We start from the raw sequence: 461373 nt of genomic DNA, 5'->3' as shown, positions 1-461373 counted from the left end.
GTCTTTGCGTCAGAAGGAACTAAACAAAGGAATGGCGTAATAAGAAAAGAAAAAGCCGTCACTCCCAACTATGAAAAGAGTAACGGCTAAGTGCTGAAACCAATCTGGATAAGTGGCGATGGAGTCACTTATATAGATTGACCTCACCTCAGTGTCCGGTTTGTTGAGTGCTGAGTTCAACTCAACGGAGCTGAGAGGACGGTATAGCCAGTTCTTGTTTTAGAAACATCAAAGCCTTCATTGGTGAATATGAGCCTTTAAAGTTTCGTTGCCGGGTTCGTCCTGTTAGCTAATGAGATTCGAGCCTCATCGTTGCTTGTGTTATTTCTTGTCTTCAGGTTTGAACTCTTCGTTATCATCCACGGTCAGTGGTTTTCCATCTGGTCCAAAAATCGCAATCGCACTGCCCAAACTCACTAGACGCATAGCCAGTGATGGAGAAACTGCTTTCTGGACCCCTTTTTCTGCTAAGATCTCACCTTCCCAAGCTCGGTCCATGTAGCGACCACTTTGTGTAAACTCAATAACTGTTCTCATGATCTTTCCTCCGGTTTTAATATCTAGCTCGCGCAACGGTAAGTTCTACCGCTCGTAGTTGAGCCAGTGCTTTTGCAAGTTCGAGCTGTGCCTGAGCAAAATTAACGTCGTCGGTATACTTGTTAATGTTCTCTTCGGCTGCGCGGCGCGCCGCTTCCGCTCGAGCTTTATCAATATCTTTGCCGTGTAATGCCGTATCTGCGAGTACGGTAACCACGTCAGGCTGTACTTCTACCAAGCCACCCGATACATACAAGATCTGCTCTGGTTGCTTGAGATCACCAAGAATTCTTGCAACACCTGGCTTGATCTTGCTGATTAATGGGGAGTGGCCGGGACGAATCCCGAGCTCACCATCCGCTCCGGCAACGGCGATTGCATGAGCTGGCCCTGAATACAGCGTCCCTTCCGCACTCACCACATTGAGTTGAAAGGTTGTTTGTGAAACACCTATTGCCATCACGTCACCCCTTACAGTGTTTTCGCTTTCTCAAGCACTTCGTCGATAGAGCCGCAGTACATAAATGCTTGTTCTGGGATATCGTCATATTGACCGTTAAGCAGACCTTGGAAGCCCGCAATAGTGTCTTTCAAAGGTACAAACACCCCTGGCTGTCCAGTAAAGACCTCAGCTACGTGATACGGCTGCGTTAAGAAACGCTCTACCTTACGAGCTCGAGATACCAGTTGCTTGTCTTCTTCGGAAAGTTCATCCATACCCAAGATGGCAATGATGTCTTTGAGTTCTTTATAACGTTGCAGTGTTTTTTGTACCGCTTGCGCTGTGTCGTAGTGCTCTTGACCAATTATTTGCGGATCAAGCTGGCGAGACGTTGAGTCTAGCGGGTCGATCGCAGGATAAAGGCCAAGTGCTGCAATGTTACGTGACAGTACAACCGTTGCGTCCAAGTGAGCGAACGTCGTTGCTGGCGATGGATCCGTTAAGTCATCCGCTGGTACGTACACCGCTTGAATCGACGTAATCGAGCCATTTTTGGTAGACGTGATACGTTCTTGCAGTACACCCATCTCTTCCGCCAGCGTTGGCTGATAACCTACTGCTGATGGCATACGACCTAACAACGCTGATACCTCTGTACCCGCCAAGGTGTAACGATAAATGTTATCCACGAATAACAGTACATCACGACCTTCATCACGGAAGCGTTCCGCCATGGTTAAGCCTGTCAAAGCAACACGAAGACGGTTACCCGGTGGCTCGTTCATCTGACCATAAACCATGGCCACTTTGTCTAGAACACCTGCTTCTTTCATCTCGTAATAGAAGTCGTTACCTTCACGAGTACGCTCACCAACACCAGTGAACACCGAAAGCCCTGAGTGCGCTTTCGCGATGTTGTTGATAAGTTCCATCATGTTGACGGTCTTACCTACACCAGCGCCTCCGAACAGACCGATTTTACCGCCCTTAGCAAATGGACAAATCAAGTCGATAACTTTCACGCCAGTCTCAAGTAGTTCAGTACTGTTTGACTGATCTTCGTAGCTAGGCGCTGGACGGTGAATCTCATACGACGCTTGTTCGCCAATTGGACCACACTCATCGATAGGTTGGCCTAGAACGTTCATAATACGCCCTAGTGTTTCCTCACCTACAGGTACGGTAATTGGACTACCTGTAGTTTCTACTTGCAGACCACGTCTTAGGCCATCGGATGAGCCCATTGCGATACAGCGAACCACACCGCCACCAAGTTGTTGTTGTACTTCTAAAACAAGTGAGCTGTTTTCATCACCTACGACTTTTAGAGCGTCGTATACTCGCGGACCGCTGTTTTGTTCGAACTCTACGTCGACAACGGCACCGATGACTTTGACAATTTTGCCAATACTCATAATCTTACCTCTGAATCCTGTTACACCGCTTGAGCGCCGGCGGTAATCTCACTCAATTCTTGAGTGATCGCTGCCTGACGTGCTTTGTTGAACACGAGTTGCAAGTCATCAATTAACTGACCTGCATTGTCCGTTGCGGCTCTCATCGCAACCATTCGCGCTGCTTGTTCACAAGCAATGCTCTCTACCACACCTTGATAAACAAGAGACTCAACGTAGCGCAGCATCAAATGGTCCAAGATATCTCTTGGTGCTTGCTCGTAGATGTAGTCCCAACGTGTTTCTTTTTCCGCTTCTTCTTGCTTAGGAAACGGTAACAACTGCATCACGGTAGGTTGTTGCGTCATGGTGTTTACAAATTGGCTATAAACCAGAAATAGTCGGTCTATCTGCCCTTCTGCGTAATGCTCCATCATGGCGTGGACAGTACCCAGTAGCTCTTCGAGCTTTGGGTGGTCTCCCAAACCTGAGGTTTGAGCAATGACACGCCCTGATGATTGAAAAAAGCTGATTGCTTTTGAACCAATCAATGTGGTGTCAACTTCGACACCTTGCTCCTGCCAGCTTTGCATTTCAGACAAAACTTTTCGGAACAAGTTGGTATTTAAACCGCCACATAAGCCTCGGTCTGAAGAGATAATGATGTAAGCAACCCGCTTAACTTCTCTCTCTTGCAGATACGGATGGCTATATTCCAACGTACCGCCAGACACGTGACTGATTACTTTTTTCATGTTGTCTGCATAAGGTCGAGACGCTTCCATATTGTCTTGAACCTTACGCATTTTGCTTGCCGCCACCATCTCCATCGCACTGGTGATTTTCTGAGTACTTTGAATACTCGCAATCTTGGTGCGTATCTCTTTGGTATTTGCCATTACTGACTCCTACTTGGTTGATGGTTAATATTGCAGCGCAGAAAACTCTTCTAGCAGCGTATAAAGCTTGCCTTCGATTTCCTTGTTGTAATCACCAGTTTTGTTGATCTCTTCGAGTAGATCAGCTTGAGTCTGTTTGGCAAAAGCCACCAAACCATCTTCAAACTCCGCGAGCTTGTTCAGTGCCACATCTTCCAAGAAACCCTTTTCGGCTGCGAAGATGACTAATGCTTGATTCGCAACAGACATTGGTGCGTACTGCTTTTGCTTCATGAGTTCGGTCACTTTTTCACCGTGGTCAAGCTGCTTACGAGTCGCTTCATCTAAGTCAGATGAGAACTGCGCGAAGGCAGCTAGCTCGCGGTACTGAGCCAATGCGGTACGAATACCTCCAGAGAGCTTCTTGATGATCTTGGTTTGTGCTGCACCACCTACACGCGATACTGAGATACCAGGGTCCACAGCAGGGCGTAAGCCAGAGTTAAACAGCTGAGTCTGCAAGAAGATTTGACCATCGGTAATTGAGATAACGTTAGTCGGTACAAACGCAGATACGTCACCCGCTTGTGTTTCGATGATCGGTAATGCGGTTAACGAGCCAGTACGACCTTTAACTTCACCATTAGTAAAACGCTCTACATAACCCTCATTAACTCGAGCTGCGCGCTCTAGAAGACGTGAGTGAAGATAGAAAACATCACCTGGGAACGCTTCACGACCCGGTGGGCGTTTTAGTAGTAGTGAGATTTGACGGTAAGCAACAGCTTGTTTAGACAGGTCATCGTAGATGATCAATGCATCTTCGCCGCGGTCACGGAAGTATTCACCCATGGTGCAGCCTGAATATGGTGCCAGGTATTGTAATGCAGCAGATTCTGATGCTGACGCCACCACAATAATGGTGTTTGCTAGTGCGCCATGTTCCTCTAGCTTACGAACCACGTTAGCAATCGTTGAGGCTTTTTGGCCAATCGCGACATAAATACATTTAACGCCAGTGTCACGTTGGTTGATGATGGCATCGATAGCCATCGCCGTCTTACCTGTTTGACGGTCACCGATAATCAGCTCACGCTGACCTCGACCGATTGGCACCATAGCATCAACCGCTTTGTAACCAGTTTGAATTGGCTCATCCACTGATTTACGGTCGATTACACCCGGTGCAATCACTTCTACAGGGTCAAAGCGTTCAGCTTTCACTTCGCCTTTGCCATCGATAGGTTGACCCAAAGTGTTCACCACACGGCCAAGCAGCGCAGGGCCAACTGGCACTTCTAAGATACGACCCGTACCACGGACCTTCATCCCTTCACAAAGGTCAGCATAAGGGCCCATCACTACCGCACCAACAGAGTGGCGTTCTAAGTTAAGCGCTAGGGCAAAACGGTTATCTGGTAACTCAATCATCTCACCTTGCATAGCATCCGCAAGACCGTGAATGGTGATAATACCGTCACTGACCGAAATGATGGTTCCTTCATTTCTCGCCTCACTCGCCATGTCAAAATTGGCGATGCGCTCTCTGATCAGTTCACTAATTTCATTTGAATTCAATTGCATCTCTTTCCCCTACTATGCGTGTAGGTTGACAGCAAGACGGTGTAACGATGAGTAAATACTTCCATCTAACACCTGCTCGCCCGCTTTAATCATCACTCCACCAACGAGGGATGGATCAATTTGCTGTTCTATCGTTACCGTTTTGCCAAACTTAGCTTCAAGCGCGTTCTTAATGTCCACCAATTGGTCTTGTTCCAATGGTTCTGCGGTGTAAACCAAAACTTCCATGGTTTTTTCATATTCCGCTTTCATTTCAAAGAACAGCTCAACAGTGGTTGCCAGTAGCTTGAGTCTCTTGTTTTCAGCCATAACACGTAAGAAGTTCTTAACGTATTGGCTAAGCCACTCATCACACGAGGTCAGTATCATATCGAGCAAGACTTGCTCTGAACTTTCCTCTTCAAGGTCTTCAATCACCTCGACGACCGCGGGTTGTGACACCACCATTTTTAAAAGCCCTAACGCTTGTCCCCACTCATCGAGCAGTGCCTCATCAAGGGCAAAGTCAAACGCAGCTTTGGCATAGGGTTGAGCAATTGAGGTAAAGTCATTCATCTGATTTACCCCTACATTTCGCTAATCATGTGCTCAACAAGCTCACGGTTACTCTTAGAATCAAGGTTTTTGCGAATCAGTTTGCTGGCACTTTCAATCACTAAATCTGCCATTTCAGATTTCAGCTCCTGACGAACCTTGCTCTTTTCGCTCTCTACCTCAGCTTTACCTTCAGCGATGATTTTCGCTTTCTCTTTTTGCGCTAGCTCTGCCGCTTCTTCCACTAATTGGTTTTGACGTTGCTGTCCTAACTCAATAATGGATTGTGCTTTTTCGCGCGCTTCCGCAACGATGCTCTCACCGTTTGCTTTTGCTAGTTCAAGTTCTTTTTGCCGCGGCTGCAGTATTCTTAATACCAGTCGCGATTTCGTCTCGACGCTCGTCAAGCAGTGTTACCAATGGTGGCCACACATATTTCATGCAAAGCCAAACGAAGATAACGAAGGAGATTGCTTGACCCAGCATGGTTGCATTTAGGTTCATAACATCCTCACCAATGTTTACTTATTAAAAATCAATTAAGCCACTGCGAAGATGATGTAGAGACCAATACCAACACCAATCATAGGAACCGCATCCACTAGACCCATCATGATGAAGAACTGAGTACGAAGCATCGGGGTTAAATCTGGTTGACGTGCCACACCCTCTAGGTATTTACCGGCAAGATTACCGATACCTGCTGCCGCACCCGCCGCACCAAGACCAATTAGAAGTGCACCTGCTACATATAAAACAGCACTTACAATATCCATAACAACTCCTGAGAAATATATTTAGTAAATTAAGTTTGAATTAGTGATGTTCTTCTACTGCCATGCCCATATAGACGACAGTGAGAACCATAAATATAAACGCTTGTAATCCGACAATTAATATATGGAACAATGCCCACGGAACACTTAACGCCCATTGCATCCACCATGGCATTAGTGCGATAAGAATAAATATCATCTCACCCGCATACATATTGCCAAATAGTCGCAGACCTAATGAAATAGGTTTTGAAATTAGTGTGACTAATTCAAGAACCAGGTTCACCGGATATAACAAAGGATGTGAAAATGGCTGAGTAGTCAGTTCTTTAATAAATCCTTTTATGCCTTTATGTTTAAAGGTATAACCAAGGACTAGAATAAATACTCCTAACGCCATTGACATAGTGACATTAACATCCGCTGATGGTAGGTCTCTAAAGTGACCAAGTCCTATTGCTCGGGTAAAGGCTGGAATAAAATCGATAGGTAATAAATCGATAGCATTCATCAAGAATACCCAAACAAAGATAGTCAGAGCCAATGGACCTATTAGTTTATCTTGTGCTTGGAAAATTTCTTTTACCAGTCCGTCGACAAACTCAAACACCAATTCAACGAGACATTGCAATCGGCTAGGAACCCCACTTGTCGCCTTGGAAACCGCATAGCGAAAGCCTACGATAAAGACGATACCCAGTAACCAAACCATCAACATTGAGTCTAGGTTTATGCCCCAAAAACCATCACCCGAAGTCCAGAACGTCAAATGGTGTTCAATATAGTCATGTGCTGATTGAACGTTTTCCATTACGCTTTCCTCTGTAGTTCAATGGTTTGCTGATCTTTAAGCATTGGACTGATAAAGAAACCTAATACCGTAATGCAATATCCGGCTAATACAGTAACGTTACTCAGTTCCATAAATCGAAATGTCAAAATGAACATCACTATGGTGTAGATCATCTTGATATTGCGACTCAAACGCATCAGATCTTTTAAATTTTGTTGCGGCTTATATTTAGCTTTTAGCGACGCGAATATCATGCCTATGAACGGAGGTACAACTGCAATAATCACTCCGATTAACGCCGATTCTATATCTAGTTTGTCTTTAAAAAAGAGCTCGTAGAGTATAAATACCGACCCAAGCATCAACTGGCTGTATAATATCCGCTTCCCAGCTAGCATTATATCTTCGCTGGGGATACTAGCTTGCATCAGCAATCCTTAATTGTATTTAAAACATATTGATAAATTTAATTACCGACTAAATTAATTAATGGATAACTAAATTTATCATCGACGCAAAATGTAGTTATTTATCTACACAGCTTGCGAGAAGAAAGATACACCCAACAAAGTGATAATATAAATAATAATTAGCGAAACTTATCATTTCATTTTTGGAGGATTTATTTATTTGTATTCCATTAATGATCAAGCTACGTTTATATAGTAAGCCAATACTTACAGACTAACTTATTCACAAGGATGTGAACTCTTTAGTTATTTACATTTAACCTTTACTATTTTTTGATAAATACACTTATCAACTTAGATTATATTTTCTTAATTATATTTCACTCCTTGATCGTTTATTCTTCCCCACCCAACAGAATAGACTTTCAAGGAGTGATTTTTTTATTTCTAGTCCTTATAAATTTTCCTTCTACCACCACGCTTCGTTAATGTAACGCTTTGTCACTCAAGTTAACTACATTAGTAACAACCTAGCGACAAATCACTCAACAATCCCACCTCCAACCCTTATATATCATTGACTTAATATGTTTTTATACATTCTTACATTTGTTCATTTTCAAAAATAGAAAGTAAGATATCAGTGATAGAGATCACATAGAGAAGTGCTATAACACTAATACTGATTATCTTGTAAACAATATTACTCATGGATACTCTCTTTGTATTTAAGATTTATCTCATTTACGGACTAGCATTTATAACGCTATTTTTCGCGATATTACTGCGCGATATGTCCAGCAGTGAAATAAAAATTGCTAAAGTTCTTCCTTACTTAGGCATTTCTGGATTGGTGCTTGGCTTCCATGAGTGGAGCGAATTGTATCTTGCTATTTACCAACAAGAGTTCGTCATTACGAAACCGATGGAAGTACTACTTCTATTAAAGTTTGTTATTGCCTATCTTCCTTTAAACCTATTCGCATGGAAGATGACCGAACTTCTAGATGCCACTATTGCTAAAACCGTTCGCCGTGTCTGGTTAGGCCTAGCGACTCTCTTACTCGCGGTTTCCTTCTATCAGTTTTCTACTCAAGATTTTTACGCCTTTACCATTAGCGCTACTCGCAACGCACGACTCCTTTTTAGCTTGATCGCTAGCTGTGTTGCAGGGGTTGGTCTTGCGTTGTATTCAAAACAGTTAGAAGAACAAGATGTTCCCAACCATCTGTACTTCTTGCTATCTGGCATTGCCTTTTTCATATACGGCCTCGGCAGCGCCCTTGTTTTTGCTCAGTATGGAGCTTGGGTCTTGGTCTTCCGCTGTGTTGGTGCTGTCATGCTATTGGCAACACTGTGGCAAGCATTGAAGATGTTTGATCTCGAAAGAAAACAACAAATAGAAGAGGCACTATCACTGTCTCTACAAAATCAGAAGTTAAAAGAGCTTGGAGAACTATCTTCAGCCATCGCCCATGAAATAAAAACACCTATTAGCAGTGCTCTTATGAGTTGTGATTTGTTAGAGCAGAATCGCGAGAACCAAGAAATCGCAGACCGTCAAATCGTCCGTATACGTCGAGGACTTGAGAGAGCGGCTTGCATAAGCCAAGAAGTACTACGTTACTCACATCAGCATAGTATTGAGCGGGAGCGAGTGCATGTTGAGAGCATAGTGAATGCCGCTCTCGATATGCTTCGCTACCGTCTTGCTCAATATGACCTGACGTTAGATATCGACCCTAAACTCTATGTCAGAGGCGATAAAGCCTTGCTTGAAGAAGTCGTTATCAACCTTGTATCCAATGCTCTTGATGCCAGCGCCAATCAACGCAAGCTAGCCATCAGAGTTCAAAAAGATCATGACAAAGTGTCATTGAAAGTACGCGACTGGGGTACAGGAATGTCCCCTAAAACCTTAGAGAAGGCGACACAACCTTTCTTTACCACTAAACCAAAAGGCAAAGGTACCGGTATGGGCCTTGCCCTCGTTAAACAAATTGCCACACAACATAACGGCTCTATTACATTCTCGAATGTTTGCCCGGGGCTACTTGTTGAGTTCAAACTACCAGGAGTTAAATAATGAAACTGCAACTACTTTTAGCTGAAGATGATACGGACTTAAGAGAAGTATTGGAGGAAGCATTATCACTTGAAGGCTTTGAAGTCACCGCCGTCGATAATGCCGAAGATGCTCTTGATCTCGCGAAAGAAAAGACGTTTGACCTAGCCCTATTCGATGTGGTGATGGGTGGAATCACTGGCATTGATGCGCTGACAACACTACGCCGATTCCAGCCCAATATTGGTGTAATTGTCACTACCGCATTTGCTACGGTAGACCTTGCGGTTGACGCCATGAAAAAAGGCGCTGATGAGTTTCTGACTAAACCATTTAACCTATCCGCACTCTCCGTCACACTCAAACGTGTTCATGCAGAGCGCTCTCCTAAGGACGTGCAAAATGCCGAGTCTCGTGACCAAGTCTTCAGCGCACTATCGAATCCAATACGCCGTACCGTAGTGAGACAACTAAAAGTGCATCACAAAATTAAATTTATGGACCTATGCCGTATTGTCGGTATCGAGGATCATACGAAATTCAACTTCCACCTAAGACAACTTGTAAACTGTGGGCTGGTAACTAAGGACAACGGCAAGGTATACACTTTAACTACTCTGGGCCAGCAGGTTTATACCAGCATGCTTCAATAAGTTCGACAAACAGTCATCAGTTATTGGTAGGCACTTCTATCGCGAGAGTGCCTACTCGATCTTACAGGAGCCATTTGTGTGCTTTCGAATAAAGAATAATCACTCAGATAACTCTGAAATTGCCTCCTGTAATTCCTCTTCAGCATCCGCCAGTTTGCGCTCCTTTTTTTTGATTTTTTTTCTGATCACCCTTAGCTTTTGCTTGCTCCAGATCTTGAGCTCTTTCCGCTACCTTTTTCTTCTTGCTCTCCCACTTTCTGCATTCGTTCCTCATAGAGCTTTTCATCAGTGCAGTAATTTTGAACATTCTCTATGGCTAATTCGAGGCTTTGGATCTCATGAGTGTTGTTATACTTTTTAGCATATTCCAGCTTGGTTTTGAGTCGCTGCTCTTTGGCCGCACACCCCGTCAACGCTTCTTGGGCAAACACACTGCCACTAACGGATACGGTAAGTGCTAGCAAGGTTAAGGTCATTTTTCTCATAGTGTACCTAAATAGATTACGTCTCTTAGACTTTGGCTAAAGAAACTAGTGGCATAAAAAAACAAACACCACCTAGCTTAACATTAAGATACTATACGTAAAGATTAATTATCTGGATTGGCGTAAATTGGAGTCATACGCCCAAAATGACACATGAGTGCATACACATGACGTACTTTTCTATCAATCGCATACTGCTTTTAAACACACTCTAGGTATTCATCGGTTCACGTTCACGGACAAAGCACAAACTATACAAAACTGGAACAACCAATAAGACAATCGGTAGCGAGAACAATAAACCATAGCCTAGTGTTAACGACATCGGCCCCATATAAACGTCAGTGCCACCTATACCGTAAGCGAGTGGTAATAAGCCCACTACTGTTGTCAGGGAGGTTAATAATATTGGGCGCAGTCGACTTACGGATGCCTCTATAACCGCATCAACACCACAATTTCCATCAGCTCTTAGTTCGTTGATTCGATTAATGAGAACCAAAGCGTTATTCACAACGACTCCAGCCATTCCGAGCACTCCTATCAACGCGAATAAAGACAACGCTTGAAAGTGCACAACCCAATGCCATCAACGATGCAACAACAGCAAATGGAATCAACTGCCATTACTAAGAGTGGTTGAAGTAGCGAATTAAACATGATCGCGAGAACAAAATAGATCGCCACCATAGCGGAAGGAAAAGCAACAATAAATCCACTCATGGTTTCATTAGTTTTTTTCCGGCATTCACCGCCAATATCAACAGTTACTGTAGCAGCGTATTTACCCTGTAGTTCAGTAAGTTAACTCGTTCGACAGCGCTACTGAACTTAGGGCATCATCCGTTATCTGTGCTGTTACTGTCACTTCTCGCTGTCCATTGTAATGTTTGATCAGTCTAGGGGACTCAATTTGCTCTACTCTTGCCAAACGACTCAACGGGACTTGTTTTCCATCTGAGGTATAGATCTTTGTTGTCGCTAACTTTTCTAGAGAGCGGTAGTCTTCATTTAAAATCATACGGATATCGACTTCTCGGGTGCTTAACCAAGTGGAAGTGATTTTCTCGCCATCAAAGGCAATACGTAGTGTATTGGCAAGGTCCGCTACCGTGAGTCCATATTTGGCTAGCCATGTGTGCTGTGGCACTATTTTTAATTGAGGATCTTTTAAGGCTTCACTGTTAGTAACATTCGCAAGACCAGAGTGCTCGGCTAACCATTTAGATACCAACTCGACCGCTTGTTGACGATCATGCTCTAATCCTCCCAAGACACGTACTTCGATAGGCTCTCCTGGAGGCGGTCCTCCTGCATCAATGGAAAACTTAACAAACACCTGGTCACTGTAACTGGCAACCTTACGATTCAGTTCAGCGACGATCTCATCTGCTGTGCGCTTTCGTTGGCTATAGTCACTCAAGTTGATTCGACCTGTACTCACCGGCGATTGATAAGTCATTTCAAAACTGTCGAGTTCGTCTACGGGTAGTGACTTTATTGCCTGCTCGATTCTCGCATGCATTACGCGAACATTTTCTAACGAGGTTCCCGGCTTTACCTCGGTATGTACCTCTACATATTTTGCAGCTTGTGAAGGAAAGATATCTAATTTAAGAGTCATCACTAGACTCGTCCCTGCTAATGCAACAACGAATCGCCGCGGTAATAACAGACTTTTTTGTAGCGAAGACAATTGGTCAACATCCGCTGATACCAGACAGCTACCTTAGTGAATTTGCCTGAAGTAGCACGCTTTGATTCTAACGATCCAGAAAGGTGTGCAGGTAAGGTAAAGGTACATTCACCAAGAGAAAACAACAGTGCGGTAATAACCGTAATTGGGATAACGACAATCACTTTCCCCATAATGCCAGGAATAAACATCATCGGAATGAATACCAAGGCCGTGGTCGTCAAGCTGGCCAAAATAGGCTTAATGACCGCTTTAGTTCCCTCAATTGCAGCTTCAACTCCCTGTTTCCCCGCCTCTTTTTGTTGATAAATGCTTTCGGCAACAATCACTGAATCATCAACAATGATTCCTATAACTAACAACAATGCCGCCAAGGTAATACTATCGAGATTCAGCCCAAGCATCGGCAATACGATCATGACACCCAATATGCAAAATGGAATTGAAATAGAAACCCAAAAAGCAACTTGTCTTTTGAGTACTATGCTCAAAACTAGTAATACTAAGAGAAGACCAATAGCACCGTTGGTCGACACGATAGTAAAGCGATTGCTCATGTCATCAGCGAGGTTCATTCCATATTGGAAAGCGAACTGCCCCTGGTACGTAGTTTGTTCTTGCTCTAGCAACGCTTTGATACTGGCGACCGTTTTAGTGATATCCGCATTGCCGCTGTTAGAGATATCGAACAACACAGCATCATGACCATTGATCACTCCTTGTTGCGTCGCTTTCGCAAAGGTATCAATCAATTGCGCAACATCGGAAACTTTCACTATAGTGCCGCTAGGGAGCGCCTTAATAACGATATTTCCAATTTCCTGCGCCGATTGCACTTGAGTCATCGTGATCAGCTTTTGCTCGCTGTTTTTAGCGCGTACCATTCCGCCCGATTGTGACAAGTTCGACTGAACAATTGCATTACTTATCTCTGCAAACGTTAATTGATAACGACTCGCCTTTGTAGGATCAATCTCTACCCAAAACTCTCGCTCGCTATAACCAGAGAGTGTGACGGTTTGAACACCTGATAGTGCGCTTATCGCACGTTCTAAGTGGTACGCATACTCTTGTAACTCTCCATTCCCTTGCGTCTCGCCAACAGCACTGATGCCGAACGATAGAACAGAAAATGAAGATGTTTGCTTTTGAGTCACTAGTGGCGGATTAGTGATATCTTTCGGTAAACCACTCACCCTATCGACGGCTTGTTGAATATCGCGCATAACTTGTGTGGAATCGACATCTGGAAGAAACTCCAGTTCTATTGCAGAAAAAGCCATCCACAGATTGAGAGGAAAAAAAGTTAATACCTTTTACCGTGCGTAACTCTTTCTCCAATGGATTAGTAACATTGACTTCAACATCGGAAGCCGTTGCTCCTGGGTAATGGGTCGTCACCTCAGCGGATTCGAAGGCAACATCGGGGTATTCTTGCAGTTTAAGAGTGTATAGTGAAATCACTCCCATCATTAATACCATAATCGTAATGATTCGGGCGAGAAACGGGCGCCGAGCAAAATAGGAGATTAAAGAAAACATGGTCAAAATCGCCTCTTATTTCACGGAAGTTGTGATTTGCGAAACATCGGTCGTGGCATACATCGACATACCTGGCATCAGCTTAAAATCGGCATTTTTTTATATCAACTTCAATCGGATAAGCCATGTGCTGAACATCCATTTCCACTCCTATACGAGCAATGGATGACACCACTTTTTGCTCTGGACTTGTCTCTGCCCAAAGTTCTATCGACTGCCCCACCGATAGCAAAGACATATCATGCTCACTTGCTAACAGACGTACCGTCAACGTATCAATATTCACAAGTCGATAAAGCAAATCACCTTGGTTTACCCAAGCACCAACTTGTGTATCACGGCTCACCACAAAGCCTTCAATATCGGCTCGGATACTTGTCTCTTCGAAGTTTTTCTGAGCAATATCAAGTTCAATTTGTGCCAGCTTAACTAATGCTTTGGCATTGAGGTAATCAGCTTTGGCGATATCAAGTTCATTGACAGATAAGTTGTTGTTTTTAATAAGTTCTTGATAGCGTTCGTATACGGAACGTTTGAGTTTGAGCTCCGCTTGTGCTAGTTCCAGATTGGCCGTAGTGCGTGCTAGTTCAAACTGAAAGTCTTGCTTTTTGATTTCAGCTATAACCGTGTACTGCTGAACCTTATCACCGACCTCTACGTCCATGGTTTCAATTACGCCATTGACTTCAGCAACCACATTTACCGATGACAAACTGACAGTTTGCCCAATTAGTTCTATGGCTTGAGCCCAAGGCGCCACCAGACTTAAAGCCAAACAAACTAATGATTTTGGTGTTTTCATATCACGCACTCCCTTAGTAAATAAGAGCAGTGTGCAGGAGTGGATGTCGAGTTTTTGTCAAAGCAGTTTTACAACTTAGCAATCGCGTTTCGACAAAAAATCGACACAAGTTTGCTATCATCAATTCACGCTATTGAATTGGAAACATGTATGAGTGTGTTATCTGGCAGCCAGATCTTAGTCGTAGAGGACAATGAAGAACTACAAGGCATATTGGCGGACTTTCTTGACGTCAAACAAGCGGAAGCGGACTTTGCAAGCAATGGTGAGTTAGGCCTATCGCTTGCGTTATCTCATACGTTCGATGCCATTATTCTAGATGTAATGATGCCAAAAAAAGATGGAATGCAGGTGGCACGAGAAACTGCGCCTTAAAGGCTGCACGACACCTATTCTCATGCTGACAGCACTAAATGGACAATCTGACTTATTGACCGGTTTCGATTCTGGAGTTGACGACTTCCTCACTAAGCCGTTCCAGTTTCCTGAACTCGAAGCCAGACTTACCGCACTAATTAAGCGCTATCGTGGTCAAGTTGCCAAAAGCACACTGAGATTTGGCGATATTGTTATTGATGAAAAAAGCCATCAAGTGACACGACAAGGCGAAAATATAGAGTTAAGCCCAGCGACCTATCAAATCCTACTCGCCCTAGTAAAAGCTCAAGGTGAAGTGGTATCAAGAGAGTCATTAATTCAAACCCTTTGGGGGGAAAATGTGCCCGATAAAGACGTATTACGAAGTCATATCTATTTACTGAGAAATGTCTTAGATAAGCCGTTCGACGTTCCATGCCTAATGACGGTACCTAAATTTGGCTTCAAACTGGTAATTCAATGATGAAAAGGTCAAAGTCACAACCTAGTTATTACTCCATAAAACAAGTCAAAGCTCGCTTGTTACGAACCTTCTCTCTTATCGCTTTGGTCACTTCTTTTCTGGTCTTCTTTGCCTTTTCGCTTCACTTGGCTCTGGAGGAAGACGACCAGATCGAACATCACCTAGTATCATTTGAAGAAATTGCTCAATCCTACTATCAACTTCGTCAAGTAAATCAGGCTCAGCTCAGTAAAAGCGTTACCGCGTATTTTTGATGCTAATATGCTACCGAAAAGAATCGCACAACAGGGGCCTTTCCCATCAGGAAAAGTAACGAAATACAATACCTTCCTCGAAGATGGCTTTTTGGTCTATCACACCAAGTTTAAGTTTAACGAGCAAATTATCCCGCTTTACCTCACCATTGATTCGAGAGCGATGGACTTTGGAGATGACTCTTGGGACACATTGATGATCATTTCAATGCTACTGATGGTCTTTCTGATTTTTGTCTTGCGGTTATCACTTAAAAGGGTCTTCGACACATTAATGTCGCCAATCTCATCCCTCAGCCACCAACTCGCAAGTAACCAAGACGGAGCATTCTCTATCACAGAGCATTCAATTTTAGAGCTGCAAACACTCACCGAGCATCTTAATAGTTACACGCAAATGAAAGAGCGTGTCGCAAAACAAGAGCTTATGTTTGCCAAGTATGCGAGCCACGAGTTGAAAACGCCCATTGCCGTTGTATTGGGTGCCGCCAACTTACAGGCAATGAAACAAGATGAGGCTTTTCAAACCAAGCAACGTGAACGCATACTCAAAGCGGCAAACGGTATGCAACAGACCGTGGAACTGCTACTAAACATCGTTAAACAAGAAAATGCGAGTCCCGATAGCTTATCGACCAAAGTCAATGAACAAGATTTGGAGCTAGCAAAATACTATTCAAGTGCTTCAAAAGACACAAAAGTAACGGTGCAGATCGAAGAAGGGACAGCGGTTAACCTACCATTGATAGCCGTGAGAATGATAGTCGGAAATTTGCTAGACAATGCCATACGTTTTACAGCCAAAGGGGAGATTTCCGTCCGTATCTCATCTCAGGAAATTTGCATTACTGATAACGGCTGTGGACTGAACAATAGTAACGATATTGAGCATGGGCTGGGGCTGCTGATTGTTCATCGGATCGCAGAAAGCTATGGCTGGCAATTTACACTTTCGAACAATACTAACAGTAATGGATGCTGCGCGAGACTCATACGGATTGATAGCTAGACGCAAACGATAGGAACCAAGTCGTTCCTATCGTTACACGATCATCACCCGTAATCCTCAGTTATCGCTAGATTGCTTGACTAGATCTGGGAACTGTTCGAACAAAAAGTCTAAGAACAATCGAATGCGTTTGGGTTGGTATTTTTTACTCAAATAGACCACATTCAAATCCGCACTTGATACCGTTGTCGAAGCATTGAAGTTTTTCATATAGCCGTTAAGCACTGTTACCAAACGACGATGGTTAATGTCTGCCTGAACATCCAATAGTGACTTGAGAGCAATACCCGCTCCCTCTAACGCCCATCGACGAATCACTTCACCATCATCTGAAAAACGTTTGGGCGTTACCGTAATGGATTTTCGTTGGTCATTTTCTCGAAAGTGCCACGTCTTTAACTCTTCGTTATGACGCAACATCACTAAACAATCATGCCCAACCAAATCTTGAGGGGTAATAGGAGTCCCCCGCTTTGCTAGGTACTCTGGCGAGGCACACAACACACGGCGACTGGACGCTAATCTGCGAGAGATGAGGTTACTATCCGCCATTTCCCCATAGCGAATGACAATATCCATACCCGATTCGTTAACGTTCGACAGGTGGTCATTGAGGTAGAGATAAGGAATGACGTCAGGATAGCGTTCTGAAAACTCATTCAGAATGGGCACTATGTATTGTTTGCCAATGTCTTTTGGCGCAGACACTCTCAGCGCGCCTTTTACCTCTTTAACGCCACTTTGGATAATATTTTCCACTTCATTGACGTTATCCAATATATCCAAGCAAGCTTTGTAGTAGAGTTCTCCTGAGTCAGTTAACGATACGTGGCGAGTACTTCGATTAAGCAGTTTTACGCCATAACGCTCCTCCAAAGCCTGAAGCCTAGCCGTCATTGAGGCTGGCGACAATCCAAGGTCTCTGCCCGCAGCCGCTAACCCTTGGTGCTTAACAATGCTCGCGAACATCTCCATATCTGAAAACTTATCCATAGGCGCTCCATTATTTAACCAATCCGAATAATGATTTCGTATTTTACCCAATTATAAAACTAAGTCGAATAAATATAATGGGCGTTATCAAATGAAGTCATCGAATTGGGAGAAACAATAATGAACCGCGAAAAAACAACTTACGTCATTCTAGGTGGCACCTCAGGTATTGGAGAAGCTATCGCTCAGCTCGTTAATCACGAAGAGAATATCGTCCATGTTGCTAGTCGCTCAACTGGTCTAGATATCAGCAACGAGAAAGAGATGCACTGCTACTTCGAATCCATCGGTGCTTTCGACCACCTTATTGTCACTGCAGGATCAGCGGCGCCTGCAGGCAAAGTAACCGATGTAGCCATTGACGATGCTAAAGGAGCATTTGACGTCAAATTCTGGGGCTCCATCAACGCTGCAAAACAAGCTGCTCGCTTTATCAAGCCAAACGGCACCATTACGTTTACGACGGGCATGTTATCTCGAAAAGTCGTTCCTAACACTTATGCAAAAACCGCAATGAATGCCGCACTAGAAGCGGTGACAAAGATCTTGGCTAGAGAACTAGCGCCAATTCGCGTCAATGCCGTCAGCCCTGGCTTAACAAAAACCACCGCATACAAAGGAATGGATCAAACAACCCGCGATACCATGTACGAAAATGCCAAGAACAATCTACCTGTTGGCAAAGTTGGTGAAGCGCAAGATGTCGCAAAAGCGTATTTGTTTGCTATCGAAAACACCTATATGACTGGCGCCATTATTGATGTCGATGGCGGCGCGTTAATCAACTAAGTCAAAACCAAGACTACTCTTATTACAGGTATTCATCATGAAGCTTTATATCTATGACCATTGCCCGTTCAGTGCACGTGTTCGCTACGTGGCGGGAATGCTCAACTTATCACTGGATATTGTCACACTAGATTATGACGACGACACAACTACAAAAAACATCATCGGCAGTAAGCAAGTTCCTGTGTTTGTCACAGGTAGCGGAAAAGCCATGGCGGAGAGTCTCGATATCATCGGTTATCTGCTCGGCTTAGCAGATTCGGCAGAAAACAGTACGCCATCTCAAGACGTGATGAGATGGCAGAAGGATGCCTTCTTACCACTGCAGAAAATTGGATATCCACGTTGGAGCGCCTTGCCACTCAAAGAGTTCTCCACCGCCAGTGCAAAAAAAGCATGGCGTACTAAAAAAGAAACCTATGAGCTTAATTTCAACAGCTTGTTAGAAGACACATCGCAGATCGCCTCACAAGCAGAGGTGCTGATCACTCAGGCGAATGAACTTCTCCAACTAGGTACCGGAAGTCGCAGGAAATTGGTGGACGAGGCTATTGTATTTTCCATTTTAAGAGGCTTTTTCAGTGCACCTGAAGTGCGCTGGGAGCCAAGTGTTGCCGATTGGATGGTCACTCAAAGTCAAAGTACTCAGGTGAAGTTACTCAACAACGAACAATACCAATAACTCCGAAATTCAATATTTGTGGCCTTTGCCAGTCACGACGAAGGCTACGTAAGGTGTACGATTATGGAAAGCAAAAACTACGCAAATATTATCGTTTTCACAGGATTACTCGCCGCAGCAAGTGCCATCATTAACGCCGATCTTTACGATGGTACCTGGTCTGAAGTCGCTACCATTGCCGCCGCAATAATGATTCCCGTAACTGCCTACTTCAATAGGAAGAATGTCGCACTGTCTTTTCTTTTACCACTATTTTTTACCACCATTGTCGTTAGAAATGCTGATCAACATGATTGGTCAATGATTGGTTGGATAGCGGCAATATCTTATCTGCCGTTGCTCGCACAGTGTGTTGTAGTCATGCGACGTACCTTTATCAAAGAAGGTCCGACAGAAACAGCATTAAGTATGCTGCGTATATTCATCGGTATGAACTGGTTAACGCACTGTACAGAAAAACTGTTTGTTTCTTCCCACGACGCTGGCTTGGTTAACTTTTTTGCCAACGGATTTGGTAACTTAGTGGTTGGACACCCATTAACGGATTCAACCGCCAATATTCTGATTGTGCTTGGCGGCCTAGTTGAACTGGCTACTGCTATTTCATTGGGACTAGGGGTACTTTCTCGGTTTGGAGCGTTCATGTCAGCAGGATATCTGATTGTTGCCCAGATAGTGGGTGGACACTTTGCCGTTGGTTATACGTGGATTTTACCGGGTGGAGGATGGGAATTGGCGTTCTATTACTTTATGGTCACCATACCATTTATGCTTCCAAACGTAGGTGGCTCTGTCGCTTTGGAACGGATGAAGTTCGCTCGCTCTTAATCAAGTAAAACAAGGGGGACTTATCATGTCCCCTTGTTCGATAACTACTAAAAACCAGTGCCTACTTGAAAATAAATGGCGTTATCCGATTCACTGGTAGCCACATCGATCCCTGCACGCAAGCCATAGCGACGGGCTATAAGGTAACGAAAACCGACACCATAGCTATAATGGTTATTGGTTGTAAAAATCGAGTCGCCATCATCAACGGCGGTACCTAACCCACCAAAAACAGAAGCTGACCAACGCATAGTCATTTGCCAAGTTAATTGAGTCTCTAACGAGGCTGTTGTATCACCTTGGTATCGCTCTCTAGCAATGCCGCGCATATTGATGTCAGGGTAAACAGGTGTTGGTAAGTAACGCTCACTGGTACTTAGCGTGTTGTATTGCCCTTTAAAACCAAGGTTCCACGCTTCTCTAATTGGAAAATAGTGTATCCCTTTAAATGTGAACGTATCAAAATCGTAGTCACTACCAAGACTCTTTCTAAACAAGCGATATTCACCACTGTAATCCCCACCAGCAGAGGGGTATAAGAAGCTATTTCGTGTGTCATGTTCAACCAATAACCCCAGCATTGAAAATGTAGAATCTAATGAAGGATGGAACTCTCGCCGATGACGATCCTGCTGACGTTCGATGGAATTTAATGATAACGTAGATTGAACAAAAGCTTGTGAGATCCCTAATAACAATGGCGTGTCAGCGACTCTAAATTGCAATTTCTGTAGCTCTCCATACCCTTTCATATTCAGCTCAAACTTACTGACGTGTTCACCGCTACCATAGAAATCCATATTCACGTCACCATAAAATGCACCACCAAGATAGCGGATACTGTCACGCTTCCATGAGTGCCGATGACCCACAAATCCAGCCCAAGTACCATTATCTGTCCCAAAAGCACCACCTACAGTGATAGCTGGCGTTAGCAATTGAGCACCACCATTTACCGATGTCATCGACAACTTTCTACGCTTTTCTTTCTGCGCCTCCGATTCATGCAAGAATACTCCCATCACACCACCGCCATACCCAACGGCAGGTTCGGTCACGAGTATTGGTACAGGCAAAAAACCATAAGCATTTTCAGCTAGGTATTCGCCCATATCAAACTGATGATCAACTGGATCGGTAAAACTAGTAGCAACGGTTTGACTTGAAGCGATTGAAACCGTCAAAACAATAATAGAGAGGGAAGCTCTCACGGTAAGATCCTCGTTACTGGCAACATTAGGGAAAACAACTCATGTGTAAACGTTGGCGTATAGTAACGAGGACGAAGATAAGATTTATCACTAAACAATAAGAGTGGAATAAAACTGAAATAGTGTATGACAATCAATCGCTTTATTTTTATTTTATCTAATCAGGCGGGCACTTACAGACCAGTCTGAACGAAAAACAGGTGCTCTCAGAGCACCTATTTTTCATTAATTAAGCAATTTTACGAATAAAGTGCTTGTTCCGTCCTCAAACCTTTTATTAGGCTAAAACACATCAATAGCAGAACAAAAGTAAACGGCAGAGCCGTTGCCACTACGCCAGACTGCAATGCTTGAAGCGCCTCTTTACCGCCAATCCACAACATTACTGCTGCAATAGCCCCTTCAATACACGCCCAAAATATCCTCTGGGGTACTGGCGCATCAATCTTGCCGCCAGCAGTGATGCTATCGATAACCAACGAGCCAGAATCCGAAGACGTTATAAAGAAAATCAAAATAAGAACAATGGAGATCACGGACAAAATAGAGCCAAATGGTAAAGCATCGTATACGTGAAATAGCGTTAGTGAAATGTCGGTTAAACCATTCGCCCCCAACTCACCTACATGATTTGCCACTTGATCTATAGCGATCCCGCCAAATACTGACATCCATATTAACGTCACTGCAGTTGGAATAAAGATAACCGCTAACAAGAACTCTCGTACCGTACGTCCTTTCGAGACTCGAGCAATGAACATCCCAACGAATGGAGACCAAGAAATCCACCACGCCCAATAGAATACCGTCCAACCATGCATCCAGACAGTGTCTTCACGGCCATGAGGACTACTGAGCGCAATGATATTTTCTACGTAACCAAGCGTTGTATTCCAGATTGACGGCAGAGCGACATCCAGACTCACAGCCGTGACAAAAATCAGCAATAAGAAGGCCACAACCATATTGATGTTACTAAGAACCTTTACTCCACCATCAATACCACGCACCACTGACATAACCGCGATTAAGGTAACAAACGCAATCACCGCCAGTTGCATACCAATGCCACCGTCTAGACCAAATACATAGTTGATGCCACTTGTCGCTTGTTGAGCACCTAAACCCAGTGATGTCGCTAGACCAAACAAAGTCGCCAACACCGCCATGATATCAATCACGTGGCCTAGCCAACCCCAAGCTCGGTCACCGAATACTGGATAGAATGCTGAGCGAATAGATAGAGGCAACCCCTTGTTGTAGGTGAAAAACGCGAGTGATAACGCCACAATAGCGTAAATACCCCAACCATGGATGCCCCAGTGAAACAGCGTTGCCCCCATAGCAAGTGATTTAGCTGCTTCCGTATTGGGCTCTACATTGAGTGGTGTTCCCCACCAGTCAGTAAAATAAGCCGTTGGCTCCGCCACTCCCCAAAATAGTAAGCCGATACCCATACCAGCCGCAAACAGCATCGCCAACCATGAAATGGTTGAATGGTCAGTTGTTGCATTTTTACCACCGATACGAATTTTCCCAAGAGGAGAAATCAATAACGCGACGGCAAAGAATAGGAAAAAATTGGTTGCCCACATGAAGAAGACATCAAAGTCATTAATGATGCCATTTTTAAGACCATTGAGAGCGTTGAGTGCGGTTGCTGGCTCGACGATAAGAAGGGAAATTAGGCTGAGAATAACAAGCGCTGCGCTTGTTCCGAATACGGGGTTGTGTATATCGAAACCCCACTTTTGAATGTTGTCCTGACCTACTTGATAGTCAGTGGTTTCGATACTGTACTTCTTTAATGCATTGTCCATAAATACTACTACTACGTGTCCAAATTGCTTTCCTCGAAAAGGAAAAAACTAGAAACCGCCCTCCATTTAATTAGAACTCTAACAATTTATTTCGTACAAAATGCTATCACACGCACAAAAATGATTCAAATAGCTCAATTTTTCATAGTAAAAATTAGAAAACACTTAAAATCAGCCATAAAAAGCAATGAACTCTAATCATTAGAATACAAACCAATTGACATTGGACGTGCTTTATCCCACCGATCTGCATTAGTGAGACCAGCGAATAACAGCATTAGCGTATGCCAGAAGTAACGAGGGCTATTTGGTCAGCTTTTCAGCAATAAGGTAGGTATGAAGCTCTGGGTGTTGGTCGAACTCCAAATGACGAATTGTGCAGCCAAGTTTAATGAAAAGCTCTAAAAAGCCATTAGTCCCAAGAGACGAGTAATACACTTCTGGCCCCATGAAATCATCGGTATGCTGCCCTGCTTCTTGTGTGCCTCCAAAAGAAAAAACAAACACACCGCCCGGATTTAGACTACCAATAATCTTCGTTATAACAGTGACTTGCTGTTCTAGAGGAATATGCCAAATACTGTCCCATGCAGTGATAAAATCATAGTTACTTGGTAGATCAGCGATACAGATGTCTTGATGATAAAAGGGAACATCTGGATGACGTTCGCGAGCAAGCTGAATCATTTTACTCGAGATATCCATCCCCTCAGGTTGAAACCCTACTTGTTGCAACAGATTGATAAATCGTCCGGTACACCCACAACCGATATCGAGCGCCTTACCTCTAGACGAAATAAACTCAATCGCTCGTTTATGAGCTTCGATGCCATTATCGAGATTAAACTCTTCACTCAACCACAGGTGAGTAATCTGATCGTAAGCTTTCCCTATTTGTTCTGGCGTCATCTTGTTCCCAACTTGTCTATTTCCCTGAGTACTATTGCTATCTCACTATAAAACATATTGATGTTTAACGCTTTCTTTAGAGTGACCGCCAACGAATTTTACAGAAATACCTTTAAGCCCATCCTAGACTCTTAATGACAAAATCCGAGGGAGAGTGAACATGCAGCAATTCTTGCGCCTAACATCCATCACGCACAGTTTTAAGGTGGGATTATCTCGGCGACTGATTTGGCGAGTGCTGTTCATCGCTATACTCAGTGCCGCGATTAACGCTGCTCAGTTCTATTTCTTTTACTCTCAAACGCTCGATGTGCTCGCTGAACAGCTCTCGTTTCAGTTGCTTCCCGAAGAGTTTGCAGCGGTAGCTAACTCCATGCCTTCAATGTACCAAGCCATGAGTAATTGGCTGATTTTATTACTGTTACTTCAATTAGCACTGGCAACGTGGGCGGGATGCTGGCTCAGCTACCGTCTTTATGGTCCAGTAGAGCGGATTCGACAAGCTCTGGTCGACATCTCCTTAGGTAAGCTAACGACAAAAGTGAAGACTCGGAGCGGTGATGAACTCAGCGACATTGCAGAAAATGTCAGTGACAGTGCCGCTCGCCTACAAGTGATCGTATTAAGCATGAAGCAAAGCCTTGATGGTCTAGATAGCAGCGCGATGACTCCAGAACAAACTGCTCACATCGAAATGGTTCGCAGTAATCTAGACTACTTTGAGACCATTGATGTTGGCCCATCCAATGAAGCCGAGCCGTCTAATGACTTTAACTCGGAACGCTAACTTGGCGTCATGGCAACCGTGGTTACTTACATTATTGCTTACCTTATTACTCACCATGGGTAGTAGCCAAGCCATGAACGCTTCCCAAGCAATCGTCGGTCAAGGAATTCAACTGGTTCAAGTTGGACAAGTCACACAAGCCAAGTCAAAGTTGAACCAGTTGCCACAGCCTTATTCAGGAGAAGCACTATTCTTGGCAGCGCGTATTGCAGAAGCAGAAAACAACTGGACAACAGCGATGACCTTGTATCGCGAATATTTAGCCAGTAACCCTTTTAGCGTGCACCAATTAGAAGCAAGGGCGGCATTTGCACTATTGCGAGCCTATCAAAATGATCCGTTACTTGGCGACTTCTTCACTCTAGTTAAGCTACGCGACCTAAATCATATTCAGCAACTTCAAAACACTAGCGCCAGGCTATATGCCACACATCCGCAAGCGCCGTTGGCGATTCGCGGACAGCTTCTGACCGCATACAGTTTGTTAGAGCTAGCTCAACAACCCCAAACAGCACTGCAACTTTACCTTTCCATTGCAGAAGATACTCAGAATGCCGATGCAGATTGGTACATTCAGGCATTGTTTGGGGCGGCTTTCGCAGCCATTCGCGCCAACCGTTTACCGCTAGCCCAACGAGCTATCAATGACATACAGGGTAAATTGAACTCTAGTTGGGGCAGCCGCAACAGCCTGTTAGCGAGAAGTTGGCAACAGCGCATCAACGCCATGACCTTCATGTTGCCTCTCGCACAACAAACGACAGTATCAACAACGCCATTTTTATGGGGAGTCGGCGCAAGGTTGCTGTTAGATAACCCTGTAGGTAGTGGTAACAACTTCGCGCCAATCTGGCACACGCTTACCAATAATGATTTACGGGTAAACAGCGTCAGTTTGTGGATCACTCAGGACAGCGATTGGAACTGGCTGCGCACAGATTTACTTCGCGGCGCTCATTTGCATGGTTATATTCCTATGATTAATTACTGGTTTTTTGGTGACAAAATCAGCCCTGACTACGTCACTGCCAATCGTCAACGTTATCTTGAACAGATCAAAAACCAGCTGATTCCGTTGTTGCGAGACCTTCCTCAAGCCTATCTGATTTTGGAGCCTGAGTTTAATAAACAGGGTATTGAATCTTGGGACGAGTGGGATCCATTAATGCTGGAGGTGATCCAACTAATACGAAAAGGGGCACCGCAAGTTAAAGTAGGATTGGGGCTGGGTGATTGGGATAAACCCGGTGGCACACCGAGTTACGCAAGCGCTGAGCAAGCCATTGAAGCAAGTGATTTTGTGGCAAGTATGCTAATGCTCTCTAGTTATACTGAGCGCGCTCACGCCGCGCCAGATTGGTCCGCTTGGGTTCGAGCTTTACGACTAGGCGATAGGTTAAAAAAACGCTTCAACAAGCCGTGGATGCTGGCGTACTTATCAATCGCATCTCAACCAGCATGGGAGCAGCAGCAAGCGGTGGAGATTGAAAAGCTGGCATTTTATCTGCCGATGCTTCGTAGTCTTGGTCTGTTTGCCCTTAATTGGTTCTCTCTTACTGATGAACCCGAGCAGCAAGGTTGGTTTGCCGAAGCAGAGCAAAGCTTTGGCCTTCTTAAAGCCAGCTACCAACCTAAGCCCGCATTGGCTGACTATCAACAACTCATCAACGAGCATCGTAATGAAAAAACGCCTCAAGTTAAGCAGTTTCACGCCAAACTAATGGCAAATCGTCAGCTCGAAATCAAAGCTCAGTTAGCACACTGGACTCGCTGGGAAGTCGTTATTCAACAAGACACCAACACATGGCTTGAAAAAGGCGTTGGTGATGCCTTTACTATTCATTGGAATGGACAAATGCTGCCAACTTGGGCTGAAAATGGCGAGGTGTCTGTAACGCTGGTCCTCAATGGTACTATTCACAACTCACTGGTAACGAACTGGAACGTCCCTCTTAACTTCCACCAGCAAGCCTTCAATGAACAGGTTTCACTCAACAGATGGCAAACTTGGCAGCAAGCACCGGAACAGAGCATTGCACTTGAGCAGCTAAGTTCGGGTATTCCTGCAGCCATTGAGCTTGTTCTAAAGCGGCTTACTTCCCCTCAACTCGAGGCGCTGCATATCGGGCTCATAGACCAAATTGGCTTCCAACAAACCGTCTCCGCCTCTTCTTACGCCTATCAAATCGGTGATAGCATCGCCATTTATGTCCCATTGCAACAACTCAATCGACAATGGGTCAAATACGTCGACGGTAAACCAATATGGCGAGATAAACCCAGCGGCGTCATTTCTGTCGTATTACAAAATAGTAGCGCTGAGAATGTCGCGTTTGAAGTGAGTAGATTGAATAGCTTTGTTGATTAGCGTAGGTATCGGGGTAATACTCTGCTAGAATCGCCCGCCACAAAGCCACCTTGTATAAACATTTCTAGTTACTACCTCAGGGCGGACGACTAGGTTGTATCACTGTACCGCACACTTGATTAATAGGCATAACCATGATGACAGATGAAGAAAGAATCGAACTCCAACAAAATAACCCGTTACATGGCCTTAAATTAGAAACAATGTTGCAAGAGCTAGTGGACTTTTATGGGTGGGACATTCTTGACACAGCGATGCGCTTTAACTGCTTTCATACTAACCCGTCAATTGCTAGCAGTGTGAAATATCTCAAGAAGACCGAGTGGGCACGAGAAAAGTTGGAGAACTTCTATCTGTATCGTTTTAAGCGTATGCCCCGTGCCTCTGCTGAAGAGTACGATTTACCGCCACGTGCGCGCACTTTTCCTCATGGATTAGAACCTAAAGAACCAATGGCACTGACGGTTGATTCTATTTTGAAGTCTCAAGCGAAAGCTGCCTCTGCTTTCAAAAACCGCTCATCTCGTGGACGTCATTCTCGCTAATAAGCACATTCATAAACTATGAATAAACAACAGCCGCAACCTTTTTAAGGGCGCGGCTGTTATGATAATAATTATCAAGAAAATTGCTTACAGAGACTTCACTCGTGTTGGTAGAAACACTTCTCCCAACATACATCTCACGCTACCTCCACCAATGTTCTCAATGGTAGAAACATCAAAAGGAAGCAGTTTTCCGTGGGTAGACAATTGCTGTTTTTGTGCGGGATTGAACGCATCGAATGCGGATTTAGACATCGCGATCACCTTGTCACCATTAACCGTTTCAAGTTGCAAAATATTGCCGCAAAACTGATTAACTTGCTCAAGTGTAACATCAATCACCTGCTTTGTGTTTGCCAAAGACTTCACTACAAATCGACGTTCGTATTCAGGGATCACTTCTGAGCAAATCACCGCAAAGTGCTCACCAACTGCCATCATCACATTGGTGTGGTAGATCGGTTGCCCAGATGGCAGCGCCGTTTGAAATGATACGACGCGATGATAACCAATGCGCTTGGCGTAGTCTTCGAGTGCTTCACGCTCACATCGTTGAGAGAGTGCCGCATAAATCGTTTTGTTAACATGATCTTTTACCATCACACCCGTGCTCTCCAAAAAAGCACCTTGCTCGATGTAATTGGTCAACGAGTCCACAGCGACTACTTTTCTTCCCGCAGCTCCAAGACTATCAATCAGCGCCTGTGGCCTCACTTCTTGTTGCCGATTCTTACAAGCCATAGGGAAGGTATAGAAGGCACCTTCATGGGTGGTGCTAAACCAGTTGTTCGGAAAGACTGCATCAGGTGTTTCACTGGCATCCATAGGATAGTCAAACTCAACCACTTGAACGCCAGCGCGGCGCAAGCCAGAGACCATCGCTTTAAACTCAGACATTGCATTTTGCTTTACAGAATCGGCATCAAGAGAAACTTGGTGTTGAAATTCATTATCGGCTGCCGTCTGTGCATTAAAACCAAACTCTTTCGGCGGTACCATCACCACACAATTGGCATTTTGAACTGATCGACTAAGATGCGTCGGCTCAGCTGTTTCGATACTAACTGTCATTCCATGATTCATAGAGGGTCCACTTAACTACTTTTGCGTGCAACAATCTTTAAATTGTAAATAATGTGTTAAATATTAATTTACTGAATACGTGTTTTTTTCGTTTTCTCTCCACCGTTAATTACTGGATATTTTAAAAAATACAGTAATAATCACTGCCACCTATATTGTAAACCTAACTTCATCAGCGGAGTAAGGTAACGGTAAGGTGAGAGTCACAGCCAATATTCTGCGGTTAAATTGCTACAATTGTTGAGCAGTTTGGTTAAAGGTTATACACTGTTTCATATCTGAATTTTCAGATTTCTTTCTCTTGTTCTAACCCGCGAAATGGATCTTTCGCCATGTAAAATTACATTATAAATTCGCTCTTACTATTACTCTTATCCTCGGATTGGAGGATTTTTTGTCTCTTCTCGAAAGCTCGAATTAACGTTGAAACACGGGCTTTCTAACGATTTAGGTGAATCATGTTTAAGCGCTTTGAAAATTTCACAGAAGCTTTTCCAAAGCAAGAACCCGATCAGCCGCCTGAGGGCATTTTTGCGTTTTGTCGACACTACACGCGTGGCTTTGAAAAACCATTACTGCTTATGGCGCTGCTCAGCACGACAGTGGCTATTATCGAGGTTGCCCTTTTTGGATTTATGGGTGAGCTTGTTGACTGGCTGACGTCGAGTAATCCTGAAACCTTTATGGATGAAAACGGCGCAACACTAATGTGGTTGGGCTTGGTGATATTGTTTGTAATGCCTGCGTTAATCTTGGTGTATTCATTAATTACGCACCAAACCTTGCTCGGCAACTACCCAATGTCTATCCGATGGCAAGCGCACCGCTACTTACTCAAGCAAAGCTTATCGTTTTATCAAGATGACTTTGCTGGACGTGTTGCTACTAAGGTGATGCAAACGGCACTTGCTGTACGTGAAACAGTCATGAAGACGGCGGACGTGTTTATCTATGTTTCCGTTTACTTTACTTCCATGTTGGTGATTTTGGCGCAAGCTGATTTACGCCTGATGTTACCTATGCTGTTTTGGCTTTTTGCCTATATTGGTATCCAGATTTACTTTGTACCAAAGCTCAAAAAAGTGGCGTCAGAACAAGCCGATGCGCGCTCTTTAATGACTGGTCGTATCGTTGATAGTTACACCAATATCTCTACAGTTAAACTGTTTTCGCACAGCCGTCGTGAAACCGAGTATGCAGAAGAAGGTATGGAAGGCTTTTTAGATACCGTTCATCGTCAAATGCGTTTGGTAACTGGCTTTGACGTTGCCGTTCAGCTGGCCAACTACATTCTACTGTTCTCGATCGCAGCGATTTCTATCTACCTGTGGATGGGCAGTGCGATTACCGTCGGCTCAATTGCTATCGCAATCAGTTTAGCACTGCGTATTAACGGAATGTCGATGTGGATCATGTGGGAAGTAGGTGCACTTTTTGAAAACATGGGTACGGTCGTTGATGGTATTAAAACCCTATCAAAACCTATCGTTATCCAAGACGAACCAAATGCTAAACCAATTAAGGTCGATCAGGGCGGTATTGAGTTCGATGACGTCAGCTTCCACTATGGTGAGAACAAAGGTGTCATCAGCAATTTAAACCTCAATATTAAGCCAGGTGAGAAAGTCGGCTTAGTCGGTCGCTCCGGCGCAGGTAAATCCACCTTAGTGAACTTGCTACTGCGTTTTCACGATGTTGAAGGTGGTAGTATTCGTATTGATGGACAACCCATTGATAAAGTTACCCAAGATTCACTGCGCAGCAAGATCGGAATGGTGACGCAAGATACGTCACTGCTTCACCGCTCAATTCGTGACAACATCTTATATGGTAAGCCTGATGCAAGCGAAGAAGAACTTTTGGCTGCAACTCGCCAAGCTCATGCTCATGAGTTCATCGATACCCTAACCGACCCATTTGGTAACGCAGGCTACGATGCTCAAGTAGGTGAACGTGGTGTAAAATTGTCTGGCGGTCAAAGACAGCGTATCGCTATCTCACGCGTACTGTTGAAAAACGCACCGATTCTTATTTTGGACGAAGCCACCTCAGCACTTGATTCCGAAGTAGAAGCGGCCATTCAGGAAAGTCTCAACGAGTTAATGGAAGGGAAAACGGTTATCGCGATTGCGCACCGACTCTCTACTATTGCCGCAATGGATCGTTTGATTGTTCTGGATAAAGGTGAAGTCATTGAGGAAGGTTCTCACCAAGAGCTTATTAACCACGGTGGTATTTACGCGCAACTATGGGCTCACCAAACTGGTGGTTTTATCGCAGAAGATACTAAAACGGCATAATTGGTTGATTTAATTAAAAACTAGCTTATATAAATAGTGGCGACTTGCTGATAATAACCGACAAAAACCGAGGTCAACTGACATTTGTCGCCACTTTGTCGCCACTTTTTTACGACTAGTTTTCGAGGGGATTTAACTGAACAGCCTGTATAAGATGGTCTGGTGAGAAGTGCGCATAAGCCATGGTTTGTTCGATTTTGCTATGACCTAGAATACGCTGCAATACCAGTATATCACCTCCATTCATCATAAAATGACTGGCAAACGTGTGCCGCAATATATGGGTCGCTTGTCCACTTGGAACATGCTCAGGCAATGCACGTTTCACACACTCCCAAGCAGCATAGTAAGTCACGTCAAATACTGCTGACTCACTCACCGCAACATCCAGCAATTCATTATACAAACCACGAGATATTGGAACGGAACGGTTCTTCTTCCCTTTCGTCTCCGTAAATAGCAATTTGTACTGACTGACCTTAGACCGCTTCAAGTTTAAAGCTTCCCCTATTCTCGCCCCTGTAGCTAAGCATACTTTGCAAGCAACACAGATTTGCTGGGCTGAAGGACTGTTATCTTGATGCACCCTCTCTAGGAAAGGCGTGATCTGGTCCTTGGCCAAGAACGCCAGCTCACGCTCGCTACTCGCAACCAGCTCAATTCCCTCCAAAGGGTTAGGCAAGTCCCACTGATTGTATTTAATCAGCTTGTTAAACATCGCTCTAAGCGTTTTAAGTTCAATGTTGTGTGTAGCAGCTGAGATGACAATATCTGGTCTGGTTGGATGGTGGCTGACTCGATTAGCGCGATACTGTAAGTAATCGTTAGCGGTGAACAAACGTGCAAGTGGATTACCGAGCATCTTGATCGTTTTCTCCATTACTGCGTAGGAGTTTTTGCCCGTCTTGACGGTATGTCCGTGAACAGACCACCAGATCTCAAGCAAGTCTTGTAAGCGACGAGGATCAGTCTTCTTACCTAACCAGGGCTTGTCATTCACCTCTTTCATGGTAAACAACTCAAACGCTTTTGCTTCACCTTTGGTGGCGAACTTTTTACGTACGCGCTTCCCACCTCTCCCGTGTGGGTAACATTCACATAGCCAAGGCTTATTAGAGCCATCTTGCAGATTACGAATAGACATAAAAACACTCAAACCAAACTGTATATATAGACAGTATTTGTTTGAGTGTAATTTTTCAATGTTTGATAGGATTGTATCTATACAGATTTGGTGAGAAGTCTGCGTCTTATTCTAATTGTTAGGACCATTTCAAATACCTAGTTCCACTTAAAGTTTCTTAAGTTATTGATTATCAATTGAACTTAAGTGCATAACATTAAAACGAAAATTAGGCATAGCCAAAGTTATTTGAAATCAAGGAGCCGAATGGCTCCTTCTAGACAAAAGGTTGTTTCTGGCGCTGAATTAGGTAGGCCAAGCATTTCTTATCTCAATGAACTCATCGGGATTGTTACACACCTGTTCCCACCCTTTAATGCAGTCTGGTATAGCCACATTAGCTGCCATATATTTACGATAAAGATCATGAGCAAGCCCAGCAGTATGTTCTCGTATAAATAATAGATCTTTAATATCGCTCTCATTAGAAATTTCTTCTGTTTCTAGTCGAATTCTATCCAACGCAAACAACGTTGCTTCCTCTATATCTCCTACAAATGCGTCGCTGTACTTTAGGATTAATCTACGAACCAAAAGTATTGATTTCAATAACCGGATTTTATCCCTTAGTAATAAGGTATTAGCGACTAGACTTAAACAACTTTGTAAATCATCATCAAACTTTCCACGTGCGCAAATGGTATAAATTCCTTCAATTGCATCTTCTATGAATTCTTCTCTTGTATCTAAATAAGCTAAGTGGAAATCATTTACTAACTTCGCATCCCACTCATCAATGAAAGGAGAAAACGCTGCTGTTATACTAAAGACCGGAAGATCACAACAACTCATCTCGTCACGCATCTTTACAAATAAGTGGCGCTCTTTTTCTTCAATAGATGAAAAACTCGTCGCTACACGACTAAGTACGTTATTAATACCTGTAAATCGCTTCCTAAATTCATCTTTGACGTGCAGAGTTTTATTCAAGAAGTCTCTATCTTTATTCCACCAACGAACCACTTTATGTGCTAGTTCTATAGCTTCGTCCTGTGTCCATTCTACCTCTTCACTTGCCCCGCATATTTCGTGGCATAAATAGACAAAGCCACCAGATATTGAAACTCCTTTTTCGGGAGAATCAGCCTGAGCGGGAAACTCTTGTTGTAAAATGTAATTTCTAAGAGTTTTTTCTGCTTCTTTAGGTTTTGGCGACAACCCCAGCATAAGTGCAAACCGATACAAGTTCGTTTCTATAGGGAATCCATCAGAGTCAACCTTCGAGAACAAGGCTGACTTAAACATAGTTAACTGGTTATCAGTTAGAAGTTTTAAATGCTTAAGTACATACAATGTATGTACACAGCTTACTCTTTGTCCTTTAGATTCACCTTCGACACAATCTATTAGTCTCTGTATATTTTTTTCATCCAAAAGGAAGCCTTCAGGCACTTCCATTAACTCTGGCCGTAAACCACCTAAGTAAATGAAGGGATTAGGCATTTCACTTGGCATACTAAAATCTTTCGTTTCAACAATAGGAAGTTCCAGCAAAGCTGGAATATAATCTATCGCATTCTTCTCTGATAATGACCCAACGAGCCTACGAACAAATTCACCTAACCCTTCATAACCTGATAAGTCACCTGATCTAGCAATGCTATCTAGCACTTTGAATACTAAATGAAGGCTTTCTTCGGAGGATTTAGTGACCAATCTTGATAGTGCTTCAGGAATAATCTTTTTTAAGTTTACGGATCTTGGGCTTTTACTAAGCTCTTTATCTAGCGAGGATTCTTCGAACATCCGTATGTAGTTTAAAATCAGAGGAGTAACTTCAGACTGCTTCATTCCATATAGAGAACTTCTATTAAATATTTTGTTAACAGCTTTACTATCTCCAAGCCTGAGCATCGTGGTCATACACCAGTATGGTGCAGAGTCATGTAAACGTTCAATTGCTCCATAAATTGAATCCCTTACAATAAGGTTATTTTTCACTCTCAAAGGAATACCAACATCTTCTAAAAACTTAAGTAGTCTAAATGCTTCTAGTCGTCCTCGCTCCTGCGCAAAAACAAAAACACTGCCGCGAGAACGATTAAGGTCAAACACGCCGTCATCATTAGAAGACTGAGCGTCGTTGACTTCTCTTATCAAGGTTGATTCAAGAAGTTTTAGCTCATTCCAAGGGTCACATTTGTACTGTTTCAGGTAGTTCCACCTCTCAGAGTAGTCAGCTTGTTCTTCATAAGCATCCTTTCGGAGAAAATTAATCGCATTTTGGACATATCTCAGTAAAACCAGAATATACGATTCTTGGGAAACTTCGGAATAATTGGAAGTAACAGGTTTAAGATTTAATTTCTCTCTGACCGCCCTCAAGGCTCCAGAAAGAAGAGAAAAAGCCTCATCTAATTTTCCTATTTCTGCTAGGAGCCCCGCTTTTTTGGCGCTCCAAAACGGCTGACTTGGAACTACTTTCCAGTCATCTAGGGCTTTCTGAAGCTCTTTAATGTTAAACTCAAATAAACGAAACAGTGCTTTTTCATAATTATAACGAGCGACTTCATTCGTCTGATGCACGAACAATGTTGCCCTATCTTCATTGACTTTCCATGTGTCAACTTTGCCCTCTTCTCTCAAGTACCTCAGATATGAAAGTTGTATATAGCAACATTTTTCCTTAACCTGTTTCAAAGAGTTTGAAGGAAATATTCCTGTATTGGGTAAGCCCTCTTTTTCTCTTTTTATATATTCAGAGCCATGTTGTAAAGCGTACTCTATTAGTTCGATGTTAGGATCCCATATAGGACATAGACACTTTTCAATCCTCCAAAGATATTCATACAAAAAATCGAGTAGATATTCCGCTGAAATGTCATCAACATTCTTAATTGCTCCTTCCCAACTCTTTGTCTGGTACCAAAGCTGACTTCTGCGGTCTTCCGGAACTATAACCCAATCGGGGTAACTTTCGCGTTGTTTCTTCCATTCTGGTAGCACCTGCTTAATCTGTTCTTCAAGAGGCTTTGTTGGAGACATTTCACCTCTTCCTGTTGTACGAGTATCAACAGAACTAGAAGATGATTTTTCTCTTGGAAGCGAAGGTGGCCTTTTGTACACCGTCTCTGGGCGATCTTTAAGCCAATCTAAATTCTCTGAGGCCTCTTTTTTACTCGAACAAAATTCAAAGAACGTCTCAATTCCCTTGTAATGATCAGATTTTCCAACTCCATCAATTTCAGACACATCGATCGGAATTATGTTGTACTTAGCTAACAAACTAGATTGTGCTTTCGTTAGGTTTAGAACGCCAATCAAATAGATCTTAGGAGAATTATTTTCACCTAAATTATCTCTAATCCAGCCAATCCAACGCAAGAAATTGGGATCATCACCAGAAAAGCCAATCAAGCAAAGCGTATTCTCTAATAGAGATTGCTGGACTGTATTTACAAATGGAGCAAAGTCTGTTGGATATCGTCTATAGTCTTCCTCAGTGATAATAAATGGTTCTTCACATGGAAAGCTTCCATGTAGTTTTATTATTCTGGGTTTTTCTGAGTAGATTAAACTTTGACTATTTACGACTAGTTGATAGTTGTGCTCAGTTACCAAGCGAGCCGCACGTTCTAGTAAGGTATCGTAGTTTGTTGTTAAAACGTCTGTCCAAGGAAGGTTCAAGAGTTGTTCATATAGTTTTGAAGGTTCGTACTCTTCATCAGGAATGTAATCCCTTAACAATTGATGGAGCATTGGCCTACCAAAGGAAGCTTGCACTTCATCAGCTAGCTTTAGAACATTCAAAAACCTTCCGTCACTTATATTTTCACCGCGTGTTTTTTCATAGAACACTTCGCCAAGCCTGTTCCAATCAGGAAAGCCTTTGCAATCATCTCCTAATGGAGTCGCGTTTTTGCTAAATCCAGCTCCTACCATTACAGCTGCATGCCCAGACCAAAGCCTGCCAGCAATCTCATTTAAGTGAGGTAAGATACTATTAGGAATTGAACCACTCATCAATTGCATCCTCTGCCAATAGGTAAACACCTGTCTACCGCTACATACATTGTTAATAAGTTACTCATAGTTATAGAGGTTATTGCCTCACCGAAGGCAAAATTCACCAGAGATAGCATCCATTACCAAACCACTGACTAGCTAGTTGCAAATCAAACACTATTCACAACAATCTCAATAACTAAACAACAAAAAAGCGACCTTAAGGTCGCCTTTGCTCTTTTATGCCATCACTTGTTTTCACTAATGGTTCCATTAAAAAATCTTCTTGAACAACGGCGCTATCGCTTTACCTATAACCTTAAAGTTTCGGCCGTTCTTATGGTTGATCTCGAAAGAGTCGTGCTCGGGGTTGTCTGAAACAACATTGTAGATCCCTTTTGGAATGTTCCATTTTAACCGCTTCACGTAAACCGCATCATCAATACGAATAACATATACACCATCTGTTACCGGGTGCTGAAGTTCGCGAGTATCAACCAGCAGGCGGTCTTTGTGGCTTAAGGTAGGTTCCATCGAATTACCATCTACGTAAATGATGGAGGCGTCTCTTGGAGATAAACCAAACTCAGCTAACAAGCTAGTTGGAATGATGAGTTGTTCGATTTGATATTCACTGTGTACTAGTGAACCTGCTCCAGCTGCGGCGTGTACGTCAAAAACTGGCAGTTCACACCAGTCTTTCACTTCTGTCATCGGCGTTATTTTTGAAATATTACTTGGCTCTTGAGAATCTTCACCTGTTGGCCCCTCAAGTGCCAAAAGTAACTTAGCCTCATTTGGGTCTGTGACATACTTCGCAATCACATGTTTTTTTATATCTGGGTGAAAACTAGAAATATGGTACTCAAAAGCACGCCCATTACCAGCCGCCTTCCTAGTTAACCAATTGTTTCTCTTGGCTTTTTGACTAATACCTGTTGTGGTATTCGCTAACCCGTCTATTTCAATTAACTCAGAACCCAAAAACCATTCACGCATAAGCACACATCTTTAAGCATTGACATGCATGCATAATTAAAATTACATTAAGCACACACAAACACACACGTTAATACATGAAAAGAGCAATTATCCACGCCTACCAAGCAATGATGCACTTTTATGTACAGTTATGTATGGAAAGATACCATGACGCTACCTATTAAACTAGATGCGCCTTACTTACCTTTCGAAGAGTATGCGCGCCGTCAACATCTTGATTTGGTTGATGCTGTACGACTCATCGAATCGGGAAAGCTCCCTATGAAAGCGGCTATTCGCTGTGAGAAAAAGCACTTCGTCAATATGGTCACCCTTTCACGCATCCGTTTGTGTAAAGAGTTCCACCACCAACCTGACCTATTGGAGAAGCTAGCGATGCAAATTTCTATTCAACCTGATTGTGCTTACCTCCCTACCAACGAACTGGCGAGTCGTTGGAACGTCTCTGAAAACTCTATTCGCAACATGATCCGTGACGGCAAGCTTCCGGTGATTGAACGCGAGGGTAGCAAGGGCAAGCACTACATCAATATGGCTGCAATGTGGCAACACGCTATTGAGGATTCGGTTAAACCAGAAAACAAGCATTTCTTTGCTGCGTTCTAAGCGTATTGGGGTGAACACTATGAACCAACCACTAATGACCACCATCGCCTGTCCGTATGTCACGGTAGCGCACTACTGCACTTTAACTGGCCTAGCAGAAGGCACCGTAAAGCAGTTTATTGATGAAGGTCGCATCATCATCAAACCCAAGACCAAACCTAGAGAAAAAACGCTAATCAATATGGTGGCGATGACGGAAATGGCCGCTCGTGAAGCTATAGAACAGCTCGGCTAACTCAACCCTTAAGCGTTGTAGAGAGTATCTGATATGGAAGCAAACCAAACAATGTGCGTCTTTTTAGCGGATGTACAACATGAGTACAACGAGGCATGCAGCTTGTTTCGCCAACGTCACCGCAATGAGCTAACAGAGATAGCCAACGCCTGCGGATTAAGGGCAAACATGCTACGCAATAAGCTCAATACCGAGCAACCACATGTTCTCTCCTTACCAGAGATGATGGCAATTTCTAAAACCACGAACGATTACGTGATTTTAGAAGTTGTGCTGCGCAAGCTTGACCTCGTTACCGCTCATATTCCACGAGGTAGCGAGGCTGAGAGCTTCATTAAACGAGCTCTGAACAACTCAATTCTCGCAGGAGAGCTTTCACAACTGGCACTTGATAACGCTGGCAAAAGAACGCTCCCTCGCACCACAAAAAGCTCAATTATCGAAACAGCACAGGCAAGCATTAGCAACCTAATGCTGCTTATCAATAACCTAGAAAGCCGCACCGGCAGTGCTCAACCATTCTTTGCAATGGGGGTCGATTTCATCGCTAGCGGTGCGCCTTTACCGGGCCTTTCTTAACTATCTACAGGGGTGTAATTATGGAAACCATCAGGATTCAAATCAAAACCATCGAAGAAGCACTGCATCTGCAAAATATAGCAACCATCAATATAGGCAAATATCAAAAGAACCCTGTTTTGGGTGCAGAACATATGCAAAGCAGCATGATTCGGCTTTGGCGTGATGTTCACTACCAAGCAGGGGTCGCTCTCCATCGCTTGAGCAAGGTTTAGGAGGTGCTGTAATGAAATATTTCGCTCTTCGATTATTCGGTGATGGCGCTATGAAGCGCCACGCTAAAACGTTTGAGCCTGAAGTCACCGAATTAGGTGATTTTGAGAACCTTGACGATGCAGTCAAGCAAGCTTGCGCTCAACTGGAGTGCAATCACTTGCTGCGTGGTGTTTTGAGCCAAGGTGAAGGTGCTGGCGGTTATTTGGTTTTAGATGCACATGAGCTAGAAGCCGTGTGAGAAACATAAGTCGCGGGAGGTTATATGTTTACTGATGATGTTAGCTACACACCTGCTATTTCCCCTTACACCGGAGAGGTCGCAACCGAACACCCAAGCTTTTTACCCTGTCCTGATATGGCAGGAATGGCAAAAGAACCACTAGATGACAACCAATGCCAGAGAGGGCTGTATTTATTGGAAAAGTTACGGAAGAAACACGGACTAAAACGCAGAACACAGCCCGAGCCAAAAGAGGTTATTGAACCTAAAAGAGGCTGGCGCGAAAAGCTTAGAGTTTCTGCCAATCAACTCCCTAACAGAACCGTAGCAAAAAAAGTAAATGAAACAGCATAACGTCAATCTTAATAATCCACTTAATCGGCTCCCAAGCAACTTGCATCGGGAGCTGATGACGTATCTACAAAACAAGGACACTTACAGTAAGGTTTCGCACTTTGATCACGAGTCGCGTCAATTCGTCTACAAGGATGAACCATCACCACGTGAACGTGTTTTCGAGTTTGCTTCGAGCACTGCTAACAAGCTCAAGTTGCCATTCGATATTCGAAACTATATTGATAAAGCGTCTGCTGCTCGGCTTAGGAAATACGGTTTTAAGCGTGCTATCAACTTTATCGAAAAGCGCAGCAGTGCGGTAGCTGCGGCATTTAGTGTCGTTCCTGAACCTTGGTGGAAGGTAGATAGTGAAATTAAGCGAGCTAAGTTAGCCATTGAGTTGGCAGGTCGATGCGGCAACCGTATTCGTCTTGCTGCTGAAAAAGGATTAACCCCTTTAGAGACCATCAAGTTCATTAATGAGTTTGTTGGAGCTTCTCTGTGGCTACCTCAGTTCGCTCATGTAGAAGATAACAACCAAGCTTACTCTATGATGGTACGCCTAATGGATGAAAGCTTCTGGCGCAGAGCCGTTGGTCGACTTGTCGTTGCTGCGTTTGAAAATGCCCGACGTGCAGCAGGAATGGTGTCACCACATACCTCACCTTATGCTTCGATCTCTGCATGTGAGTGGCTCACAATTCGACAAGATAGACAGCGTGAGTGGATAGAGCTTATGGCTATCGAGTCAGAAAACGGCGATACCGTAGATCTACAAACTGTTGTTGATTCTTCACAAAGTAACCCTGCTAACCGCCGTCATGAGTTGATGACTCGTATTGCGGGATGTCAAGAGTATGCAGAAAGTAATAATCACATTGCTGTATTCATTACTTTGACCGCTCCTAGTCGCTTTCATCGTTTGAAGAAGCATGGAAAATATTGGATTGAGAACTCAAACTTTGACAGCAGTGCACCTAAAGACGCTCACGCATGGTTAAGCAAAGGATGGGAATTGTTTCGGGCTTGGGCAGACTACCGTAACCTAACCTACTACGGAATGAGAGTTGTTGAGCCTCACCAAGATGGAACACCGCACTGGCACGGGGTGTTTTTTATGCCGCTGGAACAAGTCAAAGCTTTTATTGGTGGTCTACAAGCTTATCAATTTCGTGAGAAGCAAGACCTATTTTTTGAAGACGGCACGCCTAAAGCCAAAGCAATGAAAGCTCGCTTTGATGCGAAATTTATTGATAAGGACTCTGGCGGTGCTGTTGCTTATCTAGCGAAATACATTTCCAAAAACGTAGATGGTCACGCCCTTGAAGGCTTAACTGATACCGACAACAAAAGAGCGAAACTACAAGACACTGTAAAGAACGTGACAGCTTGGTCACGAACTTTCTGTTTTCGTCAGTTTCAATTTCAGCGCACTCCACCTGTCACTATTTGGCGTGAGCTTCGCCGCATTGATGAAGAGCAAGAGTTTTGTTTGTTCGAGAAAGCAAGAAGAGCAGCAGATAACGGTTTCTTTTCTGCTTACATGGATTATATGGGTGGTCATCGTTTAAGTGCTTCAATGCGTCCAATCAAGTTGCTCAAGAGAGAACGTGACAACAAATACGGTGAGATTGTCACGGCTACGGATGGGCTTGAGGGCTCTGGTTTAGTGGTGTTTACCCGTGAGACAGAGTGGAAATTAGTTAAGAAAGCCTCCGACTTGTCGGAGGCTTCTGAAGGGAGCGGGAGCGACCGCCCTTGGTCCAGTGGCAATAACTGTAGAATTCCACTCAAAAGCCAAAAAATCATAGATAACTTCTTCTTGGAACAGGAACTAAACCGCTCCGATCCAGAGTGGGAGGAGTTCATTAACCGGGACACTTCCTCAAGTGGCCCAGTTCAACCAATTGAAACCAGCTCATTACCTATACCTCGCAAGCAAGGTAAGTATGAGAGTGTAAGAGATAAAGGAGTAAATCAGTGCTAATGCCATGCCCCAAGTGCGGTTGCAAAACCCGAATCGTTACCTCTCAAGAGATGACGAACGAAACACGAAAAGCCTATTGGCAATGTATGAACTTTAACTGCGGGGTTCGCTTTCACACACTAACGTCTGTTGAAGGGATCATTGATACCGTGGGATTACCACCTGATCCAGAACTACAACCTGAGTTGTGCAAGGAAGATGTGAGACAGATGGATATTTTTAACAACCAAATTGCATAAGCTTTAGTTTCATAAGATTATACAACGACTGTTAAGCAATAAAACTATCTTATGAAAGAAGTCCTAGCAAATATCAATTGGTTTGATGTTGCACCTTCAATAATGTCAGCATTTGCAACAATGGCCGCTGCATACGCTGCAATAGTTTCCATGCAAGTCAGTAAACGTTCAAATTCAATCGCAAAAATGACAGCAATAGCAACGCATCACAATGCAGCTTCATCAAAGTATTTTGAAACTGTAACCGAACTATACAGAGAGACTAAACAGCTTAAAGAGCTAAGTTATAGGTTAAGTAGTGATTGGTCTTCTGAAATAGAACGTTACGATAATAGAAAGCTAGGAGGCGTAAATCCGAAGCCTCTACGACATGTTATTTCAGATTCCTGCGATACATTATCAGCTTATAGTATGCGAGCAAAAAACTGGGGACCATACCCAAGTAGCGCGATATTTTCAGTTCTGAAAGAAGGTATTGAAGAAATGAACGACGCTGAATATATGGAACTTTTGAATAAAGCCGATGGCAAATATGAAAGATTTGAAACCACATTTGGCACTCCTTTAACCTCAGAAGATATATCGTCCGCACCAGCCTTCCGTTTTGCTTGCTATCAATTATCAAAACGTGTGAGTCCCGATGACTGGGAAAATATCTGGAAACGCGCTTGGTGTGATGATGGCAGGTTAACAGTGTATGTAAATGAGTATTCAAGACTGATGTCTATTCTTGACAAAGCTAATAATGTACTGCAAGTAGAGAAGTCAAAGCTAGCTCACACATCATTCCCACTAGATGTAAACCCTGAACTTTGCACTAAGTACCGAGAACTATTAAATATTATCGATCATTTGGTCACGGACAACGCTTCCGACAACTTAGAAAGCTATATAGAGTGGCCTTTCAAGGATGAGATCAGCAGACTAGTTGTTTGCTCGATAGCCTTGGCTAATGTAACGCACAAGCAGATAGAACAACTCTATGCTAAAGCATATATCTAACCCCAAACAATAACCCAAACCCTACATCGTATAATTAGGCGGAACTCATGGACTCTGTAATAAATTGGTTAATCACCGAAAAAAACTATATGTGGCTTTTTAGTGGTGCCGGCCTACTGCTTTTCTCTCTCATAGGACGACTACTATGGAAAAAAAATAACTGCAACTCAAACCCAAATCAAAGGCAACAAGGTGGCGCATTTTCGAAAAATACTCAAATAGGCTCAATTAATATCAATCAGCCGAAGGATAAATAAAATGAGTAATGGAAACGAACTAGTTCAATCTGGCGGTCTGGGTTCCAATAACACTCAGGTAGGTCAAGTGATTCTGAATCAAGGGCCAAGTGTGACTGAAACTCGCGAGATTGCTCTGGACGTATTTAAAGCGAATTTTTATCAACTTCAAGGACAAGCGCAATCTATTGCAAATTCCCGAGCAGAAGAGATATCTGACCTAGTCATTGAAAAACTTCAAGCTAAACACCCTTCAGGTTTTTCTAAAGCAACAGACCCAGACTTTCAACACGCACTATTCACTGTTCAGAAAGAATACGCCAGAAGTGGCGATCGAGACCTTGGGGAACTATTGGTCGATCTCCTCGTCGATCGGAGTAAAGAAAAAGGGAGAAGTCTATTGCAAATAGTATTAAATGAATCTCTTGAAACTGCCCCGAAATTAGCTCCAGCTCAACTTAGTGCTCTATCTGTGGTTTTTTCTATTGCATATTCACATGGCACTCAAATTACAAGTAGAGCTGCATTAGAACGTTACATGACGGATCATATACAGCCATTTGTCGACGAACTAACAGTAGAAGATTCATGTTATCAACACCTTGAATACACCAGATGTGCTTCCATTGCACCTGGAGAACGAAACCTTTTTAAAATTCTACACAGTCAGTATTCTCTAGCATTCCATAGCGGTAATGATATCGTAGAGCTGAATAAATTAGATTTACATCCAGCCGTAACCTTTGCACTATTTGATACTTCTTTGGATAACGGACTGAAATTCAAGCCAGTAGTAAATACCAAATCCGAGTTTGAAACTATCTTAACAGAACTTCCGGACTACCTCCTCCCAGCAAGCAAGCACGCGGAACTCAAGAAATTGTTTGACTCAATGCATGCAACAATATCTGTAACAGAGTTCAAGGATTTGATTCTAGAATTAGTGCCATTTATGAAAAAGCTCTCACGAGTTTGGGATAAGACATCACTAAGACGCTTGAGACTAACAAGTGTTGGCGTAGCTATCGCTCATGCAAATATAAAGAAAAACCTACCAAACGATTTTGTAAGTTTATCTATCTGGATATAGTGGTTTAAAAACCATTCAATTACTAGTAGTCCGAACGCATAAAAACGATCTCCAACGATCTCTAAATTTCCCATTTAAAACAGCCCACGATGTAGATATATCGCGGGCTGTGCTTTACTAACCCTATCGAAAAACGATCACTTTTAGGATCGCAAAATTGCAGTGTGGAATTTTGGTGTGGAGGGAGGGGTGAGTCCGAACGAGCGCTGAGCGCCCGAACCAGTCCTAAAATCTCCAATCGCTGCCTATTTCCTTTTTTTCTTCTATTGGTGGGTTTTCTCATGTGGGAACGACAACACGAGCACGCTAGATGGAATGGGCTTAAGCTCAATATCCTGTCTACCTCCTTTGATGGTGGTAAGCGTCTGCAAGTAAGTGAAATCCCATACGCTGACTTACCACACATAAAAGTCATGGGCACGAAAGCCCGAGCCTTCACCTTTGAAGTTGTGTTCGTGGGTGCGAGCTCACTTGCAGATGCGAATGCACTCATTGATAACCTTGAAGCGAACCCACAAGGAGAGCTTGAACACCCTTGGTTAGGTGAACTACCGCTAGTCTTTGAAGACCACTCGCTAAGCTTCAGCACGAAGAAAGGTCTAGTAACATTAAGTCTTAAGTTCGTGCGCTCTGGTACTTCGCCTTCCATCACTGCACCGACAACAGTACGCACCAAGGCACAAGCTGACATAGTAGAAAGCCTGTCCAAGCAATCATTTGTTGAAGAGGTTGAAGGGCTGGATGTGTCTCAAATCAACGAAGTACAAAACAACGCAACCAATGCGCTCAATGTGTTGGTTGATATTACTAACCGCCTGAATCTAGCCGATGATTCGCAGCAAGATATTAACCTAGCGATAAATAAAGCCTTCTCAGCCGTGAGCAGTTTGAGCACTAACCCTGCCGAGTTTGCAGACCTGTTTTCTAGCGCTGTCGATACGGTGTCTGAAGGTGTTCAATCAGAGCCCGTTTCCGAGAGTGAAGCCATCGATAACTCACGCAGTGCTCAAGCTTTGATGCTTGGCGAAGTAAAAACCGATAGCCCAACCAAACACCACAATGTACAGATGGTGACGGGCGCGGTGAAGATGAGTAAAGACGTGACTGACCTAGAAGCCAATGACAGCTTCGAGATCACCCTAACCCAAAAGCAACCAGAGATTATTCAAAGTGATCTCTCAACGCTAATTGTCAACGTTGATGACCGCATTAAGGAAACCACTCAAGTCTCTACGCAAGAAAGCATAAAGCTCTATGACGCCCTCACCTCACTAAAAAGCAATGTGCAAACTCAGCACGACAAAGTAGCAGAGGGAACCAAAGCGCACAGAACTGTGCAATCACCTCACTTTAAGTCAGCGTTAACCATTGCCCATGACGAGTACACCAATGAAAACGTTATTACCAAAATGAATGCACTTCAGCACCCTTTGTTTATCCGTGGTGATATCGCGGTGAGGGATGCACGATGAATCAACTCACGATGTACATTGAAGGAAAGCAGCATACTTTCTACCAAGCCAACTTGAACTACTCAACAGAGCAATTGGCCCACACATTTAGCTGCTCGATTGAACCAATGAAGATTGAGCACCCGTTGTCGGTAGAGTTCTTCCTCAATGGCCAATCCATCTTAATCGGTCAGATAGATGAGGCAGAAAACGAGACAGGTGCAAGCTCTTTAACTATGCCAATAGTAGGACGTTCCAAGAGCGCCAACATGATTGACTCGCGCATCACTATGGATGCGCTTTACAACCTCAATGTTGAAGAGCTGCTTAGAAAGCTGGCTAAGCCATTTGGTTTAGGGGTAAAGAGCCTCGTTAAAGGCATGCCGAAGATTGAAGAGTTTCAGATTAACGCCGAGTCTCCGGTTGAAAATGTTGCTCAGCTCATCCGTGAACAAGGCTACATGCTCATCGAGAGAAATGGTGTACTGACTATTGAGAACACAGCGCATGCAACGATTAACAATGTTGGCCTTGAAACAGGCAACAACATAGACAGCTTAAAGATAAAACGCGCCTTCAATAAGCAGTTTCATACCATTGATGTGCAGGGTCAGTGGGACGATGCCAGCGCTCAAGTCACTAACCCTAGCATTGATAGCTCGCGCACTATGGTGATCACTTGTGACCAACTGCAAAACAGTGCAGCGTGTTTATCTCGTGCCAAATATGAACGCAACTTAGCCATAGCAGAAAGCCTGACCGCTTCAACGTCTGTCGCAGATATATTTCCTCAGCTTGCGATTGATGGATTAAACCGAGTAATTCGAGTGATCGACAAAGAGCAGGGTTTTAGCGAAATGCTGGTGATCAAGTCTCTTGGCCTATCGGTATCCGAAAGCTCCGCGAGCACTTCCGTTGAGTTGGTCAGACCGTTTAAGGAGCAAAGTCATGTCTAGTGCTCAACGTCAGCAACAACAGCGGTTAATGGCTCGCATCAAGAACGTGATCGGAACAGGAACAGTGACAGGTGCAACCACGGGCATGTTGCAAATCAGAACGGCAACAGGCCGCACCAATGACCGAATTAAGCGCGTCCACAACTACGGCTTTATGAGCCGACCACTACCAGAAGCCAGGGCTTACAATCTGTTTATCGGCGGTGTCACTGCACGTGGGATTACCGTCAATGTTGAAGATGAGCGCTACCAAATCGACTTAAAGCCCGGTGAGGTCGCCATGCTCGATGACAAGGGCAACTTAATCCATCAAACCGAAGAAGGAATTAAGGTTTATGCGACCAAAGGTAAGGTCGATGTAGTAGCAGCGAATGAAGTCTCTATCAAAGCGCCATTAGTGAACGTTATCGCTGACAAAACCACGTTTTCTAAAGATGTAGAAATAGGCGGCAACCTGAGCGTGGCGAAGAATGCAGAAGTTGCAGGCTCTGTCGGTGGTCAGTCTGGTACGTTCGGCGGCGTCAAAGTCGAAACGCACGACCATGATTATGAAGACGACAACACGACCAAGACTACAGAAGGGCCAAACAAAGCATGAGCCATTTTAAATTGAACGCACTGATAGAGTCTGTGGATTCCAAAGACGGTATGACTCATGCGGTGCTGCAAAGCGTCTATAACTACGCAGAGTCAACTAAGAATGACCGCGCCAGAATGGACAACAATGAGCGCGGCGGTACTTGGAGCGGTGAACTAATAGAGATTGTTGGCTCTCGTGATTGGACTCTCAAACGAGCCAAATTGACTGACGAAACCTTAAGGCTTGCTAAACGCTTTTATGAAGAAGCTCTCGCCTGGTTAATTCAACAAGGTCACGCCAAAGCCGTTGAAGTCACCGTTTGGAGAGAGAAGCCAAATCAAATGGGCCGTAATGTCATGATAACACTGACTGACGGCTCCACATTTGATATTCCACTATCGAAGGTAGATAAATGAGTACACAAGTGAGCCTTGAGAGCTTAATCGCTCGTGCTGAAGCCAACCTGACAGCAGCAACAGGGCAAAGCAACCCAGCCACCAAAGCGATAGCTTCTGCCATTGCTGGCGTCAGCTACGGGCAATATGGCTATCAAGATTTGCTTTTCAGACAATTACACCCTGAAACCTGCTCTGAAGCGTGGCTATACCTGCATGCTAATCGCCACAATACACCACGACTGCTGCCTACTTTTGCGAAAGGTACAGTGCAGTTTACTGAGCTAGGTGGAACCGTGGTGATCGCCAAAGGTACTCGCCTAATCTACGGTGATAAAGAGTACGAAACCACTAAGGAGCAGTACAGCAATGTGCCTGTAGACGTCATTGCACTGGAGTCAGGGACAACAAGCAATTTACCAAACGGCGCTAAACTCACCCTAACCGAAGGGCTAAGCGGTATCGACCCTAATAATATCCTATCGCTTGGTATTGAAGGTGGTGCAGATATCGAAGAGCTAGAGCACTGGCGAGCGCGAGTAATCGTGGCATTCGAGAAGAACGAGCTGATCGGCAAGTCAGAAGATTACGAAGTGTGGGCAGTGTCGGCTCACTCTGATGTTGATTTTGCTTGGGCACTCGATAACACACCAGAGCGCGGCATGGTAGAGGTCTACATTGGCGCACGTGAGAACGACCCAACGTTAAGCGGTGAAGTGGTAAACCTTGTTCAAGAGACCTTCGAAACTAACCGACTCGCTGGTTGCCATCCGTTTGCTCATCTCCCAGAAAAAGCGCCGCTCGCTATAGAGATTCAAGGCATTGAAGACCTAGCGATTCGTGATGATGTGGTCACGGCCCTTGAAAACTTTGTCAAAGGGAAAATGGGCAAGATAGACCCAAACACCCAAAAGCCTGAATCCATCACCAACACCGAAATTGTGTTAGTGATTTCAACGGTGACCAATAACTTTATTGTCAAAGCACCCGTGGGCGAAGTGGCTATCGAAAATAATCAGATTCATGTACTAGGAGCCGTCACATGGACACCTCCGACTTAATCATTGAGTACAGCGAAGGTGATTTTGCTGATGCTTACCGTGGACTGCTTCCTCAAGGCGAATACTGGCAAGACACCGAGAACGCAGAGCTGACCAATACCATTAACGGTATAGCGAAAGACTTTAAGAAAACCCATGACGATATTGAATTATCACTATTAACAGATTTTGAGGAGCAAGGGTTTGGCTGGAGGATTTCAGACTATCAGGCTCTTTTAAACAACACAGTAGGTCAACAAAGTGGGCGGGTATTTGATGACGTGCAAGAGCCAAACCTTATTTACGGCTCATTGTATGACGAATTTCGTCATCACAGCGCTCAAGCTTGGCAAGCATTTGAGAAATACAGATTACCGCATACCGAAATTGCTTGGATTTATCACTCAAAGTTCAGAGTTCATCACCAGATGGCAAATTATCGACACATTAGAAACCTGCATAAATACGAGGTCACACGATGAGTTTATTGATTACCGATGCGGGTATCGCGGCTTCAATTAGAGCTGGCGAACTTGGTATCAGTTACAAAATTGCAGAAATCAGTATAGGCACTGAAGGCTATATACCTAACAAAGACCAAACGAACTTACGTAACGAAGTTCAACGCAAAGCAATCACTCGTGGTGAAGTAACAGCACTTGGTCAACTTCATTTTGAAACTACGTGGGATGGAAGCGAAACCTTTGAAGGTAAAGAGTTAGGATACTGGTTAGATGATGGCACTCTATTCGCGGTCGATAGTAGAGATGGTGATGTCATTACTTATAAACAACAAGATTCAGCTGTGACCGAAGCATGTGAATTAAACTTAGCCGCTTCCACAATTGAAAATATCACTGTGGAAGTGCTTAATCCTTATAGCGCAACAGAAGACCGAGCAGGTATTGCAAAAATCACAACTAATGAGCAAGTTGAAGAAGGAACCGACGACCACTCATTCTTGACGGTTAAAAAATTGGCCTATGCATTAGGCGTTCCCCATATCATCGACAAACTAGTCAGCAACTTGTGGCTAAAACTGGCCGCAAAAATCCTTCCTGTCGGTGCGCCCATCCCGTGGATGACGGACATTGCACCCGATGGTTTTGCCATTATGAAAGACCAAGCATTTGATATGGATGTAAACACTGAACTTGCTAAGGTATTTACGAACGGAATTATTCCCGACATGCGTGGGTGTGGCGTGATTGGCAAAGAGGATGGTGAAACAGTCGGTGCCTTTGCAGCAGGTCAAGTCAAAGAGCATGGTCACCCAAACTCTACAGTATCATCTACAAATCTCGGAAGTAAAAACTCAAACAATAAAGGCGCACATAAACACAACGCTAAACATGATGGAAATGCGTCTGGAGATGGGCCTTATTTTGGTGATTCTGCATCAACTAAGGGGGCTCGAAACGTGCAAACAGAGTCTGCTGGGGATCATGTGCATAGTGTCGCCATTGGCTCTCATGCTCACGCGGTGGTGATTGCGCTATTTGGCGCACTTAAAAATACCATTGATCACCGAAAAGTGAATTGGATTGTAAGGATGGCGTAATGACAAAGTTTTTCACTAAATCAATGACCGTGAATGTCTCAAAGATAACACTAGATGGTTGGTGGCTAGAGAACACGCAAGAGCACGTTGTAAAGAACACAGCGCTTGGCAAAGAATTCACGCAGAACATCTACACACCGTCACAAGATAGCATGATTGCTCGATATGACCGAGACACCGATACTTGGTCAGAAGAAATTAAAAACATGACGTTTGAGCAGTATTGGGATAAACACGGGCAACCATTCATCATTGGAGAACCTGAAGGTGATTATCCTGAAGGTGCAATTAAACAAGCGCCACCTAAGTTTGATGTTAACACTCAAACAGTACTGTATTCAGAAGAAACGGGCTGGACAGTTTACGAAATTCAAATAGGTAAAGCGTATTATGATGAATACGGCCAAGAGTTAATCATCGCAGATTACAACTTTGAACTGCCGACCAACCACACGTTTGAGCCGCCTCCGCTAGCGGTTGAAGGCTATGCAGTTAAGTGGGTAAACAAACAATGGAGACAGATTATTGATCATAGGGAAAAGTTAGCTTTTGCCAAGGATAGAGATAACCCTGATGTTGATGATTACATCATAGAGTCAATCGGTGAAATACCGAATACGCACACGCTACTAGAGCCTGAAAAGTATGATTCATGGGTAAATGATAATACTAGCTGGCAATACGATATTGAGCGTCATCGACCATTTAAGATCGCGGAAGAAAAAAACTGGCGAGCCATTGAACTCGACAAAGTTATCAATCGTATCGACCAATACGAAAAAGACCAAAACTACCCAATAGAACTCCGAACATCACCAATCGCATCTGATGCGGATTTTTTACTACTTCTAGAAGATAGAAAAATTCTAAGTGACTACCCTGATTCCGAAAACTTTCCCTTTGGCGAGCGACCCACTCTTTCAAACCTAGCCAATTAACTAGAAAGCCCAGCCTAGCTGCTGGGTTTGTTCTTTCTGCCTTCCCAAACTTCTATATCTCCGCACTAGAAATGCCATAAGTACCCTTTAAACCGCAGCGCTATACACTGGTTTTGTGGGGCGCTAATCACTAGTTACGAGAGAAAAATCAATGAATCAAACAGAGGTAAAAGCGTTAGTTGTTTCTTTGCTAGACATTGCTGGATTAAAGAAAACTCTAACGTCTGTTAGTGCAACCCTAATCAGCTTTGGTGTGAATGATATAGCGCAGCTTATCGCAATCTTCGTAGGTATCGTTTCGGGCGTCATGGCTATTCGCCACTATGCCGTTGCCACCAAACTAAATCAAGCCAAATTAGACAAACTGAACTCACAAGAGGATGGCGTAGCATGAGCCTAAAAACCAAAGCAATACAGGCGGTGGTGTGCTCCGTCACTTCAGTTCTTGCCATTGCATTTACTATCGACTCAGAGCTAAACGTCAGTGAAAGTGGTTTACGCCATATCGCTAACGAAGAAGGTTGTCGCCTTAAATCCTACCAATGTAGCGCGAATGTTTGGACTGTCGGCCTAGGTCATACCAACGGCGTGACCAAGGATACACATATTACCGAAAAGCAAGCCGCTGAAAGCTTTGTTGAAAGCGTCTCTGCCGCTGAACGTATAGTTAACAAGCGTATCACCCAAACACCAAACCAAGGCGAGTATGACATGATGGTGAGCTTTGTTTATAACCTTGGTGCAGGTAACTTCGCACGCTCTACATTGCTGAGAAAATTTAACCGAGGTGATCGCATTGGTGCTTGTAATGAGTATCCGCGGTGGGTGTTTGTGAATGGTAAAGATTGCCGACTAGAAAAAAGCAACTGTGCCGGTATTCCTAAACGCCGAAGTAAAGAGCAAGACGTTTGTCTAAACGGTTGGCAAGGAGAGTAACCATGTTAAGTAAGTATCTAACTCTGTTTAAAGCCGTTGCCTTTACCGCCGTTCTTTGTAGTGTCGCTTACCTTTCTTACGACTACGGCGTTACGACTACAGAAGCTAAAGCCCAAAAAGCGCAAAACGCCTTATGGGACAAAGTAGAACAGAAACAAGACGAGGCTTTTCAATTAGCCGTAAAACTGGCTAACCAAAAGCCTGATATTCGAATTGAGTTTCGAGAGATAGAAAAAAAGGTGATCAAGTATGCTCAAAAGAACAGTGATAAGCAGTGCGTTGTTAATGATCCTGACTGGATGCACATCCGCACCGAATCAGTGCGAGCGCATAATCGAGCAATCGGTATTCAGCAACCCACCACCGTCTCTGATGGTACCACCGAAACCACTACAGGTTACGAACGAGACGCCGAAGTCCTAGCCGAAGATGTAGCGAACCTGCAAACCTGTGCTGAAAATGCACAACAACTGCTATCGCTACAAACATGGATAAAAGCACAACTCAACCCCTCGCTGCAGTAAAGACGAATCTATCTATACTCGATACTAAGCCACATCTAAACGCATGTACTCATTCGGGGTAATAACCTTTTGCCCCGTAAATTCATTCAACTCTTGCATCATATCAATCAGCGGCAAAAGCTCATTCTTGTGAAACAACCAATCAACCTTACTGAGATCGAGCGACGTAATACTCTCGCGGCGAACACTCATTAACTCGATAGGCACTCGATGAAGCGCCAATACATCCGTCATGGTCTGATTTTTCACATCTTTAAACGCATCTTTCGCTTCAACCTGCCCTATCGCTTTTAATTCCGGTGCTTTGGTATCTTTACCTTTCGCATTAACAAACAGGTTCTTGAATGCCATGCCTTCTTGTGCCTGAAGCTGTTTCTTGATCTCGTCTTCCTGCTTTTTGGTCATTGTTGGCTCATTCATATACAATAAATAGCCAGCGTGATTACCATTACGAAAATACTGACGACGAAACAAAGTGGCATCTTCATTTAGCCAGATAGAGGTAAGGCCGCTCACATGACTTGGCAAGCCGTAAAGCTCTTGAGCAATATCATAGTCACCCAAGTGAAATACTTGCCCATGTTTATAGTCAATACGTCCTTCGTCATCATAAGCGCGTGGTTTGTATGTCCAGCCTAAATCTTCACGCCTACGCATATAGAGCGCGGGCAAATGCTTCAACTTAACAGGCTCACCTAGCCCACGGAAACTGCGTATAACTTGCAGGTAGCCATTACCAAACGTTAAGTAGTCTTGAATAAATCGCTTTGCATCTTGGCGAGATAACAACCCACTCAACGCAATAGCTAAAATCAACGTATTACGTTTGAATTCTATTGCGCTGGCATGCATGGGGTTCACACGCAAGGCCTTAGCCAAAGTATCAAGCGGTATTGGCGGCTCAAATAAGCCGTCAATTAACGCTACTTCTAAATAGCTCAGAATATCGCTATTCATCACACTTACAGGTTTAGAAAATTCAATCTCAATCACTTGCTCTCTCCAGTTATTAGAAGAACGTTACGCTTGTATCGTTATCTGCATTAACATCTATTGGTTCCCACGCTAGAACGTGCATCGAGGCCCATGCTAAATCAGCATGCGAACCTATCTTGCTACGATTGGAAACAAAGGTGACTTGTCCACTTTTATCGGTGGTTTGCTGGCGAATCATCAAGAAGGAATGCACTAGGTCATCCCAATCATCATCAAACAAGAAGCGCCCATTATTGATAATCTCTCGCGCTTTATATGCCATCATGCGCTTCATCTCTGGTGAATAGTTCAACTCAACCAAAGCCGGGTAAAACTTACGTACCAACTCTGCTACCGCCGAGCCCACGCCGCCAGTGTCCATCGCTAAATAAACCACGTTGTACTTTTCGGTAATGCTTCGAATGGTTTCAGCTTGTTGTTCATAACTCGAACCTTTCAAGCGAAGTTTCTCAATAGCCCGAAACACGCCGCCTTTGGTTTTGGGCTTCAGTGCAACCACTAAACCTGCATCATCCGAACCTTCACCAGTGCCGCCACCTCTTGGATCATAACCAACCAAAACCTCTGCATTACCAACTGGTCTCGCTTTATCGTGGTCTACGTCCTGCCACAAGTCAGTATCTGTCTTGCAAGCCAACAACGCCTTGAGCGCAAAGAACGAGGCGCTATCATCCAAGAATTTACAGCGAAGCAGGTTGTCGAACACCTCTTTAACCGGATACTTACGCTTAAGCTTCTCCATGTTGAAGAGCTTGTCACCACCTTTGGCAATGGCATCATCAACCGTGATCATTTGACGGAAGATGTAGTCGGGGCCAAGCGCACCGTCTTTCAGTGCTTTATGGCTTAGGTCAATATTGTCTTCTTTCTTACCAGACCATTTTGGGTAAGCCTCATGCGCCATAGTAGAAGGGGTTGATATGTAGGTTGTACGGTACTGAGCCTGAATCGACATACCACCTGCATAGTCATCAAGTGCCCCAAAGCGAGGAATCCAGAAGACCTCATCCCAATACATATGACCGTTAAAGCCCTGAGAAGATGAAACATTGGTTGAACAGAAAATAAGATTAGCGCCATTGCTTAATTCAATGTCGTCTTTCCCTTTTAAATCAATGCCAGCAATCTCAAGAGCAAACTTGCGAATGTAATTTTTAAAGATGTACGCCTGCTTCTTGGACGCAGAAATAAACACCTGGTTATCTCCGCTAAGCACTGCATCTTCAAACGCTTCCCATGCAAAATAGAACGACAAACCAATTTGGCGAGATTTAAGATAAAAGCGAATCTCGTTGATCTCATCATTTTGCTTGTGCTCATGAATTTCTTTCTGGTAGGCAAAGAAGGTCTTTTCACGGTATTCATCCAACATCTCTTTGGTGATACCGGAAATATCATTTTTAACCTTATTTGATTTACGTCCTCGCTTATTCTCACCGCCGCTAGAACTAGCTGGTCGAGAGCGCTCTTCTGATTTCTGGTTTTTATAGTGCTGCTCTAGCAGCATCTTCAGCTCGCGCTCTTGGCATTCGAGCTTATGGTCAACCCACATCAAGTAAGCAATACGCTGCCTTAGCATTAATTCAACGGGTGCATCGTCCCTCAGCTTTTTCCAATCAAACTGAGTTATCCATTTCTGAACCGTGCGAGTAGCCACACCAACTTGCTCCGCAATTTCAGGCGGCTTTCGTTGACGCAAAAACAATTCCAACGCTCTCGTTTGGTCTGTGGTGTATAGCGCACCGCTAATAACATTCGTATCCATGTTGGCATAGTGCTATAGCCCCCTAAATTACTCAGCTTGTGCGCTTTCTATATTCACCATTTAGAAACAGCACAAATACAAAAAGACAAAGGCATTGGTTAGATTGGAATCATTGAATTTAGGAGAGAAATGATGTTCAAGTCTGAGCCAATTTGCATTTTAAAGGCGGGGCCAACGGTAGACGGACGTAATGTACCTCAACAGGTTATTGACGATATCGCTGACACTTATGATCCGAAGAAGTACAACGCCTTAATTAATGAAGAACACTTTCAATGGAGTTGGAAGTACGGCTCAGTGCTGTCAGCTGAAAAACGCAACGATGAGCTATGGGCAGTAATCAAACCCAATTCAATGTTACTTCGCACTGTCGAGAACGGCCAATTACTCCACACCTCAGTTGAATACCAAGAAGATTTTGGTGAAACCGGAAAAGCCTATCTAACGGGTCTCGCACTTACTGACAACCCCGCGTCACTGGGTACGACACAGATTCAGTTATCTAATAAATCTGCGGATAAGACCTACGTCTCAACGGGGCAGACGGTCAATCTTTCCACTCTTTCTGGGCAAAACCCCGAACAATCAGAGCAAGGTCTATTCAAACAATTCAAAAGCTGGCTCAAAGGCGAAGGCTATTCTGAGCAGCTCTCACAAAAACAGGAACCCGACGAAATGAGCAAAAAAACCGAAGAGCTGCTTGAGCAAAGCATTGAGCAGAACAAAGAACTGAGCAATCAGCTAGGTCAGCTTGTTACCTGCCTCTCTGCTCAAAGCAAACAAGATGGTGACCAAGAAACACCGCCAGAAGAAGGCGACGAAGTCACCGAACTAAAAGGTCAAGTCGAAAACCTATCAACTCAAGTAGGTGAATTAAAAGACCAGTTACAAACGCTCAGCAAACAGACTGATGAGCATGATCGCAAGCCTGCTGGCTCCGATGGCGAAGAAACTCCATATCTGTAACTAAACAGATAATCATCGCTTAAAAGATAACAACTTTATTAGGCCGAACAATGGAAAGAAATACTGAAATTAAACTTGCCGCATTCCTTAAAACTGCCGCTGAGCAAAACGAAATTACCGATGCGACTCAAAAGTTCAATGTGACCCCCAACGGTGCTCAAAAGGTCGTTGCACAACTTCGTGATTCCAACTGGTTCATGAAGAAAATCAACGTAATTCTGGTTAAGAACCAGAAAGGCGAATCTATTGGTCTGAGCGTCAATGGCATGATTGCTAGCCGCACTGATACGTCAGGCGATGGCAAACGCACACCAAAAGACCATTCACAAGCTGGCTCAATGCCATACGTATGTGAGCAAACTAACTTTGATACGGCAATCCGTTACGAAAAAATGGACGCTTGGGCTCACGAGCCTCGTTTTAATCAAATCATTTCTGCCGAAACTCGCGATCAAATATCAGCGAACCAAATTACCATCGGCTGGTATGGTGAACGTGTAGAGAAAACCACTGATCGCGAAACAAACCCGAACGGCGAAGATGTCAATAAAGGTTGGTACCAAGCCATGCGCGAACACAATGCAGGACGACTGATCTCAGAGATTACTCAAGACTCAGGTGTTATTCGTATTGGCGAAGGTGGTGACGGCTCTGCTGGTAAAGAAAAGGGGGATTTTATCAACCTTGACTTAGCCGTATTAAACGTGAAGACGCTGCTTCACTCAGCTTGTGAAGACGATGCTGACCTAGTTGCAATTATCGGCTCTGACCTGCTTGGGTACGACAAAGCTAAGTTTTACGAAGCACATGGCAATACTCCAAGCGAGAAAAGCAAGGTAGAAGAAATTCAGGTCATCGGTACATATGGTGGTCTACCTGCCGTAAAAGTGCCGGGCTTCCCTTCTACAGGCATCATGGTAACCAGTTACAAAAACCTATCCATCTACATTCAAAAAGATTCCATTCGCCGTTCATTAGGTAAGAAGAACGATGAAAAAGACCAAGTCGAAAACTTTGAGTCTATGAACATGGCTTACGTCATTGAAGAGAAAGGCAAGGCCGCTGCCGTGGACTTCAAGAATGTCCGACTATGGATTGAAGGCGCTTGGCACTAATTAACTAACACCCCACAAATGCAGGCTCTCTCGCTGCTTCATGTGTGCTTATGTACTTAATGATAATCGCGAGTGCTGCCTGCATCCCCCCCGTATCCCACTGAATAAGGTTGAGTCATGGCTGATTATGTCGGAAACAAAAACGAGATATACGACTCTGAGCTACCTGCTTCTGGCAAGTATCCAGCCCTAAAAATTTCAGAGTTTCAGTCTCTGTTCCATTTCCAAAGCAATGAGACAGAGGCAGGCATTCTGCACCACGCAAAAGTATCGCGTGTGAAAGTTCATTCAGAGCTAAAAGACACCTTAGAACCTTTTGCTAATTTAGCTGAGTTATCGCAAGCACGATTTGATGATGAAGAGTCAGCCGAGACGCTCTACAAGCAAGCCGTGTTTGCGCTTACCGCCGCACAACTAATCAGCACACAAATGAGCGGAGATGCCACCAAAGACGCGGCAGAAAGGCAAGAGGCCCTAACAGACAAGAAAGAAGAATGTGAAGTCCAGTACCGCCAAGCGGTAGACATGATCATTCATGGTGAAGAAACCTACCGCTTTGAGAGGGTGTGATGAAAGCTTTGCAAAACCTAACAGACCTTTTCAAGACGCATATTGTTGATGCCAAAGGCTTTGATTCATGGGCAGAAGACGGCGCTATTTTTTGCACTCAAGGTGATGAAATTGACGGTTTTGAAGTCGAATATACCGCCATTATCTTTGTACAAAATGCCTCTCTCAATCCAGACAATTTGTTTATGCACATTGTCAGTTGGCTAAATAAGTATGACCAACACCGAAGCGAGAAAGGTTTAGCCATGCCGACATTTGCTGTCGAACGTCTCGACAAAGGACGTTACGACATAAAGCTAAAGCTCGATATTCGAGAAGAGTACAGCCTGATCGAAGATGAACAAGGCGATTGGAAACAAGCCGGCGATCTATACCGATGTGATAACCAGTTTGAAGCCGCTGTTGATGAAGATGAGTTAGGTGAACTAGTTCACTTTGTTGGTCACGAGAATGACTTGCCATGTCAGAACTCACACTAAAAACGCCCGAACAATTAACTCAAGTTGTTGAGAGCTTAGTGCTTACTGCGTCTGAGAAATTCGACCTGAACAGACGAATGGCGAATCGCGCACGGCAATTCTTTCGAGCCCAAATAAGAGCTCAGCGAGATATTGATAACAACCCATACCAAAGCCGAACGCGAAGGAAGAAAGTCAAAATTCGGGAAGGTCTGGAAGGCGCACATACCGCCAACAACAAAAACATGCTGTTAGGTTTTGGTCGCTCAATGCGAACCATTGTGACTGAAGACAATTTTGAAGTTGGGATTAAAGGTGTGGCTGGCGATATCGGACGCGAGCACAACGAAGGTTCACAGGTGTCATTTACTACTCGAGTAAACGGCTTTTTTGATAGCAAGGTTGGTCGCTGGAAAGGCGGCACACTGACTAAACGAAATTACACGATGCCAAAGCGAACCTTCATTGGTTGGACGCCAGCTCTAGAGCGAGAGCTACTAGCAATGGCAGCGGAATACTTTGCACTAGAGGATGCAGCGTAATGGAAAAAACCAAAGTACCAACATTCACAATCAAGCCCAAAGAAGGCGTCACTGTAAAAGACCCTAAAACGCTTGAGCCCTTACAAACTTCAGGTGAAAGCAAACCTCGTAACACCTATTGGCTACGTCGTGTCAACGATGGTGACTGCACGGTTGTTGACACTTCGACAAAACAAACGACCACCAAAAAGGATGCTAAATAATGAGTATTAGCTTCAACGAAGTTCCTAGCAATATTCGCGTACCAGGTTGTTTTATCGAGATCGATAATAGCCTAGCGAACAGTGCAGAAGAACAACAAATCATCTTAGCCATTGGTAATGCGATTGCAGGTGCCAAAGTTGGGCCAAATACCGTGACTTTGTGTATGGACGAAACCATTGCAGCAGAGAACTTCGGCAAAGATGGCGCAACCTCTGAAATTGTGGAAATGGTGGAATACTTCCGCAAACAAGATGAAGTTATGCCTATCTTCGCAGTCAGTGTTGACGCTGGTGATATCACTAGTGCTCTAGCCGCGTTGGGGGATGTTCAATATAACCACATCATGTGCTCACTCAATGATGAAACAACCATTCGAGAGTTAGGTGAGTTGCTTGAAGAACGTTATGACGCAATGAACCAGATCCCCGGTTTAGCTTACATTCCGAAAAAAGGCACACACGCAGAACTTGTCACCTTTGCCCCTGTGAGTAATTGCCCGTTGATTAGCTTCATGCCTATCAATCAATTCTGTGATTCAGCAAACACTGATCTCAGTGATGCGGCTGCAATTGGTGCTTGGGTTGGTCAAATTGCGCCTTCGCTTGCTACTGACCCTTGCCGACCTTTGCAAACTTTGAAGCTTAGTGGCGTTTACTCAAAGGCTGCAAGTGAATGGACGTTTGCAGAGCGCAATATGTTGCTATACGAAGGTATTAGTACCTTCACCGTTAGCTCAGCAAAAGAAGTGATGGTTGAGCGTCCTATCACTGCCTACACAGAAAACGCCGCTGGTATTGCAGATAACAGCTATCTCGATGTGATGACGCCTGCCACGGCGATGTATTTCCGTCAGAAACAACGCTCACGCATTCTCAGCAAATACGCACGACACAAGCTGGCGAAAGATGGAACTAAATTTGCTCCCGGTCAGGCCATCGTGACACCAAGCATGCTCAAAACGGAGCTGCTCGCCTTGTATCGAGAGCTGGAATACAACGGTATTATTCAGGACTTTGACGGCTACAAAAAGTCGCTCATTGTTGAACTAGACGATACCAACAAACAACGTGCGAACTACCAAGATTCTCCGCAGTTCGTAAACGGTTTAATCATTACCGCAGGTAAGGTTCAATTTAGGAAGTAACTTATGTCAACGAAAATTACTAGCCGTGCAGTCCTTAACGCTGGTTCGTTAGGTCGCCTGCCACTAAAGGAAGGTGCTGAAATTGGCTTTGGTAACCTAAAGCGTGAAACTGTCATGGGTGATGATGGTCCATTAGGTTTTACCGAAGAGTACTCTGATGCTCCATTTATCAAGGCAACCATCGTTCACGCTAAAACTACAGATGAGGAAGCGATCGCAAACTTCGTAGATGAGAATGTCACCTTGGAAACCAACAGTGGCAAGACCTACACCTTGAAAGATGCATGGACGGTTGATCCTCTTACTCTGAATGTGAAAGACGGTCAGCTTGAAATCTTACTTAACGGCACTGAGCTGATACCACAGTAAGGAGTAACCTCATGCTATCTATCCTCATGAAGAGAAAGCACCAGTTACAGGCAACACAGCAACAGCCAGAGCAAACTCAGCGACCAGAGGTGAGCACTTCTACTCGCCCTGCTTTAGTTGATAAGCCTTGGGAAGAGACTCAAACGGCTTTGAAGAATGACTTAGGCCTCTTAAAAAGCTTGTCAGGCTCTAAAGAGAAAGCCCCTTACAAAGAAGAGCTGGTGAAAAAGTATCGCCCATTGGTAGAAAGGCTGCTTGAAACCCACAAAGGCAACTATGCCAACCTTGAAGTAATGTGGTGGTTCTACTTGTGGCAAGTTGATTTAGGTCGATTTGAAGAAGTCTATGATGATTTCCGCTTGGCTATCGAAGGTGGTTTAGAGCCTCCTATGACATGGCGAACCAACGGACATACTGCATTTTGTGATCTTGTTTTCACATACTCACACAAAGCTGTTCAGAAGAAAAAAGAGTTTAAGCGAGAGTATTTAATCAATGCCGTCAGAGACCTTCGCTCTGGACAGCTCGCAACTAATGCGCCACTAAAAGTGAAAATGTTCCGCCTAGTCGGTGATTGGCACTTTGACGCTGGCGAGAAAAAAGAAGCTCATGATCTATTTGAGCAAGTAATGAAGCTTGACCCACGTAAGGGTGGTCGCAAGACCAAGCTGAATGATTTAAAAGAGGAGCTAGGCTATGACAGCCCCAATTAAGAACCAATCAATTATTGAGCCTGTAGAGTTGGTTGTACCGATTGTAATAGATGGAAATGAAATCAAAACGCTCGATATCCAAAAGCCAAACTCAGGCAACCTTCGTGGCCTTAGTCTTGTTGATGTGTGTGATATGCGTTTTGAAGCAGGGCAAGTACTGCTACCTCGGATATCTAACCTCACTGAGCGCGACGCTATTAATATGCCTGTCGAGAACTGGGCACCAATTCTGACAACAATCGCCTCTTTTTTCGTGGATGTGGAACACTAATAGAGAACGTTGAAGACTATTACGCAGATCTTGGTGCAGTGTTCCACTGGCAGCCTAGCGAAATAGACAAACTCAGCTACGAAGAACTATTAGCGTTCCGCGAGAAAGCACGACAAAGAACTGAACGAGAAGAGAGCGAGTAAGCTCTCTTTTTTATTTTGGGAAGGATATCTATGAAGATGAATCTCTCTATTGTGATGGGCATGAAAGACAAGACTAAGCCTATCCTGAAAGGTATGAGTAGCGAATCAGACCGCTATGCGAAGAAAATTAGACAGGTACAAAAGGCTCAAGCAAACGACTCTAGCGCTATGGCTATGATTGACCGCTTTAACGACATTAAGAAGGCCAAGCAGAAAAATATACTCGCTCTGAAAGCAGAACAAGAGCAGCTAGATAAAATGCAAAAGAAAGCGAAACAGCTTCAGGTACCGAGTGCCACCCTTACGGCAAGAATAGCCAAGCAGCAAGAAAAGTTGAACAAACTCAACACTGAACAAAAACAATATCAAACTGGATTAATGGGCTTACGTAAGAGCCTCAAAAAGTCCGGTGTTTCTGTGTACAAGCTCGATAGCGAATATGAACGCTTGAATAAGAGTTACAAAGAACATGGCAAAGAGATTACCTCACTACAAAAGAAGTACTCGAAGCTACAAGGCATCATGAAACCGATGCAAAAGCTCAATGGAAAAATAAAGCTACCTAAAGTCGGTGGAGCGGTTGCCGGAAAGGGAGCCGCTTTGCTTGGTGGTTTGAGTATTGCTGGCTTAGTAACTGAATTGAACAGTGCAGCAGCAGAAATGGACGCTCTTGCGAAAAAATCAGCCACTCTGAAGATGTCAATTAGTGAACTGCAAGCTATGCGTAAACAAGCTTCGCATGCTGGTGTTGACGAAGATATTATGTCATCGGCCTTAACACGCTTTACTAAGCGTCTGGGCGTACTACAGCAGACAGGAAGTGGCATTCTTGGCTCATACCTTAAAAAGAGCGGTAATAGCGTTTTCGCTGACTTAAAAGGCGCGAAAGATACTCAGCAAGCCTACGAGCAGCTATTGCAATCATTCTCCAAGTTAGAAACAGCTCAAGAGCAAATGGCTTTTGCTGATGCGGCTTTTGGTCAAGATGGACGAAAAATGTTGCTCTTGCTCCGAGAAGGAACAGATGGGTTGACCAAAGCCCGTAAAGAGCTAGCAGATCTAGGAGGTGGTGCTAACGCGGAAGATGCAGCAAAAGCAGAAGCCTACAATGATGCTTTGCAACGTATTCAAGAAAGCATCAAGTCAATCAAGTATGCTGCCCTCGCCCCTATCATGGAAAAAGCAACTCAAGCCTTTGGCGAATTCACGAATAAATTCAAGAATGCCAAATGGCGAGATGAAACCATCTCCAAAGTCACTCAAGTGGTAAAAGGTCTCTACAACGGACTCATTTTTCTGGGTAAGGGAGTTATTTTTGTGTCTCAGCACTTCCGTGAGATTGTTGCAATAGTGGCTTTGGTCAAAGCAGCCTTAATAGCACTAAACGCCGTAATCTTAGGTAACCCTATTGGATTAATTGTCGCAGCAGTCATGGCGGCGGTTGTGGCGGTCACCTATCTAGTAGATAAATTCTACGGATTAGACAAGGTAGTCGCCGCATTTGGTGAGATGATTCAAACTGTTTGGTCAAAGGTGAAAAAGATCATTAATATGCTTCCCGATTCATTAATTCCCAAAAGCTGGAAGCTACAAACGGATAAAGCAGGTGAACAAGTCGATAACTTAGCGGAAAAGCTAAATAAGATTAAAGACAAGAACACCAAACTAGGTATCACCACCGCCGAAACCCATAAGCGCAACGAACGCCAAGGTTACGGCAGCTACACAACCGGAAACCTAACCACGCAAAGCCAGTACCACCCATACCAACCACTGGCCCCACAGACAATGAAAAGCAAATCCGAAGTCGAACTGCGCATCAAGTCCGATAAGCCAGTCACGGTAGACAAAGCAAAGAGCGAGAAAGGTACCGAGTTAAATCTAGATGTAGGGAATATGGCTTACAGCTATTAGAAACAAAAATGGCTGCATCATAGCAGCCATTTTCTATATACAGTCGTTATGTTGGAATGATGCCCTAGCCTACAAATTACTTGCGATTACGTCACTAACCTTTTCCATCTACCATGTAGAATCAGCAAGCAAATTAACTCTAAAACATCTTCAGTTAAGCCTTACAGCACGCCAAGGGTTTATAGTTTGCGAAAAGTCATCATCCTTTCTAAAACTTACACCTCATTAGCTATCACCAAATCCATGTCTAGCTTGTCACACAACAGCGCATAAGTATCTACCATACTCTTGTAGGATGCGGACACTTAGAAACTCTGACAGAAAGCACCTCCTAAGTGTCATTTGGTATATGACACACTCATGTTTTTAACAGTTAGTTGGCGATTTTTCAAGTTTCTTAAATCCCATTCGAGTAGTAGCTTTCATATCGCCATCCACATTGGCCAATATAATGGCATTATCTGGAAACAATATGTTAGTGGACAGAAATCGTTTATTGGGATTGCTCTATATGACTTGTGCCAGATTAGTAAAAGTATCGATAAACCATAAACACTTGTTAGTTATGATTCAAGTTAGATAAAATATCTTCGATCTTTTTGTAACTATCAAACCCTGTTCTGATGACCTCTAGTGGGATCGTATTCGTTTTTCCATGCACAAGATCATTACGAATATTACTGCTGCGTAACTTGATGGTTAGCTTTTTCAACTCTTTACAAAGCCCATCACTAATGTTAGAAACATTTTTTAAAAACTTAATTTGTGCGAAAATACTCGGTACCATTGCTTCTATAGGGGCAGTATCCATACCTGATTTGGAGAATAGTTCACAACTATTACATCTAGACTTTCCCTGCATGAATAAATCCAACATCTCTTTTTTATCTGAAGCTTCAGAAAAAAGTTCAAGATAAAAAATAAGCATAGACTCATATGCAGAGTTAAGCATATAGAATGCACTGGTAAAATTACAATGGTCTTGATGCATTAAAGCCTGAGAAAACAGTTCGTCATGAAGCGGCAACCCAGTAGAATTGAAACTTTCAAATAACTCAGCCGTTTTCTCTGAATTTAATTCTTGCTTCGATAGTATATCAACCAGAGCGTCTCCGCCTGTGCCAAAATTTATTGTATGATGAAAAACAGTCCCATCAGATCGATGTTGCATGGTTTGACTACGGCCGACATCCGAATAATTCAAACTAAACAACGACAAGTTATTATCAATCAATTTTATTCTTGAAATTAAACCATTTAAAATCTTTAGGCACTTACTGATATTGAACGATGCCTCTCTATTTTTGCTAGTTGGTCCTAGCCAATAATTATCAGTTGAGGTAAAGCCCAAAAACGTCAATGTTATTTTAGAAAAATATCTATCACCTACCTGAGAAGTAAGATCATCTAATTTTAGAGTTTTAATAGATATTTGAGATGCATTTTCACTATTAAGCTTATAATCCCCATCAGGGACTGGCAAAGCATAAGGTCCCCTAAATGAGACTGTATAGCTAGGGTCAATACCTTCTAAGGCTTTCCTTCCAATAGATATTAAATCTATCGCATTGCTAAAAGCATTACTATCACACTCTAATCTCTTTGACCAAAGTTCAAGCAGAGCAATCGAGGAATGTAATTCTTCCTTGTTTCTTGTTTTATCATAATAACAAAACAAATTTGCTTTAAGATTGTTGTACATTACCAATGCATGATTGAAATAGCCATTGAGCGGTTCTTCATTTAACTGTTTGCTAGTTATTGAATTGTACAGTTCAAACAAACTTACGAAGTCCTCAAAAAAACATTCATCTGAAGCCGAGTATAAAGCGTTAGATAGATTAAGGAATATCTCGGTAAATTCATCTGCTGACCTGAATTTACCTTTAATTATATCATCTCGTCTATCTAAGAGATCAAGTCCAACCGAGACTGCGTCTGTGTGCTTTCCTTCATCTCGAAACTCTCTTGCTAATATCTTTATATTCATAAAATCCCCGTGAATTTCTAACGCTTTCCATACTGTGAATAGCCTTACTTCATAACGATATAATGTGGTCATTTTTTTTAGTATTCAATACTAAATCAATAGTCTATTAAAAAATAGAATGGCGTAGATCGCTCAAGTTAACATAACTTGGAGATTTGCTTAATTTGGATAAATTTTAGTAAGGGAAACGTACGCCTCCTGAACTATGTAGAGCATTAAACCTAAACTATAAAGGGGCAAAAGTGAATTTCAAACTTTGTTGTCACACTTTTCTTAGATAGCGATGCGGATAGAACCAAAGTTTCGAACTTTATTGTCACAATTGGCTTCTGGTAACCATGATAGAAACGAACTTAGGAAGTAGGAAAGTTTCAATCTTTGTTGTCCACCCACACAAGAGAGCTAAAAGACCTTAGAAGCTGGAGTGTTATACCTTAAATATGATAACGAGCTTCAAATTTATCGCCACTTTGTCGCCACTTAGCAAATCGGAATAATATAACTTACTGTTATATAATAATTAAAACTAAGCCATCATAAAACTGGTGGTTTTATAGGTGCGGATGAGGACAACGAACAAGATATCGTTGCCTAACTCTCACTCTTGTGAAAAACGGAGCTCATTGGAGCTCCGTTTTTTTATTTACACTTTTATTTCAATAACATATGTAAACAAACCCGCAACAATGTGACCCACTTTTGAAATTTACACTCTCATCAGATTATGCAAACTTTTTTCTACCCAGATCAGTATTTGGTTCGCCATTGATGCGCATTATAACTCTGTCGTTATAAAAAAGGAGTTGTTATGTTTTATGTTCATATGCTGCTACTTTTGGCAGTAATATTTGTAGGTATTCGGTACGGTGGTATCGCTTTTGGTTTGCTAGGCGGACTGGGCGTCTCCATTTTAAGCTTCTTCTTTGGTATCGCACCGGGACAACCTCCCATCGGTGTTATGCTTATCATCCTTGCTGTCGTTGCGGCTTCCGCTACATTGGAAGCCACAGGCGGCCTCAAACTGCTAGTAAAGTACGCTGAAATCTTATTGAGAAAGCATCCTTCAAAGGTGGTTTTTCTCGGCCCTCTATGTACTTACTCTCTAACAGTTCTAGTCGGAACTGGTCACTCTGTTTACCCACTGCTTCCTGTTATCTATGATGTCAGTATCAAGCGTGGAATTCGCCCCGAGCGTCCAATGGCCATCTCAACCATTGCGTCGCAAATGGGTATAACTGCAAGCCCAATTGCAGCAGCAGCGGCTGTAGTTATGGCCACAGCCGCTACTAACAACTTGGACATTACTTTAGGACAGGTATTGCTTGTCACTATTCCGGCGACTCTTACTGGTGTTCTCATCGCGGCGACGTGGAGCCTTAAACGTGGTAAAGACCTTAACGACGATCCGGAGTTTTTAGAACGTTGTAAAGATCCACAGTTTAAAGCGCAATTAATTGATACTAGTGAAGCAAGTACAGGTGCTGCTGGACAACAAGAAGATCAAAAAGCAAAACGTGGACTGACAGTCTTCTTGCTCGGTATTCTAACGGTTATCTGTGTTGCCATGTTTGGCAAAGATTTAGGACTACTGCCTGATGACGTGAGTACATCCACAGCACTGCAATTTTTGATGCTGTCGGTTGGTGCCATTATCTTGCTAACCACAAATGTTGACCCGAAAAAAATCGTCAATACCAATGTGTTTATTGCTGGTATGAGCGCCGTCATTATCATCTTTGGTATTGCTTGGATGAGTGACACCATCATTGCTCACAACAAACCGTACATTATTAGCTTGGTTGAAGATGTCGTTCAAACTCATCCTTGGACATTTGCTATCGCCATGTATGCCTCTTCGGTATTCCTTAAGAGTCAAGCTGCCGTTCTAACCATTATGTTACCGCTTGGTTTTGCTTTGGGTATTCCTGCAGAAGTGCTAATCGGTGTCCTACCAGCTTGTTATGCTTACTACTTCTTCCCATTCTATCCGTCAGACTTGGCAGCCATCACGTTTGACCGCTCTGGAACAACGAAAATCGGCAAATACATCCTGAACCATAGCTTCTTGATCCCTGGTTTCATCGGCGTATTTGTTGCAACTTGTATTGGTTATGCGCTATCTACTGGCGTATTGCCAATCTGGTTATGGGCTATTGCGGTTGCTGGATTAGCCTTTGCGGTAAACAGTTACATGAATCGTTTGAGCAGTGAAACACTTAAACTGGCTTAATCGATAATCACCACACTTCAAACGGAGCTATTTAGCTCCGTTTTTTTATATCGATGCTAACAACCACTCCTCGTAAAGCTCGCTGTACTGCTTTTAGCCAAAATTTACACCCTGTAGCACATTGTGAACCCTCTCACAGGCAGCAGAATCCTCTCTTAGTTTTCAATTAGTTATTCTTGCGCTTAATGTTTGTTATGCCCACAAAATCCACTATGTAGCAAAAATGTTACAAAAATCACTATCACTGCCCTTCTTTGCTAAATCTTTGAGTCAGTTTCTTTTTCTTCGCTAATTGGCCAAATTTTATAGAGGAACCACGCTTTACCAATAGAAAGCTCCTCACCATAAAAGGAGCCCGATGACTATCAAAAGGAAACCTACATGAGCATCAATTTTAACCCTCTCGGCACCGACGGATTTGAGTTTGTGGAATACACCGCAGCAGACGACAACGGCATTAACGATCTCAAACGTCTATTTGATTCCTTGGGGTTTGCAGAAATTGCTAAACATCGTTCCAAGGAAGCATGGTTATACCGCCAAGGTGATATTAACTTTATCGTCAATGCACAGCCTCACAGCCAAGCAGAGGCATTCGCTAGAGTGCATGGCCCTTCTGTGTGCGGTATGGCCTTTCGTGTAGAAGATGCAGGTAAAGCAATGTCTCACGCTTTGGAAAATGGTGGTCAACAATACGTGACCGAAATTGGTCCAATGGAGCTCAGTATTCCCGCCATCTATGGAATCGGCGAAAGCTTACTGTATTTTGTCGATCGTTATGGCAGCAGCAGTATTTACGATGTTGATTTCAAATTCTATCCCGATGCCGACAAGCGATTGGCTGAACAAGACGTGGGCTTATACGAACTTGATCACCTAACTCACAATGTTAAGCAAGGACACATGGATGTGTGGTCAGGATTCTACGAGCGTATTGGCAACTTTAGAGAAATTCGTTACTTCGACATTGAAGGCAAACTGACGGGTCTTGTTAGCCGAGCTATGACCGCGCCTTGCGGAAAAATCCGAATTCCAATTAATGAGTCCTCTGACGATAAATCACAAATTGAAGAGTTCATTCGTGAGTACAACGGTGAAGGAATTCAGCACATCGCTTTGACAACCGATGATATTTACCAAACAGTACAAACGCTTCGCGATCGTGGGATGGACTTTATGCCAACACCCGATACCTATTACGAGAAGGTTAACGACCGTGTGGTAGGCCACGGCGAAGATGTTGACCGCCTCCAAGACTTGAGAATCCTTATCGATGGCGCTCCAATGAAAGATGGCATCTTGTTGCAGATCTTTACGCAAACCGTTATTGGTCCAGTATTCTTTGAAATCATTCAGCGCAAAGGCAATGAAGGGTTTGGCGAGGGTAACTTTAAAGCGCTGTTTGAGTCCATTGAAGAAGACCAAATTCGTCGCGGGGTACTTAATGATGCGTAAGTGGCCAACGTTCCCTCATCGAGAGGGAACTTACTCCAAACAGGCGCACGCCGATTTTCCTGAAGAAGCCATCTACGAGCGGGAGGCGGGTCGCGAGGGGTTCTTTGGCCCCGCAACCCACTTCCATCACCAACATGCTCCTACTGGCTGGACAGAATGGGAAGGGGAGCTCAAACCGCGTGCTTTTAACCTCAACAATCTAGAGGGTGCGCAGCAGACATCGCCATGGTCGATACCCACCGTACTGGAAAATAACGAATGTAAAATTCGAGTATGGCGGCTGCAAGAAGCCATGTCCCACCTCGTTCGCAATGCTGACGGGGATGAGCTGTTGTTTATTCATCAAGGCAGCGCTGACCTATATTGCGACTATGGTCATCTAGAGGTCTCTGACGGGGATTACGTCCTGATTCCCCGCTCCACTAATTGGCGCCTAGAACCGCATAGTCCAATGTTCTTATTGATGATCGAAAACACAGGGTCGGCTTATGCGTTACCTGACAAGGGTATCGTCGGTCAACACGCGGTGTTCGATCCTGCGGTTCTTGAGCCACCAGCCATTAACGACAAGTTCAAAACTCAATACAGCGAAAATCAAACTCAAGTACAGCTGAAACGTGGTGGAAAAGTGAATGTCATCACCTATCCCTTCAACCCTCTGGATGCAATAGGCTGGCACGGTGATTTGTCAGTGCTAAAACTCAACTGGCGTGATATTAGACCTTTGATGTCGCACCGTTATCACCTTCCTCCTTCAGCACACACCACCTTTGTTGGAAACGGCTTTGTGGTCTGTACTTTTGTCCCTAGACCGATTGAAAGCGACCCCGGAGCCCTGAAAGTACCGTTTTATCACAACAACGATGATTACGATGAAGTGCTGTTCTATCACGCGGGCGATTTCTTTAGCCGTGACAATATTGAAGCGGGGATGATGACGTTCCACCCAGCAGGCTTTACTCACGGACCACACCCGAAGGCCTTCCAAGCCGGAAGAGAAGCCAAGAAAACCTTTACTGATGAAGTGGCAGTGATGATCGATACCCGCAACGCGCTGCATCATAGCCCAGAAGCGGCAAACGTTGAGAATAACCAGTACGTCTATAGCTGGAAAACAGGAAAATAATATGAAGTTAGCCACATTAAAAGATGCCTCTCGCGACGGCCAACTCGTCGTCGTGAGCCGTGACTTATCACAGTGTATTGCAGTGCCTGATATCGCGAACACATTGCAATTCGCACTCGACAACTGGCAACAGACCAAACCTCTATTGGAAGAGGTGTACTTGGGACTCAATCAAGGGATCTTGCTTCAAGCTATGCCATTCGACCAAAACCAGTGCGAATCACCATTGCCAAGGGCCTATCAATGGGCGGATGGGTCAGCCTATGTCAATCATGTCGAACTGGTTCGTAAAGCCCGCGGAGCAGAAATACCAGAAAGCTTTTGGACTGATCCGTTGATGTACCAAGGTGGCTCGGACGCATTTCTCGCCCCAAGAGATCCCATCGTCATGGCAAGCGAACAATGGGGCATAGACTTTGAAGGCGAAGTTGCAGTTGTGACCGGCGATGTCCCAATGGGTTGCTCGACCGCACAAGCCTCTGACGCTATTCAGTTGCTGATGCTGGTCAATGATGTTTCGCTTCGCGGCCTTATCCCACAAGAACTCGCTAAAGGGTTTGGTTTCTTTCAATCGAAACCATCCTCGGCGTTCTCTCCCGTTGCAGTCACGCCTGATGAATTAGCAGATGCGTGGCAAGATAACAAAGTGCATTTACCGCTTGTTTCTGTCTACAACCGTGAACCTTTCGGTCACCCTAACGCTGGGACCGACATGACATTCGACTTTGCCCAATTGGTTGCTCATGCTGCTAAAACTCGTCCTTTGTCAGCTGGCACTATCGTTGGCTCTGGCACCGTCTCTAACAAGCAAGGGACAGAATATGGCACCTCTATCGAAGAAGGTGGCGTCGGCTATTCATGCATTGCAGAGCGGCGCATGATAGAGACCATAAGAGATGGTAAACCAAGCACATCGTTTATGCATTTTGGTGACACGATTAAGTTGGAAATGCTCGATAAAAACGGCCACTCCATCTTCGGTTCCATTGAACAGGTGGTTGAAGCATACAAGGATTAACCATGACTCAATTTGTACTGTATGAGTATTGGCGCTCGTCTGCCTCTTATCGGGTACGAATTGCTTTAAACCTGAAGCAGTTACCTTACCTATCCATGCCTATTCATCTGCTTAAAGATGGCGGAGAGCAACATCACGCCATGTATGCAGAGCTCAATGCCAACGAGTTAGTACCGACGCTGGTCGATAATGATTTTGATGGTGAAAAACTGGTACTGAATCAGTCTCTCACCATTATAGATTACCTAGACGAACGTTTTCCTCGGCCGCGGTTAACGCCCGTTTCAGGCCGCGAACGTTATCTCGTTACTGCATTGGCTCAAGACATCGCTATCGATTTACATCCCATCAATAATCTACGCGTTATCCAAAAGCTCAGTCGAGACTTTGATTTGAGTGAGGCGGGTAAAACCGAATGGATGCAATATTGGATTGAACTTGGTTTTCATGCACTAGAGAAAAAGCTCATCGATGTGCATGGAGAGTATTGTGTCGGTGATAGCATCAGCTTAGTAGATGTTTGTCTGGTCCCTCAGCTCTACAACGCAGAGCGGTTTGGCGTAGACATGAGCCCGTTTCCAATCATTACATCAATTTGTTCGAAACTTTGTGAACATCCAGCTTTTGTTGCCGCAGAGCCAGAAAGGCAACCCGATGCCAGTTAATGAAAAAGACCAGCGTCAAATGCTGGTCTTTTTTTGCTATTCAATAAATTAGGCCAGATTAGATGGCGGCCAAGGTCGATGCTGCTCAGAGTCGACCCATTCCTGTACCCATTGTGGCGTTTCGTTGTCTGCAGGACTTACGCCTGCGGCATCCACTACATCAAGCGGCGCAACGATGCCTTGTTTTGATGTGACACCCGCTCGAATCAAAACCGATGAGCAAGGCTCGCCTTTCACCCACATAGACTGTTCGAGGTAAAACCACTTGTCATCTGTTGCGACGCATTGGGTTTTCATGGTGATTTTATCAAACATGTGGATGCGCTTTCGATAACGGACTGAGCTGCCTGCAACGACTAGTCCCCAACGTTTTTTCTTTAACGTCGACATCAAGCCACATTTTACAGATAACGCCGTACGTCCGAGATCATATAAGGTTAGTATGCGGCCATTGTTGAGCTCAAGAAACAGATCGATATCCCATGGGTGGCAGCGAAATTGGATTTCATCTTGTTGTGTGTAGGAAAGTGTTGGCTGCTTTTTTGATTGAATAATGGTTTTTGCCAACCGGAAAAAAGGGTACATAGGGTTACTCATATTACTGATTGACCTATAAACATAGACCTAATTTGGAGGTTTCACTCTAGTATCTCTTATTTTTGTGAACATAACGTTAACTATGGCAATCAATACCTGTAACATTAAGATTTTACCAATCGTGGATTGAACAATGACGATATCGCCAATTGCTGTGCGCCTCACTCGCGGAACTGATTTGAAACAAGCATTGCATAAGCTGGTTGCTGAACACCAGATCCAAGCGGGTTCCATTGCCTCATGCGTCGGTTGCCTGTCACAAATATCTATGCGTTTAGCAGGAGCAGAGCACACTCTTAAACGCTCTGAGCCATTTGAAATTGTCTCTGTGATGGGAACTCTGACGCCTGAGCATCAACATGTGCACATTTCTGTCGCTGACAGCAAAGGCAATGTATTGGGAGGACACCTCTTAGAGGAGAGCATCGTTGATACGACAGCGGAGCTCATTGTGCATTGTTATCCAGAACTGGTGTTCGAACGTGAGATAGACAAAACAACTGGGTATACCGAACTTCACGTTATTTCAAAGGATTAACCGTAAAAGCTACATCCAACGTAATATCTATTAGTGGATTATACTAAGGCAAAGCTTTGCTAAGATTGAGTCAAATATAAGGAACATTCATGATCGCTAAAATCATTATCACGCTACTCGTTGTACTCGTTGGATACATGTTTTACAAAAACAGTAATGCGCCCTCTTACCTCGGTATACACAATGGCAAATTCGCCCCTATGCCTTCCACACCTAATGCAGTCTCATCACAAACTGATGACCCAGAAAAATCAGTGGATGCACTGAGCTTCAAAGACCTAGACTCAGCCAAACAAAAAGTAGTCTCTGTGCTCAGCACTATGGGTGGTAATAAGATCGAAGAAGACGACGGCAACTACCTGCATGTTGTTTTCACCACACCGACGATGAAGTACAACGACGACGTCGAACTGTATTTCGACACGAATAGTGGTCTTTTACATTACCGTTCTCAATCGCGAACAGGATACAGCGACAAGGGATTGAATCGAGAGCGTTACAATCAGTTTAGTACTCTCTACAACGAGTAGTCCTGCCGTTCGGTAACCTCTAGTAAAAGTTTGCTGCATCGCACAGCCGAGATTCTAAAATATGTTAGGATGCGATTACATTAAGATTTGGGGCATTAACAATTTGAACAATAAAGTAAAAGTCCTATTTGTCGCTCTCGCTTTAGGCGCAGGTTTTTTTATTCCTAACCTGCTAAAACACGAACCTTCTGCTGATGTTGATCTCACCGATTACTGCATGCTTTCACAGCAAGTGTGCGAACAGCAGGGAGTCAAAATGAAGGTAGACTCACCACGCGTCACACCTCTAACACCTATTACGGTCGAAGTATTTTGGCCAGAGTCTGACGCACCTAATTTGAACATCTCATTGCAGGGAAAAGAGATGAACATGGGAGTGGTAAAGTTTCAGCTAGAAATGATCAAGCCTGATGTGTACCAAGGCGAAATCATCTTGCCCATCTGTGCTGAAGATTCAATGACATGGTATGGCACCGTCTCCAACGGTGATAGCGATATTAAGGCAGCGGTAAGGATGACGGCACGATGAAAAAACTCTGGATTGGCGCACTAGTTGGGGCATTTGCTTTAGGTTTTGGTGCTAAATTACTGGTGGACAAGCATAATGAGTCATTACTGCATCAAGCTGAATTGGATCAGTTGGCACAAGTGTCTGAGTCCGTACTTTTTGGAGAAGGTGGCAAACCTGTCGCAATCTTTGATCAAGCTGATCCTAGAACTCGCATTGTGTACTTTGGCTTTACTCGTTGTCCCGATGTATGCCCTACCTCGCTCGCCATGCTCGCTGGAGCATTGAATCAAATCGACGATGAAACCAAACAAACACTCAGACCCATGTTTGTTTCCCTTGACCCGGAGCGGGATGCGGCAGAAGCCTCTGCTGAATATGCGCAGTATTTCCATCCGATGATTGAGGGGTTGTCAGCACCTTTAGAGGTCACTAAACCACTCGCTCACAAATATGGGGTCATCTTTCGCAAAACAGAGCTAGAAGATTCCAAACTAGGCTATACCCTCGACCATAGCTCATACTTCTATTTCCTAAGCCCAGACGGTACGCTTATTGAAAAAGTACCGCATACTTTAACTCCTGCTCCTATCGTTGAAGCCATCAAACGCATCAATGCTCAGGGATAAACTAACGACAACAATGGACTAAACCATGAAGCTCAACAAATTGATACTTCCTCTACTTGCTCTAGCACCGCTATCTATGGCTCACGCAGCTATTGACGTCAACGACGCATATGCACGTGCAACGCCACCCAACGCCACCACCAGCGCCGTGTTTGCTACCATCGAGAATACTGGCGATAAAGATCGCGTTATTGTAGAAGCGGCGTCACAAGCTTCATCTGTCGTGGAACTGCACGATGTTATTATGGACGGCGACGTCATGAAGATGCGTCAAGTGAAGAGTATTACTGTACCTGCAAACGGTCAGACCATCCTTAAGCCAGGCAGCTTGCATATAATGCTGCTAGACGTTGAGAAACCAATGAAGGAAGGTGAGACCATTAATGTTGAGCTGACCTTTGCTAATGGTGAAGTTCAAGTATTAACCGTGCCAGTGAAAAAAGTCATGTCAGGCATGAAGAAACACGCTCATCACTAAGAACTAAAAGGCCAACGCCACGAGAGGGTTGGCCTTCATTCTGATAAATTAATGCCCCTTCTTTGCGCTCACTAAACTAGACACCACTACAGCCATATAGAACACACCCGTAATCGCCTGTAAGTATACCGCGACCTCTGCAAGTGGACTGTTAGGGCTATAGTCGCCATAACCCAGTGTGGTTAATGTGACAAAGCTAAAGTAAGTCACTACTGAGAAATTACTTCCCCATTTATCTGAGTGCTCAATCCCATTGATTGCTGTTGGGTTAAAATTAATCAGCAACAAATAAATCGCAGCCCAACCAAGCCCCATCACTAAGAACAAGGCAATGGAGCCTACTAACTTATTGTTGTCAATCTCGGAAGAAAGCAAAATCTGATGAGCAGTCGACTGAAACACACCATAGAAAAACGCCAACATCAGCACTAACATCGCAACATTTGCGTGTCCGCTATCAAAGAAGGTGTGAGTAAGGATCGCAATAAGCATCATGATACTGACACTAACCAAGTATATATACCAACCTTTTGAAAATTTCATACTAATCAAACAAATAACAAAACTGTTTAACACTACAGGCTTCAACAAAAAGTCAAGATCATCGCCGGGGAGCTCACGCGAAAGAGCACCTATAATCAGAATAAGAATGAGAGAAAGAGTGAAGAAAATGAAGTTGTTAGATTCATTGATTGATCGCATGGCTACCCCAATATGATTGTCTAAATCGTCATCAGCACTATTCAGTGAATAGCAAGCTAATATTTTTTGTAAATAACTGAATATTGGTACTAATCTAAAGAATGTCCCCTAACAAATTAGAATAGTAATAAGCAAACGGAGTTGCCAATGCGTCTACCAATTATATTGGTGTTAACAGCGCTTGTCGTTGGGTGTAGCAGCAGTCCCCACGACAGTACCATTCGTGTTAATGAATCAAACTATTTACAGGCGAAAATCGGCCCCAGAGATGAAGCCGTCAGCCTTATTAATGAACCATATCGCATTTGGGGAGACCAAATACCGAAAAACCTTAAAGTACTAAAGGAGAATTACGACGATAAAGGTAACCTCGACCTTTTGAAGAACGCACCAGATGCACCAAAAGTGATTGGTGATCGTTTCAATGTTCTCGTACTTTCCGGTGGTGGTCCTAGAGGTGCCTATGGTGCTGGCGTGATTAATGGCTTGAAGGATAAAGGGGAACTGCCTGAGTTTTCTCTGATTACGGGAGTTAGTGCTGGCGCCTTAATTGCTCCATTTGTTTTCGTTGGCGGTGACAAGTACGACGAACTCAAAACGGTCATGTTAGGCCTGAACGATGACATGATGTTAGGTGGAACCAGTATTTTTAAGATTCTGTTTGGAGATGCATTCTCTGAGGGAGACAACTTCTACAAAATGGTTCAGAAAACCTTTGATGATGAATTTATAGAGGAAATTGCAAAAGCGCACCAATCGGGCAAACGTATGTTGATTGGTACTACTCACTTTGACTCTGGCAGACAGATGATCTGGAACATAGGACGTATCGCTACCAGTGATCTACCCAATAAAAAAGACATTATTCATCAGGTTCTTGCAGCTAGTTCATCCATACCTGGAGTCTTTCCCCCACAGTTCATTCCTGTTAAGTACAACGGTCAGTCTTTAGAAGAGATGCATGTGGATGGTGGCTTATCCAGTCAACTATTCTTCGACCCAGTGGGCTTTGATTTCACCAAGGTGACCAAGGCACTCGGATATGCAAAACCTCCGCATATTTACATCATCCGTAACGGACGATTAAGAACTGAGTTCAAGTTCATCGAGGACGATACTGTCAGTTTGGCAGCTCGCAGTGTAGATAATTTAATACTCGCCCAAACTAGAGGTGATGTGTTTAGGGAAATGTACATCTCCAAAAAAATAGGCGCAAAGTTGTTCTTAACTTTTGTCGATGAGGATTACACTCAAAAGCCTCAGGACGGTAAGTTTTTCGACCCTGAATTTCTTAAATCTTTATACGACTATGGTTACGAAAAAGCAACCAGCGAAAAAGTTTGGGTTAATGAAATCCCATTGATTCGCCAATCTCCTTAGTATTTTATCACTTAAAAAAAACCGCTCTTATCGAGCGGTTTTTTTGTTATTCCTCAGAAGCTTCAGTGTGGTTACGCTTATGAGTGTTATGGTGCGCCGTTTTATGATGGTGGTGCGTGGGTTTATGCACATTGTGGCCACCATGAAGATGACGATGCTCATTGCTTTCTTTGTCTTGGAAAGCTAAATGATCTTTGTTGTGTTTGTGCTCGACTTCGTTTCCGTACTCGCGCATCATTTTTTCATGTGTCGCTGATTTTGTATGTTGCATTGACATGGCTAACCTCTTCTAAAAATTATTTATATTCGACAACGCGAGCAACGTAATCTGTGATTTCAATGTCACCGATGCTGTTCTGATATAAGTCTACAGAAAAGAAATCAGGAGCATCTTTAGATACTTGACTCTCTACTTTTTTAATTAGGTTCTCAAAGTTTGCTTCGCTGTATACAGTGAATGTTTTTACTTTTTCTAAGTTGTTAGCTTTCGCTTGATCTGCCGTAATGTAGGTATCACGATACTTTGCAGAAAGTTCATCCACACTGTTAGTAATGGTAAAGCCATTCTGAGTATTACTTACAATATATACATCATCAGAAAGCTTAACTTCTTGGATGCCTTTCATTGCTGTCGCCATTTCTTGTTTGTTATGGTTCACATCAGACATGTGCTGAAGTGATTCTGCGTAGACGCCAGATGAAAAAACGACTAAAACAGGTAGTAGATATTTAAACATAATAAGTTCTCTTGTGGTCATGTTGTGCGATGAGATTAATTTCTCATGCTTTGTTCTCACTTAACAGTGAAGGTTCTTTAAACGTCAATTAAGCCTTGTTTAACTGAGTTTAAAAATAATGTCTCACCCCTAAGGTGAAGGCGATATCTGTAGAGTTATCCATATTAAACAAGTTCTCGGTACCCGATATTTCTAATATGGTATTATCCCAATAATAACGATAACCTAGGGTCGCTTCATTGACGTTTTCTGAAAAAGCCGTCTGGTTTAACGCACCTTGATATAAATGATATTCTGCAATAATTTCATGGTTAGAAAGGAATCGATAACCATAACCAATTGCACCTTCCCAAGTGAATTCTTTGAAATACAGATCATCATCGATATTTTTATCGGCATGATGAACTACTCCTAGCGTCGAATAAATAGAGTGTCCACTTTTTGCGTATGACCAATTCAATTGTAAGTTTTGTTCAAAGCCACCTGATGAGAATTCGTAATCACTTTTATTGTTGTAATATAGCGACCCACCGATTGCCAATGCCTGATGTTCAGATTCATAAAGTGAATACTGAAGATACAGCGACACGGCGCTTTCCAGCGTATCGCCTTCAAAGTTGTTGTTATGAACACCATAGGTATCGCTATCGACGTTGAAGCTATCGTCTTCGACTTCGTCACGCCCATCAAGCTTCAGTCCAGCAGCATTATGGAATGACTTCACCAAACTATCTAAATGGTTATTATGGGCCCACGCAAACTGATAGCGTAGCTCAAGCTGTATCTTATCTGCGGGTGACCATTGCACCCCCGTCGTTATTCTATTTTGGTAGTAATCCATTTGGATATCATCACTGGTGATCCAAACGCTGCCGAAGTTGTACGTTGCAAACAGTTCGGTTTTATCATTAGTAAAACCGCTACGAAGTTGTGTTGCCAGCCCTAATGACTGTACTGGAGCTTGAGCATCTACTTTTAATGGCGATGATTTAATATCTTCTGCCATTGCATAATTGGTACCTAATAATGTCCATATCACTAGGCCTATGAGAATGTTTTTCATCATAACCTCTGATATATATAGTTCTCAGAAAATTAGCTGAGAAATTAAAATGATAGTTAAATTATATTTTTTCTAATGGCCTTGAGCTTTCAAAGCATTATATCTATCGCACAGAACGAACCAACGGTAATTGTGTTTCGCAGCTGTTGTCGCCTTATAATCCATCAAGTTTGAGAATATTTGATTACTTCCCAGATCGAAGAATTTTTTATCAATTGAGGAAAGAAGAATTTCTCGCTCTTCAGGTTCAAGCTCTTCATGGTTAATGACACTCTGTAGCGCTTTTAGATATAACAGTCTATTAATACTCACTAAATCTGAAATGCTAATTAAGTAAGCATAGGATGCTAGGATCCAGTTACTTACATTCAAAGACTTTCTCTTTTCTATATCGGTCACTTTGAATTTATTAATAAATCGATTCAGTTCTTTCTTGATCACTGTGGCTGTCGTACGTGCAGGGATTAAATAGAACGCCCCCCACAAAATCAGCAATGCAGTGATATTACCGACGATAGAATTAAGAAAGTTCTCAAAATCATAACTTGGGGCACTGGTTAACGGAACAAGGCTCGTCCATGAAAACAACGAAACCATACACACCACTTTCAGTAGTGACTTGCTCTGCCAAAACCAATAAGCCGCCAAATACACGCCAGTAAAGCCGACTACTGCAACTATCCAAGGCGAGCCAATTGGCATGGCCCCAAAGGTCAGAATAAACGCAAAACCACCAGCTAAGAATTGTGCATATATATTTGGACTTTGTGCCTGCTCTGAACCTGGATTTGCAGCGTACACCGAGATGATCATTCCAGCCATGATCATTGCCGACATACCACTATCCCATTGCAGCTCAATCCACATAAATGAAAGCGTGAACAGCGTGATGGTTGCTCTCACCATATTGTTGAGCACTACGTAACCATCGGTAAAGCGTCCTATATCGTTGGCATAATCTTTATTGGTGTAGTCAAATACACTGTTTTCGCTCTTGTATAAATCCAGTTGTGTGGCAAATAAAGCGACCTGCTCATTAAACACCTCGACCAGGTCAATATCTTTAATTCCCCACCTTTCAATCCATGATTCATTGATATCAACGCGAAAATTAGCTTTACACAACTCCTCCCACGCCTCATTAGGAATGGCTATGGCCTCACCAAGCTTTTTTAACTCGATGGCTTTGATACCAATATTGATAGAGTCATAAAAAGCAGTACGACTGTTGAGTTTTTCTTCCTTAGCGTTTCGGCTTCCATATATCTCATCATCGACCAACTGCCACTTTTTGCTCACAAATACCAAAAACGCACGTGTCAGTTTGGTAGCATTATCTTCATCAGTAACAAACAGATTGCTTAGAAAGTTCTCTGTATAATTTTTGACAGAAAACAACTCATGCTGGTCATCTTTATAAGGAATGATCATAGCCGCGACCATTGCCATTAAAATACCAAATGAGATACCAACACAACGAAGCTGTACGTGGTCAAATAAATTGGTCATGTCAGGGTTCGCTGCCAATGGGAAACCCACTAAAGACAAGGTAATCCCCATCACGGCAAACATGTAGGACACACGTCCATGAAAATATGATGCGATACCTAAACTTGTTACCACTCCAAATATAATGAATGAGTTAAACAACCAAGAGTCAATAAGCGTAGCGCTGGCCACAAAAAGCACATATGCACCGCCAGTAAATGTCCCGATAAGGCGTGCCGCCGCTTTTTTGATACTCGCTCCGCGACTGCCAGTGATTTGAATAATCGCGGCTGTTGCCATAGAAGTACTCGTGGCCGAAGAATCCATTAACAGCGATAAGCCCCATGTCATCAATACAGCCAGGCAAAACCGCAAAGCAAATGCCACCGATTCTGGATTTGTCCATTGTCGAACAATCGTCGCTAACATCACTGAATATCCACTGAAACCGTTGTGCCAGCAATCAGTCTCTCACTTTCAAGGACTTCTTTAGGGATGCTAATACGCACCGGTACGCGTTGCGCGAGACGGACCCAAGGCACTGTTGGGTTAACGTTTGATATTAATCCGGAATTATCGGCACTCTGATCAATAATCGCACGACCAATACCTTCAATTTTGCCGACAAATGTTTTATCGGATGAAAATGGACGAATGTTAGCTTTCGCCCCTTCAACCAAGCCTTTTACTTTTGTCTCGGTGAAATAGGCCAAAATGTAATAGGTGTCACTCTCGACTAATGCAACAAAGGTTTCACCTTTATTGATGTAGTTCCCTTGGCGTTGGTTAAGATTCGTTACATAACCATCTTGCGGTGCGACCACTTTAGTGCGACTTAAATCTAGTTCTGCTTTAGCCAAGCTACTTTTTGCTTGCTCTAAAGCGGCTTTATTAGCTGCTACGGCGAGCTTCTCCGAGATCACTTGCTCTTCAGAGACTAGTTTTTTACTCAACAATCTTGAATCACGACGGTAAGAGTTCTTCGATTGCTCTAGCTCGGCCTCCGCCTTCAACATTGCATACTTAGCTTGGGAAACACTGTTTTTGTAATCCGCATCATCAATAGCAAAGAGTAAATCACCAGCATTAACAAACTGGTTGTCATGTACAGCTACGGTAACTATCTCTCCCGAGACTTTTGGCGCTACTTCTGCAATTTCAACGTGAACTTTAGCATCGCGAGTCCAAAGAGATTGGGTGTAGGCGACCCAAGACGTATAACAAGTCGCCCCCGCAGCGATCACTAATGCAGTCGGTAATAGAACTCGAAATAACTTCATTTAGCTCACCTTTATTAGTAGTAATTGTCCAGTAACAATAATTACTAAACAAAGTTCTGTTAATGAAGGATTCATGATCTTTCCTTTTCTCAATAGTCCACCTAGTGTGTATTTGACTACAATTAGTATTGCAATTGCCGCTGCTACCAACACCATAAAACCGGGTATGTAGAAGTAGTCAAATATAATATGATCATTCATTTTTACACCATTATAGTTTTTAGAATTAACTTAAATAACTTTACTTTCCGATATAGATAAACAATGAAAGCAGCGGTAATAGCTAAGATTAAATCTATAAGCACTTTCATTAATCAACTTGGTGTTCATTTTAATATCCGCTGAAGATAAATTAATCCACAGCCAATAAAATTCACATAAAAACAATCTACATATAAATCTCAAACCATTGATTTTCATAAGATTAAACCCAAATAACCAACCATTTCAGACCATGCGGACCGTATCAAAATTAACTAGTATTAGCCGTAAATCAATGATTGGACTTCACACAGCGGCTCTAGTAAGAGACAAATAAAAAGGATATTTTGCGCAACAATTTATTTATAACACGATGATTATTGTCTTTTTATTTTCTATTGATGGTTTTATTCATTTAATTGGTAATAATTCAATTCGACTTAAGCGAGACAGCTTTTTCAAAAACCAAACGCAGTGATATTACTGTTCTATCCAATTAAATAAATCTGGAGCTATATAATGCCTTTTGAAGAAAAGAATAATGCAGCTATCGATGATGTTTTTGCAAACAAACTATTAGACAAAACCATCGATAAATATACTTTCCCTAATGACGAATCAAATCCTGATGCTGCATACCAGCTAGTATCTGATGAGCTTATTCTTGATGGTAACTCTCGTCAAAACCTAGCAACTTTTTGCCAAACTTGGGTAGACGGTAACATCCACAAAATCATGGACGAGTGCATCGACAAAAACATGATCGACAAAGATGAGTACCCACAAACAGCAGAAATCGAGAACCGTTGCGTTCATATGCTTGCTGATCTTTGGAACTCTCCAGATCCTGAAAACACGATGGGCTGTTCAACAACAGGTTCAAGTGAAGCGGCCATGCTTGGCGGTATGGCAATGAAATGGCGCTGGCGCGAGAAGCGTCGCAAGGAAGGTAAGCCAACTGACAAACCAAACCTAATTTGCGGTCCAGTACAAGTATGCTGGCACAAATTCGCTAAGTACTGGGATATCGAACTACGCGAAATTCCTATGGAAGGCGACCGTCTACTAATGACTCCAGAAGAAGTTCTAGCCCGTGTTGACGAAAACACTATCGGTGTTGTTCCTACTCTTGGCGTAACGTTCACTTGTCAGTATGAACCTGTAAAAGCGATTGCTGATGCACTAGACAAACTGCAAGAAGAAACTGGCCTTGATGTACCAATGCACGTTGATGGCGCAAGTGGCGCATTCATCGCACCGTTCTGCGACCCTGAACTAGAGTGGGATTTCCGTATTCCTCGTGTTAAGTCAATCAACGCATCTGGCCACAAATATGGTCTTGCACCTCTTGGTGTGGGCTGGGTTGTCTTCCGCGAAGCAAGCGATCTTCCTGAAGATCTGATCTTCCGTGTTAACTACCTTGGTGGTGACATGCCAACATTCGCACTGAACTTCTCTCGCCCTGGCGGTCAGATCGTTGCTCAGTACTACAACTTCTTACGTTTGGGTAAAGAAGGTTATAAGCGTATCCACGACGCTTGCTACAACTCAGCTCAATACCTAGCTGATGAAGTAAGCAAAATGGGCTTATTCGACATCATTTACGATGGCCGCGGTGGTATTCCAGCTATGAGCTTTAGCTTAAAAGCGGACGTAGATGCAGGCTTTAACTTGTTTGACCTAAGTGACGCTATCCGCGCTCGTGGTTGGCAAATTGCCGCATATTCCATGCCTTCAAACCGCGAAGATTTGGTCATTATGCGCATCCTAGTTCGTCACGGTGTGAGTCACGACATGGTTGATCTACTCGTTCAAGATCTAAAACGCACAATCGAGAAATTTGAGAAATTCCCAATCGTTAACTCTGTTGACGAAGAAAGCTCAAGCACGTTTAACCACGGTTAATCATCTCAAGCAAAGAGGGGCTAGTAGCCCTAGCCCCTCGCACTCTAATCACAATAATTATTGCGTACCAAAGCAGTCTGGTTCTTGTTCCGGGCTCTGGAGTTCTTTGGTTTGCATTTAGGAATCTAAGTAATCAGAGGTTAAAATGGCAACTCTAATGAGGCTATCTCCTTCTAAATATATTAAGCATATTTTTCTAAGTATGTTGGCAGTATTTATGCTGGCAGGAAATATCACTACAGATACAAATAGCGGCGTATCTGGCTTTGACATGTTCAATAATGTTCAAGCTCAAGAACAAACTACAGACCATGCTGCTGTTCAACATTCAACTACAAGCATCAAAGCTCCAGCAAAAGCAGAGCCTATGTGGGTAGTAAAAGTGTTCCGTGAACACCAAGCATTGGCAATTTTCATCACCCTGGGCTTGGGATATTGGTTAGGGGCAATCAAATTCGGTCACTTCAGCTTAGGTGCAGTAACAGGTACGCTAATCGCAGGTGTTATCATCGGTCAGCTTGATATCTCGATCTCTTCACAAGTTAAGTCAATGTTCTTCACGATGTTCCTATTCGCTGTAGGTTATGGTGTCGGCCCGCAATTTGTTCGAGGTGTAGCCAAAAATGGTGCTCCACAAGCGATATTCGCAGTAGTCATTTCATTTCTATGTTTCGCAGTAACGTACGCTGGTGCCAAAATTGCTGGTTACGATGTTGGTCTAGCTGCAGGCCTTTGGGCCGGCGCACAAACCATCTCCGCTTCTATCGGTCTAGCGACTGATGCAATCAACTCATCTGGTTTCAGCAATACTAAAGAGCTACTAGACCAAATTCCAGTGGCTTACGCTATCTGTTATCTGTTCGGTACTATTGGTACTGGTATGATCCTAGCTTATGTTGGTCCAACTCTACTCGGAGTTAACCTTGAAGAAGCTTGTAAAGACTACGAAAAAGAGATGTCTGCAGGTACACCAGAAGATGGTATTTCACGTGTTTGGCATCGCTCTGAATCTCGTACCTATGAGATCTCTGACGATATCAACGGTATGACAGTGGCTGAATTCGAATCTCAACACCACGCAGAACGCCTCTTCATTGAGAAGCTGAAACGCAATGGTGAAGTAGTGGATGTCGAGCCAACTATGGCGCTAGCGGCAAAAGACATTATTGCATTAACAGGTCATACCGATGCACTCGTACACGCTCAACAGTATTTAACAGAAGTAGCGGACGAGGAGCTTGATAACCTGCCATTAGAAACCGTAGACCTAGTTGTTACCAACAAAAAGTTCGCTAACCGCACATTAGTCTCACTAGCAGATGAAGATTACGCTCGTGGCGTGTTCCTAAACAAAATCAGTCGTGGTGCAGCAAGTCAAGAAGTACCCCTACTAGCACAAACTGAAATTCATCGTGGTGACGTACTAAGTATTACTGGTACTAAAACGCATACATCACGTATGGAAAAAGAAGTAGGCCATGTAGATAGAACGACAACTGAAACGGATATGGTTTGGGTTGGTCTCTTTATCGTAATATTCGGTTTACTAGGCGCACTAGCTGTTAATATCGATGGCGCACCTGTTACTCTGTCTGTATCTGGCGGTGTTCTAATCGGTGGTTTAGTATTAGGTTGGTTACGCTCAATTCACCCAACATTTGCTCGACTTCCAGAACCAACACAGTGGTTTATGAACTCAGTTGGTCTTAACGTCTTTATTGCTATCGTAGGTATTTCTGCAGGTCCTGGCTTTGTGGCTGGCCTTGAAAACGTAGGTCCAGAACTGTTCCTAATCGGTGCGGCAGCAACGGCTATTCCAATGCTATTAGCTCCACTTATTGGTAAGTATATCTTTAAATTCCACCCAGCTATAAACCTAGGTGTTTGTGGTGGCGCACGTACGAGTACTGCTTCAGTCGCTATGGTAGGTGAGAAAGCGAAAAGCAACATCCCTATGCTTGGTTACACTGTTCCTTATGCGGTATCCAATACCCTATTGACCTTAATGGGTATGTTTATGGTGTTATTCTACTAATAGGTAGCAGTCATTAACTATTACCACCCTCGATGATCAATTAAGCCCCTTACTTTTGTAAGGGGCTTTTTTACGCGAGTTATTCCTCAATAAAACCACTAACAAAAATAGCGATTTTTTCTTTCTATAAGCCTCTGATTTAAAAACCATATCCAACCGTCCTTAAAGATAATAAAAATAAAATATGAAAATATTTCTTATTTTTCTTGAATTCCAATATTGGGCGACCCTACCTATGAATTGTCGATAATTGATTTAGGTATTAAAAGTGAAAAAGACAGCATTAACATTACTTCTTCTTACACCAATGATTAGCTATGCCAATACTGGAAAAAAAGTGGGGATCGGTATGGCATTTGACCAAGGTCTAAGCGTAGTCGTTGACTTTAACCAACAAATAAAGTTCATCGCAGGTGATGATGGATTAGCTCTAGATTATTCATTTTTAAAGGGGAATCTAGCTGCAGAAGCTCCTTTGAGTTGGTATGTGGCTGGCGGTGCGTACTACGACTGGAATAATGATTTTGGCGTTCGTATTCCTATTGGCATGAATTTAAACTTTGCAAAAGATTGGAAACTTTATGCACAGATCCATCCCGAATTAAATATGAATCATGGCTTAGATTTGGATATTGGCGCTGCATTAGGCGTTACTTATAGCTTCTAATTCTAGTCGCTAAATTTAAACATTAACAAATAGAGAACTTAATAATGAACAAGACATTTCTACGTACTTTGCCTTTGCTATTATTACCACTAGCATCGGTTTCTTCTGCAGAACCTTATATTGGTGCTGGTTACTTATACTCTAGTTACGATGACATTAACGTATCTGGTTCTAATAATGGCTACACTATTTACGGCGGCTACAATTTTGCAAAACTCTTCTCTGCCGAATTAGCATACGCGGATTTTGTTGATACGAACTCCCCAATTGACAACTCGTCTATCTACTCAAATGCATGGCTAGCAAGTGGTAAGGTCACGTTACCAATTGCAATTTTCGATGTGTATGGTCGTCTTGGTATGGGTAGATTCTCTAACAGCATCAATACATCTACAGACGTATTCGGTGGTATTGGTGCAGGCGTTTCTTTAGGCCCAGCTCGAGTTGCTTTGGAGTACACTAAGTATGACACTGCGATTGTCAAAGATAGCGTAAACCTTTTAGTTGAATTCCACTTCTAATCACTCAACACTACCAGAGAAAACCAAAGCCAGTTCGCTTTGGTTTTTTTATACCCGCTGTGAACATCTAATCATAAAAAAACCGACCGCTGGTAATCGCGGTCGGTTTTTTGTGGACTCTATGGCTGAATGTGCGTCAACAAATCTTTAAGCTTCTCAAGTGTCATCAATTCAATTTGCCTGACTCTCTCTGCTGAAACCCTATGCCTCTCAGCAAGTTCGTTCAATGTTACTTTTTCTGATAACAGCCAACGACTTACGATAATATCTCGGCTTCGAGCATCTAATTTAGCCAAACCTGCATTCAATTCATCGTTAATGTGCCTATCCCAATCTTGAGTTTCATATTCAATCGCCACATCGAGTTGTGGCTCGGCAAACACTTCACCAGTCGATATGACTTGGTCTTCATCTTCACCTATTTTCGGGTCAATATAGGAATCTCTTGCAGATAGTCGCCCATCCATAGACAGCACATCTTTCTTGCTGACTTTCAACTTACTGGCTAAATTTTCAGCCTCACTCTCACTCATCCACTCTTGAGATTGCTTGTATTTTTTCAGATTAAAAAATAGTTTTCGCTGTGACTTCGTTGTGGCGATTTTTACAATGCTCCAGTTTTTTATAATAAAGTCGGTAATTTCTGATTTTATCCAATGAACAGCAAAGGATACCAACCTGAAGCCCAGTTCTGGGTTAAATTTCTTAACTGCCTTAAGCAAACCGATATTACCAGACTGAATCATATCGACTAACGGTAGACCATACCCGGCGAACCCCTTGGCGATGTAAACAACGTATCGCAGATGAGGCAATACTAATTTTGATATTACATCTTCATTATTGTTGTAGTATAGGTCGTTAGCTAATTGTCGCTCTTCACACTCTTTTAATATTGAGTGCGAATTGACATATTGCATATAGTAAGAAAGGTTTTGGCTATTGTTGAACGAAATAGCAGCATTTGAATGAGACATCATTTCTCCGATATATAGTAGTTTTTATGTAGACTTAAATCGGCGCGAATACTATTGATGTGATAAATCAATATAATAATGAGTTCATAATCTTGAGATAAAGTAAATATAACACATTAAAAACAATGACTTACGATAGTGTTTTGTATATTTTCAAACTTGACTTTGCAATAAAAATTACTGGTGATTAATTAAAATTCACAAACAGTTATCGTTTCTTTATTGTCATATTATGTATAGCAATTTCCCAAAAAGTAACATCTTCCTCGCTCTGTAAGTAGGTTATCAACGCAACACCTTTATATGTTTCATATTTAGATAAGTTACTTACGCAAATCAAACTAACTATTATAGAGAAAGTCATAATGTGTAATCAGAAACCAGCAAATGTAACCATCAATGTAGAAGCAAACCATGATTCTTTGATGTTAAAGCTGAAGCCAACTGGAAAATTAACAAAGGAAGTGGTTACTCAAGTAGCCAATTTGATTGAAACTAGCATTAAGGAAAATGAGGACAAGAAGATTAACCTTCTTGTTGATGCTACTGCTTTCTCTGGTTGGGAATATGAAGCATTTGTGGAAGATATTAAGCTGAGTATTAAGCATCGTAACGACATAAACAAAATCGCATTATTTGGCGATCAAAAATGGCTTGAAATAGCGGCTACATTGGCGTCATTCGCAACCAGTTCAGAGGTGAAGTACTTTACTAACAATCAAGAAGCACAAGGTTGGATTAAACACTAATTGCGCAACTACCCTGTACTGAAACGTGTCAGCCAGTTTGGCTACCACGTTTCAGTAGTACCAGTAACATTATTGGTAATCTTGTCTCTAATATCAGATAGATCACTATAAAAGAATAGCGTTTCGGACAAGTTTAATACCTGTATCGTCGATGCTTCCAAGATCGCATGATAGTAAAACTCTTCCGCCGCAGATGTATTCCCTGTTGATTCCGCTACCTTGGCACTAATTATGTAAAACATGATACTACGCCTGTCGTAAGGGATGGCTGTAAGATACTGCTTCGCTTTGTATGGCTCATCTTTACTCATCTCCATCATAGACATCGCTTCCAATAACCTAGGTGTAAGCTGCTGATCCTGAGAAAACTGGTTGATGGACTGCTGCATTTTCTGATTAAGCTGTTCTATTTGATTGATGTTATTGCCATCAGGTTTGATATACATCTTCGATAGAATAAACATATAAGCCGTTGCGATGGTGTATTGATTTTCGGGTGCTTGTTGGGCCGCTAACTCTATCAGTTGTAATGCTTTTTCCTCATGATTCACCTGAAAAGCTGCACCTAATGACTCCAATATAGAAGAAACTGCATTCTCATCATCAGGCAACTCATCCACCAGACTGGCGACCTGAGATTTTCCGACCGAGATATTGAAAGACTCAAGTAGGTCAGTCAGCGATTTATTTATTGCGGCTTTCACATGCCCTTGTGAAATCTTGTACCGTCGATCTAGGTGTTTATCACCCGATACTCGGTTAAAGTACTCAATTTCTAGATATTGATGACCACCTCGTTCAATCGACGAAAAACGTAACTCGTTGGCCGCGACTTTTGCAGCAGGCCCATCATAGATGATCCTATAATCTCGATAGATCTTTAAATAATCCAACAACTTACGAGCCATCCCTACTTTAAGGTGGTCGCTTAGGAACTCCTCGTTAGCTTTTACATAAATATATCGAGGTTCAAAAGACAAATAACTAGGTGCTATCGTTGAAGCTGGATGCGCCTCTTTTTCCACACCATTGATGAATACCAGATATATTATTCCTGGAACTAGGCAAATCAACAGAACAGACGCTATGGCCCAGTGCTTTAAATAGTTGGTTTTTTGTGTCCCACTAAGTCGCAGAGGTCTCAATGAACGAGCATTATCAGTATCACTCGTTTTACCTGCTTGTGATGATGTTGTCTTATCTTTGTATAGGGGATTCTCTGACTTACTTAGCGCTCCGGCACCTACCCTCCCGCCATCGACTGGTGCGGGGATTTCGACTTTTCTTTCAACATCCGCATCTAACTTGTAGCCTCTTTTAGGAACAGTAACAATATACCCAAATGGATGACTACCGTGCTGTTTGAGAATTTTTCTTAACTCAAATATCGCCTGAGTAATGACTTGATCAGTTAAGATCGAGCCATTCCAGACTTCATTTATTAATTCATCTCTAGAAAAGACGGTATAGGGATTATCACACAGAAAATGGAACAATCTAGATAGTCGATGATCGATAATAAACTCTTCGTCATCCAAGATAAATTTGTCTTCACTTGGAATAAAAACCCAATCATCAATCGTAAATTGTATCTTCTGGTTCTTCATAGGTTAGTATTAAGTAACTGTAACTTATAAAGAAGTATTGGATACTATTTAGGATATTTCAAAAAAATCCGCCTTACACGGCACGAAAATGACGCACAAAGCGGACCCCGAAAAATCCTGACGTATCGCTTAGAGAATATCTGTTAGTAGAACCCCGACGCCAATACGCTTGTTGTTGTAATTGTAATCGATCAAACTTTCACCATACCCTTGGTAATATTGAACATAACCACGAACTCTCCCTATAAGAGGGAAGCTCATACCTGCCTCAAAGCCACCATAACCGGTACGGAAGTTATAACGAGCTACTCCACTGAACTCTACCGCTTGGTATTTATAAGCAGCGGTTAGTTCAAAGTGTCCCATGTAGTCTTCTATATCGGGGTTATCGTCATCACTGTCAGGGATGCGGTACCAAGGCTCCAAATAAACCATGAGGTCATCTTCAGCATATCCAATACCACCATAAATTCGATTCCAACTGCGACTCAACTCCTGAGTTCGTCCATTAGATTCATGTTCAAAACCAACTCGTGTAAACCACACACCTTCCGAACTATCTATTGGCAAAGGAGATTCATAGAAAATCTCTGGACGATAGTTAGTTTCACGGAAAGGAGCTGATATCTCCGAAGAATATGCCTGCCAAAATGACTTTAACGTAAAACCAAAGTAAATCTGATCTTCTTCGTTAAAAATACCATCTTCGACAAGAGGCATTTTAAAACTGATCTGGAACTTGATTTCCTCATCTTTGAGTTCATCAGACTTTCCTTCAAAAATGTCTGATGTGTAAGGCGCCGTATTTACCTGGCTCATTTCCGTAATAGGCAAAATGTAGTTTTGCCTATAGGGAGTAATGACAAACGGGTTATTCTCCGTCTCTTTTTCTAATGAGTGTCGAGTTGGAGAGACATGTTCTGTCGACGCTTGCACTTCACTCAAGCACTGTGCCTTGATCTCATCGAGGTTATCATGTTCAACATCCATGTGAATCTCACGCAACAAACAATTATCAAAGCGTGTGTCGAAACTGGCATCGTTTTCTTGCGCCAAAGCATGCATAGGCCCGAAGGCCACAAGTAGCGCTAGGATTTGAGAATGTCGAACAGATAACTTCATAACTCAACCCTTACATGTACATAGCGTGAAGAATGAAGTCGACGCTTTGCTCAGTAATTCGATTCACGTTCGCATCTAAGATTTTTTGTGTGATCTTCGACTTATCGTTCTCAAGTACGCCATTGTTGTTTACGACAAAAATACGACGAGCAAGTAAGTGGCCGTCATCTTTATCTTTAATATCAACATCCACAAGTAATCTTACTGAACGATCACGAGTACCAGCCGCCTCTTTTGCTAAGGCAACGATTGCACCAATTGGGATAATTTCTCGTGCTTTTACATCTTCACCGATGTCTTCAACTTTAATGATGTTGACGTCAACAATAGCTTGGTGTTGGCTCGCCGCATCTGTTGGGAACAGTTTCGAGCTCTTTTCAGACAAAGTGCCTTTAAGTTCTTGCTTAAAGTTCTCTACTGTTTGGTCTGTTAGCAAACGGTCTATCGTTTTACTAACGTGTACATTAACATCGTGAACGATAATATTCTGATATTCGTCTTTTTTAAGGTCGCTCGAGTGCCAAACATATCCATCTTCATGGGAGTTGTATTTTTGTTCTTCGTATGTACGTCCATCATTTAACGTCACCATTTCTTCTTTATCTGGTAGTGAACCTGCACACCCAGATAGAACCGTGATAATAGATAGTAGTAGTATTTTAGCTTTCATTTCTTTCTCCAGACCTTATTAGTCAATCTTGCTTTAAGAACAATAAATATGTTCAAGTGAATTTCGCTAACAATTATGATTAGCAAAATTAAAAAGTGAATAAACTAATCAGCATACTTCTATTAATGTTAAATTTTCTATTATTTATTGATATAAAAAACCTGAATAAAACCAATGATGGCGTATAAAATAAAAATAAAACCCTTAATAAACAATGATCTAAAGACCATTCATCGTAATAACCCTAACCCGAGAACAATTAAAAGCCGCAAGTTTAGATATAAAACCACCTTTGAATAGATAAATCTAAAACAAAAATACAGAACTAAGAATATTTATTATTTACCATACAATTAGAGCCTTATTATTTCATCATTTTATGTAGCGGTTAAAATTAACATCGAAATCTGGCCTGATTAAACCATCAGGTATATATAAGCTCAACCAACGCCATTTAGGCGTCAATTAATAAGGTATTTAAAATGTTGAAATATGTACTTCCTCTTTGTGTTCTAGCTTCTGCATCGGTAATGGCAGATGACTTTAATCCATCAATTGTTGCCAGTGACGGCTCTCAAGAGCAGAACCAATTAAGCGTTGATGCAGCAATGAGCTCACTTCAAACTGACACAATTCGCGCTAACGAATTCGACTATGTTTTAGTGACTGACGATAGTGTTACTACACAGTTTGATACTTACTTAGATTCTATCTATCGCCAAACATACATCACTCAAGAAGAAGCTAAAGAAATGGACCTTAAGCCGGGTTATTCTTTCCACGTTTACGACTTTGATTCTGTTCAAGATCTAGAGAAGAAAATCGCGGAGCGTATCAACCAAGATAAACCGATTTACTTCACTGTTGACTACTATCAACACCCTGTAAACCAGTCAGAACGTACTGAATACACAGCGAAAGTAACGCTATACTAATTTTTGTCCCCGATATTGATTCAATATCGGGGATTTTTTTTATCTTTCCTACCTGTTTCCTCATTTCCGCTTTCTATCCTCCACGAATGAAAAGCTTCGTCAGTAGTTCATCGTTCAATTCATCCATTGCCAACCAGTCAAAAAGCAAAGGCCCAACTCGGTTATAGTGGTGAAAAAGCGATATCAATTGTGTCAAAGAGTATTGTCTTGGAGTGTGTTAGCTCGAAGGGTTATTAGCTTGAAGAAGTGATGGAACACTTTGAGAGAATAGGAACTTATTAGTGAGGTGTCAGAAAGAGGCATACAAACGTACCTATATTTGCATGCCTAAATTGAGGTTATTGAGATTTGCTTTCTGATATTGGAGCGTTCTTGTTGTCATACACCATACATCCGCTGTCGGGATTACAGTTGACTAAATACACCACTTTTTTACCACAGCCGGACACTCCAACTTGATACTGAGGTACTTCATAACGATAAAGATCGATCGTTTTTTTGTTTAGTACTGTTGTTTGCACAGTTTGGCAGCTTAGTTCAAACTTCGCACGATTCATTGCCGCTTCCGTTGCCATAGATTGGTTTTCATTTAGAAATTCTTGAGTGCTCGTACAGCCCATCATAAAAATAGACGTTAACGTACTGATTAATAATAATTTAGTCTTCATTTGTTTTCTCTAATTGATTGTGTAATGTATATTTGAGGCGTATTAGAACGCCTCGGTAAAGGTGAGATAAAAACCTTTGTCGTTATTACTTCCTATCCCCAAATCCACGCGAACGTTCATTCGCGGTTGAATTTCATACCGATAGCCGACGCCGTAGCTATAGAGAAAGTTCGAGTACAGCTCATCCAATGAACTATCGACGGAACCTACTCCAGCCCAAAATGTCACACCGTGCTTAGTCAAGTGGTCTTGACCGTCTCTCAGGGTCCATCGATATTCCAATGTGTTTTCGATGGCAATGTTGTCGCGATAGCGACCTTGATAGATGCCTCGCATAGAGTCTTGCCCGCCCAAGGTCGGCATGTCATAAAATGGAACATCACCTTGACTCCATTGGAGCTTATTGAATAACGCTAACACCTTGCCTTTTGACAGGGCGTAGTAGTATCGATAATCCACAGACGCTTTTGAGTAGTCGTTGTCACTGCCAATGAATGAGTTGTAATCGACAAACTCAATTCCAAGGAAGCTCCCTTGCCAGGCATTAACCGTTACATCGCGAGTATCGTATTGCACAGTAAAACCTGCACCGATTGAAAATGGCTTATCACGATAAGTTTGGAAGTTGTCATCGTTTAAGGCACTCGTGGGTAAATCATCATTGCTAGGATCGTAGTAGCGAACGCGAAGAACAGGACCTACGTACCAATGTTGATTTGTTCTAAAGGTCAGATTGGCATCGTAGTTAACAAACTTGTAGTCCAACGACATATCATCACTTGCATCGACTACCTTTCCCTTGTCATAGCCTGTTCCCCAGTAGTACTGGCTTTGATTGCCAAAGCTCAGACTACCTACATAACGAATATCGTTATTCTGGAAAAACAAATTCTGTTTCGAACGTAAACCAAAGCCGATACCAGACTCCATCTCGTTACCAATTGCCACGAGACTGACACTAGAACGTTGTAAGTTGTCACTGTCGCGGTCGGTGCTAAAAGAATAGAGCCCTCCTAACGCGAGCATAAGCCCTGTTTCCGGCATATAGCCAGGGCCTCCTAATATTGAAACCAGTGGTAATCGATTGGTTTCTATAAATGCCTTTTTTTCTTTTTTCAGCCTTGCTTCTTCCCTCTCAAGCACAGCACAGTTGTTAACACACTCCTTCTGAAGCTGTTGATTGGCATCGATTTTTCTATCAAACTCAGCCAATTGAGTTTCTGCTTTCCGAGTATTTTCAACAAATACTGGTTTAGACAGAGAGACTATTGAACTTTGTTCACCTCGCCCTGTATTGGCGTAGCTCTGACTCAACGGCATCACAAATAAAAAGCAAGAGGCTGCAAAAAAAGAAAGCACCATCCTTGGTGCTTTTTGATTGGTTTTCTTCACTATTGTTGCTCTTCTACAAGCTTAGTGTTGGTATCCTCAGTAGATTCACCTGAGTGGTCATCAGCCAGGAATGTATAAACCGTAGGGACGACAAATAAGGTAAACAGAGTACCTACTGTCATGCCCACAGTAATTACTAGACCGATAGAGAAGCGGCTTTGCGCGCCAGCACCAGCTGCTGTCAGTAGTGGTACGACACCAATTACCATTGCTGCTGTTGTCATCAATACTGGACGTAAACGTTCCGCTGCTGCTTTCTTCACTGCGGCAATCTTATCGCCTGCGAATTCCGGCTGGATTTGGTTCGCAAACTCCACGATCAAAATACCGTGCTTACTGATCAGACCGATAAGCGTTACAAGGCCAACCTCAGTGTAGATATTGAGCGTATCGATACCCAAGTACAAAGGAATCATGGCTCCGAATATCGACAACGGAACACTGGTCAATACGATCAATGGATCTTTGAAACTTTCAAACTGAGCCGCTAGCACCAAATAAATGATAATAAGCGCAAGAGCAAAGGTTGAAACCAAGGAAGCTCCTTCTTGGACGTACTGACGTAATTGACCAGATGAGTCTGTTGCGTACGACGTTGGAAGAATTTGTTTTGCACCTTCCTGCATCACTTCATAAGCTTCACCAATACTAACGCCTGGCATCATCTTCGCTTCGATAGTCGCGCTGTTCAATTGCTGGAACTGATCCACGGCTGATGGCTGCACACTTTGCTTGATATCAATAAGCGCTGATAGCGGAACCATAGTGCCGTTATTTGAGCGCACGTAATATTGGTCGATATCATTCCAAGAACTACGGTCAGAACGTTCTACTTGAGTGATTACCTGATAGCTGCGCTCATCTAATGCGAAATAGTTAATAAAGCCTTCACTCACGTAGCGAGTTAACACATTACCAATTTCTTGCGCGTTCACATTCATCAATGCTGCTTTGTCACGATTAATGGTAATTTCTACCTGAGGCTTATTGAACTCTAAGTCATTCTGAACATAGATAAACTTGCCACTATTGACCGCATACTCTTTCATTTTTTCTGCGTACTGGTAGAGCTCCTCATAGCTTCCTGTCGGCGTTTTCAATACTATTTGGAACGGCAGACCTTGCGATGTACCAGGTAGATCTGGAGGTGAAATAGTAAACACCTGCAATCCAGGGAAATCGACTATGTCATTCTGGAATCTTGTCATGATGTCTTTCACTGACGCTTCACGAGAATCCCAATCTTTAAGTACACCTAATCCGAAGAACTTATTGTCTTTTTGGTAACCATTTACCATCATCGACATTTCAGTTTCAGGATAACTGCTGATCGTTTTATCCAACGCTTGAGTGAAATTGCCAAGGTAGTCGGTATTAGCTTGCGATGGGCCTTGACCCATCATGATTACAACACCTTGGTCTTCTTGCGGAGCCAATTCACTCGCAGTGTGAGTAAACATGAACACCAACGACACAAGGAAAGTCAGAACTAAAGGCCACACCAACAGACGGTTGTTGAGTACGGTCGTTAGGATGTTTTCATAATGATGTGTAACACCAGAAATAACATTATCAATTTTCTTAACCATTGCGCCTTCTAGAATCTGCTTGTTGAGCATTTTAGAAGTCATCATTGGTGTGAGAGTTAGTGCGATAAATCCAGAGATCAATACAGAACCAGCAAGAGTAAACGCAAACTCTGTAAACAGTTTCCCCGTTAGACCACCCATAAAGCCGATCGGAGCATATACGGCAGCCAACGTAATCGTCATAGCGATGACAGGACCAGCGATCTCTCGTGCACTTTCAATCGCCGCTTGTACTGGTGTTGCCCCTTCCTCAAGGTGGCGGAAGGTGTTTTCTACAACAACGATGGCATCGTCAACAACTAGGGAGATAGCCAATACCATTGCCAGTAGCGTCAACAGGTTGATACTAAAGCCCATAGACATCATCAAGAACAACGAACCGATGAGTGACAATGGAATAGTAACCAAAGGAATGACCATGGCACGCATTGAGCCCAAGAACGCTAAGATGACGATAATTACGATCACCGCAGCCTCTACAAGAGTCTTGGTTACTTCTTCAATCGAGCTATCGATAAATTTCGTTGAGTCATAAACCACTTCCGCTTTCATACCTAGCGGCAAGCTGTCTTTAATCGCTGGAAGAACGTCGTACAGTCCTTTAACAACCGTTAGCGGGTTTGATGTCGAGGTATTGCTGATTGCTGTTGTGATCGAGCTTGTACCGTTAAACAATACACGCGAGTCGTAAGTGTTCGCACCAAGCTCTACCGTTGCTACGTCTTCTAGGTGAATTAATTGACCATTCGCAGCTTTAAGCACCATGTTTTTAAATTCATCAACAGATGATGCATCGGTGTGTGCATTAATATCAATCTCGATATAGTCCGCTTTCAATTTACCCGCAGCACTCACAGAGTTACTACCCTGGATTGCAGCCTGTACATCGGCAGCCGTTAGACCAAACGCCGCCATTTTGGTTGGGTTCAACCAAATACGCATTGCAAAGTCACTCTGTCCTAGTAGGTCGATCTTTGATACGCCATCTACAGTTGAGAATGTTGGCTTAACCACGCGACTCACATAGTCAGAAATCTGCTGTGTTGCCAGGCGGTCACTTGAAAACGAAACATAAAGGATTGGCGACTGTGATGTCGATTTCAAGATGCTCGGGTCCTGCGTACCTGCTGGTAAGCGATATTTCACTTGTTGAACCAGCGACAAGATTTCGGTTAGTGCTTTATCCGTTGGATAATCCAGTTTCAGATTCACCGTAATTAAAGACTTACCTAAGCTACTTTCTGATGTCATGTAGTCAATTCCCTCAGCTTGCGCGATTTGCGCCTGCAGAGGTTGGGTAACATAACCTTGGACACTGGTCGAACTTGCGCCTGGATAGGTCGTCGTAACCGTAATCACACCCGTTTCAATTTCTGGGTATTGACGAACCTGAAGCTCCGAAAAAGCTTTGAGCCCCAGCACCAATAACACCAAGCTCAACACTGTTGCTAGAACAGGTCTCTTTATAAATATGTCGGTAAAATTCATAATTTTGCCTATTTATTACTTAAATGTTTTAGGAAACGGAGTTGAGTTATTGATCTTAACCACGGTTCCTTTCTTAAGTTGTTGTTGGTTGGAAGTCACAACGATTTCGCCTCGCTCTAAGCCTGACACAATACCGACTAAGTCATCTTTGCGGGGGCCAATTTCGACTAACTTCTGCTCGACAACTTGTTGACCATTTTCATTTTTCACGACAAAGACACTGTCGCCATAAAGAGAGTAAGAGATAGCAACTTTTGGTACGGGAACAATCGCAACTTCACTGCCTAACGTTATTTTTGCGTTGATGTACATGCCACTCACAAGTTGGTTTCCATCGCCTTCTACTTCTGCACGCACACTGATGTTGTGTGACTGCTCATCTGATGATGGCTGGATAGCAGAAACAATCGCAGAGAATGTTTTGTCTCCATAGGCATCATTGGTAAAAGTCACCTTTTGTCCTAATGCAAGCTGTGGCTGAAAGTCTTCTGAAACTGAGATATCGATGAAGTTGTCGTTAATACTTTCTAACTCAACAATAAGTGCACCTGGATTGATGTAATCACCAAGATCGATGGTGCGAATACCTAATTTGCCAGCAAACGGGGCTTTGATGCTCATAAAGTCAATTTGCGACTTAATGTAAGCAAGGTCTGCCGACTCTGCGTCATATTGAGCTTGCGCTTTATCTACCGAGTTTTTTGCTGTGCTTTTGGTTTTAAGAAGTTTCACCTGACGTTGAAGTTCGATCTTTGCCAATTTCTGCTTTGCAAGTTGGCTACGGTATTTTGCTTGTAGTAATGAGTCATCAAGTTGAACGATAACATCACCCTTATTTACCGTTTGACCGGAATTAAAGTTGATTGCTTTAACCTGACCGGAAATTTGACTGGTAACTTCTGTAGATTGTTTAGATGTAATTTGACCTACTGCTTGGATGTTTTGTTCCCAGCTATCTTTTTTAGATGTAATAGCAGTTACAGAAACAGCAGGTGCTTTATACTCGCTGATTTTTTTAGCGATCATATGATTTTTAAAACTATTAAATCCGAAAACAAATAGCAGTATTAATACTACTACAGCTAGGACTATTGATATTGCTTTCTTAGACATAACCTTCACTTAATAATGTTTAACGTTGAGAACACATTTAATCTACCGTGATAGAAAGAGAATTTAATAACTCTTGGATAATCAATGCATAATGTTCAATAAACAAAATATAAACATTAAAAATCAATATCTTACAGAAAACAAAGGAAGGATAAAATATAAAACAATGATGGTAATTTCATGTTTTATCAAAGGGGAAAGATTAAAGTATCCGGGTACTTAATTAGGAGTAAGACTATGTCAGAGAAAATGCAACATACAAAACACACCACCTCAGAGAAGATGAAAAGAATCTATGGTGATGTAGAGCACAAACACAATAAAGACCACTTGGAATTTGAAGATAAAGTTAAAACTCATCCTCACCAAAAACATGGTGGTAAAAACGAAGGCCATAAACATTTAGTTAATCACCACTCAGATGGTCATCATGACAAACATCACCATGATAAAAAGCACAGCCACAAAACTTCTTCTAGAACTCATCATAAAACAAGTTCTAAGTAAGAGAATTAATATATCCCTAGCGTAATAACTACGCTTATAAAATAATATTTGGAATCGAAAATGAATCGTAATGACGAAAAACAGCTAGAAACGCTTAGCCCATTTGAAGTAAAAGATACACTGATGAAGCTTGCTGCTGAAAACAAAGATCACGCTATGATAAATGCTGGTCGAGGCAACCCAAACTGGGTAGCGACAGTGCCAAGAGACGCATTTTTCCAGTTAGGTATGTTTGCTCTACAAGAATCTAAAGCAACCTACTCTCAATACCCTGGTTTTGGCGGCATGAGTGAAAAAGACAATATCTCAACGCGCTTTCTGTCATTCTGTGAAGACCATGAACAGAATGAAGGCGTTCGTTTTCTTCTAAATGCATTTAGCTTCTTAACAACTGAACACAAACTTGATGCGGATGAGCTCATCTATGAATGGGTAGAAGGCATTCTGGGCGATAACTACCCTGTACCTGATCGCATGCTTAAAAACTGCGAGTTCATTTCTCGTAAATACATTGAACAAGAGATGGGCAGCAAAGCTGGTTTACCAGACTCTCACTTTGATTTGTTTGCTGTCGAAGGCGGCACTGCTGCGATGGTATATATCTTCAACACATTGAAAACCAACCGTCTTCTAAATAAAGGAGATAACATTGCCATTGGTGCACCAGTGTTTACACCTTATCTAGAAATGCCAGAGCTTGAAGACTACAGCTTAAACAAAGTAGAGATAATGGCGTCAGAAGAGACACAATGGCAAATCCCAGATAGCGAACTAGAAAAGCTTCGTGACCCTAAAATCAAAGCCTTCTTCCTCGTTAACCCAAGTAACCCAGCTTCAGTTAAACTGAGCGATGAAACACTGCAGAAAATTGCAGATATCGCCAATGAGCGCCCAGAGCTGATCGTGCTGACTGATGATGTGTACGGTACGTTCACCGATAACTTCACCTCATTGGCAATGTTAGCACCCAAAAATACTATTCTGGTGTACTCATACTCGAAATACTTCGGTGCAACTGGTTGGCGTTTGGGCGTTATTGCCCTAAATGAAGACAACAATCTTGATAAGATGATTCAGGATCTACCAGAATCTACACGTCAAGAACTGACTCAACGCTATAGTGGTATCAGTCTTGATCCTGCAAATATCAAGTTCATCGACCGACTTGTTGCTGATAGCCGTGCAGTTGCTCTAAACCACACTGCTGGACTGTCTACTCCACAACAAATCCAAATGGCACTGTTTTCTCTGCTTGCTCTACTAGAAGGTGGTAAAGAATACCAAGATAACGCGAAACGCATCGTACGTGCTCGCTATCACACACTCATGGAAAAATCGCTGACTGAGCCAACCATCGCTGAAGACAACAGTAATGGCGCTTTCTATTACGTTGAGATTAATATCCAAGACCTAGCAACATCTGCGTACAGCAGTGATTTCTTTGCCTGGATGCAAGAAGGCTATGAACCGCTAGACTTCCTAGTTCGCCTAGCCGAAGAAAGTAGTATTGTGGTCATGCCTGGTGGTGGTTTTGATGCTCCAGAATGGTCACTACGTGTCTCTCTCGCTAACTTGCCACAGTCGGCTTATGCGACAATTTCAACAGCAATCAATGCCGTTTTAGAAAGCTACTATCAAACTTATTTGAACAATCGATAGTCAATTCTTAGCGCTGAAAGCCTCGTTACAAAAATGTATCGAGGTTTTTTTTGTATTTTCACCAATACTATCCAATACTTCTTTATTAGATACAGTAAGTTATGAATGGTCTATGAAAAATCAAAAAGTACAATTTAAAATAGATGATTGGGTGTTTTATCCATACGAAGACAAATTCGTTTTACATGGAGAAGATATCGTCATTGATAACAGGCTATCCAAGCTTTTTCACTTCTTATGTGAAAATCCCGACACCGTGTTCTCAAGAGACGAACTTATTAACGAAGTGTGGAACGGGTCAATCCTAACAGACCAAGTTATCACTCAAGCTATTTTTGAGCTAAGGAAGATACTCAAACAGCACGGCAACCACCCATATGGCTACATTGTCACGGTTCCAAAACGTGGATATAAGCTCGATGCGACTGTTGAAAAGGTCATAGAAACACCTCAACCTGTCATCGAAACCACTGATTCTGTCTCTGAAAAAATTGATGTTTTGCGAGACGAGTCGGCACCTGAAACAACCGATATTGTTCTCCCTGAAGCAGGAGCAAGCACGGAAGTCGAAGCCTCAGCGGCTGAGCCAGTACGTCAACGCCCCGCCATGCAAACTGCAACAAAGAAAACTGGTTTTAGGAAGCGCTGGATTGCAACCGCGGCATTACTCGTTATCGGCATAGGTGTGGGTGCAAGCTATCTGCACGTAAAGCAAAATGATCGAGCCGCTGCAAAAGTCATCGAGCCCATTGCCACACCAAGTTACCTATCTCTTGAACCTCGTTATATTCACGTCATTCTTGAAGATGGAGTCCTACGCGATGATCTGAAAGTAGGGTTTACTAAAAAGCTTTTGGAACTGCTTAAAACCTATAAGGATTATCGTGTCATCTATGACGGTCCAGCATCTAAAGTAGCGGCAAATGAACTTAAATTTGCGGCATCCAAACGCGATAACCAAGACTACATTGAAATTGAATACGTGAATCGCATATCTGGCCATAAACATCTTGATCGCAAATATCGAGTTACAGAAGACATGCTGAAGCCGTCTTTGAAAAAGTCGTTAGACGATTTGTTGGATTCATTTAATATCGAAATTGAAAAGTCACTAATCGCGGATTTGGTCGATGAACTTCCTAACGAAGCTGCATCAATTGAGTCAGCTTTGACGTCTATTGGCGCGTCTTATCATGACTATACTCATACCAGAGCCATTGAGCTCATTGAAGAGGCCAAAAAACTTTCGCCAGACAACCCTTACGTTGTCGCTACCGGCTATATTTTTAACGTATCTAGAATGTACCTTGATCCGCCACACAACATGGCACAATATCTAGAGCAGTTAAACACAGAGACTTTGCTGAAGTTTGAACAGTTTGCTAGCGCCAATCAAACTACGCCAAGAGTTCTTGAAGCTAGTGCTATGATGGCGTTGACCAACGATGAACCATTGCAAGCGAAGACCATATTACAAACCATTCCTCATGAACGGCGCACTGTGTTTTTCTATATTTTAAATGCGAAAGCCTCAGAACTAACAGGCAATAGAGACGCGGCTGAAGAGTTCTATTACCACGCTGTCCTAGAGTCCTCAACTATTCAAGTTCTAAATCTATCTGAAGTGTTGTTCTTCAATAGCGACCTTTCCGATATCAAGAAAAAGGTAGAAACAAGCTTAAGCGAGAATGACGCAGTATAAGTCAAAAAGGGCAGCGTGGTTAATACCACACTGCCCTTCTATATACGGAGGATTTGGAACAATCACTACCATCGATAGGTCAACATAGCCATTACGCTTTTTCGACCTTCACCAATATTAGCCTCAGCGGAGACACCATAGCTTCTCGCTAAGTTCCAGTTAAAGCCAACAATGCCTGACCAATCATTCGTATTGTACTGATCAATGCTGTAACTCAAGCCTTGGATATCTAACGCATCTGTTTCACTTGTTGTACCGGTGTTATTCATATACGAAACACCAATGTATGGACTAAATAGACCCCAGTTTTCAATGTGATAAGACCGTCCTACACGAGGGCTCACAGCAATGGTTTGACTCGATGTACGACCATCATCAGTTTGAGACCATGTATAACTGATTGGTAACACACCAAAGTATTCTCCAAAACCAGCAACAAAGTTCGTCGATATTCCATAGTTCCAACCCTTAAATTCTGGAGAAAAAGATAGAGAGGGTAGGTTGTTCAATGCACTCGATAACTTGTCACCACAGTAGTCATTGAAGCGGTTACACGTCACTTTAGAATTCGCTAACTTGTCAGATAACGTACCAGGGAACACCGAGCCAGGTATTGTTACATTAAGATCCGTATTACCATCAAAACGCCCTACATGGGCGCCTACTTGCATGAATGGAAATAACCAAGCGGCTGCTCTTAGTTGCAATGTCGCAGTTTTGACATCAGGATTGCCAAAGTCGATTTGGTTTAAATCAACCACATCACCTAATGACACATTGCCTACATTAACATTTAGATTATTAAAGCCAATATTCTGCTCAGTATAAGTAGGAATAATCGACAATGAAAAAGGCAACGGTAAATCAAAGCCCAGGTCAATTGCATTCTGAGCGTAAAATGGAAGCGCATGTTGCCATTTCCTATCGAGCTTTTTCTGTTCTGTTAGCTCTTTAGTTGCTACAACATCGCCAGTTCGTGTTGCATTTCTCGCTTCTCTTCGTGCCTGCTTAATATCCTCTCTCGATTGCAACCAAATATCTTCATTATTTAGCATTGTGCTATCCGCATAACTCGGTGAAGAAATAATGGCGAGAAGAAGTGTCGACAATACTGCCTTTTTCATTCTGATTACTCTTATAATGGTTAATATATCGTGATCATGTATGTTATTTAGTACTCACAAATATATTGAAAACTGAGATTAGTTAAGAATTGTGTAACCACGCTCTTTCATACAATTGCGCATAACGGTATCTTTCTCACTTTGGTAATTCGCTTCAGCTTGTTGTTTTTCAGCAGAACTGCCTAATACACCTGTTACTAAACCAATTCCTGCGCCAATTCCTGCGCCTTCTGAACCAGAACCACCACCAATTGCGGCTGCACCAGCACCTAAGGCAGCAGCACGTCCCATATGTTTAATCGTAGTGCGTCCTGTACCTTCAACATTTTGCTGTTGTACTTGGTCACTTAATTGTTGACATTGATACATATCTGCACTGTATTTCTCTTGGTCAATACCTTTTGTATCGATGATTAGATTATCGGCAAATACTTGAGGAGAAATAATTAAACCGATAAGGAGAGTTAGCTTTAGACTTTTCATGTTAATTCCAGCTTGTTGGTTGATTTACAACTACTCTAACTGAAAATTCCGCTACAAAAATCAACGTAAAATAAAGGTTAAATAATAGCTTTTTAAACCTCATAAAAATCATAAATCAGCTAGATAAAACCTCATAAAGAGGCGATAAAATCCCAATAAAAACACATAGTAATCCATTGTTTTATATGTAAAAAATAAAATATAGCAGAGTCTAATTTATCCATGATTACAAGTGGTAACTCATGACATAAACTTCTCGAAAATTCTAATTCAACAAATACATCGGAGAAGAAATGTCAGCTTCATCATATTTCACCAATGCAGAGTCTAAAGATAGTCTCTCGCACTATTTAGGCTCTATTAGCAAGTATCCATTACTTAGTGAAGAAAAAGAAAGAACACTAGCTAATAAGGTAGTTACAGAAAATTGCTCACAATCGTTAAATGAGCTGATACTGCCTCATTTAAGATATGTTGCTTACATTGCCAAAAATTTCGTTGGCTACGGTATGTCTACTTTAGACATTATTCAAGCCGGCAATGTTGGACTAATAAAAGCAATAAAGAAGTTCAACCCTGCTCGAGGAATTCGATTAGTTTCTTTCGCTATTCACTGGATAAAGTCAGAAATTAACGAATACATAATCAAGAATTGGAGCATGGTAAAAGTTGCAACAACGAAAGAACAGAGAAAATTATTTTTTAACTTGAGAAAGCACAAAAATGATTCTGGCTGGGTAAGTGAAGAACAAGCGAAAGATATTGCGAAGAATCTAAAAGTACGAGTGAGGGATGTATTTGTAATGGATGGACGACTATCTAATAAAGATAAACAGTTAGAAAGTCATAATTATGATGAAGAATTTCACTGCCCATATACTGAAGACAATTATTTTCGCGAGCATCGCGACGATTTCGCAGACAATCATGAAGAAGAAAATTGGAGTAACCACCTATCTTCTGAGCTAAAGATTGCAATACAAAAGTTAGATGAGCGCAGCAAAGATATTATTTTTCATCGATGGCTAACCAACGAAAAAGCCACACTCTCAGAGTTAGCAGACAAGCACCAACTATCCGCTGAGCGAATTCGTCAAATTGAAGTCGCCACGTTAGCAAAGCTAAAGAACCTAATGGGTCACATACCGATGGCTAACGCAGCCTAACACTGTCATTACAACAATATTAACTACCTTTACGGCATTAGAATGAAAAACACATTTAAAATTACACCGCTTATTTTATTAGCCATAGCTAGCTCGGTAAAAGCGGATACTTTGACTGAAATCTACGACTTAGCTAAGCAAAACGATCCTCAGTTACTTAAAGCTTCTGCACAAAGAGACTCTGCCTTTGAAGCCATTAACTCTACTCGAAGTGCACTACTACCTCAGATCGACCTAACAGCAGGCTACGCGTATCAAGATAGCGATCGTCACACAACCGACGGAAGCACCACGGATCTGAGCTTAGGATTGTCCCAATCCATTTATGATCGCAGCAGCTGGATAGCCCTCACTATCTCGGAGAAAAGTGCCCGTGAAGCCGATGCACGCTATGCGTCTACACAGCAACAAGTCATCTATAACGTCGCCGAGGCGTATTTTAATGTATTGCGTGCCGAAGATGACCTGCGGTTTATTCAAGCCGAGAAACAGGCCGTGGCAAAGCAACTAATGCAAACCGAACAACGTTTTGATGTTGGTATTGCTCCAATCACCGATGTACAAGATGCACGAGCGCAATATGACAGTGTTCTAGCTCAGGAAATCCAAGCCAAAAACAATGTCGAGAACGAATATGAAGAGTTGCGAGCCATTACAGGACAACAAGCGAGTAATTTGGCTGTGTTAGATACTGCTCGATTCTCTACTTCGTTACCAAGTAAAAACGCTGATCAACTCGTCGCACAGGCGACAAATGAGAACTTAGATCTTTTGGCAAATCGCATTCAAAAAGATGTTGCCAAGGAACAGATCTCTCTCGCTCAATCTGGCCATCTACCGACTATTTCACTGACATCGGACTATAGCTATACAAAAAACTATAACGAACCTAATGACCCAGTTACGGGTGCACAAATGGATGATGATGAAAACCTATTTAACCTAGGAATTTCGATCGATTTACCAGTGTACTCTGGTGGGCGCATCACATCTGAAGCCAAGCAGGCTGAATATCAATTTGTTTCTGCGAGCCAAGATTTGGAATCGACGTTCAGAGAAGTACAGAAAGATGTTCGAGCCATTAATAATAATATTCGTTCTTCCATCGGTTCTATCCAAGCCTATAAACAGTCAGTTATCTCCGCGGAATCAGCCCTTACCGCCACTCAAGAAGGCTTTAATGTTGGCACCCGCACTATCGTCGATGTTCTAGAGAGCACTCAGAACGTCTATCAAGCAAATAAGAACCTGTCTGACGCACGCTACCAATACATTTTATCGCAAGTGCAGCTCAAACAAGCGATAGGAACTTTGAGCGAGCAAGATATCGTAGACATCAATGCTGGACTAAAGAAGGTCAACTAAAGCAGTTCCTTCATCAATTACGCCCATCCATTGACTGGCATGGGCATGTTTTCTACAAGGAACATGAACAAAACTTCGGATTAACAATGAAAATAACAAGTAAAAACGTGCAGCTCCCACCTAAAACGACATCACTTATTGCAGATAAATATCAACACTTAGTGGACCGTAATTTAGACCTACTCTTTAGTCGTTGTGAGGTCGTCTTTCATAATGGTTTTGGCGATTATGAGGTGTCGTTAAAGGTGCACTTAGAAACACAATCTTTCTATGTCCTTCGCACTGATTTGCTACTCGATAATGCTATTGAAGACGCTTTTCTGTCGCTATATTACAAAATCGAAAAATATGAAAACAAGTTAGCTGCTAAACAGTTTTTTCGTTCTAAACTTCAGAAAATTCTACGATTTTTGAGTAGCAGCAAGGCGAGGCGTTCAGCAAAAATTACTTACTAACGTTGGGTTGGATTATGCAAGAAAGATGGATGTAAATGAGCTGGGTGGTTTATGGATAGGAAGAGTCGGCATTATTGGATTGATGTTTCCGATAGCCTCGCATCCTGCGAGGCCGATGATCGACTTAGCTGCCAATTAAGTTGAATAAACTCGCATCATATGCCGCTAACATCTTTTCAAACAGTCCAATCGGGACTGCGTAGTAGACTAACGTATTCTTGGACAATACAGCAATTGCATTACCATCACATTCATTCAATACTTCAGTGGGCTCACTGTTCATTCTTTTAGTACACGTGCAGTAATCACCTAAGATTATATGTTCATCAACGCCCACTTCGCTCGACATATCTTTACCTCTTTACATTGTATTTAGAGCAATTGTTCTAATAATTTTCTCAATACATTTAACTTCATGATAGTTAATGTTTTTCCACAAATGACTGCCATTTTGAGAACTCAACCAAACTAACGCCGAATAATGTATCCATAAGCATAAGACAGATGACATGCTGCTTTTCCATATGGCTGAAGTCGACAGAAGCGAGAACAGGCGTTGATCAGTGGCTCACCGCATTTTTATCAATGAGTTAAAACATGCGGCAAATTAAACCTAAGAAACGAGCAACACATCTAAACCTGCTACGCTTCGCATGCTTCTTTCTAACGTTCCTTCCATATTGACCACACTATGATGCTTGCCCAGTATAATCAGATCAGCGTCCACAATTTCGATTACAGCATGCATCTCCCGGCTAACATCACCGTTTTTTATGTAGATATTTTCCTTCGAGATCGGGTAGGCACTCACGATAAATTCCAGCTCCTTTGTATCGTGTTTTTGCTCAAGTTCAGCAACAAACTCTCTATAAATATCTCCCCAGTATGCTAAAGAATATGGGTTGTATTCCACATTTGGGTGAACGTAAACCAGACTGATTGTCGCTCCTAAGCTAAATGCTAGGTCAGTGGCATTTTTGATGAGCTCAGCGTCACTATGCTCGAAGTCTATCGCTAAAAGTATATTTTTGTATTTCATATTACCTCAAGAATTTTCAATCTATTGATTGGTGAATTTTTAATCCAAACATTCTTTAAGTTAATACGAGGAAGAATCTAATAAATAAGATAGCGATAATATCCCGATAGTATTTCCACTGGAAAGAACTGTTTTTTTAATAAAACCTAAAAAACCAAAACAAAAGCTAAACGCCCATCAACAAGACCACATAACCAACTGTTTTAAAATGAATATTTTTAATTTATACAGTGTTTACCTACTAATGATTTAGAGGTAATCGGTTTGTTTTAATATTTTGCCTCACCTAAAAACACTAATACTCACGTATCTATTTTAATGGGAAATATAAATGCAAATCACATCTATGCACGTTGATATCACTCCATCTATGAAAACACTTATCGAAGAGAAGTTTGCTCATATTCAAGGGCACTTTCATTCTATCGATCAAGAAAAATGCCATATTATCTATCATGAGAGTTATCGTCTGTTCGAAGTTGAGCTTACTGTACATCTCGATCATGAACAGTTCTTCACCAAAAAGTCTAACGCGACATTCGCAATTGCTCTGCAAGAAGCGACCCAAGCAGTTTTACACTCATTAGAAAAACACAAGACTAAGCTGTCTGCTAAACATCAGAACCATCACCACAACGAACCAATGTAACGGTCTGCCAATGATAGAAAAATACCAAACATATCATTGCAACCTGTGTGGCAATGAAGTCGAAGTGACATGTGTTGGCGGTGGTCAATTGACGTGTTGCCAGCAGTCAATGCAAGTGAAAGAGATGGATAGCGTCTCTATCTATCTTAAGAAAGCCTTTGAAGGCGAGGCAGTAGCGTTTACGAAGTATAACTTATACTCGAAGCTCGCGCGAAAGTCAGGCTATCACCATATCGCTGATCAGCTTGCACATATTGCCGCCAATGAACTGGTACACGCCAAACTTCATTTCAAACATATAGAACAACGCACGTTAGGAGCTCGCTTAACCGATATTGCCGCTGCGTTAAAAGACAGCATCGATGGCGAAAGTTTTGAATCTGTCGCGTTTTATCCTGAGTTGTCTGAACTCTGCAACTCGCACGGTGATTCAGTAGTCGCGGATCACTTTCTTAATATAGGGGCGATTGAGAAAACGCATGATGAGCGTTTATCTAATTTACTCTATCGACTTGAGTCAGGTTTTGAATTCGAGAGCCTAATACCAACTGAATGGATTTGTGAAAAGTGTGGTCACACACACATCAGCCCCAAGGCATTCGATGAGTGTCCCGTTTGTCACCATGATAAAACTTATCAAAGACGAATGGCGGAAACTAGCCACCGGATTGCGATTTTATAGCCAGGAGTAATTTTGAGTAAACGTATAAAAAAACTCGTTTTTGAGGGAGTCGTAGGCTTGTTTTCTCTGGTTACGATTTTGGCTTATGCCGCAAACGCTCAGCCAGAAAACACTGGTGAAGTGACACTTTCACAGCCAATTGCTACAGCTAGTTTTGAGTCTACTATGACGTGTTCAGAGTTCCTCGAATTAGACTACGACCTGATGCCTGTAACGTTAGGTTACCTAGTTGCATGGAATCATAAATCCAATAGTGAAGTGCAAGTGTTCGATATCACTCAATTAGATGCTATTGAAATTGATGAAATCGTCGACCAATGCCACAAAGCTCCTGCTGCACGAGTACACAAAGTTGTCGCAAAGCAGCTCGCTGATGCTAAATCGGAACAAATCGAAAAATTACTATAGGTATCAATGATGAATAATTCTAACGTTGTCGCAATTGCACACACACATCTGGATGCAAAACATATTGTAACCACCTTAGTCGACCAGGGATTTCCTATAGAGTGCATATCTATCATTGGGAAGGGCTATGAAACGGAAGAGCACGCTACCGGTTTCTACAACACAGGCGACCGCGTCAAAAACTGGGGGAAAACAGGTGCCTTCTGGGGCGGGATTTGGGGCGCACTTGTGGGCTCTGGCTTATTTTGGTTACCGGGTATCGGGGCGGTTGTTGCCGCTGGCCCCATTGTGGCTGCTGTTGCAGGTGCTGTTGAAGGCGCTGCAATAACAGGTGGAGTAACAGCCATCGGTGGAGCATTAGCCAGTATTGGTATTCCAAAAGACACCATTGTCAAATATGAAACCGCCATCAAAACTGACAAGTACTTAGTCGTATTCGATGGTGAAAGTGAACAACTAAAAAAAGCACGCAACTTTGTCCAAAACCACAAAGGCAGCACACTTTAATCCAATCGGCACATGGATGTGCACTTCCTATATATTAGCTATAGTCCTTTGATATGTTTCATTTTATTTTTTTGTTATTTAAATTATAAATGACTTACCGCCATTTGATGCCTTTGCTCTATGACAAAGTTACACTCTCTCCCGTACTGAAACGGGTTGAGAACCATCATTAGGTAGCCGTGATTTCTACTTAATGATGGTTTGACACCTTTCTAATTGAAGTCACAATTTTACTCCAACCATACCCACTGCATTATCAACTACTAGCCTTTTCTGATGTTAGTGCTATCATCGCTAACGATGACACCTAACCAAACACTATCTGGAGGAATTTGATGATTGTAATGCGTACCCACTTGGTAAAGTTGGTTTAATAAAGCGAATTAATTAGCAAACAACACTCTCATTTCGTTTAGAAATCGATCATACTTTACCCGGTGTTCCTTTACCGGGGTCTTAGTGCACCCGCACACACTTACATCGGTAAGTACCTGACCCTATTTAAAATTGCATATTTTGTGTATTTTTAGGTACTAACAATGAGTTCTATTTTTACCCATCCACTCTCAATTAACGAACTTGGTTGGAAAACATTTTTTCAACAGCAACTGACATTAGAAGAATACGACGGTATCGTCCTAGGGCGCGTCATTGCGCATCATCGCAGCGGATATGTTGTCTGTACGGAACAACAAGAGTTCCATCTAGAACATCACATTCATTATCCTCAGATGACTGTTGGTGACTGGATTTTACTCGATGAACAACATCGATTTCTTCGCCTTCTTGATCGCCGTTCTTTGTTCAGTCGCAAAGCGCCTGGTTCAAAAGTAGATGAGCAATTCATTGCCGCCAACGTAGACACGGTTTTTATTGTTTGTTCGCTCAATTACGACTTCAATCTAAGTCGGATAGAGCGTTACCTCACTCTGGTGAATGAAGCGAGATCCGAAGCGGTTATCGTGCTAACCAAAGCAGATCTCTGTAACGATGTAGATGACAAGCGACAACAAGTACAAGCGCTTGATCCATTCTTGATCATTGAAACTGTGAACGCACTGGATAGCGGTACGTTACAAGGATTGCGCTCTTGGTGTGGCAAAGGACAAACCGTTGCCTTCATGGGCTCATCTGGCGTAGGTAAATCCACCTTGGTGAACAGCCTGATGGACGACCAAACACAGGCAACAGGGTCAATTCGTGAGGATGATAGCAAAGGTCGTCATACTACGACGTCTCGCTCGATGCACAAGATGCCAGAAGGCGGTTTGTTACTCGATACCCCTGGAATGAGGGAAATTCAGCTAACCTCGAGTGAAGAGGGATTAGCAGAAACGTTTAGTGACGTTGAACTTTTGGTCGAGCAGTGTCGATTTAGTGATTGCCAACACACCAATGAACCCGGCTGCGCGGTGCGTAAAGCACTTGAGAATGGAGATATCGACGCAAGGCGCGTAGATAACTACTTTAAACTCATGCGAGAACAAGCTAGAAACAGCGCTTCATTAGCGGAGAAAAGAAGTAACGACAAACAACTTGGCAAGTTTTATCGTTCTGTTCAAAGCGAGAGTCGACATCGTAAAAAAGGCTATTAGCATTAGTCATTTAACGTTGTAAATATGAATCAAAAGACCGCTTTTACGCGGTCTTTTTTTGATAGAGCTTTACGATACACTTTCTAATTTCATATCAGTAATACACGTATTATCCATAATACTTGTTCCTATCACTTTGGTTGCTTTCTTGCCTTTATAGTTCACTATAATCTCAAGGTGTTCTCGGTCCCTAGGTAACCATAAGTCAATGAATCCGTTAGGATTGGTTTTAGCCATTTTGAATAAGAGCTGCCGATGACTATCCTTATCATAAACGGTGACGCCCATTTTCTCGTTTTGCAACTCACCTGTACAACCCGTCGGTAAGTGCATATCACAAGGGTGCATTTTGTTTAGATAAGGTGCAATTGAGACTAGGAACTCCTTCTCAAGTGGCACTGCCCCAAGGCTGCCATCTTTGAACTGTCCAACAATCTTTGTTGGTTTCACTTGAATAGAAGCTTCACCAGTACGAAACATAGCATTCGCCTCGTCTAGCGCTTCATGAGGTGTCAGTTTGGAAAACTCTGAACCTTGACTCGCAAACACACCAAAACTCGCTAGCATTGAAGCAACTAAGATTAATCTACGCATCGTATTCACCCAAAGAAGTAAGCAAGAGCGAATACAACCACACCAATGATTGCGATGTATTTAAGTGCAGTGCCCATACTTGCTCCGCCGCCTGCTGGCGCTTTATTACAACATCCCATGATGTTCCCCTTCTGTCGTTAGCCTACGAACCAAACTAACCTTTACCCTAAGGGGAGGGTCAACAGAGAATTTTGATAAAAATTCATATAAAACAACCCAGTATCTGATAAACGATATTCCATTTATGATCATTTCGAATGGATTGGCTGTAGAACTGGGCAGATGAGACACACAACAATCCCTCTAGAATTTTCATTATCACGCTGATGTTTTGAATACTGCGTTGTACAAAAACATCAATTTGGTAACATTTATCAAAACAATAAACTATAAATTGCAACAAATACCACAAATTTTATCTAAAAATAAATTATATGTAGACACATTAATTTGCATGGATAATATAAAACGCGCAAACACACTTTTTTACAAAATAAAGCCGACCAATCTTCGTCGAAAACTCTTATCTAAACGAATAGGAGTCGTCAAACGACATTAGGTCCGGCACCACTTATACAGGGATAAAAAATGCAAAGTTCTAGCTTGTTAGCTCGCTATGCCAATGGCAACCTGGTTCTCCAGATCCTAGCGGGTATCGTTTTTGGTGTTATCCTCGCACTCGCTTCTCCTTCAACTGCTCAAAGCTTCGGAATGCTTGGTAGCCTGTTTGTCGGAGCATTGAAAGCTGTTGCCCCAATTTTAGTCTTCATTCTTGTTGCAGCTTCTATTGCTAATCAAAAGAAAAACCAAACCACTCACATGCGCCCAATCGTGGTGTTATATCTAATTGGTACTTTCTCCGCATCATTGACAGCGGTATTACTAAGTTTCCTTTTCCCAACGGAGCTCACCCTCGTCGCTGGTGCAGAAGGTGCAACACCACCTCAAGGTATTGCAGAAGTCCTTCACACGTTGTTGTTTAAGCTTGTAGATAACCCGGTCAGTGCGTTAATGAACGCGAACTATATTGGTATTCTAGCTTGGGCAATTGGTCTAGGTTTAGCACTACACCACGCATCTGATACGACAAAAGCAGTGTTCGAAGACCTGAGTCATGGTGTTTCACAGATCGTGCGCTTTATTATCCGCCTAGCGCCATTTGGTATCTTTGGTCTTGTAGCTAATACATTTGCAACAACGGGCTTTTCGGCACTTGCTGGTTACGCGCAACTACTATTCGTTCTACTTACTGCAATGGCGATCATTGCCCTTGTTGTGAACCCAATCATCGTTTATGTAAAAACCAAAGAGAATCCATATCCACTTGTATTCCAATGCCTTCGTGAAAGTGGTGTAACGGCTTTCTTCACTCGTTCAAGTGCGGCAAACATTCCAGTCAACATGACGCTCTGTGAAAAATTAGACCTAGATGAAGATACCTATTCAGTCTCTATTCCACTAGGTGCAACCATTAACATGGCTGGTGCTGCGATTACAATTACTGTGCTAACACTAGCAGCGGTTCATACTATGGGCATTGAAATTGATATCCTGACAGCATTGCTACTGAGTATTGTTGCTGCAGTATCAGCATGCGGCGCATCAGGCGTGGCTGGTGGTTCTCTACTGCTCATCCCTCTAGCATGTGGTCTATTCGGTATTTCGAACGATGTGGCGATGCAAGTGGTTGCTGTTGGCTTTATTATCGGCGTGATTCAGGATTCAGCAGAAACAGCACTGAACAGCTCAACAGACGTAGTGTTCACTGCGGCGGTTTGTAAAGCAGAGCAGAACAAATTGAGCTAACATTGTACTCAAACAAAAACAAAGGGCTGCGCATCGCGCAGCCCTTTTTCGTTTTATAATGACCCGTCTCTACGGGTCTACCTTAATGATGCTCAAGTGGTCTAGCTGATTCAGTAACTCTGACTGATGATTTCCTTGATCAGTCATTACATTACTATCGGCAATACCCAAGTCATTCCATCCAATACCCTCAAGAGTGATATCCGTTTGCTCACCATTGTTGGTGACACTGATAACTGTTGTCGCTGGATCAGTGTTGTCGTTCGGATCATCATTAACCGTAATGGTAATGTTTCCTAGCAAATCACCTAAATTGTCGTGATCTGGCAACAAGTCAGAGATATCCAACTTATCATCACCAATATGGAAATCCGTTACGGTTTGCTCTGCAGGGTTGGTTGTGGTGCCAGCACCTTCCTCAGTAAACAAGAATAAATCAAAGCCGTCTCCACCGGTAAGAATATCGTTACCGCCACCGCCGTAGATAATGTCACTCTCATCCGTACCAATTAACGTCTCAGATGCTCCTGTACCAATGCGAATTTGATCGGGTAGCGTGAGCTGCTCAGATTGATGTAGAGCCAGTAGCACCTCAGTTGGCGTCATACTGTCCACTTCCTGTTGAGACACACCTAGAAGCGATGTCAGTGTCACACCTTCCAATACAATAGACTGTAACACTGCCCCACTATCACTGATCTCAATAACCGTATCACCAGACTGCTCTGACACACTCAACTGGTCTGTTAATTGCTGGTCAGCTTTAAAGTCGACTGCAGTTAGGTCAACCACATCATGTTTCATGTTTGGATCAGTGGCTGCAAAGTCACGTACATCAAAGTCTTTAATCGTATCCGTTCCAGCGAGACTCGCTGTTTCCCAACGGAAAGTATCTTGCGAATCAGTGTCCACACTAGTACCACCGCCAATAGGAATAGAGTTACCAAATAGCCACTCATCATCCGAGGTTGCGGTAAGAATGTCGTCAAGCGAACTATCGCCAATCTGACCTTTGTTCCCCGTCACTGTGATGGTAATTGGCTGTACGCTATCACCACCAGGAGCGCCATCTGTAGCTTCAATATAGAACGTCTCTGTAGCAGTTTGGTCTCCAGTGAGTGCATTACTGCTGCCAGTAAGTAATACGTACGCCCACACGCCAGTCGCCACGTTGAATGTAAGCGTCCCATACTGGCCTGTTGCAGTAAATGTATCACCACTCAATGTCCCGTTACGCAACGAGCGAGTCACCGAAGCACTATCCACATCGGTGATGTTCACTGTTCCGGACACAGAATCAGTCACACCTTCTTGAACACCTTTGGCAAAATCACCAGTGATGCTTGGCGCATCGTTGGTGCCTTGGATGGTTACTTTGACTGTCGATACGGTGCCATCCACAGATTTCACGTTAAAGGTATCATCGACCGATTGGCCCACATTTAAACTATTGAATGACTCGTCTGCAATATACGTCCAGTTTCCATCAGCATCGATAGAGAACGTACCATGATTACCTGCGACATTGGTCTGTTCCTGGAACTTATTGTCAGGATTATCGATATCTAAAGAGGTTAACGTACCACTTGTACTCAGCACCGCGTCTGTTTCCTGCAAGGTCACATCTGCACTGCTCACTGTAGCGGCATCATTAGTACCCGTGATGACTATCTTCACCTCAGAGGTAGTGCCATCAATAGAAGTCACCGTAAAGCTCTCTTCTGCTTTCTGACCTTCTGCTAGGTTATCGAAATTACTCTTAGCGGTGAATGTCCACACGCCCGCTGCCGTCAGGGTAAACGTACCTAAGTTACCCACTGTCCCATTTTGAGCAACAAATACGTTATTTGCATTATCAGGGTCATCTGCCGTCAGCGTCCCGTTAGCCGTTAGTATGCTGTTACTTTCTGTAAGGTTCTCAGTAGCAGCACTAATGTCTGCAGCATCGTTGGTACCGTTGATTTTCACCGTAACAGTCGATGGCGTGCCATCAACAGAGGTGACATCGAACGTTTCTGAGACGCTTTGACCGACGTTTAAATGATCAAATGACTCTTTAGCAACAAATGTCCAAACACCATTGGCATCAATACTGAACGTACCGTACGTCCCTACTTTGCTGCTAGGCGTAAAGGTATTATCCGCGTTATCAACATCACTAGACGTTAAGGTATCGGTAATTGTCAATGGAGCATCCGTTTCATCTCGCTCCACAGAGCCAACACTTACCGTAGCGGCATCATTGGTACCCTCGATCTTCACCGTCACACTCGTTGGCGTTCCATCGATAGTAGTAACAGCAAAGGTTTCTTCAACACTTTGGCCAACATTCAAAGAATTGAATGCTTGGTTAGCCACAAACGTCCATTCGCCGTTGGCATCGATACTAAACGTACCGTATGTGCCTTGCTTATTGTTTTGAACCGTAAACGTATCGTCAGGGTTATCGACGTCCGTTGAGTTGAGATTGCCTGACATCTGCAGCGGTGCATCGGTTTCGGCATGAGTTTGAGACTCAGGAGCAACTATCGCTGCGTCGTTACGGCCTTCGACCGTGACTTCAATTGTCTGCTTGATTGCATCGCCTTGAGCCACACCACCAACCAAGCTCTCAATAAATAGGTCAAAGTTTTCAGTGACTGGACCATCGTTAAGACTGTTGGCTTTATCTTGGTCTAGTACGTACTCCCACTTGACACTTTCCGGTGTATCTCCTGCAATTAGCTTAAGCGTACCGTACGTACCTTGGATTTCCGTCACCATACCGGAGTTACTCAAGCTATAGCTGTGAGTATCGTTATGGTCAACATCAGCGATCGTCACCACACCATTAGCCGTGCCAGATTCTGCGCCTGCTGGATCTTCATGTACGGTTCCAGTGGCAACGGTATTTGCAGCAACAATGGTTGGAGCATCGTTGGTACCTGTCACTTGGAAATTGACAGTAATAGTATCTGAGGCACCGTGTTCATCCGTGACTTTCACTTGATAGCTCAATGGACTAGACAGCGTTTCACCTTCTGATAAATATTCAAAATCACCAGTCAGATTAAAGGTCCAAGCTCCGGTCACCGGATCGACCGTCAATTCGCCTCTTGGATCACCAGAGACTACTTGCCAGTGATGGCTATCCGCCACATTAACAGTATCAACATCACCAGAGTCAAAGTTGCCAGTAAGCTGCGTCGTGGTGTTTTCCGTCGCCATTTGTTCGCCAATATCCACGATTTGCGGTGCATCGTTGGTACCGACAATAGTGATATTAATGACATGTTCGTTGGACTCTTCTGTTGCCGTTACGCCAGAACTGTCTGTCGCGACAACACTCACTTGAATAGTTTTAGTCTGCCCTTTGGCTAGCGCATTAATCTCTGGATTGTTCTCGTCAACCACGAACTTCCAGTTACCGTTGTTATCAACAGTGAACGTACCAAGATTTGAGTCTTGTTTTACAGAGAAGGTATGAGTGTCACCAACGTCAACATCGGAGACCGTGACTTTACCTGCCGCGGTGCTACCCAAAGCATCACTTACTGAGCCTGAAGCCGAGCCTGATACGGTTGGTTGATCGTTAGAACCGACTACCGTCACTTCTACTTTTTGAGTCACTTCAGCACCGAATTGATCGGTTGCGCGTATTGTGAACTCTTCCGTTACCGTGACGCCTTCACCTAATGATTGAACATGAGGCTTGTCGTTGAATAAAACGTATTTCCAAGTATTTGTAGATGGGTCAACGGTAAAGTGGCCGTAAGTACCATCCAAATTAGTAGGGTCTAACGTAACAGTATCGTTAGTATCAAGATCATCTAATACAATAGCCTTAGTTACTGATACGGTTGTTCCACCGCTATCGATGACGTCTTCAGTCACAGTTCCATCAACAGTGGTCATCGTAGGTGCTTGGTTTTCACCCTGAATGTTAATGGTTAGAGTTTGTGTTGCTGTTGCACCTTTCGGGTCAGTAACGACGACTGTCCAAGTCTGCTCAATAGTTTCATTCGCACCCAACGCAATAATGTCTGGGTTATTTGGATCGACTTTATAAGACCATGTACCATCAGCATTAAACACCAACGTACCATAGGCATTATTAACGTTGTTAGGTGTAGCAACCCATGTATGATGCCCTTGATCTTGAGTATCAATATCAGTCACAGCAAGTTTTCCGGATATTGTTTGATCAACATCATCGGCAACTATGGTTTCTTCAACATTAGCCTTGAGCGTTGGCGCATCATTTTGACCATTCACATCAATAACGATCTCGAGTGTTTGTGGCAAACCATTGTCATCAACAATAGTTTTTCCATATTGGTCTACAGCGTAAACCTCAAAAACATCGTGCTTGGTTTCTCCCTCTTGGAGTGATTGCACAGCTCTACTGTCATTATCTAATGTAAAGACCCAAGAACCATCATCATTAACGACAATACTGCCGTACGTTCCATTGCCATCAACTAAAGTCCAGGTAATCTGACTTCCAAGCTCAATGCTCGGATCTAGCACCAAAGGCCCACCTGCGTTATCCGAGCTAATGACAATCTCAGAAGGACCTGTACCTGTTTCATTACTATCGCTATTGTCTTCATTGGCAGTGATAGTCTTGACGATATATTTTTCATCATTCGGGTTAGGGTTTTCGAAGTTTTCAGCTGACCCTATTACCTTCACTTGCACTTCTCGGCGATCCGATTTAGTACTCGCTCCCTCACCAGCTTCAGTATCAGTCACGGTTACGTAGAATGTATCAAACACCTCTTTTTCGGCAGGAAGCTCTTTTGATGGATCCAGTACGTACGTCCATTTACCAGTATCAGGGTCGATGGTTAACGTACCATATTCACCCTGTATATCTTCTACTGCCCATACGTGAGAATCACCTAGATCAGCATCATCTACACCCAGTACACCCGATATAGAATCTGTCACATCTTCGTGCGCTTCTCCGAGCAATACTGTGTCATCTTGAGGTTTTGTAATGTCCGTGTTGTAAGTAATTTCTGGTTTATCCGCAGAACCATTAATCGTGACATTGACGTCTATGTAGAACGGACCAACAACAATTCGCCATGACTCAGTTGCTGTCTCACCTTCATCAAGGCCTTGAACAAGCACAGAATCGTTGTCCAATTCATATTTCCAACCGCCAGTTGCCGTTCTAACAAGCTGCCCATAAACACCACCGTTTACGGGTATAAAGTTCGCACCTTGTGGGATAGGGAAAATGAAAGAGTCTCTATCAACCAATTGTTGATCTTCCGTGACTTCTAGTTCGGAGACATCAACAGGAATGATACCGCCGCTGCCAGAACCATCACCTGGATCTTGTTGACCTATAACATCAATTACGATTTCTTGACGGTTTGAAACACCGCCGTCGTTATCCGTCGCAACAACATAGAATTTTTCTTGTACCGTTTCACCCGCAATCAATGCTTGCGTCGCAGGTAATGAATTATCAAGAACGTAAGTCCATTTACCGTCATTGCCAAGAGTCAAGGTCCCATACGTGCCAACACCCGAAGGAGCGCTGCCCGATGCACCACTACTCTCTATTGACCAACTTACAATAGAACTGTTGTTGTCTACATCAACGGCAGACAATTGACCATCAGTTCGCGTAAGATCGATACCAAACTGTGCTGCCGTGCCATCTTCCACTACGGTACCTGTTGATTCACCAGAAATAACTGGTACATCATTTCGGCCTTCAATCGTAATCGTAATATCTTGGGTAACTGTTGCACCATTTCTATCTGTCACCAAAATGGTAAAGACTTCAGTCTCGGTTTCACCCTCGGCAAGCGATTGTAAAACATCATTTTTTGGTACAAATGACCATTTACCATCTTTATCGATTGAGAGCTCACCACTTAAACCGTTATAGACGTTGTGACTTTGTCCTGAAGAAATAACCACTTCGGCTTTATCGTCATTGTCATAATCAGTAAGAACTAATTGTCCCTCAATTGGTGTAGAGTCATCGCTGGTATCATCTGTTCCATTGTCCTCTACATAAGTAGCGGACACGTCTCCTGTGACAACTGGTGCGTCATTCTGGCCTTCAATTTGAATCGTAACGGTTTCAACAGAAGTAGCGCCTTGACTATCAGTTACTTTCACTTCAAAAACATCGGTAACAATCTGCCCAGGTTTCAATGCTCGGATTTCAGAAAGCTTGCTTTGTTGGTCATAGGTAAACGTCCACTTACCATTCGAGTCCATTGTAAGCGTGCCATATTCACCACGACCGTTGTTCGAATCACTGATTTCCCATTGATGAACATCGTCCGCATCAACATCACCAGAACTTAATTGACCCGATGTTGTATATTGACCCGCTTCTATAGCATCTTCAAAAATAACCTTATTTTGAGCGCCAGTGATGTTCGGTGCGTCATTTTCACCTTCGATAACAATCTTGATTTCTTGAATCGACTCAACACCATACTTATCTCTAACCCGAATCTGAACAGTGTCACCACCAGGTAATATGTCTCCCTTATCAAGCGAGTCCACATCTGGGTGGTTATTGTTCAGCACATAAGTCCACGTACCTGTGGCTTCATCAATACTGAAAGTACCGTATTGACCACTTTGCAATACACTCCAAGAGACGATTTCACCCTGATCTGGATCACCACCACCGATAACATTGTTATCTAGTTGATCTTGGGTCGGAATACCCGCAATGATCGTTCCACTCAGAGCGGCTCCATCTTCTATAACGGTATATTCAGGTTTAACAACAATTTCTGGTTCACTGTTGGTGCCCGCAACGGATACCGTAACAGTAATCGTGTCTGTTAAACCGCCAGCGTCCGTTACAACAACTTGGAAAGTATCTGTTACCGTCATGCCTGGTGGTATTGAGCGAGTAGCCAGTGAGTCACTGTCGAGCTCGTAAGTCCACTTACCATTATCATCAACCGACAGCTGACCGTAGGTACCCGTCGCTTTCCCATTGACTGGATTCTCACCCTGAACCTGCCAAGAATGAGTATCACTAGAATCAATGTCAGATACGGCAAGGTTACCCGTCGCCACTTCACGTCCTGGAGTGTCTTCGATAACACTACCAGTTGTAGTACCCGCAAGTTCTGGAGCATCATTCGTTCCAGAAATATTGATAGTAATGGTTTGAGTATCAGAACCATTGGATTGACCTGAGCTGTCTTTAACCGTGACGGTGAAGGTTTCCGTTAGCGGTGTATCTCCCGGTCTCAATGCTTGCACAGACGGGTTGCTATTATTGAGGGTGTAAGTCCATTCACCAGTCACTGGATCGATAGAAATGTTACCGAACTGTCCTTTCCCGGTATTCAAAGACCATGAATGTGTGTCATTGGTATCGACATCTCCTGGATCAAGCTGGCCGACAAATTTGATAGGCTGAGAGGGGTCATTGTTAGGGAAATCATCTTCGGTAACACTACCTACAAAGTCTCCATTAATGACTGGCTGATCGTTGGTCCCCGTGATATTTAGAGTGATGGTTTTTTCGTTAACGGCACCAAACTCATCGGTCACTTTGATGGTAAATGTTTCCGTGACTACTTCACCATGAGCCAATGCTTGTACTTTGCCACTTTGAGCGCTGGACGTTTCAAGATCGTATCGCCATTTGGTGACACCATTGGCATTCTCAAAAATAGTCAGAGTACCGTACTCACCAACACCACCGTTACTATCAGTAATTTCCCAAGTATGGTCATCATTAGCATCAGGGTCTCCATCTTTCAAAGCTCCCGAGCGAGATTCAACACCATCTTCGACTAAGTTAGTATTGCCATTGATTTTAATTTTCGGTGCGTCATTGGTACCCGTAATATCAATGGATACGACTTCTGTACTCACTGCTCCGAACTCATCGGTCACTTTAACATTGAACGTAAGTTCTTTAGTTTCACCTTCTCTTAAAGCTTGGGTTTCTTTCGAACCATTCTTCAATACGAACTTCCACTGACCATCAGGTTGAACTACAAGGTTTCCGTATGGTGTTGAACCGTTGTCGACAGAGAAAGTCAACTGTGCATCGGCATCGATATCAGTACCGTGTAATGTACCAGTGGCAATTCGTGTACCAGCTACAGAAGTTCCGTCATCTAAATTTCCGGCCTCGACCACCGAACCACTTAAGTCACTTGCATTGGTGAACGTGGGTTGATCGTTAGTACCTTTTACCGAAATAGTAATGACTTCAGTATTTAGCGCACCCAACTCATCTCTTACCGTAACGGTAAAGTGAATATCCTGAGTTTGTCCCTCTTTGAGCGCCTGAGTTTCGGGAGAGTTATTATCTAATGTAAAGGTCCATTGGCCATCTGGTAAAACAACTAAGTTACCAAAGTCACTACTACCGTCATTGACGTAGTACGTTAGATTACTGCCGGCATCTGCATCAGAGCCAACCAACGTACCTGTCGCTTGAGTGACTCCGGAAACAATCGTACCGTCATCATTATTTCCGGCCTCAATTACAGTGCCGGTCAGATTGCTAGCGCTAGTGATCTGTGGTTGATCATTGGTCCCTGTAATATTGATTTTGACGACTTCGGTATTTACTGCACCAAACTCATCAGTGACCTTAACCGTAAATGAAAGCTCTTTAGTTTCATTTTCTCTCAGTGCTTGTGTATGTACAGAGTTGTTGTCTAATGTAAACTTCCATTGGCCATTTTCCTGAACAACCAATTCACCATAATCATTGCTTCCATTATCCACTGAGAACTTAAGCTGAGCATCCGCATCAACATCTGTCGCAGTCAATGTACCAGCAGCAACGGCGACACCCGCAACAACCGTTCCGTCATCTAAGTGTCCGGCCTCTGTGACAGCCCCATTAAGAACACTAGAACTAGTAAATGTCGGTTGGTCATTCGTGCCCTTAACGGTAATGGTGACGGTTTCAGTGTTAATCGCGCCTAATTCATCCCGTACTTTCACAGTGAAAGTAACATCGTGGCTCTGACCTTCTTTCAAAGACTGTACCTGAGAAGACGTATTATCTAGAGTAAACTTCCAGTCACCATCATCGTCGACAACCAATGTGCCATAGTCACTGCTACCATCATCAATTGAGAAAGTGAGGCTTGAGCCAGCATCTACGTCAGCACCAATCAGCGTGCCTTCAACCTCTGCAGTACCAGTAACTGGCGTGCCATCATCTTGATGTCCTGCTTCTTTTACATCGCCAGACAGATCACTTGATTGGGTTATCGTTGGTTTATCATTAGTACCTGTGATGGTAATTTTGACGACTTCAGTATCAGTCGCGCCAAATTCATCCGTGACTTTTACGGTAAAAGACAACTCTTTAGTTTCATTTTCTCTTAGCGCCTGAGTTAGCGAGGAGTTATTATCTAGTGCAAATGCCCATTGGCCATTTGGTTGAACCACTAAATTGCCATAACCCGTTGCTCCATTTTCAACAGAGAAGGTTAACTTAGCATCTGCATCAATATCTTCTGCATGCAACTGACCAGACGCAGATGGAGTTCCTGGAACAGCCGTTCCATTGTCCAAATGCCCTGATTCAACAACATTGCCCGATAGCTCACTCGAGTCAACAAAGGTTGGTTTGTCATTGGTACCTTTGATAGAAATGGTCACCACTTCATTATTAATAGCACCGTGCTCATCGCGAACTGTCACTGTAAAGTTGACGTCTTTTGTCTGCCCTTCTTTCAGAGCTTGAGTTTGCTCTGAATTATTGTTCAGCGTAAAGGTCCATCGACCATCTGGCAACACAACCATGTTTCCATAATCGCTAATACCATTCTCGATGTAATATGTCAGCGTGCTATCTGCGTCAACATCAGTACCAACTAACGTCCCAGTTGCGACATCCGTTCCAGGCACCGTAACACCAGAATCCGTATGCCCAGCTTCAGTAACGGTAGCTGCGAGAGTACTGCTTGAAGTAAAGGTCGGTTGATCATTGGTACCCGTTATAGTGATGGTCACCGTTTCGGTGCTCACCGCACCAAACTCATCGGTCACTTTGACCGTAAAGCTAACGTCTTTAGTTTCGCCTTCTTTGAGTGCTTGCGTCTCAGTCGTAGTGTTATCTAGCGTAAAGGTCCATTGACCACCTTCTTGCACCACAAGTTTGCCGTAAGGACTGTCGCCATTGTCCACAGCAAACTTCAACTGTGCATCAGCGTCTACATCATCCGCTGTCAAGGTACCGGTAGCCGTTGGTGTACCTGATATAACATTGCCATCGTCATCATGGCCCGCTTCAGTCACAGCACCAACAAGCTTACTGCTGGCATTAAATGTTGGCTGGTCGTTGGTACCCGTAATGGTGATGGTCACGGCTTGCTCAGTCACCGCCCCTTTATCGTCGGTCACTTTCACCGTGAAAATGACGTCTTCCGATTGGCCTTCTTTCAGCCCTTGGGTAGCGTCTGAGTTGTTATCTAGAGTGAACGTCCATTTACCCGTCACCGGATCGATAGCGAAGCTACCGTAGTTGCTGCTGCCTTCGGCGCTAAACGCCAGAACGGAGTCGGCATCAACGTCAGTGGCTTCAATGGTACCCGTTGCGCTTGGCGTGCCAGATACCACGGTGCCGTCATCTTCATGGCCCGCTTCTTTCACCGCTCCCGCCGTTACGCTATTACCATCAATAGTCGCAGCATCGTTGGTACCGGTAATAGTGATGGTCACCGTTTCAGTGTTCACCGCACCAAACTCATCGGTCACTTTGACCGTAAAGCTAACGTCTTTAGTTTCGCCTTCTTTAAGTGCTTGCGTCTCAGTCGTGGTGTTATCTAGCGTAAAGGTCCATTGACCACCTTCTTGCACCACAAGTTTGCCGTAAGGGCTGTCGCCATTGTCCACAGCAAACTTCAACTGTGCATCAGCGTCTACATCATCCGCAGTCAAGGTACCGGTAGCCGTTGGTGTACCTGATATAACATTGCCATCGTCATCATGGCCCGCTTCAGTCACAGCACCAACAAACTTACTGCTGGCATTAAATGTTGGCTGGTCGTTGGTACCCGTAATGGTGATGGTCACGGCTTGCTCAGTCACCGCCCCTTTATCGTCGGTCACTTTCACCGTGAAAATGACGTCTTCCGATTGGCCTTCTTTCAGCCCTTGGGTAGCGTCTGCGTTGTTATCTAGAGTGAACGTCCATTTACCCGTCACCGGATCGATAGCGAAGCTGCCGTAGTTGCTGCTGCCTTCGGCGCTAAACGCCAGAACGGAGTCGACATCAACGTCAGTGGCTTCAATGGTACCCGTTGCGCTTGGCGTGCCAGATACCACGGTGCCGTCATCTTCATGGCCCGCTTCTTTCACCGCTCCCGCCGTTACGCTATTACCATCAATAGTCGCAGCATCGTTGGTACCGGTAATAGTGATGGTCACCGTTTCAGTGTTCACCGCACCAAACTCATCGGTCACTTTGACCGTAAAGCTAACGTCTTTAGTTTCGCCTTCTTTGAGTGCTTGCGTCTCCGTCGTAGTGTTATCTAGCGTAAAGGTCCATTGACCACCTTCTTGCACCACAAGTTTGCCGTAAGGACTGTCGCCATTGTCCACAGCAAACTTCAACTGTGCATCAGCGTCTACATCATCCGCTGTCAAGGTACCGGTAGCCGTTGGTGTACCTGATATAACATTGCCATCGTCATCATGGCCCGCTTCAGTCACAGCACCAACAAGCTTACTGCTGGCATTAAATGTTGGCTGGTCGTTGGTACCCGTAATGGTGATGGTCACGGCTTGCTCAGTCACCGCCCCTTTATCGTCGGTCACTTTCACCGTGAAAATGACGTCTTCCGATTGGCCTTCTTTCAGGCCTTGGGTAGCGTCTGCGTTGTTATCTAAAGTGAACGTCCATTTACCCGTCACCGGATCGATAGCGAAGCTGCCGTAGTTGCTGCTGCCTTCGGCGCTAAACGCCAGAACGGAGTCGGCATCCACGTCAGTGGCTTCAATGGTACCCGTCGCACTTGGTGTGCCAGATACCACGGTGCCGTCATCTTCATGACCCGCTTCTTTCACCGCTCCTGCCGTTACGCTGTTGCCATCAATAGTCGCAGCATCGTTGGTACCGGTAATAGTGATGGTCACCGTTTCAGTGTTCACCGCACCAAACTCATCGGTCACTTTGACCGTAAAGCTAACGTCTTTAGTTTCGCCTTCTTTAAGTGCTTGCGTCTCAGTCGTAGTGTTATCTAGCGTAAAGGTCCATTGACCACCTTCTTGCACCACAAGTTTGCCGTAAGGGCTGTCGCCATTGTCCACAGCAAACTTCAACTGTGCATCAGCGTCTACATCATCCGCAGTCAAGGTACCGGTAGCCGTTGGTGTACCTGATATAACATTGCCATCGTCATCATGGCCCGCTTCAGTCACAGCACCAACAAACTTACTGCTGGCATTAAATGTTGGCTGGTCGTTGGTACCCGTAATGGTGATGGTCACGGCTTGCTCAGTCACCGCCCCTTTATCGTCGGTCACTTTCACCGTGAAAATGACGTCTTCCGATTGGCCTTCTTTCAGCCCTTGGGTAGCGTCTGAGTTGTTATCTAGAGTGAACGTCCATTTGCCCGTCACCGGATCGATAGCGAAGCTACCGTAGTTGCTGCTGCCTTCGGCGCTAAACGCCAAAACGGAGTCGGCATCCACGTCAGTGGCTTCAATAGTACCCGTTGCGCTTGGCGTGCCAGATACCACGGTGCCGTCATCTTCATGGCCCGCTTCTTTCACCGCTCCCGCCGTTACGCTGTTGCCATCAATAGTAGGCACATCATTGGTACCGGTAATAGTGATGGTCACCGTTTCAGTGTTCACCGCACCAAACTCATCGGTCACTTTGACCGTAAAGCTAACGTCTTTAGTTTCGCCTTCTTTAAGTGCTTGCGTCTCAGTCGTGGTGTTATCTAGCGTAAAGGTCCATTGACCGCCTTCTTGCACCACAAGTTTGCCGTAAGGGCTATCACCATTGTCCACTGAGAATTTATGCGTTGCACCGGCATCTACATCATCCGCAACTAATGTACCAGTAGCGTTAGATGTGCCCGCTTGAGGGTTACCCGCATCATCGTGACCCGCTTCGGTCACGGCGCCCACTAGCTTACTGCTGGCATTAAATGTTGGCTGGTCGTTGGTACCCGTAATGGTGATGGTCACGGCTTGCTCAGTCACCGCCCCTTTATCGTCGGTCACTTTCACCGTGAAAATGACGTCTTCCGATTGGCCTTCTTTCAGGCCTTGGGTAGCGTCTGCGTTGTTATCTAAAGTGAACGTCCATTTACCCGTCACCGGATCGATAGCGAAGCTGCCATAGTTGCTGCTGCCTTCGGCGCTAAACGCCAAAACGGAGTCGGCATCCACATCAGTGGCTTCAATGGTACCCGTTGCGCTTGGCGTGCCAGATACCACGGTGCCGTCATCTTCATGGCCCGCTTCTTTCACCGCTCCCGCCGTTACGCTGTTGCCATCAATAGTAGGCACATCATTGGTACCAGTAATAGTGATAGTCACCGTTTCGGTGTTCACCGCACCAAACTCATCGGTCACTTTGACCGTAAAGTTAACGTCTTTAGTTTCGCCTTCTTTGAGTGCTTGCGTTTCAGTCGCGGTGTTATCTAGCGTAAAGGTCCATTGGCCACCTTCTTGCACCACAAGTTTGCCGTAAGGACTGTCGCCATTGTCCACAGCAAACTTCAACTGTGAATCAGCGTCTACATCATCCGCAGTCAAGGTACCGGTAGCCGTTGGTGTACCTGATATAACATTGCCATCATCATCATGGCCCGCTTCAGTCACAGCACCAACAAGCTTACTGCTGGCATTAAACGTTGGCTGATCATTCGTACCCGTGATAGTAATTGTAACAACTTCCGAGGTCACAGCGCCTTTGTCGTCAGTAACACTGACGGTAAATTGAATTTCTTGTGTTTGACCTTCTTTAAGTGCCTGTGTTTGAGGGGAATTATTATCGAGATTAAAGACCCACAAACCACTAGGTTGCACTTGTAAGCTACCAAAGTCGCTACTTCCATCTTCCACAGCAAAAGTTAAGCTTGAGCCTTGGTCCACATCACTCGCAACAAGCGTACCTGACACTATTGATTGACCAGCCACCTCTGTTCCATCGTCAAGGTTACCAGCCTCAACAACTTGCCCAGAGAAGTTACTTGAAGTCGAAAACTCTGGCTTATCATTTGTTCCAGTAATTGTAATTACAATCGTATCGGTTACCACCGCACCTTTGTCATCGGTAACCAAAACCGTGAATTCAGATGTAGCAGTTTGACCCTCTGCTAGAGCTTGTGTCGCGGTAGAACTGTTGTTTAAGGTGTAGGTCCATTCACCAGTCTTACTATCAATAGAGATAGAGCCGTATTGGTCAGATTGGTTAGCGACTGAATAAGCAAGAACCGAGTCGGTATCGTTATCTGTCGCAACAACTTGGCCAGTCGCAGTGTCATTTCCTGCGTCGATATCGCCGTTATCGAAGTGACCAGATTCGGTTACACTCCCTTCCCCTGGTTCGACTATCACAGGAATATCATTGATAGGATTGATGGTGATGGCTACACCACCTGACTGAACAGAGTTTATCTCTCCACGACCATCGTCAACTGTGTAGGTAAATTGGCCAGCATCTTCACCTGCGGTGTATTCCATTGGCGCATCAAATTGTAAACCTTCAAACTCAGCTTGTGTTAACTGCTGACCTAACGTAACCGGTGTGCCATCAGCGAGTGTTAGGGTACCCAATTTAGGAAGCTCTGTGACAGTGAGCGTCAGCACATCACCATTCGGGTCAATAGGAAAGTCTAGGTTTAACTGACCATCTTGCGATTCTTCATCGTAGTTACGTAAATCAAAGACAGTAACAGGGGCGGCATTAGAAAAAATATCTAGGAGTGTATTAGTCTGGGTATCATTAAGACTGCGAGGATCAAGTCCTGTTGTTTCGAAGAAAGTCGCAGCTTGAACTTGTGGGTTTATCGCTTCAACGGTTGCCGCATCGGATATACTGGAGCTTAGGCCATCACCGGCAGCCGTGGCTTGATCTTCATTTTGAGTCGGGTCTTCACCGGATTCAATTTGAGCAATGATGTCTAGTGCATCTTGATCGCCTTGCAGCAGACTTGAGCCAAAATCATCACTTGGAACGTCGACTTGAGCGAGCTTAATGCCCTCTAATTCATCACTAGGCTGCTCGGCAACCTGTTCAAGCACTACGTCTCCAGGTCGGGGATCAACCCCTTCTGGTAATACGACCAATTTTCCTTGTGAATCAAGAACTAGGGTTCCTGTGACATTCACAAGCCCCATTAATGCAGCGATACTCATGGCGAGCTCCTTTAAAACCGACTTCACTCTGGTTAAAAGTTCAAAAAACTGTTACTTCGATACCCAAACACCATTTAGTTGATATGCACTCTCGCACATTCAAACATTATAGGTTTGTTCATCTTCATTTCTAATTTATATGCATAATGTAAATATCAGATATTTATCGTTATATAAATTGAAATTGGAATTAAATTAGGGGAAGTCTCAAAAACGAAATACCAAAAGGCATCTGTATAGAAAACAAGCAGTCATTTCGTTTAAAACAAGAGGATAAAGGTAATGATTTGTATGGTTTAGGTAGTGAGCGTGTCTAAAAGCTCAGGGTTAACGCCGAACCCAGTTTTATGCTCCTCAATGACCACTTCACTGCGAGTTTGAATCACCCCCGGCAAAGTACCCAACTTGGTGGACATAAATGCTTGATAGGACTTCATATCTTTGGTGCGAACTTTGATCATTGTGTCGAAGTCACCCGATAGAGAGTAACACTCTTCAATTTCAGGCATCAGTTCTACCGCTTTGGCAAACTTCTCGAAGATGGAAAAACTGGTTTGATCGAGTCTAATATGAATGAAAACTTGGACATCCAAATTCAGTTTCTCTGGATTGAGCTCCGCATGATACCCAAGAATGAAGCCTTCTTTTTCTAGTCGCTTAACCCGATCAGAGCAGGGAGACGTTGTTAGATTGACCTGTTTAGCCAACTCAACAATCGGCATGCGACCTTTAAGGCTGAGTATTCTTAGTATTTCTAAATCGATTTTATCTAATGCGAGCGAAGCCATTGATTTATCTCGAGCGAATGGACATTCTCTCGATTGTAAATCAATCGTTATGCATGTAAATAGACGTCAGATCACAAACTCACAACAAAACCAAAAGGTTAAACGTAGGGAGCCTGAAAAAATTACGCTAAGTTTGCTTGCTGACTCATGACTGGTTTTGCCGCTTCTTGGTTTTGCTTATTACAAACTCGGCAATACAGCTGACGCTCTAGTTTGTAATAACCACTACCTGTGACAAGTTGAGACATTAATTGCTGGAAGCTCTGGAGCATGGAAGTACTATCATTTGGACTGCGTCGCATCACGGCTTTGTGGGCTGTATCTTTCTTGCATGCTGCGCAGTAGTTAGTTGGCATTGTCATTGTCTCCAGCTGGTCTGATCATTTCGTGACCATATTGTGTAAAAGGTCGATAGAATTACAAAACGATCATTGCAAAAAATGTGGCAGCTATTCCAAATTCTTGGTCATTATTTTGCGAATTTTTGATCAAGATTTCGAAATTAACTTACAAACCCCTCCAAAAAACCGAAAGTGTAACAAGATGCAAGCAAATTATGTCATCTTGCTGCGAAAATCACGTATCACTACTAATAATCAACAAAGTGCGCATTTAACTGGTACAAAAAAGCCCACTCCTAAGAGTGGGCTCGACGCTTTAATTTCGTTAGATAGTTACTTAGCTGGTTTGATATTGAAGAAAATAGCAAACAGTACTGGCACCACGATCAAAGTCAGTACCGTCGCAAATCCAAGTCCAGCCATGATCGTCACCGCCATAGAGCCAAAGAACGCATCAAACACCAGCGGGATCATCCCCAAAATAGTTGTCAAGGCCGCCATACTCACTGGACGCACACGACTCACAGCACTATCAACAATCGCTAAATACGGATCCTTGCCACTTTCCAGCTCAAGATTGATCTGATCCATCAGAACAATACCGTTTTTCAGGATCATACCGCTCAGGCTTAACAATCCAAGTAACGCCGTAAAGCTGAATGGCATATTGGATAGTAAGAGACCAAATGCGACACCAATGATCGACAGTGGAACAGTAAGCCATATCACCAAAGGCTTTTTCAATGAGTTGAATAGCAACATGGTAATAATGAACATCAATAAATAACCCATAGGCAAGGATTTGAACATCGCTTCTTGCGCATCCTTCGATGATTCATATTCGCCACCCCATTCGATCGTGTAGCCATCAGGCAGAGGCAGTGATTCTACCTGTGGCTTAACACGAGCGAATAAACTTGCTGCGGTTTCATCTCCAAGCACATCGTGATCTGCCAGTACGGTTAATGTACGTTTTCTATCACGACGTTGAATAATAGGTTCTTGCCAATCCAAAGTAACATTGTCAATGACTTGCTCGACCGGAACATAGGTCTGAAGCATTGGACTCCATATGGAAATATTCTGCAAAGACGCATAGTCCACACGCTCATCTTCAATTAGGCGAGTCACGATAGGTAGCATCTGAGTGCCATCACGGAATATGCCAATGGTATTGCCACCGAATGCCAGCTGAAGTGTGTTAGATAAATCCTCTTTAGAGATACCCAAACGACGCGCTTTCGACTCGTTAAATTGAGGAACTAGCTCTTTGGTTCTTTCACGCCAATCATGTCGAATGTTTCGCGCCCCTGGATCAGCAATCAGTACATCTTCAACTTGTACCGCAATATCACGTAGTACTTGAGGATCTGGACCTATAATACGAGCCTCGATCTTTGAAGCAGGCGACGGACCGAACTCCATTAAACGTAGCTGGAACGTTGGTGCGGCGAATTCGCTCGCTAAGTTATCATCTAACTTATGTAGTAGCTCAAACATATTGTCGCGACTAGTTGCTCGTACTTGCAGCTGAGCATAGCCTTCGTAGCTCTTCTCTGGCTGATAAGTCAACATGAAGCGTTGTAGTCCTTGACCAACCGACGTAGAGACGAACTCAACGTTATCCTGCGCTTGAATGTATTGCTCCACTTTTTCTGTTTGCTTAAGTGTCTGACGAATATCCGTTCCTTCAGGCATCCACATATCGACAAAGAACATTGGCGTATTAGATGGTGGGAAAAACGACTGTTTCACCAAACCAAACGCCATCACCGCGGCAATGAGCATTGCTACCATGCCCGCGACGGTTAACCAACGCAGTTTTAAAGCAAGTTTTAATGACCAACGGAAGACCGTGAACAAAACACCTTTATATGGGTCAGAGTCATCTGCGCTCTCGTTTTTGTCTGATTCCTTCAGCAGTAAGTCAGCCAAGAACGGTGTCAACGTTAATGCGGTAATCCAACTTAGGAACAGTGAGTAACACAGAACCCAAAATAGAGACCCCATGAATTCACCAGTTGCGTCCTGAGACAAACCAATAGGCGCAAATGCTGTAATCGCAATTACGGTTGCACCAAGCAGTGGCCATTGAGTTTGCTTAGCGATACCCATTGCAGCTTGCTTCTTGGTTTGGCCTTGTTTTAGCCCTACTAAAATGCCTTCTACAATCACGATGGCATTATCTACCAGCATACCCAGAGCAATAATCAACGCGCCCAGAGAAATACGATGTAGCTCGATATTATTGATACTCATCATAATGAAAGTACCAAACACCGTTAGCAGCAAAACCGCACCAATGATGATGCCGCTACGCATTCCCATGGTAAACAGCAGCACTAAAATGACGATTCCAACCGCTTGAGCAAGGCTGACTACAAAGTCTTGAACTGACTTATCTACTTCCGCCGATTGATTGTAGAAGTAGTCAAGATGAATGCCCGCAGGTTTGATGCTTTCTAATGATTTCAGCTGTACATCTAACGCCTTACCGACTTCCACTACGTTAACCCCAGACGAAAATGAAATCGCTAGGTTAATAGCAGGCTTACCGTTAAACGTAATCACATTCGACGGTTTCTCTTGAATACCTTTTGAAATATCCGCGACATCTTTAAGACGAATCAAGTTTCCGGTATCACGACCATGGATAATCAGATTTTCCAATGACTCAACGGAATCTAAGCTACCATTTGGACGAATCGCTAAGCTTTCGCCATTAATCATAATCTCGCCAGAGGAAAGCACGCTGTTTTGCTGATTAAGCAATCCCATCACCGCATTCATGTCCAGATTCAGTGCTGACAACCTTTCTAGAGACAGCTCAACAAACAGCATCTCTTGCTGATCGCCTGCAATGGCCACTTTGCCTACGCCATCGACTAACTCAAGCTCTCTGCTTAAATAATCCGCATAGCGCTTAAGCTCAACATAATCATAGCCATCACCCGTGAGCATGATCATTACGCCAAACACATCACCAAAATCGTCAATGATTTGTACCGAGCTCACACCATTTGGGAGCTGCGGTTGTAGATCATTGATTTTTCGGCGCATCTCATCCCAAATCTGTGGCAACTCATCAGGACCATAGTCCATTTTCATACTAACCATGATTTGAGAAAGACCCGAAGATGATGTCGATTTGATGTTATCGATATAAGGGAGTTTGCGGATTTCTTTCTCTAATGGATACGTCAGTTCTTCTTCGACTTCCGTGGATGTTGCCCCCGGATAGGTAGAAATAATCATTGCATCTTTAATGGTAAATGCAGGGTCTTCCAAACGACCTAGATCCATAAAAGATTGCACGCCACCGATAGCTAAAATGACTAGAAACAACCAGCTGATGACGCGGTTCTTAATTGAATATTCCGTTAAACTCATTGTTATTTATTCCCCTTGAGAGCCACTTCTTCACCATCTCTCAGTTTTCTCAAGTTAGAGCTCACCAACACGTCGCCCTGGGTAACACCAGTATCAACAATCACACCGAAACTATTTATTTGATCCACGTGAACAGGCGTCTTAGTGACGACTCCTTCAGCATGTTTCCATACAAAGAACTCGCCTTGCTTAGTACCGGCCTCAAGCACGGTCATAGGCAACTGATAGCCTTGGATTGAACTTAGCCCTGCTGCCACCATGTCCACGTTCACGGCAACACTCGTACCAGGAAGGATTTTCTCAGTTGGTTGAGGCATCTGAAGCCACAATTCATAGGCACGGCTTTGTGAGTCAGGCTCGCTAGAGTGCTCCAAATACTTCATGCTGTAGCTTTGATCTACACCAGAAAAATAGGCTCTTGGCTGATAAGCGTTTTTTTGAGCCTGTGGAGTAATCGATGCAAGAATGTAGTCCGACAAACTGATTTTCACGTACACCTTGTCGTCTTGATAGATAGACACCACAGTTTCACCAGGCCCAACATTTTCGAAACGCTCTTTATCAACACTCGCGACCACACCCGCAAAAGGTGCCTTCAAGCTGGTATATTGAATCTGATGTTGAATGTTCTGATACTGCGCTTTCGCAAGCTGCTTGTTGGACGTTAATTCATCCAGCTCAGAGCTAGAGATCATGTCTCTTGAATATAATTCCGCACCACGACGCAATTGCTTGGTCGCTAGTTCAAATTGTGCTTGTGCATCACGGTACTGTTGCTGAAGTTTTTGGTCATCAAGCTTTGCGACAACTTGACCTTTCTTCACCGATTGACCAGATTTCACGAGTAAGTGTGAGATTTCACCTTGAATACGGAACGCCAGATTGGTCTGCTCAGCTGTGACTACTTGGCCACGAAACTCGCGATATTGCTGTTCAACAGGTTTTTGAACTTCAATCGTCTCCACCTGCAACGGTGCTCGCTCACGCACAGTGATATCTGAATAACAGCCTTGCAACGTAAGGGCGGCTAAACCTAATGCTAATATTGACTTTTTCACTAGATACCACCCTCACGAGTCCATAATTTGACTTGCTGTCCTTCGGCTAAGTTTGCCGCGCCTGCTACTACAATTTGGTCGCCTTGTTGTAAACCAGCCGTCACGTCACCCTTTTCATCAAGTGAAAGCTTGATTTGATGAACTTGATGGGTCGCTGGGTCAAAGCGCCAAACCTTACCGCTGGTTTCGTTCTGGTTAATCCATGCGGCAACAGGCAAAGAAAACGCACGTTCTGTGGTTTCACTTTGGATATGTACTTGTCCGGACATGCCTGCGAGTACATTGATATTTTCTGGCTTAGTGATTTTTACTGACGCTGCGTAGCTATTGGTATCAAGATCAGGCTGCATCGCAATCTCTCTAAAGGACGCTTCAATACGCTGGTTACGATGGCTATCTAGCGTGACGAAAAAGTGCTGATGCTTAAGCTCATCCAGCGTCATGTTCTTCACTTCAGTGACCGGAATAGCGAACGTAACGTCTAAGTCTTGGCTACTGATGAGGTTCAGAATGGGCTGCTTGGCACCGACCACTTCATATGGTTTTTGATGAGTAACTGACACCACACCATCAAACGGAGCGATAATTTGTGTGTAACCTAGATCCGCCTTAGCTTGCTCAAGCGACGCCTGTGAGGCCTTAAACTGTGTTTCATTGCGATCAAAGGCATCGGCACTGATAAGCTTCTTAGCAAATAACTGCTCGGCACGTTTTAATTGGGACTGTGCGAGATCAAACTCAGCTTGACGAGCATCCAAGGCCACTTGATAGTCCGTTGGGTCAAGTGTCGCTAGAATTTCACCCGCTCTCACCGCTTCACCCATCTTCACATCTATCGAAGATATTTGTCCTGCTACCTGAAACGACAGCTGTGCTCGGTCTGTGGCATCCACTTGCGCCAAATAACTGCTCACTGGCGAGAAATTCAACTCAGGAACTTCGACCACTTTAACTGGCTTGATCACGGGTTCATTGATTTCCGATTGTGCTTGATTACAACCGGACAGGCCGACGGCTGCCAATAAAGGCAACACAATCAAACCACTAGTTTTGAATAGACGATGGGTTTTCATAATATTTATCCCAAATTATATTTTACACTTGTGCAGTTAATTACTTTACAAGTGTGCAGTATAAGTATAATTTGAAAGAGATCAATAAATATTGCACATGTGTGCAGTATAATTTTTACGACTAACTTTATCGCTTTTGGTTATATGAAGAAGTCGTGACATTAACTCAGTAAATTTACTGCTCTTGATGACAGGATTGATGCGAATCTTGTCGTCGAGCACATTATTGCAGTACCCTGTATAGGATTGATTGAATTTAGAAGGTATCGAGTGGAAAAGAAAAAAGGTCGTCGCAGCGCAACGGCAGCGGAAGAGACGAAAAACCTGATCATGACGGTCGCAGCAGAAATGTTTTGTGAGCTAGGCTATGAGCGTGTATCCATACGCAATATTAGTGAGCGCGCAGGCGTCTCTCATAGTTTGATTCGTCACCACTTCGGTAGCAAAGAACAAATTTGGTATGGCATCAGCGACCACCTTCACGCGTATATGCAAAAGTACATTCGTTATCTTCTCGATCAGCTTCCAGAAGACACCCCCGCGAATGTCAAAGTCTACCGTTTTGCTGTAGGTATGTTGGCGCACTGCATTGTCATTCCTCAACCGATCCAACTTATCGCAGACGCAATGCGTCAAGAAAATGAATTCTTCGACTACTTTATTGATAGCACCGGAGAAATTGAGAGCATCGTGTTCAAATTGGTTGATGACTACAACGCAAATTCCCCACAAACGCCACTCATTATGCATGAGCTGAAGTGGAAACTGATGATGTTCGCCCACGGTTCTGCTTGTATGCTCCCCATGCTCAAAGAAACATGGTCACAGGAAACCACAGATCTGGATGAATGTTTGGTCAAACACTGGTCGCTGTTCGAAGCACAAGTTGCAAATGAGCTGTCTATAGGTGAACAAGACCGTTTGAAGCCGACAAAGGTCGATGAGCTTGTTTATCAGGTTGAATGTGATTGGGGTGAGTGTCCAAGGTAACGGAGTATGTATGAAGTGGATTGAGGGTTAATCTACGAGCTCTCATCCACTCCAAGAAACTAAGAAATAAAACATGCCTACAACGAGTGACATAAAGTATGTCACTATCCAACAAGTATTTGCCACTGCTGTATTCAAACCATACAACCTAGCAGGCAATACCCCGATAAAGCCACAAGGCATGCAGGCTAGCATGATACAAAGCGGCAGCAAGACTCCGCTAGCTGCACTCCAGATATCCAGAGACCAAAAAACACATAAGACAAATAGAACACCAAATGCAATCCTTGTCATAGAAGCAGCTATCGCAATTCTAGCCCACTTTCTCGAACCAGTAAGATGGAAAGTTAGTCCCGCAGCAAATACAAGTAACAAACTACCAAGTGGTATAAGCCATTGACTAACATCTGACAAAATGGAAGGTCGACGTATATCGGTAGCAGACAAAAATAGTCCCGTACATAAAGCACTGACAGAAACTACAAAAACAGGATTGCGCCAAAATTGATGAGCTTTACCACCCATTGTTTTTCCCTGCGCGCGACAGTAAGGAAATATCAAGCCGAAATAGATCGCTTCTTCAAATAACTTGAATAGCGCAAGCAAGGCGACACCATCTTCACCAAAAAACACAAAGGCAAACAACGCACCTAAAGCACCGATATTGTAGAAACTGGTAGTAGGGAGTAACGAGGCAAAATTCGTCCGCGATAAAGAGAAAATACGAGAAATGAAGATAGCTGTTACTGCACCAGAGCCAATAACTCCAACTCCCAGCAACGGCACTATCAGTAACTCAGTATCTACACCACTCAACTGCCACAAAGAGTTAATGACAGCAAAAGGAATAATGAATAGTAACGAGGATTGACTCGCTAATGATCTTAAAGCCTCTGAACGTGTCGGCGCATAGTGCTGAATAAGCATTCCCACAAAAAAGCTGACACCTATAAGAACCAGCATAATTATTAGTTGCTGAACCACAAAATCTCCTCGACAAAATCCGTATCGCCTACAAACCCTTGAACTATGGCAACAACTCCAGTTAACAAGCAAAGGCTATATTATCACTCTGTAAACTCTGGAAGTACGCAATATTGTTAGCTGATGTGCTCACCGCAAACTATTTTGAACATCCCTTAACACAATAAAATCGAAATCAAAAGAAACACAACGGAATCAAAAAAACAGAATGTAGCGGCATTGCACTTAGTAAAACCTTCTAAACACTACTACCATCACACAAATACTTTCGTTCGTAAATATTCGAAGACATTCGGTTGATTTTAAATTATCATTAGTACAGATATCAATCAGCGATATAGCGTCGCTGAAAGACGGAATAGATAATTTTAACTGGAGATTAGCTGTGAAAGAACTCGTAAGATCACACAAGGAAGACAATCAGAAGTTGGGCATTTACTCCGTATGTTCAGCTCACCCATTAGTCATTGAAGCTGTACTAAAATACGAACTTACGTCAGGAAAACAAGTATTGATCGAAGCAACATCAAACCAGGTGAATCAATTTGGTGGTTATACAGGAATGCACCCGAAAGATTTCGTAAACTACGTTCATGATATTGCAATTAAAGTCGGTTTCCCCATCGAACGAATCATTCTCGGCGGTGACCACTTAGGTCCAAACTGTTGGCAGCAGGAGAGTGCAAGCTCTGCTATGGCAAAATCCCTAGAGCTAATCAAAGCGTATGTGGAAGCTGGGTTTACAAAAATACACCTAGATGCCTCAATGTCTTGTGCTGACGATGATATCCCTCTCGACCCTATGATTGTCGCAAAACGGTCGGCGGAAATGTGTAAAGTAGCAGAAACGCATATTGCTCCTGAGCTAAAATCAAAACTCACCTACGTCATTGGTACCGAGGTGCCTGTTCCTGGAGGAGAAGCTACTGAAATCGAAGCAGTACATGTAAGTAAGCTCACTGATATCCGAAATACCATTGACACTCATGTCACAGCTTTCGAAGCGCTGGGAATTAGCGAAGCATTGAGTAGAGTAATAGCGGTCGTAGTTCAGCCAGGGGTAGAATTTGACCACAGCAAAGTCATTCGATTTAAAAAAGACAAAGCTTCTGAGATTTCCCGCTTTATAGAAGACACTCCATGGCTTTATGAAGCACATTCTACCGACTATCAAACCCAAGAACACCTTAGTGATTTAGTAGAAAACCATTTCGCTATCCTAAAAGTAGGACCAGCTCTTACGTTTGCTTTACGTGAAGCACTATTTGCTCTAGCCGAAATGGAAACAGAAATAGTCTCAATAGAACAGAGTAGTCGCTTCAAAAAAGTGGTTGATGATGTTCTTCTAGATGAACCTAAATACTGGAAGTCATACTATGGTGATAAGCACTCGACAATCATTAATAACCTCCACTACAGCTTCTCAGATCGTATTCGCTACTACTGGTCTGAGCCACGGATTCAAAACGCATTTAACCTGTTAATTAGCAACCTAAGAGCAAACCCAATTCCGTTGTCTATGCTCAGTCAATATATGCCGAAACAGTATCAAAAAGTTAGCGAAGGAATCATTGACCTAGAACCAACAACGTTGGTGATCGACAAAATTCAAGAAGTAGTAGAGATGTACTCCAAAGCGTGTGAGTAAAACTAAAAAGGCCAGCAATGCTGGCCTTTTTAAGAACATAAGCATTAATCAACAACGATTACTTCCAAGCCAATATTTTCAAACTTTCTTTTAGTATCAGCTGGAATACCGCTATCAGTCACTAAGGTGTCTATCTGAGAAGCGTCTAGGACCTTGTTGAAACCAATACGCCCTAATTTAGAAGAATCAACGACTGCAACGACCTTTTGAACACAAGATGCCATTACACCAGTAATTGCGTATCCCTCATTAAAAGTCGTGATACCCTTCTCGGGGTCAATACCATCAGCTCCCACAAAAAGTACATCTGCCTGAACACCATTTAAGCACTGTTCCGCTTGGTATCCATGAAGGGATTTCGTTTTGCTGCGATATGTTCCACCAACAATAACTAGAGTCGTATCTGGTGCTTCCAATAATTCTGATGAAGCCGCCAGATTATTCGTGATAATAGTATACCCGCCTTCCTTAGCGAGGCATTTGGCAACAAGATGCGTGGTACTGCCACTATCAATGATAATGGAATCACCTTTTCTAACGAGACTAGCGGCCACACAAGCAATTCTTTCTTTGGAGTCTGAATTTAATTGATATCGATTGTCGATTTGCACTTCATCTTCATACTCTTGTTGAGTAAGAGGGAGAGATTCAATCGACTGTGCTCCGCCAAAGAAACGTTTTAATTTGCCCTGATTTTCCAAAAACTTCAGATCCGAGCGAAGTGTAACTTCAGAAGTATCAAATAATACTGATAACTCTTTAACAGCAACCTGGCCATCTTTTTTAAGGAGCTCGAGTATCTTTTCTCTACGGTTTAACGGGTTCATGCGTTCCTCACTCTACAACTTCGAAACAACGTGGCGGCTCACATTGCGAAAAACATCAATGGTATTTGAAAGATTCCGCAATGTAAATGATATATAAATACAAACTATGCGGAAATATTACCATCTAAATCCCACAATTGTTCCCAGCTATCAGCGCCTTCCCATAAAAAAACTTGGCCTTTAATCAAACGGTTATTAGCATCAATTCTTGATATTGCTTCCAATTCTTCCGCCGTTAATGGATTTTCAGTTACACATTTCAGGTTTGAGACATACTGATCTTCGGCAACAGAGAAAGGTATTGGTACATGACCTCGCTGCACTGCCCATTTGATACAGACAATTGCAGGATGAACCCCCAAGCGCTCAGCTGCAGCAACAATAACTGGATTCTCTATATCCACGAGGTCTTCCGCCGTTTTATCACGCTCAGGTCTTGTTGGAGATCCAATCGGACAAAATCCCACAGGCACTACATCGTTATTAATCATGTAGTTATATAACTCTTCTTGCTGAAATAATGGGTGACATTCCATCTCATTAACTGCAGGTTTTATTCTTGCATCCCTGATTAACAACGCCATTTTTGCTATGGTCATATTCGACGTACCAATCGCCTTAACCAGTCCCATTTCAACAAGTTGCTCCATTTGACGCCATGTTTTCATAAAGTCTTCATGGATATATGGCTTAGCATCTGGACTACGAGAGTCTCCGTCACAACCAATAGGGTGGAAATTTGGAAACGGCCAATGAACCATATAAAGATCGAGATAATCTACTTGAAGGTCTTTCAAAGTCTTCTTACATGCATTTATGACATCATCATGTTGGTCATTCCAAACTTTCGAGTTTATGAAAAATTCCTCGCGCTCAATACCGAAGTCATTCATTGCGCGTTTAAGAACATCACCAATCTGATCCTCATTCCCATAGATAGAGGCACAATCCAAGAATCGATACCCTGCCTTTATGGCACCATAAACTGCCTGCGATACTTCTTCAGGCCCAAAACGATCTGAACCAAAAGTTCCGAGTCCAACCGCCGGCATTTTTTGACCCGTATACAGTGTTTTAGTTGGTACTTTATCTATATCAACTGTCGGCTGGTATGAATATGCTACTGTCATTGCTATGTTCTCCATGCTCAATCTGAGCTCAATATCAATTTTGTAAAGGCATTGCCGATTGGTCTTTGTTGACTGTCGACCTGCGATTAAGGTTTGCGTCTAAAGAATAGGGGTTACACCTTTCTTCAATATAATATTGCCGTACTTTCGAGTGGTTCCGGTTACTACAATACACTTTGCGGACTTCGCTCTCTCATAGAAAGCAAATCTATCAATAAATGAGATCTCGGTATTATTCGGAAGCTTCGAAGTATATTCTTCAATTAACCCTGGTGGGTGAACATCATCTCCAACTGTCGCCATCATTACGACTTTGTCCGGTACATATTGGTCGAGCTCAATCAAAGGGATAACCGCCTCAACAAGGTCTGACACTTCACACCCTCTAGCCTGCAATACATAGTCTCCACATGAATAGGCTGGAAAATGAATGTCTGAGAAAACAATTTCGTCACCATGTCCCATTTTAGCGAGAATAAAAAGTAGCTCTGGTTCAACGATAGGATTGATATTTTTCAACATTTTTGACTCCTTATCTTTAGATTCGACCTGCACTTCCACAAATATCAATTTTCTGGCGAATAACTCGTGCCATCGCCTTTTTCGCTTCAATGTTATATACCCTAGGGTCATTAACAGTAGGATCGTCCTCAAAAACAGCTTTTAGAGTATCGGCATAGGCAATTTTAAGTTCCGTTGCTACGTTGACTTTACATATCCCCATAGACACGCAACGCGAAACATCATCTGAAGGCACTCCTGATGCTCCATGCAACACTAAAGGAATGGAAACTCGGCTGGCTATATCTCTGAGTCGTTCAAAATCTAGCTTCGGTGTTTCCTTATAAAGGCCATGTGCAGTACCAATAGCAATAGCTAAAGAATCAATGCCAGTGCGATTTGCAAAATCAAATGCTTGTACGGGGTCAGTGTAGGGTTCATCCACGGAGTCAATGATAAGGTCATCCTCTTGTCCCACTAATTGACCAAGTTCAGCCTCCACTGATGCTCCATAGCGATGACAAAGGGCGACAACTTTTCGAGTAATTTCGATGTTTTCTTCGAATGGAGCATGGGAGCCATCTACCATCGCCGAACGTATGCCGGCTTTTACCTTGTATTCGATATCTTCAAAAGAAGTATGGTGGTCTAGGTGCAAAGCTACTTGCATACCTCGGTCTTTTGCTGCAGCTTCTACCAAAGCCACTAATTCAGGTGTACCCGCGTACTGATACGTAGATGGCGTTCCTGCAAGAATAACCGGAGAGTCCATCTCTTTAGCAGTGTCTAAAACGCAATGAACAGACTCTAAGTTATGTATATTAAAAGCTGGGATTGCATAGCCTGATTTTTGAGCTTGCTCAAGCAAGTATTTGGTATGAATTAGAGTCATTATCTTAGCTCCACTTTAAAAGTATTTTGCCATCTGGGCTTTTGCCGTTCAGCGCTTCGACGCGTTTAACGAACTCTGAAGGTTCATACACGCCATCTAATAGTGATTGGGTATCAATAAGATTTTTAGAGAAAAGCTCACGAGCCACTTCCCACTCTTTTCCAGGATAGGGAGCGGAATAATTCATCCAACTTCCAAAAAGTGTCAGTTCTTTTCTGAGAATTTGTCCAAACTGCTGGTGAGTAAGAGTTAAGTCCTGATGGAGAGTGCCAATTAAAGCAACAGTCGCTCTCGGGCTCGCGATGCTTAAACACTGTTTGACAGAAGCTGGACTACCTGCAGTTTCCAAAATCAGTTGATGCTCTCCAGCAAAAGGAAGCGATTGCATTTGTTCGCGAATATCTTTGTCCAGTGAATTGAAACAATAATCCGCACCCAGTGATTTAGCTTTTGAAAGTTTCTCATCTGCTATATCGATCGCCGTAACAGTGGCAGCTCCCATTGCTTTTACGGCCTGCACCGCCAGTAAGCCAATAGTACCAACACCTACCACCACCACATCTTTACCCTCAACACCACCAGCCATCAGGATAGGGTGAAGGCTAACTGTTAATGGTTCGAAGAAAGCACCTTGAATTGATGACACAGACTCATCGAGCAAGAAACAACATTGCTCGGGAACCTCTACAAACTCGGCGTTTCCGCCTTGTGCACGCGATCCTATAAAGCTGTAATCACTACACAAGCTATATCGGCCATTCATACACTGAGGGCAACTGCCACATGGGACTAAAGGAGCACATGAAATTCTATCTCCATTTTTTAGTTGACTGACCTCTTCTCCAACTTCTACGACTTCCCCAGAAAATTCGTGTCCCAGTACAATCGGATAGAAATGGGCCCCATCATCGAAAATTCTTGGCAAATCAGAACCACACAACCCAGAGACGTGCACCTTCACAAGAACCGAACTTTTTTTCAAAGTAGGTTTTGAAATTTGGGCTATCTCAAGTTTATTGTTCGATTTAACAGCAATACTAAGCATCTCAATACCTTTTCATTAAATCAGTTTCAGAATCTTACATGTATCTTTCGAATGCTTATGATTTTATGTATTATGTGTTACGGATTTCAATTGAAAGTTTCGATTTTCGTCTAATTTACATGTATTGTTTGTGTTAGATCACAAATCGAACAACTTAGAAAGGATTAGAAAATGTTTATTGGTATCGATTGTGGCACTCAAGGAACGAAGGCGATCATTTGGCAAGATGGTGGCATTTTGGGGCAGGGCTACACTCCACATTCAACAATAATGGAACAATTGGGACAAAGAGAGCAAAGACCAGAAGAATGGTTTGATGCGCTCATAGCTTCTATCGACAAAGCATTTAAAGGGATCGAGCAACATAAAAAAGCGATAAAGGGAATTGGGATTTCAGGTCAACAGCATGGTTTGGTGTTATTAGATCAAAACAATCAAGTGATTAGAGACGCTTTGCTCTGGTGTGATACAAGACCCCAAGCTGCTCTCAGCGCATTTACACAAACCCATGACCTTAACTTAGTAGAGAAATTAGGCATTCAAGTTCCCGTGGCATTTTCGTTAGGTAAACTATTGTGGGTAAAGGAGAATGACCCAATTAGCTTTCGCAGGATCCACAAAATGATGCTACCGCATGACTACCTTAATTGGTGCCTAACCGGTCGTTTTACTGTAGAGCCGGGCGATGCTTCTGGAACAGGCTGGTTTGACACTGTTTCGAAGTCGATAAGTGACGAGCTGCTTTCCCTTATCAAATTCGAAAATGAATTAGCGCAACCTGACATCTTGCAGTCTCAAGAAATAGTGGGAACACTGCACCCTTCTATAGCTGAGAGACTTGGGCTAAATACCAATGTCATCGTTTCCTCAGGAGGCGGAGATAATATGATGGCAGCCATAGGGACGGGTAATGTTGGAAGTGGGCAGCTAACTATTAGTTTAGGCACATCTGGTACCCTTTTTTCACACAGTTCTGAGCAAGTAGATAGTCGTGAGCATAAAGATTTAAACGCATTTTGCTCTTCGACAAATGGTTATTTGCCGCTCGCTAGCACCATGAACGTCACCACTGCGAACAACCAGATTCTTAACCTTGTTAACGGTGATATCAGTGAGTTCGATACCCTGCTCGAATCAAGTCCTATTGGCGCTGACGGCCTAATCTGTTTGCCATTTTTTAACGGAGCTCGCCTACCAAATGTGCCTAATGCAAATGGCGCTCTTCTTGGAATCACGGCCACTAACCTCACACCAGGAAACCTGCTCAAAGCCACTGTCGAGGCTGTTACTTTTAACCTAGGACTAGGAGCTAATGTGCTAGAAAGTGCGGGAGTGAAATTTGATAAGACCTGTGTGATAGGTGGAGGGGCAAAGAGTAAAATGTGGCGGCAACTGATATCGGACGTAACCAACTTACCACTTTGGTGTCCAGTTTCGACCGAAGCAGCAGCTGTAGGTGCTGCAATTCAAGCATGTTGGGCTCACGAAAACCTTTATCAACCCACTCAGATAACGGACATATGTTCGAATACGCTTAAGGTAGATGAGGAAAAGTCTGTCACACCAATTGCGAAAAACGTTCAAACCTACCGGACAATAGCAGAATCATACCAATACCACCTGAACCGTCATATGGCTCAATTTGTCTAATTCCTTATGTCACGTTACGGGTGGCACTCGCCACTCGTAATTATTTGAAAGCAAAAAAGCCTAACTCACTTTCATATCTCTCTTAGTCCTAAAAATATACCTACTATCTAGCCATTGCTAATAATAAATAATTTATATTATAAATCATAATCTTAAATTAAAATTTTACATCCAAAAACCTAGTGGCATCCCAGTTTACTTTGTTGAGACAGTCATCAATTATGTGATCGACCCCTTATAATCGTAAGACTTCGTTACCATTCGAAATGTTTCGAGTATATTATTTGTTCATAAGGAAATCGTCAGCAGAGAAGGTACACCTGCTGAGAAGAATAACTTTCCAATTTGCAAGGAACCAATATGAGCAGTCCATTACTCACGATGAGTGGCATATCGAAAGCTTTCACCGGCGTTCAAGCTCTGCAAAACGTGAACATTCAATTGCGGGCAGGCGAAGTGCACGCCCTAATGGGTGAAAACGGAGCAGGGAAGTCAACATTAATGAAAGTGTTGATAGGCGTGCATAAAGCTGACGAAGGGTATATTCAGTATAAAGGGCAAACGGTCGCATTTGATTCTGTTCTGGAAGCCCAAAAAGCCGGCATATCCATGATTTTCCAAGAGCTGAACCTTATTCCTCATCTGTCCGTGGCAGAGAACATTTTCTTCGCTCGAGAACCACTTAAAAACGGCTTAATTGACTATAAAACCATGAGGTCAGAAGCCAAGAAGCTACTTGAGATGTTCGATATAGACGTAGAGCCGACGGACATTGTAAATACTTTGTCTGTAGCAAAACAACAAATGGTCGAGATTGCTAAATCTCTTAGCTTTGATGTTGAAATTCTCATTATGGATGAACCGACTTCAGCTCTAACGGATAAAGAAATCGATGCGCTTTTTGAGTTGGTCGATAAGCTTAAAGCCAAAGGTGTCGCCATCGTCTACATTTCACATCGAATGAATGAACTACGTCGGATATGTGACCATATAACTATCTTCCGAGATGGTCAGTATGTGTCAAACCATCGTTTTTGTGAAATTTCGATGGATGAGATCATTGCCAAAATGGTTGGCAGAACTCTGGATAATCACTTCCCACCAAAGCAAGCCGTTATTCAAGACGACCTCATTTTCTCCGTAATGAATGTAGCTCGGGAAGGGGTCTTCCAACCATTGAACTTCGACCTTCGTAAAGGCGAGATCTTAGCAATTACAGGCTTAGTCGGTGCGAAACGTACAGAGCTTGCTAGAGCGCTGTTTGGTGCCGATAAACTCACTGACGGCGAACTCTTCGTCCACGGACAAAAGAAGGTCATTCGTACTCCTTCTGACGCAATCAAGGCCGGCGTCGCCTACCTCTCCGAAGACCGAAAACTAAACGGCATTGCCGTCAAAATGTCCATAAGAGAGAACACAACTATGGCCTCAATGGACAAAGTGAGTTCGAATCTCGGAATAATATCCAATCAAGCTGAGGTAGACGCAGCGAATCAATACATCGACAAGATGCAAATAAAGACCCCCACCGTCGAACAGTTGGTTGGAAACCTCTCTGGTGGTAACCAGCAAAAAGTAGTGATTGGTAAGTGGTTGTTTAGAGATGCGAAAGTCATGATTTTCGATGAGCCTACTCGAGGTATCGATGTTGGTGCCAAATACGCCATCTACGAACTTTTAGATGAGCTAGCAACACATGGGATTGGAGTCATCATGATTTCATCTGAGTTGCCGGAAGTATTAGGTATGTCTGATCGAGTCATTGTCATGAAAGAGGGAGTGATGACCGCAATGCTTGAAACCGCAGCCACGACTCAAGAAGAAATTATGCAATACGCAACAGGAGTTAAAAACATGTTCCCACTATATGAGGAGGCAGTGTGATGAACGAAAAACACAAGGATATGCTACAGAAGTTAGCATCGCTAGGCGGATTATTCGCACTAATTATTGCTTTCTCCATCACTAGTCCACACTTTTTTAGTATGGACAATGCCATGACCGTAGGCCTTCAAACATCAACGATCACCATTATAGGTATCGGTGTAATGTTGACGATACTAACAGGTGGCATTGACTTATCCATAGGCTCAGTTATGGCGCTCTCAGGGGTTACCGCAGCCATGGCAGTAAATGCTGGAATGCCAGTTCCCGTGGGTATGGCTGTAGGAGTGTTGACAGGGGCCTTCTGTGGTCTTATTAGCGGACTATGTGTATCTAAACTGCGCCTCCCACCATTTATCGCAACACTAGGTATGATGATGATGGCTCGTGGTGTAGCACTCTACATCACTAATGCAGCCCCAGTTTCAGGGATGCCTGAGTCCTTCTCTTACTTAGGTAATGGCGCACTATTCCGCATGGTTGAGATTGGTGAGAATGGTTTCCCAATCATTAAATTTGCAGGCATACCTTATCCCGTGCTCGTCATGTTGCTGGTAGTTGCAGCATTCTCTTTCCTATTAACGAAAATGCGCCTTGGCCGCTACCTATACGCAATAGGATCAAACGAAGAAGCCGCTCGTCTTTCCGGTATCGATACTCAAAAAGTCAAAACCGCTGCCTATGTCGCCTCTGGTTTCTTAGCAGGACTTGCTGGCGTCATTATTGCGAGTCGACTTGTTACTGCACAGCCAAATGGGTCGGTCATGGCAGAGCTTGATGCCATTGCTTCTGCCGTGGTCGGTGGAACCTCTTTGATGGGTGGAGTCGGAACTGTATTTGGTGCGGTTGTCGGGTCATTTATTATCGGTGTCCTGCGAAACGGCCTAAATATGAATGGCGTTAGCTTCTTCGTTCAACAAATCGTAATTGGTGGCGTCATCATCGCTACCGTGGCGTACGACCAATACCGTATGCAACAAACCACAAAAGTGAAAAACCCTACTACAAAATCCAAAAAGGATGTTAAAGATATGAAAGTTAATAAGATTGCTACTGTCGCTGCGATGGGACTCGCATTTGCCTTTGCTGGCCACTCCACTGATGCTACTGCTGCTCAGAAAGAGATTGCGGTTGTTGTCAAAACGGAAAACTCCAACTTTTGGCAAAATGTTAAAGGTGGTGCAGTTGATGCCTCTAAAGAGCTTCCTGCATACAACATCACTTTCCAAGGACCAGCAGCAGAAACTGCGGTTGATGAGCAGGTCAACATGATACAAAACGCACTAAACCGCGGAGTATCTGGGCTTGTAGTTGCACCTACTGACCCTAACGCATTAGTACCTGCACTTAAGGCAGCATGGGAGAAAGGAATTCCTGTTGCTCTTATCGACTCAGGCCTTAATGACGACGGTAAGTATCACCAAGCTTTCCTATCTACTGATAACCGTGCAGCAGGGAAACTTGCCGCAGAAAAAATGATCAAGTCACTCAATGGCAAGAAAGGCAAAGTGGCCATGATGAGCTTTACTGCTGGATCTGGCTCTGCTATGGAGCGTGACGGTGGCTTTAAAGAAACCATTGAAGCGGCAGGTTACGAAGTTATCGGTCCTTACTACTCCAATGCGGATATGGTTACCGCTCTAAACCAAACTATTGACGTCTTAGCTTCGAATAATGACTTAGTAGGCATTTTCGGTTCTAACGAACCAACAGCGGTAGGTATGGCACGTGCTATTCAACAACGCGGCTACACTGGAAAAATTGTTGCGGTCGCCTTTGATGGTAACTCAGATATCCAACAATTTATTCGTGATGGTGTGTTAGACGGTGCCGTTGTCCAGTCTTCTTACGGCATGGGTAACATGGGTGTAGAAACGGTTTCTCAAATCCTGAGCGGAAAGAAAGTCGCATCTTATATTGATACCGGTGTTGTTTATGTAACCAAAGACAATATTGACTCAGACAAAGCGAAAGCCGTTCTCTACTAAAATTGTTGAAAAACAATTGAATTTGACTCAACAAAACAACCTCTAAGCACAACGGACCTTACAGGATAACTGGAGGTCCGTTGCTATTTTTCGTTCATATTAACTAAACGTAACATTAAATATATTCATACATACTTAACCTTATTTTTTCCTTATCGTATCGGCGTGCTTTGACAGAGATCAACAAACTTGATGATTCCCTGTCTGCACTTTCACGCTTTGACCAAAAGTAGTCGATGACAAAAACGATAGGAAATGGTTATGAAATGGCCGATAAAAGCGCTGGCAGTCGCGCTAAGTTGCTCACTTGGGGCGACACAATCTTTTGCAATCAATCTCGAACCCCTAGATAAAGACTTTACCCTACAAATCCTTGGTTCTGGAGGTCCCATCTCTGATGATATGCGCGCCTCATCGGGAGAATTGATTTGGTGGAAAGGCAAATCAAGAATCATGATTGACGCGGGTGGCGGTAACTACCTACGATTTGGCCAAGCAGGAGGCAAACTCGAAGACCTCGATCTTTTAGCCATCACTCACTTCCACACCGATCACGTTGCCGATCTTCCAGCTCTGCTTAAAGGCGCTTACTTTTTCGAACGTGAGGACGCACTAGATATCACCGGTCCAGAAGCTGGTTCTGCATTTCCGAGTTTAACAGGCTATATGGATGCGATGTTCAATCAGGAACACGGAGCTTACGCTTACCTTAATGGACTTTATGATGGCTCAGATGGCCTGTTCCCAATCACCCTCACCGATGTTTCTTATCAAGAAACCACACCACAAAAAATCTACCAATTAGATGGGCTTACTGTTTATGCACTCGGCATCCCTCATGGAGATGTACCTACTTTGGCCTACCGAATTGAAAGTGAGGACGGCGTCATTGTTATTTCTGCAGACCAAAATGGCAGTAATCCCGCCTTCATTCCTTTTGCCAAAGGCGCTGACATTCTAGTCATGCCTATGGCCATTCACGAAGAAGCCGATGCTATCTCATCGTTTATGCATGCGAAACCTTCGACCGTGGGGGAAATTGCCGCTGAAATTAATCCTAAGCTACTGATTTTAAATCACTGGATGGGGCTAGGCCTCAAGCGTAAAGCACAGTCAGTGGAGATCGTGAAAAAGTACTACAAAGGAAAAATATTCTCTGCTCGTGATCTGTCGAGCTTCCCAATGGCGTCTTTCAAGGAGACTTCAAATGAACAATAAAATGGCTATCTCAATCGCACTCAGCTCACTGGTATCAATGAACTCGGCACTCGCTGCTATCAGTGAATCTGCTGAAGCTCCTGTTACCGCTCAGCCAACAGAACAGCATGGCGGTAAATGTGCCGCAGGTAAATGTGGAACCGAAAAACGCTTTGAAAAACAAGAGCTCGATAGCGATCCACAAGATAAGTTAGTGCGCGCGCGTGACGGGAAGTGCGGCCTCTCTGGTCAAGGTATCAATGCGCCTGCGGACGCAGTGACATCAGCAAACAGTAAGGTGACAGGTGGAGTATGCGGACAATAACCAACACCAGCAAGGGATTGGGTCTGCGTATGGAGCATGTGGATATGCTGAGTGACATGCCTAAGCATCCCGATATCGACTTTCTTGAGCTCGCACCTGAAAACTGGATGAATCTTGGTGGCGCAAAACGGGAGCGTTTGGAGCAAATCGCTGACAAATACCCCTTGGTTGCTCACGGTCTTAGTCTATCCATTGGTGATTGCGTGCCGTTAAACGAAAGCTACCTGAAAGATGTCGCCCGTTTTCTTAATGAGTTTGATATCGAGATTTACAGCGACCATTTGAGTTTTTCTCGGGACAGTCAGGGCTATCTTTATGACCTACTACCGATCCCAAGAAGCAGAGAGAATATCGACTATCTAGCCTCTCGAATCCAACGCGTGCAAGACGTGGTCGCTAGGCCTTTGGTGCTCGAAAACATCTCGTTTTATCACAATTATGACAACGACATTCCTGAAGGCGAGTTCTTTGCAGAGCTTATCGAGAAATCTGGCTGTCAGATGCTGCTGGATATCAATAATGTCTACGTCAACAGCATCAACCACGGTTTTGATGCTTATGAGATGCTGCAAACCTTGCCGAGCGACGCAATTCGCTATTACCACATTGCAGGACATCTGCAGCAGAGTGATCAATCATTACTCGATACTCATGGCAAACCAGTCCCTGACTCGGTAATTGAATTGGCTCATTATGTGTTTAACCTCCACGGCAACAAACCACTGCTGTTAGAGAGAGACCACAACGTGCCACCACTGGTCGTCCTTACTGAAGAGCTACGAGACATCCATGCAGTTGTCAAAGCTGCTGAACGACAAGTCCAGCTGTCTGAAAGTGGGGTCCTCTATGCTTAGCCCTCCAGGATTGATGCTTCAGCAAACTGAAGCGCTTGCGCAGAAGATACGATTAGGTCGCACTGAAGGATGCCAATACGGTGAGTTTATTCGCGACAACGTTTTTGGTGTCGTAAACAACACCTTTCCTTTTTTCGTTGAGCGAGTCGGTCATCAAGCTTTGGTTCAGTTAGTGGAAGACTTTCTGTTGCAGCATTGTGCAATGGAACCTGAGTTTCATCACATCGCGACAGAGTTCGTGCAGTTCATTCAGCATGGTACTTGGGTCAACCAACTTGACCTTATGGTACTTGAATACGAGTGGATCGCCTTCAGCGCAGAAATTGACCAAACTCGAATCAATATCGAGTCTTGCAGTGACATTGTGTATCAGAACCCTGAGCAATACACCTTGAGCTGCAATCCCACTCTGCACTTAGTGGAGTTGCCTTTTGAGGTGTCTAGTCACTCAATACAAATAACCGATAGCACTCCACCAAACTACTACGCGGTATTTCGAAACGCTCAACACCATGTTGTCTCACAAAAACTTCGGCCCATCGATGTGGCACTGATTCAGACCCTTCAACCCTCATATTGTTCGAGCTTACAGACATTCCAACAACAAACTGAAGCTCAACTCGCCGATTTCGATGTACGTCTTTGGATACAACATTTCACCCATCTCGGGCTGTTAAACATCAACACCCTAGGAGAATAAAATGATTAAGTCAGTCTTAACTTGGTATGACAACCTTATCGACAAGTGCCGAAAAATCGACTTTTTGGTTCTACTGTCTATTCGTCTTTTCTTGGTTCCGGTTATCTATGTCGGAGCGCGCTCTAAAGTACTGGGATTCGCAGGCACGGTTGCCTGGTTTGGCGCCCCCGTAGCAGACGGTGGACTTAACCTCCCGTTTCCAGAACTTCTTGCGTTCCTCGCAGCTGCAACTGAAGTCGTCGGGTGTATCTGTATAGCCCTAGGCTTGTTTACTCGCATTATCGCGATTCCTATGATTTTTATGATGAGTGTGGCCAGTGCCATGGTGCATTGGAAACATGGCTGGGATGCGATTGCGACAGGGAGTATGGAATCAACCATTCGTCTAAACGGCTTTATCACTTGGTTAGCGGAAAACTTTCCGGGCCGCTACAACTACATCACCGAACTTGGTGACCCTGTTATGCTCAACAACGGTATGGAATTCGCTGCCACCTACTTCGTGATGTTAATGGTGCTTTTTGTCTACGGCGGTGGTCGTTATCTAAGCCTCGATTACTGGCTAAAAAAGCCCTTTCTAAACAAGCCTGCAAACGCTTAATCACCAAATAAAAACCAATCTTTCTACTATTTCTACCCGCTACGCTCGTAGCGGGAAGGGGATGCTATGTTAACAGATGTCGTTGATCTGTCGCGTCTGCAATTTGCTAGTACCGCGCTGTATCATTTTATATTCGTGCCTCTCACCATAGGGCTATCATTCTTGCTAGCCATTATGGAATCGGTCTATGTAATGACGGGCAAAACCATTTACAAGGATATGACCAAGTTCTGGGGCAAGCTCTTTGGGATCAACTTTGCCGTAGGGGTTGCAACCGGCTTAACCATGGAGTTTCAATTTGGTGCCAACTGGTCCTATTACTCTCACTACGTTGGTGACATCTTTGGGGCCCCGCTTGCGATTGAAGCACTAGTCGCCTTTTTTCTTGAATCGACATTGGTCGGGATGTTCTTCTTTGGTTGGGATCGGTTAAGTAAGCGTCAACACCTCACAGTTACTTGGCTTACTGCACTGGGTTCAAATTTCTCTGGTCTTTGGATTTTGATGGCTAATGGCTGGATGCAAAACCCTGTCGGTGCTGAGTTCAATTTTGAAACAATGCGTATGGAAATGACCAGTTTCACCGACGTGATTTTCAACCCAGTGACACAAGTGAAATTCGTTCATACCGTCGCCGCAGGTTACACCACTGGTGCACTATTTATCATGGGTATCAGCGCTTACTACTTGCTGAAAAGTCGGGACGTAGCATTTGCAAAACGTTCATTTGCTATCGCTTGTTCGTTTGGCATGGCTGCCATCTTTTCCACACTTCTGCTGGGCGATGAATCTGGTTATGAACTTGGCGATGTTCAAAAGGTTAAGCTCGCAGCGATTGAAGCGGAATGGCACACCGAAGAAGCACCAGCTTCATTTACCGTCTTCGGACTTCCCAATCAAGAAACCATGGAAACCGATTATGCGCTTAAGATCCCCTATCTCATGGGCATTATCGCAACACGCTCTTTGGATAAACCTGTGTTGGGTATCAGTGATCTCATGGCAATCAACGAACAACGAATACGCAACGGAATGATCGCTTATGGTTTACTCCAGCGTTTAAGAAATGGTGATAAAACCGCCGAGAACATCGCTCAGTTCAATGACGTTAAGTCTGACCTTGGCTACGGTCTTCTGCTGAAGAAATACGCACCCAATGTCTCTGATGCCAGCGAACAACAAATAAAAATGGCTACACAAGACACCATTCCGCAAGTCGCACCACTGTTCTGGAGCTTCAGAATTATGGTGGTGTGTGGCGTCTTGATGTTCGCGCTGATTGGCTTTTCGTTTATTCAAGTTTGCCGTCAGAAAATCGGCAGCCAACGATGGCTACTTAAATCAGTACTTTGGGCGATTCCATTGCCATGGATAGCTTGTGAAGCTGGATGGTTTGTCGCTGAGTATGGCCGACAACCGTGGGCCATTGGTGAAGTTCTGCCTGTCAGTATGGCCACTTCAGACTTGGCGGCCAGTGATATTTGGATTTCGCTAGGAGCCGTTTACGTGCTCTATACCCTGTTCCTTATCGCTGAGATGTATTTGATGGTGAAATTCTCCCGCCGCGGGCCAAGTGTACTGAAAACCGGGCGTTACTATCACGAACAAAACCGTTCACTCGACAATGTTATAGACAACTACAAATAAGGAGATCATATGTTTGACTATGAAACACTCCGCCTCTTCACATGGGCGATCGTCGGCATACTGATCATCGGCTTTGCTATCGCGGACGGCTTCGATATGGGCGTCGCCGCACTACTGCCTATTGCCGGAAGAAGTAATGTTGAACGTAGGATTATGATCAATAGCATCGCGCCACATTGGGACGGTAACCAAGTTTGGCTGATCACTGCGGGGGGAGCGATTTTCGCCATCTGGCCTGCCGTCTATGCTACGGCTTTCTCTGGTTTTTACTTGGCGCTGGTTCTGGTTCTTGCCGCGCTATGGTTACGCCCTATTGGCATGGATTATCGAAACAAAATTGACGACCCTAGATGGCGACGCGCTTGTGATATTGCTTTAACGGTCAGTGGTCTCGTACCACCTTTAGTATTTGGTATTGGCTTTGGTAATTTATTTGTAGGTCTGCCATTCGAGCTCAATGAATTGCTGATGATCAGTTATAAGGGCGGATTTTGGAGCTTGTTTACTCCACTCCCCATAGTGTGCGGTGTCGTCGCGATGACCATGACTCTGCTTCAAGGAGCTACCTTCCTGCAACTAAAAACGGTGGGAGAGCTTAATGAAAGAGCGCGATCCATCGCAGTGTGGACCGCGTGTACCGCGCTGATTATGTTCGTTGTCGGTGGCGTCATCGCCAATGGCCAAGATGGCTATATCATCCAAAGCCTTATCGATACCAATGGCGTTTCAAACCCAGTAAGCAAAGAGGTCTCGGTTGTCAGCCATAATATGCTGCATAACTTTATTCGCTACCCTACGTTATTTATCGTACCCCTTGGGGCATGCGCTATGCTACTTTTCTCGGCGCTGCTGTCCATGGCGAAGCGCGGTGGCTGGGCATTTTTGTGCTCGAGTTTGGCAATTCTAACCATCATATTGACCGCAGGCATTGCGCTGTTTCCAATGATTATTCCATCAAGTTTAGTACCTTCTCACAGCTTGACGTTGTGGGATGCCACGTCAAGCTACAAAACGCTCAGCATCATCTCAGTGGTCGCCGTTGTGGTTGTCCCTGTAATCCTTGGATACACGACTTGGTGTTATTACAAGATGTTCGGCCGAATCGACAAGCAATTCATTGAAGACAACAGCACATCGCTGTACTAGGGAGATAAAACGTATGTGGTATATCTGTTGGGTTCTAGGTGTGTTGCTCGCATGCTCCTTCGGGGTCATCAATGCGATGTGGTTAGAGCAACGCAATAAAGAAGATATGGATGGTTAATCCATTGTCTGAAAAGACAAAAGCCCACGTTGTCGTGGGCTTTCTCGTTTGTCTACTTATTTTGTACGATTAGTTCATACGCGGTTGAATCAAGTTGAAGTTTGCTGGGATATTGCTATCTAGAACGCCCATAAACTTGTTCAGTACCGATTGGTCTCCGGTTACTTTTAACGCACCAGTAGCAAGGGCATCTTTTACTGTCAGTTTGTGGCTGATGATACCAAACAGCGTCATGTTATCGGCTTTGATCGTACCCATTGAATCTTGAGGGTGATAATCCAGCGCTGAGTTCATTACACCATTCTCGACTTCTACACCAAATGATTCTCCGTTTAATTCAAAATCAAAGGCAATTCGGCCTGCGTCTAATGACTTCTGAGGAACGATACGTGTTGCGAACACATCCATCATCAAATCAGAAGGAATGGCTTTAATCACATCTGGACCTGCTGAGTTCACAACTTGTGGCAACAAGTTATCGTTACGAAGCTCTTTTGCAGCCGTCAAATACCAGTTGCGATTAAGCGCGGTTTCCTCTTGGAAGCCTAGTTGTTCAAACGCATCAGCCATCAAGTAATTGGCTTTCTTGTTGTCTTTGTTATACGACTCAATGTTGTTTAGCAGCTGAACAGTAAATGCATAATCACCTTGTTGGTAGTAATCCAGCGCTTTCTCAATCACGACATCCTCGCCACCAAAGCTCTCAACATAACGCTTACCGGTATCTGCATCAGTGTGACGAGCTATTTCCACTGGGTTACCGTCGAACCAACCTAGGTTGTTAACGTAGGTAGCAATGACATTGTTTTCGAAGTTGCCGTAGTAATCTCGGTTGTTCCACTGTTTCATGATCGGGTCAGCGATTTCGATCTTCTTAGCAATATCTCTTGGACGATAACCGTAGTTAGCTAATCGAGTGGTTTGGTCGTTAATCGCTTTGTACAAATCACGCTGACCTTTCATGTAGTTAATGACTTCTTCGTTACCCCAAGTTGGCCATGTATGAGGGCCAAATAGCACTTTCGCACTGTCGTGCCATTCAACAATCGCATTATTGATGTATTTCGCCCATTTACCAGCGTCACGCGTTTTAGCGCCGCGCATCGTGTAAATGTTGTGTTGAAGGTGATTAACGTCTTCAGCCATAGAAACCGCACCCCAAGCTGGGATTTCGAAGACCATTTCCGATGGCGCTTCTGATTCAGGAACCAAACGGAAGTCGAATTGCAAACCATCAATGGTAACCGATTCTTTTTGCTTAGTGATTTCGTGAACCGTAGTTGGCAAGCCATTAGCACCCGCAGCCACCAGCGGACCTAGCGCTGCTGTGGTAATACCTTTTTCATTTTTCGGTAGCAGGAAGCCATATTGGTACACAGCACGACGACTCATAATGTTACCAAACAGTACGTTTTCACCTACGGCATGCTCAACAAAACCTTGTGGTACATATACTGGAATCTTGCCACTCGCAATATCTTCCTCAGATGCAAGACCTGACTTAATAACACCTTCAATGCCACCATAATGGTCGGTGTGAGAGTGTGAAATGATGATAGCTTTTAACGGACGGTTGCCTCGATGCTTCGCGTAAAGCTCATAAGCCGCTTTCATGGTTTCTGGTGAATATTCGATATCGTAAAGAATGATGCCGTTGTCCGTTTCGATGATGGTTAAGTTAGACACATCATTACCGCGTACCTGATAGATTTTGTTTGGTAGCACTTCGTACAAACCACCACGGTTTACCAACTGAGAGTGACGCCATAAGCTCGGGTTCACCGTATCTGGCGCTTGTTTACCTTGCACAAATTGCATTGCTGGCACATCAGCAATACCTTTGATGAATCCACCATTATCTAGGGGAGCAATAAAGCCGCGATCTACTTCTTCAAACGCTTTTTTATTGTTGAAGTCTAACTGCTTGTAAACCTCTTGGTTGGCCTTTGCCGTGTATGACGTTGCACCCTTTGAGTTAGCAGTGAAGTCATAACTATCTAATGGCGCGGCATTGAGTGCCTGGGCCATAACCATAGTAAGCGGAAGGAGTGTGAAGAGCGTTTTAGTTGACTGTTTCATGGATACCTCGTTCAAAATTATTTTGCTTTGTTAAGCTGACGAGGTGCATGTTAATCAAACCGATTCGCTTGAACGATAGTGCAGAATTTAGAAGTCGATTAAATATGATTCAGTTATTGAGATTTATCTTCAATTGTCTGATTGGCATACACTTTTTTGTATTAATAGAACTAAAAAAAAGGCCCTCAGTAACTGAGGGCCATTTGATGTATTAACTATGCTAAATCACAAACATGGTGATTAGTCTAACTCGATTAGGTTCTTCTCAAATGCTTCATGCTGAGCTTGAACCGCTTTGTCTGGGCCACCAGTCATTGAGCTAACTACCATAATCGCAATCCAAGATAGGATAAACCCAGGAACGATTTCGTAGATATCGAAGATGCCGCCAGTTAGCTGTTTCCAAACTACGATAGTCACACCACCAACTAAAATACCCGCGATAGCGCCATTACGGTTCATACCAGACCAGTATAGGCTTAGTAGGATTGCAGGACCAAAGGCAGCACCGAACCCAGCCCACGCATAAGACACTAGTCCAAGTACCGAGCTGTCTGGAGTCATCGCAAGAACCAGTGCGATAATTGACAATAAGATAACACCGACACGACCTACCATCACTACTTGCTCAGATGTCGCATCTTTGTTGATGATTTGCTTGTAGAAATCTTCTGCCAACGCCGACGAAGACACCAATAGCTGAGAATCCGCTGTACTCATAATAGCCGCGAGAATTGCAGCCAAAAGGATACCAGCGACTACTGGGTGGAATAGCGCATTAACTAGTAACATGAAGATTTTCTCACCATCTGCCAGTACATCGCCACCAGTGCCTGTAGTGTAAACCAGACCTACAACACCCACTAGCATTGCACCAAGCATAGACAACGCAGACCAAACTACAGCAATACGACGAGCAGTCGTTAAGTCTTTGTTTGAACGAGATGCTTTAAAACGCGCGAGGATGTGTGGCTGACCAAAGTAACCTAGACCCCATGCCACTAGAGAGATGATAGCGATTGCAGATAGCGGCTGGCCTTTCGTGTCATTCCATAGAGTAAGAAGCTCTGGGTTAATGGCTTCAAGATCAGACGTTAGCTGACCGAACCCACCTTGCATACCAATCACAGGAACAATCATCAGTGCCGCTGCCATCAATAGGCCCTGAACTAAGTCAGTCCAAGATACTGCTAGGAAGCCACCGAATAACGTGTACGAGACAACACATACCGTACCGATGATGACGGCAATGGTGTAATCCAAGCCAAATACTGTTTCAAACAGTTTACCACCTGCCACTAGACCAGAACTGGTATAGAAAAGGAAGAAAAGCAAAATGAAGAACGCAGATACAACCTGAATCACTTTTGAATTGTCGTTAAAACGACGAGACAAATATTCAGGCAGGGTCAGTGCGTCAGTAGTAATACTGTAAGTACGTAGTCGCTTTGCACAGATTAGCCAGTTTAGCCATGTACCTACCAGCAAGCCGCCAGCAAGCCAGAAAGCTTCAATACCTGCTGCATACGCATAGCCAGGAAGACCTAGCAGTAGCCAGCCACTCATATCCGATGCACCTGCAGACAAAGCCGCTGGCCATGGTCCTAATGAACGACCACCTAGAAAGTAGTCGCTAGAATTGGCCGTGCGCTTGTAAGCAATCACACCGATAGCGAGCATCAACGCCAAATAAGCGATGAAAGTAGTTGTAATAGCGAAGCTATTTTGAATCATTATTATTTCCTCATCCTAGAATACAGCCTCCAACATAACGGTGATATTGGAGGCTGGTAGGGGTCCGTAACCTTATGTCACTAGCTACCAAGCTCAAGCAAAGTAGCGTTGCCCCCCACTGCTGTAATATTGATGGTTCTTGTTCTTTCTGTTATGAACCTCAACACGAGATTCGGATCGTGCGCCACAGGCAGCAGCACCAAATCCGTCTCAGACACCAAAAGACCTATCGCTCCATCGCGATTAGCCAGTTGATGGTTAACCTGCCATTCAGTGTCTTTAGAGCCAACAAGACCAACCACTCGTACATCGAACTCGATAAAGGTGGAAGCTTCTTCTAAAGCCACAAATTGAACTAGGTTAGTAGGCAGTTGAGAACGCTCGACTGCCGATTTTAAAATTTGATTAAACTTGTCGTTACCAGAACAAACAATGACACCATTACCAGCGATAAGTGCTGCGGTAATTTGCGCCATTGCCGCGATCTTAGCTTGTGCTTCTTCGCTCTCTAGAACCACTAAAACCACACCACGCCCCGCCGCATAAAGCTCATTGGTTTCACCCGTTGGCCCTGGCATCACATGCGGGTTAGCTAATAACACGTTAGCTTGTTGAATATGGAATGCCATCACGCTAGCGAGCGTAGCGTTCAGTTCATTCATATTACGCTGAGCAGAAAGTAAGCACTCACGTTGCTCAGCAAAATCACTAAGATTCCAACCTTCCCATGCTGTCAAAACATCGGAGAAAATAGTTGCGTTATTGACCATGATTTTTCTCCTTATTTCGCCGCTTGATTAGCGTTGGCGTTAATGACATCAGTAAAGCGATATAGGTAGTGTGGGCCACCTGCTTTTGGTCCAGTTCCGGAGAGACCCTGTCCTCCAAATGGTTGAACCCCTACCACCGCACCGACTTGATCACGGTTGATGTAGCAGTTCCCCACTCGAGCGTGTTTTTCCACCCACTCGTACGTCGATTCATTACGGCTGTGGACACCTAGCGTCAAGCCAAAGCCTGTAGAGTTAATGCTCTCAACCACTTTTGGTAGTTCAGATGCTTTGAAGCGGACGATATGGAGAATGGGACCGAAATGTTCTTCCGTTAGCACAGAGATATCAGAAATTTCAAACGCACAAGGCGGTACAAAATCCCCTTCTTGGCACTCAGCATCAAGCGACAGTTGCGCCACTTTGTTGCCTTGTTTTGCCATCGCATCAATATGTGCCAGTAGTTTTTGCTTCGCATTGGCATCAATTACTGGGCCCACATCGGTAGCATGCAGATATGGCAAGCCCACTTTAAGCTCATCCATTGCGCCTTGAATCAGGTTAATAACACGCTCCGCAATGTCCTCTTGAATAAACAGAACACGCAATGCAGAACAGCGCTGTCCGGCAGAAGCGAAGGCAGAGCGAACAACATCGCGAACGACTTGCTCAGGCAGTGCGGTCGAGTCAACAATCATCGCATTTTGACCGCCGGTCTCTGCAATAAATGGTACTGGCGCAACTTGACGTGCTGCAAGCGTGCTATTGATGCGCTGGGCCGTTGGCGTAGAGCCAGTGAAGGCAACGCCAGCAATCGCTGGGTGCGAGGTTAACGCCTGACCTACATCAGCACCGCGTCCAGTAATCAGTTGAATCGCATCAGCAGGGAAGCCTGCTTCAAGCATTAACTCAACAGCACGTACAGCGATAAGAGAAGTTTGCTCCGCAGGTTTAGCCACAACGGTATTACCCGCAACCAATGCTGCCGTGACCTGACCTAGGAAAATCGCCAGTGGGAAGTTCCACGGACTAATACAAACAAACACACCTCGTCCGCCGCGTGTCAATGTTTTTGACTGACCGTCAAAACCAAGTACCGATTGCGTTTCAAAAATATGTGGTTGTTTCGCATAGTAACGACAGAAATCGACCGCTTCGCGCACTTCATCAATACTGTCGTGAATGGTCTTACCTGCTTCCTGATGGCAAATCGCCACCAACTCATGAAGATTTTCTTCTAGCTTGTCTGCCAGTGTTAGTAAGCACTGACTACGCTCAACATATGGCGTCTGCGACCAACTAGTGAAACCTTGCTCTGCTACTCGGATAGCTTCGGAAACATGATCAAGTTTAGCCATAGCCACTTGCCCCACGACAAGACGGCGATCATAAGGCGCAGTGATCGTATCAACGTTAGCACCTTCCTTGATCATGCTTTCGTATTGCAATTGACCATTAATGATCGGAGCACCTTGCCACTGCTTAGCTCGGAACACTTCAACTTTGTGCTCGTAGTCTTTCACTTCGCTCTCAATATCAACGTTCACACCCACGGAGTTTTTACGATCGGCAAAAATAGCGGGAGGTAGATCGATATTAGCGTTGTGTAGGGTGTCATTGGCAAGCAATGCATCTACCGGATGAACAGTTAAGCTGTCAACAGGACAACGCGCATCAACAAGGCGGTGGACGAAGCTGCTGTTTGCACCGTTTTCCAGCAGACGACGCACTAGGTATGGCAGCAAGTCTTTGTGACTACCCACTGGTGCGTAGATTCGTACTGGCTGTTTATGCGTATCCATCACATGGTCATAAAGTGAATCACCCATACCATGTAAACGCTGGAATTCGTAATCAGTGTGCTGAGCCATTGTCGCAATGGCCGTCACTGTGTGTGCATTGTGACTCGCAAACTGCGGGAAAATATTGCCACGCACGTTTTCACTCAATAGGAATCGAGCACACGCTAGGTATGCAACATCGGTCGCTTCTTTACGGGTATAGACAGGGTACGCATCATAGCCCGCTTGCTGAGACCATTTGATTTCGCTGTCCCAATACGCACCTTTCACTAAGCGGAGTGGAATCAGGTCGCCTTGCTGCTTCGCTAAAGCGTTAACCCAAACCAAAACAGGAAGTGCACGTTTGGAATAAGCCTGGATCACCAGACCAAACTTGCCCCACCCTTTTGCCACGTCGCTACGATACACTTTCTCAAATAATTTAAGTGATAGCTCAAGACGGTCAGCTTCTTCCGCATCAATCGTAATCGCCACATCCAGCTCTCGTGCTCGAGTGAGAAGCTGAGTTAACGTATCGCAAAGCTCAGTCAGCACGCGCTCTTCGTTAGCGACTTCGTAGCGAGGGTGAAGTGCCGACAGCTTGATTGAAACTGATGGTGCTGGACTAGTATCTAAGCCGTATTTATCACTGCCTACTGCTTCGATCGCCATCAGGTAGTCTTTAAAATACTTGTCAGCATCAGATTTAGTGAGCGCCGCTTCACCTAGCATGTCATAAGAGTAGGTAAAACCGCGATCACGCATCTTTTTGCCATTCTTCTGAGCTTCACCAATGCTGCGGCCCAAAACAAACTGATGACCCATGATCTTCATGGCCTGATACATGGCTTTACGAATCACAGGCTCTGAGAACTTGTTGACTAAACGGTTCACCGCTTTTGCTGGGCTTTGTGATTCAGACTCAGCAAGCCCGACAACTTTGCCCGTCAGCATAAGACCCCATGTTGACGCATTGACAAACACAGAGTCAGAATTTTTCAGGTGAGATTTCCAATCAGCGACACTCAGTTTGTCGCGAATAAGCGCATCAGCCGTTGCAGAATCAGGAATGCGCATTAACGCTTCTGCTAAACACATCAGCAAAATGCCTTCTTGAGTATCTAAACTGTACTCAAGCAGCAAAGCATCAATCATTTGAATGGCATTTTTATCGGCACGGATGGCTTCGATAAGCTCGGTGGTTTTCTGTGGGATTTGCTGGGCTTCATCGCCTTGCGGCGTCGCCAGAGGTAAAAGCTGTTTCAACCATTGAGACTCATCCACCATGTAAAGTGGAGAGATCAGTGACCAGAGCTGTTCAAGCGGCTGCTCAACAAACTCCGTTTTTAGCACATCTGTTGCTGTAAACATGTGTGTTCCTCAATCTCTACTCAGCCGCAAAAGACGACTGGACTACTACAATGGCAGGCAGTGTATTTTGAGTGTTAAGGAATTACTTGTCAAAAACTCCGAGCTTTTTGCTGTTTTCTACGCTTATTAACAAAATTAATACAAGGTCACATCGAGTTAGACAAAATGAGCCGTTACAATCCGCAACCAAATTAACATATTGTTTCGTTCTCGCTAAACATTCCCCTCAGTTTTAAAACACAAAAAAGGGATGCACATAGGCACCCCTTCATAATCACCAATGAGAAACGGAGGTTATGACAAATCTTCACCGTTGGATTCAATCACTTTTTTGTACCAGAAGAACGACTTCTTACGAGAACGGTTCAACGTACCATTACCTTTGTTGTCACGGTCAACGTAGATAAAGCCATAGCGTTTACTCATTTCTCCAGTGGATGCGGCGACCAAATCAATGCACCCCCAAGGCGTATAGCCCATCAAAGGCACACCATCTTCAATGGCTTCTCCCATCGCTTTGATATGAGCGCGCAGATAGTCGATGCGATAGTCATCGTTAATCTCACCGTTCGCTTCCACCACATCTTTGGCTCCAAGGCCATTTTCTACTAAAAACAACGGCTTCTGGTAACGATCATAAAGGGTATTCATGGCGATACGCAAACCGAGAGGGTCGATAACCCAGCCCCAATCGCTGGCTTCAAGGTGTGGATTGCGAACCGACTTCACGACATTGGCTTCACTGGTGTTGCCTTTATTCATATCAGCGGAAGCGCAGCGAGAGGCGTAGTAACTAAAAGAAATAAAGTCCACAGTGTGCTTTAGAATCTCCAAGTCACCGTCATGAATCTCTAGTTCTACACCTTTATCGCGGAACGTTCTTTGAGCATAAGATGGGTAATAGCCTCTGGCTTGGACATCAATAAAGAATAGATTCTCTCGATCTTTATCAAGCGCCATTTTGACATCTTCAGGTTTGCAGGAGTACGGATAGAAGTTGCCACCCGCTAACATGCAACCCACTTGGTTATCAGGGTTAATCTCATGGGCGATTTTGGTCACTAGAGCACTTGCCACAAGCTCATGGTGCGCCGCTTGATATTTCACCTGCTCTTTGTTCTCACCTTCTTTAAATAGCAGGCCAGCACCAGAGAATGGACTTGCTAGCAAGATGTTGATTTCATTAAATGTGAGCCAGTACTTAACCAAACCATCAAATGCTTCAAAACAAGTGCGAGCATAACGCTCAAAAAAACCAATCATTTCACGACTGCGCCACGAACCATATGTGTTTACCAAGTGCATTGGCACGTCGAAATGGCATAAGGTAACAAGAGGTTCAATACCATGCTTCTGACATTCACGGAACAGATCTTGGTAGTAAGCAATCCCTTCTTGGTTAGGTTCTAGCTCATCGCCTTTAGGGAAAATTCTTGCCCAAGCAATAGAAGTCCGGAACACTTTGAAGCCCATTTCCGCTAATAGCGCGACGTCTTCTTTATAGCGATGATAGAAATCGATAGCTCCATGACTTGGATAAAACTCCGATTCATCGAGCGCTACTTGCTCACGTAGACCCAGCTTAATAGGCATACGATTGTCACCGTACGGAATCATATCGACCGTAGTTAGGCCTTTACCGCCCTCTAGGTGCCCACCCTCAGCTTGGTTAGCAGCGATAGCTCCGCCCCATAAAAAGTTCTCTGGAAATACCGACATTGTTACCCCTCAAATAGTACATCGTGAACCGATGAGCTAGCATTTTATCAACACTATGCCAGCCTCATTTCGGCTGTAATTAAGTTTTTTAACTGGATGTGCTCTTGTTCACAACATTAAAAGTTACCGGTATCATGTTACCAGTAACATCGATAATATGAAGTCCAGTTTGTGAATTAATTGAATTGTGCGGATTGGATCAAATTTTGATTCGTGAGGAGGGAACTTGGGGAAGTGCATTATTGTTATGGGAGTTTCTGGCTCAGGTAAGAGCACAGTAGGCAAAGGGATTGCCGATGTATTAGGCGCAAAGTTTATCGATGGCGATGATCTTCACCCGAGAAGCAATATCGACAAAATGGCCGCAGGCATACCGCTGAGTGATGATGACAGAGCGCCATGGTTGACGCGTATTAACGATGCCGCGTACAGCCTAGGATGCAAGAATGAGCATGGTGTTATTGTTTGCTCTGCACTTAAAAAAGGGTACCGCGATACATTAAGACTTGGCAACAATAACCTTATCTTTGTGTTCCTAGATGGAGAGTTTGAACTCATTCGACAACGTGTCGAACAACGAGGAGGGCATTTTATGAAAGGCTCCCTCCTGCGAAGTCAGTTTGAAGCTCTAGAACGCCCTGATTGTGAACTGGATGTCGTGACTGTACCTATCGACATGCCACTAGAACGTGTGATTCATACCGCCGTTCGTGATATCCGCAGCCAATTATCTAATGCCACGCTTGAGGTTGTATCATGACTCATACAACCTTACTAGCCGTTACGCAGCGTATCGAGCAGCGCAGTGAAAAATTAAGACAACAATATTTAGCGAATATTGCGAAGCAAAAACTGGCAGGCAAAGGGCGCTCGCAACTCTCGTGCGGCAACCTTGCACACGCCGTAGCTGCGGCGTGCGATGCGGACAAACAGTCCTTACTCAATAACACTAGCGCCAATTTGGCTATCATCTCGTCATACAACGACATGTTGAGCGCTCATAAGCCCTATGAGAGTTATCCGGAACTCATCCAACAAGCGTTAAGTCCGTTAAGCCATACCTCGCAAGTCGCGGGCTGTGTTCCCGCAATGTGCGACGGAGTCACACAAGGACAGCCGGGTATGGATATGTCGCTGTTTTCACGCGATCTTATCGCCCAAAGCACCGCCTTCTCACTCAGCCACAATATGTTTGATGGTAACTTACTGCTTGGTATTTGCGACAAGATAGCGCCCGGTCAATTAATGGGCGCGCTGGCGTATGGCCATCTTCCCACTGCGTTTATTCCCGCAGGTCCAATGGCAACGGGAATCTCTAATGAAGAGAAGGTCACTATTCGCCAACAGCACGCCGCTGGAGAGTTTGGTAAAGATTCGCTGCTAGAGATGGAATGTCGTGCTTACCACAGCAGTGGTACCTGTACCTTCTTTGGCACCGCCAATACCAATCAATTAGTGTTTGAAGCCATGGGGTTAATGCTACCCGGCAGCGCGTTTGTACCACCAGATTCCCCGCTGCGAACAGCATTAACACAAGATGCCGCGAAGCGAATCGCCAGTAGCATTGCAGGTTCAGCAAACTATCGCCCATTGTGTGACGTAGTCTCAGCAAAAAACTTGATTAACGGTGTGGTAGCCCTACTCGCTTCTGGTGGTAGCACGAATCACAGCATTCATATGATTGCCGTCGCCCGAGCTGCAGGCTTGCTACTAACTTGGCAAGACATCAACGATCTTTCCGACATCGTACCTCTGGTCGTCAATATTTACCCGAATGGCACCAGTGATATCAATGCATTTCATGCAGCGGGCGGTGTCCCTGCTCTATTAACCAGACTCAACCAGCAAGGGTTACTGCATCGCGATACCGTGACGGCATTTGGCCGTTTTGAAGATCAACTTTGCTACCCAGAATTAGACAGCCAATCTGATGATCAGGTCCTAACTTGGTTACGCTCTAATGGGACGAAAAACCCTGAGGTCATCGCTAATGACAAGCAGTATTACCAAAAAACGGGCGGGTTAAAGCAAGTATCAGGTAACTTAGGGCAAGCTATCGTTAAAGTGTCGGCGGTAAAACCAGAGCACCAGATTATCGAAGCACCAGCCAAAGTATTTAACGATCAGAGTCAAGTGGAAGCAGCCTATCAGCGAGGCGAACTCGAGTGCGACTGCGTGGTCGTCGTGCGTTTTAATGGCCCAGCAGCTAACGGCATGCCTGAGCTGCATAAATTGATGCCATTGCTTGGCAATATCCAAAATAAAGGTTTTAACGTCGCCTTGGTGACCGATGGTCGGCTGTCTGGCGCGTCAGGGAAAATCCCCGCAGCGATTCATGTATCGCCAGAAGCCCTGCGAGGTGGAAACATTGCACGTATACAAGATGGCGATAGGGTTCGATTAGATTGCCACCGTGGAGAACTCAAAGTATTCGAAGGTATCGAGAGTCGCCCTCTAGAGGCTCATGATGCCGAAATCCATCAACAGACTTGGGGCAGAGATCTGTTTGCAACTTGTCGCCAGAACGTCTCAGCAGCAGACCGAGGAGCGAGTTTCCTCTTTGCCGACTAAACCATGTTGACCCCGCGAGCCTACCCCCGAGTTTTCATTAAGGCGAGATTCTGAGTTAGAGACTCTCTCCCTCAGTAATCGTAAAGCCCATATCAAAAACTTTTTGCTCGCTTGGGGCTCCTGATAGCGCCGATAGTAATAACTCGGCGCTCTTTTTTCCAATCTCAAATCGTGGTGTATCAATACTTGCCAAGGTTGGGCTAATCACTTTACCCATATCCAGAGCGTTAAAACCAACGACGCTAATATCCTCAGGAACTCGTTGTTGCTTAGCACGACACGCCATAATAGTACCAATCGCAATATCATCGTTGGTGCAGAATACGCCATCAAGCTCTGGTTGAATTAGCAGAGCTTTGTCGAGCAAAGTACTACCCAAAGCAAAACTAGAGTGCTCTTTGGTTAATACGTGTAGAGGTTCCAGCCCTGCCTCAGTGACCGCTTTATCATAGCCGTGCATACGTAGCTGAGTTCGGGTATCTAGGCGAGCACCAAAATAAGCGATATTGCGCTTACCTTTGGCTATCATTTGCGTCACCACTTCATAAGCCGCCTGCATATGGTCCAAACCGACCGCCATATCAATAGGATTAACCGGTAAATCCATGGCTTCTACCACAGGAATACCTGCGGTTTTTATCATTTGCAGCGTGCGCTCGGTATGATTGGTGTCCGTCAAAATTAGGCCATCTACTTGATAAGAAAGAAAAGATTCGATTTTCTTTTCTTCCACATCACGATCGTAGCTGTAGTGAGCGATCAAGGTATCGTAACCATTGAGGTTAGTCACATGCTCAACACCTTGCGCGAAGCTAGAAAATACTTGGTTAGACAATGAAGGCAACAGTATACCAATCGCTTTACTCGACGATTTCGACAGCATCGCAGGCGTTCTATTATGGATATATCCAAGCTCTTCAACCACTTGAGCGATTTTATCGCGAGTCGCTTGGGCGACCGAATCTGGATTGCGCATGTAGCGACTTACCGTCATTTTAGTGATACCCACTCTATCAGCAATATCTTGCAAAGTTGGGCGTGAACGTTTTGCTTCCATAGTCATTCAACGAATTCTCAAGTAGTAGTGAATGTTACTGTAACATTTTTGCTGTTAATGAACTAACTGTTATCCAAATCTCTAGGTAGGGACGGTTGAAGAATAACGATTTTTATATCAGATTCAAATAGATAGCTAGTAATATTAGGCAGGGCAAACAAAATTGGGAGAAAAGAACGGCGAGTATGTAAACTCGCCGATATTAGGGTTTAGCGGTACTCATCATCCAGATCGATATCTAGACATCGAGTCTCAGACAAGGTTTTATACCATTGGCCGGATTTTTTCACCCGACGGTTGCGATTGTCTTCCAGATCAATCTCTACCAAGCCATAGCGGTTCTTGAAAGCATTCATAGGTGAGACATTGTCCGTGAACGCCCAAAGCATGTAGCCTCTACAGTTTGCGCCGTCTTCGATCGCTCTTAGCAAATGGAACAAGTGCCTTGAGATAAAATCAATACGGTAGTCATCTTGAATCTGGCCTTGTTCATCTTTGAACTCAGCTTCATTTTCAATGCCCATACCGTTTTCACTCAAGATCCACTCGATATTACCGTACTCATTTTTAATGCGCATCGCCATATCATAAACAATAGCCGGATCGATCTCCCAACCTCGTGAGAAGTTCATTTCTCTACCCGGTAAGTCAAAGCCGCTAAAGTACTTTTTCGGATGAAACGGAACGTGCTTTGGCCATTCCGCTTCCGGCGCTTTCACTCTGTGTGGGTAATAGAGGTTGGCTCCAATAAAGTCCACAGTATTATGTTTGATGATCGCAAGGTCTTCTTCCGTTGGTGCGAAGTCAATGCCATTGCCTCTCAATAACGTTAACAACTCCGCCGGATATTCTCCTTTGATAGCCGGGTCCAAAAACACACGATTGTAGAACAAATCGTAGATTTCAGCCGCTCGTTTGTCATGCACCGCACTAGAACGTGGATAGGTCACTTCAGGGTTTAGCACCACGCCGATTTTTCCGTCGTAGCCTTGGTCACGATAAGCTTTAACGATTTTTGCCGTCGCTAAGTTTTTGGCATGATTCCACACCATCCACTTATTGGTATCTTGTTCGTACGGGTAACGAATCGCATCAAGATACACTCGGGTTTGCACCACGATAGGTTCATTGAAACTAAACCAATACTTCACCTTATGAGCGTAACGCTTGAACACTTCCTCCGCGTAGTGAACAAACATATCAACCACTTTAGGCGAGCTCCAGCCACCGTAATGTTCGAGCAAATAAGCGGGCAGCTCATAATGCTCCAAACAGAACATCGGCTCGATACCCTTGGCAAGCATGGTATCAATGACCTTATCAACGTAGCCTGCATACTCTTCATCTACAATCCCTTGCTCATAATCAAGCATAAAACGAGACCAGTTGATGGAGCTGCGGTAGTGGGTTAACCCCACCACCTGCATGAGGTCAATATCTTCAACATAACGGTTGTAGAAATCAGTCGCGACAGCTGGCCCATAGCCGTTATGCCAGACTTTTCGGTCATTCTTGTACCAAGCATCAATATAAGAATCTTGGCTATCTTTCTTACCACTCCAACCTTCGGTTTGCCATGCAGACGCTGCTGCACCAAGAATAAAACCTTCAGGAAACTTCATAGAGTATTGAGTCATTATGCGTCCTTAAGCTACCGCTTCTTTCGCTTCCGTTTTTTGCTCGCTTTCTAGATTATCGAGCTGCTCTTTGAACTGGTTCTCACACACTTTCACAAATGGTAGGTAGATGAGAATCGAGGTAACAATACAAGCGATCTGAGTCACCACTGCACCAAGTGAACCACCCGTCGCCAGCCATGAGCTCAGAATCGGTGGACAGGTCCAAGGAATCATCACCACAGCCTTACCTGCAAAACCAATCGCTGTTGCGTAGTAACCAATCATACCGGTAATTAGCGGTGTAATAATGAATGGAATCGCTAGAATCGGGTTTAGCATGATAGGCATACCAAACACCACTGGCTCGTTGATGTTGAATGCACCTGGACCGACAGAAAGCTTGGCAATCTCGCGCATATCTTTACGTTTCTTACATACTAAGAAGACTGCGACAAGTAGGCCAATCGTGACACCTGAACCACCGATACTCATGTAGATGTCCCAGAAAGGCATCGTAATGATGTTCGGAATTTCTTCACCGTTTTCATAAGCTGTCATATTTGCGGCAATCGCACCAAGCAGCAGCGGCTCACGTAGTGGCTTGATCATTTGGTTACCGTGAATACCCACTACCCAGAAAACCTGAGCTAGGAACATCAGTAGAAGCACACCAGGTAGACTTTGGATAGCACCTTCAAGCGGACGTTGAATCGCTGCATACGTTGCATCATAAAGCGTCATTCCCGAAATCTCGTAGAACGCAAAACCAAACGTAGCAATCGCAGTAACTGTGATGATAGACGGCAGCAATGCAGAGAACGAGTTCGCCACATTTGGTGGCACAGAATCAGGCATCTTGATTTGTAAAGCGCTAACTTTCAGAAGCTTGCTGTATACCTCAACCGATAGGATTGCGATAAACATACCCAAGAATAAGCCTTTAGTGTCGGTATATTGGCGAGCAATAACGTTGCTCACTTCAAACGCTTCACCCGCTACAACCACTTCATAGGTAGTCGGAATGACCGCCACGAAACAGATAACAGCAAGCAAACCTGAGTAAGCGTTAACTTGACCATTAAGCTTGCCAAGCTCAAGACCAATCATAAAGATGGCCCCGATGGTCAAGAAGTTCAGTGTTGCATAGTTTATTTGTCCCATGATTGGACGGTATTCAGCCAAAAAGGCAAATGTTTCAAAGGCAGCAAGACCTGACTGAGTACCCATAACCATGTTAGAAATCAGTACGCCAAACGCACCAACGATAATGACTGGCATCAGCATGACAAATGCTTGCTTGATAGCCATCACGTATTTCAAGCTGGTAAACCAGCCCGCCCAGTAATTGAGCTTTTCTGTAAACGCATTATTAAGCACGAGGTATCCCCTTCCATTCGTGTCGTTCATATTTGTTACGGGTAACATTACGGGTAACAAAACTAGAAAACAAAGAAAAATCCGGATAATTGTTAGCTTGAGCACGAAAAAAAGCCTAATTACTCATCAAATTTGAGCTAGATAACACTTTTGATAGATAACGTATTGCCGAATTGATAGTTACCCGTAACACTAGGAACAACAAAAAGCACAAATAAGTGTCAATAACAGGAGAAACAACGATGAAAATTCTATTGCTATGTTCGGCGGGAATGTCGACCTCTATCCTAGTAAGAAAAATGGAAGAAGCTGCTAAAAACCAATCTATTGACGCTGAAATATTGGCTGTGCCAATTGCTGAATTCGAAACTAAGCTAGCCGACTGGGATGTGTTCTTACTTGGTCCACAAGTGAAATTCCGCCAACAAGAATTTGCAGCCTTGGCGGCAGAGCAAGGCAAGAAAGTCCTAGCGATCAATCCTATGGATTACGGTGCAATGCGCGGTGAGAAAGTTCTGGCAACAGCCATTGAAGCACTCAGTGAAACAGCTTAAATAGGGGTATCAAATATCGATCTTGAGATCACCATCATGGGCTTAATCTGCAATGCAGGAGAAGCGAGAAGTCTATCCATGGAATCTATTAAAAGTGCCCGTAACGGACAGTTTGAACAAGCACAAAGCTACCTAGATCAAGCAGATGAAGCAATTCGTCAAGCTCATGTAGTTCAAACGGAATTAATAGGCGCCGATGAAGGTGAAGGTAAAATCCCGGTCACACTAGTGATGGTTCATGCTCAAGACCATTTGATGACCACCATACAAGCAATAGAAAGTGCTCGCGAAACAGTGCATCTGTATCAACGTCTCAACAAACTCGAACAGAGCGTTTTTAACAACGTTAGTATGGCTTAATTAATTTGCCGCAGCGTAAACAACAGTCCGATTGCGTTGCGGCAATATACTAATCAACAGCCTACCAAAAGCTCCCTTCAGTAATAGATACAATTGCTAACACTTTTACCTTTTCTATTCGCCCATTTTGTGACCAGCATCCGGTATACTGCCCGCGAACCAGAAAGTCATCGCTTACACGTAAAGGTTATTCATTGGTTAAACGTTGGTATCGTCTATTTCTAGCGCTTATGATTGCAGTTTGCACACATACTGTAAGCGCGGACGAGTATCTCACGCCCAATACTTCCAATCTCGCTAATACTGTTATCACCGTCGATCTTTCGACGACGCCATCTGATGATTTTAATGCCCCAGCAGATGATAGTGGGTCGATTCTTAATGATTACATGGGTCCACTGTTTCTTTCTTCATCCAGACGTGTCATTAGTGATAGTTGGGATGCCGACCAAAAAGCAGCGCCTGATTACCACCTATTAATTGCCTTCTTAGCACCTCCATTACTGGCGATCGCCACAAGAAGCACCTCACTTATTCCACCGCAACGTCATTGGACGAGTCGCACACAAAGCGCTCCCTCAAGAGTGGCAGGCTGGAAAGAAGCCAACACTTTGTACGCTCACAGACAGCCTCACTCAAACTAACTCTCAAGATCAAGTTCAGGACTACCTGAACGCTTCAACACGCGCAGCACATTAAGAGTAGCGACTTGCTGATGACTGAAATAAATGTCTTCACAGACTGATTTGGTTACGGCTTTCATCTCTTTCATGATGACCATGCGCTCATTTTGATCCGTTTTAGAGAGTTTCATTGTGAAAAAACCATCACGTCAACCAATCAACCGCTACGCCAAGTGGAAGTACGTGGTACTTATATTCAGCTTGCTCGTCATGCTGTTAAGTGCTCTACCTTCTTTGTATGGTGAAAATGCCGCCCTTCATATCAACCATCGAGGGCAAATTTCTGATGCGAGTCAAATCGCTCAATACCTTGAACATGCCAACATCACCCCCACTAGCATTGAACAAGATGGTGATAAAACCATCGTGATTCTAAAAAGCCCCAAACAACAAGCTGCAGCGCAAACACTGCTAAAACAGCACTTAGATGAATCCACAACCGTCGCACTAGCGATGGAGCCAGCAGCGCCTCAATGGTTACTAAAATCAGGTTTTTCGCCTATCGCTCTGGGCCTTGATTTGAGAGGCGGCGTCCAATTTTTATTGGAAGTCGATATGGAGCCCGTCTATCAAGCACACCGACAAATGGTTATCGATGAGTTCTCTTCGGAGTTTCGAACTAGCCGAGGTCGAATCACGGGCGATAGCGTTCAGCTCAATTTGTTTGGTGGAACTTCTACCGCAGAAGCACGAGCCTTTTTACGTCAGCAGTTTCCTAACTGGCACACGTCAATCCAAGACAACACGATTCGCCTCTTATTGACAGATGAAGAGAAAAGCACTCTGCGCAACCTGACGGTTCAGCAAAACTTGCAGATCATGCGAGAGCGTATTGCCGAGCTTGGCATTACCGAAGCCTCGGTACAACGACAAGGTGAGAATCGCATTCGCATAGAATTACCCGGAGTTCAGGATCCTGCAGCGGCTAAAGACGTTATCGGTGCAACAGCTTCGTTAGCCTTTCATGCAGTCACAGATGGTCGAGGAAACCGCACCCAAGTTCTACCAGACAATGACGGAATCCCAGTTAATTTGGAGCGCCGCGCCATTCTTGGCGGAGAGCATATTATCGATGCGCGCGCGGGTGTCGGTGATATGGGAACCGCTGAAGTTAACATTTCGCTCGATACATCGGGTGGCCGAAAAATGTCTCAGTTTACCCGAAGCAATATTGGTAACCCGATGGCGACGGTCTACAGCGAGTACAGCCGCAATGCTGCGGGCGATAGCGAACAGCTCAGTAAGGTGATCAGTGTTGCCACCATTCAGTCACAGTTGGGTAGCCGTTTTCGTATTACCGGTGTTGGCACCATGCAAGACGCACAAGAGCTAGCACTTTTACTAAGGGCTGGTTCACTCACAGCCCCAGTTACCATTATTGAGGAACGAACCATCGGTCCTTCACTGGGTGCTGAAAACGTCAAAAATGGCTTTGCTGCATTAGCGCTAGGATTAGGCCTAACACTAACTTTCATTGCACTTTGGTATCGACGCTTAGGTTGGGTCGCAAATGTTGCCTTGCTCGCCAACATGATGAGCTTATTTGGGTTAATTGCGCTGCTTCCCGGAGCTGTACTTACCTTACCTGGTATTGCAGGTATGGTGCTGACCGTCGGTATGGCAGTGGATGCCAATGTACTCATTTTTGAACGCATCAAAGATAAAATGCGCGAAGGGCGAACGCTAGCTCAGAGTATTGAAAAAGGGTTTAGCAGTGCCTTTCGTTCTATTTTCGACGCCAACCTCACCACCATGATTGTCGCCATTGCACTGTATGCCATTGGTAATGGCCCCGTTCAGGGCTTTGCCATCACACTAGGGCTTGGTCTATTAACCAGTATGTTTACCGGCGTGTTCTTATCGCGCGCCATCATCAATCTTGTTTGGGGGCGTGATCAGCGCCGAGAAGTGAGGATTTAGATATGACTCTTTCACAACATTCTCTTAGCCGAGTTCGCTTTAGCATGTCGGCAATTTCTGCGCTGCTTTTTGCTTTAGCCGTCGCTTTTATCAGTTTTAAAGGTTTTAACTGGGGGTTGGATTTTACTGGCGGTCTCGTGGCTGAAGTACGCTTAGACGCATCGATTGTCGCAACGGAGCTCAAAGCGTCACTTGATAACGCCTTGATGCAAGATGTCCAAGTGGTGAGCTCGACAGAGCCCGGCCGTTGGATCTTACGCTATAACCAACTCGATGATGTGGTGTTGTCCTTAACTCCAGCATTAGAGTCCATCAGCACATCCGTAGAGATCCTAAACAGCAGCATGGTAGGCCCTCAAGTCGGCCAAGATATGGTTGAGCAAGGTGGCGTGGCAATACTAGCTTGTTTTGTGTTGACCATGCTTTATCTAAGCTACCGCTTTGAATGGCGGCTCGCTCTAGGCGCATTAGTGGCACTGGTTCACGACATTGTTATCGTACTCGGTCTGTTTGCCGTCACCCAGATGGAGTTCAATCTCACCATACTCGCCGCTGTACTTGCAGTGCTTGGTTACTCTTTGAATGACTCCATTATTATCGCTGATAGAGCCCGCGAGCTATTCAAAGCAAAGCCAAACGAGTTAGCGGATACACTTATCAATAACTCGGTACGTGCCACTTTCTCGAGAACTCTTATTACCTCAGGCACCACATTGGTAACCGTTTCTAGTTTGTGGTTGCTAGGAGGACCTGCGTTAGAAGGCTTCGCGATTGCATTGTGTGTGGGTATTGCCTGTGGTACATGGTCGTCAATTTCACTTGGTGTCACCTTACCTCAAATGATGGGTGTCCGACCTGAACACTACAGAGTGGCAACACCGAAGCCAGAGGAGGCAATGCCATGACGCAGTTCTTGAAGCAGGAATTCGTACTGCTACTTGGCATCATTACCGTTGTATTGTTTAAATTTGCTGGTGACACTATCTTGCAGGCTCAAATGAGCTCAACTATCGGTATGGTACTTACCACGGCTCTGTTCGCAGTGGTCATGGCTTCGATATTTGCCGTGGTTCGCCATTCTGATGCTTTAGCCATCAAGTTAGGTGACCCTTATGGAACATTAATTCTGACCCTCTCAGTCATCCTCTTGGAAGTAGTGATGATTTCTTCTGTCATGTTGACGGGAGAAGCCAACTCCGTTTTGGCAAGAGATACTATGTTTGCAGTTGTGATGGCCGTCCTCAATGGTTTAGTCGGTATCACATTACTCATCGGCGGGCTGAAATACCACACACAGAAGTACAACCTTGATGGTCTGAAGTCTTATCTCGTCGCCATCATTCCTTTATCGTTGCTGTGTTTGGTGTTACCTAATTTCACCAGCGTCACGGAATCAGGAGCAATGTCTAAGGCGCTCACCATCACGCTAGTCTTGGCTTCAGTGGTGTTATACAGCGTATTTCTGTTTATTCAGACTCGCAGCCACACCCATTTTTTCATGGATGAGGACCACCAGGATAACCACGATTTTCATGGCCCTCTAGAGAGTAACTTTTACCACTCTCTGTTACTTATAGGTTATTTAATCGTGGTGATTCTGCTAGCTAAGAGCCTGGCTATCCCTATCGAAGGCACCGTCAGCTTACTTGGTGCACCACCAGCACTGGGTGGTCTGATCGTCGCTATCTTGATTCTTGCGCCTGAAGCAGTCGGGGCTGTAAAAGCCGCTTTAAACAATCAACTGCAGCGCGCGATGAACTTGTTCTTTGGCTCCGTACTGGCAACTATCGCACTCACCGTACCGGCTGTCCTTCTAATATCTGAGGTCATAAAACAACCTGTTCAACTGGGCTTGGCACCCGCTGAAATGGTCTTGCTCGCGACCACACTTATGATGACCGCCGTCAGCTTTAGTAGTGGCAGAACCAACTCCTTAAACGGGATGGCCCACCTCATTTTGTTCTTTGCTTACATCATCTTGATGTTTGAGTGATGTACTTAACTGACCATTAAGGATTTTTATCATGCAAGAAATATTCGTTGCTATTTGGCACCATGATTTCGACACTCTGGCTCAAGTAAGCTCACTCAATAGCTTTCTCTTGTTGCTTGCGTTTATTTTATTACTTGAATCCAGCTTCGTTTTCTTACCACTGCCGGGAGACAGTTTAGTACTGTTTGTCGGCGGATTAGTTGGAGTAGGAATTTTGGAGTTTTATCCCGCAGCTGGAGCACTCTGTTTAGCCGCGTCATTGGGAAGTATTAATGCCTATATTCAAGGACGAGTTTTAAACCAAACTCGGCTTGTGCCTTTTTTGCACCGCGTGTTACCGAATGATTCACTCCCTAAGGCCAAACACTTACTGAGTCGCTACGGATTCTTATCTTTATTCATCTCCAGATTTGTCCCATTTGTGAGAGTCTTGACACCGATGCTTATGGGATTATCGAAGCTGAATTTCATGCGAACTCTATTTATCAGCATGAGCAGTTCTGTTATTTGGTGCTTGATCCTTATGCTCTCTGGTAAATGGTTGATGATTCATCCAAGACTTAATGACTACCAAGAACTACTTTCTAAATCGTTGGTGATAGTCAGTTTATGCCTAATGGCGGGAGCGATTGTTGGTTTGCTGTACCGCTACTTACGCTCTAGCAAAAACAATATCGTTACTTAAGAATACGCCATGACGCCGCCGCTATTGGCTTAGATAGCAGCGGCGGATTTCTAGTATCAAGGCAGGGGCACTATAGTGACCACTTGAGTTGCTTCCATCCTTGCTTTTCACCTAATGCTTTTAGTGCTGGACATGGATTGACCAAATAAGCGTAATCAGCAAACTCGCACAAAGGTCGATCGTTAATGGAGTCGGTATAAAAATGAATCTCGGTATAGCTGTTATCTTGCGCAGATAACCATTGCGCGAGTTTTGCCACTTTGCCCTCTCGATAGGTCGCAATGCCTTTTATCTTGGAGGTGAAACTGTTCTGTTTGAGTTCTAAATCAATACCCATCGCTACATCAATCCCAAGACGCTTAGCTATCGCTTCAACTAAAAAGCTAACGGAGGCCGAAATAATAATAGTTTGGATATCGTCACGCTTTAGATCTGCAAGCAAAGTCTGCGCTTGTGGAAAGAGGCGGGACAGGATTTTTTCATCGATGCACTGTTCTACCCATTGCTGTACTCTCTCAGTAGGAACGTGGGTCAACGGTGCAATAGAAAACTCGAGGTAATCTTCCATATCCATCTTCCCTTCCGCATACAACGCCATTAGCCGTTTATCTTGGTCAAGGAAATCAGGTTGCATGGCAATGCCTTTCTCTACCAAAAACTCATTCCACAGCACGGCGCAGTCAGCATCAAACAAGGTTTCATCCATGTCGAATACATATAGAGGTTTAGACATTTTCGGCTCTCACAGGTTGAATTTCGTTAAGGTTAAATAGCAGTTCTAATTGGCTGCCTGTTGCGAGTAATCGCTCCGAAGAACGGTTAAGGAGATCCACCGTCAACTCACAGTCATCAATGTCGACTTGATAGCGAATAACATTACCGAGCAACTGATGGTTTTTAATCACGCCTGTTCGCGGCGCAGAGATATGGTTAGCGTACTCGCGTCCTTGTTCTTTGACATAAATCGACTCCGGACGAATCGCGACTTTCGAGTTCACATCCATATCAAATAACGATTTTGCTTTATCCGCTGCCACCAAATTGTAGTGACCCATAAAGCCTGCTACAAACTCATTTTCTGGATGGGTATAGATGGCTTCGGGTGCACCTTGCTGAACAATCTCGCCCTTATTCATCAAGAAAATTCGATCTGACATAATCATCGCTTCCTCTTGATCATGAGTGACAAAGATAGTGGTTAGATTAAGCTCTTTCTGAATAGAGCGGATTTGTTGCCTGAGGTTCTTACGAATTTTAGCATCCAGCGCAGACAGAGGTTCATCCAACAAGAGAATTCTTGGTTTGACGACCAGAGCACGAGCCAATGCCACGCGCTGTCTTTGACCGCCTGAAAGCTGATGTGGATAGTGGTTTTCTTTACCCTGCAGTTCCACCAGCTCGACGACGTTTGCAACTTCACGCTGTATTTCGGCTTTACCCAAACTTTGCATCTTAAGTCCAAAAGCGATATTGCCCGCCACCGTCATATTCGGAAACAGGGCATAGGACTGAAACACCATGCCGATACCACGTTGCTGAGGCGCGGCATGGGTAATATCTACTCCATCGACAATGATCTGCCCACCTTCGACTGGATTCAGACCTGCTAGACTGCGTAGCAATGTCGACTTACCACAACCGCTGGGGCCAAGTAAGGTAATGAACTCACCTTTCTGGATGGTAAATTCAATGTCTTCAAACACCGTGTTGCTGCCAAATCGTTTGGTAAGATGATTGACGGATACGTAACTCATGATTTGCCCTTCTGTTGATTACTGCTAAAACGGCTGGCAAGCCATGTCAGTAGGAAGATAAAGAAAAAGTAAGTCATCACTAAGGCCGAGGTGAAGTGACCACTGGTTTGACGCATGTTGTAAAGATAGATTTGTAGTGTTTCGTAGCGAGTTCCCACCAAAATATTGGCGAACACAAACTCACCGAGTAAAAACGAGAACGATAGAAATAACGACGCCAGCAATCCTTTCTTCAAATTCGGAACGATGATCAAGAGAAATGCTTTTGTGGTGCTCGCTCCTAGCAGGTGCGCCGCGTCCATCAAATCGTTGAGGTTAATGGCCTCAAAGCTGTTCGAGATTGCTCGATACATAAAAGGCAGCGCGATGGTGAAATAGGTTCCGATAAGGATCCATGGAGTCCCAACCAATGGAATGGCGCTATCGGCGTAGATTTGAAGCAAACCTACCGATGACACCACAGGAGGTACCGCAAATGGCAGCAAAATCAGTACATTCATTAGCTTGTCGAGCTTTGGAAAGTAGTAAAACACCACAAAGATCGCTGGAAGGATTAATACCACGCTAAGTGCAAGTGCCGCAAAGCACACCAGTAATGAACGCCCAAAGGCGGCGAGAAAGCGAGAATCCGTCAGTAGTTGAACATACCAATTTAAGGTAAATCCATCTGGTAATATGGTCGCCCCCCAACTTGATGACAACGAGTAAACCAAAGTAGCGACGATTGGAATCAGCATGATACCAACAATTCCGTAGACAACGGTTTTGTGATAGTAAACGCTCACATTGCTATTTCGATGCATGATAACTCCTCGACAATAGCCACTGATTGATGATGGTGATAAAGGCTAGAATGGCCATGAGAATCACCGAGATTGCTGCAGCAAGGTTCGGTTCTAAGAACAAATCTCCAGACACCAAACTCGCAATTCGTACCGTAATCACGTTGTAGTTACCGGTTGTTAGTGCGTAGACGCTCGCATACGCGCCCATGGCATTGGCGATGAGAATAATGAAGGTGCCAAGTAGAGCTGGTGATAACACCGGAAGTGCTATTTGAGTCCAATATTGATGCGTTTTGGCACCGAGCAACGCAGATGCCGACTGCCAATCATCTTGCAGCGCATCAAAAGCAGGATAGAGCAACAACACGCCAAGCGGGATCTGGAAATAGATATAAATAACCAGTAATCCCCACTTGCCATACAAGTTGAAACCTTCAATCAACCCATACTGCTTCAGCAGTAGCGTGACTGCACCGTTAACCCCTAAAATAATAATGAACGCAAATGCCAACGGCACACCGGCGAAGTTGCTGCTCATATTGGTAAAAGCAATCACACCATCACGAAGCTTGCTGTCCACTCGGCGCAGTGATGACACCAACAATGCTGCGATAGCCAACCCAATGACACTCGACCAAATCGATAGCCAAATACTGTTGCTAAAGGCCTGCATCATAAAACTCGAATCGAAGACCTCTGAATAGTTCTCAAACGAAAACACGCCATCATATTGAAAACTATTGAAGAAGACCCAAACCATAGGAGCAAGCTGAAACAGGTAGAAAAACAGCACAAATGGCGCAAGCCAAAGTACAGGCTTGAACTTGTTCCACAGTGATTGTTTTCTGCTTATTCGCTGCTCATCTGGACAAGCAGGTGTTAATGCTGCGCCACTCATAATGCAATCAATTCCGGTGAGTAAGGCTTGCGATGTTCCAGCCCAAGCAACTGACAACAGGCGCCACAAAGCTCCGTTTGCTTCACATCTGTTGCGGTATGGGTAAACTGCTCACCAATAACAAACAACGGCACTTCGCGCTCTTCAGGCAAAATACCACCATGCGACAAGTCATTATTCATACCGTGGTCACTAGTGATCATCACTTGATAGCCCGCTTCCACCCACGTCGTAAGGTAGTTAGATAGGAAAATATCGGCGGCTCTCGCACTGTTTCGATACTGCCTAGAGTCGAGACCATGCTTATGCCCAGTATTGTCGATATTCATAGGATGTATCAGCAAAAAGTCGGGGTGATATTTCTGCCTCAAGGATTCGGCATCAAGGAACAAGGCTTCATCAGGATAATGATCCCAATGATAGAAACGACCATATTGAATGTTCAACGATTCATCGTCAGTGAATCTATCGCGCACTGCATCATAAGGCGCACGGTTGTATAGTTCACTAACCCAATGATAAGCCGCGGCCGCGGTCACTTTACCCTGAGATTTCGCCAAGCTGAATACCGATTCTTGATTCGACAAGCGAACGATTTCATTGTTTACGATGCCACTTATGACAGGAGGAACTCCGGTCAAAATGCACTCATAAAGTGGTCTGGACATAGAAGGGAGTTCGCATTGAATGGGATACAACGTCGCTCTTTGTTGCTCGATTAAGCCATTCAAGTAGCCCATGCAATCACGGGCTACTTGATAATTGAGACCATCGAGGACAACAAGGATAACCTTATTGCTCATACTTACCTCTGTATAAAAGTCTCAAGTTACTGTTGGTGAATCAGTACGTTTTCTTGCCACTGACGAGGCAGGCGACGCGCTGACTTTTCCCAAGCTTTAAAGTCTGTGACAGGATGAACGTTACCGTATTGGTCGTTGGCAATCAGTTTAGCTTGTACTGATTCAGGCAACTTAACGTTGGAACGAATTGGACGCGCATAACCTTCAGCTAGGTTGATCTGCCCTCGGTCACTAAAGATGTGTTCACGAGCTAATTTTGCAGCATTAGGGTTTTTCGCATACTTGTTGATAATTGTGGTGTAACCGGAGATCACCGAGCCATCTTGCGGGATATTGACGCTAAAGCGTGAGCGGTCAATTTGGTCACGATAATTAAGCGCATTGAAATCCCAAAGGATTGCCACTTCTACTTCACCTTTCTCAAGGTTGGCAATGCTAGGGTCAGTGAATGATAGACGCCCTTGCTTGGCAAGCTTAGAGAAAAACTCAATCGCTGGGCCAAGGTTAGACTCATCGCCACCGTTAGCGAAAGCCGCCGCCAGTACGGCATTATTAGCCTGCGCTGCCACACCCACATCGCCGACCGTCACTTTGTAGTCGCCCTCAAGAAGGTCTTGCCACGTTTTTGGGGCATCTTTGACCAAGTTGTTGTTTGAGATAAACGCGATAGTCCCTGTATACGCCAGTGCCCAGTGGCCGTCTTTATCTTTGGCCCAATCAGGAATCTCGTCCCATGTGGTAGGCTTATACGGTTGCGTTACGCCCTTTTGAACCGCCACTCGAGCGAACGCAAAGCCGACATCACCAATATCTGCTGTCGCATTTTTCTTTTCAGCTTCAAACTTAGCAATTTCCTGTGCCGAGCTCATATCCGTATCTCGGTGCTTAAGTCCATAATCAGACTTAAGGTCATTCCAAGTATCTTTCCAGTTTGCCCAACTATCAGGCATACCCACACTGTAAACCGCACCTTCCTGCTTCGCCGCTTCTGTAAGAGCAGTGACGCTATCGTTAGCAAAAGCAGTGGAAGAAATCGCAGTGGCAATAAGTGTCACAGCACTGAGTTTTGCGGTGATACTTGCACGGTTAAGCAAAGTTTTCATTGTCTCTATCCCTCTGGACTAGGTCAGTAAGTTCACTTTTTATGCTATTTGGGGAATGTGACAATTTATGTGCCTGTATTTGACGTTTTTATTGAGGTTAGATGGCAGTTATACGTCAAATTTATTAAAGCCAGTGACTGATAAGTCAGTTTCTGTTGTCATGAAACTGTTACTCGCCTGTCGTATCTTGTTCATGCCGATGAATCATGGACTAGATCACTCAATGCCAATCCAAACAACACAGCTCAGTAAAATAAAGACGACTATTCGAGAACAAATCCAAAGTAATATCATGATTGCAGGCCAGAAACTGCCATCCGAGCGAGACCTTAGCGACCTGTTTTCTACGACGCGTATTACCATTAAAGATGCTCTGACTTCACTAGAAACTGAAGGATTGATTTATCGAGAGGAACGTCGAGGTTGGTTTGTCTCTCCAGAACGTATTCGCTATAACCCATTGTCGCGCAGTCACTTTCATCAGATGATCCGCGAACAGCACCGTATCGCCGAAACTAAGCTAGTCAGTGTAAGAAGTGAAATGGCGAGCGGAATGTACGCCAAGGCATTGGCCGTAGATACCATTACACCCATCCATATTATTGAACGCTTAAGGTATATCGATGGTCGGGTCGTGCTGTTTGTAGAGAACTGCCTGATCGCTGCCCTGTTCCCAAAGATACTGGAAGAGAACCTGACACTATCGCTCACTAAGTGCTACCAAGAGAAATACCAATTCCATACCCAACGTTCACACTTCGACGTCATCCCTACGTCCGCTCCAAGTCATGTGGCACAAGCCCTTAACTTGGTGGAGGGACAACCCGTTGTCAAAATTTGCCGCGTGAACTTTAACCAATATGGGGTATTAATGGATTGTGAGTTTGAGTATTGGCGACCAGATGCCATGATGATTTGTATTGATAGCGAGTCGCAATGATCAAGAGAAGCGCTTTCGATATTGCGAAGGAGAAACACCTTGTAAACGTGAAAAGGCATGCGTAAAAGTGCTTTGTCCTGAAAAGCCTGTTAACTCAGCGACTTGACCAAGGTTTAAGTTGCCTTGCTCAATTAAGCGTTTTGCGGCATCGACACGTTTGTTCAATACATATTGATGAGGAGTAATACCGATTTGCTCTTTAAATAGCATATGAAATTGGCTTTCGCCTAAAAATACGCTTCCAGCTAATTGAGCCACAGAGATCTTATGACACAGGTGCTGTTCAATGTAACGATCGATCTGTTCAAGATCGAATCGTGAGTCACGAAGTGATGTTTTAAGATCCGAGATATGGCGTTGTAATAATGCTACGACCGTGTCATTGCATGCACGACTTAACAGCAAATCATCAGGACTGCTTTTCATTTCCGCCACTAACATTTGTATCAGCTTTTGAATTTGGATATCCAACTGAAAATAAGTCTTGGATTGAGATAACTCGTTGATTCGTTGAAGAAGTACCGGATCGTCATTGTTAGGGAGAGGCATATTCAACACGAGAATATCTGGCTGATCAATCACACCTCCGAAAGCATGATCAAGGCCTGACGTTACCACGCACCCTTGCCCCGGGCCGACGAGGTTACCCACACCACCTACATCAAACTCAGATTTCCCCTTCAACCCAATCACAACTTGGGTGTATTGGTGCTCGTGTGAGTCCATATGAGAGGGTAACCGAACGATTTCTGCTGGTTTTGGGGAAGCATGATCAAGGATGTCATTGTTTCGTGTCACCATGTTTCCGGCCATCTTGTAAAATGAGATTCGATCCGCCGAGTATACCCATTTCAATAGCAATTGGAAAAAGTAATCGCCACCAAGCTTGTGATAACGGGCACGGAGTGATGATTTTGTATCCCGCTTAGAACTGCGAAAAGGATCCTTACTTGATCAAGCTTCCGGAACCATGATCATGAAGCGATAAGTTACGGTGGTTGTAATTTGTGCGATATAGATGATAGAGACATAAAAAAAGCTGCGAAAACCGCAGCTTAGAAACAATATTTGCACTAATGGTTACGGAGCGAGTCGCTCTGCATCCCATTGACCTTGACCGTCTTTACTAAATAAGAAGCGATCATGAAGTCGGTGTTCACCACCTTGCCAGAATTCAATCGATTCAGGGCGAATGCGATAACCACCCCAAAATGAAGGTACAGGAATTTCACCTTTAGCAAATTTCTGCTTTAACTCTAGGAACTTACCTTCAAGTACGCCACGAGTTGAAATACGACTACTTTGCTTACTTGCGATAGCAGCAAGTTGGCTTTCTTTGGGGCGAGAGGTGAAATACTTCATGTTTTCCATTGCCGTCAATTTCTCAGCGACACCCGTAATATGCACTTGTCGTTCTAATGGATGCCAAGGAAAGTGTAAGCTTACTTTACTGTTGTGCTCTATATGTTGAGCTTTACGACTACCCAAGTTGGTGTAAAAAACGAAGCCTTCACTATCCACATTTTTCAATAACACGATGCGTTGAAACGGCATTCCGCGTTCATCAACCGTCGCCACTGTCATTGCCGTAGGATCGGTCAATTTAGCGTCGACAGCTTGTTGCAACCAAAGATTAAATTGAACAATAGGATCGCTATTCAAGTCCTTTCGACGTAACCCCCCTTGAGAATACTCTCGGCGGATATCTTCAATTCCCATAACCACTCCTCACGTTTTTCTTGAATTCTGCGCTCTAAACTACTAGAAAACAACCCGCTAACGGTATCTTATTATCGATTTTTGAATCCAATCTCCTAGTTTGTATTCGAGCTTATGACACACGCAGCCATAACAGACAAATTTTCGATAATTCATTACTTTATAAACAAGAATCCACTGCTAAACTTCTAAATACGTTGAAAACATGCCGATAGATGCAATTCTTGAAATATTAGATTGTTGATAAATATGCAGGATAGATCGACTCTTTGTTGTTGAAAAGGTTACATTTCATTAACGATGGTAATAAAATCATATTATTAGATAAATCCTAGCCATCTGGATTCCGAGTTGAACATGGATAAAAAAGAATACAAAAAGGTCTCTGACGCTGAACTCGACTACATCGATGACAAAACCGCGGCCTTACTCCTTAATACCCCCACCAGTGCTCGGATTATGCTGTGGGTTATGGTGCTCTTTTTTATTAGTGCGGCAGTGTGGGCATCTTGGGCTGAAATAGACAAAGTGACGGTCGGGCAAGGCAAAGTCATTCCTTCATCACAAGTACAAGTGATCCAGAACCTCGAAGGTGGCCTTGTTAAAGAAATTTTGGTGAAAGAAGGTGACACGGTCAAGAAAGGTCAGCAACTTCTGCTTATTGACGATACGCGTTTCCGCTCAGATTACCGCGAACGAGAGCAACAAGTTCTCAATTTGACCGCCAACGTCCTACAACTCTCAGCCTCCTTAACCAGTGTGGTCATCAATGAAGATGTCAAAGATAAAGAATGGCAAAAGTCGGTGACCCTGGATTTCAACAAACTCGCGTTCCCACCTACTTTTGAAGAAGAGAACAAAGCGCTGGTTGCCAGACAACGCGCTGAATACCGTCAGGACCTCAACAAGCTACGCAATGAGCTTTCCGTTATTGATCAACAAGTTCGTCAAAAACAACAAGATCTGATAGAAATCCAAGCGCGAGTCCATAACCTCAGAGAAGGCTATAACCTTGCACGTGATGAACTGAATATCACCAAGCCTCTTGCCGATGAGGGAGTTGTTCCTAAAGTCGAACTATTAAAGCTTCAGCGTCAGGTCAATGACACTCGACGTGAGTTAACCTCCACAGAACTGAAAGTCCCAGCTTTAAAATCTGCTATTCAAGAGTCCATGCTAAGCCGCATTGATATTGCACAGAAGTTCCGTTCAGAACAGCAAGAAAAGCTCAATCAAGCTCAAGATAAGCTCTCTTCTATGACTGAGTCAGCCGTAGGGTTGGAAGATCGTGTAAACCGTACTGTTGTGGTCTCTCCTGTTAACGGCACCGTTAAGACACTGAACGTCAATACTGTAGGCGGCGTTATTCAACCTGGAATGGATATCGTAGAGATAGTGCCAACGGAAGACACTTTGTTAGTGGAAGCCAAAATAGCACCACAGGATATTGCTTTCCTAAGACCCGATCTTCATGCCATCGTCAAATTCAGTGCGTATGACTTCACCAAATACGGCGGATTAGATGGCACCTTGGAGCATATCAGTGCCGATACGACTCAAGACGAAGAAGGAAATAGCTTCTATATCGTAAGAGTAAGAACTGACAAAACCAATTTTGGACACGATGAGCAGTTACCGATCATTCCAGGTATGACAGCGTCCGTGGACATTATTACAGGCAAGAGAACGGTTCTGGATTATCTACTCAAGCCAATACTAAGTGCGCAAAACAACGCACTGAAAGAATAAAGGAATGTAGTGTTACGGATTGAGCGGACAGGAAGTCTGCAAACTAAGTTCAAAACCGCACTGTTGGTATGCGGGGTAATCACAGCTATTTCTTTGGCTGGATATAGTGACGCCTATACCAAGCAAGAGCAGCGTTGGATAAGCACCGTAGCAAAAACGTATGGACCTCGAGCCGGTAAACGAGTCGAAACTTGGCGCACTGTTATCGAAGATTTACAGGGTAAATCAGAGAAAGAGCAACTTGCTGGAGTGAATCAGTTTTTCAATCAACTCAACTTTGTCGACGACATACATTTATGGGGTAAGAAAGACTACTGGGCCACACCACTAGAATTTTTGGGCAGTAATGCAGGGGATTGTGAAGACTTTACTATTGCTAAGTACTTCTCACTGCTTGAGCTCGGTATTCCCGACAAAAAACTGAGGCTTGTATACGTCAAAGCCATCGAATTGAACCAATTTCACATGGTACTCGCCTACTACGAGACACCGCGTTCACAGCCGCTGATTTTGGATAACCTGATTGGTGAGATCAAACCCGCTTCTAAGCGAGGCGATTTGCTACCGATCTACAGCTTTAATGGTCGCAACTTGTGGACCATGAAAACAACCCAGGGCAAATTAGCCGGAAAGTCGTCGAGACTGAAATTATGGAATGATTTGCGAAGCCGAGAGCGTTCATTGACGTTAAGGAAACCTAAGGTAAATTACGACGAGTAAACAATTATGACACTATACAGACAGCTAGTGGTCGGCATGATAGCAGTATTCATTATGCTATTGACGTCGGTGTTTATCATCGAGTTCAACACGACTAAAAACTTCCTAGAGCAGCAACAACGCTCAGAGGTAAACAACACGATTAACACCGTGGGGTTGGCCTTGGCACCTTACTTGAAGACACAAGACAAGGTTGCGGTTGAATCTGTGATTAATGCGCTATTTGATGGCAGTACTTATTCCACAGTAAAACTCGTTTTCCTAGAGACCGATGAAGAGATTGTCCGCAGCTATCCTATCAAACCCAACGGAGTACCAGATTGGTTTACCAACCTAAACCTATTTACGCCCATTCATGATTCCCGCGTGGTTACTAGCGGTTGGCTGCAATTGGCTGAAGTAGAAATCATCAGTCATCCCGGTGAAGCTTACGCTCAGCTTTGGCAAGCGTTTGAGCGCCTTGCTGGAGCATTCGTTGTTATCTTTACCTTAGGTTTGTTATCTATAGCCTTTATCCTGAGACGAGCTCTCACGCCACTTAGAGCTATCGTAAACAAAATGGAACAGGTAGCGAATAAGCAGTTTGGTGAACCTTTGCTTCGTCCCAATACGAAAGACTTGATCGCCGTCGTTGATGGTATAAACAGCATGTCCGCGCATGTTGAAGAGTCGTTCAAACAACAAGCGAAAGAAGCACAGAAGCTCCGTGAACGCGCTTATATGGATCCAGTCTCTCAACTTGGTAACCGCGCCTTCTTTATGGGCCAGTTAAATCAATGGCTTTCAGAGTCTTCGCTAGGCGGTGTGGCTATCTTACACGCTGAGTTCATTAAACAAACCTACAAAGCTGATGGCTACGAGGCTGGCGATGGATTAGTGAGAGAGCTGTCTGATCTCTTATCGATGACCATCAATATTCCCAACACCGTCATTGCCCGTATATCAACCGATGAGTTCGGTTTTGTATTCCCGAACATTGATGAAAGCGAATTGAAGTTCGCGGCAAATAGCATCATTACTTGTATTCAAGATCTAAACGCCGATCCTACAGGTCTGAGCAAAGCTAACGCATCGCTAGGTGTTGTCTTTAACGAAGAGCGTAAAAACTCAACACAAATGCTCTCCGTGCTCGATAACGCACTGACCAAAGCGAAATCTAATCCGGAAATCGATTATGGTTATATCTCGAGTGAGCATACTGGCGTCATCATGGGTAAACAGCAATGGCGTTCACTGGTAGAAGAAGCGATCAGCGACGATGCAGTGACCTTTAGATTCCAAGCGGCAAACAGCAGTGGTGGTGAGACGTATCACCGAGAGGTGTTCTCTGCCATCGAAATGAATGGCGAACGCTATACAGCCAATCAATACCTACTTGCTCTAGAGCAGCTTGATGCCAGCCATATCTTTGATGAGCACGTTATCATGTCGGTGATTAACAAGCTTGAGCGAGAAGAAATGTCTGATTCAATAGCGATTAACATCACCCCAACTAGTATCGCTCAACCAAGCTTCATTCGCTGGATTAGCCAAGTGCTCGCCAAGCATCGTGACATTAACGACAAACTACACTTTGAGATCCCAGAAAGCTGCTTTATCAATAATCCGCACCATACTGCGCTCTTCTGTAACGCTATTCGCAATGAAGGTGCCAAGTTCGGTGTGGATAACTATGGTCGGAACTTCCAATCACTGGAGTACCTCAACGAGTTCAGACCAGATTATGTGAAACTGGATTATCTCTATACCCACCAGCTTGACGATGAAAAACAGAAATTTACGCTAACATCGATTTCGAGAACGGCGCACAATTTGGGTATTAAAACTATTGCCTCACGAGTGGAAACACAAACTCAGCTCGACTTCTTGTCTGAGCACTTTGTGGATGTATTCCAAGGCTTTATCGTGGACAAATAATAGGTGCAGAATCCATGAAGGATCCGTTACTAAACTCGCTTATCTATATCAGCCGATACTACGGCTTAGCTAATTCCCCAGAAGCATTGGTGAACGGCTTACCCCTATCGGAAGGTAAGCTCACACCATTCTTACTTCCTCGTTCAGCCGAGCGCGCTGGATTGGTAGCGAAGGAGAATCGCTCTGATATAGATAAAATCCCAAGCATCGTATTTCCTGTGATACTGCTGTTGAAAGGTGGCGATGCTTGCGTACTAAACAGTATTGATTCCGATGCCAATGAAGCAGAAGTGATTACGCTTGAGTCCGGCATGGTCCCCATTTCCGTCCCGCTCGAGGATTTGAAAGAACAATTCACTGGCCGCTACTTCTTGGTCAAGAAGCAGTTTCGCTATGACGAGCGCTCACCGGAAGTCCTAAAAACTCGTGATGGCCACTGGTTCTGGGGCACTCTGTGGGAATCGAAACGCATCTACCGTGATGTGCTCATTGCCTCGCTATTGATCAATATATTTGCTGTAGCCGCACCACTGTTCACTCGTCTTGTTTATGACAAAGTGGTGCCTAACCTAGCATTTGAAACACTATGGGTACTGGCGGCAGGGATATTTATTGTCTTCGGATTCGATTTAATACTTAAGCTTATGCGTAGCTACTTTATTGATGTTGCAGGGAAAAAATCGGACATCCTGATTTCCTCTAAGCTATTTAGCAAGGTTATGGGCATCAGAATGGAATCACGTCCTCCTTCTGTCGGTGCCTTTGCGCGTCACTTACAAGAATTTGAATCAATTCGTGAATTCTTTACCTCTGCAACGATTGCTTCGTTAATCGACTTGCCGTTTGCATTGCTATTTTTGGTGCTTATTTGGCTCATGGCGGGCAATCTGGTCATTATCCCAATCATCGGTGTGTTGATATTAATCATCTACTCGATGTTGATACAAGGACCGCTGCGTAAAACGATTGAAGAAGGTTCACGCCTAGCTTCTCAAAAGTACGCCAACCTTATTGAAAGTTTAGCTGGCCTAGAAACCGTAAAAATCTTCGGTGCACAGAGCCAATATCAGTATCGTTGGGAAGAAGCTGTGGCCCACATGGCGAACTGGAACATCAAAAGTAAGCGCATTACGGATGGGATTCAAAACACCGCAGGATTTGTTCAGCAATCTTCCAATATCGGAATGATCATTCTTGGTGTGTATCTTATTGCAGAGGGTGAGCTCACGATGGGTGGCCTGATTGCTGCAACCATGCTAAGTAGCCGTGCTATTGGCCCTTTGGTGCAGCTTTCATTGCTTTCTACACGATACAATCAAGCAAAGTCGTCGATGACCATCATTGAACAAGTAATGGCAATGCCCGACGAGCAAGAAGAAGGAAAGCGCTATATTCATCGCCCAATCATCCACGGCAAAATCGAATTGGATCGCGTGACCTTTCACTACCCTGATTCTCCAATGGCGTCCATTCGAGATCTGAGCCTTACTATTGAACCTGGTGAAAAGGTCGCGATTATTGGACGTATTGGCTCAGGTAAAACTACGCTAGAGCGCCTCATAATGGGCCTGTATCAGCCTACAGAGGGTCACGTGCGTATTGATGAGACAGACATCGCTCAATTGCATCACGTGGATGTACGACGCAATATAGGCTGTGTGCCGCAAGATTGTGCTCTGTTCTATGGCTCTATTCGCGACAACATTACGCTAGGGCGACCATTGGTCGACGACCGTGATGTTATGGATGCAGCAAACCGTGCAGGGGTGACCGTATTCACTCAGCAAGATCCTGCTGGTCTTGAGCGTCAGGTTGGTGAAGGTGGTCTGCTGTTATCCGGTGGTCAACGTCAAGCCGTTGCTATTGCACGAGCATTTTTAGCGCGTCCACCTATTTTGATTATGGATGAACCGACAAGTTCAATGGATAACCGTTCCGAACTGCATATCAAGACACAGTTAAAACAGCTTAAGGAATCCGAGACCCTGATTTTAATTACTCATAAAACATCAATGCTAGATGTGGTAGACAGAGTCATCGTCATGGAGAAAGGGGCAATTATTGCTGATGGTCCTAAAGTGCAGGTGTTGAGTGATTTGAGACAAGGTAAAGTTCGCGCTGCAAGTTAAAGCCAAACTATGTCTCCTCGTACTCAATGTGTAAAATCATTTCAGACGACACAACAGAAACACAAAGGCCGCAACGATTAAGCTGCGGCCTTTTTGTCGCTATGCACGTAGATTAAGTGTCATGAATAATGATGATATTGCTTAACTGTTGAACATCCAATTCAGACAATCCAGTTACACCCTCAAGTTCAATGGTGACACTCTTATCGCCCTTGGTGACATTAACCAAGGTGCTCGTATTATCATCGTTTTCAGTGAGTGTAATCTTGTCTCCGCCGACGGCGACATTATCTAACAGAGCTTCTAATGATGTATTACTATCTTCAAATACCTCTGACAAGTCGATAACGTCGCGGTTTCCTTCCACTTGAGAGAAGTCAGTAATCACATCATGACTGCCGTCTAAGTCACCTTCGCTCCATTTGAAGGTGTCATCTCCAAGACCACCAGTTAATACATCATTACCAAGTCCACCGGATAGAACATCGTCACCATCCGTACCATGGATAACTGTGACGCCACTGCCTCCCTGGACTGCATAATCGACTTCTTCAGACTCGTCCACATTACCATTTGGCATGATATTGACGTTAACGGTTGCCGTTTCTAGGCTTGGAAGTCCATCTGAATCGATAGCTCTATAATCAAATTGATCCGCTACCTCACCATCGGTAACCTTCACGCTTTGAAGCACAAAACCTGCGTCTTTGCCCTCAGCGTTAAATGGCATAATGCGCATTTCATCAAATGGTATATCCGATGCTACCTCAATAATTGCTTGATGGTCGTCGATAACGCCGTTATCCATCACGATTGGATTATCATCTAATAAAACACCACCAGCATATAGGTAAACAAAGACTTGAGCCGCACCATTACCGTTAGCCGCAGCACTAAATTGTCCAGTTAAGCTTCCTACGCCGACAAGAGCTCTTGTCATCATGCCTGCCGTAAATTTAATGGACATAAATTCACTTTGTTTGGCTTCAGTTTCTTTCCCCTGACCTCGCTCATCATCACGTTTAGTGTAGAAACCAGATTGCTTAGCTGCGCCTGCGCTATCAAAAGCTATCTCTTCCATTTCAACGCCAAGATGAGGTTTGTCACCATCGTATGTTCCTCCAGTAACAACAATGTCATTACCAAACGGCTCATCTCCTTGAGGATTATAGCCCAGCGCTGAAACATCAAAACCAACTTCTAGGTCGTAAAATATATCGACACTATCTTCCACCACATCGCCAACGTCTAAGTCGAAGCGCTCACCAGAATTACTTAGGAAATAAAGTTGACCATACTCTGGCTCATCTGTGATTTCCACAAGAGTTGCTTTTGTATTACTGGCATCGTCCTCACTATCCGTAGCAAAATCTGCAAAATTGAGTGGAATAGTGTCATCCGGAGCAAAAAACTCAAAGTCTATGACTTCAGGAGGTGTATTTGATGCAGATGGCTCTGGATTATCTAGTACGACAAGGTTAATCGATTCTGAAACAACCTCATCTACCGGAGAATAGGTACCGTCCAATTCAGAGGCAATCGCTTTGATTGTAATAGGATAGGTTCCAACATCAGCCACTTTAATTTGCAGATCATTCAGGTCACTCCAATCAGATATATCGACTTCTCCAGAAGGTCCTATGATCGAAGTTTGAGTACCATTGGTGACAATAGCGCCTTGTGGTAACCCTTGAATCAGTAGAGTCAGTACTTCTGAACCATCGGTATCATTTAGACTGGCAGAAATATCACTAATATCAATGAAGGTGTCCTCGTAACCTACATTGCTTCGTGTCGAAAGTACTATATTATCAAGCAATGCCCCATAGCTATTCTGCTCAGGCGACTCAAAAACAACTCGATAATTAAAGCTATCCGGAGTTTGGAAAAACAGCTGTTCATCTTCAGACCAGTCTCTAACCACCAAACTATGCTCTTCTCCGCTACCATAGGATCGCAATGTTTCAACTTCAACCCAAACACCTGATGAGGTCTCTTTTTCAAGCTTAATATCCATCGGTGAATCGCTACGTCTAGCCGCAGCATCGAAGTTTAACTCGTAGAATTGTCCTGGAGTTCCTTTGAAGCTAGTAAATAAAGAGTCTTGTTGACCACTACGCCCCTCTATTTCAAAGATCTGGTTTTGCTCACCATTACCCAGATAAACGCCTTCTTTACCGACTTCACCTCTATTGGTAATAACACCCCAATCCCCACTATTTAAGTCATCAGGAGTATCCACACTGAGTTGCGCACCACTAATATTGCCTTTCCAACTGCTATTACCCAGATTGACATTTTCAAAATTGATTGCAGAAACAATGTTCTCGCCGGTCACAATTAATGTTGGGGCATCTGTTATTGGTCGGACAGTAACCGCCAAATCATGCTGCTCTACCACATTATCATCTGCATCACGACCGGACACCGACAAAGTGAAATCGACATCGCTATCTTGTGGTGGCTTAATGGATAAATTCGCTAATTGTGATGGCAGAATATTTGCCGCATTGTTGGTCACGACTATCTCATCAGTACCTGAGAATAAGGTTGCTCCATCAGGAATACCACTAATCACAACTTCTGTTGCATCACTGTTTGCGGGCAACTGTATATCCAACGCAATCTTGTTGTCTTCGTCACCAATCGCGGCGGCAACAACTAGATCAGCGATCGCAGTAAAGTTAATAGTTGAAACTGCGGTATTTGATGGTTGCATTGCATCATCAAAGATCGTGATTTCAATGATTCTGTCCTCATCATCCGGAGATTGTGAGGAGTTGGAGAACTCAATTAGCTGAATAGCAGCTTCATAATCAGCAGGTGTCGCTTCTCCGCTCAGAGTGATTTTAATTGCACCAGAATCGAGAAGTTCTGTCGTATAACTAATGCCGCTAAGCAGTGGGTTAGTCGCACCACCAATCCCAAAATTGTCATCCGCTTTTGGATTGGTTAAGACAATTTCTGCCTCATGAATGACATTTTTCTCATCAAAAATAGTGATGTCACTATCGACAACATCAATAGCGCTATCACCCTCTTGGTAATTCGTATCGAAGCTTGTACCGTCAGCACTTAAGTCAAGATCGAGCGTTGGTGGCATATTGTTTTCACGCTCATCAACAATAGTAACAACAGATTCAGTGCTTTCACCTTCATCAGAGTCAACCGCTTTGTATTTAAAGCTGTCGTTCAGTGCGGTTTCTAGATAGCGTAGCTCCCAATTACCTCGACCATCAGTACCAACACTCACTCCCTCAATAAGCACCCGTCCTTCAAAATCACCTAAATCATCAACAGAGAAGCTCAGTTCATGGAATAAGACGTCATTTCCTGACGTATCTTTTTGTACATCAGGTGTGTAATCGACGGTATCGCCATTGCTGAGTGTGACCTTAATCGTCACAGCAGATTCGTTTCGGCCACCTAAGTCGCTATAGAAATAGCCTCCCATGCCATCCAAGCCAAGGTTAACGTGTGTGGCAGGACGATCTTCAAAGTTGATCGATAGCCATTCCCCCTCGTTAATACCTTGGCCACCACCAATACCTAGGCCATGACCAACATGATTATCTTGGACATCACCTCGATACTGAGTGAGATTACCTTTGTTACTGTTAATGGTGATGCTGTCTGTGCTGCCGTCAGTGTTAGGTAGCTCTAATACTCTATTCCTACCATCGACTTCAGTTCCCCAGTTGTAAAACTCATCTTGAGTACTTTCCATATCACTCGATGTTGGCACCACTTTAGTACCAAGAATGAAGCCTTGAGCATCAGAGTCAGGCTCATAGGTTATCTTAGTTGGATCAAACGTATCACCATTGGCAACATTTGTCTGAGTGATTTCCTCACCATCATGATAGAGCGTACCACCAATAGGAAGCTCGGTGATCGCAACTAGAACCTGTTCAGAATTTAAGTCATCTTCAATATCCGAAATATGGTCATCGCCGTCTCCAGAATCTACACCATCAACGGCAGCTCTCGTAGTATCAAATACGACGGCTGTAACATCATTATCAGTGATACTGAAACTAAAGCTTTCTGATTTTGGTCCGTCATTGATAGGAACGACATTAATCGTTGAAATTGCCGTGTTTGATTCGATATTTTGGTCATCGAACACCTTGATTTCTATCTGTCTCGGAATCGCACTTGGATCTTCACTATCATTACTAAACTCAACCCACTTCAGTGCAGCCTCATAATCTGAAGCACTGCCCGTGCCACTTATCACAATAGTATCGGAGCCTAATGCATGAGTGATTGTCAAACCTGAAGCAAGTACCGCCGCAGCTGCGAGTGCAATTGAGTCACCAGACTGAGCGTTGGTAAGGGTAATTTCAGCTCTAGTTATCACATCGATATCATCTGTGACAGTGACGTCTTGGTCAACAATGACAACAGGATCATCACCTTCACTAAAGGTTGTAGTGTAACCCGTACCATCACTTGCATTAGTCGGACGCAGGGTGACGACTAGATCATTAAAGTCTTTATCACTCTCATCGTACGCGATATCTTCAACACGGATTTCTAGTGCACCGTCATCAACTCCAGAAACCGTAAATTGATACTGAACACTATCTTCTGTTGATAAGTAGACAGGCTTACTTGGTATCTGGCCGTTTACCAGCAAGTCGCCTTGAGCATTGAAACTCAGTACTGCATCATCTGGGGTTTGATTTGCACCATTAGCAATAAGGAAAAACTCCAGCCCTTCCTTAGAATCCAGTTCAGCTAGTAACTGATCATTGGCAAGTCCCGCATTAGTATCATGTATTAACACTACAGGGTCGGTTGGATTACCTTGTGAGTCGGTGTAAAAATAACCAAACACATTAGAGTAACCCGCTCTTTCACTCTCAAAAACAATCTCGTAATCTTCGCCATTTAAGTCAATGGTAGGGGCTAAATTATCATTATCACCACCAGACTGCCCGCCTAGTTGCCCATCATCAGAAATAGTGGCACCAGCAGATACGCCTACGTTACCGTTAACTGTCAGACCAGCTGGCTCAGTCACTTTTAACGTAAAGTTCTCATCTTGCTCATAGACATCGTTATCTTGGATACCTACTTGGATATTAACGGATGTAACACCAGCTGGAATGGTAATCTGGCCATTAACAATCTGCAGTGGAACATTGGTCGTCCCATCGTTATAGCTCGCCGTCGTAGTAGTAAAGTCATCATCATCGGTATCAACATCGAGTCGATCGAGCGCTACCGTGAGGTCAACATCAGAAGGATTACTTAAAGACAGAGTGAACGGAACACTTCCCGCATCTTCGCTCACTTCCCCACCACCACTCAATGAGAGTGTGATTGGATCGTTATCTTGAATATCTCCAGTCACGGTTTGGCCGTCGACTACCAGAGTAAAGCCTTCGTCACCCTCATAACGATTATCATCGATTGTCGGCAACGTAATCGTAAAGTCAGAAACGTTAGCAGGAACTTCAAGCTCTCCAGTCACCTCGTTGTAAGTGACCCCATTGCTGAAGGTCATAGTCGATGGGTCAACATCATTAGCTGAAGCCTCATCGCCATTAGCGCCAAACTCAATGTCAAAGAAAGTCTTCACATTGGTAGAACCGTCCAGAGTCACGTTATAGGAGAAGCTCTCCCCTTCTTCAACACTAGCCGTACCTATCTCAAACCCGCTGACTGAAATCGGTCCAGGGTTGACCAGAACATTCACTGTTGCAGTGTCAAAGCCACCTTTATCGTCGGTAATTTGGTACTGGAACTCAGTGCGACCCGCAAAGCCTTCAGGCAAATCGAAAATGACATTACCACCTTCAATACGCGCATCACCTTGCGTCTCACCGAACACGTAAGTGATACGAATATCATCACCATCCACGGCATCGTCGTTAGATAAAAGCTCTGAAAGCGGAATGACGACAGGTTCATCATGGTCAAAGACATAAGCGCCCGCACCGACCACTTCAATGCCCTGAAGGAAATAATCAGAAGAGTCAGTGCCACGTGCAGGGCCACCTGTAAAATCAACAGACTCAAATACCAATTTGTCGTAGGCAAAACCGCCCGTTTCAATATCAAACGTGCCTTTATTACCTGACTCATTATGGAAATAATCACTGGCAACCAGAGTATCGCCTAAATAAGCGCTCCACTTACCTTGTTCATGACTACCTGCCCCGCCCTCATTAGCGAACAAGTTGGTTACAGAAAAAGCCCCATCTACAGCTGGCTCTTTGAGCGTAATAATAAGCTGCTCAGACTCTTCTTCATTTCGGTTATATTGAATTTGAGATTCAGGGCCACCGTTGGTAGTGCCGTCAGGAATACCAATACGGTCAGTACCGTCGATATTGTAGTTAACAGTTTGGCCATCATATTTCGCCTGAATGCTGTCAACCATATCCCAACCTTGATCGCCCGCTCCCATATCACCTTGAACAAGGCTATAAGACTCTGGATCATCAATCGCATCTGGTGCTAGGTTGGTACGTTGGTCATCGATAGTCACTGTTGATTCATCACTATATGCGCCATCAGAATCAAGTGCTTTATAATCAAAGGAGTCTTCTAAACTCGTCTCTAGGTATCTTAGTTCCCAGTTTCCATTACCTTCAGTTCCAACCGTGACACCATATATTTGTAACCCTTCAGCGCCAGAAAGATCATCGATTGATATCGTAATGTCTAAATCAAGATCGCTATTACCAGACGTCGTCTTTTGAATCGGATCTAGAACTCTCGTTGAACCATCGCTTAAGGTAACGGTAACTAGTACTGATGACTCGTTGGCATTGTTGAGATTTTCATCAAAATAGCCACCTAGACCATCTAGCCCTAATGTCACTGAAGTGGCTGGTCTCTCGGAGAAATCAATCGAAATAGTCTCTCCCTCATTGATGCCTTGTCCACCACCGACACCAAGACCAAATCCAACGTGGTTAGCGTCTCCCCGGTACTGAGTGAGATCCCCACCAATTGAGGTAATCCTGATCGAGTCATCACCCAAAGTTAAAATGCGCTCTCCAGGATTATTACCGGGAGACCCCCAGTTTAAGAAATCGGTTTGCGAACTGGCTTCGCTGTCCAACCCTTGCGAATCTTTAACACCTAAAACAAAGCCTTGAGCACTTTCATCAGGTAGATAGGAAATATTATCTGGATTAAACGGTGTGCCATTAGCCCCTCCTTCGACATGGAGGTCAGCTTCAACAATCGCTCGAGTTTCACCGTTTTCAGTGTAGAGAAGTGTACCGCCTAAAGGCAGCTCAGTGATTACAACTGACAGTGACTTTCCATCAGTGGAACTACGATCATCTTCATAGTCGGAGATATGGTCGGTTCCATCACCCTCAATAGAACCTTCTCCAGTATCAAAAATAACTGGAATCGCATCCTCTCCGGAGAGTGTAATTGAGAAGTCTTCGGAGTCAGGTCTATCATTGGTACCGTTGATAGTAATTGTTACCACTTCAGTGTCAGTTGCTCCCCACTCATCTTCAACGATGACGTCAAAGGCAATTGGCAATGTCTCACCTTGAGCTAGCTTCTGAACGGCGTCTGATTCGTTATCTAAAACAAATTTCCACTCCCCCGTTTTTGGGTCAGTGATAACGAACTGACCGTACTGTGAGGTACCATCAGCAACTGAGAAAGTGAGGTCGTGCCCAGTATCTACATCATTAGCCACTATGGTCCCCGTTGCTTCAGGTGACCCTACATTGATGCCACCAGACTCAGTAACTGCACCCGTAAGGTCGCTTTCGTCTTCGTCAATTACTGGTGCATCATTGCTGCCTTTGACAACAATTCGAATCGTCTGCTCAACACTAGCACCATGTTCATCTTCCACGACTACCGTGTATTCAAGACGTTTCTTCTCACCTTCTGCCAACGCATCGGTCGCAGGCAGATCATCCTTCAGCTCATAACGCCAGTCACCGGTTTCTTCATCAACAGTGAATGTACCGTAAGTGGTGTCTGCTGGCTCTTTGAGTGTGAAACTCAGCTCCGCTCCGTTATCGACATCCGACGCATCAATAAAACCTGTTGTGACAGCTTTACCGTTGTCATCATCACCGGCTTCACGTACTCGACCTTTACTGTCAACATCGTCTATGACTGGTGCATCATTGCTACCTTTAACAACAATTCGAATCGTCTGTTCAACACTGGCACCATGTTCATCTTCCACGACTACCGTGTATTCAAGACGTTTCTTCTCACCTTCTGCCAACGCATCGGTCGCTGGTAGATCATCCTTCAGCTCGTAACGCCAGTCACCGGTTTCTTCATCAACAGTGAATGTGCCGTAAGTGGTGTCTGCTGGCTCTTTGAGTGTGAAACTCAGCTCTGCTCCGTTATCAACATCCGACGCATCAATGAAACCCGTTGTGACAGCTTTACCGTTGTCATCATCACCGGCTTCACGTACTCGGCCTTTACTGTCAACATCGTCTATGACTGGTGCATCATTGCTGCCTTTAACAACAATTCGAATCGTCTGCTCAACACTGGCACCATGTTCATCTTCCACGACTACCGTGTATTCAAGACGTTTCTTCTCACCTTCTGCCAACGCATCGGTCGCAGGCAGATCATCCTTCAGCTCATAACGCCAGTCACCGGTTTCTTCATCAACAGTGAATGTACCGTAAGTGGTGTCTGCTGGCTCTTTGAGTGTGAAACTCAGCTCCGCTCCGTTATCGACATCCGACGCATCAATGAAACCCGTTGTGACAGCTTTACCGTTGTCATCATCACCGGCTTCACGTACTCGACCTTTACTGTCAACATCGTCTATGACTGGTACATCATTCGTCCCTTTAACAGTCACCGAGATAGTTTGAGTAACCACCGCGCCCTGCTCGTCTTCAACTTGAACGGTAAAACTCAGAGGAACTTCGTCACCTTCAGCTAACGCTTCTACAGCATCCGCTTCGTTATCAATAACAAAACTCCATAAGCCATCGCTAGTGATACTGAACGTGCCATACGGGTTGCTAACGTCGCCTACTGAGCTCCACGTTAGGTTAGAAGAATCCACATCTGTCGCTGAAAGTTGACCACCTGTACTTGGTGCTCCGGCATCCTCAGTACCATTGTCAAAATGCCCAGACTCTCTTACTTCGCCTTCTGTAACCAATTCTGAGTCAATTACTGGCTTGTCGTTCGTACCTTGGATATTGATAACAATCGTTTGAAAGACATCAACACCTTGGTCGTCAGTGACTTTAACTTTGAATTCAAGAGAAGTTGATTGCCCTTCTCGTAAGGCTTGAACTTCATCAGCAGTGTTGTCTAGTTCAAATGTCCAGAGGCCGGCTTCTGTAATCGAAAAATCGCCATATGTAGAAGACACATCGCCATCTTCTGACCAAACCAAACTTTCGACTGGAGAGTCTACATCTGTGGCATTCAACTGTCCGCTCACCGATGCCGTTCCTATGTTCTCTGAACCGTCATCATTGTGTCCAGCTTCGACAACGTCACCACTGATTTCGCTATTTGCACTGATAACAGGTTTATCGTTAGTGCCAGTAATAGTGATTACAAATGGTTGTGACGTAGAGGAGTTTAAAGGGTCGGTGACTTGGACGGTAAAGGAGAGTGTGACAGTATCATTGACGTTTAAAGCTTGTGTGGCATCCGAGTCATTATTTAAACGGAAGGTCCATTGCCCATTATCAGCTAGCTCAAACTCACCGAAGTCAGATAGATTGTCCGGAGTAGAAATCACATCCCATGTTAACGTTGCATCGTCAAATTCAAGGTCGGTTGCTGAAAGCTGACCTGTCAGCTCAGCCGTACCGTCAAAATCACTACCGTCAGAGTTATGACCTGCTTCCACAACGTTTCCAGCTAAGGCTTCACTAAGAATTTGCGGAGCTGAGTTAACGAGTACCTGAAGAAGAGTATTAGATTGCGTCGCGGTTAGTCCTTGCGCCTCAAGGCCAGAGGTGTCGAACTGAGTTTTAGCTAGAGTTTGCGAATCATCACGCTCGATAGCGCCAGTAGTCGTTGGGCTTGAACCATTGGCTTCACCTGCAGCAGTAGCTTGTTCTTCATTTTGAGTCGGATCTTCTCCGGCCTCAATGGCAGCGATGATTTCTTCGGCATCAATATCAGAGACATCTATCTCTTGGTTTTCCCCATCTTCTTGAATCAATACAAGGTCTATATCCTCTCCGACTTCTGTATCGTTCAAAACGTTGATAACAACGTCCCCAGGTCTTGGTTCTGTTCCTTCAGGAAGGATGGTGAGTTTTCCTTGAGCATCTATTACTAACGTACCAGACACTTTTGCCAACCCAAATAGAGACAACGCACTCATGATTTACTCCTTGAATTGCTTCCGACGCCAGGAAACAATATCTTTTATCAGTTCTAGCCAGCCTTGCTTGCGCGGATGGACATATGCCCAAGCTCGAAATTTTACTTTTATTTTACATTTAGATATCAGATTAGTTGACGAAATGAAACTTTTTGGGGAAGTATTTTTCGTTTGTCTCAAAAACGAAAAAAGTCTCGCAAATACGAGACTTTTTGATGAATGTTTTAAGCTTAATCTTAGCCGATTACAGTGATAAATCCTTGTAAGATGATTAGGTTCACAATATCAATGAAAAACGCTCCCACAATAGGCACTACCATAAAGGCTTGAGGAGATGGACCGAATCGATTAACAATAGACCCCATATTCATAACCGCTGTCGGCGTAGCCCCTAAACCAAACCCACAGTGGCCACCGGCTATAACCGCTCCATCGTAGTTTTTGCCCATCACTCTAAACGTAATGTAATAAGCAAACAGCCCCAAAATAACCGATTGAACAGACAGTATGATTAAGAAAGGAATAGCCAGATCAAAGATGTTCCACAGCTGAAGACTCATCAATGCCATTGCTAAGAAAAGCGATAATGACACCGTACCGAGAATATCGACCGTTTCTGCATCCACTTTATAACTTTTGGTCACTTCGCAGATGTTGGTAATGAAAACACCGATAAATAACGCATAAACGAAGTCAGGAATCATTAACCAAGATATTTCAAATGTATTAACCCACGCATGTAAATACTTCGCTCCAGTCACACAGATGAGTAAGATAAACAGAACTTCAATAACCTTTTTAGCAGTCACGCGATCTCTTTCGTACTCGTTATAAGTTACCAATTCAGGGAAGCGCTCATGAGTATCATTGCCTCGGCCATACTCTGACTCAAAGTTATTCTTATCAATGAGTCGTTGTGCAACCGGACTACCAATAATACCGCCGATAATTAGACCAAAGGTTGCAGAAGCCATCGCAATTTCTAGTGTGTTGCTGATGCCGTAAGTCTCAGTAAAGGTTTGAGCCCAAGCAGCCCCAGTACCGTGTCCGCCCGACAAGGTAATAGAGCCCGCAATTAACCCCATTAACGGCTCTAAGCCGAGCATGGTGGCTAATCCAACTCCGACACTATTCTGGATAATAATATATACCGATGCGACCGCTAAAAAGACAAAGACTTTAGCGCCACCTTTCATTAGTTGGGTGTAGTTAGCCGCCAATCCTACGGTGCTAAAAAACATCAACATAAATGTTTTCTGCAAGGGCAACGAGAACTCAAGATTAACGTTGTTAAAGTGTAAAACCGTAATGATAAGGGCAACGATTAATCCACCAACGATGGGTTCAGGGATGTTGTATTTTTTTAGAACAGGGAGCTTACTATTAATGATGTGTCCCAGAAAAAGAACGCTGATAGCGATCAAAAAAGATTCTAACGTGCCAACAGAGATGGTGTTGTTCATATAACCTCTTTTTTTGCTTTATCGCTCATCTTCCTTAATGAGGTTCGACTAAATTGTAAAGTGTAGTAGAAATAGAATAGATGGCGACTCGCTTTACGCAGACACCAAACGACCTTGTTTAGACTATCTATCACTTCTTAAGGTGCCGGGAAGAATCGGCAAATATGTGGCCATAGTTAATTAACAGAAACACTGTTAACCTGTTGGCTACATTGAGTTTATGAATATAAAAAGAAGAACTACACTAAATTAATCGCGCAGTGTACCACAGTCAGGCCATTGCGACTAATTGAACCATCGAATATATGGATAACGGAATGAAATCTATACTAACAAGGACTGTTTTTTCAGTCGCTCTATTGACACCATTCGCGGCGATAGGCGCTGTCAATATTAGCTATGGCGATACAAATACAACGTCAGAACAACAAGCGAAAACTGCAATCGCACAAAGCAAAATAAATGAGCTGGTGGTACAGCTCTCCGATGCTTACTTTCCATTTAACAACGACCTAACGATTCAATATGGCGGTGATGACGGACCACTTTACGATCCTCAAGCTCATGTCGTGCATATTCCGTATAAATTCTATACCGACTCACTCAACTACTTTTTAAACAACGATTACCAAAAGAAGTTTGGCAAACCAGCTAAAGATGGGGCGCTTGATACTCTACTTCATACATTGTTGCATGAAGCAGGACATGCTTACGTAGCAGATCATGGGATTCCTATTCTAGGCAAAGAAGAAGATGCCGTAGATAACTTTGCGGCAGTGTTAATGCTCAACTACGTAGAAAACGGTGCCGATGCCACTATCAGCGCTGCAGATATGTTCTCCTTTGAATCCGAAGACCGGCCCGACTATTACGATTTTGCCGAGTACATCGGCGAGCATAGTTTTGATCTACAACGTTATTTCAGCACACTTTGTTTGGTATATGGTAGTGACCCAGAGAACCATGCCACGCTTCTGGATGAGATAGAAGAAGACTATAGAGACGAGCAAAAAGATAAATGTGAAATGACTTTCCAACAGATCGATATGAACTGGAAACAAGTATTAGGAATACAAGAAGAGCAAAGCTGAAAACAAAGAAAGGAGTTGATATGGCGACCCAGCTCATCGTATTTTTTGATGGTACGTGCCCACTTTGCGTCAAAGAAATGCAATCTCTAAAGCATCATGACAAAGCACTAGCCATTAAACTTATCGACATTTTCTCTCCAGAGTTTGAGGCCTACCCTGATATCGATCCTAAAGCGGCCTCAGAGCGCCTTCATGCCTACGATACAGAAGGAAAGTTGCTTCTCGGCTTGGACGTTACTCATAGAGCATGGAGCTTGGTAGGAAAACCACATCTTTACGGATTCACACGATGGCGAATCTTCAAGCCTGTTTGCGATTGGGCATACCTGAAATTTGCTCGTAATCGCTACCAAATATCGGGCTGGCTAACTGGAAAGAAACAATGTGAGCGGTGTCGGCTTGATTAATCGACTACCGCTCAGCGCATTATTTACACTGTAAACGTTACAATTCAGCGTCTTTGCGAACTGCTTTAAGTAAAACAGACGTATCTGAACGATTTTCACCTTGCGAAGAGAGTGCTTTATATCTTTCGACCGTCTGTTCCGTCAATGGAAGTCGAATGCCCTGACGAGCCCCTTCATCCAAACAAAAACCGAGATCTTTAATCATCCAATCGATGGCAAAACCAAAGTCATATTTATCTTCATCCATGGTTTTGGCACGGTTTTCCATCTGCCAAGAACCCGCCGCACCATTTTTCAAGCAATCAACTAATGAAGGAATATCTAAACCACTCTTTTGCGCGAGTATTAACCCTTCAGACAATCCAGTTAGAACTCCAGCGATACATACTTGGTTAACCATTTTAGCTCGTTGTCCTTGACCAACAGTCCCCATCAAGACTGATGACTTACCGTAAGCATCAAATACTGGCTGCAAAGCGGTAAAAGTTGCTTGTTCGCCACCGCACATGATGGTCAGCACACCATTTTCTGCGCCAGCCTGTCCTCCAGATACGGGCGCGTCCATAAAACGGACATCCGCTTTATCACACGCAGCTCCAAGCTCTTCTGCCAACTGCGCTGATGTAGTCGTATGATCAACGAGAATAGCCCCTTTCTTCATGCTCGCAATGGCACCAGAAGCGGATGTGGTCATCTGTCTAACGTCATCATCGTTGCCCACACATACCGCCACCACATCGGCGTCTCTAACACAATCCGCCACTGTTTCATGATATCGACCATTGTATTCTTCGGCCCAGCGTTTCGCTTTTTCTGTAGTGCGATTAAATACGCAAACCTCAAATCCTGCTTTAGCCAAATGACCAGCCATTGGGTATCCCATAACACCTAATCCAATAAAACTAACTTTCATTTGTACTCCTTTAATTGCTGGTGGGGTTTACCGCGGCATCCATTGTATCTGCACTAGATAAAATCGCGTCTATTAGCGATTTGACGGCCTTTGGTTGGTATTTCCTATCTTTGTACACCAAAAACGCCTGTCGGTCACTACGATAGTGCTCAGGCAGCAGATGAACTAAATTTGAGTTGCCACGCACATGGCGTAAAGGTAGTGATGCAACTCCTAAGCCTCGCTCAACTGCATCGAGTAACGCTTGGATATCATTGACAACAAGCCTAGGTTTTATCGTCATGCTTTGCTCAAGAGCGTCATCACGGTAAATCGCCAGCTTCTGACTATTATCTATGGCAAGCCAATCTAGCTCTTGTAACTGCTCAATGTGGGTAATTTGGCCACATTTTGCTAAGTACTCAGCGCTAGCAAAAAAGCCGTGACGTGCAGTAAACAGTGGTCGAGCAATGAGATCATCCATCTCACTGATGTCAAACGTAATCAACAATTCTCGATTCGTTTGTGGTTTTAGCTGATCATGGTTTAAAGCGAGATCGATGTGAACTTTAGGGTATTGTTTTAAATACCCTTCAACCACAGGTGCTACGAAAGAATGGTAGAAACTGTGAGGGGCGGACAAACGTACCGTACCAGCAACCTGCTCCGTTTGCTCCGTTACATTACCTAACCCTATTTCGATCTGCTCAATACCACTGCTCAGTTGATCGAAAACAAGCTTACCAATTTCAGTCGCAGCTAATTCCCTACCCTTCTTCTCTAGCAAACGTAGCCCTAAACGCTCCTCAAGCGATGAGATACGTCTTGATACCGTCGATTGAGGCACACCCAATAGATTAGCGGTTTTTAAGACTGAGCCGTGTTCCACGACCTTACAAAACAAGTAGACGTCGTCTATATACCCAAATATGGAATCCACAATTCTAAATTACCCAATATTATCTATTTATGAATAGGTTTATACTTCTTATAACAAAAATCAACAGGAGAATAACAATGAGCAGAAAACAATTTTGGATCTCAGCCCTACTTTCATCTCTCACTATGGGAATCATGATGTCCGGTATTATCTCAGGATACAAAATGGGCTTTAGTAGCGCATGGCCACCGATATGGCTACAGAGTTTTCTTATTGCTTGGCCATGTGCTCTGTTGTTGAACCTTACGGTCTTGCCTCAAGTGAGAAACTTCGCAGCATGGATATGCACTCCAAGAAAGATCAAGAGCAAGGAAGCATGATCATGGGAAAGTACCTTGATCATGCTTCTGGAGATATCATATTCAATCGCCGTTTAGAACCGAAAAGACGGCAATAAAAAAGAGCCGACTATGTCGACTCTTTTTCTTCATAACGAGCGTATTATTGTTCTGCGTTATGGTAAACCTGCTGAACATCATCGCAGTCATCTAGCATGTCGAGGAATTTTTGGAATTTCTCAGCATCTTCACCAGCAATTGCAGTATGAGTTTGCGGTACAAACGTAATTTCTTCTACATCAACCGTTAGGTCTGGGTATTCTGCATTCAATGCCGTTTTCGCTTTGAAGAACTCAGTATGTGGTGCAAATACCGTGATGACGCCATCTTCAAGCTCAATATCAGTTACATCAACATCTGCCATCATCAGAGCTTCAAGCACCGCTTCTTCGTCGTCACCTTTGAACTGGAACACCGCTTGGTGATCGAACATGTGAGCCACAGTACCAGGGCTACCAATCTTTGCGCCAGTCTTAACAAAGCATTGACGAACATCTTGGAAAGTACGGTTGCCGTTATCTGTTAGACAGTCAACGATGACACTAACGCCACCAGGACCAAACCCTTCGTAACGTGCAGGCTGGTAATCTTCACCACCACCACCGCTAGCTTTGTCTAGTGCTTTATCGATAACGTGAGCAGGAACTTGATCCTTTTTAGCTTTAGCAATCAGGTGCTTAAGTGAAAGGTTCATTTCTGGATCTGCACCACCGTTCTTAGCAGCTACATAGATCTCTTTACCATACTTGGAATAAACTTTAATTTTCGCGCCCTGAGTCTTGGCCATTGAGGCCTTGCGCACTTCAAAACTTCTTCCCATCGGGATGTTCTCTCTAATTCATTTTAACGCGGAGGATTTTATCAAATCGTCGGTACAATTCAATTGTGAACGCCGTGAATGGCGCTTACATCACTCCCATCATTCGTTTGTATTTGTCGACACACTGTTCAAACCATGCTTGTTCAGCCTCATCCGCTATCTTTTCGAGTTGCTCGCGTATAGCTTCAGGCCCCGCTTTGGCTTCTTTTAATTGCCACACAACAAAAGAAGCTTGTTTATCAAGTTCAACTTTATTCTTTTCAGAGGGTGGGAGAAGCGACAAATTATGGGACATGGTATTTAGTCAGTTGATGTTGGCAAGGGAGCAGAATATACCATTGATGAAGTATTAAACTCAAATGAAAGGGTGTGATTTGGGATAGATAGAAAATACAAAGGGTGGCCTTAGCCACCCTATCTGGTTATCCAATATTAGTGAATCAAGCCTAGCTCTCTTGCTTCTTCGAGAGTTAGACCACTTTCTCTGATTTCCCTCAACGCTTCAATGCGACGTCTAGCTTCTGCGGATTTTCCCTGTTTCGCAGGACGTATGTTTTCTTGGACTTCTTCAGAGTGATCCCACTTACTTGTCATGGATGTCATTTCGTCATGGTCGATTGAATTAATGGACATTGTTACCTCCTGATGAACCATGTCTGAACACCTAATCTGTAGCAAACGACAATTTTGTTGTTAAGAAAAACTGAGTCAGAATGTGATAGGGGCAATAGTTCTAAACAGAAGTTTTAGAAAGCGGTTTTTAAACTTTGAAATCCATCAGCGGTGGGATTACATTTAGGAGATTCCACCTCAGAAAATCAACTTGATCGAGATCTCCTTTTTTCTCCTCTAAGCCCACACCAGATATTAGTTGCACCTCACCCAGAAATGAGGGAATCGTCGAATTTCAGACAAAAAAAAGCGAGTCCAAATTGAACTCGCCAAAATATATCAGAATGAATGTAACAATATGAGCCAATCTACTTATTTCATTAGAAAGGACAAAAGGTTGTCTATTCGGAATAAATATTAGCCAACCACACTTGTTACTTTGTCAGCTTATTGTCAGCGTTATGTGTTATTCCTAACAAGTTAGTGCTAAGTGTAACAAGGGGTTAATTAGCGCTAAATAGCGACCTCATCTAGCACGCGAAATACCGTTTCATCGATATGCCCTTCGTGCACTTGTTTACACACTTTTTTACGGACGGCCAACGCTGAGATCAGTCGTTCAATCGACAAATGCTTGTTTTCTTGTCGAGAGTTATATAACTCCACAACACGACTTAGCACTTCATAGGGAATGACCTGGTCATCAACACGCAACCAATCCAGCTTCTCCATAAGCTCTGAGCACTCTTGTTTGATTGAGGCGACCGAATGCCCTGTCATGGCAGACAATGCCGTTACACTGCGTTCTAGAGCTTCTGATGAAGTATATTTAGATAAGATGATGGTTATTTCATCCGCATTGATTTCAACTAAGTGTTTTCTCTGCTTCACTCTACGGCCCAGGTTTCCTCTTGGAGACGGTGCTTTACGCTGAATTGGCTCAAACTCACCGTCAATGATTGTCGACAGCTCATCGAGTTGCTTACGAGTTACCAACTCGTTGCGTAATGGGTTAGGTAAGGTTGGTGCCATGTTTCGCTTACCTGCATTCGTCGTTCTTGCTCTTGAGTAACGCAATACTTCTTCCACATCACAACGAATATCAACCTGATAATCTGGTAGCTTAGCATCAGGATCTATGCATTGTAGTGTCAGATGATAGCCCCATAAGTTGACATCAAATTGATCATTGCTTGTGGATCCTTCCCCTAGTTTTCTAAGCTCTCGAAGAAGATCCATCGAGAAGCGTCGCCATTCTATGTTACGCGCAAGCTTTTGATTAAGCTCTGAAAGAAGAAGAGTGTCGGTATGACGTCGGGCCATACGACTTCTGAAATACGAATACAACTGAAATACCAAGGTATGCTGTTTTAGAATTTCAGGCGGGAACAAGAAAAAATAGTCTCTCGTCAATAACTCTTCGTAGAACGACGGCTCCCACACCAAGATATATAAATTAGGCTTGATCTTGATCTCACCATCCGCGCCTTCACGTGGTGCCTCTTCAGATGCAGTGATCGTTCTGGCTAGAAACCTAAAACGATCACTCTTGAATCCTTCAGGCATATTTTCGCTGAGCCAACGACCTGTAAGCTCGTGCAATTGGAAATCGGTAAATTCAATTCGATCAATACTGTCACGAATGGAATCACGTGCTGGGCCACTGTCTTTTTTACCTCGAAGGGAAAGGATGTCAGTGATATATAAAGGGGTCTTGTTAGGCACATGTTTAGCATCAAGGTGATACTCTTCGTGGTGATGATCATGGTATTGCACCGTTAGCGTAAACAATGCAAACAGCGTCATAAGATCATCAACAGTCATGATATTCTTAGATGATCGAGTTTCAATCACCGCTTTTGTACCTGAGATGGATACCATCGACTTCTGATAGCTTTTACGTGTACGTGGTGGAGCGAGTGCTTGATCGATAATGCCTGCCCAGTTTGTTGGAGATACTACAAACTGATCTGCTTCATCGCGCATAGCTGGTGGCGTATAAAGTCCATGTTCATTCAACAAGCGTTTATTCACTTGTGTTTGAGCCAATGCTTTTGATTTTTTTTGCTTTTCAGATTGCTTAACCGATTCGGTTACCAGGCTGGTTGCGCCCAAAACGGATACTAATTGATTGGGATTAATAAACCGATGAAGCATCGTTTTGCCAGCGAGGCCTTCCTCAAACTTAACACCATGTTGGCTAAACAAACCAATATTTACTGCGGCTCTCAAACGTTGCTGAATAGCTGCACGAGTTAGTTTACCGTCAGTGGCGTCGATTAACTCGGTAGTTGAAACGTAACCATCTTTAGAACTGAATCCGCGTAAAGAGATAAGATTCAGCAGTTCCAAAATGCTCTTGGTCACGCCTTTGAAGTGCTGATACTGCTCAATCCAATCGACAGACGTTTCTGTCACTTCAAAAAGATGTCCGCCTTTGTGATCTCGTGGAGATCGGATCAATAATTTTTCATCGTTGCTCATGATTGGATCTATATCACACTATCCGTAAATTCGATATTGTTCCATAGAATAAAGAATAATGCCGAATAAATAAAGATCTATTTTATTGCTCTTAATAAACTGATCTTTACTGATAATACTGATCTAATATGATTAAGTGATCTTATGATCTGGCACTTTTGTGGATTGTAACTCTATGTTTTTAAAAGCAAAGATTTAACAAGCATTCGGACGCATGATCATAGTAATTACGAAACGATGATCATTGTTTTTCGAATGCATGATCATAGAACTCTGGAGGCATGATCATCATCTGCCCGAAAATATGATCATTACGCTTACGGATAGATGATCATGAAGTCATCACAACTTATCCACAGAAAAAGTAGAAAAGCTGTGAATAGCTTTATGTAAATATCTTTTAAATCATAAATTTACCTCGAAAGCATGATCAAGGTGGAAGAATTATTTGTCGTCTTAGGCAATTGATGAAAGTAATTGTTCAGATATTACTCGAATTGAATAAAGATAAACGAACAGACGCTTTTTCATCGTTAATGGCTTTAACCCTTATATATTAGGAAGCATGATCAAGTAAGTTTATTGAACCTGTTATTGCATTTTGAATTCTGTCGTTAATCACTGAATCTTACCACTATCCCTTGTTCTATCGGGCATAAGCCGTAATTTGGTCGGAGATTTACATGCTTCCGTAGTGACAAAGTACTTGATCATTCTTCCAAGATAAATGATCGACGTTACAGACCAATAATCCAATGTCTGTTTCTAAAACTCCCCTTGATCATGCTTCTATATTCTCGGAACTATGATCATGAGTTTTGTCTTTTGGTGCTCTAACGTTTCTTCACTGACCAATGAACAATTATTTGTGTGCCTAAAAAGACGCTTAATTTGAAATAGCTGAGATAGAAACAACAAAGTCCGTAAGTTATCCAATATTTATAATCGTTCCGAGATGTTTTCTATTTACATTGTAAATAAGTTACGTGGTAACACTTGAAATCTGAGGAGGTTTTCTGTGTCTTTCACTTCATTATAACTTGGATTGTTTGATGTATTTTTCATCAGCTTTGTAGACAAAATCACGATTTGGCTTTTATGTGGTCAATTTATTGTAAAAAACAACACTAAGTGAGTGGACAGCTTTTTGATGTGAATGTACGATATAGCTGTACATTAATTCATTAGGTTACTTGGTTGGAACTTAGGTATGAAAAGAGAACAAACAATAGATAATCTCTACCAACTTGCAGAACAAACTCAGCAAGTACAAGCAGATCGCATCGAAATTGTATTAGAAGAACGAAGCGATGATCACTTTCCTGCAATGTCAAAAGCAATGATGGAAACTCGTTCTGGACTGACTCGTCGTAAACTGGATGATGCTATCAGTAAGATGGAAGCAAATGGTCATCAATTTACTAAAAATAATGCCAATCATTATTCTATTTCGTTGCAAGAAGCACACATGTTGATGGATGCGGCTGCGGTACCTAAATTTCACGAACGTAAACAAAGCGCCAATAATAAACCGTGGATTATTAACGTTCAAAACCAAAAGGGTGGTACTGGTAAGTCTATGAGTGCAGTTCATCTAGCTGCTTGCCTAGCGCTAAACTTGGACAAACGCTATCGTATCTGTCTAATTGACTTGGACCCTCAAGGTTCACTTCGTTTGTTCTTGAATCCACAAATCAGTATTTCCGAACATGAAAACATCTATTCTGCGGTAGATGTAATGCTAGAAAATGTACCGGAAGGGACTGATATTGATATTGATTTTTTACGCCGCAACGTTTTGCTACCAACTCAGTATCCTAACCTAAAAACGATTTCAGCCTTCCCTGAAGATGCGATGTTTAACGCGGAAGCATGGCAAAACCTTTCTCAAAACCAATCTCTCGATATTGTTAAACTACTAAAAGAGAAGTTGATTGACAAAATCGCGGATGACTTCGACGTCATCATGATTGATACTGGCCCTCACGTTGATCCACTAGTTTGGAACGCTATGTATGCATCTAATGCGTTGCTTATTCCATGTGCAGCTAAACGTTTAGATTGGGCTTCAACAGTCAATTTCTTCCAGCACCTTCCGACTGTTTATGAGATGTTCCCAGAAGATTGGAAAGGATTAGAATTCGTTCGTCTGATGCCGACCATGTTTGAAGATGATAATAAAAAACAAGTGTCTGTCTTAACAGAGATGAACTACCTACTTGGTGACCAAGTTATGATGGCGACAATTCCTCGTAGTAGGGCATTTGAAACTTGTGCAGATACCTACAGCACAGTATTTGATTTAACGGCTTCTGACTTTGAAGGTGGTAAAAAAACGCTGGCGACAGCACAAGACGCAGTACACAAAAGTGCACTAGAGTTAGAAAGAGTGCTTCACAGCAACTGGTCATCATTGAATCAAGGGTAACGTTATATGGCTATTAAAACTTCTGAACTTAACGCTAAGCTTTTCGGAAAAGCAAATAAGAGACGTGCAACTACCCCTCAGGAAGCGCAAACCGCAGCCAAGGAACAAGCCCAATATATTGAGTTATCAGTTGCAGGGGAGGAGCTAGTTTCATTTGAACTTGTGCGTATTCCTGCAAATGAAGTGGAATCGAAGACGTTCGTATTTGAAGAAAATGCACGTGAGCAATCATTCCTAAACGAGCACGCACTCTCTGATGTACTGGCAACTTTAAGAGATAAAGGGCAACAGTATCCAGCAGTTGGCCGCCGTCAAAAAGACGGAACCATTGAAGTTCTTGATGGTAGCCGTCGTCGTATGTCATGTATTCTGGCTCAAAAAGAGTTCTTGATTTATGTTGCTGAAAACATCAATGGCGACCACGCTAAATTCTTGTCTGATGTTGCGAACGCCCATAAGCCGCTGTCTCTATATGAAAAAGGTAAAGAGATGCTAGCTAAGCTTGAAAGCGGCGAAGCTGAAGACCAAAAAGCGCTAGCGAAAATGTTTCAATGTAGCGAAGCACTGGTAAGCGGAGCTCTGAAAGCTGCAGACTTACCACTAGAACTTCTTCAAGCATACCCTAACGTGAGTGATTTAGGGCGTCCAACGATTGTGCGTCTACATAAACAATTTAGCGAGCTTGATGGTGACAAACAAAACCAATTGATTCAGCGTTGTCACCAGAATGAAGGTTACGTGTGGCAGAAAAGTCGTGCTCAAGGTGTTGCACGCATTACCAAAGATGTGTCGGAAACTCTAGAGAACTGGATGCATGAACTTGCGCCACCTAAGAGAGCTAAAGTCGCGAAAATTGATCTCGTTAAGGGACGGGCAAGTTACACTCGCAAAGGTCCAAATTTAGCACTCAACCTTAAAAAGGTCGATGACCAAACAATGGATGAAATCCTAGAGTTCATAAAAACTAAGATGAACTAAATAACTTTCAAAATACCTCGCCATAGCGAGGTATTTTTTTGTGTTAATATTGTGGTAAGTCCCCACAGCAATGATACCCATGACGGCTTTATTTTCCTCACAGCTTCATCTTCTCGAGCAACAACATGCAATAGCGGATGAGCGCTTTCAACGAAGTGCGCTCATTTTAGAAGGCTCACTGGCATGGCAGCATGAATTGATTGAGCAATTCTCGATGCGCTTTCCTAAAGACTCTAAGTTTCAGCTAGGAGAAGAATCTATCGGCTCTCTAGACGCTATTCCGGTTAAACAAGGAAAACGTCTACTAGGAAGGGAAGTTAAGCTACTCGTCGTGACGCTTAGCGATGATTTTGATGCTAATAGTTTTAATGCTGCACTTGGTGCGCTCGTAGGAGGCGGTGTACTCATTCTGTTAAGTAATGGAAGTGATGTACATCCTTGGTTAGAGCGACACCTCGCTTTGCTACCTCGACTGAAACAATCAAGCCGTAACCTGATTAATGATTTGGCTTATTGGCAAAATCAACACCAGGCGCGTGAGAGTAGCAATATTTATGTAGAACAAAACGAAGCCATCGAGGCCATCGAGCGAGTCCTTACGGGACATAGAAAACGTCCTTTGGTTATTACTGCCGATCGAGGGCGTGGCAAAAGCAGTGCCCTAGGACTAGCGGCGGCAAGAATAGCCGCTTCACGTCCGTGTCGAATCTTGGTCACTGCGCCAAGCAAAGCTGCTGTTCAGCCTGTATTTGATTTCAGTCAGATAGAACAAAGCGTTTCGTCATCTATTGAGTTTGTTTCGCCAGATGAGCTGATAAAGTCAAAGCCTGTTTGTGATTTGTTGTTTGTCGACGAAGCCGCAGCGATTCCAGTTCCACTCTTGAAAACCATTGTTGCCCATTACCATCGTCTAGTTATCAGTTCAACTGTTCACGGTTATGAAGGGTGTGGAAGAGGGTTTAGTCTTAAGTTCCTTCCTTGGCTCCAGAAGGTACGTAAAGGAACCAAACTACATCATATGCAGCAGCCGATTCGATGGGCCCAAAACGATGCTTTAGAGAAGTGGTGCGCCGGTGCGTTTCTGTTACAAGCTGAGCTAACACAGTTGGCAAGTGACGTTAAGTTTGATTCGTTTGATTCAAAGCGTTGGTCTTTTTCTTCAGTGGCAACAAATGATTGTAGCAATAATGAATCAATATTGTCTGAAGCCTTTGCTTTACTCGTTAATGCGCACTACCAGACTTCTCCTAACGATCTGATGTTATTGCTCTCGTCAAAAACAATGACGCTTTATACCATGAGTTACGATGGTCAGGTTGTCGGCGCTGTTCTCTTAAATAGGGAAGGGGATTTGTCTCTTGATATCGTAGAGAGAGTCCAACTAGGGCAGTCTCGTCCGCCGGGTAACTTGGCGCCGGTTGAGCTAGCTAATCACCTTGCTCTATCAGAGCCGGCAACGCAACGTTGTGGCAGAGTGATGCGCATAGCGGTTCATCCTCTAGTACAATCCTCCGGTGTCGGTTCTGAGATGCTGCGTCGTTTGAAACTACAAACAGATGATCAGGTAGATTATCTTGCCACCAGCTTTGGAGTGACGACAGACCTGTTTAGATTCTGGCAAAGCAACCAATTCGTTCCGCTTAAACTGGGTAGTGCTAAAGATAAAGCCAGTGGTACCTATAGCCTTACTTTGGTATTGCCAACATCTAAAAATAGCGAAGATTGGCTTTCCCAAGCTAAACAACAGTTCAGCCGAAATCTGGTTTATCAATTGAGATCGGTCAATCGGGATATTCATCCATCGCTTGCATGGTTATTGTTTTCTACTTCAATTATAGAGAGAAGCGCTGCGTTGCCATCGAAGCTCGCCATTCTGTACTCAAGAGGTGGCAACTCATTGGTTTCCAGCCGTAGCGATTTGTTCGACTTCATGGTGTCTCTCGCAAATGCCTCAGTAGATGTTGATAGTCCGATTGTCACGGCCGTCGTGTTGCAAGAATGGCCTTGGGAACACGTTGTCCATCAATTGAGTCTAGCGGGACGTAAACAAGCTGAAGCTCAATTTAGGCTGGAACTCTGTTCACTCATCGAACGTTTACAGTGTAAATTGACTTAAACTTCTCTTACCTTGGATTTACACTGTAAACAAAGCCACCGACGTTTACAGTGTAAATTGCCAGAATCCTGTTTTTACACTGTAAATCCTCTTCAAACTCAAATTCAGTTCTCTCTCATCTACCACACGTTCATAGTTGAATCAGAGTCAAAGAACCAACCGAATTACCGTGACGCCAACCGGAGTTTTCGATATTGAACATAGTCTCACTACTGAGACTACATTAAGATAATTAAAATTGTTGAAGCATGATCACATTGTTCAGTTTGAGCTTGTGTAATGAGCATAAGGAAGTGTCTAGCCATCATGTGGAAAAGTGTTCTCAAAATATCGTCAAATGGTAATGAAGTTATTGCCCAATTACCGAGTGAGTATGAGCAAGGTCTGGCATTAGAAGCTTCTTTGCTAAACAACATGTTGGGTGAGCTTAATGCCCAGCATTTCTTTCTTGACGAATCTGCTGTCAATCAATTCATAAAGTGTGCTGCAAGTGCAAAAGGTGAAGCCTTTTCTGGCATCACTATTGCCCAAATTAAAGATGCTAGCGCTGAAGTGATACTAACCGAGCAAGATATGATTGCTAGTATTAAAGTCACTGGAGCATACGGCGGCAATCCACTTCAGCCTAATGACATCATCAAATCACTCACAGAATCCAGAGTAGTTAAAGGACTTAACAAAAAAGCGTTAAAGAAAGTACTGCTACTCAGTCGTCAGCTTAAAGCTGGTGAGAGCTATACCCAACCTGTGGCGATAGGAAAAAGGCCGAAAGAAGGTAAAGATGCGCAGTTTATTCCACTAGTAGCTGACCCTAAAAAGCGTGTACTCAAACCGCAAGCTACCGGCGATGGAGACAAAGTGGATATGCGTGATTTAGGAGCCATTGTTACGGTAGGTGAAAATGAGCAAGTGATGAAGCGAATACCGGCCATCAAAGGTGAGAATGGATTCACAGTCACTGGAGCCATCATCCCTCCTAAAGCAGTCAAAGACAATCCACTTAAGCCGGGAGCAGGGACCAAGTTCTCGGCTGATAACCCGAATACATTGTTGTCTACGATGTCAGGAATGCCGGTAATTAAATCATCGGGTGTCGAGATTGATGAAGCCCTTTGCCTGAGTAAAGTGGATATATCCACCGGACATATCAAATTTAAGGGCAGTGTGGTGATTTCTGGAAATATTGAACCCAATATGGAAGTGACAGCGACAGGGACTATTACTGTTGGGGGATTTGTTGAGTCGGCAATTTTGAAGTCGAAAGGGGATATCATCGTCAGCAAAGGTATCATCGGACATAATGTTGATGATGGCGAACCCAAATCTTGTCTCATTGAGTCTGGCGGCGATGTTGTCGCTAATTACGCTCAGTTTGCCAATATCAGCTCACAAGGAGATATTCACTTTACGGTGCATAGTCTAAACAACGACATCGTGTGTGGCGGGGATTTAATAGTGACTGGCGCAGGGAAGAAACAAGGGATTTTAAGTGGTGGAGAAGCGATAGTCGGTGGCAAAGTGGTTTGTAATCAACTCGGTGTGGAAGGTGATACTGCCACCTACATAAAAGCTTTTGCGCAGTTCCAAAATTACCAAGATGGACTAGAACAACTGCAACTACGTTATACCGAGCTTCAAGAAAGTAAAATGAAAGCAATCCGACGCGAAATAGAGCTTAAGAAGGTTCCTAAGTCAGCAAGAACGGAAGAACAGAATAAAGAGCTCGAAGCATTAAATAGTTCAAACACCGAAGCGTTAGATGAACTCAATGCTGAAAAAGAGAGATTGGAGCTGGAGCTGTTTGCTAAGTTAGAGCTCAATACGGTAGAGTCTTTGGTTCAAACTCACACACGTGTAACCGTCGCGTTTGACGAAGAAAAGGTGACGACAAAAAATACGCACGGCCCTGCATCATTCAGCTTTAATAAGCATATTATCCATTTTGCTCCAAAGCTAAAAGAAGAAGACCTTGCAGTTTAGAACCAAGTTTTTGTTAGCCTAGACTATGACTTAGGTGCTTTGCTTCCACAGCAAAGCGCCATTTCCTTGCTGGGCCAATATATCGTCAGGATTTCTTAGTCGACAGCGACTTAGCGAGAGGCAACCACAACCAATGCACTCCCCAAGCTCGTCTCTAAGTTTGGTCATTAGCCAAATTTTCTCATCTAATATTCGCTTCCAGTTTTTGCCCATAGACTCCCACTCTTCTTGAGAGGGGGCTCTATGAATAGGAAGCACCGACAATGCCTCTTTAATCTCTTCTAGGCTGAGCCCGAGTTGCTGTCCTGTTTTAATAACCGCTATACGTCGCAAGACTGAGCTGTCATAGCGACGTTGATTCCCTTGTTTTCGCCAACTAGAAATCATTCCTTTCTGCTCGTAAAAATGCAGTGCTGATACAGCAACTTCCGCACGCTTTGCTACCTGACCGACTGATAATTCCATTTCATTCTCCTTCTACACTCAAGTATAGCTTGACCTCAAGTAATATTGAGGTTTTAGCATTGAAGCAACTCACAAAGATAAAGGAATGATGATGAAAAGGACTTCGCTGCAACATCTCTCTGCACTGCTGTTCGATGGTATCGCTTCAGGGATGATGTTAATGGCGCTCCCATGGAGCATCTTGACGCAAGGAAACAACAGTACATTCTTGGCTATACTCACGTTATGTTGCACGGCGTTATCGTTCTTTGCGACCCCATTCTTTGCTACGGCTATTGACCGTTTTTCGCGAAAGCATATCTTAGCACTGGTCCAACTATTACAGGCGCTAGCTGCATTACTCGTTGTTTTTACTTGGTATATTGAACCGAATGCACTTTGGCCCCTTGCTGTTGCTCAACTGGTTTTTTGGTTAACTAACGATCTTGCATGGGGGACAAACGGTGCATTCACTCAAGAGCTCTATAAAAGATCAGATTATGCAAAAATCTCTGGACAACAAGAGATCGTCCTACAGATGACCACCCTGACTGCAGGCGGCTTAGGCGTATTGTTATTGGAACTGTGGTCAATCGAGTACTTTGCCTTGCTGGCCATGTTACTTTCTGTCAGCGCTATGATTTGCTATGCCAGTATCCATTACAAACCAAAGCAACGCGAGACCAAGCATGTATCTTTTATGACACAGCTGAGCGAATCTAAAGCCATGTTTTCACGCTCACCGATGTTTTTCTTGTTTGTTGCTCTGTCCTGTCTGAGTTACCCAATGATGACTTACTTGTCTAAGTTGGTGCCTATCTATTTTTCCGAGCAAAACATTGAAGGTCATTGGTTTGCTTGGTGGCAAATAAATTATGGTTTAGGCGCGATGTTATGCGGAGTTATCATTACGCAGCTACTGATTCGTTTTCGACAAGAACAACTAATGATTGTCAGTGTTGTCGGGTTAGCGGTGTTATTGAGTGTACTAGCTAGCTCGATGTCAGCACTTAGTCTCGTTATTTTTGCGTTATTTATTGGCTTATTCAATGCGACCAATCGAATCGCTAGAGTAAATAAGCTGCATGAAACGATTGATAATAGAGTTCGAGGCAGAGTAGATGGTGGAATGAAGTTATTCTCTACTTTTGTTCAAAGTATGAGTTATGTTCTTATCGCCTATTTGACTCACTACGATCTTACGGAGCTTGGGTTTGCGGTGGCCGCCGTTGTGATGATGTTAGCCGCTTTGGGTATGTTGTTATTGTATAAAGATAAAAATAATACTCATACGTTACAAAGCTATTGAGGTTTTGCCGGTAATGGCGTTGGGACAGGCTGCGCTGCTTCTTCGGGTTTGGATATGGTAATACTACGGATGAATCGACTGAAGTAGAGTTCTTTTACCAGCTCGTCGCAGCGTTCAGTTGTTAGATTACGTTTCCATTGCTCGCTGCTCACGGAGATGCGAGTTTGATTGGTTGCTCGATAGCCGTTGGCAACTTCGCATAGCTCTATTGTGTTCATGTAATTAGGGTAAGTATTAACTGATGAGGAGCGAAGGCCAAGCTGATTCATTTGATATGACGAACAGCCCGTCATGATGAGCAAGGTGAAAGATAACAGTGCTTTTATTCTCATAGCAGTTAGTGGTTTGTCCTAGGTTTGTGCGCAAACGCTCATACTAAACACTATTTGAGACAGATAAAGAGAAGTTTTAAACACAGGTCACCTAACAGCAAAAATTAACACTGCTCAGACATTTAGACGATCTATACTGGACGGAATTTATCGTGTTGCGGTAGTGACGTTTCTGAAAAATGAGGAGAATAGGGATGGTGGATTCTATCAACGTAGATGTAGTTGTACTCGGTGGTGGACCTGGAGGTTATACCGCAGCTTTTCGCGCGGCTGATCTTGGACTGTCTGTATGTCTAGTAGAGAAGCAAGATACTTTGGGTGGCGTGTGTGTAAACGTAGGCTGTATACCATCCAAAACCTTATTGCATGCAGCGGCGTTAATTGAACATGCCCAGCATGGAAAGCAAATGGGTATCGCATTTGGTACTCCAAGCATAGACATTGATGGTTTACGATCTCACAAAGAAAACACGATATCAGAGCTGACGAAAGGAATTGCTAACCTAGCAAAAGCTCGCAAGATAACACGCGTTCAAGGTGTTGGTCAGTTTACCTCACGCAATGCACTGTCAGTGGTTGGTGAATCAGAAACGCAAATCTTGTTTAAGCATGCCATCATCGCAACCGGATCACATTCAGTATCACTTCCTATCGCGCCTAATGATCCGAGGATTTGGGACTCTACCGACGCACTAGCGCTGACGACGATTCCTAACAAACTGCTGATCATTGGCGGCGGGATTATTGGTCTAGAAATGGCACAAGTGTATTCAGCATTGGGATCGCAGATCACTATTGTCGAGGCACAAGAGCAAGTGATTCCTGCAGCAGATAAAGACATTGTTCAACCTTTAGTTAAGTCGGTTAAGAAGCGCTATCAAATGCTGACCAAGACGTTGGTGACTGGCATTGAAGCGGGTACTGATGCTATCACGGTATCTTTTGACGGTAAGAAAGCACCAGAAAGCGAGTGTTTTGATGCTGTATTAGTGGCTGTTGGGCGCAGGCCAAACACGTCCAACTTAGGGTTGGATTTGCTAGGCATTGAGGTTGATAAACAGGGGCTTATTCCTGTGAATGACAAGATGCAAACCAGCGTCCCTAATATTTTTGCTATCGGTGACATCGTCAAAGGACCGATGTTGGCTCACAAGGCAACACACGAAGGCAAGGTGGCCTCAGAGGTTATCGCTGGTATGGATTCAACTTTTCATGCTGTAGCCATTCCATCGGTGGCATACACCAGTCCGGAGATCGCTTGGGTCGGTGTGACAGAGAAGGAAGCTAAGCAGCAAGGTATAGAATTCCAAACAGGCAAAGTGCCTTGGTTGGTCAGTGGTCGAGCTCAGAGTGTTGGGGCGACGAATGGCGTCACCAAAGCGCTTTTCTGTGCCGAAACAGGTACGCTTTTAGGTGCAGGGATTTGTGGAGAAAATGCTGGGGAACTCATTCACGAAGCAGCTGCGATGTTAGAGCTAGGGGGGCGTGCTAAAGATATCGCTCATACTGTTCATGCTCATCCTACATTAGCAGAAACCTTTGCCTTTGCTGCCGAATTGGTTGAAGGTTCTATGACCGATATGTTACCTCCCCGCAAGAAATAACCAATATCGAACGTCTTGTTACCAAGAGATGATGCCCACTTGTTAAAGCAAGGGGGCATCATTGGAGAGTTGGTTGTTTTTAGTATTATCCTTGTGTCACTTGCAATACAATTTTCCCGATATGGCTTTTCTCTACAAATTCCCGTTGTGCCTGTTTGATATCTGATAATGCAAACACTTTCCCCACCAGTGGTTTTATTTGTGAGTGTTCGATTCGGCTGATTAGGTTTGGAAATACCTCATCTTCGAGCCCAGTACAGCCGAAAAAAGACAGATCTTTTAGATACAGTGTTCGAACGTCGAGTTCGACCATCGCGCCACCAATAGCACCAGAGACGGCATAGCGGCCTTTGGGTTGCATCACTTCAAGTAACTCTGGCCATTGAGGACCTGCAACGAGATCAACGACAACACTAACGCTGTTTCTACCCAATGTATCCACCAAGCTTTCACCACGTGATACCGTTTTATCGGCACCGATATCAAGTAAGGCTGATGCCTTCGATTCACTAGTTACTGCAATCACCTTAGCACCACGTGCTTTCGCCAACTGCACTGCTGCAGAACCCACACCGCCCGATGCGCCAGTGACTAAAACAGTATCATTAGCTGTGACTGATGCTCTGGTGAGCATGTTTTCTGCGGTTGAGTAAGAACACGGAAAAGAGGCGAGCTCAATGTCGCTGTAGCTTGAATTTACACTGTAAGCCTGGCGAGAATCCACTACGGTATATTCTGCAAAACCACCATCACACTCAGAGCCAAAGTACCAGAAGTGATCAAGGCGTTCTCCATCGGAGTACCGAAGGCAAGGATCAATGAGCACGCGTTCGCCAATTCGAGCATCGTCAATATGCTCTCCTACAGCGATAATATGACCACAAACGTCCGCACCTTGAATTCTTGGTAGAGAAAGAGCATTGCCAGACCAGCCTGCGTCTTCACTATCGTTATCGCCCTTGGAGTACCAGCCAATACGAGTGTTGATATCGGTGTTGTTTACGCCTGCGGCGCTGACTTTAATGAGAACTTCATTAGCGGCTGGTTTAGGAACCGCGATGTCTGATTTAACGACAAGTTGTTCTAAGTCACCGTGCCCAATGAGCTGAACGCCAGTCATAATTGAACTCATGTGTGGTTTCCTTTTTTAGTTGTTTGATGTTGTCGCTGCGAATAGAGCGTTGACTGCCGTTTTAGCGGCACTCACGGCAGCCTCTCCCAGAATAGGGTAAGCGGCCGTGATACCTTCATGAAGTACATATAACGCCTGACTTAGATCTTCACGACCACTTATCTGCGCCAATTGTTGAATTACCGCATGTTTATAGGTTTCAACAGCGGAGTGAATTTCTGCATTGTCAGGAAATGCCGCTAGAGCATTTGCAGAAAGACATCCTTTTGGTGCGTTCTGCCTCATCCAGTGACTAAGCGTATCAAACGCCGATAAGGTGGCAGCTAAGCCAGGGGCACTGCGGCAGCTTTCTAGTAACGATAGGTAACGTTGATGACGATAATCCAGCGCTCCCACGACCATACTTTCTTTAGAAGGGAAATATTTATAAAGCGTTCGCATACTGACACCAGAAAGTGCTTTTAGCTCAGCAACACTCGGTTCTGCAAACCCTTTTTGCGCAAAAGCACGTTCTAGGTTCTCGGCTATTTGTTGTTGGGACATCATAAAATCTATAGGTAGAATGTTTGTACTACCCATAGGGTAGAATAATTGTTCTACATCTGTCAATTATTATCATGCTTAACAAATAATGTTTATTTTTATAACAAATATGACTTTGGTTATAGAAAAATAAGGCTCGTGTTGATTTATCTTATCCGACCAGTTATCGTTTAACTAACAAGCTGTTAACATGAGGTGGTCGGCATGCATTTCGATGAATTATTAGAAAAAGCTAAGCAATGTGCTCAAACTGGAGAGCATATGGCCATTCCATCTTCGTGGGGTCAAGGCAGAACGGTGTTTGGTGGCTTATCTGCCTCTCTGTTGTATACCATCATGCAATCCCAAGTTAATGGTGAGCGTGTATTGCGTTCATTGAACACCAATTTTGTTGGTCCGCTGCTTGTCGATGTGCCTTTCACATTCGAAGTCGAAGTGTTACGTGAAGGAAAAAGCGTGTCTCAGATGAGTGCTCGATTGATTCAAAATGGTCAGGTTGCTGTTTTTCAGCAAGGGTGTTTTGGGGCAGATCGCGACTCGAATATTAGTGTTAACAACAACGATAACCACATCATGCCACTGCCGGATGAACTACCTAGATTTCCTGAAGTGGCTCAAGGTGCACCTAATTATACCTCCCATATCGATCTTGCTTTGGCTAGAGGTCATCTGCCATTTACTGCAAGTAAAGACTCACATACTTGGGGTTGGATGCGATTCAAGCAAGCTCCAAAACAGATTACAGATGCACATCTTATTTGTTTGGTCGACGCATGGCCTCCAGGTGTACTGCAAATGATGTCAACGCCGGCGCCTGCCAGCAGCATGATGTGGAACTTGGAATTTATCCATCCTCACCAACCTGTTGAACCAGAAGATTGGTTTGCTTACCAATCTCATACTCGTCAGGCGGCTCAAGGGTACGCTCATGCTCAGGCCAATATATGGAACAATAGAGGTCAGTTGGTGGCAGTCAGTCGTCAGAGCATCGCAATCTTCGATTGATAACAAAAAGACATAACTAGGAGAGACACGCTCTCCTAGTGCTAAGAAATTATCTTTATGGCTTCAACGATAGCGTTTTGGTCATTCGAGGCTTTGGTTACTATATCCGCACAGTTTTTAAGTTTCTCGGTCGCATTATTTACCGCAATGCCAAGTCCTGCACACTGCAACATAGATACATCGTTGTCGTTATCGCCTATTGCCACAACATCTTCAAGCTTAATGCCTAACGAAGTGGCTAGGCGTGAAAGCATGGCGCCTTTACTATTGCCTTTTTTGTTAAAGCCAATCCGGTTAAACCAGGATTGTTCGTAGCTGAAATTTTCATAAATCAGCGGGTCAGAGATAAAGGCATCAATATCATTTGGACTACCTTCTGTTACGAACGTCCAGATATGCTTGCAATTGCTCAGCGCGCTCGCGAAATCAGTAACACGCTCTATTTTGGGCTGGATGTTTGGCTCGAGCGTGGTGCCCCATGACTCCAATTTTGAGATGTAATTAGCGGGATGTTGGTAACAAAGCAAGATTTTGTCGTCAGCATAAGCAATCAGATCGAGAGACTCAGACTGAGAAACAAAGTGCGCCGCTCGCTGTTTGTCTATAGGCTCAGCAAAAGTAATTTGTTGGTTTTCGAACTGGTAGACATAAGAGCCATTACAACAGATGGCCGGAGTGTTCAATTGCAGCAGTTGGTGATAATAGGCGACGGTGGTGTGGTGGCGACCTGTCGTTAAGATGATGTTTGTTGTTGAAGCTATGGAGCGGATTATTTGCTGGGTTTGGGTATCAATCTCCCCTTGTGAATTGAGTAGCGTTCCATCTAGATCAATGGCGATGAGCTTATACTTCATGTTGTACCTCAACTTGATGAGGTTGCAAACCAATCGCTGTTGCGGCATTGATTAGCGCGCTCATTGTCATGAACACGCGAGGGGTGAGATCGCGTCCTGTTTCTAAGAAGCTGTTGACTCCCCATTTTGAGCTCATAATCAGCAGATAGTAGCCCCTTGCCGTGCGAGGTTTAAGGGCTATTGCCCCTTCAATATCACCTCTTGCAAAATGATGTTTGAATTCCTTTAGCAGCATTCAGATGTTCCTTTCTTCAGATAAAAAAAGGGGCGAATATCGCCCCCGGTTCGCCTTATAGGAATGCTTTATATGGAAGCTCCGGCTCATTTTTGAAGATGTCTTTGAAGCCGCGGAAATGCTGGTAGTGCATGCGACCTTTATCTGTTGGATAGGTGTATTTACCACCGACTTGCCAGAAGAAAGGTGCAAAACTGTACTGCAGACGGTCTTTCTTCATATTCCAAAGTACTTCGATTTCTTTAGGATCGTTTTGGAAGTTAGCCCAAATATCGTGGTGGAACGGCATGACTACCTCACAGTCTAAAGATTCAGCTGCGCGAAGGATGTCAGATGACGTCATTTTATCGGTGACACCGCGAGGGTTTTCACCATAAGACAATAGGGCTACATCTATTTGGTACTCGTTACCGTGTGCTGCGTAGTAGTTTGAATAGTGTGAATCACCTGAGTGGTATACGCTACCGCCTGTGGTCTCAATCAAGTAGTTTACAGCGCGTTTATCCATACCATCTAGGATCTCTTTATCATACGAAGAAGTACCTTCTGGCAGAGTTACTAGAGCAGTGCGGTCAAATGAGTCCAAAACGCGAATCTTCATATCGCCCACTTCAAGAACGTCACCTACTTTTGCCACGATACAACGATCTTCTGGAACACCCCAGCCCATCCATAGGTCAACACACGCTTGTGGACCAATGAATTTTACATGATCGCCACAGTTCTGTAGTACGGCCGCTGCCACGTTAACATCGATATGATCGGCGTGATCGTGAGAGGCCATAACTGCGTCGATATCTTTGATCGCAAAGGGATCAAGTGGGAAAATTGCTGTACGTAAGTTTGGTTGAAGTGCTTCAACACCACCCATACGCATCATTTGGTGCTGGTTTTTCATGAACTGGTTCTTTTGTGTTTTTTTACCAGTACCACACCAGAAATCGATAGTAACGTTAGTATCGCCTTCACTCTTAAGCCAAATACCCGTACAGCCTAACCACCACATTGAAAATGTGTTTGGCTCTACGACAGTATTTTCAATCTCTTCATTTAGCCAAGTACCCCACTCAGGGAAAGTGCTTAAAATCCATGATTCACGAGTAATTTCATTTACGTTGCTCATAACAATACCTTTTATTTCAATAAATTGGTCAAATTTTGGATGTAGGGTGCCTAGCACCTCTTTTTGCAAAGAGGTACTTGGGTATTTTTTCTGGACTTGTTTAGTTAATTATTTACACGAGAAGCACTTCGGTGCCGTTACTTCTTATTGCTTCTATCACTTCAGGGTTGGCATCTTTGCCAGTAATCAAGATATCTATTTTGTCTGCTGGGCAGAAAAGCATGCCAGTGCGATTACCTATTTTCGAGCTATCTACCACAACAACGAGTTTGTCGATCTGTTCTACCATTTGCTGCTCAGATACTGCGGTTAACATATCCGCTTTGTACAAACCGTTTTCAGTGAGCCCTTTACCACTGGTAAACATCCAGTGGCCGGCGTATCCGCCTAAAGAATTTGGTGACGGATTAAGAAATATGTTCTGTGCTTTGTTGTATTGCCCGCCAATAATGATGACATCTTCATGATCCTCATTAATTAAATAGCTGGCGAGTGGAAAATAGTTCGTCACTATTTGCACATCTTGCTGGCATAACTCTTGTCCTAATAAGAAAGCTGTTGAACCACAGTTAATCACAACGCTATCGCCTGGTTGACACAAGGAGGCGGCTTTCACTGCAATGCGTGACTTTTCGTGGTAATGATCGGTGGTATCAATATTGAGCGGGCTCCAAGCCTTACGCTTAATCTCAATACGTTCTGCACCATTTCTTACTTTTTTTAATTTACCTAGCTCATCTAGTTTTGCGATATCACGTCTGGCGGTTGCAGGCGAAACATCGAAGTTCTCGATGATGTGAGCCACATTGATGACTCGCTTTTCATCAAGTAGAGACAAGATTCCATCATGTCTTTGTAATTCATTCATGGTTATCACCTTAATTTGTCATCAAGTGATTACTTGGTGATTATTTTTGATTTGTAATGATTCTATTTTGCTCAGGGCTGACTGTCAAATTCTCTCGCCCTAAAAGTGCTAAGTAAATCACTAAAAATGATTAAGTTATTGATATTAAATGATTTGTTGTTTCTGTGTGTGATCGTGTTGGCAAAAATACAGTTTATAGAACGCGAAAATTGATAAAAATCAAAATAATCATAAATGAGCATTGAATGATTACTTATGATTGGTAATGTTTGTGTTGTGAGCAACTACTGAACAGAACATCAGTGAACGACACGGACAATCTCTGACCTACACATAAATATAAAACATTACCAAGGGGCAAGAATATGGAGTTTCTATACGACATCTTCTACATATTTTACAGTCAAGTAATGACCAAAGCGCCGCTGCTACTGGGTCTGGTAACTTGTATTGGTTACTGGCTACTCAGACGTGACGGCACCACCATCATCAAAGGTACAATCAAAACTATTGTCGGCTTTATGCTGGTACAAGTCGGGGCGGGAACCTTAGTCGCAGGTTTCAAACCCGTAATTGAAAAACTCTCTGAGTTCCACGGACTCACCGGTTCGGTCATTGACCCATACACATCAATGATGGCTACCATGGAGACGATGGGTGATAACTACTCATGGGTAGGCTATGCCGTTCTTTTAGCACTCGGCATCAACATTCTACTAGTTCTTTTCCGCCGCTATACCGGTATTCGCACTATCATGCTTACTGGACATATCATGTTCCAACAAGCGGGTTTGATCGCAGTATTCTACTTCGTGCTTGGCGCTAGTATGTGGGAAACGATCATCTATTCAGCAATTCTGATGGCGCTGTATTGGGGTATCTCCGCCAATATCATGTTTAAGCCAACAGAAGCCGTCACCGGTGGCGCTGGGTTCTCAATTGGTCACCAACAACAGGTTGCTTCTTGGATTGCTACCAAAGTGGCACCAAAACTGGGTGACAAAAATGATAGCGTTGACCAATTAGAACTGCCTAAATGGTTGCACATATTCCACGATAGCATCGCGGCAACAGCGATCGTGATGACGGTTTTCTTCGGTATTATCCTTCTTTCATTTGGCCTCGATAACCTACAAACCATGGCTGGAAGCACGCACTGGACAATCTACATCCTTGAGACTGGTCTTAAGTTTGCGGTAGCGATTCAGGTTATTGTTGCCGGTGTTCGTATGTTTGTCGCCGAGCTGTCAGAAGCTTTCAAAGGTATTTCTGAGCGAGTAATTCCAAACGCGGTATTGGCAATTGACTGTGCGGCTATCTACGCATTCTCTCCAAACGCAATGGTATTTGGTTTCATGTGGGGTGCGATTGGTCAGTTCGTCGCGGTTCTTGCGATGTTAGCGTTTGATGCGCCAATAATGATCATTCCTGGGTTCATTCCAATGTTCTTCTCTAACGCAACGATCGGTGTGTTTGCTAACCACTTCGGTGGCTGGAAAGCGGTAATGAAGATCTGTTTCGTAATGGGCATCATCGAAGTTGTGGGTTCGGCTTGGGCTATCCACTTATTCACCCAACAAGGCACTGAGTTCAGCGGCTGGATGGGTATGGCGGACTGGGCGTTAATTTTCCCACCAATCATGCAAGGTCTATCTGCATCTAACTTGTTCTTCTTCGTTCTTGTCGCGCTATCTGGTGTGTACATGTTCTACGCATCACGTGCATTGCGTGCAGAAGAAGATGCTCAAGGTTCGGTAACGGTTACAGAAGAACCAGAAGTGATTGAAGCTGTAGCTAAAGCGGTAGAAGCCAGCGACGGTGTACGTCCAGTAAGCATCCTTGCTGTGTGCGGTAACGGTCAAGGTTCATCAATGATGATGAAGATGAAGATTGGTAAGTATCTTGAGAAGAAAGGCATACCCCACGTGATGGATTCATGTGCCGTGTCTGACTACAAATCGAAACTCGCATCTACCGACATCATCGTGTCATCTAAGCACCTTTCTGCTGAGATGGATCCAGGCGATGGCAAGTTTGTGCTGGGTGTACAAAACATGCTTAACCCAAATTCATTTGGTGATGAGCTACTCGACATCATAAACACCAACTTCGCAACACAAAAATAATAACGACACACCAAAAAGGGCCAGCGTAATGGCTGGCCCGATGAAGGAGATAAATCATGGCTCTGAAGCAATCCCTAATCGAAAACAACTCTATCAAATTGCACGCTCATGCGGGTGATTGGCGTGAAGCGATTACCATTGGTACCGACATGCTTATTGCCTCTGGTGCTATCAAGCCCTCTTACCATGAGGCCATCATCAGTAGTGTAGAAAAATTAGGTCCTTACATCTGTATCGCTCCGAATCTTGCACTTCCTCATGCGAGACCAGAAGACGGTGTGATTAAAACCGCGTTTGCACTAGTGACTCTAAACACGCCAGTCTATTTCGAAGGTGAAGATGAGCCTGTCGATGTGTTGATTACTTTAGCGGGTAGTTCGTCTGATGAGCATATGGAAGGCTTAATGGAAGTTACCCAGGTACTCGATGATGAAGACAGTGAAACGGGCGTTGATCTCGATAAATTGCGCCGCTGCCAATCAAAAGAAGACATCTACCGCGTTATCGATGAAGCCTTAGCCGCTGAGATGGCTTAACGGAGGCGTTATGTATCAAGCACTAAAACAACGAGTTCTCGCTGCCAATCTCGCATTACCAAAATATGGACTAGTGACGTTTACTTGGGGCAATGTCTCTGAAATTGACCGCGAACGTGGCGTCATTGCGATTAAACCATCTGGCGTTGAATACGATGACATGAAGGTGGATGACATCGTAGTGATTGATCTTGATGGCAACCGAGTGGAAGGGTCGCTCAATCCATCCAGTGATACCGATACGCATGTTGAACTCTATAAAGCGTTTCCGGAAATTGGTGGCATCGTTCATACGCACTCACGCAGCGCTACTATTTGGGCTCAAGCGGGCATTGATATCCCGTCACTGGGTACGACCCATGCAGACTATTTTTACGGCGACATTCCTTGTACGCGTAAGCTAACTAAAGCGGAGATCGCAGGGGAGTACGAGCGCAATACTGGTTTGGTGATAGTGGAGGAATTTAACCAACGCAATATCAAACCGATGTCGATTCCAAGTGTGATTGTAGCTGGACACGCGCCATTTTCTTGGGGCAAAGATGGCCACGATGCGGTTCACAACGCTGTCGTGCTTGAAGAAATCTCGGCGATGGCATTAGCGACACGTTCTCTCAATAGCGGTATCAAGATTCAACCAGAACTGTCAGACAAGCATTACTTGCGTAAGCATGGTGAGAATGCCTATTACGGCCAGAGGTAAGCCTATGTATAAAGTACTAGCTCTTGATTTAGATGGCACGGTATTAACGGATGACCACACGATTCACCCGGAGGTGAAATCTGCTATCCACATGGCTCGAACGCAATGTCATGTCGTCATTGTTACTGGCCGACATCATACCGCAGCAAAGCCATTCTACGATGAGCTAGAGCTGACGACGCCAATCATATGTTGCAACGGTACCTATGTGTATGACTACCAACGAGATGAGGTAGTAGAGCATAACGCTATCGATAAAGACAATGCGTTGAAGTTCATTGAACTAGCCACTGAATTTCAAATGAAAATGGTGATGTACGTAACGCATGAGATGACGTATAGCCGAGCCAATCCTATTGCTTATATGCAAGCGCTGGAGTCTTGGGCAATGCAATTTCCGAAGCAGCATCAGCCACAAATACGCAAGATAGATTCGTTCAGCCAATTGGCACAACAGACTGATTATGTGTGGAAATTTGTGGTGGAGGGCGCGCCGAGTTCGGTTCAGCGTCTCTCAGAACACTCTTGGATAAAGCGCAATTTTAATGGTGAGCGCTCTTGGTCCAATCGTATTGATTTTGCCGCTCAAGGGAATAGCAAAGGTAAACGATTGGCTGATTATGTCAAAGGACTTGGCTACGAAGCACATCATGTCATTGCTGCAGGTGACAACCACAATGACATTTCCATGCTTGAGTATGCCGGGCTTGGCATCGCCATGAAAAATGCCGATGAGATGGTAAAACAAAGCGCCAAAATCACCTGCAAAACGAATAACAACGAAGACGGCCTTGCCCGTTTAATACGTGAAAAAATTAAAGGATAAGTAAGATGACTAAACCAATGATTCAAATCGCTCTAGATCAAACCAATCTATCTGCAGCGATTGAAGTAGCAGACAATGTAGAGAGCTTTGTGGATGTGATTGAAGTAGGCACCATTCTCGCGTTTGCAGAAGGAATGAATGCAGTAAAAACACTAAGAGCGAACCACCCTGAGCATGTACTTGTTTGCGACATGAAAACTACTGATGGTGGTGCAATTCTTTCTAAAATGGCATTTGAAGCTGGTGCAGACTGGATCACGGTGTCAGCTGCCGCTCATATTGCAACCATAGGCGCATGTAAGAAAGTTGCTGATGAGTTTAACGGTGAAATTCAAATTGAAATTTACGGCAACTGGACCATGGAAGATGCGCAAGCATGGGTAGATCTAGGTATCAAGCAAGCCATCTATCACCGCTCTCGCGATGCAGAACTTGCGGGTGTTGGTTGGACTGAAGAAGACTTAGTTAAAATGCGTCAATTGTCGGACTTAGGCATCGAGCTCTCCATTACAGGTGGTATCGTGCCAGAAGATTTGTACTTATTTGAAGGCATTAAGGCAAAAACGTTTATCGCAGGTCGTGCACTCGCTGGCGAGAACGGAAAAGCGACCGCAGAAGCACTGCGTGCGCAAATTGACCGTTTCTGGAACTAAGGAGCCACTATGTTTCAGATGCTAGATAGACCGCGGATGGGACTGTATGAAAAGGCGTTGCCTAATGAACTGTCGTGGGAAGAAAAACTGCAACAAACCAAGCTGCTCGGTTTCGATTTCTTAGAAATTTCCGTCGATGAATCGGATGAAAGAAGAAGCCGCTTAGATTGGGATGACGAGACCATTTACGATCTGAAAAGGTTATGCGAACGCTACGAGATCCCTTTGCAATCAATGTGTCTTAGTGCTCACCGCAAGTACCCTTATGGCTCTTTGGATCCACAAGTACGTCAACAAGCACACCTACATATGGAGAAAGCGATTACGTTAGCGTTTAAATTGGGTATCCGAACCATCCAGCTCGCGGGCTATGATGTTTATTATGAGCCAGCTAACCAAGAGACGCACCAGAACTTTATCCAAGGGATGAAGCAAGCTGCAAAAATGGCAGAGCGAGCTGGTGTGATGCTAGCGGTCGAGATAATGGATACCTGTTACCTCAACTCATTAAGCAAATTTGAAGTGCTTAATCGTGAAGTAAACTCGCCATTTCTCACGGCCTATCCTGACGTGGGTAATATCTCAGGTTGGAATTATGACGTATCGACGGAATTGGCCTTGAGTATGCCGCACATTGTGCAAATTCACCTTAAAGACACTTATAAAGTTACCAACGATTACCAAGGTCAGTTTAGGGATTTGGTGATTGGTGATGGTGAAGTGGATTTTGAGGCGATTTTCGAGACACTTAAACGTACCGATTGTGTTGTACCAATGGTGATTGAAATGTGGGCGCAAGATGATAACTGGCGCGAAAATATTGAGATAGCCAAGCAACGATTAAACCATGTTTGTCAGAGCGTGGAGGTACCTCTGCTGTTTAGCTAGTTGGCAAACATTGGTTAATATGAGCTCCTGAAGTAAGACGCAGCGATTTCCCTCCAAGCTGCGTCTTTTTTCATCTATTGACATCCCTCGTTGATTACCTCAGAGTTAGCCCTCCATTTTCGACACTAAGCCTGCTATGAAACTTCTGCATCTCCAATTATTTTGGCATCAAACACAGAATACGTTGCTAGAAATGGAAGATCTTCCAGCTTTGACTGAGCAACAGCAGCGAGATTTCAAACTGTGGATGAAAAAACGTAGGAAAATCCTAAGCTTTGAAGTACATCAACAATCATGGGTCAAGGTTAACCAAGATGGCTTTAGTTCGCTTATTGAGCTATGTCCTAATGGTAGTTTAGTTGAGCGTGATATGTTTGGCGGCCGGTCGTTATCGGGTTTGTGGAAAGTCATTGATGGGTTACTGTTTATTAAAGTGATCAGCGGCGAGTTCATCGTTGAATATCAAATCGCAGGTAGTTCTGAGCAGAATATTCACGATGGTGTAGAGTACATAAACGGTAAGGTCAGTACTTACAGTAAATTTGTTCAAGTCAAAGCATAGTAACGAACGTTGTGAATTATTTCTCCTGCTCCCAACGAAATACTATATCTTCTAGCCCTTCTTCGTTATCGCTATTACCTTCGTGTTCGGTAAATCCAAGTCGACGATAAAACTCGATCGCGTTGTGATTGATTTGAAATGTTCTCAGTGATAACTCCCCTCCGCTGCGAGCTTGTGCTTCTTCGACTAACAAACGTCCGATGCCTTTTCTCTGAAACTCAGGTGCGACATACAGTTGATTAATTTCATTCCGATCAATTGCCATAAACGCTACGGGTTGTTTCGATTCTAGAGTGAGTACCACCCAGATGTCATGACTGTGCGGCAAAATATTGGTTAAAAAATACAACTGAGATTCAACAGAATGAATAGGCTCTATGCCTAACGCCAGCAAGAAAGCACGGCGCCAAAGCGTCACGATTTGCTTAGCGTGCTTAGGTTCGAAGCGCTCTAAAGTGAACGGCGGTTCATGCATCACACAACCTTTATTCTGCTTTACACTGTAAAAACGATGTCTACAGTGTAGCGCAAAATTTCTTTTGACCTGTCTACATGTGTAGGGTTTAAGGTTCTGCCCCTTGAACTTCATTGTGAGGCTGCTATTCTTTGCCGCCCTTTTTCTTATGTTGAGGTAACCCATGGCCATTGGTTTTGACTACGGAACCGCGAACTGTTCTGTCGCTCATCTTGTAAATAACGCCATCGAGCAGATCCCACTGGTGGGTGATAACTGTTATATCCCCTCAACGCTTTGTGCTCCGACGGCTGAAACTGTGTCTGAGTACTTGTTTCGTTGCTTGGATATTCGACCTTCCAACGAAGTAGGTGAAGCCGTGCTTCGACGTGCGGTAAAGCTCAATCGAGAAGAAGGGATTGAAGTGATTCCTACGGATGTACTGTTTGGTGAAGCAGCGCTGGATCTGTACCTCGAAGACCCTAAAGACGTCTATTACATTAAATCGCCGAAATCTTTCTTGGGCGCGATGGGGCTTCGAGATATGCAGCTATCATTTTTTGAAGATTTGGTTTGCGCCATGATGAGCAATGTAAAACGTCAGGCGGAATTGCACTTGGGACAAAGCATCAGCCAAACGGTTATAGGTAGGCCTGTTAACTTTTTAGGTCGTGGCGGTGATGCCTCTAACCGTCAGGCGGAAGGTATTTTATCGCGAGCGGCAACGCGTGCGGGCTTTAAAGATGTCGAGTTTCAGTTTGAACCTGTAGCTGCAGGGCTTGAGTACGAGTCATCGTTAACTGAAGATAAAAATGTGCTGGTGGTCGATATCGGTGGTGGTACGACGGACTGCTCATTTATTCAAATGGGGCCAAGTTGGGTGGGGAAAGCAGATAGAGACTCTTCACTCATCGCCCATACCGGCCAACTTGTAGGCGGAAACGATCTGGACATTTACATCGCTTTTCGCCGCTTTATGCATGCATTCGGAATGGGGACTAAGCGCCACTCAGGGTTAGACATTCCTGTGACGCAATTTTGGAACCCTATAGCGATTAATGATGTTCAAGCTCAACGTAAGTTCTACGCTCATGACAATTTAAAAGAGCTACAACTTCTTGCTAAAGAAGCCATTGAACAAGACAAAGTATCGAGACTGGTCACACTGCGCAAAGACACGTTAGGTTATGCCGTTATTCGCGAAGCTGAGAAAGCAAAAATCGCACTTGAATCTTCAGCAGAATATCGCGCTATGATTGATTTGTTCTCTGAACAAGTTGGCATTGATATCAGCCATGCTCAAATGGCAGAAGCCATTGATAACCCGACCAGAAAAATCCAGGCGTTAGTCAAAGAAGCAGTAGAGCAATCTGCGACCTCACCTGATGTCATTTATATGACTGGCGGATCAGCACGCTCTTCAGTATTACGCAATGCGGTTCAAGAAGTGCTACCTAACATCCCTGTAGTATCTGGCAACTACTTTGGTTCGGTAACGGCAGGGTTAGCGCGTTGGGCTGACGTGTGTTTTAAATAGTGTGTTTTAGATGGAATAAAATAAGCCCAGAGCTTGGCTCTGGGCTTATGTGTCTATTTGGTTGGCATCGGAAGTATTTCAAACATTCCGTCAAATTCGTCCAAGGTGGCAGCAAGTTTTCCGATTAACTCGCCATCCCCTTTGATTCCTGCTTGTCCCGACTTCAACAAAGCTTCTAATGTCGTTTGACCCAATGCAATTCGTGTTAAATCCGCTTTGTGTACGATGAGCTCAACATCGGTTTTCGGTAGAGTGTCCACTTCGATGTTACTCATGTTGGCATTAGACACTTCACCGTAGTAACGCTCTGCCACATCTGGGTGATATAAACCGAAACTAAAGTCCAATTCAGCTTGTTCTGCTTTTTCTGCGTTGAGTTTAACTGCAATAAAATCAAGGAACATGCCTGTAGGAGTATTAGCAATTACGTCAGCTGATGCCAGCTTGATTGAAGGTGATATCTCGCCAGTTCTTAGCTCCACTGCGCCTTGTAAGTAGGAGTTACGCCATGCCATAGTTTCTGATTGGTAGCCTTGTTGCTCAAAGCTGTCTGCTAGTGCAAAGCGATAGTCAATGTTATTCGGGTCACACTGCACTAAGTCATTGAGCAGTTGGGACGCCTCTTGATACTGACCATTGTTGAAATGTGCCAGTCCTGCTTGATATAGAGTGTCTGCACCTGCTGCTTCTACGTATACACAAGATTTCTCTTTAGATTTTAGTGGGTTGGTATTTACGGGGTTCATATCATGATAACCAAGATATAAGTTCACAACAGCTCGCGCGTTGTGGCTATAAGAGCCATGATACCCATTGGTGTGCCAGGTTTGCTTTTGTGATTCTGGTACTAGGCGTTCAATTTCTCTGCCCACATCATGGATGGTGACGCCGTGGTTAGCAAGACGCATTGCTTGGTTGTGGATGAAACCATAGTTGTCGCGTTGCAACGCCATATAAGCGGAAATCTCGTTACCTTCCGTGTTTGGATCGTTCCAAACCGGAGCTGAGTGCGCGGCGTGAATGTTATCGACTAAGCCAGAATCAACATAGCGTAGCTTCAGCTCGGTTAAATACTTAGTCCAAACCAAGGAATCACGTACTTTTGCACCGCGGAAGGTGTAGATATTGTGCATACCATCATAGGTTAGCTCTGCGGTATTAAGGGAGCGATACTGCGGAACATATAAGACGATTTCAGCTGGTGCCTCCGCGCCCGGCATATTGATAGCGTGGAATTCTAGGCCGTCAATGGTAATAACTTTTTCGCGTTCTTGGATTTCTGTTGTTGGAGCTACTAAGGTCACTTCACCGCGCGATGTGCCAAGACCTAACGCGTTATCAACGATCCCTTTCGCATCGTTCAACAGTGTCGTACCGTATTGGTAATTTGCTCTGCGTCCCATTGCTGTACCGGCGATGACATTCTCATCTGCTAGCTCTTTGATAAAGTCTTTTGGCGCATAAATCTTTGCATTGTCAGCAAAATCTCCAGATTCAACAATGCCTCTTGAGCCACCAAAGTGGTCAGCGTGCATGTGCGAATAGATCATGCCGGTGATTTTGTGCTCGCCATTGATCTTTGGAAGGTGTTGCTTGGCAAAGTCCCAAGATGCTTCAGCGGCTTCGCGTGATAGCAATGGATCATGAATAACGTAGCCGTTGTCAGTGCGATAGATGGTCATATTAGACAGGTCGGCACCACGAATTTGGTAAATGCCATCGGTCACTTCGTACAGTCCACCAGCAGCGTAGTTCAACATACCTTGGCGCCAGATCGATGGATTTACCGTCGGTGGGATGTCTTCGACTGACATTTCAGCCATAAATTCGAAGCGATTTTTCAGCTCACCTGCAGCATGATTACCAAATTCAGCAATCAGCCCCTTTTGCGTGCGTTCAAAAGCAGAAGTATCTTCCCAAGGAAGAGTGGCGGCTAACGCTTGGTTAGCTTCAATAGTATGACTAGTCGCAGGTTTGCCTTGATAGTCTTCTAGGCCAACGTAATCAGCACTAGCGTTGAATGATGCAAGAATCGCAATGGTGATAGTAGATGGCACAAGTTTGCGGTACATAATTGACCTCACACGGTTAGAACAGGAATTAAGGTCAATATAGCGGCTTGACTCATAACTAAATATGCAATTTAATTTAGTTAATACATAACTAATGGTGATGTTTATGAATGCCTCTGATTTTGATCTTAACCTGATGCGCGTGTTCGTGACCGTATATCGTTATCAGTCGATAACCGTGGCGGCAGAGGTACTTAACTTGACCCAACCTGGTGTCAGTGGGGCTTTAAAGCGACTTCAAGCTCAACTCGGTGAGCGGCTTTTTGTTCGTGATGGTCGAGGCATTGCGCCGACGCATTTAGCTCACGAATTAGCTCGCCATATTGAGCCAGCTCTGGAAACCATAGAGAGCACCATTGATGGTGTTAAAGATTTCAGTGTGCAAGGAAAAAGGCGTTTTGCCGTTTACACGTCAGAACCAGTGATGCTGATGCTATTACCGAAAATTGAAGCGGATAAAACCTTGAGAGAACGTGAGATCGTACTTCATCCTACCTTAGCGACCGAAGAGGAGTTGCTCGATAAGCTCAATTTACGTCAAGCAGACCTAGCGATAGACTTTGCCAAACGTACACCTTCGCTGTGTTTTTCACAGCCGTTCTTTACTGACCAAATCTGTTTGATCGCCAGCAAATCACATCCACGAATCAGCGGCAATATCACGGTTGAGCAGTACTATCAGGAGAAGCACATCACTCTTAAGCTCAGACGAGAAAACGCCTTCTTAGCGGACTATTTTACTGAGGAGAATATTAGAGGGAGAAAGGTAGCTGCAGAAAGCGATTCTCTTTTGGTGTTGATGGCATTAGTGGCAAGTAGTGAGAGCATTGGAATGATGAGCCGTAGCGTGGCTACTTTGTTTGCGGAGCGTTTTGATATTCAGATTATCGAAGCACCGTTTCGCCCGATCCCTGTCGACTTTAAGTTGGTCGCTCATAGTCGAGAGCAGAGCAGCAAAGCCAATATATGGCTTCGGGAAAAGCTGCTCTCCTACCTGTCTGAGCTAAACCTCGGTCACTGAGAGTCGACAAAAGTGGCGACTCCCACTTTATTTAAGTACGAATCGCCGCCATTTTCTGTGACTTTATAAAAGTTAGTAACAGTCCCAAACTGATGATAGCTGTCATGGCCTCTGCAAATAGAATACTCGCCCAAATGCCATTAATAGGGAACAAGCTTGGCAAGACAATGACGCCTAGTGCAACAAATACAAACCCACGAGCAAGAGAGATTATGGTTGCCTGATTGGGTTTTGCAATGGCCTGAAACAGGTTGGCGACGACAAGGTTTAGTCCCATTAGCGGTGTCGCATAAAAGAAAAACAGTAGCGCAGTCGCGGATAGTTCAACGAGCTCGATATTATCGCCAAGGTAGAAACGTGCGACTGTCTCTGAGAACAATCCGATCACAGCGAGAAATAGTAAGCCACTGCCAATTGACGTAACAAGCCCAAGTTTGAGTGTAGCTTTCACTCGTTCCGGCAAGTTAGCACCATGGTTAAAACTGATAATAGGCTGACACGCCTGATTAATGCCAACGATAACAAATAACGCAAATACACCCACATTTGCGGTTAAGCCGTAAGCGATGATGTAGCTCTCTCCAAATTGGCTAAGCAGTACGTAGTTGAATAAGAGTATCGTCAGCGCAGAGGTGATCTCAATAAAGAAAGTGGGGGTGCCTATCTTTAGGATCTGTCTTACCTTATCCAGACCAAGACCTTGTAAGGTCAGCCTTAGCTGACCTTTAGCTTGCCAAAAGTGGCTGAGAAGAATCAGTGCTATGACCGCTTGAGAAATCGCAGTCGCGTATGCCGCTCCCTTCATCCCCCAGCCAAACTGAAGCACAAAGAAGTAGTCCAAGACCAAGTTGGTGACTGCGCCTGCTGACATGGCGTACATAGCGAGTTTTGGGTTGGTATCATTACGTATAAAGCAAGACATAACCCAAGCAAGAGCATAAAGAACAAAGAACTTGAGCATCACACCCAAATAGTCATGCGCTAGTTGTGCCATGTATCCAGTAGCGCCCATCAAGCGGATAATATCGTCTAGGCAAAAGAGTGCGATTGATACAGCAATTGTCGAGATAATGGCTGTGGCAAGCATCGCCTGACTAAACAGCGTTTGGCCAACACTTAGATTGCCCTTTCCAAATTCAATCGACATGAGCGCTGCACCACCGATACCTATCATCATTGCAATCGCAGTGAACAAGGAAAAGGCAGGAATCGTCAAAGAGATAGCACCAAGACCTTCAGCGCCGACACCTTTCCCCACAAACCAAGCGTCACCCATAATGAAAATGGACTTAATGACCATGCCTGATAGCGCTGGTAGAAGATACTGAATGAACGATTTCTGGATTGGATCGGACTTGAGGTTTATGCTCATTGGAAACGACAATACCTATAAATTGATGAACAGAGATAATGGTATTATCGTTACGAAATTTGACATTAAAAAGGGATTATCTGCCTTTAATCTGGCACTATTTGGACGTTCTTCTTCGAAATTCAGCCGGAGATTCACCCATGTTCGTACGGTAAAATCTGCCAAAATAAGAGGGGTCTTCAAACCCAAGTTGCAGTGCTATGGCTTTAACGGTTTTCGTCGAAAAGATAAGTTCACGGTTCGCTTCCAGAAGTACTCTATCATGAAGCAACTTGGTAATGGTTTTACCTAGGTGTGCTTTACTTAGCTCATTAAGGCGCTTACTGGTAATGGAAAGTTTATCGGCATAAAACGCCACGTTTCGTTCGCTCTGATAGTGGGTTTCGATAAGTGTTGTCACCTGTGAAATTCGTTCATCCCGCACAGTAATTGCTTCGGTTTTGTCCACCGAAAAGCGAACAAGATAGCGCAAGAAACAGGTAAGCAAGGATTCGATCAAATCCCAATCGGTGTCTTCACGTTGATACTCTTCCAGCAGCAAATCGAAAACGGCATCAAGTTGCGTTGCTCCTCTGCCCTGAGTATCGATATAAGGGTGCTGATTTTGGTGAGCAGAAAATATTGCGTCAAACATCAATTGATGGCGGTAGCGATTTTCGAAAAAATCGGTCGAGAAAATGAGCATTTTGACGTTACTACCTAGTGAGTTTGACTCATGAACTTGCCCTGGGGCGATTGTAAAAAACCGCCCTTTTACACTCTGATAATCGACAAAATCGATACGTTGAGAGCCGGAGTCATCCAAACACCAAATGACTTCAAAATAGTCGTGACGATGTGGTTCCAAGAAGACTTCTTCTGACTCCATACGGCAATCGACGACCTGACAAGGATGACCTTTGGGTAATGTTACCAAGTTAATTTTGTCTTTCATGATTCACATAGGCGGCAAGGAAAGATGTGTCTAGTATGACATTGATTGATAAGTGATTCGAGGTGACAAACTGATTACGAGTAGGAATTGACCTACCTTAGGTTGGGATGAGAGCAACACGGTTTTAACTATAAAGTGGTAATTAACTTGGGTTGGCGATAAGTTGAGCTGTGATGTAAATCCAATAGTACATAAATTGCTGATATAAATGGCAATTGTTGCTTGAATTTGTCTCGTTTATGAATCTAGAATGATTCGACCCTCTGATTTAAGGGTCACCTAGCCAACTGACGTTGTTAGTGAACACCTCTTGTTCACACGTTATATAGCCAATCGCCTTGTTTTCGCGATTGGCTTTTTTCTTGTCGTAAACTTGTCCTAGCATTAAAAAAGCTCACCGAAGTGAGCTTGCAACGATATATGGAGCCGGAGCTACACTTTGAACTGTTCAACGGTAGTGAGAAGCTCTTGGTTTCTGCCTTTTAAGTCATTGGCATTTTGTGTTGCCAGCTCTCCATTTTGGACCAATGTGCGCACCATATCTTGAATCGTCACCATGTTCTTATTGATCTCTTCCGATACTGTACTTTGCTCCTTCGCTGATGATGCAATTTGAGCAACGAGACCATTGATCTCATCAGTAAAGGTCATCATGGAGTCGAGAGAGTTAGTCACCCCGCTGGTTTGTTCTTCATACAGCTTACAACGATGCTTGGTGGAGTCCATATTGGCGACAACGGCTTCGTTGCCAGCATGAAGCTTAGATAGCATTTCATTGATTTCAGATGTGCTTTGTCGAGTGCGAGAAGCCAGAGCTCTCACTTCATCAGCGACGACGGCAAATCCGCGTCCTTGTTCACCTGCGCGTGCAGCTTCGATTGCAGCGTTAAGTGCAAGTAGGTTGGTTTGCTCTGCGATATCACCGATTACTTCAAGTGTGTCACCAATCTTCTGTGTATCGGCACTCATAGCTACAACAGCTTGTGAGGTGTTTTCCACTTCTGCGACCAGAGCCTGCAAACTTGAGATAGCTTCTTCGACAATCAGCTTCGAGTCAGAGCTGGCTTGGTTAGCCGTTTCAGTATTATTTGATGCTAGTTGCGCATCATTGGCCACTGTATCGGAAGAGGCACTCATTTCATGAATAGAGGTAACAATCTGGTCCATTTCATTTTGGTGTGATTGGAACAGAGCCTGATTTTCTTTAGCTTGTTGCTCGATATGTAGGATTGAACGACTGGTTTCATTACAAGACTGAATAACATTGCCCACTAAGGTTTGCAATTGAGCGATAAAGGTATTGATGTCTTGGGAAATTTTACCAAACTCATCGTTAGAGTCGACCGTAAGTCTTTGAGTAAGGTCGCCTTTACCTGTTGCGAGGTTTCTCACCACGTTTTGAAGCAGTGTGATAGGTTTTAGTAAGAAGGCGATTATCATCATACTCAACGGAATAATGATAACAGCAGCTACGAGCAGTGCTTGGGTTATTTGCGTACTGATTGTGGCGGCATTAGCCTCTGTAACAGCACTATCTAAGTAAGCGGTCAATGTCCAAGTATCGTTTAATACAGGAATCGTTGAGTCAAACTCGATATGTTGACCCGGAGTCGTATTGGAGAAGAGGACATTGCCAGCACCATCTTTGAGTGTCAGGTAGTCACCGTTGCCGCTGGTTTCTGCGAGCGGTTGAGTAATAAAGCTGAGATCGAGTTGGTAGAATGTCACTTCATTACTTTGAACATTGGGTACCACTATATTCAGTAAGAGCTTATCATCCTGTTTGACGATTTCGTTTGCAACGATCTGTCCGTTGGCTTTGGCTAATTCTGCCTCTAATGCCGCAACAATATTCTCATCTTCCACAATGCCGGATTTGTCAAAAACGAAACCAGAAGACATTTTAGTGATGTTATCAAACTCGGTTTTTTCGACAATATCTTTTACGTCGATAAAGCTGACATTAAGGGACTTGGCTTGTTGAAAACTGTAGTTAAGTTTGTCGGTAACACTTTGGTTCAAGAGGGTAAGCTTTTCTTGTGTTGTAGAAGAACCACTGCGCTCAATATAGGATTCCACAAAGCTATTAGCAGCAAAATAACTGGTGCCAATGGTAGTAAATATAATTGCTATGACTATTGAATAGAGTTTTAGTTTGAAGGAGAGGTTCTTCATTATTAGTAGGTCCATTTACCGAAGTTATTGATGTGTATAGTAATATTTTCATCATTTAGGTAACGTGACATAGGTAATAGTTATGAACCTAAGTTTATTTATGTCTAGTTTTGATTAAAGATGTCCATTTATATTGAGTAAGATACAAAAAAGCCAGCGAATATACCGCTGGCCCTGCATAGCAATTGTCAACACGACAAGTGCTAGACAAATAGTGAGGACAAAATACCAATAATCCCACCAAATACACCGCCCCAAACCACAAGCCAGCCTAGGTGCTCCTTTATCATCTTTTGAACGATTTCTTTAACCAGTTTTGGTGTTAATTCACTGAGTCGCTGGTCGATAATCGCTTCAACATTGTCTTTTACTTCGTTTAACATCTTCGGTGATTCGAGTTGTTCAACCAGAGCTTGTTTTACTGAATCGCTTTGGCTGATTTCAATCACCGACTGCTGCATCTTTTCAACGAAAGGCTGTTTCATTGGTTCCAATGCTTCGGTGCCGCCAAGCATCGCCAACATACCACCAAATTGAGAGTTCGCGATCACTTCAACCAGCGAATCAAAAGCAGGGTTAAAGTCGACCTTTTCTAATATTGGTTCTAAATCCAGTGGAATACCTGAGCTCATTTCTTTATTGAGGAAGCGATCGATGTTCTCATTGGTAAAGAACTGCTCCATCATTAAGTTTTTTATCGCTAATTTAAAATCTTCAAAGCGTGCTGGTATAACTCCAGAGCCATAAAGTCCCGGCACTTTCTCGAACAACATATGGATCGCGAGCCAGTTAGTCACCGCACCTGAAAAAGCGAACAGGCCAGCATATAGCACTAGGGTGTTGTCGAGTTGATAGCCCGCAGCGAGTAGCGCTAGGGCAATGAAATTAGTAATGAGACTCTTATTCATAATGTCTTGCTAGATTAATAACGTTGCGCTGATTCTATTGAAAAAACGTCGCTATAAAAAGCCACTTTTTGTCGACGATTAGTCAGCGTTGTCACGAATAGTTTTGATTTTTTCTAACAAGACGGTTTTATTAAAGGGCTTTGATACGTAATCGTCCATTCCGCTTTCGGTACAGCGACGGATATCATCATCAAGCACACTGGCAGTAAGAGCAATAATTGGCGTTCGTGCTTTGTTGTATTGTTCCTCGTAAAGCCTGAATTCTTGCGAAGCGGTAAAGCCATCTTTTACTGGCATCATGCAGTCCATTAATATTACGTGGTAGTGGTTGGAGTCATCGCAAAGAAAATTCAACGCTTCCTGTCCATTATTGGCAATATCAACTTCGTAACCAGACTTCTTCAATAACAGGCTCGCGACCTTCTGATTCACTAGGTTGTCTTCGACCAGCAATATAGATTGGCTGTCTGGGTTGCTCACTATGTTAAGCAGCGACTTAGGCGCATTTTCTGAGTTTGTATTAGCAGCTTCGTCACCCACAATCTCAAGGGTATTTGCAGTGGGCTGTTGCAAGGATTGATGCTGACTTGGTGCATGTTTCAATGTATCAATCAACCGAGCGCCCAGCAGAGGGAAAGTGACTAAACCAGAAATGAGTTGTGGGTAGTGAGTGGAAGAAGAGTTTTGTGGCTGTACGAGCACAATTGGGCTGTCAGGTGATCGTTTAGCAATATCAATCAAGTCGGCCTCGCTATCATGCTCTTCGCTTGCACAATAAAGAATAATAGAGCGATCGTTTGGAGAAGCTTCCTCATAAGAAGTGCACATAGACAGATTTTCTAAACCAAACTGATGCAGTTCTTGGCTTACTTGTGCTGCATAAGTTTGTCCATTACTGATGATAACAAAATTGCTGCCGTCCAATTCATTGATATGCGGTGATGTGGCTTGATTTATACTAGATTCGATAGTGAAAAAGAATCGGCTTCCTTTACCTTTTTCTGAGTCAATTTCAATATTTCCTCCCATCAACTCAACTAATTGCGATGAAATAGCGAGTCCCAAGCCCGTACCGCCGTATTGTCGTGTCACAGAACTGTCTTCTTGCGTAAATGGTTTAAAAATTGAGTCTTGTTTATCTTTGTCGATACCTATACCAGTATCGACAATGGCAAAGTAAATACTGCAGCGCTGTTCATCGATCTCAGTCACGTTGATCTCCATTCTTACATGACCTTTGTTGGTAAATTTCACTGCATTCGACATTAAGTTCATCAAGATCTGACGCAAACGGTGATCGTCGATGATCAGCATATGTGGCATCTGAGGTGAGAAACTGATCTGCAGTTGGAGATCTTTTTCCTTCGCTTTTGACATTACGATCGCGATCGTGTCATAAGCGATCTCGCGCAAGTTCGAGCTATGCAAAGAAATCAATAGGTTACCTGACTCAATCTTAGAGATATCTAGGATGTCATTGATCAAGATAAGTAGGGTCTGCGATGAGGTGTCGATGGTGTTGAGATAATCGCGTTGAATCGGATCGAGATTAGATTCAGAGAGAATGCCAGACATGCCGATAATGCCGTTTAGAGGCGTTCTTATCTCATGAGACATATTGGCAAGGAAAGAGCTTTTCGCCACGTTGGCTCGTTCTGCTTCCTCTTTGGCTGCTAGCATTCTGTGTTCATTTTCTCGTCTTTCATGAATGAGCTTGTTCATTTTCTTACCAAAATGACTGAACTCATCTTGTCCCTCGGTTGAGGCTAGAGTATCTGATTCCTCTTGATTCTCGAGCCGCTCAAATGTTTCTAGTGTATTGTTTAGGAAAAAGATGATTCGACGAGTGATGTTTATACTCAAAATGAAGAGCGCTGCCATAATCGACACAGTGAGGCCAATGGTTAACCAAAGACGCTGTTCCAAGTCTTTGATGCTTTGAGCCATTTCATTGGTCAGCTGTTCATTGATTTGATCGGTCGCTTGCTGAATAAGCTTTAGCCTCTTATCTAGAGCAGCAATACCGGATGTAATCTCTTGTGTTGCCAGCTCCGGCTGGCTTTCATCTAGTACACGGTCCCTAAAAAGGATGCTCTCCACAAAAGACTCATCGGAAAACGTTTTTAGCAGTAAACTGACTTGAGATGCATCGGCACTGATATTAAGGAAGCGTTCTATAAGATACTGTTGGCGCTCAAATAAAGTCGAGAGTTGTTCATGAGCTGCATGAGAATCATGATGCTCTTCGGCGTGTCCTTCGACAATATCAATGTGGATTAACCAATTCTCTTCTGTTGCCCAGAGACGAATCCATTCGAGGGTAAATAAAGCGTTTAAATGCGATTCCAGTTTAATCGTTCCGGTATCTACTTTAGTGCTTTCTAATTGCGCGATCAGTTGATTGATAAGGTCATTAGTCCATGAACTCCATTCTTCCAGTTCGTCCATTTCCGTGACGGATTGCAATTCACTCTGAGCGTCTCGAAGCTCTTCGAGAGTAGTATTTGCCATTGAGAGTGCGTCTGCAGAATAAATACTCTTCACGGTGTTGGCTATTTTGTCTAAGCATTCATTTAGCTCGCTAAATATGACATTTTTATTACTACCAAATGTGTTTTCGAGCTTTTCTAGACGAGATTTATGGAGTGATGTGCTATATCTGGAAATATAACCTAGAGCGGTCACTTCACTCGATAAAACAGACATTTGTTGCAGACTGTTTTGAGTTCTAAACGCTTCCCAAGCGGAAAATATTAAGATAACGGTCAAAGGTAAAATAGCTAGTAGTATGATCCTGCTCTTAATAGACATCTTATTTAGCAAATTCATATCACTATTCCTTGATAATAATCTTGAACATCGTTTTTGGTGAACTAATCTGTTTGTTAGTTTAGGAAAGGATTTCGCCTGAGTGTAATAAAATGACTCAAAACTTACTGACAAACATAGGCATACGGATAGGGCTATTTCGTGGCAGCGCCATAATAGCCTTGGGTTTGATGTTAGCTTTATCATTTGAAAGTAGAGCTTTTGCTGCGAATGAATATGCGGTGTTCACCTTAAATGACAATTTTGATGAATTAAGTCGGAGCAAAGCTAGGATGCTTTATCGAGGTAAGACTAAATCGTTGCAAGGGAAACGGATAGAGCTATCCGATTGGCCTGAAAGTTCATCTGAGCGTTCTGAGTTTTATCAATACTTGCTAGGGAAAGATGTCTCACAAATGAATGCCTACTGGGCAAGTCTTTCGTTTTCTGGCAAAGCCCGACCGCCCAAAGAAATTGATGATGCCAATGTCAATGCGCTTATCACCTGGTTATCAGCAAAACCCAACCGAATCGGCTATGCCCCGTTAGACGCTTTGCCTAGTGACGCAAAAGTGCTCTACATCGTGAGTAAGGAGAAATAGCAAATGACGAATAAAACTTCATTACTCGCACTTCTTACTACGGCCATTAGTCTTCCTGCGGTTTCAGCTATCGATATTAACGACAACTTCTCAATCAGTGGTTTTGGCTCTACCTCTTGGGCTAAGTCTGATAATGAAACGCCACTACTTATCAATAGAGGCATCAGTGACGAAAACTGTTTTGATTGCGACACAACATTTGGGATTCAGCTGGACTACTTCTATGACGCATTTAAAGCTTCGGTGCAGGTGGTAAAACGTCCACAAGATAACTGGAGCGAACCTCAACTGGAGTGGGCGTACCTTGGTTATTCCATCGGTGATTTTGAAGGGCGTGCGGGTCGACTTCGTCTGCCTGTCTTTCTAGCATCTGAGTATTATTATGTTGGTCAAGCATACACGACAGCTAGGCCAAACGAAGAAGTTTACAACAGTATCTTAGGGGTAACTGCATTTAACGGGCTGAGTGTTACTTGGAACCATAGTCTTACTGATGAGCTACAATTGTCTCTCACACCATTTGTAGGTTTTAAAGACAATAATGAAGTGGAATTTAACCCGAGCTTAACGCTAGAGTTTGAGACGAAGAATATGTGGGGTGTCAATGCTCAGCTTATCGGCGATAACTTCCGAGTGAACTTTGCCTACCTCGATTCCAATTTTGACCAAACGATAAAGCAACCTCAGTTACCGCCTCCGTATAATGAGATCTTACTCGCCGACCAGAATATTAAGCTCTATTCATTAGGGGGAGAGTATGATTTTGGGCAATTGAAGCTAACGGCTGAAGGACAAAAGAATGATTTGGCCTCTTCTTGGTACGGCAGCGCGGCTTATCGTATTCAAAAATTCACGCCTTATGTCGTTTATGGCCAAACGTATAGTGAAGGTGGCGATAATCGATATGATGGAAAAACAGGGGATAGTTGGACCTTAGGGTTACGTTACGACGTGTTATACAACGTCTCATTGAATGCTGAGTGGCAAACTTTTAATAGTTTTGGTGGACAGACTGGACCATTTGTAAGTAACCCTGGTACAGATACCGATGCCAATATGTACACCGTCATGCTTAATTTTGTGTTCTAGTTCGTAGGTCCGCTCACCTAATATCAAAAAAGGGGCTCACTATTGTGAGCCCCTTTCGTCGTTTCAAGCGTAAGTCATCGTTACTTGTCGCTACTTTCTGCGATTTTCTCTAGTGCAAGCACTAAACCTACTGCGGCCAGCATCAGAACAATTGCGATAGCCAGTTGCGAAGGTTGGCCAGTTACAGACTCGAAGTTAAATGGTGATAGGTTCTCTTGAATAAGAGGTACTTGCTCGCCCTTTGAGTTGATGCGCCATGAGATAGTTTCTTTCCATGGCCATAGTTTTGGTAATGTACCTAGCATTAAGCCAGTCAGGAACACTAATGCGAAATCACGGTAGCGTTTTAGTAACCATGATAGAACATGGGAGAATGACAATAGACCAATCAAACAACCCATCGCAAATAACGCCATTACATCGATTTGTAGGCCCTTCACCGCGCCCAATACCGGCGTGTACATGCCTAGTAGCAATAGAATAAAGCTGCCTGAGATACCTGGAAGAATCATGGCACAAATTGCGATACAGCCAGCGAAAAAGATATTGATGCTGGTTGGATCCATTTGAAGTGGTTTCAATACAGTGATGCTGTAGGCAAATACGGCACCGAGTAATAAGAACACGAAACGCGATAGTGTCTTTTGTTCGACTTGCTTAATCATGTGATACACGGAGACCATGATAAGGCCGAAGAAGAAGGACCACACTGGCACTGGGTGAGTTTCTAGTGCCCAAGAAATGAATTTCGCTAGTGATAAGATAGAGGTCAGGATGCCACCAAACAGTGCGATTAAGAAAAAGCCGTTGATGTGGTCGAATGCTGCCTTGAATCCGTCACGTTTCCAGATCCCCAAAATACTTGGGTTAATACGACGGATGCTTTCCAAAAGTGTGTCGTAAATACCTGTAATAAAGGCGATCGTACCTCCCGATACCCCAGGTACAACGTCTGCTGCACCCATCGCCATTCCTTTTAAGAATGTAGTCAGATAGTTCTTCATGATTTCTTCTAGGTTTAAAAAGTTGATGCAGAGTATATATGCATGCTTGTTTTGATGCACTATTCAATTAGTGCCGTAAAGTTGTGATATCACGTATCAAGTTATTGTGAATTCGTGATGTATATATGTCCTCCAATTAGGGTGAAAAGTTCCATTTTACTTCAATTAATTCAATGCCTTCTGCTTGTCTAGATAAGTTGTAAGTGCCTTAGAAATGTTGCAATTCTGCAAACAAAGCGACACGTAACTTTCATCTTTCCCCGTCAAAGTACAGTTATCAGAGAAAACACATGTGACATGAACAGCAAGCGGATTGCTGTTTTTAAGTTGAGCACATGTCTAGATAACTCACTCGCTAGGGGATCACTATGCCAGTTTACTTAGACATTGCGTCGGTATTAGAACAAGAAGTTCGTGAACGTTATGTTCCGGGCGACTACCTGCCGCCAGAAGGACAACTTGCTCAGCGCTTTGATGTCAATCGCCACACGCTTCGTCGAGCTATTGATGAGCTCGTTAACACTGGCATGGTTCAACGTCATCAAGGTAAAGGCAATATGGTGATAAGGCAGCCTAGTGAGTATCACGTGCATTCGGGCGCGCACTTTACTAAGAATCTGATTGAACAAGGGGCAAGGCCACGCTGCGAAGTCATTCAACATCGAGTGTTTGTCGCTCCTATGGACATTGCCGCCAATCTTGGCGTCGTAGAGGGCAGTAAGATCATCCATATCCGCACACTGCGAAAAACCGAGGAGTGTCCTCGCACCATCATTGATCACTACCTAGCCAATATAGAGTGGTGGAGCATTTTGAAGAATTACCAAAGTGGTTCATTACACGAATTCATTAAACGTGGGCTTGATATAGAGCTGGAGCGCAAAGAGACCCGAGTAGGGGCCAAAACGCCAACAGGTGAAGAGTGCCGACTGCTGCAAATTACATCAAGCACACCAATTCTAAGAGTCAAAACCAAAAATGTTATCAAGGGGACCGACATGGTGGCCGAGTTTTCGACCTCCAATAGCCGTTCCGACGCAACTGAAATAGTAATGGAGCATTAAATGACTGCTGTGAGCGAAAGAGCAAGCTGGATGTCAACATTGGCACAAAGTCAGCAGAGCGTGTTAGAGCAACTGTGGCACTCAACCAAGATTGAAGCGAGTTATCAAATGGTACGTCAACCAGAGATAGGGTTGGCACAGGTACGTGCTCGAATGGGGGGGAGCGGTCGTGAGTTCAATATGGGGGATGCCACGATCACTCGAGCAGTCGTCAAATTGGACAGTGGGGAGATGGGCTACAGCTACTTGCGCGGTCGCAATAAAGCGCAAGCAGAGCTAGCTGCCGTTATTGATGGCCTACTGCAGACCCAATCGCACCATGAACAATTAATGCGCATGGTCATTGAACCCTTGGCAGCGATGAAGCAAGAACAGCAGCAACTCAGAGCAAAAGAAGTGGCGACCAGTAAGGTGGACTTTTTCACCATGGTACGCGGTGAAGATTGATTCAAGGAACATGAACAAGTTTGGTTTAACGAATTAACCAAGTAAGGCAACGATAATGACCACAATTACTACTGCATTCAAAGATGCAGTTCACGACAGCCAGCAGTGCTTCAGATTGCTGCTTAAGGCGATGTCTGAACCGGGTGAAATAGTCACTCTAGAGATGAGCGAAGGTTTTGGTGCGATGCATAAAGCAGCGACACAAACCCTGTTGAGCTTAAGCGACAATGCGACGCCGATATGGCTGTCAGAGTCACACTTAAAAGACGCTGCTATTCGTGAAAATATCCGCTTTCACTGTGGCAGTCCCGTAACTGAGCGACAAAACAGTGCCAGTTTTGCTGTGATTGCTGAACAAGATTTGGCTGACTTCGATTGGAATAACGCCACATTTAGCCTTGGCTGTGAAGAGTACCCAGATCAGTCTACGACGGTCATTGTTGAGCTAGGCAGCTTAACCAATGGCTCTGACGCGAGTCCATCTAAAGGTGGCCTCACGCTAACGCTATCTGGACCGGGAATCGAATCACAATCGGTGTTGAATATTGGTGTGGCCTCTCAGGCATTTCAGCACTTCTTACAAGGACGCCAAGAGCATTTCGCTTTTCCGCTTGGTATTGATTTGATCTTGGTAAACGATGAGAGCATTGCCTGCTTACCACGTACCACACTTGTTGAGGTGAACTCATGTATGTAGCAGTAAAAGGTGGCGAAAAAGCCATTAACAACGCGCATCAGCTGCAGGCTAAAAAGCGTCGTGGTAATCCTGAATTTGCTGAATTGACGGTGGCACAAATCAGTGAGCAGCTCTCTGGCAGCGTTGATCGCGTGATGACGGAAGGTGGCATTTATGACCGTGAATTGGCCGCACTGGCTGTCAAGCAAGCGAACGGCGATCTAGTAGAAGCTATCTTTTTGTTGCGTGCTTATCGTACCACGTTGCCGCGCCTTTCGGTTTCACAGGCTGTGAACACCAGTGAAATGCGCATTGAGCGCCGCATCTCTGCCACCTATAAAGATCTGCCTGGTGGACAAGTATTGGGGCCGACATATGACTATACCCATCGTTTGCTGGACTTTAGTTTGATTGCTGAAGGTGAAGCACCGCGAGTCGACACCTCAGATGTTGAAGCGATGGAAGTGTGCCCTCAAGTGATGAGCATTCTTGAAAATCTCGACTTGATGACGACCGAAGAAGATAACCAACAACCCCCAGAAGATATCACTATGCATCCGGTGAACTATCCGTGTGACCGCAGTGCGCGATTACAGAACTTGGTTCGCGGCGATGAAGGATTCTTGCTGGCGCTTGGCTATTCGACGCAGCGTGGCTATGGACGAAATCACCCATTTGCAGGCGAAATTCGTATCGGTTTCTGCGATTTAAGTTTGGTACCAGAGGAGCTTGGCTTCGCTATTGATATCGGTGAAGTTGAGTTAACCGAGTGCCAAATGGTGAATGGTTTTGTTGGTAGCAAAACAGAAAAAGCCAAACTGACTCGCGGTTATGGTTTGACGTTTGGCTCCACCGAGCGCAAAGCGATGTCAATGGCGCTGGTGGATCGCTCACTGCAAGCGGCAGATTACGATGAAGCCATTGATGGGCCAGCTCAAGACGAAGAATTCGTGTTATCGCATTCAGATAACGTGGAAGCTGCAGGCTTCGTTTCTCATCTGAAACTGCCTCACTACGTGGATTTCCAAGCAGAGCTAGAACTGCTTCGTAAGATGCACAAAGAGCATGATGAATTCATTCAGTCTCAGGGTGAACAGAACCAACAGGAGAGCCAGTCATGAGCCAAGTACAAACTAACACTCATGCGCAAGGTGTGACCGGCTACAACTACGGTTACCTTGATGAACAAACCAAACGTATGATTCGTCGCGCTCTGCTCAAAGCAGTTGCGATTCCTGGTTATCAAGTGCCATTTGGTGGCCGTGAAATGCCGATGCCGTACGGTTGGGGAACCGGCGGTGTTCAGATTACCGCAGCGATCATTGGTCAAACTGACACGCTGAAAGTGATTGACCAAGGTGCCGACGATACGACGAATGCGGTTTCCATTCGAGAGTTTTTCAAGTCAGTAGCAAGCGCGAAAACCACCGAGAAAACGGTAGACGCCTCAATCATTCAAACGCGTCACCGCATTCCGGAAATCACTCTCGATAAAGACCAGATCTTAGTGTATCAAGTTCCGATTCCAGAGCCGTTGCGCTTTATTGAACCGCGAGAGACGGAAACGCGAAAAATGCACGCGCTGGAAGAGTACGGAATCATGCACGTCAAACTGTATGAAGACATCGCACGATTTGGTCATATTGCTACCTCTTACGCGTATCCGGTTTGCGTCAACGATCGCTATATCATGGACCCTTCTCCTATCCCTAAGTTTGACAACCCGAAAATGGACAAAATGGCGGCGCTTCAGCTGTTTGGTGCAGGACGTGAAAAACGAATCTATGCCATTCCGCCATTCACAAAAGTGAAGAGTTTAGATTTTGAAGATCATCCATTTGAAATCCAACAATGGGATGAGCCGTGTGCCATTTGTGGCGCAACGGACACCTTCCTAGATGAAGTGGTGATGGATGACAAAGGCAATCATATGTTTGTTTGTTCGGACACTGATTACTGCTCTCAGCAAGTCGAAAAACACACCATCCATACTAAGGAAACGGAGAGTTACGCATGAGCACGTTAGCGGTGAAACAGCCAACATTTGACACTAATACCTTTGATGTAAGTGAGCAGCCACTATTGTCGGTTCGTAATCTCACCAAACTTTACGCACCAGGGAAAGGCTTTACCAATGTCTCGTTTGATTTGTACCCCGGCGAAGTGCTAGGCATCGTGGGCGAGTCAGGTTCAGGTAAAAGTACCTTACTAAAATCACTGTCGGGTCGCCAAACGCCAGACAGCGGTGAGGTGCTTTACATCCGAGGTCGCGGAGAAGATCAGGTAACTCAACTCGAAGACCTCTATTTAATGGCAGAAAGTCAACGTCGTCAATTACTGCGCACAGAGTGGGGCGTTGTGCATCAGCATCCGATGGATGGATTGCGCGGCCGTGTTTCTGCGGGCGGTAATATTGGTGAGCGTTTAATGGCCGTAGGCGAGCGTCATTATGGTGATATTCGAACGGCATCAACCAAGTGGCTCACTGATGTAGAAATTCCTCAAGACCGAATTGATGACATGCCCACCACGTTTTCCGGCGGTATGCAGCAGCGCTTGCAGATTGCTCGCAACTTGGTGACTCATCCAAAACTGATTTTTATGGATGAGCCAACAGGTGGATTGGATGTCTCGGTGCAAGCAAAACTCCTCGATCTATTACGTCGCCTTGTCACAGAACTGGAACTGGCTGTGGTTATTGTCACTCATGACCTAGCGGTGGCGCGTTTACTGGCTCATCGACTGATGGTGATGCGTCGCAGTGAAGTGGTAGAAACTGGGCTGACGGACCAAGTACTTGATGATCCGCAGCACCCTTACACCCAATTACTGGTTTCGTCCGTGTTGCAGAACTGATGGCTGAATAAAGGAATTACTATCATGACAACTGAAACAAAAATCATCGTTTCCGATGTAAGCAAAACCTTTGTTCTGCATAACCAAAATGGCATTACTTTGGATGTGCTGAGCAACGCTAATTTTAGCGTCGCAAGTGGCGAGTGTGTGGTGCTTAATGGCCGTTCCGGTTCAGGGAAATCCACTTTGCTACGGGCACTTTACGCCAATTACCTTGTGGATACAGGCAACATCGAAGTCGAGCATCAAGGGCGCTGGGTCAATATTGCTAAGGCTCAGCCGCGTGAAATCATCAATGTTCGCAAGCATACCATCGGTTGGGTCAGCCAATTTTTGCGTGTCATTCCTCGTATTAGCGCTTTGGAAGTCGTTATGCAGCCGATGTTAGAAATGGGTGGCTGTCGTCATCAAGCCGAGCAAAAAGCGAAAACACTGCTGACTCGTCTTAATGTACCAGAGCACCTTTGGAATCTAGCGCCAGCCACGTTTTCTGGTGGTGAGCAGCAACGGGTGAATATCGCCCGAGGCTTTATCGTCGACTATCCCATTTTGCTGTTGGATGAGCCTACGGCGTCGTTAGATGCCACCAACAGTGCAGTTGTGGTGAATCTGATTCAAGAAGCGAAAGATCGCGGCGCCGCCATTGTGGGAATTTTCCACGATGAAGCGACTCGAGATCAGGTGGCTGACCGTTTGTATGACGTGAAGAAACAAAACGAAGCCACTCGACAGGCCGAGCAGGGCAGTGCTCAGGCAACCTCCATCTCAGCATGCGCATAACGGGAGAAAGCAGCATGATTATCACCAATGTAAGTTTGGTTCTTGAGAACGAAGTAGTAAAAGGCTCATTAGAGCTCCGTGACGGCAAAATCGTTAGTATGTCAGATTCACAAAGTCAGGTGGCAGGTGCCTATGACGGAGAAGGTGACTTTCTCATGCCGGGCTTTATTGAACTGCATACCGACAACCTAGAGCAGTACTTTACTCCGAGACCAAAAGTGGATTGGCCGCCTTTCTCTGCGATGAGTGCGCATGATACTCAATTGATTGGCTCAGGCATTACCACGGTGCTAGATGCCGTGGCGCTGGGTGATTTTCGAGATGAGAAACGTCAAACTAACTTGGATCTGTTCATCAATACGGTCGTGGATAGCCAAAAACGTAACTTGACTCGTGCTGAGCACCTACTGCACCTTCGCTGCGAAGTACCTCATGAAAGCACCGTCGGAATGTTTGAGAAATATGTCGACTTACCGGAAGTCCAGTTGGTTTCGTTGATGGACCATGCACCGGGTCAGCGCCAGTTTGTGGATGTAGAAAAGTATCGTACTTACTATCAAGGCAAGCACAACTTAACGGACAGTGAGATGGTGGCGTTTGAGAAGAAACAAGTAGAGCTCTCAGAGCGCTGGTCGACACAAAACCGCAATGAAATTTGTCGTCAGTGCCGAGAGCATAGCATCCCAATGGCGAGCCACGATGATGCGACAAAGGCGCATGTTCAAGAATCAAAAGACTTAGGAATGGTCATTGCAGAGTTCCCTACGACAGTGGAAGCGGCGAAACGCTCTCATGAGCTTGGACTGAAAGTGTTGATGGGCGCACCCAATGTGGTTCGCGGAGGGTCTCATTCAGGCAATGTCGCTGCGCACGAACTGGCCTCTCACGGTGTATTAGACATTTTATCGTCAGACTATTACCCAATGAGCCTGTTAGAAGGTATCTACAAGTTATCGTGGGATGAGCGCAACACGTTAACGCTGCCGCAAGCTGTTCAACTGGTCACCAAGAATCCAGCGCAAGCACTGAGCCTAAATGATCGCGGTGTTATTGCAGAAGGGAAGCGTGCCGACCTTGTATTAGCAAAACAAGTGGATGGGCATCCTTTGGTCGCTCGTGTTTGGCGACAAGGTAAAAAGGTGTTTTAGCCGATGACGAATAACACATTATTAGAAGCATCTTCGGATGCTTCTTTTTCATCTACGGCGGACTACGCCGACGCTTCAACCAAACGCAAAGGTAAGCTCTACTACGTGATAGGCCCTTCAGGTGCGGGCAAAGATACCCTGATTGACGCCATTCGCGCCGATCATCCTGACGATATTATTGTTGCTCATCGCTATATCACGCGTCCTTTTGGTGCTGGTGGTGAAAACCATGTTGCCGTTAGTGAGCAAGAGTATTTATCAAGACAGCAAAAAGGACTATTTGCTATGAGTTGGCAGGCCCATGGGCTGTGCTACGGTGTGGGGTTAGAGGTGAAAGCGTGGCTAGACAAAGGCTTTTCGGTTTTGCTGAATGGCTCGCGTGCGGAATTGGCTCAAGCGCAACAGTGCTTTGGGTCAGATCTGGTTCCTGTTGTAGTCAATGTAGATTTGGACGTATTGCGGACTCGATTGCAAAACCGAGGACGCGAATCTCGCGAAGAGATTGAACGTAGATTACAACGCGCCACCGAATTCACCTTATCGAAACAAGAGGGTTTTTACCCAATTGATAATAGCGGTGACGTGCAATCGAGCGCAAAGCAGTTCCGCCACATTCGTTTTCAACTTGAAGGGAAGTCGTGATGAAGCTTGTCATGTTGGGCACGGGGAACAGTGCTATGGTGCCTGTTTGGGGCTGTGACTGCGAAATATGTGCTGAAGCAAGGCTGGTTAGAACTCTGCGACGTGAGAAAAGCTCGGCTTATGTTGAACACAATGGTCGTAAGCTGCTGTTAGATGCTAATGCTCCCGATCTTCTGGATCGTTTCCCACCTGGGTCGATCGATAAGATTCTGTTAACACATTTTCATATGGACCATGTGCACAGCTTGTTTGATCTTCGCTGGGGAAAGGGGGCGCTCATTCCAGTACATGCACCTGAGGACGAGCAAGGGTGTGATGATTTGTACAAATACCCCGGCGTGTTGGATTTCTCGCAGCGTTCACTGCCGTTTCAATCCTTTATATGGCAAGACATCACTGTAACGCCGCTTCCCCTCAACCACTCTAGACCTTGTGTGGGCTATGCCTTTGAGCTGAATGGCCATTGCATTGCTTACTTGACCGATACCAATGGGCTGCCAGAAGCGACGACGCAGTGGCTTAAACAGCGCACAGTGGACTGGATTGTCACCGATTGCAGCTTTCCCCCTATCGAGTGCGAACACACAAGACTTAGCAATAACCATAACGATATCTACCAAGTGCAGAACATCGCTGAGCAATGTCAACCTGAGCGTATTGGCCTGATTCATTTAGGTCACAACGTTTTGCTTTGGGCCAAGCGACATCCACAGTGTTTTTCTGACAGCTTTCAACTTCTTCATGACGGACAGGAGATCCCACTATGAACCAGCCGCTATCACCAACTCTCTCTGCTGAACCGAGCGTATCGCCGTGCAGCCAATTACATCGCACCGAATTAGGTCGTTGGACTGAGATTGCCCAGCGATGCGTGTTAAATAACGTCACCGTTGGTGATTACAGTTATATCCAAAATGATTGCAATTTGATGTTTACCGAGGTGGGAAAGTTCACGTCTATCGCCGCCGCCGTTCGCATCAATCCAAGCAATCATCCATGGTGGAGGCCAACTCTGCACCACTTCACTTATCGCCCAGGTAAATACGGTTTGGGAGATAACCCATCGGTATTGGATGACGAAGTGTTCAGTTGGCGTGAAGAAGACAAGGTAGTGATAGGTCATGATGTTTGGATTGGCCACGGCGCGATCATTTTGCCCGGAGTGACCGTAGGCAACGGCTCGATTATTGGAGCGGGGAGCGTAGTGACAAAAGATGTCCCAGCTTACTCAATTGTGGTCGGTAATCCGGCGCGAGTCCTTCGTCCCCGTTTTGATGATGACAGCTTCGGGCCCCGCTTAGAGGCTCTGGCATGGTGGAACTGGAGTGACGAGCAAATCGCGATGGCGCTGCCGCTGTTTCAAAAGGATACTCGAGAATTTTTAGCTTACTTTGAAAATATGCAGTAACCCACTTTCTTCCTACCTGATTATCTGTAGATGCTCGAATAAGCGCGACATCGTTGGTGTCGCTGCACATTATTCGCGGCATCTACCTATCCATTCTACGGTTAAATCTGAGATATTACTTTAGGTAATATTTTAAGTTTAATGAGTCATTTCAGACGCCAGTTAACTCTGTTTTATTATTCATTCTGTCAGGTGAAGGTATGGCTTGCCTGAGTTTGCTTGGAATTAATTGCCTGAATTTAATAAGTAATTAAGTCCAATAATTTGTTTTTGCTAAGGAGGGCTTTTGAAATAAATCAGAGTAATTATGAATTTACAAACAGCAAAAAGTCCGCTGAGTTGGACGATTTTAACAGCATTGGTTTCTTTAACGTCAGTTTCAGTAACGGCAGACGAATATCAGGATATGTCTGACCCACTAGCCGTGTATTCGCAAGCGGGTATGGGCGTGACCAATAAAGGCATCAACTTTAAGTTTGGTCAGGCTTACGATACCAATAATGACTCAACCATGGCGATGCATGTACTAGAAGCGAAAGGGTTTGCTGCAGACAGCTTGGGGCTAAAGGGGGATGATAGTTTCGACTCACTACGCTATCGACATTTTAATGTCGACATCAATAGTGGGCTGGGCTCTCAAGTTGATCTTAGCTGGGACTTTGATAACAAAGTAGGCTCAGCTTCCTATTCCTTGATTCAAGCGTTACCAAAAATGGGCGCCGTACAGTTTTATCCACTAGCGGGAATTGGCATTAATGTGGCGGATGTTCATTCGTCTTTGATTCAACCGAGCCCGGATTATGACGGTTCTATCGGTTACACCATCCCCTCGAGTTTTGCTCTGGTGGGTTTCTACTCAAAAATCGAAATTACCGATGATATCTGGCTGAACTACAACCCGATGTACACCACTCAACTTGGTGGAGTGGAGTCTTTCAGCAACTTTTATGGCTGGCAGCATGAAATTGCGGCGAGCTATCAGCTGAACAACCGAAGTAACCTGCGAGCATTCTGGAACTTTGGCGAAGTGCTACAAGGCACGGACTTTAGAGTGGAATACAACTACCAATTCTAACTCTGGCTTTCTTACCACCCATCAAGACGACAATCCAATGAATTGCTAAGGCAATCACAAACGGTTTTATAGGTACGACGATGAAAAAAACAACACTCTCTTTATTAGTGGCATCTTTGTCTTTCGGCTCTCTGGTCAGCGCCGCAGATACCACTCCTACGGATGCAGAACTTACGGGTCAACGTGTCTACCATCATATGGAAAATATGGTCGCGTTTATGGAGCAAAATGGAGTGAATACTTTTGAGTTCCCAGGGTTGGCAGACCACACATGGGATGTCATTACCCCTGCACTGGACCATATTTATGGCAAAGCGATGCTGGATGTAACAGCAGGTCCTGTGGAGTTGACGGTTCCCCCTCGTGAATCAGAGCGTTACGCATCTCTGCACTTGGTGGATGCTGAGCACTTCTCGGTTTATCACGAAGTGACACCAGAAGTTGGCGGTACTTATCTAATCGTACGAGAAGGCGCTGACTATACGATTCCACAAGGCGATTATATCGATACAATTACGGTGAAAGACGACCTTATTTTCTCTTTCATTCGTGTCCAGACATTTGAGTATCGCGATAGTGGTGTTGCCGATGCTTGGCGTAAACAGATTGAGGTTAACAACCTTGCGCCGAAGTCTGAGATTGCGTTGCCAGATCGCAACAATATTCATGCTGTAATTAAGTTTGCCGATGAGATTTCAGATGGTTGGGCACAAACGCATAGTAATATGCAAACCATTATTTCCGATGACAGCTTTGATAAACAAAGACTTAATGAGGTTCGCAATTACGTACACGAACTAGGAACATCTGGCTTGGTGGTGAATAACTTATCCGGTTTTGAGCACCCAGGACATGCTGATGACCTTGCTGATGAGCGACGTCGTTCGCTGTTGACTCATTTAGGTCACTTAGGCTTCCCTGCTGAGCACGCTTATTATGAGCTAATTCCAATGACGCCTGAAGGTAAGCAGTTGAATGGTTCAGAAGATTTTGTGTTGACTATGCCTCATGACCAAGCGGTGGGTAAGTTCTGGTCAGTGACGCGTTATTCTGATGAGACGCGCTTACCGCTGGACCCAGCGAAGATAGGCGGGTCCGACCGTCAAGTATGGGCTGGTGGCAATACTACGCCAGACGATGAAGGAAATGTCACCATTACTTTCTCAAGCGACAACCCAGAAAATGGGACTTATTGGATGCCAGTAGTTGATGGGGAGGATTATTACTTTGTGGTCCGCTATTACCTGCCTCAAGCGGGTCTTGCAGGTAATACTGCGCAAAGTATTATCTACAAGGGAACCGAGCTGGAAAGTTTGATGGTTCCTAAAGCGACGTTTAACTATGGTAATTAACTGAGCGTACAACCACGCTGATACTTTTTGCCCCACTGTAAATGAGCTAGTTACGGAAACTAGTTCGCAGTGGGGTTTGTGGTATTAATGCTCTTGCTCAGTCTTTTCCTGCTGTTCAAATACGGTGCGAACTTCGCTATATAACCATTTCACCAATGGCGCATTGGAGAGTTTGCTTGGAATCAAGGCACCAATATCACTGCCTAGTTGGTGTTCTTTATGAGCTGAGAAGAACTGAGTCCCTTGCGGTAAATCAGCATCAAAAATGTCGACACAAGGCAAGATCGAATCGGTTTGAGCAACGACATGTAGGCAGATACTGAGTTGGTCCGCTCTAAGCCCGACTTGCGGCGTAATTCCGACTTCTCGCAGTTTGGTTTCAATTAAGTTTTCTTTCTTATTGAAGTCAGGAAGCTGAAGCAATGCGAGTGGATATTGTCCAATATCTTGTGTGGTTCTTTGTGTTTCAAGGACTGGATGCCCGTCTCGACAAATGAGTTTGAAATAGCAATGAGTCAGTTTTTTCTGTATCACCTGTTTGGAGATATCTAGAGGTAAGTAATTGATGCCAATATGAAGGCGTGCAAGCTTAAGATCGTGCTCGGTATCTTGCCCCCAGTTGATGATTTTGAGCGTAGCGTTAGGCAGCAAAGGACGAAGGTGGTGATACAGACGCCTGGATACTGGTCTGTATAGAGTGGTATTGATGGCGATGCTAATGTCACCGGTATACAACGCTGGATTGAATTGTTGATTTCGAGAGAATAGATCTTCCAATAGCTCGAACAGAGCAGGCAGCTTTTCCAGCAGCTCCAAACAATAGGGTGTGGGTTCTAATCCATACTGCTTGCGGATAAACAGCTCATCGGCAAACTCTTCCCTGAGCTTTTTAAGCTGCTTGCTGACCGCAGGCTGTGATAAAAACATGCGGTCGGCAGCGCGTTTGGTGTTGCGTTCTTCACCAAGGACTTTCAGCAGCTTTAGTGTATTAAAGTCTAGCCTTCTTAATAGGTTATCATCCATCTGGGCTGGTATCCCGCGTCATGTGTATTCACTCAATACTACAATGTCATAAGTAACTCGACCAGCTTAACCTAGACCATGTAAAGCTATAATCCTCTCGCAATCTCGTTTCCAGTTTTAGTTGCTTAGCTGTTTTAACTTCATACCTAAAAAGACAAAACTGACTCCTTCAATTAGCAAAGAAATGCCAATGAAAGTACCCAGCAATGAAGTGGAGAAAGCGGGGTCTTCAAGTAACGTGAAGAAGTAACCACCTATGATGACGGACAGAAGTCCGCTGAAAATGATGAGGCCACTACTTGGAAGGCTGCGGTTGGCGAGCCCGAAGAAGATTCGTGTCAGTCCGTTTAATATCATCACCAACACCATCAACATAGTAATGGTGACCAGGCCTGCAAGTGGCTTAAATAAGATGAATAAACCGCCGATTATGTAGAGTACCGCGCTTAAGACATACCACAGCTTTTGTCCCCACGCATTTATCGAAAAGGTGTGATAAGCCTGCACAAGCCCACTAAACAAGAGTACGGCACCGATAATGGTTGAGATGGTGACACCAGCAAATACAGGTAACGCCATTGCCCCAATACCCGCGAGGGAAACGACGATGCCTACAGTAACAAAATACTTCCATCCTTTTGAAAGGAACTGAGCTTGTGGGGATTGGTTTGAATCTACCATTGAGCGCCTCTTAGATTAATGCCTTGGTTGCATATTCAGCTTAGTCTAAGAATCATCAATCGCTCAACTGGATAGCATTTTTCGAAACACTCGTTGTTTCAATGTCTTCCAACGGGCGAGAAGTAGACCTATAGCGATTACGATGTAGATAGTAGGTTCTGCCACTTCTGACTTTACCGACCAGTAAAAGTGAATCGGTGCCAAGATAGCAGCTAAATAGACCCAGTTATGCAGTTTCTGCCATCTTGCGCCCATTTTACGTTGTATTGCTTGAGCGGATGTAACCGCTAGCAGCAACAAAATCACCCACACTGCCGCTCCGACGGTGAGATATGGACGTTTAACGATCTCAGAGGCCAATAAGCTCCAATCCAATCCTAAGTCTAGCGTCGCGAAGGCGACCAAATGGAGCACTGCCCAAAAGAAGCTGTACAGTCCTAATAGCCGTCTTACGCGAAGAAGCAAACCTTGTTTAGTCCATTTTGCCAAAGGAGAAACCAGCAGAGTAATAAACAAGGTATTCAACGCGCTAATACCAGTGTAATGGATTATGCCTTGTACCGGATCGCCACCTAAGTTATCGGTATTAATAGCAATGACAAGCAGTGCTAAAAATGCCAATGATACAGCGTGGATGACGACTTTTAGCGCGATGATCGTTTTTGGCGTTAGCTTTCTCAATAGAGCTTCCTCAGATCCATATTTTTGTATAGATGCGCCACTTCTTCTTCATAGCCGTTGAACATTAGGGTTGGCTGCCTGCGTGTACTGAGGACACTACCTTCTCCGATGAAACGCTCACTGGCTTGACTCCAACGCGGGTGGTCGACATTAGGATTCACATTGGCGTAAAAACCATACTCATTAGGAGCCAGACGATTCCACGTTGTTGGTGGCTCTTGGTCGGTGAGACGAATACGAACAATCGATTTGATGCTCTTAAATCCATACTTCCATGGCACAACCAGTCTAAGCGGGGCGCCATTTTGTGGGGCGAGTGTTTTGCCATATAAACCAACCGAGATCAGAGTTAGAGGGTTCATGGCCTCATCAAGGCGAAGTCCTTCTACATAAGGGTATTCAATGCTACTAAATGAACCTTGAGCCGGGAACTGTTTGGGGTCGTAGAGGGTTTCAAAAGCAACATATTTGGCACTACTTTTTGGGTCGGCCATTTTAATGATGTCTGCAAGTGGAAAACCAATCCAAGGAATGTTCATTGACCATGCTTCAACGCAGCGAAGGCGATAGATGCGTTCTTCTAACGTGAATTTACTAAATATGTCGTCATAGTCGAGTTTCATTGGGTTGTTGACCAGCCCGTCGATTTCTACGGTCCAAGGGTCTGCCACAAACTCCGACGAGTTCTTCGCAGGGTCGGATTTATCAGTACCAAACTCATAGAAGTTATTGTATTTCAGAACCTTACTTTCTGGTGTTAACGAAAGGTCGGCTTGGTATTGTTGTGGTTTAGTGGCTTTGAGATCAATTCGACTATCAGTGACGGGTTTCTCATCGGAAGAAAAGATATCCAGTAGGCCCGCTTGGGCATTAGCCGCGATAGGCATGCCGACGACAGCAATACCGAGCTTCTTTAGTATGTCTCGACGCTCTTTGTAGACAGACTCTGGCGTTGCTTCGTTTTCAGACAGAGCCCAGCGATGATTCTTTTTGATCCACATAATCTTCCCCGAGTGTGATTCACGTTTTAGTAAACAGCAAATTGGTGATACGTTGATTAGAGCAGACCGTAGCAATGTCGATTCTCTTTCATAAAAATCAAAAAAACACGCATTCATAACAAAATGCGTGTTCTAAAGGCTGTGGTTATAACTGATTCTTTTTAGAAGAACTTTTTAATGGCTTTTTCGGCACATGCGACATCCAGGTGACCTCCTGGTGCGCCTCCAACACCGATCGCACCAATCATTGCGCTGTTAACTTGAACGGGTACACCGCCTGCTAAGAACAGCAGATTGTCGTCCATATTTTGTAGCGGTTGCATGATAGGTTTGTCGGCAATCAGCTTCATTAGGTTACCTGACGGTTGTTTCATACTCGCCACTGTGAAGGCTTTTTTACGTGAGCTATCCAGTGTGTGGATCCCTGCATCATCAGAACGAAGCTGAGCAATCACATTCCCTGATAGGTCGACAACAGTCGCGGAGACTTTATAGCCATCCGCTTCGCATTGATTTACCGCTTCATGAGCCAGTTCGAATGCCGCTTTTGATGAAATTTGAGTGATTGATACTGTTTGTGCATCTGAGGCCAGCGCGTTGTTAGAAAGGCTCAGAAAACCAAGGGTTGCAGCGAATACAGTCAGTGTTGTCGTTTTCATGTTTACTCCGTTAATAGCGTGTTTTTATTCAACGAGTTCATAGTAACCAACGGAGGATTGCGACAGGCTTTCTAGAACATTACAAAGTTGTAATCTTGGTTATATTCGAGAAAGGATATTGATAAAGTATATTCAGACCAAGGTTAAGAGGTACATGGACGTTAATGAAAATTCTACTGATCGAAGACGATAGCCATATCGCGAAATTTCTAGTGAATGGCTTCCAGCAAGAAGGAATCACGGTAACGCATTCAACAGATGGTGTAGACGGATTGCACGAAGCTGTTACCGCAGACTTTGATGTCATTATTCTCGACATTATGCTACCTAAAAAAGACGGCTTTGAAGTGTTGGCGGAGCTGCGAGGACAAGGACATGCTACCCCAGTCATCATATTGAGTGCCAAGCATTCTGTAGAAGAGCGGGTGCAAGGACTGCAATCGGGTGCGGATGATTACTTAGTTAAACCATTTGCTTTTCCTGAACTACTCGCTCGGTGTCAAACCTTGATGCGCCGGGGCAAGCCACCTTCGCCTCAAGCATTAGAACTGAATTATGGCCCTCTTAATTTGGATTTACTGAAGCATACTTTGCAAAGGGAACAGCAAAATATCGCCATCAATCAACGTGAGTTCATGTTGATGAAGTTACTGTTGGAAAACCCAGAAACCGTCATGTCGAAAACTGCCATTCTTGAGCATGTGTGGGGGCATCAATTTGACCCACAAACTAACGTTGTGGATGTGTTAGTTTGCCGATTGCGCAGCAAAGTGGATAAAGGCTTCGCGACACCATTAATACATACACTGAGAGGTGTCGGTTATGTCCTCAAGTCATAGTATTGAACAAGCTCTTGCGGGTACGCAGCGACATCTTTTGGTGCGCTTTATGGCGACCTTACTGCTGTGTTTATTACTGGTGGAGCTAATTGTAGGCGCGATATTTTTCTACGATCTGTTTCAAACAGAAAAGAAGATTCTAACGTCCATGTCGACCGAGTATCAGCGTATTTTGACCTACGATTCGAGTGACCGTTTAATCCATGTTTTAGAAGCCAACCCTCACCGACTGGTCGACAACAACATCGCTGCCTATTGGGCGCAAGACAATTCGTCTCGACCAACGTTTGTCGCGGGTGATGAAAATGTAGTGCTTAACCTGCCCTTTGCTGACTATCAGATTGATGAGAGTCGTTCTTGGTTTGATACCTTTATTGTCAATCCGTATATGACCTTAAGCATCAAAGGGGAGCAGCAGCAGTTTTGGTTGGTTCTGGACAATCGTGCCAGAGACTATATCGCATACAACCAATGGTTAATGACATTCTATGCACTGATTGCATTGGTGATAGTGACGACTGTTTTCACTCGTAAAATCATCCAAAGTGCCATGTCGCCGTTAGTGACATTTGGAGACCTGTTAGACAGGCTAAAAAAAGGACAGCTAGAGTTCGCAGAACCAGAGCCAGAGATTGGCCAAGGACTTACGGTTATTAGCTCTAGTGTTCACTCTGCCGTGGCCAAATTACAGCATGTCACCACCACGTTAAACACGACGGTAGACGCTATCGCACACGATATACGTACGCCGCTATCGCGAATTACTCTCGCGTCTCAAAGTGCGCTGCTGAATAACGCTGATCCGCAAGCAATGCGTGATGCTTTGGCCGATTGTGCAGAGCATGCCATGCAGGCCAGCAATATGTTGACCGCATTAATGAAACTAAACGATGAAGTGACCGGAAAGCGCCAGCCACAAAAGGTGGATACTCAAGTGTCCGAAGTGATTTCCAAGGTAGTAAGCTGGTACGACGATGTGGCGGAAGATAAACAGATTCAGTTAGTCAGTGACGTTGCCGATGGGCTTATTATCCAGTCCGATCCGGATAAACTGACTCAAGTACTGGTTAACCTTGTTGACAATGCGATCAAGTATACCGAACCCGGTGGCCGTGTGACGATTAAGGCTGAACAAAGCTCGAACATCAAGGCTAAGATAAGTATTCAAGACACCGGTATTGGCATTGACCCCAAATACCAAGATCTTATTTTTGAGCGGCTTTATCGAGTGGATAGTAGCCGAAGCAATATCGAAGGTTATGGTCTTGGCTTATCGTTGGCACTTGCTATGGTGGAGAATCTTGAAGGACAGTTGATGGTGAAATCAGAATGTGGTGTAGGTAGTACGTTCACGATTTTGTTGTGATTTTCCCTGACCATGTAATATGCAAGCAACCCTGTGGGGATCGAGATCATAAGAACCAATACGGAAATGCCCAAAGTTATTAGCTTTGGGCATTTCTTCTGGCATTTTGTCAATCACGGACAAGGTTTTACGTACCGAGATGATTACAACGTCATATGCAGAATTGGGAAAGGTTTTCCCGTCTCATCAAGAGGTGATCGAGAGCTGATCTTAAAGCCCATGTGTTGGTAAAAGCCAACAGCACTAGGGTTTTGTTCATTAACGTCTACTTTGTTTGCTCCTAGTTTTTCTATTGCGTATCGCAAGAGTACTGTGCCAGTACCTTGTCCACGCTGTTGGTCTAGGACAAACAACATTTCGATCTTATTCTCATGAACACCAACAAAACCAACAATTGCTCCTTTGGTATTCTTAACACATTTCAATGTTACCGCAGGGAATGCTTGCTCGATAATGATGGGTTTAAAAAACTCAATATCTTGTTCTGTTATAAAGTCATGAGTCGCTCGGACAGAATTTTCCCAAACATCAAGCAGTTCAGCGTAATCTTTGGGAAGCACATTTTCGACAATCATAGAGTTCTCTCTGATTAGATTGATTAATTGACTGATGAAGTGTGCAGCCGCTCGGGGATTGTAGCAGTTAATTCCTTATTAAACACACCGCTTTAAGCGAAGTTTTACCACCAAGCCACTTTGATAGATTTTACCAATTGAATAGATAGGAAAGGACGAATTCTCAAATATGCTCCCGCATTGCAATATAAACCCATCAGCGCAGGACAGCGCCAATCCGAATTACAAGACCATATTGAGAGAGTAAAATTATGATCAACACGACTATTAAGCCATTTTCAGCAACTGCATTCAAACAGGGCGAATTCGTAGAAATCACAGAGCAAGACGTGAAAGGTAAGTGGGCTGTATTCTTCTTCTACCCAGCAGACTTTACTTTCGTTTGCCCAACAGAGCTTGGTGATCTTGCAGACCACTACGCAGAGCTTCAAGAGCGCGGTGTAGAAGTTTACTCAGTATCAACAGACACTCACTTCACTCACAAAGCATGGCACGACAGCTCAGATACTATCGGTAAAATCAACTACTACATGGTTGGCGATCAAACGGGTACTATCACTAATAACTTCGGTGTGATGCGTGAAGGTCAAGGTCTAGCAGACCGTGCGACTTTCCTAGTTGACCCAGAAGGCGTTATCCAAGCAATGGAAATCACTGCAGAAGGTATTGGTCGTGACGCAGAAGACCTAATGCGTAAAGTGAAAGCAGCGCAATACGTAGCGGCTAACCCAGGTGAAGTTTGCCCAGCGAAATGGAAAGAAGGTGAAGAGACTCTAGCACCATCTCTAGACCTAGTTGGCAAAATCTAAGTCATACAAGCATTAGCTTAAACGGAATATCGGGTCCGTGTTGCATGCCCCAATATCGCATAGCGAATTGGGGCATGTTTTTATTTAGCTTTTATGATGAATACCAGCGCAGAGTTATGTGCTGATGGAAAAATGCCGTTTAAGTTCCTGACGGCCTTTAGGTGTAATTATCACCTCTCTGTATCCGGGAACTCTTTCAATCCAGTCATTGTTTTCTAAAAATTTAAGGACAGAGGCACCTAAGTAGCCGCCTAGATGAAATGTCCTCTCACTCCAGTCTAAACATGGACAACATTTTTTCCGCTTAGTTTTGGCATCGACGGTAATACCAAGTTTCAGAAACTTTTCTTTACCTTGTAGGGTTAGGTCGCTTCCATCACTTTCGAGCCAATTGTTTGATATTAGGTAGTTGTAGAATCTTACTGCTATGTCTCCGGCTAAATGGTCATAACAGGTTCTTGCTTTCAAGAGCTCTTTTGGGATTTTCGAACGCGCAGGGTTGTTGGGTTGAAAAGTAATATTCATCATGCTTTCCAGTAATGAAGCAATGCCATTGCTATAAAGGCGAAAGTACCGGTGTCGACCTTGGGATAAACAAGTGACAACATTGGCTTTCATCAGACGAGCTAGATGTGAGCTGGTTGTAGATGGGGAAATGTCAGCGACGGCACTTAACTCTGTCGCAGTCCAAGCTCGCCCGTCCATAAGAGCACATAGAATCTTCATCCTTGAGACATCAGACATGGCAGCAGCTAATGCTGCCATGTTGGCCTCTTGGCTGTGGACTTTAGGTTCACTAAAAAGCGGATTTTGTTTACTCACGTATGGGTTACCCACGCTGTTCTGACCTAGACGGTCACTGTATAGTGACTAAGAATTACTATCAAATGTTTAAGACCAAATATCGCGTTATCCATGAGTGTGAACGCTATCTACAGGTGCTTCGGCGCGTTGATTCATGCCATAGTCTCTGATGACACCTGCCACTCTTAGTCGATAGTTTTCAAATATGGTGTTACGTCCTTCGGATTGCGCAAATCGGTGGGATTCTAAAGCACGCCACTCTTGAATAGACCCTTCATCTTTCCAAAATGACAAAGAAAGGACTTTTCCTTCATTGGTTAGGCTTTGAAAGCGTTCAACTGAAATAAACCCTTTCATTTCAGATAGTAATGGTTTTAGATTATTAGCAATATCTAAGTATTCGTCAGACTGGCCTTTGGCAATTTGAACTTCGAAGATCACAGCAATCATGGTTTATTCTCGTTAATCTGATTGGATTGGTGCGTTTATTGTAACGACCAAATTTACGGATACTTCGTTGGGTGTCGAAATGTGATCATCACAACTGCCTATTCTATCTTCTGGTTTCAACGCCTCTTTAAACAAACAACTGTGTTGCGCAATAAAGCAGTGTTGTCGCTAAAGTAATATTGGTGGCTTTACCATATTTCTGGAACTGAGATTGAAGTAGCTTGCCTGCTATAGCCCATATTAAGTTACTGACTAGTGCGATTAACGCTAACAAGAAACTGGTTGCCAAAATCCAGTAGAGATTTTGTGTGTAAGGGAGCACGAAAGTAGAGATCGATGTAATTCCATATAACATGATTTTCACGTTGGCGAACTGCAAACCAAACCCAGTTAATGCTGTAATTCCCCCCGAACTCTCTGAAGCGGTTTTTAAATCACTCGTGGCGATTCCCCAAGCCAACCATACGATGTAGGCCGCCCCAACCCAAGTTAGCCAAGGTGTAACTACTGGCAAAAGAGTGATCATGTGGTATGAAAAAACGCTGCAAAACAGCATTAAGACGATGTAACCACAGAACATTCCGAAAATAACTTTTAGAGCTCGCGTTAGCCCGTGTTGCGTTGCAACACTGAGCGACAGAATGTTGTTAGGACCTGGCGTGATCGAAGTAATGATGACGTAGGTGAAAAATGCGCTATAGATGGAACTCATCTCTATCTCTCCTGTTTTTGCTGAACTATACTTGCTCTTTATTGTTTTAAAAATTGAATATATTTAAATCAAGAGTTCGAATTAATGAAACTATTTACTTGGGAGATTTGTCATGAATCTAAAGCGATTTCTCACGTTTAAAACCATTGTTGAGGAAGGATCATTTCTTAAAGCCTCGCAGAAATTATATTGCACGCAGTCAACGATAACCTTTCAAATCAAACAATTAGAGCAAGACCTCTCCTTGCGGTTGTTTGAAAAAATCGGGCGTAAGATGGTGCTAACTCAGGCAGGAGAGAACATCCTACCTTACGTCTACGAACTTATACGAGTAATGGAAAATATAGAGGGGATGGCGCAAAAACAGGGCTCGGAGCCAACAGGCGAGTTGAAAGTCTTGGTCGCAGAAACACAGCTGGCCTATAAAATGGCCAATGTTCTACGAGAATTTAGAATTAAAGCACCGAAAGTCAGACTCTCGTTGCAGTCGCAGAATTGCTATCAGATTCGAGATGAGTTAATTGCCGATAAAGCGGATTTAGGAGTATTTTATCGTGTGGGTAATGACGATGCGCTTAAAGTCCATGAATTTACGAAAGAACCATTAGTGCTTGTCGCTTCACCGCTTTTAAAACAGTTGGATTTATTACAGTGTGGCCGGCATATCGAATCTGGGTTTATCAGTAATGGGCCGACATGCCTTTTCCGCCGAACCTTTGAAAGCATTATCCAAGAGCGTAACATTAGCATCGACAACATGATCGAGTTGAGCAGCATCAATACCATCAAAAACTGCGTTGAAAGTAATATTGGTATCTCATACCTGCCTCGCTTTACTGTCGAACAAGAACTCCGAGAAGGCACCCTTCAAGAGTTGGTGCTAACCGAGACACCGCAAATGATCACCCCACTCTGTGGTTACCATGCTGGCAAGTGTGTGACGCCAGCGATGGAAGTCTTTATCGACTGCATGCGCAACGAATACTAACGATATTTTGTTTAACACCAATAGTGTTTGAAATTCCTTGTCATCGACAAATACAAGCGCAAGCGGTGATATCTAGAGCAATCTCCACATACTGCTCGAAGTGAGGGTCAAATATCGACGTTTTTTCGACATCCATAGGAATACTCTACATGTATTGAATTAATCCACTGACATGAAAAGAGTATGGTATGAAAAAGAAACATCTCTCCCTAAGCGTATTACTAGGCCTAACGACATTGTCGACACTGGCTTTTGCAACTACTTCAAACAACATTGACGCACATAAGAAATTCCGAGGAGAACAAGCTCTTGAGGTGGACCAATCACAATGGTTTCGAGAGCTAAGAATGGAAAATTGGACTCACGTTGTACCCGAGCAAGACATACGAGATACGTTGGTTAAAATTGATTCGGGTGAACCGCTGCGCGATTTCATCAACACAAATGAAGCGGGTCACTGGACATATGAATTCGCTCAAGCTGCTGATGATTATGCAAACTCAGCGAGTGATTATGAGTCGTATCGTAAGGCATCCATGATGTACTTAATTGCTTCATACCCAAACCACATGACAGAGCACGAACACGAAGCCATCGAGCGATCGGTTGATATGTATCTTAAAGCAGAAGCATTGAGCCCTACTATTGATGTAGAGCGCGTGGAGATGCCGCTTACGACTAGAGGTTCGATCACGGGTTTATTACATATCCCAAAAGGTGCCGAGAAGCCCGGCGTTATCCTTTACACAGGTGGAGTCGATAAAATTCTGACTGAACACCGTGATGCAATTGATACCCTTTTGAGGCAAGGTTTTGCTGTGCTGACTTTTGATATTCCCGGTGGCGGCTTGAACAACAACATCATTATTGAGCTGGGTAAAGAAGATCAGGCTCACCAAGCGGCATTAGCGTACGTTAAATCTGATTCAAGGCTGGATAGCAACAATGTCGGAGCGCTGAGTTCATCGGGTGGTGGCGTTCCATTGATGACATTCATCCTAAACACTCCACAACTCAAAGCGGGTGTTGCTCGCTGTGCAGTAGTGACTGACGTACTGACAGATACGCAGGTATTTCACCATGCCCCTCTCATGTCATCGATGTCTTACGGTTATCGAATTGGTGTCAAAGACGTTAGTGACCTTAATTCTTACGGACAATGGACGATTCCATTAGCACTTATGACTAAAGGCTTTAAATCTAATGAAACCGATGTTCCTGTATTGGCGATTAATACCAAAGATGACATGGTGAACCCGCCGGAAGAAATGAGGTATACAGCAGGGCTTTCAACAAGAGGTGAAGTGGCATACTTCGGTAACTCAGGCCATTGCCCGGATGGAGCAGAAGCTGAGTTGGCGATTACTAACTTTTTCCTCAGGTACATGTAAGATAACTAAACTTAGGCAGCTTTGTTGAGATTACAGCTTTGTTGAGACGACATAGTGCCTCAGTTCTATTGCTCTAAAGTTGCCGTCATCCAAACTCTCAGTGATACGATGCGGCCACTTTAACTAAATGACTGCCTGTCCTAACATGCTTAACTGATTGGAAATGACGCCCCTGTTCATTTCCATTTCATCGCACCTATCCTATGTACATCGATGCTAGTTCATTTTTGATTCTGAGTGTTGCTCGATCATAAAGTCAATCACTTCATCATTTAAGCAAGATTTACTGACGTATTGGCGTTGTTTGCCTATATGAAGGATAAAACCCAAATCGCTTTGTTCAAGCTGATCAATATCATTCCAAGTGATGTTTCGGGTGTTCTTGCCGCTTTTATAACTCATACCGTCAGAGTTAATTTTAAGAAGTACTTTACCGCCAGAACTCGTACTGAGTGTTTGCCTCCACAACCACCAAGTTCTTTTAAAATAAACACTTAAAGCTTCAATAATACTCAAGACAATAAAGAACCAACCCACATAACCACTTGGAAGCAGCTCAAATTTTACGAGTACTACACCAAAAATAAGAAAGAGCATCCCTTTATAATAAGCTTTTGGAAATGTAGCGGGGTGGCTAGTTTGATCAAAGCATTCCGCAAAAAAGGTCTTGTCGAGCGTGTATTCTGTAGTGAAATCATAATCTTTAGACATAGGCAGTTACTTTGGACTTTTCTGTGAGTGAGTATTTCATGCTACGACCGTGCAGCGAGAGTATTGTATAGCTTTACGGTGTGTTGTTTTAATTGTTTTTGCCCCTCTTCGTCTCTACCTACTTTTTACTCAAGAAAGTGTTTTGATAGGAAACCCCTATCAAATAGATAGGAAAGGACGAATTTTCAAAAACACGCTCTCATTGCAATATACATACATCGGCGCAGGACAGTGCCAAAACAAACAACACGAACACTTTGAGAGAGTAATAACTATGATCAACACAACTATCAAGCCATTTTCAGCAACTGCATTCAAACAGGGCGAATTCGTAGAAATTACAGAGCAAAATGTAAAAGGTAAGTGGGCAGTATTTTTCTTCTATCCAGCAGATTTTACATTCGTATGCCCAACTGAGCTTGGTGATCTTGCTGACCATTACGCAGAGCTCCAAGAGCGCGGCGTAGAAGTTTACTCAGTATCAACAGATACCCATTTCACTCACAAAGCATGGCACGACAGCTCAGACACTATCGGTAAAATTAATTACTACATGGTCGGAGACCAAACGGGCACTATCACTAATAACTTCGGTGTGATGCGCGAAGGTCAAGGTCTAGCAGACCGCGCGACTTTCCTAGTTGATCCAGAAGGCGTTATCCAAGCAATGGAAATCACTGCAGAAGGTATCGGCCGTGACGCAGAAGACCTAATGCGTAAAGTGAAAGCAGCACAATACGTAGCGGCTAACCCAGGTGAAGTTTGCCCAGCGAAATGGAAAGAAGGTGAAGAAACACTAGCACCGTCTCTAGACCTAGTTGGCAAAATCTAAGCTAATCACACACTAGCTCAGCGGAATATCGAGTCCGTGTTGCACGCCCCGTCGTCACTTTTATTGCTTCTACCATTGGCAGGTAATAGTGGGGGCGTGCACCCTTAAACCATCATTTTAGTGAATAACCAAACATCAAAAGGGTCCCCTTTTATTTTTCCCTTTTTAATTCCTTCTGATGTTAAGCAGTCTTATAGAATAGGTATCAGTATGTTAGATCAAGCAATGAAGCAGCAGCTAAAAGCGTATTTAGAAAACGTAAAAACCCAAGTTCAATTAGTTCTCAGCCTTGATGACAGTGATACTGCGAGCAAGATCGAGTCGCTCGCCGATGACATCGCATCATTAAGCAGCAAAATCGATGTAATTCGCGATGATGCTGCAAGCCCTCGCAAGCCAGTCATGCGTGTTGTTAACCCAGAGAAGGGCACCGCTATTGGTTTTGCCGGTCTGCCAATGGGTCACGAATTTACGTCACTTGTGCTAGCGCTACTGCACACAGGTGGCCACCCAATCAAGCTAGAAGCGGAAACCATTGAGCAAATCGCAGAGCTGAACTCACCGCTAGATGTCGAGATTTTTATCTCTCTATCATGCCAGAACTGTCCAGAGGTAGTTCAAGCCTTCAACATGATGGCGGCAATTAACCCGCTGGTAAACGTCACTATGATAGACGGTGCAGCGTTCCAAGATGAAGTGAAGCAGCGTGACATCATGGCAGTACCAAGCGTGTTCATTAATGGTGAACTGTTCGGCCAAGGTCGTATGTCACTGAATGAAATCCTAAACAAAGTCGACACAGGTGCAGCGGAGAAAAAAGCTAATCAGTTAAATGAAACAGCACCGTTTGATGTCCTTGTCGTGGGCGGCGGCCCAGCGGGCTCTTCTGCGGCTATCTATGCAGCTCGTAAAGGTATTCGCACTGGTGTGGTTGCTGACCGTTTCGGTGGTCAGGTGATGGACACCATGGCAATCGAGAACTTTATTTCAGTGAAAGCGACCACAGGTCCTAAGCTGGTGGCAAGCCTTGAAGAGCACGTTAAAGAGTACGGCGTTGAAGTCATCACTGAGCAGCGTGCTGCAAACATCATCGATTCAGAAGATACCGATGACGGTTACACCCACGTAGTACTAGAAAGCGGCGCAGTACTAAAAGCTCGCTCTGTGATCACAAGTACTGGTGCTCGCTGGCGTGAAATGAACGTACCGGGTGAACAAGAATATCGTAACAAAGGTGTGGCGTACTGCCCTCACTGCGATGGCCCACTATTTAAAGGTAAACGTACCGCGGTTATCGGTGGTGGTAACTCTGGTATTGAAGCAGCCATTGATCTTGCGGGTATTGTGGAGCACGTAACGGTTCTGGAGTTTGCTGATACACTTCGCGCTGACCAAGTGCTTATCGACAAAGCGAATAGCATGGCGAATATAGACATCATCACGATGGCACAAACCACAGAAGTTCTGGGTGATGGTACGCGTGTTACTGGTCTTGAGTACAAAGATCGCAATACGGACGAAATCAAGCATATTGAACTTGCTGGCATCTTCGTACAAATCGGCCTAGTTCCTAATAGTGAATGGTTGAAAGGGACAAAAGTTGAGTTGTCACCTCGCGGAGAAATTGAAGTAGACGCTCATGGTGCAACCAGCATGAAGGGAGTCTTTGCGGCAGGTGATGTCACCACTGTTCCATACAAGCAAATCATCATCGCAATGGGTGAAGGGGCAAAAGCTAGTTTGGGAGCGTTTGATTTCTTGATTCGTAATCCAGCTCCTGTGAAGCAAGCTGAAACGGCTTAAGGTTAAATAACCTATTTTCATAGCGCTGTTCTCAACTGAGAGCAGCGCTTTTTCGTTTTGTTACTGAGAAAAAAACGCCCGACGAAAATCAGCAACTTGCCGGGCATAGTAGTGTTGCCACTCATCCTGTGATAACCCCGAAAATTGCGTCACTCTTTGTTGTTCAAGGGAAGCTTCTAGGCGCTGTAGTTCACTCTGGTAGTTACTGACGACGGCTTGTTGTTGAGTGACCTGCTGCTGCCGAGTTGCGATCTCTGCACTCTGTTGGGGGGTCAGGAAATGGTGTTCTAGCTCGCTAATCAAAGCTTCACGCTCTGATTCACTGAGATTTTCAGGTACAAGAGCAACAGCCTGTTCAAACTTAGCTTGGTTGCTCACCAGTCCTAATGATTCTGCTCTTTCCTGCCATGCCTGCATCAGGTCTTCAAAATTCTGAATATAATCCTCTGCCGAAATGTACTCTGGAGCTTCCACCTCCAAATGCTTACTCTGAATGGTAAAATCATACAGCGCAAATTCATCTTCAAACATGACGTCAGCCAGTTGACCCCAGACTCTTCTCGCCTCTGCTTTTAATTGTTCGATACGTGCAGCTAATGATATTTGTTCATCAAACAATAAATTGCCGAGCGTTTGTTGCCATTGGTTGTTCAGTTGTTGATAGTTTTCAATAAGATAAAACCGTTCTGGTGTGAGAAATAGAGCCAGATTATCTAGTAACACATCGCAGTTATCAGCTAAGTTACATTGACGCCAAAACGACTCGATGTCAGCGATTAAATCGCGACCTCTCGCCTTATTGAAAGCTGCTGCGGTCGCTTGAATGTCGGATTCGCCTTGTTTATTTATGGATGGTGTAAACGATGTTTGTTCTACAGGTACTAGAATGTCGGCTGTCGTTGTTTTTGAAATCGTTGAGGTAATGTCAACGGATGCCGTAGCTTGTTTGACTTGTGGATGGTTGTTGTCGAATGACCACCAAACCGTGCCCACCAAGATGGCGGACACAATGATTAGCGTGAATTTGTTCATGGCTTTATAACAGCCGTAACGGGAAAGTGATCCGAGAGATTATAGTGTTTCCATAGACTCTCATCCGTTGTGCGAGGCACATCAACTCGGTTGTCGTTATACGATTTTGTACCATATTCATTGCTGACCATGACGTAATCGAGATATTCAACATTAGCACCACCTGACAGTGCCCCACCGGCGAAATCATTGATCCGAGGGTCGAATGTTGATGCGGTATAGCCAGAATATTGCGGTTCAGAGACGTTTAGGTTTGTCATCATTTGTTGATAATCATCTGGGAACTTGAGTTTGTTGACATTAAAGTCACCACTGTAGATTACCGCTTCATTTGCTGGGATATCGAGAGACTGGGCTAATGCACGTATTTGTTTGAACTGGCGCTGACGATAATCACGAGCGGTGTCGGTATCAAATGATGCGGTATGTGTTGCAAATACATGATAAGCCTGACCACCTTTAATGACTTCTGCGTAGTTTACTCCTTTATCGGCAAAACAATCGGTTCCGGAGCAATCTGGAAATACGTACTGAGCTTCATTAACGATGGGGTAGCGACTAACAATGATGACGCCCCCGTCGTAAATATTGATCCCTTCCTTATCCAACATTTTCGTTTGATAAGGGTATTCTTTGGCAAGCTCTCTTAAGAATGCGTCGCGTCCACTAGCAAACACTTCTTGTAGCGCAAGTACGTCATAACCCTTCACATATTCTGGAATTAGCTCATATCGGTCTCCAATATGAGAGGCGATAGCGGGAAGTGCCCAGATGTTATAGGTCATTAGCTTTAAGTTTTGTTCGTCGTTATCGACCTCTTCATCAACATGAGTAGGGGTAATGGTGTAGTACAAGTCATCGTAGCGTGCGGTCTTGGCTGATTTGAACGCCAATTCTGTATTGAGACTGCCAAATGAGTTTGTGTTTTGGCGATGAATATTTCGATCATCTTTTAAGGTTAAGTCGACATCGGCAGCGGACATTCCATACTCTATGGTTGAATTGTACCAGTGACCCTCCATCACTTGATTAAGCGATACGCTTTCACCTTGAGGATTCGAGACTATGGTTTCGAAGCGATAAGTCTGATTTGATTTCACACCTTCCCAACGATTAAAGCTCAGTATCGACTTTGTTTCCCAAGGGGCTAGAACTTGAACATGTTGCTGCCATTCCTCTCCCTCTTCCAGTAAATCAGTGCCTTCATGACTGATCTGGATTGTTAGCGGCTGATCTGAGTTATTGGTTAGGTACACATCAGTGTCTGCCAAGGCTGGCAAGGCGATTAAGCCACTGAGTAAAAGATTCCACTGTGAAAACTTCATCTTATTTATCCATGGTTTGAGTTAGAGTAATGATTCTGATTGATAAATGTTACTCAAGCGTTAAATTTGAATTAAGCAAATAAAACTTGCTCATTTTGTTATTTAATTGTGATCCTGATTCAAGATTGGTGTGATTCGCTAGAATAAACCACGCTATTTCTCCAATTCTTATCATCTTGGGTGTCGCTTTTGGTGTATCTACAGCATATTTTTCGGCATAACTTCACAATTTTGTAACACTAACTTGGCGGGCTAGAATTGTGCAATCTACGCTCAATTACTCATCGGAGGTCTGACAAGGAGGTGTTAAATGAAAGCGTTCTTCACATTCATTTTATGTAGCGTAATCGCATGGAATGCACAGGCGATAAGTTTTTGGTCGAGCAAAGGGTATACCGAAACCAAATACCCAATCGTATTGGTTCATGGCTTATTTGGTTTTGATTCACTAGCAGGGTTCGATTATTTCTATGGTATCCCTCAAACATTGAGCAAAAGCGGAGCAAAGGTTTATGTTGCCCAAATATCGGCGACCAACAGTTCGGAAGTACGGGGTGAACAGCTTCTAGCGCAAGTGGAAAATGTCTTGGCGATCACGGGTGCCGACAAAGTAAATCTAATAGGTCATAGCCATGGTGCGCCGACGGCTAGATATGTTGCATCAGTTGCACCGCAAATGGTTGCTTCAGTTACCAGTATTGGAGGCGTGAATAAAGGGTCGAAAGTCGCGGATATAGTGCGAAATACCGTTCCGGAAGACTCAGTGTCTGAGGCAATCGCTGTTGAACTGGCTAGTGCACTTACGACGATCATTGGTGTGTTATCTGGAGGTAGTGACTTACCACAAGATGGTTTGAGCTCATTGCAGGCGCTCACCACAGAAGGGTCGTTGGCCTTTAATGAGCATTATCCAGAAGGCGTGCCAAAGTCGTCTTGTGGTGATGGTGAATGGCAAGCTGCAAATGGTGTGTACTACTACTCATGGACCGGGACTTCGACTTACACTAATGTGTTAGACCCGGCTGATCCCGCAATGTTTATCCTAGGTTTAACGTTTGATGAACCTAATGATGGATTAGTAGGAAGGTGCAGTACTCATTTAGGTCGAGTCATCCGTGATGATTACAAGATGAACCACCTAGATGAAATCAATGGTCTACTCGGTATCCACCATCTGTTTGAAACGGATCCTAAGACCTTGTATCGGCAGCATGCTAACCGTCTGCAGCAACAAGGACTTTAGAGCATGAACAGGTTCCCCAAAACAAGTGCAGTGATGGCCTTATTGGTGGTGATAGCGGCAGGATTGCTCTCTGTGTTCGACGCGGATGATCATGACTCGGTCAAAGTGAGCTCCCAGCTTGATACTCAAATCGATAACGCATCAGAGCGTGATACCTTCGAGTATTTTATCTCGGGGCTTGTCGACAACGATACCGATACGATAGAGCAGCGGTTTGAACACTACAGTCAGCAACGGGATGGCTCTGAACAGCTTGAGCCAGAGTTGTTCGAAAAATATATGCGATACAAAGCTACACTAGCTGCGCTTAAACGAAACGGTGGCGAAGCTACAGATTTTCAAGGTCTGCACCAGCAAATCCTACTAATGCAAAGTGAATTTTTCACTGCGGATGAGCAAGAGCGTTTATTTGGTGAAGAGAATCTACTGCGTGAACTCGCCCTGACTAAAAAAGCTATTAAAGAGTCAGCACAAACCCCAGAGGAGTATCAACAACGTTGGGAGAATGAACTTAGCCAACTGCCACCAGAGCTGCAAAACAGCTTTCGCAATGCCACTGTGTTGACGGCTCTCAATGATACCAATGCTATGGATACGCAAAGTCAGTACATAGCTCGAGAGGCACTGGTGGGTAGTGAAGCCGCAGAAAGGTTAATGACGCTCGACCAAAAACGTGCTGATTTTGACCAGCAGTTCGACTCTTATCTAGTAGCGAGAGCCGACATATTGAATAACGCATCATTTAATGATGCAGAAAAAGTTCAGGCTATTAACGACCTTAGAGAACCGCTGTTTGATAAGAATCAGTGGCGAAGGATTGAGGCGTTAGAGCGGATTCATGATAGGCAGGAGGGGACTGAGTGAGGAGAGAAATATCCCCTTAGATAAAAGGCTTAGTATTGAATACTAAGCCTCAATACTTAATCAGTTATTTGGTATCAAAACTTGTAGACGTGCTTCATTGCAAGCCGCATCGAGCTTATGGGGTAAGGCATCATCAGAGATCAAATAGTGGAAATCCAACAAGTCACCGATTTTATATGTAGCAGTTTGATTGATGGTTTTCTTCTCTACTATCAGATACTTTTTCATGCTTCTCTCCATAACGAGGTTAGCAATATTTGCTACCAACACATCCGATGCTGTAACGCCAAACCTATCGTGAACACCTGCGGATGAAATAAACACTTTCTGAAATATCATTGGCGTTAACACATCATTAGAAGTGGAAATGAAGATATCGTGTACAGCATTATAATCGCCGCCTTGCAAGATAGCCTTGCAGTTAGGCTTGCTCTTTAATGCCAAAAAGACATTCATTGAAGCAGTAACACCGGTAAATTTCACATAATCGGGGATAGAACCAATAATGTCAGCGTTGAGCACACCATTGTCGAAATAAACCACATCATTCATCTCGATAAAATCAGAGACGATAGCCGAGATATAGTTGTTTACTTTGACTGGAGGGAAAGCGGTCACGGAATGTGTTTGCTTAATTGGAGTAACGACTGAGGTTGGTTCAGCAGACGGTTGTTCAAGCTCTTCGCCTACCTCATCATGCACAATCGGGTGACCACGGCGGATATATCCGCCGTAGTACTCAAGAGGGAAAGAATGAGCAGCGTTGGAGCTTAAATCACGACGAACCGTCATTTCTGACACTTCTAAAAGACGGGCGATTTCTTTCAGATGAATTTTGTCGCTATGTTTTAGGCATGCTTCAATTCGTCGAAGTCTTTCTAACTGCTTTGTAACCATGTTTCTCCATTTTCGGCCTTTTACAGCCGAAGGCTTCTTGCTCTTAGTAACCATTAGTCGTTGGAGCTTCACCCATGACAATGCTCACACTAGCACTAGCACCGATTCGAGACGCACCTGCGTCAATCATTTCTTGTGCAGTTTCCCTAGTGCGAACGCCGCCAGATGCTTTTACTCCCATTTGGTTGCCAACAGTATCACGCATTAACTTAATATGCTCGACAGTTGCGCCACCTGTTGAGAAACCTGTTGATGTTTTCACAAAATCAGCACCTGCACGTTTACTAATGTTACACAGTTCAACAATTTGTTCGTTGGTCAGCAAGCAGGTTTCGAAGATGACTTTGAGCAATGTCGCTCCACACGCTTCTTTGATAGCCGTAATCTCTTTTTCTACGACATCCCACTTTTCGTCTAAGACATTGCTTATGTTGACAACCATGTCAATTTCGTCAGCACCCAAAGAAATCGCATTTTGAGTTTCAAACACTTTTACTTCAGTGGTGTTTGCACCCAGAGGAAAACCGATAACTGTGCAGATCTTAACATTTGATGTTTTTAAGCGCTGAGCACAATGCTCAACAAAGTCAGGATTAATACAAACAGAGAAGAACTGATGCTCGTGGGCTTCATCACATAGGGTGTTGATTTGGCGTGTTGTAGCATTAGCGAGGAGTAGTGTGTGGTCAATGTAGTGATTCATGTTGTTACCTTATGCGTTAATCATGGAATTGAGTGTATGTTACTTTAATAACATTTCAAAGTTACAATGTTATCATGTTAACTCTAAAGTGTGATTTGGTACGGGTTTTCTCATAATTTAATCGATATTAACATCATCAAAGTGATCTTGATCTCAGTAAAGAGTCATTGAGATCGATTAATGTTAGTTTCATAACATGAGTGAGGAAATAAAAAATGAAAACAATCGCAGTTATCGGCTCCAATATGGTCGATCTCATTTCATACACCGATCGTATGCCGAAAGAAGGCGAAACGTTAGAAGCACCGTCATTTAAAATGGGATGTGGTGGCAAAGGTGCTAACCAAGCCGTAGCCGCCGCTAAAATGGGCGCAGATGTTGTGATGGTGAGTAAAGTTGGTGATGACATGTTTGCCGACAATACGATTCGAAACTTTCAATCTTACGGCATTAATACTCAATATGTGAGCAAAGTACCTCAGACTTCAAGTGGTGTGGCACCAATTTTCGTAAGTTCTACCTCGCAGAACTCCATCTTAATTATTAAAGGGGCAAATGAGTTTTTGAAACCAGCTGACATTGATAAAGCGGAAAGTACCTTGGTGGAGTGCAGTTTGATAGTGCTTCAGTTAGAAGTACCGCTTGAAACTGTCTATGCTGCTATTGAATTTGGCAACAAACACAATATTCCGGTGTTGCTAAATCCTGCCCCTGCGGTACCTGAGCTTGACATTGACTATGCTTGTCGCTGCGACTTCTTTGTTCCTAACGAAACTGAACTCGAAATTTTGGTGAACAAGCCTGTTGAAACGGTTGAGCAGATTAAAGAAGCTGCCACTATTCTTCTAAATAAAGGTTTAAACAACATCATCGTTACCATGGGGTCGAAAGGGGCTCTTTGGCTAAGCAAAGATGGTAAAGACGTATTTATTGAACCAACTAAAGTGAACGCAGTGGACACCAGTGGTGCGGGTGATGCCTTCATTGGCTGCTTCTCTCACTACTTTATGCAAACTGGTGATGTACAGAAGTCCTTGGAAAAAGCTTCACTATTTGCTGCATTCAGCGTGACGGAAAAAGGAACACAGTTTTCCTATCCGAGCATTGAACAATTTGAAGAGTTTGAAACAAAACATACTAAATAATACTAATGGTCTGAACTAACAATTAAAACTGGCTCATTAGAAATAATGAGCCAAAGATAACTTGTTCTTTAAGGAACCCTACAATGATAAAAAATAATACTATCCAAGGCTCTGATGGCTATTTGGATAAAACACCAGTGTTTCAATTTATACTATTATCTTGCCTTTTTCCTTTATGGGGGTGTGCCGCTGCATTAAACGATATTCTAATTACTCAATTTAAATCTGTTTTTGAATTATCTAATTTTGCAAGTGCCTTAGTTCAAAGTGCTTTTTATGGTGGTTATTTTTTAATTGCGATCCCTGCTTCTTTAGTTATTAAAAAATCGTCATATAAAGTAGCGATCATGATTGGCTTATCGCTGTATATTTTTGGCTGTGCGGCATTCTTCCCTGCTTCTCACATGGCAACTTATACGATGTTCTTAGCGGCAATCTTTGCGATTGCGGTAGGACTGTCTTTTCTTGAAACAGCGGCGAATACCTACTCTTCAATGTTGGGTCCAAAATCCCACGCAACCTTACGTCTAAACATTAGCCAAACTTTCTATCCAGTAGGTGCGATTGCAGGTATCTTGCTTGGTAAATATCTTATTTTCCAAGAAGGCGCGAGTTTAGAATCACAAATGGCGGCGATGTCTCCAGATCAGATTCATGCGTTCCGCTTGGAGATGCTAGAACATACTTTGAAACCTTATAAGTACATCATTTTTATCCTTATTGGTGTATTAGCTTTGTTTATGTTCACTCAATACCCTAAATGTAAAGTTGCCCAACAAAGTGGTAAAAAAGCACCTTCCATTGGTAAAACACTTAAGTACTTATCGACAAACAAGCGCTTCAAAAAAGGGATCATTGCACAATTCTTATATGTCGGTATGCAAGTTGCAGTGTGGTCGTTCACCATACGCCTAGCTCTTGAGATGGCGGATATTAATGAGCGTGCAGCGTCGAATTATATGGTGTATTCATTTGTTTGTTTCTTTATCGGCAAATTTATTGCCAATATATTGATGACTAAGTTTTCGGCAGAGAAGGTTCTTATTGCCTATTCAATAATTGGCATGGCGTTCCTAGCTTATGTCTCACTAGTTCATGACTTTAGTGCCGTTTACGTAGCGGTTGGTGTGAGTGTTTTGTTCGGTCCTTGTTGGGCGACTATCTACGCTGGAACGTTAGATACGGTAGATAACGAATACACTGAAACGGCGGGTGCGGTCATTGTTATGGCTATTGTAGGCGCAGCAGTAGTACCTGCCATTCAAGGTTTGGTTGCTGATGCTATTGGTATGCAGTTATCGTTTTTGGTCAACTTTATCTGTTTTGGATACGTTGGTTATTATTTCTTAGGTGAAATGAAAAATAAGAATCTTAACGAAAAACAACCTCAATTAGCTGAACAAACAAATTAATGTCGCAAAAAGCCACTGTATAAGTGGCTTTTCTGTTTCGGAGAAAAGTTATGTATATCATCCCACTAAATAAAACACAATTTAATCAACAAGATGCAATATTAATTCAATCTGAGAATTTTAAAGTATCAGCATTCAAATATAACTCTGGGGTTGAAGGACTAAAGATTGAAAATGCTAAAGGATATTTGACTATCTTACCTTACATGGGACAAATGATCTGGGATGCGAAATTTCTAGGTGAAAATCTTTGTATGGAGAACATGTTCTCTGAGCCCAAACCAAGCAATGAGATTGTCGCTACATACGGTTGTTTTGCGTTCCATTCCGGTTTGATTCGCAACGGCTGTCCAAGTGCTGATGATGACCATCCTCTGCACGGTGAAATGCCGTGTGCCAGCATGGACAGGGCGTGGATAGAAGTGGATGAATATCAGGTTACTTTAAAGGGTGAATATGAGTATGTGATGGGCTTCGGAGACCATTACATAGCGACGCCGTCAGTTTCTATCGGAAAAGACGCATCAGTATTTGAGATCAAAATGAAAGTGCAGAACTTAGCTTCGGTCCCGATGCCACTTCAATACATGTGCCACATGAACACGGCGTATTTCCCAGAAGCGATGATGACACAAAACATTCCAGACAAAGCGGTTAAGCTGCGAGAATCGATTCCCGGGCACGTTAAGCCAACACCGCAATGGCTCGAGTTTAATGATGTACTCAAAGCGCAATCGACACCAATTCAACAGCTTTCGACACCAGACATGTATGACCCTGAAATTGTCTATTTCATGGATGACTTGTCTCAGTATACCGATAAAGCTGAGTTTCAGATGACTATCTCCAATGGTAAGACTTTAGTCACTCGATTTGATACCACTGAATTTAACTATGCGACACGTTGGATATTGTACAATGGCGACCAAAAAGTCGGAGCCTATGTCCTTCCTGCAACTTGTCGACCAGAAGGTTACTTAGCGGCTGAAAAGAACGATACGCTTATTCGATTGCAACCAAAGGAAGTAAGAGCGTTTACGGTGACAACGGGCATTGTTGAATAAGAAGCTTATTCGGTCCTTGGTGCTTTAGTCGTAAAGCACCAAAATAAATCCTCGAAATATCGTCGAACACTAATTACGCTCCATGAACCTGTCTCGTTCTACCCTCATGAGTCGGTGCGGTTTTGTATACAGCTTTGTGTTATCAACCTAAAGCGCACAGTTTTGGCAAGGGGAGGCAAAATTCCCTCTTTCGTTCAGCGCTCCGATAATGTATTTCTTTGGGTTTTTCCCTCAGCCGCATCTCACTCGTAGATTTGGTCAAGAATAATGCTCTTGTAACTGTTCGACCACTCTATCAACGCTGCGTAGCGTATTTAGGCGGATACTCAGAAAACTTTGATTTATCCCTACTCGGCTGGTTGCTTCTTTTTGGGTTAAACCCTCGACCAGATACATTTCTAACGCTGTGATGACTTTTCTTGAACTGATCTTCGTAAGTTTAAGTAACAGGCTTAACTGTTCTTCCGTTACTTTTCCACGCTCTAAAGCCATAATTTTCTCCAACTGGAAGGAAGGGGAAGCCTAACTCTTCGTTCCCCCTTAGTGCTATTGCGTTTGGGCCCTGAACTTTCTAAGAAATTTGCCAAATCCAAGGTCTCCAGTCCAAAAGTTAATGGCGTGCTCTACGCCTTTACTGGTGTAAGAGGCTCCGCTAATACCATCTACTCTATAGGGATCTTGAGAAAGGCTATGTTTTTGGCTTAGGGTTATTGATGGTTTATTGTCTTTAAAAATCAGTTTATTAGCGAAACGTGTTGACCAATCTGGGTTGTCGGTTATTTCCGCGCCAAGACCTTTACTCTCTTGGTGCTTGTAGAACTTAAGCCCCGCAATACTAAAGTCACGACTATTTAGACCTAAGTATCCGTAAATCAGCCCGAATTTCCCTTGAGCCCGAATAGGCATAACAAGACGATAAGTGACCCCGTTTTCGTCATGGATAAAATAAACAGGCAGCGCATTTTCGCGCATTTTTATGCCCGCTATATCATCCTTAGCCGATAAGGAAGTCGCGTTAGTGGCTGAGAGTGGATAATGGGTTAGTGACTCGTCGACATCGAACTTCGACGGTTGAAATTCGCCACTATTGAGGTCAACGGTTTTCACATCAACATACTTGTCGATGAGTGTCGAGACGGGTAACCGTTTTTGCATTAGTCCAGCAGATTCCAACAAAGTAAGGCGTTGGTCGAGTTCGGTTGGCTTAGGTGGCTGCTTTTTTAGGTCAGGTTCTGTACAGGCAACAAGAAGGGTTGCGCTGGCAGTGATAACAAGTGTAGTGACAAAACGCATGGTCTTAACCTATTTAAGCTTGCGAGGAACAACTTGTGCGATGACCTTAAATTGACCTTGGTTGGTATCGACAGTCATGGTTAGAAACTCCCCCAGTTTTAAGGTGCGTTTAGGGCCGAACATCATAAAGTGGTGAGTGTTTGGGGTTAATGCGGTTTTTTTTCCTGCTGGAATGGTAATGTCTTTAACCATGAACATGACACGCTTCCCTGCTTCATATTTGGTGCTGTGAAGCATGGTTTTGTCAAACTCGTTGATATGAAACCCAGTAATAATCAGTGTTTGGTCGCTGTTATTGTAAATCGTCATTTTAGACCCAGTGCCTTTCGCTCCGCTGGCTAATTGGAAGATGACAGGAGAGTCTATTTGGACCTTGTCTTGAAGCGTTGGAGTGCTTGCATTAACTGCAGGCACGAGAGACAGTAGGCTGAATAACGCGACAAGGGGCAACAAGAATTTTCGCAGTGACATCTTAATATTCCTTATATTTACAATGTGTTAATAACTTTATCTAAATCTAGTTTTGCTGAGTAACCAATATGCATATCTACCAGTGTGCCTTTTTGGTTGATCAAATAAGTGGTAGGTGTGACGCCAATAGAGAATCGTTCTTTAGATATTCCTAGTTGGTCTTTGCCAATGGGAAACGTGAACTGATATTTGTGACGAAATGCATCAAGGTCGACGTCGTACTGGTCAATATTAATAGCGATTATGGCGACTTCATCTGAGCGTCTTTGATAAATGTCTTGCCATTTTTTCATCATGGCTATACAGGCACCACAGGTAGAAGACCAGAATTCGAGCACGACTTTCTTACCCTTATAATCATGAATGCTGAGTTCGGTGTCGCGAGAATCTAGTGCCACGATGTCGGGACTTTCAGCCCCAATTTGGGCAACTTGCTCTTTACATCCTGTAACTATCACTACCGTACTGAGGAGTGGAATCAGTAAATAGTTACGCCACATCCTGGATTTCCTCACCGATGTATTTACCGTGTTGTAAGCGAATAATGCGGTCAGTAAATTGCCCTAAACTCGGGTTATGGGTGACCATGATGATAGTTTTGTTTTGAGCATGAAGCTTTTTGAAAATCTCAAGGACGATATTCTCATTTTCTTCATCAAGATTTCCGGTAGGCTCATCGGCGAAGATGATTGGACTTTCATTTACAATCGCGCGAGCAATACATACACGTTGTTGCTCCCCGCCTGACAGTTGACTCGGAAGGTGATCAAAACGGTGACCCAATCCCACTTGTGTCAGCACCGCTTTCGCAGCGTCTTCGTCAGGAACGCTATGGTAATGTTGAGCCAACATGACGTTTTCCAACGCCGTCAAATAAGGAATTAGGTGGAATTGCTGAAACACCAAACCAATTTTCTCGGCGCGAAAGGCACGTCGTCCTTCTTCATCGAGAGAGCCAGCATCCTCACCATCCAAAATAACCGTTCCTGATGTTGCACTGTCTAGGCAGCTAAGAATGTTCATCAAGGTGGTTTTGCCTGAACCTGACGCCCCCATAATGGCGACAAACTCACCTTTTTTGACTTCAATACTGATATCGTCAAGTGCATGGACTTGATCGAATACTTTGCAAAGTCCCTCTGTTTTAATAGCGAATGTAGACATATTAATCTCCTTTCAGGACTTTGGCTGGGTCGATTCGTATCGCTCGAATTGTCGGAAGAGTGGCTGCGACTAAGGCGGCGCAAAATGAAAGTAAACTGGTAATCAATAGAACAGGTATTCGAATATCGATGGTTGAGCCGAATACGGACTGTCCGAGAAACTGAGCCAGAATGTAGCCGATCACCAAACCGCTAATGACAGCGGCGAGAGTAATGATTAAGGTTTCATGAACGATTTGGCGCTTAATGGATTGATTCGATGCGCCCAATGACTTTTGCAGCGCAAATTCATAACGACGCTCCGCGATCATAGAAGTCATCGTCGTATTTACGCACAACGTCGACAACACCAAAATCACCAAAGCAACGATGCCCATAAGCAGTTTTATTTTATCAAGCACCTTGCCTTCTGAGGCGGAGACTTTGCGAATAGGCCTGATCACAAGATCACTATAATGACGTTTCAACGTCTGCTCGAACTGAGCTACTTGTTGCTTGTCGTTGGTTAGGCTAAACATGGCGAAATTAATCTCATCACCTTTATTGAGCCACTTTTGCACAAACGGTAGATTTACGATTAAGTAATTGTCTTCGTCTGAACCTGACTCGACGATTCCTTTGATTCTAAAGCTGTAACTACCTTGTTTTCCGTATACAGTAAGTTCTGAGCCTATGCCCAGCTCTAACTTCTCAGCGAGCTTTTTACCTATCATGACGTTACGGTCATCAAAGGATACTCCGATCCATTGACCTTCAACTTGCCAGTAAGGTACGAGCTTCTTTAGTTGTGAAAAGTCGATACCCATCAATACGACCTTCTCTAGCTCGGCTTGAACCATGCCATATAGGTAAGGACTAGATGCAATGAGGCTATCTTTAGGGGCAAGTGATTTTATTTCTTGGTATTGCTGCGTTGTGAGCTTTTTAGTGGCTTCAGGGCCAACAAAGAAGTTAGCGCCATAGTTACGAAGCTCATGACTCATTTTTTCATTGATATCGAAATATACGCCTGCCATTGCGGTAATGATTGCCGAGCCAACGGTGAGTGCGAGAAAAACCACCAGGACGCGCTGTGCACGCAGTTTTAGCGACCGCCATACTAGTGTTGATAACATTGAACGAGGTTTATTTGCGGCCATATAACACCTCTATTGGGTACAGTGATGCGATTCTGCGAGATGGGAAATAGGTTCCAAGAACAGTAATCAAAGTAGAGATAAGTAGAACGACAGGAACAATGATCCAGTCAAATGAGATAGAAGAACCAAACAAGGCGTAGCCGATGACTTTGGATAACCCCCAACCAGACAAACAGCCCAACAATCCACCTAAAATGCCACACAATATGGACTCGGAGTAGAACAAGGCATAAACCTGCCAATTATGCGCTCCTAGTGATTTCATTAACCCGATTTCTTTGGCTCGTTGCAGGATCGCATTAGTCATTAGAGATGCGATACCCATTGCTGAAGCAATCAGTGCAGCAAAAGTTACAACAAACAATAGTGCCTGAATCTTACTGATAACGGCACCCTCAGATGCAGCTACTTGCCAAAGCGGTTTTACTAAGGCGTTGTTCATCGCCCCTTCTAGTTGGAACGAAATAGAAGAAACAAACGCAGTGCAAAACCACAAGTCATATTCATCAGAGTCGAGTGACTCCAGATCTTCGCGTGCTTTTTTAGACAGAGCATTTTCCGGAACGGTCAGAGCAGACACTTTTACACTTTGGACTTTGCCTTCTAAACCTAGGAGTTGCTGCCCTTTATTTAACGGCATCACAACGGAGCTTTCATCGCTGGTACCGTTAGTGAGAATGCCAGTGATTTTGAAGTCGTTTTTAACATTACTCTCACCAGCGAGGGAGAGGGTATCTCCAACCGACAATGACAGCTGCTTGGCTAACGTTTTACCAATCAGTACTTCGTTTTTCTCGTCGCTGGGCCATTGCCCATCAATATGCCAATAGGTAGAAATGACTTTGTTACCGGTACGATATTCGTGGTCGTCGGCAACTGGGAGGTTTTTGTCAAAAAAGGTACCGATGATGCGAATGGTGCGATTCGACTCTACGTCTTTAACCTGACCTTTCACGAATGGAGCAAAGCCAATTATGTTATTGCGCCAGAATATATCCATGATGTTAGGTAACTCGCTTTCGGCAAGCAGATCGTCTTTTTCCAGTTTATTGACGTTATGAGCGAGGAGTTCGGGCAGCTTTACTTGCCCTTCAGGTGATATCTCAATATTCGCACCGTAGCTTTTCATCTCCATAGACATTTTGTTGCCAATATTGATTGATATTGCTAATAAGGCCGAAATTAGACTTGCTGCTAAGAATACAGTAATGACAGCCAGTCTTTTTCTGTTGGAGTCATGACGCCATGATTGACGTAGCATTCGAATTAACATTGCTAATCTCCGAGTGGGTTAACAGGTTTAACATCGGAATACTTCCAGGGGTCTTCTCTAAATGTCTCGTATGAGTCTTCCGAGGTGAAGAAGTACGTTTTTCCGGAGAATGAATAGCTGTGCTCAGCATCCATATTGCTGATTTGTTTACCGTTAACGGGATCGGTTGCCATAACTTCTACTACTTCACTGAAGTACTTTAGTCCGCTTTCTAGTGTCGCCTGGGTTACAACAATCTCGTTGTTTTCAACCCGCCAGTCAGGCATTGGAATAGGGTTACATCCACCTGGCTTGCCAATAGATGGAATAAAAATATGCACCCCACATGCAAGACAAACGACTTGGTCGCCTACTTGAGCGTAACCTGCGTCGCCACATAACATGCAGGCATCAAACACAACACCAAATTTCTTTTCACCTGCAAATCGGTCAATAACGAAAAAGCGAACGACCTTGCCGTCACTGGCTACCCAGTCAAAACGATGTAACTTACCGTCTATTAAGTGTTCATCAATCGGGATATGAACCCGACCATCCGTTGCCATCTCCATTCTTTGTGCTTCTGAACGATGAATGGGTTGTGAAGCGACAAGATCCCAATAGAGTAGGGCGATAAGTACAGCAGCAAGAGTGGCGAGATTAAATGTGACCTTGTGTTTTGCCGAGTTCAGCCGTGCTTGTTGTTTGCGTCGTTCAATGGCAAGAGAGGTATGAGATATTTGTGTTTTTAGCGGTTGGATTTGAGAACGATAGAAATAGCACAAACACAACGATGAAATGATTAAAACCGCATAAGACGTCACCCAAGAAAAGTTAGTGACTTTCGAAACATATGCCAATAAGCCTCTATCTAAGCCAACAATACTTAGCTTCATACTGGCGAGAATGATTTCACCAGATAATGGTAGGGCGGCAATCACCAATAGCAGCACAATCAAAAATCGTCGCGCACCTTTGCTTAATACTGTGACAGTCAAACTCGACGTAACATGAATAAACGCAATGGCCAAAAAACCTAAGATGATAGCTGTAACATTGAGGATAAGCTCAGTGTTGATTACGTTTGTCGTACTTAGCATGGTCAGCTTAGCTACTTTCGCCCACATAAAGCTGGCAAGCAGAGTTGTTAGGCTCTGTAAAGCTATCAGTATTCGCGGTGATATTGAGAACAGAAGGCTAACAATAGCGGTGAGTAATAAGATCGCTAAGTAGCTAGTAGAGACGGCTAATATGTTGACCTGGCTAAAAGGTAACAGGAAGAACAGTAATGCTCCGGAAAGTAGCGATAGCAAAAACCATCCGATTTGATGCTTATACATGTGGGTACTGTGTGTTGCCCAAATGGCACCAAATAGGAGTGCGGGTAGTAAATAGACAAGTAAGACTTGGGAAAGATAGAAACTCATACTGTAATCTGACCGGCAGAGAAAACTTAAACAACCAAACAAGATCAGCTCAGGCTCTAATGCAATCGCCTGAGCTGATATAGCAATGGTTAGTTGATACCTACGTATTTAAATTCATAACTCGCATCGAACGGTTTGAACCAACGACCTACACCTGTTTCTTCGTCTGTATGGCGCAGTAGTCCTGCTTTTGATGGCGGGTCAATATGGAAAGTGAGTTTGTAGTTACCAACACCCAACATATTGATATTCGAACCATAGTGAGGACCATCCGCTGCAACCATTGGCATGAATGTGCCTTCTTGAGTCTTACCTGTATCCATGTTTTTCAGTGTGTAGCTTATGGTTAGGTACGGGATCCATTCCCCTGCCGCAAATCCATTCTTGTTGCCTTTTAAGGCGTGAATGTCTGCTTCAAGATGAACCTCCGATTTTGATGCTGCGCGCATCATGCCTTGTGGCTCCATGGTCACTGGTTTTAAGTAAACTGCGGCAATTTCCATTCCGTTCATTTCAACAGGTTCACCTGCTGGATGTTCCACGAATGGTAGGTCGTTAGCCATAGCTATGCCTGAAATTGCTTGTACAGCCACTGCTGCGGCGATGAGTTTTTTGTTAAACATAGTAATGTCCTTTACTTGTTTGATTTTACGAAGTTTTAATTGAACTATGAGTTCGCGTTGATAGTCATGTCTTGCTTATTTTTGAGCTTTAAGAGCACGAGCGCGAACAGTGCTGCCAGCACCAAGATGAGCTGAGGTAACAAGGTTTCTAAGTATGGATAGATTCCAAACGCTGCGAATTCTGGCGCGCCAGCAATAAGTGTTGGGTCGAATAATTTACCTTCGATAAGCTCCAACACGCCTTTACCTGCGAATACAAATGCCATTAAGTACATAAATCCGCCGGTGAAAATAAAGAATGGCTTAAGTGGGAGTTTGACTACGCTATATCGCATGATGAAGAAGATGACAGCAAGTACAACGACGCCAACAAGGAAGCCCGCAACTAACGCCGTCATAGTTTGTGCAGTGGCATCGCTCGCCAATGCAAAATAGAACAGCACGGTTTCAGCGCCTTCGCGATAAACCGCTAGAAAACTTGCTAACCAAAGCCCTATTAGGGAGCCTGTCGTAATTGAGTTTGAAAGTTTGCTTTGTAAATAGCGCTTCCATTGAACAGCCTCTACTTTTGAAAGAAGCCAATAACTCATTGAAAATAGGATCACTACGGCAATCAGCATGGTGATGCCTTCCAATAGCTCTCTACTTGCGCCCGCATTCTCGAACAACCATTGAAATAGCGCGGCCGTAATGGCACTGGCGATAAGACCTACCACGACTGAGTTTTTAACGACATGAAGCTTATCGGATGCGTCATTCTTGATTAGGTATGCTGTAATTGCTGCCACAATAAGCATGGCTTCAAGCCCTTCTCTGAAGATGATGGTGAAGCTTGCAAGTAACATGGCCCACCATCCTAAATCTCCTTCAGAAAGCGTGTCAGAGGCGTCCATCAATCCTTGTTTCAAGAGCTTCACTTGCACTTGTATATCATCAACCTTTTGATTTGCCTTTAACATGCTGACGATTCGAGTGAAATAGCCTTCTAACTCTGACTTATAGTTACTGTCTCTAGAGCCAACGGCATTCTCCATTCCTGAGGCTTCAAAGTAGTCGAAATAGGCATCTTGCATTGCCAACATTGCACCGTTGGTATCGCCATTTTTATAGATCTCTATAGCACCGTCGACAGCTTGAATAATGCTACTGACAACAGGCCGCCAATCTTTTGATTGAACTGATGATGCTTCGGAAGAGGAGTCTGAGACAGACTGAAAATCGCGAGTTGGGGGAAGGCCAGGTAACTCATCCTTTAGATCTTGTACTAAGGTTGCCAGTTCATAGCTAAATTGAATGAGATGTTTTTGGCTATATTCTTGTTTGGCTATTTTCGCTAATGAACGAAATGCTGCATTATATTCAGCCGCTTTTTCCGCTGAACGGTTCAATCTTATTGTGATTTCGAGCTCGGTATTTTTAAAGCCTTTGAATTGCGCTTGCTGAACCAACTCGAAAGCTCGTTGCTGTTTTTTCGTGGATTCATCAGGTTGTTCGGCAGATTCTCGATACTCAGTTAGTGCCTCATTCAGTTGTGTATCAATAGAGGTTACGGCATCTCGCCAAAAAGGAAGAATATCATCCGTATGAAGGTTGGTATTTTCGGCGATGAGCTTATGCCCAGAAGCTAGAATACTCGGTAAGTTAGCTACCTCTTGCTTTAACCAATCAATTTCACTTTGAACGTTTTCAATAGATTCTCTAGCGACGATCATTTTTCGTATCTCGCCAAATTTAGATTCTAATTGGTACGCGTATTTCCGTGAATAATTAATGCGGACGGGACCTTCCAAGCTTTCAAATACTTCGAAGTAAGCCATTTGAACTGTAGTTTTAGCTTCGTTTTGTTGCCCCTCTCGATATAGTTCTTCTGCTTTTTCGAGTCGAGAGATTATTTCATTTGCTGCAGATTTGTAATCTATGGCATAAGAGATTTGCGGCATAATAAGTAGGAAGAATACTAGAAAATAACGACGGTAATTGTTAATTGCCTTTAACATATGACATCCGTGAACAAGAGGTGTTCCTGTACGCTAATGGAAGTCATTCTCATTATCAATGTTAGAGATTATAAAGGTGAAGGGTGATAAATGAGATGATATTAAACTTTGATTTTGATGGTCTTCGTTTAACTTATTGAATAACAATGGAATTTAAACCATTTGGTTGATGTGGTTAAATTTCACTCATGTTGTAATCGGTCATTTCAAGCAAAAACTAAGTTCTCACAGATGGTAATGAAAATTGATATCATTATCATCTGTGTTGAAATGTTGTTGATTTTAGTGATTTATAATGTACTAAAAAAATAAAAAATCTGTTGTTATATCTATCTCGGTTACTTTCTCAATACAGAGTTAAGTGGAGTTTAATTAAATGAAACATCAAAAGGGATATATAAAAAGTTATAGCGAAAATTATTTAATCGCTATAACTTTATGCCGTCACTAATTCTTCTCAGTAAATAGAACGTTATATTCACCTAAACCATCATATTTTATTGCTGTGAGGACTCCAAAGTCTACTTCGACAACACCACAATAAGATCCAGTAATAATTGCTTCACCCGCTTTAAACTCAATACCACGACGAGTCATTGCATTAATGAGCCAGTAGATCGGAGTCTGTGCTAGCTTGTTTGGATGTTTTCCAGCGAACGTCTGCACATTGTTATCTTGAGATACGGTGATTTGGATGGTTGCAGCATCAAAAGCTTGTTCACGAGCAATTTCTGGCCCAATAAACAATCCTTGGTTAACCAAACAGTCTGCTAATTTCTCATAAAACTCAGCGCCACTATCGTCGGCATAGCGAGATTGCATAAGTTCCAATGCCATATGGCAAGAGCCAATGGCATCATTGATCTGTTCTTCACTATAGCCATCAGGTTTTGCGGGTAACGATTTTGACAGGAGGAATGCGATCTCAGGCTCTATCCGAGCGGTATTATTGTCGGCAAAGAGCTCACAGATTTCTCCTTTTTGCACGCTATTAGAGAAAATTGGTGCAACGATAAATTGGTCATCGGATAGAGGCAGGAGACACTTCCATCCTCCAACTTCATCGCTATGCATATCGATCATTGAAGATTGGATTTGTAGTGCGTCATCCAAGGTATTTGGACGTTGCAGTTCATTCAGTCGTGGTGCTTTGGTTCCCGCTACACGGCGGCTTAGCAGCTCAGAGGCAGCTTGCTGAAAAATATTTGTCATATAATATCACCTGTGTTGTATCTTTTAATCATATAGCAAATGTTTCCAGCGAAATAGGTGATGAGATCATGAAGTCACGAGTTTTTCACAACTGAATTTCTAATCTGTTGTCCCTGCCAACTTTTTACTAAATTCGCTGCGCTTGTTACGTATAAATTCAATAAAAAGCTGAGACTTAAGTGGCAAATGACGCTTGTCAGGGTACACCAACAACATGGTTCGATCTTGTGGAACCCAAGGTTCAAGAAGTGTTTTTATAGCACCGCATTGGATCTCTTGGCGCAGCAGCGAGTAGGGTAAGTAACAGATCCCAGCATGGTGAAGGGCGAGTTCTTTTGTGACGTTGAAGTCATCGGATATCAACTCTGAGTTGTGGGCGATTTCTATTTCTTCGCTATTGCGAGCAAAACGCCAAGGGAGAAAATAGCCTTCGACGTGATTCTTAATACACGGTTTTTGATATAGCTCTAACGGGTGTTTGGGTTCTCCATATTTATCTATGTATTGCGTTGAAGCGGCTAATACGTATTTCACAGGAGACAAAGTTAACGCCACGAGACTGGAATCATGCAATGGACCAAGCCGAAAAGCGAAGTCGATACTTTGCTTGGTAAGGTCTTGATAGCGATTTGATGATGCCAAGTTGATGCGAATGGTTGGATATAGGGCTCTGAACTCAGCAAACATAGGAGCAAGTAAATCTTGGCTCAGAGCTTTCGGTGCGGTGATGGTCAATGTACCAATAGGCTGATTGGCCATGTCTTCTGCATCGCTATATAGTTCGGCGACCGTGTCGGCGATAAGCTGAGCTTTTGGAAGAACTTGAATACCCAATTCGGTCAAAGACAGGGAGCGGGTGGAACGATTCAACAGCTTGCCACCAAGATCATGTTCAAGTTGCTGTATTTTGCGGCTGACTGTTGTAGTGGGCACATTGAGCTGTCGTGCTGCTTCAGCGAAGCTACTGAGTTCTACAACTTTGGCAAACAACGGTAAAGCCGAGAGTTCTTTCATTGTATTGATTATCTATTCATCCCATATATGGGATAGTAAAGTTCATTTTAACCTTCTAATCAATGTTTTTGGTATTGGCTATAGTTACGACATACCGACGCGGCACTCTCAAACTATGCTGCACTATAAGGTTCAATAGATAAGACGATTAAGGGGTTCACGATGGAAATTCTAGTACTAGGCGCAACAGGTAACACAGGTTCAGAAGTGGTTCGTCAACTTAAACAGGTTGGTGCAAACTTTGGTGTTATGGCACGAAATCTCGACGCTGCTACCAAGTTAGATCTCAACCCAGATCAAGTTCGCGTGAGCAACTACGACGATGTCGATACCATGACTGAGGCAATGAAAGGCATCAAAAAGATCTATGTAGCAATGCCAGCCCATCCAAACAATCAGCAGTGGATGAAAAATACGGTTGCGGCAGCCAAGGCAGCAGGTGTTGAGCTTATTGTAAAACTATCTGGTATGGGAGCAAAAGCTGACGCGGGGTCAGAAATTATTCGCACGCATGTTGTAACAGACGATATTGTAAAGGCATCGGGCATTGCCTATACCATCGTGCAACCTAACTCCTTTTTCCAAAACCTATATGGCAGTCTTGGGACGATCAACGCAATGGGACAATTTTTCTTACCGATTGCGCAAGCAAAACAGAGTGTGATTGATATTCGTGATGTGGCGGCTGTTGTGGTTGCGGCATTAACTCAACCTGGACATGAGAATCAGACTTATCTTATTTCCGGTCCTGAGGCCTTAACGTTTGCCGAGCAAGCAGAGATATTAACGCAAGTATCCGGAAAGCAAATTGACTACGTTGCTGTACCACAAGAAGCAGCAGAAGCGGCAATGAAAGAGGCGGGGATGGATGACTGGAGTGCTGAAAAACTTGCGGAGATAATGGCGTGGTTTGGTGAGGGTCATTACGCAGAAGTTACAACTACCGTCGAGCAAGTTACCGGCAAAAAGCCAAGAACCTTCCGTGCTTTTGCTGAAGAATTTGCATCGGTTATTGAGAAATAATCTAATTTTGATCTATCAATAGAGGAGAGCCTTAGCTCTCCTCTACCTGTTGTAATTTAGTAAGGAGTTAGGCTATTTCACCAACTTAGAAACATAAGGCACATTTCTGAGTTTATCTTGCCACGGTAAGCCATAACCAACGAGCAAGTCGTCGTTTTCCATTTCATAGGCGTAAAACTGTTGGAATGGGATATCCACTCGACCGGGTTTTACGAACAGAGTGGCAATAGAGACCGACTTCGGGGCAAAATTCTCAGCAAGATACTGGACCAGTCGCTTCATCGTCCCTCCTGATTCAATCGCATCGTCGATAACAATGACGTCTTGACCCTCAATGCTTATGTTCTGATGATAAACAATTTCTGAAGAGTTGTTGCTATCGCCAGGAGTATGAGGACAGGAAATATAGTCCATTTTTATGTCAAAGGTGAGGTGACGGACGAGATCGGCAGTAAACAGTATGCCTCCGGGAACAACACTGATGATGACCGCAGATTCAAAATCGTTATTAAGCACGTCCGCAATCGCAATCACGCCATCTTGTATCTGCTCTGTACTGAGAACCAGCTCTCCAATATGTTGACTCTTCATTGGCTACGCCTCTTCTATTTCGAGATGTTTAATGATGTGTGCTGGGTTTCCACCAATCACGACATTATCTGCAAAGCTTTTTGTAACGACTGCACCTGAGGCAACGACAACGTTATTACCAATGATAACGCCAGGATTAATCGTTGCATGCCCTCCTATCCAACAGTTATCTCCAATCGTAATGGGCTTAGCGAACTCAATACGCGTGTTCCGAGTTGTAGGGGCCAGTGGATGGCAAGCGGTATATAGCCCTACTTGAGGGCCAATAAAGCAGTTATCGCCGATTCGTACTTCGGCACAATCGAGAATGACACAGCCAAAGTTCATGTAAAAATTGGTGCCAACATGAATGTTCTTGCCATAATCGCAATGAAAGTTTGGTTCAATTTTAATCTCACCACCAATAGTGCCAAACAACTGCTGGAGCAATTGCTTCCTATCATTACTTTGGTGACGAGAAGTACGGTTGTATTGTTCGGTTAGATCGCGCGCTGCCGTGCGCAGCGTCGCCAAGGTGTGCTCATTTGGGTCATAGTGAAGTCCCGCAAGCATTTTCTCTCTTTCAGTCATAAGGTCACTCAAGTGTTTTAAGCTCTACTCATCAAAGCGACGATCTTTGTAAAAGTAGGTTTTATCGCGGTCATTAATCTCTCTGAGTACTCGACAAGGGTTACCAACTGCCACCACATTGGCAGGAATATCTTTCGTCACCACACTGCCAGCGCCAATGACACTGTTTTCTCCAATAGTCACGCCCGGAAGCACGACAGTATTAGCACCAATCCAAACGTTATTTTTAATGTGAACGGGTATATTGAATTGAGCTAGAACCTTGCGCTGCTCTGGCTCAATAGGGTGTCCAGCCGTTGCTATGGTTACATTAGGCCCAATCATTACATGGTCACCAATGTAAATGTGGGTATCGTCAACCAGCGTGAGATTGAAGTTAGCGTAGACGTTATTACCAAAATGGGTATGGATACCCCAATTAGCATGTACAGGAGGCTCTAAATAACAATCTTCACCAACTTCTGCGAACAAAATTTGCATTATTTGCTCACGTTTTTTGGTCTCACTAGGGCGGGTATGATTAAAGTCATACAGTGTTTCTAAACACTCGGTTTGACGTTCAGCAAGCGCTTCATCATAAGCATAGACATTTTGACTGTGCAGTTTTGACATTGGATTCATGTAAGTATTCACTATTAAGCTGGTATTGGATAATGATCGATATCCTAGCACTACGATTTATCCATAAGCCACAGACTTCGAAAGGTTTAATTCGAATCTGACAGCCGCTTCTCATTGGTGTTTTCTTCCCACTCATATAGAGCCATTAATGAATTTGTGTATTCGCTGACGGCTTGCTCAATACAGACTATCGCTTCATCGAGATCGGTTTCAGAAAGATTGAATGTGAGTGCGTTTTTGATGGCTTTCAACATAATTTAGTCCTCATTAATCGTGGCACAGTCATGTGGTGTGGAGCTGTCGGTGTTCAAGACTCGAGATAGATTATGAACAATTAATAGGAGGGCAAAAACTGAGTAATTGGTGTTGTTTAGTTCCACATTTAACGTTAATTTGTCTGGATGAGGTTATGTTTGCCTGATTTTTGGTCTTATGTGGAACTAAGGTGATATAGAAATGCCGGAAATAAGTAACGATAGAGCACTGCTGTATTATCAACGTCTAGCGGTATTAGGAACGAATAAAGACATCAGTACCACAATAGATAAGCTTGCGGAGCTGATGTTTACCAGTACGCGGCATAGTCGAACCTTACTTAAACAGCTTGATGAGAAAGGGTGGATCGATTGGCAACCCAAAGTGGGACGGAATCAACGCTCGATACTTCATCTCAACCATTCTGAGAGCACGTTGGTCGTCAATGTTGCGTCAGAGCATATCTCGCAAGGTCACTATGAAAAAGCACTGCAACTGTTAGGTGGGGATAAAGCGTTATTCGGACTAGTGTTACAACAAACTGCCGGTCCGCAAGTAAGAGAAGGCGTAGTTCATATTCAGCTTACTTATGACCGCTTATTGTCACCGTTGGATACCACCAACTCGTTACGAAATAGTGAGCGATTCCTAACCCGACAAGTATTCTCTTGTTTGACGCGCTGTGACGGTGAGGGAAATGTCGAACCCGATCTGGCTCATCATTGGCGCTATGACTCGCAGACGCTAACTTGGCGATTTTATCTAAGACCTCATCTTAGATTTCATGACGAAGCACCAATAGATGCAGAGACCATTGCTGAACTCTTCATGCGTCTTAAACAGCACCCTAATTATTGTTCTTTGTTAGCTAATGTTGTGGCGATCTGCGCCGTGGGGCGATTGTGTATTGAGTTCACTCTGTCTCAGCCAGAGCCAAGCTTTGCTGCACTGCTAGCGGATTACCGATTCTCTGTATTACCGAGCGCTCAATTAGAAAATAATTCCGTTCGCATTGGTAGTGGTCCCTTTAAGCTAGTCGAGCATTCTCAGGAACAGCTTGATTTACAGGCGTTTGAACATTATCACGGCCTTTGTGCACTATCAGACAGCGTGACGATCTGGCAACTCCCAAAAGCAGGAACAAGCAGTTGTTCTACCTCACTTGCTACTTATGATTTACCTACACCCTATGATGCTGTTTGTAGTCATTTGGTCTCAACTGAAAGCGGTACTGAACCATCAACTCAGGCGACTCCTCAGAGCCGGATTGAGGATGGCTGCTTACTGGCGATGTTCAACCACTCTGCAGCTCTGGATAGCACGCAGCGTCACTATCTTGGTCAGTTGATGAATTCAAGGCCGGTGTTGCAGCAGTTGTCCAATAACGACGCAGCCAGAGTTCAGGGCATTGCGGCATACAACCTTTTGCCAAGCTGGATGAAAGTATTGATTCCTCCAGCAGAGACATCTCCTTTGCCGAAGCAGCTAGATATCGCCATCTACCAACATCATGCTTTACGCGCAAGCGCCCAAGTAGTTGCCGATTTGTTGCAGCGGGTTGGTGTGAGCTGTCAGATTAACGAATACAGCTATGCCGACTTTTACGAACTGTGTGCGCGTCATAATCTTGAGGAAGAGATTATCCTCACCAGCATGAGCTTGGATGACAACCGACCGTCTTCGGCGTTTATTTGGCTTGCGACGGATAGAGTGTTAAGACAGTGCCTGACACCGTCTACGGAGCAATGGCTGCAACATGAGCTTGAACAAGTGAGACAACAGAATCAATCTACGGAATACATGACGGCCCTTGAACCGATCGCATCGACGTTAGTCTCTGATAGGTGGATAATCCCACTGTTTCACCATAAGCAAACTCTGAATTTTGCTGACCAGCTGCAAGGTGTATCCATGACTATCTGGGGCTGGCCGGATATTAAGAGCGTCTGGGTCGAGGAGTAGAGTTTCTGTATTACTTTAACAACAGGTTGGAGTTGATGTTGGCATAATTCTGCTAAAGTAGTCGACAGTTTGAGACGTGGATGACTGAATTTACGATGCAAGAGATAGTTTTCGCTGGTGGCTGCCTTTGGGGCGTCCAAGAGTTTATGCGACATTTACCTGGGGTCATAAATACCGAAGCGGGTAGAGCCAATGGCAGTGCGAGTACCACACAGTGTGATTACGATGGATACGCTGAGTGTGTTCGAACTCAATTTGATGCGAACCAAGTGTCAATTGAGGAGCTTATGGATTTCTTTTTTGAAATCATTGACCCCTATAGCGTCAACAAGCAAGGGGGAGATGTAGGAGAGAAGTATCGCACTGGAGTTTATAGTGTAAATCCAGAACATCTTGAGCGAGCGAAACGCTACATTGCCGAGCGTTCCGATGCAGATAAAATCGTGGTAGAGGTGTTGCCACTTAGTAACTATGTAAAGAGTGATGACGAGCATCAAGATCGGCTCACGCTGCACCCCAATGATTATTGCCATATACCCAAGGCGATTTTGCATAAGTACAAAAAATAGCTTCAAGTGCTGACTATTTTGGCGCGTTCCTCTGTGAAGGATCGCGTTGAAACGCATGAATAAGTTCGGCTGGGTCGCTGGCACTGCGCTGAACTTTGGCACCTTCCGCCCACCAAATAAGTTGAGCAAGCGTTCGATTCATATAGCTATCCCACTCTTGTTGAGATGCTTCGTTAAGCACCTCACCTTTTTCATTGAATACGCTAGCAGCATTGGGAATGTGAATCATGGCAGATACTGGCAAACAGCCTAGCTCGGAGAGAAAAGTTCGCATTGAAACGGCTGCTCTAGCGCCGCCCCATTGTCCTGCAGAGTAGGTCACAATTGCACTGGGTTTATAAGAAAACAGAGAGCTGCCAAAGTGGTTAAGAAGGTGAGCAAGTGCTGGACTCATAGAGTGATTGTACTCAGGTGAGACCATCACATAGCCATCAGCTTGTTCAATCTTCGCTGCCAGCTGCTTTAAGTCTTCTGGTACTTTACTTCGGCTGTAAGCAAATTCAGGTTTAAAAACTGCATCAAAACTCAAAGTAAGAGGATCGATGATTTCCACGTCAATCTCGGGATAAAAGCGTGTTAGCAGAGACTGACAGGCATCACTGACTCTTGCGCCCAGTCGTGCGGGGCGAGGTGGGGTACTTTCTCTTACAGAGCCGAGAAAAATCAATAACTTCACTATCTAGTACTTCCCTAATGTTTTCTGATGTTGTTCGTTTTAGCTTAAAGGGTCTGGATTTTGTTGCAATGAGAAGTCACAAAAAAAGGAGCGCTTGCCCCTTTTCTGATTTTTAGGAGTCTAATTAGACACTTTTGACCAGCTTGTCAGTGACAAATGCTCGGTTACGAACCACAAACCATAGTAGACCGCCCACAATGCCGATTGAGAGTTGAATCATACCTAAATTAGCGATGAGTGCGTCGGGACGCATGGAAACCAATAACATGCCCGCTGAGCCACAAATCATGGCAAAAAACTGAATCAATGCCACAGCGGAGCCGGTGTCTTTGTCTTGCTGATCAAGCATCAAGTTGGTACCAGGCACTCGCATCATAATAACCATTAGCGTCGCTGGAGCGGCTATTAATGCGAAGACCCAAGGCGCGGTAGAACCAATACTGAGCGTTAACACACCCATCAGTGCCAAAATAAAAAAGCACAAAGTAATCACTTTTTGTACTGAAATATGGCGGGATAACTTCATGTAAATAGAAGGGCCTAAAGAGGCGCACATTGCATTGAATGCGAAATAGTAACTGAACTCTTGCTCAGTCAGGCCAAAACCATTGATGTAAATGTACGAACCGGCAGCTAAGAAGGCCATAAGGGCCATGGGTGCGATTGAGAAAATACACAGCAACATCACGAATCTTGGATTCGTCATTACCACGCCAAGTCGAGTCCAAGAGCGAGCTAAAGAGCCTGTATACTGACTTTGCAGTGTTTCGCGGTAACACATGGCTAAGATGGAGGCAAACGCGCCAAATACTGCCAAGGTCACGAACATCATTCTCCATGAAGCGACTTTGAGAAGAAACGCACCGAGTACGGGAGCGACCATTGGCGCAATAATCACGAGCGACATGATAGTGGCCATGATTTTCTCGCGCTCACGTCCTTCGAACATATCTTTGACGATGGCGGTAGAGACGACAGTAATGGCACTGCCAGCAAACGCTTGTAGTACCCTTGAGCCAATGAGGTGCTCAATGCTTCCTGCCATCGCACAGGCAATACTAGCAAGCATGTAAGCACCGATACCTATCAATAAAATTGGCTTGCGACCAAATTTCTCACTTAGCGGCCCCCAGAATAGAAGACCAATCGCGTAAGTAACGAAATAGCTACTTAACGTGAGGTTTACCATTGATTCAGTGGTACTAAATATATCGACCATAGTAGGCAAAGCTGGCAGATAAAGGTCAATCGTTAATGGTGGAAATGCACTGATAATAACGAGAAAAAATAGAGTGCCTTTTTGCCCAAGGATGGGTTGTGTTGATTTCAAATGATTCTCCTGTGGGTGAAATTAGTAACTCAAGTTGTCGTTAACGCGTTCTAATAGCTGCTTCAGTGTGCTTGCTTCGGTCTGAGAAAACCCAGTTAGCATTTCCGTTATCATTTCCATTTCGACTTGGTCGAGGCGTTCTAGCAGCTTTTCCCCTTTTTGGCTGAGGTATAGTGCAACGGAGCGTCGGTCGTTAGGACAACTTTGTTTGATGATGAGATCTTGACGATGAAGCCTTGCGATAATTCTCGCAATTTGGGCTTTATCTCGGTTCATTGACTCGACTAACTTCTGCTGAGAGGCGCCGCCGAAGGCACGAATATCACTCATAGCTTTATGCTCAAGGGGGGAAAACTCGACTTTTTGACGGGTGATCTCCGCCACCATCTTGCCGCGGGTTTTCATTCGAATTTCACGTAATGCGTGATTAATTGCTCGATAGTCTATTGTCATCAATGAAGGCCAATTAGTTGATCTAGTCAACCATTTTAGCTAATTAGTTGATTAGATCAACTAATTAGTCACAGTTTTGAGTTTTTGTTCTAAGAACAAAAATCATAGATGCTCAGTTTTTGCTCTTTAATATATTGAATTAAAAGTAGTTATTGGTGTAGTTCTATTGAATGGTGCACTTTGTTTGTTCATAAATTAGTCACAAAACTATCCCGAATTCGTCAAAAATCCACGCTCTAATATTCAATCAATAACTACTATTGACTGGAATGAAACTTATGGCCATGACCATGCCTGAACTGACGGTTGTATCGGATGCAGAAGAGTTTGCATCGCCGCAACTGGGTAGAAAAGTTCTTGAAACTCGCGCTTTGACTAAGTCTTACCAACAGGGAAAAGTGGTTCTAGATGGAATCAGCTTTGATCTTCACGCTGGTGAATTTGTTGCGGTGGTAGGCCGTTCTGGAGCAGGAAAGTCTACGTTGCTGCATACGTTGAATGGCACCATACCCGCGACCAGCGGCGAAATTCTTAATGTGCATAAAGACTTATCGACTGACAATGTACTATCGATGTCGAGAAAAGAAATCCGTGAGTGGCGTACTCACTGTGGCATGATTTTCCAAGATTTTTGCTTAGTGCCTCGTTTGGATGTGATTTCCAATGTCTTACTTGGACGTTTGAGCCATACCTCGACGCTTAAATCGCTGCTTAAAATCTTCAGCGACCAAGACAAAGCTCAAGCTATCCAACTGCTTAAATGGCTCAACATGTTGCCGTACGCACTACAACGAGCAGAAAACCTCTCAGGGGGACAACAACAACGTGTGGCGATTTGCCGTGCGATGATGCAAAACCCCAAGATCCTGCTTGCCGACGAGCCAGTGGCCTCGTTAGACCCAAAAAATACCGTTCGCATTATGGAAGCGCTGCAAAAAGTCAGCTGTGACGGTGTGGCGGTAATGGTAAATCTTCACTCAATCGAACTGGTTCAGGAGTATTGTTCCCGCGTAATCGGTCTTGCCAAAGGTAAGGTGATTTACGACGGACATCCTTCTGGCCTCAATGATGATGTTTTACATCGTCTTTATGGCGATGAGATCGACCAAATCAACTAATCCAATCGGAAAACTGGACACAATAAATTTTAAGGACAAGTGATGAAAAAGCTTCTATCTATTGGTATCGCTGTTGCGTCTGCTATGACTTTTAACGCAAGTGCGGCTGCTCCAAGTGAAATCAATCTAGGTATTCTAGGTGGTCAAAATGCAGCAGACCAAATTGGTGATAACCAGTGCGTTGCTGATTTTCTCAATGCCGAGCTTGGTGTAAAAACTAATATCCGCAACTCAAGTGACTACAATGCTGTGATTCAAGGTTTGTTAGGTGAGAAGATTGATCTGGTTATCAACATGTCACCAAAATCTTATGCTGAAATATATTTGAGCGACCCTAAAGCGGTAGATTTGGTGGGTATTACAGTAGATAACACCGATAACTCTCGCGGCTATCATTCGGTTATTTTGGTTAAAGAAGATAGCCCTTATCAGTCCATTGAAGACTTGAAAGGCAAAGTGTTCTCCTTCGCTGATCCAAATTCAACGTCAGGTTTCCTTATTCCAAACAACCAGTTAGAAAACACTCTGGGTGGAAATATGGATAATCAATTTGATGGTTTTTTCAAATCGGTCAACTTCTCTGGTGGACATGAGCAAGATATCGTTGGTGTTCTTAACGGTCAGTTTGATGCTGCGGTAACTTGGTCATCAATGGTGGGCGATGCAGATAAAGGGTATAGCGCTGGGGCGTTGCTACGTTATATGGACCACGACGCTGACCTAATGAAAAAAATCCGCATTATTTGGGAATCGCCACTTATCGCTAATGGCCCAACTATTGTTAGCAACCGCCTAGACCCCGATTTCAAAGATAAGCTTGTTGCTGCTGTGAAGAAACTGGACCGAGAAGACAACGCTTGCTTTAGCAAAGCGGCAGGTGGGTCGCTTCACCTAGAAGAGACCAGTGTTGCTGAATACCAGTCAATCATCGACTTAGTTAAAGCGACTAAATTCGCTCAGCGTTAATCCCCCCTCCAATTAAAAGCTGGCAGGCGCTGCCAGCTTATTACTTCTACGGTCAATTTCATGCAGTTTGAACAATATTACCAACAGGCTCGTCGTAAGCAGAAGATGGATGCACTTATGTGGTCTTCCATGTTTATGCTGCTTTACTTGCTTTCTGGGCATTATGCAGAGTTTAGCCTTTCAACCATTCTACATAACGCGCCTGCACTTTTTGATTATATCTACGACACACTTCCGCAGTTGTCATGGGATGTCTTATTCGCCAGTCGCGATGAGACTGGTCGCGCGGTTCCGGGTTCACTCATCTATTGGGGCTACCGACTACCGATTCAAATCCCTCTATTGTGGGAAACCATTAATGTTGCGATCGCCGCGACTCTAGTTTCATCAGTTATCGCGATTATCTTGGCATTTTTAGCCGCCAGTAATGGTTATGCGCCAGCATCTGTCAGAGTGGCAGTGCGTTCTTTTGTTGCCTTCTTGCGCACCATGCCGGAGCTTGCCTGGGCGGTGATGTTTGTGATGGCTTATGGTGTCGGAACGTTCCCTGGGTTCGTGGCACTGACACTGCATACGATAGGTAGCTTGACCAAGCTGTTTTATGAATCCATCGAGACCATTTCTGATAAGCCAGTTCGAGGTTTAACGGCGTGTGGTTCAACACCAGTCCAACGACTACGTTTTGCCTTTTGGCCGCAGATTAAGCCAACAGTTCTGTCGTATATATTTCTTCGATTTGAAATCAATTTTCGCTCATCGACCATTCTTGGCTTAGTTGGGGCGGGTGGTATTGGTCAAGAGTTGATGACGAATATTAGCTTGGGTCGACATGATCAGGTCAGCATCACGCTGTTGCTGATCATCATTGTCGTCGCGCTCATAGACATGACGTCTGGTGTGCTACGCAAAAAAGTTATCAGTGGAGATGTAAAATGACGGAACTAACGTTAGAGCAAATCAAACAAGAAAATAAAGCGATTTTCTCGCAACAAAAACGTTATTTAACCATTGTTGCAGTGCTTGCGAGCAGCGTTTTGGTGTATTACTTCTTGTTCTTTACGTTTTTTGGCGTGTCTTCAAAGCAGTTTGAAATGGGCAATAGCAAAATTATGAGCTATTTCCTGCATATGTTTGTATGGAGAGATTTTTGGGATTGGCCGTTTGCCTATTACTTTAAGCAAATAGCGATAACACTGGCGATTGTATTTGGCGGCACGTTAACGGCATCTCTTGTGGCGTTGCCATTGTCATTTATGGCTGCTCGTAACGTGATGACGGGACCATTTCGCTTTATTGCTACCTTCATGCGCCGTGTGTTCGATGTTTTACGCGGAATTGATATGGCGATTTGGGGCATGATCTTTGTGCGAGCTGTGGGCTTAGGGCCTCTTGCTGGTGTAATGGCGGTATTCGTTCAAGATCTAGGGCTATTCGGAAAACTGTATGCAGAGAGTCACGAATCAGCAGATAAGAAACCGTCACGTGGCTTAACCGCGTTGGGCGCGAATAATCTACAGAAACATCGTTTTGCCATCTTTACTCAGTCATTTCCGACTTTTCTTGCATTGACCTTGTATCAACTGGAATCAAATACTCGTTCTGCGGCGGTATTAGGTTTTGTCGGTGCTGGCGGTATCGGCTTAGTTTATGCGGAGAACATGCGTTTGTGGAACTGGGACGTAGTGACGTTTATTACACTGGTTCTTGTTGCCATCATCATGGGGCTGGATAAGGTATCGAGTATTCTGAGACAGAAATACATTGTGGGAGAGAATGTCCCGCTGTATGAAAAGCGTTAGCAGAATAGTAAAGGGCTAGTCAGTCTAGGCTAGCCTTATAAGTATGCCTCACATCTTTTATCTCATTCTTTATCCTTATATTTATTGATCATATTCATATTTGAACATCCGTTCATTTATGAATTGAGCGACCGTTCAAATATGATTATGAGTGATGCTCCTGTGTGCCTCGAGATATCTCAAAACTTTTTTCAACACCTGAGCGTTCTCAAGAGAATTTATTCGCTCTCCTGACGCTTTCTAGGTGCCTTAAAATGACGATTTTGGCATGTTTTAACATGTTGTTTTTAATGGAGTTATTATTCTCGAATAATAGCGTTATCGATGTTAGTCTTTCGGCTCTACGAAGGAGTAACAGTATGAATATAAAAGATAAAGTCTACCGTCACCATGACTTTTCTCGGCAAGATCTTTCTGGAGCCGTTTTTGAAAACTGTCAGTTTTTTCACTGTGACTTTGCTCGGGCAGATCTCATGGATGCAAGGTTTGAGCGTTGTAAATTCATCGAAACCTCGGACCTAGAAGGATGTCATTTTGACTATGCCAATCTGAAGGATGCCAGTTTTAATAATTGCCAGTTAGCCATGTGTAATTTTGAAGGAGCTGATTGTTTTGGCATAGAGCTACGTGAATGTGACTTGAAAGGGGCGAATTTCCAGCGTGCAAGATTTGCCAATCAAGTCAGTCACACTATGTATTTTTGTTCTGCGTATATCACGGGTTGTAACTTGTCTTATGCCAATCTAGAGCGACAGGTTTTAGAAAAGTGCGAGTTGTTTGAGAACCGTTGGATTGGGGCTAACTTAATGGGAGCGTCATTAAAAGAATCAGATCTCAGCCGCGGGGTATTCTCAGCGGACGCTTGGTCGCAGTTTCGGTTTCAAGGAGCGGATTTGTGTCATGTAGATCTTGAGGGGCTGGACCCCAGAAGAGTGGATCTCACCGGGGTAAAAATTTGCGACTGGCAACAAGAGCAGCTTTTAGAGCCACTGGGTTTGGTAGTTCTACCGGGCTAAGTGCTCTCGGTGCCTTTTCATCAGGTTTGGGGTTAATCATTACCCCAATTATCGGCTTCTATTTTTGCCAGTGCCTTCGCTGCTTTTTGTAGTGCAGGCAAGAACTTGATGGCTTCATCCGGTTTAACGCGAATCACCGGAGCCTGTATCGCTAAACCGAGGTTAGATTGCCCGGTAGGAGAGGGTACCAGAACCGCAATACACACCAAGCCAGGTAAGAATTCCTCATCATCGATAGCGAAACCTTGAATCTTTGCTTCCTCAATGTCTTTTTCCAATTCTGAGTATTCGGTGATGGTGTTCACGGTATATTGAGTAAGCGGAACGTTTTCAATCAGGCGTCTACGCTGTGACTTCGACATATGTGCGAGAAACAGTTTGCCTGTTGCAGAGCAGTGAACAGGAACACGCGAACCTGGATGTAAGTGGAAGCGAAGCGGGGCTTCTGTCTCTGCTCTATCGAGGTAAATGATTTCGCCACTGGAGAGCGCTGTCAGGTTACAGCTTTCGCCCACTTCGGCCCGTAGGTTCTCAAGAATCGTGCGGCGGGCACTGTGCATGGTGCTGTTTAGCAACAAATTCTCGGCTAGCTTTCTCAAACGAATTCCGGAGCTATAGTGCTTTTCATCCCCATCTTTTTGAATGATGCCTGCGGCCTCTAATTGCTGCAGCATACGATGTAGGGTTGGCTTTGGTAATCCCGTTTCTTCTACTAATCCTTGAAGAGATATGAACTCGTCTTTTTGCGCTATCACCTCTAATAGTGCAAAAAGTCTGAGCGTAGGAGTATCTCCTTGAACTTGTGGTGTTTCTGTTGGCATAGAGTCATTCATCCTTGCGATACGTCGAAGTCTAAGATTGTACATTCCAATTTAGTATATATCCATTTTCTGAATAAAATTTGATCTTTTGTATTAGTGTCATTAACATGAAATAAAATTATGGAACAATATGTCTCGATAAATGGAGTTTGTTATATGAAGGCGATAGAAAGGATTGTCAACAAAGCTCACTTAGATCGTAAGAGGGTGGTGTTGAGTGAAGCAGAAGACCCTCGTGTGCTTACCGCTGCTCGCATGGCTGTCGATAAGCAATTGGCATACGTTACCTTAGTTGGTGACGAACAAACCATTGCAGAGGCTGCGGAGCGGTATCATGTGAGTCTCGCTGGTATTCATATTGTTTCACCACAGAGTTCACCGCTTAAAGAAGTGTTAGCAGAGCGGTTATATCTGCTGCGTAAAGCAAAAGGTATGTCTTACAACGACGCGCTCGAACAAGTGCAAAACCCACTTATTTTCGCCAACCTAATGGTCAGAGAAGGGCTAGGCGACGGTACTGTGAATGGTGCTGTGTACACTACTTCTGATGTGGTTCGTGCAGCGCTTCAAATCATCGGTCCTGCTCCAGATAGCGAGCTAGTATCGAGTTTCTTTTTAATGATGTTATGTGAGCCTTTTCATAACCTCAAAGGTGGTTTGATTTTTAGTGATTGCGGATTAGTCATTGATCCGAATGAAGCAGAGCTGGCGTCTATTGCGATTTCAGCTTCAGCCAGCGCCAAATCGCTATTAATGGAAGAACCTAAAGTTGCCATGTTGTCGTTTTCCACCAACGGCAGCGCTAAACATGAGTCCGTTGACAAAGTTCGCAATGCCGCACAACTTGTAAAGCAGCGCTGCCCTGACATCGCTGTTGATCAAGATGTACAGTTGGATGCGGCAATTGTTACTGAAATTGCTGCAAAGAAGCTGCCTGACTCACAAGTCAAGGGCAAATCAAATGTACTGATATTCCCCAATTTGGAAGCGGGAAACATAGGTTACAAGTTGGCGGAGCGATTAGGTGGTGCAGTAGCTATAGGACCGTTGTTGCAAGGGTTAAATCAGCCTGCGAATGACCTATCTAGGGGATGCAGCGCCGAGGATATTCTTCATGTTATTGCGGTTACTGCAGTGCAAGCCCAACAAGATCGAAACATCAAACACACTCCACCCGCTTCAATAAAAGAAGGGATAACCAACTAGGGAAACAAATGGAATTACCGACGTTACTCGCCATTCTTGCCACCATAGTTATTGGCACCTATTTTCAGACAGTAACTGGCTTTGGCCTTGGCATCATTGTCATTGGTTTGACGGTGAGCCTAAATCTGGTCGCTTTACCTGTGATTGCAGCGGTGGTGAGTATTGTTACCTTGTTCAATTGTTTGGTGGCGTTGGTAGGTAAACCATTATCTGGTGATCTTAAAACCATGTTGGTTCTGGTAATTGGCATTATACCGGGTGTCGTTGCTGGAGTATTTTTGCTTGATCAACTCAGTGAATCGGCAACCAATATGTTACGCGGTCTTCTTGGTGTCATGATTTTAGCGGCTGGACTCAATTTCATGTTTAAACCGAAAACGTTAATGCGGCGTTCTGCTGCAGCGTCTTTTCTATTTTCTGGCTTTGGTTCGGGGCTTACTGGCGGCCTATTTGGTATGGCGGGCCCACCGATTGTTTACCATCTTTATCGGCAGCCTTTTTCTATTGAATTAGTGCGCAGCACGCTGTTGATGGTCTTCGCTTGTACCTCGGCTTCGCGCACCGCTTACGTGTATTTCGACGGTAGCTTGAGTGTCAGTATCCTTTGGTTATCTGTCATTGCCGTTCCGCTGGTGGCTTTGGTCACTCTAATCGCTAGGCGTTATCCGCCTCCATTATCAAACGATCAGTTGAGAAAGACGGTGTTCGGTGTCTTGATGGTTATTGGAGGGTATTTAATGGGGGTATCTGCTTCGACGTTGGGTTGATTCTTAGTTACATGGCTTGGCCGATATTGAACGGTGACGTTCAGATCACATTCAGTGAAGTTGCATTAGCCAAGCCTCATATCGGTCGTTACGATTTCGCCTAATGTATAGTGGTGTTTAGTTAGATTTAATATGTTGGACCTAAATAAGTATAAAGGAATCATCTTCGATTTAGATGGGACTCTAGTGAACTCTATGGTGGCACATGCTCGTGCTTGGAAGCAGACTTGTAATAAGTTTGATATTCCTTATGACAAAGAGTGGCTGGATCAACTCGGTGGAATGCCATCTAGGAAAGTCACACTCGAAATTTTGAAACGCTATAATTTGTCCATAGACCCACAGCTTATAACAACAGATAAAATTGCCAACTTTGAAGCCATTGAATACAAAGGCGACGTGATACCCACTATCTATACGATTCTTCGACAGCAGCACAAACTCAAAAAGATTGGTATAGGAACTGGTGCTCAAGCTAAGCACGCTCATGGTATTTTAGCTACCACAGATATTCCGTCATTGATCGACACGATAGTTACTTCTGATGATGTAGACAACCACAAGCCCAATCCTGATACTTTCCTAAAGGTAGCTGAGCAGTTAGATCTAGACCCAACAGATTGCGTTGTGTTCGAAGATACGTTGATTGGGCAATATGCGGCGATGGCTGCGGGCATGGACTGTTATATGGTTGAATCTGGTGAGATTACTGCATTTATTCCCGCATATTGAATATATGCTTATGTTTACAGTAAGGCGCTCTTGATGGTGTAATAAAACAACAAATATCTTTGACTTTGATCACATACTGGCGCAAAATTGACCTTATATCACGCCAGTATGGGAATTAAGTATGAATGCTACAGTAATTAGTAACGAAAGCAGCCAAGCACCAATCAAACCTTCTTTTTTCAATGAAGTGTTTTTCTTTGCTAAGGCGAGCTTAGTGATGGCAGCGATTGTCCTTTTAGTGGCGTCTACTTGGGTTTAATCTTCCCTGAGCACTTTTTTTGATGTCGGGGGTATATCCCCTCGCTATTCAGCCTGCTCTAATTTCAACCTTCTTGTTGTTTAATCCAATCTAATCCCGAGAGACACTTTCTGTGTTTCAGGGTTTATCACGCTTTTTCAGGCTAGACCAATACAAAGTGGTCATGACCAAGTAGGCGATTGCGGGTGCAATGTAGCTTGTGCTTAGTGATAATTCGTCAATCAATGTGGCTTGGGCGAAGGGCAAGATGACTCCCCCAATTGAGCACATGATCAAGATAGCAGCACCTTGTGAGCTATGTTTTCCCGAAGCCTGCAATGCTTGTGCATATATGATGGGGTAGAGCGTTGCATTACACAGCCCCACCAATAGTAATAGAAACCCTACCCAAGCCGCCTGTTCAAACAGTGCGGTCAAGCTAATCATTGTGGCAACAAGGCATGCGAGTGTGAATAAACCATGCCGATTGACCCTATGGCCGAATTTCGCGAATAGTAAGCGGCCAAGGAACATACCAACCCAATAAGCAGCAATTAACTGCGTCGCCAGAATAAGCCCTAAACCACCATACGACTCATCTGCAAGATAGGTAATGGTGAAGGTCCCAAAGCTGACTTCAACACCGATATAGAACAATAGTACCGTGGCAAGCGTCATAAACTCTCTATGGCTTAGCAAACAGAACAGACCTTTCCAAAACCCTGAGATCTGTTTTGGTTTGATATCAGGCAGCTCTATTTTGCTGAAAAACAGCAGAAGACCAAAGAAAAAGCCTGCGATCAGCAGAAACAGAATCGATACGTGAAGCGAGGTATCGGTAAACCCCAACGTCGTAGCAGTAACGATGATAGCGGTCAAAACTAAGGGCCCTAACACTGTTCCTACTGAGTTCGCTGCCGTAGCGATACTCTGCCTAACCACGCTTTTGTCTGGTGTCGAGAGTAGCGATACATAAGGTGAGCTCACCACTTGAATGGCAGAGATGCCTGACGCCATAAGTAGAATGCCGAGTAGGGTTGGGTAGAGTGACTCTGTTCTGACAAGATAAGCCATGACTAAGCAGCCCACTAAACACCAACAAAGGCAGTATTGCATGGTGGTTCGATAACCAAACTTCGCCATAACGAATGACGTTGGAAGCGAGACAGTCACTCGCGTGATAAAAAAGGCCATAGGAAATAACATGGCCATTTTATAGTCCAGAGCAAACGCATCTTTGTAGTAGGGAATAAGAGAATTACTTGAAACGGTAATCAAGCCCCAAATAAAAAATATCAGTGATAATAAGACAAGTGGGGCATCTTTTAGATGAAATGCTCTCATTGTGCCTCCTGTACCTATAAAAAAAGCAGAAGATATCCTTCTGCTTTTCGCCTCAATTAAGAAAATCTAGCTACGCACAAAGTTGATGTGATGAACATGGATATTGTATTTTTCAATGATGACTTTGGTGGCGAGCATACTCCTAATACGTGCATCGGAATCCAAAGCTTTTAGCATCGTCGCTTCGTCTTCATAACTGTGTTGCATCATCAGCAGCAAGTTCTTATGACTATCGGCTTCGATGGCTTCAGGTTTGTTGACAACGACGCCAAGGTTATTTGGAAAGGTGCGAATAATAGGCACCACTTCATTTTCCATATACTGATAGAAATCTTGTTTCTGTTCTTCGGTTAACTCGGCTTCAAAGAAAGCGGTGCGAATAATCGTCATAACATTGTCCCCTTATAGCTCAAAACCAGATTGGTTAGCGATGGATTTGAGGGTCGCTTTGGCTTTAGTGATATCCTCGAACCAGTTGTCGTTTTGAGCCCACATCTCGATCACGAGAGGTCCGCGATAGTCTATATCAGCTAACGTCTTAAAAATCGAAGCGAAGTCGACTTGGCCTTCACCGATGACCAAGTCACGGAACTGACCATCACAGGTTTCTGAGACGCGTAGTGTATCTTTCAAGTGGACTTGAACCAGATGATCGCGGCTTAATCTGAGCTCAGTGCACACATCGTGGTTCCAACCTGAAATATTGCCTACGTCGGGATAGGCCATAAAATAAGGGGACGGAATCTCACGTTTGAGCACTTCAAATTTGCTGAGCGAGTTTAGGTATGGAGTATCCATAATTTCCACACCGAGCATGATGCCCGCTCTTTCTGCTAGCTTGGTTGCTTGTTTCATGCCTTCAATAAAAAGGCGATGGGTTTCTGCCGATTGAGGTTCATAGTAAACATCATAGCCGGCCATCTGAATGCAGCGGATGCCAAGCTTGAAGGCCAGCGCAATCGCTTTTTCCATGATGACATGGGATTCTGCGCGAATGCTTTCGTCCATTGAACCAAATGGGAATTTGCGATGCGCACTCAAGCACATGGATTGCAAGGGCATTTCATGCTTTTCGCATAAGTGACGAAGTTGATAGATTTCTTCATCTGACCAATCTAAACGGGCGCGTCGCTCGTCTGTTTCGTCAACTGAGATTTCGACAAAGTCGAACCCCGCTTGTTTGGCCTTAATTAAGCGTTCTTCCCAAGAAAGAGACGCTGGCATTGCTTTTTCGTAAATACCTAATCTGAATTTGTTTTGAGAGTTGAACATACTTTTTCCTTAAAAAAGTTGTTCCTCTATACGCGCGGTGATGTCTTGAATTTTACTGGCAATTTCTTCATAACCTAATGCTTTCATTTTTGGAGTTAGTGAAGAAACGCTGACGGCGTATACAGGGGTGTTGTTTTTGTCAAAAATAGGAACAGCCACACAAGAAATACCGGCTTCGTTTTCTTCATCATCTAAGGCATAGCCACGGGCTTTGATTTGATCAAGAACGCTGAAGAACTGAGATTTGTCCAGAATGGTATTCTCAGTTAATGGTTTCATTGTACTGACATTACGTTGCCAATAAGTTTCTCGTACCGCATCGGTGCTAAATGCGAGGTAACATTTCCCGGCAGCTGAGCAGTACATAGGAGAATGCAACCCAACATAGGTACGAGTTCGAAAGGCGGCGTTGACTGGCTCGAACTTGTCTTTAAAGATGATATTGTCAGCATCAAACGACAGAAAATTAACGGTTTCATTTACGTCGTTAAGTAGCTCTGATAGGAAAGGCTTAACCGCTCCTGTCACGTCAGAGTTAATCGCAGCATGACCGAGCTGTACCAGCTTCATAGTAAGACGATATTCTTTACCAGAACTCATTTGAGCAACGTATCCTGAGGCTTCAAATGTTGCCAAAATGCGATGGACTGAAGACTTATTAAAGCCAGTGCCCTCGGACACTTTTTGTAGAGAAATTCCGTTCGGATAGTTCCCTAGAAATTCGAGTACACTCAACGCTTTAGACAACGATTTAATTTGTTCACTCATATACGTGCTACCAATGTTTTCCTATTTCATTGTGAAAACTTTCTGCCACCTCACGACCATTGCTGCTAGCTAACGCTCGACCAGCAATAAATGACTTAACAGAAAGATTCTTAAACAAATGCAGATCGTCAGGCACAATACCACCAGTAATGGATAGTTCAATTCCTAAATTCGATAATTCCTGCATTTTGTCTAAATCTTGTTGGGTCCAATTGACACCAGCGAGCTCTGCGTCACGCGAGCGATGGTAAATGGCTTGGGTAATTCCCATTTCAACCCATGTCTTGGCGTCATCCAACGTCCAGTGTCCATATAACTCTATTTGCACTTCACCATTGAACTTATCGGTCACGTTTTTTGCTGAACGGATGGTTTCAATATGAGCTGCAGCGCTCACAGTGACCCAGTTAGCGCCAGCCTCCATCGCCAAACGCGCTAAAATGGCGCTTGCATCGGTTATTTTCATGTCGCAGACAACGGTATGATTTGGGTATTTTTCGCGGAGGACCTTTACACTGTCCACACCATGAGCGAACGCTAAAATAGTACCGACTTCAATGACATCAAGCTTGTCCGCAACATGTTCTATTGACATCAGAGCAGTATCGAGGTCGGTTGCGTCAAGTGCCATTTGCAGTAAAGGTTTAGGCATCGATTTCATCCTCAAATTGTTTGAATAACTGAACCAGTTTTTGGTAGTTGTGGTATTTCTCTTGGTAACGTGAATAGTTTTCTAAATTGGGTTCGATGCGAGACATCGAATTGGTCATACTTTTAGTGCACTCTTGAAGTGACGCAAACTCTCCTGAGCCAACCATAGCCATCATGGCCGCACCTAAAGAGCCAGTTTCATCCACATCAGAAATCTCTACTGTCATACCGGTTAGGTCGGCTAACATTTGCATCCAGACGGGACTCATTGCTGGGCCGCCCGTTACCTTTAGTACGTTTGCTTTTGGAAAACGCTGACGCATCCGTTCAAGGTGCAGGTTGTGACAGAAAAGAATCCCTTCCCAGATCGCTTGAATTAAGTGTCCCTTACCGTGGTGAGACTGAAGACCATAAAAGCCGGATTTCAATCCTAAGCCTTGATTGGATCCATAAAGGAAAGGCACAAAGTAGACCGAGCTTGATGCTGGTGCTAGGGCTGCTACCAATGCTTGGTTTTGTGCATGGTCAAGCTCACCGCCGTCTCCAAGGTAATCGGCGAACCATTCGTAGTTGCCTGCGGAAGTCGGGCTAGCCTCATGAATAATGTATTCGTCGTCAATGGCGTAGTGACCATAGACAAAGTTATGACGCTCTCTAGTGACATGTTTTGAGATGCCAGAGGTGACTGCCCACGTGCCCATCACATAGTTGAGCGAGTCTTCGGATGAGTTAATGCCAGAACAGATCGCGGTTGAGACGACGTCGAAAAGCCCACCGAACACCGGAGTGCCTTCTGTAAGGCCTGTCTCTTTAGCGATCGCGGCGGTAATTTTTCCTGCTTGCTGCTGCGGTTTAACGATTGGGGGCAGGGCATCCCAAAGCTCTTCGATACCGAAGAGACTCAGCAGTTCTTTATCGTACTCACCAGTAATGGAGTTGAAGAGATTACTCTCTGACATATTGGTCAGTTCGGCGGCGACTTCTCCGGTGAGGCGATATCTCAAATAATCATGAGACATTAGCACGGCACCGATATTGCGGTAACGCTCAGCATCATTGTCTTTGATCCAGCGAAGAATGGACACTGGGTGTCCTGTCCAAAGCGTTTGCAAAGTCATTGGGTAAATGGTGTCGGCAATGCCTTGATCTAACCAATGTTTGACAATCGGTAACGAGCGCGAATCGGAAGACATGATGCCATAGCCTAAGTTTTCCCCTTGCTTGTCTAGCAGATACACGCCTTTGCCTTGCGCAGAAATACTTAGACCTTCGATACGGTTTGGGTCAACGTCAGTGGTTGCTAACAACTGTTGAATGACGTCAACTGCGTTTTGCCACAGCGCATTCAAATCACGTTCTACCCAACCTTGTTGATCGTTGATGACGCTTGCTGAAACGCGAGCGAGTCCACATTGGGTGCCTTTAGCGTCAAATAACGCGGCTTTCATAAAGGTGCCGCCAGAATCAATACCGATGTAATAGTTCATTATTTGGCTTCCAGTAGGTCGTTATGAATTTTCACCACAAGTTTCCTTACTGGCTGGTCATCATCATTTTGGATATTGGTAATGTGCACGATATTGGGTGTAAACAAGTAAAATTGGTTTGGGGTCGCGTGAATGAAGTTCAGTGCAATGCCGTCATGGTTGTAGAATTGCAGATCTCTTTGTTGCAAATAGGGCTCTGCGTTTGTGTGTTTTCCCGTATCGATTGACCATGCCATGGTCTCGCAGCCCTCTAATACGATTTGCAAATCAGAATGATATTTATGAACCTCAGGTTTGAAGTTCGCCAACGGTTCTTTGTGGTACTCCAGTACAACAAACCACGCTTTATCAGAGTCAAAACCAGGCAGTTCGTGACGACCTAAGGAGAGAGAGGCGTGATCTAGGCCATTTAAGTATTCCAAGACGTTTTGGATAACGACAGGATACGATTTGGTTATTGATGAGGTTTGAGTGTTTCCAACTAACATAAAGTTCTCGATTTCTATTAATGAGTATTGAGAAAAAGTTGCCCTAATAGCTGTGCCAAACCCTGCTTATCGTCATTGGTTTTTTCGGTGATAAGGTCGGCGGTGCTTTTCACGGTGTCGTCAGCGTTTTGCATGGCGATACCCATCCCCACGGTTTTCAACATCGAGATATCGTTGTGGTTGTCACCAACGGCCACACACTCATCAAGTTCGATGCCTAAGGGCAAAATATACTGACACAACGCATTACCTTTGCTATTGCCTGTTGCGGCAAAATCGACTCTGTCAATCCAAGAACGTTCACCATTAAAATGGTTTTTTATGAAAGGCAGTTTTGCAAAGCTATCTACTTCACCCTCGACGACAAACTTCCACACGTAGTCTGAGCGTTCTGCTTCAAGTTGAAAATCATCTACCTTTCGAATGTTCGGGCGCTCGTTTTCTGGGAATGTTTGTGACCAGGTAAGCAAAGCCTCCATATAGTCAATAGGACGTGTTCGTGAATAGAGCATGGCATTACGAACATACATCACCATTTTTAGATCATGTGCGTGTGATAGCGTGATGAACTGATAAGCTGTGTTTTTGTCGATGGCATTTTCTTGAATCACGGAGTTGTTTTGGTAGTCAAAGATATAGGTACCGTTGCAACAAATGATTGGCGTCGATAGACCGAGTTGGTCGTAGTATGGCTTCGCGGCGACATGGTGGCGACCTGTCACTATCACCACATGTGTGTTCACCGCGATTTGTTGTATGATTTCGATCAACTCTTCGCTGATAGTATGCTCTGAGTTAAGTACTGTCCCATCTAGGTCTAACGCCAATAATCTGTACATAGGATTACCCTTACTTCTGCCCGTAGTATGAATTTTTACCGTGCTTACGGTTGTAGTGTTTGTCGAGCAATTCGGGTTGAATGGCAACCTCTGGGCTGATAGCACGAGTTGCAGTTGCCATCGCTGCAATTTCCTCCATGACGACGGCATTGTGTACAGCGTCAGAACCATCTTTACCCCACGTAAATGGAGCGTGACCAGCTATGATGGCGCCAGGCATTGCTTGAGGGTCTATATCTCTTTGGTTGAACTCTTCAATGATGACGAGTCCAGTGTTTTTTTCGTAATCAGTCTCGATCTCTTCCTTACTAAGTAAACGCGTGCAAGGGACATCGCCATAAAAGTAGTCAGCATGAGTAGTGCCGAGTGCTGGGATATCTCGACCTGCTTGTGCCCAAATCGTCGCATTGCGTGAATGGGTATGAACAATTCCGCCGATGGTTGGGAAGGCTTTGTAAAGCTCAATGTGTGTTGCAGTATCGCTTGAAGGATTCAGACTGCCTTCGAGACGATTGCCTTCAAGATCGATAACGACAATATCGTCGACTGTCATAACGTCATATTCCACACCTGATGGTTTGATTGCAATCACGCCAAGTTCGCGATCAATTTCTGATACATTGCCCCAGGTGAAGGTTACAAGACCATATTTAGGTAGTTGTAAATTTGCAGCGAGTACGCGTTGCTTTAATTCTTGGTACATAAGTAAACTGCCGTTGTTCGTGTTTTAGGAAGAGGTTAAAAGAAGGGTTACTCAGATAAGCTCTAAGCAACCCTGACAATGGTTACTTAGCCGCTACCTTGATCTTGTTGATCATGGTGTCGCCATTTTTCTCGATATATGCACTCCAAACTGGTTGGATAGCTTGTTGGAATGCAGCGCCGTCAACATCACGGTTTACTTGCATACCCTGTGCTTCAAGCTCTGCAATCATCTCGTCTTCTTTCTCAATGCTGAGCTTGCGTTGCATCGCTACCGCTTCTGCTGAAACCTCTTCGATGATCTTTTGCTCTTCTGGGCTTAGGCCGTTGAACTTACGTAGGTTCATAGTTAGAACCAATGGAGAATAAGCATGCTGAGTGAGGCTTAAGTATTTTTGTACTTCATTGAACTTGAACGAAAGCGTTACAGAAATTGGGTGGTCTTGAGAGTCGACAACGCCTGTTTCAAGTGCAGTATAAAGCTCAGATACTGGAAGTTGTTGTGGGTTAGCGCCAAGCTCGTTGAACATATCATTCAGTGCTTTAGAGCCGTTGACTCGCATTTGAAGGCCTTTTACGTCGGCTGGGGTGCGAATAGGCTTCTCATTATTGGTCATGTTGCGATAACCGTTTTCAGGGAACCCTAGACCTTTCAGGCCAAATTTCTCAAACTTCGCTAGAACTTCTTTGCCTGGTTCGCCATCAAGAACCTTATACGCAGTCTCGCGATTTGGGAACATGAACGGTAGGGTAAATGCTGCCGATTCAGGCATTAAACCGTTGTAGTTGTTTAGGCCAACCATAGCCAAATCCACTATCCCTGCGCGAGAACCGTCGATCATTTGCTTATCACTGCCTAGCTGACCTTGTGGATAGATGTTGACTTTAATGTCGCCGTTAGAACGTGCTTCTACTTCTTTTTTGAAGAACAACGACAAATCTTGTTGTAAATCAGATTCAGGTGCTGCATGTGCCAATTTCAGTGTTGTTGCAGCAAGTACGTTAGAGCTCATTGCGATAGTTGAAGCAAGTAACGTGAGTTTTAGTAGGGTTTTCATTATGATTTTCTCCGTCGAGGGTTAACCAATGACAAATGACATTGGCACAGTGATAATGCTTGGGAATATGACAAACAATGCGAGTAGGGCCATGTAAGCGCCAATGAAGGGCAATACACCTTTCACAGCAGTAGACATTGGCACTCTAGCTACACCACAAACTACGTTTAATACGGTGCCTACAGGAGGCGTAATCAAACCTATCGAACAGTTAATAACGAACAGTAGGCCGAAATAAGTTGGGTCAATGCCAGCCATTTTTATTACAGGCATTAATAGTGGAACGAGAATTAGAATAGTTGGGCTTAAGTCCATCACCATGCCTACACAAAGTACGAGTAGCATAATGACCGCCATTAGTAGACGAGGACTATCCACAAGTGGGCCTAACAGTTCTGCCAATTGCTGAGGGAGTTGAGCAACCGTAATCAGCCACGCTGCTACCATGGCACAACCGACCAAGAACATGACCATTGCCGTTGACCGACCTGCGTTGATGACGATGTCGTAGAACTTTTTAAGCGTCAGCTCTTTGTACACAAAGGTTGAGATGAAAATCGCGTACGCTGCCGCAACAACCGCTGCTTCCGTTGGAGTAAAGATACCGAAGCGAATGCCAACAATGATGATCACTGGTAGCAACAATGCCCATACACCATCTTTAAGCGCAGCTCGTTTCTCTGCTTTGGTTGCTTTCTCAGATGTTTCTAAGTTCTCTTTCCGAACTGTCATACGCCAAACGAACATCAATGTCAGACCCATTAATAGCCCTGGAACAATACCGCCAAGGAACAGGTTTTTGATAGAGATGCCGCCGGCAACACCCACTAAAATAAGCGGAATTGAAGGTGGAATAACGGGGGCGATGATGCCGCCTGATGCAAGCAAACCCATTGATGGAGCTTCTGGATATTTCGCCGCTTTCATCATTGGATAAAGGATACTCACTAACGCTGCCGCATCTGCTACAGCGGAGCCTGATAGGCCTGCCAGTAGAACCGAAGTCATGATGGCGACGTAACCTAAACCGCCTTGACGATGACCAACGTAAGTGGTGGCTAAACGAACTATGCGTTGTGACAAACCACCAGACGCCATAACTTCACCTGCAATGAGGAAGAATGGAATCGCGAGCAGTGTAAAGCTGTCTACACCATTAATTAAAGACTGCGCAAGAATGTCTGCACTAAAGAAGTCCATGTGAAGCATCAGTGCTATTGATGACAACAGCAAAGCAAACGCCACTGGAAGACCCAATAAGATTGAGACAATCAATACCGATAAGAAAATGGCTAGCGTCATTATTCTTTCTCCTCTTCTAAGCTATCTAGTTGCCAGTCTGGCTTGAAGATTCGCACAAACGCGATCACCCCCATAAGCACACCCGACACCACGCCAGCCAAGTAAAATAACGCTGAAGGAAGCCCCGTTAATTGAGAAATATCTGACCAGTTAGACATCATCTGACGGTAAGAACCGATGTAGAGCATGCCTACCGATACGAGTACTACTACCCAACAAAGTCGTCTTAATACGGGTACTGCTTTTGGAAATAGTCGTTCTGAAAACTCCGAGACAGCTAGGTGCTCACCTCGGCGCAGCACAACCGCGGCGCCGAGCATAACTACCCATACAAGACCAAGGCGAGATAGTTCTACAGAGGGACGAAGACCAGATGAAAAGCCGTAACGTAATACAACGTTGGTAAATACGAGAACAATCATGCAAGTCAGTATGACTGCCATGATGACGTCGATGCTTTTCCAAATACTCTTAAATACACTTTGCATAAAGCTTTCCCTACCTTAGGCGAATTACAGAGAAGTAATTTGATCCCATATGCCATCGTTGATTTCGATGCCACCGGCTGCTTCGTGTTTGTTGATAAAGTTCTGGATTTCAGAACCCGCGATCATTACAGAGCCGGTCTCTGCTGGCTCAGACGCAAGGACATAGTCGCGAATTCGCTTCATCTCTTCACCATAACGGCCCTCGTCCATGGTTTTACTGAGATCGATAGCGATCAGGAACTGAGAAACACCAAATTCGCCGCCCATATCTTCAGTTAAAGCTGGAACAGAGTGACCACCTGTGATTGCCGTTAACATCATGTCTAGAACAATGGCCATTGAAGAGCCTTTCCAGAACCCCATTGGTAGAAGACGTTTGTTTTCCCAAAGAACATGTGGGTCTTTGGTTAGTTCACCGTTGTCATCAAATCCGCCAACTACAGGCAGTTCTTTATCTGCCAGAACGAAATTCTGTAGTTGTCCGTAGGAGAATTGGGTCATTGAGCAATCAACAACTACTGGTGGATCACCTGCAATGGCCATTATCAATGGGTTAGAACCGACACGGTGATCTTTACCGCCCCAAGCTGGCATAACAGCAATAGAGTTAGTTGATGCGATACCTGCGAAGCCTTCGCGCGCCATTTTTAGTACATAAGCACCACCACGCATCCAGTGGTTGGAGTTACGCATACCGACCATGCCGATTCCATAGTCACGGGCTAGTTCCATTGCGCGCTCCGCGCAAATTAATCCGTTGAGTACACCTGGTCCAAAGTTACAGTCCCACTGCTCTAACGCTCCCATACTATTCACACACTCTGGCTCGGCATTAAGCTTGATTTGCCCTTTGTCTACTTGGTCAATGAACACTGGGAACCGGTTAATACCGTGTGAATACGTCCCTTCATTTGCCATCTCTACAAAACCTGCCGCTAGCTTAGTTGCCATCTCCGGTTTCATGTCGCGAGCTAAAAGAATTCGTTCATATTCTTGTTGTAGTTTTTCTGTGGATACCAATGGCATTTGAGCTCTCCGCTAAGTTAAATTCCATAATACGGAATTAATTATGCGAAAGATTCCAAAATAAAACTGTGAGCCAAGTTGAGAAAATTTCTGCTATTAAGTCTTTTGCCAATAACTGTTAACTGGTTAAAAAAAGGAATAAAAAGATTCTGAAATTCCGTAATGCGAAACAATTAATGTGTTCTAGATCGACGTTATGCAGTTTATTTTGATGAAAATAAGGATTTCGGGGAGAACTTTGGCAGAAGAGGTGGGACGTTTAAACCGTAGTTTTACGGCACGTTATAAAATTGAAGTGGGTTGGTTGAATTGAAAGTCGTGTTGGAGCAGCGACAAAGTCAGATCTTAGCTACCCCAATAGGTAATTCTTTGGGTGAGAGTTTTATGGGATATAGAGTGAACGGTTTTTTAGTAGCTATTATCTCAACATTCCAAACACCTCTCGGCATAAACTAAACAAACAACTTTCTTGCACATCTAGGGTGATGTTGTTGCGATAGTAGGGGCTCAGGTCGACGCCCATGCCGACGCCGTAGATCTCGATGTTATTACGGTGGGATTCTCGCTCTATGGTTTGCTTCAGGTGATTGTCTAGATAAAACTGATCGTTGGCGGTGCTGGTGGCAGTGTCCATAGGGCAACCATCTGAGAAGATGATGAGGATTTTTCGTTGTGCCCCTTGTGAGGTTAAACGTTGGGCGGCGAACTGGACGGCTTCTCCATCGATGCCCTCTTTAAAAATATCAGCCTTTCGCAAGCTGGCGATGCCGAGTCGAGCGCGTCGCCAATGTGTCTCAAAGTCTTTGAATACGATATGTTTAAGCTCGTTCAGACGGCCAGGGTGTTTTGGCTGGCCTTGCTGAAGCCATTGTCGATATACTTTTCCACCATTCCAGTTACCGGTCGTAAAACCAAGGATTTCGAAAGGGATATCGGCTAACCCTACCGATTTAAGCAAAGTATCCATCAACAAGCTCATTTTGTGACTGTGCTTTTGCATAGAACCAGAGCAGTCCATTAGAAAGGTAATTGCACATTGGTGGGAGGTGCCTAATTCTGGCTGTGAAAAGATGTTGCGTTCAAGGGGGGACGTAACCAGCTTCGTGAGAGTGTTGGCATTGACAACTCCCTCTTCGAGATGGTTTTGACGTTTAGTGTACTGAGGAATTTGTACAATACTAGATAAGATAGCGGCCAACCGGCGAGTATTCACTTGCCTAGCCATCATGTCATCTGTGAGTTTTTGCCGTAGATCCAGTAGTAATGCTCGTCTAACCAAAGTGTCCGCTCTAACCTCTCTGTCAAACTCCCGACTAAACACTTGGTAATTTGCTCCAGCCAATTGAAAAGCTTTACTGTTGCCAGTGATGTCTGCTTCGACGTCATGATCTTCAATATCGCCGTCTACAATCAAGGCAAGTTGCGCGAGGATTTTAATGTCTTCCTCTACTGTTGGTGTGGGCTGGTTGTTGGATTGTTCCTGCTCTTGCTTTATGAGTTCACTGGCTAGCGCGGCAAGCTCCTTAGCGTAAGCAGCATATAGTTGTTGATCGCAACGGTGTTTTTTAAGCTGAACTAAACAGGTGCCGATTATAGGCACGATCCCTGCGCGAGTAGATTCTATCGCTTCGGCGATAGGCTCTGAAACCGGCATGCCAATCATACGTGTGTAAATGACTTGCATAAGAGTGAAAAGAAGCATCCCGAGACGAGACTCGGTAAAGCCGTTTTGATGATACTGCTCACTCCAATAACTGAAATTAAATCGAGTGCTGGTCTGAATACCAGCTAAGTAATGCGGGATTTGCGACTCGATACGAACTTGTTCGCAAAAGTCGAATAGGAGCCGTTCTACTTCATGACTTGGACGCAGCGAATAATGTAATTCTGCGTCAGAAATCAATAGTCGGAATGCTGAAGAGTCTATCTTTCCCTGCATCGCCAGTTTACTTTTTGTTAACTCATGTCGAGAAACAAACGTGAGATCGTTAGCATGCGCTGAGAGAAAGTAGCAAGGTTGGTCGCCTTTATACAATCGCTCACCACGGTAGTTTAGCGTGGCATCACCGCTGATTGCGCGGGCAACAGAAACGCTTAGGTCAAGAATCTTCTTCTGTCGAGACGACACATTAGCCATGGCTTGTCTGCTCCATAGTCGAGGAGGAAGTGCTCGCAATCAAAGGTTCGCCGAAGCATCGGAAGTAGTACTCGCTAACAAGTTGCTTTTCTTCTTCTTCACATCGATTTAGGAAGGACAGCCGGAACGCTGTTGCGACATCATTAAAGATTCGAATGTTCTCTGCCCAAGTCAGCACGGTCCTGGGGGACATAACGGTAGAAAGATCGCCTGCCATAAATCCATTGCGCGTCATTCCTGCTGTCGCAATCATTTGCTCGATGAGTGCTAAGCCAAGCTCATTATTAAGTTCCGGATTCTTGGATAACACGATATTAGCTTCGTGTTTAGGGTCGAGATAGTTCAGAGTCGCAATGATATTCCATCGATCTAGTTGACTATGATTGAGTACTTGAGTACCGGAATACAAACCAGAGAAGTTGCCAAGACCTAGGGTGTTACAGGTAGCGAACAACCGGAAATAAGGATGCGGAGTGATGACACGGTTTTGCTCCAGAGACGTGTATTTGCCATCTTGCTCTAGTAATTGCTGAATCACAAACATCACGTCTGGTCGCCCTGCATCGTATTCGTCCAATACCAAAGCGATAGGTTGTTGGATACTTTGTGGCAGAATCCCTTCTTTAAATTCGGTCACTTGCATTCCATCTTTTATAACTATGCTGTCTTTGCCGATGAAATCTAATCGACTTAGATGACCGTCAAGGTTGATCCTCAAACAAGGCCAATTGAGTCGGGCTGCAACCTGTTCTATATGCGAAGACTTACCGGTACCGTGCGTACCTTGAATCAAAGTTCGGCGATTAGATGAGAAGCCAGCTAGGATGGCCAACGTTACTTCGGGATCAAAACAATAGTTGGGGTCAATTTGTGGAACGTATTCTCCAGCTTCCTCAAACGCCCACACTGTTAAGTCACTATCAATACCGAAGTACTCTCTAACGCTAACCTGTTTAGTCGGTACCCATTCCTTTTCTTTCATTGCTCATTCCCTCTATATAGCGTGCAAATTTCCGGTAACGGTTGGTAATGTTCATCGATTATGAACAGCGTAGCTTGAGTTAACGATACTTTTTGTACAAAAAACTATCAATAATGTGATCTAGTTTTATTAATTGGAATGAATTATTCCAATTTAAGATAAAAAATTGACGCGCAAAAATTCTACTACTAAGGTGAATGTGAATTTAAAAAAGAGACAATTCATTCCGAAAAATGAAATTTTAGTTCAACTCAAGGAGAAGGGAAGGATGAGCGAGCAAGAAAAACGCACGGTTGTTTCCGGCAATACAACGATGACACCATCAGAAGCGTTTGTTGAAACTATGGTCGCCAATGATGTTACTGACATGTTCGGCATCATGGGGTCAGCATTTATGGACGCAATGGACATCTTTGCTCCTGCTGGCATTCGATTAATTCCAGTGGTTCACGAGCAGGGCGCTGCTCATATGGCGGATGGTTACTCACGAGTATCTGGTCGTCATGGCGTGGTTATCGGACAAAACGGTCCGGGTATCAGTAACTGTGTTACTGCGATTGCAGCAGCTTATTGGGCACATAGCCCAGTGGTTATCGTCACGCCAGAAACCGGAACAAAAACAATGGGACTGGGTGGTTTCCAAGAGTGTAACCAACTTCCTATGTTCCAAGAGTTCACTAAATATCAAGGTCATGTGACGCACCCCGATCGTATGGCGGAATATACGGGGCGTTGTTTTGACCGTGCGATGAGTGAGATGGGTCCAACGCAATTGAACATTCCGCGTGACTACTTTTATGGTGAGATTCAAACGGAAATTCCAAAACCCGCTCGTTTAGATAGAGGGCCAGGTGGCGAAAAATCTCTGAATGAAGCTGCAGACCTTATTGCTGAAGCGAAGTTCCCAGTCATCATTTCTGGTGGTGGTGTGGTGATGGCAGATGCTGTCGAAGAATGTGCTGCATTAGCAGAAAGACTTGGTGCACCAGTTGTAAACAGCTACCTGCACAACGATTCCTTCCCAGCAAGTCACCCATTATGGTGTGGTCCTCTTGGATATCAAGGCTCAAAAGCAGCCATGAAGTTGATGGCGCAAGCAGACGTTGTTATTGCTCTTGGTACCCGTCTTGGTCCATTTGGTACTTTACCTCAGCATGGTATGGATTACTGGCCGAAGAACGCGAAGATCATCCAAATCGATGCCGACAACAAGATGCTTGGGTTGGTTAAGAAAATCTCTGTGGGCATCTGTGGCGATGCTAAAGCGGCAGCAGTTGCATTAACAGAGCGTCTGGAAGGTCGCGAACTGCTATGTGACGAAAATAAAGCGTCTCGCCAAGACACAGTCGCAACAGAAAAAGCACTCTGGGAGAAGGAATTGGATGAGTGGACGCACGAACGTGACCCATTCAGCCTAGATATGATTGAAGAAAACGCGCAAGAAACGCCGTTCTCTGGTGGTGAATATCTCCACCCTCGCCAAGTGCTTCGTGAGTTGGAAAAGGCGATGCCAGAAGATGTCATGGTCTCTACCGACATTGGTAACATCAACTCGGTTGCTAACAGCTATCTGCGTTTTGAAAAGCCACGTAGTTTCTTTGCAGCAATGAGTTTTGGTAACTGTGGTTACGCATTCCCAACCATTATTGGTGCGAAGGCTGCTGCACCGCATCGTCCAGCTATTTCTTATGCTGGTGACGGTGCGTGGGGGATGAGCCTGATGGAAACCATGACATGTGTTCGTCACAACATTCCTGTGACTGCAGTAGTATTCCACAACCGTCAGTGGGGTGCAGAGAAGAAAAACCAAGTGGATTTCTACAACCGCCGATTCGTTGCAGGCGAGTTAGATAACCAAAGTTTCGCGGAAATTGCACGTGCGATGGGCGCTGAAGGGATCACGGTTGATAAACTAGAAGATGTCGGCCCTACTCTTCAAAAAGCCATCGACATGCAGATGAACGAAGGCAAAACGACGGTTATTGAAATCATGTGTACACAAGAACTGGGCGACCCGTTCCGTCGTGATGCGCTATCAAAACCGGTTCGCTTCCTAGATAAATACAAAGACTACGTATAGGTCACGGGAAGACTGTCCGGCCAATGTTTGGCCGGACAATACGAACACACGGAAAGGTGAGCGCGATGATTTCGAAAACCATGAAAATGCCGAGAACGCTGTATGGAGAAGCGACGGGTATCGCACCTGGCTTATTACTCAGCATAGTAATAGCTGCGGCCGCGACGTTCGTCTCCGACCATTATGGTGGTCCCAAATTTCTTTATGCATTGTTGCTTGGTATTTCTCTGCATTTTCTTTCTGACCATGAAAAATGTGGTGCAGGTATCGAGTTTGCAGCTAAAAAATTGGTGCGCATAGGTGTTGCTTTATTAGGGGTACGCATTGCATACAGCGATGTCAGCACTATCGGATTAGATGGCGTTGGTATTCTTGCTGGTGCGGTGGTGTTGACCATCATGTTCAGCCTACTTTTTGCCAAGCTATTGAATGTTTCTGGCACATTTGGATTACTTGCAGGTGGCGCAACGGGAATCTGTGGTATTTCTGCGGCGATGGCCATTTCATCTACGATACCGCAAAACAAAGAGAATGAGCAGTACACGTTAATGACTGCAATTGGTGTGGCCGCGTTTTCAACGATTGCTATGGTGCTTTACCCATTAGTGGTGACCTCATTGCAGTTGTCATCCAGTGAAGCAGGCATGTTCTTAGGTGGTTCAATTCATGATGTCGCTCAGGTTGTTGGGGCAGGTTTTATGTTGTCGACAGAGATCGGTGATGCATCAACGTTGGCGAAAATGTTCCGAGTAGCCATGCTAATGCCAGTGATACTGCTAATCGCATTGTCATTTCGAGCGCAAAAACAAAGTGACGGAAAGGAAAACCATATTAATGCGCCAATAATCCCTTTTTTCCTATTGGTGTTTATTGCTCTGATTGTTGTCAATAGCTTTAATCTTGTCCCTGATTCTGTCTCGGAAGGTATGTCAGAAATATCTAAGTGGTGCTTGGTTATTTCAATTGCAGCCTTAGGCGTAAAGACATCATTTGAGAAGCTTTTCTCATTAGGGTGGAAACCAATCATATTGCTTTTACTAAATGCAATGTTCATTGCCGGGTATATGTTGGCGGTAATTTACACCCAGAGAATGATTTAATTAGCTAATTCATATTTCGGTAGCAAGAGTGTTCATTATGAATGATAAGCATTATATAAATACAATAGACGAACTATATGAAATAGTGAATTTATTTTCTGAATGCAATAATAATGACCCTTTGATATATCGAGCGGAAGAATGTTCAAAAGGCGGACTAATTCCAAGCTTGGGTAAAGTAAATAGTAATAATCTAAGGCGAGTAGAACAAGAGCTTCTTTCAACTATGAAAGTTTACGGTGTGCCGATGTTGGACTCTCGTGACATCAATGAATGGCTATTAATGTGTTTATCCAATCAGCAAGGGTTTCCAACGCGTTTACTTGAATGGACTGACAGTCTGTTTAACGTAATGTGGTCGGTTTGTAATAGCTCAACAGAGGACTGTGTAAATATTCTTAAGGTCCGGGACTGCCATAAGGTGAATTTTGTAAAATCTCCCCATGACATTGAAAATACGAAAATATTTAAAGCGACCGACTGCGATTTTAGAACGACGAAAAACGATGAATGGTACTCAATTCATCCATTTGAAAAGGAAAGAAATGGCAGCCTTCTTTCTCTTTATGATGATCAGCGATATGTAACGGATTTGATATCTATTTACATATCGCCATCGGTAAAAAATAACTTATTAAAGGAGCTAATATCTATGAGTGCATTAAACAAAACTTCAATAACAGTTGAAGAAAAAATGGCGAATATAGATTCCAAACATAATTTAGATAATAACGGTAAGACTAATAAGGGTGAAATAAATAACGACCTTGAAGTAATTGTTCATGATAGAAAACTGGAACAATATGGACGTAAGTATCATCAAGATTTTGATTTCGACTAGAAAAAATTAGCAGAGAAAGCAAACGAGCGTTTGAATTATCAGTGAGTGATAAATGCTTTTAAATCTAACGAGATCAATAATTAAATTATAAAAAAAACTAAATCTGTGAGCTTAAAGTTTGTACATACCATAACTCAAAGTTAGAGTTGGAGTGATGTTACAAACTTGTTAAGTTGCTGTAATTCTAGTTTAAATACTCTAATAAAACGGCAGTCTAAAACTGCTTTGTATTAAATCAATAACGAAAACATAAAAGGACCCTGGAATATGAATATGCAAACCAATGCCGCGACATTAGTGCAGGAAAACCAAGTCGATACGACATTTTTACAGTCCTTTAGTGATGCGTGGAATAACCACGATATCGAAGCCTTAATGTCATTTATGACCGATGATTGTGTGTTCCACACTGTTGCAGGTGATGGCTTGCTAGGAAACACCATTGAAGGGTACGAAGCGGTTCGCAATAGTTTTGAGTTGGTATGGCAAAACTTTCCAGATGCAGCTTGGAGCGACCCTGTGCACTTTGTTTGCGGCGATAGAGCAGTAACAGAATCTACATTCTCCGCAACTAACCCAGATGGCACTGTTATCGAAGCTCGTATGGTGGACGTTTTCACGCTACGTGAAGGGAAGATCAGTGTTAAGAACGCCTTTAGAAAAACTCGACCAGTAATCACTCCCAATAAGTAAACGCGGCAACCATTGTTCGTTCACGTGTTATGACTAGGAGAGTCGAATTATGAGTTTAGTAATGGAACAACCAGCAGTAGATGCTGTAGAAGCTAAAGCGAAAAGTACCCAAGCCAAAGATAAATACGACCCGAAATATGATCCTCTAAAAGACAAAACGCCAGGTCACGGTAAAGAGTATGCGCCAACATACTGGGTTGATACGGCAGGTGCACCACCAGAAGATGATGGGCCAATAATGTCCGATATGGACGTTGATGTTGCCATTATTGGTTCTGGATTTACTGGGCTGAGTACGGCTATACACCTTGCCGAAATGTACGGTATTAAAGCAACCGTTATTGAGGCGAATCGCTTAAGTTGGGGCTGCAGTACTCGAAATGGTGGTCAGGCTCAATGTGCTTCAGGGAGGCTAAAGCGCTCTCAGTGGATTGAACGCTGGGGTCTAGAAACGGCTTTGAAAATGCACCGCGAATGCGTTGATGGTATGAACACATTCAAAGAGTTAATCAAAGATATCGACTGCGACCCACAGCCTGGTGGTCACCTCTATGTGGCGCACCGACCCAAAATGATGCCAGGTTTAGAGAAAGAAGCAAAACTGCTGCGTGACACCTTCAATTACGATGCGCAAATTTTGGACGCTGAGACAGTAAAACGCGATTACGTCGGCGATCAAGAAGCCGCAGGTGCAATGCACGAGCCAGAAGGCATCGGCATTCACGCAGGTAAACTAGCGTTTGGCTACTTGAGAAAAGCACGAGCATTGGGTGTGAAAGTTCATCCGTCAAGCCCTGTTATGGGATGGGAAACTCGCGGAGGCGTGCACTACCTCAAAACACCAGGTGGTGTGGTAAAGGCTCGTTCAGTGGGGGTTTGCACTGGTGGCTACACTAGTCAAGGTCTGCACTCTGAGCTAAAAAACCGTTTGTTGCCAGTGCTGTCCAATTCAATGGTTACACGCCCTTTGACGCAACAGGAGATTGCCGCGTGTAATTTCAAAACCAATCAGGTGATTACAGATACGCGTGTTCTTCGTCATTACTATCGCTTGCTACCAGACAATCGAGTTCAGATAGGAACTCGCAGTGCCATTACAGGTAAAAATGCGCCAGAGAAGAAATATGAAGATATGTTGCGCGCCGATCTCACGCGTAAATTCCCAGCCCTAGATCAGATCAAAATCGATTACTCATGGTGGGGATGGGTGGATGTAAGCCACGATATGATGCCAAGGATCTATCAGCCCAATCCATCGCAATCCATATTCTACGCCTTAGGTTACGGCGGTAATGGTGTGATGTATTCCGCACAAGCCGGTAAACGTCTGGCTCAATGGATTGGCGGAGAAGGACACAAACTGGATTTACCCATATTTGAATCAAAACTTCCGTTTCCAAACGTGAGGGAAGTGGTGGAGTCAGAGATGTTTGCACCATTTCGACGAGTAGGACAGCGATTCCTTTATCAGTGGTATTCGCTAAAGGATGAGGTGCTGTGACACTCAAAATATGTTTCCAAAATAGGGAAATAATGACGACCAGGAAAGTTGTACCAGGTCACCTTGTGAGCAAAGTACAGAGCGGATGTCTGTACGATATTAAAGGTTAAGACTATGAAACTTATTAAGAACAAAATCATTGCGGGTATGACAATTGCGGCGACGGCAGTGTTCTCATATACGGCTGCGGCAGCAAATTTCAAAATGGCTATTGGCGATGCCGCTGGTGGAACGCAATGGGAGCTAGCCACAACGTTCTCCGAGCTAATGGAGAAAAAGACGGATGGCAAAGTAAAGATTGACCTATTTCCAAATGGACAATTGGGTAATGAACAAGACACCGTCAATGATGCGGCTATCGGTCTATTAGACTTCTCTGTTCTAGCTATAAACAACGTAACCCCATTTTCACCAACGGTTGGCCTACTTACCATGCCATATGTGATTCAAAGCCCTGAAGAAGCAGTGCTATTGACACAAGGCCAGGTTGGTCAGGAGTTGGTTGAAAACACCATTCGTGATGCAGGCGTTCGCATTGTAGGTTGGGCGTACTCAGGCTTTAGAGTCTTGACCAACTCGAAGAAACCAGTGGCTTCACCGGAAGATTTAAAAGGGTTGGTTATTCGTGTTCCTCGTAACGAAATCATGATCGCGTCTTATCAAGCATGGGGCGTAAACCCAACTCCAATGGCGTGGTCTGAGACTTTTACAGGTCTGCAACAGGGCGTGGTAGATGGTCAAGATAACCCATACATCACAGTGTATGCGATGAAATTTAATGAGGTACAAAAGTATGTCACTAATATTCGCTACATCTTCTCTCTTGAGCCGTTGATTGTCAGTGAAACTGTATTCCAGCAACAAACTCCAGAGATGCAAAAAACCATTCTGGAAGCAGGCCAAGAGGCGACAGAGCATAGCTTCGCTTACCTTGAGCAAACTGAGAGCAAGATTCGTAAAGACCTTGAAGACAAGGGCATGGTATTTACCGACCCTGCCAATGGTGAAAAAGATTGGATCGAGAAAGTCACAACGTCTGTTTGGCCAAAATTCTACTCAAGCATCGGAGGTAAAGAGAAGCTAGACAACGTTCTTGAGCTACTGGGTAGACAATAACGATTAGTTACGCCCTATCTATTGGTGACCTGATAGATAGGGTTTTTGCATGGCTTTACTCGTTTATCTGTTCATACATATTGAGCGACTGGTTGTCATGTAAAAATCAACATTGGAGGTTATATGTCAGTCGCTAAAATAATTAGAAAACACCTAAACAACATTGAGGAGTACACCTGTTGTTTACTACTAGCGAGCTTTGTCTTACTGCTGTTCACGCAAATTTTAACTCGTCAGTTGTTTGACTATTCCATTCCTTGGGGTGATGAAGTCGCCACCTACATGTTTGTTTGGTTCGCTTATTTAGGTGCGGTGGTTGCCGCGAAAATGTCCGCTCATAACCGAGTGAGTTTCCACTTCAAGTTCTTTCCACCCATTGTTCAGACCATCAGTGAAACCATCGCAGATTTCTTATGGCTGCTGTTCAACGGTTACTTTGTTTACCTCAGTTACGACTTTGTTTTCAACAAAATGAATCTATTTTGGAAATCGCAAACGACTGGCATCCCAATGAAGTACTTCTACATGATTTTGCCGATAGCCTTTTCCCTAATGATGGTTCGAATCATTTGGAACAATTATGAGCGTTTATTCAAAGGGGCTCAAAATGAAGACCCCGAAGTAAAAGAGCTTCGCAAAATGACCGCTCAAAAATCACTGCCATAGTCGTAACAGAGAGATGTAATTATGGAATCCTATTTAACTCTAATCTTATTTGGTGGCTTTTTAACGCTGTTAATCCTTGGCGCGCCAATTACCGTATCGCTCGCAGGTGCCTCCATGGCCGCGTATTTGATATTGGATAAAAACCCGATTGCACTTGTGCAAATTGCGTTTACCTCAGTGGGTAACTTCCCGTTGATGGCATTACCATCGTTTGTACTGGCTGGTGCTTTGATGGAAGCTGCTGGTATATCTAAACGCTTGGTGGACATTGCCGAAAGCTTAGCGGGGCCTGTAACCGGCGGCCTCGGAGCGGCAACCGTTATGGCGTGTCTATTCTTTGGTGCCATTTCTGGCTCTGGACCCGCAACCACTGCAGCAGTAGGTATGTTAATGGTACCGGCTATGGTGAAGCGTGATTATGAAAAAAGTTATGCTTCCGCGGTTACCGCGGCCTCCGGTGGACTTGGGATCATTATTCCACCGTCGATTCCGTTGGTCATCTTCGGTATCTCTGCAATGGGTTTGATGGCGCCGCCTGAGGCTATTGCTCAGCACGGCCAGTTTGCCTCGCTGTCGATTCCTAAACTGTTTGTCGCGGGCGTTATTCCTGGTTTGATCATGGCATCAACCTTGGTGTTCACCAATTACATGATTGCCAAAAAACAAGGCTATCAAGGGCTGACTGAAAACTGGTCATTTGGTGAGATTCGACACTCATTACGCCGAGGACTTTGGTCGATATTAGCGCCATTTTTGATTCTCGGTGGTATCTATAGCGGTATGTTTACTCCAACAGAGTCTGCGGTGGTTGCTATTTTCTACTCGCTATTTGTTGGTTTATTTATTCACCGCGAACTGTCATTCAAAAATATCCTTAAGTCCCTGTCGACGACAACATGGATTACTGGGCGCGTCCTATTGATCTTATTCGCGGCAACCGTGTTTGGTCGCTTACTGATTGAGCAAAAGATTCCAGTAGTGGTCGCCGAGTCATTGCTTGGCTTTACCGACAATATGTATCTCGTTTGGGCATTAACTATCATTTTATTGCTGTTTATCGGCATGTTTATGGAAACGTTAGCGGCAATCATGATTATCGTGCCTGTTCTGCTACCTATTATGTACATGCTTGGCGCTGATCCAACTCACGTAGGTATTGTTGTGGTATGTACGTTATCGATAGGGTTTGCGACGCCACCTCTCGGGGAGAATATTTTTGTCGCCTCAGGGATAGGGGGAGCCACGGTGGAACAGATTACCGCGAAGATCCACCCATTTGTGCTGGCTTCGGTAATTGGCGTGTTTGTTATTGCCTTCTTCCCACAAATTACGCTATGGCTTCCGTCATTAGTCGGCTATTAGGAGAGATATCCATGAACGTATTGAAACTGATGGTGATAGGCTGTGCCTTGTCCGGCATGTTAACGAGTTTTGTTGTAAGAGCTGAAAGCAGCACTGCCGTCAATGTCTTGGATATTACTGAGCCTCATGTCGCCAGTGACGCAGAAAAGCGTGCCAAAACCTTGTTGGCGAAAGCGGTGATACATGTACAAACCGAAGGGGATGAGAGTGTTAAAGATTTCATGAGTGACCCCGAATACATTGATGGAGAGCTCTATGTCTTTGCCTTAGGTATTGATGGCGAATTTCTCGCCAGTGGAGGTTCGTCCATGGTGTTGGTTGGTGACAGTGTGCTTGATACTCAAGATGTTTACGGTAAGCCGTTTTTCCGAGAGATGATCACGAAAGCGGTACATGATGGTTACGGTGAAGTGAAGTACAACTGGGCTAATCCTACCGACCGTATGGGGGAACCTAAAACTACGTTCTTTGAACGTGTAGGTGATGTAATAGTTGCTGTGGGCTATTACCCCGAGCGTTCCAGTGCAGCTGAGGCGAAACGATTACTGGCTAGGGCAATGAAAGCCATGGTGGAATCTGAGCAGAAAAGTATCGATGAGTTTAACGACACCGACGGTAGTTTCGTGGAGGGGGATTTATACGTATTTGTGATGGATATGAATTCGGGTAAGTTTCTTGCTCATGGTGCGTCTCCTGAATTAGTGGGCCGCTCACATGATGAGATCCTAAGCCCAGATAACAAACCTATTCTTACCGAATTACTGACTCTAGCTAAGGAAAAAGGACGCGGCGTTTATACCTATAAATGGTTGAACCCTCAGTCGAACAAAGTTGAAACCAAACATACATACTACCGTGTGATCGACAATAAACTTGTCGCTGTGGGCTATTACGTTAAAACTGCTTCATCTTAATCCCATCACCCCCTCTTCATCGCTATCAGCCGTGTTGTATTGGTTGGTAGCGAACCCTTTAAATTCCTCTTTTATATTCACATAAAGCACAATAGTGGAACAATTTGTTTCATATACATTGATTATATAGATCTGTGTCATGGTATTTAAAACAAATTATAACAATTACTGCATTTTATATTGATTGAATTCCATGAAGTTACTAACAATATAGATATGCTCAAAATATAACCAGTTAGAGGTCGCTTCATGTCACAGGAACGAACTGTTTCGAATGAAAAGGAAATGCAACTCATAGGAGAAGTGACGTGGTTGTTACTGCAATCTCCCTTACACAGAGAATACCCCCTTCACGTCCTGGAGAGTCGCTTCCTTAACGCGATTCGACTGGGGCAATGCCGCATTTACTACGATAGCAAGGGTCCAATTGGGCTAGTGACTTGGGCTCAAGTGACTGAAGCCTGGCATCAAAAACTGATGGAACAGGATGAATGGCTACCTGAAGAAGAATGGAACCGAGGTAACTATTTATGGTTCATGGACTTCATTGCTCCATTTGGTAACTGCACATCTATTCGCCGTTCGCTCAGTGCTCAATTTCGACATAAAACAAAAGCATGGTGTCGCCGAATAGGTGATGAAAAGCGAGCGGATCGCGTGTTCTTGCACCGCAAAGGTCATTTAACGGATGAACAAGAAGGATATTTGAATTGATGGTACTCGATGAGATTTTTCATCGAGTGGTGACATCAATGTAAAGCAACCTAAAAGTAAGGGAGAAATATGGGTACTCGAAATTACCGAGGTGGCAATGGCGCGGATAGGCTCCATGCGGGTCACGCCACACACAAAAGCATCATCTCTGGCGGAGGTGGTAACGACGATTTGAATGCTGGACACACAACATGGGAGTCGTGGATTTACGCGGGAGATGGCAACGATGTCATTGGTAACTACAACAAGGCCCTTAATCAAATCTACATCTGGGATGGCGCGGGAGATGACTACGTTAATGTCGGTGCTGTCAACGTAAACATCTATGCTAGTTCGGGCAATGATACCTATAAAGTGACGTCTGGTAGCAATGTGTATATTGAGCTAGGTACAGGTGAGAAGGATGTTACGGTTAACTACGTTGGTTCGAAGGCTACCTTAGTTGAAAAGGGTTATTGGTATGACCGCGATATTAATGTGAAGTCTGCCAACACCAGTGTCACGACTGGCTATGGTAACGATACGGTGTACGCCTTTGGTCTGTTCTCATGCAAAGTGGAAAGTTGGGGTGGCAACAATAACATCATCGCTGAAGGTGCCGGGGTTAACGTTAAGACAGGCAGTGGTCACGATACCATCACAAGCAGCGCTGTCTCTTCCTATATCCACAGTGGTGATGGCGATGATTGGATTGTATCAAAAGGCGCATCGGTCAAGGCTCATACTGGCTGGAATGGCAACAACTATGTTTATGCTGGAGGGGCTCACGCTGACATTTGGACTGGTAATGGGCACGATGAAATTGATGCGAGAGGCATTTACGCCAAGATCCGCACTGAAGGCGGTGATGACATAATCAACATCAATGCTGTGGGTGCCACGGTCAATGCCGGAAGTGGCAATAACGATTTATATATTCGCGCAGCAGGAGCCAATATCACCGCCGGAAATGGTAATGATTATGCCTATGTCGGGGCAGGTGTTGGGTTAGTGGACCTAGGACACGGTAACAATACGGTTGATTATCGAGCTGTGGGAGGCACGGTACGTGTTGGTAATGGCAATGACCGTATTAATGTTCGAGCCGTCGGTGTCAGTATGAATGTTGGAGAGGGTAATAACCACCTTGACGTTAGAGCCGCAGGCGCAAATATTACCGCAGGGAACGGAAACGATTATGCCTATGTTGGCGCGGCAGTAGGCCTGCTCAACTTAGGACATGGCAATAATACCGTTGATTTTCATGCGGTAGGTGGTGAAGTGCGTGTCGGTGATGGTAACGATCGTATTAACGTTCGAGCCGTTGGCGTCAATATTGATGCGAAAGGGGGCAATAACCATATTGATGTGAGAGCGGCAGGTGCTCGTATTACCGCAGGAAACGGCAACGATTACGCGTACGTTGGTGCGGGTGTAGGTTTGCTCAATCTTGGTCACGGTAACAACCATGTTGTCTTACATGCAGCTGGTGGCAACGTGTTTGTCGGTGATGGTGACGACCGCATTGAAGTGAAAGCGGTCGGCGTAAAAATAGACGCAAAGAATGGTGACAACTCGATTTTTGTCAGCGCAGCTGGAGCGGAGATCAGTAGTGGTAGTGGCAATGATGTCATTGAATCGCTGTCTATAGGTGGTCAGTCGATAGATTCAGGTAACGGTAATGACGCTATCAAAGCTTATGGTGGGGTTAACGTGGTCTCTGCGGGTTGGGGCAACAATACTATTGATGCTCGTGGTGGCCTTAATGTGGTTCAAGTGGCGCACGGAGACAACTCAATTTATACCGCTGGAGGTATGAATGTTGTGTTGTCAGGTCATGGCCAAAATAACATTGATGCCTTTGGTGGCGGAAATTTTGTCTTTACGGGTAATGGCAGAAACACCATTCACGCAGCGGGTGGTCTAAATATCGTCTTTGCTGGTGACGGTAAGAATATTATCCGTGCAGAGGGCGGCTTTAATATTATTGGTACCGGTAATGGCGGTGGTTCGGGGGCTTCTTCAGTCGGGCAAGTTGCGCATGGTGAAGTCGCAGGTAATGAAATCCGAGCTTATAGCTTCGGTAACTTTATTTTGTCCGGTGATGGCGACGACAAAATTCGAGCAGGTGGATTACTATCGATCGTGACCGAAGATGGTGATGACTTTGGCAAAGACACTGGTGTCGACCATCTAAAAAATCTCGCCAACGTTACCAGTGCTGGCAACATTGTGTTGGCTGGAGAAGGGAATAATGTTGTCAAAGCATATGGTGGCGGCAACTTAGTGCAAACGGGCTCAGGTAACGACCTCATTGTCGCCTTTGGTTACGCTAACCTGATTATTGCTGGTGATGGCACCAACGATATTACGACCTTGGGAATGTATAACATCATCTGGGGTGGTTCTGGCGACGATACCCTTTGCTCTATGGGTGATGCCAACATATTTATTGCTGGTGATGGCAATAACACTATGACGGCCATAGGCACCAATAATGTGTTCCTTGGCGCTGGTGGTAACGATGATGTAATGGTTGGCGGCGCCAATAACGTCATGGTGATGGGGAGCGGCGACAATATTGCTATCGCAGTGGGCGCGAATAACTTTTTCCAAGGCGCGAGTGGTAACGATACCTTCGCCGGGTTAGGTAATCTCAATGCTATGCTCGCTGGCAATGGTGACAACTTCTTGCTGGGCGTAGGAGCTAAAAACTTATTCTGGTCTGGCGATGGTGACGATACACTCATTGCGTTAGGTCAACTAAACGTGATGCTAGCCGGTGACGGTGAAAACAGCGTGATAGTGGCCGGAATGGACAATATCGTTTTGACTGGTAGTGATGATGATTCTGTTGCGGCGCTCGGTTCCAAGAACATTATTTCTACAGCATCAGGTAACGACACCATCTACGCGTTTGGTTACACCAACTTTGTTCACTCAGGTGGTGGTGACGATGTAGCTATTATGGGGGGCCGCTACAATGTGGCACTCACAGGGTGGGGTAATGACATTGTTGCTGCTGCAGGGCAACATAACATCATGCTTACCGAAGGTGGAGACGATGTCGTATTGACTATTGGTCAAAATAACGTCGTTATGTCTGGCAGTGGTAACGATGTTATTGCCGCATTCGGCAAAGAGAATTGGATCGCCGCAGGTGGTGGGGCCGATATTATTCTCGCTGTCGGTAAGCGCAATATGATAGCCGCGGACAATGAGATTACTTTTTCTACGGAAGAGATTACCGAGCTCAAAAAGGGCACTGGTAATATGTTCCAAGATAAGGATGAGAAAGGTGAGCGCAGTGGTGATCCCGTTGAAGGCAGCTTAGGTTCTGCAAGTTTTGAAGCAGAACTGCAAGCGACCGCTAACTTCAATGTCCTGTTCCCTGAACTAGACTTCTCTGATCCGAGTGTGCCTGATTGGAAAACCCCTTCCTTCACCATTCCTCAATATGATTTTGAGATTCCACCTATTCCCGAGGTGAAGTCTGCACCATCATACAAATACGGTTCTCTTGGCAACTATGGATTACCTGAAATTCATCTGCCTACATTAAGTACTCCTGAAATTGAGATTCCAAGCATCACGCTTCCATCGCTATGCATGCCTTCATTAAGTGGCTTTGGTGTTGAAGTGGATAGGTTTGATCTTGAGCTCACTTATGAGTTGGATGTGAATTCAGGGATATTCAGCGGTATGGATTCGTTGATTGGTGATATTGCTGGCTATGAGTCGGGAGGCGGTCAGAGTCGCAACATTCTCAACTCTCAAGCGGAGTTTAAACCGAGAATCAACGACAACGGTGTTTTCCTCAATACCTACACACACCAGTCGGCAGATTTGGGTAATATCGACACCGCAACTAAAGCGGCTTCAGACAATTACTTTTTGTACGGAGATGAAGACACTCCAGCAGAAGCGGGAACCAATAATCATCTGATTAATGACACCTCTGTGGGAACTTGGAACACGCCGGACGACTTTGAGCTTCGTCATAAGGATGATATTACCCTCGGTGAATCCTCGGACTCTACGGCGGACAGTTCTGGCGATTCTGCACCTACTCCAGAATTTACTACGGTTCAACTGCCTACCTTATTGTTGCCTGAAATTAAAGTGCCAGAGTTCAATTTGAATGGTTTTGATTTATCGGGCTTTAGCTTGTTTGGAACGGCATTGAGTGGTCGCGAATTTTACGGTTTCCAAATCCCAGATTTTGAGATACCAGAGTTTGGCGTGCCAGATTTTAGCCTGGGCGATTATGTGGAAATGGACTCGTTGACGATACCATCTCAGACGGTGAATATCCCTGCGTTCTCCATTCCCAATGTGATTGGTATTGATTGGTCACAGAGGTTGCCATCGTTTAACCATGACTACTATCTCTTGCAACAAAATCAAGAAGGTGACTGGGGTGACTTGATGTTGGCGTTAGGAGATACCAACCGCATGATGGGCGGTCGTGGTGACGATGTAGCCATTGGTGTCGGACGCGAGAACGTAGTCTACACCGGACGTGGTAACGATATTGCGCTGATGGTTGGCGCGAAGAATATCTGGCGTGACGACTATGGCTCCAATGTGGCGCTCGCGATTGGTGCTGAAAATACCTTAGCTGGTGGCTTCGATAATGACGTGATGCTGGCGATTGGTAATGAGAACAACCTAGCTGGTGGCACTGGTGAGAACTTGATGGCAGCGATAGGTAACAAAAACACCATTAAAGGCGATACTGCACCCGGCCTTCCGGGGGGGACCTCGAAGAACGTCATTTTTGCTCTAGGCAATGAAAATACCGTGAAAGGTGGTTTCGCCGTAACAACCGCCGTTGTTGTGGGTCGTAAAAATAATGTCAGTACGACGTTTGAAAATGACTATGTGGTGTCCATCGGCGTGGAAAATACGGTCTCCTTACATAAAGGTAGTGACGTTGCTTTCGTGATGGGTATTGATAACAAAGTATATGGTGACTATGTCGATGAGTTTGGATCTGCAAGTGATGTGTTGTTTGCCGCAGGCGTACGTAACCTAGTCGATGGTGGTGGAGGTAATGACGGTATATTTGTTGGTGGCCTGTTCAACCATGTTGTAGGTGGTAATGGTGATGACCTCATAGTTGCCATGGGCAGTAAGTCGGTTGTCAGCGGCGGTAGTGGTAATGATGTGATTGCTACTATTGGTGGTGCTAACACGGTGACCGCAGGATTAGGTGATGACTTTGCGATTAACATGGGACTGGCCAATGTGGTGTCCATGGGAGATGGCAATGACACCGTACTTAATATCGGTTTAGCTGGTGTTAGCTCTGGTGGTGAAGGTAATGATGTCTTCCTCAACCTAGGTTGGGAGACCTTCGACTTACTAACCTCAAGCGGCGCAACAATCATCAATAATGTGTTAGGTGGTATTACCGACTTTATGGGTAACGTTGTTAGTACTTTTGGTGGTGATAAGCACGATAGTATCGCTTCTCTGTTCAGCTTTGATGATCAGTCTGTATCTATAGGGAACTCAGGAAATGACGTGTTCGTGTCTGGATTCGGTAGTGCTCAAGTAACTGGTGGCGAAGGCAATGACAGCTATCGGTTTACATTGGGAAGCGGCCGTTTTGATATTTATGAGTCGGATATTGCGTCTGAAGTTGACTCGTTATTTATCAACAGCAACAACACTCAGAATGACCTGAATTTTACCTTGGATAACCTAGTTCTTTCTGAAGATCACTCTCAGCTCGATATTGTTTTTGGCAATGAGTCGCTTGGTGAAATTGGCTTAAACAACTGGGGCGATAACGACGTGTTTGAAGTCGAAGGATTGTCCAGCCTAACCTTCGCACAGCTAAAACAGCACTGGGATAGTATGGATGCGTCGGCATCTGAACAGTTGCGTGGCTTTGCTGCTTTTGATTCAGTTGCAGCGTTAGAGGCAGGAGCTGAAGCAACGGTAGCTTGGTTACAAGATGGAGAGGCAAATAAGGTTGACTTTGGAGATGTAAACAACGAGCTGTCGAGCGTTGTGGAAACAATACTTGGCGACATGCACGATTCTAAATCGAAAATTGATAGCGCAGTAAATCTTGCGTAATCGGGAGCCTGACTCAGTGATTGAGTCAGGCCTTTTTTTTCTAAATAAGGAAAGCAAAATCATGGCAGATCAACATTACATTGATGGTATTGAAAACGTCGCAATTATCGCGGGCAATATTCGCATGGATTTCTACACCTTTGCGGTAGACCCAGAGACTAGCGGTAAAGAGCCTCCAAAGGAGCATAACTTGCGATTGGTGATGTCTCCCGATGCGTTTTTACGAAGCTGGCAAACCCACACTCAGCTACTCGAAGAATTGAAAAGTAGAGGTTTGATTACTGAGAAGCCGGCCGAAGGTACAAGTAGCGACCAAGAGAAAACCACATTAGCGCCAAGTTTTAGCTAATTGCATCATCACTGAAATAGTAGGAATAGATATGAACACAGCATTGGAGGCGTACGTTCTTATCGCTAGGTATTATCAGGTTTATCACTCTGTCGATACTTTAAAGCGGGATCATGAAATCAAGGAAGATTACATGAGTTCGCTCGATTTAACGCTGCTGATTAATCAAACTGGGCTTAATGCCAAATGCGAAAAACTGCGTTGGCGACAACTATCTAAGTTGGGCGCTGCGTTCCCAGTTATTCTTAAATTGAAGCACGGTGACTTTGTTATCGCTGCTGGCGTTCAGTCTACGTCTGAAGGCAAACTAGAAGTTCTGATTCAAGACCCTAAGGCAGAATCAACAGAATTGTTGTCGGTTGATGAAGCTACCTTTCGTCGCTGTTGGAAAGGAGATGTGATTTTTGTTAGACCTCTCGGTGTGGATGTTGGCATCGAACAACCCTTTGGTTTTGGCTGGTTGTTCCACGAAGCACTTAAGCAGCCAAGCTTACTTTACACTATAGGAGCAGTGTCTCTTTTTCTGCATATCATCGCCTTTGTCGTACCGTTATTTTCCATGATTGTTTTCGACAAGGTTATTGGCTATTCCGGCTACGCCACTTTACACGTGCTTTTCATCGCTGCTATTGCCGCTCTTGCAATCAGTGGTGTATTGGCGTTCATCCGCAATCTGATCGTTTTACACTCAGTGGCACGATTGGATATCGAAATAGCACACTTGACTTGCCGTAGGTTGTTTCGGCTACCGCTGGCTTTTTTCCACAAGGTGGCATCCGGCAAGCTCGCCAAGCAAGTTCAAGAAGCCAGTGGCATTCGTGAGTTTATCACTGGCAACCTATTGTTTACCCTGATTGAACTCACGTCAGTGGTGGTGTTGCTTCCTGTGATGTGGTTTTTCAGCCCTACGCTCACTTGGATTGTGGCTGGGTTTTGCTGCGTCATTATGATGGCATTATTCGCAATTCTTCGGCCTTATCGACGCCAGCTAGAGGCGCTTTATCTCTCGGAAGCAGAGCGACAATCCATAGTGGTTGAAAATGTGAAAGGCATGGAAACCATAAAAAGTATGGCGATAGAAAAACGTCAGCAACAAGAGTGGCTGGATGTAACGGCTGATGTAGTGTCTCGTCAGCACACCGTTGGCCGGTGGAGTGGTTACATCAATGAGATCAGTGGCTTTTTGCAAAAAGTTATGTCATTGGTGATCATTTGGCTTGGTGCTCAGTTGGTATTAGCTGGGGAGCTGACGATAGGTACTTTAATTGCCTTTAACATCATGGCGAGCCGTATTGCAGGGCCTTTGGTGCAACTCATTGGACTAACTAGCAAGTTTCAACAGATATCCATTAGTGTTGATATGCTAGGTCGAGTGCTTAATAGTCCTCCAGAGCGGGTGAGAGAAGGAGGAGTGACGTCGCCAATCAAGGGGGAAATCGCCATCAGTCAGTTGGGATTTCAGTATGCACCTGATTTGCCTGCCGCGATTAATCAGCTCAGCGTACATATTCATCAAGGCCAGAAAATAGGCATTGTAGGCCCTAGTGGTTCAGGAAAGAGCACATTAACTCGTTTGCTACTCGGATTTTATCGACCGAATCAAGGCTCGATTCGTATTGATAATAATGAACTACGCGAATATGAACCGGGGTATCTTCGCTCCCAAATCGGCATTGTATTGCAAGACAGCTTCCTGTTTCGAGGGACGATAAAAGACAATATCGCTAAAGCCAACCCGAGCAAATCGTTGGAAGAGATCATCGATGTTGCCAGACTCACTGGCGCCGATAGTTTTATCGATAAACTCCCTATGGGTTACGACACGGTGTTGGAAGAAAATGGCAGCAATTTGTCGGGAGGTCAGCGGCAGCGACTCAACTTTGCGCGTGCGTTACTAAATAGCCCTCCAATATTGTTAATGGATGAAGCTACGAGTGCACTTGATGCCGACAGTGAGCAGCACATACTTAACAACCTTCATGCGCTTGCTCGTGGGCGAACGCTAATTAACATTTCTCATCGTTTATCTTCCATGGTTTACATGGACAAAATCCTTGTTCTCAAAGATGGTGAGCTAGTAGATTTTGCACCTCATCAGGAGCTGTTAGCACGATGCGATTTGTATCAGCAGTTGTGGCATAAACAGCATGCGTCCATTGAGCATAAGTCTGCACAACCTAGCTTCGAACAACCTGAGGAGATCGTGGCCTCATGAATATTAAGCACAAGGATGAGCTGTTAAACCATGCTCCCTTATGGCAACAAATTCGTCATTCTTACCCTAATCGGCTGGTTTCGCTTTCTGTTTGGGTGATTCTAGGTGCTTTATTTCTACTGATTATTTGGGCCAGTGTATCTAAGGTAAACACCTTTGTTGTTGCTCGTGGCCACGTTAAACCTATGGCACAAAATATAGTCATTCAAAGTCAAGCCGAGGGCGTTTTAGAGCAGTTTGTCATTCAAGTTGGCGACCAAGTAGCAAAAGGTGATCTTATTGCTGTTATCGATGGTCGAGCGATCGATTCGGATATTCACGTTACTCGATATCAAATGACGCGCCTTAAAGAACGCATTCGTCGCTTGGAGGCAGAGCTTGCCGAGACGCCTTACTTAATAGAAAACCCGCCTCGCTCAGCGCAGAAATTAGAAATGACTCTGTTTGACGCGAGAAAAGGGGCATACGGTGCCACTATTGCGGCCAAAAAAGAGACCTTGCTGTCGCTGGATGAACGAATCCAAAGCTTGCACCAAGAGCAATCGGTGGTCATCGAACAAATCAGTTTGCAAACGTCGCTGGTTAAAGAGAGGCGACGTTTATATGAGCAGGAAAAGGACAAGTACAGACGCACGGGACCAAAGCGAGAGGCATTTCTAGATTCTCAAAAACAACTCCTTGAACTGCAAAGAAAAAAGACGTCACTTCTCAGTGGCATTACCTCTCTGACTACTGAAGCAAAAACGACGCTTAGTGATCTCAAGCGCTACATCAGTCAGCACAAAGTGGACGTTTCCGATCAACTGGTTAGTGCTACGCGAGAGTACATTGCGTTGAAGCAGCAATTAGTGTCGGCGCAAAGTCAGCAGAGACTTTCAAAAATCCATGCCCCCATTGACGGTATTATCCTTAAAGTCGCAGATAAGACTTCGGGAACCTATGTGGCAACAAACGAATTCCTATATGAGATTGTGCCTATTAACACGCGAATGGAAATCGTGGTTGATTTGAATCCAGCCGATATTAACCAAGTTACATTGGGGGATGAGGTGACCATTAAGTTGGATTCGTTACCTTTTACCAAATACGGCACCATGCAAGGCAAGCTGCGCCAAGTAAGTGAGGATGTGTTAACTGACGATGTCTATGGGAAAGAAGGGTTAGCGTATCGAGGTTGGATTGATATCACTAGTGTTGATGGTATTCGAAATAAACCGGAGGAATTTCGATTACAGCCTGGTTTGTCGCTTGAGGCTAATATCCAAACCGACAAAAGAGCATTGATCTCGTACATTTTGTTCCCGATTGCGAGAGCGCTCGATGAGAGCTTTAGGGAGCCATAAATGAATAGATTATTGGTGGTAATGGTGGTGTTGCTTGCCGGGTGCTCAGTAACACCAGACAAAGTATCTGATGAACAAATAGAGTTGCGAGTACTGCAGCAACTTAACTGGATTCAAAACACGCAGATAGAAATTAACAAGCCTCTCACACTGTCGGATGCGGTGATTTTAGCGCTGAAAAATAATCTGGAAATTGAGCAAGCGAGATACAAGAATTTAATCGGTCAATCAGCGTTAAATAACGCCATGTTTGGCTTTTTACCCAAGCTAGATTCGAACTCCAATCGCTATGTGCGCAACAACGATGGTGGCGCAGTAGACGTACTTCCTCCTGCCCGAGACAAAAATTCGTCATCCACTACTATTTCTTGGTCCTCGTTAGATCTTGGTCAAGCATATTTACGCGCGCAGCAAGCTGGCAATGACCTGTTAATGGAACAGCAGCAACAAAGAAGGGTGATGAGCCGCATTGTTAGAGAAGTACTAAGTGCCTACCTAATAGTTTCTGCCATGGAACAAGAAGTGTCGATCTCTCGCCAAACGCTGCAGACATTAGGTGAGATGTTAGACCAAGCAAAAGCGCTGGAGCAGACAGAGTTGGTTGACCCCTTAGTCCTATTGCAATATCAAGAGCAAATATTAAGCCTCAGGGTACAACTGCAAGATGTAGAGCAGGAATTTCTGAGCGCCAAGCAAGACCTCATGGTACTGATAAGTGCGCCAAGCCTAGATATTCCTCTTGAGCACAAAGGTGTCAACACGTTGGGGCTGAACATTGAGGATATTGCCCTTCCGGAGCTTGAACGATTCGCGCTCTATCATCGTTCTGACTTAATGGAGTCGATGTATCAAGTTCGCAACGCCGGTCTTGAGATCAAAAGAGCTTGGCTTGAGGCACTGCCAAATTTCTCAGTGGGTTATTCCAGTTACTACGACTCTGATCCTAACTTGCGTAATAATGAGTGGTTTCAGGTAGATTTAAATTTAGCGATTAAGGTGATCGAGTTGCTGACATTGCCTGCAAAACTGGACGAGTTGGAGCAGAAACAAGCATTAGAGAAGTTAACCTCGCTAGCCAATGCGGTAGCGATCATCGGGCAAGTTCGTGCTGCGAATATTGATTACCAATCAGATAGGCTGCGATTGCAGATTCAATCTCAACGCGAAAAAACGTTAGAGGAAATAGTGCAGCTTCGTTCAGATCGTTTGAGTTACGAGTTAATGGATGAACTAGAAGTGTACAAAGCCAAGGTACAGCTGATCATCGCAAGAGTGAAAAAGGCACAAGCACATAGTCAATATCAAAGCTCGACTCTCAAAATGTTGGAGCAAGTTGGTGTCGACCTATTTCCCACCACATCCAATGTGGCAAGCAATGAACAGTTCAAACAAACCGTCGAGGCATGGCTCGATGACCTGCCAGTTCGAGTTTCTGCAATGCTCACACAACACACTCCACCTCTTACTTAAACACCAAACAATAGGATGTAACTTCAGAGGCGAAATGTTTTTTTGAATTTGTGGCTAATTGAGTCACGGCCCTTTTTATTATTGAATAGAGCCGAGATAATTTTAAATCATTCGAATCTGAGATAAATATTTATCAGTAAGTTAAATAATCACATTCCATATATTATCTTTATTTTCAATGTATGCCGAATGACAATCGCGTTCCTATATGAGGGATGTGTATGAAAAATAAACTATTAATAACAATGTTAGGCAGTGCGGTTAGTTTGGTTGGTTGTAATTATAGCGATGATGGGTATTTTGATGCCCATAACAATCAAGGTAGTCAACACTCTAATTCTCATACGGGGCGAGCGATAAATGAAAAGAGTTTCAGCACTCAATATGAAGTTAGCCCTGCTCAACTTCCGCGAGTGGATATAACTCCACGAGATATCACACCAATTGCTACACCTGATACGTTCGCATTCTCCGAGATGAAAATAGAGCAAAAAGGCGTAGATGCTCTATTGACGAATAGCACTCCGCAGCCGGTAAATCGTTTTATAGCGCGGATAGGCGACGACCAGCGTCTTGTCACAATTGTTTTGGACCAAGAAATTCCAGCGTATAGCCAAGCGAGACTGACCTCCGGAACGACGACATTAGAACATATCAAGGTTGTGAACCAAATGCGACTGTTTACACCTGAAGTAACCATGAGCGGTGAAGATTGTTCTTTAAAGAGTCCTGGCCAGGCATGTTATGCCACGCCAACGAAAGAGCAAAGACAAGTTTATGAAACCATGCTAACGAATATGCATAATTCATTTAATCGTAAGAGCTTTTTAGACAACTTGAACAAATATTTCGCCACTCCAGAGGAATGCCAGAAATATGATTGTAAGTCATGGACAGACAAAAAACTTAGCTATTCAGAAATGGCATTTTTAAAGTATGGCTCTAAAGGCCATCGCCTATCAATGCGTGTGATGACCGCTCACTATGCTGCCCACGGTATGGGCGGAGGGACATCACCTGATATAACCAAAGCCTTGTCAAATAGGGGGGGATGGGCATCAGCTTGGTGGGAGGTAGTGGACCCAACGGTTGATTCTAATCGGCCTTATACGAATGAAGCTTACAATGTCATATGGCATGAAGTAGCTCATGCTTATGGTTTCAGTCATGAGTCTGGAATGACCTATGGTGCCCAAGCTTCATGGGCATGGAGTGCCATTACGGGAGATAAGTATGGGAAAGGCGAGTCTTATATGGAAACTCATGTTACAGAGCATGATAGAAAGAACGTAACCGAAATGAAGTTACCTTCCGTTCTTATAGAGAAAAAGACGCTAGCAAAGAACGAAGTGATGCTAACCTTTTCTCGACCAGTAGGTGAAGATGAGGATGACACAATTGATGTGGACTTTTTATCTGCGTCTGAAGTAAGTTTTCAATCTTCGTATTCCAAAGGAACTAACTCAGTAGTGCTCAAGTTCTCCAAACTACCGGAGGCTCCTTTGTATGTTAGAGCGAAAGGTAAGGAAGATGATTATATGGGAACTATTCTTATACAGAAAGATGATCTTATACCTTCTAAGACATACCGAATTGGAGATACAAACTATAAGGTTCTGGCCGATGAACTTTTGAATTATAAAGCCAATGCCTGGGACATTCGAAATACATGTAAGAGTTATGGTGGAATTCTCGCAGAGAAGGCTGAGTATCAAAAGCTATGGGACTTCCTAGGGGCTCATCAGCTAATTGCAGAACTTCCCAAAAAAGTATTCTTATCTCGAGACGAGCCTCATGGGTATCGAGTTTGGCAATTGACTTTCGGTGATAACGCCATGGACGCAGTAGAGGTTCCTATGGGAGATCAATTAGGAGAGAGTCGAGGTATTGTTTGTTTGTCCAAACGATTCAATTAGGCTCAGGCACACACTCCAGCTTTTCTTAAACATCAACCACTACTTGGTAATCACTTCCACAATTTACCAGACTCAGGGTACGTAAGGTTCGTACCCTGAAAACCCATTCTGTCCCCAATACTTGTTATTCGATTTTGCGTTAAGGACTAAAGCCTGAATGGTTTCCACGCGACAGCCTAGCTGTTGCGCTAATTCAAAGACACTGCCCCGAATCACCTCAGAAGTAGAAGTGTTAATTAAGCAATGTTCTTGCTGGTAATGGTTTGATTGTAAATCCATACATGCTCTCCTCTACGTTTGTGGTTCTGGGCGTGAGATCTGACGTTACAAGCATTGGATCTCGCATGAGAAACTGTACAATTAACATACTATTAAATTATAAAAAATGAAACAAAATATTCCATTAAATTAAATATTGGCTTGGTTTGAGTGTGTTGATACGGTGTAGATTAAACTGTATCAGTAAGGACTTCATGAAAAAGCCCGAGTGTATGAACTATACGCTCGGGCTTTGTTTGTTGGCTGGCTTACTAATATCCCATCAACTGCAAGAGATTCTCAGCGGTGCTGATTGCTTCCTTACGATTTGCGATATTGAGCTTCTGATACAAATTACGGATATGTGTTTTAATTGTTGTACCTGCGACGTCCAGCTCTTGAGCAATCTGCTCGTTACTGAACCCGGAATATATCAAACCAAGAACCTGCCATTCTCTTTGTGTTAGAGGGCTAGTGCGTACTAACTCAGGGATATTCGGGTGGTTGATTAGCTTTTCCACAAACTCTTCGTTAAAGTGGACGGAACGGCTACGCTGCGTGGTATTGATGTCTTTCATCAATAGTTGTGCGCGATGACGCTCCAAATCCCCTAATTCAGACTTAGAGACCAGTTTCTCAAGCAGATGGCCGATGGTTGCACCGTCGACTAAGAAATTACCAATCATGCCAGTTTGGTTCGTTAAGACTAACGCTTCTTTTAGCAGAGCTTTGGCGGTCTCTTCATCCTGGTTTTGCACATTGAGTACCGCTTCCACAATCAGGTTGCGGTTGCGATCGGTCACTAACTGGTGGGCTTCTGCCTTGTCATTGAGATAGTTTAGAGTTTGCTGAGCTTGCTCGAACTGGCCTAGGTTGATTTGGGCACGAGCGATGTTTCGCCACTGAAGCTGCTCGAAGTGGTTACAAGCGTTGTCTGGTCGAATCGCAGTTTCTAGCCATTGTTCGATGGAGTCCACGTCACCGCGTGCTTGCCAGTAGAGGAGCAGCGATAATGAGGCGTTTGCGGTCCAATCAACATGGTAAGTTGACTGTTTCATCAGATGTTGGATCTGCTCAATGAACTTAGCGGCTTTATCGAGCTCCCCGCGACCAATTGCGATGCGTGCAATCATTGAGTAGCTATGAAGGTGCTTGCTCGGTGAATGGTTGCCAAGTACATCAAGCCCTTTATAAGCACACTCCTCAGCTTCATCCAATCGGTTCCAGCACCATAATACTTGCGCACGAACACGCAGTAAGAACTCATGCAATGGGACTTGATGTAGCTGCTGTTCTTCGATGAGTTTCAGTGCGCTATCCTGAATTTCGAACGCGGCTTGTACGTAGCCTTGTGCAATCAGAATTTCACTCTGCTGAAGCTGGGCCCACAGTGCTTGGTGATAGACATGGTACTGACGCGCGAGCTTTTCAGTCTGCTGCATCATCGACAAAGCACGGCTAAGCTGACCGATGACGTGATTCACTTCACCCACCACCGAAGTTGCCACGATACGGCTGCGATAAACAGAATGGTCGAGTTCACTCAATGCTTGCTCGGCAAGTTCAAGCGCTTTTTCTGGTGAGTTTTGGTTAATGGCAACTTGAGCTAGCAGCGCGTGGAATTCACCTTCTTGCTTCTTCGAGCGTTCAACGTTGCGCGTTTCCATTTCTTTGTCGGCTTTAGCAATCAGCTCGCCAACATCGTTGTAGCGGTGCTGACTTTGCGCCAACCACGCCTGCAACATACACAGCTTTGGCTGGCTATATAATTGGTCTTGGGTCAGGACCGCAATGGCTCCTTCCAGAGTTGCAAGCTCACCTTGGTTGAACATTTTCCAGCCAAACTCGCTTAAAATTTTCGCAACCAACTCACTGTTATTGGCCAGTTGAGCATGACGCAGTGCTTGGTGAGGCACTTTTTGCTCTAGCCAAGCTTCGGCTGCTGCCAAATGAAGCTCGTGCTCCTGCTGAGGAATACGCGCTTTGCGCTCATGGGATAAGAACTCGGCAAACAGATTGTGGAATCTAAACCAGTTATTTTCTCCCTCAAGTGGGTAGATAAATAGGCCGAATCGGTTAAGAGATTCAATCATGCTTAGCGCATCGTCGCGCTTGGTTAGGGCGATAACCAGACTGTCATTGAAGTGATCGAGTACTGAACACTGCATCAAGAACTTGCGGGTATCTTTATCTAACAGGTCAAACACTTCCTCAACCAAATAGTCCCAAAGGTGTGCATGGTTGAATTGAGAAATAGTCTCGACCGATTGGGCAAGAGTACGTTTTTGGTGCTGTGCTTGTAGTGCAAATAACTGCAATGCAGATGGCCAGCCTTCAACGTAAGTACGCAATGAGTCGGCGGTCTCATTGTCGATATCGCTTGCGAGTCGTTGGCTAAAGAAACGCGTGGTCTCTTCGGTATCAAAAGCGAGTAGCTCGTTGCCAATCTCGATCATTAAGTCACGCACACGGAGGTTCGCTGTGCCTAAAGGAGGGTTACCTCGACTGGTAACCACGAGAGTAACATTATCTGGCATGTGCTTAAGGAAAAAGCGCATCGCTTCGTGAATCTCTTCGTCAGTGATTAAATGGTAGTCATCAAGGACGATATAGCACTCGTTATGATAGCTCGTCAGTTCAGCAAACACTTCACTAAACAGGGAGTGGAGTGAAGAGAATTGACGACGCTCTGCCAAGGTTTGTGCATTTGGACATGTGTTATTCGTGGCTTTGTTGATGGCCTGCAATAGGTAGTTGACGAAGCGGAACGGGTCGTTGTCACTTTCATCGATGCTGTACCAGCCAACGTTTGGTTTATCTGATAGCCATTGAGCTGCCATCGTTGTTTTGCCGTAACCGGCGGGCGAGCGAAAAAGTACAAGCTTATAAAATGGAGCCTGTGCTAGCAGGTCCAATACTCGTGGACGCACAATCGCGTTATGTAAGCGTCCAGGTCGAGTTAGTTTTGAAGGAATCCACATAGATATTTCCTACCAATTTATTATGTTCTACTCCGTCGGGGAGTAGGGAGCGAGTCACCAAAGCTTTTTATTGCACGTTCGATGGTATGAGAGAGTGAGCTCTACATTTATTGATCGAGGGCTATATTTTGATTTTTAAGCTTTTTTCACAGCTACTACGCCTTATAAATGTGATTAATGTCACCTTTATTGCTTGGTGTGGAGTGTGAATGGCCTGTCATGTATACAAAAAAACCTGGTGATTTGCGGCTTTTTTCGAGGCTAATTGTGATCTGAACAGCAGAATTTGTATTTAGTCCGATAAGGGATAGCAAATGTTTCTTAATTAACGCTTAGAGTGAAATGTGAGCTTGGCGTGATCGTTATCACCAGAAAAAACAGAATGGTTAACCGGAATGGGAGATCGATCACTAAGTGGAGGGGAGTACGCCCTCTACGCCCTCCTCACTCATCCTCCATGGAGTCGGAACTAGGAGGATGTTTATGGAAACGTCACCATGCACGATATGGGACAGATGGATAAAAACTTAAAGTGAGATTTCTTAATGAAACCTACTCAGCAAAAACAATTTGATAAAGCTTCTTTCCAAGAAAGTGTTAAAAAGCACCTGTCTGCTACTTACGCAACGACTGTTGAGGCTGCTTCTGAGCGCCAATGGTATCTAGCAATGGGTCGAGCGTTAGCGGAATTAACTACGTTTGACCTTCTTGCCACTGAAGCGGACGAGCGCATCAAAAAAGCAAAAAGTGTTAACTACCTATCTCTTGAGTTCTTGATTGGTCGTTTGACGGGTAACAACCTGATCAGCATGGGCTTGTATGAGCAGATCACTGAAGCAATGGCTGAGCTAGGTCATAATCTTACCGATCTTCTTGAAGAAGAGCGCGACCCATCACTTGGTAACGGTGGTCTTGGGCGTCTAGCGGCGTGTTTCATGGATTCATGCGCCGCTCAAGAATACCCAACGGTAGGCTACGGTCTGCACTATGAATACGGCCTATTTAAGCAGTCATTCAAAGATGGCCGTCAACAAGAAGCACCAGACGCATGGCGCGGTGTAGAAGGTTATCCATGGGAAGTGGCGCGTCCAGAACTTGCGCAAGAAATTGGCTTTTACGGTCACGTTGAAGTTGTCAACGAGAACGGTAAAGAAGTTCGTAAATGGGTTCCTGGCATGACAGTAAAAGCGATGCCTTGGGATCTACCTATCGTAGGTTACGAGTCAGAAACAGTGTACCCATTACGTCTTTGGGAATGCCAAGCTATTGCACCATTCTCATTGGCAAGCTTCAACAATGGTGATTACTTCGAAGCACAGCACGCGCTAATTGACGCGGGTAACATCACTAAGGTTCTATACCCGAACGACAACCATGAAAAAGGTAAGACTCTGCGTCTAATGCAGCAGTACTTCCACTCAGCAGCATCAGTGCGCGATATCCTGCGTCGTCATGAAGCAGCGGGTTACACACTAGCATCTCTACCTAAGCAAGAAACTATTCAGCTTAACGATACGCACCCAACGATCGCAATTCCTGAACTAATGCGCATCCTTCTTGATGAAAAAGGCATGAGTTGGGATGACGCGTGGGCGATTTCTTCTAAGACATTCGCATACACTAACCACACACTACTTCCAGAAGCACTAGAGACATGGCCTGAGTCCTTAATCCAGCGTCTACTTCCGCGTCACATGGAAATCATCTTTGAAATCAACCACCGCTTCCTGCAAGAAGTACGTGCAATGTGGCCTGGTGATGGTGAGAAGCAAGCGAAACTGTCTATCATCCAAGAAGGCTTCCATCGTATGGTTCGTATGGCGAACCTATGTGTTATTGGTTCATACGCGGTTAACGGTGTAGCTGCACTTCACTCTCAATTGGTTAAGAAAGACCTATTCCCAGAGTTCGATGCAATGTACCCAACGCGTCTGCATAACGTGACTAACGGTATTACGCCTCGTCGTTGGTTGAAGTTCTGTAACCCTGGTCTATCTGCTCTGATTACTGACAAGATCGGCGACGAGTGGCCTGCGAAACTGGAACAGCTTGAAGGCATCGCTAAGTTTGCTGATGACGCTAAATTCCAGAAGGAATATATGGCTGTTAAGAAGCAAAACAAACAGCGCCTTGCGGATTGGGTTTCTGAGAACATGGGTATCGAGCTAGATACTAACGCTATCTTTGATGTTCAAATTAAGCGTTTACACGAGTACAAGCGTCAGCACCTTGACCTTCTACACGTACTAGCGCTTTACCACCGCCTACTGAAAGATCCTTCTTTCGACATGGTTCCACGCGTTGTGTTCTTCGCTGCGAAAGCAGCGCCAGGTTACCACCTAGCGAAAGAAATCATCTTTGCAATCAACAAGATTGCTGAGAAAGTGAATAATGACCCACGTATTGGCGGTAAGCTGAAAGTGGTATTCATCCCTGATTACCGAGTAAGCATGGCTGAGATCATCATCCCAGCAGCAGATGTGTCTCAACAAATCTCTATGGCAGGTAAAGAGGCATCGGGTACAGGTAACATGAAGATGGCTCTAAATGGTGCTCTAACTATCGGTACGATGGATGGTGCGAACGTTGAGATTCGTGAAGAAGTAGGCGACGAAAATATCTACATCTTCGGCCTAGATGTTGACGGTGTTAAAGAAGTGAAGGCGGCGGGCTATAACCCTTACGACTACTACAACGCGGATCCTCTACTAAAAGCATCTCTAGACCTACTTCTAGGTGATGAGTTTACTCCAGGTCAACCAGGTCTACTGCGTGCTACCTACGATAGCCTACTAGATGGCGGTGACCCTTACCTATGTCTTGCTGATTTTGCTTCTTATGTTGAAGCACACGAAGCGATGGACGCGCAATACCGTGACCAAGCGGGCTGGGCTAAGAAAGCGATTCTGAACACTGCTCTAGTTGGTAAGTTCAGCTCTGACCGAAGCATCAGAGACTACGTGAATAACATTTGGAAACTAGAAGCAGTTTCTCGTTAATCACGATGACCAAGGTGCTCAGAGAGTGCCTTGGTCGCTTTAATTGCTTCATCTCTGTTTTAGCGTCATCCCTGCGCGGGCAGGGATCTTCTAACAGCGATAATGAATACTTTGAGTAGATTTCTGCCCGCGTAAATGCGCGATGAGCAGGAATGACGTAAATAGACTGTCGAGCGGCATAATAAGCTCGAATCAAAAATTACACTAACCCTACCGTTTTGAAGGTTAAAGAAGTCCTTCGGAGAGAGCGATGACAGAACAAACAGCATTAAAACAAGTTGCTGAAATGGCAAAAATAGCCGACAGCTACGTAAGTGCGTGGGGCAGTCCAGCGAAAGTAGAAGACGAAACAATTCTTCGTCTGCTAGCGTCTTTAGGCTATGACACCACAAATGATGAAACTTTGCTTAAATCTGCTGAGAAAAAGCATAAAAAAGAAGTGATTGAACCAGTTCTTGTTGTTAAAGACGAGGATGCGGTTGAAGTCGAACTTCATTTAGGTGTTAGCGCTCGCGAAAGCGATTTCAGCTGGCGTTTAGAGACCGAGCAGGGAGAAGTACTTGAAGGCTATCTTCAATCTCAAATCGTTCGTGATGAGCGTGCTGAGGGTGGCCCTTTAGTATTTTCGTTACCTAGTGACCTACCATGGGGTTACCATAAGCTTTACCTAGAGCGTAAGCGTCGCAAAGCCCCTTATGAAATGACACTGATTCGTACGCCACGTGCCTGTTTCAAACAGAGTGCCATTGACCATGGCAAGAAACTATGGGGTCCGAGTGTCCAGCTTTATACGCTACGCACTCAGCACAACTGGGGTATTGGTGACTTCGGCGATCTAAAACAGTTGGTGGCAGACATTGCTGCGCGTGGTGGTGACTTTGTTGGTTTAAACCCAATTCATTCACTATTCCCAGCCAACCCAGAAGGAGCAAGCCCTTACAGTCCTTCTTCTCGTCGTTGGTTGAACATACTCTATATCGATGTGAGCTCTGTCGCTGAATTCGCTTTGAGCGCTGATGCTCAGCAAATGGTCGGCAGCTCTGACTTCCAAGCTCGCCTTCAGAAGGCGCGTGATTCCCACTGGGTTAATTACACTGAAGTCGCGGATCTGAAAATGAGCGTGTTACCTCTTCTTTTTGAAGAGTTTAAATCTCGTCATTTGGATAAGCAGTCTGAGCGCGCAAGATTGTTCTTAGATTTTGTGGAAGAGGGTGGCGAAAGCCTTCTGCATCAGGCGGCATTTGACGCAATTCATGCCGAATTGCACGCAGAAGATTCAAGTGTTTGGGGGTGGCCTGTTTTCCCTGAGAAATATCGCCGTTTTGAAAATAGCGCTACTCAGAAATTTATCGCTGATAACCGCGATAAAGTTCAGCTTTACATGTACTTACAGTGGATCGCTGATGTTCAAATCAACGAAGCACAAGCACTTGCCGAAGAAAAAGGCATGGCTGTAGGTCTATATCGTGACTTGGCGGTTGGCGTTGCAGATTCTGGCTCTGAAACTTGGGCAGACAATGGCAACCTTGTGATGGATGCAAGCATTGGTGCTCCACCTGATATTCTAGGTCCGTTAGGTCAAAACTGGGGTCTACCTCCACTGAACCCACAAGTACTGCAAGCGACGTCCTATGATGCCTACATCAAGTTACTGCGCGCTAATATGAAACATTGCGGTTCACTGCGTATTGACCACGTACTAGGGCTGTTGCGTCTATGGTGGATTCCAAAAGGTGAAAATGCCACTAAAGGTGCTTATATCTACTATCCAGTGGAAGACATGCTAGCCATCTTAGCGCTTGAATCACATCGTCATCAATGTAGTGTGATTGGTGAAGACTTGGGTACGGTGCCAGATGAAATCGTTGAAATCCTTCGTGAAGCAGGCGTCCACTCGTACAAGGTGTTCTTCTTCGAAACAGCAGAAGATGGTGGTTTCATCTCACCAGCGCACTACGCCGATCAGTCAATGTCAGCACTATGTACGCACGACATGCCGACATTACGTGGCTTCTGGCATTGTGACGACCTAAAAATGGGTAGCGAGATTGGTCTTTACCCCGATAAAGAGCAACTTGAAGGATTGTTTGATGACCGTCTGGAATGTAAACAAGGCATTCTTGATAGCGTAGCATGGCACGGTTATCTACCAGAAGGTGTTGGTCGTGATGCTAGCCTAGTGCCGATGGACGCTTATTTAAGTGAAGCACTTCAGCTGCATGTTGCTGCGGGCGCATCAACGCTATTGAGTGTCCAGCTTGAAGATTGGTTAGAAATGGACAAGCCAGTTAACATTCCTGGTACGGTGAATGAGTACCCGAACTGGCGTCGCAAACTGTCGATGAACCTTGAGGAAATCTTTACTCAAGAAGGGGTGAATCGTATCGCGAAACGTCTAACAGAAGTGCGCGCTAACGCAAGCAAATAATCCGCCTCAAAATCGCAAATCAAGCACGGCTTCTTCAGAGATTTGTTCTGTCATCTCTGGGAGTCGTGCTTTTCTTTTTATCGCTTGTCACTATTGGGATTTATATTGTAAAGAAGTGCGTAAAAATACCGTATTGCACCCGAAAATTAGGGTTAAATCACTTCCCGTATAGGTGCAATCAAGTACAATGAAACCTTGCTGGTAGCCCGCGCTTTGCGGGCTTTTTTATAGTGCCTCAAACGTCAGTGAAACCAACTATTGGTTTCGAAAAAATAATCATGGGGCTATTTAAGGTCGAGGGAGATGAACGTTGAATAATAAAGGGCTTAAAAAACTAAAACAGGCGTACGATCGACTCTCGAGTGCATCGTTTGCTGATCCATTTTCATTCTTAGGACCTTATCTACAGGAAGAAGGTATTGCCTTAAGAGTATGGATGCCAGGTGCCGATGGGGTAGCCGTTGAACTAGCATCAGGTGAAAGACTACCGATGGTGAGAGAAGAGGCGTCAGGTTTTGTTCTCAAATCTGATTTGGACCTGCGATTTACTCACTATCAGTTAGCGGTAGATTGGAATGGTACTGAGCAAATGCTGGATGACCCATACCAATATCACGCTTTGTACGCTGAATACGATGAGTTACATACACCAAAAGAGATGTATCACCATATGGGCTCACAATTTATCTCGCTTGAGCGAGACGGTGAGAACATTGAGGGGACACGCTTTTTGGTTTATGCCCCACATGCTACAGCGGTTAGTTTAGTCGGTAGCTTCAATGCTTGGGATGGGCGCCGTAATCCAATGCAGCGATTGGATTATGGAATTTGGGGTATTTTTATTCCAAATCTGCCAGAAGGAGCACAATACAAATTTGAATTGAAAGGACCGAATGGTGAAGGCTTACCGCATAAAGCGGATCCTTGGGGCTTCTACTCCGAGCAATACCCTTCTTTTTCATCAGTGACTTACAATCATAACCGCTACGATTGGCAAGATGAAAAGTGGCAATCTCGACCTGTCACCGAAAAGCGTAAAGAGGCGCTGTCGTTTTATGAGTTGCATGCAGGTTCGTGGAAGCGCAATGACAATGGTGATTTCCTGACTTATCGTGAATTGGCCACCGAACTTATCCCTTATTTGACCGATATGGGTTATACCCATGTTGAGTTAATGCCAGTGTCTGAACACCCATTCTACGGTTCTTGGGGCTATCAACCAGTCGGGTTGTTCGCACCGACGAGCCGCTTTGGTTCCCCAGATGACTTTAAGTATTTCGTAGATCAGTGCCACCAAGCAGGCTTAGGTGTTGTACTGGATTGGGTACCTGCACACTTCCCATCAGATGATCATGGTTTGGCGAATTTCGATGGTACGCCTCTATTCCACGATCCTGATCCGCGTCGCGGCTGGCACCAAGATTGGAATTCTTATATTTACGATTTAGGTCGTGAACATGTTCGTCGCTTTTTAGTGTCCAATGCGCTTTATTGGTTTGAGCAGTTCCATATTGATGGTATTCGCGTTGATGCCGTTGCGTCGATGTTGTATCTAGACTATTCGCGTAGCCACGATCAGTGGATTCCAAACGTCGATGGCGGTCGCGAAAATTACGATGCTATCGCAACCCTTAAGTGGATGAACGAAGAAGTCTACAAGCACTTCCCGAATGCGATGACCATTGCTGAAGAATCGACCGCATTCCCTGGCGTATCGGCTCCGACCTTTATGGGTGGTTTAGGTTTTGGGTTTAAATGGAATATGGGGTGGATGCACGACAGCCTTTCTTATATTCAAGAAGATCCTATTAACCGCAAATACCATCACGATACCATCACGTTCCCGCTTGTTTATGCCCATAGTGAGAATTATGTTCTTTCACTATCACACGATGAAGTGGTATACGGTAAGCACTCTATTCACAATAAAATGCCGGGTGATGAGTGGCAGCAAACTGCCAACTTACGAGCGTATTTAGGCTATATGTATGCGCAACCTGGCAAGAAGCTTAACTTCATGGGTGCTGAGTTTGGGCAAACCGGTGAGTGGAACCACGATGACCAGTTACAGTGGTTCTTGTTAGATTTTGACCGTCATCAGGGCGTGCAAGCTCTAACGCGTGACTTAAACAAACTGTATCGTAATGAGAAATCACTGTTCGAACTCGACTCAGAACCTAAAGGCTTTGAGTGGCGTCTTCAAGATGCGGCAGAAGCGAGTATTCTCGCTCATGAACGTATCAGTGAAGAAGGCGAACGTATGTTAGTGATCAGTAACTTTACCCCTGTACCCCATGAAGCTTTCCGCTTAGGTGTGCCGTTAGCAGGTAAGTATGAGCTGATGTTAAATACCGATGACTCTATCTATGCTGGTAGTGGGTTTGGTGCGGTGCAAACTGCATTGACTGAGCAAATGGAAAGTGAAGCACAACCACAATCGTTGTCGTTACGCTTACCACCGCTTTCAACGGTATTCTATAAGTATCAAGGTTAAGAGTACAAAAGCCCCAGCAAATTGTTGGGGCTTTTGTTTTCCATTACAACGCAAGTAAAGCCTCGCGAGCGAGCCCGATTCGTAATTGAGTATGAAAACCCGAGACAAAATTATCCAAGCCAGCTTGAAGCTATTTAATGAAAAAGGCGAGCGCGTCATTACTACCAACCATATTGCTGCCCACTTAGGTATGAGTCCTGGTAATCTCTACTACTACTTTCGCAATAAAGAAGACATCATCAAATCGATTTTTGATGAATACATTACTTATGTGCGTGAATCCTTTGTGCCAGTATCGAGTGAGACACCCGCCGAAGTATACTTACAGCGATATTGTGAAGAAGTGTTTGGTAGTATTTGGCGATTTCGATTCTTTCATGCCAGCATGCCTGAAATAGTAATGCGAGACAAATCTCTGCATAGGGATTACTTGCAAGCACACGATATTTTGGTTGCAAGAGCCCGTGAGTCAGTGCTCAATTTACGTCGTGATGGGTTTATTATTATCGACGATAGCCAGATTGATGAGTTGATTGAATTGATGCGTGTAGTTGGTGGCTTTTGGGTAAGTTACTTAATGGCAAATTCAGTAAGCAAATCGATCACTAAAGCAGATGTTAATCGAGGTGTTGGTAAGTTTATCGTCTTACTATGGCCTTATAGTACCGACAAAGGCAAAGTAGTACTCACTAAGCTGAAACTCAAATATCAGTCTCCAACTTAACGTTAGAACTCGAAGTTGCTCCTTTCCTTGCTATCGCAACTTCAGTGTATACATATAGTTGTCCCTTTTCAGTCATTCCCAAGAATTTTTAGGTGGCTCAATGCCACTTTTTTACTCCTCCAATCATTCGTCTGAAAACTTTCTGTGAATCCGATCACAGCTTTATATAAACCTCATAGAGTTTGTGTGATTAGCTTAAAAAATCACCATCAACCTTAGCTTCCATTTTTGAAAACGTGAAAAAGATCTCAACATGTAACACGAAATGAAATTAGAGTAATTACTCAAACGTAGAGTAAATGCTCTATTATAAGATATTGATAAGTAAGAATAATAGTAATGGATTTTTAGTTGGATATTGGTTTTATATAAAAAATAACGTGGAGGTATTATGGACATACCAACCTGGCATTACGTGGTATCTATGTCTTCGTATATAGTCTTTTTGCTACTACTCATCGAAGGTATGCGCCGGACACCCCGGCTAACCGCCTTTATTTGGATTGCAACTTTATTTACCGCGCCATTGTGGGTTGAACAGTTGGATGGCTGGTTCCGCTGGGCAAAAACAGTGAGTGTGCTTATTCCTACGGCTTTGGTGGTCGGCCTTGCTCGGCTCGCTTGGTACTACCGAGAGAACCCTAACGTGATATTACGTTTCTTTCGTGGTGACTGGGTATTGAAAGTACTGTACGGAGTGCTATTTCTCAATATTGCTGAAGCGACACTGAAAGATCTGGTAACCGGCAACTACTTCAACTTTATCTGTGGCGTGATTTTATGCATCACCATCCCTTTCCCACGCTACAAGAACGGAGTGCGACAATACTGGCTTATCTCGAAAGATAAGCCAAATGATCTGCTGTTCTATTCCACTGCCGCTTGGAACTTCCTATACACCACGTGGAATCTTGCGTTTGTGTATGGTGAGAATACCGGCTACTTCGCTAGCTCATTCTGTATTTTGATTGCTGCTGAGCTGTATCCCGTCATCAAAAAACGTCCAGAGCTATACATCATTGCTCGTGTTTATACGCTGGCGTTTCACATCTTCGTGCGGGCTATTCACGATGTGTTTACCCCAGTCATGGACTCCAGCGCGTGGCGTAACGAAAGCGTGCTTTATTGGTGGGGTGCTATCAACCTCGCAATGCACATTCCATTTGTCATTTGGTACTTCAAAAAGCAGCGCGAGCAGAAGGAGCCACCGTATGGCGACAATCAGCCTCCATTGAAAACGGACTGCGTCAATGAGTACGACGAAGCTCCCGACAAAGTGGCGCTCGCCAAATAGTTAAAAGCAGATTGCTTAGAGGCACATAGCTTATAGGCAAGTAGCTAAAGAGCTTTCCCCCGGAGGCCTAGTTGATGACGACGTTATTAGGCCACCACTTCAAAACCTGACACAGGTGATGGTATGAAAAGATTAACAACACAGATTTTGGCGTTGTTGGTACTACTGTGCGCGGCGTTTATGTCTCCGCTTGCAGCCGCCGACCAAGGCTATAACGAACAACAACTTATTGGCGAAACTTGGCAAGGGACTTTTGATGGCGACCCTGGAGAGGGCAGTCTGTTTTATCGCCTTGAGTTTTTGGCGGACGGCAAAGTCAAAGTGCTTAGACAGTCTGGTGGTTTTAACAAAACTGAAGTTCAGAATTGGCATATTGAAGAGGGTCAAGTCATGATCCGCAGCAATGCTGGTGATGAGATCACGGACTTTGATAACGCTACTTTTGCGTATACCGATCGCGATCAGATGCGCTTTACCAAGGATGGCAATCATTGCAACTTCCATAAACTGTATCAAACCCGTGCTTATCTGCATGTGCTGTTTGTCCTGGTTGGCTTGATTGCACTCAATGAGCTTTGCCGTCATGTGAAGTGGGCGAACTACCTACTTTGGTTCGTACTGCCGATTGCACTAATCCCACTATTTAGTAGTTATGGCGTTACCTACTGGTTCAAGTGGGTCAAGCTTTACTCGGTAGTCGGTGCCGCCGCGCTGTTTACCCTTATCCGATTTACCCCTATTGGCGATAAAAAGTGGGCACGTTTTGGCGCCGCTGCATTCTTGGCGCTGAATATTTCAGAAGCGGTGCTGCAAGATTTCACCATGGGCAACATGGCCAACATTCTCAATGCGACTGGTGGTTTGCTCTCCATCATCACTCTGGCGGGTTGGGCACAGATCCACGCTGACAAATCGAAACAAAGAGACATGGTGTGGCCTGCTATGACCACGTTTTGGATCATCGCTTACGACATCTGGAACATCGTGTTTGTTTACCTCAACTTCCCTGGCAGTGCCACAGCACAGGCCATGGTTCTGGTGGCGGCGACCTTGCCATCACTGTTTATCAAGAAAGGTACTTGGTTGCAGGCGCGCGCCTTCACGCTTGCGGGTTCCTTTATGTATTACTTCAGTTGTCCATTTATGTACGAAAGCAACGTGGTGGTGCTGCCGCGCAACGATGAGCTCATGTTATTAGCGGGATTGGCGAGCTTTGTGGCAAACGGTATCTATGCCTGGTTGTTCTTTAGAAAAACGCGCGAACAGCGCATAGCGTCAGTTCTTTCCTAACTATAAAAATATTAAATAAATCAATTGTATGACTAAATATTGTAGTGGAGCCTAATTATGAAATCTTACCTAATTCCAATGACCTCAATCGCTCTTGTTTGTTCTGGTGCTGTGCTTGCTGATGAAAAGAGTGAACAGCAAATTGACATGTCGAGTCCAACCGAAGCATATACCGCACTCGGCGTGGGGTATGGCAACGAAGGAATGAACCTTAAAGCCATGTACATGTTGTCTGACCCGAATGCCGATCGTAAGTCGGGGTTCATTCTAGAGTTTAACGATGTATTCGACCAAGAAGGAGGGGCGCCTAAGTTTTCTGGTACAACGGTCATGGGGGGAATGGTGGTTCCTCAAATGAACGACAAAACGACTAATCGAAATTACCGTTTTCGTTATGGTTCGGTAAACACAACTAATGGTTTAGGACATATGGTCGATGCGGTCGTCAAAGATCACCCATTCTATGGTCAAACAGCAGTAGTACAAGCGGGTGCGGTGGCAACATTACCGATTGGTGATAACGCCTTTATCTGGCCAGTGTTGATGGCTGGAGGAGTAATTATGGAAGATAACACCAGTAAACTTGCTAGCTATGACCCGGGATTGGTTGCTGCCAATAACCTGAGCAGTAGCGGTATTGATTGGGCTTCTACCATCTACTCCGTCAAAGTATATGGGCGCTATAAGTTTAACGACACTTGGTGGATTTTAGGTGCATGGACTTATACCGATGCGTTTGGTGGTAAGAGCTGGGATGCTCCTGTTTCTGAGGGCGGTTTAGAACTCAGCCCGCAGCAAATTGAACTGACCCTAGGTTATCAGATCACCAATCGCCAAAATTTGCGTCTCAACTTCCATAGTTATTCGGAAAGTGGTTCATCTGACAAATTCTGGCTGGAGTATAACTACGCGTTTTAACTTTCGCAGACTTAATTCCACCACATGACCCCTAGGACTAGGGGTCACAAGGAGCAACCATGAAATTTCCGAGATTAATAACCTTACTTGCTGCTGTGGTATCGGTTACCGCCGAGGCAAAAATCGTTAGTGGCGTAGATGTACCAGACACTCTGGCGATTCAACAGACAGAACTACAGCTCAATGGGGCGGGGGTACGCAGTAAGTTCTTTATGGATTTGTACGTTGGATCGCTTTTCACCTCTTTGCCTTCTACCGAGGCCGCTTCTCTTATCAGAGGCGATCAACCTTCAGCAATACGGTTAAATATTACTTCTAGCATGATCACCAAGGAAAAGTTAGCTGATGCACTTAATGAAGGTTTTAACAATGCGACTGATGGGAATACCACACCAATAGATTCCAGTATTAATCAGTTTGTCGAAATGACCTTTGCAAATGATATATCAGAGGGTGACCAATTCACCTTAGTAAGTGCACCTGAAATAGGTATTTATAGCTACAAAAATGGTGAAATGCTTGTTTTAGTGGAAGGTGACGCGTTTCGCCGCGCACTATTATCGGTCTGGTTGGGTGACAAACCGACTGATAAATCATTGAAAAAAGCCATGCTATCTCAATAGGTTGTTGCATACTAAATCAATAAATAACAATAACTGACCCTATCTGCTGGGCAGGAGGTAAAAATGGAACAACGACAAGTTATTGAGGGTATAGATGTTCATATTGAAGGTGAGGGAGCGCATACCATTGTAATGATACATGGTTGGCCTGATACCTATCGTTTATGGGATCACCAAGTAGAGCGATTCAAGTCGCGCTACCGTTGTGTGAGATTTTCACTACCAGGATATGAGCATGGACAACCACGTCAGTATTATGACTTGAATACTATGTTGATGCTCTTCGACAGCATCATTGACAGAATCTCCGAAGGTAAACCGGTGACGCTACTTCTTCATGACTGGGGCTGCGTATTTGGCTATCAGTACGCGATGAGAAACCCTGAGAAGGTCGAACGTATTATTGGCGTAGATATTGGTGATGCAAGCTCTAAGGATTTGCAATTATCGGCAAAAGCTAAAGTTGTCCTGCTGGGGTATCAACTTTGGTTGATGCTTGCATGGAACTTGGGAGGAAAGCTTGGAGATTGGATGACACGTAAAATGGCGCATGTATTTGGGGCACCGGGTGAAGCATCACAGATTCATTCAGGAATGAATTATCCTTACCATTGGCGTTGGAGTTCTGCGTTTATGAGGCGCGAACTTGGTACGATTCCTTTGGATATTCAGGTGCCATTTTTGTTTATCTACGGGAGAGAGAAAGTAGGAATGTTTCATTCTAAGTCCTGGCAGAGAAAAATGGCGAATATCGAAGGAAATAAAGTGGTGGGATTGTCCACGCATCATTGGGTTATGGCCGAGCAACCTGAGACATTTAATCGCATAGTCGAGCAATGGCTTGCGGAATCGGATGCTTTATTGGCGCCATTAGATTTACAGACTTCGGCCTAGCGAACGATGTAAGCATCCAATTTTAATGAGTAAATCCCCCTGTCTTTAACGCCGCTGCTCTTGAGCTTCGCGGCGTTTTTTTCTTTTGAGTCTTATTTAAAGCTGTTGGCATTACCAGTGGAGATACAGAGATTATTGTCTACACTCAATAGACTTAACTTAATAAAAAATAAGGTTTATTGATGATAACTGCGTTGTACGGCTCTCTTCTTGCTTCTTTAATGATCTGGCTGTCATTTCAGGTAATCAAACAGCGAAGATCGAATCAGATCGCTTATGCCGATGGTGGTGTGGAAGCCTTGCAAATTGCGAGAAGCGCACAAGGGAATGCTGTCGACTATATTCCTATTACTCTAATGCTCATGGCTTTTGTGGAGTATAACGGAGCGCCCGCGATTTGGATTCATGTTATTGGGGTGAGCTTTGTTGTGGGACGCTGCCTTCACGCCTACGGGATACTTAACAAACGCTTCAAAGGTAGAGTTAGGGGAATGCAAATCACTATTTTTGCTATGGCAGGTCTTATTGTCTCAAACCTTGTGTATCTTCCTTTTGATAAGCTTTGGTAGTGCAGCGATTTTACTTTCTATTTCCCGGTGATAAGAGGCTAAAACCAGTAGAGTACTTAGCCTCAATCTCGGCAATTTTCTTTTTCATATCTTGAAGTTGCTGTTTGAGAGTAGTTGTCTCTCAAAAGCCTGCAGTATGTTGTTGTCGACTTTAAATACCGAATCCACTATAGCGTTTTCTTCATCTAAGTCTTGAGCAAGATCTAAGGTGATTAGCAATTTCAATCATTCATCACAGCGAATACTGTAAGTAGTAAAGTTATCTTCGACCGTATTGCCAAATCCCATACCCTGTTGGTTTCGATACCTGTTGTGTGACGAATCACGATTGTTGCCTACACTGAATAAAAACAGAGGGAGATAAAGATGACAAGAGCATTACTGCCGCCAGCTTGGATGATGGTCTCCATTGGTCTTATCCTTAATGTAATGGCTATTGTGCTTTCAAGCCAAGTGCTAGACAAAATGTCGAGCGATATTGCTCTGATTCAAGAGCGTAAAGAGACAAATCTGTATTCGATACAGCTCGCGTGGAACCAAGTGGAAACGCTTGAACGAAAGCGCGAAGCGCTACTACTGCATCTTGATGGCGATGATATCTATACAGATATAGCAGATATGTTGAGAGGGCAGCTATCTCAATGGGTCACAGTTCATGTTCCTCCTATTCATCGTAAACACCTCCCTGAATTAATGACTATCATCAATAGCGCGCAGGACACGCAGCGTGATTTGATTGATGAGCTTTATCTCGACAATTTAGGGCTGTCCGAAACGTTAGCAAGCGTCGAAGAAGACATGGTGTACTACAAAAACATCGCGGTATTTCTGCAAATTCTCGGGCTGGCATTGATTTTAGCTCGTGATCTTTCTCGCCGATCATTGCCGAATTGATATACTCTAAGGCATAACTTTTGCAATTTATGAAATAAATATGCTCACTCGTTCCGATGATCTGGAAATATTACTCTCTGTCGTAGATAGTGGCGGTTTTTCCGCTGCCGCAGAAGTGCTCGACATTCAAGTGGCGAAGGTGTCTCGCAGTGTTAGTAAGCTTGAGAGTCAACTTGGTGTCACGCTTTTAAACCGTACGACTCGCCGCATTGAGCTCACCGACGAAGGTCGTCAGTTTGTCGACGGAGTCCGTGAAGGGCTGCGTGTTCTGCAGCAGACCGAAGAGGAGATTATGGCTAAAGGTGAGCTGCCAAAAGGGCGATTGAGAGTCGATGCTGCAAGCCCATTTGTACTGCATCAACTGGTGCCACTTATCGCTGAGTTTAATAGAGAGTACCCAGATATTGAGCTTGAGCTGACCTCCAACGAGGGTTTTGTTGATTTACTTGAGAAGCGCACTGATGTTGCGATTCGTATAGGTAAATTAACCGACTCAACATTGCATGCCAAGCCGTTGGGAAAGAGTCTATTGTATCTCGTCGCGTCACCCGATTACCTTGCACGGCGTGGTTATCCCAAATCAGCTACTGACTTGAGCACTCATAGTTTGATTGGTTTTGTCGGAGCGAAAGTACTCAACCAATGGCCACTACCCGGCAACCCTACGATTCGGCCAAGTATGGTGTCGAGTAACGGTGAGACGGTGCGCCAGTTAACTCTGGCGGGTAATGGGATTGCGTGTATGTCGGGCTTTATGGTCAAACAAGATATTGAAGAAGGGCTTTTGGTACCACTTCTAGAGTCAGAAAAACTCACTACGACAGGTCGCGAGCAAGTCAACGCCGTCTATTACCGTTCGTCGTCGGTAGCGCGCCGCATTACGGCGTTTATTGAATTTATTCAGCCTAGACTATCGCTGTAGTCTTATCTCCCTTTTTGTTTTTTTGTCGCCGTGGCTTTTGCATTTTTGACAAAAGCCATTTGTGATTATTGCTCTCAATCTAGAGGTGACTCGTCGCTAGAATGTCCCCATTACGATATTGAGGGCATACGACATGATCTTTTCTCACTTCAACTACGGCAAACTTGAACTAAGCAATCGCATTGCGATGGCACCAATGACTCGTTCTCGCACCACTCAGCCAGGCGATGTGCCAAATGACATGATGGCGACTTACTATGCACAGCGTGCAAATGCGGGTCTTATCATCACAGAAGGTGCGCCCATCTCGGCTATTGGTCGTGGTTACTCTCTGACTCCGGGTATCTATACCCAAGCGCACATCGATGGCTGGAAAAAAATCACTAAAGCGATTCATGACCAAGGCAGTAAAGTATTCATTCAGCTTTGGCACGTGGGGCGTCGCAGCCATGAATCCATCACAGGTGAGCAGGTTTTGTCGGCATCGGCCATTAAAGAGGCTGACCAAGTATTTGGTCCGCTACCAGAAGGTGGCTTCGGTATGATTGAAACCGGCGAACCGCGCGCGATGACTGAGCAAGATATTCAGCAAACTATTGCTGATTATGTGCAAGCCGCGAAAAACGCTATCGAAGCAGGTTTTGATGGCATTGAAATTCATGCGGCGCACGGTTACCTGCTAGACCAGTTCATGCGACTTTCTAGCAACCAACGTACTGACCAATATGGTGGCTCTCAAGAAAACCGTATCCGTTTTCTTGTTGAGGTGATGCAAGCGGTAGTGAATGAAATCGGTGGTGACAAAGTCGCGGTTCGTGTTTCGCCGCACGTCATGGAAGGTTTTTCTGAAGAAGAACCAGAGATTGTGGAAGTGGTGAAAAAGGCACTTGTCGCGCTGGCTCCAATGAATCTTGCTTATGTGCATTTCTCTGAAAACATCTCGCGTTATGTTGAAGCACCAGAGTTATTCCGTAAAGAGGTACGTGACATTTACCCAAACCCAGTCATGATTGCAGGCAAGTTGACTAAAGAGAGTGCCATGGCACTGCTTGAAAACAATTACGCCGACCTTGTGGCGTTTGGCACACCGTATGTGACCAACCCAGATCTTGTGGCGCGTTTTAAAAACAACTGGCCACTTGCTGAGTTTGATGCCGATGCAAGGCTGAGTCTATATGGTGGTGATGAGAAGGGGTATATCGATTATCCCGAGTATCAATAAGCTAAGCTGCCTATAACTGAAAAGGCGAGCATTCATGATTGAATACTCGCCTTTGTTGTATTTATAACTGGCATTAGGAGTATCAGCCGTTCTTATATTCCCGACAAGTTTGTCTTTTAACCAATGACACTGAGACGCAGGTTCGAGTGACGGTATCACCACCTTCGTTTATTGATTGGATAAGGTTGTGAATAGCAACTTTGGCAATCCGTTTATGATCGGTACGTATGGTGGTTAGTGGTGGGGTAGACAGCTCGGCGATATCGACATCATCAAAACCCAGTACAGAGATATCGTCAGGTACACGTATGCCTTGGGTTCTCAGTGCTTCGATTAACGTCATCGCGACCATATCACAGATACAGAATATTGCCGTACAATCCGAAAACTCACCGTTTCTTATCATCTCTGGGACCCACTTATGTGCGCCAAAATCGGTACCTAAGTGTTTTACGTCTTCAGATAAATTGCCCGTTTCTAAAATGTACGGAGCTAGGTCAACAATGGCAGAGCCTGGGGAGGTAATCCCTCTGCTCCAAAGACTGCGTTTGAAACCTTCAGTTCGTTGATAGACGGTGGGTTTGATGTTGGCTGTGATGCATTTTATTTTCTTGTGCCCGAGCTCAAAAAGATAATCAGCTGCAAGTTGACCACCCAAGTAATAATCAGGAGTCACGCTGGGGAACTGCATTTTGGGGTCGTACCCATTGATGAGTAGAACAGGCAAGTGCGTTGCGCGTAACATAGTCAGCAGCTCTTCATCATCCATCCCCAGTACGATGATTGCTTGAGCTCGTGTGAGGACTTGCTCGGTATCAGTGATACTGAGCTGCGAACGAAATACCAGTTCGATGGTGATGTCTAAATCCATGCAATGATGTTTTAGATCTCGCAGTATCGATCCGAAGAAACTATGAGGTGAGTTTAGGTCTTGCTCGCCAAGAACCATTATCTTGCTGACAGGCATTGGGATATTGATCTTTGGTTGTCTGCGTCGATAACCATTGGCATGAAGAGCCTCACGAACCCGTTTTACCACATTATCACTGACCAGCTCACTTTGATTGATGACTCGAGAGACCGTGGCTTTCGATACGCCACACATATTAGCGATATCAGTCAGAGTAGTTTTGTTTCTTTTTGCCATGTTCTGCTTCTCTTATCGGCTACCTGTTCTCACTATTCGAATGAAAAATTCCAATTAGAATGAGTTAGTTACTTGCCAAAATTCGATCTTTTCCGAAGTACAAATAGTGTAACGCCTCCAAAACTTTGAAACAGAGCGAGAACACGAGGTTTTTACTGAAACAATTCATGAAACGTTTCAGTGGATCTCCTTGTTTCAAACTCACCGATAGTCACGGTTTATCGATAACGAAGTCACTAACCTAATAATCAAACCAATGAATCGATTAGGAAGTAGTGAATCATGAGTTCTTTATATGAAACGATGAGCCAAGATATTTTGGCGAGCATTGAGCGTAATGCGCCGCGCATTGGACTGCGCAATCCAATGGTGGGGATGAGCCCAACCGATTATCAATGGCGTTATCACAAAGACATTTTTTGGACCGATTCTTTTTGGACTGGGCAGTTATGGTTGGCTTACATGGTTTCCGGCGAAAGTAAGTATCGTAATTTAGCAAGAATGCGTTACGGCCATTTGGAGCGCATTCTGGCAACACCTATTCAAATGAACCATGACCTTGGATTTCAGTTTAGCTTGAGTGCTGTCGCGGATTACAAGTTAACAGGTAATAAAGAGTCACGAGCGTTGGCGCTGCGCGCTGCAGAAGCGCTGCGAAACCGTTTTAACTGGAATGGTAACTATTTAGTCGCGTGGACAGCGGGCTCTGAGGGCAAGGAGCACGCAGAGCAAATCCAGGGCAAGATTATTATTGATTGCATGGAAAACCTGCCGCTTCTTATGTGGGCGTATTCTGAGACTAACATTGAGTCATTTAAAACTGTCGCTATCGCTCAAGCAGAAACCACGATCCAACACATCATTCGTGACGACTGGAGCTCGTATCACACCTTCGATTTTGACACGACGACCAATGAGCCTATCCGCGGCTGCAATTATCAAGGCTACGCTGACGAATCTTGCTGGGCGAGAGGGCAGGCTTGGGCTATCCATGGCTTTGCTCAGTTGGCATTAATGTCGGGTGAAAAGCGCTATGCCGACATCAGTGCCAAGCTGCTTGATTTTGTTATGGAACATATTAGCGATGACTGTATCCCTATTTGGGACTACCGCTTGCCAGAGCATGAAGTACCTTACAAAGACAGTTCTGCCGGATCGGTGACGTCAGCAGGGGCGTTATTGCTTAGCCAAGTGTTGGAGAAATTCGGTGATGGTGAGCGAGCGCAGCAATACCATCAGTTTGGACTCAAGATGCTTGGTGCGCTCAGAGACGAGTGCGATCTCACTAATATTCCAGAAGCTCAAGGGCTACTCAATCAAGCGGCGTCGTTTGTTCATGTCGCGCATGATCTTGACCTCGATTATCTGGCCAACTCAATGTTGCCATACGGCGATTACTACTACTACGAAGCCGTATTGCGTGCTATGGGGCACACGAACTTTTTTTGGTGATAGTACAATCACTTACATCCAATAAGGAACATTATTATGAAATTTAAGAACCTAGCGACAGTGATTATGTCGACCCTACTGCTGGTATCAGCACCAAGCGTGATAGCCAAAACCTTTAAGCTGGCATCTAACGTACCAGCGGACAGTGCGACAGGTAAACTGCTGCAGGAGTTTGCTCAAAACGTCACCAAAGAGACAGATAAGCGCGTCAAAATTAAAGTCTTTGCCAATGGCACTTTAGGCGGACAAGCGCAATATCTGCAACAGATCCAAAGCGGTGTAGTGGATATGGGACTGGTTAATAGTGCGATGATGGAAAACATCGAGCCTAAGTTTGGCGTACTCAATCTGCCGTTCATCTTCCGTAGCTTTGATGAGTTCAAGCAGGTGATGAACAGTGATTTGGTGCAAAAGGATCTGTTCCAGACCACGAATTCGAAAGGTTTTGAAGTGGTTGGGTTTATGGATACTGGTCCACGCAGCATTTACTCAACCAAGCCTGTTGAAAGCGTCGAAGATATCAAAGGTCTTAAGCTAAGAAGCATGGCAAGCCCGACTTATATGGAGATGCTTAAGCTGATGGGGGCATCTCCAACGCCACTCGACTTTACGGAAATTTATTCAGCAATGCAGCAAGGCATGATTGATGGTGGTGAAGGTGGCCTTGGCACGCTTTGGGATATCAAGTTTGGTGAGTACGCGAAGTACGGTGTGCTAACGGAGCAAACTCGCATGGTTGATCTCATTGTCATCAATGAGAAGGCGCTGGGCAAGATGTCTGAGGAAGATGCTGCGACCGTCAAACGAATCATGCAAGCGACCAGTGATAAATCGCTAGAAGTCATCATGGCTGACGCACAAAAGTCTATGGATCTTGCCGAGAAGAATTTAGGGGTTAAGTTTGTCGAAATTGATAAACAGCCGCTGATCGATTCAATGAAGCCCATCTATGAAAGAGCTTTTGCAGACCCCGACAAAGGCCCATTCTTGAAAGAGATGTTTGAGCTTCAAGAGCGTTCTCTTTAACCCCCTGGGGTGGGGTCATTGTCAGCAATGGCTTCACTCCTTTTTCCTCTTTGCGCAATCTAGGAGTGTGTTATGCGTGAAAAGCTCATGAGATTAGACGATAACCCCAACGAATCTGCGCTGGCTCGATTTGAACGTGCTCTTTATCAAATGTGTCACCTCTGTGAAGTGGCGTTGTCAAAAACTGTCACTGTCATATTGGGCATCATGAGCGTTCTGATCATCTATCAGGTGTTTACCCGTTATGTGCTCAATGACCCAAGTGGGTTGTCACAGGAGATGCTGATCTACTTGATGATTTGGTTAAGCTTTATCGGTTCATCGATATGCTTTTCCAAAGGATTTCATTTAAGTCTGCCTATCATTTATGACGCGCTTTCTGAGCGTCATCAGAAATGGCTCACTATCTTTAGCGCGCTGTTAACCGTGCTGTTGGCGGCAATCATCATCTACGGTGGGTATAACGCGATGCAGAAGAACGCGGCGTTTACCTCTCCGATGTTGCAGATATCTATGTCGGTTCTGCAAAGCATTTTGGTGCTGTCTGGTGTGTTTTTTGTACTGATGCAGCTTAAAAGAGTGATTGAGCTGGTGGGGCTTGGACGCTCAACCGTGATCACCGCAGCGGTGATGATCTCCATTGGTATCCTTAGCTATTGGGTGTGGGGAGCTCTGCAGCAAACGCAGTGGTATGAGTATTTAGTTGATGAGCATTTAGAAGTGACCTCTACTATCTTGTTATTTAGTGCGTTTTTCTTTTTGTTGGCAATGAATATTCCCATTTCTGTAGGACTCGCCTTCTCTGGCTTGTGGGTATTGTCGCTGCAAATTGATGCCGATGTCTTGATGGTGACCGCGAGTGAAAAGTTGTTCGGTGGCCTAGAAAGCTTTGGGTTCTTGGCTCTGCCATTTTTCATCTTGGCAGGCAATATCATGAACCAAGGCGGGATTGCGAGACGCTTGATCGATTTAGCGATGTTGCTAGGCCGACGTATTCCGGGAAGCCTGTGGCAAGCGAATGTACTGTCTAACATGTTGTTTGGTTGTCTATCCAGTTCGGGCATCGCGGCTTCTACCGCTATTGGTGGCATTATTTCACCAATGGCGAAAGAGAAAGGCTATGACATGCCTATCTCAACTGCGATTAACGCCGCATCCGCGCCAACAGGGATGATGATACCTCCGACGGGGATATTCATTATCTACTCCATGATCACCGGTGGAAGTGCATCGATCGCCGCTATGTTCCTAGCAGGTTACTTACCTGGAATCATGATGGGGTTGTCTGTGATGATTGTGGCTTACTTTTATGCCAAAAAGCTCAAATACCCCGTCGACAATACGCAGTACCATTGGAAGCAGATAGCATTGACGGTATGGAAGACGTTACCAAGCCTTACGATGATTTTCGTTATTATCGGTGGTATTTTGTCTGGTGTATTCACCGCAATTGAAGCTGGTGGTATTGCCGTGCTGTATAGCCTGGTTCTGTCGTTTGCTTATCGCACCATGAGCTTGAAATCGCTGCCAAAGGTACTGTTTGATTCGGCGCTGACTTCTTCTGTGATTCTGTTCTTAATCGCTTGTTCCGGATTGATGAGCTGGAGCATGACGTTCGCGAGCATTCCTGATGCGATTGGTGAGATGCTCATCGGTGTGACTGAAAACAAACTGTTGCTGTTATTGCTGATGAACCTAACTTTGTTGGCTGTGGGTATCTTTATGGATATGGCACCCGCATTGTTGATATTTACCCCTATCTTCTACCCTGTCGCGATGATGTTAGGTATTGATCCGGTTCAGTTTGGCGTAGTAATTGTTTATAACCTCTGTATGGGATTAATTACACCGCCAGTGGGAACAGTACTGTTTGTTTCTTGCAGCGTCACGGGAGAAAAAATAACAAATATAATTAAACCTTTATTACCTATTTTTGCGCTGCAATTTATTGGATTGATGTTAATAACTTATTTTCCATTCTTTACCATGTATTTACCGCAGTTGTTCGGTGTCAATTGAACACAAGCTTATGAAGTAGTTAACTAAGGTACATTCAATATAGACTCAGGGTTAGCTTCGAGATGCTGTAATCAAATGTATAATTCCAAATAGCTAAGCAATGGTTCAAAGCACGATTCATTAATATTGGTAGAATGAAAGTATATGAACGTATTTGGATACCAAAAGCCCTCAAAGATTAAATGAGGGCTTTTTTAGCCTTTTTCTAAACAGGATAATTGTGATAACCCAACTGCTCAGAAATGGTCCTTCCGGCATTGTGTAGGAGAGTGATGTATTCTGCTTTCTTCTCTTCGTCGAAACGGATTATGGGGAAGGAGACAGAGACTGCAGCGATAGCATGGCCGAAACGGTCGTAAACAGGGACAGCGATGCAACGTAGTCCAGGCTCTTGCTCTTCGTTGTCTTCACCATAATGACATTCACGAACGGTGTTCAGCTCTTCAATCAGTTGCTCTGTGTTATCGTGGGTTTTGTCTGTGTGTTTGATGAATTCGACCGTGTCTAATATTACACGAACTTCTGCGTCAGGAAGGTGGGAAAGTAGCACTTTACCTATCGCTGTGCTGTAGAGTGGATTGCGGCGGCCTACCCGAGAATGCATACGTAAGTGATAGCTTGAATCTATTTTGTGTAAATAGATGATCGAACCATCGTCAATAGAACCCAAGTGAACCGTTTCATTAGTCACTTTATTAATCTCACGCATTTCTTTATCTGCAATATCAATAAGGTCGACAAACTCCAATGATTTCGAACCAAGTTCGAACATTTTAAGAGTAAGTGCGTACTTATCTGCTTCTCCTTCTTGAGAAACGTAACCGAGTGTTTTCATGGTTTGTAGGAAACGATAGGTCGTCGCTTTTGACATCATGAGTCTTTGTGATAGTTCTGAAACGCCAATTTCCTTTTGCTCGCCCAAGGCTTGCAGAATATTGAACACTTTGAGTACCGAGGACACGGCTTCTGGCTGCGTGGACTTATCCATCTATCTTCCTTTGATTTTCTGTTGTGGGCGCGATTATAGCTTTGCAACCTTACCATGTCAGTAATTTCAAAAAGGCTTTTCATAAAAATCAGAACCGAATAGTGAGATTGCCTTCACAAACTTGCATAAGTTAAAGATAAAAATGAAACGTCATTTCAAAAATAACTTTAATGCGATTCATTTTTTGTGTATGGTTAATTTAACAACAGTGAGAACTTTCTAAGGTTCATCCTCGAATACATCTATGAAGGAATAAAAAATGATTCTTGATTCATTCAAATTAGACGGGAAAGTCGCAATCGTAACTGGCTGTGATACTGGTTTGGGCCAAGGTATGGCATTGGGTCTTGCTAAAGCGGGTTGTGATATTGTCGGTGTGAATATTGTTGAGCCGACAGAAACGATCGAGCTTATCGAAGGGACCGGCCGAAAGTTCATCGATATTCGTGCTAACTTGATGAAGCTTGATGATATTCCGAACATTGTTGACCGTGCAGTTACCGAACTAGGTCGAATTGATCTCCTAGTGAACAACGCAGGTATTATCCGACGTAACGACGCTATCGATTTCTCAGAGCAAGACTGGGATGACGTGATGAACATCAATATCAAGTCGGTGTTTTTCATGTCTCAAGCGGTAGCCAAGCAGTTCATTGCTCAAGGCGAGGGCGGTAAGATTATCAATGTTGCCTCCATGCTTTCATTCCAAGGTGGCATACGTGTTCCATCATATACCGCTTCGAAAAGTGGCGTTATGGGTGTAACGCGTCTAATGGCAAATGAGTGGGCCAAAGAAGGCATCAATGTCAACGCAATTGCACCTGGCTATATGGCGACGAACAATACTGCGGCGCTACGTGCAGACGAAAAACGTAATGCAGAAATTCTAGAGCGCATTCCTGCAGACCGTTGGGGCACGCCAGAAGATCTTGCTGGTCCTTGTATATTCTTAGCTTCACAAGCATCGGACTATATTAATGGTTATACCATTGCAGTTGATGGTGGATGGCTGGCACGCTAACCGGAGACGATTAGGTGATGGACGCGTACATTGCTGGGCAGATTTTAGGGTTTGTAAGTTATGGTTTAGGTATTGCTACCTTTTACCAAAAAAACGATAAACGACTTAAAATTTTGATGCTGGCACTGAACGTTAATCACCTTATCCACTTTTTATTGTTAGGTTCGTTAACTTCTGCGTTAGCTGCTGCGCTTTCCGCGGTCAGAACAACAGCTGCCATTTACACAAACTCCAAAATTATCGCTCTGATTTTCATTGCGTTAAGTCTCCTCTTAGGTGGAATGATTGCCGAAGACTTATCGCAGCTTTGGCCAATAATAGGAGCGGCAATTGGTACGTATTCGCTGTTTATGCTTCAGGGCATTGCGATGCGAATCGGTTTTTTATTAGGCGCAATGTGCTGGTTAACAAACAACATTATGGTGGGTTCAATTGGCGGCGTCCTGCTCGAAGCTACGCTTCTATTAACCAATTTAATGACTATTTTTAGGTTAACTCGCGATGGTCAGCGCACGGCTCATGTTGTTTGAGCTGCAGCATGGTCAATGTATTGGTCGACGACACAGTTATTTAGTTTTAGGAAAATTCGCGGCTTATAAGGCCGTTGGGGAAAGAACATGAAAATTGCACTAATGATGGAAAACAGCCAAGCACCAAAAAATGCGATGGTTGCTTCTGAGCTAAACCTTGTTGCTGGCAATCTAGGCCACGATGTATTCAATGTCGGCATGACTGATGAAAACGATCACCACCTAACTTACATTCACCTTGGCATCATGGCGAGCATCCTACTGAACTCAAAAGCAGTAGACTTCATCGTGACTGGCTGTGGCACAGGCCAGGGCGCGATGATGGCAAGCAACCTTCACCCAGGAGTGATATGTGGTTACTGCCTAGAGCCATCTGATGCATTTCTTTTCAATCAAATTAACAACGGTAATGCGATTTCACTGGCGTTTGCGAAAGGCTTTGGCTGGGCCGGTGAACTGAATGTACGTTATATCTTTGAAAAGGCCTTCACTGGTAATCGCGGCGAAGGTTACCCTATTGAACGTGCAGAACCTCAACAGAAAAATGCTGCGATTTTGTCAGAAGTAAAAGCTGCAGTTTGCAAAGATGTTGTGGAGTCACTGAAGGCAATTGACCAAGAGTTGGTGAAAACGGCGGTCGGTAGTGCTCAGTTTCAGGAATGCTTTTTCTCCAACTGCCAAGAACCGGAACTGGCAGAATATGTGCGCACACTTATCGACTAATATATTGTGCATTGAAGTTTTAAAAGCCGACGTTTGGTCGGCTTTTTTGTACTGAGAAGCGGCTCATTGTTTATACAATAAACGCTTGTGGACATGTAAGAAGCGTTTTACTTTGGTATTTAACTTAAAGAACAATAACGAGTAATTTGATGCAATCTATTTATTCCCTTTCGGAGTTATTCCCAGCGGTCACAGTCCATTCCCTAGAGCAAGGTGATGGTTTTTCGGAACGCTCTCCAATGGAAGTAAACGATTCGCAAACTCCGCTCCGCTATCCTCATCGGCTCATTTCCGAGATATCCCACCCTGAACTACTTGAATTTCATCCGGAGCGAAGCAACGGTCACGCCATTCTCATTATTCCTGGTGGAGGCTATCAAATTGTATCGATTGATAATGAAGGCGTAGAGGTGGCAAAGTGCCTTAGCGAAATGGGTTATCATGCGTTCTGTTTAAATTATCGACTGCCTATAAAAAACAATGGCTCTGACATAGAAAAGCTTGCGCCCATCGTCGATGCAAGAGCAGCATTGACTTTGATTCGCCAGCTAGTCCCCATGGCAAGGGTAGGTATCATGGGCTTTTCCGCAGGTGGTCATTTAGCAGGATGGTTAAGTACCGATACGCGGTCTAACCGACCAGACTTCACTTGTTTAATGTATCCTGTGGTGTCGATGACCTCTGGTGTCACGCATCTGGGCTCTTATGAGAATGTCGTTAATGCCTTAAACGATTCGCAACAAATAAGTTTGTTGTCTATTGATGAACGTATTTCCCCAGACGTTGCCCCTATGCTCATTATGCACGCTAAAGACGATGATGTTGTTGTAGTCGAACATAGCCTTAAGCTGCACAATGCACTAGTAGCAGCATCTGTGTCTAGTGAACTCACATTATTTGAGCGAGGTGGGCATGGGTTTGGCGTCTATGTCCGAGAAGGAAGTGATGCCGACGATTGGCTACGACGTTTTGATGATTGGGTACGCAAGTTGGATTATTGTTAGTAATGGTCCACGAGAGCGATGGTTCAACCTAACGTTATTTCTACAAAGTAGCGTTATTCACACAAAGGTATCGTTGCACTAATACAGGTCACCAAATTCGCGTAAAAAAATGTAAAGTCGTCTCAAAGGCTATTGTGTGTTGCAACTTGGATAGGTATCTTCAGACTCAGAATTTTTAAGTGTTTTTTCTACTTACTTGAATGAGACGTTGTGATGCTCGCTAAAAGCGTATCTACAATCTGTAGCTTGCTCGCGATCCTGGTAGTACTCGTATTATCCAGTGGTGCTGTGCGTGCAGATGTCTCGTTACCGCAATCAACACTGAGCATGACGCAAGTCATGCATGTGAAGTTCTGCGGTATCACCTCCGATACATTGCAAACTGAGGACTCAGGCTGTTGTGAGCCTGGAGGAACCTGCTTCGAAAAGCAGTGTTGTTCCCATGGTCACGCATCAGGCTCTGCTTTAGTTGAGACGCCACAAGATTCTCGCCTTGCTCCGTATCGTTATGAACTCACACAAAGACTGGCTAGTCTTTATACGAGCGCAGATATGCACTCGCTCTACCGACCTCCCATCGCCTAGTTCCTGTCTTACAGCGCTTCGCTGTTAACAATTTTATTGCGTGATTACTCACGCGGACTTGTTGTGCGTGCAAATAGAGCTATTTGCACCATCCTGTGATGGGAATAAAAAATGAAAACTAAATCCAAAGCTTGTGGCAAGCTCAATGCCACGCCTCTGTGCTATCTCATTCGTTGTAGTAAATTAGGAGGTTGTGATGTCGTATAAACAGCTACCTATTTTACTGTTTGTCTCAGTGTGCCTTATTTGGGGAACGACGTGGTTTGCAATGGAAGTGGCCGTTGAGACTATTCCACCAATTTTCGCAACGGGCATGCGTTTTCTCATCGCTGCGCCTCTATTGGTGATGCTGGCGAAATACCTAAAACAACCGTTATTCTTTCCTAAAGGAAAGCGAGCGTGGATGTATGTGGTCGCAATTTTCTACTTCGCGATTCCGTTTACGTTGATGATATTTGGCGAGCAATATATTTCCTCTGGGTTGGCTTCGATTATCTTCGCCAACATGCCAATTGCGGTGATGGTTATGTCGAGCCTGTTTCTTGGTTTACGCCTGCGAAAAGTTCAAATCGCAGGACTGCTAGTTGCGGTGTTAAGCCTCATTCTGATTCTGGCGACAGAGATGAAATTGGGAGGCAAAAACTACTTGGTTGGCTTTGCTGCCCTAGGGGGGGCGGTAGCGATTCATGCAGTTATGTATGTGTTTGTGGAACGGTTTTGCAAAGGCACGCCAGTGCTGACCTATAATGCGGTACCAAGCTTTCTTGCGTCATTGTTTTTGTTGTTCACTTCTTGGGTGATTGAGCAACCAGACATAAGCCTGTTCACATTGGACTCGATGACAGCGGTGTTGTACCTAGGGGTATTTGCCAGTGTCGGCGGCATTGTGGCGTATTTCAAATTAGGCCAGGTGTCTACGCCGTTTACTGCTTCGATCTGTTTTCTGTTCTTTCCGCTTATCGCATTGAGTATTTCTACATGGATTGCTGGGAACTCGATCTCGTTAGTATCTGTGGGTCTACTTTTACCTTTGCTTGGCGGGATTTTTGTCACCAAAGCCGAACCTGAGTTTTGGTTAAAGTATCAGCGAACAAGGCCGAAACCAAAGTTGTGTGAGATGTGTATGAAGGAAATGATGGACTAAGTTTCACTTACGTTTAGCAAAAAAAAGCCGCCCAGAGAAGACTCTGCGCGGCTTTCTGTTGAGTTCAATGATTAGCTGGCAATTTGCGCTTTTTTCGTTGAACCAGATTTAGATGCGTTAACCAATAGGATTCCCACAGTCAGTACCATTGAACCGCAAAGTAGGAACAATAGGCGTCCTGTTGGTTCATTTGGAATTAGAGCCATAGCAAGGATACCGAAACCAGCCACACTGATAAGTTTACCTAGCATTGAACGCTGTTTAGTATCTAGATTTTGCTGCTCTTCACCTTCTGCAACAATCGGGGTATTCCAGTTGGTAAATAACTGTTCTACTTCTTTCTCACGCTCAGGCGATAGTCCTCGGTAGAATTTAGTCGTTAGGATGAAGAAGCCACCAGTGAACACAACGTGTGCTGCTAAGCTCAATCCAACTTTAAGATCTCCCCACTCACGACCTGTTAGAGCTTGCTCCAAACCGAACAGGTGCTCAATGTCTTCTGCTTGTAGTGAGATACCGAAGATGTAAGAAACGAAACCACCGACGATAAGTGTTGCCCAACCAGCCCAATCTGGCGTTTTGCGAATCCACATACCAAGTAGCACCGGGATAAGCATTGGGAAGCCGATAAGCGCTCCAACGTTCAATACGATGTCGAATAAGCTCAGGTGACGCAACGAGTTAATAAACAAACCGATACCGATGATGATAAAGCCCATCATGATAGTGGTAAGTTTACTTACTATAACTAGCTCTTTTTGAGACGCGTGAGGGCGAACAATAGGGCTGTAGAAGTTCATCACAAAGATACCAGCATTACGGTTTAGACCAGAGTCCATCGAAGACATAGTCGCCGCGAACATAGCTGACATAAGTAGACCCACCATGCCTGCTGGCATTACGTTCTGCACAAATGCTAGGTATGCCGCGTCACCGCCTACTGAACCATATTGCTCAGCAAAGTCAGGCATAAATGCTGCTACGTACCATGGTGGTAGGAACCAAATTAGTGGGCCAACGACCATTAGGATACAGGCTAGACCAGCCGCTTTACGCGCGTTCTCACTGTCTTTAGCACATAGGTAACGGTAAGCGTTGATGCTGTTGTTCATAACACCGAACTGTTTAACGAAGATGAACACTACCCAAAGGATAAAGATGCTCACGTAGTTCAGGTTATTACCCATCATGAAGTCGCCTTGGAAATTATCTACGATATTTCCTAGACCACCACCGTGGAAGTACGCTGCAACTGCACAGGTGATTGTCACAGCCATGATGACCAACATCTGCATGAAGTCAGACGCTACGACCGCCCATGAACCACCTGTTACTGCCATTAGCATCAGTACTAGACCAGTAACAACGATTGTTGCTTCCATTGGGATGTTGAATACAGCTGCCACGAAGATTGCTAGACCGTTCAACCAAATACCGGCTGAGATCAAGCTGTCTGGCATACCAGCCCAAGTGAAGAACTGCTCTGAAGTTTTACCGAAGCGTTGACGAATCGCTTCAATTGCCGTTACTACTCGTAACTGACGGAATTTTGGTGCGAAGTAGAGGTAGTTCATGAAGTAGCCAAATGCATTGGCTAAGAATAGGATTACAACAACGAAACCGTCGTTGAACGCGCGTCCTGCGGCACCTGTAAACGTCCATGCTGAAAACTGTGTCATGAAAGCGGTAGCACCTACCATCCACCATAACATCTTACCGCCACCTCTAAAGTAATCACTGGTCGACGTGGTGAATTTACGGAACATCCAACCGATAGCGATCAGGAAAAAGAAGTAGGCGAGTACTACAAGAGTATCAATAGTCATGTTTCAGCCTTATATCATTCATACTGACGATTATAGTAAATAATCCTCTTGTAGTTTTGTATTACAATAAGCTTAAAGTGTGATGGGAGACGCATCTTTATTTTGTGTGGAAAACGATACATAAATCCTCACAAATTAACTCTAATACAAATCAACGAGTTATGAACGAGTTATATCTGAATTTGCTTTGCCTATTGTGAGGTTGTTACGCCTATGCTTTTTCAAACGGTGAAGACTTCAAGCGAAAGTGGGCAGATATGCACTTATTGTGGGACAAAAAAAGCGAGCCAATGGCTCGCTAATTCCCGAATTAAACTGCAAGGTCAATACGGATTAGTTTACGTGTGCAACTGCATCTTTAACCAGTTGACCGAGTTCTTCCCAGCGACCTTCGTCTATTAGGTTGGTAGGAACCATCCATGTACCGCCACAAGCCAATACTGACTTGATAGACAGATAGTCGTCGACGTTCTTGAGGCTTACACCGCCTGTAGGCATGAATTTTACTGGGTAAACCGCCGTAAGTGCTTTTAGCATGTTTACGCCACCTGAAGGTTCTGCAGGGAAAAACTTAAGTGTACGTAAACCCATCTCCATTGCTTGTTCAACAAGGCTTGGGTTATTTACGCCCGGTACAATTGGTACGTTTTTATCCAAACAATATTGGACTGTTCGTGGGTTAAAGCCAGGACTTACGATGAAATCAACACCCGCTTCAATTGCTTGGTCAACCTGCTCGTTAGTCAGCACAGTACCTGCGCCGATAAGCATTTCAGGGAACTCTTTACGCATTACAGCGATAGCTTCAGCTGCACACTCAGTGCGGAACGTAATTTCAGCGCATGGCATACCGTTGTCAACCAACGCTTTGCCTAGTGGAATAGCGTCTTCAACTTTGTTGATGGCAATTACTGGAATTACTTTCAAGCTTGCTAGCTGTTCGTTTAATGTCGTCATTTTATTTGTCCTACTAATCAAGAGTTGGTGTTGCGTTCTTGGGAATAATGGCACCGCGATGCTGAATAACCGTACCTGCGACTTTGTGACCCATTGCGGCTGACTTTAGAGCATCGCCGCCAGTTAGGCGTTTCGCTAGGTAACCTGCGCTAAACGAGTCGCCAGCTGCAGTGGTGTCGATAATATTGTCAACTGGTTTAGGTGCGACGTAATTAGCCTGATCGTTCACAATAACCAAGCAATCTTTCGCACCTCGCTTAATAGCAATCTCCGAGACGCCAGCTTCGCTTGTGCGTTCAATACATTGCTCAACAAACATGTCACCAAACAACGCCTGTTCATCTTCAAATGTTAACAAGGCAGTATCGGTATAGCTAAGCATCGCTTTGTAAGTATTGATTGCTGTGAGCTGATCTGCCCACAATTTCGGGCGGAAGTTGTTGTCAAAGAAGACATGCCCTCCTTTCTCTTTAAATGCTTTTAGGAAGCCGAACAACTTATCGCGTCCTGAATCAGTCAGGATCGCAAGGGTAATACCACTTAAGTAAACCGCATCGTAACCTAATAAGGTGTCGATGAGTTGTTCTGATTCTTGTTGGTCGAAAACGAATTTGGCCGCTGCATCATTTCGCCAATAAAAGAAGGTACGCTCACCAGTTTCATCGGTTTCAATGTGGTATAGGCCCGGCATTTTGTCATTAAGGCGCAGAATTAAGCTTGTATCGATACCTTCTTGATTCCAGCTCTCCATCATCTCAGCCGAGAACGGATCGTTACCTAGTGCTGTAATGTAACTTACTTTAATGTCGTGAGCATGAGTTAGCCGAGATAGATATAGTGCAGTATTGAGCGTATCACCGCCAAAGGCTTGTTTTAAAAGGTCACCTTTGCGCTGTAGTTCTACCATGCATTCGCCGATGATGGCGATTTTGTATTGGTTCATTGTGTGCGATCCCACTTTGGAGTGATTAACTTAAAAAGTCTTCACGTGAAGGAGAAAAAATATCGAGTAGAACACTATCTTGTTCTAGTGCGGTGGTGCCATGGTCAAGAAGCTTTTTCACCATAAATGCATCACCCGCCTTTAACTCACGCTTTTGCCCATCGACGATAGCTTCAAAACGGCCACTAACGACATAAACAATCTGATCGTGTATTTCATGCCTATGTATCGTACCGCTTGCTCCTTTGTCGTAACAAAGATGCATCGCCATCAGATCATCGGTAAAGCCGACAATCTTACGTTTGATGCCTTGACTCACCTGTTCCCAGGGGTGTTCATCAGCAGAGAAAAAACGGTGCACTAACTGCCTCCTAGACCAAGTTAATGTCTACTCTTAAATTCGTTGACGTCATAATAAGCAGATTTATTAATTTGTAATACAATAAGCTTACTGCAATGTGAGCTTGATCTGTTTTATTATTAAAACGCCGTTTTAATAATGTGTAATTTACCAGTTTGTGCCCGTGAATAGTAGTGTTCATATCGCACATCCTTGGTTAAATGTGACTAATGTCCACTTTTGTTTGATTTCTTGTATGACAATAATGCATATTGTATTACTTTATATGGGTCGGATTTATAGATTCAATAGATTTTGAGGGTGAAAATGTCCACATTGGTTCAACCCATACTGTTAAACGAAGACGAAATAGAGCAATTACGAAGAGAGCTCGGTCGCGATACCTTAATGGGTAAAGCGATTGCAAAAGCCATCAAAGATGTTGAAGCATTCATGAAGCTTCCTCTTGAAGTACCAGGTCACGGTGAAGCAGGTGGCTACGAGCACAACCGCCACAAGCAAAACTATACTTACATGAACCTAGCGGGTCGTATGTTCCTCATTACGGGGGATGATCGTTACGCTAAGTTTGTGCGTGATTTACTGGCAATGTATGCAGACCTATATCTCACCTTCGATTTTCATGTTCAAAAGAACACGAACCCAACAGGGCGTCTGTTCCACCAAATTCTAAACGAACACGTATGGCTAATGTTTACTAGCCTTGCATACTCATGTGTTGCCGCAACCATGAGTGAAGAAGAACGCCAGAACGTGGTTGACCGTCTGTTTAACCCAATGCTGGACATGTTCACTGTGAAATACGGCCATGATTTCGACCGTATTCATAACCACGGTGTTTGGGCAGTAGCGGCCGTTGGTATTTGTGGCCTAGCGGTTAACCGTCGTGAGTTCCTAGAGAAATCCGTATTTGGTCTTGAGAACAACGGCACGGGTGGTTTCCTAGCGCAGATCACTCAGCTGTTTGCTCCGTCGGGTTACTACATTGAAGGTCCTTATTACCACCGCTATGCGATTCGTCCACTGTGTGTGTTTGCTGAGGTTCTTCATCGTCATATGCCAGAACTCGACATCTTCAATTACAAAGATGGTGTGATTGGTAACACGGTTGAGGCGATGCTAGCAACGGCCTACCCAAATGGTCAGTTCCCAGCACTTAACGATGCATCTCGCACCATGAGCATCAATGATGCGGGTGTGCAGGTCGCAGTAAGTCAGTATGCGAAGCACTATGGTATCAACGATAACCTACTCGGTATGGCGAACATCCAAGACTCTGTGTGGGTTCACGGTTGTGGTCTAGAGCTATCACAAGCGTTTGAAAAAGCAACTGATGTTGGTCTTCCATTCTGGCCAAGCGTTGAGTTAAACGAAGGACCAAATGGTGACCGTGGTGCGCAAGGCTTTATGCGTGTCCAAGACAAGAACAAAGACGTATTTCAGCTAGTGATGAACTATGGTCAGCACGGCATGGGACATGGCAACTTTGATACGCTGGGTATTTCTTACTTCAACCGAGGTAAAGAAGTGCTTCGTGAATACGGCTTTGGCCGTTGGGTTAACGTTGAACCTAAGTTTGGTGGACGCTACCTAGACGAGAACAAAACCTATGCTCGTCAGACGATTGCTCACAACGCAGTGACGGTTGACGAAACGTGCCAAAACTACTTTGACGTAGAGCGTGCTGATAGCGTACACGGTCTGCCACACTTCTTTGCTGCAGACAACGAGCAGATCGTTGGTATGAGTGCTTTTGCTAATGAGCACTACGACGGTGTACAGCAACAGCGCAGCGTGTTCATGTTGAAACATGACGATCTTGAAGCGCCATTACTCATCGATTTATTTCGCCTAACAGGCGAAGGTGAGCACCAGTACGATTACTCGTATCAGTTTGATGGTCAGGTGATCCGCACCAACTTTGAATACCAGGCACATAAAGAGCTCAACGTATTGAGCGAAGAGCTTGGCTATCGCCACCTTTGGAATGTAGCACAAGGCGAAGCAAACGAGACGGCGCTAGTCAGCTGGCTACAAGAAGACAGCTACTATACTTGGCTAGGTACCAGCTCGAATGACAATGGCGAGGTTATCTTCACTCGCACGGGCGCCAATGACCCAAGCTTTAACCTACGTAGTGAGCAAAGCTTTATTCTTCGCACTAAGGGCGAAGACACTCTATTCGCATCGGTAATTGAGACACACGGTTACTTCAACGAAGAGTTTGAGCAATCGGTCAGTGCCCGTGGCAGCGTTAAAAATATTCAAGTTGTTGGTCACAACGCGCAAGCGTCAGTGGTAGAGATTGAGACGGAAACCTCTCGCTTTACGCTAATGGTGAGCAACAACCCACAAGTTACTAAAGATACAACCAACAATGCTGAGATCGCAGGCAAAACCTACTCTTGGGTTGGCTGTTTCGCGATTGAGCAGGAGACACTATAAATGAGCTATCAACCACTACTATTGAACTTTGAGGAAGCAGCGGAGCTGCGCAAAGATCTAGGTAAGGAAACCTTGCTAGGTAAGAAACTAGCGCGTGATATTGCTCAAGTGAATGACTACATGGCTGAAGTGGGCATTGAAGTCCCTGGCCACGGTGAAGGCGGCGGTTACGAGCATAACCGTCATAAGCAAAACTATATTCATATCGACTTAGCTGGTCGTTTGTTCCTTATCACTGAGGAAACTAAATACCGTGACTACATCGTAGAGATGCTAACCGCGTACGCGAATGTTTATCCAACACTGGAAAGCAACGTTAGCCGTGATACTAACCCACCGGGTAAAATCTTCCACCAAACGCTAAACGAAAACATGTGGATGCTTTACGCATCTTGCGCATACAGCTGCGTGTACCGCACGCTTTCGGATGAGCAAAAGCAACACATCGAAACAGACCTATTCAAACAGATGATCGACCTTTTCGTTGTGACTTATGGTCACGACTTCGACATCGTCCACAACCACGGTCTGTGGGCAGTAGCCGCTGTGGGTATTTGTGGCTATGCGATCAACGATCAACAGTCTGTTGATAAAGCGCTTTACGGTCTGAAGCTTGACAAAGTAAGCGGCGGTTTCCTAGCTCAGCTAGACCAACTGTTCTCGCCAGACGGCTACTATATGGAAGGTCCTTACTACCACCGCTTCTCGCTGCGTCCAATCTATCTGTTCGCAGAAGCGATTGAGCGTCGTCAACCAGAGATCGGTATCTATGAGTTTAACGACTCAGTGATCAAGACGACTTCTTACGCGGTATTCTCTACAGCTTTCCCTGACGGCACGCTACCAGCACTAAACGATTCGTCGAAAACCATCAGCATTAATGATGAAGGCGTTATTATGGCGACAAGCGTGTGCTACCACCGCTATGAGCAAAGCGAAACGTTGCTTAGCATGGCAAACCACCAACAAGACGTTTGGGTTCAATCTGCAGGTAAAACTCTGTCTGATGCAGTTGATGCTGCGGATGAAATTAAGCCGTTTAACTGGGGTAGCTTGTTTGTCACTGACGGTCCTAAAGGTGAGAAAGGTGGACTTACTATTCTCCGTCATCGCGATGCTCAAGACGATGATACGATGGCTCTTCTATGGTTTGGTCAACACGGCTCTGATCACCAGTATCACTCTGCTCTTGACCACGGTCATTACGATGGGCTTCATTTAAGCGTATTTAATCGTGGACAAGAAGTTCTGCACGATTATGGTTTCGGTCGTTGGGTAAACGTAGAGCCTAAGTTTGGTGGTCGCTATATCCCTGAGAACAAGTCGTACTGTAAGCAGACGGTCGCGCATAACACAGTAACAGTTGATCAAAGAACGCAAAACAACTTCGACACGGCAACCGCGGAGTCTCGTTTTGGCTCGAAGCAGTTCTTTAAAGCTGATGATGCAAAACTGCAAGGTATGAGCGGTAAAATCAGCGAGTACTATGAAGGCGTGGATATGCAGCGTTCAGTGCTACTGGCTGACATAGAAGAATTCGAGAAACCATTGGTTATTGACGTTTACCGTATCAAAGCGGACAAAGAGCACTCTTACGATCTCCCCGTTCACTTTTCTGGTCAAATCATTCGTACCGACTTTGAATACAGCACAGAACCTACATTGCGCCCAATGGGTGAAAACTCTGGTTATCAGCATCTATGGAACTTAGCTAGTGGTAACGTTGAAGGTAGCTCTCTTGTATCTTGGTTACACGGCAACAGCTACTACAGCTTGATAACAAGTGCAGTAGCAGATTCAAAAGTGTACTTTGCGCGCCTAGGTGCTAACGATCCAGACTTCAATCTACGCAGCGAGCCTGCACTTATCTTGCGTCAATCTGGTCAGAATCATGTATTTGCTTCTGTACTTGAAACTCATGGTTATTTTAACGAAGAGTTTGAGGCTTCAGTGGGAGCCCGTGGTCTTGTCGAAGCGGTGACAACGCTGGCTGATAATGACGATGCGACTGTCATTGAAGTGACAACCACAACAGGTAATGCATATCGATTTGCCGTCAGTAACCGCGAAGCGGGGCAACAAGAGTTATTACATGAAATGACGATTGGCGACGAAAGCGTGAGTTTTACTGGCTCGTTTGCTCAACTCTAACTCTATATCTATTTCTAGCCGGGCATTGCCCGGCTTTTTGCGTTGACGATTTTAGCAATTTAAAAGGGGAACTATGGACACTCTTGATGGTGTGATTGTCATTGGCTATTTTGCTTTTGTGCTGTTCGCTGCGTTAGCTTTCAAGCGTTTTACTACTGACTCATCTGGCTTTATTCGTGGTGGTGGAGCGATGATGTGGTGGATGGCTGGCGCGACGGCCTTTATGACTCAGTTCTCCGCGTGGACATTTACTGGTGCTGCGGCAAAAGCTTATGAGGATGGCCTAACTGTGCTATTTATCTTCTGGGGCAACGCACTCGGTTTCTTTGTAGCGGCTTGGTATTTTGCCGAACGCTATCGAAAGCTACGCGTTGAAACGGCGATGGAAGTGATTAAGGTTCGTTTTGGTCGTAGTTCAGAGCAGGTCTACACTTGGATTTCTTTTCCTCTTACCATTTTATCTGGTGCAATATGGCTCAATGGCTTAGGGATCTTTGCTTCTGCGGTATTTAATATCGATTTAATGGTTACCATTATTGGTGTTGGTTGCTTGGTGACGTTTATTGCGGTGAGTGGCGGCTCATGGACGGTATCAGCGACGAATGTGATTCAACTGATTTTGCTGGTGGCTATTACGATGGCGGTTGGCGTTTACGCACTCATTGAAATTGGTGGTCCATCTGAACTAATTAGTCAATACCCGACTGAAACGTATATGGGGCATGACATCAGTTATTGGCAGATCTTCTGGTTATGGGTCGTGGTTATGATGATGAAGCAAACCATGAACACCAATAACGCATTATCCTGTTACCGCTTTTTGGTGACAACCAATGAGAAAGAAGCGAAAAAAGCGGCTCTGGTTACGGGTATTCTTTTCATTGTTGGACCTGTTATGTGGTTCGTGCCGCCATGGGCAACAGCAGCAATGGGTGTTGACTTGATGGCGTATTATCCAACGTTAGGCACGAGTGCCAATAACGCTGCATATGTTTACTATATTGACCACTTCTTACCTGCTGGGATGTTAGGTTTGGTATTAGCTGCAATGATTGCTGCGACGATTTCTCCAATGACAACAGCATTGAACCGTAATGCAGGTATTTTCGTGCGTAATGTCTATCAATCCATTATTAAACCTCAAGCTAACGAAGTAGAGCAGCTTCGCGTGGGGCAAGTAGCCACATTAGTGAATGGTGTGCTTTGCGTTCTTGCTGCCTTGATGTTTGCGTCGATTAAAGAATACAGTTTCTTCGATATCATGATGTTATTTGGTGCGCTACTACAGACACCACTTTCTATTCCATCGCTGTTGGCGTTTGTGACGTTAAAAACACCAGACTGGTCTGGCTGGGCGACTATTGCTGTGGGACTCTGTGTGTCAGCATTTATGCAGTTCATATTCCAAGTGGATTGGTTGTTACCACTGTTCGATACAGCAAGCTTTAGCCATCGTGAAACAGTGGATCTGCAAGTCGCAGCGACCATGTTAGCTCACCTCTTTATTACCGGCGGGTTCTTCATGATGACACGTTATTTTTATCAAAAGCCGATTGGTGCGAGATTAGGTGAGTTGAATACGCTGAAAAAGAATTTACTCACGCCGATTAGTAAAGAAGAAGAGGCACCTGTAGATTTTCGTCAAGGCGCTTATCTAGGAAGAATGTGTCAAGTGCTAGGATTGCTGGTGGTGCTTATTTCAATGACGACTGACTCGTTACGTGATGGCAGTATTTTTGTTGTCATTGGTGCTCTTATAGTGTTGGCTGGTACTCATTTATATCGAACCAGACATAATGACGACAAGTTAGAAGATGCGACTTCACATTAAAATTACCGTATTAACAATACATTAGTTGAATTTTCACTCTAGGATAGAATTTGAGTGAATTTTATTTATCAGAGTTACTGGTGTCGGTAAAGATCTATCATCTTGAGGGGCTGAAATAGTTGCTTCACTATTGAGATCCTTTTCCTCATACAGTTTTGGCATTATGGAAATATTTCAGCAGCAACACGAAGCGATTGCTTTCATTGGATTAGCGTTAGCTTTTGTTTGTGGATTTTCAGCAGTGTTTTGGCAAGCTCATCAATAAGGCAAATACATGTTCGATGTCCCGACTCTAGAAGCGCTAGCATTGGTATTGGTTGTCTTTATCGGCGGTTTTGTTTACCGCTCGAAAATTGAAGACTAATACGCATTGTCACGACGATCCAAAAGGCCCTAGTCATCACTGATTAGGGCCTTTGCTTTTATACTTGATTAGGTGTTTAGCTTAAATAGAGAAACTTCCGACACTAACTCTTCCATTCTTTGTTTCACAATGTGCATTTCTTTGTTCATTTTCTGAATATTACTATCGGTTTCCTCCACCATAGAGAGCAGGTTATCGATATCTGATTCAACCGATTGTGTGGTTTGTGCTTGTTCTTCAGTCGCTGTCGCGATACTGCTGTTGTAGTCTGTGATCTTCTTGGTGGTGCCAATAAGTGTTTCGATCATGGCATTGGTTTCCGATACCATAGATTGTGCCGAATAACTGGCATCACGACTTTGCTGCATGTTCTCAAATGAGGTTTTCGCGTTACTAGAGATATCATCCAGAAGGTTGCGGATGACTTCAGTTGATTCTTTGCTGCGCTGAGCAAGTGAACGAACCTCGTCTGCTACCACGGCAAACCCACGCCCTTGCTCACCCGCTCGTGCTGCCTCAATAGCGGCATTCAGCGCCAGCAAATTGGTCTGCTCTGAGATGGCATTAATGTTGTCGAGAATCTCAGACACGTTCGCCATCTTCACTTCCAACTGTTCTAGACACGTGTAAGTGTCGTCAACACTCGAAATTAACTTGGTCGTGGTCGAGAGTGAATGTTCCCCATGGCTTTGACACTGCATTGCATCATTCTGAGCGCTATCAGCGCTTTGTTGGGCTTCTACGGTAATGCCCGCCATTTCTTGACTGGTTTGGGCCATTTCTGTCATAGCCGTTGCGATATTGTCACAACGCAGATGAGTTTGCTGACTCACGGTTTGAGTCGAGGCGACCAACCTACTCATTTCTGCCATTTCTTGCTCAGTTTTTTGTGCGACATCGAGAGAGGTTTGTAATGCCGATGCAAAGCTGTCCGTTAGCTGATTAAAGTGGTGAGCGATGTTGCCAAGTTCATCTTTTTGCTCACAAGGCAGTTTTAGGCTCAAATCCTTGCTGCGCGCAATGGTATCGATTTGTTCGACAAAACGACTAACACGGCGATGTAGGCGATTGGTTGACATGAATGCGATGATGGAGAGAGGTAGCACCACAAATAATGTTAAAGCGATATACGCATAGACTAGTTGCTGTGCTTGTTGCTGGTTTTGTAACGCCAGTGCTGTCATATCGTTGGCAATGGAATCGGCCATAGACTTAATCTGTCCGATACGCTTAGTAGCAAGTTCAAACCAAAGAGAAGCACTTGGTCCTTGCAAGTTGTCCAGCGTTGTTTTCTGTGACAGGTAATCTTGTTGAATGGCATTCACGTCACGCCAGTTTGAACTGTTAGTCATTGCGGATAGCTGATGAGCTTGCTCGGCGGAAAACAGAAGCGTTGCTTGACGAAGGGCATAGGCTTCGGTTGCGATATAACTGGTGATGTTGGCGTATGCATCCAGTGTTGAACGTTGTCCGGCAAATGCACCATTGAGAGCGCCACGAGCTTTACCGGCTTCCTCTTTCATAGCTAGTAAGGCGTGTAGACCACGTAACTGCTGTTCAAGTTTTGGTGCGTCAACCTGAGTTAAAATTACCGATAGATTATCAAGCGCCATGCGGTTGATATTGGAGTAAAACGCAAAGGGTGAATCCTTGATATTCAGAGTATCAACTTGCTGGCGAATGCTATTGCGTTGTTCCAACTGTTGTCGAACATCCTGGCTTAAACGGTCTATCAGTTGTTTGTCCAACACTTGTGGTGCAAAGGCCAATAGACTTTGATACGCCTGATCGGCTTTCACCCTTTGCTGTTTAAGTGCTGTGACTTGCGGCCCTTGTCCTTTGGATGCTACCACACCTGCCGTTAATCCTCGTTCAACAGCAAATTGATGAGCAATGTTATCGAACAGATGGAACAGCTCGACTGCTTCTTGTGATGCTTGGGCATGGTCGGCACGTTCTTGGGCTTTGAAGATCTGGGTAGCGATGAGTCCCATCAAAAGTGTTGTTGGAATTAGAAAAACCAAGAGAATGGTGTTTTTAATATTAAGTAACTTAAGAAGGTTAGGCATTGTATAAACCGTGTATAAAAAACTGGATGCGTAACCTAAAGATTTTACAGAGTTCAATACACGTATTACACGTCAGGGTATTAGAACTTTGATACGATACGAGAAGCGTCAATGGTTTGATGAGTGTCAATTTTTTGGCTACCACTTTGTGGTTATAAAACAAAGTGATAGCCAATAAAATTGAGAGATTCTTCCAAGCTTCAACAAGGAGGAGATCATTTCTTGGCCATGTTAGGCTGCCTGGTGAGTACTAAAGTTACCTAACAATGCGTCATAAAATTCGCTGTCATCGAGAATGCCAACGACTCTACCAGACTCAACCAACAAAATCGGTAACCCACTACGCTGCTTAAGTTCTATTGCCTCTCTCATACCGATGTCTGGACTGGCGACCACGACGGTACTTTGATCAATATGGGTCAGATCACCTCGATTTGCATCCCAATGGACGAGCTTTAGTTCCTCGTCTTTAACAATGCTGAGTTTGCCATTCGCTTGATTGACCCAAACCGATTGATCGGAACAGATCTGCAAACGATCATGTTCTTGCTTTAACTCACTTGCTGGTTGCATTAATGAGCGGCCTTTAAGTACGTTAAGTGGGTTAGTGTGAGCAACAAAGTCACGGACGTAGTCGTTTTCTGGTGTGAGGATAATTTCTTCTGGCTTCGCATGTTGAATTAGTTTGCCAGATTCCATAATGGCAATATTGTTGCCTATTTTTAGAGCCTCATCCAAATCGTGACTGACGAATAGAATCGTCTTATTGAGTTTCTCTTGGAGAAGAATCAGCTCATCTTGAAGCTGGGTTCGAATCAATGGATCTAGGGCAGAAAAGGGTTCGTCCATCAATAAGATGTCAGTATCCATGGCAAATGCACGAGCGAGTCCAACACGCTGCTGCATACCACCTGATAGCTCATGCGGGTACTTATCTTCCCACTCAGAGAGACCAACAAGCTCTAGCTGCTCGCGTGCTTTGTTTCGCCTTGTCGACTTCGACATGCCTTGCAGTTCAAGTCCAAAAGCTACATTGTCCAACACGGTTAGCCAAGGCATCAAAGCAAATTTCTGAAAGACCATAGAAACACGATGAGTACGTAGGTGACGTAACGTTTCGTCATCACAAGTGGCTAAATCAACATAATCGTCACCATTTTTCAGCGCTAATGAGCCTCGGGAGATGGTGTTTAAGCCGTTGACTGCACGGAGTAAGCTGGACTTACCTGAGCCTGAAAGTCCCATCAGGACGCAAATCTCACCTTCTTTTACGCTCATCGACACATTATCGACCCCGACGACTTGCGAGGTTTGGTCGATGATTTCTTGACGAGTCTTGCCTTGGTCAAGTTGCTCAAGCGCTAATTGCGGTTTATCACCGAAGACAACGTCTAGGTTTTTAATCGTAATGGCATCCATGACTAGGCTTCCTTTTGATTCGGCGATTTACAGAGTCGGTCTAGGATAATAGCAACTAGGACAATCGCTAATCCGGCTTCAAATCCTTGAGAAATATTGACCGTATTTAGGGCTCGAACGACGGGTTTACCCAGTCCATCCGCACCGACGAGAGCGGCGATGACCACCATGGATAAAGACAGCATGATGCATTGGGTCACGCCAGCCATGATGCTGGGCATGGCCGCTGGCAGTTCTACTTTAAACAACAGCTTCATTCGTGTGGCACCAAATGCCTTGCCTGCTTCCACCAACTCTTCCGGTACTTTGGTGATGCCAAGGTAAGTTAGTCTAATTGGCGCGGCGATGGCGAAAATAATGGTGGAGATCAATCCAGGAACAATACCCAGCCCAAACAGAACCAAAGTTGGAATCAGATAGACGAAAGTGGGGACGGTTTGCATTAAGTCAAGAATGGGGCGCAGCAACGTATACAGCCAAGGGCGGTGTGCTGCCATGATGCCAAGAGGTACGCCAATTAATACAGAAATCGTTGTCGCGGCAAACACCAAAACAAAGGTTTCTAGCATTTCTTGCCAGTAGCCAAGGTTCAAAATCGTCAGCAAAGCACCAATGACAAATAGTACCAAAGGGATACTACGGTGCAGATACCAAGCAATGGCTGCGGTCATAATGATCGGCATTGCAGGTGGCATCCATTTAAACACATCAATGACGAACAAAATGATGGTTTCAAGGAAGATAGAAATTGCGTCGAATAGGCCTGCGGCATTGAATGTCAGCCAGTCGACACCTGCTTCCATCCATTGACCCAGAGGGATTTTGTTGTCAGTAATAAAATTCACAATACAACCTTAGTGTTTTCGAGTGGACAGTTATGCCCACTCATTTTGAATTACGCTTTTGAGTCGATGTAGCTTTGTACTGCTGCGTTTGCGTCTTCACCCGATAGAGTTGTTACGCCAGATAGCCAAGCTTCTACTTGCTTTGGATTTGCCTTCATCCATTGCTGTGCCGCTTTTGACGGTTGTACATTTTGATTTAAGATGGCTTCCATCAATTGGTTTTCCATCTCAAGGCTGAACTCTAGATTTTTCAGCAGTTGACCCACGTTTTGGCATTCAGATAGATAGTTGGCACGCACGTTGGTGTAAACGTTGGCACCGCCGTAGTTAGGACCGAAGTAATCGTCACCGCCAGAGAGATACTCCATTTCGATATTGCTGTTCATTGGGTGTGGTGCCCAACCCAAATACACAATCCATTGGTTGCGGCGTGCAGCGCGAGAAACCTGAGATACCATGCCCGCTTCACTAGATTCGACTAAGTTAAAGTCCTTGAGGCCGAAAGCGTCACTGTCGATCATGGATTGAATAAGGCGGTTACCATCGTTGCCTGGTTCAATGCCGTAGATACGATCGCGGAATTTGTCGGCATGTTTGGCTAGATCAGCAAAGCTTTTTACGCCAGCGTCATAGACATATTTAGGCACGGCTAGGGTGTACTTAGCACCTTCTAGATTGGCACGAACGGTTTCTACGGTTTTGGCTTCACGATATTTAGCGATATCTCCCTCCATCGTAGGCATCCAGTTGCCAAGGAAGATATCGATATCACCGTTCGCCATTGAAGAGTAAGTGACAGGTACTGACAGAAGATCGGTTTTGGTTTTATAACCCATCCCTTTTAGTAGTTCCGTAGTGACCGCAGTGGTTGCAGTGATGTCTGTCCAACCAACATCGGCAAAACGTACCGTTTCACATTGGTTGGCATAGGCGTTCATCGCCAGACTACTAAGAGCGAGTGCTGAGAGTGTTTTTGTCATCGTTGACATGCTATTTCCTTTTTATTTTTGGCTGACTTTGGTGGACTTAGTCCAGCTCTCTCAATGGAGAGCCTATTCGTTGTGTTTGTTCCCAGTTCGGGGCGAGCCAAACAGGTTGTTTGTCGTGTTGAAGAGGCTTGCCCAAGATGATGTCGGCAGCGCGCTCGGCAACCATGATGGTTGGACCGTTAAGATTGCCGTTTGGAATCGTTGGGAAAATGGAAGAATCGACCACGCGTAGTGCTTTGATACCGCGAACGCGGCACTGCTCGTCGAGTACAGCTAGTGGGTCATCATCGGCTCCCATTTTGCAGCTGCAAGAAGGGTGATATGCGCTTTCTACGTTCTGCTTTACCCACTCATCGATAGCGTCGTCGCTTTGAATATGGAGCCCAGGTTGAATCTCATCACCGCGGTAGGCATCCATTGCGGGTTGATTTAGAATCTCACGAGTCAGGCGAATGCAGTCTCGCCAATCTTGGCGATCTTGCTCGGTCGAGATGTAATTGAACTCAATTAATGGCTTGTCATGCGGATTTGCCGAACGAATCTCTACGGTGCCACGGCTCTCGGGTTTATTAGGCCCCACATGCACTTGGAAACCATGCCCATCAAACGCCGCTTGCCCGTCATAGCGCATGGCAGCTGGAAGAAAATGGTATTGAATGTTGGGCCACTTCAGTCCTTTACGAGAACGAATAAACGCGCAAGATTCAAAGTGGTTGGTCGCACCTAAGCCTTTGCGAGTAAGAATCCATTCTGCGCCAATAAGCCCTTTGCTCACCAAACCGAGTTTGCTGTTTAGCGTGATTGGCTGAGAGCAGTGGTATTGGAAATACACTTCAAGGTGGTCTTGAAGATTAGCACCTACACCAGCGAGGTCATGTTCTACCGTCACGCCTGCGCGCTCCAACACCTTCTTAGGACCGATTCCGGAAAGCTGCAAGAGCTGCACTGAACCGATAGAACCAGCACTAGAAATGACCTCTTTGTTTACTTTGGCATCGACGACAATACCAGACTTTTCATACTGGACGCCGGCAGCCTGTTTAGCTTCCAATAGGACTTTATTAACCACGACACCTTTAATCAGCGTGAGGTTAGGGCGCTTGAGGGCACGTTTTAGATAGGCATTGGATGTAGAAGCTCGGACCCCACCATCAACGGTCATATGCATCGGACCAAAGCCTTCTTGCTGATAACCGTTATAGTCTTGAGTTTCAGGGTAACCGGCTTCTTTGCCTGCATCGATAAAGGCTTGATAGAGTGGGTTACGAGTCATGTTATTGCCATTGCAAGTGCCAACTGGGCCGTCCCCACCACGATACTCATCGCTGCCACCATCCCAAGACTCTGCGCGGCGGAAATAGGGTAAACAAGACTGGTAGTTCCAACCTTTTGCACCTTGCTGTTCCCATTGGTCGAAATCACAAGCATGCCCGCGAACATACACCATTCCGTTAATGGATGAGCTACCGCCAAGCACTTTACCGCGAGGACAATGTAGCTTGCGTCCATCTAGACCCGCCTCTTCAGTGGTTTCAAATTGCCAAGCGTATTTTTCGGTGTTCATTGGGTAAGAGAGGGCTGTTGGCATCTGAATAAAAATACTTTTATCGCTGCCACCTGCTTCTAACAGTAATACAGAGTGCTCACCGCTTTCCGTTAGTCGGTCTGCCAACACACAGCCAGCCGATCCCGCGCCGACGATAATATAATCGTAGCGTTGTTCCATAATCTGTCTCCGTAAACTCATCGTTAGGCGTAAGGGCTGACGTATTCGCCAAGCTCGATTAAAACACTCTTAGTTTGGGTGTAATGCCTTAAGGTCTCAGGTCCATTTTCACGGCCAATACCAGAATGCTTATATCCGCCTACGGGCATTTCTGCTGGAGAATCACCCCATGTGTTCACCCAGCAAATACCAGCTTGCATTTGATGAATAACGCGATGTGCTCGTGATAAATCTTGAGTGAAAAGTCCAGCGGCCAATCCATAATCGGTGTCGTTAGCGCGTGCAATAACGTCTTGTTCGTCATTGAAAGTAAGTACTGACATTACAGGTCCGAAGATCTCCTGCTGTACATGCGGCATGTTGTCGTCACAATCGACGAAGACAGTTGGCACGACGAAGTTACCTTTGTCTAACCCATTTTCAGTCACCTGATAACCGCCAGTCAGTAGGGTTGCGCCACTTTTCTTAGCACTTTCAATGGCGTCTAAAACTTTAGATAAATGTGTTTTTGAAATGAGGGCACCAACTTGAGTTTTGCTGTCCATCGGGTCGCCAACGATCAGTTTTTCAGTGCGGGATTTCAGCTGCTCAATAAAGGCTGAGTATATAGATTGATGTACAAAGACGCGGGTGCCGTTAGTGCAGACCTCGCCCTGGGTATAGAAATTCGCGACCATAGCGGCAGATACTGCGTCATCCAGTTTAGCGTCTTCAAAGATGATCATTGGAGACTTACCGCCAAGCTCCATGGTGACGTGTTTAAGGGTTCGAGCACTATCAGCCATGACTTTCTTCCCTGTACCTGATTCACCGGTAAAGGAAACTTTGGCAATATCAGGATGTGCTGTCAGCATCTGACCAACCCGATGATCACCTTGAATCACATTGAACACACCATCTGGTACTCCCGCTTCACTATAGACTTCCGCAAGCTTTAGTGCGCTTAGAGGCGTTTCTTCCGAAGGCTTGAAAATCATGGCATTACCCGCAGCAAGTGCCGGTGCAGACTTCCACATAGCAATTTGAATCGGGTAGTTCCAGGCGCCAATTCCCGCGCAGATGCCTAAAGGTTCACGTCTGGTGTAGAAAAACTGATTCTCGCTAAGTGGTTGTTGCTCACCTTGCAATGCTGGAGCGAGACCAGCGTAGTATTCGATGACGTCGGCACCAGTGGCAATATCCACTTCAAGGGCTTCTTGTAGTGGTTTTCCGGTGTCAGTAACTTCGAGAGCAGCGAGTTCAGAATTGCGTTCGCGCAGCAATGCCACTGCCTTGAGAAGAATTCGACTGCGTTCAATGGGGCTCATCGCAGACCAAATGGCGAAGCCTTTTTTAGCAGATTCAATAGCAAACGCTAAGTCCTCAGAATTTGCTTGGACGATTTCAGCTAAGGGCTCACCGTTAGCAGGATTATAGGTCGTAAAGTATTCGTCGGATGAGCCTTGTTGAAGTTGTCCGTCGATGTAGAGTGTTTTCATATCCATTTGAAAGTCTGACTTATGATTATTTTAATGAGTAAAAAGTGAGTTGCTTATCTAGATAATCGTTGATGATGAAACGGGCCTTTTCAGCGTCAATACCTTCTGGTGTCAAGGTGCCTCTTAGCCAAATTCCATCGATAAGCGCAGCGATACCGTTAGCAACGACATCGGCTTGTTCCGGTGTGAGCAAAGTGTTGAGTTCAATCTTAAGGTGCGATAACAGGCGTTTTTCATTGACACGTTGTAGGCGCTTCAACTGGGCGTCGTGCATTGAATAAGACCAAAACGCTAACCAAGTTTTCGCCACTTTATTTTCTGCCTGAAATCCTACGAAATTGGCGTCAATAATGGCATTGATACGTTTGACGTGTTCTGTTTTGGGGATTTGACTCAGGTGAGATGTCACGGTTCTAGAAAGCTGCCTTAGGATTTCTCGCATGGTCTCTTCGAGAAGGCCGTGTTTACCACCAAAATAGTGGTTGATGATACCTGTAGAGACGCCGGCTTCCTTGGCAATTAACGAGATACTCGCGGCGTGCAAGCCCACACGATCTATAACAGACATGGCTGCTTGAACTAGCTGTGGTTTCCTGACTAATGGCATGCCAACCTTCGGCATTTGAACTCCTTTTTATTTTTAATTGAACGTTCAGTTAAATATAAAATGCCTGAAAAAAGATTTGAGTTCAAATTAAATCTCACTTTTTGCGTAACCAGTAAGTAAACATTTTTTAACACAATCAAAGAGTGGGTCTATCATTCGACACCAAAGAAACAGGTCAATAAAAGTGCTAAACCAAACTGTATAGTTGATTTGTTGCCATCTAATTCATTGATTTAAAATGATTGCTTTGGCTTGTAATTTGTCTGGGAGTGAAAGGTTTGGAATTTCGGTTCAGCGGAAAAACCATATTGAGTAGGCTGACTTGGCTCAATAAATATTTAGAGTACGAACTATTAAGAAATAACAACGCAAGAGAGTCACTAAGAAGGGTCATTTGGAGAAGCGCAATGGGCAGTTAAGAGAGTCTCTACTGCCCATTGCGTTAGCGTTTAAATGAAGTCTTTACGCATTGGGGTAAAGTTATCAATTAAGATACCGGCTTTTAAGCACTTACAGCCGTGCATAATGTTTGGCACTTTATAAACAGTATCTCCCGCTTTGACGATTTTTGTCTCTTCACCTACTGTGAATTCAAATTCACCAGAGACAACATAGGTAATTTGCTCGTGAGGGTGGTTGTGCATTGGTGCAACCGTTCCATCTTCGAAGTGCACTTCTACGGTCATCATGTTTTCACAATGCGCCAACACTTTGCGGCGTAGGCCGCCACCTTGATCTTCTAATGCTACATCTTTGTTGTATACGAACATTGCTGTTTCCTCTAAATCAGGTTTAAACCGCCTCTAATAGGGCAAGTCTTTGGTTGTGATCATCTAATAATTGGCGTGATGCGATTTTTGCAGAGTCTGCATCGCCAGTCATAATTGCGTCGTAAATATCCCCATGCTCTTCAATACAGAATCGCCCGCCCACGGCAGCTTCATCGATAAAAGTCTTAAAAAGCGATTCAAGAATATTGGCAAAAGGGACGTAAAACGGATTAGCTGTCGCTAAGAATATCGTTTTGTGAAAGGCATGATCGTTATGTGTCCACGCTGTGTAGTCGTGATTAAACGCGGCCTGTTTCATGTTTTGAAAACAGACAGACAGTGCCTTGCGATGCTCGATAGAGGCATTTCTCGCTGCCATGGAGCAGGCTTCTGGTTCAATCGCTTTTCGAAGTCCCAAAAATTGGGTGAGGAAGCGTTGGACATTCTCAGTGTCTTTTACCCAGTCAAGAAATTGAGGGTCGAGAAAGTGCCAATGGTGACGAGCTGTCACATTGGTCCCGACTTTAGGTTTTGACTCGATTAAGCCTTTGGCAGAAAGTAGTTTAGTGGACTCACGAAGTGCAGTACGGCTGATGCCAAACTTCTCGCAAAGTTCTAACTCGCTCGGTAACTTTTCACCTTCTTCTAATTCACCGGTAAGGATTTTGCTGGCGATTTCTTTTGCCACTTGAACGTGAATTCTTCTGCTAGAGTCTGCCACGGTATGGAACGTAGCCATAGTTCTGACCTTGTTGGTTGTTAGGTTCACACGTCAATTAAGTTCACGTGTGTTTGTGTAGTAACCATATAATCATACAATATCACTTAATGGCGTCAATGGACAAAATAGTAAAAAAACAATTCTAGGTCGCAAACTGAGCATGAGACTCGGATTATGTGATGGGTAACACGTAAATTAGCCGGTTATTGGGTAATAGGGTGGTTAATTGGGGCAAAACGTAAGACATTTACACTGAATAAATGCGATGTATCACATCTATTCTGGAAAGTTTAGTGATAGAATAGCTGCTAAAATAATACATAAACACTTTAAGTAAGCGATAAAGATATGTCAGGTAAGTTTAATTCTATTACGGGTTCAAAGCGCAGTATCCACGTCCAGGTCGCTCGTGAAATTGCTCGAGGTATTCTCTCTGGTGATTTGCCGGAAGGTTCAATTATTCCAGGCGAAATGGCGTTGTGTGAACAATTTGGTATAAGCCGTACTGCACTTCGTGAAGCAGTTAAGCTATTGACGTCAAAAGGCTTGCTTGAATCTAGACCTAAAATTGGTACACGTGTTGTTGATCGCGCGTACTGGAACTTTCTCGATCCACAGTTGATCGAGTGGATGGATGGTCTTAACGATGTAGAACAGTTCTGCGGTCAGTTCCTTGGACTGCGCCGTGCTATTGAACCAGAAGCATGTGCGTTAGCGGCCAAGTTCGCGTCTGCAGAGCAACGAATCGAGTTGTCTGCGACCTTCCAAGAAATGGTCGAAGTGTCTAAAGAAGAAAACTTTGAGCAGTCTAAATGGTTAGATGTTGATACTCGTTTCCACAGTTTGATTTTTAATGCGACGGGCAATGACTTTTATCTCCCGTTTGGCAATATTCTTACCACTATGTTCGTTAACTTTATCCAGTTCTCTTCAGACGGCGGCTCGACGTGTATCAACGAACACCGAGCTATTTACGAAGCGATCATGGCAGGGGATAGTGACAAAGCTCGTGAGGCGTCAGCAAACCATCTACGCGAAGAAAACCACAGGCTTCCTGTAGCAAGTTAACACCAAGAGATGAGCGCGCTTGTTAACAATTTGAAGAAAAAGGCAGCATATAAGCTGCCTTTTTTGTATCCAAAGTGCACCATTGTGAAATTTCTATTGATATAATAATACAAAATGTCAGTTGGAGACTTCACATGCCTCACGCGCTTCTACCCAATATCACGCAATTTCTATGTAGCGTTGATCCGTTCGATAAACTTCCCAAAGAGCTGGTTCGTAAGGTAGCCGCGGAAATAAAAATCACTTATTTGGGTAAGGGTGAGGTGATTGACCCTTGTAACGGGCAATCTGGGCTTAGTGGAGAAGGGGAGAATTTGCCGAAAAGCCAACAGAAGTTTCTATATGTCATTCGAACTGGCTCTATGGAGCAACGCAAACCCGATGGCGTTCTTCGCGCAAGACTGGGAAGTGAAGATTTGTTTGGCTTTACTTTTCTCGATGATCAAGTTTCTAAAGAGTCGGGTTATCAAGCGGTTGCCATCGAAAATACGCTTCTATATTTAATCCCTCATTCTACGCTTGAAACCATCTTTAAACGTAATCCAGAGTACGCGGAACACTTTGCTTCTCAAGCGCAAGTTCGCCTTAAATCTGCACTAGATGTTGTTTGGTCCAATAAAGAAAAAGGTCTGTTTATTAAAAAGGTGTCTGACGTGGCGAGTGGAGTCATTGCGATTGTTGATGCCTCTATGTCGATTAAAGATGTCGCACACGAAATGCGAGTTGTTAAACGATCTTCAACTGCGGTGGTGTGCGACAACGGCAAGTTAGTTGGCCTAATGACGGATCGTGATATGACCAAACGAGTCATCGCAGAAGGCCATGATAACAGCGCTCCGATTAGGGATGTGATGACGCCTAATCCACTAACAGTCAGCCCAAACGATCTGGTTTTGCATGCCGCATCATTGATGATGCAACATAATGTTCGGGGTTTACCCGTTGTTTCTGAGGGTAAAGTGGTGGGCCTGCTGACCACTTCGCACTTGGTGCAGAATCATCGCATGCAAGCAATATTTCTTATCGAAAAAATCAAATACGCTACCAGTGTTCGTAACATGGCGAGTTTCACCACGGAACGTCAGGCCATATTTGAAGCCCTAGTAGAAGGAAATGTCGCACCTGAGACCATAGGTCGGGTAATGTCGATGATTATGGATGCGTACAATCGTCGAATTATTCAGATTGCGATTGATAAACTGGGGGAGCCACCATGTCAGTTTTCGTGGATAGTTGCAGGCTCTCACGCTCGAAATGAAGTTCACATGCTTTCAGATCAAGACAATGCAATCATTCTTAGTGATGAGGCGACCGAGAATGACAAAGTCTACTTCCGGCACTTATCACAGTATGTCTCAAATGGGCTTGCTGCTTGCGGATATCCCTTGTGTCCGGGTAAATATATGGCAGCTACGCCCAAATGGTGTCAGCCATTGTCGACATGGAAACACTATTATAAAAAATGGGTATCGAACCCTGAGTACGAAAGACTCTTGAATATCAGCGTGTTCTTGGAAATTCGCTGTGTTTATGGTGAAGCGAGCTATGCCGATATATTACGCGATGAACTTCACTCCAACATTCGTAGCAACCGTGAGTTTTTAGGGATTTTGACTCGAGATGCTATTAATACGTCACCCCCTCTTGGTGTTTTTAACAGCCTAGTGCTGGAAAAAACAGGCGAGAACAAGAAAACTCTGAATATAAAAAAATACGCGATAAACCTCGTTATTGATTTAGCGCGTATTTACGGTCTTGCCGTAGAATGCGACTCGTCGAATACCGACGAACGATTCACTCAAGCCAATGAGCAAGGCATGTTAAGTGATGACTCATATAAAAACATTATCAATGCTTACCATTACATTCTTATGTTTAGACAGCATCATCAGCTACAAGCGCTAAAACGAGGTGAGCAGCCGGATAATCACATCAATCCCGATTCATTTGGCAGTTTTGAACGTGGCAACTTGAAAGATGCATTTAGAATCATTTCTACGTTGCAAGATGCGGTTAAACTCCGGTTTGGTGGGAGGTTGTAACTAGTGGCTGGTGTTTTGAAAAGCGTGATGAATCAATTTCACGTTTATAACCATTATCTCAAGCAAAGGCAGCGATATCTCGCCAATCAAAAGATACCCAATGAGTTGAGAAACTTGTTAAGTGAGCAACCGCCGAGAATGGAGGTATTAGCAACAGAAGTCGAGTACCTAGTGTTGGATTTTGAAACGACTGGGTTAGATGCCAATACCAACACCATTCTTAGTTTAGGTTGGGTAGAAATTGCCAACTTTACGGTCAATGTTGCTAGTGCAAAACAGCTGTTTATTGAGTCGCCAAATGAGGTTAAGGCGGAAACCGCGGTCATAAACCATATCATGCCTGAAATGTTGCAAGATGGAATTTCATTAGATTCTGCGATGACACAGTTATTTCAAGCAGCAAAAAACAAAATACTGATTGCACACGGTTCGATGATTGAAGCGGCATTTGTTGATGAATATTTAACTCAGAAGTATGGAGTGTCAGATCTGCCAGTGATGTGGCTGGATACACTAGCTATTGAAAAGTCGATGGCGTTAGCGGTGAATAAAGATGCTGAGATCGATGTTCGTCTGTCTGAGACTAGGAAGCGATACGGACTACCTGAGTATAATGGGCATGAGGCCTTAATTGATGCCATTGCAACTGCAGAGTTGTTTTTGGCTCAGTCGACTCGACTTTTTAACAAACAGCACCCTTGTATTGGAAAATTGTACCGACTGAGCCAATAAGGGGGTAAAAAAGAGGTGCCTATCAAGACACCTCTATTTACTGATTCTTGAATTACGCCTTAGAAACTGTATGTGACACCCAGTCGGCTACGTAGTTCGCGGCGATCTGTAACAGAATCGACGTTCACATCACCAAACTCAACGTACGGTGCCCATTGGCCGAAGCTACGACGTGCTGTGGCGTTTAGCTCGTAGTTTGTGTCTTTGCCGTTGTACAAGATATAACCATCTGTTGCTGCTTTATAGTAGTTACCTTCAAGTCCAAAGCGCCACTCGTTTACTGAATAATTGATGTTAGCTGTTAGACGATGACGGCGTTCATTTTGTGCGTCTTCACCGTTGTTTTGACGAATGTCATAACGATAACGACCACTTAAGCTGAGTCCTTCAACACTATCCAGTGCGTAAGTCACGCGAAGCTGTGGTTTGTAAGTCATACCCGCCGAACGAGCTTCGATAGGCATACCTGGTTGGATAGTCCAGTTGTCGTTAATCTTAAAACGATAACCTAAATCCAGCTCCCAACCATTATTTTGCAAGTCTTTAAGAAACGCGCCATCTTCTCCTTTGAACTTTAACTCACCGCTATAGTAGAAGTTACCGATGCTGTCTCCCATTTTGATGCGCGTCGCATGTTGCTCCGTTGTGTGCTTGTACTCAGTACGTATATCTAAAGAAGCTGCGCTTACCGCTGCTGTCGCGAACACAGAAACTAATGCCACTGTTACTTTGTTTAAAGTGCTCATCTTATTTAACCCTTAAGATTTTTAGTTTGTGGTAATGTATGACAAATATGATAAGGGGTTTTCTATGTTTTTAATGTGATACGGATCGGGATTGGCCGTCCTTTGGCAATGCCTTTCATACGGTTTACTGCAATAAATTAAACTATGCTATTGATATATAGGTTTTTATCTGTTTTTGTGTAGTTGTGCCTCTATCGAATTTAACAATAAGATATGTGATGTAGGTAAAGTAATTTTTATATATATTTATACTATTAAATCACAATAGTGCTGTGGTGCGGTTGATTTTTATCCAATTGAAGCCTTCGAATTATCCTATTGAGGGAGGTTTCTACTTCCAACTCGAATACCATTAAAGTTGGAATGTTGTCGAATAGATTTGCTCTCAGACCACAGCAACAAACTGTTGGTGATTTAGTTTGTTGTTAATGATGGGATAGAGACAGAGTATGCACAAAAATACACTCACGACTTTTATAAATACTACAAATGTGCAGATTTTGACGTGTTGAAAGAGAGGTGACAGTATCAAAAATACTTGGAAGAGAGTTTTCTATCGAGACTTAGGTTGAGAGGTTTGAGAGTTAAATTGTTTCATTTCAGTGTTTTAATGTGATTTTTTGATGTGGCAGTCGCGGAAGAGTTCTACACCTTTCCAAAACATGATCCATGTCGCATTAATTTTATTTGTAATACATTAATATTAATTTGCTTTGGTAGAGCACGACACGAAGTGTCAGAATTAGCTTGGATGTGGCAAAGCAGCCAAGCGTTCAGATTATTCCATACGACCCCAAGCGAATGGGATGATTCTCCAAAACCTACTTGATAAGTATAAGAGTGTTGTTTACCACCTCACTCAAACACCCCCGGAGTTAATGTCGACGTCACTCTACATTGACAATGGATCTCCTAATGTCGTTTTAGCCCTCGCATTATTACAGGTGATGCGAGGGTGTTTTTTTATGTCTTACAATAAATTGTCTCACTTACTTATGATTTCCTTAATTTATAAATCATTAGTTTCGATTATGGTTTTGTTTAACTGATTGTTTTTGCTTTTTAAATTGTGGGGTTGTCTCTCGATTGTGATGTGGATCTCGATATTCTTTAAAATATGATACGGATCATATGTAATACAATAATGATGGCTAAATAAACGATCTTGTTCACGTAATAATTATATTGTACTACAAATTGTAAGGTGTGGACGTATAGTTAACGTAACCGAATAACATATCAAAAGGTTTCAAGATGGATCTCAATACCCTAATTGTAGGCATCTATTTCCTATTTCTTATAGCAATAGGCTGGATGTTTCGAACATTTACTAGCACTACAAGTGACTACTTCCGTGGGGGCGGTAGCATGCTTTGGTGGATGGTTGGTGCAACGGCATTTATGACGCAGTTTAGCGCTTGGACATTTACCGGAGCTGCGGGCAAAGCGTTTACCGATGGTTTTGCCGTTGCCATCATTTTTATTGCCAACGCATTTGGCTATTTAATGAACTACCTATACTTTGCTCCTAAATTCCGTCAGTTGCGTGTCGTCACTGTCATCGAAGCGATACGTATGCGTTTTGGCAAAGTAAATGAACAGGTATTTACGTGGTCAGGGATGCCTAACAGTGTTATCTCGGCAGGTATTTGGCTGAATGGTCTCGCCATCATCGCTTCTGGTATTTTTGGATTCGATATGACCACAACCATTATTCTTACCGGCCTTGTGGTTCTTGTCATGTCTGTGACCGGTGGTTCCTGGGCCGTCATTGCCTCTGACTTCATGCAAATGGTCATTATCATGGCCGTAACGGTAACGTGTGCAATTGTTGCGGTTTATCATGGTGGTGGTGTTTCAAATATCGTTGAGAACTTCCCAACCGAGTCATTTGTTACCGGTGATAACCTCAACTATTTAAGTATCTTCAGTATCTGGGCTGTATTTATTTTCCTAAAGCAGTTTAGCATTACTAACAACATGTTGAATTCATATCGCTATTTGGCTGCAAAAGACTCAAATAACGCTCGTAAAGCTGCACTTTTGGCATGTGTGTTGATGACGCTTGGGCCAATCATTTGGTTTATGCCTTCATGGTTTATTGCAGGTCAAGGTGTGGACTTGGCGGCACAATACCCAGAAGCTGGTTCTAAAGCGAGCGACTTTGCGTACCTTTACTTCGTTCAAGAGTATATGCCAGTGGGCATGGTTGGTCTTTTGATTGCAGCGATGTTCGCAGCGACCATGTCTTCCATGGACTCTGGTCTGAACCGTAACTCAGGGATTTTTGTTAAGAACTTTTATGAGCCGATTCTGCGTCCAAATGCCAATGAAAAAGAGCTAGTCGTGGTTTCTAAGCTGACGTCTACTTTCTTCGGCATTGCTATTATTCTAGTCGCTCTGTTTATTAACTCCCTTAAAGGTTTAAGCCTTTTCGACACTATGATGTACGTGGGCGCTTTGATCGGCTTCCCAATGACTATTCCTGCATTCTGTGGTTTCTTCATTCGTAAAACGCCGGATTGGGCGGGTTGGGGAACGCTAGTCGTCGGTGGCTTTGTCTCTTATTTCGTCGGTTTTGTCATTACGGCAGACATGATTCAAAACTGGTTCGGTCTTAATGAGTTGACTGGTCGTGAATGGGCTGATTTAAAAGTCGCTATTGGCTTGATTGGTCACATGATTTTCACCGCAGGTTTCTTTGTACTCTCAACGTTGTTCTATAAGCCTTTACCTGAGCATCGTGAAAAAGACGTCGACAAGTTCTTCAACAATCTAGCGACACCTCTTGTGGCAGAAAGTACTGAACAGAAGAAGCTTGATAATAGACAACGTCGTATGTTGGGTTCATTGATCGCCGTTGCTGGTGTTGGTGTAATGGCGATGTTCGTCTTGCCAAATCCATTGTGGGGGCGTTTCGTGTTTGTTCTGTGCGGCAGCATCGTCTTTGCAGTCGGCTTACTGCTCGTCAAAGCAGTGGATGACAAAGTGGAAAGTGCGGCTGAAGCCAACGTAGCTACCGAAAACTAGAGTGCTTTATTCATAAATATTGAGCGGCTGATTCCAGCCGCTTTCAACCTTTCTAATGCTTGCAACGTTCAAGCAAGTCCATTGTTAAATCTAATCCAACAAGAATTCATAAAGAGAATCACATGAAAAAAAATGTCCTCGCTTTATCTTTAACGGCAGTATTCGCCTCAGTTGCGCTGGTTGGTTGCGGTAACACGAATGCTGACACTACTCACGCTAATAAAACGATGCTTCAAGCGTCTGTGCCTATGGCGTTTAATGAAGTGACACGCGATTACCTTTTGTCGAGTGACAGATTGGTTGATGTTGATGGTGCGATGCTTGAGTCCAAGTCAGACCAACAGGTTAACGCACTTAAATCTCAACTTGAGAATGCAAAAGATGGTGAGGTGATTACGATTCCAGATGGAAAATATACCAATTTGGGGCATGTAACAATTGCGGCAAATGGTGTGACGATTAAGGCCGAAACTGCAGGAGCGGTTTGGTTTACTGGTCTGGTTCAATTTGAACTAACAGGTAACAACGTGACGCTAGATAGTTTGGTGTTCACTGAAGGCGGCCCGGCGGAACGTTTCGGCGGAGTTCGCATGATGGGTAACGGAAACACACTGCAAAATTCCACATTCTATTACTTCAATCATGATTATGCGTACGAACCTGATGAGCGTCGTTCTGAATATCCTAAATACCTGTGGGTGTCCTTATGGGGTAAAGATGGAAAAGTCATCAATAATCGATTTGAAGGAAAGCAAAAACGTGGCACTTTGATTGGTGTTCAGAAAGATGAGACGCCAGATAACCACCTTATTGCTCATAATATTTTTGTTGACCAAAAACAGAACCAGTTTAATGAGTTAGATATAAAAGAAGCCGTTCGTTACAACGGTAACAGCTGGGAAGCGATTCGAATTGGTGACTCGAAATCTTCGCAATGGGATTCTAGTTCTAAGTTTGTCGATAATTTGCTCGTAGATATGGATGGAGAACGTGAACTTATCTCGATCAAGTCGGGTGATAACGAGATTTCGGGTAACACAATATTCGAAAGTGCAGCGTTGATTTCATTGAGACATGGTAAAGGTAATAAGGTAGAGAACAACGTTATTCTTGGAAACAAGAAATTGCTAACAGGTGGTGTGCGCATCTACGATGAAGATCATGTGATTCGCAATAACTACTTTGCTAACACACGTGGGCGTGATGGACTAATTGAAGGTAACGCTGATCTTCGAGGTGGTATTGTCATTAATACAGGGATTATCGACGTAAAAAACGGCGAGCAGCTTGACCAGTCTGTAAAAGGAAAAGAGCTAAACAAGCAATGGACACCAAAGAACATCGACATAGAGAACAACACGTTTGTTGATACCGAGTGGGGCATTGTCTACGGTAATCAATCTCACCGTGTTAGCTTGTTCAATAATGCCGAAGTAGACAATATTTTTGCTGGTGTTGATATTCGATTTAACAACAATGTCGTCGACAATTCACAAAACCCAGAGTTTGTGAGTGTACGAGCTACAGAGCAGTTTCCTCTGGTTGATGCCAGTTACCATAATGAGTTTTACACCTCAACTATAGTAGGGCAAGAGCAGTTAGAAAATTACTCACTAACACTTCCAAACATGTCCTTGGAAAACGGGTTTAATCAATACCAAGGAGCAGGGGCAAACACCTCTGAGTTGCAATTGATTACCGCTGATAGTGCCGGGCCGACTTACGTATTAGTGAATAGCAACAAGTAACCTGTCAGGAAATTTCGTAAGGTAAAGTCAAAGCGGTCAAGTGGCCGCTTTTTTAGTGGCCGAGTACTCTGTTCTGATCGGCTAACTTAATACCATACTTTGATTTCTACCTCGGCTCTTTGCAATGTACAACGCGTCATCCGCTCTTGAAAAAATATGATTATTTCGCTCTTGATAGCGAGCTTGGGTTATGCCAACGCTCAATGTTATCGAAAAGGTCTGCTGTTCATAGTGGAAAGGAGTATCGGCTATGGTACAGCGAATGCGTTCCGCAATCTCGTAAGCCGTGTGCTCTTCAATATCAGGTAGAAGCAGTGCGAACTCTTCGCCACCTACTCGGGCGAAAGTATCATCAGGCCGAATGATATCTTGTATTCGAGCAACTACTTCTTTTAGCGTGTTATCCCCAGCTAGGTGTCCATAGGTATCGTTGACCTTTTTGAAGTAATCAATATCCATCAACAATAAACAGTGTGGGGTCGTGCTTTTAGTTATGGTTGCTAATGTGGAGAAAAAATAGCGGCGATTAGCTATTTGTGTGAGTGGATCGGATTCACTCTGTTTACGGAGCTTTAGTTCAAGGCGATGGCGCTTCGATATGTTTCGAGTGAGCCAACAAACTACCCTTTGGTTTTTACAGGTAAAAGAAAGCGGAAAGATCTTGCCCTCAAACCTTAATGTGCCTGCTGGACCCGATTTGGGGTCAATGCCGTTAAGATCTTCAACGCATAGATCATATTCGACAGTCATGACCTGATTATTATCGAGTGATGTGATGATTTGACTGATATACCAGTCGGCTTGCTCGGAAGGCATTACCGAGTGCAGAGTTTGCCCAATCAGTACACTGCCGTCATGATACGACTGAGTATCAGTCCCGCCAAGAAAATCAACATATTCTCCTTCTTCACTTATTATGAAGACAGGGTCAGGTAAACAAGAAAGCACCTCATATACTTCGTCTAATTCAGTAAGCATGCTCTTCCACGAATATTTTTATAATTTACTTTATTAACAATAGAGTATATAAGCAAAAAATAAATAACAAAGGTGATAGAAAAAGCTGAGGTTGAGATCGAGAAATAGGTTTAAAAGCTATATGTGACAGCTAGTTGTATAAGCTATCACATATATTTACGACAAGCTGGAGAGCCTTGGTTTCCCTGTAAAACTAGTTGTCAGAATCTATATTCTCATCAGTTATGTCATCACTGAGCACATCTGAATCGTCATAGTCCACATCTTCATTGATTGTCTCTGGCTCAGATTTCTTACCATTTAATGCATGAAACCTTTTCCTATCGCGTGCAAGGTGTATGTATTTCAACCATGTTTTTTCTAGTTTGCTCTCTGCATGACTTTCGTCTTGGAGCACTTCTAGAAAGTGTTTTTCTGAATCCGATTCCGGAGATAGCTCGCCACTTTCTAGCAAACTCATCGTATCTCCAAAGCGAATCAAGATATCTTCTTCAGCTAAAGTAAAATCGCCAGATTTAGCAAATCCACGTCGAAACCGCTTGTTATCGTAAAAAGGTCTCTTTCCAAGACGAAAATCTACATTTGACATAGCCACCCTCATAAAATGACGTTAATCATCGAACTCAGCCTCAGTATAGACAGAGGATGTAAGGTTTTTGAAATTCTACCCATCGATTTTTTCAACGTTTTTTGGTTTGTTCATTAACTCATTGGTTAGACGCTACTTTTACTTGGGTTTTTTAATATTGTGTGATGGTTTGATGAAGATTTCATGTCGCCCTTGAGTTCCGAAAGTGGCTAGTAAGATGCAAAATGTGCGTTACACTGGCGATAGAGTAGGCAAGGTTAGAGGCAGGTATGGAGTCACTTAGTAGAGAGCAATGTTCTGTTGCCCGATTATCAAGAGATCCAAGGTTTGATGGCGTATTTTTTGTGGCAGTGAAGACAACGGGCATTTTTTGCCGCCCTATTTGTCCAGCAAACTTGCCACGAGAGGAGAATGTTGAGTATTTCTCTACGGCGCCTGTAGCGTTGCAGGCAGGATATCGACCTTGTTTGCGCTGTCGTCCGGATAGTGCGCCTAATTCGTGGGCCTGGCTTGGTAAAGAAACCAGTTTTCGACGAGCATTAAGTTTGATCGAGCAGGGGGCATTACAGCACTCCAATTTGGAAACGTTGTCAGATAGGCTCGGCGTTACCAGTCGATACTTAAGACAACTATTTCAAAACCACCTGGGTATGTCACCCAAGGTGTATGCTCAATATCATCAATTAATGTTTGCCAAACAACTGCTTCACAACAGTTCACTATCAATAACTGATGTTGGTTTTGCCAGCGGTTTTAATAGTACTCGACGATTCAATGATGCCTTTAAGAAGTATCTTAAATTGACGCCTTCAGAAATGAGGCGTCACCATGCAAGGCAAGATGACAGCGGTCGCAATGTGATTCATTTGGCTTACCGAGGTCAATATCACTGGGAGTCGTTACTCGATTTCTATCGTTTAAGAGCAATAGAAGGCGTAGAAGAAGTGACGCAATACAGCTACGCTCGTTATGTGGAGATTGATGGTAGTTTAGCTTGGTTCAAGTTACACGCTGATGTGGAGGGCAAGCAAACAATCAAAGTGGAATTTGAATTGGAAGATGTCACAAAACTGTCTTGGTTGATGAGCAATATAAAAAGAGTCTTCGATTTAAACACCGATGTGGCTTTGATTGAAGAGTTGCTATCGAAGTACGACGACCAATTAGTTATTAAATCAGGGCTGCGGCTTCCTGGTGTGTGGTCGACTTGGGAAGCGGGTGTTCGAGCTGTAGTTGGGCAGCAGGTTTCGGTAAAAGCAGCTATAGGGCAGCTTAACTTGCTGACTGACACTTTGGATCATACGGTATCTGGGCAGCGAGTTTTTCCTAGTGCGGATGTCGTCGCCTGTTCCGACCTTAGTTTTCTTAAAATGCCAAACAGTCGAAAAGAGACATTAGCCCGGTTGGCTCATCATATTACCAATTCGCCCGAGGACACACCAGATAACTGGTTGGCTCTAAAAGGCATAGGTCCATGGACCATTAGTTATGCAAAGATGAGGGGAGCCTCCGAGCCCAACTTGTTTCTTGATACAGATTTGATCGTTAAAAAATACCTTGCTGAGCACCCACAATTGAACGCTGCGAATGTGTCACCTTGGGGAAGCTACGCTACATTACATTGTTGGAGTCATTTTTCATGAACTACTACCTAATAACACCAAGCCCACTTGGGAATGTCACTATTCAAGCGAACGATGATGGTCTGCTAGGACTTTGGTTTGAAGAGCATACTACATTGCCCGATGTTCTGGGCTCACTAGCTCCCGAGCATCCAATTTTGGCTGAAGCTTCTAAACAGCTCTCTTGTTACTTTGAAGGCAAGGTACAGTCATTTGATCTCCCCTTAGCAGCTGAAGGAACTGATTTTCAAAAGCTTGTTTGGCGAGCGTTGTGTGATATCCCTTTCGGAGAGTCGATAAGTTACCAAGAGTTAGCGAATCGAATAGGCAAACCTAAAGCCGTAAGAGCCGTTGGAGCTGCAAATGGAAAAAACCCCATCTCAGTTATCGTTCCTTGTCATCGCGTAATTGGGAAAAGTGGTACATTGACAGGCTATGCTGGCGGAGTTGAACGAAAAAGAAAGCTGCTGGAGCTTGAAGGAATTAAGCTCTAACACAACAGAGAACCTAAAATGTTGGAGCATTGTAGGGTATTTAGTCTCTTATCTATTGGTACTGTTTTATAAATAGCAGGTTGCTTAGATACTGATTTCATATTGCTATGGTTTTTTTAATGCGTTTTTGCAAATATAGATAAGGGCTAATTGCAAAATGCATCTGTATTTGCAAAATGAAAATACTATATGAGTATGGTTTACATGAAATCGATACTTATCTGACCAGAATTATCTGAAAACAACGATTTAAAAAGTTGGCACGCTTGATGCATTACTTAGAGCGACCCTTTTTAAGCCGAGGGTCACCTAGCCAACTGACGTTGTTAGTGAACCTCTATTGTTCACACTTGTATATAGCCAGTCACACTATTTGGTGGCTGGCTTTTTTTATTTTTAGGCTAAGAGCTAAATCACTAAGGCTTACACAATATCGCCTAGTTCAACTCCCTTACTTTCAGCACAGCCTTCATAACAGCTTGGTTTTCTCGGACATGCTGCTCCTCTCGAACAAATTAACCGTGCATCGCCTTCAATACCTCGTTCAACCCAATTGATATTGAGGATTTTAGCCACTGTTTGCAGATCCTTTTTGATAGAACGAGGAATGCTGACACTGCCACCCCCTTCGACACATGATCGTTTTAGTTCACTGGCTATCTCCAATGCGTTGCCGCCTTGAGCATCTATCGCAGGATTTAGATCAATACCCGCGCAGAGTACTCGATTATTTCCAGCCGGGTCGGTCATGTTGATGGATTCACAGCAATAAATACGAGGTTCATCACCCACATTAAGAATAGAGATTTGTGCAGAAGAGCCGTTTTGAGGTTCAGATAAGCGCCTAAATACCGCCCAGTGTTGACACGGATCGTTCACCATCCGCATATTTCCCCATGGCAGCGGAATACCGTTTCCTCGGTAGACGGCTTTGAGCTTTCCAGGCCCGTAGGCGTCGAAATAGTGCCAATGTGGATAGGGAGATACCACGGTCATACGACGCATGGCGACAGACGGAGATACGCCTGCACGTTTGTGAACGTCGATTTCATACCCACTTCTGTCTAGTAGTTGTCTAAATGGGACTTTAGGGCAAAGTAGGGCTCCTGCAAAAAAGCTGGATTCAAAATCTCTCCATGCTTGCAAAATATCTTGTGAGTTGAGAGCAGATGTGGACTGGTTGGCTGCAGAGTCTTCCCAGCTATTGTGATGACCAACACTGAGTACGCTTTTCAGCCCTTCTTCACTGTGCAAAATTCGGTGTCCGATATAAACCGCTAGATCATATTTGAGTCTTGTTGGGTATGCTTTGAGTATTTCGTTTAGGTAGATGGTACCTGGAGGCTCAAAAAACGAGGTAACGAGTTGCTTGGCATTAATTCCTAACTCATCCACCACATCTTTCGGTGTGCGATTGACCCATTGAACTCGCAAACCTAAATCGCCAGCAATATCGATCAGATCTTCTACAGATAGATTCAATCGCTTCAGTCCCACTTCTTCTGCAGCCCGTTCTAGATCGGGAAAGTGGTTTTGCAAACTTTCTTGGTGAGCGCGGATCAAAAGATGGGCGAATTGTCTTCCGGTGATTCCGGTTTGCGACAACATTTCCGGAATGGCAATTTGCAGTATGTCGTTTGAAAATAAAAAGCTTGGCTCTAAAGCCATGCCACTGATGCCTCCGCGATTGCCTTTAACCGGAGTAATTTCTTCTTGCTCAGGCTCATTATCTAAAAACCATGCTGGATCTTTTTGGAAAACTTCGGCGATGACTTCAAGCATATCGATGCTTGGGACGCGTTTTCCTCGTTCAATCATCGATAGATACGAAACAGAAGGAGCGTACTCTGGGTTGATGCGAATACAACGCGCAGAGAGGTCTTCCATTGTTAAATGGTTGCGTTTTCTAAGGTTTCTTACCTTAGTGCCCAAAAAATGGGACTGACGGATTAGACTTTTTGACAGAGGCATTTTGTAAAATTCACATTGTAAAATTTTTGTTGTGAAATTGTAGTCAAAAACAGGCTAGTCTACAAAGTATACAAATCACAAAACGAATATAAATTTAAACACTTGTTTAGGATATTTGCTCTAAATAGAACAAAAGGCCGTATGAGGGAAAGACTATGAACATGCTGACATTCGATAAAACAGAACTACATAAAAACCACTCAACGTTTATCGCAGAAGCTGTCTTTGCCGTGGAAATGGTGAAAGCCGACGAGCAAATAGAGAAACAAAAGATGGCGAAACAGCTGCTTGATACTTTGTTTCCACTAGAAAATGGCTCACACGAAGACGTGGTAAGTTACGAAATAGATTATCGTCACGTGCAAGCTTATTTTAAGAATGGTGAGCATACGGGGTTGAAGCGCGCAAAACACTTTGTGGCTTACGCCGGTGATAAATGTGCTCCTGAAGCAATTCTATTCCGTGATGAGAGTGGGACACACGTAGAAGTGATGATGGGTAAGCGCAAAGGAACCGGTAATCTAGAGCTTGTAGAAATTGAAGATATCCAACTAGAAACGTGCACAACCTTCGGCCAAACAGAGCAATGCCATGCGTCTGGTATTCGCCACTGGGTTAGCCTAGTTCAAGGTGATGACCAAGGCCGTCCTAGAGCTTGTAGTGAAGACAAAGAATTTACGGCGAAAAACGGTGACGATTATAACCTCGGATTTAGTTTCGCCTTTTAATACCCGCTAGCACTTTTACTTAAATACCGTTTTCCTTTGGTAGTGAAGCCCCACTTACGAGCAGTGGGGTATTTTTTTATATTATTTTTCTATATTTAACTTCTCGTCAATAGCTAACTCGACTAGTCTTATATTGTGTCAATTCAAAGTGTTAGTCGATATGCCAACCAGCTCGCAATCCAGTAAAAAGTTCACTCTGCCTTTGCATATTCATATCTCCGCAATTTTCGTCATTTTGGTGTTGGTGATAAGTGGTGTTCAGATATGGATTACTCAAACGAGCATGAATAAAGTTCTATTGAATGCGAATGAAAACTTATTTGAACGTATCGCCGGCGAGACACGCAGTAATATGTCCTATCACTTCGGCCCAGCATTTAGCATTGTCGATGCTTACTCAGCTGGAGAACTGGTTCGGGAAGTAGACCCAGAGCAGCGTTTTGCATTTGTCCCGGAGTTAGTGTCGCTCTTAAGAGCAAATAGACATATCTTCTCGCTAAAAGCAGCGTTTCCTGATGGTGAGTGGTTAGCGGTTGTTCGTTTAGCGGATGACCGGATGCGGACTCATTTAGGGATTGACCACAGTGCAGAGTATGCGGCGTTAAACTTTAATACAGATACAAATAAGCTAGAGGTCAGAACTTACAGTGCTCACCTTGCCTTGCTGCAATCTCGTGAAATGAGTAGCCCGCTTCGCGACCCACGAAAATTAGATTGGTTTCGCACAGCATCGCTGGTACACGCTCACGTATCTAAACCATATTTTATGCCGGTACTGTCGCGAACCGGTATCACTATTCATCGAAAAGCAGCTAATGGAGCGGTGTTTGGAGCGGATATTTTATTGGATCAAGTATCTGAAGTATTAAGGGACAGTGATGAAAACCGCGATGCACTTAGAGTGTTGTATGACGACGACTTTAATGTATTTGCTTACAGCCGACCTGAATTATTTGAAGTAAGAGATGCTTTAAGACAGTCGGCACCTCTCAAGTTGGGAGAAATTAACCACCCTTTAATCTCAGGAACAACAAACATCGTCGAGTTCGGTCCGCAAGCCAAAGAAATCAACTATCAAGGAGAAAAGTGGGTCGTTAAAGTCGATAAGCTGCGTGGCACTCGTGACCAGCTATTTAACCTAGTGATGGCAGTAAAGTCAGAGCAGCTCTTGAAAGATGCCAATATTGTAGCGAAACGCTCGCTGATAGGTTCGTTCTTCGCATTATTAATCGCATTACCCTGCATTTACTATCTTTCGCAATGGCTAGCACGGCCAATTCGTCAGGCTACTCAGAAAGCACGAGCCATACAACATTTCAACTTTGATGATGGTGGTCAGGAGCACTCTAGAGTCACTGAAATCAAAGCTATGTCGGATTCATTGACGGTGATGCAGGCGACAATAAAGCGTTTTCTTTCTCTGACCAATTCAATGGCAAAAGAGAATGACCTAGAGCGGATACTTGAATTGGTTTGTGTCGAAACCGCAGATGCAACGAGCGCAAACAGTACATATTTGTATTTATTGAGTAAAGATGAGAAATATCTCGAACCTAAGTTTATCAAGCTCAAAACCAAAGGCATTATTGATATCACTACACAGCCGCGATTACCTCTAGATGAACCTAGGCTTGCTCAAGATGTAGAGGTATTTTTTAATCAAAAGCAACCGGTTTATTCTAAGTATTACGAGGCTAGGCCTTTTGTTGTTAAGGAAAATGAAACCGACAACTTACTGTTTATTCCTTTGATAGACCGCAACAAAAAAGTAATTGGTGGGCTGGGTTTAGGCTTTGATGAAGAGCATGAATCTCAAGTATTAATGGATAACAAAGAGTATCTAGAGACGTTGGTCGCATATGCCTCTGTTACCATTGAAACTCAAACAATGTTGGCTGACCAGAGAGCGCTATTGGACTCATTCATTCAAGTGATGGCAGGAGCTATTGATACCAAATCACCCTATACCGGCAACCATTGCCAGCGTGTTCCAGTGTTGACTGAAATGCTGACTCAAGCAGCTCAGGACTCTACTAAAGGGTCTTTCGCCGATTTTTCAATGAGTAAAGAACAGTGGGAAGAGCTGCATATTGCCTCTTGGCTACATGACTGCGGGAAAGTGACCACACCTGAGCATATTATCGATAAGTCCACCAAACTGGAGACCATCTACAATCGAATTCATGAAGTCAGGACTCGCTTTGAGGTATTAAAGCGCGATGTAGAACTAACCACTTATCGAGCTAAATTTAGTGGTCAAATAGATAATCAGGACTTGGAAGCGATTCGCTTGGCTCAGGAAGAGTTAGATAAGGAATTTGCACTGATTGCTGAAATCAATTTGGGCTCTGAGTTTTTAGATGACGACAAAGTAAAACGTTTAGAAATTATTGCTCAAAGAACATGGCAGAGCACGATTGATCCTAGATTAGGTCTTTCATGGGAGGAGCTCGCACGTTATTCGGACAATCCTTTTGTTGAAGGTAAACATGTTCCCGTGTTGGCAGATAATGAATCGCACTTGGTTGCGTGGGAAAAAGCGCCTCTTCGGGAAGAACGTTTTGTTTTAAAGGCTGGTGAGCATCAAAATAACCAAGGTGAGATGTACAACTTATCGATTCGCAAAGGCACGTTGAACCCTGAAGAACGCTACATCATAAACAGCCATATGATAGAGACACTGCGAATGCTAGAGAGCTTGCCATTCCCAAGACATATGAAAAATGTGCCTCTTTTAGCTGGTAGTCATCATGAGAAAGTGGACGGAACCGGGTATCCATTAGGTTTGAAAGCCAGCGAACTTCCCCTCCCTGCTCGTGCCATGGCTATCGCTGATGTTTTTGAGGCACTAACAAGTTGTGACCGACCATACAAGAAGTCAAAGATGCTTTCTGAAGCCATCAAAATCATGAGTTTTATGGTAAAGGACGGACATTTGGACCCAGCTTTGTTCAAACTGTTTTTAACCTCTGGTGTCTATCGTGATTATGCGCAGGCGCATATTGATAGTAAGCAAATAGATGACGTGGATATTTCTCAGTATGTGGATGAGTTAAGCTACTAAAATCGGTGGCGTAACCTATTATTAATTATCAGTTAATTAGTTTTAGGTACGTGAAATGGATTTCAAAAGTGCGGGCAAAAGCTGGTTCCGTTACCCACTGCACATCCACATATCGAGTTTGTTTATCATCATTGTGATGTTGGTGTGCGGTGTGCAGTTATGGCTTACGTATTCAAGCTTAAATAAAGTATTGGTTGACGCTAATGACCATCTATTTGACCGAATCTCTGGTGAAGCGAGAGCCAATTTGCTTCACCATTATAGTCCTGCATTTTCAACCGTTACTGCATTTTCCAAAGGGCAGTTGAGTCGTTTTTCAACGCATGACGAACGTCTCGGTTACGTTCCCGAAATCAGCTATTTATTATCCGCTAGCCCTTCTATTTTTTCCTATACCTTAACGCTACCTAATGGTGACCATTTCAGTGTCTATCGAGTATTTGACCGTAAGATCCAAAAGGGGTTTGAGGTTTCTCCTGAGGCACATTATGTGGTGTTTAGTTACTATGCTGACCAGCAACAATTACATAGATACGAGTACGATGAAGAGCACGAATTGGTTAACTTTACCTCACAAGATGGATATCAGACCGACTTAAGAGAGCGAGAGTGGTTTGGTATTGCTAACTCCGACTCCGTATCTATGTCTGCACCCTACTATTTCCAAAAGTTAGGAAAGATTGGTGTCACAGTGTCAAGGCGTTCCGAGAGTGGCGCAGTGGTCGCCGCGGATATCACCTTGGATCAAATTTCTCAGGTGCTTGCTGAAACCATCAGTCGTAAATCTTCATTTCGGGTGCTCTATGATGAAAGTGGGCGCTTGTACGCCTACAGCAACCCAAAACAAGTAATTATTCAAGAAGGCGCCTTGGATAGTGCCACCATTCTTATTGAAGATATTGATAACCCTGTTGTTCACGAAGCCGTTCTATTATTTGGCAATACGGTAGATACCGTACATGAATTTTATGTCGACGGTGAAAAATGGATAGGTAAAGTAACCAAGTCGGTCAATAACTCCGGTCATGACTTGTATTTGATGATGGTGGTGAAATCCACAGAGTTGTTGGATAAGTCTCAAGTTATCGCCAAGCGATCAATCCTGACCTCACTCATCGTTTTATTGATTGCCCTTCCTTTTGTGTATATTGCAGCGCAGCGTGTTTCTGCGCCAATTCGAAGGGCAACGCTACGAGCACAGAAAATAGAGAGCTTTGACTTTTCTAGAAAGACACCGCAAAAGTCACATATCAAAGAGATTCATGATTTATCTCAAGCTCTGTTTGGGATGCAGCAGACACTATCTAGATTCTTGCTATTGACCAATGCGATTGCAAGGCAAGACGAGTTGAAACCTTTGTTGGATTTAGTGGCTAACGGAGCACTAGATGCGACCAGTGCGAAGCGTGCTTTGTTGTATCTAAGTGATGATGACAACGTGTTGATTCCGCACAGTGCGGTTTCAAAAACGGACGATAAGTTTGATCTCTCTGAACTGTCACCACTTGATGCAAAGAACCGCGATGTAGCGTATTTATTCGAATCTTTAAATGGCACCCGACCAAAAGCGTTAGCGGTCGAATATCAGGACATCAAGCATGCTATTCCGCAAATAGGAACCCATGACGTGTTCTTGTTTTTACCGTTGTTAGACAGAGGTGGTCAGGTGTTAGGTGGCTTCGGTTTGATTATTGAAAGTGAACAGCTTGATACGTTGTCGACCACACGTTTGCCATTTATTGAATCATTAAGCGAATACGCTTCTGTTGCCATTGAGTCTCAGCAAATTCTTGCTAATCAAAAAGCGTTGCTTAACTCGTTTATTGAGGTCATGGCGGGCGCGATTGATACGAAATCTCCATACACGGGTAATCACTGTCAACGTGTTCCAGTACTAACAGAAATGTTGACCAAAGCCGCCGAGCAGTCTGAAACTGAGCCATTTAAAGGCTTTAAGCTGTCATCTGAAGAGTGGCAAGAGTTGCAGCTTGCAGCTTGGCTACATGACTGTGGCAAGGTAACGACGCCAGAACATGTGGTTGATAAAGCAGTGAAGCTAGAGACAATCTATAACCGCATTCACGAAATAAGAACACGATTCGAGGTGCTTAAACGTGACGCACATATCTTGATATTACAGCAGGCCCTAGGTGAACCTTTATCGTTTGAATTACAACAACAGCTTGACGCTAAATGGCAGCGCATTGATGACGACTTTGCCTTTATTGCCGCCACGAATGTAGGCGGTGAGTTTATGACGGATGATGCGGTGACACGTCTTCATTCTATCGCTCAGCGGCAATGGACTAAAACTATTGATGAAGGCCAAGGGTTGTCTTGGGAAGAGCGTCGACGTTATGAGCAAGCTGAAACAAAACCTGGTGAAAGTGAGTCGGTGTTGGCCGATCAGCCATATCATGCCATTCCATGGGCAGTTGAAACAGAGCCTTCGACTCGATTTACGCTTAAAAAACCGATGTATCAGAATAATTTGGGAGAGCTGTATAACTTATCGATTCGCAAAGGCACGTTAAACGATGAGGAGCGTTATGTGATTAACAACCATATCGTTGAAACCATTAAGATGCTGGAGAGTCTGCCATTTCCAAAAGGAATGCGTAATGTTCCTGCTATAGCTGGCGGTCATCATGAAAAAGTGGATGGAACTGGATACCCTATGGGGCTCAAAGCCGATGAAATGCCGCTTACTGCCAGAGTGATGGCGTTAGCCGATGTCTTTGAAGCGTTGACCAGTGCAGATAGACCTTATAAAGAACCCAAGACGTTATCAGAGTCGATTAAGATCATGTCTTTTATGGTCAAAGACCAACACCTTGATGCAGAGTTATTTAAGCTATTCTTGACGTCTGGGGTTTACCAAACATTTGCCATGAAGTTCTTAAACCCTGAACAGATTGATGAAGTAGATATAGAGCAGTATTTATCGTGACGTAATAAAAGGGGCAGAGAGTGAATTATCTGCCCTTGTTATTCTAATTTATGACTAGGGTTTTTACTGAGCGATTAAAAAGGCATAACTCGGTTGCGGCCTGCTCGTTTGGCATCATAAAGCATCTTATCTGCCCGATCGACCAGTGAGGTGTAGGTATCACCTGCTGTAAATTCAGCGACACCAAAGGAAGCGGTAATATTGCCGACCTTTGAACCATTTTTTCGATCTTTAATCGTCATTTTTTCAATGGCCAGACGCAGTGCATCCGCCATTTGTCTTGCCACTCTCAAGGACTTATTAGGAATGATCAATGCGAATTCCTCTCCGCCAAAACGGTAGGCAGTTATCCCACCTCGACAAGCTTGTTTTAGACGTTGTGAAATGCCTTTTAAAATCGTATCACCAAATAGGTGCCCGAATTCGTCATTGAATTTCTTAAAGTGGTCAATATCCAAAAAAATGAGGCTCATTGGCTGCTTAGCATCGCAGAACATGTTGAGGTCGGCGTCAAACGCTCCGCGATTATACAATGACGTCAAACTATCGAATAACGCATTGCATTGAACCTTAGCCAACTGTGATTTTAGGCGTGCTATCTCATCACTGGCGTTTTTTAACTGGTTATGAATGAAGTCGGTTGAATGGCGAATATCGTTTGCTTCGTCAACCAACTGTTGAATCAAAGGCATTACTTCATCAAGTGTCGGATCGCGCTGCGATTCTATTTGCGTGCTTAATCCGTCAAAACTTTGCTCAAGTACTTTGGAGAACTGTGATGTATCGGCGATGGCATCCGTCATTGAACTTGAAACTTCAGTAACTAGGGCTTCCATATTGTGCTTGAGATCTTGCAAATTGACTTCGGCTTTGCCGGCAATATGGTCGCGATAAAGTAGATTGGTGTTTGCGGGCGGTAAAATGTCGAAATCTTTGAGAATAGCGTCAACTTCAGCGTTCAGTTCTGGAATGGTCTGATCGACATAAGTATACCAAAGTGCATAATTGGCAGGCGTCGCGGGAACGTGGTGTTTTACCATCAATGGTACTGCTTTTTTTAAATTAGCCGCCGATTTCTGAAAATCGTTCTTTTTCATGATCTAACTATTGTCCTTGGCTCATTCTGATTGGCGAGGCTTGCACTTAATTTGAACTCAGACTCTTCTGGTCCGATTATTTATAATTATCCAACGAGTTCAGTAGTTTGTCACTTTAGAAAGTTCAGTTTTTGAAAACGGACTCAAATATTAACGTGATTTTGGTTCAATAATGGCGCTATTTATAAAATGCATTAAAATTAACGCCATTATTTGTTGGCTGTGTAAATTTGTAGCGCCTAATTGCTAATGCGTCTCTCTCGCCGTCTAACTACGGCCTCTTTCACGAAGTGGTCGAATAGCGGTGCGAACAAATTAGCAAATAATATGGCGAGCATAATACCTTCCGGATAGGCTGGGTTGAGCACTCTGATACCAATAGTCATAACTCCTATCAATAAACCATAAGCCCATTTCCCTGTATCAGTAAACGCAGCGGACACTGGGTCGGTTGCCATAAAAAAGGTACCAAAAGCGACACCACCAATGACGAAATGCCAATAAACGGGCATCGAAAACATAGGGTTGGAATCCGAACCAATGGCATTCAGTAAAGTGGCGGTTACGGTGAGGCCAATTAAGACTCCCGCCACAATTCGCCAAGAGGCGATTCCGATTGCTATCAAGAATATACCCGCCAACATAATCAGTAATGTTGATACTTCGCCCATAGACCCAGGCAGGTTGCCAAAGAAAGCATCCCACCACGTTAATGGCTGTCCGGTTAGGGTACTATAAAGGGCACTCTCCCCACCTTCATACCATTGGCTTAGCGGTGTAGCGCCCGAATAACCATCTGCGGCGACCCATACGGCCCCTCCAGACATTTGAGCGGGGTAGGCGAAGTAAAGAAATGCCCGTCCAGCGAGAGCCGGATTTAGAAAATTGCGCCCTGTACCGCCGAAAACCTCCTTAGCGACCACAATACCAAAGGTTATCCCTAATGCTGCTTGCCAAAGCGGGATAGTTGGCGGGAGGATGAGAGCAAACAAGATTGAGCTGACAAAGAAACCTTCGTTAACTTCATGCTTGCGGACGATAGCAAAAAGGACTTCCCAAAAACCGCCCACAATAAATACGGTGAGGTAGACTGGTAAGAAGTAGCTAGCGCCAAACAACATTTTACTTGCCCAGCCCGCCGCAATCAGATCATTGGCAGAACCAAATGCCAATGATAGGCGCCAGCTTTCGGTGATCATTTGATTGATTTCTTCTGGAGAATAGGTGACCGATAGTGCTGCGACAGTCTGGTTGCCAATATTAAACATCCCCCAGAACATAGCGGGGAATACAGCGATCCAAACCATTATCATGATGCGTTTGAGGTCAATACTATCCCGCAGATGTGTCTGTCCTCGAGTGACGTGCCCAGGCGTGTAAAACAACGTGGCGACTGCCTCATAAAGTGGATAAAAAGTTTGGTATTTGCCTCCAGCTTCAAAATGAGGAGCGAGTTTATCGAGGTTTTTTTTCAATGACATCCCAAAGCCCTCCTTGAGGTGTTGTTTATAGCTTCAACAAAGTTTCTACGTGATGAAATCACAGAATGACCAACTCTCTTCTAAGCTATCAAGGGTGTTACTGCGTATCAGATGTCTGGGTAAAGATGACATTGGGAAATGGTATGTCAAAAAGAAGAGGAATTTATTGGTTCAACCATGATCTCCGGTTGCACGACAATAAGTTATTGCAAAAGGCCAGTGAGCACGTCGACAGACTGCATTGCGTGTACTTTGATGAGCTGAAAACCATGTACGACAGACGCTTTCTGTCGGTAGAGATAGACGATTCAGCGAAGCGAGAGTTCAAAATGCAGGCGCTGGGTGAGCTGAACCAATCTCTGATGCAACTCGGGCAAGTACTACATCAAGTTTCCGTCACCAGCCTTGATGAGGCCGTGAGCCAGCTAGAACAGATGTTCGACTATTATTCGATTACTGACCTGTATGTAGCGAACAGTGCAAGCTGGTACATTGACTATGTGGTTACTAAAGCGCTCTTCAAGCGCACCGATATCGTTTTGCATCGTGATGATATCGAGTCCTTATTTCACCAAACGTTACTGCCTTTTGACTTAGAAGACTTGCCACACTCTTTCACTCGTTTTAAGAATAAAATGGAAAGTATTGTAGTGCCGTCCCCATCTCAAACTACGACCCAGCTACCACCTCCAATGAATAATCGAGATGGCCTCCCTGCCAGCTATGGGTGCGAACCGTCTTCTTTGAAGCTTCATAGCAGCGTTCGTGGAGGTGAACTGGCGGGCTTAGGGCATGTGCGAGACTACTTTGCTACTCAGGCGGCGCTTAGTTACAAATCCACACGCAACGAACTCGATAACTGGAGCAGCTCGACCAAATTTTCTCTCTGGTTAGCCAACGGCAATGTGTCGCCCAGAGCAGTGGTGAATCAACTACACCGTTTCGAGCAAAAGCATGGTAGTAACGAGTCCACTCACTGGATTCTGTTTGAACTACTCTGGCGCGAGTACTTTCATTGGTACAGCCACAAACATGGCGCCAAGCTGTTTGCATTTGGTGGGATACAAGACAAGCGTCCCCTGACCACTTTTTATGCCTCAAGATTACGTCAGTGGGTCGAAGGTAACACGCCGTTTCCCATTGTGAATGCTTGTATGAACCAACTCCGTGAGACAGGCTACATGTCTAACCGAGGGAGGCAACTGGTCGCGAGCTGTTTGGTGCACGAATTGTCACTCGACTGGCGCTATGGTGCATGCTATTTCCAGCACATGCTTATTGATTATGATGTCGGGTCGAACTGGGGAAATTGGCAATATTTGGCTGGGGTGGGTGCTGACCCAAGGGGGAACAGAAAGTTTGATTTAGATAAACAGAGCCAACTCTATGATCCTGAAAGTGTTTTCATCCGTAAGTGGAAGGGTGACCGGCCTAATTCCAGTTTGAATGCGGTGGATATGACGGATTGGCCAATTCAGGACTGATAGGAATGAAAATGGGATACAAAACGCTGAGACTCGTCTTGGGTGACCAATTGGATAGCCAACATTCATGGTTCTCTCAACTGGACAATGATGTCCTCTATCTAATCGCCGAACTAAAGCAAGAATCTGAATACGTGACGCATCATATTCAAAAGCAAGTGGCGTTCTTCCTATCGATGGAAAGTTTTGCGCAAAGCTTAATGCAGCAAGGGCATCACGTTCACTATCTCACTCTAGATGACACTTGCGACTTTGACTCTTTAACGGAGCTGGTTGCCTCAGTCGGTGAGCAACACAACATCGTTAGATTTGAGTATCAAAGGCCAGACGAATATCGTCTGCTTGACCAGTTGTCTCGCTTTTCTCACCCACAATTTTCAGCCACCTTGGTGGAGTCTGAACACTTTTTACTGCCTTTTCCAGAATTAGAAACCTATTTCGTTAGAGGTAAAGCATTAGTCATGGACCACTTTTATCGCAAGATGCGCAAGAAACATGGCATGTTAATGGAAAGTGAAACCAAACCACTTGGCGGTAAATGGAGTTATGATGCTAATAATCGCAACAAACTAAAAAAATCCGACATAGAAGCTCTACCCACACCGTTATTGTTTGCGTCACCGACGAAGGAGACGGTGTCTCGGATAGAGCGTCACAACCTAACTTCGATAGGACGAATTGGTGAACAACTCATTTGGCCGATTAATCGTTCTCAATCTCTCACTCTACTGGCACACTTTTGCCAAGTTTGTTTGCCCAATTTTGGCCGTTTTCAAGATGCGATGACGGAACAGCATGAGAGTCAGTGGAGTCTGTACCATAGCCGCCTTTCATTCTCGCTTAACTGTAAGATGCTTTCCCCTTTAGAGGTGCTGTATGCAGCCATTGAACAGTATGCTCACTCTGATGGGCAGATCACGCTTGCACAGATTGAGGGCTTTGTCCGACAGATACTTGGTTGGCGTGAGTATATTCGAGGCATGTATTGGAGCAATATGCCAGACTACGCGACGGCCAATGCGTTAAAAGCCTCTAGGGCGCTACCTCAATATTTTTGGAATGGCGAGACAAAGATGAGTTGTATGAAGCGAGCCATCACTCAGTCTCTTGATTTCGCTTACGCTCATCATATTCAGCGTTTAATGGTGACTGGTAACTTCGCGTTGCTCACAGAGTTGGACCCAGACCAAGTAGAGCAATGGTATCTTGGTATTTATGTTGATGCGATTGAGTGGGTAGAAATGCCCAATACCCGAGGTATGGCTTTATACGCAGATGGAGGACTTATTGCGACCAAACCTTATGGTTCCAGTGGTGGCTATATCAACAAAATGAGTGACTATTGTAGTGGGTGTTTTTATAACGTCAAAGAGCGTTCAGGCCAACAAGCCTGTCCTTTTAACGGATTCTACTGGCGGTTTATGCATAAGCATCGTGAGTGGTTGAGTAAGAACCCCCGCACAGCGATGATTTATCGGACTTGGGACAGATTGGCTCCCGAAGTACAGGATGAACATCTTACAACTGCCGAAGCAAATATAGCTCGAATAGAGCGCCTGTGAGGTATAGATGCAGCCATTGAATGTTTTGATCGTTGGTGCTTCTGGAGGGATAGGGAGTGCGTTAAGCCAACATATTCTGACTCACACCAATGCCAATGTTTTTGCTACTTATCGCCGTGCTCAGCCTAGAGTGCAGCACGCGCGATTGCGCTGGTATGCTTTGGATGTCACCGTAGAAGATGACTATAGCTCGTTAACGACGTCACTCGATGCTGAGGTTGACCATCTAGATTGGGTCATCAATTGTGTTGGTGTCTTGTCGATAAATGAGCTTACTCCTGAAAAGAGTTTAAAGGCAGTTACCTCAAACAACCTTATGACCAGTATTCAAGTCAATACTCTGCCTACTTTGCTGTTAGCAAAGCACATTTTACCTTTTATCAGAAGGTCGGATGCCCCCCGCTTCGCTACTATATCCGCAAGAGTAGGTAGCATTGACGATAATGAATTAGGTGGCTGGTATAGCTATCGCTGCTCAAAAGCCGCGTTGAACATGGCAGTGAAGAACATAAGTATTGAATGGGGTCGCTTAATCAAACGTTCCTGCACGATAGCTTTACATCCTGGAACGACGGACACCGAACTTTCTCTGCCTTTTCAAGCCAATGTGCCAGAAAAACAGCTATTCGCGCCAGATAAAACCGCAGGATTACTGTTCCACGTTTTGGAAAATCTTAGACCAGAAGACAACGGTCGGTTCATTGCTTACGATGGCAGTGATATTCGGTGGTGACAATGTTTAACATTCTGACGTTTTCTTAGCTCCACGCGCTTTACTTGAGCATCGCTTTGAGCAATAGCGAACTTGCTCCCAGCAGCGTTGCCATTTTTTTCGCCAAGTGAAAGGCTTGTCACAATGACCACAGATTTTTCTCGGAAGATGTGATTTTCGATGCATATTGATCGCGTCTTGGTTCTTTTTGATATCTACGAGTTGATAACAGACGAGATCATCACCCATAACATTTAAACTCTTCTCGCGATTATTTTATCTATCCTTTAAAGTAGTAACGGTCCATAAGGAGTCGTCATGCAGTTAGATATTTATCAGGTAAATGCATTTTCCAGTGAGCCCTTCAAGGGCAACCCTGCTGGTGTGTGTATTACTCAAGAACCGTTACCCGCATCGTTAATGTTGTCTATCGCTAAGGAAATGGCGATCTCAGAAACCGCATTTCTATCATTATCCGATAACCGCTTGCGTTGGTTTACACCTCAACTGGAAGTGGCGCTTTGTGGCCATGGCACACTGGCTACTGTTAATGTACTAGATGAAATAGGGCTGTTAGAAAAAGATGGAAAATGCAGTTTTCATACGCTTTCTGGGGAGCTTCATGCGCAGAAAGTTGGTGAACGTATTTCCTTAGATTTTCCACTTTATCCTGCCAATGAGGCTAACATGTCGCTTGCGAAATTGGAGGCTCTGGGTCTGAAAGAAGAGGATATCGAGTTCTGGGGTGAATTCGAAGGTGGTAAAGACTTATTGGTGATGAAAAGTGAAGAACGCCTGCATCATCTAACTCCAAATTTTCACGCTCTTAACCAATGTGAAGGTCGAGCATTGGCGGTAACGGCTAAATCTGAGCGTAGTGATGTGGATTTCATCGTTCGCTATTTTGCTCCTTGGGTTGGAGTCAATGAGGATCCTGTTACTGGATCTGCCTATTGTGCATTGGCTCCTTATTGGGCCGATAAACTCAATAAGAGTTCATTAATTGGCTTCCAAGATTCTGAGCGCGGAGGCTACGTTGGTATGATGTTGAAACAAGACCGTATTGAGCTTAGTGGTCAAGCGATTACGCTTATCAAAGGTACTATCAGTGTTTAATGAGAAATGGGTTCCTCAGTTTCTGGACTTTATTCGAGCGGAAATGATCACTGATGCGGCGCATGATCTTAACCATGTATTACGGGTCGTTAATTGTGCTAAACGCTTATCAGTGACAGAAAACGCTGATTTGGATGTGGTTATTCCAGCGGCCTATTTGCATGATTGCTTTACTTATCCGAAAGATCATCCAGAACGTGCGAGCAGTTCAACTATCGCGGCACACAAGGCGTGTCAGTTTTTGAGATCAATAGGTTACCCAGAGCTGCATATTGATGCCATCCACCATGCGATTGTCGCGCACAGTTTTTCCGCTAATATCGCAACCGATTCTATTGAAGCTAAAGTAGTACAAGATGCCGACAGATTAGATGCATTGGGTGCTATAGGTGTTACGCGTTGTATTCAGGTTGCGACCAGTCTAGGTCGAACTTTGTATAGTACTGATGACCCTTTTTGCATTGAGCGTTCTGCTGACGATGCCAAGTTCACCATTGACCATTTTTACATCAAGCTATTTTCCATTGCAGACACAATGAAAACCGAAGCGGGTAAACAGGAAGCAATCAGTAGAGTGGCGTTTATGAAACAATATCTAGCGCAATTAGGGCATGAAATATCATGATTGAACATCAACAAGATAGACAGAGATTTGTACTCTCTTCGAACGGGCAAGACTCGGTATTGGATTACAAGCTTTCGGGTAATACGGTTAATTTTACTCGCACCTTTGTACCAGAATCACTGCGTGGAAAGGGCGCTGCAAAACAGTTAGTCGATCAGGGTCTTGCGTGGGCTAGAGAGCAAGGCTATCAGATTGAAGCCGACTGTTGGTATGTGGCTAGATTCTTGAGTAGATAACCGTACCTTGGGTTAGCTTAGCGACGGTTTTCTCACCGTCGCTGCAAGAGTGACGAAGGCTAACGTTCTGTGTCAAATGGATACGGGTCTAAGCCATTACTTTTACCGTCATCGTCACTGTCATTATAGATACCATCCACGGGGGAGCGTCCCCAAGCATCCAACTCTCTATTAATGGCTTTAGAGACAGAAACGTTGTCGAAATAGATTGTCCTAGGACTGCGAATTTCTGTATACATTCCGATCTTGGTGTAGCCATTATTGCTAATCAGCATGTTTTTACCTTTCCGGTCGAGCTTCAGCTCACCATTGACCCAGACTTTTACTCGTCCATCGTCGGCTAAAGACTTTTTAAAGTAGATACGAATATCAGTCCATTGGTCTTGTGGTGCAACGCCTAAATCGATCACCGGATAGTTAGGTGCGTGGAAGCTGAGTTTGAAAAGCCCATCATTGCTTAGACGCACTGCGGCGTGAGGACCAGAACTGAATGACTTCCACTGTGCCAAGATAATGGAGTACTTAGTGATGGTCTGCCAAGATGCATCGGGGCGAATACTGGCACTAAAATAGAAGTCATCTCCCGGTGCGTACTGATAGCGGCCATCCATAAAGGCTGTCTCGCTTCGATAAGCTGGTGGCTCGCCGTAAAACTTCATCACATGATTACCTGTGCGAGCCCAGTCTACTTGAGCTACCTCGTAATAGTGATAGCTGGCGGGTATTTTGGTGAGTGAGTCGTAACTACTAGAAAAAGAGGGGGTGAGTTCCCCAGGTAAGCCGGAATCTGCTAGACCGTTTTCCCAACCAGCAGTGTATATGGTGGCTGGATTTTCGATTGTCGTGGTTCGGTCGATTTGAATGTCGACCCAAGCTGGTTGCGATCGGTTAAATCCGTCTTCTACATGATAGAAGAAGCCATCTAAGCCGACAAAGTCAGCATTTGGCTGATATAGTATTTGTCCTTCGACAACGGTAACTGTTCCATAATTTGGTTCAGATGCAATGACGATGGTTAGTTCATCACCTTCAGGGTCTAGGTCGTTTGCTAACACATTGCATAGTAGCGCTTGGTTCTCTAAACCATTGCAGCTATCTGGAGAGATAATGGTGACCTCATTTTTCCACCTTTCTGGGTCAAGTGGATAATCATCGTCTATATCGACAACACCATCACCATCATCATCAATGTCCTTGTTATTTCCAATGCCATCGCTGTCCGTATCGACAGATTCGTTGGGGTCATAGGGAAAGGCATCTTCGGCATCAACGACACCGTCGTTATCAGAGTCTTTGGAAAGGGGCGATAAGTCAAACTGCAAGCGATCAATACGGATTGAACCTTCTACTGCTGCGAGCGTAAACGTATGTTCCCCTTTAGTTAACCAAATGGTTTGAGGTGAGGTTTGCTCAAATTCGCGAGTAATCTGGGTGGAGGAAAGGAACGGAATCCGGAACAACACCTCTGTGCCCTTACGCAGTTCTACATGTTTGGTTTTGTCGGCAGAAGAACCCAACCAAGCAGAGAATTCATAGTAGGCATCCTCTTCGATTTGTACGGTGTAGTTGATCCATTCGTCGCGCGCAAACCAGCCAACGTGTACCTGCCCATCACTGTGAGTAGAGAAGTCCACACCATCGTTACGGTATTGCTTTCCCCCTCGGTTCTCTGGTTCTTTGTCGAAGTAGGCGATGCCTTGTCCACCAAGGTCATAATCTTCCGCTTCCACAATGGAAGGTAATCGGTGAATAGGTAAGGCAGACTTGGTGTCGTCCCAAGGATAAATATCTTCAAGGTCGGGAACTCCGTCGCCATCAGAATCGACATTGGCGAAGGTCAGTGAGGTATTCAGCAGCATCCCCAACATCAATGCGGGGAGAATCATTGTAGGGTAACTTAATCTTGTTCTCATAATATATTCCTTAGTTATTTACGCCTGTTACGAGCTCTGGTCGCAACATGTAATAGGCGGAGCAAATTGGAATTAAATGAGTGCACTCTTCAACACCTTAGAAAGTTTGGAATGCATATCAAACAGGTTTTATATTGATGAGGTGAATGTATGTTGGGAAAGAAAGGCTATTTCTACGCATTAGATAGAAAAATAGCGACTAAGGCTCAAAATTTACGAATAAGTTCTTTAGCCAATATATACGTGATACCAAGGGTTAATACGGCAGTAGTTTTGTTAGTGATGGACACATAAAAACAGTGAATATAATAAGATTTCTTTGCGTTCGGCGAGTAATGAGCGCATAAGTTTTAAATTGTTAGCTTTCACACTGCAGCATATTGAATAGCCGATTAAAAACTCAGCGGTACAGTGGTTTTTGGTTTTTTGTAAATTTACTTAGAATTGGAATGAAAGTCTTACAGAGATGGTGTAGAAGTGGTTAAACCACTTTGATATTCTGGGGGTGGTATCGAGGTTAGGAGGCGTGGAATGAAGTGGAAAGTCAGTATGGCAATATTGACCGCTCTTGCTCTAGTGGGTTGCAGTAAGCCGGAGATAGAAACCGTCGATAATGAACTAAATGCACACCACTTAGATCAAGTTGTTGTAGTGCACGGCTTAGCGAGAAGCGCTTGGTCGATGCAGAATATGTCAAAAGGTATTGCCAAACAAGGCTATCAAGTCTGTGTCGTGGATTATCCAACGCTTCGCCAGCCTATTGAAAATACGCTTGCCGAGAGTGCCAAGGAGCTCTCTCGATGTATTGACGAATTTAATCACTCAAAAAACCTTGTCACTAATCAGTCGAAAATTCACTTTGTTGGGCATTCATTAGGTGGATTGGTGATCCGCTCGTACTTGGCACAGCACCCTGATTTTGTCGACTCATCGGAGATGGGAAAAGTGGTGTTTGTTGGTACTCCCAACCATGGTAGTGATGTTGCTGATTTCTTTTCGGACACTTGGATGCTATCTCTAGTGGGTGGTACCGCTGAATCGCTAACAACCAGTCCTAATTCATTCCCAAACAGTTTGCCAATTCCAAACTACGATTTCGGTGTCATAGCAGGTACGCAAAGCTACCCGGTTTTTAGTGGCATGTTTAGCAAGAGCAACGATGGGCTAGTCTCAGTGGAATCGACAAAACTTGATGGTATGCGAGACTTTATTGAAGTAGATATCAAACACGATAGGCTACGTCGTGATCCTTATGTAACCTCATTGGTACTGAACTTTATTGAGACCGATAAGTTCGAATCGAAATAACGTAGCATTATAGAACGATACGATAGTGTTAGTTCTTTAGTGCTGCGGCATTTTGTCTCGTGACTTCGTTAGCTAATCGCATTTTGAGTGACATTCTTCAAAAAATAGAAAATTCATTTCATTAGATATTTATAATTATATATCTGAATAAATATCCAAATTCAAAAGTAGTTATCATTTGATATTGTTTTGTTTGCGAATATTCTTCAAAAATATCTAATTATTAATCCAGACAAATAATTCTATTTCAGCGGCCATTTAACTATTGCAAGAATAAGTGTGAACAAGGCACAAGAATAACAGTAAATAAAGGCGTATATTTTCTTTGAAATTATGATTAGTAATTCTTATGGCTTCAATGTGGTGATTGAATGTAAAACATACAGCTAAAGTAGCAGGATAGCCCTTCTACTAAGGAGAATACTATGACTACCCACGTCGTTCACGAGCCGAAAAAGTCGGGAGGCTTTTTTGCAAATTTCAAGTTTCCCTCAGCCTATACCATTTTATTTGTGTTGATTGCTATCGTTGCAGTCATGACCTGGATTATTCCTGCGGGTCAATATGAGAGAGTGATGAATGAAGATCTGGGCAGAGAAGTTCCAGTGGCTGGAACTTATTCTAGCGTAGAAAGTAATCCACAAACTCCAATCGACGTCTTAATGGCTCCTATTGATGGCTTCTATGATCACAATAGTTATGAAGCAGGTGCAATTGATGTCTCGTTATTTGTATTAGTCATTGGTGGCTTCTTGGGATTAGTGACTAAGACCGGAGCGATAGATGCTGGAATTGAGCGTGTAACTCACAAGTTAGAGGGTAGAGAAGAGTTGATGATTCCCATCCTTATGGCCTTGTTTGCCGCGGGTGGCACTGTCTATGGGATGGCAGAAGAATCTCTACCATTCTACACACTTCTCGTCCCAGTAATGATGGCAGCTCGATTTGACCCACTTGTTGCGGCCGCTACCATCTTATTGGGAGCTGGGATTGGAGTTCTGGGTTCCACAATTAATCCATTTGCTACAGTGATTGCTGCGAATGCATCCGGTATTCCTTTTACCGATGGTATTTTATTGCGTCTAGCCATGTTAGTGCTTGGGTGGATCATCTGTGTTGCTTATGTCATGAGATATGCTCGAATGGTCAAGGCCGACCCGTCTAAATCCATTGTTTATGATAAACACGAGGAGAACAAGGCTCATTTCCTCGGTAATAAAGGAGAGGAAAAACTCGATTTCACTACAACGAGAAAAGTGATTTTAGCGATCTTTGGTGGTTCATTTGCTGTAATGATATACGGTGTTTCGGTTGCTGGTTGGTGGATGGCAGAGATCTCTGCGATGTTCCTAGCCTCGTCAATCTTGGTTGGGCTTGTCGCTAGAATGAGTGAAGAATCTTTCATCAATAGCTTTATTGAAGGAGCGAGAGACTTACTCGGAGTAGCTTTGATTATTGGTATTGCTCGAGGAATCGTTGTTGTGATGGACCGAGGGATGATCACTGATACCATATTGAATTCTGCGGAACATATTGTCACTGGTCTTTCTTCGATCGTGTTTGTTAATGTTATGTTTTTCCTAGAAATATTATTGTCTTTCTTGGTGCCTTCGACTTCTGGACTGGCTGTGTTGACGATGCCGATAATGGCTCCTCTAGGTGATTTTGCCGGTGTTGGTCGAGAGTTGGTTATTACAGCGTATCAATCCGCTTCAGGGCTGGTGAATTTGATAACTCCAACCTCTGCTGTTGTGATGGGAGGTCTTGCTATAGCTCGGGTTCCTTACGTGAGATGGCTGAAATGGGTGGCTCCACTAATGGCTATTCTGACCGTATTCTGCGTGGTAATGCTTAGTATTGGTACGCTTGTCGGTTAAATGTTCGTTTGCCTAGTCTTTATACTGGCCCATTGCTATTAGCAGTGGGCTTTTTTTGTTGCAGTTTCTGAGTTAGCTGCGAAAGATAGTCGTCACTTCTATGCCCTTGTGACGAAATACCAATTTTTCTCCTTTTTGTTTGAATATGAGCAGCGTTCTATCGCTTATGTCCGACGGTCTCTTGAATGTGATATTTATCACGAAAATAGACTAAAAATTGTTAATGGATACAGAGGAGGTGAGCTAGGAATAGGTAACTAACAAAAGCCAATGCATATTTCTTCCAAGTAATCATATCCATTAGAATTAATAATGCGAATCAAGTTTCTTAAAAGAACGTAACTATGACTGCTTCACGAATAATCCATGCATACTATTTCATTTAATATGCGAGATTAATTCTCGGTAATTATATTTATCAAGGAATAAATATTGTTAACAGCCACTTTTATGACGTCTTTGTTTACATATATATTTGTGTGATCGGTGTCCAATATTATTTTGAATGATTGGTACATATTAATTACACCACAACGAAGCTATTAATATATTCCATAAAGAACGATTTTGGTTCTTATAATATTAGAGAGACATGATTATGAATAAACTATATGTTGGTTCTGAAGTTGGTCAGTTACGCCGTGTCTTAATACATCGTCCACGACGTGCTCTCACTCACTTAACGCCTTCTAACTGCCATCAACTGTTGTTTGACGATGTACTAGCGGTAGAGAAGGCTGGCGAAGAGCATGATGTTTTTGCCAAAACACTAGAATCACAAGGTGTTGAGGTTTTACTTCTAACAAATTTACTTGCTGAAACTCTCGCTATTTCAGAAGCAAAAGATTGGCTGCTAAATATTCAGGTTTCAGATTTTCGTTATGGCAATACCTTTGCCAACGATGTGAGATGTTATTTGAGTGATATGCCAAACATCGAATTAGCTAAAGTACTTACTGGGGGCTTGTCATTTGGTGAAATGCCGCTTGAGTCTTCGTCAATGTTGCAATCTTTATATAAAGCTAACGATTTCATTATCGACCCGTTGCCAAATCACTTATTTACTCGTGATACATCATGCTGGGTTTATGGTGGTGTCTCTATCAACCCGATGGCGAAGGTCGCTCGTCAAAGGGAAACAAATCATTTACGTGCAATATATCGCTGGCATCCGACCTTTGCTGGACAAGACTTCATTAAATACTTTGGTGATGAGCAGCAATCGTATGATCACTCGACTATCGAAGGTGGAGATGTACTGGTCATAGGCAAAGGCTCTGTGTTGATCGGCATGTCTGAGCGTACCACGCCACAGGGTGTAGAGCATTTAGCATCGAGCTTATTTAAGAATAACCAAGCTAAGCAGGTTATTGCTTTAGAACTACCGAAAGATCGTTCATGCATGCACCTAGATACGGTTATGACACACATGCGTGAGGATACGTTCTCCATCTACCCTAATGTTATTCCTGATGACGTGAAATGTTGGAGTCTTACTGGTGATGAATCCGGTCGAGTAACGGCTACGCAGCAGAATTCGTACATTACGACGATCGAAAAAGCGTTACAGGTCGACAAGTTAAATCTTATCACTACTGGAGGCGACAACTTCGAAGCTGAACGTGAACAATGGAATGATGCAAATAACGTCCTGACGGTCAAACCCGGTGTTGTTATTGGTTACGAACGCAATACCTATACCAACGAGAAGTACGATAAAGCCGGCATTACCGTACTACCAATCCCTGGTGATGAGCTTGGCCGCGGCCGCGGTGGTGCGCGTTGTATGAGCTGCCCAATTGAACGTGATGGTATTTAGTCACTTCGCTTTTCATTACCTGTATTGGATAAAAGATTATGAAGAAACAAACTATCGTTGTTGCTTTGGGTGGTAATGCCTTACTAAAGCGCGGAGAGCCACTCGAAGCAGAAGTACAACGCCACAATATTGAAATCGCGGTTAAAACCATATCGGAAATTGCCCTGCAATATAACGTCGTATTGGTGCACGGAAATGGCCCTCAAGTCGGGCTATTGGCATTGCAAGGACTGGAATATAAGAAAGTGAGTCCTTACCCACTTGATGTATTGGGTAGCGAGACACAGGGCATGATTGGCTACATGTTGATGCAAGAGTTCAAGAATCAAATGCCCAGCAAGAATATCACCTGCATGTTGACCCAAATGACTGTGGATCCAGCCGATCCGGCATTCAAAGATCCTACCAAGTTTATTGGCCCTGTCTATGACAAGCAGGAGGCATGTGAACTGGCTGAGAAATATAATTGGACTGTGAAACCTGATGGTGATTATTTCCGCCGTGTGGTCCCAAGTCCATTACCAACTGGCATTGTTGAGCACGAAGCTATCACCTCCCTTATTGATGAGGGGCACCTTGTTATTTGCACTGGTGGGGGTGGTATTCCGGTCACGCATAAAGATGGCAAGCTGGTTGGAGTTGAGGCGGTGATTGATAAAGACATGTCGGCAGCTTTCCTTGCCAAACAACTTCACGCAGACCGATTAATGATATTAACTGATGCCGACGCCGTTTACCTAGACTGGGGTAAACCAACTCAACATGCGTTGAGAGCCACGACACCATCAGAACTGTCACGTTACCAGTTCGATGAAGGTTCAATGGGGCCTAAAATTGATGCCTCGTGTGAGTTTATTAATCAAGGTGGGCAAATGGTGGGGATCGGCGCGCTACAAGATGGTCTTCGCATTCTTGAAGGGACCGCAGGGACCACGATTTCAAAACACTAATTTTGTCGTCGAATACGTATTTAAATTAAAGCACGAGCGTGTCAGTAGCAGAGTGATGTCGTGACTGACACGCATAGATAGAAAAGGAACACAATATGGCTTTCAATCTTCGCAATCGCAACTTCCTTAAACTTCTAGATTTTACTCCTCGTGAGATTCAGCACTTGCTTGAGCTGTCTATTGAACTTAAAAAAGCCAAGTACAACGGATACGAACAACCTCGTTTAAAAGGCAAAAATATCGCGCTCATCTTTGAAAAAACATCGACCCGCACTCGTTGCGCTTTTGAGGTGGCGGCATTCGATCAAGGAGCACAAGTTTCTTATCTTGGGCCTACGGGATCGCAGATCGGCCATAAAGAATCAATGAAAGATACCGCTCGGGTACTTGGGCGTATGTACGACGGGATTGAGTATCGCGGCTATGGTCAATCTATCGTTGAAGAGCTTGGTGCTTATGCAGGTGTACCGGTTTGGAACGGCTTAACAGACGAATTCCACCCAACTCAAATTCTTGCAGACTTTATGACCATGATAGAGCATGCTCCAGGTCGTCCATTGCAAGATATTCGCTTTGCCTACTTAGGGGATGCTCGTAATAACATGGGCAATTCGTTAATGGTAGGCGCGGCAAAAATGGGTATGGAAATCCATTTAGTTGCGCCAAAACAGTTCTGGCCTGAAGAAGCACTTGTTGCGGAATGTCAATCCATTGCTAAACACACCGGAGCGAAAATTATACTCACGGAAGACGTACGTGAAGGTGTTCAAGGGTGTGACTTCCTATATACAGACGTTTGGGTTTCTATGGGTGAAGCAAAAGCAGCCTGGGCTGAACGTATCAAGTTGATGCTGCCTTATCAGGTCAATATGGAAATGCTCAAAGCGACAGGCAATCCAAACGTGAAATTCATGCACTGCTTGCCTGCTTTTCATGGCGAAGATACGACGGTGGGTAAGTCTTTATCAGCAGAATATCCAATGTTAGCTGATGGCTGCGAAGTGACCGACGAAGTGATTGAATCCGAGCATTCTATTGTCTTTGATGAAGCGGAAAACCGTATGCACACGATTAAAGCGGTAATGGTCGCGACCTTAGGTAGCTAAAGGGCTAGCATATTGCATGAGAGGAACAGGAATGTCCTCTCATCTTAACTAAAGTAGCAATAAGTTGCTGTAACAATGCGATTGGATCGGGATTTTTCAGAACGATTAATTGTTACGTTATACCAGCGAAACAAATACAAGATCACGAACCCACTCATGGATGAGTTTCAATATTTTACAGGTGATAACATGTATGAAACTCCAACTTGTAACGACATGCTCGATGTTGATCAAAAACTGACAGATGTATGTAAGAAGCTTCTTCAGCAGCAGAGCTTTACTACACAGAATAAGCTCCGCGAAGCACTGGTAGACCTTGGTTATGATGGGATTAGTCAATCGACGGTCTCTCGCCTATTGACCAACCTGGGAGTAGTCAAAGTTCAAAATGCCTGCGGTAAAAAGGCGTATTGTCTAACGTCGGAGAACAGCCCTGTTCGTGTTGACTCTTCTATTTCGTCACAGATCGAGCTGATCACTAACAATCAGTCTCTCGTTGTCGTGAAAACTCACCCTGGAAGTGCCCAGCTTATTGCTCGCTTGATTGATATTGACCCGCACGCTGATATTTTGGCGACTATTGGTGGCAATGATACGATTCTAGTGATCCCGAAACAGGCTTCTGAAGTGAGTCGATGTGAGCGTGTCGTTAGAGCCAGGCTTGGTGCACTGTAGCCATATTGATACAACACGATAACTGTTGTACCCCAACAAAAAAGCAGCGATGTTGTTAATCGCTGCTTTTGCTAAATTTGCCTTAGTTATTCAATATCAATGATCATGGCTTGATAAGGCTTCAATACTAGCTCGTGTAGTGAACTTGGTGCATCATCATAGTTATTTAGTATGACTTGTTTCACACCGTATTGGTAGGTTCTCTCTAAGGTACTATCAGTAAAGTTAGCAATGATAAGCAAAGATTTTTCGCCGCTCGAGCGAATATATGCGTAGACTTCACTGTCTTGTGGGTCGAGTAACGTATGATTGCCATAAACCACAACATCCCCATATTCTTCACCTTGGCGCAGTTGGATAAGCTGGCGATAATGATGATAAATGGAATCCTCGTCGTTAACCGCTTGTTCTGCATTGATCTCCACATAGTTTTCATTCACTGGGAGCCAAGGCGTGCCTGTAGTGAAACCTGCATGAGCTTTTGTATCCCACTGCACTGGGACACGGGCATGGTCACGAGAGAAGTAGTTTAAAAACTCAATGGCATCATCATTGGAAACGCCACGTTCAATCATTTTCTGGTAATGGAACTTCGCCATGAGGTCATTAAACTCTTCGATGTTATTGAAGTGCTTATTGGTCATGCCGATTTCTTCACCTTGATAAATATACGGGGTGCCGCTCATCATATGTAAAACCGTGCCGAGCATTTTTGCACTGATGATGCGATATTCAGGAGAGTCAGAGCCATAACGCGATACCGTACGAGGTTGGTCGTGATTACTCCAATACACACTATTCCAACCTTTCTGGTATAAGTCTTCCTGCCAGCGCGACATGATTTCTTTGTACTGAACTAAGTCAAAATCTTTTTTCACTGCATTGTGTTCTTCGCGGTCGATGCTGACATGTTCGAATTGGAAGATCATACTAATTTCATTGCGATCAGGGTGAGAGTAGTAACGGCCATCCAGTGTTGTGGTGAAGGGAGTTTCACCTACGGTGAGTACATCGTAATGCTTCAGAACTTTATCGTGCATTTCACGCAGATATTGGTGCACAAGTAGGTTATTTGACCAATGCTCCCAACCTGCTACTCCTGCGTCAAAAATAGTTGCATCTGGATAGTCTGACGGTTTGCCGATCATATTAATGACGTCCATTCGGAAACCACCTAAGCCCTTTTTCAGCCAAAAGTGCATCATGTCGTAGACCGCTTCACGTACCTCTGGATTTGCCCAGTTTAGGTCAGGTTGTTTATTGCTAAACAGGTGCAGATAGTATTGGCCGGTCGCTTCATCAAGTGTCCACGCTTTAGGCTTGAAGAAAGATTCCCAATTATTGGGTTCACTGCCATCTTCTTTGGGATCTTTCCAAATATACCAATCGCGTTTTGGATTATCCTTACTGCTTTTGGATTCGATAAACCAAGGGTGTTCATCTGAGGTGTGGTTTACCACGAGATCCATGACAATTTTGATACCGCGTTTATCCGCTTCGAATAGCAGCTTTTCCATATCGGACATGGTGCCAAATTCTGGTGCAATTTCACGATAGCCAGAAATATCATAGCCGTTGTCATCCATCGGAGATTTATACACAGGACTGAGCCAAATGACGTTCGCGCCAAGGGCTTTGATGTAATCCAATTTTTCTATAATACCTGGGATATCACCAATGCCATCTCCGTTAGAGTCGTTGAAACTTCTTGGATAGATTTGATAAACGACAGCGTCATGCCACCAACGCTTTTCAAGTTGTTCCGTCCTCATGGATCAATTCTCCTTAGCAAGTGAGGTAATGTCTAACTGCTGGTACGAATAATAAGCTCCGTATCCAGTTGGATAGATTCGTAGGGTAGTTGGCCGAGCGCCATCTTTGCAGCGATTCGGCCTTTATTCTCAATAGGCTGCTGAATAGTCGTTAAGCCGGCTTCTGCAGCTTTGGGTATTCCGTCAAAGCCAACAATTCGAATATCGATGCTGATTTCTCTAGCCACTTCCAGAGCGGCCAAAGCGATTTTATCGCTCATACAAAGCAGTACATCCACGCGCTTAGGGGCCGTTAGTGTGCCACGCAACATGGTTTTTAACGTTGTTTCGTCAAGATCGTGAATTTGCCAGACATTTTCGAATGACAATGGTATGCCGTTTTCCTCGAGAGCTTTTTTGTAACCTTCAAAACGACAACGAGAAACGGATTCTTCGCTGGTATAAAGATTGTCGAGGTTGGCAAGCGATAACGATGTTGATGGCTCAAGACGCAGCCCCAAGATAAGCACATTGTCGTCGGATGAATGAATGGCATGCATGGCTATGTCGTAGCTTGCTTTGCGGTTGTCGACATTGATGGATGGAATGTCAGGCAAGGCGAAATCGACTGCCACGACAGGCTTATGCTGGCGTAGTATCAGGTTGATTATGCTTGAGTCCACAGGTTTACCATAAACTATGAAACTATCGGGGATAGTTTCAACCTGCGTATTCTGATAGTTATCACTGCTTGAAGGCAGCAACAGCATGTTGACATGAGACTCGTCTAAAGTCTTTGATATTCCAGCTAAAAATTGAGTAGCTACTGGGTCGGTAAAGTTATAGGCGAGGTTGTCTGCGAGCAAAACTCCGATTACGCCGGTCTTTCCGGTGCGTAAGCTTCGTGCAGTGATACTTGGGCCAGTGTAACCGAGTTTTTCACATTCAAGCAGAATGTTCTCTCTCAGCGCCTTCGAAAGTTGGTTTGGACGGTTGAAAGCGTTTGATACGGTAGCCGTTGATACACCTAGGTGAGCGGCGACGGTTTTCAATGTAGGTTTCTTCCGTTCCATATCAGTCATTGTCCATATTTATATTATCTGCGATCTAGAATAGCGAAATTTATCAGTTGAGTCTAAATCGATTAAGAAGGAATGCGAAATTAAAATTTCATAGCCATTATAATTTGTTTGATGCTTGTCACTTAATTGTAATCAAGGTATTTCAAAACATGATCAAAGGCACAAGATTTGGCAAGAAAGTGGTCGAATTGTCAATAAGGTTTTATGGTATTCATTAACGGCTTAACCGATTAAGTAATTAAGTAAGAAGTTAAGTCGAGGACATAAGAACTGACTATAAAAACGAAACAAAGTATCTGAATACATGGAGTCTTACTGATGAAAACCTCTCTACTTGCTAGCGCAGTAGCTCTTGCTGTTTCTGCATCCTCCGCATTCGCCGCTGATTTAAAATTCGCACCTGGCGAAGACGCACGCTTTAACTGGCAAAGCTACGAAGAGCTGAAAAATATGGATCTGAAAGGTGAAACGGTCACCATTTTTGGTCCTTGGTTAACAGAAGATAAAGAGCTTGTTGAAAGTGTCATTGCGTATTTTGAAGAGGCAACTGGTGCCGATGTGAAATATTCAGGCTCTGACTCATTTGAACAGCAAATTGCGATTGATGTGCAAGCAGGTAGTGCACCTAACATTGCGATTTTCCCGCAGCCTGGTTTAGCGGCAGACTTAGCCTCTAAAGGTTTCCTAACTCCACTTGACCCTAAAATGGGTGATTGGATCAATGACAACTACGCCGCTGGTTCTTCATGGGTTGACCTAGGTACATTTGCTGGTAAAGACGGTAAAGATCATCTGTATGGTTTCTTCTATAAAGTCGATTTGAAGTCACTAGTATGGTATGTGCCTGAAAACTTCGAAGATGCCGGTTATGAAGTACCTCAATCAATGGAAGAGCTAAAAGCACTGACTGAACAGATTGTTGAAGATGGCGAAACACCGTGGTGTGTTGGGCTAGGTTCTGGTGGTGCAACGGGCTGGCCTGCAACGGACTGGGTGGAAGATATGATGCTTCGTACTCAATCGCCAGCTGATTACGATAAGTGGACTACAAACGAACTCAAGTTCAATGATGAGAAAGTTGTTGGTGCTATTGAAGAGTTTGGATGGTTTGTACGTAACGATAAGTTCGTCGACGGCGGTGCACGTGCAGTAGCTGCAACGGACTTCCGTGATTCACCAAAAGGTTTGTTTACATCGCCAGCTAAGTGTTACATGCACCGTCAGGCATCATTCATTCCAAGCTTCTTCCCAGAAGGTACAGAGCTAGGTGCTGACGTTGATTTCTTCTACTTCCCAGCGTATGAATCAAAAGACTTAGGTAAGCCAGTACTTGGCGCAGGTACTATGTGGAGCATTACCAAAGATTCTAAAGCCGCACGCGCATTTATGGAGTTCTTACAGTCACCAATCGCACATGAAATCTGGATGGCTCAATCGGGCTTCCTGACTCCGCATAAAGGTGCCAACGTTAATGCTTATGGCAACGACACTCTGAAGAAACAAGGTGAAATCTTGTTGGATGCGACGACGTTCCGTTTCGATGGTTCAGACTTGATGCCAGGTAAGATCGGTGCCGGCGCATTCTGGACAGGTATGGTCGACTACAGTGGCGGCAAACCTGCGAAAGAGGTCGCTGATGACATCCAAAAAACTTGGGATGCACTTAAGTAACCAAGGAAGTAAGTAACTTGGCGAAGTAACGCGATGCCGGTAGACGTAATTTCATTGGGTCGTCTATCGGCTTTCGCAATCTTGATATTCGTTAAGTCTCTCTATAAAGCGAGGTAATGATGGAACAGCTTTATTCCTCTTTATTTATCATGGCACTAGGCGTCGCTGGATGTGTGGTCTACTTCGTAGGCAGCAACTGGCTTCTCACTATCCTATTTCCTACCAGAAATGTCTCAAACCAAAAGATGGCACAAAACCTTAGACGAGCGGCAGCGATTCGTCCTTGGTTATTCCTTGGGCCTGCTTTGGCGTTTTTAGGCCTCTATCTTGTCTATCCAGTATTTGAGTCATTCTATCTGTCAATGCACGACAGAAATGCTGACAAATTTGTAGGATTAGGAAATTACATTTGGCTCTTCAACGATCCTGAGTTTAGAGAGTCACTATTTAACAATCTATTGTGGTTATTGGTTGTGCCTGCCGCCTCCACATTTTTTGGCTTGGTTATCGCAGCACTGACTGACAAAGTGAGCTGGGGGAATATTGCTAAGAGTTTAATCTTTATGCCAATGGCTATTTCATTCATTGGTGCATCGATCATTTGGAAGTTTGTCTACGACTACCGTGCGCCGGGGTCGGAGCAGATAGGTATTTTGAATGCCGTGGTTGAGTTCTTTGGAGGTACTGCACAGGCTTGGATAACCATCCCGTTTTGGAATAACTTCTTTTTGATGGTCATTCTTATTTGGATTCAAACCGGCTTTGCAATGGTTATTTTGTCTGCGGCTCTGCGCGGTATTCCAGAAGAAACGGTGGAAGCGGCGGTACTGGATGGAGCCAATGGAGTACAAATATTCTTTAAAATTCTCATTCCACAGATATGGGGAACGATTGCAGTAGTGTGGACCACAATCACCATTCTGGTTCTGAAGGTCTTCGATATCGTGTTAGCGATGACGAACGGCCAGTGGAGTACTCAGGTTCTGGCAAATATGATGTTTGACTGGATGTTCCGTGGTGGCGGTGACTTTGGCCGTGGCGCAGCGATTGCGGTCGTGATCATGGTGGCGGTAATTCCTGTCATGGTATGGAACATGCGCCAAGCTAGCGCTCAAATGGAGGGGCGATAATGACTGAAAAAGCCCAAACAGCGCCAAGTCTTGAAGAGAGTAACGCACGCTTTAGCTTAAGCAAATTACGACGTTCGCCACTGACTATTTTGGTCCACGCTTCGGTGTTGCTGATTGTGATTCTATGGACTCTACCAACAGCAGGTCTTTTTATCTCATCGTTTAGGGACAAAGATCAGCTTGCTTTATCAGGCTGGTGGACGTCATTAACCGCTTCCGAGCAGAACCTTGTAGACCGCACTGGAGCGCCCGACACCCAAGTTCAGGAAGGTGACGTTTATGTTCTCAAGGGGCAATTACTCGTCGATGGTAAGCCTGCTGAAGTCCATGCCTTTGGTTTCTCTTCTCGCGAACCGACAAAATTCGTCCCTGGTGATGTTGCTGAAATGAGAAAGGGTGGCACGCTAACGGTAACGGAAGATGGCCACTACAAAATGACAGCACTCGAACCGTTCAAAGGCAAACGAGGGAAACGAATTTTCTTTACCGCTGTGGTGCCGCCGAAGTTTGGTTTAGACAACTATCGTGAAGTACTTACGGCAGAAGGTATTGGTCGTTCGTTTATTAATTCTTTAACCGTTACTATTCCCGCAACAATCATCCCAATTCTTATTGCGGCGTACGCGGCTTATGCGTTGTCTTGGATGAGAATGCCGGGTAGAAACCTACTTATTGCAGTTGTGGTTGGTTTGTTGGTTGTACCTCTGCAAATGTCTTTGATTCCTCTTTTAAGACTCTATAACGACATTGGGGCTTTCTTCGGTGTCGGGGCGAAAACCTATTTGGGAATATGGTTAGCGCATACTGGGTTTGGATTGCCATTGGCGATTTATTTGCTGCGAAACTACATCTCCAGTTTGCCTAGAGAGATTATCGAGTCGGCGAAAGTGGACGGTGCGACTGACTTCGAAATATTCATGAGAATCGTTCTGCCGCTGTCGTTCCCGGCACTAGCATCATTCGGGATATTCCAGTTCTTATGGGTATGGAATGACCTTCTTGTTGCAACGGTATTCTTGGGCACTGGCGAAGAGCACATGGTACTCACAGCACGATTACGTGAACTATTAGGCTCTCGTGGTGGTAACTGGGAGATTTTGACAGCATCTGCATTTGTTTCGATTGCTGTGCCTTTGGGCGTGTTCTTTACGCTGCAACGTTATCTAGTTCGTGGCCTACTTTCTGGTTCTGTTAAGTAAGCAGTTCCTGATTCAACGATGAGAAGAAAGAAATGACAGGATTATCTCTAACAAACGTTAAAAAATCATACGGTGAAACTCAGGTACTGCACGGCATCGATCTGGACATCGACCAAGGCGAATTCATCGTATTCGTTGGGCCTTCAGGTTGCGGTAAGTCTACTCTGCTTCGAATGATTGCGGGCCTTGAGGACATCACTTCAGGTGAGCTTTGTATTGAAGGGGCTCGAGTGAATGAGTTGCCAGCCGCGATGCGGGGCATTGCCATGGTATTCCAGACTTATGCTCTCTATCCGCATATGACCGTATACGACAATATGGCTTTTGCGATGCGCATAGCGAAAGAGCCGAAAGACGCTATACATGAGCGTGTTATGGAAGCTGCTCGTATGTTGCAACTTGAACCGTATCTTGATCGTCTGCCTAAGGCGCTCTCCGGTGGTCAGCGACAAAGGGTGGCGATTGGTCGAGCGATTGTTCGCCAACCTAAGGTGTTCTTATTCGATGAACCGCTTTCCAATTTAGATGCAGCGCTACGTGTTCAAACGCGAATCGAAATTGCCAACTTGAAGGAAGAGTTAACGGAAACCACGATGATTTACGTGACTCACGATCAAGTAGAAGCAATGACGCTCGCTGACAGAATCGTTGTCTTATCAGCAGGTAAGATTGAGCAAGTAGGCACGCCACTTGAGCTTTATACCAATCCGGCGAATGTGTTTGTGGCTCAGTTTATTGGCTCTCCGGCGATGAACATTAGTAAAGCGCGTATGGAGAAGGCAGGTGAGCACTCCTTGGTTACTGCAGAGAGTGGCCACAACGTAGAAATACCAATTGCAGCAGCACAAGAGCTCAATGGCTGTACGTTACAATTGGGAATCAGACCGGAAGACTTTTTAGTCGCTGAAGAGTCCGATGCACTTATGTCTGGGAAAGTGTTATTTGTCGAATCCTTGGGTGAAGTGACTCTCCTACATATTAATGTTGAAGGACATGATGAAACGGTCGTGGCAAAGTTACCAGGTATCCTTGATTTCCACAAAGGTGAAACCATTCACTTAAAAGCGCAACCAGAGAAAATTCACTTATTTAATGAAGAGGGTATTTCTTTGAAATATCTTTAAATAGAGGTTGTTAGCAATTATTCAAAGAGCTCCTTTCAGGGGCTCTTTAACTTTTAAGAGGTGAACCTAAACCGTTTCTTAAAGCAAATTGAATGAGCTCCGCCTTGCTATCCAAACCAAGACCAATCTGCATACGGTACTTGTGTGATTCAATGGTCCTTGGGCTTAGATGAAGCAATTCTCCACATTCTTTAGCGGATTTACCTTGAGCAAGTAACGATAAGATGGTCGTTTGCTTTAGCGTCAGTTTAATGAGTCGTTCATTGTCGGACTCTTGAGCCATACTGCCAGCATTGCCATGTAAACTTAAACGTAAATCAGCATGCTGCCAATAACACAACCACATTTCGGCGACCATTTTTATCTGTCGAGCTAGAGTCTCTGTGAACTCATCATAACCTCGTTCAAAGTTGGTTAACGATATTGCTCCCCACGGTTTGGCAAAGAAACTTAGGGGAATAATGGCGTGCCAACGTCCGCCTTGACGAAAAATACGTTTTAAAACGTATTGACTGGATGTCGCTAATTCTACTTCATCAAATACTCGATAAAGTGATTTCGTTTTGAGCAAGCGCAAGTAGTGTAAATGACTATCATCATCCGACAGATAATCGAACTTATGCAGAGGGGGAATAGTTTCACGAGCACTGGAGAGAGTTTTTTGATCTCGGAGTAGTATTGGAGAGTTTGGATAAACCGTTAGTCTATCCAAACCATAAAACTCAAGTAGTTCTGAGGCGCAGGCATTCCATGTGCCAACAAATTGCTCGATTTCTCCAGCATGCAGTTTTTGGGACTGAGATAAAATCAAAGACTCAAAATTCATTTTCGACATAAAGACTTATTAGCTTTTCAACATACACTAAAAATAATTATAGGCACGTAGATGAAATTAGTGATCGTAACTTTGTTCTAAACAGAAAACTTCTTGAATCGTTTTTGTATTAGCTTGTACAGCGCGCTGAATAATCTCTTCATTTTCATAGCTTACTTGATTGAATGACCCATTCAGTAGACTGAATAGTGACTCAATATCAATCATCTGTTTATAGCTTTTGGTTTTCAGGTAATACAGACGGCGATATCGGGATAGTACACCAAGTATTGTCTTAAGCAGTTGGTGGGAAATAGTCTTTGATTTTTCTTCAGTGAGAGTCAGCAGAAATCGCTGATAAAGTTGCTCTATTCTATCGATATGGTTGAGTGTTAATGGTGATTCTAATAATGCGTGAGATAACTCAGTAACCAAGGTCTTCGCTTTTTTCAGCTGTGCAGGTGCTAGGGGGTATTCTCGTTGAGATAAAAGCTGTGACAAGATGAAGTTTGCAGTGGAAGTGGATTCGATGAACTCTTTCCATGTTAGGTTTGAAACAAAACCTCCCAAATGCGTTTTATATTCGACGAAACCTTCGCTACTTAATGCAATTATGGCTTCTCGCATTGGAGAAAGGCCTACATCATAAAGTTCTGCTAATTCGTTTACTCTGAGTTTTTGACCGGGTGGAAATTGATAATTAATGATATCGGATTTTAAGCGAAGTTTGGCTCGCTCTTTTGCTAGTGACATTCAGTACTCCTTAACCTGAACTACTTTGTAACTAATAATTGCCCGACTGAGTACCGTAAAACTACTGCATTATCGTTGAAAAACGATTAATTATATAAGTGAGGTGTATGGTGGTCGATTAACCACTCCATCAGTTGAATGTTTACTCGAGATTTAGACTACTAGTTAATCGCCATATTCGACGTGCTACTGAGGTTTTGAAATCTTCTTTACGCCGTAAGGGAGTTCAGAGAACAGCTTTGGAACTGTGACTGTGCTTGGTCCCTCTTTGGGCGGTTGCCAATCGAGCAGCATAATAGCAAGGACATTTCGATGTTCCCCATAAGCAAAATCAAAGTCGCCGGAAACTGATGGGATCATGCCTTTATCTTTGTCGATGGCTTTTTGTATCGACACTCTTGTTTTCGCTACAACAGGATCATCATCTAACCCAGCAAGCAAGAAACTTAACCCGACTTCTGCTACGACGTCTTCTTTAGTATGCAAAATGATGTCATCGATGTTTTTTCTAAAGTAGTCGAAGATCCACTGGTGCTCTTTTTCGTCGACCAATCGTTGGTAATAACCCGAGTCTGCGAGGATAATATGCGTCATGCCGTAAAGTTTATTACCGAATTGCTGATTGCTTAATCGGTAGTCCTCACCATCAGGGTAAGTTTTTCTAAATGCAGCGATAAATTCATCAACAAGATCTTGTTCACCGATTTGCTTCAGCCAATAGGCTTGATTTGCTAGTTGAGCAGCCCAAGCTGTAATCATTTCTGGGTCAGTTAATACAGTTTCAAAATCGTATTGCTGTAAAATCGACCTTAGTTTCTTATCGTCTTTATGAACTACACCGTATTCATTCAGTCGTGCCAAATAGCGCAACAAGTCCAGTCCCATATAGAAATATTCAGGTTGCTCTTTAGTTGCTTCGTAGCGACGTTGGCTGCGTTCATCTTTGCCTTTTTTATAGTCGTTAAGTCTTTGCAGAGAATACGCTCGAATGGCTTTAGGCGTGGTTACATCAGCCGCAATTTCATTCACTCTAGAAGTTACGTTGGCAAGATCACCTAAAACGACAGCATTGTATCTAGGGTCTTGTGTTTGCCTATACATACGCAGTCCGAAGTGACCTTGTTTGTAGGCAGACAGAGTAAATAATTGTGACTCGTAGGTGTCTTTAACCACGTTTGCTGACGCCTGAAAATGTTGCTTAGTTGGTGGGGTATCAAGAGTGATGATACTAGCACCAGTTAGCAAAAATACGCTAACAAATATTGCAACGATCGCCTTGTTCATTTTCATAACGTGCAGCCTAAATGGTAAGTGAAAGGTGGATTGTAAAAAGTTATTAATAAACGTGTGTGATTTTGAGGTTAATTTTTATTCAGAATATTTATGAACACTTGATTTTAGATCCCTCACTTTTTCATTTAGCTTGGTTGTAGAAGCGCATAATTTGAAATCGAATTGTTTTTTCCTAGTCTATGTTATGCAGAGGCAGGGAGGCGGCGCTTCTGTCTAATTCTAGTACAGAAGGAGTGACAAAATGAGAACATTATTAGTGACACTTAGCTTGATATTCGTATCATTCTCAAGCTTTGCTGAAAATGGTGGTGCGCCAGGTACCATCTGTCAGATGGAGTCAGGACAAGTGATTACGACTCATCTGGAGCGTTGTCCTAAAAACACAACCAAACTCTGATCATATGTATGATTGAGAAGCTAACACGAACCAGCGATATATCGCTGGTTCGTTTGGTTTTAAAGTGGAGAAACGGTTTATACGGTAAAACGGGATACCAGTTGCTCTAATTGCGTTGCGCGTTGATTTAGATTGTCACTCCCGCTCTTATTTAGACCTGCAAGTTGTGCGGATTCACCACTTTGGTCTGAAATCACCACGATACGTTGAGCTATATCTTTACCGACAATCGCTTGTTCTTCCGTTGCCGTTGCAATTAGCGCGTTCATATCGTGAATATTAGCGATTGCTCGTTGTATTTCTTCGATGGCGGTAGCGGCATCATTGGTTTGACGTACCGTTTCATCTCCTCTAGTTCGGCTGGAGTCCATCGCTCTGACGGCTTCATCGGAAGCGCTTTTGAGTTG

At 44.1% G+C, this 461373-nt stretch carries 406 protein-coding genes and 2 pseudogenes (2 of these 408 only partly in view); 228 read left to right on the top strand and 180 right to left on the bottom strand.

Features of this window, described 5'->3' with window-relative positions:
- On the top strand, positions 1–40 hold the end of the coding sequence (locus tag JKJ11_RS24360) for a LysR family transcriptional regulator (protein WP_252039460.1). It extends 902 nt beyond the left edge of the window; only the last 40 of its 942 coding nucleotides appear in the window; its start codon lies beyond the left edge, outside the window; it ends in the stop codon at positions 38–40.
- Between the two features lie 281 nt (positions 41–321).
- Here JKJ11_RS24360 and JKJ11_RS24355 read toward each other — a convergent pair whose 3' ends face one another.
- The 10 genes and pseudogenes from JKJ11_RS24355 to JKJ11_RS24310 all read right to left on the bottom strand — a co-directional run bounded on the left by JKJ11_RS24355 (position 322) and on the right by JKJ11_RS24310 (position 7366).
- Positions 322–537: a hypothetical protein gene (locus tag JKJ11_RS24355; RefSeq protein ID WP_006070144.1), complete on the bottom strand. Its 216-nt coding sequence runs from the start codon at positions 535–537 to the stop codon at positions 322–324.
- A 16-nt stretch (positions 538–553) separates the two neighbouring features.
- The gene (locus JKJ11_RS24350) at positions 554–997 is read right to left on the bottom strand and encodes a F0F1 ATP synthase subunit epsilon (RefSeq protein WP_006070145.1); all 444 of its coding nucleotides are present in this window, start codon (positions 995–997) and stop codon (positions 554–556) included.
- A gap of 11 nt (positions 998–1008) precedes the next feature.
- The gene (atpD, locus tag JKJ11_RS24345; RefSeq protein ID WP_006070146.1) at positions 1009–2394 is read right to left on the bottom strand and encodes a F0F1 ATP synthase subunit beta; all 1386 of its coding nucleotides are present in this window, start codon (positions 2392–2394) and stop codon (positions 1009–1011) included.
- 20 nt (positions 2395–2414) lie between these two features.
- Positions 2415–3272, bottom strand: coding sequence for a F0F1 ATP synthase subunit gamma (gene atpG, locus JKJ11_RS24340; protein WP_031493101.1), 858 nt, complete (start codon positions 3270–3272; stop codon positions 2415–2417).
- 24 nt (positions 3273–3296) lie between these two features.
- Entirely contained in the window at positions 3297–4835 is a 1539-nt protein-coding gene (atpA, locus tag JKJ11_RS24335; protein WP_038230813.1) for a F0F1 ATP synthase subunit alpha, read from the bottom strand.
- A gap of 12 nt (positions 4836–4847) precedes the next feature.
- Positions 4848–5390: a F0F1 ATP synthase subunit delta gene (locus JKJ11_RS24330; protein ID WP_038230814.1), complete on the bottom strand. Its 543-nt coding sequence runs from the start codon at positions 5388–5390 to the stop codon at positions 4848–4850.
- Positions 5391–5401: 11 nt separating this feature from the next.
- Positions 5402–5873, bottom strand: a pseudogene (locus JKJ11_RS24325) (F0F1 ATP synthase subunit B).
- A gap of 35 nt (positions 5874–5908) precedes the next feature.
- The gene (gene atpE, locus JKJ11_RS24320; protein ID WP_004727739.1) at positions 5909–6145 is read right to left on the bottom strand and encodes a F0F1 ATP synthase subunit C; all 237 of its coding nucleotides are present in this window, start codon (positions 6143–6145) and stop codon (positions 5909–5911) included.
- 40 nt (positions 6146–6185) lie between these two features.
- Entirely contained in the window at positions 6186–6956 is a 771-nt protein-coding gene (gene atpB / locus JKJ11_RS24315; RefSeq protein ID WP_006070151.1) for a F0F1 ATP synthase subunit A, read from the bottom strand.
- Complete coding sequence (locus JKJ11_RS24310) at positions 6956–7366, bottom strand: ATP synthase subunit I (protein ID WP_006070152.1); 411 nt, start codon at positions 7364–7366, stop codon at positions 6956–6958. The genes atpB and JKJ11_RS24310 overlap by 1 nt, the downstream gene beginning before the upstream one ends.
- Before the next feature lie 691 nt (positions 7367–8057).
- Here JKJ11_RS24310 and JKJ11_RS24305 point away from each other — a divergent pair.
- A complete protein-coding gene (locus JKJ11_RS24305) occupies positions 8058–9434 on the top strand; it encodes a sensor histidine kinase (protein ID WP_006070154.1) in 1377 nt (458 codons plus the stop codon).
- Positions 9434–10066: a response regulator gene (locus JKJ11_RS24300; RefSeq protein ID WP_006070155.1), complete on the top strand. Its 633-nt coding sequence runs from the start codon at positions 9434–9436 to the stop codon at positions 10064–10066. The genes JKJ11_RS24305 and JKJ11_RS24300 overlap by 1 nt, the downstream gene beginning before the upstream one ends.
- Positions 10067–10257: 191 nt before the next feature.
- Here JKJ11_RS24300 and JKJ11_RS24295 read toward each other — a convergent pair whose 3' ends face one another.
- The 6 genes from JKJ11_RS24295 to JKJ11_RS24285 all read right to left on the bottom strand — a co-directional run bounded on the left by JKJ11_RS24295 (position 10258) and on the right by JKJ11_RS24285 (position 14591).
- On the bottom strand, positions 10258–10551 hold the full coding sequence (locus tag JKJ11_RS24295; protein WP_252039459.1) for a DUF1090 domain-containing protein: 294 nt from the start codon (positions 10549–10551) through the stop codon (positions 10258–10260).
- 211 nt (positions 10552–10762) lie between these two features.
- Positions 10763–11128, bottom strand: coding sequence for an efflux RND transporter permease subunit (locus tag JKJ11_RS26225; RefSeq protein ID WP_503061069.1), 366 nt, complete (start codon positions 11126–11128; stop codon positions 10763–10765).
- A 219-nt stretch (positions 11129–11347) separates the two neighbouring features.
- The gene (locus JKJ11_RS26220) at positions 11348–12175 is read right to left on the bottom strand and encodes an efflux RND transporter permease subunit (protein WP_503061068.1); all 828 of its coding nucleotides are present in this window, start codon (positions 12173–12175) and stop codon (positions 11348–11350) included.
- Positions 12176–12192: 17 nt separating this feature from the next.
- The gene (locus JKJ11_RS26215) at positions 12193–13530 is read right to left on the bottom strand and encodes an efflux RND transporter permease subunit (RefSeq protein WP_503061067.1); all 1338 of its coding nucleotides are present in this window, start codon (positions 13528–13530) and stop codon (positions 12193–12195) included.
- Entirely contained in the window at positions 13445–13717 is a 273-nt protein-coding gene (locus tag JKJ11_RS26210; RefSeq protein ID WP_503061271.1) for an efflux RND transporter permease subunit, read from the bottom strand. Before JKJ11_RS26210 ends, JKJ11_RS26215 begins: the two co-directional genes overlap by 86 nt.
- A gap of 154 nt (positions 13718–13871) precedes the next feature.
- The gene (locus tag JKJ11_RS24285) at positions 13872–14591 is read right to left on the bottom strand and encodes an efflux RND transporter periplasmic adaptor subunit (RefSeq protein WP_252039458.1); all 720 of its coding nucleotides are present in this window, start codon (positions 14589–14591) and stop codon (positions 13872–13874) included.
- Between the two features lie 150 nt (positions 14592–14741).
- Between JKJ11_RS24285 and JKJ11_RS24280 the strand changes: the two are divergent.
- The 3 genes and pseudogenes from JKJ11_RS24280 to JKJ11_RS24270 all read left to right on the top strand — a co-directional run bounded on the left by JKJ11_RS24280 (position 14742) and on the right by JKJ11_RS24270 (position 16695).
- Positions 14742–15432, top strand: a pseudogene (locus JKJ11_RS24280) (response regulator transcription factor).
- Positions 15429–15686 carry a hypothetical protein gene (locus tag JKJ11_RS24275; RefSeq protein ID WP_252039457.1) on the top strand — a complete coding sequence of 86 codons (258 nt, stop codon included), beginning with the start codon at positions 15429–15431 and terminating at the stop codon, positions 15684–15686. Before JKJ11_RS24280 ends, JKJ11_RS24275 begins: the two are co-directional and overlap by 4 nt.
- A 7-nt stretch (positions 15687–15693) precedes the next feature.
- Positions 15694–16695 (top strand): sensor histidine kinase, encoded by a 1002-nt coding sequence (locus tag JKJ11_RS24270; protein WP_252039456.1) that lies wholly within the window; start codon positions 15694–15696, stop codon positions 16693–16695.
- 57 nt (positions 16696–16752) lie between these two features.
- On the opposite strand, the gene JKJ11_RS24265 is transcribed toward JKJ11_RS24270, so the two are convergent.
- On the bottom strand, positions 16753–17688 hold the full coding sequence (locus tag JKJ11_RS24265; protein ID WP_038230823.1) for a LysR family transcriptional regulator: 936 nt from the start codon (positions 17686–17688) through the stop codon (positions 16753–16755).
- A gap of 120 nt (positions 17689–17808) precedes the next feature.
- Here JKJ11_RS24265 and JKJ11_RS24260 point away from each other — a divergent pair, with 120 nt between their 5' ends.
- From JKJ11_RS24260 to JKJ11_RS24250, 3 genes are all read left to right on the top strand, one after another.
- Positions 17809–18477: an SDR family oxidoreductase gene (locus JKJ11_RS24260; protein WP_031494637.1), complete on the top strand. Its 669-nt coding sequence runs from the start codon at positions 17809–17811 to the stop codon at positions 18475–18477.
- 37 nt (positions 18478–18514) lie between these two features.
- Positions 18515–19159 (top strand): glutaredoxin 2, encoded by a 645-nt coding sequence (gene grxB / locus JKJ11_RS24255; RefSeq protein WP_252039455.1) that lies wholly within the window; start codon positions 18515–18517, stop codon positions 19157–19159.
- Between the two features lie 63 nt (positions 19160–19222).
- The gene (locus tag JKJ11_RS24250) at positions 19223–19987 is read left to right on the top strand and encodes a DoxX family protein (protein ID WP_006070164.1); all 765 of its coding nucleotides are present in this window, start codon (positions 19223–19225) and stop codon (positions 19985–19987) included.
- Between the two features lie 47 nt (positions 19988–20034).
- Here the strand turns inward: JKJ11_RS24250 and JKJ11_RS24245 are convergent, their stop codons facing one another.
- The 3 genes from JKJ11_RS24245 to JKJ11_RS24235 all read right to left on the bottom strand — a co-directional run bounded on the left by JKJ11_RS24245 (position 20035) and on the right by JKJ11_RS24235 (position 23927).
- Entirely contained in the window at positions 20035–21198 is a 1164-nt protein-coding gene (locus JKJ11_RS24245; RefSeq protein ID WP_252039454.1) for a BamA/TamA family outer membrane protein, read from the bottom strand.
- A 239-nt stretch (positions 21199–21437) separates the two neighbouring features.
- Entirely contained in the window at positions 21438–23018 is a 1581-nt protein-coding gene (locus JKJ11_RS24240; RefSeq protein ID WP_062461926.1) for a BCCT family transporter, read from the bottom strand.
- A 303-nt stretch (positions 23019–23321) separates the two neighbouring features.
- Positions 23322–23927 (bottom strand): class I SAM-dependent DNA methyltransferase, encoded by a 606-nt coding sequence (locus JKJ11_RS24235; RefSeq protein WP_252039453.1) that lies wholly within the window; start codon positions 23925–23927, stop codon positions 23322–23324.
- Between the two features lie 160 nt (positions 23928–24087).
- On the opposite strand from JKJ11_RS24235, the gene JKJ11_RS24230 reads away from it, so the two are divergent.
- The 3 genes from JKJ11_RS24230 to JKJ11_RS24220 all read left to right on the top strand — a co-directional run bounded on the left by JKJ11_RS24230 (position 24088) and on the right by JKJ11_RS24220 (position 27627).
- Positions 24088–24714, top strand: a complete 627-nt coding sequence (locus JKJ11_RS24230) for a hypothetical protein (RefSeq protein WP_252039452.1) — start codon at positions 24088–24090, stop codon at positions 24712–24714.
- Positions 24692–27082, top strand: coding sequence for a hypothetical protein (locus JKJ11_RS24225; protein WP_252039451.1), 2391 nt, complete (start codon positions 24692–24694; stop codon positions 27080–27082). The genes JKJ11_RS24230 and JKJ11_RS24225 overlap by 23 nt, the downstream gene beginning before the upstream one ends.
- A gap of 134 nt (positions 27083–27216) precedes the next feature.
- A complete protein-coding gene (locus JKJ11_RS24220) occupies positions 27217–27627 on the top strand; it encodes a VF530 family protein (protein ID WP_062461879.1) in 411 nt (136 codons plus the stop codon).
- Between the two features lie 87 nt (positions 27628–27714).
- On the opposite strand, the gene JKJ11_RS24215 is transcribed toward JKJ11_RS24220, so the two are convergent.
- Complete coding sequence (locus JKJ11_RS24215) at positions 27715–28698, bottom strand: arginine deiminase-related protein (RefSeq protein WP_252039450.1); 984 nt, start codon at positions 28696–28698, stop codon at positions 27715–27717.
- 470 nt (positions 28699–29168) lie between these two features.
- Between JKJ11_RS24215 and JKJ11_RS24210 the strand changes: the two genes are divergently transcribed.
- On the top strand, positions 29169–31010 hold the full coding sequence (locus JKJ11_RS24210) for an ABC transporter ATP-binding protein (protein WP_252039449.1): 1842 nt from the start codon (positions 29169–29171) through the stop codon (positions 31008–31010).
- 115 nt (positions 31011–31125) lie between these two features.
- Here JKJ11_RS24210 and JKJ11_RS24205 read toward each other — a convergent pair whose 3' ends face one another.
- The 3 genes from JKJ11_RS24205 to JKJ11_RS24195 form a co-directional block, all read right to left on the bottom strand.
- The gene (locus JKJ11_RS24205; protein WP_252039448.1) at positions 31126–32154 is read right to left on the bottom strand and encodes a phage integrase; all 1029 of its coding nucleotides are present in this window, start codon (positions 32152–32154) and stop codon (positions 31126–31128) included.
- Between the two features lie 285 nt (positions 32155–32439).
- On the bottom strand, positions 32440–36156 hold the full coding sequence (locus JKJ11_RS24200) for an SIR2 family NAD-dependent protein deacylase (RefSeq protein ID WP_252039447.1): 3717 nt from the start codon (positions 36154–36156) through the stop codon (positions 32440–32442).
- Between the two features lie 255 nt (positions 36157–36411).
- Entirely contained in the window at positions 36412–37137 is a 726-nt protein-coding gene (locus JKJ11_RS24195) for a helix-turn-helix domain-containing protein (protein WP_252039446.1), read from the bottom strand.
- 150 nt (positions 37138–37287) lie between these two features.
- On the opposite strand from JKJ11_RS24195, the gene JKJ11_RS24190 reads away from it, so the two are divergent.
- From JKJ11_RS24190 to JKJ11_RS24090, 21 genes are all read left to right on the top strand, one after another.
- Positions 37288–37746 carry a helix-turn-helix domain-containing protein gene (locus JKJ11_RS24190; protein WP_252039445.1) on the top strand — a complete coding sequence of 153 codons (459 nt, stop codon included), beginning with the start codon at positions 37288–37290 and terminating at the stop codon, positions 37744–37746.
- Positions 37747–37765: 19 nt separating this feature from the next.
- A complete protein-coding gene (locus JKJ11_RS24185; RefSeq protein ID WP_252039444.1) occupies positions 37766–37981 on the top strand; it encodes a hypothetical protein in 216 nt (71 codons plus the stop codon).
- A gap of 33 nt (positions 37982–38014) precedes the next feature.
- Entirely contained in the window at positions 38015–38560 is a 546-nt protein-coding gene (locus JKJ11_RS24180; RefSeq protein WP_252039443.1) for a phage regulatory CII family protein, read from the top strand.
- Between the two features lie 20 nt (positions 38561–38580).
- The gene (locus tag JKJ11_RS24175) at positions 38581–38775 is read left to right on the top strand and encodes a hypothetical protein (protein ID WP_252039442.1); all 195 of its coding nucleotides are present in this window, start codon (positions 38581–38583) and stop codon (positions 38773–38775) included.
- An 11-nt stretch (positions 38776–38786) separates the two neighbouring features.
- Positions 38787–39014 carry a hypothetical protein gene (locus tag JKJ11_RS24170; RefSeq protein ID WP_063604709.1) on the top strand — a complete coding sequence of 76 codons (228 nt, stop codon included), beginning with the start codon at positions 38787–38789 and terminating at the stop codon, positions 39012–39014.
- A 24-nt stretch (positions 39015–39038) separates the two neighbouring features.
- A complete protein-coding gene (locus JKJ11_RS24165; RefSeq protein ID WP_252039441.1) occupies positions 39039–39350 on the top strand; it encodes a hypothetical protein in 312 nt (103 codons plus the stop codon).
- Positions 39337–41319 carry a replication endonuclease gene (locus tag JKJ11_RS24160; protein ID WP_252039440.1) on the top strand — a complete coding sequence of 661 codons (1983 nt, stop codon included), beginning with the start codon at positions 39337–39339 and terminating at the stop codon, positions 41317–41319. Before JKJ11_RS24165 ends, JKJ11_RS24160 begins: the two co-directional genes overlap by 14 nt.
- A complete protein-coding gene (locus tag JKJ11_RS24155) occupies positions 41313–41558 on the top strand; it encodes an ogr/Delta-like zinc finger family protein (protein ID WP_252039439.1) in 246 nt (81 codons plus the stop codon). The genes JKJ11_RS24160 and JKJ11_RS24155 overlap by 7 nt, the downstream gene beginning before the upstream one ends.
- 51 nt (positions 41559–41609) lie before the next feature.
- On the top strand, positions 41610–42560 hold the full coding sequence (locus tag JKJ11_RS24150; RefSeq protein WP_252039438.1) for a hypothetical protein: 951 nt from the start codon (positions 41610–41612) through the stop codon (positions 42558–42560).
- A 258-nt stretch (positions 42561–42818) separates the two neighbouring features.
- Positions 42819–43886, top strand: a complete 1068-nt coding sequence (locus JKJ11_RS24145; RefSeq protein ID WP_252039437.1) for an LPO_1073/Vpar_1526 family protein — start codon at positions 42819–42821, stop codon at positions 43884–43886.
- Positions 43887–44167: 281 nt separating this feature from the next.
- Positions 44168–45358, top strand: coding sequence for a DNA circularization N-terminal domain-containing protein (locus tag JKJ11_RS24140; protein ID WP_252039436.1), 1191 nt, complete (start codon positions 44168–44170; stop codon positions 45356–45358).
- On the top strand, positions 45355–46293 hold the full coding sequence (locus JKJ11_RS24135; protein WP_252039435.1) for a phage tail protein: 939 nt from the start codon (positions 45355–45357) through the stop codon (positions 46291–46293). The genes JKJ11_RS24140 and JKJ11_RS24135 overlap by 4 nt, the downstream gene beginning before the upstream one ends.
- Positions 46286–46891 (top strand): phage baseplate assembly protein domain-containing protein, encoded by a 606-nt coding sequence (locus JKJ11_RS24130; RefSeq protein ID WP_252039434.1) that lies wholly within the window; start codon positions 46286–46288, stop codon positions 46889–46891. Before JKJ11_RS24135 ends, JKJ11_RS24130 begins: the two co-directional genes overlap by 8 nt.
- Positions 46888–47289: a phage GP46 family protein gene (locus tag JKJ11_RS24125; RefSeq protein WP_252039433.1), complete on the top strand. Its 402-nt coding sequence runs from the start codon at positions 46888–46890 to the stop codon at positions 47287–47289. Before JKJ11_RS24130 ends, JKJ11_RS24125 begins: the two co-directional genes overlap by 4 nt.
- Positions 47286–48329 (top strand): baseplate J/gp47 family protein, encoded by a 1044-nt coding sequence (locus JKJ11_RS24120; RefSeq protein WP_252039432.1) that lies wholly within the window; start codon positions 47286–47288, stop codon positions 48327–48329. The genes JKJ11_RS24125 and JKJ11_RS24120 overlap by 4 nt, the downstream gene beginning before the upstream one ends.
- A complete protein-coding gene (locus JKJ11_RS24115; RefSeq protein WP_252039431.1) occupies positions 48311–48790 on the top strand; it encodes a hypothetical protein in 480 nt (159 codons plus the stop codon). The genes JKJ11_RS24120 and JKJ11_RS24115 overlap by 19 nt, the downstream gene beginning before the upstream one ends.
- Positions 48787–49869 carry a phage tail protein gene (locus tag JKJ11_RS24110; protein WP_252039430.1) on the top strand — a complete coding sequence of 361 codons (1083 nt, stop codon included), beginning with the start codon at positions 48787–48789 and terminating at the stop codon, positions 49867–49869. The genes JKJ11_RS24115 and JKJ11_RS24110 overlap by 4 nt, the downstream gene beginning before the upstream one ends.
- Positions 49869–50807, top strand: coding sequence for a hypothetical protein (locus tag JKJ11_RS24105; RefSeq protein WP_252039429.1), 939 nt, complete (start codon positions 49869–49871; stop codon positions 50805–50807). The genes JKJ11_RS24110 and JKJ11_RS24105 overlap by 1 nt, the downstream gene beginning before the upstream one ends.
- Positions 50808–50958: 151 nt before the next feature.
- The gene (locus JKJ11_RS24100) at positions 50959–51201 is read left to right on the top strand and encodes a hypothetical protein (protein ID WP_252039428.1); all 243 of its coding nucleotides are present in this window, start codon (positions 50959–50961) and stop codon (positions 51199–51201) included.
- A complete protein-coding gene (locus JKJ11_RS24095; protein WP_252039427.1) occupies positions 51198–51743 on the top strand; it encodes a lysozyme in 546 nt (181 codons plus the stop codon). Before JKJ11_RS24100 ends, JKJ11_RS24095 begins: the two co-directional genes overlap by 4 nt.
- 2 nt (positions 51744–51745) lie before the next feature.
- A complete protein-coding gene (locus JKJ11_RS24090; protein WP_252039426.1) occupies positions 51746–52267 on the top strand; it encodes a hypothetical protein in 522 nt (173 codons plus the stop codon).
- A gap of 24 nt (positions 52268–52291) precedes the next feature.
- On the opposite strand, the gene JKJ11_RS24085 is transcribed toward JKJ11_RS24090, so the two are convergent.
- A complete protein-coding gene (locus JKJ11_RS24085; protein ID WP_252039424.1) occupies positions 52292–53260 on the bottom strand; it encodes a phage portal protein in 969 nt (322 codons plus the stop codon).
- A 16-nt stretch (positions 53261–53276) separates the two neighbouring features.
- Positions 53277–55028: a terminase large subunit domain-containing protein gene (locus JKJ11_RS24080; RefSeq protein ID WP_252039422.1), complete on the bottom strand. Its 1752-nt coding sequence runs from the start codon at positions 55026–55028 to the stop codon at positions 53277–53279.
- Positions 55029–55160: 132 nt separating this feature from the next.
- Between JKJ11_RS24080 and JKJ11_RS24075 the strand changes: the two genes are divergently transcribed.
- From JKJ11_RS24075 to JKJ11_RS24020, 12 genes are all read left to right on the top strand, one after another.
- Entirely contained in the window at positions 55161–55994 is an 834-nt protein-coding gene (locus tag JKJ11_RS24075; protein ID WP_252040000.1) for a GPO family capsid scaffolding protein, read from the top strand.
- A 50-nt stretch (positions 55995–56044) separates the two neighbouring features.
- Complete coding sequence (locus JKJ11_RS24070) at positions 56045–57109, top strand: phage major capsid protein, P2 family (protein WP_252039421.1); 1065 nt, start codon at positions 56045–56047, stop codon at positions 57107–57109.
- A gap of 117 nt (positions 57110–57226) precedes the next feature.
- Complete coding sequence (locus JKJ11_RS24065) at positions 57227–57679, top strand: head completion/stabilization protein (RefSeq protein ID WP_252039419.1); 453 nt, start codon at positions 57227–57229, stop codon at positions 57677–57679.
- Positions 57679–58158: a phage tail protein gene (locus JKJ11_RS24060; protein ID WP_252039417.1), complete on the top strand. Its 480-nt coding sequence runs from the start codon at positions 57679–57681 to the stop codon at positions 58156–58158. Before JKJ11_RS24065 ends, JKJ11_RS24060 begins: the two co-directional genes overlap by 1 nt.
- Positions 58140–58679 (top strand): phage virion morphogenesis family protein, encoded by a 540-nt coding sequence (locus JKJ11_RS24055; protein ID WP_171349330.1) that lies wholly within the window; start codon positions 58140–58142, stop codon positions 58677–58679. Before JKJ11_RS24060 ends, JKJ11_RS24055 begins: the two co-directional genes overlap by 19 nt.
- A complete protein-coding gene (locus tag JKJ11_RS24050) occupies positions 58679–58882 on the top strand; it encodes a DUF2635 domain-containing protein (protein ID WP_252039416.1) in 204 nt (67 codons plus the stop codon). Before JKJ11_RS24055 ends, JKJ11_RS24050 begins: the two co-directional genes overlap by 1 nt.
- Positions 58882–60027 (top strand): phage tail sheath subtilisin-like domain-containing protein, encoded by a 1146-nt coding sequence (locus JKJ11_RS24045; protein ID WP_252039414.1) that lies wholly within the window; start codon positions 58882–58884, stop codon positions 60025–60027. Before JKJ11_RS24050 ends, JKJ11_RS24045 begins: the two co-directional genes overlap by 1 nt.
- Before the next feature lie 3 nt (positions 60028–60030).
- Positions 60031–60396, top strand: coding sequence for a phage tail tube protein (locus tag JKJ11_RS24040; RefSeq protein WP_252039413.1), 366 nt, complete (start codon positions 60031–60033; stop codon positions 60394–60396).
- Positions 60397–60407: 11 nt separating this feature from the next.
- Positions 60408–61109, top strand: a complete 702-nt coding sequence (gene gpM / locus JKJ11_RS24035) for a phage terminase small subunit (RefSeq protein ID WP_252039412.1) — start codon at positions 60408–60410, stop codon at positions 61107–61109.
- A complete protein-coding gene (locus tag JKJ11_RS24030; RefSeq protein ID WP_063604682.1) occupies positions 61093–61380 on the top strand; it encodes a phage tail assembly protein in 288 nt (95 codons plus the stop codon). Before gpM ends, JKJ11_RS24030 begins: the two co-directional genes overlap by 17 nt.
- Positions 61326–61523 (top strand): GpE family phage tail protein, encoded by a 198-nt coding sequence (locus JKJ11_RS24025; RefSeq protein ID WP_353505911.1) that lies wholly within the window; start codon positions 61326–61328, stop codon positions 61521–61523. The genes JKJ11_RS24030 and JKJ11_RS24025 overlap by 55 nt, the downstream gene beginning before the upstream one ends.
- Positions 61524–61553: 30 nt before the next feature.
- Positions 61554–63437 carry a coiled-coil domain-containing protein gene (locus JKJ11_RS24020; protein WP_252039409.1) on the top strand — a complete coding sequence of 628 codons (1884 nt, stop codon included), beginning with the start codon at positions 61554–61556 and terminating at the stop codon, positions 63435–63437.
- A 559-nt stretch (positions 63438–63996) separates the two neighbouring features.
- Here JKJ11_RS24020 and JKJ11_RS24015 read toward each other — a convergent pair.
- A complete protein-coding gene (locus tag JKJ11_RS24015) occupies positions 63997–65427 on the bottom strand; it encodes a hypothetical protein (protein WP_252039408.1) in 1431 nt (476 codons plus the stop codon).
- An 808-nt stretch (positions 65428–66235) separates the two neighbouring features.
- Here JKJ11_RS24015 and JKJ11_RS24010 point away from each other — a divergent pair.
- The 5 genes from JKJ11_RS24010 (at position 66236) to maiA (ending at position 71921) form a co-directional block, all read left to right on the top strand.
- Positions 66236–67657: an anaerobic C4-dicarboxylate transporter gene (locus JKJ11_RS24010; RefSeq protein ID WP_252039407.1), complete on the top strand. Its 1422-nt coding sequence runs from the start codon at positions 66236–66238 to the stop codon at positions 67655–67657.
- 381 nt (positions 67658–68038) lie between these two features.
- Positions 68039–69112, top strand: a complete 1074-nt coding sequence (hppD, locus tag JKJ11_RS24005; RefSeq protein ID WP_038230836.1) for a 4-hydroxyphenylpyruvate dioxygenase — start codon at positions 68039–68041, stop codon at positions 69110–69112.
- Positions 69105–70238, top strand: a complete 1134-nt coding sequence (locus JKJ11_RS24000; RefSeq protein ID WP_252039999.1) for a homogentisate 1,2-dioxygenase — start codon at positions 69105–69107, stop codon at positions 70236–70238. Before hppD ends, JKJ11_RS24000 begins: the two co-directional genes overlap by 8 nt.
- 1 nt (position 70239) lies before the next feature.
- Complete coding sequence (locus JKJ11_RS23995; RefSeq protein ID WP_252039406.1) at positions 70240–71256, top strand: fumarylacetoacetate hydrolase family protein; 1017 nt, start codon at positions 70240–70242, stop codon at positions 71254–71256.
- 2 nt (positions 71257–71258) lie between these two features.
- Positions 71259–71921 (top strand): maleylacetoacetate isomerase, encoded by a 663-nt coding sequence (maiA, locus tag JKJ11_RS23990; protein WP_088877724.1) that lies wholly within the window; start codon positions 71259–71261, stop codon positions 71919–71921.
- A gap of 48 nt (positions 71922–71969) precedes the next feature.
- Here maiA and JKJ11_RS23985 read toward each other — a convergent pair whose 3' ends face one another.
- Complete coding sequence (locus JKJ11_RS23985; protein WP_231892995.1) at positions 71970–72518, bottom strand: acyl-CoA thioesterase; 549 nt, start codon at positions 72516–72518, stop codon at positions 71970–71972.
- Between the two features lie 133 nt (positions 72519–72651).
- Here JKJ11_RS23985 and JKJ11_RS23980 point away from each other — a divergent pair, with 133 nt between their 5' ends.
- The 5 genes from JKJ11_RS23980 (at position 72652) to JKJ11_RS23960 (ending at position 75201) form a co-directional block, all read left to right on the top strand.
- Positions 72652–73056: a PPC domain-containing DNA-binding protein gene (locus tag JKJ11_RS23980; protein WP_006070197.1), complete on the top strand. Its 405-nt coding sequence runs from the start codon at positions 72652–72654 to the stop codon at positions 73054–73056.
- 89 nt (positions 73057–73145) lie between these two features.
- Positions 73146–73586, top strand: coding sequence for a DUF1499 domain-containing protein (locus JKJ11_RS23975; protein ID WP_031494477.1), 441 nt, complete (start codon positions 73146–73148; stop codon positions 73584–73586).
- Positions 73587–73689: 103 nt separating this feature from the next.
- Positions 73690–74115, top strand: a complete 426-nt coding sequence (locus JKJ11_RS23970; RefSeq protein ID WP_252039405.1) for a hypothetical protein — start codon at positions 73690–73692, stop codon at positions 74113–74115.
- Entirely contained in the window at positions 74112–74723 is a 612-nt protein-coding gene (locus JKJ11_RS23965; protein WP_006070200.1) for an SCO family protein, read from the top strand. The genes JKJ11_RS23970 and JKJ11_RS23965 overlap by 4 nt, the downstream gene beginning before the upstream one ends.
- A 25-nt stretch (positions 74724–74748) precedes the next feature.
- Entirely contained in the window at positions 74749–75201 is a 453-nt protein-coding gene (locus JKJ11_RS23960) for a copper chaperone PCu(A)C (RefSeq protein ID WP_006070201.1), read from the top strand.
- Positions 75202–75249: 48 nt separating this feature from the next.
- Here the strand turns inward: JKJ11_RS23960 and JKJ11_RS23955 are convergent, their stop codons facing one another.
- Complete coding sequence (locus JKJ11_RS23955) at positions 75250–75903, bottom strand: potassium channel family protein (protein ID WP_006070202.1); 654 nt, start codon at positions 75901–75903, stop codon at positions 75250–75252.
- Positions 75904–76050: 147 nt separating this feature from the next.
- On the opposite strand from JKJ11_RS23955, the gene JKJ11_RS23950 reads away from it, so the two are divergent.
- Positions 76051–77283: a patatin family protein gene (locus JKJ11_RS23950; RefSeq protein ID WP_006070203.1), complete on the top strand. Its 1233-nt coding sequence runs from the start codon at positions 76051–76053 to the stop codon at positions 77281–77283.
- 46 nt (positions 77284–77329) lie between these two features.
- Here JKJ11_RS23950 and JKJ11_RS23945 read toward each other — a convergent pair whose 3' ends face one another.
- The 5 genes from JKJ11_RS23945 to JKJ11_RS23925 all read right to left on the bottom strand — a co-directional run bounded on the left by JKJ11_RS23945 (position 77330) and on the right by JKJ11_RS23925 (position 81851).
- Positions 77330–77560, bottom strand: coding sequence for a hypothetical protein (locus tag JKJ11_RS23945; protein ID WP_006070204.1), 231 nt, complete (start codon positions 77558–77560; stop codon positions 77330–77332).
- Between the two features lie 19 nt (positions 77561–77579).
- Complete coding sequence (locus JKJ11_RS23940; RefSeq protein WP_252039403.1) at positions 77580–78020, bottom strand: hypothetical protein; 441 nt, start codon at positions 78018–78020, stop codon at positions 77580–77582.
- A 109-nt stretch (positions 78021–78129) separates the two neighbouring features.
- Positions 78130–79086 (bottom strand): DUF3187 family protein, encoded by a 957-nt coding sequence (locus JKJ11_RS23935; RefSeq protein WP_081411530.1) that lies wholly within the window; start codon positions 79084–79086, stop codon positions 78130–78132.
- A gap of 69 nt (positions 79087–79155) precedes the next feature.
- A complete protein-coding gene (locus JKJ11_RS23930; RefSeq protein ID WP_124941648.1) occupies positions 79156–81000 on the bottom strand; it encodes an FUSC family protein in 1845 nt (614 codons plus the stop codon).
- Positions 81000–81851 (bottom strand): efflux RND transporter periplasmic adaptor subunit, encoded by an 852-nt coding sequence (locus JKJ11_RS23925; RefSeq protein WP_006070208.1) that lies wholly within the window; start codon positions 81849–81851, stop codon positions 81000–81002. Before JKJ11_RS23925 ends, JKJ11_RS23930 begins: the two co-directional genes overlap by 1 nt.
- Positions 81852–82571: 720 nt before the next feature.
- On the opposite strand from JKJ11_RS23925, the gene gad reads away from it, so the two are divergent.
- From gad to JKJ11_RS23905, 4 genes are all read left to right on the top strand, one after another.
- On the top strand, positions 82572–83957 hold the full coding sequence (gene gad, locus JKJ11_RS23920; RefSeq protein ID WP_006070210.1) for a glutamate decarboxylase: 1386 nt from the start codon (positions 82572–82574) through the stop codon (positions 83955–83957).
- A gap of 145 nt (positions 83958–84102) precedes the next feature.
- Complete coding sequence (gene aspT / locus JKJ11_RS23915; RefSeq protein ID WP_252039401.1) at positions 84103–85992, top strand: aspartate-alanine antiporter; 1890 nt, start codon at positions 84103–84105, stop codon at positions 85990–85992.
- 268 nt (positions 85993–86260) lie between these two features.
- Positions 86261–86659: a hypothetical protein gene (locus tag JKJ11_RS23910; RefSeq protein ID WP_107306657.1), complete on the top strand. Its 399-nt coding sequence runs from the start codon at positions 86261–86263 to the stop codon at positions 86657–86659.
- A 44-nt stretch (positions 86660–86703) separates the two neighbouring features.
- Entirely contained in the window at positions 86704–87180 is a 477-nt protein-coding gene (locus JKJ11_RS23905; RefSeq protein ID WP_006070213.1) for an outer membrane beta-barrel protein, read from the top strand.
- A gap of 119 nt (positions 87181–87299) precedes the next feature.
- Here JKJ11_RS23905 and rpoH read toward each other — a convergent pair whose 3' ends face one another.
- Entirely contained in the window at positions 87300–88160 is an 861-nt protein-coding gene (gene rpoH / locus JKJ11_RS23900) for an RNA polymerase sigma factor RpoH (protein WP_252039400.1), read from the bottom strand.
- 362 nt (positions 88161–88522) lie between these two features.
- Here rpoH and JKJ11_RS23895 point away from each other — a divergent pair, with 362 nt between their 5' ends.
- Positions 88523–88906, top strand: coding sequence for a SpoIIAA family protein (locus JKJ11_RS23895; RefSeq protein ID WP_006070215.1), 384 nt, complete (start codon positions 88523–88525; stop codon positions 88904–88906).
- A 41-nt stretch (positions 88907–88947) separates the two neighbouring features.
- Here JKJ11_RS23895 and JKJ11_RS23890 read toward each other — a convergent pair whose 3' ends face one another.
- From JKJ11_RS23890 to JKJ11_RS23880, 3 genes are all read right to left on the bottom strand, one after another.
- Positions 88948–90513, bottom strand: coding sequence for a winged helix-turn-helix domain-containing protein (locus JKJ11_RS23890; protein WP_252039399.1), 1566 nt, complete (start codon positions 90511–90513; stop codon positions 88948–88950).
- A 129-nt stretch (positions 90514–90642) separates the two neighbouring features.
- Positions 90643–91635: a phospholipase A gene (locus JKJ11_RS23885; RefSeq protein ID WP_062461837.1), complete on the bottom strand. Its 993-nt coding sequence runs from the start codon at positions 91633–91635 to the stop codon at positions 90643–90645.
- 10 nt (positions 91636–91645) lie between these two features.
- Positions 91646–92305, bottom strand: a complete 660-nt coding sequence (locus JKJ11_RS23880) for a DUF3313 family protein (RefSeq protein WP_006070218.1) — start codon at positions 92303–92305, stop codon at positions 91646–91648.
- Between the two features lie 482 nt (positions 92306–92787).
- Between JKJ11_RS23880 and JKJ11_RS23875 the strand changes: the two genes are divergently transcribed.
- Positions 92788–93240, top strand: coding sequence for a DUF2536 family protein (locus JKJ11_RS23875; RefSeq protein ID WP_006070219.1), 453 nt, complete (start codon positions 92788–92790; stop codon positions 93238–93240).
- A 338-nt stretch (positions 93241–93578) separates the two neighbouring features.
- Here JKJ11_RS23875 and JKJ11_RS23870 read toward each other — a convergent pair whose 3' ends face one another.
- Genes JKJ11_RS23870 through JKJ11_RS23855 form a run of 4 tightly spaced genes read right to left on the bottom strand, consistent with a single transcriptional unit; the run spans position 93579 to position 99490 of the window.
- Entirely contained in the window at positions 93579–93908 is a 330-nt protein-coding gene (locus tag JKJ11_RS23870) for a hypothetical protein (RefSeq protein ID WP_006070220.1), read from the bottom strand.
- A gap of 42 nt (positions 93909–93950) precedes the next feature.
- A complete protein-coding gene (locus tag JKJ11_RS23865; RefSeq protein WP_252039397.1) occupies positions 93951–95300 on the bottom strand; it encodes a BamA/TamA family outer membrane protein in 1350 nt (449 codons plus the stop codon).
- Positions 95300–98377, bottom strand: a complete 3078-nt coding sequence (locus tag JKJ11_RS23860; RefSeq protein WP_252039395.1) for an efflux RND transporter permease subunit — start codon at positions 98375–98377, stop codon at positions 95300–95302. The genes JKJ11_RS23865 and JKJ11_RS23860 overlap by 1 nt, the downstream gene beginning before the upstream one ends.
- Positions 98378–98392: 15 nt before the next feature.
- Complete coding sequence (locus JKJ11_RS23855) at positions 98393–99490, bottom strand: efflux RND transporter periplasmic adaptor subunit (RefSeq protein WP_038221943.1); 1098 nt, start codon at positions 99488–99490, stop codon at positions 98393–98395.
- A gap of 237 nt (positions 99491–99727) precedes the next feature.
- Here JKJ11_RS23855 and JKJ11_RS23850 point away from each other — a divergent pair, with 237 nt between their 5' ends.
- The 3 genes from JKJ11_RS23850 (at position 99728) to JKJ11_RS23840 (ending at position 103358) form a co-directional block, all read left to right on the top strand.
- Complete coding sequence (locus tag JKJ11_RS23850; protein WP_006070224.1) at positions 99728–99997, top strand: hypothetical protein; 270 nt, start codon at positions 99728–99730, stop codon at positions 99995–99997.
- A gap of 60 nt (positions 99998–100057) precedes the next feature.
- A complete protein-coding gene (locus tag JKJ11_RS23845; RefSeq protein ID WP_063604660.1) occupies positions 100058–101656 on the top strand; it encodes a bifunctional aspartate transaminase/aspartate 4-decarboxylase in 1599 nt (532 codons plus the stop codon).
- Positions 101657–101768: 112 nt separating this feature from the next.
- Positions 101769–103358: a winged helix-turn-helix domain-containing protein gene (locus JKJ11_RS23840; RefSeq protein ID WP_006070226.1), complete on the top strand. Its 1590-nt coding sequence runs from the start codon at positions 101769–101771 to the stop codon at positions 103356–103358.
- Between the two features lie 65 nt (positions 103359–103423).
- On the opposite strand, the gene JKJ11_RS23835 is transcribed toward JKJ11_RS23840, so the two are convergent.
- On the bottom strand, positions 103424–104482 hold the full coding sequence (locus JKJ11_RS23835; protein ID WP_252039394.1) for a hypothetical protein: 1059 nt from the start codon (positions 104480–104482) through the stop codon (positions 103424–103426).
- A 78-nt stretch (positions 104483–104560) separates the two neighbouring features.
- Positions 104561–104965 (bottom strand): hypothetical protein, encoded by a 405-nt coding sequence (locus JKJ11_RS23830; RefSeq protein ID WP_006070228.1) that lies wholly within the window; start codon positions 104963–104965, stop codon positions 104561–104563.
- 293 nt (positions 104966–105258) lie between these two features.
- Here JKJ11_RS23830 and JKJ11_RS23825 point away from each other — a divergent pair, with 293 nt between their 5' ends.
- The 3 genes from JKJ11_RS23825 to JKJ11_RS23815 all read left to right on the top strand — a co-directional run bounded on the left by JKJ11_RS23825 (position 105259) and on the right by JKJ11_RS23815 (position 107951).
- A complete protein-coding gene (locus JKJ11_RS23825; RefSeq protein WP_006070229.1) occupies positions 105259–106131 on the top strand; it encodes an RNA polymerase factor sigma-32 in 873 nt (290 codons plus the stop codon).
- Between the two features lie 42 nt (positions 106132–106173).
- Entirely contained in the window at positions 106174–107496 is a 1323-nt protein-coding gene (gene tolC / locus JKJ11_RS23820; protein WP_198558620.1) for an outer membrane channel protein TolC, read from the top strand.
- An 86-nt stretch (positions 107497–107582) separates the two neighbouring features.
- The gene (locus JKJ11_RS23815) at positions 107583–107951 is read left to right on the top strand and encodes a hypothetical protein (RefSeq protein WP_006070231.1); all 369 of its coding nucleotides are present in this window, start codon (positions 107583–107585) and stop codon (positions 107949–107951) included.
- Between the two features lie 124 nt (positions 107952–108075).
- Here JKJ11_RS23815 and JKJ11_RS23810 read toward each other — a convergent pair whose 3' ends face one another.
- Positions 108076–108300, bottom strand: coding sequence for a hypothetical protein (locus tag JKJ11_RS23810; RefSeq protein WP_006070232.1), 225 nt, complete (start codon positions 108298–108300; stop codon positions 108076–108078).
- A gap of 264 nt (positions 108301–108564) precedes the next feature.
- Positions 108565–108990: a universal stress protein gene (locus JKJ11_RS23805; protein ID WP_006070233.1), complete on the bottom strand. Its 426-nt coding sequence runs from the start codon at positions 108988–108990 to the stop codon at positions 108565–108567.
- 331 nt (positions 108991–109321) lie between these two features.
- Between JKJ11_RS23805 and JKJ11_RS23800 the strand changes: the two genes are divergently transcribed.
- From JKJ11_RS23800 to rsgA, 5 genes are all read left to right on the top strand, one after another.
- The gene (locus JKJ11_RS23800; RefSeq protein WP_038230859.1) at positions 109322–109639 is read left to right on the top strand and encodes an HPF/RaiA family ribosome-associated protein; all 318 of its coding nucleotides are present in this window, start codon (positions 109322–109324) and stop codon (positions 109637–109639) included.
- Between the two features lie 10 nt (positions 109640–109649).
- Positions 109650–110321, top strand: a complete 672-nt coding sequence (locus JKJ11_RS23795; RefSeq protein ID WP_006070235.1) for a ferritin family protein — start codon at positions 109650–109652, stop codon at positions 110319–110321.
- Positions 110322–110333: 12 nt separating this feature from the next.
- Complete coding sequence (locus tag JKJ11_RS23790) at positions 110334–110729, top strand: HdeA/HdeB family chaperone (protein WP_038221944.1); 396 nt, start codon at positions 110334–110336, stop codon at positions 110727–110729.
- Between the two features lie 6 nt (positions 110730–110735).
- Complete coding sequence (locus JKJ11_RS23785; RefSeq protein WP_239922308.1) at positions 110736–111236, top strand: DUF1269 domain-containing protein; 501 nt, start codon at positions 110736–110738, stop codon at positions 111234–111236.
- Between the two features lie 539 nt (positions 111237–111775).
- Positions 111776–112831, top strand: a complete 1056-nt coding sequence (gene rsgA / locus JKJ11_RS23780) for a ribosome small subunit-dependent GTPase A (RefSeq protein WP_252039393.1) — start codon at positions 111776–111778, stop codon at positions 112829–112831.
- Between the two features lie 69 nt (positions 112832–112900).
- Here the strand turns inward: rsgA and JKJ11_RS23775 are convergent, their stop codons facing one another.
- Positions 112901–113425, bottom strand: a complete 525-nt coding sequence (locus JKJ11_RS23775) for a CueP family metal-binding protein (RefSeq protein WP_006070239.1) — start codon at positions 113423–113425, stop codon at positions 112901–112903.
- Between the two features lie 588 nt (positions 113426–114013).
- Between JKJ11_RS23775 and sstT the strand changes: the two genes are divergently transcribed.
- A complete protein-coding gene (gene sstT, locus JKJ11_RS23770; RefSeq protein ID WP_006070241.1) occupies positions 114014–115231 on the top strand; it encodes a serine/threonine transporter SstT in 1218 nt (405 codons plus the stop codon).
- Positions 115232–115300: 69 nt separating this feature from the next.
- On the opposite strand, the gene JKJ11_RS23765 is transcribed toward sstT, so the two are convergent.
- The 6 genes from JKJ11_RS23765 to JKJ11_RS23740 form a co-directional block, all read right to left on the bottom strand.
- Positions 115301–130564 carry a VCBS domain-containing protein gene (locus tag JKJ11_RS23765; RefSeq protein WP_252039392.1) on the bottom strand — a complete coding sequence of 5088 codons (15264 nt, stop codon included), beginning with the start codon at positions 130562–130564 and terminating at the stop codon, positions 115301–115303.
- A 296-nt stretch (positions 130565–130860) separates the two neighbouring features.
- Positions 130861–131352: an Lrp/AsnC family transcriptional regulator gene (locus tag JKJ11_RS23760; RefSeq protein ID WP_006070243.1), complete on the bottom strand. Its 492-nt coding sequence runs from the start codon at positions 131350–131352 to the stop codon at positions 130861–130863.
- A gap of 122 nt (positions 131353–131474) precedes the next feature.
- Positions 131475–131714 carry a hypothetical protein gene (locus JKJ11_RS23755; protein WP_231892911.1) on the bottom strand — a complete coding sequence of 80 codons (240 nt, stop codon included), beginning with the start codon at positions 131712–131714 and terminating at the stop codon, positions 131475–131477.
- A gap of 312 nt (positions 131715–132026) precedes the next feature.
- Positions 132027–135083 (bottom strand): efflux RND transporter permease subunit, encoded by a 3057-nt coding sequence (locus tag JKJ11_RS23750; RefSeq protein WP_124941640.1) that lies wholly within the window; start codon positions 135081–135083, stop codon positions 132027–132029.
- 2 nt (positions 135084–135085) lie between these two features.
- Positions 135086–136141: an efflux RND transporter periplasmic adaptor subunit gene (locus JKJ11_RS23745; protein WP_006070246.1), complete on the bottom strand. Its 1056-nt coding sequence runs from the start codon at positions 136139–136141 to the stop codon at positions 135086–135088.
- A complete protein-coding gene (locus JKJ11_RS23740) occupies positions 136141–137214 on the bottom strand; it encodes an efflux RND transporter periplasmic adaptor subunit (RefSeq protein ID WP_088877754.1) in 1074 nt (357 codons plus the stop codon). The genes JKJ11_RS23745 and JKJ11_RS23740 overlap by 1 nt, the downstream gene beginning before the upstream one ends.
- A gap of 270 nt (positions 137215–137484) precedes the next feature.
- Between JKJ11_RS23740 and JKJ11_RS23735 the strand changes: the two genes are divergently transcribed.
- A complete protein-coding gene (locus JKJ11_RS23735; protein ID WP_006070248.1) occupies positions 137485–138204 on the top strand; it encodes a TetR/AcrR family transcriptional regulator in 720 nt (239 codons plus the stop codon).
- A 42-nt stretch (positions 138205–138246) separates the two neighbouring features.
- Here the strand turns inward: JKJ11_RS23735 and JKJ11_RS23730 are convergent, their stop codons facing one another.
- On the bottom strand, positions 138247–139188 hold the full coding sequence (locus JKJ11_RS23730; RefSeq protein WP_252039390.1) for an AEC family transporter: 942 nt from the start codon (positions 139186–139188) through the stop codon (positions 138247–138249).
- A gap of 385 nt (positions 139189–139573) precedes the next feature.
- Between JKJ11_RS23730 and gatZ the strand changes: the two genes are divergently transcribed.
- Positions 139574–140836, top strand: a complete 1263-nt coding sequence (gene gatZ / locus JKJ11_RS23725) for a tagatose-bisphosphate aldolase subunit GatZ (protein ID WP_252039388.1) — start codon at positions 139574–139576, stop codon at positions 140834–140836.
- 44 nt (positions 140837–140880) lie between these two features.
- Here the strand turns inward: gatZ and JKJ11_RS23720 are convergent, their stop codons facing one another.
- The 5 genes from JKJ11_RS23720 to JKJ11_RS23700 all read right to left on the bottom strand — a co-directional run bounded on the left by JKJ11_RS23720 (position 140881) and on the right by JKJ11_RS23700 (position 145231).
- Positions 140881–141663 (bottom strand): DeoR/GlpR family DNA-binding transcription regulator, encoded by a 783-nt coding sequence (locus JKJ11_RS23720; RefSeq protein ID WP_252039386.1) that lies wholly within the window; start codon positions 141661–141663, stop codon positions 140881–140883.
- Between the two features lie 104 nt (positions 141664–141767).
- Positions 141768–142793 carry an aldo/keto reductase gene (locus JKJ11_RS23715; RefSeq protein WP_006070252.1) on the bottom strand — a complete coding sequence of 342 codons (1026 nt, stop codon included), beginning with the start codon at positions 142791–142793 and terminating at the stop codon, positions 141768–141770.
- A gap of 99 nt (positions 142794–142892) precedes the next feature.
- Complete coding sequence (gene fucU, locus JKJ11_RS23710; protein WP_006070253.1) at positions 142893–143315, bottom strand: L-fucose mutarotase; 423 nt, start codon at positions 143313–143315, stop codon at positions 142893–142895.
- A gap of 16 nt (positions 143316–143331) precedes the next feature.
- The gene (gene gatY, locus JKJ11_RS23705) at positions 143332–144186 is read right to left on the bottom strand and encodes a tagatose-bisphosphate aldolase subunit GatY (RefSeq protein ID WP_038230874.1); all 855 of its coding nucleotides are present in this window, start codon (positions 144184–144186) and stop codon (positions 143332–143334) included.
- Positions 144187–144190: 4 nt separating this feature from the next.
- A complete protein-coding gene (locus JKJ11_RS23700; RefSeq protein ID WP_171389312.1) occupies positions 144191–145231 on the bottom strand; it encodes an alcohol dehydrogenase catalytic domain-containing protein in 1041 nt (346 codons plus the stop codon).
- Positions 145232–145402: 171 nt separating this feature from the next.
- Between JKJ11_RS23700 and xylB the strand changes: the two genes are divergently transcribed.
- The 11 genes from xylB (at position 145403) to cydX (ending at position 157341) form a co-directional block, all read left to right on the top strand.
- Positions 145403–146881, top strand: coding sequence for a xylulokinase (gene xylB / locus JKJ11_RS23695; RefSeq protein WP_252039384.1), 1479 nt, complete (start codon positions 145403–145405; stop codon positions 146879–146881).
- Positions 146882–147241: 360 nt separating this feature from the next.
- Complete coding sequence (locus JKJ11_RS23690) at positions 147242–148765, top strand: sugar ABC transporter ATP-binding protein (RefSeq protein ID WP_038227666.1); 1524 nt, start codon at positions 147242–147244, stop codon at positions 148763–148765.
- Positions 148765–150753, top strand: a complete 1989-nt coding sequence (locus JKJ11_RS23685) for a substrate-binding domain-containing protein (protein WP_216610697.1) — start codon at positions 148765–148767, stop codon at positions 150751–150753. Before JKJ11_RS23690 ends, JKJ11_RS23685 begins: the two co-directional genes overlap by 1 nt.
- A 261-nt stretch (positions 150754–151014) precedes the next feature.
- Positions 151015–151971, top strand: a complete 957-nt coding sequence (locus JKJ11_RS23680; protein ID WP_198559340.1) for an MBL fold metallo-hydrolase — start codon at positions 151015–151017, stop codon at positions 151969–151971.
- Positions 151961–152275 carry a hypothetical protein gene (locus JKJ11_RS23675; protein WP_198559339.1) on the top strand — a complete coding sequence of 105 codons (315 nt, stop codon included), beginning with the start codon at positions 151961–151963 and terminating at the stop codon, positions 152273–152275. Before JKJ11_RS23680 ends, JKJ11_RS23675 begins: the two co-directional genes overlap by 11 nt.
- Positions 152263–153129 (top strand): MbnB/TglH/ChrH family RiPP precursor modification enzyme, encoded by an 867-nt coding sequence (locus tag JKJ11_RS23670; protein WP_252039382.1) that lies wholly within the window; start codon positions 152263–152265, stop codon positions 153127–153129. Before JKJ11_RS23675 ends, JKJ11_RS23670 begins: the two co-directional genes overlap by 13 nt.
- Positions 153122–153829, top strand: a complete 708-nt coding sequence (locus JKJ11_RS23665) for an HvfC/BufC family peptide modification chaperone (RefSeq protein ID WP_164491489.1) — start codon at positions 153122–153124, stop codon at positions 153827–153829. The genes JKJ11_RS23670 and JKJ11_RS23665 overlap by 8 nt, the downstream gene beginning before the upstream one ends.
- A gap of 1 nt (position 153830) precedes the next feature.
- On the top strand, positions 153831–154430 hold the full coding sequence (locus tag JKJ11_RS23660; RefSeq protein ID WP_062462938.1) for an HvfX family Cu-binding RiPP maturation protein: 600 nt from the start codon (positions 153831–153833) through the stop codon (positions 154428–154430).
- A gap of 66 nt (positions 154431–154496) precedes the next feature.
- Complete coding sequence (locus JKJ11_RS23655) at positions 154497–156077, top strand: cytochrome ubiquinol oxidase subunit I (protein WP_252039381.1); 1581 nt, start codon at positions 154497–154499, stop codon at positions 156075–156077.
- Between the two features lie 9 nt (positions 156078–156086).
- A complete protein-coding gene (gene cydB, locus JKJ11_RS23650; RefSeq protein WP_252039380.1) occupies positions 156087–157223 on the top strand; it encodes a cytochrome d ubiquinol oxidase subunit II in 1137 nt (378 codons plus the stop codon).
- A 13-nt stretch (positions 157224–157236) separates the two neighbouring features.
- Positions 157237–157341: a cytochrome bd-I oxidase subunit CydX gene (cydX, locus tag JKJ11_RS23645; RefSeq protein ID WP_006069674.1), complete on the top strand. Its 105-nt coding sequence runs from the start codon at positions 157237–157239 to the stop codon at positions 157339–157341.
- A gap of 69 nt (positions 157342–157410) precedes the next feature.
- Here the strand turns inward: cydX and JKJ11_RS23640 are convergent, their stop codons facing one another.
- The 5 genes from JKJ11_RS23640 to JKJ11_RS23620 form a co-directional block, all read right to left on the bottom strand.
- Positions 157411–159420: an alkyl/aryl-sulfatase gene (locus JKJ11_RS23640; protein WP_006069675.1), complete on the bottom strand. Its 2010-nt coding sequence runs from the start codon at positions 159418–159420 to the stop codon at positions 157411–157413.
- 240 nt (positions 159421–159660) lie between these two features.
- On the bottom strand, positions 159661–161154 hold the full coding sequence (putP, locus tag JKJ11_RS23635; RefSeq protein ID WP_006069676.1) for a sodium/proline symporter PutP: 1494 nt from the start codon (positions 161152–161154) through the stop codon (positions 159661–159663).
- Positions 161155–161234: 80 nt separating this feature from the next.
- Complete coding sequence (locus tag JKJ11_RS23630) at positions 161235–161924, bottom strand: hypothetical protein (protein WP_006069677.1); 690 nt, start codon at positions 161922–161924, stop codon at positions 161235–161237.
- An 11-nt stretch (positions 161925–161935) separates the two neighbouring features.
- Complete coding sequence (putA, locus tag JKJ11_RS23625) at positions 161936–165076, bottom strand: bifunctional proline dehydrogenase/L-glutamate gamma-semialdehyde dehydrogenase PutA (protein WP_252039379.1); 3141 nt, start codon at positions 165074–165076, stop codon at positions 161936–161938.
- Between the two features lie 294 nt (positions 165077–165370).
- Positions 165371–166795: a 6-phospho-beta-glucosidase gene (locus tag JKJ11_RS23620; RefSeq protein ID WP_006069679.1), complete on the bottom strand. Its 1425-nt coding sequence runs from the start codon at positions 166793–166795 to the stop codon at positions 165371–165373.
- 247 nt (positions 166796–167042) lie between these two features.
- On the opposite strand from JKJ11_RS23620, the gene JKJ11_RS23615 reads away from it, so the two are divergent.
- Positions 167043–167555, top strand: coding sequence for a gluconokinase (locus tag JKJ11_RS23615; protein ID WP_240205851.1), 513 nt, complete (start codon positions 167043–167045; stop codon positions 167553–167555).
- Positions 167552–169366, top strand: a complete 1815-nt coding sequence (gene edd, locus JKJ11_RS23610; RefSeq protein ID WP_252039378.1) for a phosphogluconate dehydratase — start codon at positions 167552–167554, stop codon at positions 169364–169366. Before JKJ11_RS23615 ends, edd begins: the two co-directional genes overlap by 4 nt.
- Before the next feature lie 55 nt (positions 169367–169421).
- Here the strand turns inward: edd and JKJ11_RS23605 are convergent, their stop codons facing one another.
- From JKJ11_RS23605 to JKJ11_RS23595, 3 genes are all read right to left on the bottom strand, one after another.
- Entirely contained in the window at positions 169422–170429 is a 1008-nt protein-coding gene (locus JKJ11_RS23605; RefSeq protein WP_006069682.1) for a substrate-binding domain-containing protein, read from the bottom strand.
- A 203-nt stretch (positions 170430–170632) separates the two neighbouring features.
- Positions 170633–172060 carry a glycoside hydrolase family 1 protein gene (locus tag JKJ11_RS23600; protein ID WP_006069683.1) on the bottom strand — a complete coding sequence of 476 codons (1428 nt, stop codon included), beginning with the start codon at positions 172058–172060 and terminating at the stop codon, positions 170633–170635.
- A 9-nt stretch (positions 172061–172069) separates the two neighbouring features.
- The gene (locus JKJ11_RS23595) at positions 172070–173419 is read right to left on the bottom strand and encodes a PTS sugar transporter subunit IIC (protein ID WP_107306162.1); all 1350 of its coding nucleotides are present in this window, start codon (positions 173417–173419) and stop codon (positions 172070–172072) included.
- A 242-nt stretch (positions 173420–173661) separates the two neighbouring features.
- Here JKJ11_RS23595 and JKJ11_RS23590 point away from each other — a divergent pair, with 242 nt between their 5' ends.
- The 3 genes from JKJ11_RS23590 (at position 173662) to JKJ11_RS23580 (ending at position 174977) form a co-directional block, all read left to right on the top strand.
- Entirely contained in the window at positions 173662–173973 is a 312-nt protein-coding gene (locus JKJ11_RS23590) for a PTS sugar transporter subunit IIB (RefSeq protein ID WP_006069685.1), read from the top strand.
- 15 nt (positions 173974–173988) lie between these two features.
- Entirely contained in the window at positions 173989–174333 is a 345-nt protein-coding gene (locus JKJ11_RS23585) for a PTS lactose/cellobiose transporter subunit IIA (protein ID WP_006069686.1), read from the top strand.
- Between the two features lie 194 nt (positions 174334–174527).
- Complete coding sequence (locus JKJ11_RS23580; RefSeq protein WP_050798577.1) at positions 174528–174977, top strand: hypothetical protein; 450 nt, start codon at positions 174528–174530, stop codon at positions 174975–174977.
- Here JKJ11_RS23580 and JKJ11_RS23575 read toward each other — a convergent pair.
- The gene (locus tag JKJ11_RS23575) at positions 174974–175147 is read right to left on the bottom strand and encodes a hypothetical protein (protein ID WP_006069688.1); all 174 of its coding nucleotides are present in this window, start codon (positions 175145–175147) and stop codon (positions 174974–174976) included. The genes JKJ11_RS23580 and JKJ11_RS23575 overlap by 4 nt on opposite strands.
- On the opposite strand from JKJ11_RS23575, the gene secD reads away from it, so the two are divergent.
- Genes secD through JKJ11_RS23555 form a run of 4 tightly spaced genes read left to right on the top strand, consistent with a single transcriptional unit; the run spans position 175146 to position 179614 of the window.
- Complete coding sequence (gene secD, locus JKJ11_RS23570) at positions 175146–176936, top strand: protein translocase subunit SecD (protein ID WP_252039998.1); 1791 nt, start codon at positions 175146–175148, stop codon at positions 176934–176936. The genes JKJ11_RS23575 and secD overlap by 2 nt on opposite strands.
- Positions 176937–176938: 2 nt before the next feature.
- The gene (secF, locus tag JKJ11_RS23565) at positions 176939–177841 is read left to right on the top strand and encodes a protein translocase subunit SecF (protein WP_107306157.1); all 903 of its coding nucleotides are present in this window, start codon (positions 176939–176941) and stop codon (positions 177839–177841) included.
- Positions 177838–178929, top strand: coding sequence for a calcium:cation antiporter (locus JKJ11_RS23560; RefSeq protein ID WP_252039377.1), 1092 nt, complete (start codon positions 177838–177840; stop codon positions 178927–178929). Before secF ends, JKJ11_RS23560 begins: the two co-directional genes overlap by 4 nt.
- A 31-nt stretch (positions 178930–178960) precedes the next feature.
- The gene (locus JKJ11_RS23555) at positions 178961–179614 is read left to right on the top strand and encodes a DedA family protein (RefSeq protein WP_096443746.1); all 654 of its coding nucleotides are present in this window, start codon (positions 178961–178963) and stop codon (positions 179612–179614) included.
- A gap of 70 nt (positions 179615–179684) precedes the next feature.
- On the opposite strand, the gene JKJ11_RS23550 is transcribed toward JKJ11_RS23555, so the two are convergent.
- Genes JKJ11_RS23550 through JKJ11_RS23525 form a run of 6 tightly spaced genes read right to left on the bottom strand, consistent with a single transcriptional unit; the run spans position 179685 to position 184957 of the window.
- The gene (locus tag JKJ11_RS23550; protein ID WP_198559330.1) at positions 179685–180347 is read right to left on the bottom strand and encodes an HAD family hydrolase; all 663 of its coding nucleotides are present in this window, start codon (positions 180345–180347) and stop codon (positions 179685–179687) included.
- On the bottom strand, positions 180340–181368 hold the full coding sequence (locus tag JKJ11_RS23545) for an ABC transporter ATP-binding protein (protein WP_252039376.1): 1029 nt from the start codon (positions 181366–181368) through the stop codon (positions 180340–180342). Before JKJ11_RS23545 ends, JKJ11_RS23550 begins: the two co-directional genes overlap by 8 nt.
- Entirely contained in the window at positions 181365–182171 is an 807-nt protein-coding gene (locus JKJ11_RS23540; RefSeq protein ID WP_038227636.1) for an ABC transporter permease, read from the bottom strand. Before JKJ11_RS23540 ends, JKJ11_RS23545 begins: the two co-directional genes overlap by 4 nt.
- Positions 182158–183051: an ABC transporter permease gene (locus JKJ11_RS23535; RefSeq protein ID WP_006069696.1), complete on the bottom strand. Its 894-nt coding sequence runs from the start codon at positions 183049–183051 to the stop codon at positions 182158–182160. Before JKJ11_RS23535 ends, JKJ11_RS23540 begins: the two co-directional genes overlap by 14 nt.
- Positions 183048–183854: an alkaline phosphatase family protein gene (locus JKJ11_RS23530; protein WP_252039374.1), complete on the bottom strand. Its 807-nt coding sequence runs from the start codon at positions 183852–183854 to the stop codon at positions 183048–183050. The genes JKJ11_RS23535 and JKJ11_RS23530 overlap by 4 nt, the downstream gene beginning before the upstream one ends.
- 26 nt (positions 183855–183880) lie before the next feature.
- On the bottom strand, positions 183881–184957 hold the full coding sequence (locus tag JKJ11_RS23525) for an ABC transporter substrate-binding protein (protein WP_252039373.1): 1077 nt from the start codon (positions 184955–184957) through the stop codon (positions 183881–183883).
- 223 nt (positions 184958–185180) lie between these two features.
- Between JKJ11_RS23525 and JKJ11_RS23520 the strand changes: the two genes are divergently transcribed.
- On the top strand, positions 185181–185897 hold the full coding sequence (locus JKJ11_RS23520) for a UTRA domain-containing protein (protein WP_038221820.1): 717 nt from the start codon (positions 185181–185183) through the stop codon (positions 185895–185897).
- Here JKJ11_RS23520 and JKJ11_RS23515 read toward each other — a convergent pair whose 3' ends face one another.
- Entirely contained in the window at positions 185898–186698 is an 801-nt protein-coding gene (locus tag JKJ11_RS23515) for an AraC family transcriptional regulator (protein WP_006069700.1), read from the bottom strand.
- A 279-nt stretch (positions 186699–186977) separates the two neighbouring features.
- Positions 186978–187616 (bottom strand): pyridoxamine 5'-phosphate oxidase, encoded by a 639-nt coding sequence (gene pdxH / locus JKJ11_RS23510; protein WP_006069701.1) that lies wholly within the window; start codon positions 187614–187616, stop codon positions 186978–186980.
- A gap of 357 nt (positions 187617–187973) precedes the next feature.
- Between pdxH and JKJ11_RS23505 the strand changes: the two genes are divergently transcribed.
- Genes JKJ11_RS23505 through JKJ11_RS23490 form a run of 4 tightly spaced genes read left to right on the top strand, consistent with a single transcriptional unit; the run spans position 187974 to position 194131 of the window.
- Complete coding sequence (locus JKJ11_RS23505) at positions 187974–189365, top strand: HlyD family type I secretion periplasmic adaptor subunit (RefSeq protein ID WP_006069702.1); 1392 nt, start codon at positions 187974–187976, stop codon at positions 189363–189365.
- Between the two features lie 60 nt (positions 189366–189425).
- Positions 189426–190085 carry a transglutaminase-like cysteine peptidase gene (locus tag JKJ11_RS23500; RefSeq protein ID WP_031494761.1) on the top strand — a complete coding sequence of 220 codons (660 nt, stop codon included), beginning with the start codon at positions 189426–189428 and terminating at the stop codon, positions 190083–190085.
- A 6-nt stretch (positions 190086–190091) separates the two neighbouring features.
- The gene (locus JKJ11_RS23495) at positions 190092–192002 is read left to right on the top strand and encodes a bifunctional diguanylate cyclase/phosphodiesterase (RefSeq protein ID WP_124941615.1); all 1911 of its coding nucleotides are present in this window, start codon (positions 190092–190094) and stop codon (positions 192000–192002) included.
- Between the two features lie 14 nt (positions 192003–192016).
- A complete protein-coding gene (locus JKJ11_RS23490; RefSeq protein ID WP_252039372.1) occupies positions 192017–194131 on the top strand; it encodes a type I secretion system permease/ATPase in 2115 nt (704 codons plus the stop codon).
- 112 nt (positions 194132–194243) lie between these two features.
- On the opposite strand, the gene JKJ11_RS23485 is transcribed toward JKJ11_RS23490, so the two are convergent.
- Both JKJ11_RS23485 and gltS read right to left on the bottom strand, forming a co-directional pair.
- On the bottom strand, positions 194244–204455 hold the full coding sequence (locus JKJ11_RS23485) for a VCBS domain-containing protein (protein WP_252039371.1): 10212 nt from the start codon (positions 204453–204455) through the stop codon (positions 194244–194246).
- A 236-nt stretch (positions 204456–204691) separates the two neighbouring features.
- Entirely contained in the window at positions 204692–205918 is a 1227-nt protein-coding gene (gltS, locus tag JKJ11_RS23480; protein ID WP_006069707.1) for a sodium/glutamate symporter, read from the bottom strand.
- Between the two features lie 317 nt (positions 205919–206235).
- Here gltS and JKJ11_RS23475 point away from each other — a divergent pair, with 317 nt between their 5' ends.
- Together JKJ11_RS23475 and JKJ11_RS23470 are read left to right on the top strand one after the other, a co-directional pair.
- Positions 206236–207009, top strand: coding sequence for a DUF4344 domain-containing metallopeptidase (locus JKJ11_RS23475; RefSeq protein WP_198559324.1), 774 nt, complete (start codon positions 206236–206238; stop codon positions 207007–207009).
- A 20-nt stretch (positions 207010–207029) separates the two neighbouring features.
- Positions 207030–207416: a thiol-disulfide oxidoreductase DCC family protein gene (locus JKJ11_RS23470; RefSeq protein ID WP_198559323.1), complete on the top strand. Its 387-nt coding sequence runs from the start codon at positions 207030–207032 to the stop codon at positions 207414–207416.
- Positions 207417–207453: 37 nt separating this feature from the next.
- Here the strand turns inward: JKJ11_RS23470 and JKJ11_RS23465 are convergent, their stop codons facing one another.
- Both JKJ11_RS23465 and JKJ11_RS23460 read right to left on the bottom strand, forming a co-directional pair.
- Positions 207454–208329 (bottom strand): NAD(P)-dependent oxidoreductase, encoded by an 876-nt coding sequence (locus tag JKJ11_RS23465; RefSeq protein WP_006069710.1) that lies wholly within the window; start codon positions 208327–208329, stop codon positions 207454–207456.
- A 10-nt stretch (positions 208330–208339) separates the two neighbouring features.
- Positions 208340–209248 carry a LysR family transcriptional regulator gene (locus JKJ11_RS23460; protein WP_006069711.1) on the bottom strand — a complete coding sequence of 303 codons (909 nt, stop codon included), beginning with the start codon at positions 209246–209248 and terminating at the stop codon, positions 208340–208342.
- 77 nt (positions 209249–209325) lie between these two features.
- On the opposite strand from JKJ11_RS23460, the gene JKJ11_RS23455 reads away from it, so the two are divergent.
- The gene (locus tag JKJ11_RS23455; protein ID WP_006069712.1) at positions 209326–209568 is read left to right on the top strand and encodes a DUF2798 domain-containing protein; all 243 of its coding nucleotides are present in this window, start codon (positions 209326–209328) and stop codon (positions 209566–209568) included.
- 121 nt (positions 209569–209689) lie between these two features.
- Here JKJ11_RS23455 and JKJ11_RS23450 read toward each other — a convergent pair whose 3' ends face one another.
- The 4 genes from JKJ11_RS23450 to JKJ11_RS23435 all read right to left on the bottom strand — a co-directional run bounded on the left by JKJ11_RS23450 (position 209690) and on the right by JKJ11_RS23435 (position 213502).
- The gene (locus JKJ11_RS23450) at positions 209690–210406 is read right to left on the bottom strand and encodes a YebC/PmpR family DNA-binding transcriptional regulator (RefSeq protein WP_006069714.1); all 717 of its coding nucleotides are present in this window, start codon (positions 210404–210406) and stop codon (positions 209690–209692) included.
- Positions 210407–210491: 85 nt separating this feature from the next.
- Positions 210492–210701 (bottom strand): DUF3283 family protein, encoded by a 210-nt coding sequence (locus JKJ11_RS23445; RefSeq protein WP_006069715.1) that lies wholly within the window; start codon positions 210699–210701, stop codon positions 210492–210494.
- A gap of 137 nt (positions 210702–210838) precedes the next feature.
- Complete coding sequence (locus JKJ11_RS23440; RefSeq protein ID WP_006069716.1) at positions 210839–211039, bottom strand: PA3496 family putative envelope integrity protein; 201 nt, start codon at positions 211037–211039, stop codon at positions 210839–210841.
- Positions 211040–211531: 492 nt separating this feature from the next.
- A complete protein-coding gene (locus JKJ11_RS23435) occupies positions 211532–213502 on the bottom strand; it encodes a replication initiator protein RctB domain-containing protein (protein WP_006069717.1) in 1971 nt (656 codons plus the stop codon).
- 1210 nt (positions 213503–214712) lie between these two features.
- Between JKJ11_RS23435 and JKJ11_RS23430 the strand changes: the two genes are divergently transcribed.
- From JKJ11_RS23430 to JKJ11_RS23415, 4 genes are all read left to right on the top strand, one after another.
- Complete coding sequence (locus JKJ11_RS23430) at positions 214713–215930, top strand: AAA family ATPase (RefSeq protein ID WP_006069718.1); 1218 nt, start codon at positions 214713–214715, stop codon at positions 215928–215930.
- Positions 215931–215936: 6 nt separating this feature from the next.
- Positions 215937–216908, top strand: coding sequence for a ParB/RepB/Spo0J family partition protein (locus tag JKJ11_RS23425; RefSeq protein ID WP_031494124.1), 972 nt, complete (start codon positions 215937–215939; stop codon positions 216906–216908).
- Between the two features lie 79 nt (positions 216909–216987).
- Positions 216988–219024 carry a tRNA(Met) cytidine acetyltransferase TmcA domain-containing protein gene (locus tag JKJ11_RS23420; protein WP_252039369.1) on the top strand — a complete coding sequence of 679 codons (2037 nt, stop codon included), beginning with the start codon at positions 216988–216990 and terminating at the stop codon, positions 219022–219024.
- 306 nt (positions 219025–219330) lie between these two features.
- Positions 219331–221004 (top strand): flagellar assembly protein A, encoded by a 1674-nt coding sequence (locus JKJ11_RS23415; RefSeq protein ID WP_198559317.1) that lies wholly within the window; start codon positions 219331–219333, stop codon positions 221002–221004.
- Between the two features lie 30 nt (positions 221005–221034).
- Here the strand turns inward: JKJ11_RS23415 and soxR are convergent, their stop codons facing one another.
- A complete protein-coding gene (gene soxR / locus JKJ11_RS23410; RefSeq protein ID WP_252039367.1) occupies positions 221035–221469 on the bottom strand; it encodes a redox-sensitive transcriptional activator SoxR in 435 nt (144 codons plus the stop codon).
- A gap of 85 nt (positions 221470–221554) precedes the next feature.
- Between soxR and JKJ11_RS23405 the strand changes: the two genes are divergently transcribed.
- Complete coding sequence (locus JKJ11_RS23405) at positions 221555–222757, top strand: MFS transporter (RefSeq protein WP_252039365.1); 1203 nt, start codon at positions 221555–221557, stop codon at positions 222755–222757.
- Here the strand turns inward: JKJ11_RS23405 and JKJ11_RS23400 are convergent.
- Positions 222751–223089 carry a hypothetical protein gene (locus JKJ11_RS23400; protein WP_252039363.1) on the bottom strand — a complete coding sequence of 113 codons (339 nt, stop codon included), beginning with the start codon at positions 223087–223089 and terminating at the stop codon, positions 222751–222753. The genes JKJ11_RS23405 and JKJ11_RS23400 overlap by 7 nt on opposite strands.
- A 194-nt stretch (positions 223090–223283) precedes the next feature.
- On the opposite strand from JKJ11_RS23400, the gene lpdA reads away from it, so the two are divergent.
- Positions 223284–224693: a dihydrolipoyl dehydrogenase gene (lpdA, locus tag JKJ11_RS23395; protein ID WP_198559315.1), complete on the top strand. Its 1410-nt coding sequence runs from the start codon at positions 223284–223286 to the stop codon at positions 224691–224693.
- Positions 224694–224778: 85 nt separating this feature from the next.
- Here lpdA and JKJ11_RS23390 read toward each other — a convergent pair whose 3' ends face one another.
- Together JKJ11_RS23390 and JKJ11_RS23385 are read right to left on the bottom strand one after the other, a co-directional pair.
- Positions 224779–225825, bottom strand: a complete 1047-nt coding sequence (locus tag JKJ11_RS23390) for an alcohol dehydrogenase family protein (RefSeq protein ID WP_031495215.1) — start codon at positions 225823–225825, stop codon at positions 224779–224781.
- Positions 225826–225840: 15 nt separating this feature from the next.
- Positions 225841–226368 (bottom strand): TetR/AcrR family transcriptional regulator, encoded by a 528-nt coding sequence (locus tag JKJ11_RS23385; protein WP_252039997.1) that lies wholly within the window; start codon positions 226366–226368, stop codon positions 225841–225843.
- 204 nt (positions 226369–226572) lie between these two features.
- On the opposite strand from JKJ11_RS23385, the gene JKJ11_RS23380 reads away from it, so the two are divergent.
- Positions 226573–227373, top strand: a complete 801-nt coding sequence (locus tag JKJ11_RS23380) for an acyl-CoA thioesterase (protein ID WP_252039361.1) — start codon at positions 226573–226575, stop codon at positions 227371–227373.
- Positions 227374–227414: 41 nt separating this feature from the next.
- On the opposite strand, the gene JKJ11_RS23375 is transcribed toward JKJ11_RS23380, so the two are convergent.
- The 4 genes from JKJ11_RS23375 to ulaR all read right to left on the bottom strand — a co-directional run bounded on the left by JKJ11_RS23375 (position 227415) and on the right by ulaR (position 230453).
- Positions 227415–228227: a Cof-type HAD-IIB family hydrolase gene (locus JKJ11_RS23375; RefSeq protein ID WP_252039360.1), complete on the bottom strand. Its 813-nt coding sequence runs from the start codon at positions 228225–228227 to the stop codon at positions 227415–227417.
- Positions 228217–228462 carry a hypothetical protein gene (locus JKJ11_RS23370; RefSeq protein WP_006069730.1) on the bottom strand — a complete coding sequence of 82 codons (246 nt, stop codon included), beginning with the start codon at positions 228460–228462 and terminating at the stop codon, positions 228217–228219. The genes JKJ11_RS23375 and JKJ11_RS23370 overlap by 11 nt, the downstream gene beginning before the upstream one ends.
- A 55-nt stretch (positions 228463–228517) precedes the next feature.
- Positions 228518–229585, bottom strand: a complete 1068-nt coding sequence (gene ulaG / locus JKJ11_RS23365) for an L-ascorbate 6-phosphate lactonase (protein WP_252039359.1) — start codon at positions 229583–229585, stop codon at positions 228518–228520.
- A 112-nt stretch (positions 229586–229697) separates the two neighbouring features.
- Positions 229698–230453: an HTH-type transcriptional regulator UlaR gene (gene ulaR, locus JKJ11_RS23360; RefSeq protein ID WP_006069732.1), complete on the bottom strand. Its 756-nt coding sequence runs from the start codon at positions 230451–230453 to the stop codon at positions 229698–229700.
- 365 nt (positions 230454–230818) lie between these two features.
- Between ulaR and JKJ11_RS23355 the strand changes: the two genes are divergently transcribed.
- The 7 genes from JKJ11_RS23355 (at position 230819) to JKJ11_RS23325 (ending at position 236747) form a co-directional block, all read left to right on the top strand.
- On the top strand, positions 230819–232579 hold the full coding sequence (locus tag JKJ11_RS23355) for a PTS ascorbate-specific subunit IIBC (RefSeq protein ID WP_031493566.1): 1761 nt from the start codon (positions 230819–230821) through the stop codon (positions 232577–232579).
- A gap of 56 nt (positions 232580–232635) precedes the next feature.
- Positions 232636–233115 carry a PTS sugar transporter subunit IIA gene (locus tag JKJ11_RS23350; RefSeq protein ID WP_006069734.1) on the top strand — a complete coding sequence of 160 codons (480 nt, stop codon included), beginning with the start codon at positions 232636–232638 and terminating at the stop codon, positions 233113–233115.
- Positions 233116–233125: 10 nt separating this feature from the next.
- Positions 233126–233818 carry an L-ribulose-5-phosphate 4-epimerase gene (locus JKJ11_RS23345; protein ID WP_006069735.1) on the top strand — a complete coding sequence of 231 codons (693 nt, stop codon included), beginning with the start codon at positions 233126–233128 and terminating at the stop codon, positions 233816–233818.
- 4 nt (positions 233819–233822) lie between these two features.
- Positions 233823–234644 (top strand): Cof-type HAD-IIB family hydrolase, encoded by an 822-nt coding sequence (locus JKJ11_RS23340; protein WP_006069736.1) that lies wholly within the window; start codon positions 233823–233825, stop codon positions 234642–234644.
- 5 nt (positions 234645–234649) lie between these two features.
- Positions 234650–235297 (top strand): 3-keto-L-gulonate-6-phosphate decarboxylase UlaD, encoded by a 648-nt coding sequence (locus JKJ11_RS23335; RefSeq protein ID WP_096443586.1) that lies wholly within the window; start codon positions 234650–234652, stop codon positions 235295–235297.
- Between the two features lie 9 nt (positions 235298–235306).
- Positions 235307–236185, top strand: coding sequence for an L-ribulose-5-phosphate 3-epimerase (locus JKJ11_RS23330; protein ID WP_252039358.1), 879 nt, complete (start codon positions 235307–235309; stop codon positions 236183–236185).
- Between the two features lie 136 nt (positions 236186–236321).
- Positions 236322–236747 carry a hypothetical protein gene (locus tag JKJ11_RS23325; RefSeq protein WP_252039357.1) on the top strand — a complete coding sequence of 142 codons (426 nt, stop codon included), beginning with the start codon at positions 236322–236324 and terminating at the stop codon, positions 236745–236747.
- Positions 236748–236763: 16 nt separating this feature from the next.
- Here JKJ11_RS23325 and JKJ11_RS23320 read toward each other — a convergent pair whose 3' ends face one another.
- The gene (locus JKJ11_RS23320; RefSeq protein ID WP_252039354.1) at positions 236764–237222 is read right to left on the bottom strand and encodes a GNAT family N-acetyltransferase; all 459 of its coding nucleotides are present in this window, start codon (positions 237220–237222) and stop codon (positions 236764–236766) included.
- A gap of 163 nt (positions 237223–237385) precedes the next feature.
- Here JKJ11_RS23320 and yegD point away from each other — a divergent pair, with 163 nt between their 5' ends.
- Complete coding sequence (gene yegD / locus JKJ11_RS23315; RefSeq protein WP_252039353.1) at positions 237386–238738, top strand: molecular chaperone; 1353 nt, start codon at positions 237386–237388, stop codon at positions 238736–238738.
- 53 nt (positions 238739–238791) lie between these two features.
- On the opposite strand, the gene JKJ11_RS23310 is transcribed toward yegD, so the two are convergent.
- Positions 238792–240810, bottom strand: coding sequence for an alkyl/aryl-sulfatase (locus JKJ11_RS23310; protein ID WP_006069742.1), 2019 nt, complete (start codon positions 240808–240810; stop codon positions 238792–238794).
- Positions 240811–240916: 106 nt separating this feature from the next.
- Here JKJ11_RS23310 and JKJ11_RS23305 point away from each other — a divergent pair, with 106 nt between their 5' ends.
- On the top strand, positions 240917–241831 hold the full coding sequence (locus JKJ11_RS23305) for a LysR family transcriptional regulator (protein WP_252039352.1): 915 nt from the start codon (positions 240917–240919) through the stop codon (positions 241829–241831).
- 31 nt (positions 241832–241862) lie between these two features.
- Here JKJ11_RS23305 and JKJ11_RS23300 read toward each other — a convergent pair whose 3' ends face one another.
- The 5 genes from JKJ11_RS23300 to JKJ11_RS23280 all read right to left on the bottom strand — a co-directional run bounded on the left by JKJ11_RS23300 (position 241863) and on the right by JKJ11_RS23280 (position 250049).
- On the bottom strand, positions 241863–243203 hold the full coding sequence (locus JKJ11_RS23300) for an MATE family efflux transporter (protein ID WP_252039351.1): 1341 nt from the start codon (positions 243201–243203) through the stop codon (positions 241863–241865).
- Positions 243204–243300: 97 nt separating this feature from the next.
- The gene (locus tag JKJ11_RS23295; RefSeq protein WP_252039350.1) at positions 243301–244137 is read right to left on the bottom strand and encodes an AraC family transcriptional regulator; all 837 of its coding nucleotides are present in this window, start codon (positions 244135–244137) and stop codon (positions 243301–243303) included.
- Positions 244138–244569: 432 nt separating this feature from the next.
- On the bottom strand, positions 244570–246312 hold the full coding sequence (locus JKJ11_RS23290; RefSeq protein WP_198559308.1) for a methyl-accepting chemotaxis protein: 1743 nt from the start codon (positions 246310–246312) through the stop codon (positions 244570–244572).
- 203 nt (positions 246313–246515) lie between these two features.
- Positions 246516–247220 carry a DUF445 domain-containing protein gene (locus JKJ11_RS23285; protein ID WP_006069748.1) on the bottom strand — a complete coding sequence of 235 codons (705 nt, stop codon included), beginning with the start codon at positions 247218–247220 and terminating at the stop codon, positions 246516–246518.
- A gap of 78 nt (positions 247221–247298) precedes the next feature.
- Positions 247299–250049, bottom strand: coding sequence for a hybrid sensor histidine kinase/response regulator (locus JKJ11_RS23280; protein ID WP_252039348.1), 2751 nt, complete (start codon positions 250047–250049; stop codon positions 247299–247301).
- 92 nt (positions 250050–250141) lie between these two features.
- Between JKJ11_RS23280 and JKJ11_RS23275 the strand changes: the two genes are divergently transcribed.
- Positions 250142–250630 carry a hypothetical protein gene (locus JKJ11_RS23275; RefSeq protein ID WP_006069750.1) on the top strand — a complete coding sequence of 163 codons (489 nt, stop codon included), beginning with the start codon at positions 250142–250144 and terminating at the stop codon, positions 250628–250630.
- A gap of 3 nt (positions 250631–250633) precedes the next feature.
- Positions 250634–251719, top strand: a complete 1086-nt coding sequence (locus tag JKJ11_RS23270) for a porin (RefSeq protein WP_171389356.1) — start codon at positions 250634–250636, stop codon at positions 251717–251719.
- Positions 251720–251799: 80 nt separating this feature from the next.
- On the opposite strand, the gene JKJ11_RS23265 is transcribed toward JKJ11_RS23270, so the two are convergent.
- Complete coding sequence (locus JKJ11_RS23265) at positions 251800–252723, bottom strand: polyprenyl-phosphate transporter (protein WP_171389357.1); 924 nt, start codon at positions 252721–252723, stop codon at positions 251800–251802.
- A gap of 368 nt (positions 252724–253091) precedes the next feature.
- Here JKJ11_RS23265 and phnF point away from each other — a divergent pair, with 368 nt between their 5' ends.
- The 13 genes from phnF (at position 253092) to JKJ11_RS23200 (ending at position 264171) form a co-directional block, all read left to right on the top strand.
- Positions 253092–253787, top strand: a complete 696-nt coding sequence (phnF, locus tag JKJ11_RS23260; RefSeq protein ID WP_038227594.1) for a phosphonate metabolism transcriptional regulator PhnF — start codon at positions 253092–253094, stop codon at positions 253785–253787.
- A complete protein-coding gene (gene phnG, locus JKJ11_RS23255) occupies positions 253788–254234 on the top strand; it encodes a phosphonate C-P lyase system protein PhnG (RefSeq protein WP_031493381.1) in 447 nt (148 codons plus the stop codon).
- Between the two features lie 55 nt (positions 254235–254289).
- On the top strand, positions 254290–254931 hold the full coding sequence (gene phnH / locus JKJ11_RS23250; protein WP_252039346.1) for a phosphonate C-P lyase system protein PhnH: 642 nt from the start codon (positions 254290–254292) through the stop codon (positions 254929–254931).
- A complete protein-coding gene (locus tag JKJ11_RS23245; protein ID WP_252039344.1) occupies positions 254922–256031 on the top strand; it encodes a carbon-phosphorus lyase complex subunit in 1110 nt (369 codons plus the stop codon). Before phnH ends, JKJ11_RS23245 begins: the two co-directional genes overlap by 10 nt.
- Positions 256028–256927: an alpha-D-ribose 1-methylphosphonate 5-phosphate C-P-lyase PhnJ gene (locus JKJ11_RS23240; protein ID WP_096443566.1), complete on the top strand. Its 900-nt coding sequence runs from the start codon at positions 256028–256030 to the stop codon at positions 256925–256927. The genes JKJ11_RS23245 and JKJ11_RS23240 overlap by 4 nt, the downstream gene beginning before the upstream one ends.
- Positions 256924–257766, top strand: coding sequence for a phosphonate C-P lyase system protein PhnK (phnK, locus tag JKJ11_RS23235; protein WP_006069758.1), 843 nt, complete (start codon positions 256924–256926; stop codon positions 257764–257766). The genes JKJ11_RS23240 and phnK overlap by 4 nt, the downstream gene beginning before the upstream one ends.
- 24 nt (positions 257767–257790) lie before the next feature.
- Entirely contained in the window at positions 257791–258546 is a 756-nt protein-coding gene (phnL, locus tag JKJ11_RS23230; RefSeq protein WP_096443564.1) for a phosphonate C-P lyase system protein PhnL, read from the top strand.
- 14 nt (positions 258547–258560) lie between these two features.
- Entirely contained in the window at positions 258561–259694 is a 1134-nt protein-coding gene (gene phnM, locus JKJ11_RS23225; RefSeq protein WP_252039342.1) for an alpha-D-ribose 1-methylphosphonate 5-triphosphate diphosphatase, read from the top strand.
- 3 nt (positions 259695–259697) lie between these two features.
- The gene (gene phnN / locus JKJ11_RS23220; RefSeq protein WP_081875825.1) at positions 259698–260336 is read left to right on the top strand and encodes a ribose 1,5-bisphosphokinase; all 639 of its coding nucleotides are present in this window, start codon (positions 259698–259700) and stop codon (positions 260334–260336) included.
- Positions 260336–261103 carry a phosphonate metabolism protein PhnP gene (gene phnP / locus JKJ11_RS23215; protein WP_252039341.1) on the top strand — a complete coding sequence of 256 codons (768 nt, stop codon included), beginning with the start codon at positions 260336–260338 and terminating at the stop codon, positions 261101–261103. The genes phnN and phnP overlap by 1 nt, the downstream gene beginning before the upstream one ends.
- The gene (locus JKJ11_RS23210) at positions 261100–261744 is read left to right on the top strand and encodes a DapH/DapD/GlmU-related protein (protein WP_038227585.1); all 645 of its coding nucleotides are present in this window, start codon (positions 261100–261102) and stop codon (positions 261742–261744) included. The genes phnP and JKJ11_RS23210 overlap by 4 nt, the downstream gene beginning before the upstream one ends.
- Before the next feature lie 307 nt (positions 261745–262051).
- Positions 262052–262819 (top strand): hypothetical protein, encoded by a 768-nt coding sequence (locus tag JKJ11_RS23205; protein ID WP_252039340.1) that lies wholly within the window; start codon positions 262052–262054, stop codon positions 262817–262819.
- 80 nt (positions 262820–262899) lie between these two features.
- Positions 262900–264171: a DUF1254 domain-containing protein gene (locus tag JKJ11_RS23200; RefSeq protein ID WP_252039339.1), complete on the top strand. Its 1272-nt coding sequence runs from the start codon at positions 262900–262902 to the stop codon at positions 264169–264171.
- An 84-nt stretch (positions 264172–264255) separates the two neighbouring features.
- Here JKJ11_RS23200 and JKJ11_RS23195 read toward each other — a convergent pair whose 3' ends face one another.
- The 5 genes from JKJ11_RS23195 to JKJ11_RS23175 form a co-directional block, all read right to left on the bottom strand.
- Positions 264256–265194 carry a LysR family transcriptional regulator gene (locus tag JKJ11_RS23195; RefSeq protein ID WP_051868089.1) on the bottom strand — a complete coding sequence of 313 codons (939 nt, stop codon included), beginning with the start codon at positions 265192–265194 and terminating at the stop codon, positions 264256–264258.
- 117 nt (positions 265195–265311) lie between these two features.
- On the bottom strand, positions 265312–265875 hold the full coding sequence (locus tag JKJ11_RS23190) for an HdeD family acid-resistance protein (RefSeq protein WP_006069768.1): 564 nt from the start codon (positions 265873–265875) through the stop codon (positions 265312–265314).
- Positions 265876–265938: 63 nt separating this feature from the next.
- The gene (gene msrQ / locus JKJ11_RS23185) at positions 265939–266556 is read right to left on the bottom strand and encodes a protein-methionine-sulfoxide reductase heme-binding subunit MsrQ (protein WP_096443552.1); all 618 of its coding nucleotides are present in this window, start codon (positions 266554–266556) and stop codon (positions 265939–265941) included.
- Positions 266553–267557, bottom strand: a complete 1005-nt coding sequence (gene msrP / locus JKJ11_RS23180) for a protein-methionine-sulfoxide reductase catalytic subunit MsrP (RefSeq protein ID WP_252039338.1) — start codon at positions 267555–267557, stop codon at positions 266553–266555. Before msrP ends, msrQ begins: the two co-directional genes overlap by 4 nt.
- 161 nt (positions 267558–267718) lie before the next feature.
- Positions 267719–268216: a GlcG/HbpS family heme-binding protein gene (locus JKJ11_RS23175; RefSeq protein WP_031495903.1), complete on the bottom strand. Its 498-nt coding sequence runs from the start codon at positions 268214–268216 to the stop codon at positions 267719–267721.
- A 164-nt stretch (positions 268217–268380) separates the two neighbouring features.
- On the opposite strand from JKJ11_RS23175, the gene JKJ11_RS23170 reads away from it, so the two are divergent.
- Entirely contained in the window at positions 268381–269055 is a 675-nt protein-coding gene (locus tag JKJ11_RS23170) for a response regulator transcription factor (protein ID WP_006069772.1), read from the top strand.
- Positions 269039–270421: a sensor histidine kinase gene (locus JKJ11_RS23165; protein ID WP_252039337.1), complete on the top strand. Its 1383-nt coding sequence runs from the start codon at positions 269039–269041 to the stop codon at positions 270419–270421. The genes JKJ11_RS23170 and JKJ11_RS23165 overlap by 17 nt, the downstream gene beginning before the upstream one ends.
- A gap of 143 nt (positions 270422–270564) precedes the next feature.
- Here the strand turns inward: JKJ11_RS23165 and JKJ11_RS23160 are convergent, their stop codons facing one another.
- Positions 270565–270996, bottom strand: a complete 432-nt coding sequence (locus JKJ11_RS23160) for a GNAT family N-acetyltransferase (RefSeq protein ID WP_006069774.1) — start codon at positions 270994–270996, stop codon at positions 270565–270567.
- A 251-nt stretch (positions 270997–271247) separates the two neighbouring features.
- Here JKJ11_RS23160 and ahpC (JKJ11_RS23155) point away from each other — a divergent pair, with 251 nt between their 5' ends.
- Positions 271248–271805, top strand: a complete 558-nt coding sequence (gene ahpC / locus JKJ11_RS23155; protein WP_006069782.1) for an alkyl hydroperoxide reductase subunit C — start codon at positions 271248–271250, stop codon at positions 271803–271805.
- A 114-nt stretch (positions 271806–271919) separates the two neighbouring features.
- Here the strand turns inward: ahpC (JKJ11_RS23155) and JKJ11_RS23150 are convergent, their stop codons facing one another.
- The 3 genes from JKJ11_RS23150 to eamB form a co-directional block, all read right to left on the bottom strand.
- Complete coding sequence (locus tag JKJ11_RS23150; protein ID WP_252039335.1) at positions 271920–272627, bottom strand: ArsR/SmtB family transcription factor; 708 nt, start codon at positions 272625–272627, stop codon at positions 271920–271922.
- Positions 272628–272714: 87 nt separating this feature from the next.
- Positions 272715–273059: an antibiotic biosynthesis monooxygenase family protein gene (locus JKJ11_RS23145; protein ID WP_252039333.1), complete on the bottom strand. Its 345-nt coding sequence runs from the start codon at positions 273057–273059 to the stop codon at positions 272715–272717.
- A gap of 127 nt (positions 273060–273186) precedes the next feature.
- Positions 273187–273771 (bottom strand): cysteine/O-acetylserine transporter, encoded by a 585-nt coding sequence (gene eamB, locus JKJ11_RS23140; protein ID WP_006069778.1) that lies wholly within the window; start codon positions 273769–273771, stop codon positions 273187–273189.
- Positions 273772–273883: 112 nt separating this feature from the next.
- Here eamB and JKJ11_RS23135 point away from each other — a divergent pair, with 112 nt between their 5' ends.
- Together JKJ11_RS23135 and JKJ11_RS23130 are read left to right on the top strand one after the other, a co-directional pair.
- Positions 273884–274759, top strand: coding sequence for a LysR family transcriptional regulator (locus tag JKJ11_RS23135; RefSeq protein ID WP_006069779.1), 876 nt, complete (start codon positions 273884–273886; stop codon positions 274757–274759).
- Positions 274760–274947: 188 nt separating this feature from the next.
- Entirely contained in the window at positions 274948–276150 is a 1203-nt protein-coding gene (locus JKJ11_RS23130; protein ID WP_124941580.1) for an alpha/beta hydrolase, read from the top strand.
- A gap of 216 nt (positions 276151–276366) precedes the next feature.
- Here JKJ11_RS23130 and JKJ11_RS23125 read toward each other — a convergent pair whose 3' ends face one another.
- The gene (locus JKJ11_RS23125; protein ID WP_198559296.1) at positions 276367–276861 is read right to left on the bottom strand and encodes a YcxB family protein; all 495 of its coding nucleotides are present in this window, start codon (positions 276859–276861) and stop codon (positions 276367–276369) included.
- 274 nt (positions 276862–277135) lie between these two features.
- Between JKJ11_RS23125 and ahpC (JKJ11_RS23120) the strand changes: the two genes are divergently transcribed.
- The gene (ahpC, locus tag JKJ11_RS23120) at positions 277136–277693 is read left to right on the top strand and encodes an alkyl hydroperoxide reductase subunit C (protein ID WP_503061021.1); all 558 of its coding nucleotides are present in this window, start codon (positions 277136–277138) and stop codon (positions 277691–277693) included.
- Positions 277694–277903: 210 nt separating this feature from the next.
- Positions 277904–279496 carry an alkyl hydroperoxide reductase subunit F gene (gene ahpF / locus JKJ11_RS23115; protein ID WP_252039331.1) on the top strand — a complete coding sequence of 531 codons (1593 nt, stop codon included), beginning with the start codon at positions 277904–277906 and terminating at the stop codon, positions 279494–279496.
- A gap of 60 nt (positions 279497–279556) precedes the next feature.
- Here ahpF and JKJ11_RS23110 read toward each other — a convergent pair whose 3' ends face one another.
- Positions 279557–280528 (bottom strand): chromosome partitioning protein ParA, encoded by a 972-nt coding sequence (locus JKJ11_RS23110; protein WP_252039329.1) that lies wholly within the window; start codon positions 280526–280528, stop codon positions 279557–279559.
- Positions 280525–281853 (bottom strand): sphingomyelin phosphodiesterase, encoded by a 1329-nt coding sequence (locus JKJ11_RS23105; RefSeq protein ID WP_239921627.1) that lies wholly within the window; start codon positions 281851–281853, stop codon positions 280525–280527. Before JKJ11_RS23105 ends, JKJ11_RS23110 begins: the two co-directional genes overlap by 4 nt.
- 310 nt (positions 281854–282163) lie before the next feature.
- Between JKJ11_RS23105 and JKJ11_RS23100 the strand changes: the two genes are divergently transcribed.
- Both JKJ11_RS23100 and JKJ11_RS23095 read left to right on the top strand, forming a co-directional pair.
- Positions 282164–283096, top strand: a complete 933-nt coding sequence (locus JKJ11_RS23100; RefSeq protein WP_124941576.1) for an esterase/lipase family protein — start codon at positions 282164–282166, stop codon at positions 283094–283096.
- A gap of 3 nt (positions 283097–283099) precedes the next feature.
- The gene (locus JKJ11_RS23095; protein ID WP_252039327.1) at positions 283100–283960 is read left to right on the top strand and encodes a lipase secretion chaperone; all 861 of its coding nucleotides are present in this window, start codon (positions 283100–283102) and stop codon (positions 283958–283960) included.
- A 60-nt stretch (positions 283961–284020) separates the two neighbouring features.
- Here JKJ11_RS23095 and JKJ11_RS23090 read toward each other — a convergent pair whose 3' ends face one another.
- Positions 284021–284857: a DeoR family transcriptional regulator gene (locus JKJ11_RS23090; protein WP_242456582.1), complete on the bottom strand. Its 837-nt coding sequence runs from the start codon at positions 284855–284857 to the stop codon at positions 284021–284023.
- A 43-nt stretch (positions 284858–284900) separates the two neighbouring features.
- Positions 284901–285560, bottom strand: coding sequence for a deoxyribose-phosphate aldolase (deoC, locus tag JKJ11_RS23085; protein ID WP_252039324.1), 660 nt, complete (start codon positions 285558–285560; stop codon positions 284901–284903).
- A gap of 215 nt (positions 285561–285775) precedes the next feature.
- On the opposite strand from deoC, the gene rbsK reads away from it, so the two are divergent.
- The 3 genes from rbsK (at position 285776) to JKJ11_RS23070 (ending at position 289181) form a co-directional block, all read left to right on the top strand.
- Complete coding sequence (gene rbsK, locus JKJ11_RS23080; protein WP_252039322.1) at positions 285776–286705, top strand: ribokinase; 930 nt, start codon at positions 285776–285778, stop codon at positions 286703–286705.
- 83 nt (positions 286706–286788) lie between these two features.
- Positions 286789–288117: an L-fucose:H+ symporter permease gene (gene fucP / locus JKJ11_RS23075; RefSeq protein ID WP_252039320.1), complete on the top strand. Its 1329-nt coding sequence runs from the start codon at positions 286789–286791 to the stop codon at positions 288115–288117.
- 50 nt (positions 288118–288167) lie between these two features.
- On the top strand, positions 288168–289181 hold the full coding sequence (locus JKJ11_RS23070; protein ID WP_252039319.1) for an aldose 1-epimerase family protein: 1014 nt from the start codon (positions 288168–288170) through the stop codon (positions 289179–289181).
- A 258-nt stretch (positions 289182–289439) separates the two neighbouring features.
- On the opposite strand, the gene JKJ11_RS23065 is transcribed toward JKJ11_RS23070, so the two are convergent.
- The 12 genes from JKJ11_RS23065 to JKJ11_RS23010 all read right to left on the bottom strand — a co-directional run bounded on the left by JKJ11_RS23065 (position 289440) and on the right by JKJ11_RS23010 (position 300772).
- Positions 289440–289673, bottom strand: a complete 234-nt coding sequence (locus tag JKJ11_RS23065; protein WP_006069788.1) for a PapB/FocB family fimbrial expression transcriptional regulator — start codon at positions 289671–289673, stop codon at positions 289440–289442.
- 54 nt (positions 289674–289727) lie between these two features.
- Positions 289728–290474 (bottom strand): FMN-binding protein, encoded by a 747-nt coding sequence (locus tag JKJ11_RS23060; RefSeq protein ID WP_252039317.1) that lies wholly within the window; start codon positions 290472–290474, stop codon positions 289728–289730.
- A gap of 9 nt (positions 290475–290483) precedes the next feature.
- A complete protein-coding gene (locus JKJ11_RS23055) occupies positions 290484–290945 on the bottom strand; it encodes a copper chaperone PCu(A)C (RefSeq protein ID WP_038231485.1) in 462 nt (153 codons plus the stop codon).
- 17 nt (positions 290946–290962) lie between these two features.
- On the bottom strand, positions 290963–291445 hold the full coding sequence (locus tag JKJ11_RS23050) for a TlpA family protein disulfide reductase (RefSeq protein WP_006069791.1): 483 nt from the start codon (positions 291443–291445) through the stop codon (positions 290963–290965).
- A complete protein-coding gene (locus JKJ11_RS23045) occupies positions 291435–292109 on the bottom strand; it encodes an ABC transporter ATP-binding protein (protein ID WP_006069792.1) in 675 nt (224 codons plus the stop codon). Before JKJ11_RS23045 ends, JKJ11_RS23050 begins: the two co-directional genes overlap by 11 nt.
- Before the next feature lies 1 nt (position 292110).
- Positions 292111–293247 carry an ABC transporter permease gene (locus JKJ11_RS23040; RefSeq protein ID WP_252039314.1) on the bottom strand — a complete coding sequence of 379 codons (1137 nt, stop codon included), beginning with the start codon at positions 293245–293247 and terminating at the stop codon, positions 292111–292113.
- The gene (locus JKJ11_RS23035; RefSeq protein WP_031493521.1) at positions 293234–294520 is read right to left on the bottom strand and encodes an ABC transporter permease; all 1287 of its coding nucleotides are present in this window, start codon (positions 294518–294520) and stop codon (positions 293234–293236) included. Before JKJ11_RS23035 ends, JKJ11_RS23040 begins: the two co-directional genes overlap by 14 nt.
- A 2-nt stretch (positions 294521–294522) precedes the next feature.
- Positions 294523–295839, bottom strand: coding sequence for a Fe-S-containing protein (locus JKJ11_RS23030; protein WP_252039312.1), 1317 nt, complete (start codon positions 295837–295839; stop codon positions 294523–294525).
- A gap of 176 nt (positions 295840–296015) precedes the next feature.
- Positions 296016–296549, bottom strand: a complete 534-nt coding sequence (locus JKJ11_RS23025) for an iron transporter (RefSeq protein ID WP_006069796.1) — start codon at positions 296547–296549, stop codon at positions 296016–296018.
- Between the two features lie 44 nt (positions 296550–296593).
- On the bottom strand, positions 296594–298546 hold the full coding sequence (locus JKJ11_RS23020; protein WP_252039310.1) for an FTR1 family iron permease: 1953 nt from the start codon (positions 298544–298546) through the stop codon (positions 296594–296596).
- A 447-nt stretch (positions 298547–298993) separates the two neighbouring features.
- Entirely contained in the window at positions 298994–299758 is a 765-nt protein-coding gene (locus JKJ11_RS23015; protein ID WP_171389378.1) for a hydratase, read from the bottom strand.
- 99 nt (positions 299759–299857) lie between these two features.
- Positions 299858–300772 (bottom strand): LysR family transcriptional regulator, encoded by a 915-nt coding sequence (locus JKJ11_RS23010; RefSeq protein ID WP_006069799.1) that lies wholly within the window; start codon positions 300770–300772, stop codon positions 299858–299860.
- A gap of 162 nt (positions 300773–300934) precedes the next feature.
- On the opposite strand from JKJ11_RS23010, the gene JKJ11_RS23005 reads away from it, so the two are divergent.
- Entirely contained in the window at positions 300935–301795 is an 861-nt protein-coding gene (locus tag JKJ11_RS23005) for an SDR family oxidoreductase (RefSeq protein ID WP_252039308.1), read from the top strand.
- A gap of 72 nt (positions 301796–301867) precedes the next feature.
- Here the strand turns inward: JKJ11_RS23005 and JKJ11_RS23000 are convergent, their stop codons facing one another.
- From JKJ11_RS23000 to JKJ11_RS22985, 4 genes are all read right to left on the bottom strand, one after another.
- On the bottom strand, positions 301868–302386 hold the full coding sequence (locus JKJ11_RS23000; protein WP_006069801.1) for a phosphoribosyltransferase: 519 nt from the start codon (positions 302384–302386) through the stop codon (positions 301868–301870).
- Between the two features lie 3 nt (positions 302387–302389).
- A complete protein-coding gene (locus JKJ11_RS22995) occupies positions 302390–302956 on the bottom strand; it encodes a sugar O-acetyltransferase (protein ID WP_252039306.1) in 567 nt (188 codons plus the stop codon).
- Between the two features lie 24 nt (positions 302957–302980).
- Entirely contained in the window at positions 302981–303577 is a 597-nt protein-coding gene (locus JKJ11_RS22990) for a sugar O-acetyltransferase (RefSeq protein WP_096443520.1), read from the bottom strand.
- An 86-nt stretch (positions 303578–303663) separates the two neighbouring features.
- Positions 303664–303831 carry a hypothetical protein gene (locus JKJ11_RS22985; protein ID WP_006069804.1) on the bottom strand — a complete coding sequence of 56 codons (168 nt, stop codon included), beginning with the start codon at positions 303829–303831 and terminating at the stop codon, positions 303664–303666.
- A gap of 202 nt (positions 303832–304033) precedes the next feature.
- Between JKJ11_RS22985 and JKJ11_RS22980 the strand changes: the two genes are divergently transcribed.
- Positions 304034–305794, top strand: coding sequence for an SgrR family transcriptional regulator (locus JKJ11_RS22980; RefSeq protein WP_252039304.1), 1761 nt, complete (start codon positions 304034–304036; stop codon positions 305792–305794).
- 95 nt (positions 305795–305889) lie between these two features.
- On the top strand, positions 305890–306363 hold the full coding sequence (locus JKJ11_RS22975; RefSeq protein ID WP_252039995.1) for a peptide-methionine (S)-S-oxide reductase: 474 nt from the start codon (positions 305890–305892) through the stop codon (positions 306361–306363).
- A gap of 13 nt (positions 306364–306376) precedes the next feature.
- On the opposite strand, the gene JKJ11_RS22970 is transcribed toward JKJ11_RS22975, so the two are convergent.
- From JKJ11_RS22970 to JKJ11_RS22960, 3 genes are all read right to left on the bottom strand, one after another.
- Complete coding sequence (locus tag JKJ11_RS22970) at positions 306377–307039, bottom strand: NADPH-dependent FMN reductase (RefSeq protein ID WP_038227562.1); 663 nt, start codon at positions 307037–307039, stop codon at positions 306377–306379.
- Positions 307040–307163: 124 nt separating this feature from the next.
- The gene (locus JKJ11_RS22965; RefSeq protein WP_006069808.1) at positions 307164–308369 is read right to left on the bottom strand and encodes a multidrug effflux MFS transporter; all 1206 of its coding nucleotides are present in this window, start codon (positions 308367–308369) and stop codon (positions 307164–307166) included.
- 21 nt (positions 308370–308390) lie between these two features.
- A complete protein-coding gene (locus JKJ11_RS22960; protein ID WP_038221812.1) occupies positions 308391–308822 on the bottom strand; it encodes a MarR family winged helix-turn-helix transcriptional regulator in 432 nt (143 codons plus the stop codon).
- Positions 308823–309100: 278 nt separating this feature from the next.
- Here JKJ11_RS22960 and phnC point away from each other — a divergent pair, with 278 nt between their 5' ends.
- From phnC to JKJ11_RS22935, 5 genes are all read left to right on the top strand, one after another.
- Positions 309101–309940 carry a phosphonate ABC transporter ATP-binding protein gene (gene phnC / locus JKJ11_RS22955; protein ID WP_216610700.1) on the top strand — a complete coding sequence of 280 codons (840 nt, stop codon included), beginning with the start codon at positions 309101–309103 and terminating at the stop codon, positions 309938–309940.
- A 42-nt stretch (positions 309941–309982) separates the two neighbouring features.
- Positions 309983–310906, top strand: a complete 924-nt coding sequence (phnD, locus tag JKJ11_RS22950) for a phosphonate ABC transporter substrate-binding protein (protein ID WP_006069811.1) — start codon at positions 309983–309985, stop codon at positions 310904–310906.
- Between the two features lie 60 nt (positions 310907–310966).
- Positions 310967–311842 (top strand): phosphonate ABC transporter, permease protein PhnE, encoded by an 876-nt coding sequence (phnE, locus tag JKJ11_RS22945; protein WP_062456353.1) that lies wholly within the window; start codon positions 310967–310969, stop codon positions 311840–311842.
- Entirely contained in the window at positions 311839–312705 is an 867-nt protein-coding gene (gene phnE, locus JKJ11_RS22940; protein WP_006069813.1) for a phosphonate ABC transporter, permease protein PhnE, read from the top strand. The genes phnE (JKJ11_RS22945) and phnE (JKJ11_RS22940) overlap by 4 nt, the downstream gene beginning before the upstream one ends.
- Positions 312706–313064: 359 nt before the next feature.
- Positions 313065–313721 carry a Qnr family pentapeptide repeat protein gene (locus tag JKJ11_RS22935; protein WP_252039302.1) on the top strand — a complete coding sequence of 219 codons (657 nt, stop codon included), beginning with the start codon at positions 313065–313067 and terminating at the stop codon, positions 313719–313721.
- 32 nt (positions 313722–313753) lie between these two features.
- Here the strand turns inward: JKJ11_RS22935 and JKJ11_RS22930 are convergent, their stop codons facing one another.
- Positions 313754–314542: an IclR family transcriptional regulator gene (locus JKJ11_RS22930; protein WP_006069816.1), complete on the bottom strand. Its 789-nt coding sequence runs from the start codon at positions 314540–314542 to the stop codon at positions 313754–313756.
- Positions 314543–314698: 156 nt separating this feature from the next.
- On the opposite strand from JKJ11_RS22930, the gene pta reads away from it, so the two are divergent.
- From pta to JKJ11_RS22910, 4 genes are all read left to right on the top strand, one after another.
- Positions 314699–315748 carry a phosphate acetyltransferase gene (gene pta / locus JKJ11_RS22925; protein WP_252039300.1) on the top strand — a complete coding sequence of 350 codons (1050 nt, stop codon included), beginning with the start codon at positions 314699–314701 and terminating at the stop codon, positions 315746–315748.
- An 8-nt stretch (positions 315749–315756) separates the two neighbouring features.
- Positions 315757–316515 (top strand): sulfite exporter TauE/SafE family protein, encoded by a 759-nt coding sequence (locus JKJ11_RS22920; protein WP_252039298.1) that lies wholly within the window; start codon positions 315757–315759, stop codon positions 316513–316515.
- A 132-nt stretch (positions 316516–316647) separates the two neighbouring features.
- Entirely contained in the window at positions 316648–317247 is a 600-nt protein-coding gene (locus tag JKJ11_RS22915) for a beta-phosphoglucomutase family hydrolase (RefSeq protein ID WP_124941559.1), read from the top strand.
- 121 nt (positions 317248–317368) lie between these two features.
- On the top strand, positions 317369–317506 hold the full coding sequence (locus JKJ11_RS22910) for a hypothetical protein (protein WP_164491485.1): 138 nt from the start codon (positions 317369–317371) through the stop codon (positions 317504–317506).
- A gap of 117 nt (positions 317507–317623) precedes the next feature.
- On the opposite strand, the gene JKJ11_RS22905 is transcribed toward JKJ11_RS22910, so the two are convergent.
- The 15 genes from JKJ11_RS22905 to JKJ11_RS22835 all read right to left on the bottom strand — a co-directional run bounded on the left by JKJ11_RS22905 (position 317624) and on the right by JKJ11_RS22835 (position 332029).
- Positions 317624–318829: an MFS transporter gene (locus JKJ11_RS22905; protein WP_124941558.1), complete on the bottom strand. Its 1206-nt coding sequence runs from the start codon at positions 318827–318829 to the stop codon at positions 317624–317626.
- 66 nt (positions 318830–318895) lie between these two features.
- Positions 318896–319219, bottom strand: a complete 324-nt coding sequence (locus tag JKJ11_RS22900) for a hypothetical protein (RefSeq protein ID WP_124941557.1) — start codon at positions 319217–319219, stop codon at positions 318896–318898.
- 12 nt (positions 319220–319231) lie between these two features.
- Positions 319232–320101, bottom strand: a complete 870-nt coding sequence (locus tag JKJ11_RS22895) for an L-ribulose-5-phosphate 3-epimerase (protein WP_088877871.1) — start codon at positions 320099–320101, stop codon at positions 319232–319234.
- Positions 320102–320110: 9 nt separating this feature from the next.
- Positions 320111–320869: an IclR family transcriptional regulator gene (locus JKJ11_RS22890; protein WP_088877872.1), complete on the bottom strand. Its 759-nt coding sequence runs from the start codon at positions 320867–320869 to the stop codon at positions 320111–320113.
- Positions 320870–320876: 7 nt separating this feature from the next.
- A complete protein-coding gene (locus JKJ11_RS22885; RefSeq protein ID WP_252039296.1) occupies positions 320877–321521 on the bottom strand; it encodes a 3-keto-L-gulonate-6-phosphate decarboxylase UlaD in 645 nt (214 codons plus the stop codon).
- Positions 321514–323007: an FGGY-family carbohydrate kinase gene (locus JKJ11_RS22880; protein ID WP_252039295.1), complete on the bottom strand. Its 1494-nt coding sequence runs from the start codon at positions 323005–323007 to the stop codon at positions 321514–321516. The genes JKJ11_RS22885 and JKJ11_RS22880 overlap by 8 nt, the downstream gene beginning before the upstream one ends.
- The gene (locus JKJ11_RS22875; protein WP_124941554.1) at positions 323007–323495 is read right to left on the bottom strand and encodes a NanQ anomerase/TabA/YiaL family protein; all 489 of its coding nucleotides are present in this window, start codon (positions 323493–323495) and stop codon (positions 323007–323009) included. Before JKJ11_RS22875 ends, JKJ11_RS22880 begins: the two co-directional genes overlap by 1 nt.
- A 17-nt stretch (positions 323496–323512) precedes the next feature.
- Positions 323513–324334 (bottom strand): Cof-type HAD-IIB family hydrolase, encoded by an 822-nt coding sequence (locus tag JKJ11_RS22870; RefSeq protein ID WP_252039293.1) that lies wholly within the window; start codon positions 324332–324334, stop codon positions 323513–323515.
- A gap of 10 nt (positions 324335–324344) precedes the next feature.
- Positions 324345–325037 (bottom strand): L-ribulose-5-phosphate 4-epimerase, encoded by a 693-nt coding sequence (locus JKJ11_RS22865; protein ID WP_088877877.1) that lies wholly within the window; start codon positions 325035–325037, stop codon positions 324345–324347.
- Positions 325038–325119: 82 nt separating this feature from the next.
- Entirely contained in the window at positions 325120–326094 is a 975-nt protein-coding gene (locus JKJ11_RS22860) for a TRAP transporter substrate-binding protein (protein ID WP_088877878.1), read from the bottom strand.
- A gap of 21 nt (positions 326095–326115) precedes the next feature.
- Positions 326116–327396: a TRAP transporter large permease subunit gene (locus JKJ11_RS22855; RefSeq protein ID WP_088877879.1), complete on the bottom strand. Its 1281-nt coding sequence runs from the start codon at positions 327394–327396 to the stop codon at positions 326116–326118.
- The gene (locus JKJ11_RS22850) at positions 327396–327884 is read right to left on the bottom strand and encodes a TRAP transporter small permease (protein WP_063602943.1); all 489 of its coding nucleotides are present in this window, start codon (positions 327882–327884) and stop codon (positions 327396–327398) included. The genes JKJ11_RS22855 and JKJ11_RS22850 overlap by 1 nt, the downstream gene beginning before the upstream one ends.
- A 24-nt stretch (positions 327885–327908) precedes the next feature.
- Complete coding sequence (gene yiaK / locus JKJ11_RS22845) at positions 327909–328910, bottom strand: 3-dehydro-L-gulonate 2-dehydrogenase (protein WP_088877880.1); 1002 nt, start codon at positions 328908–328910, stop codon at positions 327909–327911.
- A 418-nt stretch (positions 328911–329328) separates the two neighbouring features.
- Positions 329329–331047, bottom strand: coding sequence for a cobaltochelatase CobT-related protein (locus tag JKJ11_RS22840; RefSeq protein WP_198559267.1), 1719 nt, complete (start codon positions 331045–331047; stop codon positions 329329–329331).
- On the bottom strand, positions 331040–332029 hold the full coding sequence (locus JKJ11_RS22835; protein WP_088877884.1) for an AAA family ATPase: 990 nt from the start codon (positions 332027–332029) through the stop codon (positions 331040–331042). Before JKJ11_RS22835 ends, JKJ11_RS22840 begins: the two co-directional genes overlap by 8 nt.
- Before the next feature lie 268 nt (positions 332030–332297).
- Here JKJ11_RS22835 and xsc point away from each other — a divergent pair, with 268 nt between their 5' ends.
- The 16 genes from xsc (at position 332298) to JKJ11_RS22755 (ending at position 356378) form a co-directional block, all read left to right on the top strand.
- The gene (gene xsc / locus JKJ11_RS22830) at positions 332298–334109 is read left to right on the top strand and encodes a sulfoacetaldehyde acetyltransferase (protein WP_006069821.1); all 1812 of its coding nucleotides are present in this window, start codon (positions 332298–332300) and stop codon (positions 334107–334109) included.
- Between the two features lie 65 nt (positions 334110–334174).
- The gene (locus JKJ11_RS22825; protein ID WP_063602948.1) at positions 334175–335209 is read left to right on the top strand and encodes a YeiH family protein; all 1035 of its coding nucleotides are present in this window, start codon (positions 334175–334177) and stop codon (positions 335207–335209) included.
- A 28-nt stretch (positions 335210–335237) separates the two neighbouring features.
- Complete coding sequence (locus tag JKJ11_RS22820; protein ID WP_198559265.1) at positions 335238–336050, top strand: FRG domain-containing protein; 813 nt, start codon at positions 335238–335240, stop codon at positions 336048–336050.
- Between the two features lie 267 nt (positions 336051–336317).
- Positions 336318–336743 (top strand): nuclear transport factor 2 family protein, encoded by a 426-nt coding sequence (locus tag JKJ11_RS22815; protein ID WP_006069824.1) that lies wholly within the window; start codon positions 336318–336320, stop codon positions 336741–336743.
- A gap of 49 nt (positions 336744–336792) precedes the next feature.
- A complete protein-coding gene (locus tag JKJ11_RS22810; protein ID WP_006069825.1) occupies positions 336793–338244 on the top strand; it encodes an NAD(P)/FAD-dependent oxidoreductase in 1452 nt (483 codons plus the stop codon).
- 114 nt (positions 338245–338358) lie between these two features.
- Entirely contained in the window at positions 338359–339360 is a 1002-nt protein-coding gene (locus tag JKJ11_RS22805) for a TRAP transporter substrate-binding protein (RefSeq protein WP_252039292.1), read from the top strand.
- Positions 339361–339483: 123 nt separating this feature from the next.
- Positions 339484–340026, top strand: coding sequence for a TRAP transporter small permease (locus tag JKJ11_RS22800; protein WP_062456325.1), 543 nt, complete (start codon positions 339484–339486; stop codon positions 340024–340026).
- A 21-nt stretch (positions 340027–340047) separates the two neighbouring features.
- The gene (locus JKJ11_RS22795) at positions 340048–341388 is read left to right on the top strand and encodes a TRAP transporter large permease (RefSeq protein WP_006069828.1); all 1341 of its coding nucleotides are present in this window, start codon (positions 340048–340050) and stop codon (positions 341386–341388) included.
- A gap of 11 nt (positions 341389–341399) precedes the next feature.
- Positions 341400–342302 carry a cache domain-containing protein gene (locus tag JKJ11_RS22790; protein ID WP_252039291.1) on the top strand — a complete coding sequence of 301 codons (903 nt, stop codon included), beginning with the start codon at positions 341400–341402 and terminating at the stop codon, positions 342300–342302.
- Between the two features lie 249 nt (positions 342303–342551).
- Positions 342552–343016 carry a toxin-activating lysine-acyltransferase gene (locus JKJ11_RS22785; protein ID WP_164491483.1) on the top strand — a complete coding sequence of 155 codons (465 nt, stop codon included), beginning with the start codon at positions 342552–342554 and terminating at the stop codon, positions 343014–343016.
- 69 nt (positions 343017–343085) lie between these two features.
- The gene (locus JKJ11_RS22780; protein WP_252039290.1) at positions 343086–349085 is read left to right on the top strand and encodes a hypothetical protein; all 6000 of its coding nucleotides are present in this window, start codon (positions 343086–343088) and stop codon (positions 349083–349085) included.
- A 61-nt stretch (positions 349086–349146) separates the two neighbouring features.
- Entirely contained in the window at positions 349147–349434 is a 288-nt protein-coding gene (locus JKJ11_RS22775; RefSeq protein ID WP_031493268.1) for a hypothetical protein, read from the top strand.
- A gap of 31 nt (positions 349435–349465) precedes the next feature.
- Positions 349466–351649, top strand: coding sequence for a peptidase domain-containing ABC transporter (locus JKJ11_RS22770; protein ID WP_252039289.1), 2184 nt, complete (start codon positions 349466–349468; stop codon positions 351647–351649).
- Complete coding sequence (locus JKJ11_RS22765) at positions 351646–352992, top strand: HlyD family type I secretion periplasmic adaptor subunit (RefSeq protein WP_252039287.1); 1347 nt, start codon at positions 351646–351648, stop codon at positions 352990–352992. The genes JKJ11_RS22770 and JKJ11_RS22765 overlap by 4 nt, the downstream gene beginning before the upstream one ends.
- Complete coding sequence (locus JKJ11_RS22760) at positions 352993–354462, top strand: TolC family protein (RefSeq protein ID WP_252039286.1); 1470 nt, start codon at positions 352993–352995, stop codon at positions 354460–354462.
- 221 nt (positions 354463–354683) lie between these two features.
- On the top strand, positions 354684–356378 hold the full coding sequence (locus JKJ11_RS22755; protein ID WP_252039284.1) for a hypothetical protein: 1695 nt from the start codon (positions 354684–354686) through the stop codon (positions 356376–356378).
- Between the two features lie 72 nt (positions 356379–356450).
- Here JKJ11_RS22755 and JKJ11_RS22750 read toward each other — a convergent pair whose 3' ends face one another.
- On the bottom strand, positions 356451–356657 hold the full coding sequence (locus tag JKJ11_RS22750; protein WP_038227536.1) for a hypothetical protein: 207 nt from the start codon (positions 356655–356657) through the stop codon (positions 356451–356453).
- Between the two features lie 251 nt (positions 356658–356908).
- Positions 356909–359617: an HTH-type transcriptional regulator MalT gene (malT, locus tag JKJ11_RS22745; protein ID WP_038227535.1), complete on the bottom strand. Its 2709-nt coding sequence runs from the start codon at positions 359615–359617 to the stop codon at positions 356909–356911.
- Positions 359618–360162: 545 nt separating this feature from the next.
- Between malT and JKJ11_RS22740 the strand changes: the two genes are divergently transcribed.
- The 13 genes from JKJ11_RS22740 to JKJ11_RS22680 all read left to right on the top strand — a co-directional run bounded on the left by JKJ11_RS22740 (position 360163) and on the right by JKJ11_RS22680 (position 376888).
- On the top strand, positions 360163–362616 hold the full coding sequence (locus JKJ11_RS22740) for a glycogen/starch/alpha-glucan phosphorylase (RefSeq protein ID WP_038227534.1): 2454 nt from the start codon (positions 360163–360165) through the stop codon (positions 362614–362616).
- 250 nt (positions 362617–362866) lie between these two features.
- Positions 362867–365044: a 4-alpha-glucanotransferase gene (gene malQ / locus JKJ11_RS22735; RefSeq protein WP_006069833.1), complete on the top strand. Its 2178-nt coding sequence runs from the start codon at positions 362867–362869 to the stop codon at positions 365042–365044.
- Positions 365045–365354: 310 nt separating this feature from the next.
- The gene (glgB, locus tag JKJ11_RS22730) at positions 365355–367538 is read left to right on the top strand and encodes a 1,4-alpha-glucan branching protein GlgB (RefSeq protein WP_198559259.1); all 2184 of its coding nucleotides are present in this window, start codon (positions 365355–365357) and stop codon (positions 367536–367538) included.
- A gap of 91 nt (positions 367539–367629) precedes the next feature.
- On the top strand, positions 367630–368262 hold the full coding sequence (locus tag JKJ11_RS22725; RefSeq protein WP_124941538.1) for a TetR/AcrR family transcriptional regulator: 633 nt from the start codon (positions 367630–367632) through the stop codon (positions 368260–368262).
- A gap of 391 nt (positions 368263–368653) precedes the next feature.
- Complete coding sequence (locus JKJ11_RS22720; RefSeq protein ID WP_252039282.1) at positions 368654–369556, top strand: hypothetical protein; 903 nt, start codon at positions 368654–368656, stop codon at positions 369554–369556.
- Between the two features lie 123 nt (positions 369557–369679).
- Positions 369680–370846 carry a DUF5692 family protein gene (locus JKJ11_RS22715; protein WP_006069841.1) on the top strand — a complete coding sequence of 389 codons (1167 nt, stop codon included), beginning with the start codon at positions 369680–369682 and terminating at the stop codon, positions 370844–370846.
- A 57-nt stretch (positions 370847–370903) separates the two neighbouring features.
- Complete coding sequence (locus tag JKJ11_RS22710) at positions 370904–371764, top strand: hypothetical protein (RefSeq protein WP_006069842.1); 861 nt, start codon at positions 370904–370906, stop codon at positions 371762–371764.
- A gap of 59 nt (positions 371765–371823) precedes the next feature.
- Positions 371824–372387 carry a chalcone isomerase family protein gene (locus tag JKJ11_RS22705; RefSeq protein WP_252039281.1) on the top strand — a complete coding sequence of 188 codons (564 nt, stop codon included), beginning with the start codon at positions 371824–371826 and terminating at the stop codon, positions 372385–372387.
- A 63-nt stretch (positions 372388–372450) separates the two neighbouring features.
- Positions 372451–373281 (top strand): alpha/beta fold hydrolase, encoded by an 831-nt coding sequence (locus JKJ11_RS22700; protein ID WP_252039279.1) that lies wholly within the window; start codon positions 372451–372453, stop codon positions 373279–373281.
- 182 nt (positions 373282–373463) lie between these two features.
- Positions 373464–373850: an MAPEG family protein gene (locus tag JKJ11_RS22695; protein WP_031493941.1), complete on the top strand. Its 387-nt coding sequence runs from the start codon at positions 373464–373466 to the stop codon at positions 373848–373850.
- Positions 373851–374216: 366 nt separating this feature from the next.
- Positions 374217–374744 (top strand): DNA mismatch repair protein, encoded by a 528-nt coding sequence (locus JKJ11_RS22690; protein WP_124941534.1) that lies wholly within the window; start codon positions 374217–374219, stop codon positions 374742–374744.
- 40 nt (positions 374745–374784) lie between these two features.
- Positions 374785–375666 carry a LysR family transcriptional regulator gene (locus JKJ11_RS22685; RefSeq protein ID WP_252039278.1) on the top strand — a complete coding sequence of 294 codons (882 nt, stop codon included), beginning with the start codon at positions 374785–374787 and terminating at the stop codon, positions 375664–375666.
- Between the two features lie 133 nt (positions 375667–375799).
- Positions 375800–376888: an alkene reductase gene (locus JKJ11_RS22680; RefSeq protein WP_252039277.1), complete on the top strand. Its 1089-nt coding sequence runs from the start codon at positions 375800–375802 to the stop codon at positions 376886–376888.
- Between the two features lie 82 nt (positions 376889–376970).
- Here the strand turns inward: JKJ11_RS22680 and JKJ11_RS22675 are convergent, their stop codons facing one another.
- Positions 376971–378035 carry a LacI family DNA-binding transcriptional regulator gene (locus JKJ11_RS22675; RefSeq protein ID WP_252039276.1) on the bottom strand — a complete coding sequence of 355 codons (1065 nt, stop codon included), beginning with the start codon at positions 378033–378035 and terminating at the stop codon, positions 376971–376973.
- Positions 378036–378317: 282 nt separating this feature from the next.
- On the opposite strand from JKJ11_RS22675, the gene JKJ11_RS22670 reads away from it, so the two are divergent.
- The 3 genes from JKJ11_RS22670 to JKJ11_RS22660 all read left to right on the top strand — a co-directional run bounded on the left by JKJ11_RS22670 (position 378318) and on the right by JKJ11_RS22660 (position 382532).
- The gene (locus tag JKJ11_RS22670; RefSeq protein WP_252039275.1) at positions 378318–379487 is read left to right on the top strand and encodes a glycoside hydrolase family 88 protein; all 1170 of its coding nucleotides are present in this window, start codon (positions 378318–378320) and stop codon (positions 379485–379487) included.
- A 36-nt stretch (positions 379488–379523) separates the two neighbouring features.
- A complete protein-coding gene (gene dctP / locus JKJ11_RS22665) occupies positions 379524–380513 on the top strand; it encodes a TRAP transporter substrate-binding protein DctP (protein WP_252039274.1) in 990 nt (329 codons plus the stop codon).
- A gap of 72 nt (positions 380514–380585) precedes the next feature.
- Positions 380586–382532 carry a TRAP transporter large permease gene (locus JKJ11_RS22660; RefSeq protein ID WP_252039272.1) on the top strand — a complete coding sequence of 649 codons (1947 nt, stop codon included), beginning with the start codon at positions 380586–380588 and terminating at the stop codon, positions 382530–382532.
- Between the two features lie 205 nt (positions 382533–382737).
- Here the strand turns inward: JKJ11_RS22660 and kdgR are convergent, their stop codons facing one another.
- Positions 382738–383520 (bottom strand): DNA-binding transcriptional regulator KdgR, encoded by a 783-nt coding sequence (gene kdgR / locus JKJ11_RS22655; protein WP_006069853.1) that lies wholly within the window; start codon positions 383518–383520, stop codon positions 382738–382740.
- 259 nt (positions 383521–383779) lie between these two features.
- Between kdgR and kduD the strand changes: the two genes are divergently transcribed.
- The 6 genes from kduD to JKJ11_RS22625 all read left to right on the top strand — a co-directional run bounded on the left by kduD (position 383780) and on the right by JKJ11_RS22625 (position 388527).
- On the top strand, positions 383780–384541 hold the full coding sequence (gene kduD, locus JKJ11_RS22650; protein ID WP_252039271.1) for a 2-dehydro-3-deoxy-D-gluconate 5-dehydrogenase KduD: 762 nt from the start codon (positions 383780–383782) through the stop codon (positions 384539–384541).
- A 17-nt stretch (positions 384542–384558) separates the two neighbouring features.
- Positions 384559–385071 (top strand): YgjV family protein, encoded by a 513-nt coding sequence (locus JKJ11_RS22645; RefSeq protein WP_252039269.1) that lies wholly within the window; start codon positions 384559–384561, stop codon positions 385069–385071.
- Between the two features lie 87 nt (positions 385072–385158).
- On the top strand, positions 385159–385794 hold the full coding sequence (locus JKJ11_RS22640) for an RpiB/LacA/LacB family sugar-phosphate isomerase (RefSeq protein WP_124941522.1): 636 nt from the start codon (positions 385159–385161) through the stop codon (positions 385792–385794).
- Positions 385795–385943: 149 nt separating this feature from the next.
- A complete protein-coding gene (locus JKJ11_RS22635) occupies positions 385944–386798 on the top strand; it encodes an alpha/beta hydrolase (protein WP_252039267.1) in 855 nt (284 codons plus the stop codon).
- 213 nt (positions 386799–387011) lie between these two features.
- Positions 387012–387383, top strand: a complete 372-nt coding sequence (locus JKJ11_RS22630; RefSeq protein WP_252039266.1) for a hypothetical protein — start codon at positions 387012–387014, stop codon at positions 387381–387383.
- A 196-nt stretch (positions 387384–387579) separates the two neighbouring features.
- The gene (locus JKJ11_RS22625) at positions 387580–388527 is read left to right on the top strand and encodes a DMT family transporter (protein WP_252039264.1); all 948 of its coding nucleotides are present in this window, start codon (positions 387580–387582) and stop codon (positions 388525–388527) included.
- 71 nt (positions 388528–388598) lie between these two features.
- On the opposite strand, the gene JKJ11_RS22620 is transcribed toward JKJ11_RS22625, so the two are convergent.
- The 4 genes from JKJ11_RS22620 to JKJ11_RS22605 all read right to left on the bottom strand — a co-directional run bounded on the left by JKJ11_RS22620 (position 388599) and on the right by JKJ11_RS22605 (position 392614).
- The gene (locus tag JKJ11_RS22620; RefSeq protein WP_006069860.1) at positions 388599–390353 is read right to left on the bottom strand and encodes a sodium:solute symporter family transporter; all 1755 of its coding nucleotides are present in this window, start codon (positions 390351–390353) and stop codon (positions 388599–388601) included.
- A 333-nt stretch (positions 390354–390686) separates the two neighbouring features.
- Positions 390687–391310: a bifunctional 4-hydroxy-2-oxoglutarate aldolase/2-dehydro-3-deoxy-phosphogluconate aldolase gene (locus JKJ11_RS22615; RefSeq protein ID WP_252039262.1), complete on the bottom strand. Its 624-nt coding sequence runs from the start codon at positions 391308–391310 to the stop codon at positions 390687–390689.
- Between the two features lie 13 nt (positions 391311–391323).
- Positions 391324–392253, bottom strand: a complete 930-nt coding sequence (gene kdgK / locus JKJ11_RS22610) for a 2-dehydro-3-deoxygluconokinase (RefSeq protein WP_252039260.1) — start codon at positions 392251–392253, stop codon at positions 391324–391326.
- Between the two features lie 25 nt (positions 392254–392278).
- Positions 392279–392614, bottom strand: a complete 336-nt coding sequence (locus JKJ11_RS22605; protein WP_031496039.1) for a cupin domain-containing protein — start codon at positions 392612–392614, stop codon at positions 392279–392281.
- Positions 392615–392920: 306 nt separating this feature from the next.
- On the opposite strand from JKJ11_RS22605, the gene JKJ11_RS22600 reads away from it, so the two are divergent.
- From JKJ11_RS22600 to JKJ11_RS22590, 3 genes are all read left to right on the top strand, one after another.
- A complete protein-coding gene (locus tag JKJ11_RS22600; protein ID WP_252039258.1) occupies positions 392921–395059 on the top strand; it encodes a heparinase II/III domain-containing protein in 2139 nt (712 codons plus the stop codon).
- Positions 395060–397210, top strand: a complete 2151-nt coding sequence (locus JKJ11_RS22595) for a heparinase II/III domain-containing protein (protein WP_252039256.1) — start codon at positions 395060–395062, stop codon at positions 397208–397210.
- 73 nt (positions 397211–397283) lie between these two features.
- Positions 397284–399041 carry a sodium:solute symporter family transporter gene (locus tag JKJ11_RS22590; RefSeq protein ID WP_252039254.1) on the top strand — a complete coding sequence of 586 codons (1758 nt, stop codon included), beginning with the start codon at positions 397284–397286 and terminating at the stop codon, positions 399039–399041.
- Between the two features lie 432 nt (positions 399042–399473).
- Here the strand turns inward: JKJ11_RS22590 and JKJ11_RS22585 are convergent, their stop codons facing one another.
- The 9 genes from JKJ11_RS22585 to JKJ11_RS22545 all read right to left on the bottom strand — a co-directional run bounded on the left by JKJ11_RS22585 (position 399474) and on the right by JKJ11_RS22545 (position 410047).
- Positions 399474–401474, bottom strand: a complete 2001-nt coding sequence (locus JKJ11_RS22585) for a methyl-accepting chemotaxis protein (RefSeq protein ID WP_006070263.1) — start codon at positions 401472–401474, stop codon at positions 399474–399476.
- Between the two features lie 231 nt (positions 401475–401705).
- Positions 401706–402893, bottom strand: a complete 1188-nt coding sequence (choV, locus tag JKJ11_RS22580) for a choline ABC transporter ATP-binding protein (RefSeq protein WP_038227515.1) — start codon at positions 402891–402893, stop codon at positions 401706–401708.
- A gap of 2 nt (positions 402894–402895) precedes the next feature.
- A complete protein-coding gene (choW, locus tag JKJ11_RS22575; RefSeq protein WP_252039251.1) occupies positions 402896–403738 on the bottom strand; it encodes a choline ABC transporter permease subunit in 843 nt (280 codons plus the stop codon).
- Positions 403739–403788: 50 nt separating this feature from the next.
- Complete coding sequence (locus JKJ11_RS22570; RefSeq protein WP_006070266.1) at positions 403789–404727, bottom strand: choline ABC transporter substrate-binding protein; 939 nt, start codon at positions 404725–404727, stop codon at positions 403789–403791.
- Between the two features lie 37 nt (positions 404728–404764).
- Positions 404765–406453: a choline dehydrogenase gene (gene betA, locus JKJ11_RS22565; RefSeq protein WP_252039249.1), complete on the bottom strand. Its 1689-nt coding sequence runs from the start codon at positions 406451–406453 to the stop codon at positions 404765–404767.
- 23 nt (positions 406454–406476) lie between these two features.
- The gene (gene betB / locus JKJ11_RS22560) at positions 406477–407937 is read right to left on the bottom strand and encodes a betaine-aldehyde dehydrogenase (RefSeq protein ID WP_124941509.1); all 1461 of its coding nucleotides are present in this window, start codon (positions 407935–407937) and stop codon (positions 406477–406479) included.
- A gap of 19 nt (positions 407938–407956) precedes the next feature.
- On the bottom strand, positions 407957–408553 hold the full coding sequence (gene betI / locus JKJ11_RS22555; protein ID WP_006070269.1) for a transcriptional regulator BetI: 597 nt from the start codon (positions 408551–408553) through the stop codon (positions 407957–407959).
- Between the two features lie 434 nt (positions 408554–408987).
- The gene (locus JKJ11_RS22550) at positions 408988–409308 is read right to left on the bottom strand and encodes a cupin domain-containing protein (RefSeq protein ID WP_006070270.1); all 321 of its coding nucleotides are present in this window, start codon (positions 409306–409308) and stop codon (positions 408988–408990) included.
- Between the two features lie 22 nt (positions 409309–409330).
- Positions 409331–410047: a FadR/GntR family transcriptional regulator gene (locus JKJ11_RS22545; protein WP_252039247.1), complete on the bottom strand. Its 717-nt coding sequence runs from the start codon at positions 410045–410047 to the stop codon at positions 409331–409333.
- A 330-nt stretch (positions 410048–410377) separates the two neighbouring features.
- Here JKJ11_RS22545 and JKJ11_RS22540 point away from each other — a divergent pair, with 330 nt between their 5' ends.
- From JKJ11_RS22540 to JKJ11_RS22530, 3 genes are all read left to right on the top strand, one after another.
- Positions 410378–411097, top strand: a complete 720-nt coding sequence (locus JKJ11_RS22540; RefSeq protein ID WP_006070272.1) for a FadR/GntR family transcriptional regulator — start codon at positions 410378–410380, stop codon at positions 411095–411097.
- Between the two features lie 134 nt (positions 411098–411231).
- Positions 411232–413139, top strand: a complete 1908-nt coding sequence (locus JKJ11_RS22535; protein WP_252039246.1) for a DUF294 nucleotidyltransferase-like domain-containing protein — start codon at positions 411232–411234, stop codon at positions 413137–413139.
- 27 nt (positions 413140–413166) lie between these two features.
- Positions 413167–413871 carry a 3'-5' exonuclease gene (locus JKJ11_RS22530; protein WP_110165266.1) on the top strand — a complete coding sequence of 235 codons (705 nt, stop codon included), beginning with the start codon at positions 413167–413169 and terminating at the stop codon, positions 413869–413871.
- A 59-nt stretch (positions 413872–413930) separates the two neighbouring features.
- Here the strand turns inward: JKJ11_RS22530 and JKJ11_RS22525 are convergent, their stop codons facing one another.
- Complete coding sequence (locus JKJ11_RS22525) at positions 413931–414617, bottom strand: oligogalacturonate-specific porin KdgM family protein (protein WP_006070275.1); 687 nt, start codon at positions 414615–414617, stop codon at positions 413931–413933.
- A 1254-nt stretch (positions 414618–415871) separates the two neighbouring features.
- Here JKJ11_RS22525 and JKJ11_RS22520 point away from each other — a divergent pair.
- Together JKJ11_RS22520 and JKJ11_RS22515 are read left to right on the top strand one after the other, a co-directional pair.
- A complete protein-coding gene (locus JKJ11_RS22520) occupies positions 415872–417647 on the top strand; it encodes a sodium:solute symporter family transporter (RefSeq protein ID WP_038222000.1) in 1776 nt (591 codons plus the stop codon).
- Between the two features lie 122 nt (positions 417648–417769).
- Positions 417770–419395 (top strand): polysaccharide lyase 6 family protein, encoded by a 1626-nt coding sequence (locus JKJ11_RS22515; RefSeq protein ID WP_252039245.1) that lies wholly within the window; start codon positions 417770–417772, stop codon positions 419393–419395.
- An 81-nt stretch (positions 419396–419476) separates the two neighbouring features.
- On the opposite strand, the gene JKJ11_RS22510 is transcribed toward JKJ11_RS22515, so the two are convergent.
- Together JKJ11_RS22510 and JKJ11_RS22505 are read right to left on the bottom strand one after the other, a co-directional pair.
- Entirely contained in the window at positions 419477–420373 is an 897-nt protein-coding gene (locus tag JKJ11_RS22510) for a GGDEF domain-containing protein (RefSeq protein ID WP_124941506.1), read from the bottom strand.
- Positions 420374–420566: 193 nt separating this feature from the next.
- Positions 420567–420962 carry a MaoP family protein gene (locus JKJ11_RS22505; protein ID WP_031493109.1) on the bottom strand — a complete coding sequence of 132 codons (396 nt, stop codon included), beginning with the start codon at positions 420960–420962 and terminating at the stop codon, positions 420567–420569.
- Positions 420963–421231: 269 nt separating this feature from the next.
- Here JKJ11_RS22505 and JKJ11_RS22500 point away from each other — a divergent pair, with 269 nt between their 5' ends.
- The gene (locus tag JKJ11_RS22500) at positions 421232–422605 is read left to right on the top strand and encodes a DNA-3-methyladenine glycosylase 2 family protein (RefSeq protein WP_252039244.1); all 1374 of its coding nucleotides are present in this window, start codon (positions 421232–421234) and stop codon (positions 422603–422605) included.
- Complete coding sequence (locus tag JKJ11_RS22495; RefSeq protein ID WP_236109284.1) at positions 422602–423078, top strand: methylated-DNA--[protein]-cysteine S-methyltransferase; 477 nt, start codon at positions 422602–422604, stop codon at positions 423076–423078. The genes JKJ11_RS22500 and JKJ11_RS22495 overlap by 4 nt, the downstream gene beginning before the upstream one ends.
- A gap of 423 nt (positions 423079–423501) precedes the next feature.
- On the opposite strand, the gene JKJ11_RS22490 is transcribed toward JKJ11_RS22495, so the two are convergent.
- Positions 423502–425049, bottom strand: a complete 1548-nt coding sequence (locus tag JKJ11_RS22490; protein ID WP_081411533.1) for a DUF3612 domain-containing protein — start codon at positions 425047–425049, stop codon at positions 423502–423504.
- A 155-nt stretch (positions 425050–425204) separates the two neighbouring features.
- Here JKJ11_RS22490 and JKJ11_RS22485 point away from each other — a divergent pair, with 155 nt between their 5' ends.
- The 3 genes from JKJ11_RS22485 to JKJ11_RS22475 all read left to right on the top strand — a co-directional run bounded on the left by JKJ11_RS22485 (position 425205) and on the right by JKJ11_RS22475 (position 431791).
- A complete protein-coding gene (locus tag JKJ11_RS22485) occupies positions 425205–425777 on the top strand; it encodes an aldolase/citrate lyase/malate synthase family protein (protein ID WP_006070283.1) in 573 nt (190 codons plus the stop codon).
- Positions 425778–425937: 160 nt separating this feature from the next.
- A complete protein-coding gene (locus tag JKJ11_RS22480; protein ID WP_252039243.1) occupies positions 425938–428841 on the top strand; it encodes an HD domain-containing phosphohydrolase in 2904 nt (967 codons plus the stop codon).
- 55 nt (positions 428842–428896) lie between these two features.
- On the top strand, positions 428897–431791 hold the full coding sequence (locus JKJ11_RS22475; protein WP_252039242.1) for an HD domain-containing phosphohydrolase: 2895 nt from the start codon (positions 428897–428899) through the stop codon (positions 431789–431791).
- Positions 431792–431865: 74 nt separating this feature from the next.
- Here the strand turns inward: JKJ11_RS22475 and JKJ11_RS22470 are convergent, their stop codons facing one another.
- Positions 431866–432888, bottom strand: coding sequence for a GGDEF domain-containing protein (locus JKJ11_RS22470; RefSeq protein ID WP_063602991.1), 1023 nt, complete (start codon positions 432886–432888; stop codon positions 431866–431868).
- Positions 432889–433127: 239 nt separating this feature from the next.
- Positions 433128–434369: an NADH:ubiquinone reductase (Na(+)-transporting) subunit B gene (locus tag JKJ11_RS22465; RefSeq protein WP_252039241.1), complete on the bottom strand. Its 1242-nt coding sequence runs from the start codon at positions 434367–434369 to the stop codon at positions 433128–433130.
- Positions 434370–434512: 143 nt separating this feature from the next.
- On the opposite strand from JKJ11_RS22465, the gene JKJ11_RS22460 reads away from it, so the two are divergent.
- Genes JKJ11_RS22460 through JKJ11_RS22450 form a run of 3 tightly spaced genes read left to right on the top strand, consistent with a single transcriptional unit; the run spans position 434513 to position 438148 of the window.
- The gene (locus JKJ11_RS22460; protein WP_252039240.1) at positions 434513–435853 is read left to right on the top strand and encodes a DASH family cryptochrome; all 1341 of its coding nucleotides are present in this window, start codon (positions 434513–434515) and stop codon (positions 435851–435853) included.
- 11 nt (positions 435854–435864) lie between these two features.
- Complete coding sequence (locus tag JKJ11_RS22455) at positions 435865–437415, top strand: cryptochrome/photolyase family protein (protein WP_252039238.1); 1551 nt, start codon at positions 435865–435867, stop codon at positions 437413–437415.
- Positions 437416–437422: 7 nt separating this feature from the next.
- Positions 437423–438148 carry an SDR family NAD(P)-dependent oxidoreductase gene (locus JKJ11_RS22450; RefSeq protein ID WP_236109293.1) on the top strand — a complete coding sequence of 242 codons (726 nt, stop codon included), beginning with the start codon at positions 437423–437425 and terminating at the stop codon, positions 438146–438148.
- A gap of 6 nt (positions 438149–438154) precedes the next feature.
- Here the strand turns inward: JKJ11_RS22450 and JKJ11_RS22445 are convergent, their stop codons facing one another.
- Entirely contained in the window at positions 438155–438313 is a 159-nt protein-coding gene (locus JKJ11_RS22445; RefSeq protein WP_006070291.1) for a DUF2256 domain-containing protein, read from the bottom strand.
- Positions 438314–438445: 132 nt separating this feature from the next.
- On the opposite strand from JKJ11_RS22445, the gene JKJ11_RS22440 reads away from it, so the two are divergent.
- The 3 genes from JKJ11_RS22440 to JKJ11_RS22430 are packed head-to-tail and all read left to right on the top strand — an operon-like array spanning position 438446 to position 440104.
- Complete coding sequence (locus JKJ11_RS22440; RefSeq protein WP_252039236.1) at positions 438446–439243, top strand: PhzF family phenazine biosynthesis protein; 798 nt, start codon at positions 438446–438448, stop codon at positions 439241–439243.
- 43 nt (positions 439244–439286) lie between these two features.
- On the top strand, positions 439287–439868 hold the full coding sequence (locus JKJ11_RS22435) for an HD domain-containing protein (RefSeq protein WP_240206432.1): 582 nt from the start codon (positions 439287–439289) through the stop codon (positions 439866–439868).
- Entirely contained in the window at positions 439865–440104 is a 240-nt protein-coding gene (locus tag JKJ11_RS22430) for a GNAT family N-acetyltransferase (protein ID WP_252039234.1), read from the top strand. The genes JKJ11_RS22435 and JKJ11_RS22430 overlap by 4 nt, the downstream gene beginning before the upstream one ends.
- 59 nt (positions 440105–440163) lie before the next feature.
- Here JKJ11_RS22430 and JKJ11_RS22425 read toward each other — a convergent pair whose 3' ends face one another.
- The gene (locus tag JKJ11_RS22425; protein ID WP_252039233.1) at positions 440164–442017 is read right to left on the bottom strand and encodes a heparin lyase I family protein; all 1854 of its coding nucleotides are present in this window, start codon (positions 442015–442017) and stop codon (positions 440164–440166) included.
- Between the two features lie 531 nt (positions 442018–442548).
- On the opposite strand from JKJ11_RS22425, the gene JKJ11_RS22420 reads away from it, so the two are divergent.
- The 6 genes from JKJ11_RS22420 (at position 442549) to JKJ11_RS22395 (ending at position 449752) form a co-directional block, all read left to right on the top strand.
- Positions 442549–443325, top strand: coding sequence for an alpha/beta fold hydrolase (locus tag JKJ11_RS22420; RefSeq protein ID WP_031494072.1), 777 nt, complete (start codon positions 442549–442551; stop codon positions 443323–443325).
- A 425-nt stretch (positions 443326–443750) separates the two neighbouring features.
- On the top strand, positions 443751–445202 hold the full coding sequence (locus JKJ11_RS22415) for a YfcC family protein (RefSeq protein WP_171389933.1): 1452 nt from the start codon (positions 443751–443753) through the stop codon (positions 445200–445202).
- Positions 445203–445800: 598 nt separating this feature from the next.
- Positions 445801–447021 (top strand): arginine deiminase, encoded by a 1221-nt coding sequence (gene arcA / locus JKJ11_RS22410; RefSeq protein ID WP_124941496.1) that lies wholly within the window; start codon positions 445801–445803, stop codon positions 447019–447021.
- Between the two features lie 38 nt (positions 447022–447059).
- Positions 447060–447971: a carbamate kinase gene (gene arcC / locus JKJ11_RS22405; protein WP_252039231.1), complete on the top strand. Its 912-nt coding sequence runs from the start codon at positions 447060–447062 to the stop codon at positions 447969–447971.
- Positions 447972–448066: 95 nt separating this feature from the next.
- Positions 448067–449077 carry an ornithine carbamoyltransferase gene (gene argF / locus JKJ11_RS22400; protein ID WP_252039230.1) on the top strand — a complete coding sequence of 337 codons (1011 nt, stop codon included), beginning with the start codon at positions 448067–448069 and terminating at the stop codon, positions 449075–449077.
- Positions 449078–449266: 189 nt separating this feature from the next.
- On the top strand, positions 449267–449752 hold the full coding sequence (locus JKJ11_RS22395) for an arginine repressor (protein ID WP_050798595.1): 486 nt from the start codon (positions 449267–449269) through the stop codon (positions 449750–449752).
- Between the two features lie 86 nt (positions 449753–449838).
- On the opposite strand, the gene JKJ11_RS22390 is transcribed toward JKJ11_RS22395, so the two are convergent.
- Together JKJ11_RS22390 and JKJ11_RS22385 are read right to left on the bottom strand one after the other, a co-directional pair.
- The gene (locus JKJ11_RS22390; RefSeq protein ID WP_252039229.1) at positions 449839–451524 is read right to left on the bottom strand and encodes a glycoside hydrolase family 13 protein; all 1686 of its coding nucleotides are present in this window, start codon (positions 451522–451524) and stop codon (positions 449839–449841) included.
- A gap of 32 nt (positions 451525–451556) precedes the next feature.
- Complete coding sequence (locus JKJ11_RS22385) at positions 451557–452576, bottom strand: LacI family DNA-binding transcriptional regulator (protein WP_252039227.1); 1020 nt, start codon at positions 452574–452576, stop codon at positions 451557–451559.
- A gap of 327 nt (positions 452577–452903) precedes the next feature.
- Between JKJ11_RS22385 and JKJ11_RS22380 the strand changes: the two genes are divergently transcribed.
- The 4 genes from JKJ11_RS22380 (at position 452904) to JKJ11_RS22365 (ending at position 457709) form a co-directional block, all read left to right on the top strand.
- The gene (locus JKJ11_RS22380; RefSeq protein ID WP_006070304.1) at positions 452904–454256 is read left to right on the top strand and encodes an ABC transporter substrate-binding protein; all 1353 of its coding nucleotides are present in this window, start codon (positions 452904–452906) and stop codon (positions 454254–454256) included.
- Positions 454257–454372: 116 nt separating this feature from the next.
- On the top strand, positions 454373–455386 hold the full coding sequence (locus JKJ11_RS22375) for a carbohydrate ABC transporter permease (protein ID WP_235225472.1): 1014 nt from the start codon (positions 454373–454375) through the stop codon (positions 455384–455386).
- A complete protein-coding gene (locus JKJ11_RS22370) occupies positions 455386–456585 on the top strand; it encodes a carbohydrate ABC transporter permease (protein ID WP_006070306.1) in 1200 nt (399 codons plus the stop codon). Before JKJ11_RS22375 ends, JKJ11_RS22370 begins: the two co-directional genes overlap by 1 nt.
- Positions 456586–456617: 32 nt before the next feature.
- Positions 456618–457709: an ABC transporter ATP-binding protein gene (locus tag JKJ11_RS22365; protein ID WP_006070307.1), complete on the top strand. Its 1092-nt coding sequence runs from the start codon at positions 456618–456620 to the stop codon at positions 457707–457709.
- A gap of 46 nt (positions 457710–457755) precedes the next feature.
- On the opposite strand, the gene JKJ11_RS22360 is transcribed toward JKJ11_RS22365, so the two are convergent.
- From JKJ11_RS22360 to JKJ11_RS22350, 3 genes are all read right to left on the bottom strand, one after another.
- Complete coding sequence (locus JKJ11_RS22360) at positions 457756–458544, bottom strand: helix-turn-helix transcriptional regulator (protein ID WP_252039226.1); 789 nt, start codon at positions 458542–458544, stop codon at positions 457756–457758.
- Positions 458545–458601: 57 nt separating this feature from the next.
- On the bottom strand, positions 458602–459276 hold the full coding sequence (locus tag JKJ11_RS22355) for a GntR family transcriptional regulator (RefSeq protein ID WP_252039225.1): 675 nt from the start codon (positions 459274–459276) through the stop codon (positions 458602–458604).
- Positions 459277–459462: 186 nt separating this feature from the next.
- Complete coding sequence (locus tag JKJ11_RS22350; RefSeq protein WP_006070310.1) at positions 459463–460566, bottom strand: DUF3541 domain-containing protein; 1104 nt, start codon at positions 460564–460566, stop codon at positions 459463–459465.
- Between the two features lie 244 nt (positions 460567–460810).
- On the opposite strand from JKJ11_RS22350, the gene JKJ11_RS22345 reads away from it, so the two are divergent.
- Complete coding sequence (locus tag JKJ11_RS22345; RefSeq protein ID WP_006070311.1) at positions 460811–460966, top strand: hypothetical protein; 156 nt, start codon at positions 460811–460813, stop codon at positions 460964–460966.
- Between the two features lie 77 nt (positions 460967–461043).
- Here JKJ11_RS22345 and JKJ11_RS22340 read toward each other — a convergent pair whose 3' ends face one another.
- Positions 461044–461373, bottom strand: the end of a protein-coding gene (locus JKJ11_RS22340) for a methyl-accepting chemotaxis protein (protein ID WP_031493454.1). It continues 1332 nt past the right edge of the window; 330 of the gene's 1662 nt are visible here — the last part of the coding sequence; its start codon lies beyond the right edge, outside the window — the gene reads right to left on this strand; the stop codon is at positions 461044–461046.

Origin of the sequence: Vibrio sp. SCSIO 43133 (genome assembly GCF_023716845.1) — a bacterium.
In the GTDB taxonomy this organism is placed as follows: domain Bacteria; phylum Pseudomonadota; class Gammaproteobacteria; order Enterobacterales; family Vibrionaceae; genus Vibrio; species Vibrio mediterranei.
Note: the sequence above shows the minus strand (reverse complement) of the source record. Positions and strands in the feature narration are given on the sequence as shown.

What these genes read in the sequence shown, in the direction of transcription:
- JKJ11_RS23950 (WP_006070203.1), top strand. Translation starts at nt 76,051, where the DNA reads ATGCGTCTACCAATTATATTGGTGTTAACAGCGCTTGTCGTTGGGTGT.
- JKJ11_RS24180 (WP_252039443.1), top strand. Translation starts at nt 38,015, where the DNA reads ATGGAAGCAAACCAAACAATGTGCGTCTTTTTAGCGGATGTACAACAT.
- JKJ11_RS22860 (WP_088877878.1), bottom strand. Translation starts at nt 326,094, where the DNA reads ATGAAAACCCTACTAAAACTCACGTTACTTGCTTCAACTATCGCAATG.
- JKJ11_RS24000 (WP_252039999.1), top strand. Translation starts at nt 69,105, where the DNA reads ATGCGTAAGTGGCCAACGTTCCCTCATCGAGAGGGAACTTACTCCAAA.
- JKJ11_RS23100 (WP_124941576.1), top strand. Translation starts at nt 282,164, where the DNA reads ATGAAAGCGTTCTTCACATTCATTTTATGTAGCGTAATCGCATGGAAT.
- JKJ11_RS22780 (WP_252039290.1), top strand. Translation starts at nt 343,086, where the DNA reads ATGGGTACTCGAAATTACCGAGGTGGCAATGGCGCGGATAGGCTCCAT.
- JKJ11_RS23540 (WP_038227636.1), bottom strand. Translation starts at nt 182,171, where the DNA reads ATGCATCGAAATAGCAATGTGAGCGTTTACTATCACAAAACCGTTGTC.
- JKJ11_RS23830 (WP_006070228.1), bottom strand. Translation starts at nt 104,965, where the DNA reads ATGAAAAGTCTAAAGCTAACTCTCCTTATCGGTTTAATTATTTCTCCT.
- ahpC (WP_006069782.1), top strand. Translation starts at nt 271,248, where the DNA reads ATGATCAACACGACTATTAAGCCATTTTCAGCAACTGCATTCAAACAG.
- JKJ11_RS23680 (WP_198559340.1), top strand. Translation starts at nt 151,015, where the DNA reads ATGAAATGGCCGATAAAAGCGCTGGCAGTCGCGCTAAGTTGCTCACTT.
- JKJ11_RS22440 (WP_252039236.1), top strand. Translation starts at nt 438,446, where the DNA reads ATGCAGTTAGATATTTATCAGGTAAATGCATTTTCCAGTGAGCCCTTC.
- JKJ11_RS23445 (WP_006069715.1), bottom strand. Translation starts at nt 210,701, where the DNA reads ATGTCCCATAATTTGTCGCTTCTCCCACCCTCTGAAAAGAATAAAGTT.
- JKJ11_RS23370 (WP_006069730.1), bottom strand. Translation starts at nt 228,462, where the DNA reads ATGCTGCTAAAGGAATTCAAACATCATTTTGCAAGAGGTGATATTGAA.
- JKJ11_RS24020 (WP_252039409.1), top strand. Translation starts at nt 61,554, where the DNA reads ATGAAGATGAATCTCTCTATTGTGATGGGCATGAAAGACAAGACTAAG.
- JKJ11_RS23175 (WP_031495903.1), bottom strand. Translation starts at nt 268,216, where the DNA reads ATGAAAACGACAACACTGACTGTATTCGCTGCAACCCTTGGTTTTCTG.
- JKJ11_RS24075 (WP_252040000.1), top strand. Translation starts at nt 55,161, where the DNA reads ATGTTCAAGTCTGAGCCAATTTGCATTTTAAAGGCGGGGCCAACGGTA.
- JKJ11_RS23425 (WP_031494124.1), top strand. Translation starts at nt 215,937, where the DNA reads ATGGCTATTAAAACTTCTGAACTTAACGCTAAGCTTTTCGGAAAAGCA.
- JKJ11_RS23380 (WP_252039361.1), top strand. Translation starts at nt 226,573, where the DNA reads ATGCATTTCGATGAATTATTAGAAAAAGCTAAGCAATGTGCTCAAACT.
- JKJ11_RS23935 (WP_081411530.1), bottom strand. Translation starts at nt 79,086, where the DNA reads ATGATGAAAAACATTCTCATAGGCCTAGTGATATGGACATTATTAGGT.
- JKJ11_RS23355 (WP_031493566.1), top strand. Translation starts at nt 230,819, where the DNA reads ATGGAGTTTCTATACGACATCTTCTACATATTTTACAGTCAAGTAATG.
- JKJ11_RS23135 (WP_006069779.1), top strand. Translation starts at nt 273,884, where the DNA reads ATGAATCTAAAGCGATTTCTCACGTTTAAAACCATTGTTGAGGAAGGA.
- JKJ11_RS22670 (WP_252039275.1), top strand. Translation starts at nt 378,318, where the DNA reads ATGAGTTCTTTATATGAAACGATGAGCCAAGATATTTTGGCGAGCATT.
- JKJ11_RS24300 (WP_006070155.1), top strand. Translation starts at nt 9,434, where the DNA reads ATGAAACTGCAACTACTTTTAGCTGAAGATGATACGGACTTAAGAGAA.
- JKJ11_RS23840 (WP_006070226.1), top strand. Translation starts at nt 101,769, where the DNA reads ATGAAAAATCAAAAAGTACAATTTAAAATAGATGATTGGGTGTTTTAT.
- JKJ11_RS22985 (WP_006069804.1), bottom strand. Translation starts at nt 303,831, where the DNA reads ATGTTGAAAGCCATCAAAAACGCACTCACATTCAATCTTTCTGAAACC.
- JKJ11_RS22365 (WP_006070307.1), top strand. Translation starts at nt 456,618, where the DNA reads ATGACAGGATTATCTCTAACAAACGTTAAAAAATCATACGGTGAAACT.
- JKJ11_RS24080 (WP_252039422.1), bottom strand. Translation starts at nt 55,028, where the DNA reads ATGGATACGAATGTTATTAGCGGTGCGCTATACACCACAGACCAAACG.
- JKJ11_RS24120 (WP_252039432.1), top strand. Translation starts at nt 47,286, where the DNA reads ATGAGTACACAAGTGAGCCTTGAGAGCTTAATCGCTCGTGCTGAAGCC.
- JKJ11_RS24090 (WP_252039426.1), top strand. Translation starts at nt 51,746, where the DNA reads ATGTTAAGTAAGTATCTAACTCTGTTTAAAGCCGTTGCCTTTACCGCC.
- JKJ11_RS24050 (WP_252039416.1), top strand. Translation starts at nt 58,679, where the DNA reads ATGGAAAAAACCAAAGTACCAACATTCACAATCAAGCCCAAAGAAGGC.
- JKJ11_RS23855 (WP_038221943.1), bottom strand. Translation starts at nt 99,490, where the DNA reads ATGTCTAAGAAAGCAATATCAATAGTCCTAGCTGTAGTAGTATTAATA.
- JKJ11_RS23605 (WP_006069682.1), bottom strand. Translation starts at nt 170,429, where the DNA reads ATGACTATGGAAGCAAAACGTTCACGCCCAACTTTGCAAGATATTGCT.
- JKJ11_RS23505 (WP_006069702.1), top strand. Translation starts at nt 187,974, where the DNA reads ATGGATAAAAAAGAATACAAAAAGGTCTCTGACGCTGAACTCGACTAC.
- malT (WP_038227535.1), bottom strand. Translation starts at nt 359,617, where the DNA reads ATGTGGATTCCTTCAAAACTAACTCGACCTGGACGCTTACATAACGCG.
- kdgR (WP_006069853.1), bottom strand. Translation starts at nt 383,520, where the DNA reads ATGGATAAGTCCACGCAGCCAGAAGCCGTGTCCTCGGTACTCAAAGTG.
- JKJ11_RS24055 (WP_171349330.1), top strand. Translation starts at nt 58,140, where the DNA reads ATGTCAGAACTCACACTAAAAACGCCCGAACAATTAACTCAAGTTGTT.
- phnN (WP_081875825.1), top strand. Translation starts at nt 259,698, where the DNA reads ATGACGAATAACACATTATTAGAAGCATCTTCGGATGCTTCTTTTTCA.
- JKJ11_RS22720 (WP_252039282.1), top strand. Translation starts at nt 368,654, where the DNA reads ATGGACATACCAACCTGGCATTACGTGGTATCTATGTCTTCGTATATA.
- JKJ11_RS24330 (WP_038230814.1), bottom strand. Translation starts at nt 5,390, where the DNA reads ATGAATGACTTTACCTCAATTGCTCAACCCTATGCCAAAGCTGCGTTT.
- aspT (WP_252039401.1), top strand. Translation starts at nt 84,103, where the DNA reads ATGGCAACTCTAATGAGGCTATCTCCTTCTAAATATATTAAGCATATT.
- atpD (WP_006070146.1), bottom strand. Translation starts at nt 2,394, where the DNA reads ATGAGTATTGGCAAAATTGTCAAAGTCATCGGTGCCGTTGTCGACGTA.
- sstT (WP_006070241.1), top strand. Translation starts at nt 114,014, where the DNA reads ATGCAAAGTTCTAGCTTGTTAGCTCGCTATGCCAATGGCAACCTGGTT.
- JKJ11_RS24140 (WP_252039436.1), top strand. Translation starts at nt 44,168, where the DNA reads ATGTGGGAACGACAACACGAGCACGCTAGATGGAATGGGCTTAAGCTC.
- JKJ11_RS23555 (WP_096443746.1), top strand. Translation starts at nt 178,961, where the DNA reads ATGCAAGAAATATTCGTTGCTATTTGGCACCATGATTTCGACACTCTG.
- JKJ11_RS22770 (WP_252039289.1), top strand. Translation starts at nt 349,466, where the DNA reads ATGAACACAGCATTGGAGGCGTACGTTCTTATCGCTAGGTATTATCAG.
- JKJ11_RS23965 (WP_006070200.1), top strand. Translation starts at nt 74,112, where the DNA reads ATGAAAAAACTCTGGATTGGCGCACTAGTTGGGGCATTTGCTTTAGGT.
- JKJ11_RS23335 (WP_096443586.1), top strand. Translation starts at nt 234,650, where the DNA reads ATGACTAAACCAATGATTCAAATCGCTCTAGATCAAACCAATCTATCT.
- JKJ11_RS23130 (WP_124941580.1), top strand. Translation starts at nt 274,948, where the DNA reads ATGAAAAAGAAACATCTCTCCCTAAGCGTATTACTAGGCCTAACGACA.
- JKJ11_RS23095 (WP_252039327.1), top strand. Translation starts at nt 283,100, where the DNA reads ATGAACAGGTTCCCCAAAACAAGTGCAGTGATGGCCTTATTGGTGGTG.
- JKJ11_RS22445 (WP_006070291.1), bottom strand. Translation starts at nt 438,313, where the DNA reads ATGCATCGAAAATCACATCTTCCGAGAAAAATCTGTGGTCATTGTGAC.
- JKJ11_RS24250 (WP_006070164.1), top strand. Translation starts at nt 19,223, where the DNA reads ATGGAAAGCAAAAACTACGCAAATATTATCGTTTTCACAGGATTACTC.
- JKJ11_RS23345 (WP_006069735.1), top strand. Translation starts at nt 233,126, where the DNA reads ATGTATCAAGCACTAAAACAACGAGTTCTCGCTGCCAATCTCGCATTA.
- betB (WP_124941509.1), bottom strand. Translation starts at nt 407,937, where the DNA reads ATGGATATGAAAACACTCTACATCGACGGACAACTTCAACAAGGCTCA.
- atpB (WP_006070151.1), bottom strand. Translation starts at nt 6,956, where the DNA reads ATGGAAAACGTTCAATCAGCACATGACTATATTGAACACCATTTGACG.
- msrP (WP_252039338.1), bottom strand. Translation starts at nt 267,557, where the DNA reads ATGTGGATCAAAAAGAATCATCGCTGGGCTCTGTCTGAAAACGAAGCA.
- JKJ11_RS23955 (WP_006070202.1), bottom strand. Translation starts at nt 75,903, where the DNA reads ATGCGATCAATCAATGAATCTAACAACTTCATTTTCTTCACTCTTTCT.
- JKJ11_RS24170 (WP_063604709.1), top strand. Translation starts at nt 38,787, where the DNA reads ATGAAATATTTCGCTCTTCGATTATTCGGTGATGGCGCTATGAAGCGC.
- JKJ11_RS23045 (WP_006069792.1), bottom strand. Translation starts at nt 292,109, where the DNA reads ATGTCTACATTCGCTATTAAAACAGAGGGACTTTGCAAAGTATTCGAT.
- JKJ11_RS23305 (WP_252039352.1), top strand. Translation starts at nt 240,917, where the DNA reads ATGAATGCCTCTGATTTTGATCTTAACCTGATGCGCGTGTTCGTGACC.
- JKJ11_RS22510 (WP_124941506.1), bottom strand. Translation starts at nt 420,373, where the DNA reads ATGCTTACTGAATTAGACGAAGTATATGAGGTGCTTTCTTGTTTACCT.
- JKJ11_RS22535 (WP_252039246.1), top strand. Translation starts at nt 411,232, where the DNA reads ATGCCTCACGCGCTTCTACCCAATATCACGCAATTTCTATGTAGCGTT.
- JKJ11_RS23310 (WP_006069742.1), bottom strand. Translation starts at nt 240,810, where the DNA reads ATGTACCGCAAACTTGTGCCATCTACTATCACCATTGCGATTCTTGCA.
- JKJ11_RS23420 (WP_252039369.1), top strand. Translation starts at nt 216,988, where the DNA reads ATGACGGCTTTATTTTCCTCACAGCTTCATCTTCTCGAGCAACAACAT.
- JKJ11_RS23165 (WP_252039337.1), top strand. Translation starts at nt 269,039, where the DNA reads ATGTCCTCAAGTCATAGTATTGAACAAGCTCTTGCGGGTACGCAGCGA.
- cydX (WP_006069674.1), top strand. Translation starts at nt 157,237, where the DNA reads ATGTGGTATATCTGTTGGGTTCTAGGTGTGTTGCTCGCATGCTCCTTC.
- JKJ11_RS22620 (WP_006069860.1), bottom strand. Translation starts at nt 390,353, where the DNA reads ATGACTATTGATACTCTTGTAGTACTCGCCTACTTCTTTTTCCTGATC.
- JKJ11_RS22360 (WP_252039226.1), bottom strand. Translation starts at nt 458,544, where the DNA reads ATGTCGAAAATGAATTTTGAGTCTTTGATTTTATCTCAGTCCCAAAAA.
- JKJ11_RS22525 (WP_006070275.1), bottom strand. Translation starts at nt 414,617, where the DNA reads ATGAGCACTTTAAACAAAGTAACAGTGGCATTAGTTTCTGTGTTCGCG.
- JKJ11_RS22550 (WP_006070270.1), bottom strand. Translation starts at nt 409,308, where the DNA reads ATGTTCGTATACAACAAAGATGTAGCATTAGAAGATCAAGGTGGCGGC.
- JKJ11_RS23295 (WP_252039350.1), bottom strand. Translation starts at nt 244,137, where the DNA reads ATGAAAGACAAAATTAACTTGGTAACATTACCCAAAGGTCATCCTTGT.
- JKJ11_RS24295 (WP_252039459.1), bottom strand. Translation starts at nt 10,551, where the DNA reads ATGAGAAAAATGACCTTAACCTTGCTAGCACTTACCGTATCCGTTAGT.
- JKJ11_RS24205 (WP_252039448.1), bottom strand. Translation starts at nt 32,154, where the DNA reads ATGTCTATTCGTAATCTGCAAGATGGCTCTAATAAGCCTTGGCTATGT.
- JKJ11_RS24030 (WP_063604682.1), top strand. Translation starts at nt 61,093, where the DNA reads ATGACAGCCCCAATTAAGAACCAATCAATTATTGAGCCTGTAGAGTTG.
- JKJ11_RS23440 (WP_006069716.1), bottom strand. Translation starts at nt 211,039, where the DNA reads ATGTCCATTAATTCAATCGACCATGACGAAATGACATCCATGACAAGT.
- xsc (WP_006069821.1), top strand. Translation starts at nt 332,298, where the DNA reads ATGAGCGAGCAAGAAAAACGCACGGTTGTTTCCGGCAATACAACGATG.
- phnK (WP_006069758.1), top strand. Translation starts at nt 256,924, where the DNA reads ATGAGCACGTTAGCGGTGAAACAGCCAACATTTGACACTAATACCTTT.
- phnF (WP_038227594.1), top strand. Translation starts at nt 253,092, where the DNA reads ATGCCAGTTTACTTAGACATTGCGTCGGTATTAGAACAAGAAGTTCGT.
- JKJ11_RS22680 (WP_252039277.1), top strand. Translation starts at nt 375,800, where the DNA reads ATGATCTTTTCTCACTTCAACTACGGCAAACTTGAACTAAGCAATCGC.
- JKJ11_RS24210 (WP_252039449.1), top strand. Translation starts at nt 29,169, where the DNA reads ATGTTTAAGCGCTTTGAAAATTTCACAGAAGCTTTTCCAAAGCAAGAA.
- JKJ11_RS23945 (WP_006070204.1), bottom strand. Translation starts at nt 77,560, where the DNA reads ATGTCAATGCAACATACAAAATCAGCGACACATGAAAAAATGATGCGC.
- JKJ11_RS22660 (WP_252039272.1), top strand. Translation starts at nt 380,586, where the DNA reads ATGCGTGAAAAGCTCATGAGATTAGACGATAACCCCAACGAATCTGCG.
- JKJ11_RS23495 (WP_124941615.1), top strand. Translation starts at nt 190,092, where the DNA reads ATGACACTATACAGACAGCTAGTGGTCGGCATGATAGCAGTATTCATT.
- JKJ11_RS22890 (WP_088877872.1), bottom strand. Translation starts at nt 320,869, where the DNA reads ATGAGTGAACAAATTAAATCGTTGTCTAAAGCGTTGAGTGTACTCGAA.
- JKJ11_RS22760 (WP_252039286.1), top strand. Translation starts at nt 352,993, where the DNA reads ATGAATAGATTATTGGTGGTAATGGTGGTGTTGCTTGCCGGGTGCTCA.
- fucP (WP_252039320.1), top strand. Translation starts at nt 286,789, where the DNA reads ATGATAAAAAATAATACTATCCAAGGCTCTGATGGCTATTTGGATAAA.
- gad (WP_006070210.1), top strand. Translation starts at nt 82,572, where the DNA reads ATGCCTTTTGAAGAAAAGAATAATGCAGCTATCGATGATGTTTTTGCA.
- JKJ11_RS23940 (WP_252039403.1), bottom strand. Translation starts at nt 78,020, where the DNA reads ATGTTTAAATATCTACTACCTGTTTTAGTCGTTTTTTCATCTGGCGTC.
- JKJ11_RS22900 (WP_124941557.1), bottom strand. Translation starts at nt 319,219, where the DNA reads ATGACGATTATTCGCACCGCTTTCTTTGAAGCCGAGTTAACCGAAGAA.
- JKJ11_RS22790 (WP_252039291.1), top strand. Translation starts at nt 341,400, where the DNA reads ATGAACGTATTGAAACTGATGGTGATAGGCTGTGCCTTGTCCGGCATG.
- atpE (WP_004727739.1), bottom strand. Translation starts at nt 6,145, where the DNA reads ATGGATATTGTAAGTGCTGTTTTATATGTAGCAGGTGCACTTCTAATT.
- JKJ11_RS23485 (WP_252039371.1), bottom strand. Translation starts at nt 204,455, where the DNA reads ATGAGTGCGTTGTCTCTATTTGGGTTGGCAAAAGTGTCTGGTACGTTA.
- dctP (WP_252039274.1), top strand. Translation starts at nt 379,524, where the DNA reads ATGAAATTTAAGAACCTAGCGACAGTGATTATGTCGACCCTACTGCTG.
- JKJ11_RS22895 (WP_088877871.1), bottom strand. Translation starts at nt 320,101, where the DNA reads ATGTTCAACTCTCAAAACAAATTCAGATTAGGTATTTACGAAAAAGCA.
- JKJ11_RS24010 (WP_252039407.1), top strand. Translation starts at nt 66,236, where the DNA reads ATGTTTTATGTTCATATGCTGCTACTTTTGGCAGTAATATTTGTAGGT.
- JKJ11_RS22465 (WP_252039241.1), bottom strand. Translation starts at nt 434,369, where the DNA reads ATGTCATTGAAAAAAAACCTCGATAAACTCGCTCCTCATTTTGAAGCT.
- JKJ11_RS23995 (WP_252039406.1), top strand. Translation starts at nt 70,240, where the DNA reads ATGAAGTTAGCCACATTAAAAGATGCCTCTCGCGACGGCCAACTCGTC.
- JKJ11_RS23520 (WP_038221820.1), top strand. Translation starts at nt 185,181, where the DNA reads ATGCCAATCCAAACAACACAGCTCAGTAAAATAAAGACGACTATTCGA.
- JKJ11_RS23685 (WP_216610697.1), top strand. Translation starts at nt 148,765, where the DNA reads ATGAACGAAAAACACAAGGATATGCTACAGAAGTTAGCATCGCTAGGC.
- tolC (WP_198558620.1), top strand. Translation starts at nt 106,174, where the DNA reads ATGAAAAACACATTTAAAATTACACCGCTTATTTTATTAGCCATAGCT.
- JKJ11_RS23530 (WP_252039374.1), bottom strand. Translation starts at nt 183,854, where the DNA reads ATGAGCAATAAGGTTATCCTTGTTGTCCTCGATGGTCTCAATTATCAA.
- JKJ11_RS24015 (WP_252039408.1), bottom strand. Translation starts at nt 65,427, where the DNA reads ATGAATATAAAGATATTAGCAAGAGAGTTTCGAGATGAAGGAAAGCAC.
- arcA (WP_124941496.1), top strand. Translation starts at nt 445,801, where the DNA reads ATGAATAAACTATATGTTGGTTCTGAAGTTGGTCAGTTACGCCGTGTC.
- JKJ11_RS22460 (WP_252039240.1), top strand. Translation starts at nt 434,513, where the DNA reads ATGTCAAAAAGAAGAGGAATTTATTGGTTCAACCATGATCTCCGGTTG.
- JKJ11_RS23340 (WP_006069736.1), top strand. Translation starts at nt 233,823, where the DNA reads ATGTATAAAGTACTAGCTCTTGATTTAGATGGCACGGTATTAACGGAT.
- JKJ11_RS23400 (WP_252039363.1), bottom strand. Translation starts at nt 223,089, where the DNA reads ATGAGAATAAAAGCACTGTTATCTTTCACCTTGCTCATCATGACGGGC.
- JKJ11_RS22915 (WP_124941559.1), top strand. Translation starts at nt 316,648, where the DNA reads ATGTTGGACCTAAATAAGTATAAAGGAATCATCTTCGATTTAGATGGG.
- JKJ11_RS24260 (WP_031494637.1), top strand. Translation starts at nt 17,809, where the DNA reads ATGAACCGCGAAAAAACAACTTACGTCATTCTAGGTGGCACCTCAGGT.
- atpA (WP_038230813.1), bottom strand. Translation starts at nt 4,835, where the DNA reads ATGCAATTGAATTCAAATGAAATTAGTGAACTGATCAGAGAGCGCATC.
- JKJ11_RS24115 (WP_252039431.1), top strand. Translation starts at nt 48,311, where the DNA reads ATGGACACCTCCGACTTAATCATTGAGTACAGCGAAGGTGATTTTGCT.
- JKJ11_RS23470 (WP_198559323.1), top strand. Translation starts at nt 207,030, where the DNA reads ATGGCGACCCAGCTCATCGTATTTTTTGATGGTACGTGCCCACTTTGC.
- JKJ11_RS23525 (WP_252039373.1), bottom strand. Translation starts at nt 184,957, where the DNA reads ATGAAAACTTTGCTTAACCGTGCAAGTATCACCGCAAAACTCAGTGCT.
- JKJ11_RS24265 (WP_038230823.1), bottom strand. Translation starts at nt 17,688, where the DNA reads ATGGATAAGTTTTCAGATATGGAGATGTTCGCGAGCATTGTTAAGCAC.
- rpoH (WP_252039400.1), bottom strand. Translation starts at nt 88,160, where the DNA reads ATGATGTCTCATTCAAATGCTGCTATTTCGTTCAACAATAGCCAAAAC.
- JKJ11_RS23290 (WP_198559308.1), bottom strand. Translation starts at nt 246,312, where the DNA reads ATGAAGAACCTCTCCTTCAAACTAAAACTCTATTCAATAGTCATAGCA.
- JKJ11_RS23010 (WP_006069799.1), bottom strand. Translation starts at nt 300,772, where the DNA reads ATGAAAGAACTCTCGGCTTTACCGTTGTTTGCCAAAGTTGTAGAACTC.
- pta (WP_252039300.1), top strand. Translation starts at nt 314,699, where the DNA reads ATGAAGGCGATAGAAAGGATTGTCAACAAAGCTCACTTAGATCGTAAG.
- JKJ11_RS23590 (WP_006069685.1), top strand. Translation starts at nt 173,662, where the DNA reads ATGAAAATTCTATTGCTATGTTCGGCGGGAATGTCGACCTCTATCCTA.
- JKJ11_RS23980 (WP_006070197.1), top strand. Translation starts at nt 72,652, where the DNA reads ATGACGATATCGCCAATTGCTGTGCGCCTCACTCGCGGAACTGATTTG.
- JKJ11_RS23065 (WP_006069788.1), bottom strand. Translation starts at nt 289,673, where the DNA reads ATGGCTTTAGAGCGTGGAAAAGTAACGGAAGAACAGTTAAGCCTGTTA.
- JKJ11_RS23070 (WP_252039319.1), top strand. Translation starts at nt 288,168, where the DNA reads ATGTATATCATCCCACTAAATAAAACACAATTTAATCAACAAGATGCA.
- JKJ11_RS22750 (WP_038227536.1), bottom strand. Translation starts at nt 356,657, where the DNA reads ATGGATTTACAATCAAACCATTACCAGCAAGAACATTGCTTAATTAAC.
- JKJ11_RS23015 (WP_171389378.1), bottom strand. Translation starts at nt 299,758, where the DNA reads ATGACAAATATTTTTCAGCAAGCTGCCTCTGAGCTGCTAAGCCGCCGT.
- kdgK (WP_252039260.1), bottom strand. Translation starts at nt 392,253, where the DNA reads ATGAACCAATACAAAATCGCCATCATCGGCGAATGCATGGTAGAACTA.
- JKJ11_RS22505 (WP_031493109.1), bottom strand. Translation starts at nt 420,962, where the DNA reads ATGTCAAATGTAGATTTTCGTCTTGGAAAGAGACCTTTTTACGATAAC.
- JKJ11_RS23455 (WP_006069712.1), top strand. Translation starts at nt 209,326, where the DNA reads ATGAGCAGAAAACAATTTTGGATCTCAGCCCTACTTTCATCTCTCACT.
- argF (WP_252039230.1), top strand. Translation starts at nt 448,067, where the DNA reads ATGGCTTTCAATCTTCGCAATCGCAACTTCCTTAAACTTCTAGATTTT.
- JKJ11_RS23475 (WP_198559324.1), top strand. Translation starts at nt 206,236, where the DNA reads ATGAAATCTATACTAACAAGGACTGTTTTTTCAGTCGCTCTATTGACA.
- lpdA (WP_198559315.1), top strand. Translation starts at nt 223,284, where the DNA reads ATGGTGGATTCTATCAACGTAGATGTAGTTGTACTCGGTGGTGGACCT.
- JKJ11_RS22485 (WP_006070283.1), top strand. Translation starts at nt 425,205, where the DNA reads ATGAACATGCTGACATTCGATAAAACAGAACTACATAAAAACCACTCA.
- JKJ11_RS22995 (WP_252039306.1), bottom strand. Translation starts at nt 302,956, where the DNA reads ATGACTGAAAGAGAGAAAATGCTTGCGGGACTTCACTATGACCCAAAT.
- JKJ11_RS23740 (WP_088877754.1), bottom strand. Translation starts at nt 137,214, where the DNA reads ATGAAAACCCATCGTCTATTCAAAACTAGTGGTTTGATTGTGTTGCCT.
- JKJ11_RS22705 (WP_252039281.1), top strand. Translation starts at nt 371,824, where the DNA reads ATGAAATTTCCGAGATTAATAACCTTACTTGCTGCTGTGGTATCGGTT.
- JKJ11_RS24185 (WP_252039444.1), top strand. Translation starts at nt 37,766, where the DNA reads ATGAACCAACCACTAATGACCACCATCGCCTGTCCGTATGTCACGGTA.
- JKJ11_RS23055 (WP_038231485.1), bottom strand. Translation starts at nt 290,945, where the DNA reads ATGTCACTGCGAAAATTCTTGTTGCCCCTTGTCGCGTTATTCAGCCTA.
- JKJ11_RS23700 (WP_171389312.1), bottom strand. Translation starts at nt 145,231, where the DNA reads ATGCTTAGTATTGCTGTTAAATCGAACAATAAACTTGAGATAGCCCAA.
- JKJ11_RS22795 (WP_006069828.1), top strand. Translation starts at nt 340,048, where the DNA reads ATGGAATCCTATTTAACTCTAATCTTATTTGGTGGCTTTTTAACGCTG.
- JKJ11_RS22875 (WP_124941554.1), bottom strand. Translation starts at nt 323,495, where the DNA reads ATGTTAGTTGGAAACACTCAAACCTCATCAATAACCAAATCGTATCCT.
- JKJ11_RS23000 (WP_006069801.1), bottom strand. Translation starts at nt 302,386, where the DNA reads ATGAAGAGTCAACATATTGGAGAGCTGGTTCTCAGTACAGAGCAGATA.
- JKJ11_RS22590 (WP_252039254.1), top strand. Translation starts at nt 397,284, where the DNA reads ATGGACACTCTTGATGGTGTGATTGTCATTGGCTATTTTGCTTTTGTG.
- JKJ11_RS23750 (WP_124941640.1), bottom strand. Translation starts at nt 135,083, where the DNA reads ATGAGTTTAACGGAATATTCAATTAAGAACCGCGTCATCAGCTGGTTG.
- gatY (WP_038230874.1), bottom strand. Translation starts at nt 144,186, where the DNA reads ATGACTCTAATTCATACCAAATACTTGCTTGAGCAAGCTCAAAAATCA.
- JKJ11_RS23805 (WP_006070233.1), bottom strand. Translation starts at nt 108,990, where the DNA reads ATGAAATACAAAAATATACTTTTAGCGATAGACTTCGAGCATAGTGAC.
- JKJ11_RS22520 (WP_038222000.1), top strand. Translation starts at nt 415,872, where the DNA reads ATGGATCTCAATACCCTAATTGTAGGCATCTATTTCCTATTTCTTATA.
- putA (WP_252039379.1), bottom strand. Translation starts at nt 165,076, where the DNA reads ATGTTTACAGCAACAGATGTGCTAAAAACGGAGTTTGTTGAGCAGCCG.
- JKJ11_RS23330 (WP_252039358.1), top strand. Translation starts at nt 235,307, where the DNA reads ATGTTTCAGATGCTAGATAGACCGCGGATGGGACTGTATGAAAAGGCG.
- JKJ11_RS24145 (WP_252039437.1), top strand. Translation starts at nt 42,819, where the DNA reads ATGAGTAATGGAAACGAACTAGTTCAATCTGGCGGTCTGGGTTCCAAT.
- JKJ11_RS23850 (WP_006070224.1), top strand. Translation starts at nt 99,728, where the DNA reads ATGTCAGAGAAAATGCAACATACAAAACACACCACCTCAGAGAAGATG.
- JKJ11_RS23325 (WP_252039357.1), top strand. Translation starts at nt 236,322, where the DNA reads ATGAAACTTCTGCATCTCCAATTATTTTGGCATCAAACACAGAATACG.
- choV (WP_038227515.1), bottom strand. Translation starts at nt 402,893, where the DNA reads ATGGATGCCATTACGATTAAAAACCTAGACGTTGTCTTCGGTGATAAA.
- JKJ11_RS23245 (WP_252039344.1), top strand. Translation starts at nt 254,922, where the DNA reads ATGTATGTAGCAGTAAAAGGTGGCGAAAAAGCCATTAACAACGCGCAT.
- JKJ11_RS23620 (WP_006069679.1), bottom strand. Translation starts at nt 166,795, where the DNA reads ATGTCGGTATTTCCAGAGAACTTTTTATGGGGCGGAGCTATCGCTGCT.
- JKJ11_RS22545 (WP_252039247.1), bottom strand. Translation starts at nt 410,047, where the DNA reads ATGGCTACGTTCCATACCGTGGCAGACTCTAGCAGAAGAATTCACGTT.
- JKJ11_RS22455 (WP_252039238.1), top strand. Translation starts at nt 435,865, where the DNA reads ATGGGATACAAAACGCTGAGACTCGTCTTGGGTGACCAATTGGATAGC.
- JKJ11_RS24200 (WP_252039447.1), bottom strand. Translation starts at nt 36,156, where the DNA reads ATGAGTGGTTCAATTCCTAATAGTATCTTACCTCACTTAAATGAGATT.
- JKJ11_RS22380 (WP_006070304.1), top strand. Translation starts at nt 452,904, where the DNA reads ATGAAAACCTCTCTACTTGCTAGCGCAGTAGCTCTTGCTGTTTCTGCA.
- phnD (WP_006069811.1), top strand. Translation starts at nt 309,983, where the DNA reads ATGAAAAAGCTTCTATCTATTGGTATCGCTGTTGCGTCTGCTATGACT.
- JKJ11_RS23890 (WP_252039399.1), bottom strand. Translation starts at nt 90,513, where the DNA reads ATGAAGAACCAGAAGATACAATTTACGATTGATGATTGGGTTTTTATT.
- JKJ11_RS24165 (WP_252039441.1), top strand. Translation starts at nt 39,039, where the DNA reads ATGTTTACTGATGATGTTAGCTACACACCTGCTATTTCCCCTTACACC.
- JKJ11_RS23210 (WP_038227585.1), top strand. Translation starts at nt 261,100, where the DNA reads ATGAACCAGCCGCTATCACCAACTCTCTCTGCTGAACCGAGCGTATCG.
- JKJ11_RS22635 (WP_252039267.1), top strand. Translation starts at nt 385,944, where the DNA reads ATGCAATCTATTTATTCCCTTTCGGAGTTATTCCCAGCGGTCACAGTC.
- ulaR (WP_006069732.1), bottom strand. Translation starts at nt 230,453, where the DNA reads ATGAATGAATTACAAAGACATGATGGAATCTTGTCTCTACTTGATGAA.
- JKJ11_RS22840 (WP_198559267.1), bottom strand. Translation starts at nt 331,047, where the DNA reads ATGGCTAATGTGTCGTCTCGACAGAAGAAGATTCTTGACCTAAGCGTT.
- JKJ11_RS23880 (WP_006070218.1), bottom strand. Translation starts at nt 92,305, where the DNA reads ATGAAAGCTAAAATACTACTACTATCTATTATCACGGTTCTATCTGGG.
- JKJ11_RS24070 (WP_252039421.1), top strand. Translation starts at nt 56,045, where the DNA reads ATGGAAAGAAATACTGAAATTAAACTTGCCGCATTCCTTAAAACTGCC.
- JKJ11_RS23280 (WP_252039348.1), bottom strand. Translation starts at nt 250,049, where the DNA reads ATGAATTTGCTAAATAAGATGTCTATTAAGAGCAGGATCATACTACTA.
- JKJ11_RS22980 (WP_252039304.1), top strand. Translation starts at nt 304,034, where the DNA reads ATGCCGGAAATAAGTAACGATAGAGCACTGCTGTATTATCAACGTCTA.
- JKJ11_RS22785 (WP_164491483.1), top strand. Translation starts at nt 342,552, where the DNA reads ATGTCACAGGAACGAACTGTTTCGAATGAAAAGGAAATGCAACTCATA.
- JKJ11_RS22470 (WP_063602991.1), bottom strand. Translation starts at nt 432,888, where the DNA reads ATGAAAAAGAACGATTTTCAGAAATCGGCGGCTAATTTAAAAAAAGCA.
- JKJ11_RS24355 (WP_006070144.1), bottom strand. Translation starts at nt 537, where the DNA reads ATGAGAACAGTTATTGAGTTTACACAAAGTGGTCGCTACATGGACCGA.
- JKJ11_RS24230 (WP_252039452.1), top strand. Translation starts at nt 24,088, where the DNA reads ATGCAGCAATTCTTGCGCCTAACATCCATCACGCACAGTTTTAAGGTG.
- JKJ11_RS22800 (WP_062456325.1), top strand. Translation starts at nt 339,484, where the DNA reads ATGTCAGTCGCTAAAATAATTAGAAAACACCTAAACAACATTGAGGAG.
- JKJ11_RS23490 (WP_252039372.1), top strand. Translation starts at nt 192,017, where the DNA reads ATGAAGGATCCGTTACTAAACTCGCTTATCTATATCAGCCGATACTAC.
- JKJ11_RS22475 (WP_252039242.1), top strand. Translation starts at nt 428,897, where the DNA reads ATGGATTTCAAAAGTGCGGGCAAAAGCTGGTTCCGTTACCCACTGCAC.
- JKJ11_RS23170 (WP_006069772.1), top strand. Translation starts at nt 268,381, where the DNA reads ATGAAAATTCTACTGATCGAAGACGATAGCCATATCGCGAAATTTCTA.
- pdxH (WP_006069701.1), bottom strand. Translation starts at nt 187,616, where the DNA reads ATGGGAATTGAAGATATCCGCCGAGAGTATTCTCAAGGGGGGTTACGT.
- JKJ11_RS24100 (WP_252039428.1), top strand. Translation starts at nt 50,959, where the DNA reads ATGAATCAAACAGAGGTAAAAGCGTTAGTTGTTTCTTTGCTAGACATT.
- JKJ11_RS24350 (WP_006070145.1), bottom strand. Translation starts at nt 997, where the DNA reads ATGGCAATAGGTGTTTCACAAACAACCTTTCAACTCAATGTGGTGAGT.
- JKJ11_RS22570 (WP_006070266.1), bottom strand. Translation starts at nt 404,727, where the DNA reads ATGTCAACGATGACAAAAACACTCTCAGCACTCGCTCTTAGTAGTCTG.
- JKJ11_RS23005 (WP_252039308.1), top strand. Translation starts at nt 300,935, where the DNA reads ATGGAAATTCTAGTACTAGGCGCAACAGGTAACACAGGTTCAGAAGTG.
- JKJ11_RS23860 (WP_252039395.1), bottom strand. Translation starts at nt 98,377, where the DNA reads ATGAATTTTACCGACATATTTATAAAGAGACCTGTTCTAGCAACAGTG.
- fucU (WP_006070253.1), bottom strand. Translation starts at nt 143,315, where the DNA reads ATGTTGAAAAATATCAATCCTATCGTTGAACCAGAGCTACTTTTTATT.
- JKJ11_RS22695 (WP_031493941.1), top strand. Translation starts at nt 373,464, where the DNA reads ATGATAACTGCGTTGTACGGCTCTCTTCTTGCTTCTTTAATGATCTGG.
- JKJ11_RS24065 (WP_252039419.1), top strand. Translation starts at nt 57,227, where the DNA reads ATGGCTGATTATGTCGGAAACAAAAACGAGATATACGACTCTGAGCTA.
- JKJ11_RS22835 (WP_088877884.1), bottom strand. Translation starts at nt 332,029, where the DNA reads ATGAAAGAAAAGGAATGGGTACCGACTAAACAGGTTAGCGTTAGAGAG.
- JKJ11_RS23415 (WP_198559317.1), top strand. Translation starts at nt 219,331, where the DNA reads ATGTGGAAAAGTGTTCTCAAAATATCGTCAAATGGTAATGAAGTTATT.
- JKJ11_RS23265 (WP_171389357.1), bottom strand. Translation starts at nt 252,723, where the DNA reads ATGAAGAACTATCTGACTACATTCTTAAAAGGAATGGCGATGGGTGCA.
- JKJ11_RS22685 (WP_252039278.1), top strand. Translation starts at nt 374,785, where the DNA reads ATGCTCACTCGTTCCGATGATCTGGAAATATTACTCTCTGTCGTAGAT.
- JKJ11_RS22385 (WP_252039227.1), bottom strand. Translation starts at nt 452,576, where the DNA reads ATGGAACGGAAGAAACCTACATTGAAAACCGTCGCCGCTCACCTAGGT.
- JKJ11_RS22370 (WP_006070306.1), top strand. Translation starts at nt 455,386, where the DNA reads ATGACTGAAAAAGCCCAAACAGCGCCAAGTCTTGAAGAGAGTAACGCA.
- JKJ11_RS22775 (WP_031493268.1), top strand. Translation starts at nt 349,147, where the DNA reads ATGGCAGATCAACATTACATTGATGGTATTGAAAACGTCGCAATTATC.
- JKJ11_RS24045 (WP_252039414.1), top strand. Translation starts at nt 58,882, where the DNA reads ATGAGTATTAGCTTCAACGAAGTTCCTAGCAATATTCGCGTACCAGGT.
- JKJ11_RS23655 (WP_252039381.1), top strand. Translation starts at nt 154,497, where the DNA reads ATGTTAACAGATGTCGTTGATCTGTCGCGTCTGCAATTTGCTAGTACC.
- JKJ11_RS23835 (WP_252039394.1), bottom strand. Translation starts at nt 104,482, where the DNA reads ATGAAAAAGGCAGTATTGTCGACACTTCTTCTCGCCATTATTTCTTCA.
- JKJ11_RS22755 (WP_252039284.1), top strand. Translation starts at nt 354,684, where the DNA reads ATGAAAAATAAACTATTAATAACAATGTTAGGCAGTGCGGTTAGTTTG.
- JKJ11_RS22395 (WP_050798595.1), top strand. Translation starts at nt 449,267, where the DNA reads ATGTATGAAACTCCAACTTGTAACGACATGCTCGATGTTGATCAAAAA.
- JKJ11_RS23670 (WP_252039382.1), top strand. Translation starts at nt 152,263, where the DNA reads ATGCGGACAATAACCAACACCAGCAAGGGATTGGGTCTGCGTATGGAG.
- JKJ11_RS22930 (WP_006069816.1), bottom strand. Translation starts at nt 314,542, where the DNA reads ATGCCAACAGAAACACCACAAGTTCAAGGAGATACTCCTACGCTCAGA.
- JKJ11_RS26215 (WP_503061067.1), bottom strand. Translation starts at nt 13,530, where the DNA reads ATGGCTTTTTCTGCAATAGAACTGGAGTTTCTTCCAGATGTCGATTCC.
- JKJ11_RS22920 (WP_252039298.1), top strand. Translation starts at nt 315,757, where the DNA reads ATGGAATTACCGACGTTACTCGCCATTCTTGCCACCATAGTTATTGGC.
- JKJ11_RS23320 (WP_252039354.1), bottom strand. Translation starts at nt 237,222, where the DNA reads ATGCATGAACCGCCGTTCACTTTAGAGCGCTTCGAACCTAAGCACGCT.
- phnP (WP_252039341.1), top strand. Translation starts at nt 260,336, where the DNA reads ATGAAGCTTGTCATGTTGGGCACGGGGAACAGTGCTATGGTGCCTGTT.
- JKJ11_RS24195 (WP_252039446.1), bottom strand. Translation starts at nt 37,137, where the DNA reads ATGCGTGAATGGTTTTTGGGTTCTGAGTTAATTGAAATAGACGGGTTA.
- JKJ11_RS22990 (WP_096443520.1), bottom strand. Translation starts at nt 303,577, where the DNA reads ATGAATCCAATGTCAAAACTGCACAGTCAAAATGTCTATGCTTATGAT.
- JKJ11_RS22420 (WP_031494072.1), top strand. Translation starts at nt 442,549, where the DNA reads ATGAAGTGGAAAGTCAGTATGGCAATATTGACCGCTCTTGCTCTAGTG.
- JKJ11_RS24285 (WP_252039458.1), bottom strand. Translation starts at nt 14,591, where the DNA reads ATGAAAACACCAAAATCATTAGTTTGTTTGGCTTTAAGTCTGGTGGCG.
- JKJ11_RS22630 (WP_252039266.1), top strand. Translation starts at nt 387,012, where the DNA reads ATGCTCGCTAAAAGCGTATCTACAATCTGTAGCTTGCTCGCGATCCTG.
- JKJ11_RS23040 (WP_252039314.1), bottom strand. Translation starts at nt 293,247, where the DNA reads ATGGCCGCAAATAAACCTCGTTCAATGTTATCAACACTAGTATGGCGG.
- JKJ11_RS23160 (WP_006069774.1), bottom strand. Translation starts at nt 270,996, where the DNA reads ATGATTGTCGAAAATGTGCTTCCCAAAGATTACGCTGAACTGCTTGAT.
- JKJ11_RS23715 (WP_006070252.1), bottom strand. Translation starts at nt 142,793, where the DNA reads ATGACAGTAGCATATTCATACCAGCCGACAGTTGATATAGATAAAGTA.
- JKJ11_RS22425 (WP_252039233.1), bottom strand. Translation starts at nt 442,017, where the DNA reads ATGAGAACAAGATTAAGTTACCCTACAATGATTCTCCCCGCATTGATG.
- rbsK (WP_252039322.1), top strand. Translation starts at nt 285,776, where the DNA reads ATGAAAACAATCGCAGTTATCGGCTCCAATATGGTCGATCTCATTTCA.
- JKJ11_RS23200 (WP_252039339.1), top strand. Translation starts at nt 262,900, where the DNA reads ATGAAAAAAACAACACTCTCTTTATTAGTGGCATCTTTGTCTTTCGGC.
- JKJ11_RS23515 (WP_006069700.1), bottom strand. Translation starts at nt 186,698, where the DNA reads ATGGTGACACGAAACAATGACATCCTTGATCATGCTTCCCCAAAACCA.
- xylB (WP_252039384.1), top strand. Translation starts at nt 145,403, where the DNA reads ATGTTTATTGGTATCGATTGTGGCACTCAAGGAACGAAGGCGATCATT.
- JKJ11_RS26220 (WP_503061068.1), bottom strand. Translation starts at nt 12,175, where the DNA reads ATGACTCTTAAATTAGATATCTTTCCTTCACAAGCTGCAAAATATGTA.
- gltS (WP_006069707.1), bottom strand. Translation starts at nt 205,918, where the DNA reads ATGAACAACACCATCTCTGTTGGCACGTTAGAATCTTTTTTGATCGCT.
- JKJ11_RS23905 (WP_006070213.1), top strand. Translation starts at nt 86,704, where the DNA reads ATGAACAAGACATTTCTACGTACTTTGCCTTTGCTATTATTACCACTA.
- JKJ11_RS23690 (WP_038227666.1), top strand. Translation starts at nt 147,242, where the DNA reads ATGAGCAGTCCATTACTCACGATGAGTGGCATATCGAAAGCTTTCACC.
- JKJ11_RS22390 (WP_252039229.1), bottom strand. Translation starts at nt 451,524, where the DNA reads ATGAGGACGGAACAACTTGAAAAGCGTTGGTGGCATGACGCTGTCGTT.
- yegD (WP_252039353.1), top strand. Translation starts at nt 237,386, where the DNA reads ATGGCCATTGGTTTTGACTACGGAACCGCGAACTGTTCTGTCGCTCAT.
- malQ (WP_006069833.1), top strand. Translation starts at nt 362,867, where the DNA reads ATGACAGAACAAACAGCATTAAAACAAGTTGCTGAAATGGCAAAAATA.
- JKJ11_RS22975 (WP_252039995.1), top strand. Translation starts at nt 305,890, where the DNA reads ATGCAAGAGATAGTTTTCGCTGGTGGCTGCCTTTGGGGCGTCCAAGAG.
- JKJ11_RS24060 (WP_252039417.1), top strand. Translation starts at nt 57,679, where the DNA reads ATGAAAGCTTTGCAAAACCTAACAGACCTTTTCAAGACGCATATTGTT.
- phnM (WP_252039342.1), top strand. Translation starts at nt 258,561, where the DNA reads ATGATTATCACCAATGTAAGTTTGGTTCTTGAGAACGAAGTAGTAAAA.
- JKJ11_RS26210 (WP_503061271.1), bottom strand. Translation starts at nt 13,717, where the DNA reads ATGGGAGTGATTTCACTATACACTCTTAAACTGCAAGAATACCCCGAT.
- JKJ11_RS22625 (WP_252039264.1), top strand. Translation starts at nt 387,580, where the DNA reads ATGTCGTATAAACAGCTACCTATTTTACTGTTTGTCTCAGTGTGCCTT.
- JKJ11_RS22690 (WP_124941534.1), top strand. Translation starts at nt 374,217, where the DNA reads ATGACAAGAGCATTACTGCCGCCAGCTTGGATGATGGTCTCCATTGGT.
- JKJ11_RS24135 (WP_252039435.1), top strand. Translation starts at nt 45,355, where the DNA reads ATGAATCAACTCACGATGTACATTGAAGGAAAGCAGCATACTTTCTAC.
- JKJ11_RS22645 (WP_252039269.1), top strand. Translation starts at nt 384,559, where the DNA reads ATGGACGCGTACATTGCTGGGCAGATTTTAGGGTTTGTAAGTTATGGT.
- JKJ11_RS23110 (WP_252039329.1), bottom strand. Translation starts at nt 280,528, where the DNA reads ATGAACAAATTCACGCTAATCATTGTGTCCGCCATCTTGGTGGGCACG.
- maiA (WP_088877724.1), top strand. Translation starts at nt 71,259, where the DNA reads ATGACTCAATTTGTACTGTATGAGTATTGGCGCTCGTCTGCCTCTTAT.
- JKJ11_RS22880 (WP_252039295.1), bottom strand. Translation starts at nt 323,007, where the DNA reads ATGAACTATTACATCGGTATTGATTCTGGCGGCACCTTTATGAAAGCC.
- arcC (WP_252039231.1), top strand. Translation starts at nt 447,060, where the DNA reads ATGAAGAAACAAACTATCGTTGTTGCTTTGGGTGGTAATGCCTTACTA.
- JKJ11_RS22850 (WP_063602943.1), bottom strand. Translation starts at nt 327,884, where the DNA reads ATGCAAAGTGTATTTAAGAGTATTTGGAAAAGCATCGACGTCATCATG.
- JKJ11_RS22375 (WP_235225472.1), top strand. Translation starts at nt 454,373, where the DNA reads ATGATGGAACAGCTTTATTCCTCTTTATTTATCATGGCACTAGGCGTC.
- JKJ11_RS22865 (WP_088877877.1), bottom strand. Translation starts at nt 325,037, where the DNA reads ATGTACCAAGAATTAAAGCAACGCGTACTCGCTGCAAATTTACAACTA.
- phnE (WP_006069813.1), top strand. Translation starts at nt 311,839, where the DNA reads ATGACGGAACTAACGTTAGAGCAAATCAAACAAGAAAATAAAGCGATT.
- hppD (WP_038230836.1), top strand. Translation starts at nt 68,039, where the DNA reads ATGAGCATCAATTTTAACCCTCTCGGCACCGACGGATTTGAGTTTGTG.
- gpM (WP_252039412.1), top strand. Translation starts at nt 60,408, where the DNA reads ATGCTATCTATCCTCATGAAGAGAAAGCACCAGTTACAGGCAACACAG.
- JKJ11_RS22805 (WP_252039292.1), top strand. Translation starts at nt 338,359, where the DNA reads ATGAAACTTATTAAGAACAAAATCATTGCGGGTATGACAATTGCGGCG.
- phnH (WP_252039346.1), top strand. Translation starts at nt 254,290, where the DNA reads ATGACCACAATTACTACTGCATTCAAAGATGCAGTTCACGACAGCCAG.
- JKJ11_RS22345 (WP_006070311.1), top strand. Translation starts at nt 460,811, where the DNA reads ATGAGAACATTATTAGTGACACTTAGCTTGATATTCGTATCATTCTCA.
- JKJ11_RS23385 (WP_252039997.1), bottom strand. Translation starts at nt 226,368, where the DNA reads ATGTCCCAACAACAAATAGCCGAGAACCTAGAACGTGCTTTTGCGCAA.
- ulaG (WP_252039359.1), bottom strand. Translation starts at nt 229,585, where the DNA reads ATGAGCAACGTAAATGAAATTACTCGTGAATCATGGATTTTAAGCACT.
- JKJ11_RS22910 (WP_164491485.1), top strand. Translation starts at nt 317,369, where the DNA reads ATGAATGCTACAGTAATTAGTAACGAAAGCAGCCAAGCACCAATCAAA.
- JKJ11_RS23430 (WP_006069718.1), top strand. Translation starts at nt 214,713, where the DNA reads ATGAAAAGAGAACAAACAATAGATAATCTCTACCAACTTGCAGAACAA.
- JKJ11_RS22435 (WP_240206432.1), top strand. Translation starts at nt 439,287, where the DNA reads ATGATCACTGATGCGGCGCATGATCTTAACCATGTATTACGGGTCGTT.
- JKJ11_RS23600 (WP_006069683.1), bottom strand. Translation starts at nt 172,060, where the DNA reads ATGACTCAATACTCTATGAAGTTTCCTGAAGGTTTTATTCTTGGTGCA.
- JKJ11_RS23930 (WP_124941648.1), bottom strand. Translation starts at nt 81,000, where the DNA reads ATGTTAGCGACGATTGTTCGACAATGGACAAATCCAGAATCGGTGGCA.
- JKJ11_RS22700 (WP_252039279.1), top strand. Translation starts at nt 372,451, where the DNA reads ATGGAACAACGACAAGTTATTGAGGGTATAGATGTTCATATTGAAGGT.
- JKJ11_RS24270 (WP_252039456.1), top strand. Translation starts at nt 15,694, where the DNA reads ATGCTACCGAAAAGAATCGCACAACAGGGGCCTTTCCCATCAGGAAAA.
- JKJ11_RS23895 (WP_006070215.1), top strand. Translation starts at nt 88,523, where the DNA reads ATGTGTAATCAGAAACCAGCAAATGTAACCATCAATGTAGAAGCAAAC.
- JKJ11_RS23660 (WP_062462938.1), top strand. Translation starts at nt 153,831, where the DNA reads ATGATTAAGTCAGTCTTAACTTGGTATGACAACCTTATCGACAAGTGC.
- phnL (WP_096443564.1), top strand. Translation starts at nt 257,791, where the DNA reads ATGACAACTGAAACAAAAATCATCGTTTCCGATGTAAGCAAAACCTTT.
- JKJ11_RS23815 (WP_006070231.1), top strand. Translation starts at nt 107,583, where the DNA reads ATGAAAATAACAAGTAAAAACGTGCAGCTCCCACCTAAAACGACATCA.
- JKJ11_RS22815 (WP_006069824.1), top strand. Translation starts at nt 336,318, where the DNA reads ATGAATATGCAAACCAATGCCGCGACATTAGTGCAGGAAAACCAAGTC.
- JKJ11_RS23450 (WP_006069714.1), bottom strand. Translation starts at nt 210,406, where the DNA reads ATGGGAAGAAGTTTTGAAGTGCGCAAGGCCTCAATGGCCAAGACTCAG.
- atpG (WP_031493101.1), bottom strand. Translation starts at nt 3,272, where the DNA reads ATGGCAAATACCAAAGAGATACGCACCAAGATTGCGAGTATTCAAAGT.
- JKJ11_RS23560 (WP_252039377.1), top strand. Translation starts at nt 177,838, where the DNA reads ATGACGCAGTTCTTGAAGCAGGAATTCGTACTGCTACTTGGCATCATT.
- JKJ11_RS23020 (WP_252039310.1), bottom strand. Translation starts at nt 298,546, where the DNA reads ATGTTAAAGGCAATTAACAATTACCGTCGTTATTTTCTAGTATTCTTC.
- JKJ11_RS23465 (WP_006069710.1), bottom strand. Translation starts at nt 208,329, where the DNA reads ATGAAAGTTAGTTTTATTGGATTAGGTGTTATGGGATACCCAATGGCT.
- JKJ11_RS23665 (WP_164491489.1), top strand. Translation starts at nt 153,122, where the DNA reads ATGCTTAGCCCTCCAGGATTGATGCTTCAGCAAACTGAAGCGCTTGCG.
- soxR (WP_252039367.1), bottom strand. Translation starts at nt 221,469, where the DNA reads ATGGAATTATCAGTCGGTCAGGTAGCAAAGCGTGCGGAAGTTGCTGTA.
- JKJ11_RS23785 (WP_239922308.1), top strand. Translation starts at nt 110,736, where the DNA reads ATGATGAATAATTCTAACGTTGTCGCAATTGCACACACACATCTGGAT.
- ahpF (WP_252039331.1), top strand. Translation starts at nt 277,904, where the DNA reads ATGTTAGATCAAGCAATGAAGCAGCAGCTAAAAGCGTATTTAGAAAAC.
- JKJ11_RS23810 (WP_006070232.1), bottom strand. Translation starts at nt 108,300, where the DNA reads ATGTCGAGCGAAGTGGGCGTTGATGAACATATAATCTTAGGTGATTAC.
- JKJ11_RS23270 (WP_171389356.1), top strand. Translation starts at nt 250,634, where the DNA reads ATGACGAATAAAACTTCATTACTCGCACTTCTTACTACGGCCATTAGT.
- JKJ11_RS22490 (WP_081411533.1), bottom strand. Translation starts at nt 425,049, where the DNA reads ATGCCTCTGTCAAAAAGTCTAATCCGTCAGTCCCATTTTTTGGGCACT.
- JKJ11_RS23405 (WP_252039365.1), top strand. Translation starts at nt 221,555, where the DNA reads ATGATGATGAAAAGGACTTCGCTGCAACATCTCTCTGCACTGCTGTTC.
- JKJ11_RS23035 (WP_031493521.1), bottom strand. Translation starts at nt 294,520, where the DNA reads ATGTTAATTCGAATGCTACGTCAATCATGGCGTCATGACTCCAACAGA.
- JKJ11_RS22595 (WP_252039256.1), top strand. Translation starts at nt 395,060, where the DNA reads ATGAGCTATCAACCACTACTATTGAACTTTGAGGAAGCAGCGGAGCTG.
- ahpC (WP_503061021.1), top strand. Translation starts at nt 277,136, where the DNA reads ATGATCAACACAACTATCAAGCCATTTTCAGCAACTGCATTCAAACAG.
- JKJ11_RS23025 (WP_006069796.1), bottom strand. Translation starts at nt 296,549, where the DNA reads ATGTTTAACAAAAAACTCATCGCCGCAGCAGTGGCTGTACAAGCAATT.
- JKJ11_RS22480 (WP_252039243.1), top strand. Translation starts at nt 425,938, where the DNA reads ATGCCAACCAGCTCGCAATCCAGTAAAAAGTTCACTCTGCCTTTGCAT.
- JKJ11_RS22615 (WP_252039262.1), bottom strand. Translation starts at nt 391,310, where the DNA reads ATGACGACATTAAACGAACAGCTAGCAAGCTTGAAAGTAATTCCAGTA.
- JKJ11_RS23240 (WP_096443566.1), top strand. Translation starts at nt 256,028, where the DNA reads ATGAGCCAAGTACAAACTAACACTCATGCGCAAGGTGTGACCGGCTAC.
- JKJ11_RS22530 (WP_110165266.1), top strand. Translation starts at nt 413,167, where the DNA reads ATGAATCAATTTCACGTTTATAACCATTATCTCAAGCAAAGGCAGCGA.
- JKJ11_RS23675 (WP_198559339.1), top strand. Translation starts at nt 151,961, where the DNA reads ATGAACAATAAAATGGCTATCTCAATCGCACTCAGCTCACTGGTATCA.
- JKJ11_RS22715 (WP_006069841.1), top strand. Translation starts at nt 369,680, where the DNA reads ATGAAAAGATTAACAACACAGATTTTGGCGTTGTTGGTACTACTGTGC.
- JKJ11_RS22855 (WP_088877879.1), bottom strand. Translation starts at nt 327,396, where the DNA reads ATGACGCTAGCCATTTTCTTATCGGTATTGATTGTCTCAATCTTATTG.
- JKJ11_RS23350 (WP_006069734.1), top strand. Translation starts at nt 232,636, where the DNA reads ATGGCTCTGAAGCAATCCCTAATCGAAAACAACTCTATCAAATTGCAC.
- JKJ11_RS23275 (WP_006069750.1), top strand. Translation starts at nt 250,142, where the DNA reads ATGACTCAAAACTTACTGACAAACATAGGCATACGGATAGGGCTATTT.
- JKJ11_RS22825 (WP_063602948.1), top strand. Translation starts at nt 334,175, where the DNA reads ATGATTTCGAAAACCATGAAAATGCCGAGAACGCTGTATGGAGAAGCG.
- JKJ11_RS24240 (WP_062461926.1), bottom strand. Translation starts at nt 23,018, where the DNA reads ATGGACAATGCATTAAAGAAGTACAGTATCGAAACCACTGACTATCAA.
- JKJ11_RS24215 (WP_252039450.1), bottom strand. Translation starts at nt 28,698, where the DNA reads ATGACAGTTAGTATCGAAACAGCTGAGCCGACGCATCTTAGTCGATCA.
- JKJ11_RS23885 (WP_062461837.1), bottom strand. Translation starts at nt 91,635, where the DNA reads ATGAAGTTATCTGTTCGACATTCTCAAATCCTAGCGCTACTTGTGGCC.
- JKJ11_RS23870 (WP_006070220.1), bottom strand. Translation starts at nt 93,908, where the DNA reads ATGAAGACTAAATTATTATTAATCAGTACGTTAACGTCTATTTTTATG.
- JKJ11_RS22515 (WP_252039245.1), top strand. Translation starts at nt 417,770, where the DNA reads ATGAAAAAAAATGTCCTCGCTTTATCTTTAACGGCAGTATTCGCCTCA.
- JKJ11_RS23050 (WP_006069791.1), bottom strand. Translation starts at nt 291,445, where the DNA reads ATGTGGCGTAACTATTTACTGATTCCACTCCTCAGTACGGTAGTGATA.
- JKJ11_RS24235 (WP_252039453.1), bottom strand. Translation starts at nt 23,927, where the DNA reads ATGACGCCAGAACAAATAGGGAAAGCTTACGATCAGATTACTCACCTG.
- JKJ11_RS23960 (WP_006070201.1), top strand. Translation starts at nt 74,749, where the DNA reads ATGAAGCTCAACAAATTGATACTTCCTCTACTTGCTCTAGCACCGCTA.
- JKJ11_RS23875 (WP_006070219.1), top strand. Translation starts at nt 92,788, where the DNA reads ATGTTGAAATATGTACTTCCTCTTTGTGTTCTAGCTTCTGCATCGGTA.
- JKJ11_RS23435 (WP_006069717.1), bottom strand. Translation starts at nt 213,502, where the DNA reads ATGAGCAACGATGAAAAATTATTGATCCGATCTCCACGAGATCACAAA.
- JKJ11_RS23800 (WP_038230859.1), top strand. Translation starts at nt 109,322, where the DNA reads ATGCAAATCACATCTATGCACGTTGATATCACTCCATCTATGAAAACA.
- betA (WP_252039249.1), bottom strand. Translation starts at nt 406,453, where the DNA reads ATGGAACAACGCTACGATTATATTATCGTCGGCGCGGGATCGGCTGGC.
- JKJ11_RS22350 (WP_006070310.1), bottom strand. Translation starts at nt 460,566, where the DNA reads ATGAAAATGAACAAGGCGATCGTTGCAATATTTGTTAGCGTATTTTTG.
- cydB (WP_252039380.1), top strand. Translation starts at nt 156,087, where the DNA reads ATGTTTGACTATGAAACACTCCGCCTCTTCACATGGGCGATCGTCGGC.
- JKJ11_RS23755 (WP_231892911.1), bottom strand. Translation starts at nt 131,714, where the DNA reads ATGACAATGCCAACTAACTACTGCGCAGCATGCAAGAAAGATACAGCC.
- JKJ11_RS24305 (WP_006070154.1), top strand. Translation starts at nt 8,058, where the DNA reads ATGGATACTCTCTTTGTATTTAAGATTTATCTCATTTACGGACTAGCA.
- JKJ11_RS23090 (WP_242456582.1), bottom strand. Translation starts at nt 284,857, where the DNA reads ATGGTTACAAAGCAGTTAGAAAGACTTCGACGAATTGAAGCATGCCTA.
- JKJ11_RS22905 (WP_124941558.1), bottom strand. Translation starts at nt 318,829, where the DNA reads ATGAGAGCATTTCATCTAAAAGATGCCCCACTTGTCTTATTATCACTG.
- JKJ11_RS23060 (WP_252039317.1), bottom strand. Translation starts at nt 290,474, where the DNA reads ATGCGTTTTGTCACTACACTTGTTATCACTGCCAGCGCAACCCTTCTT.
- JKJ11_RS23300 (WP_252039351.1), bottom strand. Translation starts at nt 243,203, where the DNA reads ATGAGCATAAACCTCAAGTCCGATCCAATCCAGAAATCGTTCATTCAG.
- JKJ11_RS24160 (WP_252039440.1), top strand. Translation starts at nt 39,337, where the DNA reads ATGAAACAGCATAACGTCAATCTTAATAATCCACTTAATCGGCTCCCA.
- JKJ11_RS23030 (WP_252039312.1), bottom strand. Translation starts at nt 295,839, where the DNA reads ATGTATAAGCATCAAATCGGATGGTTTTTGCTATCGCTACTTTCCGGA.
- eamB (WP_006069778.1), bottom strand. Translation starts at nt 273,771, where the DNA reads ATGAGTTCCATCTATAGCGCATTTTTCACCTACGTCATCATTACTTCG.
- JKJ11_RS23795 (WP_006070235.1), top strand. Translation starts at nt 109,650, where the DNA reads ATGATAGAAAAATACCAAACATATCATTGCAACCTGTGTGGCAATGAA.
- edd (WP_252039378.1), top strand. Translation starts at nt 167,552, where the DNA reads ATGACTCATACAACCTTACTAGCCGTTACGCAGCGTATCGAGCAGCGC.
- JKJ11_RS24225 (WP_252039451.1), top strand. Translation starts at nt 24,692, where the DNA reads ATGACTTTAACTCGGAACGCTAACTTGGCGTCATGGCAACCGTGGTTA.
- JKJ11_RS24125 (WP_252039433.1), top strand. Translation starts at nt 46,888, where the DNA reads ATGAGCCATTTTAAATTGAACGCACTGATAGAGTCTGTGGATTCCAAA.
- JKJ11_RS23205 (WP_252039340.1), top strand. Translation starts at nt 262,052, where the DNA reads ATGAATTTACAAACAGCAAAAAGTCCGCTGAGTTGGACGATTTTAACA.
- JKJ11_RS24110 (WP_252039430.1), top strand. Translation starts at nt 48,787, where the DNA reads ATGAGTTTATTGATTACCGATGCGGGTATCGCGGCTTCAATTAGAGCT.
- JKJ11_RS22810 (WP_006069825.1), top strand. Translation starts at nt 336,793, where the DNA reads ATGAGTTTAGTAATGGAACAACCAGCAGTAGATGCTGTAGAAGCTAAA.
- JKJ11_RS24220 (WP_062461879.1), top strand. Translation starts at nt 27,217, where the DNA reads ATGATGACAGATGAAGAAAGAATCGAACTCCAACAAAATAACCCGTTA.
- JKJ11_RS22870 (WP_252039293.1), bottom strand. Translation starts at nt 324,334, where the DNA reads ATGTACAGATTATTGGCGTTAGACCTAGATGGGACAGTACTTAACTCA.
- JKJ11_RS23825 (WP_006070229.1), top strand. Translation starts at nt 105,259, where the DNA reads ATGTCAGCTTCATCATATTTCACCAATGCAGAGTCTAAAGATAGTCTC.
- JKJ11_RS22740 (WP_038227534.1), top strand. Translation starts at nt 360,163, where the DNA reads ATGAAACCTACTCAGCAAAAACAATTTGATAAAGCTTCTTTCCAAGAA.
- JKJ11_RS22495 (WP_236109284.1), top strand. Translation starts at nt 422,602, where the DNA reads ATGAACTACTACCTAATAACACCAAGCCCACTTGGGAATGTCACTATT.
- phnC (WP_216610700.1), top strand. Translation starts at nt 309,101, where the DNA reads ATGGCCATGACCATGCCTGAACTGACGGTTGTATCGGATGCAGAAGAG.
- JKJ11_RS24275 (WP_252039457.1), top strand. Translation starts at nt 15,429, where the DNA reads ATGATGAAAAGGTCAAAGTCACAACCTAGTTATTACTCCATAAAACAA.
- rsgA (WP_252039393.1), top strand. Translation starts at nt 111,776, where the DNA reads ATGAGTTCTATTTTTACCCATCCACTCTCAATTAACGAACTTGGTTGG.
- JKJ11_RS23550 (WP_198559330.1), bottom strand. Translation starts at nt 180,347, where the DNA reads ATGTCTAAACCTCTATATGTATTCGACATGGATGAAACCTTGTTTGAT.
- JKJ11_RS23535 (WP_006069696.1), bottom strand. Translation starts at nt 183,051, where the DNA reads ATGAGTGGCGCAGCATTAACACCTGCTTGTCCAGATGAGCAGCGAATA.
- JKJ11_RS23105 (WP_239921627.1), bottom strand. Translation starts at nt 281,853, where the DNA reads ATGAAGTTTTCACAGTGGAATCTTTTACTCAGTGGCTTAATCGCCTTG.
- JKJ11_RS22430 (WP_252039234.1), top strand. Translation starts at nt 439,865, where the DNA reads ATGATTGAACATCAACAAGATAGACAGAGATTTGTACTCTCTTCGAAC.
- secF (WP_107306157.1), top strand. Translation starts at nt 176,939, where the DNA reads ATGACTCTTTCACAACATTCTCTTAGCCGAGTTCGCTTTAGCATGTCG.
- JKJ11_RS23975 (WP_031494477.1), top strand. Translation starts at nt 73,146, where the DNA reads ATGATCGCTAAAATCATTATCACGCTACTCGTTGTACTCGTTGGATAC.
- JKJ11_RS22710 (WP_006069842.1), top strand. Translation starts at nt 370,904, where the DNA reads ATGAAATCTTACCTAATTCCAATGACCTCAATCGCTCTTGTTTGTTCT.
- JKJ11_RS22640 (WP_124941522.1), top strand. Translation starts at nt 385,159, where the DNA reads ATGAAAATTGCACTAATGATGGAAAACAGCCAAGCACCAAAAAATGCG.
- JKJ11_RS23765 (WP_252039392.1), bottom strand. Translation starts at nt 130,564, where the DNA reads ATGAGTATCGCTGCATTAATGGGGCTTGTGAATGTCACAGGAACCCTA.
- grxB (WP_252039455.1), top strand. Translation starts at nt 18,515, where the DNA reads ATGAAGCTTTATATCTATGACCATTGCCCGTTCAGTGCACGTGTTCGC.
- JKJ11_RS23545 (WP_252039376.1), bottom strand. Translation starts at nt 181,368, where the DNA reads ATGAGTTACGTATCCGTCAATCATCTTACCAAACGATTTGGCAGCAAC.
- JKJ11_RS22355 (WP_252039225.1), bottom strand. Translation starts at nt 459,276, where the DNA reads ATGTCACTAGCAAAAGAGCGAGCCAAACTTCGCTTAAAATCCGATATC.
- JKJ11_RS23125 (WP_198559296.1), bottom strand. Translation starts at nt 276,861, where the DNA reads ATGTCTAAAGATTATGATTTCACTACAGAATACACGCTCGACAAGACC.
- JKJ11_RS24040 (WP_252039413.1), top strand. Translation starts at nt 60,031, where the DNA reads ATGTCAACGAAAATTACTAGCCGTGCAGTCCTTAACGCTGGTTCGTTA.
- JKJ11_RS23285 (WP_006069748.1), bottom strand. Translation starts at nt 247,220, where the DNA reads ATGAATAAGAGTCTCATTACTAATTTCATTGCCCTAGCGCTACTCGCT.
- deoC (WP_252039324.1), bottom strand. Translation starts at nt 285,560, where the DNA reads ATGAATCACTACATTGACCACACACTACTCCTCGCTAATGCTACAACA.
- JKJ11_RS23640 (WP_006069675.1), bottom strand. Translation starts at nt 159,420, where the DNA reads ATGAAACAGTCAACTAAAACGCTCTTCACACTCCTTCCGCTTACTATG.
- yiaK (WP_088877880.1), bottom strand. Translation starts at nt 328,910, where the DNA reads ATGCCATTGGTATCCACAGAAAAACTACAACAAGAATATGAACGAATT.
- JKJ11_RS24190 (WP_252039445.1), top strand. Translation starts at nt 37,288, where the DNA reads ATGACGCTACCTATTAAACTAGATGCGCCTTACTTACCTTTCGAAGAG.
- JKJ11_RS22765 (WP_252039287.1), top strand. Translation starts at nt 351,646, where the DNA reads ATGAATATTAAGCACAAGGATGAGCTGTTAAACCATGCTCCCTTATGG.
- JKJ11_RS24130 (WP_252039434.1), top strand. Translation starts at nt 46,286, where the DNA reads ATGTCTAGTGCTCAACGTCAGCAACAACAGCGGTTAATGGCTCGCATC.
- JKJ11_RS23615 (WP_240205851.1), top strand. Translation starts at nt 167,043, where the DNA reads ATGGGAGTTTCTGGCTCAGGTAAGAGCACAGTAGGCAAAGGGATTGCC.
- betI (WP_006070269.1), bottom strand. Translation starts at nt 408,553, where the DNA reads ATGCCGAAGGTTGGCATGCCATTAGTCAGGAAACCACAGCTAGTTCAA.
- JKJ11_RS23375 (WP_252039360.1), bottom strand. Translation starts at nt 228,227, where the DNA reads ATGAAGTATAAGCTCATCGCCATTGATCTAGATGGAACGCTACTCAAT.
- JKJ11_RS22450 (WP_236109293.1), top strand. Translation starts at nt 437,423, where the DNA reads ATGCAGCCATTGAATGTTTTGATCGTTGGTGCTTCTGGAGGGATAGGG.
- JKJ11_RS23925 (WP_006070208.1), bottom strand. Translation starts at nt 81,851, where the DNA reads ATGAAGTTATTTCGAGTTCTATTACCGACTGCATTAGTGATCGCTGCG.
- JKJ11_RS22540 (WP_006070272.1), top strand. Translation starts at nt 410,378, where the DNA reads ATGTCAGGTAAGTTTAATTCTATTACGGGTTCAAAGCGCAGTATCCAC.
- JKJ11_RS22725 (WP_124941538.1), top strand. Translation starts at nt 367,630, where the DNA reads ATGAAAACCCGAGACAAAATTATCCAAGCCAGCTTGAAGCTATTTAAT.
- JKJ11_RS22500 (WP_252039244.1), top strand. Translation starts at nt 421,232, where the DNA reads ATGGAGTCACTTAGTAGAGAGCAATGTTCTGTTGCCCGATTATCAAGA.
- JKJ11_RS22600 (WP_252039258.1), top strand. Translation starts at nt 392,921, where the DNA reads ATGTCCACATTGGTTCAACCCATACTGTTAAACGAAGACGAAATAGAG.
- phnG (WP_031493381.1), top strand. Translation starts at nt 253,788, where the DNA reads ATGACTGCTGTGAGCGAAAGAGCAAGCTGGATGTCAACATTGGCACAA.
- JKJ11_RS23985 (WP_231892995.1), bottom strand. Translation starts at nt 72,518, where the DNA reads ATGAGTAACCCTATGTACCCTTTTTTCCGGTTGGCAAAAACCATTATT.
- JKJ11_RS23145 (WP_252039333.1), bottom strand. Translation starts at nt 273,059, where the DNA reads ATGATTGCTGTGATCTTCGAAGTTCAAATTGCCAAAGGCCAGTCTGAC.
- JKJ11_RS23845 (WP_063604660.1), top strand. Translation starts at nt 100,058, where the DNA reads ATGAATCGTAATGACGAAAAACAGCTAGAAACGCTTAGCCCATTTGAA.
- JKJ11_RS23630 (WP_006069677.1), bottom strand. Translation starts at nt 161,924, where the DNA reads ATGGTCAATAACGCAACTATTTTCTCCGATGTTTTGACAGCATGGGAA.
- JKJ11_RS24095 (WP_252039427.1), top strand. Translation starts at nt 51,198, where the DNA reads ATGAGCCTAAAAACCAAAGCAATACAGGCGGTGGTGTGCTCCGTCACT.
- JKJ11_RS22585 (WP_006070263.1), bottom strand. Translation starts at nt 401,474, where the DNA reads ATGCCTAACCTTCTTAAGTTACTTAATATTAAAAACACCATTCTCTTG.
- JKJ11_RS22885 (WP_252039296.1), bottom strand. Translation starts at nt 321,521, where the DNA reads ATGCCTAAACCTTTACTGCAAATGGCACTTGACGCAACCGACCTCGAT.
- JKJ11_RS24150 (WP_252039438.1), top strand. Translation starts at nt 41,610, where the DNA reads ATGAAAGAAGTCCTAGCAAATATCAATTGGTTTGATGTTGCACCTTCA.
- JKJ11_RS22960 (WP_038221812.1), bottom strand. Translation starts at nt 308,822, where the DNA reads ATGACAATAGACTATCGAGCAATTAATCACGCATTACGTGAAATTCGA.
- JKJ11_RS22675 (WP_252039276.1), bottom strand. Translation starts at nt 378,035, where the DNA reads ATGGCAAAAAGAAACAAAACTACTCTGACTGATATCGCTAATATGTGT.
- JKJ11_RS23775 (WP_006070239.1), bottom strand. Translation starts at nt 113,425, where the DNA reads ATGCGTAGATTAATCTTAGTTGCTTCAATGCTAGCGAGTTTTGGTGTG.
- JKJ11_RS23195 (WP_051868089.1), bottom strand. Translation starts at nt 265,194, where the DNA reads ATGGATGATAACCTATTAAGAAGGCTAGACTTTAATACACTAAAGCTG.
- JKJ11_RS23190 (WP_006069768.1), bottom strand. Translation starts at nt 265,875, where the DNA reads ATGGTAGATTCAAACCAATCCCCACAAGCTCAGTTCCTTTCAAAAGGA.
- kduD (WP_252039271.1), top strand. Translation starts at nt 383,780, where the DNA reads ATGATTCTTGATTCATTCAAATTAGACGGGAAAGTCGCAATCGTAACT.
- JKJ11_RS23720 (WP_252039386.1), bottom strand. Translation starts at nt 141,663, where the DNA reads ATGAACCCGTTAAACCGTAGAGAAAAGATACTCGAGCTCCTTAAAAAA.
- JKJ11_RS24310 (WP_006070152.1), bottom strand. Translation starts at nt 7,366, where the DNA reads ATGCAAGCTAGTATCCCCAGCGAAGATATAATGCTAGCTGGGAAGCGG.
- JKJ11_RS22415 (WP_171389933.1), top strand. Translation starts at nt 443,751, where the DNA reads ATGACTACCCACGTCGTTCACGAGCCGAAAAAGTCGGGAGGCTTTTTT.
- JKJ11_RS22935 (WP_252039302.1), top strand. Translation starts at nt 313,065, where the DNA reads ATGAATATAAAAGATAAAGTCTACCGTCACCATGACTTTTCTCGGCAA.
- putP (WP_006069676.1), bottom strand. Translation starts at nt 161,154, where the DNA reads ATGATTCAAAATAGCTTCGCTATTACAACTACTTTCATCGCTTATTTG.
- JKJ11_RS24105 (WP_252039429.1), top strand. Translation starts at nt 49,869, where the DNA reads ATGACAAAGTTTTTCACTAAATCAATGACCGTGAATGTCTCAAAGATA.
- JKJ11_RS23575 (WP_006069688.1), bottom strand. Translation starts at nt 175,147, where the DNA reads ATGAAACTCTCTAAAACGGATCAAAATGAGCGCATGGTCATCATGAAA.
- JKJ11_RS24175 (WP_252039442.1), top strand. Translation starts at nt 38,581, where the DNA reads ATGGAAACCATCAGGATTCAAATCAAAACCATCGAAGAAGCACTGCAT.
- JKJ11_RS23390 (WP_031495215.1), bottom strand. Translation starts at nt 225,825, where the DNA reads ATGAGTTCAATTATGACTGGCGTTCAGCTCATTGGGCACGGTGACTTA.
- phnE (WP_062456353.1), top strand. Translation starts at nt 310,967, where the DNA reads ATGCAGTTTGAACAATATTACCAACAGGCTCGTCGTAAGCAGAAGATG.
- JKJ11_RS23760 (WP_006070243.1), bottom strand. Translation starts at nt 131,352, where the DNA reads ATGGCTTCGCTCGCATTAGATAAAATCGATTTAGAAATACTAAGAATA.